The organism is Pseudomonas sp. NC02 (genome assembly GCF_002874965.1).
In the GTDB taxonomy this organism is placed as follows: domain Bacteria; phylum Pseudomonadota; class Gammaproteobacteria; order Pseudomonadales; family Pseudomonadaceae; genus Aquipseudomonas.
Map to the genome: position 1 here is coordinate 5764554 of NZ_CP025624.1, position 459212 is coordinate 6223765.

General features: G+C 60.4%; 431 protein-coding genes, 11 tRNA genes, 3 rRNA genes, 1 other RNA gene, 2 pseudogenes and 1 riboswitch (2 of these 449 cut by a window edge). Of the genes and pseudogenes, 176 read left to right on the forward strand and 272 right to left on the reverse strand.

The genetic code is table 11. The features are described 5' to 3' along the window. A protein-coding gene (locus tag C0058_RS27060) for a diguanylate cyclase (RefSeq protein WP_102369887.1) crosses the window boundary here: on the forward strand, positions 1–1096 show its 3' portion. The gene continues 410 nt to the left of window position 1, outside the view; the window shows 1096 of its 1506 coding nt (coding positions 411–1506); the start codon falls outside the window, past its left edge; it ends in the stop codon at positions 1094–1096. 103 nt (positions 1097–1199) lie between these two features. On the opposite strand, the gene lpxC is transcribed toward C0058_RS27060, so the two are convergent. From lpxC to rsmI, 18 genes are all read right to left on the reverse strand, one after another. Next, positions 1200–2111 (reverse strand): UDP-3-O-acyl-N-acetylglucosamine deacetylase, encoded by a 912-nt coding sequence (lpxC, locus tag C0058_RS27065; RefSeq protein WP_003216227.1) that lies wholly within the window; start codon positions 2109–2111, stop codon positions 1200–1202. A 112-nt stretch (positions 2112–2223) separates the two neighbouring features. Further along, a complete protein-coding gene (gene ftsZ / locus C0058_RS27070; protein WP_003216225.1) occupies positions 2224–3420 on the reverse strand; it encodes a cell division protein FtsZ in 1197 nt (398 codons plus the stop codon). 65 nt (positions 3421–3485) lie between these two features. After that, positions 3486–4748 carry a cell division protein FtsA gene (ftsA, locus tag C0058_RS27075; protein WP_003216224.1) on the reverse strand — a complete coding sequence of 421 codons (1263 nt, stop codon included), beginning with the start codon at positions 4746–4748 and terminating at the stop codon, positions 3486–3488. 15 nt (positions 4749–4763) lie between these two features. Continuing rightward, a complete protein-coding gene (locus C0058_RS27080) occupies positions 4764–5630 on the reverse strand; it encodes a cell division protein FtsQ/DivIB (RefSeq protein WP_023659197.1) in 867 nt (288 codons plus the stop codon). A 4-nt stretch (positions 5631–5634) separates the two neighbouring features. After that, the gene (locus C0058_RS27085; RefSeq protein ID WP_003216220.1) at positions 5635–6591 is read right to left on the reverse strand and encodes a D-alanine--D-alanine ligase; all 957 of its coding nucleotides are present in this window, start codon (positions 6589–6591) and stop codon (positions 5635–5637) included. Beyond that, positions 6588–8033 carry a UDP-N-acetylmuramate--L-alanine ligase gene (gene murC, locus C0058_RS27090; RefSeq protein WP_003216219.1) on the reverse strand — a complete coding sequence of 482 codons (1446 nt, stop codon included), beginning with the start codon at positions 8031–8033 and terminating at the stop codon, positions 6588–6590. Before murC ends, C0058_RS27085 begins: the two co-directional genes overlap by 4 nt. Then, positions 8026–9096, reverse strand: a complete 1071-nt coding sequence (gene murG / locus C0058_RS27095) for an undecaprenyldiphospho-muramoylpentapeptide beta-N-acetylglucosaminyltransferase (RefSeq protein WP_003216217.1) — start codon at positions 9094–9096, stop codon at positions 8026–8028. The genes murC and murG overlap by 8 nt, the downstream gene beginning before the upstream one ends. After that, positions 9086–10309, reverse strand: coding sequence for a putative lipid II flippase FtsW (ftsW, locus tag C0058_RS27100; RefSeq protein ID WP_003216215.1), 1224 nt, complete (start codon positions 10307–10309; stop codon positions 9086–9088). Before ftsW ends, murG begins: the two co-directional genes overlap by 11 nt. Then, complete coding sequence (gene murD, locus C0058_RS27105) at positions 10306–11652, reverse strand: UDP-N-acetylmuramoyl-L-alanine--D-glutamate ligase (protein WP_076014386.1); 1347 nt, start codon at positions 11650–11652, stop codon at positions 10306–10308. The genes ftsW and murD overlap by 4 nt, the downstream gene beginning before the upstream one ends. Before the next feature lie 6 nt (positions 11653–11658). Then, positions 11659–12741, reverse strand: coding sequence for a phospho-N-acetylmuramoyl-pentapeptide-transferase (gene mraY / locus C0058_RS27110; RefSeq protein WP_008434230.1), 1083 nt, complete (start codon positions 12739–12741; stop codon positions 11659–11661). Beyond that, positions 12741–14111, reverse strand: a complete 1371-nt coding sequence (gene murF, locus C0058_RS27115) for a UDP-N-acetylmuramoyl-tripeptide--D-alanyl-D-alanine ligase (RefSeq protein ID WP_102369888.1) — start codon at positions 14109–14111, stop codon at positions 12741–12743. Before murF ends, mraY begins: the two co-directional genes overlap by 1 nt. Then, a complete protein-coding gene (locus C0058_RS27120; RefSeq protein ID WP_003216207.1) occupies positions 14104–15567 on the reverse strand; it encodes a UDP-N-acetylmuramoyl-L-alanyl-D-glutamate--2,6-diaminopimelate ligase in 1464 nt (487 codons plus the stop codon). The genes murF and C0058_RS27120 overlap by 8 nt, the downstream gene beginning before the upstream one ends. After that, a complete protein-coding gene (locus C0058_RS27125; RefSeq protein WP_166742205.1) occupies positions 15567–17309 on the reverse strand; it encodes a penicillin-binding protein 2 in 1743 nt (580 codons plus the stop codon). The genes C0058_RS27120 and C0058_RS27125 overlap by 1 nt, the downstream gene beginning before the upstream one ends. Continuing rightward, on the reverse strand, positions 17309–17602 hold the full coding sequence (gene ftsL / locus C0058_RS27130) for a cell division protein FtsL (protein ID WP_003216203.1): 294 nt from the start codon (positions 17600–17602) through the stop codon (positions 17309–17311). The genes C0058_RS27125 and ftsL overlap by 1 nt, the downstream gene beginning before the upstream one ends. Next, positions 17599–18546, reverse strand: coding sequence for a 16S rRNA (cytosine(1402)-N(4))-methyltransferase RsmH (gene rsmH / locus C0058_RS27135; RefSeq protein ID WP_003216201.1), 948 nt, complete (start codon positions 18544–18546; stop codon positions 17599–17601). The genes ftsL and rsmH overlap by 4 nt, the downstream gene beginning before the upstream one ends. After that, positions 18543–18998, reverse strand: coding sequence for a division/cell wall cluster transcriptional repressor MraZ (mraZ, locus tag C0058_RS27140; RefSeq protein ID WP_003171868.1), 456 nt, complete (start codon positions 18996–18998; stop codon positions 18543–18545). Before mraZ ends, rsmH begins: the two co-directional genes overlap by 4 nt. A 355-nt stretch (positions 18999–19353) precedes the next feature. Continuing rightward, positions 19354–19707, reverse strand: an RNA gene (gene rnpB, locus C0058_RS27145) — RNase P RNA component class A. 95 nt (positions 19708–19802) lie between these two features. Continuing rightward, complete coding sequence (gene rsmI / locus C0058_RS27150; protein ID WP_161635740.1) at positions 19803–20708, reverse strand: 16S rRNA (cytidine(1402)-2'-O)-methyltransferase; 906 nt, start codon at positions 20706–20708, stop codon at positions 19803–19805. A 176-nt stretch (positions 20709–20884) separates the two neighbouring features. Between rsmI and C0058_RS27155 the strand changes: the two genes are divergently transcribed. From C0058_RS27155 to C0058_RS27170, 4 genes are all read left to right on the forward strand, one after another. Beyond that, positions 20885–22696, forward strand: coding sequence for a penicillin-binding protein activator (locus tag C0058_RS27155; RefSeq protein ID WP_102369889.1), 1812 nt, complete (start codon positions 20885–20887; stop codon positions 22694–22696). Beyond that, positions 22696–23067 carry a YraN family protein gene (locus C0058_RS27160; RefSeq protein ID WP_003216193.1) on the forward strand — a complete coding sequence of 124 codons (372 nt, stop codon included), beginning with the start codon at positions 22696–22698 and terminating at the stop codon, positions 23065–23067. Before C0058_RS27155 ends, C0058_RS27160 begins: the two co-directional genes overlap by 1 nt. A 92-nt stretch (positions 23068–23159) precedes the next feature. Then, complete coding sequence (locus C0058_RS27165) at positions 23160–23753, forward strand: phosphoheptose isomerase (protein ID WP_003216190.1); 594 nt, start codon at positions 23160–23162, stop codon at positions 23751–23753. Next, complete coding sequence (locus tag C0058_RS27170; RefSeq protein WP_003216188.1) at positions 23750–24331, forward strand: BON domain-containing protein; 582 nt, start codon at positions 23750–23752, stop codon at positions 24329–24331. Before C0058_RS27165 ends, C0058_RS27170 begins: the two co-directional genes overlap by 4 nt. A gap of 67 nt (positions 24332–24398) precedes the next feature. On the opposite strand, the gene C0058_RS27175 is transcribed toward C0058_RS27170, so the two are convergent. Continuing rightward, on the reverse strand, positions 24399–25169 hold the full coding sequence (locus C0058_RS27175) for an OmpA family protein (RefSeq protein ID WP_032899265.1): 771 nt from the start codon (positions 25167–25169) through the stop codon (positions 24399–24401). 218 nt (positions 25170–25387) lie between these two features. Continuing rightward, positions 25388–26032, reverse strand: coding sequence for an MBL fold metallo-hydrolase (locus C0058_RS27180; RefSeq protein WP_003216184.1), 645 nt, complete (start codon positions 26030–26032; stop codon positions 25388–25390). Between the two features lie 179 nt (positions 26033–26211). On the opposite strand from C0058_RS27180, the gene C0058_RS27185 reads away from it, so the two are divergent. The 5 genes from C0058_RS27185 to C0058_RS27205 are packed head-to-tail and all read left to right on the forward strand — an operon-like array spanning position 26212 to position 30025. Continuing rightward, positions 26212–26808, forward strand: coding sequence for a paraquat-inducible protein A (locus C0058_RS27185; protein ID WP_008434242.1), 597 nt, complete (start codon positions 26212–26214; stop codon positions 26806–26808). Next, entirely contained in the window at positions 26805–27449 is a 645-nt protein-coding gene (locus tag C0058_RS27190; RefSeq protein ID WP_003216181.1) for a paraquat-inducible protein A, read from the forward strand. Before C0058_RS27185 ends, C0058_RS27190 begins: the two co-directional genes overlap by 4 nt. Further along, positions 27430–29085, forward strand: coding sequence for an intermembrane transport protein PqiB (locus C0058_RS27195; protein WP_003216179.1), 1656 nt, complete (start codon positions 27430–27432; stop codon positions 29083–29085). Before C0058_RS27190 ends, C0058_RS27195 begins: the two co-directional genes overlap by 20 nt. Before the next feature lie 17 nt (positions 29086–29102). Next, complete coding sequence (locus C0058_RS27200; RefSeq protein ID WP_008434246.1) at positions 29103–29657, forward strand: membrane integrity-associated transporter subunit PqiC; 555 nt, start codon at positions 29103–29105, stop codon at positions 29655–29657. Between the two features lie 23 nt (positions 29658–29680). Further along, complete coding sequence (locus tag C0058_RS27205; protein ID WP_102369890.1) at positions 29681–30025, forward strand: hypothetical protein; 345 nt, start codon at positions 29681–29683, stop codon at positions 30023–30025. 9 nt (positions 30026–30034) lie between these two features. On the opposite strand, the gene C0058_RS27210 is transcribed toward C0058_RS27205, so the two are convergent. The 5 genes from C0058_RS27210 to C0058_RS27235 form a co-directional block, all read right to left on the reverse strand. Next, a complete protein-coding gene (locus C0058_RS27210; protein ID WP_102369891.1) occupies positions 30035–32764 on the reverse strand; it encodes a LuxR C-terminal-related transcriptional regulator in 2730 nt (909 codons plus the stop codon). 309 nt (positions 32765–33073) lie between these two features. After that, positions 33074–34438, reverse strand: a complete 1365-nt coding sequence (locus C0058_RS27220) for a DUF1329 domain-containing protein (RefSeq protein WP_003216172.1) — start codon at positions 34436–34438, stop codon at positions 33074–33076. 43 nt (positions 34439–34481) lie between these two features. Further along, complete coding sequence (locus tag C0058_RS27225) at positions 34482–36344, reverse strand: DUF1302 domain-containing protein (RefSeq protein ID WP_063027189.1); 1863 nt, start codon at positions 36342–36344, stop codon at positions 34482–34484. A 330-nt stretch (positions 36345–36674) separates the two neighbouring features. Then, on the reverse strand, positions 36675–38357 hold the full coding sequence (locus C0058_RS27230) for a fatty acid--CoA ligase (RefSeq protein ID WP_102369893.1): 1683 nt from the start codon (positions 38355–38357) through the stop codon (positions 36675–36677). Between the two features lie 131 nt (positions 38358–38488). Further along, positions 38489–39121: a LysE family translocator gene (locus tag C0058_RS27235; RefSeq protein WP_102369894.1), complete on the reverse strand. Its 633-nt coding sequence runs from the start codon at positions 39119–39121 to the stop codon at positions 38489–38491. 84 nt (positions 39122–39205) lie between these two features. Between C0058_RS27235 and C0058_RS27240 the strand changes: the two genes are divergently transcribed. The 3 genes from C0058_RS27240 to C0058_RS27250 all read left to right on the forward strand — a co-directional run bounded on the left by C0058_RS27240 (position 39206) and on the right by C0058_RS27250 (position 42044). Further along, entirely contained in the window at positions 39206–40171 is a 966-nt protein-coding gene (locus tag C0058_RS27240; RefSeq protein ID WP_003216168.1) for a 2-hydroxyacid dehydrogenase, read from the forward strand. A gap of 30 nt (positions 40172–40201) precedes the next feature. Then, complete coding sequence (locus C0058_RS27245) at positions 40202–41200, forward strand: class I SAM-dependent methyltransferase (protein ID WP_102369895.1); 999 nt, start codon at positions 40202–40204, stop codon at positions 41198–41200. 51 nt (positions 41201–41251) lie between these two features. Continuing rightward, positions 41252–41371: riboswitch (yybP-ykoY riboswitch) on the forward strand. 88 nt (positions 41372–41459) lie between these two features. Then, positions 41460–42044 carry a TMEM165/GDT1 family protein gene (locus C0058_RS27250; protein ID WP_003216166.1) on the forward strand — a complete coding sequence of 195 codons (585 nt, stop codon included), beginning with the start codon at positions 41460–41462 and terminating at the stop codon, positions 42042–42044. Between the two features lie 160 nt (positions 42045–42204). On the opposite strand, the gene C0058_RS27255 is transcribed toward C0058_RS27250, so the two are convergent. After that, positions 42205–43023, reverse strand: a complete 819-nt coding sequence (locus C0058_RS27255; RefSeq protein WP_003216165.1) for a M48 family metallopeptidase — start codon at positions 43021–43023, stop codon at positions 42205–42207. A 1332-nt stretch (positions 43024–44355) separates the two neighbouring features. Between C0058_RS27255 and C0058_RS33345 the strand changes: the two are divergent. Together C0058_RS33345 and C0058_RS33350 are read left to right on the forward strand one after the other, a co-directional pair. Continuing rightward, positions 44356–44556, forward strand: a pseudogene (locus tag C0058_RS33345) (HAMP domain-containing protein); the annotation flags it as partial. A gap of 114 nt (positions 44557–44670) precedes the next feature. Then, a complete protein-coding gene (locus tag C0058_RS33350; protein ID WP_371857032.1) occupies positions 44671–45414 on the forward strand; it encodes a methyl-accepting chemotaxis protein in 744 nt (247 codons plus the stop codon). Between the two features lie 133 nt (positions 45415–45547). Here C0058_RS33350 and C0058_RS27265 read toward each other — a convergent pair whose 3' ends face one another. From C0058_RS27265 to C0058_RS27275, 3 genes are read right to left on the reverse strand one after another with little or no spacing between them, the layout of a single operon-like run. Further along, entirely contained in the window at positions 45548–46168 is a 621-nt protein-coding gene (locus C0058_RS27265; RefSeq protein ID WP_003216163.1) for an SOS response-associated peptidase, read from the reverse strand. Between the two features lie 36 nt (positions 46169–46204). Further along, positions 46205–46465, reverse strand: a complete 261-nt coding sequence (locus C0058_RS27270; protein ID WP_017477710.1) for a putative signal transducing protein — start codon at positions 46463–46465, stop codon at positions 46205–46207. A 10-nt stretch (positions 46466–46475) separates the two neighbouring features. Beyond that, the gene (locus C0058_RS27275) at positions 46476–46655 is read right to left on the reverse strand and encodes a CPXCG motif-containing cysteine-rich protein (protein ID WP_102369897.1); all 180 of its coding nucleotides are present in this window, start codon (positions 46653–46655) and stop codon (positions 46476–46478) included. A gap of 144 nt (positions 46656–46799) precedes the next feature. Here C0058_RS27275 and C0058_RS27280 point away from each other — a divergent pair, with 144 nt between their 5' ends. Beyond that, positions 46800–47963, forward strand: coding sequence for a 1-acyl-sn-glycerol-3-phosphate acyltransferase (locus C0058_RS27280; protein WP_029615884.1), 1164 nt, complete (start codon positions 46800–46802; stop codon positions 47961–47963). A gap of 135 nt (positions 47964–48098) precedes the next feature. Here the strand turns inward: C0058_RS27280 and C0058_RS27290 are convergent, their stop codons facing one another. Beyond that, complete coding sequence (locus C0058_RS27290) at positions 48099–48356, reverse strand: hypothetical protein (RefSeq protein ID WP_003216159.1); 258 nt, start codon at positions 48354–48356, stop codon at positions 48099–48101. A gap of 181 nt (positions 48357–48537) precedes the next feature. Here C0058_RS27290 and C0058_RS27295 point away from each other — a divergent pair, with 181 nt between their 5' ends. Then, positions 48538–48747 (forward strand): hypothetical protein, encoded by a 210-nt coding sequence (locus C0058_RS27295; protein WP_102369898.1) that lies wholly within the window; start codon positions 48538–48540, stop codon positions 48745–48747. A 107-nt stretch (positions 48748–48854) separates the two neighbouring features. On the opposite strand, the gene C0058_RS27300 is transcribed toward C0058_RS27295, so the two are convergent. After that, a complete protein-coding gene (locus tag C0058_RS27300) occupies positions 48855–49439 on the reverse strand; it encodes a YajG family lipoprotein (protein ID WP_003216157.1) in 585 nt (194 codons plus the stop codon). Between the two features lie 184 nt (positions 49440–49623). Here C0058_RS27300 and C0058_RS27305 point away from each other — a divergent pair, with 184 nt between their 5' ends. Further along, positions 49624–49857, forward strand: coding sequence for a hypothetical protein (locus C0058_RS27305; RefSeq protein ID WP_003216156.1), 234 nt, complete (start codon positions 49624–49626; stop codon positions 49855–49857). 727 nt (positions 49858–50584) lie between these two features. Continuing rightward, positions 50585–52093 (forward strand): malate dehydrogenase (quinone), encoded by a 1509-nt coding sequence (mqo, locus tag C0058_RS27310; RefSeq protein WP_003216154.1) that lies wholly within the window; start codon positions 50585–50587, stop codon positions 52091–52093. A gap of 94 nt (positions 52094–52187) precedes the next feature. Here mqo and C0058_RS27315 read toward each other — a convergent pair whose 3' ends face one another. The 3 genes from C0058_RS27315 to C0058_RS27325 form a co-directional block, all read right to left on the reverse strand. Then, positions 52188–52475, reverse strand: a complete 288-nt coding sequence (locus C0058_RS27315) for a PA4642 family protein (protein WP_003216153.1) — start codon at positions 52473–52475, stop codon at positions 52188–52190. Positions 52476–52683: 208 nt separating this feature from the next. Then, the gene (locus C0058_RS27320; RefSeq protein ID WP_008434279.1) at positions 52684–53169 is read right to left on the reverse strand and encodes a hypothetical protein; all 486 of its coding nucleotides are present in this window, start codon (positions 53167–53169) and stop codon (positions 52684–52686) included. 61 nt (positions 53170–53230) lie between these two features. Further along, positions 53231–53788 carry a hypoxanthine-guanine phosphoribosyltransferase gene (locus tag C0058_RS27325; protein ID WP_003216150.1) on the reverse strand — a complete coding sequence of 186 codons (558 nt, stop codon included), beginning with the start codon at positions 53786–53788 and terminating at the stop codon, positions 53231–53233. A 165-nt stretch (positions 53789–53953) separates the two neighbouring features. Here C0058_RS27325 and upp point away from each other — a divergent pair, with 165 nt between their 5' ends. Further along, on the forward strand, positions 53954–54592 hold the full coding sequence (gene upp / locus C0058_RS27330; protein WP_003216149.1) for a uracil phosphoribosyltransferase: 639 nt from the start codon (positions 53954–53956) through the stop codon (positions 54590–54592). 2 nt (positions 54593–54594) lie between these two features. Further along, positions 54595–55869, forward strand: a complete 1275-nt coding sequence (locus tag C0058_RS27335) for a uracil-xanthine permease family protein (RefSeq protein ID WP_087692860.1) — start codon at positions 54595–54597, stop codon at positions 55867–55869. A gap of 129 nt (positions 55870–55998) precedes the next feature. On the opposite strand, the gene hisC is transcribed toward C0058_RS27335, so the two are convergent. From hisC to C0058_RS27390, 10 genes are all read right to left on the reverse strand, one after another. Next, positions 55999–57051 (reverse strand): histidinol-phosphate transaminase, encoded by a 1053-nt coding sequence (hisC, locus tag C0058_RS27340; RefSeq protein WP_102369899.1) that lies wholly within the window; start codon positions 57049–57051, stop codon positions 55999–56001. Between the two features lie 3 nt (positions 57052–57054). Further along, entirely contained in the window at positions 57055–58380 is a 1326-nt protein-coding gene (gene hisD, locus C0058_RS27345; RefSeq protein ID WP_008434283.1) for a histidinol dehydrogenase, read from the reverse strand. 127 nt (positions 58381–58507) lie between these two features. After that, entirely contained in the window at positions 58508–59143 is a 636-nt protein-coding gene (gene hisG, locus C0058_RS27350) for an ATP phosphoribosyltransferase (protein WP_003188599.1), read from the reverse strand. A gap of 247 nt (positions 59144–59390) precedes the next feature. Next, positions 59391–60656 carry a UDP-N-acetylglucosamine 1-carboxyvinyltransferase gene (murA, locus tag C0058_RS27360; protein ID WP_003216140.1) on the reverse strand — a complete coding sequence of 422 codons (1266 nt, stop codon included), beginning with the start codon at positions 60654–60656 and terminating at the stop codon, positions 59391–59393. A 23-nt stretch (positions 60657–60679) separates the two neighbouring features. Further along, on the reverse strand, positions 60680–60919 hold the full coding sequence (locus tag C0058_RS27365) for a BolA family protein (protein ID WP_008434291.1): 240 nt from the start codon (positions 60917–60919) through the stop codon (positions 60680–60682). Positions 60920–61033: 114 nt separating this feature from the next. After that, positions 61034–61339 carry a lipid asymmetry maintenance protein MlaB gene (locus tag C0058_RS27370; protein WP_003216137.1) on the reverse strand — a complete coding sequence of 102 codons (306 nt, stop codon included), beginning with the start codon at positions 61337–61339 and terminating at the stop codon, positions 61034–61036. Further along, entirely contained in the window at positions 61336–61989 is a 654-nt protein-coding gene (locus C0058_RS27375; RefSeq protein ID WP_003216135.1) for a phospholipid-binding protein MlaC, read from the reverse strand. Before C0058_RS27375 ends, C0058_RS27370 begins: the two co-directional genes overlap by 4 nt. 11 nt (positions 61990–62000) lie before the next feature. Beyond that, positions 62001–62468: an outer membrane lipid asymmetry maintenance protein MlaD gene (gene mlaD / locus C0058_RS27380; protein ID WP_003216133.1), complete on the reverse strand. Its 468-nt coding sequence runs from the start codon at positions 62466–62468 to the stop codon at positions 62001–62003. Then, positions 62468–63265, reverse strand: a complete 798-nt coding sequence (gene mlaE, locus C0058_RS27385; RefSeq protein WP_003216131.1) for a lipid asymmetry maintenance ABC transporter permease subunit MlaE — start codon at positions 63263–63265, stop codon at positions 62468–62470. Before mlaE ends, mlaD begins: the two co-directional genes overlap by 1 nt. After that, the gene (locus C0058_RS27390; RefSeq protein WP_003216128.1) at positions 63265–64074 is read right to left on the reverse strand and encodes an ATP-binding cassette domain-containing protein; all 810 of its coding nucleotides are present in this window, start codon (positions 64072–64074) and stop codon (positions 63265–63267) included. Before C0058_RS27390 ends, mlaE begins: the two co-directional genes overlap by 1 nt. Before the next feature lie 292 nt (positions 64075–64366). Here C0058_RS27390 and C0058_RS27395 point away from each other — a divergent pair, with 292 nt between their 5' ends. The 10 genes from C0058_RS27395 to C0058_RS27440 all read left to right on the forward strand — a co-directional run bounded on the left by C0058_RS27395 (position 64367) and on the right by C0058_RS27440 (position 71416). Then, positions 64367–65341 (forward strand): KpsF/GutQ family sugar-phosphate isomerase, encoded by a 975-nt coding sequence (locus tag C0058_RS27395; RefSeq protein ID WP_003216126.1) that lies wholly within the window; start codon positions 64367–64369, stop codon positions 65339–65341. Then, positions 65342–65866, forward strand: coding sequence for an HAD family hydrolase (locus C0058_RS27400; RefSeq protein ID WP_087692862.1), 525 nt, complete (start codon positions 65342–65344; stop codon positions 65864–65866). Positions 65867–65874: 8 nt separating this feature from the next. Next, positions 65875–66447 (forward strand): LPS export ABC transporter periplasmic protein LptC, encoded by a 573-nt coding sequence (lptC, locus tag C0058_RS27405; RefSeq protein WP_102369901.1) that lies wholly within the window; start codon positions 65875–65877, stop codon positions 66445–66447. Next, positions 66434–67006: a lipopolysaccharide transport periplasmic protein LptA gene (gene lptA / locus C0058_RS27410; RefSeq protein ID WP_023659193.1), complete on the forward strand. Its 573-nt coding sequence runs from the start codon at positions 66434–66436 to the stop codon at positions 67004–67006. The genes lptC and lptA overlap by 14 nt, the downstream gene beginning before the upstream one ends. Next, positions 67006–67731, forward strand: a complete 726-nt coding sequence (gene lptB / locus C0058_RS27415; protein ID WP_003216119.1) for an LPS export ABC transporter ATP-binding protein — start codon at positions 67006–67008, stop codon at positions 67729–67731. The genes lptA and lptB overlap by 1 nt, the downstream gene beginning before the upstream one ends. A 184-nt stretch (positions 67732–67915) precedes the next feature. Then, entirely contained in the window at positions 67916–69409 is a 1494-nt protein-coding gene (locus tag C0058_RS27420; protein WP_003216117.1) for an RNA polymerase factor sigma-54, read from the forward strand. A 75-nt stretch (positions 69410–69484) separates the two neighbouring features. Continuing rightward, a complete protein-coding gene (hpf, locus tag C0058_RS27425) occupies positions 69485–69790 on the forward strand; it encodes a ribosome hibernation-promoting factor, HPF/YfiA family (RefSeq protein ID WP_003216115.1) in 306 nt (101 codons plus the stop codon). A gap of 12 nt (positions 69791–69802) precedes the next feature. Beyond that, positions 69803–70267: a PTS IIA-like nitrogen regulatory protein PtsN gene (gene ptsN / locus C0058_RS27430; RefSeq protein WP_003216114.1), complete on the forward strand. Its 465-nt coding sequence runs from the start codon at positions 69803–69805 to the stop codon at positions 70265–70267. A gap of 2 nt (positions 70268–70269) precedes the next feature. Further along, positions 70270–71127, forward strand: coding sequence for an RNase adapter RapZ (gene rapZ / locus C0058_RS27435; RefSeq protein ID WP_003216111.1), 858 nt, complete (start codon positions 70270–70272; stop codon positions 71125–71127). Positions 71128–71143: 16 nt separating this feature from the next. Beyond that, a complete protein-coding gene (locus C0058_RS27440) occupies positions 71144–71416 on the forward strand; it encodes an HPr family phosphocarrier protein (protein WP_003216108.1) in 273 nt (90 codons plus the stop codon). 20 nt (positions 71417–71436) lie between these two features. On the opposite strand, the gene C0058_RS27445 is transcribed toward C0058_RS27440, so the two are convergent. Next, positions 71437–72438, reverse strand: coding sequence for an SLAC1 anion channel family protein (locus C0058_RS27445; RefSeq protein ID WP_102369902.1), 1002 nt, complete (start codon positions 72436–72438; stop codon positions 71437–71439). A gap of 114 nt (positions 72439–72552) precedes the next feature. Here C0058_RS27445 and C0058_RS27450 point away from each other — a divergent pair, with 114 nt between their 5' ends. Then, positions 72553–73503, forward strand: coding sequence for a GlxA family transcriptional regulator (locus C0058_RS27450; RefSeq protein WP_102369903.1), 951 nt, complete (start codon positions 72553–72555; stop codon positions 73501–73503). A 13-nt stretch (positions 73504–73516) separates the two neighbouring features. On the opposite strand, the gene C0058_RS27455 is transcribed toward C0058_RS27450, so the two are convergent. The 6 genes from C0058_RS27455 to pmbA form a co-directional block, all read right to left on the reverse strand. Beyond that, a complete protein-coding gene (locus C0058_RS27455) occupies positions 73517–74410 on the reverse strand; it encodes a ZIP family metal transporter (RefSeq protein ID WP_087692866.1) in 894 nt (297 codons plus the stop codon). A 31-nt stretch (positions 74411–74441) separates the two neighbouring features. Continuing rightward, the gene (locus C0058_RS27460) at positions 74442–75053 is read right to left on the reverse strand and encodes a superoxide dismutase (protein ID WP_008434313.1); all 612 of its coding nucleotides are present in this window, start codon (positions 75051–75053) and stop codon (positions 74442–74444) included. Between the two features lies 1 nt (position 75054). Next, positions 75055–75498 carry a hypothetical protein gene (locus C0058_RS27465; protein ID WP_003216099.1) on the reverse strand — a complete coding sequence of 148 codons (444 nt, stop codon included), beginning with the start codon at positions 75496–75498 and terminating at the stop codon, positions 75055–75057. Between the two features lie 27 nt (positions 75499–75525). Beyond that, a complete protein-coding gene (locus C0058_RS27470; RefSeq protein ID WP_102369904.1) occupies positions 75526–76902 on the reverse strand; it encodes a lyase family protein in 1377 nt (458 codons plus the stop codon). Continuing rightward, the gene (locus C0058_RS27475) at positions 76895–77290 is read right to left on the reverse strand and encodes a FagA protein (RefSeq protein WP_102369905.1); all 396 of its coding nucleotides are present in this window, start codon (positions 77288–77290) and stop codon (positions 76895–76897) included. The genes C0058_RS27470 and C0058_RS27475 overlap by 8 nt, the downstream gene beginning before the upstream one ends. A gap of 149 nt (positions 77291–77439) precedes the next feature. Further along, positions 77440–78786, reverse strand: coding sequence for a metalloprotease PmbA (gene pmbA / locus C0058_RS27480; RefSeq protein ID WP_003216094.1), 1347 nt, complete (start codon positions 78784–78786; stop codon positions 77440–77442). Positions 78787–78894: 108 nt separating this feature from the next. Between pmbA and yjgA the strand changes: the two genes are divergently transcribed. Continuing rightward, positions 78895–79416 carry a ribosome biogenesis factor YjgA gene (gene yjgA / locus C0058_RS27485; protein WP_003216092.1) on the forward strand — a complete coding sequence of 174 codons (522 nt, stop codon included), beginning with the start codon at positions 78895–78897 and terminating at the stop codon, positions 79414–79416. A gap of 45 nt (positions 79417–79461) precedes the next feature. On the opposite strand, the gene tldD is transcribed toward yjgA, so the two are convergent. The 8 genes from tldD to mreB form a co-directional block, all read right to left on the reverse strand. Beyond that, positions 79462–80904 carry a metalloprotease TldD gene (gene tldD, locus C0058_RS27490; protein WP_102369906.1) on the reverse strand — a complete coding sequence of 481 codons (1443 nt, stop codon included), beginning with the start codon at positions 80902–80904 and terminating at the stop codon, positions 79462–79464. 16 nt (positions 80905–80920) lie between these two features. Then, entirely contained in the window at positions 80921–81769 is an 849-nt protein-coding gene (locus C0058_RS27495) for a carbon-nitrogen hydrolase family protein (RefSeq protein WP_008437218.1), read from the reverse strand. Between the two features lie 48 nt (positions 81770–81817). After that, on the reverse strand, positions 81818–85633 hold the full coding sequence (locus C0058_RS27500; RefSeq protein ID WP_102369907.1) for a YhdP family protein: 3816 nt from the start codon (positions 85631–85633) through the stop codon (positions 81818–81820). Positions 85634–85709: 76 nt separating this feature from the next. Next, positions 85710–87167: a ribonuclease G gene (rng, locus tag C0058_RS27505; RefSeq protein ID WP_003216085.1), complete on the reverse strand. Its 1458-nt coding sequence runs from the start codon at positions 87165–87167 to the stop codon at positions 85710–85712. A 70-nt stretch (positions 87168–87237) separates the two neighbouring features. Beyond that, positions 87238–87834 carry a nucleoside triphosphate pyrophosphatase gene (locus tag C0058_RS27510; RefSeq protein ID WP_003216083.1) on the reverse strand — a complete coding sequence of 199 codons (597 nt, stop codon included), beginning with the start codon at positions 87832–87834 and terminating at the stop codon, positions 87238–87240. 50 nt (positions 87835–87884) lie between these two features. Beyond that, positions 87885–88373, reverse strand: coding sequence for a rod shape-determining protein MreD (mreD, locus tag C0058_RS27515; protein ID WP_003216081.1), 489 nt, complete (start codon positions 88371–88373; stop codon positions 87885–87887). Next, on the reverse strand, positions 88373–89482 hold the full coding sequence (mreC, locus tag C0058_RS27520) for a rod shape-determining protein MreC (RefSeq protein ID WP_080673268.1): 1110 nt from the start codon (positions 89480–89482) through the stop codon (positions 88373–88375). Before mreC ends, mreD begins: the two co-directional genes overlap by 1 nt. A gap of 140 nt (positions 89483–89622) precedes the next feature. Next, a complete protein-coding gene (gene mreB, locus C0058_RS27525) occupies positions 89623–90660 on the reverse strand; it encodes a rod shape-determining protein MreB (RefSeq protein ID WP_002555108.1) in 1038 nt (345 codons plus the stop codon). A gap of 210 nt (positions 90661–90870) precedes the next feature. Between mreB and gatC the strand changes: the two genes are divergently transcribed. From gatC to C0058_RS27555, 6 genes are all read left to right on the forward strand, one after another. After that, entirely contained in the window at positions 90871–91158 is a 288-nt protein-coding gene (gene gatC / locus C0058_RS27530) for an Asp-tRNA(Asn)/Glu-tRNA(Gln) amidotransferase subunit GatC (RefSeq protein ID WP_003216077.1), read from the forward strand. A gap of 16 nt (positions 91159–91174) precedes the next feature. Beyond that, positions 91175–92626 carry an Asp-tRNA(Asn)/Glu-tRNA(Gln) amidotransferase subunit GatA gene (gatA, locus tag C0058_RS27535; protein ID WP_102369908.1) on the forward strand — a complete coding sequence of 484 codons (1452 nt, stop codon included), beginning with the start codon at positions 91175–91177 and terminating at the stop codon, positions 92624–92626. 10 nt (positions 92627–92636) lie between these two features. Then, the gene (gatB, locus tag C0058_RS27540) at positions 92637–94082 is read left to right on the forward strand and encodes an Asp-tRNA(Asn)/Glu-tRNA(Gln) amidotransferase subunit GatB (protein WP_003216073.1); all 1446 of its coding nucleotides are present in this window, start codon (positions 92637–92639) and stop codon (positions 94080–94082) included. A 193-nt stretch (positions 94083–94275) separates the two neighbouring features. Beyond that, positions 94276–94647 carry a septal ring lytic transglycosylase RlpA family protein gene (locus C0058_RS27545; protein ID WP_003216071.1) on the forward strand — a complete coding sequence of 124 codons (372 nt, stop codon included), beginning with the start codon at positions 94276–94278 and terminating at the stop codon, positions 94645–94647. A gap of 59 nt (positions 94648–94706) precedes the next feature. Next, complete coding sequence (locus C0058_RS27550) at positions 94707–95753, forward strand: calcium/sodium antiporter (RefSeq protein ID WP_032899620.1); 1047 nt, start codon at positions 94707–94709, stop codon at positions 95751–95753. Further along, the gene (locus C0058_RS27555) at positions 95750–96130 is read left to right on the forward strand and encodes a carboxymuconolactone decarboxylase family protein (protein WP_102369909.1); all 381 of its coding nucleotides are present in this window, start codon (positions 95750–95752) and stop codon (positions 96128–96130) included. The genes C0058_RS27550 and C0058_RS27555 overlap by 4 nt, the downstream gene beginning before the upstream one ends. Here C0058_RS27555 and C0058_RS27560 read toward each other — a convergent pair. From C0058_RS27560 to kdgD, 5 genes are all read right to left on the reverse strand, one after another. Beyond that, entirely contained in the window at positions 96127–97068 is a 942-nt protein-coding gene (locus C0058_RS27560; RefSeq protein ID WP_102369910.1) for an AEC family transporter, read from the reverse strand. The two genes, C0058_RS27555 and C0058_RS27560, sit on opposite strands and share 4 nt — an antisense overlap. A gap of 175 nt (positions 97069–97243) precedes the next feature. Next, positions 97244–98797 carry a galactarate dehydratase gene (gene garD / locus C0058_RS27565; protein ID WP_008437248.1) on the reverse strand — a complete coding sequence of 518 codons (1554 nt, stop codon included), beginning with the start codon at positions 98795–98797 and terminating at the stop codon, positions 97244–97246. Between the two features lie 13 nt (positions 98798–98810). Continuing rightward, a complete protein-coding gene (locus tag C0058_RS27570) occupies positions 98811–100175 on the reverse strand; it encodes an MFS transporter (RefSeq protein ID WP_102369911.1) in 1365 nt (454 codons plus the stop codon). Between the two features lie 87 nt (positions 100176–100262). Continuing rightward, entirely contained in the window at positions 100263–101708 is a 1446-nt protein-coding gene (locus tag C0058_RS27575) for an aldehyde dehydrogenase family protein (RefSeq protein WP_003216060.1), read from the reverse strand. Between the two features lie 54 nt (positions 101709–101762). Continuing rightward, positions 101763–102674, reverse strand: a complete 912-nt coding sequence (kdgD, locus tag C0058_RS27580) for a 5-dehydro-4-deoxyglucarate dehydratase (protein WP_003216058.1) — start codon at positions 102672–102674, stop codon at positions 101763–101765. 224 nt (positions 102675–102898) lie between these two features. Between kdgD and C0058_RS27585 the strand changes: the two genes are divergently transcribed. Beyond that, positions 102899–104053: a phospholipase gene (locus C0058_RS27585; RefSeq protein WP_102369912.1), complete on the forward strand. Its 1155-nt coding sequence runs from the start codon at positions 102899–102901 to the stop codon at positions 104051–104053. Positions 104054–104254: 201 nt separating this feature from the next. On the opposite strand, the gene C0058_RS27590 is transcribed toward C0058_RS27585, so the two are convergent. The 8 genes from C0058_RS27590 to rplM form a co-directional block, all read right to left on the reverse strand. Then, positions 104255–105004 (reverse strand): FadR/GntR family transcriptional regulator, encoded by a 750-nt coding sequence (locus tag C0058_RS27590; protein ID WP_008437251.1) that lies wholly within the window; start codon positions 105002–105004, stop codon positions 104255–104257. A 170-nt stretch (positions 105005–105174) separates the two neighbouring features. Continuing rightward, on the reverse strand, positions 105175–105594 hold the full coding sequence (locus C0058_RS27595; RefSeq protein ID WP_003216051.1) for a ClpXP protease specificity-enhancing factor: 420 nt from the start codon (positions 105592–105594) through the stop codon (positions 105175–105177). Between the two features lie 17 nt (positions 105595–105611). Continuing rightward, positions 105612–106229 carry a glutathione S-transferase N-terminal domain-containing protein gene (locus tag C0058_RS27600; protein WP_003216049.1) on the reverse strand — a complete coding sequence of 206 codons (618 nt, stop codon included), beginning with the start codon at positions 106227–106229 and terminating at the stop codon, positions 105612–105614. 145 nt (positions 106230–106374) lie between these two features. Continuing rightward, the gene (locus C0058_RS27605) at positions 106375–107154 is read right to left on the reverse strand and encodes a cytochrome c1 (protein WP_003216044.1); all 780 of its coding nucleotides are present in this window, start codon (positions 107152–107154) and stop codon (positions 106375–106377) included. Then, positions 107154–108365, reverse strand: coding sequence for a cytochrome bc complex cytochrome b subunit (locus C0058_RS27610; RefSeq protein ID WP_003216042.1), 1212 nt, complete (start codon positions 108363–108365; stop codon positions 107154–107156). The genes C0058_RS27605 and C0058_RS27610 overlap by 1 nt, the downstream gene beginning before the upstream one ends. Further along, entirely contained in the window at positions 108365–108961 is a 597-nt protein-coding gene (gene petA / locus C0058_RS27615) for a ubiquinol-cytochrome c reductase iron-sulfur subunit (protein ID WP_003216040.1), read from the reverse strand. The genes C0058_RS27610 and petA overlap by 1 nt, the downstream gene beginning before the upstream one ends. Before the next feature lie 266 nt (positions 108962–109227). Next, entirely contained in the window at positions 109228–109620 is a 393-nt protein-coding gene (gene rpsI / locus C0058_RS27620; protein WP_003216038.1) for a 30S ribosomal protein S9, read from the reverse strand. A 14-nt stretch (positions 109621–109634) separates the two neighbouring features. Continuing rightward, a complete protein-coding gene (gene rplM / locus C0058_RS27625; RefSeq protein WP_003216032.1) occupies positions 109635–110063 on the reverse strand; it encodes a 50S ribosomal protein L13 in 429 nt (142 codons plus the stop codon). 248 nt (positions 110064–110311) lie between these two features. On the opposite strand from rplM, the gene C0058_RS27630 reads away from it, so the two are divergent. After that, positions 110312–111352 carry an NADP(H)-dependent aldo-keto reductase gene (locus tag C0058_RS27630; RefSeq protein WP_008437253.1) on the forward strand — a complete coding sequence of 347 codons (1041 nt, stop codon included), beginning with the start codon at positions 110312–110314 and terminating at the stop codon, positions 111350–111352. Between the two features lie 123 nt (positions 111353–111475). Here the strand turns inward: C0058_RS27630 and C0058_RS27635 are convergent, their stop codons facing one another. After that, complete coding sequence (locus C0058_RS27635) at positions 111476–112612, reverse strand: acyl-CoA dehydrogenase family protein (protein ID WP_003216028.1); 1137 nt, start codon at positions 112610–112612, stop codon at positions 111476–111478. Positions 112613–112832: 220 nt separating this feature from the next. Here C0058_RS27635 and C0058_RS27640 point away from each other — a divergent pair, with 220 nt between their 5' ends. Beyond that, positions 112833–113753: a GlxA family transcriptional regulator gene (locus tag C0058_RS27640; RefSeq protein ID WP_173406101.1), complete on the forward strand. Its 921-nt coding sequence runs from the start codon at positions 112833–112835 to the stop codon at positions 113751–113753. A 194-nt stretch (positions 113754–113947) separates the two neighbouring features. On the opposite strand, the gene zapE is transcribed toward C0058_RS27640, so the two are convergent. From zapE to C0058_RS27655, 3 genes are all read right to left on the reverse strand, one after another. Continuing rightward, complete coding sequence (gene zapE, locus C0058_RS27645; RefSeq protein ID WP_003216025.1) at positions 113948–115042, reverse strand: cell division protein ZapE; 1095 nt, start codon at positions 115040–115042, stop codon at positions 113948–113950. 78 nt (positions 115043–115120) lie between these two features. Continuing rightward, complete coding sequence (locus C0058_RS27650; protein ID WP_008437254.1) at positions 115121–116476, reverse strand: tryptophan--tRNA ligase; 1356 nt, start codon at positions 116474–116476, stop codon at positions 115121–115123. Between the two features lie 16 nt (positions 116477–116492). Beyond that, complete coding sequence (locus C0058_RS27655) at positions 116493–117122, reverse strand: alpha/beta hydrolase (RefSeq protein WP_023659190.1); 630 nt, start codon at positions 117120–117122, stop codon at positions 116493–116495. Between the two features lie 147 nt (positions 117123–117269). On the opposite strand from C0058_RS27655, the gene C0058_RS27660 reads away from it, so the two are divergent. Next, the gene (locus C0058_RS27660) at positions 117270–117707 is read left to right on the forward strand and encodes a YhcB family protein (RefSeq protein WP_003216019.1); all 438 of its coding nucleotides are present in this window, start codon (positions 117270–117272) and stop codon (positions 117705–117707) included. Between the two features lie 198 nt (positions 117708–117905). Here C0058_RS27660 and C0058_RS27665 read toward each other — a convergent pair whose 3' ends face one another. From C0058_RS27665 to C0058_RS27675, 3 genes are all read right to left on the reverse strand, one after another. After that, complete coding sequence (locus C0058_RS27665) at positions 117906–119630, reverse strand: ABC transporter ATP-binding protein/permease (protein ID WP_102369913.1); 1725 nt, start codon at positions 119628–119630, stop codon at positions 117906–117908. A gap of 100 nt (positions 119631–119730) precedes the next feature. Further along, a complete protein-coding gene (locus C0058_RS27670; RefSeq protein WP_003216016.1) occupies positions 119731–120291 on the reverse strand; it encodes a response regulator transcription factor in 561 nt (186 codons plus the stop codon). Further along, a complete protein-coding gene (locus C0058_RS27675; RefSeq protein ID WP_003216013.1) occupies positions 120284–121546 on the reverse strand; it encodes an ATP-binding protein in 1263 nt (420 codons plus the stop codon). Before C0058_RS27675 ends, C0058_RS27670 begins: the two co-directional genes overlap by 8 nt. Positions 121547–121752: 206 nt before the next feature. On the opposite strand from C0058_RS27675, the gene C0058_RS27680 reads away from it, so the two are divergent. From C0058_RS27680 to C0058_RS27740, 13 genes are all read left to right on the forward strand, one after another. Then, positions 121753–122466, forward strand: coding sequence for an SIMPL domain-containing protein (locus tag C0058_RS27680; RefSeq protein ID WP_003216012.1), 714 nt, complete (start codon positions 121753–121755; stop codon positions 122464–122466). Between the two features lie 300 nt (positions 122467–122766). Continuing rightward, positions 122767–126114 carry a dermonecrotic toxin domain-containing protein gene (locus C0058_RS27685; protein ID WP_023659189.1) on the forward strand — a complete coding sequence of 1116 codons (3348 nt, stop codon included), beginning with the start codon at positions 122767–122769 and terminating at the stop codon, positions 126112–126114. A gap of 61 nt (positions 126115–126175) precedes the next feature. After that, positions 126176–126544, forward strand: coding sequence for a hypothetical protein (locus C0058_RS27690; RefSeq protein ID WP_158660305.1), 369 nt, complete (start codon positions 126176–126178; stop codon positions 126542–126544). After that, the gene (locus C0058_RS27695; protein ID WP_256579526.1) at positions 126541–128913 is read left to right on the forward strand and encodes a hypothetical protein; all 2373 of its coding nucleotides are present in this window, start codon (positions 126541–126543) and stop codon (positions 128911–128913) included. The genes C0058_RS27690 and C0058_RS27695 overlap by 4 nt, the downstream gene beginning before the upstream one ends. Before the next feature lie 135 nt (positions 128914–129048). Continuing rightward, positions 129049–130650, forward strand: a complete 1602-nt coding sequence (locus tag C0058_RS27700; RefSeq protein WP_102369915.1) for an ABC transporter substrate-binding protein — start codon at positions 129049–129051, stop codon at positions 130648–130650. Positions 130651–130908: 258 nt separating this feature from the next. Beyond that, positions 130909–132537 (forward strand): ABC transporter substrate-binding protein, encoded by a 1629-nt coding sequence (locus C0058_RS27705; RefSeq protein WP_003216000.1) that lies wholly within the window; start codon positions 130909–130911, stop codon positions 132535–132537. Between the two features lie 364 nt (positions 132538–132901). Then, a complete protein-coding gene (locus C0058_RS27710; protein WP_371135981.1) occupies positions 132902–134446 on the forward strand; it encodes an ABC transporter substrate-binding protein in 1545 nt (514 codons plus the stop codon). 171 nt (positions 134447–134617) lie between these two features. Next, positions 134618–136015: an OprD family porin gene (locus tag C0058_RS27715; RefSeq protein WP_003215995.1), complete on the forward strand. Its 1398-nt coding sequence runs from the start codon at positions 134618–134620 to the stop codon at positions 136013–136015. An 81-nt stretch (positions 136016–136096) separates the two neighbouring features. After that, complete coding sequence (locus C0058_RS27720) at positions 136097–137695, forward strand: ABC transporter substrate-binding protein (RefSeq protein ID WP_102369916.1); 1599 nt, start codon at positions 136097–136099, stop codon at positions 137693–137695. A gap of 74 nt (positions 137696–137769) precedes the next feature. Then, positions 137770–138780: an ABC transporter permease subunit gene (locus C0058_RS27725; RefSeq protein ID WP_003215992.1), complete on the forward strand. Its 1011-nt coding sequence runs from the start codon at positions 137770–137772 to the stop codon at positions 138778–138780. Between the two features lie 10 nt (positions 138781–138790). Continuing rightward, positions 138791–139702, forward strand: a complete 912-nt coding sequence (locus C0058_RS27730) for an ABC transporter permease subunit (protein WP_003215991.1) — start codon at positions 138791–138793, stop codon at positions 139700–139702. A 10-nt stretch (positions 139703–139712) separates the two neighbouring features. Then, a complete protein-coding gene (locus C0058_RS27735) occupies positions 139713–140681 on the forward strand; it encodes an ABC transporter ATP-binding protein (protein ID WP_008437263.1) in 969 nt (322 codons plus the stop codon). Further along, the gene (locus C0058_RS27740) at positions 140681–141652 is read left to right on the forward strand and encodes a peptide ABC transporter ATP-binding protein (protein WP_003215987.1); all 972 of its coding nucleotides are present in this window, start codon (positions 140681–140683) and stop codon (positions 141650–141652) included. Before C0058_RS27735 ends, C0058_RS27740 begins: the two co-directional genes overlap by 1 nt. A gap of 112 nt (positions 141653–141764) precedes the next feature. Here C0058_RS27740 and C0058_RS27745 read toward each other — a convergent pair whose 3' ends face one another. Together C0058_RS27745 and C0058_RS27750 are read right to left on the reverse strand one after the other, a co-directional pair. Further along, the gene (locus C0058_RS27745; protein WP_003215984.1) at positions 141765–142040 is read right to left on the reverse strand and encodes a hypothetical protein; all 276 of its coding nucleotides are present in this window, start codon (positions 142038–142040) and stop codon (positions 141765–141767) included. 168 nt (positions 142041–142208) lie between these two features. Next, positions 142209–143792 (reverse strand): peptide chain release factor 3, encoded by a 1584-nt coding sequence (locus C0058_RS27750; protein WP_003215978.1) that lies wholly within the window; start codon positions 143790–143792, stop codon positions 142209–142211. Positions 143793–144087: 295 nt separating this feature from the next. Here C0058_RS27750 and C0058_RS27755 point away from each other — a divergent pair, with 295 nt between their 5' ends. The 5 genes from C0058_RS27755 (at position 144088) to C0058_RS27780 (ending at position 149229) form a co-directional block, all read left to right on the forward strand. Then, a complete protein-coding gene (locus C0058_RS27755) occupies positions 144088–144840 on the forward strand; it encodes an ABC transporter permease (protein WP_233092015.1) in 753 nt (250 codons plus the stop codon). Between the two features lie 38 nt (positions 144841–144878). Further along, positions 144879–145772 carry a glycine betaine ABC transporter substrate-binding protein gene (locus C0058_RS27760; protein ID WP_003215975.1) on the forward strand — a complete coding sequence of 298 codons (894 nt, stop codon included), beginning with the start codon at positions 144879–144881 and terminating at the stop codon, positions 145770–145772. Positions 145773–145783: 11 nt separating this feature from the next. Next, positions 145784–146437 (forward strand): ABC transporter permease, encoded by a 654-nt coding sequence (locus C0058_RS27765; RefSeq protein WP_003215973.1) that lies wholly within the window; start codon positions 145784–145786, stop codon positions 146435–146437. After that, a complete protein-coding gene (locus C0058_RS27770; protein ID WP_008437274.1) occupies positions 146434–147591 on the forward strand; it encodes a betaine/proline/choline family ABC transporter ATP-binding protein in 1158 nt (385 codons plus the stop codon). The genes C0058_RS27765 and C0058_RS27770 overlap by 4 nt, the downstream gene beginning before the upstream one ends. A 474-nt stretch (positions 147592–148065) precedes the next feature. Continuing rightward, positions 148066–149229, forward strand: a complete 1164-nt coding sequence (locus C0058_RS27780; protein WP_003215969.1) for a type III PLP-dependent enzyme — start codon at positions 148066–148068, stop codon at positions 149227–149229. A gap of 66 nt (positions 149230–149295) precedes the next feature. Here C0058_RS27780 and C0058_RS27785 read toward each other — a convergent pair whose 3' ends face one another. Continuing rightward, positions 149296–150096 (reverse strand): tetratricopeptide repeat protein, encoded by an 801-nt coding sequence (locus tag C0058_RS27785; protein WP_102369917.1) that lies wholly within the window; start codon positions 150094–150096, stop codon positions 149296–149298. A gap of 2 nt (positions 150097–150098) precedes the next feature. Beyond that, on the reverse strand, positions 150099–150779 hold the full coding sequence (locus C0058_RS27790) for a Fe2+-dependent dioxygenase (RefSeq protein WP_008437276.1): 681 nt from the start codon (positions 150777–150779) through the stop codon (positions 150099–150101). A 219-nt stretch (positions 150780–150998) separates the two neighbouring features. Between C0058_RS27790 and C0058_RS27795 the strand changes: the two genes are divergently transcribed. Together C0058_RS27795 and C0058_RS27800 are read left to right on the forward strand one after the other, a co-directional pair. Then, positions 150999–153293, forward strand: a complete 2295-nt coding sequence (locus C0058_RS27795) for a TonB-dependent siderophore receptor (protein ID WP_087694615.1) — start codon at positions 150999–151001, stop codon at positions 153291–153293. Positions 153294–153428: 135 nt separating this feature from the next. Then, positions 153429–155954: a sulfite reductase flavoprotein subunit alpha gene (locus tag C0058_RS27800; protein ID WP_102370303.1), complete on the forward strand. Its 2526-nt coding sequence runs from the start codon at positions 153429–153431 to the stop codon at positions 155952–155954. 149 nt (positions 155955–156103) lie between these two features. Here C0058_RS27800 and C0058_RS27805 read toward each other — a convergent pair whose 3' ends face one another. The 4 genes from C0058_RS27805 to ptsP form a co-directional block, all read right to left on the reverse strand. Then, positions 156104–157645, reverse strand: a complete 1542-nt coding sequence (locus C0058_RS27805) for an alkaline phosphatase (RefSeq protein WP_008437279.1) — start codon at positions 157643–157645, stop codon at positions 156104–156106. Between the two features lie 186 nt (positions 157646–157831). After that, positions 157832–159544 (reverse strand): PTS fructose-like transporter subunit IIB, encoded by a 1713-nt coding sequence (locus C0058_RS27810; RefSeq protein ID WP_008437280.1) that lies wholly within the window; start codon positions 159542–159544, stop codon positions 157832–157834. An 11-nt stretch (positions 159545–159555) separates the two neighbouring features. Beyond that, complete coding sequence (gene pfkB / locus C0058_RS27815) at positions 159556–160476, reverse strand: 1-phosphofructokinase (protein ID WP_087694617.1); 921 nt, start codon at positions 160474–160476, stop codon at positions 159556–159558. After that, a complete protein-coding gene (ptsP, locus tag C0058_RS27820; RefSeq protein ID WP_102369918.1) occupies positions 160477–163335 on the reverse strand; it encodes a phosphoenolpyruvate--protein phosphotransferase in 2859 nt (952 codons plus the stop codon). Positions 163336–163629: 294 nt separating this feature from the next. On the opposite strand from ptsP, the gene cra reads away from it, so the two are divergent. Together cra and C0058_RS27830 are read left to right on the forward strand one after the other, a co-directional pair. Continuing rightward, positions 163630–164625: a catabolite repressor/activator gene (gene cra, locus C0058_RS27825; RefSeq protein ID WP_003215943.1), complete on the forward strand. Its 996-nt coding sequence runs from the start codon at positions 163630–163632 to the stop codon at positions 164623–164625. 5 nt (positions 164626–164630) lie between these two features. Further along, positions 164631–165407 (forward strand): TatD family hydrolase, encoded by a 777-nt coding sequence (locus C0058_RS27830; RefSeq protein WP_102369919.1) that lies wholly within the window; start codon positions 164631–164633, stop codon positions 165405–165407. 32 nt (positions 165408–165439) lie between these two features. Here C0058_RS27830 and C0058_RS33355 read toward each other — a convergent pair whose 3' ends face one another. The 5 genes and pseudogenes from C0058_RS33355 to C0058_RS27850 all read right to left on the reverse strand — a co-directional run bounded on the left by C0058_RS33355 (position 165440) and on the right by C0058_RS27850 (position 171248). Beyond that, positions 165440–166369, reverse strand: a complete 930-nt coding sequence (locus C0058_RS33355) for a methyl-accepting chemotaxis protein (protein WP_371857033.1) — start codon at positions 166367–166369, stop codon at positions 165440–165442. Further along, positions 166346–167437 (reverse strand): annotated as a pseudogene (locus C0058_RS33360) (methyl-accepting chemotaxis protein); the annotation flags it as partial. The gene C0058_RS33355 and the pseudogene C0058_RS33360, both read right to left, overlap by 24 nt. Positions 167438–167630: 193 nt before the next feature. Then, a complete protein-coding gene (ampE, locus tag C0058_RS27840; protein ID WP_003215936.1) occupies positions 167631–168467 on the reverse strand; it encodes a regulatory signaling modulator protein AmpE in 837 nt (278 codons plus the stop codon). Continuing rightward, positions 168464–169027 (reverse strand): 1,6-anhydro-N-acetylmuramyl-L-alanine amidase AmpD, encoded by a 564-nt coding sequence (ampD, locus tag C0058_RS27845; protein WP_003215934.1) that lies wholly within the window; start codon positions 169025–169027, stop codon positions 168464–168466. Before ampD ends, ampE begins: the two co-directional genes overlap by 4 nt. A 61-nt stretch (positions 169028–169088) precedes the next feature. Beyond that, the gene (locus C0058_RS27850) at positions 169089–171248 is read right to left on the reverse strand and encodes a DUF1631 domain-containing protein (RefSeq protein ID WP_087694621.1); all 2160 of its coding nucleotides are present in this window, start codon (positions 171246–171248) and stop codon (positions 169089–169091) included. A 282-nt stretch (positions 171249–171530) separates the two neighbouring features. Between C0058_RS27850 and nadC the strand changes: the two genes are divergently transcribed. Next, on the forward strand, positions 171531–172379 hold the full coding sequence (gene nadC, locus C0058_RS27855) for a carboxylating nicotinate-nucleotide diphosphorylase (protein WP_008437288.1): 849 nt from the start codon (positions 171531–171533) through the stop codon (positions 172377–172379). Positions 172380–172513: 134 nt separating this feature from the next. On the opposite strand, the gene C0058_RS27860 is transcribed toward nadC, so the two are convergent. The 4 genes from C0058_RS27860 to C0058_RS27875 all read right to left on the reverse strand — a co-directional run bounded on the left by C0058_RS27860 (position 172514) and on the right by C0058_RS27875 (position 174977). Then, positions 172514–172819: a DUF6388 family protein gene (locus C0058_RS27860; RefSeq protein WP_008437299.1), complete on the reverse strand. Its 306-nt coding sequence runs from the start codon at positions 172817–172819 to the stop codon at positions 172514–172516. A gap of 136 nt (positions 172820–172955) precedes the next feature. Then, a tRNA-Thr gene (locus C0058_RS27865) sits at positions 172956–173028 on the reverse strand. Between the two features lie 39 nt (positions 173029–173067). Then, positions 173068–174477, reverse strand: a complete 1410-nt coding sequence (locus C0058_RS27870; protein ID WP_102369921.1) for an O-antigen ligase — start codon at positions 174475–174477, stop codon at positions 173068–173070. Positions 174478–174563: 86 nt separating this feature from the next. Continuing rightward, positions 174564–174977, reverse strand: coding sequence for a pilin (locus C0058_RS27875; RefSeq protein ID WP_087694624.1), 414 nt, complete (start codon positions 174975–174977; stop codon positions 174564–174566). A gap of 201 nt (positions 174978–175178) precedes the next feature. On the opposite strand from C0058_RS27875, the gene C0058_RS27880 reads away from it, so the two are divergent. Genes C0058_RS27880 through yacG form a run of 4 tightly spaced genes read left to right on the forward strand, consistent with a single transcriptional unit; the run spans position 175179 to position 178079 of the window. Then, entirely contained in the window at positions 175179–176387 is a 1209-nt protein-coding gene (locus C0058_RS27880) for a type II secretion system F family protein (RefSeq protein ID WP_003215923.1), read from the forward strand. After that, on the forward strand, positions 176384–177262 hold the full coding sequence (locus C0058_RS27885) for an A24 family peptidase (protein WP_371316153.1): 879 nt from the start codon (positions 176384–176386) through the stop codon (positions 177260–177262). The genes C0058_RS27880 and C0058_RS27885 overlap by 4 nt, the downstream gene beginning before the upstream one ends. Next, positions 177259–177882 (forward strand): dephospho-CoA kinase, encoded by a 624-nt coding sequence (gene coaE / locus C0058_RS27890; RefSeq protein WP_008437307.1) that lies wholly within the window; start codon positions 177259–177261, stop codon positions 177880–177882. The genes C0058_RS27885 and coaE overlap by 4 nt, the downstream gene beginning before the upstream one ends. Beyond that, positions 177879–178079, forward strand: coding sequence for a DNA gyrase inhibitor YacG (gene yacG / locus C0058_RS27895; protein ID WP_003215918.1), 201 nt, complete (start codon positions 177879–177881; stop codon positions 178077–178079). The genes coaE and yacG overlap by 4 nt, the downstream gene beginning before the upstream one ends. Here yacG and C0058_RS27900 read toward each other — a convergent pair. From C0058_RS27900 to C0058_RS27910, 3 genes are all read right to left on the reverse strand, one after another. Continuing rightward, complete coding sequence (locus C0058_RS27900; protein WP_003215917.1) at positions 178076–178291, reverse strand: hypothetical protein; 216 nt, start codon at positions 178289–178291, stop codon at positions 178076–178078. The genes yacG and C0058_RS27900 overlap by 4 nt on opposite strands. A 65-nt stretch (positions 178292–178356) precedes the next feature. Continuing rightward, a complete protein-coding gene (locus tag C0058_RS27905) occupies positions 178357–179046 on the reverse strand; it encodes an energy-coupling factor ABC transporter permease (RefSeq protein WP_087694626.1) in 690 nt (229 codons plus the stop codon). Further along, complete coding sequence (locus tag C0058_RS27910) at positions 179043–179510, reverse strand: FAD/FMN-containing dehydrogenase (RefSeq protein ID WP_087694627.1); 468 nt, start codon at positions 179508–179510, stop codon at positions 179043–179045. The genes C0058_RS27905 and C0058_RS27910 overlap by 4 nt, the downstream gene beginning before the upstream one ends. 102 nt (positions 179511–179612) lie before the next feature. Between C0058_RS27910 and C0058_RS27915 the strand changes: the two genes are divergently transcribed. From C0058_RS27915 to C0058_RS27925, 3 genes are all read left to right on the forward strand, one after another. Beyond that, the gene (locus C0058_RS27915) at positions 179613–180242 is read left to right on the forward strand and encodes a DUF1780 domain-containing protein (protein ID WP_008437312.1); all 630 of its coding nucleotides are present in this window, start codon (positions 179613–179615) and stop codon (positions 180240–180242) included. A gap of 89 nt (positions 180243–180331) precedes the next feature. Next, entirely contained in the window at positions 180332–180505 is a 174-nt protein-coding gene (locus C0058_RS27920; protein WP_010174986.1) for a DUF3094 family protein, read from the forward strand. A gap of 60 nt (positions 180506–180565) precedes the next feature. Next, the gene (locus C0058_RS27925) at positions 180566–181864 is read left to right on the forward strand and encodes an NAD(P)/FAD-dependent oxidoreductase (RefSeq protein ID WP_003215906.1); all 1299 of its coding nucleotides are present in this window, start codon (positions 180566–180568) and stop codon (positions 181862–181864) included. 192 nt (positions 181865–182056) lie between these two features. Here the strand turns inward: C0058_RS27925 and C0058_RS27930 are convergent. From C0058_RS27930 to rluD, 7 genes are all read right to left on the reverse strand, one after another. Beyond that, positions 182057–182133 (reverse strand) — tRNA-Pro (locus C0058_RS27930). Positions 182134–182227: 94 nt separating this feature from the next. After that, positions 182228–182303: transfer RNA gene (locus tag C0058_RS27935), tRNA-Lys, on the reverse strand. Between the two features lie 5 nt (positions 182304–182308). Continuing rightward, a tRNA-Pro gene (locus C0058_RS27940) sits at positions 182309–182385 on the reverse strand. 10 nt (positions 182386–182395) lie between these two features. Further along, positions 182396–182471, reverse strand: a tRNA-Asn gene (locus C0058_RS27945). A 300-nt stretch (positions 182472–182771) separates the two neighbouring features. Further along, on the reverse strand, positions 182772–185336 hold the full coding sequence (gene clpB / locus C0058_RS27950) for an ATP-dependent chaperone ClpB (protein ID WP_003215904.1): 2565 nt from the start codon (positions 185334–185336) through the stop codon (positions 182772–182774). Positions 185337–185487: 151 nt separating this feature from the next. Further along, positions 185488–186213: a peptidoglycan editing factor PgeF gene (pgeF, locus tag C0058_RS27955; protein ID WP_102369922.1), complete on the reverse strand. Its 726-nt coding sequence runs from the start codon at positions 186211–186213 to the stop codon at positions 185488–185490. Then, complete coding sequence (gene rluD, locus C0058_RS27960) at positions 186210–187172, reverse strand: 23S rRNA pseudouridine(1911/1915/1917) synthase RluD (RefSeq protein ID WP_003215899.1); 963 nt, start codon at positions 187170–187172, stop codon at positions 186210–186212. Before rluD ends, pgeF begins: the two co-directional genes overlap by 4 nt. Before the next feature lie 149 nt (positions 187173–187321). Here rluD and C0058_RS27965 point away from each other — a divergent pair, with 149 nt between their 5' ends. Further along, a complete protein-coding gene (locus tag C0058_RS27965) occupies positions 187322–188347 on the forward strand; it encodes an outer membrane protein assembly factor BamD (RefSeq protein WP_102369923.1) in 1026 nt (341 codons plus the stop codon). 126 nt (positions 188348–188473) lie between these two features. After that, a complete protein-coding gene (locus C0058_RS27970) occupies positions 188474–188707 on the forward strand; it encodes a PP0621 family protein (protein ID WP_003215896.1) in 234 nt (77 codons plus the stop codon). On the opposite strand, the gene thiO is transcribed toward C0058_RS27970, so the two are convergent. From thiO to pilV, 5 genes are all read right to left on the reverse strand, one after another. Continuing rightward, positions 188694–189803: a glycine oxidase ThiO gene (gene thiO, locus C0058_RS27975; RefSeq protein ID WP_003215894.1), complete on the reverse strand. Its 1110-nt coding sequence runs from the start codon at positions 189801–189803 to the stop codon at positions 188694–188696. The two genes, C0058_RS27970 and thiO, sit on opposite strands and share 14 nt — an antisense overlap. Positions 189804–189865: 62 nt before the next feature. After that, the gene (locus C0058_RS27980) at positions 189866–190267 is read right to left on the reverse strand and encodes a type IV pilin protein (RefSeq protein WP_003215892.1); all 402 of its coding nucleotides are present in this window, start codon (positions 190265–190267) and stop codon (positions 189866–189868) included. Between the two features lie 12 nt (positions 190268–190279). Then, a complete protein-coding gene (locus C0058_RS27985) occupies positions 190280–190807 on the reverse strand; it encodes a PilX N-terminal domain-containing pilus assembly protein (protein ID WP_102369924.1) in 528 nt (175 codons plus the stop codon). A gap of 7 nt (positions 190808–190814) precedes the next feature. Next, complete coding sequence (locus C0058_RS27990; protein ID WP_102369925.1) at positions 190815–191522, reverse strand: PilW family protein; 708 nt, start codon at positions 191520–191522, stop codon at positions 190815–190817. Beyond that, the gene (gene pilV / locus C0058_RS27995) at positions 191519–191995 is read right to left on the reverse strand and encodes a type IV pilus modification protein PilV (protein ID WP_102369926.1); all 477 of its coding nucleotides are present in this window, start codon (positions 191993–191995) and stop codon (positions 191519–191521) included. The genes C0058_RS27990 and pilV overlap by 4 nt, the downstream gene beginning before the upstream one ends. A gap of 218 nt (positions 191996–192213) precedes the next feature. Here pilV and C0058_RS28000 point away from each other — a divergent pair, with 218 nt between their 5' ends. After that, positions 192214–192795, forward strand: a complete 582-nt coding sequence (locus C0058_RS28000; RefSeq protein WP_008432843.1) for a GspH/FimT family pseudopilin — start codon at positions 192214–192216, stop codon at positions 192793–192795. On the opposite strand, the gene ispH is transcribed toward C0058_RS28000, so the two are convergent. The 6 genes from ispH to murJ form a co-directional block, all read right to left on the reverse strand. Further along, complete coding sequence (gene ispH / locus C0058_RS28005) at positions 192749–193696, reverse strand: 4-hydroxy-3-methylbut-2-enyl diphosphate reductase (protein ID WP_003215881.1); 948 nt, start codon at positions 193694–193696, stop codon at positions 192749–192751. The two genes, C0058_RS28000 and ispH, sit on opposite strands and share 47 nt — an antisense overlap. Before the next feature lie 116 nt (positions 193697–193812). Then, a complete protein-coding gene (gene fkpB, locus C0058_RS28010) occupies positions 193813–194250 on the reverse strand; it encodes an FKBP-type peptidyl-prolyl cis-trans isomerase (protein WP_003215879.1) in 438 nt (145 codons plus the stop codon). Positions 194251–194257: 7 nt separating this feature from the next. Then, a complete protein-coding gene (lspA, locus tag C0058_RS28015) occupies positions 194258–194767 on the reverse strand; it encodes a signal peptidase II (RefSeq protein WP_003215877.1) in 510 nt (169 codons plus the stop codon). Continuing rightward, complete coding sequence (gene ileS / locus C0058_RS28020) at positions 194760–197591, reverse strand: isoleucine--tRNA ligase (RefSeq protein ID WP_102369927.1); 2832 nt, start codon at positions 197589–197591, stop codon at positions 194760–194762. The genes lspA and ileS overlap by 8 nt, the downstream gene beginning before the upstream one ends. Before the next feature lie 13 nt (positions 197592–197604). After that, complete coding sequence (gene ribF / locus C0058_RS28025) at positions 197605–198543, reverse strand: bifunctional riboflavin kinase/FAD synthetase (RefSeq protein ID WP_003215874.1); 939 nt, start codon at positions 198541–198543, stop codon at positions 197605–197607. Positions 198544–198661: 118 nt separating this feature from the next. Further along, positions 198662–200200 carry a murein biosynthesis integral membrane protein MurJ gene (gene murJ / locus C0058_RS28030; RefSeq protein WP_102369928.1) on the reverse strand — a complete coding sequence of 513 codons (1539 nt, stop codon included), beginning with the start codon at positions 200198–200200 and terminating at the stop codon, positions 198662–198664. 254 nt (positions 200201–200454) lie between these two features. Here murJ and rpsT point away from each other — a divergent pair, with 254 nt between their 5' ends. Further along, a complete protein-coding gene (rpsT, locus tag C0058_RS28035; RefSeq protein WP_003215870.1) occupies positions 200455–200733 on the forward strand; it encodes a 30S ribosomal protein S20 in 279 nt (92 codons plus the stop codon). Positions 200734–200833: 100 nt separating this feature from the next. On the opposite strand, the gene C0058_RS28040 is transcribed toward rpsT, so the two are convergent. The 5 genes from C0058_RS28040 to rplU all read right to left on the reverse strand — a co-directional run bounded on the left by C0058_RS28040 (position 200834) and on the right by rplU (position 204599). Further along, a complete protein-coding gene (locus C0058_RS28040; protein ID WP_008432835.1) occupies positions 200834–201298 on the reverse strand; it encodes a CreA family protein in 465 nt (154 codons plus the stop codon). 17 nt (positions 201299–201315) lie between these two features. After that, positions 201316–202434 (reverse strand): glutamate 5-kinase, encoded by a 1119-nt coding sequence (gene proB / locus C0058_RS28045; RefSeq protein WP_003215866.1) that lies wholly within the window; start codon positions 202432–202434, stop codon positions 201316–201318. A 123-nt stretch (positions 202435–202557) separates the two neighbouring features. Then, positions 202558–203781, reverse strand: coding sequence for an Obg family GTPase CgtA (gene cgtA / locus C0058_RS28050; protein WP_003215864.1), 1224 nt, complete (start codon positions 203779–203781; stop codon positions 202558–202560). A 193-nt stretch (positions 203782–203974) separates the two neighbouring features. After that, positions 203975–204250 carry a 50S ribosomal protein L27 gene (rpmA, locus tag C0058_RS28055; RefSeq protein ID WP_003215862.1) on the reverse strand — a complete coding sequence of 92 codons (276 nt, stop codon included), beginning with the start codon at positions 204248–204250 and terminating at the stop codon, positions 203975–203977. 34 nt (positions 204251–204284) lie between these two features. Next, positions 204285–204599, reverse strand: coding sequence for a 50S ribosomal protein L21 (rplU, locus tag C0058_RS28060; RefSeq protein WP_003176051.1), 315 nt, complete (start codon positions 204597–204599; stop codon positions 204285–204287). Between the two features lie 239 nt (positions 204600–204838). Between rplU and C0058_RS28065 the strand changes: the two genes are divergently transcribed. The 3 genes from C0058_RS28065 (at position 204839) to C0058_RS28075 (ending at position 206792) form a co-directional block, all read left to right on the forward strand. Further along, positions 204839–205807 (forward strand): polyprenyl synthetase family protein, encoded by a 969-nt coding sequence (locus tag C0058_RS28065; RefSeq protein WP_003215860.1) that lies wholly within the window; start codon positions 204839–204841, stop codon positions 205805–205807. 188 nt (positions 205808–205995) lie between these two features. Next, entirely contained in the window at positions 205996–206337 is a 342-nt protein-coding gene (locus C0058_RS28070) for a zinc ribbon domain-containing protein YjdM (RefSeq protein WP_102369929.1), read from the forward strand. 197 nt (positions 206338–206534) lie between these two features. Next, positions 206535–206792 carry a hypothetical protein gene (locus C0058_RS28075; protein WP_003215856.1) on the forward strand — a complete coding sequence of 86 codons (258 nt, stop codon included), beginning with the start codon at positions 206535–206537 and terminating at the stop codon, positions 206790–206792. Positions 206793–206846: 54 nt separating this feature from the next. Here the strand turns inward: C0058_RS28075 and C0058_RS28080 are convergent, their stop codons facing one another. Together C0058_RS28080 and C0058_RS28085 are read right to left on the reverse strand one after the other, a co-directional pair. Then, entirely contained in the window at positions 206847–207464 is a 618-nt protein-coding gene (locus tag C0058_RS28080) for an FKBP-type peptidyl-prolyl cis-trans isomerase (RefSeq protein ID WP_003215854.1), read from the reverse strand. Positions 207465–207577: 113 nt separating this feature from the next. Continuing rightward, a complete protein-coding gene (locus C0058_RS28085) occupies positions 207578–208066 on the reverse strand; it encodes a TIGR00645 family protein (protein ID WP_003215853.1) in 489 nt (162 codons plus the stop codon). Positions 208067–208232: 166 nt separating this feature from the next. On the opposite strand from C0058_RS28085, the gene C0058_RS28090 reads away from it, so the two are divergent. Continuing rightward, complete coding sequence (locus C0058_RS28090; protein ID WP_102369930.1) at positions 208233–210068, forward strand: hypothetical protein; 1836 nt, start codon at positions 208233–208235, stop codon at positions 210066–210068. Between the two features lie 57 nt (positions 210069–210125). Here the strand turns inward: C0058_RS28090 and C0058_RS28095 are convergent, their stop codons facing one another. Together C0058_RS28095 and C0058_RS28100 are read right to left on the reverse strand one after the other, a co-directional pair. Beyond that, positions 210126–210452 (reverse strand): hypothetical protein, encoded by a 327-nt coding sequence (locus tag C0058_RS28095; RefSeq protein ID WP_003215849.1) that lies wholly within the window; start codon positions 210450–210452, stop codon positions 210126–210128. 200 nt (positions 210453–210652) lie between these two features. Continuing rightward, complete coding sequence (locus C0058_RS28100) at positions 210653–213091, reverse strand: Lon protease family protein (protein WP_003215847.1); 2439 nt, start codon at positions 213089–213091, stop codon at positions 210653–210655. Positions 213092–213358: 267 nt separating this feature from the next. Here C0058_RS28100 and C0058_RS28105 point away from each other — a divergent pair, with 267 nt between their 5' ends. The 4 genes from C0058_RS28105 (at position 213359) to C0058_RS28120 (ending at position 217109) form a co-directional block, all read left to right on the forward strand. Next, complete coding sequence (locus tag C0058_RS28105) at positions 213359–213847, forward strand: DUF3015 domain-containing protein (RefSeq protein ID WP_003215845.1); 489 nt, start codon at positions 213359–213361, stop codon at positions 213845–213847. A 94-nt stretch (positions 213848–213941) separates the two neighbouring features. After that, a complete protein-coding gene (locus C0058_RS28110) occupies positions 213942–215795 on the forward strand; it encodes a DUF4105 domain-containing protein (RefSeq protein WP_087695249.1) in 1854 nt (617 codons plus the stop codon). A gap of 389 nt (positions 215796–216184) precedes the next feature. Next, positions 216185–216541: a hypothetical protein gene (locus C0058_RS28115; RefSeq protein WP_102369931.1), complete on the forward strand. Its 357-nt coding sequence runs from the start codon at positions 216185–216187 to the stop codon at positions 216539–216541. Positions 216542–216611: 70 nt separating this feature from the next. After that, positions 216612–217109 (forward strand): GreA/GreB family elongation factor, encoded by a 498-nt coding sequence (locus tag C0058_RS28120; RefSeq protein WP_102369932.1) that lies wholly within the window; start codon positions 216612–216614, stop codon positions 217107–217109. On the opposite strand, the gene gdhA is transcribed toward C0058_RS28120, so the two are convergent. Both gdhA and ettA read right to left on the reverse strand, forming a co-directional pair. Next, entirely contained in the window at positions 217106–218443 is a 1338-nt protein-coding gene (gdhA, locus tag C0058_RS28125) for an NADP-specific glutamate dehydrogenase (protein WP_102369933.1), read from the reverse strand. The genes C0058_RS28120 and gdhA overlap by 4 nt on opposite strands. A gap of 349 nt (positions 218444–218792) precedes the next feature. Next, positions 218793–220457, reverse strand: a complete 1665-nt coding sequence (gene ettA, locus C0058_RS28130; RefSeq protein WP_003215833.1) for an energy-dependent translational throttle protein EttA — start codon at positions 220455–220457, stop codon at positions 218793–218795. 285 nt (positions 220458–220742) lie between these two features. On the opposite strand from ettA, the gene C0058_RS28135 reads away from it, so the two are divergent. Both C0058_RS28135 and glyA read left to right on the forward strand, forming a co-directional pair. Then, the gene (locus C0058_RS28135) at positions 220743–224594 is read left to right on the forward strand and encodes a bifunctional diguanylate cyclase/phosphodiesterase (RefSeq protein ID WP_102369934.1); all 3852 of its coding nucleotides are present in this window, start codon (positions 220743–220745) and stop codon (positions 224592–224594) included. A 241-nt stretch (positions 224595–224835) separates the two neighbouring features. Further along, positions 224836–226089, forward strand: a complete 1254-nt coding sequence (glyA, locus tag C0058_RS28140) for a serine hydroxymethyltransferase (RefSeq protein ID WP_003215829.1) — start codon at positions 224836–224838, stop codon at positions 226087–226089. A 197-nt stretch (positions 226090–226286) separates the two neighbouring features. Here glyA and yjiA read toward each other — a convergent pair whose 3' ends face one another. From yjiA to C0058_RS28155, 3 genes are all read right to left on the reverse strand, one after another. After that, entirely contained in the window at positions 226287–227246 is a 960-nt protein-coding gene (yjiA, locus tag C0058_RS28145; protein ID WP_003215828.1) for a GTPase, read from the reverse strand. Positions 227247–227393: 147 nt separating this feature from the next. After that, on the reverse strand, positions 227394–227591 hold the full coding sequence (locus tag C0058_RS28150; protein ID WP_003176208.1) for a YbdD/YjiX family protein: 198 nt from the start codon (positions 227589–227591) through the stop codon (positions 227394–227396). Positions 227592–227606: 15 nt separating this feature from the next. Next, the gene (locus C0058_RS28155) at positions 227607–229673 is read right to left on the reverse strand and encodes a carbon starvation CstA family protein (RefSeq protein ID WP_003215826.1); all 2067 of its coding nucleotides are present in this window, start codon (positions 229671–229673) and stop codon (positions 227607–227609) included. Positions 229674–229846: 173 nt separating this feature from the next. On the opposite strand from C0058_RS28155, the gene C0058_RS28160 reads away from it, so the two are divergent. After that, complete coding sequence (locus C0058_RS28160; protein WP_102369935.1) at positions 229847–230215, forward strand: PilZ domain-containing protein; 369 nt, start codon at positions 229847–229849, stop codon at positions 230213–230215. Between the two features lie 115 nt (positions 230216–230330). On the opposite strand, the gene radA is transcribed toward C0058_RS28160, so the two are convergent. From radA to katB, 3 genes are all read right to left on the reverse strand, one after another. Then, positions 230331–231698: a DNA repair protein RadA gene (gene radA / locus C0058_RS28165; protein ID WP_003215821.1), complete on the reverse strand. Its 1368-nt coding sequence runs from the start codon at positions 231696–231698 to the stop codon at positions 230331–230333. 35 nt (positions 231699–231733) lie between these two features. Further along, on the reverse strand, positions 231734–232273 hold the full coding sequence (locus C0058_RS28170; RefSeq protein ID WP_102369936.1) for an ankyrin repeat domain-containing protein: 540 nt from the start codon (positions 232271–232273) through the stop codon (positions 231734–231736). Between the two features lie 92 nt (positions 232274–232365). Next, positions 232366–233907, reverse strand: coding sequence for a catalase KatB (katB, locus tag C0058_RS28175; RefSeq protein WP_003215817.1), 1542 nt, complete (start codon positions 233905–233907; stop codon positions 232366–232368). A 286-nt stretch (positions 233908–234193) separates the two neighbouring features. On the opposite strand from katB, the gene mscL reads away from it, so the two are divergent. Continuing rightward, a complete protein-coding gene (mscL, locus tag C0058_RS28180) occupies positions 234194–234610 on the forward strand; it encodes a large-conductance mechanosensitive channel protein MscL (protein ID WP_003215816.1) in 417 nt (138 codons plus the stop codon). A gap of 40 nt (positions 234611–234650) precedes the next feature. On the opposite strand, the gene C0058_RS28185 is transcribed toward mscL, so the two are convergent. Beyond that, a complete protein-coding gene (locus tag C0058_RS28185) occupies positions 234651–235427 on the reverse strand; it encodes a ferredoxin--NADP reductase (protein WP_102369937.1) in 777 nt (258 codons plus the stop codon). A 405-nt stretch (positions 235428–235832) separates the two neighbouring features. Here C0058_RS28185 and C0058_RS28190 point away from each other — a divergent pair, with 405 nt between their 5' ends. Next, on the forward strand, positions 235833–236543 hold the full coding sequence (locus C0058_RS28190; protein ID WP_102369938.1) for a LuxR family transcriptional regulator: 711 nt from the start codon (positions 235833–235835) through the stop codon (positions 236541–236543). A gap of 128 nt (positions 236544–236671) precedes the next feature. Further along, complete coding sequence (locus tag C0058_RS28195; protein ID WP_102369939.1) at positions 236672–237796, forward strand: methyltransferase; 1125 nt, start codon at positions 236672–236674, stop codon at positions 237794–237796. 41 nt (positions 237797–237837) lie between these two features. Here C0058_RS28195 and C0058_RS28200 read toward each other — a convergent pair whose 3' ends face one another. The 3 genes from C0058_RS28200 to C0058_RS28210 are packed head-to-tail and all read right to left on the reverse strand — an operon-like array spanning position 237838 to position 240468. After that, on the reverse strand, positions 237838–238005 hold the full coding sequence (locus C0058_RS28200; protein WP_003215809.1) for a DUF2474 domain-containing protein: 168 nt from the start codon (positions 238003–238005) through the stop codon (positions 237838–237840). Between the two features lie 12 nt (positions 238006–238017). Further along, positions 238018–239025, reverse strand: a complete 1008-nt coding sequence (cydB, locus tag C0058_RS28205) for a cytochrome d ubiquinol oxidase subunit II (RefSeq protein ID WP_102369940.1) — start codon at positions 239023–239025, stop codon at positions 238018–238020. 3 nt (positions 239026–239028) lie between these two features. Beyond that, a complete protein-coding gene (locus C0058_RS28210; protein WP_008432808.1) occupies positions 239029–240468 on the reverse strand; it encodes a cytochrome ubiquinol oxidase subunit I in 1440 nt (479 codons plus the stop codon). Positions 240469–241638: 1170 nt separating this feature from the next. Here C0058_RS28210 and C0058_RS28220 point away from each other — a divergent pair. Next, positions 241639–242880 (forward strand): MFS transporter, encoded by a 1242-nt coding sequence (locus tag C0058_RS28220; protein ID WP_102369941.1) that lies wholly within the window; start codon positions 241639–241641, stop codon positions 242878–242880. Here C0058_RS28220 and C0058_RS28225 read toward each other — a convergent pair. The 4 genes from C0058_RS28225 to C0058_RS28240 all read right to left on the reverse strand — a co-directional run bounded on the left by C0058_RS28225 (position 242877) and on the right by C0058_RS28240 (position 247126). Then, entirely contained in the window at positions 242877–245060 is a 2184-nt protein-coding gene (locus C0058_RS28225; protein WP_102369942.1) for a xanthine dehydrogenase family protein molybdopterin-binding subunit, read from the reverse strand. The two genes, C0058_RS28220 and C0058_RS28225, sit on opposite strands and share 4 nt — an antisense overlap. Next, positions 245057–246046, reverse strand: coding sequence for a xanthine dehydrogenase family protein subunit M (locus C0058_RS28230; RefSeq protein WP_087693545.1), 990 nt, complete (start codon positions 246044–246046; stop codon positions 245057–245059). Before C0058_RS28230 ends, C0058_RS28225 begins: the two co-directional genes overlap by 4 nt. After that, the gene (locus tag C0058_RS28235) at positions 246043–246567 is read right to left on the reverse strand and encodes a (2Fe-2S)-binding protein (protein ID WP_003215562.1); all 525 of its coding nucleotides are present in this window, start codon (positions 246565–246567) and stop codon (positions 246043–246045) included. The genes C0058_RS28230 and C0058_RS28235 overlap by 4 nt, the downstream gene beginning before the upstream one ends. A gap of 106 nt (positions 246568–246673) precedes the next feature. Further along, the gene (locus tag C0058_RS28240) at positions 246674–247126 is read right to left on the reverse strand and encodes a DUF4879 domain-containing protein (protein WP_008436632.1); all 453 of its coding nucleotides are present in this window, start codon (positions 247124–247126) and stop codon (positions 246674–246676) included. A gap of 200 nt (positions 247127–247326) precedes the next feature. Here C0058_RS28240 and C0058_RS28245 point away from each other — a divergent pair, with 200 nt between their 5' ends. Continuing rightward, positions 247327–248622, forward strand: coding sequence for an NCS2 family permease (locus C0058_RS28245; RefSeq protein ID WP_102369943.1), 1296 nt, complete (start codon positions 247327–247329; stop codon positions 248620–248622). Further along, positions 248619–249698 carry a tRNA (uridine(54)-C5)-methyltransferase TrmA gene (gene trmA / locus C0058_RS28250; protein ID WP_102369944.1) on the forward strand — a complete coding sequence of 360 codons (1080 nt, stop codon included), beginning with the start codon at positions 248619–248621 and terminating at the stop codon, positions 249696–249698. Before C0058_RS28245 ends, trmA begins: the two co-directional genes overlap by 4 nt. 163 nt (positions 249699–249861) lie before the next feature. Here trmA and C0058_RS28255 read toward each other — a convergent pair whose 3' ends face one another. The 7 genes from C0058_RS28255 to C0058_RS28285 form a co-directional block, all read right to left on the reverse strand. After that, complete coding sequence (locus tag C0058_RS28255) at positions 249862–251190, reverse strand: TolC family outer membrane protein (protein ID WP_102369945.1); 1329 nt, start codon at positions 251188–251190, stop codon at positions 249862–249864. Then, positions 251187–252518, reverse strand: a complete 1332-nt coding sequence (locus C0058_RS28260) for an HlyD family type I secretion periplasmic adaptor subunit (RefSeq protein WP_102369946.1) — start codon at positions 252516–252518, stop codon at positions 251187–251189. Before C0058_RS28260 ends, C0058_RS28255 begins: the two co-directional genes overlap by 4 nt. Further along, positions 252515–254257, reverse strand: coding sequence for a type I secretion system permease/ATPase (locus tag C0058_RS28265; RefSeq protein ID WP_102369947.1), 1743 nt, complete (start codon positions 254255–254257; stop codon positions 252515–252517). Before C0058_RS28265 ends, C0058_RS28260 begins: the two co-directional genes overlap by 4 nt. A 176-nt stretch (positions 254258–254433) precedes the next feature. Continuing rightward, positions 254434–255054 carry a heme acquisition protein HasA gene (locus C0058_RS28270; protein ID WP_102369948.1) on the reverse strand — a complete coding sequence of 207 codons (621 nt, stop codon included), beginning with the start codon at positions 255052–255054 and terminating at the stop codon, positions 254434–254436. 108 nt (positions 255055–255162) lie between these two features. Then, positions 255163–257913: a TonB-dependent receptor gene (locus C0058_RS28275; protein WP_102369949.1), complete on the reverse strand. Its 2751-nt coding sequence runs from the start codon at positions 257911–257913 to the stop codon at positions 255163–255165. Positions 257914–258047: 134 nt separating this feature from the next. Next, positions 258048–259037: a FecR family protein gene (locus C0058_RS28280; protein ID WP_102369950.1), complete on the reverse strand. Its 990-nt coding sequence runs from the start codon at positions 259035–259037 to the stop codon at positions 258048–258050. A gap of 63 nt (positions 259038–259100) precedes the next feature. Beyond that, positions 259101–259622, reverse strand: coding sequence for an RNA polymerase sigma factor (locus C0058_RS28285; protein ID WP_003215543.1), 522 nt, complete (start codon positions 259620–259622; stop codon positions 259101–259103). Positions 259623–259827: 205 nt separating this feature from the next. Between C0058_RS28285 and aroQ the strand changes: the two genes are divergently transcribed. After that, positions 259828–260268, forward strand: a complete 441-nt coding sequence (gene aroQ, locus C0058_RS28290; RefSeq protein WP_087693554.1) for a type II 3-dehydroquinate dehydratase — start codon at positions 259828–259830, stop codon at positions 260266–260268. After that, positions 260265–261131, forward strand: a complete 867-nt coding sequence (locus tag C0058_RS28295) for a shikimate dehydrogenase (RefSeq protein ID WP_168197520.1) — start codon at positions 260265–260267, stop codon at positions 261129–261131. The genes aroQ and C0058_RS28295 overlap by 4 nt, the downstream gene beginning before the upstream one ends. Positions 261132–261253: 122 nt before the next feature. Here C0058_RS28295 and C0058_RS28300 read toward each other — a convergent pair whose 3' ends face one another. Beyond that, positions 261254–261919 (reverse strand): TetR/AcrR family transcriptional regulator, encoded by a 666-nt coding sequence (locus C0058_RS28300; protein ID WP_003215538.1) that lies wholly within the window; start codon positions 261917–261919, stop codon positions 261254–261256. A 71-nt stretch (positions 261920–261990) separates the two neighbouring features. Continuing rightward, complete coding sequence (gene quiC / locus C0058_RS28305) at positions 261991–263889, reverse strand: 3-dehydroshikimate dehydratase QuiC (protein WP_102369951.1); 1899 nt, start codon at positions 263887–263889, stop codon at positions 261991–261993. 253 nt (positions 263890–264142) lie between these two features. Here quiC and C0058_RS28310 point away from each other — a divergent pair, with 253 nt between their 5' ends. After that, positions 264143–265477, forward strand: a complete 1335-nt coding sequence (locus tag C0058_RS28310) for an MFS transporter (protein WP_003215533.1) — start codon at positions 264143–264145, stop codon at positions 265475–265477. Positions 265478–265482: 5 nt separating this feature from the next. On the opposite strand, the gene C0058_RS28315 is transcribed toward C0058_RS28310, so the two are convergent. Beyond that, the gene (locus C0058_RS28315; protein ID WP_003215531.1) at positions 265483–266361 is read right to left on the reverse strand and encodes a DMT family transporter; all 879 of its coding nucleotides are present in this window, start codon (positions 266359–266361) and stop codon (positions 265483–265485) included. A gap of 186 nt (positions 266362–266547) precedes the next feature. Between C0058_RS28315 and C0058_RS28320 the strand changes: the two genes are divergently transcribed. The 3 genes from C0058_RS28320 (at position 266548) to C0058_RS28330 (ending at position 268942) form a co-directional block, all read left to right on the forward strand. Beyond that, the gene (locus C0058_RS28320; RefSeq protein WP_008436613.1) at positions 266548–266964 is read left to right on the forward strand and encodes a hypothetical protein; all 417 of its coding nucleotides are present in this window, start codon (positions 266548–266550) and stop codon (positions 266962–266964) included. Positions 266965–267079: 115 nt separating this feature from the next. After that, entirely contained in the window at positions 267080–267964 is an 885-nt protein-coding gene (locus C0058_RS28325) for a neutral zinc metallopeptidase (protein WP_102369952.1), read from the forward strand. Next, the gene (locus C0058_RS28330) at positions 267965–268942 is read left to right on the forward strand and encodes a hypothetical protein (RefSeq protein ID WP_003215523.1); all 978 of its coding nucleotides are present in this window, start codon (positions 267965–267967) and stop codon (positions 268940–268942) included. It begins immediately after the preceding gene. Between the two features lie 134 nt (positions 268943–269076). On the opposite strand, the gene C0058_RS28335 is transcribed toward C0058_RS28330, so the two are convergent. Genes C0058_RS28335 through C0058_RS28345 form a run of 3 tightly spaced genes read right to left on the reverse strand, consistent with a single transcriptional unit; the run spans position 269077 to position 271141 of the window. Beyond that, positions 269077–269664 carry an HAD family hydrolase gene (locus tag C0058_RS28335; RefSeq protein ID WP_102369953.1) on the reverse strand — a complete coding sequence of 196 codons (588 nt, stop codon included), beginning with the start codon at positions 269662–269664 and terminating at the stop codon, positions 269077–269079. Continuing rightward, positions 269661–270530: an acyl-CoA thioesterase II gene (gene tesB, locus C0058_RS28340; protein ID WP_010174840.1), complete on the reverse strand. Its 870-nt coding sequence runs from the start codon at positions 270528–270530 to the stop codon at positions 269661–269663. Before tesB ends, C0058_RS28335 begins: the two co-directional genes overlap by 4 nt. 41 nt (positions 270531–270571) lie before the next feature. Continuing rightward, entirely contained in the window at positions 270572–271141 is a 570-nt protein-coding gene (locus C0058_RS28345; protein WP_003215518.1) for a GNAT family N-acetyltransferase, read from the reverse strand. 76 nt (positions 271142–271217) lie between these two features. Between C0058_RS28345 and C0058_RS28350 the strand changes: the two genes are divergently transcribed. Together C0058_RS28350 and C0058_RS28355 are read left to right on the forward strand one after the other, a co-directional pair. After that, positions 271218–272138: a histone deacetylase gene (locus tag C0058_RS28350; protein WP_008436610.1), complete on the forward strand. Its 921-nt coding sequence runs from the start codon at positions 271218–271220 to the stop codon at positions 272136–272138. A 172-nt stretch (positions 272139–272310) separates the two neighbouring features. Then, positions 272311–273555, forward strand: coding sequence for a TIGR03862 family flavoprotein (locus tag C0058_RS28355; protein ID WP_102369954.1), 1245 nt, complete (start codon positions 272311–272313; stop codon positions 273553–273555). A gap of 43 nt (positions 273556–273598) precedes the next feature. On the opposite strand, the gene C0058_RS28360 is transcribed toward C0058_RS28355, so the two are convergent. The 3 genes from C0058_RS28360 to yedA form a co-directional block, all read right to left on the reverse strand. Next, positions 273599–274126, reverse strand: coding sequence for a hypothetical protein (locus C0058_RS28360; RefSeq protein WP_238544249.1), 528 nt, complete (start codon positions 274124–274126; stop codon positions 273599–273601). Between the two features lie 195 nt (positions 274127–274321). Then, positions 274322–275659: a DEAD/DEAH box helicase gene (locus C0058_RS28365; protein ID WP_003215511.1), complete on the reverse strand. Its 1338-nt coding sequence runs from the start codon at positions 275657–275659 to the stop codon at positions 274322–274324. 48 nt (positions 275660–275707) lie between these two features. Further along, positions 275708–276604 (reverse strand): drug/metabolite exporter YedA, encoded by an 897-nt coding sequence (gene yedA, locus C0058_RS28370; RefSeq protein WP_087693559.1) that lies wholly within the window; start codon positions 276602–276604, stop codon positions 275708–275710. A 160-nt stretch (positions 276605–276764) separates the two neighbouring features. Between yedA and C0058_RS28375 the strand changes: the two genes are divergently transcribed. After that, positions 276765–277226 (forward strand): Lrp/AsnC family transcriptional regulator, encoded by a 462-nt coding sequence (locus C0058_RS28375; protein ID WP_003215506.1) that lies wholly within the window; start codon positions 276765–276767, stop codon positions 277224–277226. Positions 277227–277632: 406 nt separating this feature from the next. On the opposite strand, the gene C0058_RS28385 is transcribed toward C0058_RS28375, so the two are convergent. From C0058_RS28385 to C0058_RS28395, 3 genes are all read right to left on the reverse strand, one after another. Further along, positions 277633–278244 (reverse strand): PolC-type DNA polymerase III, encoded by a 612-nt coding sequence (locus tag C0058_RS28385; RefSeq protein WP_003215504.1) that lies wholly within the window; start codon positions 278242–278244, stop codon positions 277633–277635. A gap of 24 nt (positions 278245–278268) precedes the next feature. Beyond that, a complete protein-coding gene (locus C0058_RS28390) occupies positions 278269–278745 on the reverse strand; it encodes an NYN domain-containing protein (protein ID WP_003215502.1) in 477 nt (158 codons plus the stop codon). 129 nt (positions 278746–278874) lie between these two features. Further along, positions 278875–279645: a DUF2076 domain-containing protein gene (locus C0058_RS28395; protein ID WP_008436594.1), complete on the reverse strand. Its 771-nt coding sequence runs from the start codon at positions 279643–279645 to the stop codon at positions 278875–278877. 179 nt (positions 279646–279824) lie between these two features. Between C0058_RS28395 and C0058_RS28400 the strand changes: the two genes are divergently transcribed. Then, entirely contained in the window at positions 279825–280484 is a 660-nt protein-coding gene (locus C0058_RS28400) for a YciC family protein (RefSeq protein WP_003215498.1), read from the forward strand. A gap of 40 nt (positions 280485–280524) precedes the next feature. Then, entirely contained in the window at positions 280525–281613 is a 1089-nt protein-coding gene (locus C0058_RS28405) for an endonuclease/exonuclease/phosphatase family protein (protein ID WP_102369956.1), read from the forward strand. A gap of 138 nt (positions 281614–281751) precedes the next feature. Here the strand turns inward: C0058_RS28405 and hrpB are convergent, their stop codons facing one another. After that, positions 281752–284259: an ATP-dependent helicase HrpB gene (gene hrpB / locus C0058_RS28410; RefSeq protein ID WP_102369957.1), complete on the reverse strand. Its 2508-nt coding sequence runs from the start codon at positions 284257–284259 to the stop codon at positions 281752–281754. A gap of 168 nt (positions 284260–284427) precedes the next feature. On the opposite strand from hrpB, the gene C0058_RS28415 reads away from it, so the two are divergent. Then, on the forward strand, positions 284428–284847 hold the full coding sequence (locus C0058_RS28415; protein WP_017476229.1) for a hypothetical protein: 420 nt from the start codon (positions 284428–284430) through the stop codon (positions 284845–284847). A gap of 15 nt (positions 284848–284862) precedes the next feature. Continuing rightward, a complete protein-coding gene (locus C0058_RS28420) occupies positions 284863–285756 on the forward strand; it encodes a cation diffusion facilitator family transporter (RefSeq protein WP_087693591.1) in 894 nt (297 codons plus the stop codon). Here the strand turns inward: C0058_RS28420 and C0058_RS28425 are convergent. Continuing rightward, complete coding sequence (locus tag C0058_RS28425) at positions 285753–286874, reverse strand: DUF6515 family protein (RefSeq protein WP_102369958.1); 1122 nt, start codon at positions 286872–286874, stop codon at positions 285753–285755. The genes C0058_RS28420 and C0058_RS28425 overlap by 4 nt on opposite strands. A 414-nt stretch (positions 286875–287288) precedes the next feature. Between C0058_RS28425 and C0058_RS28430 the strand changes: the two genes are divergently transcribed. Then, positions 287289–287768, forward strand: a complete 480-nt coding sequence (locus C0058_RS28430) for an Lrp/AsnC family transcriptional regulator (protein ID WP_003194418.1) — start codon at positions 287289–287291, stop codon at positions 287766–287768. A gap of 228 nt (positions 287769–287996) precedes the next feature. After that, entirely contained in the window at positions 287997–288206 is a 210-nt protein-coding gene (locus tag C0058_RS28435) for a DUF2788 domain-containing protein (RefSeq protein ID WP_026077819.1), read from the forward strand. Here the strand turns inward: C0058_RS28435 and C0058_RS28440 are convergent. The 4 genes from C0058_RS28440 to C0058_RS28455 all read right to left on the reverse strand — a co-directional run bounded on the left by C0058_RS28440 (position 288201) and on the right by C0058_RS28455 (position 294707). After that, positions 288201–288842, reverse strand: a complete 642-nt coding sequence (locus C0058_RS28440; RefSeq protein WP_102369959.1) for a pseudouridine synthase — start codon at positions 288840–288842, stop codon at positions 288201–288203. The two genes, C0058_RS28435 and C0058_RS28440, sit on opposite strands and share 6 nt — an antisense overlap. Before the next feature lie 71 nt (positions 288843–288913). Continuing rightward, positions 288914–290413 carry an AMP nucleosidase gene (gene amn, locus C0058_RS28445; RefSeq protein ID WP_172834544.1) on the reverse strand — a complete coding sequence of 500 codons (1500 nt, stop codon included), beginning with the start codon at positions 290411–290413 and terminating at the stop codon, positions 288914–288916. Positions 290414–290587: 174 nt separating this feature from the next. Further along, positions 290588–292240: an acyl-CoA dehydrogenase family protein gene (locus C0058_RS28450; RefSeq protein WP_087693593.1), complete on the reverse strand. Its 1653-nt coding sequence runs from the start codon at positions 292238–292240 to the stop codon at positions 290588–290590. Between the two features lie 88 nt (positions 292241–292328). Beyond that, a complete protein-coding gene (locus C0058_RS28455; protein WP_008436587.1) occupies positions 292329–294707 on the reverse strand; it encodes a hybrid sensor histidine kinase/response regulator in 2379 nt (792 codons plus the stop codon). Between the two features lie 286 nt (positions 294708–294993). Between C0058_RS28455 and C0058_RS28460 the strand changes: the two genes are divergently transcribed. The 4 genes from C0058_RS28460 to C0058_RS28475 all read left to right on the forward strand — a co-directional run bounded on the left by C0058_RS28460 (position 294994) and on the right by C0058_RS28475 (position 298514). Further along, a complete protein-coding gene (locus C0058_RS28460; RefSeq protein WP_003215474.1) occupies positions 294994–295791 on the forward strand; it encodes a hydroxymethylpyrimidine/phosphomethylpyrimidine kinase in 798 nt (265 codons plus the stop codon). A gap of 18 nt (positions 295792–295809) precedes the next feature. After that, on the forward strand, positions 295810–296433 hold the full coding sequence (thiE, locus tag C0058_RS28465; RefSeq protein WP_008436586.1) for a thiamine phosphate synthase: 624 nt from the start codon (positions 295810–295812) through the stop codon (positions 296431–296433). Between the two features lie 17 nt (positions 296434–296450). Continuing rightward, on the forward strand, positions 296451–297734 hold the full coding sequence (gene hemL / locus C0058_RS28470) for a glutamate-1-semialdehyde 2,1-aminomutase (RefSeq protein WP_102370306.1): 1284 nt from the start codon (positions 296451–296453) through the stop codon (positions 297732–297734). Positions 297735–297959: 225 nt separating this feature from the next. Then, entirely contained in the window at positions 297960–298514 is a 555-nt protein-coding gene (locus C0058_RS28475; protein WP_017476238.1) for a tetratricopeptide repeat protein, read from the forward strand. A 129-nt stretch (positions 298515–298643) separates the two neighbouring features. Here C0058_RS28475 and C0058_RS28480 read toward each other — a convergent pair whose 3' ends face one another. Then, positions 298644–298970 carry a DUF1820 family protein gene (locus C0058_RS28480; RefSeq protein WP_003215457.1) on the reverse strand — a complete coding sequence of 109 codons (327 nt, stop codon included), beginning with the start codon at positions 298968–298970 and terminating at the stop codon, positions 298644–298646. 132 nt (positions 298971–299102) lie between these two features. Here C0058_RS28480 and miaB point away from each other — a divergent pair, with 132 nt between their 5' ends. The 5 genes from miaB to lnt all read left to right on the forward strand — a co-directional run bounded on the left by miaB (position 299103) and on the right by lnt (position 304513). After that, positions 299103–300428 (forward strand): tRNA (N6-isopentenyl adenosine(37)-C2)-methylthiotransferase MiaB, encoded by a 1326-nt coding sequence (miaB, locus tag C0058_RS28485; RefSeq protein ID WP_102369960.1) that lies wholly within the window; start codon positions 299103–299105, stop codon positions 300426–300428. A gap of 218 nt (positions 300429–300646) precedes the next feature. Then, the gene (locus C0058_RS28490) at positions 300647–301648 is read left to right on the forward strand and encodes a PhoH family protein (protein ID WP_003215453.1); all 1002 of its coding nucleotides are present in this window, start codon (positions 300647–300649) and stop codon (positions 301646–301648) included. Then, entirely contained in the window at positions 301641–302114 is a 474-nt protein-coding gene (gene ybeY, locus C0058_RS28495; protein ID WP_003215452.1) for an rRNA maturation RNase YbeY, read from the forward strand. Before C0058_RS28490 ends, ybeY begins: the two co-directional genes overlap by 8 nt. 27 nt (positions 302115–302141) lie before the next feature. Continuing rightward, complete coding sequence (locus C0058_RS28500) at positions 302142–302981, forward strand: HlyC/CorC family transporter (RefSeq protein WP_003215451.1); 840 nt, start codon at positions 302142–302144, stop codon at positions 302979–302981. Between the two features lie 8 nt (positions 302982–302989). Next, positions 302990–304513: an apolipoprotein N-acyltransferase gene (gene lnt, locus C0058_RS28505; RefSeq protein ID WP_003215450.1), complete on the forward strand. Its 1524-nt coding sequence runs from the start codon at positions 302990–302992 to the stop codon at positions 304511–304513. Positions 304514–304636: 123 nt separating this feature from the next. Here lnt and C0058_RS28510 read toward each other — a convergent pair whose 3' ends face one another. Further along, positions 304637–305398 carry a YdcF family protein gene (locus C0058_RS28510; RefSeq protein ID WP_102369961.1) on the reverse strand — a complete coding sequence of 254 codons (762 nt, stop codon included), beginning with the start codon at positions 305396–305398 and terminating at the stop codon, positions 304637–304639. A 103-nt stretch (positions 305399–305501) separates the two neighbouring features. Then, positions 305502–305819 carry a hypothetical protein gene (locus C0058_RS28515; protein ID WP_008436575.1) on the reverse strand — a complete coding sequence of 106 codons (318 nt, stop codon included), beginning with the start codon at positions 305817–305819 and terminating at the stop codon, positions 305502–305504. Between the two features lie 261 nt (positions 305820–306080). Here C0058_RS28515 and leuS point away from each other — a divergent pair, with 261 nt between their 5' ends. The 5 genes from leuS (at position 306081) to C0058_RS28540 (ending at position 312096) form a co-directional block, all read left to right on the forward strand. Then, positions 306081–308687 carry a leucine--tRNA ligase gene (gene leuS / locus C0058_RS28520; RefSeq protein ID WP_087694446.1) on the forward strand — a complete coding sequence of 869 codons (2607 nt, stop codon included), beginning with the start codon at positions 306081–306083 and terminating at the stop codon, positions 308685–308687. Positions 308688–308777: 90 nt separating this feature from the next. Further along, positions 308778–309383, forward strand: coding sequence for an LPS assembly lipoprotein LptE (gene lptE / locus C0058_RS28525; protein ID WP_008436571.1), 606 nt, complete (start codon positions 308778–308780; stop codon positions 309381–309383). A 39-nt stretch (positions 309384–309422) separates the two neighbouring features. Beyond that, positions 309423–310460 (forward strand): DNA polymerase III subunit delta, encoded by a 1038-nt coding sequence (gene holA / locus C0058_RS28530; protein ID WP_008436560.1) that lies wholly within the window; start codon positions 309423–309425, stop codon positions 310458–310460. 84 nt (positions 310461–310544) lie between these two features. Next, the gene (gene arfA, locus C0058_RS28535; protein ID WP_102369962.1) at positions 310545–310709 is read left to right on the forward strand and encodes an alternative ribosome rescue factor ArfA; all 165 of its coding nucleotides are present in this window, start codon (positions 310545–310547) and stop codon (positions 310707–310709) included. A 61-nt stretch (positions 310710–310770) separates the two neighbouring features. Further along, entirely contained in the window at positions 310771–312096 is a 1326-nt protein-coding gene (locus C0058_RS28540) for a lytic murein transglycosylase (protein ID WP_003215443.1), read from the forward strand. Positions 312097–312229: 133 nt separating this feature from the next. On the opposite strand, the gene C0058_RS28545 is transcribed toward C0058_RS28540, so the two are convergent. From C0058_RS28545 to C0058_RS28610, 13 genes are all read right to left on the reverse strand, one after another. Further along, entirely contained in the window at positions 312230–313165 is a 936-nt protein-coding gene (locus C0058_RS28545) for an LD-carboxypeptidase (protein WP_102369963.1), read from the reverse strand. A gap of 233 nt (positions 313166–313398) precedes the next feature. Further along, on the reverse strand, positions 313399–314418 hold the full coding sequence (lipA, locus tag C0058_RS28555; protein ID WP_003215441.1) for a lipoyl synthase: 1020 nt from the start codon (positions 314416–314418) through the stop codon (positions 313399–313401). A 2-nt stretch (positions 314419–314420) separates the two neighbouring features. Further along, on the reverse strand, positions 314421–315068 hold the full coding sequence (gene lipB / locus C0058_RS28560) for a lipoyl(octanoyl) transferase LipB (RefSeq protein WP_003215439.1): 648 nt from the start codon (positions 315066–315068) through the stop codon (positions 314421–314423). Next, positions 315068–315343, reverse strand: coding sequence for a DUF493 domain-containing protein (locus tag C0058_RS28565; protein ID WP_003215438.1), 276 nt, complete (start codon positions 315341–315343; stop codon positions 315068–315070). The genes lipB and C0058_RS28565 overlap by 1 nt, the downstream gene beginning before the upstream one ends. Before the next feature lie 84 nt (positions 315344–315427). Beyond that, on the reverse strand, positions 315428–316585 hold the full coding sequence (locus tag C0058_RS28570) for a D-alanyl-D-alanine carboxypeptidase family protein (RefSeq protein WP_003215437.1): 1158 nt from the start codon (positions 316583–316585) through the stop codon (positions 315428–315430). 185 nt (positions 316586–316770) lie between these two features. Beyond that, on the reverse strand, positions 316771–317769 hold the full coding sequence (locus C0058_RS28575; RefSeq protein ID WP_003215436.1) for a septal ring lytic transglycosylase RlpA family protein: 999 nt from the start codon (positions 317767–317769) through the stop codon (positions 316771–316773). Continuing rightward, the gene (mltB, locus tag C0058_RS28580; protein ID WP_003215435.1) at positions 317769–318782 is read right to left on the reverse strand and encodes a lytic murein transglycosylase B; all 1014 of its coding nucleotides are present in this window, start codon (positions 318780–318782) and stop codon (positions 317769–317771) included. Before mltB ends, C0058_RS28575 begins: the two co-directional genes overlap by 1 nt. Positions 318783–318799: 17 nt before the next feature. Then, entirely contained in the window at positions 318800–319903 is a 1104-nt protein-coding gene (gene rodA / locus C0058_RS28585; RefSeq protein WP_050442794.1) for a rod shape-determining protein RodA, read from the reverse strand. Between the two features lie 31 nt (positions 319904–319934). Further along, positions 319935–321833, reverse strand: coding sequence for a penicillin-binding protein 2 (mrdA, locus tag C0058_RS28590; RefSeq protein ID WP_003215433.1), 1899 nt, complete (start codon positions 321831–321833; stop codon positions 319935–319937). A 15-nt stretch (positions 321834–321848) separates the two neighbouring features. Then, positions 321849–322316 carry a 23S rRNA (pseudouridine(1915)-N(3))-methyltransferase RlmH gene (gene rlmH / locus C0058_RS28595; protein WP_003185785.1) on the reverse strand — a complete coding sequence of 156 codons (468 nt, stop codon included), beginning with the start codon at positions 322314–322316 and terminating at the stop codon, positions 321849–321851. 9 nt (positions 322317–322325) lie between these two features. Continuing rightward, the gene (gene rsfS / locus C0058_RS28600; protein WP_003215432.1) at positions 322326–322820 is read right to left on the reverse strand and encodes a ribosome silencing factor; all 495 of its coding nucleotides are present in this window, start codon (positions 322818–322820) and stop codon (positions 322326–322328) included. Positions 322821–322889: 69 nt separating this feature from the next. Further along, complete coding sequence (gene nadD, locus C0058_RS28605) at positions 322890–323534, reverse strand: nicotinate-nucleotide adenylyltransferase (protein WP_003215431.1); 645 nt, start codon at positions 323532–323534, stop codon at positions 322890–322892. Next, complete coding sequence (locus C0058_RS28610) at positions 323534–324799, reverse strand: glutamate-5-semialdehyde dehydrogenase (protein ID WP_003215430.1); 1266 nt, start codon at positions 324797–324799, stop codon at positions 323534–323536. Before C0058_RS28610 ends, nadD begins: the two co-directional genes overlap by 1 nt. A gap of 176 nt (positions 324800–324975) precedes the next feature. On the opposite strand from C0058_RS28610, the gene C0058_RS28615 reads away from it, so the two are divergent. Then, on the forward strand, positions 324976–325659 hold the full coding sequence (locus C0058_RS28615) for a DNA-3-methyladenine glycosylase (protein WP_102369965.1): 684 nt from the start codon (positions 324976–324978) through the stop codon (positions 325657–325659). 113 nt (positions 325660–325772) lie between these two features. Further along, positions 325773–327089, forward strand: coding sequence for a bifunctional DedA family/phosphatase PAP2 family protein (locus tag C0058_RS28620; RefSeq protein ID WP_102369966.1), 1317 nt, complete (start codon positions 325773–325775; stop codon positions 327087–327089). Here C0058_RS28620 and C0058_RS28625 read toward each other — a convergent pair. The 4 genes from C0058_RS28625 to C0058_RS28640 all read right to left on the reverse strand — a co-directional run bounded on the left by C0058_RS28625 (position 327086) and on the right by C0058_RS28640 (position 329092). Then, positions 327086–327292, reverse strand: coding sequence for a hypothetical protein (locus tag C0058_RS28625; RefSeq protein ID WP_102369967.1), 207 nt, complete (start codon positions 327290–327292; stop codon positions 327086–327088). The genes C0058_RS28620 and C0058_RS28625 overlap by 4 nt on opposite strands. A 112-nt stretch (positions 327293–327404) precedes the next feature. After that, positions 327405–327995, reverse strand: a complete 591-nt coding sequence (locus C0058_RS28630; RefSeq protein ID WP_003215426.1) for an LON peptidase substrate-binding domain-containing protein — start codon at positions 327993–327995, stop codon at positions 327405–327407. 21 nt (positions 327996–328016) lie between these two features. After that, positions 328017–328733 (reverse strand): LrgB family protein, encoded by a 717-nt coding sequence (locus tag C0058_RS28635; protein WP_102369968.1) that lies wholly within the window; start codon positions 328731–328733, stop codon positions 328017–328019. Next, positions 328730–329092 carry a CidA/LrgA family protein gene (locus tag C0058_RS28640; protein WP_003215424.1) on the reverse strand — a complete coding sequence of 121 codons (363 nt, stop codon included), beginning with the start codon at positions 329090–329092 and terminating at the stop codon, positions 328730–328732. The genes C0058_RS28635 and C0058_RS28640 overlap by 4 nt, the downstream gene beginning before the upstream one ends. 179 nt (positions 329093–329271) lie before the next feature. Between C0058_RS28640 and C0058_RS28645 the strand changes: the two genes are divergently transcribed. The 3 genes from C0058_RS28645 to C0058_RS28655 all read left to right on the forward strand — a co-directional run bounded on the left by C0058_RS28645 (position 329272) and on the right by C0058_RS28655 (position 332219). Further along, positions 329272–329727: a MaoC family dehydratase gene (locus C0058_RS28645; RefSeq protein ID WP_003215423.1), complete on the forward strand. Its 456-nt coding sequence runs from the start codon at positions 329272–329274 to the stop codon at positions 329725–329727. Between the two features lie 103 nt (positions 329728–329830). Then, complete coding sequence (locus C0058_RS28650) at positions 329831–331549, forward strand: C13 family peptidase (RefSeq protein WP_102369969.1); 1719 nt, start codon at positions 329831–329833, stop codon at positions 331547–331549. Positions 331550–331577: 28 nt separating this feature from the next. Beyond that, positions 331578–332219: an oxidoreductase gene (locus C0058_RS28655; RefSeq protein WP_003215421.1), complete on the forward strand. Its 642-nt coding sequence runs from the start codon at positions 331578–331580 to the stop codon at positions 332217–332219. A 149-nt stretch (positions 332220–332368) separates the two neighbouring features. Here the strand turns inward: C0058_RS28655 and C0058_RS28660 are convergent, their stop codons facing one another. The 5 genes from C0058_RS28660 to C0058_RS28680 form a co-directional block, all read right to left on the reverse strand. Continuing rightward, a complete protein-coding gene (locus C0058_RS28660; protein ID WP_023659172.1) occupies positions 332369–332653 on the reverse strand; it encodes a YceK/YidQ family lipoprotein in 285 nt (94 codons plus the stop codon). After that, a complete protein-coding gene (ubiX, locus tag C0058_RS28665) occupies positions 332646–333275 on the reverse strand; it encodes a flavin prenyltransferase UbiX (protein WP_003219402.1) in 630 nt (209 codons plus the stop codon). Before ubiX ends, C0058_RS28660 begins: the two co-directional genes overlap by 8 nt. Then, positions 333272–334621 carry a UDP-N-acetylmuramate:L-alanyl-gamma-D-glutamyl-meso-diaminopimelate ligase gene (mpl, locus tag C0058_RS28670; RefSeq protein ID WP_003219401.1) on the reverse strand — a complete coding sequence of 450 codons (1350 nt, stop codon included), beginning with the start codon at positions 334619–334621 and terminating at the stop codon, positions 333272–333274. The genes ubiX and mpl overlap by 4 nt, the downstream gene beginning before the upstream one ends. 218 nt (positions 334622–334839) lie before the next feature. Next, on the reverse strand, positions 334840–335589 hold the full coding sequence (locus C0058_RS28675; RefSeq protein WP_256349658.1) for a hypothetical protein: 750 nt from the start codon (positions 335587–335589) through the stop codon (positions 334840–334842). Positions 335590–336062: 473 nt separating this feature from the next. After that, positions 336063–337973, reverse strand: coding sequence for a sigma-54-dependent Fis family transcriptional regulator (locus C0058_RS28680; RefSeq protein ID WP_008436524.1), 1911 nt, complete (start codon positions 337971–337973; stop codon positions 336063–336065). A 287-nt stretch (positions 337974–338260) separates the two neighbouring features. On the opposite strand from C0058_RS28680, the gene C0058_RS28685 reads away from it, so the two are divergent. The 9 genes from C0058_RS28685 (at position 338261) to C0058_RS28725 (ending at position 347635) form a co-directional block, all read left to right on the forward strand. Further along, positions 338261–339781: an aldehyde dehydrogenase family protein gene (locus tag C0058_RS28685; RefSeq protein WP_003219398.1), complete on the forward strand. Its 1521-nt coding sequence runs from the start codon at positions 338261–338263 to the stop codon at positions 339779–339781. A 204-nt stretch (positions 339782–339985) separates the two neighbouring features. Continuing rightward, positions 339986–341434: an ethanolamine permease gene (gene eat / locus C0058_RS28690; protein WP_102369970.1), complete on the forward strand. Its 1449-nt coding sequence runs from the start codon at positions 339986–339988 to the stop codon at positions 341432–341434. A 64-nt stretch (positions 341435–341498) separates the two neighbouring features. After that, positions 341499–342893 (forward strand): ethanolamine ammonia-lyase subunit EutB, encoded by a 1395-nt coding sequence (locus tag C0058_RS28695; RefSeq protein WP_003219393.1) that lies wholly within the window; start codon positions 341499–341501, stop codon positions 342891–342893. Then, a complete protein-coding gene (gene eutC, locus C0058_RS28700) occupies positions 342890–343738 on the forward strand; it encodes an ethanolamine ammonia-lyase subunit EutC (RefSeq protein ID WP_087692359.1) in 849 nt (282 codons plus the stop codon). Before C0058_RS28695 ends, eutC begins: the two co-directional genes overlap by 4 nt. 92 nt (positions 343739–343830) lie before the next feature. Beyond that, positions 343831–344289 carry an N-acetyltransferase gene (locus C0058_RS28705; protein ID WP_003219389.1) on the forward strand — a complete coding sequence of 153 codons (459 nt, stop codon included), beginning with the start codon at positions 343831–343833 and terminating at the stop codon, positions 344287–344289. A gap of 240 nt (positions 344290–344529) precedes the next feature. Beyond that, on the forward strand, positions 344530–345186 hold the full coding sequence (locus C0058_RS28710; RefSeq protein WP_008436520.1) for a DedA family protein: 657 nt from the start codon (positions 344530–344532) through the stop codon (positions 345184–345186). A 6-nt stretch (positions 345187–345192) separates the two neighbouring features. Continuing rightward, positions 345193–346023, forward strand: a complete 831-nt coding sequence (locus tag C0058_RS28715) for a zinc-dependent peptidase (RefSeq protein ID WP_003219385.1) — start codon at positions 345193–345195, stop codon at positions 346021–346023. A gap of 93 nt (positions 346024–346116) precedes the next feature. Further along, on the forward strand, positions 346117–346644 hold the full coding sequence (gene ppa / locus C0058_RS28720) for an inorganic diphosphatase (protein WP_003176323.1): 528 nt from the start codon (positions 346117–346119) through the stop codon (positions 346642–346644). A gap of 214 nt (positions 346645–346858) precedes the next feature. After that, on the forward strand, positions 346859–347635 hold the full coding sequence (locus tag C0058_RS28725; RefSeq protein WP_087692357.1) for an XRE family transcriptional regulator: 777 nt from the start codon (positions 346859–346861) through the stop codon (positions 347633–347635). A gap of 236 nt (positions 347636–347871) precedes the next feature. Here the strand turns inward: C0058_RS28725 and C0058_RS28730 are convergent, their stop codons facing one another. After that, positions 347872–348183 (reverse strand): DUF6124 family protein, encoded by a 312-nt coding sequence (locus tag C0058_RS28730; protein ID WP_102369971.1) that lies wholly within the window; start codon positions 348181–348183, stop codon positions 347872–347874. 402 nt (positions 348184–348585) lie between these two features. Here C0058_RS28730 and C0058_RS28735 point away from each other — a divergent pair, with 402 nt between their 5' ends. The 8 genes from C0058_RS28735 to C0058_RS28770 all read left to right on the forward strand — a co-directional run bounded on the left by C0058_RS28735 (position 348586) and on the right by C0058_RS28770 (position 356224). After that, positions 348586–349230, forward strand: a complete 645-nt coding sequence (locus C0058_RS28735; RefSeq protein ID WP_102369972.1) for an NAD(P)H-dependent oxidoreductase — start codon at positions 348586–348588, stop codon at positions 349228–349230. Next, positions 349169–349525, forward strand: a complete 357-nt coding sequence (locus C0058_RS28740) for a MerR family transcriptional regulator (protein ID WP_102369973.1) — start codon at positions 349169–349171, stop codon at positions 349523–349525. Before C0058_RS28735 ends, C0058_RS28740 begins: the two co-directional genes overlap by 62 nt. Before the next feature lie 200 nt (positions 349526–349725). After that, the gene (locus C0058_RS28745) at positions 349726–350670 is read left to right on the forward strand and encodes an ATP-binding protein (protein ID WP_102369974.1); all 945 of its coding nucleotides are present in this window, start codon (positions 349726–349728) and stop codon (positions 350668–350670) included. Positions 350671–350689: 19 nt separating this feature from the next. Further along, on the forward strand, positions 350690–351940 hold the full coding sequence (locus C0058_RS28750) for a hypothetical protein (RefSeq protein WP_102369975.1): 1251 nt from the start codon (positions 350690–350692) through the stop codon (positions 351938–351940). Beyond that, complete coding sequence (locus C0058_RS28755; RefSeq protein WP_102369976.1) at positions 351937–353889, forward strand: hypothetical protein; 1953 nt, start codon at positions 351937–351939, stop codon at positions 353887–353889. The genes C0058_RS28750 and C0058_RS28755 overlap by 4 nt, the downstream gene beginning before the upstream one ends. Positions 353890–353899: 10 nt before the next feature. Continuing rightward, complete coding sequence (locus tag C0058_RS28760) at positions 353900–354544, forward strand: OmpA family protein (protein WP_102369977.1); 645 nt, start codon at positions 353900–353902, stop codon at positions 354542–354544. 43 nt (positions 354545–354587) lie between these two features. Next, positions 354588–355328, forward strand: coding sequence for a DUF3944 domain-containing protein (locus tag C0058_RS28765; RefSeq protein WP_102369978.1), 741 nt, complete (start codon positions 354588–354590; stop codon positions 355326–355328). After that, complete coding sequence (locus tag C0058_RS28770) at positions 355328–356224, forward strand: hypothetical protein (RefSeq protein ID WP_102369979.1); 897 nt, start codon at positions 355328–355330, stop codon at positions 356222–356224. The genes C0058_RS28765 and C0058_RS28770 overlap by 1 nt, the downstream gene beginning before the upstream one ends. A gap of 50 nt (positions 356225–356274) precedes the next feature. On the opposite strand, the gene C0058_RS28775 is transcribed toward C0058_RS28770, so the two are convergent. Continuing rightward, positions 356275–356508, reverse strand: a complete 234-nt coding sequence (locus C0058_RS28775) for a hypothetical protein (RefSeq protein WP_102369980.1) — start codon at positions 356506–356508, stop codon at positions 356275–356277. A gap of 122 nt (positions 356509–356630) precedes the next feature. Between C0058_RS28775 and C0058_RS28780 the strand changes: the two genes are divergently transcribed. The 9 genes from C0058_RS28780 to C0058_RS28820 all read left to right on the forward strand — a co-directional run bounded on the left by C0058_RS28780 (position 356631) and on the right by C0058_RS28820 (position 369686). Next, a complete protein-coding gene (locus C0058_RS28780; RefSeq protein ID WP_102369981.1) occupies positions 356631–357503 on the forward strand; it encodes a WYL domain-containing protein in 873 nt (290 codons plus the stop codon). A gap of 206 nt (positions 357504–357709) precedes the next feature. Further along, positions 357710–362317: an RHS repeat-associated core domain-containing protein gene (locus tag C0058_RS28785; RefSeq protein WP_102369982.1), complete on the forward strand. Its 4608-nt coding sequence runs from the start codon at positions 357710–357712 to the stop codon at positions 362315–362317. Beyond that, positions 362314–362703, forward strand: coding sequence for a hypothetical protein (locus C0058_RS28790; RefSeq protein ID WP_102369983.1), 390 nt, complete (start codon positions 362314–362316; stop codon positions 362701–362703). Before C0058_RS28785 ends, C0058_RS28790 begins: the two co-directional genes overlap by 4 nt. A 156-nt stretch (positions 362704–362859) precedes the next feature. Continuing rightward, entirely contained in the window at positions 362860–363195 is a 336-nt protein-coding gene (locus C0058_RS28795; protein WP_256579637.1) for a FecR domain-containing protein, read from the forward strand. 89 nt (positions 363196–363284) lie between these two features. Then, positions 363285–364424 carry a Fic family protein gene (locus tag C0058_RS28800; protein ID WP_102369984.1) on the forward strand — a complete coding sequence of 380 codons (1140 nt, stop codon included), beginning with the start codon at positions 363285–363287 and terminating at the stop codon, positions 364422–364424. Positions 364425–364512: 88 nt separating this feature from the next. After that, the gene (locus C0058_RS28805) at positions 364513–364755 is read left to right on the forward strand and encodes an exodeoxyribonuclease VII small subunit (RefSeq protein ID WP_003209964.1); all 243 of its coding nucleotides are present in this window, start codon (positions 364513–364515) and stop codon (positions 364753–364755) included. After that, entirely contained in the window at positions 364752–365639 is an 888-nt protein-coding gene (gene ispA / locus C0058_RS28810) for a (2E,6E)-farnesyl diphosphate synthase (RefSeq protein WP_003209966.1), read from the forward strand. The genes C0058_RS28805 and ispA overlap by 4 nt, the downstream gene beginning before the upstream one ends. Positions 365640–365749: 110 nt before the next feature. Further along, positions 365750–367648, forward strand: coding sequence for a 1-deoxy-D-xylulose-5-phosphate synthase (gene dxs, locus C0058_RS28815; RefSeq protein WP_102369985.1), 1899 nt, complete (start codon positions 365750–365752; stop codon positions 367646–367648). A 142-nt stretch (positions 367649–367790) separates the two neighbouring features. After that, positions 367791–369686, forward strand: coding sequence for a TonB-dependent receptor domain-containing protein (locus C0058_RS28820; protein WP_102369986.1), 1896 nt, complete (start codon positions 367791–367793; stop codon positions 369684–369686). Positions 369687–369793: 107 nt separating this feature from the next. On the opposite strand, the gene C0058_RS28825 is transcribed toward C0058_RS28820, so the two are convergent. The 10 genes from C0058_RS28825 to nrdR all read right to left on the reverse strand — a co-directional run bounded on the left by C0058_RS28825 (position 369794) and on the right by nrdR (position 377212). Beyond that, positions 369794–370591: a cobalamin-binding protein gene (locus tag C0058_RS28825; protein ID WP_087692352.1), complete on the reverse strand. Its 798-nt coding sequence runs from the start codon at positions 370589–370591 to the stop codon at positions 369794–369796. Next, a complete protein-coding gene (locus tag C0058_RS28830; protein WP_003209980.1) occupies positions 370591–371010 on the reverse strand; it encodes a nuclear FMR1 interacting 1 family protein in 420 nt (139 codons plus the stop codon). Before C0058_RS28830 ends, C0058_RS28825 begins: the two co-directional genes overlap by 1 nt. Beyond that, complete coding sequence (ribA, locus tag C0058_RS28835) at positions 371007–371624, reverse strand: GTP cyclohydrolase II (RefSeq protein ID WP_003209983.1); 618 nt, start codon at positions 371622–371624, stop codon at positions 371007–371009. Before ribA ends, C0058_RS28830 begins: the two co-directional genes overlap by 4 nt. 128 nt (positions 371625–371752) lie before the next feature. Beyond that, the gene (gene thiL / locus C0058_RS28840) at positions 371753–372706 is read right to left on the reverse strand and encodes a thiamine-phosphate kinase (RefSeq protein ID WP_008436495.1); all 954 of its coding nucleotides are present in this window, start codon (positions 372704–372706) and stop codon (positions 371753–371755) included. 18 nt (positions 372707–372724) lie between these two features. Beyond that, entirely contained in the window at positions 372725–373225 is a 501-nt protein-coding gene (gene nusB, locus C0058_RS28845) for a transcription antitermination factor NusB (protein ID WP_003209985.1), read from the reverse strand. Further along, positions 373222–373698, reverse strand: a complete 477-nt coding sequence (gene ribE / locus C0058_RS28850) for a 6,7-dimethyl-8-ribityllumazine synthase (protein WP_003209986.1) — start codon at positions 373696–373698, stop codon at positions 373222–373224. The genes nusB and ribE overlap by 4 nt, the downstream gene beginning before the upstream one ends. Before the next feature lie 90 nt (positions 373699–373788). Further along, positions 373789–374880 carry a bifunctional 3,4-dihydroxy-2-butanone-4-phosphate synthase/GTP cyclohydrolase II gene (ribBA, locus tag C0058_RS28855; protein WP_003209987.1) on the reverse strand — a complete coding sequence of 364 codons (1092 nt, stop codon included), beginning with the start codon at positions 374878–374880 and terminating at the stop codon, positions 373789–373791. 16 nt (positions 374881–374896) lie between these two features. Next, positions 374897–375574: a riboflavin synthase gene (locus tag C0058_RS28860; RefSeq protein ID WP_003209988.1), complete on the reverse strand. Its 678-nt coding sequence runs from the start codon at positions 375572–375574 to the stop codon at positions 374897–374899. A 34-nt stretch (positions 375575–375608) separates the two neighbouring features. Continuing rightward, positions 375609–376745, reverse strand: coding sequence for a bifunctional diaminohydroxyphosphoribosylaminopyrimidine deaminase/5-amino-6-(5-phosphoribosylamino)uracil reductase RibD (ribD, locus tag C0058_RS28865; RefSeq protein ID WP_003209989.1), 1137 nt, complete (start codon positions 376743–376745; stop codon positions 375609–375611). Next, positions 376742–377212, reverse strand: coding sequence for a transcriptional regulator NrdR (gene nrdR, locus C0058_RS28870; protein WP_003209990.1), 471 nt, complete (start codon positions 377210–377212; stop codon positions 376742–376744). The genes ribD and nrdR overlap by 4 nt, the downstream gene beginning before the upstream one ends. A 139-nt stretch (positions 377213–377351) precedes the next feature. On the opposite strand from nrdR, the gene C0058_RS28875 reads away from it, so the two are divergent. The 4 genes from C0058_RS28875 to trxA all read left to right on the forward strand — a co-directional run bounded on the left by C0058_RS28875 (position 377352) and on the right by trxA (position 380676). Further along, complete coding sequence (locus tag C0058_RS28875) at positions 377352–377810, forward strand: YbaY family lipoprotein (protein WP_003209991.1); 459 nt, start codon at positions 377352–377354, stop codon at positions 377808–377810. Then, on the forward strand, positions 377807–378460 hold the full coding sequence (locus C0058_RS28880; protein ID WP_102369987.1) for a methyltransferase: 654 nt from the start codon (positions 377807–377809) through the stop codon (positions 378458–378460). The genes C0058_RS28875 and C0058_RS28880 overlap by 4 nt, the downstream gene beginning before the upstream one ends. A 269-nt stretch (positions 378461–378729) precedes the next feature. Further along, a complete protein-coding gene (locus tag C0058_RS28885) occupies positions 378730–379731 on the forward strand; it encodes an Abi family protein (protein WP_102369988.1) in 1002 nt (333 codons plus the stop codon). Positions 379732–379803: 72 nt separating this feature from the next. Next, complete coding sequence (gene trxA, locus C0058_RS28890; protein ID WP_003209995.1) at positions 379804–380676, forward strand: thioredoxin; 873 nt, start codon at positions 379804–379806, stop codon at positions 380674–380676. A gap of 3 nt (positions 380677–380679) precedes the next feature. Here trxA and C0058_RS28895 read toward each other — a convergent pair whose 3' ends face one another. After that, positions 380680–381027 (reverse strand): hypothetical protein, encoded by a 348-nt coding sequence (locus C0058_RS28895; protein ID WP_102369989.1) that lies wholly within the window; start codon positions 381025–381027, stop codon positions 380680–380682. A 135-nt stretch (positions 381028–381162) separates the two neighbouring features. Here C0058_RS28895 and C0058_RS28900 point away from each other — a divergent pair, with 135 nt between their 5' ends. The 5 genes from C0058_RS28900 (at position 381163) to C0058_RS28920 (ending at position 385228) form a co-directional block, all read left to right on the forward strand. Then, positions 381163–381774 (forward strand): DUF2796 domain-containing protein, encoded by a 612-nt coding sequence (locus C0058_RS28900; protein ID WP_102369990.1) that lies wholly within the window; start codon positions 381163–381165, stop codon positions 381772–381774. A gap of 148 nt (positions 381775–381922) precedes the next feature. Beyond that, positions 381923–382633: an ABC transporter ATP-binding protein gene (locus tag C0058_RS28905; RefSeq protein ID WP_008436477.1), complete on the forward strand. Its 711-nt coding sequence runs from the start codon at positions 381923–381925 to the stop codon at positions 382631–382633. A gap of 1 nt (position 382634) precedes the next feature. Further along, positions 382635–383900, forward strand: a complete 1266-nt coding sequence (locus C0058_RS28910; RefSeq protein ID WP_003210004.1) for an ABC transporter permease — start codon at positions 382635–382637, stop codon at positions 383898–383900. A gap of 11 nt (positions 383901–383911) precedes the next feature. Then, entirely contained in the window at positions 383912–384433 is a 522-nt protein-coding gene (locus tag C0058_RS28915) for a DUF3299 domain-containing protein (RefSeq protein WP_102369991.1), read from the forward strand. Positions 384434–384529: 96 nt separating this feature from the next. Then, positions 384530–385228 (forward strand): OmpW family protein, encoded by a 699-nt coding sequence (locus C0058_RS28920; protein WP_102369992.1) that lies wholly within the window; start codon positions 384530–384532, stop codon positions 385226–385228. Positions 385229–385327: 99 nt separating this feature from the next. On the opposite strand, the gene C0058_RS28925 is transcribed toward C0058_RS28920, so the two are convergent. The 3 genes from C0058_RS28925 to C0058_RS28940 all read right to left on the reverse strand — a co-directional run bounded on the left by C0058_RS28925 (position 385328) and on the right by C0058_RS28940 (position 388398). Next, positions 385328–385690: a response regulator gene (locus C0058_RS28925; RefSeq protein WP_102369993.1), complete on the reverse strand. Its 363-nt coding sequence runs from the start codon at positions 385688–385690 to the stop codon at positions 385328–385330. Between the two features lie 6 nt (positions 385691–385696). After that, on the reverse strand, positions 385697–387157 hold the full coding sequence (locus tag C0058_RS28930; RefSeq protein ID WP_087692346.1) for an ATPase domain-containing protein: 1461 nt from the start codon (positions 387155–387157) through the stop codon (positions 385697–385699). A 350-nt stretch (positions 387158–387507) separates the two neighbouring features. Next, positions 387508–388398, reverse strand: a complete 891-nt coding sequence (locus C0058_RS28940; RefSeq protein ID WP_008436463.1) for a sugar nucleotide-binding protein — start codon at positions 388396–388398, stop codon at positions 387508–387510. Between the two features lie 406 nt (positions 388399–388804). Between C0058_RS28940 and C0058_RS28945 the strand changes: the two genes are divergently transcribed. Continuing rightward, positions 388805–393085 (forward strand): DEAD/DEAH box helicase, encoded by a 4281-nt coding sequence (locus C0058_RS28945; protein WP_102369995.1) that lies wholly within the window; start codon positions 388805–388807, stop codon positions 393083–393085. A 131-nt stretch (positions 393086–393216) separates the two neighbouring features. On the opposite strand, the gene C0058_RS28950 is transcribed toward C0058_RS28945, so the two are convergent. Next, positions 393217–395331, reverse strand: coding sequence for a mechanosensitive ion channel family protein (locus tag C0058_RS28950; RefSeq protein WP_102369996.1), 2115 nt, complete (start codon positions 395329–395331; stop codon positions 393217–393219). Between the two features lie 177 nt (positions 395332–395508). Here C0058_RS28950 and C0058_RS28955 point away from each other — a divergent pair, with 177 nt between their 5' ends. From C0058_RS28955 to C0058_RS28975, 5 genes are all read left to right on the forward strand, one after another. Continuing rightward, positions 395509–396711 (forward strand): MFS transporter, encoded by a 1203-nt coding sequence (locus C0058_RS28955; RefSeq protein WP_102369997.1) that lies wholly within the window; start codon positions 395509–395511, stop codon positions 396709–396711. Between the two features lie 213 nt (positions 396712–396924). Continuing rightward, positions 396925–397851 carry a DUF72 domain-containing protein gene (locus C0058_RS28960; protein ID WP_102369998.1) on the forward strand — a complete coding sequence of 309 codons (927 nt, stop codon included), beginning with the start codon at positions 396925–396927 and terminating at the stop codon, positions 397849–397851. Then, entirely contained in the window at positions 397848–398624 is a 777-nt protein-coding gene (locus tag C0058_RS28965) for an endonuclease/exonuclease/phosphatase family protein (protein WP_102369999.1), read from the forward strand. Before C0058_RS28960 ends, C0058_RS28965 begins: the two co-directional genes overlap by 4 nt. Next, entirely contained in the window at positions 398621–399919 is a 1299-nt protein-coding gene (gene clsB / locus C0058_RS28970) for a cardiolipin synthase ClsB (protein ID WP_087692341.1), read from the forward strand. The genes C0058_RS28965 and clsB overlap by 4 nt, the downstream gene beginning before the upstream one ends. After that, positions 399897–400877: a lysylphosphatidylglycerol synthase domain-containing protein gene (locus tag C0058_RS28975; RefSeq protein WP_087692340.1), complete on the forward strand. Its 981-nt coding sequence runs from the start codon at positions 399897–399899 to the stop codon at positions 400875–400877. Before clsB ends, C0058_RS28975 begins: the two co-directional genes overlap by 23 nt. Here the strand turns inward: C0058_RS28975 and C0058_RS28980 are convergent. The 3 genes from C0058_RS28980 to C0058_RS28990 form a co-directional block, all read right to left on the reverse strand. Beyond that, positions 400864–401616: a S9 family peptidase gene (locus tag C0058_RS28980; protein ID WP_003210032.1), complete on the reverse strand. Its 753-nt coding sequence runs from the start codon at positions 401614–401616 to the stop codon at positions 400864–400866. The genes C0058_RS28975 and C0058_RS28980 overlap by 14 nt on opposite strands. Continuing rightward, positions 401606–402715 (reverse strand): DUF3182 family protein, encoded by a 1110-nt coding sequence (locus tag C0058_RS28985; RefSeq protein ID WP_102370000.1) that lies wholly within the window; start codon positions 402713–402715, stop codon positions 401606–401608. Before C0058_RS28985 ends, C0058_RS28980 begins: the two co-directional genes overlap by 11 nt. Before the next feature lie 171 nt (positions 402716–402886). Beyond that, positions 402887–403867, reverse strand: a complete 981-nt coding sequence (locus C0058_RS28990; protein ID WP_102370001.1) for a GlxA family transcriptional regulator — start codon at positions 403865–403867, stop codon at positions 402887–402889. 95 nt (positions 403868–403962) lie between these two features. On the opposite strand from C0058_RS28990, the gene C0058_RS28995 reads away from it, so the two are divergent. Next, on the forward strand, positions 403963–404514 hold the full coding sequence (locus C0058_RS28995) for a cysteine hydrolase family protein (protein WP_102370002.1): 552 nt from the start codon (positions 403963–403965) through the stop codon (positions 404512–404514). Between the two features lie 12 nt (positions 404515–404526). Here C0058_RS28995 and tam read toward each other — a convergent pair whose 3' ends face one another. Then, complete coding sequence (tam, locus tag C0058_RS29000) at positions 404527–405288, reverse strand: trans-aconitate 2-methyltransferase (protein ID WP_102370003.1); 762 nt, start codon at positions 405286–405288, stop codon at positions 404527–404529. 103 nt (positions 405289–405391) lie between these two features. Between tam and C0058_RS29005 the strand changes: the two genes are divergently transcribed. After that, complete coding sequence (locus C0058_RS29005; RefSeq protein WP_174717791.1) at positions 405392–406300, forward strand: LysR family transcriptional regulator; 909 nt, start codon at positions 405392–405394, stop codon at positions 406298–406300. A 91-nt stretch (positions 406301–406391) separates the two neighbouring features. Here the strand turns inward: C0058_RS29005 and C0058_RS29010 are convergent, their stop codons facing one another. Both C0058_RS29010 and C0058_RS29015 read right to left on the reverse strand, forming a co-directional pair. After that, the gene (locus C0058_RS29010) at positions 406392–406910 is read right to left on the reverse strand and encodes a single-stranded DNA-binding protein (RefSeq protein WP_003210042.1); all 519 of its coding nucleotides are present in this window, start codon (positions 406908–406910) and stop codon (positions 406392–406394) included. 9 nt (positions 406911–406919) lie between these two features. Further along, positions 406920–408314, reverse strand: coding sequence for an MFS transporter (locus tag C0058_RS29015; protein WP_008436436.1), 1395 nt, complete (start codon positions 408312–408314; stop codon positions 406920–406922). A 178-nt stretch (positions 408315–408492) separates the two neighbouring features. Here C0058_RS29015 and uvrA point away from each other — a divergent pair, with 178 nt between their 5' ends. Continuing rightward, positions 408493–411327 carry an excinuclease ABC subunit UvrA gene (uvrA, locus tag C0058_RS29020; RefSeq protein ID WP_003210046.1) on the forward strand — a complete coding sequence of 945 codons (2835 nt, stop codon included), beginning with the start codon at positions 408493–408495 and terminating at the stop codon, positions 411325–411327. A gap of 68 nt (positions 411328–411395) precedes the next feature. On the opposite strand, the gene bfr is transcribed toward uvrA, so the two are convergent. The 55 genes from bfr to tyrS form a co-directional block, all read right to left on the reverse strand. Continuing rightward, on the reverse strand, positions 411396–411860 hold the full coding sequence (gene bfr / locus C0058_RS29025) for a bacterioferritin (protein WP_003210048.1): 465 nt from the start codon (positions 411858–411860) through the stop codon (positions 411396–411398). A 155-nt stretch (positions 411861–412015) separates the two neighbouring features. After that, positions 412016–413464, reverse strand: coding sequence for a catalase (locus C0058_RS29030; protein WP_008436430.1), 1449 nt, complete (start codon positions 413462–413464; stop codon positions 412016–412018). A 248-nt stretch (positions 413465–413712) separates the two neighbouring features. Then, positions 413713–414099 carry a 50S ribosomal protein L17 gene (gene rplQ, locus C0058_RS29035; RefSeq protein ID WP_003210053.1) on the reverse strand — a complete coding sequence of 129 codons (387 nt, stop codon included), beginning with the start codon at positions 414097–414099 and terminating at the stop codon, positions 413713–413715. A gap of 41 nt (positions 414100–414140) precedes the next feature. After that, positions 414141–415142, reverse strand: a complete 1002-nt coding sequence (gene rpoA, locus C0058_RS29040) for a DNA-directed RNA polymerase subunit alpha (protein ID WP_003176403.1) — start codon at positions 415140–415142, stop codon at positions 414141–414143. 22 nt (positions 415143–415164) lie between these two features. Then, on the reverse strand, positions 415165–415785 hold the full coding sequence (gene rpsD / locus C0058_RS29045) for a 30S ribosomal protein S4 (protein WP_003210056.1): 621 nt from the start codon (positions 415783–415785) through the stop codon (positions 415165–415167). Between the two features lie 18 nt (positions 415786–415803). Beyond that, complete coding sequence (gene rpsK / locus C0058_RS29050; protein WP_002555466.1) at positions 415804–416193, reverse strand: 30S ribosomal protein S11; 390 nt, start codon at positions 416191–416193, stop codon at positions 415804–415806. Positions 416194–416223: 30 nt separating this feature from the next. Further along, the gene (gene rpsM / locus C0058_RS29055) at positions 416224–416580 is read right to left on the reverse strand and encodes a 30S ribosomal protein S13 (RefSeq protein ID WP_003210063.1); all 357 of its coding nucleotides are present in this window, start codon (positions 416578–416580) and stop codon (positions 416224–416226) included. 129 nt (positions 416581–416709) lie between these two features. Beyond that, positions 416710–416826, reverse strand: a complete 117-nt coding sequence (rpmJ, locus tag C0058_RS29060) for a 50S ribosomal protein L36 (RefSeq protein WP_002555468.1) — start codon at positions 416824–416826, stop codon at positions 416710–416712. Between the two features lie 27 nt (positions 416827–416853). Beyond that, on the reverse strand, positions 416854–418182 hold the full coding sequence (gene secY, locus C0058_RS29065; RefSeq protein WP_003210064.1) for a preprotein translocase subunit SecY: 1329 nt from the start codon (positions 418180–418182) through the stop codon (positions 416854–416856). Then, the gene (gene rplO / locus C0058_RS29070) at positions 418183–418620 is read right to left on the reverse strand and encodes a 50S ribosomal protein L15 (protein ID WP_003210066.1); all 438 of its coding nucleotides are present in this window, start codon (positions 418618–418620) and stop codon (positions 418183–418185) included. 4 nt (positions 418621–418624) lie between these two features. Continuing rightward, positions 418625–418801 carry a 50S ribosomal protein L30 gene (rpmD, locus tag C0058_RS29075; RefSeq protein WP_003186033.1) on the reverse strand — a complete coding sequence of 59 codons (177 nt, stop codon included), beginning with the start codon at positions 418799–418801 and terminating at the stop codon, positions 418625–418627. Positions 418802–418803: 2 nt separating this feature from the next. Then, a complete protein-coding gene (rpsE, locus tag C0058_RS29080) occupies positions 418804–419304 on the reverse strand; it encodes a 30S ribosomal protein S5 (RefSeq protein WP_003186035.1) in 501 nt (166 codons plus the stop codon). 3 nt (positions 419305–419307) lie between these two features. Next, entirely contained in the window at positions 419308–419658 is a 351-nt protein-coding gene (gene rplR / locus C0058_RS29085; protein ID WP_003186037.1) for a 50S ribosomal protein L18, read from the reverse strand. 10 nt (positions 419659–419668) lie between these two features. Next, a complete protein-coding gene (gene rplF / locus C0058_RS29090) occupies positions 419669–420202 on the reverse strand; it encodes a 50S ribosomal protein L6 (protein ID WP_003176412.1) in 534 nt (177 codons plus the stop codon). Between the two features lie 12 nt (positions 420203–420214). Further along, entirely contained in the window at positions 420215–420607 is a 393-nt protein-coding gene (rpsH, locus tag C0058_RS29095; protein ID WP_003186040.1) for a 30S ribosomal protein S8, read from the reverse strand. Between the two features lie 208 nt (positions 420608–420815). Beyond that, a complete protein-coding gene (gene rpsN, locus C0058_RS29100) occupies positions 420816–421121 on the reverse strand; it encodes a 30S ribosomal protein S14 (RefSeq protein WP_003176414.1) in 306 nt (101 codons plus the stop codon). Between the two features lie 13 nt (positions 421122–421134). Continuing rightward, positions 421135–421674 (reverse strand): 50S ribosomal protein L5, encoded by a 540-nt coding sequence (rplE, locus tag C0058_RS29105; RefSeq protein WP_003210069.1) that lies wholly within the window; start codon positions 421672–421674, stop codon positions 421135–421137. 20 nt (positions 421675–421694) lie between these two features. Further along, positions 421695–422009 carry a 50S ribosomal protein L24 gene (rplX, locus tag C0058_RS29110; protein WP_003210072.1) on the reverse strand — a complete coding sequence of 105 codons (315 nt, stop codon included), beginning with the start codon at positions 422007–422009 and terminating at the stop codon, positions 421695–421697. An 11-nt stretch (positions 422010–422020) separates the two neighbouring features. Continuing rightward, on the reverse strand, positions 422021–422389 hold the full coding sequence (gene rplN / locus C0058_RS29115) for a 50S ribosomal protein L14 (RefSeq protein WP_002555479.1): 369 nt from the start codon (positions 422387–422389) through the stop codon (positions 422021–422023). Positions 422390–422412: 23 nt separating this feature from the next. Then, positions 422413–422679, reverse strand: a complete 267-nt coding sequence (gene rpsQ, locus C0058_RS29120; protein WP_003176419.1) for a 30S ribosomal protein S17 — start codon at positions 422677–422679, stop codon at positions 422413–422415. A gap of 2 nt (positions 422680–422681) precedes the next feature. After that, on the reverse strand, positions 422682–422873 hold the full coding sequence (rpmC, locus tag C0058_RS29125) for a 50S ribosomal protein L29 (RefSeq protein ID WP_002555481.1): 192 nt from the start codon (positions 422871–422873) through the stop codon (positions 422682–422684). Continuing rightward, a complete protein-coding gene (rplP, locus tag C0058_RS29130; protein ID WP_003210075.1) occupies positions 422873–423286 on the reverse strand; it encodes a 50S ribosomal protein L16 in 414 nt (137 codons plus the stop codon). Before rplP ends, rpmC begins: the two co-directional genes overlap by 1 nt. A gap of 12 nt (positions 423287–423298) precedes the next feature. Continuing rightward, positions 423299–423985, reverse strand: coding sequence for a 30S ribosomal protein S3 (rpsC, locus tag C0058_RS29135; protein ID WP_003176422.1), 687 nt, complete (start codon positions 423983–423985; stop codon positions 423299–423301). Positions 423986–423998: 13 nt separating this feature from the next. Next, entirely contained in the window at positions 423999–424331 is a 333-nt protein-coding gene (rplV, locus tag C0058_RS29140; protein WP_003210077.1) for a 50S ribosomal protein L22, read from the reverse strand. A gap of 13 nt (positions 424332–424344) precedes the next feature. Beyond that, the gene (rpsS, locus tag C0058_RS29145) at positions 424345–424620 is read right to left on the reverse strand and encodes a 30S ribosomal protein S19 (RefSeq protein ID WP_002555486.1); all 276 of its coding nucleotides are present in this window, start codon (positions 424618–424620) and stop codon (positions 424345–424347) included. Between the two features lie 16 nt (positions 424621–424636). Beyond that, positions 424637–425461, reverse strand: a complete 825-nt coding sequence (rplB, locus tag C0058_RS29150; protein WP_003210080.1) for a 50S ribosomal protein L2 — start codon at positions 425459–425461, stop codon at positions 424637–424639. A gap of 14 nt (positions 425462–425475) precedes the next feature. Then, positions 425476–425775 (reverse strand): 50S ribosomal protein L23, encoded by a 300-nt coding sequence (gene rplW / locus C0058_RS29155; protein ID WP_002555488.1) that lies wholly within the window; start codon positions 425773–425775, stop codon positions 425476–425478. Then, a complete protein-coding gene (gene rplD, locus C0058_RS29160; RefSeq protein ID WP_003210082.1) occupies positions 425772–426374 on the reverse strand; it encodes a 50S ribosomal protein L4 in 603 nt (200 codons plus the stop codon). The genes rplW and rplD overlap by 4 nt, the downstream gene beginning before the upstream one ends. Before the next feature lie 12 nt (positions 426375–426386). After that, entirely contained in the window at positions 426387–427022 is a 636-nt protein-coding gene (gene rplC, locus C0058_RS29165; protein WP_003194649.1) for a 50S ribosomal protein L3, read from the reverse strand. 81 nt (positions 427023–427103) lie between these two features. Continuing rightward, the gene (gene rpsJ, locus C0058_RS29170; RefSeq protein ID WP_003210084.1) at positions 427104–427415 is read right to left on the reverse strand and encodes a 30S ribosomal protein S10; all 312 of its coding nucleotides are present in this window, start codon (positions 427413–427415) and stop codon (positions 427104–427106) included. A 141-nt stretch (positions 427416–427556) separates the two neighbouring features. Further along, the gene (gene tuf / locus C0058_RS29175; protein ID WP_003210085.1) at positions 427557–428750 is read right to left on the reverse strand and encodes an elongation factor Tu; all 1194 of its coding nucleotides are present in this window, start codon (positions 428748–428750) and stop codon (positions 427557–427559) included. A gap of 30 nt (positions 428751–428780) precedes the next feature. After that, positions 428781–430886 (reverse strand): elongation factor G, encoded by a 2106-nt coding sequence (gene fusA / locus C0058_RS29180; RefSeq protein ID WP_003210087.1) that lies wholly within the window; start codon positions 430884–430886, stop codon positions 428781–428783. Between the two features lie 30 nt (positions 430887–430916). After that, positions 430917–431387 carry a 30S ribosomal protein S7 gene (gene rpsG, locus C0058_RS29185; RefSeq protein ID WP_002555493.1) on the reverse strand — a complete coding sequence of 157 codons (471 nt, stop codon included), beginning with the start codon at positions 431385–431387 and terminating at the stop codon, positions 430917–430919. A gap of 118 nt (positions 431388–431505) precedes the next feature. Next, a complete protein-coding gene (gene rpsL / locus C0058_RS29190) occupies positions 431506–431877 on the reverse strand; it encodes a 30S ribosomal protein S12 (protein ID WP_002555494.1) in 372 nt (123 codons plus the stop codon). A 216-nt stretch (positions 431878–432093) separates the two neighbouring features. Next, entirely contained in the window at positions 432094–436293 is a 4200-nt protein-coding gene (gene rpoC / locus C0058_RS29195; protein WP_003210090.1) for a DNA-directed RNA polymerase subunit beta', read from the reverse strand. Between the two features lie 64 nt (positions 436294–436357). After that, the gene (rpoB, locus tag C0058_RS29200) at positions 436358–440431 is read right to left on the reverse strand and encodes a DNA-directed RNA polymerase subunit beta (protein ID WP_102370005.1); all 4074 of its coding nucleotides are present in this window, start codon (positions 440429–440431) and stop codon (positions 436358–436360) included. A gap of 220 nt (positions 440432–440651) precedes the next feature. Further along, positions 440652–441017, reverse strand: coding sequence for a 50S ribosomal protein L7/L12 (gene rplL / locus C0058_RS29205; protein ID WP_003210093.1), 366 nt, complete (start codon positions 441015–441017; stop codon positions 440652–440654). Positions 441018–441095: 78 nt separating this feature from the next. Beyond that, entirely contained in the window at positions 441096–441596 is a 501-nt protein-coding gene (gene rplJ, locus C0058_RS29210; protein ID WP_102370006.1) for a 50S ribosomal protein L10, read from the reverse strand. Positions 441597–441794: 198 nt separating this feature from the next. Then, positions 441795–442490: a 50S ribosomal protein L1 gene (rplA, locus tag C0058_RS29215; RefSeq protein ID WP_003176434.1), complete on the reverse strand. Its 696-nt coding sequence runs from the start codon at positions 442488–442490 to the stop codon at positions 441795–441797. Then, the gene (gene rplK / locus C0058_RS29220) at positions 442490–442921 is read right to left on the reverse strand and encodes a 50S ribosomal protein L11 (protein WP_003210097.1); all 432 of its coding nucleotides are present in this window, start codon (positions 442919–442921) and stop codon (positions 442490–442492) included. Before rplK ends, rplA begins: the two co-directional genes overlap by 1 nt. Positions 442922–443038: 117 nt before the next feature. Then, positions 443039–443572 (reverse strand): transcription termination/antitermination protein NusG, encoded by a 534-nt coding sequence (nusG, locus tag C0058_RS29225; RefSeq protein ID WP_003176436.1) that lies wholly within the window; start codon positions 443570–443572, stop codon positions 443039–443041. Between the two features lie 9 nt (positions 443573–443581). Further along, positions 443582–443950 carry a preprotein translocase subunit SecE gene (gene secE / locus C0058_RS29230; protein WP_003210099.1) on the reverse strand — a complete coding sequence of 123 codons (369 nt, stop codon included), beginning with the start codon at positions 443948–443950 and terminating at the stop codon, positions 443582–443584. A gap of 45 nt (positions 443951–443995) precedes the next feature. Further along, positions 443996–444071: transfer RNA gene (locus C0058_RS29235), tRNA-Trp, on the reverse strand. Positions 444072–444234: 163 nt separating this feature from the next. Further along, positions 444235–444310, reverse strand: a tRNA-Thr gene (locus C0058_RS29240). A gap of 26 nt (positions 444311–444336) precedes the next feature. Next, positions 444337–444410, reverse strand: a tRNA-Gly gene (locus tag C0058_RS29245). 23 nt (positions 444411–444433) lie between these two features. Then, positions 444434–444518: transfer RNA gene (locus C0058_RS29250), tRNA-Tyr, on the reverse strand. 143 nt (positions 444519–444661) lie between these two features. Then, on the reverse strand, positions 444662–445108 hold the full coding sequence (locus C0058_RS29255) for a hypothetical protein (protein ID WP_102370007.1): 447 nt from the start codon (positions 445106–445108) through the stop codon (positions 444662–444664). 7 nt (positions 445109–445115) lie between these two features. Further along, positions 445116–445865, reverse strand: coding sequence for a pantothenate kinase (locus tag C0058_RS29260; RefSeq protein WP_008436414.1), 750 nt, complete (start codon positions 445863–445865; stop codon positions 445116–445118). Further along, positions 445855–446814 carry a bifunctional biotin--[acetyl-CoA-carboxylase] ligase/biotin operon repressor BirA gene (birA, locus tag C0058_RS29265; RefSeq protein WP_003210105.1) on the reverse strand — a complete coding sequence of 320 codons (960 nt, stop codon included), beginning with the start codon at positions 446812–446814 and terminating at the stop codon, positions 445855–445857. Before birA ends, C0058_RS29260 begins: the two co-directional genes overlap by 11 nt. Before the next feature lie 168 nt (positions 446815–446982). Continuing rightward, positions 446983–447098: ribosomal RNA gene (rrf, locus tag C0058_RS29270) — 5S ribosomal RNA — on the reverse strand. Positions 447099–447251: 153 nt separating this feature from the next. After that, positions 447252–450145 (reverse strand): 23S ribosomal RNA (locus C0058_RS29275). A 224-nt stretch (positions 450146–450369) separates the two neighbouring features. Beyond that, positions 450370–450445: transfer RNA gene (locus C0058_RS29280), tRNA-Ala, on the reverse strand. Positions 450446–450455: 10 nt separating this feature from the next. Continuing rightward, positions 450456–450532, reverse strand: a tRNA-Ile gene (locus tag C0058_RS29285). Positions 450533–450656: 124 nt separating this feature from the next. Further along, positions 450657–452192: ribosomal RNA gene (locus C0058_RS29290) — 16S ribosomal RNA — on the reverse strand. The 16S, 23S and 5S rRNA genes sit together here with 2 tRNA genes alongside, the layout of an rRNA operon. Before the next feature lie 552 nt (positions 452193–452744). Continuing rightward, positions 452745–453944: a tyrosine--tRNA ligase gene (gene tyrS / locus C0058_RS29300; protein WP_003210928.1), complete on the reverse strand. Its 1200-nt coding sequence runs from the start codon at positions 453942–453944 to the stop codon at positions 452745–452747. Positions 453945–454155: 211 nt separating this feature from the next. On the opposite strand from tyrS, the gene C0058_RS29310 reads away from it, so the two are divergent. Then, a complete protein-coding gene (locus C0058_RS29310; protein ID WP_102370008.1) occupies positions 454156–455571 on the forward strand; it encodes a peptidoglycan DD-metalloendopeptidase family protein in 1416 nt (471 codons plus the stop codon). Between the two features lie 3 nt (positions 455572–455574). Then, the gene (locus tag C0058_RS29315; protein WP_102370009.1) at positions 455575–456666 is read left to right on the forward strand and encodes an anhydro-N-acetylmuramic acid kinase; all 1092 of its coding nucleotides are present in this window, start codon (positions 455575–455577) and stop codon (positions 456664–456666) included. A gap of 66 nt (positions 456667–456732) precedes the next feature. Here the strand turns inward: C0058_RS29315 and erpA are convergent, their stop codons facing one another. Further along, positions 456733–457083: an iron-sulfur cluster insertion protein ErpA gene (erpA, locus tag C0058_RS29320; protein ID WP_003176443.1), complete on the reverse strand. Its 351-nt coding sequence runs from the start codon at positions 457081–457083 to the stop codon at positions 456733–456735. Between the two features lie 162 nt (positions 457084–457245). Then, the gene (gene argC / locus C0058_RS29325; RefSeq protein ID WP_003210935.1) at positions 457246–458280 is read right to left on the reverse strand and encodes an N-acetyl-gamma-glutamyl-phosphate reductase; all 1035 of its coding nucleotides are present in this window, start codon (positions 458278–458280) and stop codon (positions 457246–457248) included. 136 nt (positions 458281–458416) lie between these two features. Between argC and hemJ the strand changes: the two genes are divergently transcribed. Both hemJ and C0058_RS29335 read left to right on the forward strand, forming a co-directional pair. Next, positions 458417–458845, forward strand: a complete 429-nt coding sequence (hemJ, locus tag C0058_RS29330; RefSeq protein ID WP_003210937.1) for a protoporphyrinogen oxidase HemJ — start codon at positions 458417–458419, stop codon at positions 458843–458845. A 24-nt stretch (positions 458846–458869) separates the two neighbouring features. Then, positions 458870–459212, forward strand: partial view of a nitronate monooxygenase family protein gene (locus tag C0058_RS29335; protein ID WP_008434459.1) — the start only. 626 nt of this gene lie beyond the right edge of the window; only the first 343 of its 969 coding nucleotides appear in the window; its start codon is at positions 458870–458872; the stop codon falls past the right edge of the window.

A 459212-nucleotide genomic window follows, 5' to 3' on the forward strand; every position in this document is an offset into this window, starting at 1 on the left:
CCGCGACTACTTCCAGGCCCATCGGCAGAATCCCGACCTGGGGCTGTTCATCAGCCGGCCCTTCATGGCGCGCTGCGTGTGTGATGACCAATGGCGTATCGCTTTCAGCCGCCGGGTTTCCGGGCCGGATGGGCGATTCCTCGGCGTGGCCGTGGCCACCATGCGCCTGTCGTACTTTCAGCAACTGTTCCGCAGCCTGAATATCGGCAGCGACAGCACCATCAACCTGATCAACCAACAAGGCATCCTGCTGGCCCAGCAGCCGTTGCTGGAACGGGACATGATCGACAAGGACCTCAGCCAGCGGCCCAACGTCGCGCGCATATTGCACGAGCGCGACGGCAACTTTCGCGGCACCTCCAGTGTGGATGAGGAGCACCGCCTGTATACCTTCTCAACGGTGGGCGATTTACCGCTGATCGTCGTCGTAGGGCTGTCCACGAATGACATATTCGCCCCCTGGAAGCGCGCAGCACTGGTGATCAGCGGCGCCACCGGGATTTTGTGCATCGGCCTTTTGTGGCTGACCTGGATGCTCTGCATGGAATTGCGCAGGCGCCACCGTGCCGAACAGGTGCTGTCAGAACTGGCAGCCACCGACGCGCTCACCGGCCTGGCCAACCGCCGCACCCTGGACCAGCGCCTGCGCCTGGAATGGGACCGCGCCCAGCGTTCGGCCGAGCCGTTGACGGTGCTGATGATTGACGTGGACCACTTCAAGGCGTTCAACGACCGACATGGCCATCAAGGTGGCGACGAGGCACTGCGCACGGTGGCGCAGGTGATCGAGGGCAATATCCGCCGCCCGGCCGACCTCGCGGCTCGCTATGGCGGGGAAGAATTTGCAGTGGTGCTGCCGCATACCGACAGCCAGGGTGCACGCGTGATTGCTGAACATATCCGCAGCAGTGTCGAACACCTGCCGCGAGTGGGCGGGGATACGGTGCCAATTACCGTCAGCATCGGCCTCAGTACCTGGACCAAAAACAGCCGCACCACGCTGGAGGAATTACTGCTCAACGCCGATCAGGCGCTGTATGAGGCCAAGCATACCGGGCGTAATCGCGTTGTTGATGCCGGCGCTTTAAAGCCGTGACGCGAAGCGTCACAGGAGGCGTTACCACGCAGAGCGTAGGAACGATCAAAAAAAAGGCCACCCGAAGGCAGCCTTTAAAAACAAAAGGAAAGAGAGTTGTTACTTACACCGCCGCGACGGGACGCATGTAAGAGATCGGTGCGGTGCTGGCATCTTCGAAGGTCACGACTTCCCAGGCATCTGTCTGTGCAATCAGCTTGCGCAGCAGTTGGTTGTTCAGGGCGTGGCCAGACTTGAAGCCTTTGAACTCGCCTATCAGGCTATTGCCCAGCAGGTAGAGGTCACCGATTGCATCGAGGATCTTGTGCTTCACGAATTCGTCTTCATAGCGAAGGCCGTCTTCGTTCAGTACACCATCCGCGTCGACCACAATGGCGTTTTCAACGCTGCCGCCGAGTGCGAGGTTGTGCTTGCGCAGGTACTCGATGTCACTCATGAAACCAAAGGTACGGGCGCGGCTGACTTCTTTTACGAATGAAGTGCTGGAAAAATCCACGCTTGCACTTTGGGTGCGGTCACGGAATACCGGGTGATCGAAATCGATCTCAAAGCTCACTTTAAAGCCTTCGAACGGGACGAAGGTGGCGCGCTTGTCGCCGTCTTCTACTGTCACTTCCCGCAGAATGCGAATGAACTTCTTGGCTGCGTCCTGTTCTTCCAGGCCGGCAGATTGAATCAAGAATACGAAGGGTCCGGCGCTGCCATCCATGATCGGGACTTCGGACGCGGAGAGCTCGACGTAGGCGTTATCGATGCCCAGACCGGCCATGGCCGAGAGCAAGTGCTCCACCGTGTCCACTTTGACGTCACCGTTGACCAACGTGGTCGACATCGTGGTTTCGCCAACATTTTCCGCGCGAGCAGGTATCTGCACCACAGGGTCCAGGTCGGCACGAACAAACACGATGCCGGTGTCGACAGGTGCGGGCTTGAGGGTCAGGTATACCTTCTCCCCGGAGTGCAGACCTACACCTGTGGCACGGATAATATTCTTCAGGGTGCGTTGTTTAATCATGGCTTGGACCGCTTCAGCGCAAATTGCGAACTGGTATCAACAAAGGCTGGCGATAATAGCAGACCAGACCTTTGCTGAACACCAATCACCTTCATAGCCCTGATACATTCCATTAATCGGCCTGACGACGCAGGAAAGCCGGGATGTCCAGGTAGTCCAGGTCATCTTGCGGATTCGGGCTGCGGGATGCAGCAGCACCGGCCTGAGCCTGGTTGCGCATCACGGTCGGACGATCCAGGTCACGATAGTTCACAGACGGCAGTTCCTGGCGCGAAGGCGCTGGAGCGGCAGCTTGCTGGCTGGCGTGGCTGGTATGGACGGTGTTGTCGATGACCTTTACAGGCTTCTCGATTTTCGCACCCAGGCCGGTCGCAACAACGGTCACGTGCAGTTCGTCGCGCATGTCCGGATCGATAACGGTACCGACCTTGACCATGGCGTGCTCGGAAGCGAAGGCTTCGATGATGCTACCCACGTCGGAGTACTCACCCAGGGACAGGTCAGGACCGGCGGTGATGTTCACCAGGATGCCGCGTGCGCCTTGCAGGTTCACGTCTTCCAGCAACGGGTTGCGGATGGCCGCTTCGGTAGCTTCACGTGCACGGTTCGGACCGCTGGCGCAGCCAGTGCCCATCATCGCCATGCCCATTTCGCTCATCACGGTACGTACGTCGGCAAAGTCGACGTTGATCATGCCCGGACGCTTGATGATGTCGGAGATACCGCGAACGGCACCGGCCAGTACATCGTCAGCCTTGGCAAACGCAGACAGCAGGCTTGCGTCCTTGCCGAGGATGGTCAGCAGCTTCTCGTTGGGAATGGTGATCAACGAGTCGACGCTTTCGGACAGCAGACGGATGCCTTCATCGGCGATCTGCATGCGCTTGCGACCTTCGAACGGGAATGGACGGGTCACGACGGCAACCGTCAGGATCCCCATTTCCTTGGCCACTTCGGCAATGATCGGCGCAGCACCGGTACCGGTACCACCGCCCATGCCCGTGGTGATGAACACCATGTTGGTGCCTTGCAGCACTTCAGCGATGCGCTCGCGGTCTTCCAGGGCGGCTTGACGGCCGACTTCCGGATTCGCGCCGGCACCCAGGCCCTTGGTCACGGCTGTGCCCAATTGCAGGATGGTGCGTGCACCGATGCTTTTGAGGGCCTGGGCGTCAGTGTTGGCGCAGATGAATTCAACGCCTTCAATGTTGCTCTTGACCATGTGGTTGACAGCGTTGCCGCCGCCACCGCCGACGCCGATCACTTTGATGACCGGGCTTGCGGGGATGTTGTCTACGAGTTCGAACATTTTCCCTCTCCTTTCATTTCTCTAGTTTTTTCGCCTACTACTTGAAACGGTGTTGCGGTAAATCTTTAGAAATTGCCTTTCACCCAAGCCTGCAACCGCTCGAACAACGGCGCTTTCGCTTCGTCGTCGCTTCTGTAGCTGTCGCGGTTGCTCGGGCCCGACAGGGAAATGCCGTCGGTCTGCTTTTGCAGCCCGTACAACAGCAAGCCCACACCGGTGGAATAAATCGGGTTGCGCACTACGTCGCCCAGGCCTTTCACGCCATGGGGCACGCCCAGGCGGACTGGCATGTGGAAGATTTCCTCGGCCAGTTCGACCGCGCCTTCCATCTTCGAGGTGCCACCGGTCAGCACGATGCCGGCCGGAATCAAATCTTCGTAGCCGCTGCGGCGCAGTTCAGCCTGGATCAGGGTGAACAGTTCGTCGTAGCGCGGTTCGACCACTTCGGCCAATGCCTGGCGCGACAGTTCGCGCGGTGGACGGTCGCCCACGCTTGGCACCTTGATGGTTTCACCAGCACCGGCCAGCTTGGCCAGGGCGCAGGCGTAACGGATCTTGATTTCTTCGGCGTACTGGGTCGGTGTGCGCAACGCCATGGCGATGTCGTTGGTCACCTGGTCACCGGCAATCGGGATCACGGCGGTGTGACGAATCGCACCCTCGGTGAAGATCGCGATGTCCGTGGTGCCGCCGCCGATGTCCACCAGGCACACGCCCAGTTCTTTTTCGTCGTCGGTCAGTACCGAGTAAGCCGAAGCCAACTGCTCGAGAATGATGTCGTCGATTTCCAGGCCGCAGCGGCGCACGCATTTTTCAATGTTCTGTGCAGCGTTGACGGCGCAGGTCACTACGTGAACCTTGGCTTCCAGACGTACGCCCGACATGCCCAGGGGCTCGCGAACGCCTTCCTGGTTATCGATCACGTAGTCCTGCGGCAGGGTGTGCAGCACGCGCTGGTCAGCCGGGATCGCGACGGCTTGCGCTGCGTCGAGTACCCGCTCCAGGTCGGCCGAGCTGACTTCGCGGTCGCGAATCGCCACGATGCCGTGGGAATTCAGGCTGCGGATGTGGTTGCCGGCAACGCCGACAAATGCCGAGTGAATCCGGCAACCGGCCATCAGCTGCGCTTCTTCGATGGCGCGCTGGATCGATTGCACGGTGGATTCAATATTCACCACCACGCCCTTCTTCAGGCCCCGGGACGGATGCGTGCCGATTCCGACGATTTCCAGCGTGCCGTCGTCCGCGACCTCGCCTACCAGCGCCACCACCTTGGAGGTGCCGATATCCAGACCGACGATCATTTTGCCGCTTTGCACGTTTGCCATGGGTCCTGCCTCTTCTTAATTCTTCGCGACAGCAGGTTGCGCTGCCGTGGGCGCCGCAGGGGCCCGCCAGCCGACGGCAAGGCCGTTGGCGTAACGCAGGTCGATGCTCGCAATGTTCGTAATCTGTTCTTTCAAGGTCTTTTCATAGATGGCGATAAAACGGCGCATCTTTTCCACCAGGTTGCCGCGTCCCAGCAACAACTCGATGCCCGGGCCGGAACTGCCTGCACCCGTGGTCAAAAACCAGCTGCCCCGCTCGCGCAATTCCAGTCGCGCAATCGAGAAGCCCAACGGCCGCAGCATCTGGCTCAACGCCTGGTACTGCTGCATCACTTGCTGCTGCGCCCGCTGCGGTCCGAACAACTGCGGCAGGTGCTCGTAATTCGCCACTTCGCGAGGTGCAAACGCCTGGCCCTGGTTGTTCAACAGCGCACCATCACCCCAACGGGCCACGGGCAGTTGTTCTTCCAGGCGGATCGTCACTTGATCCGGCCACACGCGACGTACTTCGGCGTGGGCAATCCATGGCATCTGTTCCAGCTCGGAGCGCATGCCTGCCAGGTCGATGGTGAAGAAGCTCGACGCCACAAACGGGGCGATTCGCTGCTGCACGGCTTGCTGGCTGATGTAGCTCAAGTCACCCTGCACGCTGATCTTGGTGATCGGCCGGTCGGCATACGGCAGCAGGCGCTGGGCGCCTTCATACGTACCGAACCCCAGGGCCACCAGGATCACCGGCCAGAACAGCGCCTTGAGAAAACCAAAGTTGGCTTTCGGCATGCGCGCCGACATCGGCTCTTTAGCCACCATTCGGCTGGCACCACGCGGCACCGGCTTGCGGCCGGGAGCGGGTTGCTGATGACGAAGCGATGCGCCGTTCATGGTCTTAGCCTCGTGGCTCTATGCTTGCTGCCAGGATCGCCAGCACCAACTGCTGGAAATCCAGGCCGGCGGCACGAGCGGCCATGGGTACCAGGCTGTGGTCGGTCATCCCGGGTGCAGTGTTGACTTCCAGGAACCAGAAGTTCCCCTGGTCATCCTGCATCACGTCTGCCCGCGCCCAACCGGCGATACCCAGCGCCTCACAGGCTTTCGCCGTGAGGTCCATCAATTCCTGTTCCTTGGCTGCGTCGAGGCCGCACGGGATCCGGTACTGGGTATCGGAGGCCACATACTTGGCGTCGTAGTCGTAAAAGGTGTGGGGCGTGCCCAATGCGATGGGCGGCAATACCTGGCCACGCAGAGTAGCGATGGTGAACTCGGGACCTTGAATCCACTGTTCCACCAACACTTGCGAATCGTAGGTACTGGCCGCTTTCCATGCGTCAATCAATTCGGCGGCTGAGTTCACTTTAGCCATGCCGATACTGGAGCCTTCATGGGCTGGTTTGACGATCAAAGGCAGGCCCAGTTCCTTGGCTGCAGAAATACAATCGTCTTCGCTGCACAGCACGCTGTGACGCGGGGTCGGAATACCCAGGCTGTGCCACACCTGCTTGGTCCGCAACTTGTCCATGGCCAGGGCCGAAGCGAGGATGCCGCTGCCGGTATACGGAATGCCCAGGCACTCCAGCAGGCCCTGCATGCTGCCGTCTTCACCGCCACGGCCGTGAAGAATGATGAAGGCGCGGTCGATCTTCTCGGCCTGCAGGCGCGACAGGAAGTCATCACCCACGTCGATGCCGAACGCATTCACACCGGCACTTTGCAGCGCTTCCAGCACGGCATTGCCGGACTTCAGCGACACTTCACGCTCAGCGCTCTTGCCACCGAACAGCACCGCAACCCGGCCGAAGTCGGCAGGTTGAATGGTCGAGAACAGGGAGCCGTAGTCAGTGGTCATTTCGACTTCCCCTGTGCGGCGGCAAACAGCGGGCTTGCCAGCAATTTAGGGGCGAGGCCACCGATGTCACCGGCACCCTGGCACAGCAGGATGTCGCCGGCACGCAGCAGCGGCTTGACGATCGGCGCCAGGTCCACACCACGCTCGATGTAGATCGGGTCCAACTGGCCGCGTTGACGGATGCTGTTGCACAGCTTGCGGCTGTCGGCACCCGGGATCGGTTCTTCACCGGCCGGGTAGACTTCCATCAGCAGCAACACGTTGGCATCCGCCAGTACATTGACGAAATCGTCGTACAGGTCGCGGGTACGGCTGTAGCGGTGCGGCTGGTACACCATCACCAGGCGGCGTTCCGGCCAGCCACCGCGTACGGCCTTGATCACCGCTGCCACTTCGGTCGGGTGGTGACCGTAGTCGTCCACCAGCATCACGTTGCCGCCGTCCACCGGCAGTTCGCCGTAGACCTGGAAGCGACGACCCACGCCGGCAAAACCCGACAGGCCTTCGACGATGGCTTCATCGCTGACGCCTTCGTCGGAGGCGATGCAGATGGTCGCCAGGGAGTTGAGTACGTTGTGGTTGCCCGGCATGTTCACCGAGACATCCAGCGGCTCGCGGTCAGGACGCAGCACGGTGAAGAAAGTCTGCATGCCTTGCTGGCGCACATTGATCGCGCGCACGTCGCAGTCTTCGCTGAAGCCGTAGGTCACGGTCGGACGCTTCACCAGCGGCAGGATTTCGCGCACCACCGGATCGTCCAGGCACACCACGGCCAGACCGTAGAACGGCAGGTTGTGCAGGAACTCGACGAAGGTTTTCTTCAGTTTGTTGAAGTCACCGTCGTAGGTCGCCATGTGGTCGGCGTCGATGTTGGTCACCACGGCTACCAGCGGTTGCAGGTGCAGGAAGCTGGCGTCGCTTTCATCGGCTTCGGCGATCAGGTAACGGCTGGTCCCCAGTTGTGCATTGGTGCCGGCTGCATTCAGGCGGCCACCGATGACGAACGTCGGGTCCAGGCCACCGGCGGCGAACACCGAGGCGATCAGGCTGGTGGTGGTGGTCTTGCCGTGGGTACCGGCGACGGCGATGCCGTGGCGGTAGCGCATCAGCTCAGCCAGCATTTCGGCACGCGGCACTACGGGAATGCGGCGTTCAAGGGCGGTGGCCACTTCCGGGTTGGAGGTGTTCACAGCGCTGGAGACCACCAGCACGTCGGCTTCGGCAGCGTTCTCGGCGCGGTGGCCGATAAAGATTTTTGCGCCAAACGATTCCAGGCGCTCGGTGACCGGCGACATTTTCAGGTCGGAGCCGGACACCTGGTAACCCAGGTTCAGCAACACTTCGGCGATCCCGCACATGCCCACGCCGCCGATACCGACGAAGTGGATGCGACGGATGCGGCGCATTTCCGGTTGCGGCATGGCTTTCTGATTCTCAACCATGGGCCACCTCCAGGCAGATATCGACCACGGTGCGGGTTGCGTCAGGTTTGGCCAGGCGGCTTGCGGTGCTCGCCATGCTGTTCAGTCGTTCCGGTTGCATCAAAACCTCGGTCAGGCGTGCGGCCAAATCGGCGGCGCCAGTCGTTCTTTGCGGCAGCAGGAAGGCAGCGCCCTCCCCGGCCAAATATTCGGCGTTGCGGGTCTGGTGATCGTCGATCGCGTGGGGCAAAGGCACCAGCAAGGACGGCAGACCGGCGGCGGCCAGTTCACTGACGGTCAACGCACCTGCGCGACAGACCACCAGGTCGGCCCAGCCATAGGCTTGGGCCATGTCTTTGATGAAGGGCTGCACATTCGCCTCCACACCCGCATCGCGATAACGCGTCGCGGTCACTTCATCGTGGTTCTTGCCGGCCTGATGGAAGATCTCCGGGCGCAGCTCCACGGGGAGTTGCGACACCGCTTCAGGCAGCAATTTGTTCAACGGTTCGGCGCCCAGGCTTCCGCCCAGGATCAACAGGTGCGCCTTGCGACCGGCCAATGGCTGGCGGGCGATGTCCATGAACAGTTCGGTACGCACCGGGTTGCCGGTGGTACGCAGCTTGTCCGCGGCACCAAAGGTCTTCGGAAACGCCTCGCATACCCGTGCAGCCAAGGGCACCAGCAGGCGGTTGGCAGTGCCGGCCACGGCATTCTGCTCGTGGACGATCACTGGCACGCCGGCGAGTCTTGCCGCAACACCGCCCGGGCCGGTCACGTAGCCACCAAAGCCCAGCACGCATACCGGCTTCACTTCGCGGATCACCTTGCGCGCTTGCCACACGGCCTTGAGCAACACGAACGGCGCCTTCAGCAGGGACAATTTGCCCTTGCCACGCAAGCCGGTGACGTTGATCAAATGCAGCGGCAAGCCGGCATTCGGTACCAGATCATTTTCGATGCCCCGCGGCGTACCGAGCCAATGCACGGTGTAGCCACGGTTCTGGAACTCACGGGCACAGGCCAGCGCCGGGAACACGTGGCCACCGGTGCCGCCTGCCATGATCAGCACGTTAGCGCCCATGGTTCGGCTCCTCGGCGAAGTCGCTTTCGCTGAACTCCATCTCTTCGCTGCCCAGGTGGGTCCGACTCTCCCACTCGATACGCAGCAACAACCCGAGACAGGCGCAGCAAATCACCAACGAGCTGCCGCCGTAGCTGAGGAACGGCAAGGTCAGGCCCTTGGTCGGCAGCAGGCCGACGTTCACCCCGATGTTGATCAGGAACTGGCCGATCCACAGGAACGACAAGCCGTACGCCACGTAGGCGGCGAAATATTGCTTGGCCTTTTCGGCCCACAAGCCGATGTACATGCCGCGAACACACACGAACACGAACAGCGCGACGGTGCACAGCGAACCGACCACGCCCAGCTCTTCGGCGAGTACCGAGAACACGAAGTCGGTGTGGGCTTCCGGCAGGTAGAACTGCTTCTGCACGCTGTTGCCCAGGCCCACGCCCAGCCACTCACCGCGACCGAAGGCGATCAACGCCTGGGTCAACTGGTAGCCGGAACCGAACTGATCGGACCACGGGTCGGTAAAGGTAATCAGACGGGCCATCCGGTAGGGTTGCGCCTGCACCAGAATGGTCACGGCGGCCACCGCCAGCACCACCATCAAGGTGAAGCGGAACAGGCCGACGCCGCCGAGGAACAGCATCGCCGCCGCCGCCCCCATCATTACGACGGTGGCACCGAAGTCCGGCTCCATCAGCAACAGGCCGGCCATGGGCAGCAGCACGATGAACGGCTTGAAGAAGCCCATCCAGCTTTCGCGTACTTCTTTCTGGCGCCGCACCAGGTAGCCGGCGAGGTAGATCACCACGAACACCTTGGCGATTTCCGACGGCTGCACGTTGAACGCACCGAAGCCGATCCAGCGCATCGAGCCGTTCACCTCACGCCCGATGCCGGGCAGGATCACCATCACCAACAGGCCGAAGGCGCCCACCAGCATCAGCCAACCCAGGCGCTGCCAGGTGGCGATCGGGATCATCATGGTGACGATGCATGCGCCAAGGCCAATCACCAGGTACACCAGGTGACGGATCATCATGTACAGGGTGTTGCCCGATTGCACCGCAGCCACTTCCGAGGAGGCCGAGGTGATCATCACCAGGCCCAGGCCCAGCAGCGCGAGGCAACCGGCGAGCATCGGGAAGTCCAGGTCGATACCGCGCCCGGTAATGATCGGCGACGGGTACGGCTTGATGATGTTACGGAAATTGATACTCATGCCAAGGCCTCCACGGCGCGGGCGAACAGCTGGCCGCGCTCTTCGTAGTTCTTGAACATGTCGAAACTGGCGCAGGCAGGCGACAGCAGCACCACGTCGCCCGGCTGAGCCAAGGCTTTGGATTGGGCGATGGCATCGTCCAGGGACTGCGCGCGCACCTGCGGTACGGCGTCGCCCAGGGCATCGGCGATCAGGCCGGAATCACGGCCCATCAACACCACGGCGCGGCAGTTGGCGGCGACCGGGCCTTTAAGGTCCTTGAAGTCGGCACCCTTGCCGTCGCCACCGGCGATCAGCACGACCTTGCCCTGAATGTCGGCACCCAAGCCTTCGATGGCAGCGAGTGCCGCACCGACGTTGGTGGCCTTGGAATCGTTGTAATAGCCAACACCATCCAGCTCGCGAACCCACTGGCAGCGATGCTCAAGGCCGGCAAAGCTGCGCAGGGCCGAGAGCATGGCGTCGAACGGCAAGCCAACTGCGTGACCGAGCGCCAGCGCCGCCAGGGCGTTGGCCTGGTTGTGGGCACCGCGGATTTTCAGTTCGCGCACCGGCATCAGGTTCTGGAATTCGAAGGCCAGGTATTTCTCGCCGTTCTCTTCCCGAAGGCCGAAGGCCTTGAAGTCAGGCTTGTTCAGGCCGAAGGTCCAGCACGGCAGACCTTCGCCGATCAGCGGACGGCTCAGGGCATCCTGACGGTTCACCACCACTTGCCGCGCGCCACGGAAGATCCGGTGCTTGGCCAGGTGATACGCCGGCAGGCCGCTGTAGCGGTCCATGTGGTCTTCGCTGACGTTGAGCACGGTGGCCACTTCGGCGTTGAGCTGGTCAGTGGTTTCCAGCTGGAAGCTCGACAGCTCCATCACGTACAGCTCGACGTCGTCGTTGAGCAGGTCCAGCGCCGGCGTGCCGAGGTTGCCGCCCACGGCCACGCGCTTGCCGGCCGCAGCCGCCATCTCGCCCACCAGGGTGGTCACGGTGCTTTTGGCATTGGAACCGCTGATGGCCACGATCGGCGCCTTCGCGTTACGCGCGAACAGCTCGATATCGCCGGACAACTTCACGCCACGGGCCGCCGCCGCTTGCAGGGCCGGGGTCGCCAGGGCCAGGCCGGGGCTCACGTAGAGCTCATCGGCACGGCATAGAAACTCGACATCCAGCTCGCCACAACGCACTTCCACGTGCGGGTAGTCACGGCGCAGCGTGACCAGCTCCGGTGGATTTTCCCGCGTATCGGCCACGGCAAACGACGTGCCCCGGTTCGCCAGGAAGCGAACCAGGGACATGCCGCTCTTGCCGAGGCCGACAACGATGCGGAAGTGGTCTGAAGCGATCAGGGACACTCGTTTCTACCTCAGTTTCAGGGTGGCAAGGCCGAACAGAACCAGAATCACGGTGATAATCCAGAAACGGACAATCACCCGCGGCTCAGGCCAGCCCTTGAGTTCAAAGTGGTGGTGAATCGGCGCCATGCGGAATACGCGGCGCCCGGTCAATTTGAAGGAGGCAACCTGGATCACCACCGACAGGGTTTCCATCACGAACACACCGCCCATGATGAACAGGACGATTTCCTGACGGACGATCACCGCGATGGTGCCCAGGGCCGCGCCCAGCGCCAGTGCGCCGACGTCGCCCATGAAGACTTGTGCGGGGTAGGTGTTGAACCACAGGAAGCCCAGGCCCGCACCGATCAACGCGCCGCAGAACACAATCAGTTCGCCTGCGCCCGGTACATACGGGATCAGCAGGTATTCAGCGAATTTCACGTTACCCGACAGATAGCAGAAGATGCCGAGGGCGCCGCCCACCATCACCGTCGGCATGATCGCCAGGCCGTCGAGGCCGTCCGTCAGGTTGACCGCGTTGCTGGAGCCGACGATCACGAAGTAGGTCAGCACCACGAAGCCGACGCCCAGTGGAATGCTGGCGTCCTTGAGCATCGGGATGATCAGGGTGGTTTCCACCGCGCTTGGCGCAGTCATGAACAGGAAGATCGCCGCGCCGAGGCCGAACACCGACTGCCAGAAATACTTCCAGCGGCTTGGCAGCCCCTTGGAGTTCTTCTCGATCACCTTGCGGTAGTCATCTACCCAACCGATGGCGCCGAACAACAGGGTCACCAGCAGCACGGTCCAGACATAACGGTTATGCAGGTCAGCCCACAGCAGCGTACTGATGCCGATGGACGACAGGATCAACGCGCCGCCCATGGTCGGGGTGCCGGATTTGGACAGGTGCGACTGCGGGCCGTCGTTGCGTACCGACTGGCCAATCTGCAGGTTTTGCAGGGTACGGATCATCCATGGCCCGAGGAACAGCGACAACGACAGCGCGGTCAGCACACCCAGGATCCCGCGCAGGGTCAGGTACTGAAAGACCGCGAAGCCTTTGTGGAACTGTTGCAGATACTCAGCCAGCAGCAGCAGCATTAATGTTTCTCCGTACTTGAGCCACACAAGGCCGCGACGACGTTTTCCATCACCGCGCTGCGCGATCCCTTGATCAAAATAGTGGTGTGTTTGTCTTGTTCAGCCGCACTCAGTGCCTGGATCAGTTCGGCCTGGCTGGCGAAATGCCTGGCGCCCGGCCCGAAGGTGTCAACGGCGTGCAGCATGTTCGGGCCAACGGCGTAAAGGGCATCGACCTTGCCGGCGGCGTACGCGCCGACTTCACGGTGAGACTGTTCAGCCCACTCGCCCAGCTCGGCGATATCCCCCAGCACCAGCACCTTGCGACCGTCGAAGCTGGTCAGCAGGTCGATGGCGGCACAGATCGAGGACTGGTTGGCGTTGTAGGTGTCATCAATCACGCGCATGCCGTTGCTGGCCAATTGCGCGACGGTACGGCCCTTGACCGGTTGCACGGCACCAAGGCCGGTGGCGATGCCAAACAACGACACGCCCAGCACGTGGGCGGCGGCGGCGGCAGCCAGGGCATTGGCGACGTTGTGGTTGCCCAGCAGGTTCAGTTGTACGTGCTCGTCACCTTGCGGGGTATGCAGGGTGAAGGACGGGCAGCCACGGGCGTCGGCCTTGATATTCGAGGCATGGAAATCGGCAGCGGCGTTGTGCACCGCGAAGCTCAACACCTTGCGACCGGCGGCACGTACACGCCAGGTTTCGAAGGCCTTGTCATCGAGGTTCAGCACGGCAGTGCCGGATGCGTCGAGGCCTTCGATGATTTCGCCCTTGGCTTCGACGATCTTTTCAGGGCCGCCAAACTCGCCGACGTGGGCAGTACCGGCGTTGCTGATCACCGCGACATGAGGCTTGGTCATGGCCACGGTGTAGGCGATTTCGCCGATGCGCGAAGCACCCAGCTCAATGACGGCCGCCGTGTGTTCCGGGGCCAGTTCGAGCAGGGTCAGCGGAGCGCCGAAGTCATTGTTCAGGTTGCCACGGGTCGCCAGGACCGGGCCGCGCGTGCGCAGGATGCCGGCCAGCAGCTCCTTGACCGTGGTCTTGCCGCTGGAACCGGTGATCGCCGCAACAGGCTTGGTGAAGGCGGCACGGTTCAGCGCCCCCAGTTGGCCGAGGGCCAGGCGGGTGTCGGCGACCATCAATTGTGGCAGCGTCGAGTCAGCGACTTCGCGCTGCACCAGAGCGCCGACAGCGCCTTTGGCAGCGACGTCATTCAGGTAGTCATGGCCATCGAAACTCGGGCCGGCCAAGGCGACAAACAGTTGCCCGGGCTTGATCGTCCGGCTGTCGATGCTGACGCCATCAAAGCTGCAATCAGCCGACAGCACACGGGCCGACAAGGCCTGGGTCAGTTCGCTGAATTTAAGCGGCTTAAGCATGAGCCACCTCCCACGCGGTCAGGGCATGATCAGCCTCGACCAGATCGGAGAAGGCGTGGCGTTCGCCGTTGATTTCCTGATAGTCCTCGTGACCTTTACCGGCCAGCACCACCACGTCGTCAGCACTTGCGCCGGCGATCAATTGGGCGATGGCTGCACCGCGACCGGCGACGAACGTCGCCTTGGACGCATCTTTAAAGCCGACACGAATGTCATCGAAAATCTGGCTTGGGTCTTCGCTGCGCGGGTTGTCGTCAGTGACGAGCACACCGTCGGCCAGGCGCTCGACGATTTCCGCCATCAGCGGGCGCTTGCCGCGATCGCGGTCACCGCCACAGCCGAACAGGCACAGCAATTTACCCTTGGCGTGGGGGCGCAGGGCCTGCAGGATTTTTTCCAGGGCGTCCGGCGTGTGGGCGTAATCGACCACCACCAGCGGCTGGGTGCCGCCGCCGAGGCGTTGCATGCGACCGGCCGGGCCTTCCAGCTTCGGCAACACCCGCAGGATTTCGTCGAGGGCGTAATCCAGGCCAAGCAAGGCACCGACGGCGGCCAATACGTTGCTCAGGTTGAAACGCCCGAGCAAGGTGCTGCGCAAATGGTGCTCGCCCTGTGGCGTAACCAGCGTGGCGCGCACGCCTTCGTCATCAAAGGTGGCTTCACGGCAATACAGGTAGGCGCTGGAGTCTTCCAGGCTGTAGCTGATCAGGCGACCGTCGCCTTGGGCGGCGGCCAGTTGGCGACCGAATTCGTCGTCCAGGTTGACCACCCGGCACTTCAGGTCATTCCAGGCAAACAGCCGGGCCTTGGTGGCGGCGTAGGCCTCCATGGTCCCGTGGTAATCCAGGTGATCGCGGGACAGGTTGGTCATCACCGCCACGTCGAACGCCAGGGCAGTCACGCGCCCCTGGTCCAGACCGTGGGACGAGACTTCCATGGCAACCGCCTTGGCACCGGCCTTTTTCAGGTCGGCCAGGGTCGCTTGCACGGCAATCGGGTTAGGCGTGGTGTGCAGCCCGCTTTGCAGCGCGCCGTAGAAACCGGTGCCCAGGGTGCCGACGATGCCGCAATGCTGACCCAGCAGGTCAAGCGCCTGGGCGACCAGTTGGGTCACGCTGGTCTTGCCGTTGGTACCGGTCACGCCCACCAGGTTCAGGGTGCGGCTCGGGTCGCCATAAAAGCGCCCGGCGATGTCCGACAGTTGCGCAGCCAGGCCCTTGACCGGAATCAAAGGCACGTCGGTGATCGGCAGCACGGTGGCGCCTTCCACTTCATAGGCTACTGCCGCAGCGCCGCGTTGCAGCGCGTCGGCGATATGGTCACGGCCGTCGAACTTGCCACCCGGCACTGCCAGGAACAGGTCGCCAGCACGCACATTACGGCTGTCCAGGGTCAACTCGCGAATCAGCAGATCGCGGCCGGCGTGGGCAAAAATCTTGTTCAGGCTCAGAGACATCAGCCGCGCCCTCCATTGGCTTTTACAGCAGCGGCCGGCGGGCCGGCGTTCGCTTGTTGGGTAGCCGGCAGGTTGTCCGGCGTGATGTTCATCAGGCGCAACGTCCCGGACATCACCTTGCTGAACACCGGCGCCGATACCAGGCCACCGAAGTAACCGGCTTTGCTCGGCTCATCGATCACCACGACGATGGCGTAGCGCGGATCGCTCATCGGGCCGAAGCCTGCGAACAGCGAGCGGTAGGAGTTTTCGGCGTAGCCCTTGGTACCCACGGCGGTTTTACGCGCGGTACCGGACTTGCCTGCCACGTGATACGCCGGCACCTGGGCACGGAACACGCCACGTGGTGCTTCGATCACTTGTTGCAGCATGCCTTGCATGGTCTTGGCGACGTTTTCCGGGATCACCTGGGTCGCAGGCGGCGCCTCGTCCAGGTGGATCAGGCTCAGCGGCACCATGCGGCCGTTGTTGGCCAGCACCGAGAAGGCGTGGGCCAGTTGGATGGCTGTTACCGACAGGCCATAACCGTAGGAAAGCGTGGCGGTCTCGGCCTTTTTCCAGTCACGGTAGTTCGGCAGGTTGCCCACACGTTCGCCCGGGAAGTCCAGGCCGGTGGGTTGCCCCAGGCCGACTTTCTGCGCGAGGTGGTAGATGGCTTCGCCGCCGATATCGAAGGCGACTTTACTCATGCCCACGTTACTGGAGTTGATCAGGATACCTGTCAAATCCAGCACCGGACCTTCGGTGCGCGACACGTCACGAATGGTGTATTTGCCCAGCTGCAATGTGCCCGGGTAAACCTCGACCTTATCGGCCGGTTTCCAGCGCCCGGTTTCCAGGGCGGCACTCATGGAAATGGCTTTCATGGTCGAACCCGGCTCGAACACGTCGATCATGGCGCGGTTGCGCATCATCGCCGGCTGCAGGTTGCGACGGTTATTCGGGTTGTAGGTCGGCTGGTTGACCATGGCGAGAATCTCGCCGGTCTTCACGTCCATGATCACCAGGCTGCCGGCTTTCGCACCGTTCTCGATGATCGCGTTACGCAGCTCACGGTTGGCCAGGTATTGCAGGCGCAGGTCAATCGACAACGCCAAGGGCTTACCGGCCTTGGCGTTTTTGGTGACCTGGACATCCTTGATCAGTCTGCCGCGCCGATCCTTGATGACCTGTCGCTTGCCGGGAACCCCGGCCAGCCATTCGTCGTAGGCGAGTTCCACGCCTTCGCGACCGTGATCATCAATGTCGGTGAAACCCACCATATGGGCGGTGGTTTCGCCGGCCGGGTAGAAACGCCGAAATTCCTCGATGCCGTAGACACCGGGGACTTTAAGGTCGAGTACTTGCTGGCCTTGTTCGGGGGTGAGCCCGCGAACCAGGTAGATGAATTCTTTATTGGCCTGGGCTTCGAGGCGTTCGCTCAGGGCTTTCGGGTCCTGGCCCAGGGCGGCAGCCAGTTCCGGCCATTTGTCCTTGGCGGTCTGCATTTCCTTGGCGTTGGCCCACAGGGTGGTCACCGGGGTACTGACGGCCAGGGGCTCGCCGTTACGGTCGGTGATCAGGCCGCGGTGTGCAGGAATCGGGATATGCCGCAGGCTACGGGCATCGCCCTGGCCGATCAGGAAGTCACGGTCCACCACTTGCAGGTCGATAATCCGCCAGGCAATCGCGCCCACCATCAGTGCCAGCAACCCCAGCACTACACGGAAACGCCACGGGTAGAGTGCGCCCTCGAGTTTCATCATGGCGCCACCATGCGAACTTCTGCAGCGCCCGGGATGTGCATCTTCAGTTGTTCAGTGGCCAGCACTTCGATGCGGCTGTGGGCCGTCCAGGTACTTTGCTCGAGGATCAACCGGCCCCACTCCGCCTGCGCCTTGTCGCGCACGCTCAATTCCCCGTACAGGGTATTGAGCAGTTGACGGTTGTAGTGGGCGCTGTAGGACACCGCAATCGCGGACACCAGCACGCCAACAAATAGCAGCAACATAAAGAAGCTGCCGCCCGGAAGGGGCTTGGCGAAAAGCTTGCTCACCGCAACTTCTCCGCAACGCGCATGACAGCGCTACGGGCACGTGGGTTGGCCTTGAGTTCGGCTTCGGAAGCGAACTGCGCTTTGCCATGGATTTTGATTTTCGGCACAAAAGCTTCGTAACGCACCGGCAGGTTGCGCGGCAGGTTGTCGGACTCGCCCTTGACCAGGCGACGCATGAACAATTTGACGATGCGGTCTTCCAGGGAGTGGAAGCTGATCACCACCAGGCGACCGCCCACTTCCAGGGCTTCCAGGGCGGCTTCGAGGCCGGCTTCCAAGTCACCCAATTCGTTGTTGACGTGAATACGCAGACCCTGGAACGCACGGGTTGCCGGGTTCTTACCCTTTTCCCATGCAGGGTTGGCGACTTTCAGCACCTCAGCCAGGTCGGCCGTGCGCTCGAATGGCTGGATTTCCCGGCGTTCGACCACGGCACGCGCCATGCGGCCAGCGAAGCGCTCTTCGCCGTATTCCTTGAACACACGGGTGATTTCTTCGTGGGGAGCGGTAGCGATGAACTGCGCGGCGCTGATGCCACGGCTTGGGTCCATGCGCATGTCCAACGGGCCGTCGTTCATGAAACTGAAGCCACGCTCAGGGTCGTCCAGCTGTGGGGAAGACACGCCCAGGTCCAGCAGAACCCCGGCCACCTTGCCCGCCATGCCACGTTCGGCGACTTCTGCACCGAGCTCGGCAAAGCTGCGCTGCACAACGACAAAGCGGCCGTCTTCGGCCGCTAGCGCTTGCCCGGTGGCAATCGCTTGAGGGTCTTTGTCGAACCCGAGGAGCTTACCGTCCGGACCCAGCTGGCTGAGGATCAGCCGACTGTGCCCGCCCCTGCCGAAGGTCCCATCCAAATAGCAGCCATCCGCGCGTACGGCGAGAGCCTCAACGGCTTCGTCAAGCAGTACGGTGATGTGGTTAAAGCCGCTATCAATAGTCACAGGATCAAATCACGCAGTTCATCAGGCATGGCGCCCGGTTGTTGAATAGCAGCCAGGTCAGCTGCAGAAACAGCATCCCAGGCATCTTCGTCCCACAATTGGAACTTGTTCAGTTGGCCTACCAGCATCGCGCGCTTGTCCAATTTGGCGTATTCGCGCAGACGCGGTGGAACCAGGAAACGACCACTGCCATCGAGTTCAAGGTCGACGGCATTACCAATCAGCAAGCGTTGCAGGCGGCGGTTCTCTTCACGCAGTGAAGGCAGTGCACGCAATTTGGTTTCAATCAGCTCCCACTCATCGAGCGGGTACACACATAAACAGGGATCAACGGCATCGATGGTGATGATTAATTGCCCGGAACTTCGCGAAATGAGCTCGTCACGATACCGGCTCGGCATGGCGAGACGGCCTTTTGCATCGAGACTGATAGCGTTAGCTCCGCGAAACACAGATGCGTTTCTCCAAATTTTAGCGTTTTACGTTCAAAAAACCCACTTTGTGCCACTTTCCGCCACTTGCGCACACTATAGGAATGCGCCCACCACACCGTCAAGGCGCGGATTCAAGGAAAAGCCTTACAGAACGGAGATTTAGGAAGGTAAAGGGAGGAGAAACGAGAGTTTGACGGCGATTTTGACTCAACAACACCAAATAGCTCAAAGAGCTAAGGCTTAAAGTTAAAGTAATTTATTAAGAGTAAGATTTTTTCGGTATTACGAAGACGCATCTGCTGACGATTCAGCAGGGAGGGATTCTCGCGTTACTACCAGGTTCCTGCCCGAGATTCGGACAGAAGGAAAAAAGGTGGAGAGTCGATCTGTAAGCCGGGTTCTGTCTTGAACAGTCATTCGTCTACGATGGCCATCACTGGACATCTTTAGCAACCTACCCGGTCCCAGCGCGGGCCACGCCTTGGGACCCTATTTGGTCTTGCTCCAAGTGGGGTTTACCTAGCCACGAACTGTTGCCAGTCGTGCGGTGCGCTCTTACCGCACCTTTTCACCCTTACCGGTACCGAAGTACTTAGGCGGTTATTTTCTGTGGCACTTTCCGTAGGCTCACGCCTCCCAGGCATTACCTGGCACTTCGCCCTATGGAGCCCGGACTTTCCTCCCCCCTCTAATTTTCATAGAAGGCAGCGACTGTCCAATCGACTCTCCGCCGCGCAGGTTAACGGCACGGCGGCGTTAGAACAAGTATTAAAAGACACTAATGCCATCATGTTCAGACGGAGTGCAGGTTAGAACCCGGAACTATTCGCCCTTTTGTTTATCCAGCGCCACTTGATACAGGACGTTCTTGCGTACGCCGGTTATTTCCGCGGCCAATGCAGCGGCGCGCTTCAATGGCATCTCCTTGAGCAGCAGGTCAAGAATGCGCATTGCCTCGCTGCCCACGGCATCTTCGCTTTCCGGCGCCGACCAGCCGGCTACCAGCACTACGCACTCGCCGCGCTGCTGATTGCTGTCGCCCTCGACAAATTCGCGCAGTTCCTGCAGCGGCAAGCCCTTGAGGGTTTCGAAGGTCTTGGTGATTTCCCGCGCCAGCAGTGCCAGGCGATCGCCGCCGAACACCAGCTCCATATCCTGCAGGCACTCAAGGATGCGGTGCGGGGCTTCGTAGAAGATCAGCGTGCGTGGCTCTTCCTTTACCAGTTCCAGGCGCGCCCGGCGCCCGACGGCCTTGGCAGGCAGGAAGCCTTCGAAGATAAACCGGTCCGACGGCAAGCCGGCAGCAGACAATGCAGCAATCAGCGCGCACGCTCCCGGAACAGGCACTACATTGATACCAGCCGCCCGCGCCTGGCGAACCAGATGATAGCCAGGGTCGGAAATCAGCGGCGTACCCGCATCCGAGATCAACGCCACGTCATCACCCGCCAACAAACGAGTGATAAAACGACTGCCTTCTTCACGCTCGTTGTGTTCGTGACAGGCGGCCAAGGGGGTCGGAATACCGAAATGCTGCATCAACCGCTGGGAGTGCCGAGTGTCTTCAGCCGCGATCAGTTTTACGTCGCGCAACACTTTCAGCGCACGCGCACTGATGTCGTCCAGGTTGCCAATGGGCGTCGCCACGACAAAAAGCGAGCCTGCAGTGGAATTCAAAGGACCTGGAGCAGTCAAAACGCACACCTCGATGGTTGGCAAAAGCCACATTGTAGCGCGTAGACGCCTTGAATATATGCCCTCGGGGAGGGTTCGATTTCAGCCGCCTATTGGGTCCTGCAACATTTACACGACCTAAATAGACGGTTTCACGCCAGTAACATCGCGCCCCGGCCAGTGCTTGGGTACAATTCCACGCTAATTTGATCGGTATCAGGAACACTTACATGATCGCTTGCCTGCGGCTGTTCTCTGCCCTCTGCCTCGCTGCCCTGTTGGCGGCTTGCGCCAGCTCGCCCTCGTCCAGCCTTGGCGACCTCCCCCGGACTCCGGATGCCAGCATCGAGCAACTGCTCGAACAGGCGACTTCGGCCAAGACTCCGGAAAAAGCCGCGCTGTTGCGCTTGAGTGCGGCTGACCTGGCGTTCCACCAAAACAATCCGGGACGCTCGGCGCAGATTCTTGCCCAGGTGCCACTGGACGTCCTGAAACCGGCGGCGCAGGTATTTGCCAGCACCCTGTCGGCTGAACTGGCGATGGCCCGCAACCAGCCCAAGGCAGCGTTGACGGCCTTGAATCACCCGAGCCTGCAAAGCCTCAAGGATCTGCCGCCTGAACAGCAGATCCGCACGGGCACCGTGCATGCCCGCGCCTATGAGGCCGACGGCCAGACCCTGGCCGCCGCCCGCGAGCGCGTCGCCATGGCCCCGCTGCTGACGGGCGATGCCTACAACAGCAACCACGAAGCCATCTGGGCACTGATTGCCGCCTTGCCTGCCGATCAGCTGCAAGCCAGCGGCAACCCGACGCTGGACGGCTGGATCAGCCTGGCCCAGGCAGTCAAGGGCGCCGGCACTCTGGAGCAACAGCAGGCGGCCATCGACACCTGGCGCGCCCAGAACCCTGGCCACCCGGCAGCCTCGCAATTGCCGCAGCCGCTGACCAAGCTCAAGGAGCTGGCCAGCCAGCCGCTGAACAAGATCGCCCTGCTGCTGCCGCAGGAAGGTCCGCTGGCCGGCGTTGCCAAGGCGCTGCGCGAAGGCTTCATGGCCGCGCACTACCAGGCTGAACAAGCCGGGCAGAAGCCGCCGGTGATCGAGTTCTACGACAGCTCGCGCCTGACCTCCATCGACGACTTCTACGCCAAGGCCCAGGCCGCCGGCGTGCAACTGGTGGTCGGCCCGTTGGAGAAACCGCTGGTCAAGCAACTCAGCGCACGCCCGCAATTGCCGATCACCACCCTGGCCCTGAACTACAGCGAAGCCGACCAGAACCCGGCGCAACTGTTCCAGTTTGGCCTGGCCGCTGAAGACGAAGCCCGTGAGGTGTCCCGTCGTGCTCGCGCCGATGGCCTGCACCGCGCCGCCGCCATGGTGCCGAAAGGCGAATGGGGCGAGCGCGTCTACAAGGCATTCCGTCAGGATTGGGAAGCCAATGGCGGCACCGTGGTGGGCGTCGAGTACGTTGACCAGCCGGTAGCCCTGGCCCAGCAGATTGCCGACCTGTTCCAGCTGCGCAAGAGCGAAGGCCGCGCCAAGAGCCTGCAAAGCACGGTAGGTTCGGATGTTTCCGCCCAGCCATCGCGCCGCCAGGACATCGAGTTCATCTTCCTGGCCGTGACTCCGCAACTGGCCCAGCAGATCAAGCCGACCCTGAACTTCCAATACGCTGGCGACGTGCCGGTGTATGCGACGTCCCACGTGTTCAGCGCCAGTGGCGACAAGAACCAGTACCTGGACATGACCAACGTGATGTTCTGCGAAACCCCTTGGCTGCTGAACACCACCGACCCGCTGCGCAACCAGGTCGCCGCCCAATGGCCGCAAGCCAACGGCAGCCTTGGCCGCCTGTACGCGATGGGTGTGGATGCCTACCGCCTGGCGCCGCGCCTGGGGCAGCTCAAGGCACTGCCGGACACTCGTGTCGACGGCCTGTCGGGCAACCTGGGCGTCAGCGCCAGCCAGCGTGTCGACCGCCAGATGCCATGGGCGAAGTTCGTCGGTGGCGAGATCCAGCGCCTGCCTGATACCCCGCGCTGATGCCCGAGCGGTCAAGCGCACAAAGCGGCAAGGACGCCGAACTTCAAGCTCTCGAGTACCTGCAACGACAAGGTCTGCGCCTCCTGGCGCAGAACTGGTTATGCAAACGCGGCGAGCTTGATCTGGTCATGCTTGACGGCGATACAGTAGTATTTGTCGAAGTCCGCTACAGAAAACACGCACAATGGGGTGGCGCGCTCGCCAGTATCGACGGGCGCAAGCGCCAGAAGTTGATACTCGCCGCGCAGTTTTTCCTGCTCAAGGAGCGTCGCTGGGCCGATCATCCCTGCCGTTTCGATGTGGTTGCCATAGAAAGCACTCCCCGGGGAACAGCCGATCTGAACTGGCTGCAAGATGCCTTTGACAGCTGATTCGCCGGACATCTACACCGCACACTTTTGCTCTTTGCTTTGCGGGCTGCACATTCCTGTGCCAAACAGCCGCGCTACTTAAGGTCACACAGATGGACATGCAATCCCGAATTCGCCAGCTTTTCCAGGCCAGTATCGATACCAAGCAACAGGCGATGGACGTACTTGCACCGCACATCGAGCAAGCCAGTCAGGTCATGGTCAACGCCTTGCTCAACGAGGGCAAAATGCTTTCGTGCGGCAACGGCGGTTCGGCCGGCGATGCCCAGCATTTCTCCTCCGAGCTGCTCAACCGCTTCGAGCGTGAGCGCCCGAGCCTGCCGGCCATCGCCCTGACCACCGACACCTCGACGATCACCTCGATCGCCAACGACTACAGCTACAACGAAATCTTCTCCAAACAGATCCGCGCCCTTGGCCAGCCGGGGGACGTCCTGCTGGCGATCTCCACCAGCGGTAACTCGGCGAATATTATTCAAGCGATCCAGGCCGCACATGATCGTGAAATGATTGTCGTAGCATTGACCGGACGCGACGGCGGCGGCATGGCCTCGCTGCTGTTGCCCGAAGACGTGGAAATCCGCGTCCCGGCCAATGTCACCGCACGTATCCAGGAAGTCCACCTGCTGGCGATCCACTGCCTGTGCGATCTGATCGACAGCCAACTGTTCGGGAGTGAAGAATGACCGTTAAACGCCTTAGCCTATTGGCAATCACGCTGTGCCTAGGCATCAGCGGCTGCAGCTCGGTAATCGAAGCGAGCCGCGACACGCCCATCCAGGACGATAAAGGCACCCGCACTTTCGGCAGCAAAATCGATGACTCACTGATCGAGACCAAGGTTTCCGTCAACGTGTCCAAGGCCGCTCCAGACCTGGGCAACGGCGCATCGCGCATCGTGGTCGTCAGCTTCAACGGCGTGGTGCTGCTCACCGGCCAAACCCCGCGCGCCGACTTGAAGGCCCAGGCTGAACAAGCTGCCGCCACTGTGCAGCGGGTCAAGAAGGTTCACAACGAACTGCAGGTGATGGACCCGATCACCCTGCTGGCAATCAGCAACGACGCCCTGCTGACCACCAAGATCAAGACGCAGATGCTGACCGACAGCGCCATTCCCGGCTCTCGGATCAAGATCGTCACCGACAACGGCATCGTCTACATGATGGGCCTGCTGACCCAGGCAGAAGCCACCCGCGCCGCCAACCTGGTACAAAGTGTGTCCGGCGTACAGAAGATCGTGAAGCTGTTCGAATACATCGACTGATTTATCGTCAGCCACAAAAAAGGGCGCCGTGCATGGATTGCACGGCGCCCTTTTTATTGACTACAGATTACTGGTACTGCTGGTACGGGTTGCCCTGGAACTGGTTGTTCTGCTGCGGCGCCTGTTGCTGCTGGGCGGCCGGCTGACCGTACTGCTGGCCAGGGATCGGGCCCAGGTTGACCTCCACACGACGGTTCTGGGCACGGCCATTGACATCGGCGTTGCTGGCGATCGGGTTATCCGGGCCGGCACCGCGGGCACTCAGGTTGGTCGGGCTGACACCTTGGGAGGTCAGGTAATTGGCCACGCTCTGCGCACGACGCTGGGACAGGTCCATGTTGAGCTGACGGCTGCCGGTGCTGTCGGTGTAGCCAACGATCTGGATGGTGTTCTGGTTGAACTGCTTCAGCGAGTTCGCCAGGTTGTTCAGCGGCGTGTAGAAGCTGCTGGAGATCGCATCCGAGTTGGTGGCGAAGGTGATGTTACCCGGCATGATCAGCTTGATCTGGTCGCCCTGGCGCTGCACTTCGACACCGGTGTTGGCCATGCTGGCGCGCAGTTTCTTTTCCTGCTGGTCGGCGTAGTAGCCGTAGCCCGCACCACCGATACCGGCGACGGCAGCGCCGATCAGCGCACCCTTGCCGCGGTTGTTGTGGTCGATGGCTGCACCCGCCAACGCACCAGCCAGGGCGCCCAGGCCACCATACTTGGCGGTATTGCTCACACCGGAAGAGCCACCACCCTGTGCCTGGCTGCCGTCATAAGGATTAGGTGAAGCGCAGCCCGACAACAGGGCTACGGCAGTAGCAACAACAAGCAGACGACGAGAAGTGAACATGAAGGAAGCTCCTACTTTTGCATTCGGTGATGCAGAGGACATTGGCATTGGACCTGTGCCGAGCTTGGAACACGACAAACGGTAAAAATTCCATCTCCACACAAGCCCGGCCACACTCAAACCCTAGCAGAGACTTCCTGAACGGTAATTGTCATTTTCTCTATATGTTTCGTCTGATAGTTGCCACTTGGTATCCGAAAAACTACCCACATTTTCCTTCACGCGCGGACAAACGGATTCTCACGCATTTCATCTCCCAGGCGCGTATCCGGACCGTGCCCTGTCACCACCACCGCCGCTTCATCCAGAGTGTAGAGCCGTTGCTTGATCGAGCGCACGATGGTCGCCTGGTCACCGCCCCACAAATCCGTACGGCCCACGCCGCGCCGAAACAGGGTATCGCCGGCAATCAGCAACTTCGCATCGGCGAACCAGAAACTCATCGAGCCGGGTGTGTGTCCAGGTGTATGCAAGGCAACCCCGCAACCACAGGCCAGCTCTTCTTCATCCTCCAGCCAACGATCCGGCGACGGCACTGGCGTGTAAGGCACGCGGAACATCTGGCACTGCATTTCCAGGTTGTCCCACAGAAACTGGTCTTCCTTGTGCAGGTGCAGGGTAGCGCCGGTTTTTTCCTTCAACTGCCCGGAGGCCAGGAAGTGATCGAGATGGGCGTGGGTGTGAATAATGCTGACCACTTTCAGGCCCAGCGCATCGAGGCGCGCCAGGATCAGCTCATGGTTGCCGCCCGGGTCGACGACGATGGCTTTTTTGGTGACGGGGTCGCCGATGATCGTGCAGTTGCACTGCAACGGGCCTACCGGGAACGTTTCGCGGATCAGCGCGGGAGACTGAATATTCATGGGTATTCCTGCAAATTCAAAGGCACACTCTTTTGTACTGCATTCCGGCGCACAGTATGTTCGACCCTGCACCCGATCCGAAAGCGCTCGCGAGCGCACGGCTGTCAAACCCGGCAACTGCTAAGCTACTCTGGCGCCAGTCATACAACGCGCAACGTATAGCGCATGGAGTGGGACTTATGGCGACCCTCAGCCCATTGATCATCTGCGAACACTGCGATTGCGTGTACGAAAAAGTCGCGCTCGCCAAACATCAGAAGACCCTTTGCACCCGCTGCGCAGGCGTACTCCAGCGTTATAACGGGCTGTCGGTGGAACAACGCCTGGCCCTGACCCTGACCGCCACCGTGCTGTGGATTTTCGCCAACTTCTACCCGGTGATGAGCATCAGCCTGCAAGGCCTGAAAAGCAGCGCCACGTTATGGGATTCGGTGGTCGCACTGGCCCAGGGCCCGATCACCTTCATCGCGCTGGTGGCGGCGATTTCCATCATCATCGCGCCGGTGTTCCAGTTGCTGCTGTTGATCTGGGTGCTGGGCTTTGCGATGAAGGGCCAACGCTCGCCGGCGTTCAAGCTGTGCATGCGCTGGCTCGAAGCGCTTCGGCCCTGGAGCATGCTCGAAGTCTGCCTGCTGGGCGCCATGGTGGCGGTGTTCAAACTCGCCGGCATGCTGGATGTGTTGCCCGGCACCGGCCTGTTTGCCCTGGCCGCCCTCAGCCTGTTGCTGATCCGCATTGCCGGGCGTGATATTCGCGACCTGTGGGACATTTTATGAGCCGTCCACCGACCGCCAGCGAGCTGAACCTGTGCCTGTGCCACAGCTGCGGCCAGGCTTGCGACGTCAGCACCGCGCCCGACGAATGCGAGCGTTGCGGCGCGCCGCTGCACCGGCGCAAGGTCCATTCGCTGACCCGTACCTGGGCCTATATGCTGACGGCGCTGGCGTTTTACGTGCCCGCCAACTTACTGCCGGTGATGAACACCTCGATGCTCGGCTCGGGCGCCGACAGCACCATCATGAGCGGCGTGCTGGAGTTCTGGCAGCACGGCGCCTGGGACATCGCCCTGATCATTTTCATCGCCAGCATCGCGGTGCCGGGTATCAAGTTCGTCGCATTGACGTTGCTGCTGGTCACCGTGCAGCGCAATAACCAGTGGGCGCGCAAGGAGCGCTCGAAGCTGTTTCGCTTCGTCGAAGTGATTGGCTACTGGTCGATGCTGGATGTGATCGTGGTGGCCTTGGTGGCCGCCCTGGTGCGGTTCCAGGCCCTGGGCACCATCGAGCCGCGCCTGGGCATTCTGTTCTTTGGCCTGGTGGTGGTTTTCACCATGCTCTCGGCAATGAGTTTCGACCCGCGCCTGATCTGGGAAAACCCACACAACGAGGAGATGCCGGATGGCGTCGCAAACCACTGACAAACCGCAGCCTGCGGGCTCGCCTGCGATCAAGACGCGGCGCTTCAGCGTCTCGCTGGTGTGGATCGTGCCGATTGTCGCGGTGCTGGTGGGCATTTCGCTGGTGGTGCACAGCATCCTTCAGCAAGGGCCGAGCATTACCATTACCTTCAAGACCGGCAGCGGCCTGACCGCCAACAAGACCGACGTGAAATACCGCAACGTGGTGATCGGCCAGGTGACTGATGTGGAGTTGAGCGACGATCAGAAAAGCGTCAACGCCACGATCAAACTGTCCAAGCAGGCTGAAAGCTTCACCCGTGAAGACTCGCAGTTCTGGGTGGTGCGCCCACGTATCGGTGCCGGCGGCGTTTCCGGTATCGACACGCTGCTCTCCGGGGATTACATCGGCGCCGATATCGGCCAGTCCGATACTCGCGCCAACCGGTTCACCGGCCTGGAAAACCCGCCGCCCATTACCTATGGCGAACCGGGCAAGCGCTTCACGCTGCACACCCAGGACCTGGGTTCGCTGGATATCGGCTCCCCCGTGTACTACCGCAAGATTCCCGTTGGCCAGGTGGTGGCCTATGCCCTGGACGCTGACGGCAAGGGCGTGAACATCGACGTGTTCGTGCATGCACCCAATGACGCCTACGTCACCGAGAACACCCGGTTCTGGAACGCCAGCGGGATTGATGTGAGTGTCGGCGCCAACGGGTTTGCGCTGAAAACCGAATCCTTGTCGTCCATGCTGGTGGGCGGCATCGCCTTCCTCGCCCCGCCCTACAGCCCAAACGACAAGCCGGCAGACGAAGAACACTCCTACGAACTGTTCGCCGACCAGCAAACCGCGCTGGCCCCGCCCAATGGCAAGGCGCAATACCTGAACCTGCGGTTCGACCAGGCCTTGCGCGGGCTTACGGTGGGTGCGCCAGTGGAATTCCTGGGTATCGAATTCGGCAAAGTGGTGTCGATCAACCTGGATTTCGACGAGAAAAAACGCAGCTTCCCGGTCAACGTCGGCATCGTGATCTACCCGCAGCGCCTCGGCGAAGCCAACACCAAAATGCTCACGGTCTTGAAGCATGACCCCAACGACGAAGCCGGCGGTGTGCGCCTGATAGGCAGCTTCATCGAACACGGCCTGCGCGCCCAGGCCCGCAGCGGCAACCTGCTCACTGGCCAGCTGTATATCGCCCTGGACTTCTTCCCCAAGGCCGACAAAGTCGTGTTTGACCCGAACCTGCGCCCCGTCAGTATTCCGACCATCCCCGGCAACCTGGAACAACTGCAGGAAAAACTCGAAGGCATCGTCAACAAGATCAACCAGCTGCCGATCGAGCGAATTGCCGGCAACCTCGACGGCAGCCTGGTGGAACTGCGCAAGGGTCTCGGCCAGTTCAACGCCAAGACACTGCCGGGGGTGCAAAACACGCTGGCCGACGTGAGTAAAACCCTGCAATCCGCCAGTTCGACCCTGGCCGAGGATTCGCCGCAACGGGAACAGTTGACCCAGACCCTGGACGAACTGAGCCGCATGTCGCGCTCCCTGCGAGAGCTGTCGGACTACCTGGCACGCCATCCCGAATCGCTGATTCGCGGTCGCCCCGACAACGCCGCGCCCTCCGACCTGCAAGGGCCACCGCGCAAATGACCACAGGAGCAACCACCATGGCTTTGCCGCTGAAGATCACGCTGCTCACCGGGTTGCTGCTGCTGACGGCGTGCCGCAGTGAGCCCATTCAATTTCATACCCTGACGCCGGTGCAGCGCAGCAATGCGTCATTGGCCGCGGGGGGCGAGATCCGGATTGAAAGCATCACGGTCCCGCCACAGGTCGACAGGCCACAGATTGTCATCCGCCAGGGTGACAGCGGCGTGGCCATTCTCGAGACGCAATGGTGGGCTGCCAGCCTGGTGGATGAGTTGCGCAGCGCGCTGGTGGATCAACTCGCCAGCAGCCGGAAAAACCTGGCGGTGCGCATTGAGGTCCAGCGCTTTGACTCGATCCCCGGGCAGTACGCCCTGCTCGACGTCAAATGGCGGCTTCGCCAGACGGGCACGGACGAACGCACGCCGCTGACGTGTCGCACGGTGGTGCAGTCGCCATCCGGCCCGACCATTGACGACCTGGTGATCGCGCAGCAAAACAACGTCAAGCGGTTTGCCGCGCTGCTCAGCCAGGCCGCCGACAAGTCATCGAGTGAGTGCCCCGCCGTGCGGTAAACATTGATCCAGGGGATCGAGCCATGCGCACATTCTGGAAGTGGTATCAACAACTGCTGGAGAATGACTTCAGCACCCAGGTCTTCGACAATGTGAAGAACCTGCTGGTATGCGCGCTGTTGTTTGCTGCGGGCACCAACGCACTGGCCGGGAAACATCAGCTGTTCCTCGGCATCCTGGCGTCAAGCGTGGCCGGGTGGGGCTTGATCGTCGTTTCAAGCTTGCTGATGGTGCTGAATGTGAGCGATGGCATCCGCCGGCTCGCCAAGCTGCGTTATCACCTGGTCCTTCAGCTGCTGCTTATCCTGATCTATGTACTGGTGGCAGCCCGCGTGGTGGAAATCGTCTGGGGCTTTCGATCCCATTGATCCAGGTTTCTACCCCAGCAATCCCATCTCCTGCGCCCGCGCCACCGCCTGTGTGCGCCGCTCCACCCCGAGCTTGCTGTTGATATGGCTGGCGTGGGTTTTCACGGTGTGCAGGGAGATAAACAGCTGATTGCTGATCTCCTGGTTTGAACAACCCTGTGCGATCAGGTGCAGCACCGCCAGTTCACGGGTGCTCAGGGTCTCCAGTGTGTGTGGGGTTTCAACTACTGCAACATCCGGCAAGAGTGCCAGCAGGCCCTGGTTCATCAGTCCATGGGGATCCCGGGAAAGCTGCTCCCGCGTCCACTCGGGATAGCGTTCCAACAGGCGCTGGAAAGGTTGCATCGCGCCACCGGCAGCCGCTTCAAGCGCGCGGGCAAACACCGGGCGGGCCTGGGCTTCCTGGCCACCGTCCAGCAGTAACAGTGCCTGCTGGGTCAGCGCCATCAGGCTGATCATCTGCCGGCCGCTGTTATGGGCCTGGCGTGCCAGTTCATCGAGCCGTTGCAGTGAAGCCGCCGGCTGATGACGGATGGCGTCGAGTGCCGCCTGTTGCAACTCGATATGTTGCGGCAGGTGCGGGTGGAACTCCGGTGCGGCAGCGGCCTGTTCACCGTTGTAGGTTTGCCCCAGCCGCGTCAGCCAGGCATCGGCCAGGTCGGTGCGCCCCTGAGCCAGCCATAGCTCGCATTTGACCAGGGTGATCATCGCCAGATAGAAAATCGGCGGCACGTCCCAGATATGCATCAAGCGCTCGGCCTCGGCCAATTCGGCAAAGGCCACGGAGAAGTCGCCACGGCGACCTTCGAAGCTGGCGATCACACAGTGGCCGATCAACACGCTGATATCCCGACAGGCTCGCGCCTCCGTCAACCCGGCACGCAGCCGAGCGAGCCCGGCTTCAGGCTGGCAGCGCATCAGCAGCAAATAGCCTTCGTACAACGCCAGGCGCGCGCGCACTGCGTACAGGCGTTGCGGCGCCAGGCCTTGCAAACGTTGCAGGCCCTGGCGCACCTCATCCAGCGACCGCAGGATCTCGCCACGGGCCTGCAGTACACGCGCTCGGTCGTAATGGGCCAGCGCTTCAAACAATGGATTGCCGACCCGCTGCGCCAACTCCAGGGATTCGCGGTTCAGGCCGCGGGCGCGCCACAGGTCGGCGTCGACAATGGCCAGGTTGGACAGGGTCGACAGGCACATCAACCGCTGGCCATAGCGTTTGTGCGGCAGGCTTTCCAGGGCCTCGCTGCAATACGACTGGGTCAGCTCACGATCACCACGGCCCCGGGCAATAATCCCGCTGAGGGCCAGCCATTGCGCCAGCATCGACTTTTGCGCGGTGGCCGACGGGGCCGGTAAAAAACGGCTGAGGTGGCTGGCCAGTTCCTGCGCCGCATCCAGCTGGCAGGCCAGGCCCAACGCCCAGCTGTAGAGCACGATCAGGCGTGGCGTACTCATCAGCAAACTGTCGGGCAAGTCCATTTTCCAGCGCAGCAGCATGCCGACATTCTGCTCCGCCAGCAGTTGCTCTTCGGACAGGTTCTGCACCAGGTTTGCCGCCACATCCAGGTGACCCGCACGCAGCGCCTGCTCCACTGCCTCGTCGATCAAGCCCTGGGCATTGAACCAGCGGCAGGCCCGCAGGTGCAGGCTGGCTGCCGGCAACACGGCATTGCTCGCGCGCCGGGTGCGCAGCAGGTCGGAAAACAGATGGTGATAACGGTACCAATGGCCCTGCTCGTCCAGCGGCACCAGGAATACCTGGTGGGCTTGCAGGTAGCGCAGGATTTCCGTGCTGTCGTGGGCCTCGCGCACGGCGTCGCACAGCTCGCTGCAAAAGCGCTCCTGGGACGCGGTGTCGTAGAGGAACGCCTGGACTTCCGAGGGCAGGCAGTCGATGACCTCTTCGAGCAGGTAATCGCGGATCAGCCCTTCCCCGCCGTGCAAACCCTGGGGCAGCGTACCTTCGCTGCCGGCCTCGGAAGCCGCCAGCAGCCAGAAACGCAGGCCGGCCACCCAGCCTTCGCTGCGCCGGATCAGGTTATCCAGGGCTTCACCACGCAATGAACTGCTGTGGCGATCCAGCAGCGCCAGGGATTCGCCGTGAGTCAGGCGCAGGTCCTGCTCGTGCAGTTCCAGCAAATGCCGGGACAGGCGCAGTCGGGCCAGGTGCCAGTCGGGACGCTGGCGGCTGGTGACCAGCACCAGCAGGCCGTCGGGCAGGTGATTGAGGAAAAATTGCAGGCAGCGGTCGAGTACCGGGCCCTGGGCCAGATGGTAGTCATCCAGCACCAGCAACAGCGGCGCCTGGGTCGACAGGTGCACCGTCAGTTCATCCAGCAGGCCGTCGAGCCATTCTTCAAAGGCGAAGGGTTGGTGACGCTGGCGCATTTTCAGCAGGCCCAGGGATTGGGCGCCCAACTGCGGGAAGTATTGCTGCAAGCCGTCGAGCAGGCGTTCAAGAAAACGTCCCGGGTCGTTGTCCCGGGGACTTAGCCCCAACCACAGGCTTTGCCAGTGGGCCGGCAGGCTCTGGCAGAACTCCACCGCCAGCGAACTCTTGCCGAACCCGGCCGGGGCGCTGACCAGCAACAGACGCCCGGCCAACCCTTCACTCAGCCGTTCGCACAGGCGCGGTCGCAACACGTAGCCGTCAGGCAGTGGGGGTCGATAGAAGCGCCCTTCCAGGGTCGGAATCACCGCGCTGGCAGGCCCTTGAATTCGGGACAGATCAGTCATCGCCGGGCTCTTGTAGAAGGCTGTTGTCGGCATTGCAGATGTCCGCAGACTAGCGGTAAAAGCGGCAGCTTTGTAGATCTTTGCAACATTTGTCTGAAAAAGACTACAACAAAAAATATCCGGACTTCTTCTGTAACGACCGACACTCTGTGGCGAGGGAGCTTGCTCCCGCTGGAGTGCGCAGCGCTCCCGTTTTTGTGGCTGCTACGCATCCCTGCGGGAGCAAGCTCCCTCGCCACAGTGGTCGCGCAAAAAAAAGCCCCGAACCAGTCGGGGCTTCTTCGAGGATGCGGCCTCGTTTACAGCAAGTTAGCGAACACCATCCTGGCGCAGAGCCGCCGGGGTGAAGTCGCTGGTGGTGGCGGTGAAACCGAAGTCATAGGCCTGTTTCTCTTCGTTCTTCATGCCCAGTGCCAGGTAGCGGCCGGACTGCAGGTCGTAGAGGGTTTCGAGGGCGTACCACGGCACTTGCTTGTCGTAGTAGTTCTCGGCATGGGCTTCCGCCACGCGCCACAGCTGGCCACGACCGTCGTAGTGGTCGATGACCGCGGCTTGCCAAGTGTCTTCGTCGATGAAGAAGTCACGCTTGGCGTAGATATGGCGCTGGCCTTCCTTCAGGGTTGCAACCACATGCCACACGCGGCGCAGCTCGTAGCGCGCCAGGTCCTGGTTGATGTGGCCGGCCTTGATGATGTCGACATACTTGAGCTTCGGATCGTCGAGTTTGTAGCTGTTTTCGGCGATGTACAGTTCCTTCTTGCCTTCCAGTTTCCAGTCGTAGCGGTCCGGTGCACCGTTGAACATGTCGAGGTTGTCGGAGGTACGCAGGCCGTCGGCGGCGGTACCCGGGCCGTCATACGACACTTGCGGTGCCCGGCGCACTCGACGCTGGCCGGCGTTGTAGACCCACGCCGAACGCGGCTCTTTCACCTGGTCGAGGGTTTCGTGCACCAGCAGCACACCACCGGCCAGACGTGCCGGCGCAGTCACTTGCTGCTTGAAGTAGAACAGGATGTTGCCCGGGTTTTTCGGGTCGTAGTCCTTCATCTTGTCGCGGAACACGAACTGATCACGGAAATACACCAGGCTGAACGAGCCGTTGGTTTGCGGCGTGGCCTGGGTCACCAGGCGGGTCACGCTGCCGCCGCGATAGCGGGTGATGTGGTTCCAGATCACTTCAACGCCGCTTTTCGGAATCGGGAACGGTACGGCGGTTTCAAAGTTTTCCAGGCCGTTGCCGCCGGACACCAGGTTGGTGCTGGTGGCGTTTTTCTTGATGGCGGCGAACACATCAGCTGGCACCGTGGCGCCGCGATGGGTCGGGTAGACCGGCATCTTGAAGGTGTCGGGGTAGCGCTTGAACATCGCGTACTGCCCCGGCGCCAGCTTGTCCTTGTACTGCTCGACGTTCTGCGCGGTGATGGTGAATTGCGGTTGTTCGTTGGCGTATGGGTTGGCGAGGAAGCCACGGGCATCCACGGCACCGGCGTTGGTTGGCAGCGGCGACCATTTAGGGATGGTGCCGGCCGCGTTACCGGCCATTTCGGCGCCCATCGGGGTCAGGGTCGTGCCGAGCTTGGCGGCTTCATCCGCCGAGACCGCCGCCATGACGCTACCCGCCATGATCGACAGCCCCAGCACACCCACCTGCAACAGATTTTTAGTTATTTTCATGTTCTGGTTCTTCCTTAAAACATACTGCTTAAAGAGAGTGTGCTTAGAAGTTCACGCCGACGCTCAAGGCGACAAAGTCGCGGTCGTCCACGGTGCTGTAGTCGCCACCAAAGAAGTTGGTGTAGGCCAGGCTCGCGGTGTAAGTGTTCTGGTACTCGGCGTCCAGCCCGAGGCTGATCGCCTTGCGGCCTTCCTCGAAGTTACCGCCAGGGCCAGGCGAGTAACCCTTAACGTCATGGGACCAGGCCACGTTGGGTTTGAGGTTGACGCCGGCAAACACATCCGGGTATTCCCAGATCGCACGGCCACGGTAGCCCCACGAAGTTGCAGTAGTGAAGCCGTCGTTGTTGCAACTGGTGTTCAGGCCGTTGGCATTGGGAAGGCCAGCACCTTGGGCGGTAGAGTTGTTCAATGCCGCACACGCGCCGTTAGGCAGGGTACCCGGGCCAAACACCGGATCACGGCCATAGCGAACCTTGGACTTGCTCTCCAACCCGCCGACATAGGTCATACCGACTTCGCCCACCAGCGTCAGGCGGCTGGCGCCCATGACCTGGTCAAAGAAGTGGGTGAACGTGGTTTGGAGTTGAGTGATTTCCTTACGGCGATAACCATGCAAATCCTGGCCTGGTACACCGCTTAACAACGAAGCATCCTTGAGCACCGGGAAGCCCAGAGGGCGAACGCCGGCAAACAGGATGTCGGTGGAGTTCAACTGCACAGGCGCGTTGGGCCGGTAGCTCAACTCGCCGCTCCATGCCGTGCCGGTAGGCAACGTGGTGGAGAAACTCAAGCCAAAGAGGTGGATGTCTTCCGGATACTCAACGAAGTATTGCGAGTTGCCCGCCACCACCAGTGCAGCTGCCTGACCCAAAGGCCTGGCTCTGTCGTAGACCGACTGAGGCGCGCCAGTTGCACTGAAAATCGGCGCACGGCTGTGGTAGTTCATGTAGTAGGCGCCGAACTCGGTGTCCAGCGGCTCAAAGTTGTAGTGCATTGCGACGCCGTATTGGCCGCCGTCACGTGCGTTACGGTTCGGACCGCGGCGCACCAGGACGCCCTCGTCATTAACGTCGACGCCCAAGGCGGCCAAGCTCGGCAAAGCGGCCGGGTTGATCGTGGAACGCTTGTTCAACACCCGCAAATTATCGTTACAGCCGGTGGTAATGATGTCGGGCTGCGAGAAAAACGTGCCGCAGTTATCGGTCACGGTCTTGTCCCAACCGATCTGATAGAAGCCTTCAGCCGACAGGTTGTCGGTCAGCGTTTGCGACAGGTAGAACATGTTGACCGGAATCAGGCCCTCCTTGATCTCGGCTCCCGGACGACGGAATGCAGCCACGTCGATCGGGTTGATGGCGTTGATACCGCCACCAATGAACGTGCTCTCACCCCAGCTCACTACCTGCTTGCCCAACCGTACGGAACCCGGTTCATCACCAATCGAGTAGTTGTGGTAGACGAAGGCGTCGAGAATCTGCCCGCCGGAAGATCGGGCGCCTGTTGGGCGGTTGTTGTCGCTGATGTTCTTGAAATCGAGGTCGTCGTCTTTAAGCTTGAAGTCATACCAGTACTTGCCCCGGACAAACACGCCGGTGTCGCCGTATTTCAACTCAAGGTCATGAATGCCTTTGAAGATCTTCGAGAAGGAATCGCCCTTGTCGAAGTTCAGGTGACCGTCATCCGAGGTTTGCGACAACCCCCTGCCACCGTTGTTGGCACCGATCAGGTCCTTGTTGCGGCCCGCAGTCGACCAACTGGCTCCGACCGACAGGGACGAGTCAAAGCTGCCTTCGATTTCACCGATGTTGAAACTGACGCCGAATGCGGGCCCGGCGAGCGTAGAGGCGAGGCTGACGGCCAAAGGCAGTTTTGCCCGGCGCCAGAACTGGTGTGCTGAGATCATCGACGCTACTCCATGTGCATTATTGTTATGGCAGTGAGTCGTTTCTAAGGGCTTGTAACGGCCGGAATACAACGATTCCAATGCCGGGCGAACAGATGAACCCGCCAGGTTCACAGCACCGCACCTTGAAAAACTCTGGGATGGACTATAGCCAGCAGGGGGTAGCGCTTGATCCCTCTAAAGTGTGATTTGCATCACCAACCCGTCTGCCACAACCCTTTCGCCATGCCGGCGATAGCCAGCGCGGCAAGGATGGCTGAAAATTGGCAAATCACAAGTGAAGGCTTGGACTAGAGCGCTGCCGTGCCCGCGAGGGCACGGCAAGCAGCGTCAGAGGGTGGAGAGGAAGGTGCTGTTGTTGGCCTGCCATTCGATGATGTCGACACGGATACGTTTTTTGTCGAGCTTGCCGACGCTGGTCTTGGGAATTTCCGTAACAACGGCGATTTGGCTTGGAATCGCCCACTTGCTCAGGTGGCCCAATTCCACAAACGGCTTGAGATGTTCCTTCAGCTCTTTGGCCCCTATCACATGGCCATCACGCACCACCAGCAACGCAAACGGGCGCTCGCCCCACTGCGGGTCGGCAATCCCCACCACCGCTACTTCGCGTACCGCCGGGTGACGGCTGACCAGGTCCTCAAGGGCCAGCGAGGAGATCCACTCGCCGCCGGTCTTGATCACGTCCTTGATGCGGTCGCGAATATCGATCACGCCGAAGGCATCGAGGGTGGCCACATCGCCGGTGTGCATCCAGCCGCCGGCCCACAACTCGGCGCCCTTCTGCGGCTCGTTGAAATAGCCTTCGCTGAGCCATGGCGCGCGCAGCACCAGCTCGCCCTGGGATTCACCGTCGGCGGGCAGGAAGTTGCCCTCGCCGTCGATGATCGCCGCTTCCACCAATGGGCCGGGCACGCCGGCCTTGATGCGGTAGGTGGTGCGTTCGTCTTCGGTGCCGGCCATCAGTTCTTCATTGAGATGGGCGCAGGACACCAGCGGCCCGGTCTCGGACATGCCGTACGCCGCTGTCAGTTGGATCCCGCGGGCCTTGGAGGCTTCATACAGTGAGCGATTGAGGGCGCTGCCACCGATGACGATTTTCCAGCCGCCGAAATCCACGCCCTGGCCGGCCTTGGCGTTGAGCACCATTTGCAGGATGGTCGGCACACAATGGGAGAAGGTGACCTTCTCCTTGCGCCACAGCTCCACCAGGAATTCGGGGTCGTAGCGGCCTGGATAAACCTGCTTCAGGCCGAGCATGGTCGCCACATACGGCAGGCCCCAGGCGTGCACGTGGAACATCGGAGTGATCGGCATGTAGACGTCGTTGGTGCCCAACAGCCGCACGCTGTCGACGCTGCCCATGATGGTCGCCACGCCCATGGTGTGCAGCACCAGTTGGCGGTGGGTGAAGTACACGCCCTTGGGATTGCCCGTGGTGCCGGTGGTGTAGAAGGTGGTGGCGACGGAGTTTTCGTCGAAATCCTCGAAGTCATAGCGGGGGCTCGCCGCCGCCAGCAACGTTTCGTACTCACCCACGAGGTTGGGCAGCTCGGCGGTTTTGTCCGCACCGTCGGTGAGCAGCAGGGTTTTGTCGACGGTGGTGAGGTGGCTGGCGATGGCCTGGTAGAGCCCCACGAACTCGCTGTTGACCAGCACAAAGCGGTCCTCGGCGTGGTTCATGGTGTACAGAATCTGTTCCGGGGACAGGCGCACGTTGATGGTGTGGATCACCGCACCAATCATCGGAATGGCAAACATGCATTCCAGGTAGCGGTGGCTGTCCCAGTCCATCACGGCCACGGTATCACCGGCCTTGACCCCGGCCTCGGTCAGCACATTGGCCAGGCGGGCGACGCGCTCGATCAGCGTCGGATAGGTGTAGCGCAACTGGTCGCGGTAGACGATTTCCCGGGTCTTCTCGTAGCGTGTCCCGGACATCAACAGGCGTTTGATCAACAGCGGGTATTGGTAGGCGCCTTCGGCGGGCGGGATAACACGAGTCTGCAACATACGAATCCCTTATCTGACTGCACGGTCTTGGCTGAAACATCTGCACTTTAGAGCGCTTATGTTTCAGCCAAATCAGCCAAAGGAATGATTTGCAGAACCCAATGAATGCTAGCTTTGAGCCAGCATCCGGCTTATTTCATGCTGGTAAAGGCCAGCTTCACACCGATGGCAATCAGCACCGCGCCCATGGTGCGGTCGAACCAGTGGCCCATGCGTGCAAAACCGGCGCGTACGAGTTGCTGGCTGAACAGCATGGCCACCAGGCAAAACCAGATCGCGGTCGCCACGGCCAGGTACACGCCGTAACCGGCCTGGACCGCCAACGGCGTGTGGGGATTGATCACCACGGTGAACAGCGACAGGAAGAACAGCGTGGCCTTGGGGTTCAAGCCGTTGGTGACAAACCCTGAGGTAAACGCACCACGGGCAGTGCGCTCGCCCGCTTCCAGGTGCAGGTCTTCTTCACTGGCAGGCTTGGCCGGCTGGGCGCGCAGGGCCTTGAAGCCGATGTACAGCAGGTAGGCCGCCGCCGCCCATTTCAGCGCATTGAACAGCACGATGGACTGGGACACGATCAAGCCGATGCCCAGCAGCGAATACCCCACGTGCAGGAAAATCGCCGAACCGACGCCCAACGCCGTCCAGGTGCCGGCCCGTCGGCCATGGGTCACGCTTTCACGTACCACCACGGCGAAATCCGGGCCAGGGCTGGCCACCGCCAACAGGTGAATCAGTGCCACGGTCAAGAACTCGGTGAGGTACATGCACACTCCAGGAAGTAACTGATTATTTCATCTGATAGGCTCGGCAGATTACGCCTTCGAATCCCGCCGCAAAAGGTACAGTTGATGACGAACAATCGCCGCGCCGTCTTCCTTGATCACCCTTCCCTGGACCTCGGGGACCTGGACCTCAGCGGGTTGCAGGCACTCTTCAGCGAACTGAGCCTGCACCAGCAGACCACACCCGAAAACATTATCGAACGCCTGCAAGGCGCGCAGGTGGCGATCAGCAACAAAATCGCGCTGAATGCCGAGACCCTGGCGGCCTGCCCCGAGCTGAAGCTGATCCTGGTGACCGCCACCGGCACCAACAACGTCGACCTCGCCGCCGCCCGCGCCCACGGCGTTACCGTGAGCAATTGCCAGGGTTACGGCACGCCATCGGTGGCGCAGCATACGATCATGCTGCTGCTGAACCTGGCGACGCGCCTGAACGACTATCAACGGGATGTGCAGGCGGGGCACTGGCAACAAGCCAAGCAGTTCTGCCTGCTGGACTACCCGATCGTCGAACTGGAAGGCAAAACCCTCGGGCTGCTGGGCCATGGTGAATTGGGCGGTGCCGTTGCGCGCCTGGCTGAAGCCTTTGGCATGCGCGTGATCCTGGGTGCGATTCCAGGCCGCCCGGCCCGCGCCGATCGCGTGCCGCTGGATGAGTTGCTGGCGCAGGTCGACGCGCTGACCCTGCACTGCCCGCTCAACGAACACACCCGCGACTTTATCGGTGCCCGTGAACTCGCCTTGCTCAAGCCCGGCGCGTTTATCGTCAACACCGCCCGTGGTGGCTTGATCAACGAACAGGCCCTGGCCGATGCCTTGCGCAGTGGGCACCTGGGCGGCGCGGCGACCGATGTATTGAGCGTGGAACCGCCGGTGAACGGCAACCCGTTGCTGGCCGGCGACATCCCGCGCTTGATCGTCACCCCGCACAACGCCTGGGGCAGCCGCGAAGCCCGGCAGCGGATCGTCGGCCAATTGATCGAAAACGCTCAGGGCTTTTTCAGCGGCGCCCCGCTGCGTGTCGTCAGTTGATAAACTGCGCCCCTTTTCAAGGAGCAGACCATGGATCCGCGCAGTGAAGTACTGCTTCGCCAGGCCGAACTTTTTCAAGGCGACGTGCTGCTGGTGGGCTTGCCCGCCGACGACCTGCTGGGCCGCCTGCCCAATGCCCATGGCTGGAGCTGGCACGCCGGCGACCAGGCCGCACTGGACGCACGTTTTGCCGAGCGCAGCCAGTTCGGTGTGAACGTGCCCGAGCGTTCGTTCGAGACCGCGGTGGTGTTCCTGCCCAAGTCCAAGGACCTCACCGACTACCTGCTCAATGCCGTGGCGGCGCGTTTGCCCGGCAAGGAGTTGTACCTGGTGGGGGAGAAGAAAGGCGGCATCGAAAGCGCGGCCAAGCAACTGAATCCGTTCGGCAAGCCGCGCAAGCTCGACAACGCGCGGCACTGCCAGTTGTGGCTGGTGACGGTGGCCAACGCCCCCGAGCCGTTAGAACTGGAGAGCCTGGCGCAGGTGTTCGAGGTGCCGCTGGCTGAGGGCCCGCTCAAGGTGGTGAGCCTGCCGGGCGTGTTCAGCCACGGTCGGCTGGATCGCGGTACCGCATTGCTGCTGGAGCATCTGGACAAGTTGCCGAGCGGTCACTTGCTGGATTTCGGTTGTGGCGCGGGTGTGCTCGGGGCAGCGGTCAAGCGTCGCTACCCGCATAACACGGTGACAATGCTCGACGTGGATGCCTTTGCCGCTGCCAGCAGTCGCCTGACATTGGCGGCCAATGGCCTGGAAGCCGAGGTGTTGACCGGTGATGGCATCGACGCTGCTCCGATGAATCTGAACGCGATTCTGAGCAACCCGCCGTTCCACGTCGGGGTGCACACCGATTATTTCGCCACCGAGAACCTGCTACGAAAAGCGGCCAAACATCTGGCAAAAGGCGGCGAACTTCGCTTGGTTGCGAACAGTTTCCTGAAGTATCAGCCGCTGATCGAAGAGCATCTTGGCGTGTGCGCAATCAAGGCAGAAGGTCAGGGTTTTCGCATTTACCGTGCCAAGCGCGGCTGAGATCTTTTTCCAAAAGAAGGCTTGCCGAATGGATTTTGCCTAGGCAGAATCCGCTCCGTCCTAGGGGAGTAGTCTCCCACGAGCGCCACGCTCGTCCGGCATACGTCAACATACTTGGTCAACAGGCCATGGCGTATGCGACCCAGGAGTCCGCACAGACGGACCGGGGTTTGACAAGACCTATGACACGAACACCTTACCCGGGGCGGGAAGGCTGTACGTGTCATAGCCGTGTCGACCCGCCCCTGGAACTTACCTGATGCTGGATTCTCTGCTCGTCCCTACCGCAATCGTTGCCTTGGCCGAAATTGGCGACAAGACGCAACTGCTCGCACTCATTCTCGCTGCACGCTTTCGCAAACCCTGGCCGATCATCGCCGGCATCGTTGCCGCGACCCTGGCCAACCATGCGGCCGCCGGTGCCGTGGGGGCCTGGTTCGGGAGTTTCTTCTCGGATGCGGTGCTGCACTGGATACTCGCGGCGAGCTTCTGCGCCACGGCGCTGTGGACCCTGGTGCCCGACAAGCTCGACGATGACGAAGCCAGCACTTCCCGCAAGTTCGGGCCCTTCCTGACCACGCTGATCGCATTCTTCCTCGCGGAAATCGGCGACAAGACCCAGATCGCTACCGTGATGCTCGCGGCGCAATACCCGGAACTGTGGCTGGTAATTATCGGCACCACCCTGGGCATGTTGATTGCCAACGTGCCGGTGGTGCTGGCGGGTAATTTTGCCGCGGACAAATTGCCGCTGACGCTGATTCGTCGACTGGCGGCTACGGCATTCTTCATCCTGGCCATTGTTGCGGTGTACAAGGCCATGCAGAGCAGTGGCTGGATCTAAACGTAACCCCATATGGGAGCTGGGCTTTTGTGGGAGCTGGCTTGCCTGCGATAGCATCACCTCGGTGCAACTGACACACCGAGGTGCCTGCATCGCGGGCAAGCCCGACTCCCACACAAGCCGGGCCCCCACATTCAGATTTGCATTTCAGCCTTATAAATCAGGATTTTTTCGCCTGCTGATACAACGGCATCACCTTCGGAATCGCCGCCTGCAACGAGGCGATCCGGCTGTCGGAGGCAGGGTGGGTGCTCATGAATTCAGGTGGCGAGCCTTCCGAAGCCTTGGCCATTTTGTTCCACAGGGTAATCGCCGCGTTCGGGTTGTAACCGGCACGCGCCGACAACTCCAGGCCGATCAGGTCCGCTTCGTTTTCGTTGCTGCGGCTGTTGGGCAAGGTCATGCCGTAGTTGGCCACGGTATCGGCCAGCGCCAGGCTGTCCTGACCGAGGCCGAACAACGCACCGGCCCCCTGCTTCGCCATTTCGATACCGTAGGCCTTGGACATGGCTTCGCGGCCGTGCTCACGCAAGGCGTGGGCAATTTCATGGCCCATCACGGCGGCGAGTTCGTCGTCGGTCAACTTGAGATTGTCGATCAGCGCGCTGTAGACAAAGATCTTGCCGCCAGGCCCGCAGTTGGCGTTCATCTCGTCACTTTTGATCAGGTTCACTTCCCACTTCCACTGCGCCGCATCCGGGCGGAAGGTGGGCGCCTGGGCGATCAGGCGGTTGGCAATCGCCTGCACGCGCTTGGCGTTGGCGCTGGTCTTGTCCACCAGGCCCTTGCCGCTGGCTTCACCCAGGGTCTGCTGGTAGGACTGCGCATACATCTGGTCGACTTCCTGGCTCGACAACATGCTGAACATGTACTGCTTGCGCTCAACCCCCACGGCGCCGCCGCTGGTGGTGTTGACCGACTGACAACCGGCGAGCAACAAAGCCGCGCCCAACGCACATACCGCCACTGTCTTTTTCATCAACCTGCTCCCTGAAAACATGGCGCGTATCGTAGTCGGCCAATTGTATCGACGCCAGATACAACAGACGTATAGCCACCTGATTTCAGATACATCCCACACTGCCGCAAAAAATTCACAAACGCTGGCAACCATTCCATTTACGACATTCGCCCATCCGGCACAGCCATTTTGAGGTAATGGCCCTCATGTCTCCCCCGCCCGCGGCCGATATACACAAGCAGCCAATCTCCCCCTGCGTTCGGAGCCGTCATGAAGTTCAAGTCGATTCAATTTTCTGTCGCGGCACTGGCCGGGGCCATTGTCCTGAGCGTGGTGGCGGTGTTGGTGCTGTATGCCTTGTTCGCCGGGGCGCGCACCCAGGAGATGGTGCAGGAACGCACCCAGGGTCAATTCGAACAAATCATCGAGCAGCGCCTGACCGCCCTCGCGCAAACCCAGGCGACGCTGATCCAGCGCGAACTCGAAGCACCGCTGGTGACGGCCAAGGGCCTGGCCACCGCCAACGCCCTGATGGGCATGAAAGACGCCAACGGCAACCCGCGACTGGCGGTCTCCCGTGAACAACTGATCAACCTGATCCACGAAACCGTGGTGCGTAACCCGAAGATTCTTGGCGCCTATATAGGCTGGGAAGCCAACGCCATCGACCACAACGATGCTGCCTACGTCAACAGCCCGGTGGTCGGCATCGAAACCAACGGCCGCTTCCTGCCGTGGTGGTTCCGCAATGCCGACGGCAGCCTGGGCCTGGATAAACTGGCTGACGTGGCCGACCAGACCATCCTGTCCACCGGCGTGCGCGCCAGTGAGTACTACCTGTGTTCCAAGGAAAGCAAAAAGCCCTGCGCCATCGATCCGGCCCCTTATAAAGTCGGGAACGCGATGGTGATGCTCGCCTCGTTTATCGAACCAATCATGATCGACGGCACCTTTCAGGGCATCGTCGGTGCCGACCTGTCGGTGAACTTCATCCAGGAAATGCTCACCAAGGCTGATCAGAATTTGTACAACGGTGCTGGCGAGTTGGCGCTGATTTCCAGCAACGGCCGCCTGGTGGCCTACACCAAGGACGCCAGCAAGCTCGGGGAAAAGGCCAGCGACCTGCTGGACAGCAACGAACTGGCCAACCTCGGCCAACTGAAGATCGGCGAGGTGCGCTATGACGTGGACAAGCAACACGGGCATATCGAGCTGTTCCTGCCGTTCAACATCGGCCAGACCGACGCCCGCTGGACCCTGCTCCTGCAACTGCCCCTGAGTGCGGTAATGGCCGACCTGCAGGCGATGCAGCACGACCTCGACGCCCAGCGCAAAACCGATATTTTCGGCATGGCCGTGGCCGGGCTGCTGATCGCCGGCATCGGCTTGCTGGTGATCTGGCTGGTGGGCCACGGCATTGCCCGGCCGCTCAAGCAAATGGTGGCGATGCTCAATGACATCGCCCAGGGCGAAGGCGACCTGACCCGGCGCCTGACCAGTGATCGCGCCGACGAACTGGGGGCGATTGCCAGCGGCTTCAATACATTCCTGGCCAAGTTGCAGGGGATGATTACCCAGGTGGTGAGTTCGGTGCAGAAGGTCAGCGACTCCTCGGAGCACACCGCCGACATCGCGATTCGTACCAACCAGGGCGTGCACAAGCAAATGGTCGAGATCGACCAGGTGGCTACCGCCGTGCACGAGATGACCGCGACCGCACAGGACGTGGCGCGCAACGCCACCCAGGCCGCACAGGCCGCCAGCCACGCTGATCAAGCGGCGAGCCAGGGCATGCAGATTGTGCGCGACACCTCCACCTCCATCGGCGCCCTCGCCGAGGAAATCGGCAAGGCGGTCGGTGTGGTGCAGGCGCTGGCCAAGGACAGCGAGAACATCAATGCCATCCTCACGGCGATTCGCGGGATTGCCGAGCAGACCAACCTGCTGGCGCTCAACGCGGCAATCGAAGCCGCACGGGCCGGTGAGCAAGGGCGCGGGTTTGCGGTGGTGGCCGACGAGGTGCGCAACCTGGCGCAGAAGACCCAGAAGGCTACCGAAGAAATCCAGGCCATGATCCAGCAACTGCAGCAGGGCACCCGCGACGTGGTGCGGGTGATGGAAGACAGCCAGAATCGCACCGATGAAAGCGTGCAACACGCGGCCAAGGCGGCTCAGGCGCTGGAGACCATTACCCAGGCGGTGTCGGTGATCAACGACATGAACACCCAGATCGCCAGCGCCGCCGAGGAACAGAGCGCGGTGGCCGAGGACATTAACCGTAACGTGATCAATATCGGACAGGTGGCCAATGAAGTGGCCGGCGGAGCGGATGAGTCGAGCGCGGCCAGCGCAGACCTGACCAAGCTGGCGGAACAGCAGCGGCGGTTGATCAATCAGTTCAAGGTGTGAGTCAAGCGGCGCCCTTTCGGGCGCCTTCGCGAGCAAGCCCGCTCCCGCATTCGATCGCATTCCTTCAGTTGAAATGCAATCAAATGTGGGAGCGGGCTTGCTCGCGAAGAGGCCGGCCGATTCAACACAACGCTCAACCCGGCGTCAGGCACTCCGGTCCATTCAGCTTCGGATCGTTGACCATATTGGCCAGCACCCGCTCGCGCAACGCGGTGGGTTCACTGGCCAACAAGGCCTGCAAGGTGTGCAGCGGGGTCTCGGGGTTCAGCCAGGCTGCCTGCCCCGCCGCATCCAGAATCAACGGTCGGCGCTGACTCTGCGCCGCCTGGGTCACCACCGCCGTACTCAACCAAACCTGCTCCTGCACCGGATACGCCTCCCAGATCGCCGCAAAGAACAGCGTGCTGCCCTCCCCCGGCGTCAGCCAGTACGGGCGCTTGCGCTGGGTGCCGCGCCATTCGTAGAAACCATTGGCCGGAAGCAGGCAGCGGCGCTGGCGAAACGCTTCGCGAAACATCGGCTGTTCGGCAAGGGTTTCCGCCCGGGCATGGGCCGGTGTACGAGAGAGATCGGTCAGCCAGGGCGGCGTCAGGCCCCAGCGCGCCCGCGCCAGGGTGTGCTGGCCGTCACTCAGGCGCTGGATCAGCACCGAGTCATTGGGAGAGATGTTCCACTGGGCCTGCTGGTCGGCCGGGAAGCCCGGCAAGGCAGCAAACGCGGGGTTCCAGCGAAACAGGGCATAACGTCCACACATGGGGCAACACGACTCTTGGAGAAACTGGCCGACAGCCTAACAGACCAGCACGTCGGGAAAGCTGTCGGGTTCATCACCGGGCAGTGGTTGCGCACCGTTGTAGGCGGTGATCAGCTCGCGGGCGTAGGCGGCCTGGTCGTTCTCCACCGCCAGCGCCAGCAGGCCATAGATCGGCAGTTCGCCGGTACCCCCGAGCAAATCGCGCCCCACCAGGTGCGCGGTGATGCCCTCGCTTTCGAGCATGCCTTGCAGCAGCTCGCCTTCCATCAGGTTTTCCGGCTCGTAGATTCGCTGCATGGGCGTACCTTTATTCGTTCTCGCTGCGCACGTTGAGCATCCATTCGTCGTCATGAACCTGCAGCTCGAAAACAATAGGCCGGCAGCACACCGGGCAGTCCTCAATATATTCCTGATCGCCCGCCGACAGGTCCAGTAGCGCCGTGACTACCTCTCCACAATAAGGACATTCGTACGACTCCTCTTCCATCGCGGTCTCCAAGGTGACTTGTGCGTATAATCGCCGGTCTATTTACAGGGCTATTTTTCGTCCCGGCCAATTGCCCGGACCACGCCCTGATATTTATTGTTCCAAACCTTTACTTACCCTAGCCGTTTCTAACAAGAGAGCATGATGGGCGAATTCGATACCATCCGACCTTACAACGACAGCGAAGTCCCGGCAGTGCTGGCCCGACTGTTCAGTGACAAGGCCTTTCTGGACATCCTGACCCACTTTCGCTTCCCGCGCTTTGCCGGCGCCTTCGGCTGGCTGCTCAAGCCGATGATCGCTCATAAACTGCGCCGTGAGTTCGCCGGCGTCACCACCGTGGCCACGCTGCAGGACAAAGTCGAGTTTTACGTCGACCACACCATCGAGCGGGCAACCGACGGCGTGACCTATACCGGCGTGGAGCAGTTCAAGTCCGGCAGCGCCTACCTGTTCCTGGCCAACCACCGCGACATCGTGATGGACCCGGCCTTCGTCAACTACGCCGTGTACCACGCCGGCCTGCCGACGCCGCGCATCGCCATCGGCGACAACCTGCTGCAGAAGCCGTTTGTCAGCGACCTGATGCGCCTGAACAAGAGTTTCATCGTGCACCGCTCGATCACCGGGCGCAAAGAGAAGATGGCGGCCTATCAGTTGCTGTCGGCCTACATCAACCATTCGATTCGCAACGACTGCCAGTCGATCTGGATCGCCCAGGCCGAAGGCCGCGCCAAGGATGGGGATGATCGCACCGAGTCGGCGATCCTCAAGATGTTCCACATGAGCCGCAAGGACGAGCCGTTCGCCGAGGTCATCCAGTCACTGAACCTGACGCCCGTGTCCATCAGCTACGAATACGACCCGTGCGACGCAGCCAAGGCCCGCGAGCTGTACATCCGCGCCACCACCGGCACCTACAGCAAGGCGCCGGGGGAAGATGACGTGAGCATCGCCCTGGGCATCACCGGCTACAAGGGCCGGGTACACGTCAACTTCGCGCCGCCGATCACCGAGGCGTTCGAAGACACCAAGCTGTTGGCGATCGAAATGGACCGGCAGATCCTGGGTGGGTATCGGTTGTTCCCGGTGCATTACCTGGCGTACGCCCAATGGAGCGATGCCGATCCGCAATTGCAGGTACCGACCGCAGCCGAGGTATTCCCGGCGGACGAGTTGGCCAAGGCAAAGGCAGAGTGGGAGCGGCGCTTGAATGCGTGCCCGGCCGAGCATCGGCCGTATCTGGTGTTGCAATACGCGACGCCGGTGAGGAATCAGTACCGGGTCAAGGCCGGGATTGCCCTGTAACCCGGTACCAGCAACAGCGCAAACTCAATGTGGGAGCGGGCTTGCTCGCGAAGGCGGTGGATCAGCCAATCATGTATTGACTGACACCGCGCTTTCGCGAGCAAGCCCGCTCCCACAGTTGTTTTTAGGGTGTTCCTACAATCGGGTACTAAGAAAGGACACCAGCAACGCCAGCCCCAGACAGGCAAACCCCAACCGGTAGAACAGGCGATAGGTACGCTGCGTCAACACGTCCAGATACAGCATCGGCTGATCAATGGCACGCAGTTCGCTTTGCGCGGCAAGGCGGGCCATCGCGCGCTGTTCATGCAGGCGCGTGACAAACAGCAGCCATGCCGCCGGGCAGGCCAGTAACAGGGCAAGGGAATTGAGCAGTAGTGCGGTCAGCGACATCGCAAACCTCGATGTATCAGTGTCTTGGTATCAATCCAGATACAAACCTGAATGATATGCGCCGCCTGCGCGTCATTACTCCTTCCCCATTGACGGCTAATGTATCCAGTAATTTACAGCGTCACCTGAACGTCACCTTAACAAGCCACTCTGTTGCCCTTCGAAAGCCCGGGAGCTTGTCATGTTGCACGCGCAGAACCAGGATCGGCTGTATCTGATTGCCCCAAGCGATGAGCAAGAGGCCCTGGTGGGCGGCCTCGCGTTCAATGTGCAGGACCGCCACTGGCTGGTGTATTGCGCCCTCGGCGGGCATCAACATGCCGACCTGCCGGAGTTGGACTTGCTCACTGGCGTGAGTGTGCTGGACTTTTATATCGAAACGGCTGCATGAAAACGGCAGGCGTAAAAAAACCGGGCTCAGTGATGAGCCCGGTTTTTTGATCGTTCCCACGCGCCGCAAAGGAATGCCGACTGGGGCGCTCCGCGCCCGCCTGACGGTTACTGCGAGCTGAGCAGCGAACCGATGCTCGGGTCCTTGAACAGGCGCGTCAGGGCATCGCTCAACACGTCGCTGACCAGCTTGGTGTTGGTTTCCTGGTTCGGCGCCATGCCGAAGCGCTGGTCCAGGGATGCGCCGTAACGGCCGCTGTAGCGACGGGTACCGGCAGTCACGTCGGACTTGAAGGTCGCGCCGATGGTGGCTTCAGTCACGTACAGGCCTTCCTTGGGCGACTGATACTTCAGCTCGGCCAGGGTGATGGTCAGTTGTGGCGCACCTGGCGAGTTGGAAGGGGTGAAGCCCAACAGGCGCACGGCCGCTTCGGCCTGGGCTTGCAGCTTGGGCAGCACGTCCGCACCGGTCACCGTAATGGCGCTGGTTTCCGGGTACAGGCCGCCACGGGTGCCGAGGGTCGGCGACGGACGACCGTCAACCACACGCACCGACACCGGCTGGCCATGGCCGACAGGCGCCAGCTGGGTGGTGATTTTCGGTTGCGGGCTGAGTTGTTGCGGGCTGTGGGCGCAGCCAACCAGGGTCAAACTGGTCACAGTGATCAAACCGAACAACAGGCGTTGCAACATACTCATTTCTCCAGGACTAGATGCAAACAGGGCGCCAGTATAACGGTGAGCGCTCGCCACTCACCAGAATTCCTGAACGGCGCCTGAACTGTCGGCGAAATTACAATTTTCACACAGAACCGTCACCTCAATGTCATGCCAGACTGCCAACCTTCGCAGCATGTAACGAACCGGGTACACAGCCATGCGCCTTCTCAAATCTTTGTTCTTTTCCCACGCCAGCCATCGCCACTTCGCCCTGCTCGACGCCCAAGGCTGCTGCCAGGCTTTCAAGCAGTGCAGCCTGCCGCCCGTCGGTGAAGGCTGGGTCGAAGTCGAAGAGACCCGCCTGAGCTGGATGCACCGTCCGCTGCCCGCCAGCGCGCGCGTCAGCCCCCGGGTTTCGCAGCCACAGGCACGGCACGCGTTGGCCTCCTGACCAGACTGCTAATAAAAGTCATTAAACACGTCCATTTGCGCGCATTTCTTCGCTACAATCTCCCCCCGATTATAAGGACGTCTCCTGATCGGGCCTCGCAGCATCGCTAATGCACTTGTATTAGCTCCCCCGCACCGCCCACAGAGAGCCGCCCACACAGATCGTGTGAAGCTGGCGAGCTTGCTGTTTTCTCTGCAAACCATCGTCTTTACCCGAATCTGCCAGAGCTGCCATGCGCTCGGCCACTTGAGTTGTTTGCCCGTTTTGCCGCTTGCCGGCAGTGATTTCGGGCCAGGTGCCAGGCTGGGGCAGCCCTTTTTTGAGGTTCACGTCTTCAAAAGAGCGTGAAAAAAACGGGTTTTCACAACTTCACAAGAGTGTGGCGAGCAAATGAATAGTTTTGCGTTTGTACAAGCACCATCAGCGTCTGGAACAGCCCCACCACACAGGACCGAGCACTCCTCAAGAACCGGAGCTTGAAGCCTGTCCGCTACGGATTTGGTTGCACGATCGGACGAGCTTGACCATAAGTCGAATTGCCACAGGCGCCCTTAAATGCGTTCATACGCAGATCAGGCCCGGTCGGCAGCGTCCGCTTGCGATAAATTGCGAAGAATCGGACATGGCGATCCTGGCCATGGGTAACCTGGGGCATCACGTGAACCGCCCCGTCACTCCTGGCAGCCATGCCGTCAATTTGGTGCTGCAGATTTTGGAGACGCGTTAAATGGCGCATAACGAAGCAGTCGACGTAGTACTGGTAGGTGCGGGCATCATGAGTGCCACCCTCGCCGTACTGCTCAAAGAGCTCGACCCCGGCCTCAAGCTGGAAGTCGTTGAGCTGATGGATTCGGGTGCCGCGGAAAGTTCCAACCCGTGGAACAACGCCGGTACCGGCCACGCCGGGCTGTGTGAGCTGAACTACACACCGCAGGCCGCCGACGGCTCCATCGACATCAAGAAAGCCGTGCACATCAACACCCAATTCGAGGTGTCGAAGCAGTTCTGGGCCTACCTGACCAAGAAAGGCACCTTTGGCTCGTCCAAATCCTTTATCAGCCCCGTGCCGCACCTGAGCTTCGTACAGGGCGAGAAAGGCGTGTCGTTCCTCAAGAAGCGTTTTGAAACCCTCAGCCAGCACCACGCGTTCTCGGACATGCACTACACCGAAGACCGCAGCGAGATGGCCGAGTGGATGCCGCTGATGATGCCCGGCCGCCCGCTGGACGAAAAAATCGCCGCCACCCGCGTGATGAACGGCACCGACGTCAACTTCGGCGCCCTGACCAACCAGTTGCTCTCGCACCTGACCAGCGCCCCGGATGCCCAGGTCAAGTACAGCAAGCGCGTCACCGGCCTCAAGCGCAACGGCGCCGGCTGGACCGTGAGCATCAAGGACGTCAACAGCGGCAATTCCCGTGATGTGGACGCCAAGTTCGTGTTCCTCGGCGCCGGTGGCGCGGCCCTGCCGCTGTTGCAAGCCTCGGGCATCGAGGAAAGCAAGGGCTTCGGCGGCTTCCCGGTCAGCGGCCAGTGGCTGCGTTGCGACAACCCGGAAGTGGTCAAGCACCACCAGGCCAAGGTCTACAGCCAGGCGGCCGTGGGTTCGCCACCGATGTCGGTGCCGCACCTCGACACCCGTGTGGTCGACGGCAAGAAATCCCTGCTGTTCGGGCCATACGCCGGTTTCACCACCAAGTTCCTCAAGCACGGCTCGTTCCTTGACCTGCCCATGTCGATTCGTGCCGGCAACATCGGCCCGATGCTGGCCGTGGCCCGGGACAACATGGACCTGACCAAGTACCTGGTCAGCGAGGTGCGCCAGTCCATGGAGCAGCGCCTGGAATCCCTGCGTCGCTTCTACCCTGAGGCAAAAGCCGAAGACTGGCGCCTGGAAGTGGCCGGCCAACGGGTGCAGATCATCAAGAAAGACCCGAAGAAAGGCGGCGTGCTGCAATTCGGTACCGAACTGGTTGCGGCCAAGGACGGTTCGCTGGCCGCCCTGCTCGGCGCGTCTCCAGGTGCTTCGGTGACCGTGTCGATCATGCTGGAACTGATCGAACGCTGCTTCCCGACGAAAGCGGCCGGTGAGTGGGCCGCCAAGCTGCACGAGATCTTCCCGGCTCGGGAAAAGGTCCTGGAGACCGATGCCGAGCTGTATCGCAAGATCAACACGCAGAACAACATCAGCCTGGAACTGGTTGAGCAGAGCAGCGAGACCGAAAGCTACGCTTGAGCGTCGTGACGCAGAGTGTCAGTGGACGCATTCCCACGCAGAGCGTGGGAACGAAAAACGCCCCTAACGGGGCGTTTTTTTTCGTCCGCAACAATCAGCCGCGAGCTTGTTCGATCAGCTCGATGTACTCGGCGGCGTTGCGCTGGTCCTTGATCACTTCAACGAAGGTCAGGCCATGCTCGTCCTTGCCATCGAGGTCCAGGCCGGCTTCCTTGAAGAAAACCAGGAAGCGTTCGAAGTCGTCGATACGCAGGCCGCGGTAGGCCTTGATCAGTTTGTGCAGGGACGGCGAAGTGGCGTCTACCGGCTCGAAATCCAGGAACAGCTTGATTTGCTCGTCGCCGATTTCATCACCAATCACCTGTTTCTTATCTTTACGCATTACCGACTCCAGCCTGCAGACATTTACACGGGAAAAGCAGTTTACCTGCGGCACAGCGGCTTCGAAAGCTACGCGAACCAATGTGGGAGCCGGCTTGCCTGCGATAGCGGTGCATCAGTAACAGATGGGCCAACGGACCCACCGCTATCGCAGGCAAGCCAGCTCCCACATTGACTGTATTTACACCGCCGAATGCGCGTCGGCTGGATTATTTGGCGCGCACCGCCCCGGTGTGCAAATCGGCCCAGATATGGCCGTTGGCGTAAGTGAGGAATTGCACATAGACCGTGTCATTGCGCAACAAGTCGACGATCACCCGATACTGGGTCACCGGATACGACAAGGTCAGGGTTTTGCTTTTGTCGTCGAACACCGGCTTTTTCAGGCTTTTGCTTTCAGCATCAAAGTTGAGGATCACCTGGGCGATGGTCGCGCCTTTGTTCAGGGACTTGCCCTTGAGGCGGATCATCAACGGCGAGGTCACCGGGATCGGCTGCTGGGTGGATTGGCGCTGGTTACCCACCACCACCGAATACTCGGTGACTTGCAGCAATTGCTGCTGGTCCGGGGTTTCGGCGCGCAGGGTCAGGTCGTCGGGCGGCAGGAATTGGCTGTGCAGCGGCGCCGGAGCAGCCGCCAGGGGCAAACTGAGGGTCAGCGCCAGGGCGGCGCAGGTGCGAATCAACAGGCTCATGAACAGCTCCAGACGCAGGGGCCAAGCACGATAGCATGACAACCCTGCGCCTGAATCCCGCTTACATCCCTTTGACGGCGTAGATCCCATTGGCGTTGCGCCAGTAGCCTTTGTAGTCCATGCCGTAACCGAAGATGTAACGGTCAATGCACGGCAGGCCCACGTAATCGGCTTTCAGGTCCGGACGGGCCTTGCGGTCGTGGTCCTTGTCGATCAGCACGGCAGTGTGCACCTTGCGCGCGCCGGCGTGTTTGCAGAAGTCGATGATCGCGCCCAGGGTGTGACCTTCGTCGAGGATGTCGTCAATGATCAGCACGTCGCGGTCGATGAACGAGACTTCCGGCTTGGCTTTCCAGAACAGGTCGCCGCCACTGGTTTCATTGCGATAGCGAGTGGCGTGCAGGTAGGACGCTTCCAGCGGGAATTGCAGGTGGGTGAGCAATTTACCGGCGAAAATCAGGCCACCGTTCATCACGCAAAAGACCACCGGGTTGGTGTCGGCCATTTCACGGGAGATGTGCGCGCCGACCTTGGCGATGGCCTCTTCGACTTGCGCTTCGGTGTACAGGCAGTCAGCCTCGCGCATGATTTGACGGATATGCTCGAGATCAGCGGACATGGCGCTCTCCAAGGGGGTGCTGTGGCAAGAAAAGCGGGCAAAGGTACGCATGTGAGGCGCAACGTTCAAGCCTTAATGGACTAACGTACTAGATGTCTATAGGACAACACCCTCGGATAGATTAATCTAGGCCGGTTTTTTTGCCCGCCGCCGGAGCCTTTCCCCATGCCCATCCGTGAGATCCGCCATCCGCTGATCCGACATAAACTCGGCCTTATGCGCCGCGCCGACATTAGCACGAAGAACTTCCGTGAGCTTGCTCAGGAAGTCGGAGCGCTGCTCACCTACGAGGCGACCAAAGACCTGCCCCTGGAAAACTACGAGATCGCCGGTTGGTGTGGTCCCGTCCAGGTCGAGAAAATCGCCGGCAAGAAGATTACCGTGGTGCCGATCCTGCGTGCCGGTATCGGCATGCTCGAAGGCGTGCTCAGCCTGATCCCGGGTGCCAAGGTCAGCGCCGTAGGCGTGGCCCGCAACGAAGAGACGCTGCAGGCCCACACCTACTTGGAAAAACTGGTACCGGAAATCGACGAGCGCCTGGCGATGATCATCGACCCGATGCTCGCCACCGGCAGCTCCATGGTTGCCACCATCGACCTGCTGAAAAAAGCCGGTTGCAAGGACATCCGCGCCATGGTGCTGGTGGCCGCTCCCGAAGGCATCGCCGCCGTCGAGAAAGCCCACCCGGACGTGTTGATCTACACCGCATCCATCGATGAACGCCTGAATGAACATGGCTACATCATCCCGGGCCTGGGCGATGCCGGCGACAAGATCTTCGGTACCAAGCAGAAGGACGCGTGACCATGCAGGATGAGTTCAACGACCCGCTTTGGCGCCAGATCCTGTCTGGCGCACAGATGCTCTTCGTAGCATTTGGCGCGCTGGTGTTGATGCCGCTGATCACCGGTCTCGATCCAAACGTCGCCCTGTTCACCGCAGGCTTGGGCACCTTGTTGTTCCAGGTCGTCACCGGGCGCCAGGTACCGGTGTTCCTGGCGTCGAGCTTTGCGTTTATCACCCCGATCATTCTCGCCAAGGGCCAGTTCGGCCTCGCGGCGACCATGGGCGGCGTGATGGCGGCCGGCTTCGTTTACACCTTCCTGGGCCTGGCCGTGAAGATCAAGGGCACCGGTTTCATCGACCGGCTGCTGCCGCCGGTGGTGATCGGGCCGGTGATCATTTCCATTGGCCTGGCCATGGCGCCGATTGCGGCCAATATGGCGATGGGCAAGGCCGGTGACGGCAGCGAGTTGATCCACTACCAGACCGCCATGCTGATCTCGATGCCGGCGCTGCTGACCACGTTGATCGTGGCGGTGTTCGGCAAAGGCATTTTCCGCCTGGTGCCGATCATCTCCGGCGTGCTGGTGGGTTTTGCCATGTCGTTCTACTTCGGCGTAGTCGACACCGCGAAGATCGCCGCCGCACCGTGGTTCGCCCTGCCCCACTTCACCGCGCCGGAATTCAACTGGCAGGCGATCCTGTTTATCGTCCCGGTGGCCCTGGCCCCGGCGATCGAACACATCGGTGGTGTGATTGCGGTGGGCAGCGTGACCGGTCGCGACTACCTGAAGAAGCCTGGCCTGCACCGCACCCTGCTGGGTGACGGGATCGCCACCACCGCTGCCGGCCTGTTCGGCGGCCCGCCCAACACGACCTACGCGGAAGTGACGGGCGCGGTGATGCTGACCAAGAACTACAACCCGAAGATCATGACCTGGGCGGCGGTGTTTGCCATCAGCCTGGCGTTTATCGGCAAGTTCGGCGCGCTGCTGCAAAGCATTCCAGTCCCGGTAATGGGCGGGATTCTGTGCCTGCTGTTCGGCTCGATTGCCGCAGTGGGGATGAACACCCTGATCCGCCACAAGATCGACCTTGGCGAAGCGCGCAACCTGGTGATTGTGTCGGTGACCCTGGTGTTCGGGATTGGCGGTGTGCTGGTAGGCACCGGCACTGGCCCGGATGACTTTGGCCTGAAGGGCATCGCCCTGTGTGCGGTGGTAGCGATTGCGTTGAATCTGCTGCTGCCGGGCAATGACGGCTGGAAGAACAGGAAGCCGGATGAGCCGCTGATCTAACTGCCAACGCAAAACCAGTGTGGGAGCGGGCTTGCTCGCGAATGCAGTGTGTCATTCAGCACATCAGTGACTGAACCACCGCATTCGCGAGCAAGCCCGCTCCCACATTTTTTTGAGTTTCAGTGTGGCTTACAGCTCGCCCAACGCATCGATAAGCGCCTGGTTCTGCTCAGGCGTGCCAATACTGATCCGCAGGAACTGGGCAATCCGCTCCTGCTTGAAGTGCCGCACAATCACCCCCTGCTCCCGCACCTTGGCCGCCAGCCCGGCAGCGTCGTGCCCTGGATGCCGGGCAAAGATGAAGTTGGCCGCCGACGGCAGTACTTCAAACCCCTTGGCCTGCAGTTGCGCCACCAGCTTTTCACGGCTATCGATCACCAACTTGCAGGTGTTCCGGAAGTATTCGCGGTCTTCAAAAGCGGCGGCCGCGCCGACAATCGCCAGACGGTCCAGCGGGTAGGAGTTGAAGCTGTTCTTGACCCGCTCCAGCGCCTCGATCAGGTCCGGGTGGCCCACGGCCAGGCCCACCCGCAAACCGGCCAGGGAGCGCGACTTGGAGAGGGTCTGGGTCACCAGCAGGTTCGGGTAACGGTCCACCAGGCTGATGGCGGTCTCGCCGCCGAAGTCGATATAGGCTTCATCGACCACCACCACCGAGTCCGGGCTGGCCTTGAGGATTTGCTCCACGGCGTCCAGCGCCATCACGCAACCGGTCGGCGCGTTCGGGTTCGGGAAGATGATCCCGCCGTTGGGCCTGGCGTAGTCCGACACGCGGATCTGGAACTGTTCATCCAGCGGCACTGCGTCGAAGGCAATGCGGTACAGGCCGCAGTACACCGGGTAGAAGCTGTAGCTGATGTCCGGGAACAGCAGCGGCAGGTCGTGCTGGAACAAACCGTGGAAGATGTGCGCCAGGACTTCATCGGAGCCGTTGCCGAGGAACACCTTGCCCGCGTCGATCCCGTAGTACTTGGCCACCGCCTGCTTGAGCAGGTCGCTGTTGGGGTCCGGGTACAAACGCAGATTGTCGTTCAGCTCGGCCTGCATGGCAGCCAGCGCCTTGGGCGATGGGCCGTAGGGGTTTTCATTGGTGTTGAGTTTTACCAGCTTGGTCAGCTTCGGTTGCTCACCGGGCACGTAAGGCACGAGCTCCTTGACGAGCGGGCTCCAGAATTTGCTCATGTTTCAGTTCCCCTGCTTATCGTCAACGATGCGGTATTCGGCGCTGCGGGCGTGGGCGGTCAGCGACTCGCCACGGGCCAGCACGGAAGCGGTCTTGCCCAACTCCGACGCGCCCTCTGGCGAGCAGAAGATGATCGACGAGCGCTTCTGGAAGTCATACACGCCCAGCGGCGAGGAGAACCGCGCAGTGCCCGACGTGGGCAGCACGTGGTTGGGACCTGCGCAGTAGTCGCCCAGGGCTTCGCTGGTGTGGCGGCCCATGAAGATCGCGCCGGCGTGGCGAATCAGCGGCAACCAGGCTTGTGGGTCGGCGACGGACAACTCCAGGTGTTCCGGGGCGATGCGGTTGGCCACTTCGATGGCCTGCTCCATGTCGCGGACCAGGATCAGGGCGCCACGGCCATTGATCGACTTCTCGATGATCTCGGCGCGCTCCATGGTCGGCAGCAGCTTCGCGATGCTGGCGGCGACCTTGTCCAGGAATTCGGCGTCCGGGCTGACCAGGATCGCCTGGGCGTCTTCGTCGTGCTCGGCCTGGGAGAACAGGTCCATGGCGATCCAGTCCGGGTCGGTCTGGCCGTCACACACCACGAGGATTTCCGAAGGGCCGGCGATCATGTCGATGCCGACCTGGCCAAATACATGGCGCTTGGCCGTGGCCACGTAGATGTTGCCCGGGCCAACCACCTTGTCGACCTTCGGCACGCTTTCGGTGCCGTAGGCCAGGGCCGCTACCGCTTGGGCGCCGCCGATGGTGAAAACCCGATCAACACCCGCGATGCAGGCCGCTGCCAGCACCAGTTCGTTGATTTCGCCGCGCGGCGTAGGCACCACCATGACCACTTCGGTCACGCCGGCCACCTTGGCCGGAATCGCGTTCATCAGTACCGAGGACGGGTACGACGCTTTGCCGCCCGGTACGTACAGGCCAGCACGGTCCAGCGGCGTGACCTTCTGGCCCAGTACGGTGCCGTCGGCCTCGGTGTAGCTCCAGGAATCCTGTTTCTGTTTCTCGTGGTAGCTGCGCACCCGCGCGGCCGCCACTTCCAGGGCTTCGCGCTGGGGCGCGGTGATGCGGGTCAGCGCCAGCTCCAGGCGTTCGCGGGGCAGGATCAGGTCGGCCATGGAGGCGACGTCCAGGCCATCGAACTGCCGGGTAAAATCAACCAGCGCCGCGTCACCGCGCTCGCGCACGGCCTTGATGATGTCGAGCACCCGCTGGTTGACCGAATCGTCGGACACGCTTTCCCAGCTCAGCAGATGATCCAGATGATGGGCGAAATCCGGGTCGGCAGCGTTGAGTCGGGCAATTGCAGTGGACGTGGTCATAGCGAGGGCCTCATAGGAATGGCAAAAATGCTCAGGCGCCGAAAGTTAGCAGTCGATCCGCTTGGGCACCTGAGAATTCTGGCTATGAGGCGGATAGACGGGCGCGGCTTGGGGCCGCGCGGGTGAGTCAACCGCGGTGTCGAGACTCCACTGCCTTGCGCAGGGTGTCGATCAACGCCTGGATACGGGCGTGCTGCATTTTCATCGAAGCTTTGTTGACGATCAGCCGGGAGCTGATGTCGGCGATAAAGTCCTGGGGCTCCAGGCCGTTGGCGCGCAGGGTGTTACCGGTGTCGACCACGTCGATGATCTTGTCGGCCAGGCCGATCAGCGGTGCCAGCTCCATGGAGCCGTAGAGCTTGATGATATCGACCTGGCGGCCTTGCTCGGCGTAGTAACGCTTGGCAACGTTGACGAACTTGGTCGCCACCCGCAGGCGGCCTTTAGGCTCGACGTCACCGACACGGCCGGCGGTCATCAGCTTGCACAGGGCAATACGCAGGTCCAGCGGCTCGTACAGGCCCTGGCCGCCATATTCCATCAACACGTCTTTGCCAGCGACGCCGAGGTCGGCCGCGCCATGTTCAACGTAAGTTGGCACATCGGTGGCACGCACGATCAGCAGGCGAACGTCGTCCTGGGTCGTGGGGATGATCAGCTTGCGGCTTTTGTCCGGATTCTCGGTCGGCACGATGCCCGCTTCAGCCAGAAGCGGCAAAGTGTCGTCAAGGATGCGGCCCTTGGACAGTGCGATGGTCAACATGGGAAACGTCAGTCCTTCATCAGGCTATTGCTGTCCGGTCGCAATCGGCGCCAGACACAGATCGAGGCCATTACAGCCTCGACTTGAAACAAATCAGCTAACAGCATACATCGTCATGTGGCGAGGGAGCTTGCTCCCGCTGGGGCGCGAAGCGGCCCTGATCTTTGTTTAAAAAGACTGGGACTGCTGCGCAGTCCAGCGGGAGCAAGCTCCCTCGCCACAATGAACGTGTTTGCAGTTCCTGGAACTAGCCCGGTACGCGGCGGATTTTCGCGCCGAGCATCTGCAGCTTCTCTTCGATGCACTCGTAACCACGGTCTATGTGGTAGATGCGGTCGATGAGGGTGTCGCCGTCAGCGCACAACGCCGAGATCACCAGGCTGGCGGAGGCACGCAGGTCGGTAGCCATCACTGGCGCGCCCTTGAGCTTCTCGATGCCGGTCACGATGGCGGTGTTGCCTTCGACCTGGATCTTGGCGCCCATGCGGTGCAGCTCGTACACGTGCATGAAGCGGTTTTCGAAGATGGTCTCGATCACGGCACCGGTGCCTTCGGCAATCGCGTTCAGGGAAATGAATTGCGCCTGCATGTCGGTCGGGAACGCCGGGTACGGAGCGGTACGCACGTTAACGGCTTTTGGCCGCTTGCCATGCATGTTCAGCTCGATCCAGTCTTCACCGGTGGTGATCTCGGCGCCGGCTTCCTTGAGTTTTTCCAGGACGGCTTCGAGGATGGTCGGATCAGTGTCCTTGACCTTGACACGGCCACCGGTGACGGCAGCCGCGACCAGGTAGGTACCGGTCTCGATGCGGTCCGGCATCACCTTGTAGGTAGCCGAATGCAGGCGTTTCACGCCATCAATGGTGATGGTGTCGGTGCCGGCGCCGGTGATGTTGGCACCCATGGCGATCAGGAAGTTGGCCAGGTCGACCACTTCCGGCTCGCGCGCGGCGTTTTGCAGCACGCTGCGGCCATTGGCCAGGGCAGCGGCCATCATGATGTTCTCGGTACCGGTCACACTGACGGTATCAAAGAAGAAGTTTGCGCCACGCAGGCCGCCTTCCGGCGCCTTGGCCTTGATGTAGCCGCCTTCGACGTCAATGGTTGCACCCATGGCTTCGAGGCCACGGATGTGCAGGTCCACCGGACGCGAACCGATGGCGCAACCGCCAGGCAGTGCGACTTCGGCTTCGCCGAACCGGGCAACCATCGGGCCCAGTACCAGGATCGAGGCGCGCATGGTTTTCACCAGCTCGTACGGTGCGATCAGGGTCTTGATGGTGCGCGGGTCGATTTCGACGCTGAGTTTCTCGTCGATCACCGGCTCGATGCCCATGCGACCGAACAACTCGATCATGGTGGTGATGTCATGCAGGTGCGGCAGGTTGGCCACGGTAACCGGGCCATCGCACAGCAAGGTCGCTGCCAGGATCGGCAGGGCGGAGTTCTTCGCCCCGGAAATACGGATCTCGCCATCAAGACGAGCACCGCCGGTAATAATCAATTTATCCATAAGAATCTCGACGCCTTGGGGGCTCAGGTGCGCTCGGCCCAGGCCGCGCGGCTGAAAAATTTCATAGTGACCGCATGGATGCTGCCATCGGTGATCCACGGGTTCAAATGGGCATAGATCTGCTGCTGACGCTTGACCGGGCTCAATGCCGCCAGTTCATCGCTAATCACGTTCAGCTGGAAATTGCAGCCTTCGCCCTCAACTTCAACATTAGTTTCGGGCAGCTTTCCTTCAAGGAAGCTTTTAACTTCTAGGGCCTGCATGATCAACCTCTATGGGCGCCCAGTGCGCGCGGGTCGCACATCATACAAAAAAGCCCCGCGCCTGCGAACCCCGCATAGCAGGACTCTGACGGGGGGCTTCTTTAATAATGTGTATTAAGGATGCGCCAACAGCTCGGTCAGACCGGAAACCTCAGCGATTTCACGCATGTCTTCGGGCAATGCACGAATGCTCACCGGCTTTTTGACGGCCTGCGCATCGCGCATGAAACACAGCAGCAACGACAAGCCGACGCTGCTGGACTTCACCACCGCCGAGCAATCCAGCACCAGCGCAGGAGCGGTACTGGCATTGATCAGCGCCTGGCCCTGCTTGCGCAGGGCGGGTCCAGTGCTGTAATCCAGCACGCCGCTGAGCAACAGCTCACCGGACTCGCCAAGGCGAATGGCCGACTCGGTCATTGGGCAGGCTTCCCGGCAGCTTTGTCGGTTTCTTCCTTGGCCTTGGCCACTTCACCGGCCCAACCGTTGATGGTTTTGTCCAGGTCGTTGCCATTGCGCTGCATGGCATCCGCGAACTGGTCACGGAACAGCTTGCCAATGTTGATGCCGTTGATGATCACGTTACGCAGTTTCCACTCGCCGTTGACCTTCTCGAGCGTGTACTGCACAGGGTAGACCGCGCCGTTGTTGCCCTTGACACTCATGTTGACGCTGGTGCGGTCACCCGACTCATCCCCGGCAGGGGCGACGGTAATCCCCTGGTTGTTGTACTCCAGCAGGGCGTTGCCGTAGAACTGGAACAAGCCCTTCTTGAAGTTTTCCTGGAATGTCTGCATCTGCGCAGGCGTAGCCTTGCGCGAGTACTTGACGGTCATGATGCTTTTGGAAATACCTTCAGCATCAACAACAGGCCCGACAATCGTGTTCAGCGCGTTATAGAACTGACTCGGGTCCTGCTTGTACTTTTCCTTGTTGGCACTCAGGTCAGCCAACATCTTGTTGGTGGTGTCCTGCACCAGGTCATGCGCAGAACCGCCGGCAGCGGCGTTAGCCATCAACGGCAGTGCCGCGAGCAGTACCAACAGGCCACGTCGCAAAGTAGAGATCATGAACACATTCCTCATTTGGCGTCTTTATTGACGGTATTGAGCAGGAATTTACCGATCAAGTCCTCCAGCACCAACGACGACTGTGTGTCATGAATGGTCGAACCATCCTTGAGCAGGGCAGATTCCCCGCCGACGCTGATGCCGATGTACTTCTCGCCCAGCAGGCCAGCGGTGAGGATAGACGCAGTGGAGTCAGTCGGCAGGTTATCTACCTTCTTGTCCACCTGCATGGTCACACGGCCGGTGAAGCTGTCGCGGTCCAGATCGATTGCCGTGACCTTGCCGATGGTTACACCCGCCATGGTCACTTTAGCTCTGACAGTCAAACCGGCGATATTGTCGAAGTAGGCGTAAAGTTTATAAGTATCGGCGGTGGGGCTGGCCGATAGGCCGCTGACTCGCAGGGCGAGCAACAGTAAAGCCAGGATGCCAGCCAGCAAGAAAAGGCCGACACCGATTTCCACAGTGCGGTTTTGCATCAGAAATCTCCAAACATCAAGGCGGTCAAAATGAAGTCAAGGCCCAGTACCGCCAGCGAGGCGTACACAACGGTCTTGGTGGTGGCGCGACTGATCCCTTCTGAGGTGGGCTCACAGTCATAGCCTTGGAATACGGCGATCCAGGTCACTACAAAGGCGAAGACGATGCTTTTAATGATGCCGTTGAGCACGTCGCCGCTGAAGGTCACGCTGTTTTGCATATTGCCCCAGTAGGAGCCGTCGTAGACCCCCAGCCAGTCAACCGCGACCCAGGAACCGCCCCAGATTCCCACCACGCTGAACACCATCGCCAGCAGTGGCAGGGAAATGAAGCCGGCCCACAGGCGCGGGGCAACAATGTACTTAAGCGGATCGACACCGATCATTTCCAGGCTGGACAGCTGTTCGGTGGCCTTCATGTTGCCGATTTCGGCCGTCAGCGCCGAACCGGCACGCCCGGCAAACAGGAGAGCGGTCACCACCGGGCCCAACTCACGCAACAGCGTCAGGGCAACCATCTGCCCAACAGCCTGCTCGGACCCGTAGCTGGAGAGGATATTGAAGCCTTGCAGCGCCAGCACCATGCCGATGAACACCCCGGAGACCACGATGATCACCAGGGACATCACGCCCACGGAGTGCAATTGCTTGATCAGCAGGCCGAAACCGCCGCCAATACCGCCGCGGCCGAGCAAGGCATGAAACAGGAAAATCGTCGAACGCCCCAGCACACCAATGATATCGATGCCGGAGCGACCGAAAAGGCGAACCTTTTCGAGTAATGATGTCTTGCGCATCAGCGCTTCCCCAGAAGATCTGAGCGGTAGTCCGCTGCCGGAAAGTGAAAAGGCACCGGGCCATCGGGATCGCCGGTCATGAATTGGCGAATGCGCGGGTTGTCTGCGTTCATCAGTTCTTCAGGCGTGCCCTGCCCCAGCACCTGGCCATCGCCCACTACATATAGGTAGTCGGCAATGCTCGCGGTCTCGGCCAGGTCGTGGGAAACCACGATACTGGTGATACCCAACGCATCATTGAGCAGGCGGATCAGGCGTACCAGCACCCCCATGGCAATCGGGTCCTGGCCAACGAAAGGCTCGTCGTACATGAGAATCTGCGGGTCGAGGGCGATGGCACGCGCCAGGGCGACACGACGCTTCATGCCTCCGGACAACTCGTCGGGCATCAAATCGATAGCACCGCGCAGCCCGACGGCCTGCAATTTCAGCAACACAATGTCACGAATCATTTCATCGGACAGCTGTGTATGCACCCGCAGCGGGAACGCCACGTTTTCGAAAACATCGAGATCGGTAAACAACGCACCGCTCTGGAACAGGACGCCCATGTGTTTGCGGGCATCGAACAGGTCACTGCGCGAAAGGGTCGGCAGGTTCTGGCCATTGACCCAGACTTCACCGGCGGAGGGGCGCAATTGCATGCCCATCAGGCGCAGCAGCGTAGTCTTGCCGCAGCCGGAAGGCCCCATGATGCCCGTGACTTTGCCGCGGGGAATGCGAATATCCACATTATTGAAGATGCTGCGCGTACCGCGCTTGAAGGAAAGGCCCTTCAGCTCGACCGCGTAGGCGTTATCGGCACTCATCTAAACTCCTTGGGATGCAGCCTTTCACTCAGACACTTTGTTTTCGACAAATGCTTGCGCCGAATAGACAAAAAGGCCGTGCGGACCGAACTGGCCGCGAACTATATCACTGCTGGTACAGCGCCCCCAAGGCCGGAACAGAGCTTGTTCAGAAACAGGACAGCTAAAAAATCCTGGCTGAGGTTCAATCTCAACCACAGGTGGATTGAATAAAGCCTGACGAACTTGTGTGAGGGAATTGATCATTACCGTTATAATCGCCGACTTTTCGTCAGGCTATACGATTTCAGACATGAGCCAATCCAGCGACCTTATTCAATCCGCACAACGCACCATCCGCCTCGAGCTTGAAGCCGTAGAAGGCTTGCTGGCCCATATCGACGCGGATTTCGTACGCGCCTGCGAGATGATTCTGGCCAGCAAGGGCCGCGTAGTGGTGGTCGGCATGGGCAAATCCGGGCATGTCGGCAACAAGATCGCCGCCACCCTGGCGAGCACCGGGACCACCGCGTTCTTCGTGCATCCGGCCGAAGCCAGCCACGGCGACATGGGCATGATCACCCGGGACGACATCATCCTGGCACTGTCCAACTCCGGCACCACCAACGAAATCGTGACCCTGCTGCCGCTGATCAAGCGCCTGGGTATCCAGCTGATCAGCGTGACCGGCAACCCGGACTCGACGCTGGCAAAAGCCGCCGAAGTGAATTTGAACGTGCACGTTGCCCACGAGGCCTGCCCGCTGAACCTGGCACCGACCTCCTCCACCACCGCCGCCCTGGTCATGGGCGATGCGCTGGCCGTGGCATTGCTGGAAGCCCGCGGGTTTACCGCCGAAGACTTCGCGTTTTCCCACCCGGGCGGCGCCCTTGGCCGTCGCCTGCTGCTGAAAGTGGAAAACGTCATGCACGCCGGCGACGAGCTGCCACAGGTGCCACGCGGCACCTTGCTGAAAGATGCCTTGATGGAAATGACCCTCAAGCGCCTGGGCATGACCGTAATCCTGGAGTCCGACGGGCGGCTGGCCGGGGTCTTCACCGACGGCGACCTGCGCCGCACCCTGGACCGCAACCTCGACATCCAGACCGCCACCATCGACGAAGTCATGACGCCTCACGGCAAGACCGCACGCCCTGACATGCTCGCGGCCGAAGCACTGAAGATCATGGAAGACCACAAGATCCTGGCGCTGGTGGTGGTCGACAGCGACGACCGTCCGGTTGGCGCCCTGAACATGCACGACTTGCTGCGTGCGGGAGTGATGTAAATGACCACCGACCTGTTGCAACGGGGCAAGCACATCAAGCTGGCGATTTTCGACGTCGACGGCGTGCTGACGGATGGCCGCCTGTACTTTCTGGAAGACGGCAGCGAATTCAAGACGTTCAACACCCTCGACGGCCAGGGCATCAAGATGCTGATGGCGGCGGGCGTGCAAACCGGCATCATCAGCGGTCGCAAGACCCCGGTTGTGGAACGCCGCGCACAAAACCTGGGTATTCCTCACCTGTATCAGGGCCGCGAGGATAAACTGGTGGTTCTGGACGAGCTTCTTGGCCAACTCAACCTAAGCTATGAGCAGGTTGCGTACCTGGGTGACGATTTACCCGACCTGCCGGTGATTCGCCGGGTCGGCCTGGGCATGGCCGTGGCCAATGCGGCGGCGTTCGTTCGCGAACACGCCCATGGTGTAACCACCGCCCGCGGCGGCGAAGGCGCCGCCCGCGAGTTCTGCGAGTTGATTCTGCGCGCCCAAGGCAGCCTTGAAGCGGCCCACGCCGCCTACCTATAGAGCGTTTTATGCTGAGTAAAAAGATTCGCAATTTCCTGATACTTGCAGTCATCGCCGCGGTTTTCCTCGCGGTCGGCTACTGGAATATCAGCCCGGAGCGCTTCCTCGACAAGCCGGTTGCACAGGTTGACGAGAGTGCTATCGACTATTACGCCATCAACGCCCACAGCATCCAGTACCTGCTCGATGGCAAGGTCCAGTATGAAATGACCTCCGACAAGGTCGAACACTTGAAGGCATCCGAGGTCACTTTGCTGACCAAGCCGGACATGAACCTGTACCGCGGCGCCGAATTTCCTTGGCACGTCACCAGCGAGCGTGGCGAGGTCAACCCGGACGGCACCCAAGTGGAACTGATTGACTCGGTGCGGGTAGCCCGCACTGACGCCAAGAACCGCGACACCATTATTACCAGCAGTCGCATGACCGTATTCCCACAGAAGCAATATGCGCAGACCGAGCAAGACGTTAGAATTGACGGCGCTGGCGGTGTATCGACTGGCAAGGGAATGAAAGCGTATTTGAAAGAAAGCAGGATACACCTGCTATCGAACGTAAGAGGACAGTATGAGGCTCGTTAAAACCCTCCCTATTTTGCTCGGCCTGGGCGCAGCACTGGGAAGCGTGAGCGCCTGGGCTCTGCCGAACGATAGCCAGCAACCGATCCACATTCAGGCTGACGATGCGCAGCTGGATGACAAGCAAGGTATCGCGACCTACACGGGCAGCGTGATCATCACCCAGGGCTCGATGAAAGTGACGGGTAACACCGTGACACTGACTCGTACCCCGGCAGGCGATATCGACGTGGTCACTTCGGTGGGCAACCTGGCGTATTTCGAACAACTGCAGAAAGTGGGCGACCCTACGCCGGTCAAAGGCTATGGCAAGACGATCCAGTACCACGCCCAGCAAAACCGCATCGTGCTGATCGACCAGGCCCGGGTCATCAATGACGGCAACACCACCGACGGCGAAAAAATCGTCTACGACACGGTGAAGCAGATCGCCCAGGCCGGCCGTGCTACCGGCTCGAAAATCAGCACGCCGAAGCCGCGTATCGACATGGTTATCCAGCCGAAGCAGAAACCGGGCGCAGCCCAGCCGGCGCCGAAACCCGACGCGAAGAAGGCGAATTAATGGCAACCCTGAAAGCCCAGCATCTGGCCAAGGCTTATAAAAGCCGTCAAGTCGTGCGTGACGTCAGCCTGTCGATCGACAGCGGCCAGATCGTCGGCTTGCTCGGCCCCAACGGTGCCGGCAAGACCACCTGCTTCTACATGATCGTCGGCCTGGTGCAGGCCGATCAAGGCCGCGTCCTGATCGACGACCTGGACGTGAGCCACCAGCCTATGCACGGCCGTGCGCAAGCGGGTATCGGCTATCTTCCCCAGGAAGCATCGATCTTCCGCAAACTGTCGGTTTCCGACAACATCATGGCCATCCTCGAGACCCGCAAGGAACTCGACCGCGCCGGGCGCAAGAAAGAGCTGGAAAGCCTGCTGCAGGAATTCCACATCAACCACATTCGCGACAACCTCGGCATGAGCCTTTCCGGCGGCGAGCGTCGTCGTGTGGAAATCGCCCGCGCGCTGGCCACGGCGCCCAAGTTCATCCTGCTGGACGAACCTTTCGCCGGTGTCGACCCGATCTCGGTCGGCGACATCAAGCAGATCATCCATCATCTCAAGGCCAAGGGCATCGGTGTATTGATCACCGACCACAACGTCCGTGAGACACTCGATATCTGCGAAACCGCCTACATCGTCAACGATGGACAGCTGATTGCCGAAGGTGACTCTGCCACTATCCTGGCCAACGAACTGGTCAAGGAAGTGTATCTGGGTCACGAGTTCCGCCTGTAAACACGGTGGTATCAGGCCATTCGCCATGGAGCGCGGTAGTCAATAAAAACCTCAGTATTTTTATTGTTACCGCGCTCTAGGCAAAGCCCCCGATATCAGGCATATAATTTGCTTATGTTTGGCGCTCACGCGCCCTGTCGTGGATGGCGCATTGCGCCGGCGAATAAGGTGTTAAGCCCCTGCCATGAAACCATCGCTAGTCCTGAGAATGGGCCAGCAGCTGACGATGACACCGCAGCTGCAACAGGCCATCCGCCTGCTCCAATTGTCGACCCTGGACCTGCAACAGGAAATCCAGGAGGCCCTGGAGTCCAATCCGATGCTCGAACGCCAGGAAGAAGGCGACGACTTCGATAATGCAGACCCGCTGGCCGACAACATCGAGCAAAAGCCCAACCCCGACGTACAGGAACCCTCCTACCAGGAAACCGCCCCCACGGTGGATAACCTTGAGGAAGGCGAATGGAACGAACGCATTCCCAACGAACTTCCCGTGGATACCGCCTGGGAAGACGTCTACCAGACCAGCGCCAGCAGCCTGCCCAGCAACGATGACGACGAGTGGGACTTCACCACCCGCACATCAGCCGGCGAGAGCCTGCAAAGCCATTTGCTCTGGCAGCTGAACCTGGCACCGATGTCCGATACCGATCGCCTGATCGCCGTGACCCTGATCGATTGCATCAACAACCAGGGCTACCTGGACGAGACCCTGGAGGAGATCCTCGAGGCGTTCGACCCGGAACTGGACATCGAACTGGACGAAATCGAAGCCGTCCTGCACCGCATCCAGCAATTCGAGCCGGCCGGCATCGGCGCCCGCAACCTCAGCGAGTGCCTGCTGCTGCAACTGCGCCAATTGCCGGCCAAGACGCCTTGGCTGAGCGAAGCGCAGCGCCTGGTCACCGACTATATCGACCTGCTGGGCAGCCGCGACTACAGCCAGTTGATGCGCCGCATGAAGCTCAAGGAAGATGACCTGCGCCAGATCATCGAGCTGGTGCAGAGCCTCAACCCACGCCCGGGCTCGCAGATCGAGTCCAGCGAAGCCGAATATGTCGTGCCCGACGTGATTGTGCGCAAGGACAACGAACGCTGGCTGGTGGAGCTGAACCAGGAATCGGTGCCGCGCCTGCGGGTCAATCCGCAATACGCAGGTTTTGTGCGCCGCGCCGACACCAGCGCCGATAACACCTTCATGCGTAACCAACTGCAGGAAGCCCGCTGGTTCATCAAGAGCCTGCAAAGCCGCAACGAAACCCTGATGAAAGTCGCCACCCAGATCGTCGAGCACCAGCGCGGCTTCCTGGAATACGGCGATGAAGCGATGAAGCCGCTGGTACTGCACGATATCGCCGAGGCGGTGGGCATGCACGAATCAACGATTTCCCGGGTGACCACGCAAAAATTCATGCATACCCCACGGGGTATATATGAGCTGAAATACTTTTTCTCCAGCCACGTCAGCACCTCCGAAGGCGGCGAATGCTCGTCCACGGCGATCCGCGCGATCATCAAAAAACTGGTTGCCGCGGAAAATCAGAAAAAGCCGTTGAGTGACAGCAAGATCGCTGGTTTACTGGAGGCACAAGGCATTCAGGTCGCCCGTCGAACCGTCGCCAAGTACCGCGAGTCCCTAGGGATCGCGCCTTCCAGCGAGCGTAAGCGTTTGATGTGACGGGCGGGCCATAGCGTTCCAGTGGCGGGTATTCCTACCCGCCGCTTTATGCACTGGCAACGAAGGAGAAGCTGTATGCAAGTCAACATCAGTGGACACCATGTAGAAGTCACCCCTCCATTGCGCGAATACGTCGAGCTGAAGCTGAAGAAGCTTGAGGGCCATTTCGACAAGATCACCAACGTTCAGGTCATCATGAAGGTCGACAAGCTTCAGCAGAAAATCGAAGCGACACTTCAGATACCCGGTGGCGAAGTGGTCGCCAATGCCGAACATGAAGACATGTATGCATCAATCGACTTGCTCACAGACAAGCTTGACCGCCAACTTAAAAAGCATAAGGAAAAGCAGCAGAGCCTTCTTCAAGGCACTGGCCGCTAACACTCCCCACCCATGATCCGACTTGAAACCATCCTGACCCCCGGCCGTTCCCTCGTGAACGTGCCGGGCGGCAGTAAAAAGCGCGCCCTAGAACAAATTGCCAACCTGATCGGCCGCGAAGTGCCCGAACTGGATACGCAAGCTGTGTACGAGGCCCTGATCGCCCGTGAAAAGCTCGGCTCCACCGGCTTTGGCAACGGCATCGCCATTCCTCACTGCCGCCTGCAAGGTTGTGAGTCTCCAGTCAGCGCCCTGCTGCACCTGGACGCCCCTATCGATTTCGACGCCATCGACGGCGCGCCGGTCGACCTGCTGTTCGTGCTGCTGGTCCCGCAAGCTGCCACCGATGCGCACCTGGAGCTGCTTCGGCAGATCGCCAGCATGCTCGACCGCAAGGACGTACGCGACAAACTGCGTAGTGCCTCAAGCAATGAGGCGCTCTACCAGGTTGTCCTGGATGAACAAAACGGGCATTAATCATGCGTTTGATCATCGTCAGCGGCCGTTCCGGCTCAGGTAAAAGCACGGCCCTCAATGTTCTCGAGGACAACGGCTTCTATTGCATCGACAACCTGCCCGCCGGCCTGCTACCGGAACTGGCGGAACGCGCGCTGATTCATACCGAGCTGGCGCAACCGCTGGTCGCCGTGTCGATCGACGCCCGCAACCTGCCCAGCCACCTCACACGCTTTCCTGAACTGCTCGAAGAAGTGCGGGCCAAGCATATCCATTGCGATGTGCTGTACCTGGACGCCGACGAAGAGACCCTGCTCAAGCGCTTCTCCGAAACCCGTCGCCGCCACCCGTTGAGCAGCCCTCATCGCTCCCTGGCCGAAGCCATCGAGGACGAGACCAAACTGCTGGGGCCGATCATTGACCTGGCCGACCTCAAGATCAACACCACCAGCCTGAACCTGTATCAACTGCGGGATGCGATCAAGCTGCGTCTGCTGAACCAGCCGGAGCCGGGCACGGCGTTCCTTGTCGAGTCGTTCGGTTTCAAGCGCGGCATGCCGGTAGATGCCGACCTGGTGTTCGATGTGCGCTGCCTGCCCAACCCGTACTGGAAGCCGGAACTGCGCGATCAGTCGGGGCTGGACCAACCTGTGGCCGAGTACCTGGCGGCGCAACCGGATGTCGAGGAAATGTACCAGGACATCTCCAGCTACCTGCTCAAATGGCTGCCGCGTTTTGCGGCCAGCAATCGGGCTTATGTCACCATCGCCATTGGCTGCACCGGCGGCCACCACCGATCCGTCTACCTGACCGAACGCCTGGGCAAGGTGCTGCAACAAACCCTCAAGAACGTCCAGGTTCGCCACCGCGACCTCAGCTGAAAGGAACACCCCCGCGATGCCCGCTCTGGAAATTGAAATCATCAACAAGCTGGGCCTGCACGCCCGGGCCTCGGCCAAGTTCGTCGGCGTCGCCGGGCAGTTCCCTTGCCAGATCCGCGCCGGGCGCACCCCGGAATCCATGGTCGACGGCAAAAGCATCATGGCCATGATGATGCTGGCTGCGGGCAAGGGCACGAAGATTCATTTGAAGACCGAAGGCGAGCAAGAGCAGGAAGCGATGGATGCCCTGGTAGCGTTGATCAATAATTTCTTTGATGAGGGCGAGTAGGTAATCGCCCCTCCCCTGCGTCAGTTGGACAGCAGTTTGCCGTTGAACAGAATCTTCAACGTCTTGACCGTCAGTACGGCCAGGGCGATCGTCAGGAAAGCCAGGATCAGATAGGCAATCGCTTCCAGGATCACGCCTCCTTTGGCATCGGCATATTTCAACGCAGCGTTGCTCAATGCCGCAATCGGAAAGCTGATTGCCCACCAGGCAGGAGAAAAAGGCGCGGCCTGACGGAATACTTTGAATGCCAGCACCCCAAACAGGAACAGGCCAAAGTAGAAGAGCACGCTGGCAAAGTAGTCGACGCTGCCAAAGAAGTTGGTGTAAGCCAGAAAGCCGACTTCAAAGGGGGCGATAAGTATCATCAGCGAAGGTGTCATACCTTTGGCCATCACCGGCTCGTGAACCAGACGTGAAAAAATTCGCGTGAAGAACACCAGCGCAATCACACTCCCTACCGCCATCGCGAACAGATTGAACTCGTATGCCCACGCCATGGGCATGTGGGCACCTGTCACCGCGATGTCGAGCGCCGCCACCCCCGGGATCAGCCAGGCAGGCACCGCATATTGCGACTCCTGATTACCGGACAACAGTCGCGAGAGCACAATTGCCGCCAGGATCATGGTCAGCAGGCTACCCAACATCCAAAGCCCCTGGCTGATCAGGGTGCTAGCTGAACCTACGACTGCCGACAGCAGCAGCAACGCGATCGTCACCGTGCCAAAGAAATTTCCTGATATCGGGTGATTGAACTCGGCTTTGACCGCCGCAGGGTATTTAACCCATTTGGTGAGATACCCCGCCACCAGTGCGATAAACACCAGAATGGCAAACCCACCAATGACCGCTCCGATCATTTGCGCGTAAGCCACATATTCACTGGCGGACTGCCAGGCCAGGCTCAGGCCGGCCAACCCCATCACGGCGCCAAACAAATTGATGGGAAGGTTCTTGATGGACCCCGACCGCTCGCTCGATTCGACAGCGAAGGGGGGAAGTGGCGCGTTACAGATGCTCATGCGGGTCTCCGGTTGACGATAAAGCACGTGACGGACAGTGTCGCCTACCTCCCCTCTGTCCTATAGTGTCGCTTAACGACGATTTCAGCCATTTCCACTACGGAGACCGACACCATGCGAATTGCCCTCCTGGCATTTCCCCGCGTGCAAATGCTGGATGTCGTGGGCCCTGCCGATGTGTTCGCTGAAGCGGCCAGGCAATTGGGCAATTCCCGTGCATACCGGATCTCGGTCATCGGTACCGTCGCCGGGCAGATCAAGGGAACCAATGGGCTTCGCCTGGCCACGGATGACTCCATCGAGACGTTCAAGGGGGCTATCGATACGCTGCTGATCGCAGGAAGCCCCAGCGTGAATGATGTGGCACACGACGCCCACCTGCGGGACTGGGTGTGCTACCAGGCCACGCGCGTGCGGCGGATAGGCTCGGTTTGCAGTGGCGCTTTTGTGCTGGGGGCTGCTGGCTTGCTGGTCGGGCGACGCGTCACCACGCACTGGAATTCCAGTGCATTGCTGGCCAGGCAATACCCCGATGCCGTGGTCGAACCGGACAGCATTTTTATCCGCGACGGTAACCTGTACACCTCCGCCGGTGTGACGGCCGGTATGGATCTGGCGCTCGCGTTAGTCGAGGAGGACCACGGCCGGGATTTGGCGCTCAGTGTGGCCAGGGAAATGGTGATGTACTTCAAACGGCCGGGCGGCCAGTCACAGTTCAGCGCCCAACTGGCGGCACAGACCGCAGAGCGCACGAACATTCGCCAGATACAGACCTATATCGTCGACAACCTGGCCGCAGACCTGAGCGTGGCATTGCTGGCCCAACGCGCTGACATGAGCGAACGCAACTTTGCCCGGGTATTCAAGGCCGAGGGTGGATTCACCCCTGCCGAGTTCGTGGAGCTGGCACGTATCGACCAGGCACGGCGGCTGATCGAAGGCTCGAATGTCTCGCTCAAACGCCTGGCCGATCAGGTCGGCTATGCCAATGTTGATGGGTTCCGGCGCGCCTTCGTTCGCCGCCTGGGCGTTACCCCCAGCGACTACCGCAAGCGCTTCTTGTAGAAGCGCGACAGCCTCAGCCCAACGCCGTATCCATCACCATCATCAAGCAAAACCCGATACACAGCCCCAGGCTGGCGAGCTTGTCATGGCCATTGCGCCGCGACTCGGGAATGACTTCGTGAGTCACCACCAGCAGCATTGCCCCGGCGGCCAGCGCCAGCCCCAGCGGCAACAGCACCTGAGCCAGGCTCACCAGCCAGGCACACAGCACCGCAAACACCGGCTCCACCAGCCCTGACGCTGCGCCGATCAGGAACGCCTTGACCCGCGACATCCCTGCCCCGGCCAGCACCAACGCAATCACCAGTCCCTCCGGCACATCCTGCAAGGCAATACCCATGGCGAGGCTGTCGGCATCCGGCATGCCGCCGCCTGCCGAGACACCCACGGCCATGCCTTCGGGAATGTTGTGGGCAATGATGGCGAACACAAACAGCCAGATACGCGGCGGTATCACCGGATGATCCGGACTGCCCACCAGCATTTCCGGGCTCGCGCCGGAGACCTTGCGATCCACCAGATACAGCCCGAACGCGCCCAGCATGATGCCGAAACTGATCAATCCACTGGCGCCCCATGGCGTCAGCCCCAGGCTTTGGGCAGCCGCAATACCCGGCACGATCAGCGAAAACGCCGTAGCGGCCAACATCACCCCGGCACCGAAGCCGAGCAGCGTGTCGCTCACCGCCAATGGCATCCGGCGGATCACCAGTACCGGCACGGCACCCAGGGCGGTGCCGAGCGCGCAGATGGCCCCGCCCTGCAAGGCACGCAGGATGCGCGGTTCCAGGTCAAGCCAGGCCAGCCCTTGGGCCACCAGCAATGCAGTTCCTGCCAATAGCAGCAGCGAGCCAAACGCATAACGAAACATTCGCACGCTGCTGATCGCCAGTGTTTCAGTGCCCATAGTCGGCCTTAGATCTTGTTATAGAGGAGTTTCAGCCCAGCGCAGCCTGGTAGCGGCCGGCAACTTCCGGCCAGTTGATGACGCTGTAGAACGCATTGATGTATTCCGGACGACGGTTCTGGTACAGCAGGTAATAAGCGTGTTCCCAGACGTCCAGGCCGAGGATTGGCGTATTGCCGTTCATCAACGGGCTGTCCTGGTTGCCGCTGCTTTCCACCACCAGGGTCTTTTGCGGCGTCACGCTCAACCACGCCCAGCCGCTGCCGAAACGGGTCAAGGCAGCTTTGGTGAAGGCCTCTTTGAAGGCGTCGAAACCGCCCAACTGCTCGTCGATGGCGTCACCCAGCGCGCCGTCTGGCTTGCCGCCGCCCTTGGGCGACATGACAGCCCAGAACAACGAGTGGTTGGCGTGGCCGCCGCCCTGGTTGATCACCGCCGCCCGGAGTTTTTCCGGCAGTTGCTGGACGCTGGACACCAGTTTCTCCACCGGCCAAGCGGCAAACTCGGTGCCTTCGACGGCTGCGTTGAGGTTGTTGATGTAGGTCTGGTGGTGCTTGGTGTAATGGATCTCCATGGTTTGTGCGTCGATATGCGGTTCAAGGGCATCGTAGGCGTAAGGCAAGGCCGGCAAGGTGTAGGACATATCAATGAGCTCCATAAAAAGGGCTGTTGCGGGTCGACGCATCCGATGGCGCCACGTTGCTGCCCAGCAGGCGGTGGGTACGTGGGTACTCACCGTGATCGCTGATGAAATTCAGCAGTTCGACGTAGGTCTTGCTGCTCTGACGCAGGGCCGCTTCCCGCAATAGCGGGTTAAGACGGGTGTCTTGCATGGTCTGCAACAGGCGCTGGTGAATGGCGCAGAGGTATTCCGCGCTTTCTTCCGGCTGGTTCAGGCGCAAGTGCAGGTCGGCCAGGTTGTGATGGGAAATGACGCAAGCCGCCACCGCTTCGTCGGCATCCGCCCAGCGCTCAAACAACACTTGAGCCAGGGCCAGGGCTTGCAGGTAGGCCTCGCGGGCATCTACCAGCTCGCCCGCCATAAAGCAGCGATTGGCCCGTTCGATCGTGCGTTTCCAGTGCTCCATGGTGAGCCTCCAAAGCAGGGTCGGTGATTACACGCCGCCGGCCGTGAGCTTTTCCGGATCCAGCAGGATTTCCAGTTGGCTGCGGGGCAAGTCGGTATGTTCGAGCGCCACCTCAATCACCGGACGGCCTTGTTGATAGGCCTTCTTGGCGATTTCGGCGGCCTTTTGGTAACCGATGATCGGGTTGAGTGCGGTCACCAGGATCGGATTGCGCGACAGCGCTTCCTTGAGCTTGGCTTCGTTGACCTTGAAGCTGGCGATGGCCTTGTCGGCCAGCAGTCGGCTGGAGTTGGCCAGCAACTCCAGGCTGCCGAGCAGGTTCTGGGCAATGATCGGCAGCATCACGTTGAGTTCGAAGTTGCCGGACTGGCCGGCGATGGTAATCACCGTGTCGTTGCCGATGACTTGTGCGGCAACCATGGCGGTGGCTTCCGGGATCACCGGGTTGACCTTGCCGGGCATGATCGAAGAGCCCGGCTGCAGGCCTTCCAGCTCGATTTCACCAAGGCCCGCCAATGGGCCGGAGTTCATCCAGCGCAGGTCGTTGGCGATTTTCATCAGGGACACGGCGGTGGTCTTGAGCTGCCCGGAGACCGCGACGGCCGTGTCCTGGGAGCCGATCAGCGCGAACAGGTTCTTGCCTGGGGTGAACTGGACGTGGGTCAGGCTGCTCAGTTGCTGGCTGAAGCGCGCTGCAAACTCCGGATGCGCATTGATCCCGGTGCCGACTGCAGTGCCACCCTGGGCCAGCGCCTGCAAACTCGGCAGCAGGTCTTGCAGATGACCGATATTGGCCTTGAGCTGCTGCGCCCAGCCATTGAGCACCTGGCTCATGCGCACCGGCATGGCGTCCATCAGATGCGTCCGACCGGTCTTGACGAAACGGTGCACCTCCTCGGCCTTGTGCTCGATCACCTGGACCAGGTGCAGCAGCGCCGGCAGGGTCTGTTCGTGCAGCACCAGTGCCGCGCTGACGTGAATGGTGGTCGGGATGATGTCATTGCTGCTCTGGCCGCAGTTGACGTGATCGTTAGGGTTGACCGGCTCGCCCAGCAAGCGGCTGGCGAGGGTCGCAATCACTTCGTTGGCGTTCATGTTGGAGCTGGTGCCGGAACCGGTCTGGAAGATATCCACCGGGAAATGCTGCATGAAATCGCCTTCCAGCAAGCCTTGGGCGGCATCAACGATGGCCTTGCCCTGGGCTTCGCTCAGTTGTTTCAGCTCGACGTTGGCTTTAGCAGCGGCAGCCTTGGCCAGGATCAACGCACGAATGAACTGCGCCGGCATGCGCTGGTGGCTGATGGGAAAGTTGTTCACCGCACGCTGGGTTTGTGCGCTATACAAGGCTTCGGCGGGCACTTGCAGTTCGCCCATGCTGTCGCGTTCGATACGGGTGTTACTCATCGGAAGATCCTTGCACCAGGTCAGAAACAGAAATGGAAGGCAGCAATTCGCAGGTCGCCAATTGCCAGGCAAAGGTCTGCCAGCGCTTGAGGCGGCAGGCACAGTGGGAAAGTTTTTCTAGGTCGCGCAACGGGCGCCAGGCCTGGTCCAGGCACATGGACCGCCAGTGCCAGGGCAAGGCGATGTCGGAGGCGGTGTCCAGCAGCAGGCGGAATGAGGTTTCGCCGATGGTCCACGGGTGGGTCGCAGTGCAACAGGCGAGGTACCGGCCTTCGGCCAGATAATGTTCGATCAGGCGGGGCTCGTCGGGAGCAAGGCCGCAACGAATCTGACGACTCATCCAACGCCAGCTTTCCAGGTAGGGATCCTCATGCAGGACAGAACTCATGATCCACACTCATTCGGTAATGATATTTATTATTAAATGATATTGAGAATCAAAACAAGAGCCTGAGGGAATCACTCGGAATTCCAGGCACAAAAAAAGGCGCGCCACCCAATGGGTGGCGCGCCTTCTTTATGGCGTCTGTGGGCGGACTAGCTGCCGGCGACGGTCATCTTTTCGATCAACACCGAACCGGTGCGGATGTTGCTGCGCAGTTCCAGGTCATTACCCACCGCGACAATCTGCTTGAACATGTCACGCATGTTGCCCGCGATGGTCACTTCCTGCACGGCGAACTGGATTTCGCCGTTTTCCACCCAGAAACCCGCCGCACCACGGGAGTAATCACCCGTGACCATATTCAGGCCATGGCCCATCAACTCGGTGACCAGCAAGCCACGGCCCATGCGCCGCAACAGCGCCGCCTGGTCTTCATCGCCATGGGTGATGAACAGGTTGTGTACGCCACCGGAGTTGGCGGTGCTTGGCAGGCCGAGTTTGCGACCGGCGTAGGTGCCCAGCACATAGGACACCAGCTCACCGTTCTCGACGAACGGCTTGGCATAGGTGGCCAGGCCATCACCGTCAAACGACGAACTGCCCATGGCGCGCATCAGGTGCGGGCGCTCATCGATGGTCAGCCATTCCGGGAACAGCTTCTGGCCAATCGCACCTTCCAGGAACGACGACTTGCGGTACAGGTTGCCGCCGGAAATCGCCCCAAGGAAACTGCCGAACAAACCACCGGCCAGTTCCGCCGAGAACAACACCGGCACTTCACAGGTCGGCACCGGGCGCGCGCCCAGGCGGCTGGCAGCACGCTGCGCGGCACGCTGGCCGATGAGTACCGGGTCCATCAGCAATTCGCCCTGGCGGTTCACGTCGTACCAGTAATCACGCTGCATCTGGCCGTTGGCTTCGGCGATCATCACGCAACTCAGGCTGTGACGCGTCGAGGCATAACCGCCGATAAAACCGTGGCTGTTGCCGTATACGCGGCAACCCTGATGAGTACTCAAGGTGGTGCCATCGGCGTTCTTGATCCGGCTGTCGGCATCGAATGCCGCCGCTTCACAGGTCAAAGCCTGTTCAATAGCCTGTTCCGGGGTGATGTCCCAGGCATGGAACAGGTCAAAATCCTTCAAGTCCCGAGCCATCAGGGCTGCATCAGCCAGGCCGGAGCTTTCATCTTCGGAGGTGTGCTTGGCAATCGCCAGCGCTGCTGCAACGGTTTCGCGAATCGCTTCCGGGCCGCTGGCAGAAGTGCTGGCCGAGCCCTTGCGCTGGCCCACGTACAAGGTGATGCCAAACCCCTGGTCGCGGTTGAATTCGACGGTTTCCACTTCCCGCTGGCGCACCGAAGTCGACAACCCCTGCTCCAGGGACACCGCCACTTCACAGGCACTGGCCCCCTGGCGCTTGGCCTCGGCAATGATCTGCTCGACTTGTTCCTGCAGTGCCGGTAACGCTTGCGGACCGACGCTTTGGGCTGCACTCATGGTTTTCTCCACTCAAATTCTGCTTTCGGTTAAGGCCTTCTAGCGACCGGGCCGGACAAGCGGCCCCCGACTGGTTATCATGGCGGCGTTTCTTTGCGGACTGCCACCATGGTTGATTCTTACGACGACTCCCTCGATGGGGAGAAAAGCAAATCTCAGGTCAAACGCGAGCTGCATGCTCTGGTTGACCTCGGCGAGCGCCTTACAACACTCAAGCCTGACTTGTGTGCAAAACTGCCATTGACCGACGCCCTGCGCCGGGCTCTGAACGATGCGCCCAAGCACACCGCGAATATCGCGCGTAAACGGCACCTCATGTTCATCGGCAAACTGATGCGCGACCAGGACACTGACGCCATTCTGACGTTGCTCGATCAACTCGATGCCTCCACTCGCCAGTACAACGAGCGCTTCCATAACCTGGAACGCTGGCGTGATCGCCTGATCGCTGGCGATGACGCGGTACTGGAGAAGTTCGTCATCGAGTACCCGGATGCCGATCGCCAACAATTGCGCTCCCTGATCCGTCAGGCCCAGCACGAACTGGCGCAAAGCAAGCCACCGGCCTCCAGCCGAAAAATCTTCAAATACATCCGTGAGCTGGACGATAGTCAACGCGGCCTGCGCTGACCCTCTTCCCCGGGTGGCGGCCTTCGCCACCCGAAGCTCCCGTTCTTACGACCCCGTGCCCCCCACGGTGATCGCATCGATTTTCAAGGTTGGCTGGCCGACACCCACCGGCACCGACTGACCATCCTTGCCGCACGTCCCCACACCGCTGTCCAGCGACAGGTCGTTACCGACCATCGACACCTTGCTCATGGCTTCCGGGCCGTTGCCAATCAACGTTGCACCCTTGACCGGCGCGGTGATCTTGCCGTCTTCGATCAAATACGCCTCGCTGGTGGAGAACACGAACTTGCCGCTGGTGATGTCCACCTGCCCACCACCGAGGTTGGCGCAGTAGATGCCGCGTTTCACCGAGGCGATGATTTCGGCCGGATCGCTTTCGCCGCCGAGCATGTAGGTGTTGGTCATGCGCGGCATCGGCAGGTGCGCGTAGGACTCGCGACGACCGTTACCGGTGCGGGCCACGCCCATCAGGCGCGCGTTGAGCTTGTCTTGCATGTAGCCCTTGAGCACACCGTTTTCGATCAGCGTGGTGCACTCGGTCGGGGTGCCTTCGTCATCGACGCTCAACGAACCGCGACGCCCGGCCAGGGTACCGTCATCGACGATGGTGCAGAGCTTGGACGCAACCATCTCGCCCATGCGCCCGCTGTAGGCGGAACTGCCCTTGCGGTTGAAGTCACCTTCCAGGCCGTGGCCCACGGCTTCATGCAACAGCACGCCGGACCAGCCGGAACCCAGCACCACCGGCAACGTACCGGCCGGTGCCGGAATTGCTTCCAGATTGACCAGGGCCTGGCGCAACGCTTCACGGGCATACCCCATGGAGCGGTCTTCGGTGAGGAAATAACGGTAGTCGGTACGCCCACCGCCGCCATGGCCACCGCGCTCGCGACGGCCATTCTGTTCAACGATCACGCTGACATTGAAGCGCACCAGCGGCCGCACATCCGCCGCCAGGCCGCCATCGGTGGAGGCCACGAGGATGCGTTCCCACACCCCGGCCATGCTTACGGTGACTTGCTGGATACGCGGATCCAGGGCGCGGGTCGCCGCGTCCACACGCTTGAGCAGCTCGACCTTTTCGGCGCGGCTGATCACTTCCAATGGGTTATCCGGGGCATACAGCTGGGCCACGTCCTGGGTGCTGAACGCCTGCACCGTGCCGTTTTGCCCGGCACGGGAGATCGAACGCGCTGCGCGAGCCGCCAGCCCCAGGGCTTCCAGGGTGATGGCGTTGCTGTAGGCAAAGCCGGTTTTTTCACCGGACTGCGCACGCACACCCACGCCTTGGTCGAGGTTGAAGCTGCCTTCCTTGACGATCCCGTCTTCCAGGGCCCAGGACTCGGAAATCTGCCCCTGGAAATACAGGTCCGCAGCGTCGATGCCTGGCCCGGCCAGATCGCCGAGGACCGTTTGCAAGCTTTCGATGGTCACGCCACCAGGCGCCAGGAGGTGTTCACTGACTGAGGACAACAACTCGCTCATAGGTTTGGCCTTAAATTCATCGTTCTGAAGCAGGTCGCTGTGCGCCCTGCGAGAAAAAGCGCCGGTGGCCCGCCACCGGCATGCGCGTCCGTATCGACGCCTGTTCGCTGCTATCGCGTTCGGCCAACAACACCGCCTCGCCTTGATCCTGTTGTGCCAGCACGCGCCCCCATGGGTCGATGATCGCTGCATGCCCGAAGGTTTCCCTGGGCCCCGGATGCACGCCACCCTGGGCGGCCGCCAGCAGGTAGCACTGGGTCTCGATGGCACGCGCACGGATCAGCACATCCCAGTGCGCGGCGCCGGTTACCGCTGTAAAGGCCGAGGGCGCGGTGATCAACTCGGCACCCGCAGCGCGCAATTCGCTGTATAGCTCCGGGAAGCGCAAGTCGTAACACACCGTCAGCCCCAGGCGGCCGACCGGCGTATCCGCGACGACCACCTGGCTACCATGAGCATAGTCATCGGATTCACGATAACGACCCCGGGCATCGGCCACATCGACATCGAACAGGTGCAGCTTGTCGTAGCGGGCAACGATTTCGCCCTGATCATCGATCAGCAGCGAGCAGGCATTGGACTTGGCGTTCGGCTGATCCTTTGGGGGCAGCGGCAAAGTGCCGGCCACTATCCATAAGGTGAGGTCGCGGGCGGTCTGTTTCAACCATGGCAGGATCGGACCTTCGCCCAAGGCCTCGGCGCGACCGATATCGGCCACATCGCGACGGCCCATGGCGGCGAAGTTTTCCGGGAGTACCGCAAGCCTTGCACCGCCCGCCGCCGCTTGCTCCAGCAGGCGCCGAGCCTGAGCCAGGTTGGCCAGCACATCGCTTTGGCTGACCATTTGAATTACCGCAAAGGACATGGGCCCACACTCCAGAAAAGGCATGAGGCCATGCTACTCCACAGGTACTCAGTTTGGCTTTTCAAATGGCTTGTCGAAGGTGATTTTCGGGTCCTTCCACGGGCCTTCTACCTTGTACTGCACGCTGGCGAAACGCGAAACACGGTCGCCAATCAGCTTGTCGATCAGGAACAGCGCCCCGCCAATGGCCGGCGCGCCGACGATCAATGCAGCAATCGGCAGGTTGTTGGTGACCGGCAGCGTCACCAGCAACTTGGCATCGACGCGATCAGCCACCAGGTCCAGGGTGCCGTTGATCTCCAGGTTACTCGACGGGCCGGTCATGGTGATCGGCTCACGGGTTACAAACACGCCGTTACTGGCGGCCAGCAAGCCCTTGACCCGGTCATAACTCAAGCCCTTGCCAAGCAAGTCCGAGAAGTCCAGGCGCAGCCGGCGACCGATGGAGTTGAAGTTCAGCAAGCCAAACACCCGCAGGGCCTGCGCACCGCCGTCCACTTCAACAAACTGGCCTTTGCGGAAACTGGCGTCCAGGCTGCCGGAGAAACGCTTGGGACCTACCCAGGCCGGCGAACCCGGCCAGCGGCCGTCCACGTCCACGTGAAAATCTTCGCTGGTCACGCTCGGCGCAAATCCCCAGCCCTTGAGCACGTCGCCAATGTTCTTGCCATCGAGGCGGCCCTTGTACCAACTGCTGCTGGCACCGGGTGCACCTTCCCAACCGCCGGCGCCCTGGAGCACCATGCCCTTGAGCCCCAGGTTCAGGCTGTTGAACGCCATGCCCCTGGTGGTCGGGCGAACTTTCAGAGACCAGGCACCTACCAGCTCCGGGCCCTGGAACAACTGGGCAATCGAGATATCCAGCGCGGGAATATCCTTGGGATCAACATCAGCCAATGGGTCCGGCGCATTTTCATCCGCCTGCACGGTCGGATCCACCGCAGGCAGCTTCACGTACTGCAGGTTGACTGCAATCGGCGCGCCCTTGGCGTCCGGCAACCCCACGGTACCCTTGGCCTGCTGGCTGTCGAACTGCAAGCCCCAGGCAGCGGGTTTGCGGTCCAGCTGCAAGCTGACCTGGTCGAACTGGGTGCCGAAACCGGTCAGCTTGCCGACCTTGAAATCGGCCCCGCTCAACAACTGCTTGGCACTGCCACCCGGGTCGTTGCCGGCGTAGCGGTCCACGAGCTTTTTCCAGGGGTCGATATCCAGCTCCGACAACACGCCGCGGATTCGCAAGCCCTTGCCGGCCGGCAACACCGCATCGCCATCTCCCAGGAACAGCTCACCCCGGCCGTCGGCGAAATTGTCCGCCGGGGCGGCGAAGGTGAAGCTGCCCAACTCGCCATAATCGAACCAGTAACGGCGCTCCTTACCCTGCAAGGTCATGCGGAACACACTGTCGCGGCCCTGGCTCGCCGGCATGCCGAACGGCGCCGGCAGGTCCACGGCCACGCCCTTGAGATTGGAGCTGACCATCAACTGGCTGTCGGCGCCATCGAGGTTGAGCTGCAATTGGTAGGGGATATCGCCGGACACCGGCAACGGCTGGCTGACCTTCAGCCAGTCAGTCAGCCGCTTGACGGTCACCTGCCCTTTCGCGGTGACGCGGGTGTTGAGGTCGCCTGGCTTGCCATCGGCGAAAATCTGCGCGGTGATCGGTCGGTCGAAGGCCTGGGCGCTGATGTTCTGGCCACTCAGGCCCTTGGCGCTGTCGAAGCGGAAATCACCCTTGAGCTGGCTCAGGTCCAGCGTAGGCTCGGCCAGTTGCAGGCGGGACTTGTCGGTCTTGAAATCCACCACGATCTTGGGATCGGCGCCCTTGGCCAGGGGAATATCCAGGTCCAGCTTGCCTTGCAGGTCGCCCTCGCCTTTCCAGCCGGCGAAGGTCGAGGCGGTGCCGATCGGCGCTTCCTGAAGGATTTTCAGGCCATCGCCCAGGCCACCGGCAAAGTTGCCGGTGAGCAGCAGGTGGCTGTCCTTGCCTTCGGGGGCGTGGGGAATGTTGACGTAGATATCATTGACCTTGGTGTCGAGCAGCTGGCCCTTGCTGGCCAGGATGCGCACGCCGCTTTCCTCGACAAACACTTCACCCTTGACCTTGCTCACGTGCGGCCAGCCCGGCTGGAATGCCAGCTCGGCATCATGCACCTTGAAGAACAGGCTGATATTGCGCGAGGCAGGCAGTGCGTCGTGGTTCAGCGAGCCTTGGTACTGGAAGAAGCCCTCGTCCACTGCACCCTTGAGAATCGCAGTGCGCAGCCACTCATCGAGTGCCGGGCTCAACACCGCCGGCAGGTATTTGGGGGTGAAGCGGCCATCGCCGTCGACCATACCGACCCGCAGGTCCATGTAGTCTTCCTGGCTATGGTCGAAATGCAGGCGAATCAGGAAGTCGGCGGCGACCTTGCCCTCCTCGCCCAGCACCTTGATATACGGCGCGATCAGGGTGAAGCCTTCCTTGTCGAGCTTCCACGTCAGGCGGGCGTTGGCCTGGATGTACTGCCAGGGCTTGGCGAAGATCGGAAACAGGTGCAAGGAGAAATCCTTGCTGTCCATGCGCAGCTCACCCTTGCCCAGGTCACCGCTGATGCTGCCGCTGACATTGCGGGCGGCCGGCGCGCCGAAGTAAGCGTCGAAACCAATACGGTCGAGGTTGGCCGCGAAGCTCACGCGCTGGTCGGTGGTGTCTTGAGGCCGATAATCCAGCAACACGTTCCGCAGCGTGCCGGTGGCCTTCAGATGATCCAGGGTGGTGGCCACGGCTTCCGGCAAGGGTGCCAAGGCGTGCAGCAATGGCGTGATCGGCGTCAGGTCGAGGCGATCGGCCTGCAGGTTCCAGACTTCCTGGGCCTTGTCGGTGGCCAGGGTTTGCTGCAGTTGCAGGCGCGATTCCCAGCGGGTGTCGCCGAGGTTCATTGCGAGCGAGTCAAACAGCACCTTGAGGCCGCTGTCACTGCGTTGCAGGTACGCAGTGAGGGCCAGGTTCTCAATATGAGTCGGCTTGCGATCGGCATAGCTGCCCTTGAGCTGCGGGGCGTTGAGGCGCACGGCGGCGCTTTGCACGGTGCCCTTGGCCCAGGTCAGCCAGAATTCGCCGCCAGCCTTGAGTTCGGAAAGTTTCCATTGCTGGGTCAGTTTTGCCGGGATCCATTTTGCCCAGTCACTCTGGGGCAAGCTCAGGTAAGCCTCGGCTTCGCCGTCTTTCCACTGGCTGGCGCGGATTCGGGTGCGCAGGTTCAACGCCAGGGGCTGGCCGTCGGGCAGGGTCAGGCGCGCGTCCAGGCGCTGGCGGTTGGCGCCGGTCTGCAGGCTCACGCCGACATAGGTCAAGGTCAGCGGAGCCTGGTCGAACGGCTGCAGCGTCACCTGGCTGTCGAGCAATGAAACCTGCCCGACCATTTGCAGGCGCGTCAGCAGTTGTTCGGGATCCAGCGGCTGGTCATCCTGCACCGGCAGGCCTTGCAGCGCCCAGTGGCCGTCCTGGTCTTCCTTCACGCTGACTTGCAGGCCGCTGACTTCCAGGTGGGCAATGCGCACTTCACGCGCCAGCAGGCTGGCCCAGATATCCGGCACCACTTGCACCTGGTCCAGGCGCAGGGCGCTGCTGCCCTCGCCGACCATCACGTCGTGAGCCAACAATACCGGCGCGAAGCCACTCCAGCGCCCTTCCAGGCTGCCGATGTTCACGGGCATATCCAGCGCAGTACGCGCCTTGGCCTCGATTTCGCCACGGTATTCCGCCACCAACGGCGTCAATTCACGGCCCAGGCTCACGTACACCGCCGCCAATACCAGCAGCAAGGCGCACAGGCCGAGGCCCCAGCGGGTCAATGCGGCAAAAAAGCGTATCAGACGCTCCATGTCAGGCGACCCTCAAAGGCAATAGTCGGACGGCAGATCAAGGCCTGCCCGTCTCGTTGATAAGAACTAACGCGAATCAGAGCAGCACCACGTCATATTGTTCCTGGGAATACATGGTTTCGACCTGGAAGCGAATGGTGCGCCCGATAAAACCCTCCAGCTCGGCTACGTTGCCGGATTCTTCATCCAGCAAACGGTCGACCACCTTCTGGTTAGCCAGGACTCTATAGCCCTCGGCCTGGTAGGCGCGTGCCTCCCGTAAGATTTCCCGGAAAATCTCGTAGCAAACCGTTTCCGGGGTCTTCAACTTACCGCGCCCCTGGCAACTGCTGCACGGCTCGCACAGCACTTGCTCCAGGCTTTCGCGGGTGCGCTTGCGGGTCATCTGCACCAGGCCCAGCTCGGTGATGCCGATGATGTTGGTCTTGGCGTGATCGCGCTCCAGTTGCTTCTCCAGGGTACGCAGCACCTGGCGCTGGTGCTCTTCGTCTTCCATGTCGATGAAGTCGATGATGATGATCCCGCCCAGGTTGCGCAGGCGCAGTTGGCGGGCGATCGCGGTGGCCGCTTCGAGGTTGGTCTTGAAGATGGTTTCTTCGAGATTGCGATGGCCCACAAAGGCACCGGTATTCACGTCGATAGTGCTCATGGCTTCCGCCGGGTCCACTACCAGGTAACCGCCGGACTTGAGCGGCACTTTGCGCTCAAGGGCTTTCTGGATTTCGTCTTCGACGCCATACAGGTCGAAAATCGGCCGCTCGCCCGGGTAATGCTCCAGGCGATCGGCGATTTCCGGCATCAGCTCGGCAACAAATTGCGTAGTGCGCTGGAAGGTTTCCCGCGAGTCGATGCGAATTTTCTCGATCTTCGGGCTGACCAGGTCGCGCAAGGTGCGCAGGGCCAGGCCGAGGTCTTCGTAGATCACGCTGGGGGCGCCGATGGTCTTGATCTGCGCGCCGATCTGGTCCCAGAGGCGGCGCAGGTAGCGGATGTCCATGAGGATTTCATCGGCACCGGCACCTTCTGCGGCAGTACGCAGGATAAAGCCGCCGGCCTCCTTGATACCTTCCAGCGCCACGCAGTCACTGACCACCTTTTTCAGGCGCTCGCGCTCGGCTTCATCTTCGATTTTCAGGGAAATACCGACGTGGGCCGTGCGCGGCATGTACACCAGGTAGCGCGAAGGAATCGACAGTTGCGTGGTCAGCCGTGCGCCCTTTGAGCCAATCGGATCCTTGGTGACTTGCACCACCAGGCTCTGCCCTTCGTGCACCAGGGCGCTGATGCTTTCGACCGCCGGGCCTTCGCGCAGGGAGATTTCCGAAGCATGGATAAACGCAGCGCGGTCCAGGCCGATGTCGACGAACGCCGCTTGCATCCCCGGTAACACACGCACGACCTTGCCTTTATAAATATTGCCGACGATCCCGCGCTTTTGGGTGCGCTCGACGTGCACTTCTTGCAGAACACCGTTCTCTACCACCGCCACGCGCGATTCCATCGGCGTGATATTGATCAGAATCTCTTCACTCATGGCTGGGTCTCGTTCAGGCGTTTTCACAATAGTGACCGATCGCTTAAGGCTTGGCGCTGGAATACGGCGTTTAGCGCACGGTAAGGTTTTGCCAACAGGGTATGCCGAATTGGCCCAGCAGTTCTGCGGTTTCGCAGACCGGCAGGCCAACGACGGCAGAGTAGCTGCCATTGAGTCCGGCGACGAACACCGCCGCCAAGCCTTGGATAGCATAGCCGCCCGCTTTGTCCTGGGGCTCGCCGCTGTGCCAATAAGTGGTGGCTTCGTCCGCTGAAATCCTGCGAAAGCGCACACGACTGCTGACCAGCTGCGTTTCGCAACGCTGGCCGTCAATCAGGGCAATGGCCGTCAAGACTTCGTGTTCACGCTCGGAAAGGGCCAGCAACATGGCCAGGGCGTCGGCTTGATCCACGGGTTTACCGAGGATCCGGCCGTCGAGGATCACGGCTGTGTCCGCGCCCAGCACACAGGCGCCGGTGGCATCGGCCAAGGTCGCTCGACCGGCCGCAGCCTTGCCGCGCGCCAGGCGTTCTACGTAGGACGCGGGCGATTCATTTGTAAGGGGAGTTTCATCAATGGCGGCGCTGACGACGGTGAACGGCACGCCGATCTGTGTCAGCAGCTCACGCCGCCTCGGGGAGCCCGAGGCCAGATAAAGCGAATTCATGCAGACTCTCCCTGTAGGGTTCGATAACCAGGCAGAGCCTCGCGATCCATTCAATTGATTTTATAGCGACGACGCAATCCACGCAGGCCAAAACTGACCCAGGGCCACAACAGCGCGCTGACCAGCGCGGGCAACACCAGCGCCAGGGTCGGTTGGCGGTTGCCGGTCAAGGCGCTGAGCCACAGCTGTACCAACTGCGCCAGGCCGAAGATCACCAGGATCACCAGGCACTGTTGCCACATCGGGAACATCCGCAGGCGCTGCTGCAATGACAGCACCAGGAAGGTAATCAGGGTCAGGATCAACGCGTTCTGCCCGAGCAGGGTGCCGTAGAGCACATCCTCCATCAGCCCCAGGCACATGGCCGTGACCATCCCGACCTTGTGCGGCAGCGCCAGGGCCCAGAACGCCAGCAGTAAGGCGAGCCACAGCGGGCGCAGGATCTCCATGAATTGCGGCAGCGGCGAAACGCTGAGCAGCAAGCCGATGGCAAAGGTCAGCCAGACGATCCAGCCGTTACGCGAATGAGTACCGGCCATTATTCTTCCCTCTGCCGAGTGGTTGCCGGGGCCGCGGCCGGTGGCTTGGCGGCGGCGGGCGGTTTGGCAGCGGCAGGTGTTGCAGCCGCAGGCTTGGCCGGACGCGCGCTATGGGCCACAGGCTTGACCGGTGTCGCAACCGGCGCGGCTGGCGTTGCCGGAGCGGCTGCCGGGGCAGCAGGTGCCGCCGGTTTTGGCACGGTGGCCGGAATGATTGGCGCGGTGCCGTTTTGCTTGTCTTCCGCTTCCTGGGCCTGGGCGGCTTCGTTGGCACGCTCTTCCGGGGTGCGGTTGTCACTGAACACCAGCAACAGGTAACGGCTGCGGTTCAATGCGGCGGTCGGCACGGCACGCACAATGGCGAACGGCTGGCCGGAATCGTGGATCACTTCCTTGACCGTCGCGACCGGGTAGCCTGCCGGGAACCGCTGACCCAGGCCGGAGCTGACCAGCAGGTCGCCTTCCTTGATGTCGGCGGTGTCTGCGACGTGACGCAACTCCAGGCGTTCCGGGTTACCAGTACCGCTGGCAATCGCCCGCAGGCCGTTGCGGTTGACTTGCACCGGGATGCTGTGGGTGGTGTCGGTCAGCAACAGGACGCGAGAGGTATAAGGCATCAACTCCACCACCTGGCCCATCAAGCCACGGGCATCGAGCACCGGTTGGCCAAGGACTACGCCGTCGCGCTCACCCTTGTTGATGATGATGCGATGGGTGAAGGGGTTCGGATCCATGCCGATCAACTCGGCCACTTCGACCTTCTCATTGACCAGCGCAGAGGAATTGAGCAACTCGCGCAGCCGAACGTTCTGCTCGGTGAGGGCCGCCAGCTTTTGCATGCGCCCCTGCAGCAGCAGGTTTTCGGTCTTGAGTTTTTCGTTCTCGGCCACCAGTTCGGTGCGGCTGCCAAATTGACTGGCGACACCCTGATAGAGACGCTGCGGCAGGTCAGTGATCCAGTACGTCTGCATCAGGACCAGCGACATCTGGCTACGCACTGGCTTGAGCAGTGTGAAGCGGGCATCGACCACCATCAGCGCAACCGATAGCACGACCAGCACCAACAGGCGCACGCCCAATGAGGGGCCTTTGGAAAAAAGCGGTTTAATAAGCCGCTCCTCCCAGGCAAATGTTTTCTTTATTCATACGGCATCAAACCGGCCTGGATGCAGATTGAAGAAGATAAACGCCAACAGGCAGCACTGCAAAGTGCTGCCTGTGAGCGAAACATGGGCAAACCAGCAAATTCTTATTCGCTGGAGAGCAGGTCCATGGTGTGTTTATCCATCATTTCCAGTGCACGGCCACCGCCACGGGCGACGCAGGTCAACGGGTCTTCAGCGACGATCACTGGCAAACCGGTTTCCTGGGCCAGCAACTTGTCGAGATCGCGCAGCAAGGCGCCACCACCGGTCAGTACCAGGCCACGCTCGGCGATATCGGAAGCCAGTTCCGGAGGCGATTGCTCCAGGGCGCTCTTCACCGCCTGAACGATGGTGGCCAGGGACTCTTGCAGAGCTTCCAGCACTTCATTGGAGTTCAGGGTGAAGGCACGTGGAACGCCTTCGGCCAGGTTGCGACCGCGAACATCGACTTCGCGAACTTCGCCGCCCGGGTAAGCGGTACCGATTTCCTGCTTGATGCGCTCGGCGGTGGATTCGCCGATCAGGCTGCCGTAGTTGCGACGCACGTAGGTGATGATCGCTTCGTCGAAGCGGTCGCCGCCAACCCGTACGGATTCGGCATACACCACACCATTGAGGGAGATCAGGGCGATTTCAGTGGTACCACCACCGATATCCACCACCATCGAACCGCGCGCTTCTTCAACCGGCAGGCCGGCACCGATCGCAGCGGCCATTGGCTCTTCAATCAGGAACACTTCACGGGCACCGGCGCCAAGGGCCGATTCACGGATGGCACGACGTTCCACCTGGGTGGACTTGCACGGAACGCAGATCAGCACACGAGGGCTGGGCTGCAGGAAACTGTTTTCGTGAACCTTGTTGATGAAGTACTGCAGCATCTTTTCGCAGACACTGAAGTCAGCAATCACGCCATCCTTCATCGGACGAATGGCAGCAATGTTGCCCGGTGTTCGGCCCAACATGCGCTTGGCCTCGGTGCCAACGGCAACGACACTTTTCTGATTACCATGGGTCCGAATGGCCACAACCGATGGCTCATTCAGGACGATACCGCGCTCGCGCACGTAAATAAGGGTGTTGGCAGTGCCCAGGTCGATGGAAAGATCGCTGGAAAACATGCCACGCAGTTTCTTGAACATGGGAAAGGGACCCTAGGCAACGCGTGGGTAAAAAAGTGCGGCAAACTCTAACAACGACAGGGATTTTGGGCAAGGCGCCAATGTGCTAAATTGGCCGACTTTCTGTGCACCAACCCCCACAATCGCGGCCATATGACCGTAGAAATGCGGTAGTGTTCCTACAATCTAACACACGGATAGCTTCCGTTCTGTTTTCCACTGGAGAATCCCATGGCGCTTGAACGCTCCGACGTGGAAAAAATCGCTCATTTGGCCTGCCTGGGCCTCAATGAAGCCGATCTTCCACAGACCACCGCAGCCCTGAACAGCATTCTCGGGCTGGTCGACCAAATGCAAGCCGTGAATACCGACGGCATCGAGCCCCTGGCTCACCCGCTGGAAGCCAGCCAGCGCCTGCGCGCCGACGTCGTGACCGAGCGCAATAATCGCGAGGCTTACCAGTCCATCGCGCCAGCGGTCGAAAACGGCCTGTACCTGGTTCCGAAAGTCATCGACTAAAGGGAAAGAGCCTGCAATGCATCAATTGACTCTGGCCGAGATCGCCCGCGGTCTCGCCGACAAAAAGTTTTCTTCCGAAGAGCTGACCACGACCCTGCTGGCGCGTATCGCCGAGCTGGACCCTAAGGTCAACAGCTTCATCAGCATCACCGAAGAGCTGGCCCTGAGCCAGGCCAAGGCCGCCGACGCACGTCGCGCCAACGGTGAGAACGGCGCCCTGTTGGGTGCGCCGATTGCCCACAAGGACCTGTTCTGCACCCAGGGCATTCGCACCAGTTGCGGCTCGAAGATGCTCGACAATTTCAAGGCGCCCTACGACGCCACTGTGGTCGCCAAGCTGGCCACTGCCGGGGCTGTGACCCTGGGCAAGACCAACATGGACGAATTCGCCATGGGCTCGGCCAACGAGTCGAGCCACTACGGCGCGGTGAAAAACCCGTGGAACCTTAAGCACGTGCCCGGCGGTTCGTCCGGTGGTTCGGCAGCCGCGGTTGCCGCTCGTCTGTTACCTGCCGCCACGGCCACCGACACTGGCGGCTCGATCCGCCAACCGGCCGCTTTCACCAACCTCACCGGTCTGAAACCGACCTACGGTCGCGTTTCCCGCTGGGGCATGATTGCCTACGCCTCCAGTCTCGACCAGGGCGGCCCCCTGGCACGCACCGCTGAAGACTGCGCAATTTTGTTACAAGGCATGGCAGGCTTCGATCCGCAGGACTCCACCAGCATTGATGAACCCGTGCCGGACTACAGCGCCAGCCTGAATACCTCGATCAAAGGCCTGCGCATCGGCGTGCCGAAAGAGTATTTCAGCGCCGGCCTCGACCCGCGCATCGCCGAACTGGTGCACAACAGCGTCAAGGAGCTGGAAAAGCTCGGCGCCGTGATCAAGGAAATCAGCCTGCCGAACAACCAGCACGCGATTCCGGCCTACTACGTGATCGCGCCGGCAGAAGCGTCCTCCAACCTGTCGCGGTTCGACGGCGTGCGCTTCGGCTACCGCTGCGAAAACCCGAAAGACCTCACCGACCTGTACAAGCGCTCCCGTGGCGAAGGTTTCGGCGCGGAAGTACAACGCCGGATCATGGTCGGTGCCTACGCCCTGTCGGCCGGCTACTACGACGCGTACTACCTCAAGGCGCAAAAGATCCGTCGCCTGATCAAGAACGACTTCATGGCTGCCTTTAATGAAGTCGACGTGATCCTCGGCCCAACCACGCCGAACCCGGCCTGGAAGATCGGCGCCAAGACCGGCGACCCGATCGCCGAGTACCTGGAAGACCTGTACACCATCACCGCCAACCTCGCCGGTCTGCCGGGCTTGTCCATGCCTGCAGGTTTCGTCGATGGCTTGCCGGTGGGCGTGCAACTGCTCGCCCCGTATTTCCAGGAAGGCCGCCTGCTCAATGTGGCGCACCAGTACCAGTTGAACACTGACTGGCACACTCGCACCCCTACCGGCTTCTGAGGAGAACACTATGCAATGGGAAGTCGTGATCGGGCTGGAGATTCATACCCAGCTCGCCACCCAATCGAAGATTTTCTCCGGTAGCGCCACCACGTTCGGCGCAGAACCCAACACCCAGGCCAGCCTGGTAGACCTGGGCATGCCCGGCGTGCTGCCGGTGCTGAACCAGGAAGCGGTGCGCATGGCGGTGATGTTCGGCCTCGCCATCGATGCCGAGATCGGCCAGCACAACGTGTTCGCCCGCAAGAACTACTTCTACCCGGACCTGCCCAAGGGCTACCAGATCAGCCAGATGGAATTGCCGATCGTCGGCAAGGGCTACCTGGACATCCCGCTGGAAGACGGCACCATCAAACGTGTCGGCGTGACCCGTGCGCACCTGGAAGAAGATGCCGGCAAGAGCCTGCATGAAGAATTCAACGGCGCCACCGGCATCGACCTGAACCGCGCCGGCACCCCGCTGCTGGAGATCGTTTCCGAGCCGGACATGCGCAGCGCCAAGGAAGCCGTGGCCTACGTCAAGACGATCCACGCGCTGGTGCGTTACCTCGGGATCTGCGACGGCAACATGGCCGAAGGCTCCCTGCGTTGCGACTGCAACGTGTCGGTGCGGCCAAAAGGCCAGGCCGAGTACGGCACCCGCTGCGAGATCAAGAACGTCAACTCGTTCCGTTTCATCGAGAAGGCGATCAACACCGAAGTACGTCGCCAGATCGAGCTGATCGAAGACGGCGGCAAGGTGATCCAGCAGACCCGCCTGTACGACCCGAACAAAGACGAAACCCGCGCCATGCGCAGCAAGGAGGAAGCCAACGACTACCGTTACTTCCCCGATCCGGACCTGTTGCCGGTGGTCATCGAGGACTCGTTCCTGGCTGACGTGCGCGCCACGCTGCCGGAACTGCCACCGCAGAAACGCGAGCGTTTCCAGGCGCAGTTCGGGCTTTCGGTGTATGACGCAAGCGTGCTGGCGTCGAGCCGCGAGCAAGCCAACTACTTCGAAAAAGTCGTGAGCATTGCCGGCGACGCCAAACTGGCGGCCAACTGGGTGATGGTTGAGCTGGGCAGCCTGTTGAACAAACAGGGCCTGGAAATCGACGAAGCACCGGTGTCGGCAGAACAGTTGGGCGGCATGTTGCTGCGGATCAAGGACAACACCATCTCCGGCAAAATCGCCAAGACCGTGTTTGAAGCCATGGCCGCCGGCGAAGGCAACGCTGACGAGATCATCGAAAAGCGCGGCCTGAAGCAAGTCACCGACAGCGGCGCGATTTCGGCCGTGCTCGACGAGATGCTGGCAGCCAATGCCGAACAGGTTGAACAATACCGTGCTGCGGATGAAGCCAAGCGCGGCAAGATGTTCGGCTTCTTTGTCGGCCAGGCGATGAAAGCCTCCAAAGGCAAGGCCAACCCGCAACAGGTCAACGAACTGCTGAAAAGCAAACTCGAAGGCTAAACGCGGTGAAATGGTCGGAGCAGGACCTCACGTCCAACTCTGACCCCTTGTGGGAGCGGGCTTGTGTGGGAGCGGGCTTGCTCGCGAAAGCGGTGGATCAGTCAGCCTATTCGTTGCCTGACACACTGCATTCGCGAGCAAGCCCGCTCCCACCCAAGCCCGCTCCCACATCTGTAAGGGGGGAACCTTGAAAATGAAGCGTCTACTCGGCCTGTTGGCCCTGTTCTCTCTGCTCGCCGGCTGCGCCAGCGGCCTCATCGACCCCAACGGCTATGACGAAACCGGCTCCGCGTCCTACTACGGCGCCAAACACCACGGCAACCGCACTGCCAGCGGTGAACCGTTCAACCAGAATGCCCTGACCGCCGCCCATCGTCGCCTGCCCTTCGGCACGCAGGTTAAGGTCACCAATCTCGACAACAACAAAAGCGTCGTTGTCCGCATCAATGATCGCGGCCCGCATACCCGTGGGCGCCTGATCGACCTTTCACGCAAGGCCGCCGAACAGATCGGTATGATCGGCAGCGGCACCGCGCGCGTTCGCGTGCAAGCCCTCAGCAACTGACCGACGGAGCCCAGGCCATTTCCGCATTAACCGCCCTCTCGCCCTTTAGCCTGATCGAACTGATCAGCGGCCTGCTGCTGTTGATCTTCGGCGCAGAAGTATTGGTGCGCGCCGCCGTGCGCCTGGCGGCCAGCCTCAAGGTGCGCCCGCTGATCATCGGCCTGAGCATCGTCGCCTTCGGCAGCAGCGCGCCGCAGATGGCGATCAGCTTGCAAGCGACCCTGGCGGACAACACCGACATCGCCGTGGGCAGTGTGATCGGCAGCAGCATCTTCAACACCCTCGTGACCCTTGGCCTGGCAGCCCTGATCATTCCGCTGCGGGTCTCCCGGCAACTGGTACGCCTGGATATCCCGATGATGATCATCGCCAGCCTGCTGGTGTTTGTGCTAGCCGCCAATGAAGAACTCACGCCGATCGATGGCCTGTTACTGCTGGTGGCCCTGGTGGCCTACCTCGGCGTGCTGCTCTACCAGACCCGCCACTCCCGCCGCCCGCGCACCCGGGACACTGTGGTGCAGGCGCCGTGGCTGAGCAGCGTGCTGCTGATGCTCGGTGGACTGTTGATCCTCGTACTGGCCGGGCACCTGCTGCTGGGCGCGGCGGTGGACGTGGCCTCTGACCTGGGCCTGTCGGAACGCATCATCGGCCTGACGCTGATTGGCGTCGGCACTTCCCTGCCCTGCCTGGCCACCTCACTGATCGCCGCCCTGCGCGGCCAGCGGGAAATTGCCGTGGGCAACGTGATCGGCAGCAACCTGTTCAACCTGCTTGGGGTGCTGGGCTTTACCGCCCTCGTGGCGCCCTCGCCGTTGTCGGTGTCGCCCAATGCCCTGGATTTCGACCTGCCGGTAATGCTCGGCGTGGTCGCCCTGTGCCTGCCGGTGTTTTATTCGGGCTACCGCGTCACCCGGGCCGAAGGCCTGGTGTTCCTGGGCCTGTACCTGGTGTACGGGCTGCACGTGGTGTCGTTCACCTTCGGCATGCCGCTGGCCAACAAGCTTGAACAACTGATGCTGTATTACGTCCTGCCAGCGCTGGTGGCTTTCCTGTTGTTCACCTCGCTGCAAGCCTGGCGCCGCCAACACAAGAGGGAATCGCAATGACCGAACAGAAAAAGCCCGGCGTTGAAATGCGCCGCCAGGTGATGGGTGATGTGTTTGTCGATCGGGCGCTGGGCAATGCCACGGAGTTCAGCCAGCCGCTGCAGGATTTCGTCAACGATCATGCCTGGGGCAGCGTGTGGAATCGCGAAGGGTTGCCGCTGAAAACCCGCAGCCTGATCACCCTCGCCGCGTTGACCGCCCTCAAGTGCCCGCAGGAACTCAAGGGCCACGTGCGCGGCGCGCTGAACAACGGTTGCACCGTGGAGGAGATTCGCGAGGCGCTGCTGCATTGTGCGGTGTATGCCGGCGTGCCGGCGGCGATTGACGCCTTCCGCGCCGCTCAGGAAGTGATCGACAGCTACCAGAAAGACGCCTAGATCCACCCGCCCGCCTGCAACACGAAAATCCCGATATTCGTGGTCACCGCCGCCATCAAGGTGGTGATCACGATAATCGCGGCCGCCAGCTCATGATTGCCCTCCGCCGCCCGTGCCATGACAAAACTGGCCGCTGCTGTGGGCGCACCGAAGTACAGGAACAGAATCCCCAGCTCCGGCCCACGGAACCCCAGCAGCCAAGCGCCAAAGGTAGCGAGCACCGGCAGCCAGACCATCTTCATCAAGCTGGCACTCAGGGCCATATCGCCGCTTTTGCGCAGCGCCGCCAACGATAACGTGCCACCGATACAGATCAACGCCAATGGCAACGTCATGTCCGCCAGGTACTGCCCGGAGGATTCCAGCCAGCCAGGCAAGCCAATCTGGAAGTACGCGAAGGGCGCCGCCGCGATCACGCTGATGATCAACGGGTTGGCCAGCACGCTTTTGAAAATGCTCCACGGGTCGGACTTGATCACCGGGCTGTACACCGCCAGCACAATGGTCGACAGGGTGTTGTAGAACAGGATCACCAGCGCCGCGAGCACCGCGCCAAGGGAAATCCCGTAGTCGCCGTACATACTGGCGGCCAGGGCCAGGCCGATCACACCGTTGTTACCGCGAAACGCGCCTTGGGCATAGATGCCGCGATCTTCCCGCGGGCACCGAAAGGTCGCCCAGCCCCAGGCCAGGGCGAAGCTCACCAGCGTGGCGACGGCGAAGTAGATCAGCAGGCCGGGCTTGAGGGCTGAATGCAGGTCGGCATGGAGAATCCCGAGGAACAGCAACGCCGGCATAGTGACGTTGAACACCAGGGCCGAAGCGATGTGGATAAAGTTGTCGTTGATCCAGTTGATGCGCTTGAGCAGGACGCCCAGGAACAGCATGGCAAACACCGGCGCGGTGATGTTCAGGGTTTGTAGGAAGATTGCCAGCATGCCGGAGAGAACCTTGGGTGGGCGTCGGTAGGTGGCTAATGATAAGCCAGCATGGCCAGCTTCGTCTGGACTACCGCTTTCGCGAGCAAGCCCGCTCCCACATTTGACCGAGTTCTACCTTTGGAATGCAGTCAAATGTGGGAGCGGGCTTGCTCGCGAAGCAGGCGACTCGGTCTTAAGTAATCGGTGCCGGATTGAACAACGTAATGTCGTTATGCAGCTTGTGCTGCTCCGCCCATGTCTGCTTCTTGCCGCTGGCCACATCCAGGTAGAAGTGGAACAACTCCCAACCCAGCTCCTCAATCGTCGCCCGGCCGGTGGCGATCCGCCCGGCGTCGATGTCAATCAGGTCAGGCCAACGCTGCGCCAGCTCCGTCCGGGTCGAGACCTTCACCACCGGCGCCATCGCCAGCCCATACGGCGTGCCACGCCCGGTGGTGAACACGTGCAGGTTCATCCCCGCCGCCAACTGCAACGTGCCGCACACAAAATCACTCGCCGGCGTGGCACAAAAGATCAGGCCCTTGCGATTGAACCGCTCGCCCGGGCCAAGCACGCCATTGATCGCACTGCTGCCCGACTTGACGATGGAACCCAACGACTTCTCGACAATATTCGACAACCCACCCTTCTTGTTCCCCGGCGTAGTGTTGGCGCTGCGATCTGCCTCGCCCTTGGCCAGGTAGCGGTCGTACCAGTCCATTTCCCGCACCAGTTCCCGGGCCACGTCCTGGTTCTCGGCACGGGAAGTCAGCAGGTAGATCGCATCGCGCACTTCGGTCACTTCGGAAAACATCACCGTCGCGCCCGCCCGCAACAGCAAATCCGAGGCATAACCCAGCGCCGGGTTGGCGGTAATCCCCGAGAACGCATCACTGCCGCCACACTGCATGCCGAGGATCAACTCCGACGCCGGTACGGTTTCCCGCCGGCGCAGGTCGAGTTTCTTCAGGCGGGTTTCGGCCAGTTCCATGATCTGTTCGATCATTTCGGTAAAGCCGTGGCTGGAGTCCTGCAACCGATACAGCCATGGCTCACTCAGGTCTACCGAGCTGTCGTTTTCATGCATCACCTGCCCGGCCTGCAACTTCTCGCAACCCAGGCTGATCACCAGGGCTTCACCGCCCAGGTTCGGATTGCGCGCCAGGTTACGCACGGTGCGGATCGGGATGTAGGCGTCGGTGGCCGTGATCGCCACGCCGCAGCCGTAGCTGTGGGTCAGCGCCACCACGTCATCGACGTTCGGGTACTTGGGCAGCAACTCGTCCTTGATGCGCTTCACCGCATGGTCCAGCACGCCCGTGACGCACTGCACCGTGGTGGTAATCCCGAGGATATTGCGTGTGCCCACGGTGCCGTCGGCATTGCGATAACCCTCGAAGGTAAAACCCTCCAGGGGCGCTTGGGCGTCGGGCACTTCGGTGGACAGCGGCAAGCTGTCCAGCGGCGGCGCCGTGGGCATGCGCAGTTGATCTTCCTGCACCCAACTGCCTCGCGGAATCGGGCGCAGGGCATAACCGATGGTCTGGCCGTAGCGAATGATGCGGCCGCCTTCGGGGATGTCTTCCAGCGTCACCTTGTGGCTTTGGGGAATGAAATCCACCGTCACCAGGCCGTCGGGAAACTCGGTCCCCGCCGGTACGCCCTGGTCGTTGACCACAATCACCACGTTATCCAGCGCGTGCAAACGGATGGAGCGTGGCGAATCGGCATGTTCAATCAACTGCATGACGCGGGCCCCTTCAGGAATGCGCTTGGGAAAGTTTAGTCAGCTCGGGGCCGTTGGCCGGCGGCTCTTTAAGCACCACACGTTTGATCGGACCGACGATCACCAGGTAGCTGAACACCGCCAGCAACGCGTTGGCACCGACGAACACCAGCGCCCACTTGAAGGAGCCAGTGGTGCTGATGATGTAGCCGATCACGATCGGGGTGCTGATGGAGGCCAGGTTGCCGAACATGTTGAACAAACCGCCACTCAAGCCAGCGATTTGTTTCGGCGAGGTGTCGGACACCACCGCCCAGCCCAGTGCGCCAACGCCTTTACCGAAGAAGGCCAGGGCCATGAAGCCCACCACCATCCATTCGATGTCCACGTAGTTGCACGCGACAATGCTGCTGGAAATCAGCAAACCACCAATGATCGGCGCCTTGCGGGCGAAGGTCAGCGAATGGCCCTTGCGCAGCAGGTAGTCGGAAATCACCCCGCCCAACACGCCGCCGATAAAGCCGCAGATCGCCGGCAAGGACGCGATGAAGCCAGCCTTGAGAATCGTCATGCCGCGTTCTTGAACCAGGTACACCGGGAACCACGTCAGGAAGAAATAGGTGATGCCATTGATGCAGTACTGGCCAAGGTACACGCCGAGCATCATGCGGTTGGTCAGCAACTGACGGATGTAATCCCACTTCGGGCCGTCGGTTTTCTTGCCTCTGCCCTTGTCCTGGTCCATGTCGACCATGGCCCCGTTGGCAGCGATGTGCTGGAACTCGGCCTCGTTGATCATCGGGTGCTGGCGCGGGCTGTGGATAACTTTCAGCCAGATCAGCGAGAACACGATACCGATGCCGCCCATCACCACGAACACGTGCTGCCAGCCGAAGGTGTAGACGATCCAACCCATCAGCGGCGCGAACAACACGGTGGCGAAGTACTGCGCCGAGTTGAAGATCGCCGAGGCAGTCCCGCGTTCAGCCGTAGGAAACCATGCCGCCACGATGCGCGCATTTCCGGGGAAGGATGGCGCTTCAGCCAGGCCCACCAGGAAGCGCAACATGAACAGCGCAACGATGGCCGTGGAAACACCGAACTCACCGACATAGCCTTGCAGCACGGTGAACAGTGACCAGGTGAAGATACTCAGGGCGTAGACTTTTTTCGAACCGAAGCGGTCCAGCAGCCAGCCGCCGGGAATTTGCCCGGCCACGTAGGCCCAACCGAATGCGGAGAAGATATAGCCAAGGGTGACCGCGTCGATGCCGAGGTCTTTTTGCAGGCTGGAGCCGGCAATGGCGATGGTGGCCCGGTCGGCGTAGTTGATCGTGGTCACCAGGAACAGCATGAGCAGGATCAAATAGCGGACATGGGTCGGCTTGGTCGCTTGCATGAAGATGTACTCCCACTAATTATTTTTTTTGCGGGTAATCAAATTGTAAGCCTGTGGCGGGCACGGACCCGCCACAGGGTGCAGCCGTTACGAACCGATGTAGCTGGTTTTCACCACGGTGTAGAACTCTTGCGCATAGCGACCCTGCTCACGCGAACCGTAGGATGAACCCTTACGGCCGCCGAATGGAACGTGGTAATCCACACCGGCAGTCGGCAGATTGACCATCACCATCCCGGCCTGGGAATGACGCTTGAAGTGGTTGGCGTATTTCAGCGAGGTGGTGGCGATACCGGCCGAGAGGCCGAACTCGGTGTCGTTGGCCATCGCCAGCGCCGCCTCGTAATCCGCCACGCGCACCACGTTGGCCACCGGGCCGAAGATCTCTTCACGGCTGATGCGCATCGCGGCTTCGCTGTCGGCAAACAGCGTCGGCGCGAGGAAGTAGCCTTCGGTGTCGCAGGTCACCAGCTCACCGCCGCTGACCAGCCGGGCGCCTTCGCTCTGGCCGATGTCGATGTACTTCAAGTCCTGGTCCAGTTGGGCCTGGGAAACCACCGGGCCGATGTCGGTGCCGGTTTTCAGGGCGTGGCCGACCTTGATCGACTTCATCCGCTCGGCCATGGCCGCGACGAACTGGTCGTGAATCCCGGCGGTGACGATAAAGCGGCTGGACGCGGTGCAACGTTGGCCGGTGGAGTAAAACGCGCTCTGCACCGACAGCTCGACGGCTTGCTTGAGGTCGGCGTCGTCGAGAATGATCTGCGGGTTCTTGCCGCCCATTTCCAACTGCACCTTGGCCTGGCGCGACACGCAGCTGACGGCGATCTGACGACCCACGCCCACCGAGCCGGTGAAGCTGATGCCGTCGACTTTCGGGCTGTTGACCATGGCATCGCCGACCACACGGCCGCTGCCCATCACCAGGTTGAACACACCGGCAGGGAAGCCGGCGCGGGAGATGATTTCGGCCAGGGCCCAGGCGCAGCCCGGTACCAGTTCAGCCGGTTTGAGCACCACGCAGTTGCCGTAGGCCAGGGCCGGGGCGATCTTCCAGGCCGGGATGGCAATCGGGAAGTTCCACGGCGTGATCAGGCCAACCACGCCCAACGCCTCACGGGTCACTTCAACGTTGACGCCCGGACGCACCGACGGCAGGTAGTCGCCGGACAGGCGCAAGCATTCACCGGCAAAGAATTTGAAGATGTTACCGGCGCGGGTCACTTCGCCGATGGCTTCCGGCAGGGTCTTGCCCTCTTCCCGGGCCAGCAGGGTGCCGAGTTCTTCGCGACGGGCGAGGATTTCGGTACCGACTTTATCCAGCGAATCATGACGCGCCTGGATCCCGGAAGTGGACCACGCCGGAAAAGCAGCGCGCGCAGCGTCGATGGCCGCGTGGACTTGGGCGAGGTCAGCCTTGGCGTATTCGCCAATGACATCAGACAACTCCGACGGATTGATGTTGGCCGAGTAGTCGGCGCCGGCAACCCACTGGCCACCGATGTAGTTTTCAAAACGCTTGGCTTGGGACACGAATTCTCTCCTGACGCAAAAAGCCGCTGATTACTCAGCGGCCTTGGTGATGGGTTATTGCGCGCCTTGCTTGTCGATCAACGCGGCCAGGGCTTCGTATTCTTCCGGCAGCAGATCGGTCAGCGGGGTACGCACGGGGCCTGCGTCGTAGCCGACGATTTTCGCCCCGGCCTTGACGATGCTCACCGCGTAACCGGCCTTGCGGTTACGGATGTCGAGGTACGGCAGGAAGAAGTCGTCGATGATCTTGCCGACGGTGGCGTGATCTTCCCGGGCAATGGCGTGATAGAAATCCATCGCGGTTTTTGGAATGAAGTTGAACACCGCCGAGGAGTACACCGGCACGCCCAGGGCCTTATAGGCAGCGGCGTAAACCTCTGCAGTCGGCAAGCCGCCCAGGTAGCTGAAACGGTCACCGAGGCGACGACGGATCGACACCATCAATTCAATGTCACCCAGGCCGTCCTTGTAACCGATCAGGTTCGGGCAGCGCTCGGCCAGGCGTTCCAGCAGCGGCGCGGTCAGGCGGCAGACGTTGCGGTTGTAGACCACTACACCGATCTTGACCGACTTGCACACCGCTTCAACGTGGGCGGCAACCCCGTCCTGGCTGGCTTCGGTCAGGTAGTGCGGCAGCAGCAACAGGCCTTTGGCGCCCAGACGCTCGGCTTCCTGGGCGTACTCGATGGCCTGGCGGGTGGCACCGCCGACACCGGCAAGAATCGGCACGCTGGTGGCGCAGGTATCAACGGCGGTTTTCACCACTTGCGAATATTCGCTGGCCGCCAGGGAGAAAAACTCACCGGTGCCGCCAGCGGCGAACAAGGCGGTAGCGCCGTAAGGGGCCAGCCATTCCAGACGCTTGATGTAGCCCGCCTGGTGGAAATCACCCTGGGCATTGAAATCGGTCACCGGGAAAGACAGCAGACCGTGAGAGAGGATGGACTTCAGTTCTTGTGGATTCATTATTCGAACACCCTGGGCGAAGACTTTCTGTTGTGAGATTACGGATGGTTATCTTGATGTCGTACGTCATCGTACAACTATAAAAATATTCGTCAACTGCAATTCATCGCCGCCCTTCCTGATTGCTGCTTTCTTGACGTAGGAAGTTTTTCCTCTATGCTCGGATTAGCTGTATATACATACAGTTATTACGGAAGATTCCTACGACATAGCAAGGAGCTAACATGTCAGATCTTGAACTTGCCACACCTGTGAAAACCCCGCCAACCCTGCGTTTTGAAGGCGGCGAACACACCGCCATCGGCGACGACACCCTGTTGCGTTTCGTCAAGGACGCCCCGCCGATTCCCGCCCGGCAGGTCGAATTGCACTTGCCCAATGGCCTGGCCCTGAGCTACGGCCAGATCATCGCCCTGGGCGGTGATTTCTATGGCATCCCCGGACGCCCCATCAACGAAGGCACATCGCCCGCTGATCGTGTGCAGCGCTTTACCGATGCGTTCAACTCGCTGGCGGTATTGCCAGCATCACGGGAAGAAGCGGGCAAGATCCTCGCGGTGATGCAAAAGGAGATCAATGCGGTCAACCAGGCGATCAAGGATGGCAAGCAACCCCATGAAGCCTATGACGCGCTGGGTGACACCTTGTCCGAGGAATGGAACCGCATCACCGGCGGCGGCAGTGCCGTCTCGGCGCTGATTCCACTGGGGCGCTACCTGAAACTGGCGGCAGACAATGCCGACCACTTTGGCGAATGGGCTTTGGCGGCCTATCTGGCGGGGCATACGGCAGCCTTGCAACAAGCCGTCGTGGCGCATCAGACCGGCACCGACCAGGCGCTGGAACTGGCCTATGCCATGAACAGCTTTGCTGATCACTTTTTGACCGATCTATTTTCCGCCGGGCACCTGCGGGTACCGCGCAAGCAACTGGCGGCGGTGGTGACACCGGGTGAACTGGGCTCGCTGATCAGCCGCTTCATGCACGATGAAGACAGCAAGTTCGGGCTCAATGTGCGCAACGCCCTGGGCGAGCAGTGGCATGCCTACGGTGATAAACGCTATTTCGACAGCAACGATGCGGCCAACCGCGCCATGGTCAAACGCGCCGTGCAGGCCTCGGCCGATGAGATCTTCGAAACGTTTATCAGCGGCATGGCGCCCTCCCCGGCCAACTTCAAGGCACCGCTGTATGTGCCGGACCTGAACGCCGCGCAGAACCCGGCGAACAACTTCTCACCGCTGTTCAAGGCTGAAGGCGACAAGGTGCTGCGACGCAAGGACGTCAACAACCTGAACGACAAGCAGTGGACCAATGACTGGTGGGGTTGGAGCACGTATCTGCTGCTCAAGGACTACACGCCGAATCAGCCGGCCTGAAAGACGTGAGTTAAGCCTCGCGCATTAACCTGTGGCGAGGGAGCTTGCTCCCGTTGGGCTGCGAAGCAGCCCCAGCAAGAACACGGGGTTCTTTCAGACAGAACTCGGGGCAATGGATTTGGGGCCGCTGCGCGGCCCAACGGGAGCAAGCTCCCTCGCCACAATGAGCTTTCAAGCCACACGCTTACGTTCAGCCTGGTATCAACCGCGCTGCGCTTCCGCCTCTTCATGGGCATGGCGCAGCCGCTCACGGCTGTTGGTCAGGTGCAACCGCATGGCCGCCCGCGCCGCATCCGAATCCTGGCGCGCGATCGCCTCATAGATCTCTTCGTGTTCGCGGCTCAGGCGGCTCATGTAGTGCTGCTGGTCATCATGGGCCAGGCGTGCCGAGTTCAGCCGCGTGCGCGGAATGATGCTGGTGCCCAGGTGGGTCATGATGTCGGTGAAGTAGCGGTTGCCGGTGGACAGGGCAATCTGCAGGTGGAACTGGAAGTCCGACGCCACCGCATCACCGGCGTGGGCCGCACTTTCGTTCAGCGCATCGAGGGCAGCACGCATGCCGGCCAATTGCTCGTCGCTACGGCGCTGGGCAGCAAGCCCGGCAGACTCCACTTCCAGGCTGATCCGCAGTTCAAGGATGGCCAGCACATCACGCAGGGTGACGACAGTGGCCGGATCAATCCGGAAACCGCTGGGGCTTGGCGTATCCAGCACAAAGGTACCGATGCCATGGCGGGTTTCTACCTGCCCGGCGGCCTGCAATCGCGAGATGGCTTCACGCACCACGGTGCGGCTGACCCCGTGGGCGTCCATGATCGCCGACTCGGTGGGCAGTTTGTCGCCACGTTTGAGTTGGCCGTCGCGGATCTGCTCGGACAACACCGTGACCAATTCCTGGGCAAGGCTGCGGCGCTTGCGGGGAAGACGAGGGGCGGCGCTGGAGTTTTCCATGATGAATCATCTATCTCGGCGATCTGAAGCACGCATGATAGCCCATGGCGGTTGTACGATCACCGTCCTGTCATGACTTTCATCTATAACGGCCGGGGTTTTCGCCAGGCAAAAAAATGCCCCGGCATCACCGAGGCATTTTCAACGCTGGCCCGAGGGCCCGCGCCTTGTTACTTCACCACTTTCAGACTCGGCCGACCGCTTGGACGCGGCGGCTCGGAATCCGGCGGCGGCACATCATCTTCGCCTTCGAGCTCGATCGCTTCGTCATCCTCAAGGGAAGACTCCAGATCAAACACCATGCCCTGGCCATTTTCCCGGGCGTAGATCCCGAGGATGGCACCGATGGGCACGAACAGCGTATGCGGCACACCGCCGAAACGCCCTTCAAAGCTGACCGCTTCATTGTCCATGTGCAGGTGTCGCACGGCACTGGGTGAAACGTTCAGGACGATTTGTCCGTCACTGGCAAAACCTTGCGGTACCTGAACCGCGGGAAACTCGGAATTGACCAGCATGTGCGGGGTGCAATCGTTGTCCACTATCCACTCATAGAGCGCGCGGACCAGGTAAGGTCGACTGGAGTTCATCAACGGCTCCTTAAGCCTTAGCGCATATCGCGTTCGACACCAGACAGACTCGCCTGGAAAGCCTCACGCGCAAACTGGCGCTCCATGTAGTCAAGCAGCGGCTTGGCAGGCCGCGGCAGTTCTATGCCCAAAATCGGCAAGCGCCAGAGTATGGGTAATAGGCAGCAATCCACCAGACTTTGTTCCTCGCTGAGGAAAAAAGGTTTGTCGGCAAACAACGGCGAAACACCGGTCAGGCTCTCGCGCAATTCCTTGCGCGCCTGAACCCGGGCCGCTTCCTTGCTGCGTGAATCCAGAATCAGGTCCACCAGGCCACACCAGTCACGCTGGATCCGATGGATCAGCAGGCGGCTGTTGGCACGCGCCACCGGATACACCGGCAGCAACGGTGGATGGGGATAACGCTCATCCAGGTATTCCATCACCACGGTTGACTCCCACAACGCCAGGTCACGATCGACCAGGGTGGGCAAGCTGCCGTAAGGGTTCACTTCGATCAGTTTCGGCGGGTGACGTCCCACCTCCACACTGATGATCTCTGCGCTGACACCCTTCTCTGCGAGCACGATGCGTACTCGGTGGGAATAGTGGTCGGCGGGGTCGGAGTAACAGGCCAACCGATTGGTCACGCCCATGGCGGTCCTCCTCGCTTGTTGAAATTATCGGAAGCTCAAAAACGAGCGCGCCCAGTGAGCATCTCCGTGATGCCTGGATAAACCAGACTTACCTTCAGAGATGCCGCTGGGCGCGCAAGATTAACAGCAATTACTTACGGTTGGATCAATGCACATCCTTCCAGTATTCGCGTTTCAGCAGATAGGCGAACACGAAGAAGAAGGCCAGGTACAGCAACACATAGGTACCAATGCGCTGATGCTGCAGCTTCACTGGGTTGGCCGAGTAGGCCAGGAAGGTCACCAGATTCTTGACCTTCTCGTCGAACTGCTCTTCGTTCAGCGTGCCGGTCTTCGGCACTATGGTCAGCTGATCGCACGCTTCATGAGTCAAAGGCGTACCGGTGAGCGGATCATACTGCTTCTTGCCGTCTTCGACGATTTGTACTTGCTTGCATCCTACCACTTGGCGACCTTGCAGGCCGACCAGAACGTTAGGCATACCGACGTTCGGGAACACTTTGTTGTTCACGCCGTAGGGACGCGTCGGGTCTTCATAGAAGGATTTCAGGTAGCCATAGAGCCAATCGGTGCCACGCACACGGGCCACCAGGGTCAGGTCGGGCGGTGCAGCCCCGAACCAGGTCTTGGCGTCGGCCGGTTGCATGCCGATGGTCATGTGGTCGCCGATCTTCGCCCCGGTGAACACCGAGTGGCTCAGCATCACGTCATGGGGAATGCCCAGGTCGTCGGCCACTCGCTCGTAACGCTGGAACTTGGCGCTGTGGCAGCCCATGCAGTAGTTGGTGAACGTACGCAGCCCGTCCTGCATTGCGGCTTTGTCCGACACGTCGATGTCGACTTTTTCCAGTTCTGGGCCGTGTTCAGCGGCGAAAGACAGCAGCGGCAGGGCCGCAAGAATGAATGCAACGAATAATTTTTTCATCAGCCAGTCACCCTTTCCGGTACCGGTTTGGTCTTCTCGAGCCGGGTGTAGAACGGCATCAGAATGAAGTAGGCGAAGTACAGGAAGGTGCAGACCTGCGACAGCAACGTACGCTCCGGGGTCGGCGCCAGTACGCCCAGTACACCCAGGATCACGAACGCAATGCAGAACACCCACAGCCAGATCTTGCTCAGCCAGCCCTTGTAGCGCATGGACTTGACCGGGCTACGGTCGAGCCACGGCAGCACGAACAGCACCGCAATCGCTGCGCCCATGGCGATAACGCCCATGAGTTTGTCGGGAATCGCCCGCAAGATCGCGTAGAACGGAGTGAAGTACCAGACCGGGGCAATGTGTTCCGGGGTCTTGAAGGCGTTCGCCTGTTCGAAGTTCGGTTTCTCGAGGAAATAACCGCCCATCTCCGGGAAAAAGAACACGATCGAGCAGAAGATGAACAGGAACACCACCACACCGACGATATCTTTCACGGTGTAGTACGGGTGGAACGGAATGCCATCCAGCGGTACGCCGTTTTCGTCCTTGTGCTTCTTGATATCCACGCCGTCGGGGTTGTTCGAACCCACTTCGTGCAACGCCAGGATGTGCAGCACTACCAGGCCCAGGATCACGATCGGCAAGGCCACCACGTGCAAGGCGAAGAAGCGGTTCAGGGTGATCCCGGAGATCAGGTAGTCACCGCGAATCCACTGGGTCAGGTCGTTGCCGATGACCGGGATCGCACCGAACAGCGAGATGATCACCTGGGCGCCCCAATAGGACATCTGGCCCCACGGCAGCAGGTAGCCCATGAAGGCCTCGGCCATCAGTGCCAGGTAGATCAGCATGCCAAACACCCACACCAGCTCGCGGGGCTTCTGGTACGAACCGTAGAGCAGGCCACGGAACATGTGCATGTAGACGACGATGAAGAACGCCGAGGCGCCGGTGGAGTGCAGCAGACGCAGGATCGAGCCGTACTCGACGTCGCGCATGATGTATTCGACGGAGGCGAAGGCTTCTTCGGCCGACGGGGTGTAGCTCATCGTCAGCCAGACACCGGTAACGATCTGATTGACCAGTACCAGAAGTGCCAGGGAGCCAAAGAAATAGAAGAAGTTGAAGTTCTTCGGTGCGTAGTACTTGCTGAGGTGGTCTTCCCACATCTTGGTGGCGGGGAAGCGCGCATCCACCCAATCCATGAACTTGCTCATCAGGCTTTCTCCCCCTCGTCGACGCCAATGACAATGACACTGTCAGTCTCGTAGTGATGTGGCGGAACTGGCAGGTTCAGTGGTGCAGGTTGTGACTTGTAGACGCGGCCAGCGAGGTCGTAGTGAGAACCGTGGCACGGGCAGAAATAGCCCCCGACCCAGTCCTTGCCCAGGTCCGCGGGCGCCACTTCCGGGCGGAAGGTGGGAGAGCAACCCAAGTGGGTGCAGATACCGATCAGCAGCAGAATTTCCGGCTTGATCGAGCGAATTTCCTTATCGACGTAAGCGGGTTGGTCGGAATTCTTCGAGTCGGGGTCGGACAGCTGGCCCTCGATCTTCTTCAGATTTCCCAGGATTTCCTCGGTACGACGAACGATGAACACTGGCTGACCGCGCCATTCAGCAATCATTTGCTGGCCTGGATCGATCTTGCTGACATTCACCTTCACCGGTGCACCTGCGGCTTTCGCCTTGGCACTGGGAAACCATGACCCCACGAACGGGACCGCAGCCCCCACCGCTCCTGCAGCACCCACCACGGATGTGGCTGCTACCAAGAAGCGACGCCGGCCTGCATTCACGCCGTCATTGCTCATTCAGTCCTCTCCCATCAGCTTTGTGGCCTGTTAAATCAGGCGTCTACTAAGTGTTAAATCTGAACTTATAAAAATTTTGCCGAATGGTAATGAAAAGCCCCACGTCTGACAAGGTAATTACCCCCGGCACTGGCTCCAAGCCTTTGAGTATAGGGGCTCTACGGATGTGGCAAGTTGTCACACAGATTTTTTTACATAAATAGCAGGCAATAAAAAACGCCCAGCTCCGTGAGGAGGCTGGGCGTTTTCTGGAACGTAAAAGCGAATTAACGCTTCGAGTACTGCGGACGCTTACGCGCTTTACGCAGACCAACTTTCTTACGTTCAACTTCACGAGCATCGCGAGTCACGAAGCCAGCTTTGCGCAGAGCGCCACGCAGGGTTTCGTCGTACTGCATCAGAGCGCGAGTGATACCGTGGCGGATTGCGCCAGCTTGACCACTTACACCGCCACCGATAACGGTGACGTAGATGTCGAACTTTTCAACGGTCTCGGTCAATTCCAGCGGCTGACGAACTACCATGCGGGCAGTTTCGCGACCGAAGAAATTTTCCAGAGTGCGGTTGTTGATCGAGATGTTACCAGTACCCGGACGCAGGAAAACGCGAGCGGTAGCGGTTTTGCGACGGCCAGTGCCGTAATTTTGAGTCGCCGACATAATGAACTATTCCGTTAAAACTTCAGTTCTTGGGGCTGCTGAGCAGCATGAGGGTGAGCAGCGCCCGCATAGACTTTCAGCTTGCGATACATGTCGCGACCCAGTGGGCCCTTCGGCAGCATACCTTTGACCGCGATTTCAATCGGGGCTTCAGGCTTTTTGGAGATCAGGCCTTCGAAGTTCGAAGACTTGATACCGCCTGGGAAACCGGAGTGACGGTAGTACATTTTGTCTTGCGCTTTGTTGCCGGTAACACGTACCTGCTCGGCGTTGATGATGACAATGTAGTCACCGGTATCAACGTGAGGGGTGTACTCAGGCTTGTGCTTGCCACGCAGACGGCTGGCGACTTCAGTGGCCAGACGACCCAGGGTCTGACCAGCGGCGTCGACGACAAACCAGTCGCGCTGAACTGTTTCTGGTTTTGCAGTAAAAGTTGTCATTCTTTAATAGCCTCAGGGGCCGCCCTGTAAATTAGACGGCGGATCTTACTGAATAGTGCGTACTTTGACAAGTCAAAGGCAGCCGGATACAGACGCTATCGGGGGCTCGGGTCGGCGCGTCCGTTCAACGGCAAGATTCTTCGGCAGGCGGCGCATCACTTCCACTGCAGAAAGAGGTGGGCAATTATGCAGATTGCCAAAAAAAATTCAACCTGCTTTTATGATTGTTTTCCCCGAAGGAGTACCCGATGGACTATCGACAGCTGGGCCGAACCGATCTGAACGTGAGCGCGATAGCCTTGGGCACCATGACCTGGGGCGAGCAGAACAGCGAGGCAGAGGCCTTCGCACAGATCGAACGGGCCAAGGCCGCGGGGATCAACTTCCTCGACACTGCGGAAATGTACCCGGTGCCGCCCAAGGCCGACACCTACGCCACCACCGAGCGCTACATCGGTAATTACTTCAAAAGCCGCGGCGACCGTGCCGACTGGATCCTCGCCAGCAAGATCGCCGGCCCCGGCAACACCATCGACTACATCCGCGATGGCAGCCTCAAGCACAACCGCAAGCACATCGCCGAAGCCCTGGACGCGAGCCTCAAGCGCCTGCAAACCGACTGGATCGACCTCTACCAGCTGCACTGGCCGGAACGCAGCACCAACTTTTTCGGCCAACTGGGCTACAAGCACAAGGCCGAAGAAGACCTGACGCCGCTGGAAGAAACCCTCGAAGCCCTGGATGAGCAGGTCAAGGCCGGCAAGATCCGCCACATCGGCCTGTCCAACGAAACCCCGTGGGGCACCATGAAGTTCCTGGCCCTGGCCGAAGCCCGTGGCTGGACCCGCGCGGTGTCGATCCAGAACCCCTACAACCTGCTCAACCGCAGCTTTGAAGTGGGCCTGGCGGAGATCGCCATCCGTGAACAGTGCGGTTTGCTGGCGTATTCACCGCTGGCGTTCGGCATGCTCAGCGGCAAGTACGAAGGTGGCGCACGCCCGGCCAAGGGCCGCCTGAGCCTCTATAGCCGCTTCAGCCGCTACTTCAACCCGCAGTCGGAAGCTGCATGCAGCCGTTACGTGGCACTGGCCCGTGAGCACGGCCTGGACCCGGCGCAGATGGCATTGGCGTTTGTAACCCAACAACCGTTCGTGACCAGCAACATCATTGGCGCCACGACCCTGGAGCAGCTGGACAGCAACATCGCCAGCGCCGACCTGAAACTGTCGGATGAGGTGCTGGCAGGGATTGAGGCGATTCAGAAGGATCATCCGAATCCTGCGCCTTGATTGATCTCTAGACCGCCTTCGCGAGCAAGCCCGCTCCCACATTCCACCGAGTTCCACCTTTGGAATGCAGTCGAATGTGGGAGCGGGCTTGCTCGCGAAGAGGCCCTCAAAAACACCAAGAATTCAAAGCGCCCGCGCAATAATCTCCTTCATGATCTCATTCGTCCCCGCATAAATCCGCTGCACCCGCGCATCTGCCCACGCCCGCGCAATCGGGTATTCCCACATAAACCCATACCCGCCGTGCAGTTGCACACACTCATCCAGCACCTTGCACTGCAGGTCCGTGGCCCAGTATTTGGCCATCGCGGCCGTGGGCACATCGAGCTTGCCTTCCAGGTGCAACTCCATGCACTTGTCGACAAATACCCGGCCGATCTGGGTTTCCGTCGCAATCTCCGCCAGCTTGAATCGGGTGTTCTGGAAGTCGATGATCGCCTTGCCGAAGGCCTTGCGGTCGCGGGTGTATTCCAGCGTCCATTGCAGCGCCGCCTCGGCTGACGACAACGCGCCAATCGCCACCGTCAAACGCTCCTGCGGCAACTCCTGCATCAGGTAGGCAAAGCCCATCCCCGCCTGGCCCAGCAGATTCTCCTTGGGCACCCGCACATCCTGGAAGAACAGCTCCGATGTATCCTGGGCCTTCATCCCGACCTTCTCCAGGCGCTTGCCCTTGTCGAAACCCGGCGTGTTGGCCTCCACCAGGAACAGGCTGGTGCCCTTGGCGCCGGCCTTGGGATCGGTCTTGGCCACGACGATCACCAGATCAGCCAGGAAGCCATTGGTGATGAACGTCTTGGAGCCGTTGATCACGTATTCATCGCCATCCAGCACCGCCGTGGTCTTGACCCCTTGCAGGTCGGACCCGGCACCCGGCTCGGTCATGGCAATCGCCGTGACCATTTCCCCGGAGATCAGCTTGGGCAGGTACTTGTGCTTCAGCGCCTCACTGCCGTAATGCAGGATGTAGGGCGCAACAATGTCCGAATGCAGGGAGAAACCAATCCCGGTCAATCCCAGGCGACTGATCTCCTCGATCACCACCGCGCTGTAGAGAAAGTCCGCCCCGAGGCCGCCGTACTCTTCCGGCAAATGCGAGCAGAGCATCCCCGCCTCCCCCGCCTTGTTCCACAGGTTGCGGTCGATGTAGCCCTGCTTTTCCCATTGCCCGTGGAACGGCGCCGCGTCTTTTTCGAGGAAGGTGCGCACGCTCTGGCGGAAGAGTTCGTGCTCCGAGCTGAACAAGGTTCTGGGAATCATGGGTCACCTGTGTGAATTGTCGGACAAGACCGGGATCACAGAGCCTAAGCCGCGAAGGCGTCACAGGACACTGGACACATGCGACAAAAAATAAGACGATCCAGCCGTCTGGTGACCACTTTCCCCTATAAGAATAAATGAAATTATGTCTAACCAAATCTCCACGCCCTTGCGGCGCGTCAGCATTTTGGCCATTGATCGGGTATTCGCTTCAACCCTCATGCAAGCCAAGGATTTCTTCCACCTCGCGAGCCTGCGCTACGGCAAACAGCTGGGCCAGGGCCTCACTCCCGCTTTCGAAACCCGCCTGGTCAGCCCCGACGGGCAGTCGGTGCGCAGCTTCAGCGATGTGATCATGCCGGTGGACGGCGGCCTCGAAAACGCCGACATCATCGTGCTCCCGGCCTTCTGGGACGATTTCGACTCGTTGTGCCAACGCTACCCCCAAGTGCTGCCCTGGCTGCGCGAACAACACGCCCGTGGCGCGGTGCTGTGCGGCGAAGCCACCGGGGTGTTCTGGCTCGCCGAAGCCGGCCTGCTGGATGGCAAGGAAGCGACCACCTATTGGCGCTTCTTCAACGCTTTCACCGAACGCTTTCCCAAGGTGCAGCTGAACCAGGACAAGCACCTGACCGACGCCGACAACCTGTACTGCGCCGGCGGCACCACCTCGGCCTGCGACCTCTACATCTACCTGATCGAACGCTTCTGCGGCGCCAACATCGCCCAGGCCGTGGCCCGCGACATCCTCTACGAAGTGCAACGCAGCTACGCCCCCGGGCGCATCGGTTTTGGCGGGCAGAAGCTGCACCAGGACGTGATCATCCTGCAGATCCAGCATTGGCTCGAAGAGCACTTCGCCGACAAGTTCCGCTTCGAAGACGTGGCCCGGGAACACGGCATGAGCATCCGCAACTTCATGCGCCGCTTCCAGACCGCCACCGGTGACAAGCCGCTGCACTATCTGCAACGGTTGCGCATCGAGACAGCCAAGGGCCTGCTGTCCGGCAGCCGCAAAAGCATCAAGACCATCAGTTACGAGGTGGGCTACGACGACGCGAGCTTCTTTGCGAGGCTGTTCCGCCAGCATACCGAGCTGTCGCCCAACCAGTATCGCCAGCAGTTCCAGCAGGCCGCGTAACCAAAGGGTATACGCAGTAAAAATGTGGGAGCTGGCTTGCCTGCGATGGCAGCGTGCCAGGCACCAGCGGCATTAGCTGACAGACCGCTATCGCGGGCAAGCCCGGCTCCCACAGTTGCTTTCTGTTGACCTGGAAATTTTGCATAAAAAAAGGCCCGCATCGCTGCGGGCCTTTTTCATTTCAAGCACATCGCTTACGGCTTGTGCGCCCGCGACAGGAACTCGTGGGACTGCATTTCCAGCAAGCGGCTCAAGGTGCGCTGGAATTCGAAGTTCAAGCGGCCGCCGGTGTAGAGGTCCTTGAGCTCGACTTCCGCCGAGATGATCAGCTTGACGTTGCGGTCGTAGAATTCGTCGACCATGTTGATAAAGCGCCGCGCGATGTCGTCGGTGGTGACGCTCATCTGCTCGACACCGCTCAGGATCACCGCGTGGAAGATCTTGCCCAGTTCGATGTAGTCGTTCTGGCTGCGAGGGCCGTCGCACAGTTCGCGGAATTCGAACCAGGCCACGTCATCGCAGGTACGCAGTGCGATGATTTCGCGGTTTTCGATGATCAGCTTGTCGTTTTCAATCGCCTGGGTGCATTCCGGCGTCAGCGCGCGGAAGCTCTTGCGCAGGCTTTCCTGGGCCACTTCGTTGAGCGGGTAGTGGAACAGTTCGGCTTGTTCAAGGTGACGCAGGCGGTAGTCGACGCCGCTGTCGACGTTGACGATGTCGGTGTTCTGCTTGATCAGGGCGATGGCCGGCAGGAAACGCGCGCGTTGCAGGCCGTCCTTGTACAGGCCGTCTGGCACGATGTTCGAGGTGGCGACCAGGGTCACGCCGTTCTTGAATAGCTCTTCCATCAGGGTGCCGAGGATCATCGCGTCGGTGATGTCGGACACGAAGAACTCATCGAAACAGATCACCCGGGCTTCTTCCGAGAAGCGCTTGGCGATGATGGTCAGCGGGTTCTTTTCGCCCGGCAGGGTCTTCATCTCTTCGTGCACGCGCTTCATGAAGCGGTGGAAGTGGGTGCGGACCTTTTCCTTGAACGGCAGCGCTTCGAAGAAGGTGTCCACCAGGTAAGTCTTGCCCCGGCCAACACCACCCCAGAAATACAGGCCCTTGACCGGCGTGTGGTCTTTCTTGCCAAACAGCTTGCTGAACATGCCCGGCTTGTTCTGCGAGGCCTGGACCAGATCGTCGTACAGGCGCTGCAAATGGCGCACCGCAGTTTCCTGGGCAGCGTCATGGAAGAATTCAGGGCGTTTCAGATCAGCTTGATATCGTTCTAGGGGCGTCATAATTCGTTAGCAAGGCAACAAAAACGGGCCGCCACTGTAACGACGGCCCTGAAGAATGGCAATCACCCCTTGGTCGGGTCAATCCTCGATTGGGGTCAACGCAACGCGCAAGGCTTCGATCGCCGCATCCCGCGAGGCGCTGTCGGCGAACGCCGGGCTATCGGCGACGACTTCACCGTCCAGCCACACGCTGAAGCTCGAGGCTTCACTGCGTACATCCAGCGCCTGACCCGATTGCAGCTGCTTGGTTACGGCGCCTGCGGTTTTACCGTCGGCAAAGTTGCGCGACAGCAGCAGTTGCTCGCCTTCGGCCGCCAGCAAACGGAAGCGGAAGCTGCCGTCGTCTTCGCGGAAGCTGACAAAGCGCGCGGCTTTCGCAGCTTTCTTCTTGGTGGTGGCAGCCACGGCGACCGGGTTGACGAACGAGCGCAGGCCCACCGCTTCACGCAGTTCGGCCAGGAACGGTGCAGCCACGGCGCGGGCTTTGCGGGCGCCGACCAGCAGCAGGTCTTCCATGTCCGACGGGCGCGACATCAGTTGGTGATAACGCTCGCGCGCTTCACCCAACTGGCCGTCCAGCAGTTGGAACAGACGGTTCTTCGCCTCACCCCAGCCCAGGCCTTGCAGCAGTTCACCGCGGAACTCTTCTTCCTGGGCCTGGGTGGCAAACGCCTGGTACAGGGTGAACAGGTGCGAGTTGTCCGGATCCTTGGCTTCGCCCGGCGCGCGGGAGTCGGTGACGATCCGCGAGATCGCGTCCTTCATGTCCTTGGCGCTGGTGAACAACGGGATGGTGTTGTCGTAGCTCTTCGACATCTTGCGGCCATCCAGGCCCGGCAAGGTGGCGACGCTTTCTTCGATCAGCGCTTCGGGCATGGTGAAGAATTCTTTACCCTTGCCGAACAGGTGGTTGAAGCGCTGGCCGATGTCGCGAGCCATTTCCACGTGCTGGATCTGGTCACGGCCGACCGGCACCTTGTGGGCGTTGAACATCAGGATGTCCGCGGCCATCAGCACCGGGTAGCTGTACAGGCCCATGGTGATCCCCGCATCCGGGTCTTCGCCGTTCTCCAGGTTCTTGTCCACCGAGGCCTTGTAGGCGTGCGCACGGTTGAGCAGGCCCTTGGCCGCCACGCAGGTCAGCAACCAGGTCAGCTCGGGGATTTCCGGGATATCGGACTGGCGGTAGAAGGTTACCCGGTTCACATCCAGGCCACCGGCCAGCCAGGTCGCGGCAATTTCCATGCGCGAGCGCTGGATGCGCTGCGGGTCATCGCACTTGATCAGGGCGTGGTAGTCGGCCAGGAAGTAGAAGGAGTCGGCGTTGGCGTCCTGGCTGGCAAGGATCGCCGGGCGGATCGCGCCGGCGTAGTTGCCCAGGTGCGGCGTGCCGGTGGTGGTGATGCCGGTGAGGATGCGGGTACGGGTCGTCATGGGTGATCGCTTGTCATCAATTCGAAAGACGTGGCAGCACAAGATCCTTGAGATCGGTCAGCTTGCCATGAAAAAAGTGTCCGCATTCTGCCACTTTCAGCAGCTCATGGGGGCGATTCAGGGCCGCGGACCAGTCGTAGACGAGTTGCGGGTCGACCACTTCGTCGGTTTCCGGCTGGATCACGGTCAATGGGCAGCCTTGTGGCAACACGTCGTTATCCCGCAGGCGCATCACGGCCGCGGCCACCATGAACAGGTGCGCGAGTTTTTCGCCCTTGGCTTCCAGGCGGCCGCCGAGGGTGGCCGCGACAAACCCGCCGAAGGAAAAACCCAGCAGGGTGATCGGCAGGTCGGGATGCTTTTCACGCAGCCAGGTGGCTGCCGCTTCGGCGTCGTCGACTTCACCGGTGCCCATATCGTGCGTACCGGCACTGGTGCCGACACCGCGATAATTGAAACGTAACGTGATCAAGCCGGCATCGCGCGCGGTGCGTTGCAGGGTCGATACGACTTTGTTGAGCATGGTGCCGCCCTGCACCGGGTTCGGGTGACAGATCAGCGCCAGGCCACGTGGCTCGGGGTGATCCAGATACAGGGCTTCCAGTTGGCCTACCGGGCCATCGATCAAAACGGGGGTTTCACGCATCAGCAAGGAAGGAACTCCGTGACCTCTCAAGGGGTCGACTCGTCTAGCTAAAAGTCTGTGCATGGCATCATTGCGAGCTTAATCGCGGTATACAGCGCAGGTCCGAGCCGTTAACGTAAAGCAAAGCCGTTTATAGAGGAAGGACTCGTGGAACACTCGCTCTTAGTTTGGTTGTTGCCGACTCTCGCCTTGGTTGCCGGTGTCGCCATTGGATTCCTGGTTGCCCGCCTGCTGCCGAATGCCGCGCCTAACCGCACGCAGCGTCAGCTGGATGACATTCAGGAACGTTTTGACAGTTATCAGAACGAGGTTGTTACCCACTTCAACAGCACCGCGACCCTGGTGAAAAAGCTCACTCAGAGCTATCAGGAAGTACAGGATCATCTCGCCGAGGGTGCCAACCGCCTGGCCCTGGACGACATCACCCGCCAGCGCCTGCTGGCCGCGCTGCATTCCGATGCACCGCACGCTCCACGGGAACGCCTGACCCCTCCGCGGGAAAATCAGGAACCGCCACGGGATTACGCGCCAAAAACGCCAAACGCCCCGGGGATGCTGGATGAGCATTACGGCTTGAAAAAGTAATAGCTTTTCAAGCGGCATGAAAAAGCCCGGCTGATCGATGATCAGCCGGGCTTTTTTGTTGGAACCAGGTCGACCAGACGACACTGATCCAATGTGGGAGCGGGCTTGCTCGCGAATGCGGTCTATCAGTCACCCTATGTATTAACTGACCCACCGTATTCGCGAGCAAGCCCGCTCCCACATTGACCGAGTCCGACTTCAGGACACTGGCTGTTCTTGTAGCTGCCCGTCCTGTATCCGCACATGCCGCCCATGGAAACGCTTGAGGCTGCTGCGGTGCCCGACGCTGACGATGCTCAACCCCGGCAACTCATCGATCAACGCCTGATACAGCGCCGCCTCATCTTCCTCGTCCATCGCCGAGGTGGCCTCGTCCATGTACAGCCATTGCGGTTCAAACAACAACGCCCGCGCAAACGCCAGGCGCTGTTGCTCACCCGGCGACAGCATGCGCTGCCAGTGATTGGCTTCGTCCAAGCGTGGAATCAGATGCGCCAGGCGGCAGGTTTCCAGGACCTGTGCATAACGTTGCGCCGGGTACGCGCCCTCCTCCTGTGGATAACTCAACACACCCCGCAAGGTACCAATCGGCAGGTACGGCTTTTGCGGCAGGAACAGATAACGCTCGGCCGGCAAGCGGATGTTGCCGTGGCCGTTTGGCCAGAGATTGCCCATGGCCCGCAGCAAGGTTGACTTGCCGCTGCCGGAACGCCCGCTGAGCATCAATCGCTCACCCTCGGCAACCGTCAGGTTGGCGCCATCCAGCAGGTGACGACCATCCGCCAGATCGAGGCTGAGGTTGCTCATCTGCAAATTGCCGCCCTGGCGTTGCAACTCGATGCCCATGTTGCGGCCTTCGTTTTCTTCCATCGCCTCGCCAAAGCTCAGCAGACGATCACAGGTCGCACGCCAGCTGGCCAACACGGTGTACGCGTCGACAAACCAGCTCAGGCTGCCCTGCACGCTGCCAAACGCGCTGGCCACTTGCATCAGCACGCCCAGCTCTATCTGGCCGGAAAAGTAACGCGGCGCTGCCACCACAAACGGGAAGATGATCGCGATCTGCGAGTAACCACTGGTGAAGAAGTTCAGGCGCTTCTTGAGCTGCATGATGCTCCAGAAGTTGCTCCACACCCGCCCGAAACGTGCACTCAGTTGCTGGTGTTCATTCGGCTCGCCATTGAACAGCGCGATGCTTTCCGCGTTCTCGCGCACCCGCACCAGGCTGAAACGCAAGTCGGCCTCGAAGCGTTGCTGGCGGTTGCTCAAGCCGATCAGTTTTCGACCAATCAAGTGGGTCAACCAACTGCCCAGCACGGCATATACCAGTGCCGCCCAGAACATATAGCCGGGAATCGTGATGCCCCAAACCTCGATACTGCCGGACACGCCCCACAGGATCACCGAGAACGACACCAGGCTCACCAGGTTACTGATAAACCCCAGGCCCAGGCTCAGGGTGCTGCTGGTAAAGGCGTTGAGGTCTTCGGAAATACGTTGGTCGGGGTTATCGGTGTAGCCGCCATATTCCAGGTGGTAGTAGTTCTTCTCGCTCAGCCACTTGGCGAAGTAGGTTTCAGTCAGCCAGCGCCGCCAGCGGATGGTGAGCATTTGCTGCAAATAGGAAGTGAACACCCCGGTGACGATCGCCACCACGGCGATCACGCTGAAATACATCAGCAGGTGGGTGAAGGCGTCGTAGTCCTTCTTTTCCAGGGCGTTATAGAAGTCGCGGTTCCAGCTGTTGAACCACACCGACACCGCCACACTGAACAGCGAAAGCCCCAGCACCACCAGCAACAACAGCCAGGCCTTGAACTTCTCCTCACTGCGCCAGTAGGGGGTGATCAGCGCCCAGACTTTCCTTAAAAATTGCCCACGCACCGCGTCATTGACCGCGGAATACTCAGCGTTCTGATTCATTGTTCAGGCTCGGTAGGAAAAAAATAACAGGCGTTTGAACCGATCATAGACGATCGGTTCAGGGCTCCGTGCGGCCTGAAGCAGATTGTTCAGTCGCCGTTCAACGTCGAACCGGGCGTTTCTGCAACTTGCGCTGCAACGTTCGACGATGCATGCCCAGGGCGCGAGCCGTGGCGGAGATGTTGCCTTCGTGCTCGGTCAACACCCGCTGGATGTGTTCCCACTGCAGGCGGTCCACCGACATCGGGTTTTCCGGCACCAGGGTGTCGAGGTCAGCGTGCTCGGAGAGCAAGGCGGCCAGCACGTCGTCGGCATCTGCCGGCTTGCACAGGTAGTTGCAGGCGCCACGCTTGATCGCCTCGACGGCGGTGGCAATGCTGGAATAGCCGGTGAGGATCACCACGCGCATTTCCGGGTCCAGCTCCAGCAGCTTGGGCAGCAGCACCAGGCCGGAGTCGCCGTCCATTTTCAGGTCCAGGGCCGCGTATTCCGGCAGGTCGGCCGTGGCGATGGCCAGGCCTTCCTCGGCGGAACCTGCGGTGCTGACGCGAAAGCCACGACGGCTCATGGCGCGGGCCATCACGCGGGTAAAGGTGGCGTCGTCATCTACCAGCAGCAGGTGCGGCAGTTCTTCGCCTTCGACTTGGATCTCGTCACTCATCGATGTCTCCTCGTGCGACACGGGGCAGGCGCAGCTCGGTGAGCGTGCCGCCTTCCTCATGACTATAGAGTTTCACTGAGCCGCCCGCGCGGGTCACGCTGGCCTTGCTCAAAAACAGGCCCAGGCCGAAGCCTTTGCCCTTGGTGGTAAAGAAGGGCTTGCCGATCTGCTCGGCAATCGCCAGCGGCACACCGGCGCCGTGGTCGCGAATGCTGATGGTGAAGTCTTCCGCATCCCAGTCCAGCGTCACTTCCAACCCTTCCGGGCAGGCATCGGCGGCGTTGTTCAGCAGGTTCAGCAGCGCCTGGGTCAGGTCCGGCGGCGGCGCCATGCGCGGCACCGTGCCCTGGCCCAGCAGGTGGAACCGGTAACTGGCTTCGGGACGCATCAGGTGCCAGCGGTTCAGGGCTTCGTCCAGCCACTGGGTGACGTCTTGCATCTCCACCGCCAGGCGGCGATTGGCCTCGGCGGCGCGCACCAGCTGCTGCAAGGTCAGCTTGCACTGCTTGACCTGTTCCTGCAGCACACTCAGGTCGTCTTGCAGGGCCGGGTCGTGGTGGTCCTGGGTCATTTCCTTGAGCAGTACGCTCATGGTCGCCAGCGGCGTGCCCAATTCGTGGGCCGCGCCGGCGGCCTGGGTGGCGACGGCCAGCAGCTGCTGGTCCCGCAGGCCTTCTTCACGGCGAATGGCGCGCAGCTCTTCCTGGCGGCGCAGCTCTTCCGCCATTCGTGCGGCAAAAAAGGTGATGACCGCCGCCGACAGGGCAAAGCTCAGCCACATGCCGTAGATCTGCAGGTTTTCCCGGGCGATGGGGAAGGTCTGCAATGGGTAGAACTGTGCCAGCAGCAGGGTGTACAGGGTCAGGGCAATACCCGACAGCACCACCGAATAACGCCACGGCAAGGTCACCGCCGCGATGGTCAGTGGCACCAGGTAATAGGACACGAACGGGTTGGTGGAGCCGCCGGAGAAGTACAGCAATACGCTGTGGATAAACAGGTCGCAGGCCAGTTGCAGGGCGTATTCCAGCTCGGTCACAGGCCACGTGGTGCGCAGCCGGATGACGGTAAATACACACAGCACCGTGGAGAAGCCGAGGGTCACGGCCAACTGCAACCAGGGCAGCGGCAGCAGCTTGAACCAATAGGCGAGCCCCACCGAACCGGCCTGTGCGGCCAGCACCAGGGTGCGGATGAACGTCAGGCGCCAAAGGTTCTGGCGGGTGGCGGAAGTCAGTTTTACGGCGGCGAGCATGAGCTCTCCCGATGAGCGCTGCAGGCGGATCGCACGGAGTATAAACGAAGCGACAGCGCTGGCACGGCGTGTGTGGCTCTTTGACGCAGGGGTCAGGATCATGACCGTTCGTCGGCATCCGCCAACTTGTAGCGAATGTGTAAACCCGAAGAACTGAAACCTTGCGTCTACAGTCTTACCGAACACGAACATCTCAAGGAGCTTACATGTCTCGTTTCATTCGCAGTGCAGCCACCCTCACCCTCGGCGCCGCTACCCTCGCCAGCCTGCCGGCCATGGCCGCTGACGAACTGCATTACAACCAGATTTCCCTGCGTGCCGAAGTCAGCCAGGAAGTGGCGCGCGACCAGATGATCGTCACCCTGTACACCGAGTCGCAGAACACCGACCCGGCCAAGCTTGCCGCCGAAATCACCACCACCATGAACAAGGCGCTGGCCCAGGCCCGCGAAGTCAAAGGCGTGACCCTGCGCCAGGGTAGCCGCAACAGCTACCCGATCTACGACAACAAGAACCAGAAAATCACCGGATGGCGTGAACGCGCTGAGCTGCGCATGGAAAGTGCCGACTTCGCCGCCCTGTCCAAGCTCACCGGCGACATGCTGACCAACCTGAAAATGGACAGCATGGACTTCGCCATCGCCAACCCGACCCGCAAGGCCAGCGAAGATGCCCTGCTTAAAGAAGCGGTCACCGCATTCAAGGCCCGTGCCCAACTGGCCACCGATGCGCTGGGCGGCAAGGGCTACAAGATCGTCAACCTGAACTTCAACACTAACGGTTATCCACAGCCGTATGCACGTGGCGGGATGATGATGAAAGCCGCAGCGATGGATTCGGCACCGACGCCGGAAGTCGAAGCCGGCACCAGCCAGGTCAACATGACCGCAGATGGCGTGATCGAAGTCCAGATGCCTTGATCGAGCGGTACCCCAGTTGCAATGACGCTGCCTACGGGCAGCGTTTTTTTTTGCCTGCGCACTTCATTCAAGAAGTATCAGCGGTAATAACCGGATATCAGCTTAAGAAAATACTCAATGGCTGAGAGTGTTCTGGTCCACACACCTTGAAGCGCACCGGCGATAAATCTTTTCAGCTTATAACCCGCGTAATGGCGAACTACATCTTCCCCATCAAAGAACGGAACACGCCTACACGCTGAACCACCTATGGCGGACATCACATCATTCCTGCACACCATGCACATCAGGATTTGTCATATGACCACCATAGGTTCCATCGCGGCAAACAACGGCTTCTTCCTTGATACCCCCTCCTCGGCAGGTATTGCCGAAGAACAGGGAAAACCCCGCCAAGGTACGGATACTTCACGGCAGACATATTCGCCAGGGCAGCCCGTAAAGGCAGCCGATCGGGCCACCGACACTCCCGCATCACGACCCCGCCGTCACACTCACGACGTGTTGATCCCGGGATTGCCATACAACAAGACAGTCGAAAACTACATTCGCAGTGCAACGACAGGGTTCGAGACGCCCCTGGAAAGCACCGCCAACCTTATCAAGGCCGAAATCAAGAAAAAGTGGGGTGAGGACGTTGATCCGGACAACACGTTTATTACTACCTTCAACTACGACCCGACACGGGGAAGGCCTCCTCGCAATGCAAAGGTACTGAACCGGATAACCTTGACCCAGGCGGCCCTGCAAGATGTGCAGAAAAAAAACAACACCGATGAACACCAGACGCCCGAGGAAAAAACACGCACGACCCTGCATACCTGGCTGGAACGGCTACTGACGTTTTCGCCGCTGGGCCAGGCGGGGCTTGCCATTGACTCTGCCGTCAATGCCCAGCAGACCTATGAGTTTATATACCGCGCCTCCCCGCCCGGCCAGCGCCAGCAATACAACGAGTCGATGCGGATCAAAAAGACCCCGGAGCAATTCAGGGAATTGGTGTGGAACACCGAACGCGCCGCGCCGTATAAAACATTCCTGGATACGTTCTGGCCCAGCCACGAAAGCAAATACACGGCATTGACCAAGGCCTCCTTCGTTGCCGCCATCCTGCTCCAGGAAAAGACCGGCAGCCTGAGCCCAAGCGACAAGGAACTGGCGCTACGCGCAGCGAACTTGACCACCGATAAAGACTGGTCGAACCTCCGCGTCGAGGACCTGAAAGCCTCTGCCGCCCAGGACCCAGGCCTGGAAATGGGTCTGCTCAGCATCAACGGTTTTCAATCTTCGGACCTGCTGTACATCACCGACAAAAACCCCAAGGTCACCGATGACGGCAAGATCATCAGCCCCACGCTTTTGTATATTCCCGGCAACTCGTCGCCTATTCATCGCTTTGACAGCCAGGCCCAGATGAAAAACTGGCTGGCTGAGCAAGCTGCCGACCCCACCAAGCGCGAAGCCCTTTCAACCCATTTCACGCTGCGTGACCAGGCCGACCGGACGTTCTCCGACGGCGTGAACCAGACACTGACCGGGCTGGGTGGCTGGCACCGCAAAGACGCGCCGGATGCCGATGTGTTGGAGCGCCTGAATGAATTCAACCCGCAGACTTTCATCACCACCGAACCCCTCGCCCAGGACCCATTCGAGGCCATTACTGCCCGCCAGAAAGATCGCTCGTACAAGGATGCCGAGACCCAAATCGTCACCGACAGCGACGTGACCAAAGCCAACATCCTCAAAGGCCTGGAAACCGCCACCAAAGTCGCGATGCTGATGACGCCGCTGGCACTGGTGATGCCCGAAGTCGCCGTGGCCCTCGAGGTGTTCTACGTCGCCTCCGGCGTAGCGGAGGCCGGTATCGGCATCGATGACGTCAAGCACGGCAAGAAAGGCGGGGCCGACCATATCGTGTTCGGAGTGCTCAATGCGCTGCCGACGGTGGCTTCGGGCGCAACTTCACTGGTGGAGAAAGGGATAGAGAGGGCCTCGAAAGCCCTTGAGTCCTCCACCCGCATCGCCCTCACGCGCGAAGTCGAGCCGGGAGCTGCAGGGGCAAGCGTGCTGGTACCTGAGGGCCTGTCCGCAGACCAGACCTTCCTGATCAAGCGTGCAACCCATACCGATGTAGTGGTCGGGGATGACGTTTACCGCTACGACCCCGCACAACCGGACGCCTTGACCAAGATGGGGCCTACCGAGCATGCCGAGCCGCTGGAGGATTTTGAAGCCGTTTGTGCGCCGGTTGGGCGCCGCGTAAAGCGCAACATTGACAGCTTGTGCTACACAAAAATGATCGAGGACGCCGATACATCGGTCGCTCAAGACGCCCAGGCACTTGAGCATCGGCGTCTCTTGCCGGGCGCCCCAACGCAGGAAGGCGCGCGGACCGTGGTGCATGAGCACAGGCTGTATAGAGTGAGCGACACATCCAGCCAGGAGCTGATGTCGGTGCCCGGGCACACGCCGGTTACCTACCGCAACCAAACCAGCGGGGTGGTGCTCAATGAGCCGGACTTCGGCTATGAAGATATCGGTCAACCACGGGCGCTCAACCAGGAAACCGTGGTTGTAAAGCTGGACCAGATCAGTGATCTCAGTGATGACCAGCGCGTCCTGAGGGGCATAAAAATACCCTACGCAGGAATAGATTATGTGGTGGTCGAGGGCGATACCGGCATTTACTACGTGGCCGAATACGACGGTTCGAACCCTGCGCTCAACTTTCAACGCATCGCCGCAAACACCGATCCGGCCAGCCGGGACATCATCAGGCTGCATGACGAGTACAAGGACCTCTATCGTGACATTTCCGGAAAAACCCACAATAACGATCTGGTGATACTGCCCTCCCTGGACTCACTGGCAAAAAAACTGAGCCTTGAATACAACTTCACACCCGATCAAGCCACCCAACTGGACCGAGTCCTGGCCGGACTGTCCGATGAAAAGAAACGTGAAGTTCTACTGGCAGTCTATGCCTGGGACAAGAAGGTAGAGGTGGCCGCCAAGACCATACAACTTGAGCCCCTTCAAAAGCCTCACTATTTCGGGCAGCTCACGGTCAACGAGCAAAACAAGGCCTACGCCCGTTGGGGCAAGAGAACGGTGGAGGAACAGTTCCAGACAACCGGTATACGGTCGGCCAACCAGAAAACCCTGGCCGATGCCGGTAACAGTCTGCGCAGCGACGTGGCCAATGAAATAGTGACCTGGCTATACACTCGAACCGGCGCGCCCAACTACTCGGAGGTCATCCTGAAAACGGGTGCTGGCAATTGCGACCAGATGGCCAGGGTCGCCACCGATACCGTTAACGCCAGTGGCGGCTTTGCCCGCATTGCACAAGTGCAGGGACACACCTTCAGCGTGGTCGGCGGCCCCGCAAGTCAGCCTAACCTCTTGACCGCTGGATTTGCCGAGCCCGAATGGGCTGATGCGTGGATAGTGGACCCATGGGCCGGTATCACTTGTCCGGCCAACGAGTACCACGGCCAATTCGCACAACGCATGCAGGAATGGAGCGACGAGGGCCGGCAAATCCTGATCGGAGATGGTGGTACGCCGCCTCGGCACGTCTGGAGCGATCCTATGGACCCGCGGTGGATACAGTCCACCGTTTATGGCGGCGCACAGGTGTTTTAAGGCGATCGCCGCGACGCAGGCGCTTATCTCAACCTGGGTAACCCGAACGGCGGCAACCGTGGTGACCGCCGTTCTCGTTCGCGTAGCGTTCACCTGCCATTTCAAGGAGCAGGACTGCAATGCCGCTGCCTTCGGGCAGCATTTTTTTGCCTGGCACTTAATTCAAGAAGTTTCAGCGGTAATAACCGGTTACCAGCTTCAGAAAATGCTTAATCGCCGGGCGTCTGCTGGTCCGGACACATTGAAGTGCGTTGGTGATAAATCTTTTCAACTTATAACCCGTGCAATGGACAACTACATCCTCACCCTCAACGAGCGGAACACGCCTGGACGCTGCACCACTCATGGCGTAGATCACCGTACTCCTCATCCACAGTTTATGGCGGCGCAGATGCGTGCAATCAACATCCAGCCAGGTAATCTGAAATGACAAGCTCAGTTCAACTTAACATTGTCCATTACCCAAAAACACCGCTACCCGGTACGACTCAAGAACAACGTACCGAGGCGCTGGAACGGATACCGCCAACGCCATTGAAGAGTACCGATATTTATGAAACGGACAACGTTGGCACTGCCGCCAGGAACGAGTCTGATATCTACAAGGCAACCATTTACGGACCCGACTTTGTTCACGCGCCAGGCGATGGGTATATCTACAATGAGCGAGAGGCTCATATCGATGCCTATGCCAATCGTGTAAAGACGCAGATCGAAAATATAGAAAGTGGCACTGAAGGCGAACGAAACGTCAAGTTCCAGAACGTGCGCCTGTTCATGGACCCCGCAGGATACTTCAGTGGGGGTTTATTGGCAGCCGGGTTCGACCCGCATGAAAAGTTCACGGTAACGTTCAATACCTATGTCGGTATGGGCACAGCACAAAATCTCTCTGATACCCAGACACACACTTATTTCGCATGGGAAATTGCAGCGGGTGCTCTAGCGCACGACAGACCCGCACGTGGTGGGATTTTAAATTTTCCTGAAATGGAAATAGAAAAAAAAGACCGGACAAAAATCAATGATCTGGAAGCGTTCGGCCGACAACTTCAAGCTCGCTGGGAGAAAGACATAGCCGCGCCGATGCGCGAGGGCTCCGGAACAATAGCAGAGCGATCGGGAAAAGCAGACGCCTATGTAACACGGGGCACGTTGCTGAGCCTTCGTAGTGACACGGAAAATTTCGCAAGGTTAAGCCCTGCCGGCCAGGAAGCGGTGAATCGCACGCTGGACAAGAATGGGCAAGTGATTATCCCCAATATTTATGGCTACCCCATGAGCGGGTATGCCTTCATCCCCTACACGCCTTACGATGGCAATCCCGCCAATCGCCCCAATCAGGGAGTCATGATCGACTTGAAGAACGGCGCTGTCCGCGAGATAAAAGGCGATGAAGAATTTGCGAACTGGGCCAAAGACAATCGTGATGAATTGATGCGCCGTTTCAATACCGGTGATATGCAAGGGGGACACAATGCCCACTGGCCACCGGCCGGGGCGGTGCTCGACAGCCTCATCCAGGATAATCGGTCGCGATATCCGGGGTACGAACACTGGTACAAAGATAAATCCGTGCCGGTACGAGAGCTATTCAACTACACCGAATCGCGAAAAGCAGGTTATGGGCTGCAATTTGGCGATCTGAACAAAGGTATCGCCCCCCACTATCAGGAGCAGAACGCCAACAATGCGGTGTGGGCCGACCAGACGGATGTGTTTGGTGCCTCGCAGCAAGCCTGGAAGTCGGTGAAAGACACCTGGGGCAAAACCTTTGGTAATCTGCCCATTGTTGGCAATATAGGCAATATCGTGTTTGGCGTGCATGACAGCCTCTATGGCAAGACCGCAGGCGAGCGCACAGGGGGAACTGCTGCGGCCGTCATCTCAAGCCTGATGCTGGCACACGAAGTTGCACCCGGTTTGGTCGAGGCGAGCCTGGGTGAAACTCCGATCACGTTCAACTCCACCGTTACTGAAGACTACCGCTGGAACTATAATTCGCAGAAGAGCGAATTTGAGCTGACACGCGTTTCGAAAGTATCCGGCGATAGTCATCCGGACCCGTCTTTAAATGAAATTGAGTCGAGTGGACCAGAGGTCCCCCCGGCATCTATCAACGTAGACGGCATCGAACTGCCGCCCCTGAAAACGGTTAAAAATCTGCCGGTCGGCGAGGCCCTTTTTTCTACTGCTGAAAAAACCAGTATTCTCAGTGGAGAAATAGATAGCCTGAACACTATCAACGATAAACTTTACACGTTCGTGGATGTGAACAAACAAGGTTCGGCCCAGCGATTGAACATACTGGTACACGGTAAAGTCGATGAGACTACCGGGGTCGCAAAAGTTTCTTATGATGGAAAGCTCAATAGTCCGGAAGAATTGCTGGATACGCTTCACAGCAAAGGGATCCATCCGGAAGAGTTCGACAACGTGCGCCTGCTGTCATGTGATTCCGCAACCGGTGGGGATGCTTCGTTTGCCGCTCAATTCCAAAAGTTGATTGGCCGCCCTGTCAAAGGTTATAGCGGTACCTTGACCGCCAACCTGTCCCCGGAACAAGTAAAAGCAGCCATTGATAAAGTAGAACACCTCTACCTGGAGAACTTATCCGCACAAAAAATCCCGATCACCGACAACGTCCGTACCGCAGTAAGAGCTCAGGCTGAACAGTATGTCAGCGAAGAAATGGCGCGGATCAAGAAATTCAAGCCGTCAAAGAACAACCCGTACTGGAATCCGTTCAAGTGGTGGGCGTTCACTTATAAACCCGAACACTTTCCGGCTAAATCGTAGCGACCTGGAATAGCCGAATCCCGGAGACACTGGGGCCTCGCATGCTTATCTCTACCTGAGTGACAAGAACGGCGGTAACCTCGGTGACTGCCGTTTTCGTTCGGGCACTATTTGCCTGCCACTTCAGGGGTCTCCATGGAAAGAATCACCTTAAAACCGCTGCTCCTTGCTGCCGGCCTGCTGGCATTCATGCCCATGGCCCAGGCAGCCGGCACCCTGGTCTACTGCTCCGAAGCCAGCCCCGCCGGCTTCGACCCCAGCCAGTACACAAGCGGCACCGATTTCGATGCCTCCGCCGAAACCGTGTTCAACCGCCTGACCCAGTTCAAGCGTGGCGGCACTGAAGTCGAACCCGGCCTGGCAACCAATTGGGACGTGTCCAAAGACGGCCTGATGTATACCTTCCACCTGCGCGATGGCGTCAAGTTCCACACCACCGACTATTTCACCCCGACCCGTGATTTCAACGCCGACGACGTGCTCTTCACCTTCCAGCGCCTGCTGGATCCCGAGACCCCGTTCCGCAAGGCCTATCCATCGGAGTCGCCCTACTTCACCGACATGGGCTTGAACACCACGATCAAGAGCGTCGAAAAACTCGACGAGCACACCGTGCGCTTCAACCTGAACAACGTTGACGCCTCCTTCGTGCAGAACCTGGCCATGAGCTTCGCCTCGGTGCAGTCCGCCGAATATGCCGCGCAGTTGCTCAAGGAAGGCAAGGCCGCGGACATCAATCAGAAACCGGTGGGCACCGGGCCATTTGTGTTCAAGCGTTACCAGAAGGATTCGCAGATTCGCTACAGCGCCAATAAACAGTATTGGAAGCCCGAAGATGTGAAGCTCGACAACCTGGTGTTCTCGATCACCCCGGACGCCGCCGTACGCCTGCAAAAGCTCAAGGCCGGCGAGTGCCAGGTCAGCGGTTACCCGCGCCCTTCCGACATCGAAGTGATGAAGCAAGACCCCAACCTGCGGGTTCTTCAGCAAGCCGGCTTCAACCTGGGCTTTCTCGCCTACAACGTGACCCACCCGCCCCTGGACCAGCTCAAGGTGCGCCAGGCGCTGGACATGGCCATCGACAAGCCGGCAATTATCAAGGCGGTGTACCAGAGCGCCGGACAATTGGCGCAGAACGCCCTGCCTCCGGCCCAGTGGTCTTATGACCCGACAATCAAGGACGCGCCCTACGATCCGGCCAAGGCGCGGGCGCTACTAAAAGAAGCAGGGGTTGCACCAGGCACCACCATCAACCTGTGGGCGATGACCGTACAACGCGCGTCGAATCCCAATGCCCGGATGTCGGCGCAGATGATCCAGCAGGATTGGGAAAAGATTGGCATCAAGGCCAATATCGTCAGCTATGAGTGGGGCGAGTACATCAAACGCGCCAAAGCCGGCGAGCACGACGTGATGATCTACGGCTGGACCGGCGACAACGGCGACCCGGATAACTGGCTCGGCGTGCTCTACAGTTGTGCCGCGGTGAAGGGCAGCAACTATGCAAAATGGTGTAACCCGGCCTACGACAAACTGGTACAGCAGGCCAAGGTCAGCAGCGACCGCGAGCGGCGCATCAAGTGGTATCAACAGGCACAAAAAATCCTTAAGGAACAAGTACCTATAACGCCTATCGCAAACTCGACGGTTTTCCAGCCCCTGCGAAAGGAAGTGCAGGACTTCAAGATCAGTCCTTTTGGACTCACTCCCTTCTACGGCGTCAGTCTGAATAAGTAACAGCCGCGCCCCAACCGAGTGCGCCAGACGCCTCGGTTGGGCATTCCTGGTGCAGCCCTCGCACCGAAAAAAACCCTCAAAAGTGCGTAAATGTGTCTGAACTTACACATATGCGACATTCGTGTACGTTCGTACCACTGTTTAGCCGTTGTAGGCTCTCAACATCTTGCATTGGGTATGGGCCCTGCATAAGTATCCGCAGGTCGACTCACGAGGTCGCCCTCACTACCAAAAATGACAACAAATCATGAGGCCAACATGCTTAAACACGCAGTCATTCCGTTATTAGTCAGCGCCGGTTTAATGGCTGCTGCACCTTTCGCCCAAGCGGCGAGCAACCTGGTGTTCTGCTCCGAAGGGAGCCCGGCCGGTTTTGATCCAGGCCAGTACACCACCGGAACAGACTTCGATGCTTCGGCCGAAACCATGTTCAACCGTCTGACTCAGTTCGAGCGCGGCGGCACCGCTGTTGTTCCTGGGCTCGCCACGACCTGGGACGTTTCCCCGGATGGCCTGACGTACACCTTCCACCTGCGTGAAGGCGTCAAGTTCCACACCACCCCGTACTTCAAGCCAACTCGTGAATTCACGGCTGACGACGTACTGTTCACCTTCAACCGGATGATCAATAAAGACGATCCGTTCCGTAAAGCCTACCCGACCGAGTTCCCGTACTTCACGGACATGGGTATGGACACCAACATCAAGAACATTGAGAAAGTCGATGACCACACCGTCAAGTTCACCCTTGGCACCGTGGACGCCGCCTTCATCCAGAACCTGGCAATGAGCTTCGCCTCCATCCAGTCGGCTGAATACGCCGCCCAGCTGTTGAAGGAAGGCAAGGCACAGGACATCAACCAGAAGCCAATCGGCACTGGTCCGTTCGTGTTCAAGAGCTACCAGAAAGACTCCAACATCCGTTACACCGGCAACAAGGATTACTGGAAACCTGAAGACGTGAAGATCGACAACCTGATCTTCGCCATCACCACCGACCCGTCGGTGCGTATCCAGAAGCTGAAGAAAAACGAATGCCAGGTGACCCTGTTCCCACGTCCGGCCGACCTCAAGGCGCTGGGTGAAGACAAGGACCTGAAACTGCCGCACCAGGCCGGTTTCAACCTGGGCTACATCGCCTACAACGTAATGCCGGTCCTCAAGGGCCAGACCGCGCCTAACCCGCTGTCCGACCTGCGCGTGCGTGAGGCCCTGGACATGTCGGTGAACAAGCAGCAGATCATCGACTCGGTGTACCAGGGCGCAGGCCAACTGGCTGTCAACGCCATGCCGCCAACCCAGTGGTCCTATGACACCACCATCAAGGATGCGCCGTTTGATGTGACCAAAGCCAAGGCTTTGCTCAAGGAAGCCGGCGTCAAGGAAGGCACCGAGATCACCCTGTGGGCGATGCCGGTCCAGCGTCCGTACAACCCGAACGCCAAGCTGATGGCCGAGATGCTGCAGAACGACTGGAAACAGATCGGCCTGAAAGTGAACATCGTCAGCTATGAGTGGGGCGAGTACATCAAGCGTTCCAAAGGCGGCGAGAACCAGGCCATGATCATTGGCTGGAGCGGCGACAATGGTGACCCGGACAACTGGCTGAACGTGCTGTTCGGCTGCGACTCCCTGGCCGGCAACAACTTCTCCAAGTGGTGCGACAAGAAATTCGACGGCATCGTGAAAGAAGCCAAGGCGACTTCCGACGTAGCCAAACGCACCGAGCTGTACAAGCAGGCGCAACATATCCTCAAAGATGCAGTCCCGATGACACCTATCGCGCACTCGACGGTGTATCAACCCATGCGCAACAACGTGCAGGACTTCAAGATCAGCCCATTTGGCTTGAACTCCTTCTACGGCGTGAGCGTAAGCGGCAAGTAAGGATCTCTGGCGGCGACGTTTCATAACGTCGCCGTTATTGCATCCGCCAAGACCGTAGGAAACAGACCACCTCCGCACACGCTGCCGTCCTACGGCAGCTAACTGCGAATCGCGGCTCCGTTACCTACAAGGTCTGTCAGATTCGTTGCATTTACTGCCCGGCTCCCGACCCATAACGTCGTGGTACGGCAGACGTATCGTCTCTGTAGGGCAACTGCCGTTGTGGGATCAGTGTTGTCGCAAGGTCGTGAATGACCTTGCGATTGCTCACTGACGAAAACAACAAACAAGGATCGGGATTGTTATGCGCCATACCACCGTTCTATCCGCGATATTTGGCACCAGCCTGCTGGCTGTGGCCTCGATGGGCCAGGCTGCCGAGAAAAAGAGCCTGGTGTTTTGCTCCGAAGGCAGCCCGGCGGGCTTCGACACCGCGCAATACACGACGGCCACCGATAACGACGCCGCCGAGCCTATCTACAACCGCTTGGCCGAGTTTGAAAAAGGCGCGACCAATGTCGTACCGGGCCTGGCAACCCGTTGGGATATTTCCGAAGACGGCCTGACCTATACCTTCCACCTGCGTGAAGGGGTGAAATTCCACGGCAACAAGGACTTCAAGCCGACGCGCGACTTCAACGCCGACGACGTGCTGTTCACCTTCAATCGCATGCTTGACCCCGAACACCCGTTCCGCAAGGCCTACCCCACCGAGTTTCCGTACTTCAACGGGATGAGCCTGAACAAGAATATCGCCAAGGTCGAGAAAACCGACCCGCACACCGTGGTGATGACCCTGAACACGGTCGACGCCGCGTTTATCCAGAACATCGCCATGAGCTTCGCCTCGATCCTGTCGGCCGAATACGCCGACCATTTGCTCAAGGTCGGCAAGCCCAGCGACATCAACCAGAAGCCGATCGGCACCGGGCCGTTCGTGTTCCAGCGCTACCAGAAAGACTCGCAGATTCGCTACACCGGCAACAAACAGTACTGGGACCCGAGCCGCGTGAAGCTCGACCAGCTGATTTTTGCGATCAACACCGACGCCTCGGTACGGGTGCAAAAGCTCAAGGCCGGCGAATGCCAGATCACCCTGCACCCGCGCCCGGCCGACGTCGAAGCCCTGAAGGCCGACCCGAACCTGCAACTGCTGACCAAGCCGGGTTTCAACCTGGGCTACATCGCCTATAACGTGCGGCACAAGCCCTTCGACCAGCTCGAAGTGCGCCAGGCCCTGGACATGGCGGTGAACAAGCAGAGCATCCTCAACGCCGTGTACCAGGGCGCGGGGCAACTGGCGGTCAACGCCATGCCGCCGACCCAGTGGTCTTACGACGACACCATCAAGGACGCCGCCTACAACCCGGAAAAAGCCAAGGAATTGCTCAAGGCTGCCGGCGTGAAGGAAGGTACCGAGATCACCCTGTGGGCGATGCCGGTACAACGGCCGTACAACCCCAACGCCAAGCTGATGGCCGAAATGCTGCAAAGCGATTGGGCAAAGATTGGCCTCAAGGTGAAGATCGTCAGCTATGAATGGGGCGAGTACATCAAGCGCACCAAGAATGGCGAGCATGACATCAGCCTGATCGGCTGGACCGGCGACAACGGTGACCCGGACAACTGGCTGGGCACCCTCTACAGCTGCGACGCCATCGGCGGGAACAACTACTCCATGTGGTGTGACCCGGCGTACGACAAGCTGATCAAGCAAGCCAAGGTCGTCACCGACCGCGAACAAAGGACTGTTCTATACAAACAGGCGCAGCAACTGCTCAAGCAGCAGGTGCCGATCACGCCAGTCGCCCACTCGACGGTCAACCAGCCGTTAAGCGCCAAAGTCGAAGGTTTCAAAGTGAGCCCCTTCGGCCGCAACGTGTTCTCGGGCGTCAGCATCAACCCATAAAAAGATAACCGGATTGCGCAGGGCGAGCATTCGCCTTGCTGCAAACGTGCAGCCTTATTTCGGGTTTTACCCATGGGCAAACGTTTGCAAAGGCTTGAACGAGTTACACACCCAATAGCCGGTTCACCTAAAAAGACCGGCATTAAAAAGAGAACCAAAGGAGCTTCACCCATGAAACTGAGCAGCACCGCGCTACTGGCCCTGGCCATCAGCAGCATCACGGCTAACGCCTACGCTGATCCTGCAAGCCAGGACTTCGTTCCAACCACACTGGCCGGCACCAGCGCCCAAAGCGAGGCCAAAGGCTTTATCGATGGCGCAAGCCTGGGCGGTACAACCCGTAACTGGTTCTCCAACGAACAACGCTTCCGTGGCAGCAAGTTCACTTACCAGAAGCACGGCGAAGCCCGTACTGACAACTACCGTACCAACTGGGTGCAAGGCACCATCCTCAACGCTACCTCGGGTTTCACCCAAGGCACCGTTGGCGTGAGCACTGAAGTGGCGGTCTACAACGCTCTGGTCCTGGACCGCAGCAAGCGCGACATCAAGGGCGGCTCCAACCGTACCCTGGCCGACTCCGACGGCGACGCTGTAGACCAGTGGAGCAAACTGGGCCTGGCCAACGTCAAGTTCCGTGTCTCGAACACCACCTTGACCGCCGGTCGCCAGAACTTCAGCAGCGGCATCATCGACACCATCGGTAACCGTGCGCTGCCTTCGAGCTTCGAAGGTGTGAGCTTCAACAGCGAAGAGTTCAGCAACCTGTCCTTCCAGGGCGGCGTGTTCGACCGCGTTTCGCCACGGACCGAGCAGAGCCTGTCGAAATTCCGTACCGAATACGGCAATGGTCGCCAGGAAACCGACAAGGTCAACACCCTGGGCGTCAACTACCAGCCGTTCAAGAGCCTGAAGACCAGCCTGTTCGCCGCTAACGTGGAAGACTTCTGGAACCAGTACTACTTCGGTGCTACCCACGAACTGGGTGACAGCCAGACCCTGTCCCTGACCACGGGCCTGAACTACTACAAGACCGTCGACGAAGGCAAAAAGTTGATGGGCAAGATCGACAACGACACCTACTCGCTGTCGTTCGGCCTGACCCACCAGGCTCACAGCCTGACCTTCTCCTACCAGGCCGTGAACGGCGACGAGTACTTCGACTACCTGCACGAAACCAACGGCATCTACCTGGCCAACTCCCTGACGTCCGACTTCAACGGTCCGAACGAGAAGTCCTTCCAGATCGCCTACGGCATCAACATGGCCGAATACGGCGTGCCGGGCCTGAAGTTCAACGTCTACTCGGCACGTGGCTGGGGTATCGACGGTACTCACTACACCGGCGACGGCGGCCGCGCTGGCTTTGCCTACAACGGCATTCAGGCCCAGGACGGCGAGAAGCACCAGGAATACGGTGTAGGCGCGGCTTACGCGATCCAGAGCGGCGCACTCAAGGCCACCACCATTCGTGGTACCTACGTGACTCACCGTGCCAGCGCCAACCAGGCTGACGGCAACCTGCGTGAGTTCCGCCTGGTGACCACCATCCCGTTCAACATTCTTTAATCAGCGCCAGGTCGGCGGCGGGCTCAGGACGGGCCCGCCGCCTACGCTTGTCTGGTCCAATCGATTGCAGAGGGCTCTTAGATGAAAATGCTCCCGTTACAAGCCGCCATTGCCGCTGCGCTGTTGAGCGTTGCTGTCGGCATCTCGGCCAAACCGTTGGTCGTCTGCACCGAAGCCAGCCCGGAAGGCTTCGATCCGGTCCTGTACACCACGGCTGTCACCGCCGACGCCGCGGCCGAAACCATCTTCAACCGCCTGGTGGACTTCAAGCCCGGCACCACCGAAGTGATCCCGGCACTGGCCAAAGACCTGCCCGAGATCAGCGCCGATGGCCTGACCTACACCTTTCACCTGCGTGACGACATCAAGTTCCACACCACCGACTACTTCAAACCCACGCGCAACATGAACGCCGACGACGTGCTTTGGAGCTTCCAGCGCCAGCTGGACCCGAATCACCCGTGGCACAAAAAGTCCAACGTGGGCTACCCATACTTTGAAAGCATGGGCTTCAAGGAACTGCTCAAGAGCGTAGAGAAGACCGATGACCACACCGTGGTCTTCACCCTGACCCGCCCTGAAGCACCGTTCCTGGCCGACCTGGCCATGGCGTTTTCCTCGATTCACTCCGCCGAATACGCCGACCAGTTGCTCAAGTCCGGCAAGACCGACGACCTGAACGCCAAGCCCATCGGCACCGGCCCGTTCATCTTCACCCGCTACGCCAAAGACGCCCAAGTGCGCTTCAAGGCCAACCCGGAGTACTTCCGTGGCAAGCCGCCGGCTGACCCGCTGATCCTGGCCATCACCACCGACAACAACGTGCGCCTGCAAAAGCTCAAGGCCAACGAATGCCAGATCGCGCTGTATCCGAAACCGGATGACGTGCCGAGCATGAAGGCCGACCCGAACCTGAAGGTGGCGGAACTGGCGGCGATGACCACCGCCTACACCGCCATGAACACCACCCACAAGTACATGAGCGACGCGCGGGTGCGTCACGCGATCAACATCGCGTTCGACAAGAAGGGCTACAACGAATCCCTGTACGGCAAAGGCAACGCGGTCGACGCCACCGGCCCGTACCCGCCAACCCTGCTGGGTTTCAGCGACAAGCTGAAAAACCCGCCCCGCGACCTCGACAAGGCCCGCGCCCTGCTCAAGGAAGCCGGCGTACCGGAAGGCACCGAGTTCACCCTGTTCACCCGCAACGGCGGCGGCCCGACCAACCCCAACCCGATGCTCGGCGCCCAGCGCATGCAGGCGGATTTGGCGCAGATCGGCCTGAAAGTGAACATCAAGGTCATGGAATGGGGCGAAATGCTCAAGCGCGCCAAGAATGGCGAACATGACATGGTCTCCGCCGGCTGGGCGGGGGATAACGGGGACCCGGATAACTTCCTCACCCCGAACTTGAGTTGCGATGCAGCGAAAAACGGCGAAAACTACGCCCGCTGGTGTAACAAGGAGTTTCAAGACTTGATCGACAAGGCGCGCGCCATCGCTGAACCCACCCAGCGCGCTGCACTCTATGAACAAGCAATGGACGTTTTCGACAAGGACCAACCATGGATTCCCATGGCTTACCCGAAAATGTTCACCGCCATGCGTAAAAACGTCGAGGGTTATACCCAAAGCCCTCTGACCACAAATAACTTCGCCACCACCCAGGTGAAGTAGATAAGAGACGCTCGGCACCGTCGACATTGACGGTGCCGAACCTGCCTAACCGGCTGATTGAGGTACACAACAAGATGTTTAGTTTTATTGCCCGCCGATTGGGGTTATTGATCCCCACGTTTTTCGGCATCACCTTGCTGACCTTCGCGTTGATTCGCATGATCCCTGGCGACCCCGTCGAAGTCATGATGGGCGAACGACGAGTCGACCCCGAGATGCACGCTCAGGCAATGGAACGCCTTGGTCTGAATAAACCGCTCTACGCGCAATACCTGGATTATGTCGGCAAGCTCGCCCACGGCGACCTCGGCGAATCCCTGCGCACCCGTACCAGCGTGTGGACTGAATTCACCGCCCTTTTCCCTGCGACCCTGGAACTGTCCATGGCCGCCCTGTTGTTCGCCGGCATCCTGGGGCTGTTAGCCGGGGTGATCGCGGCCTTGAAGCGAGGATCCCTGTTCGACCATGGGGTGATGGGCATCTCCCTGGCGGGATATTCGATGCCGATCTTCTGGTGGGGCCTGATCCTGATCATGTTCTTCTCCGTCAGCCTGGGCTGGACGCCAGTCTCCGGACGGATCGACCTGCTCTACGACATCGAGCCGCGCACCGGCTTCATGCTGATCGACACCCTGCTGGCCGACGAGCCGGACGCATTCTGGGACGCGCTGCACCACCTGATCCTGCCGGCCATCGTGCTCGGCACCATCCCGCTGGCTGTTATCGCGCGGATGACCCGTTCGTCGATGCTCGAAGTACTGCGCGAAGACTACATCCGCACCGCCAAGGCCAAGGGCCTGTCGCCGGCGCGCGTGGTGTTCGTCCACGGCCTGCGTAACGCCTTGATCCCGGTACTCACCGTGGTCGGCCTGCAAGTCGGCACATTGCTGGCGGGTGCGGTCCTGACCGAAACCATCTTCTCGTGGCCCGGCATCGGTAAATGGCTGATCGAAGCCATTGGCGCACGGGATTATCCCGTGGTGCAAAACGGCATCCTGTTAATCGCCTGCCTGGTGATTCTGGTGAACTTCGTGGTGGATATCCTCTACGGCTTCGCTAACCCACGCATCCGTCACCAGCGCTGAGATCATGACCATGACCACACCTACTCCCGCGGTAGCAGTCGATCAAAGCCTGCTGTACCCGTCCCCGTACAAAGAATTCTGGCAAGCCTTTTCCAAGAACAAGGGCGCCGTTGCCGGCCTGCTGTTCATGTTGCTGGTGGTGTTTTGCGCGCTGTTCGCCCCTTGGGTGGCCCCGCATAACCCGAGCGAGCAATACCGTGACTTCCTGCTGACCCCTCCGGCCTGGCTGGAAGGTGGGCAGATCCAGTTCCTGCTGGGCACCGATGAACTGGGCCGTGACCTGCTGTCGCGCCTGATCCAGGGTTCGCGCCTGTCGCTGTTGATCGGCTTGTCGTCGGTGGTGATGTCGCTAATCCCGGGGATCCTGCTGGGCCTGTTCGCCGGTTTCTTCCCGCGCCTGCTCGGCCCGACCATCATGCGCCTGATGGACATTATGCTGGCCCTGCCGTCGCTGCTGCTGGCTGTGGCGATTGTCGCGATCCTCGGCCCTGGCCTGATCAACACCGTGATTGCGATCGCGATCGTGTCGCTGCCGTCCTATGTCCGTCTGACCCGCGCTGCGGTGATGGGCGAACTGAACCGTGACTACGTGACTGCCGCCCGCCTCGCCGGCGCCGGCCTGCCGCGCCTGATGTTCGTCACCGTGCTGCCGAACTGCATGGCGCCGCTGATCGTTCAGGCCACCCTGAGTTTCTCCTCGGCGATTCTCGATGCTGCCGCCCTGGGCTTCCTGGGCCTTGGCGTACAACCGCCAACCCCTGAGTGGGGCACCATGCTGGCCTCGGCCCGCGACTATATCGAACGCGCCTGGTGGGTCGTGAGCCTGCCTGGCTTGACCATTTTGCTCAGCGTGCTGGCAATCAACCTGATGGGCGACGGCCTGCGCGATGCGCTGGACCCGAAACTCAAGAACGCCGCCTGAGGAGATTCCCATGTCACTGCTAGAAATCAAGAATCTCAATGTCCGCTTCGGCGACAAGACCGCCGTGCCGGTGGTCGATGGCCTCGACATCTCCGTCGACAAAGGTGAAGTACTGGCGATCGTTGGCGAGTCGGGTTCGGGTAAATCCGTGACCATGATGGCGCTGATGGGCCTGATCGAGCACCCCGGTATCGTCACCGCCGACGCCCTGAACTTCGACGGCAAGGACATGCTCAAGCTGAGCAACCGCCAGCGTCGGCAGATCGTCGGCAAAGACCTGGCGATGGTGTTCCAGGACCCGATGACCGCCCTGAACCCCAGCTACACCGTGGGTTTCCAGATCGAAGAAGTGCTGCGCCTGCATTTGAAAATGTCCGGCAAGCAAGCGCGCAAGCGTGCCATCGAACTGCTCGAAAAGGTGGAAATCCCGGGCGCAGCCAGCCGTATGGATGCCTACCCGCACCAGTTGTCCGGTGGTATGAGCCAGCGTGTGGCCATCGCCATGGCGATTGCCGGCGAGCCGAAACTGCTGATCGCCGATGAACCGACCACCGCCCTCGACGTAACCATCCAGGCCCAGATCATGGACCTGCTGCTGGCCTTGCAGAAAGAGCAGAACATGGGCCTGGTGCTGATCACCCACGACCTCGCGGTAGTGGCTGAAACCGCCCAGCGCGTGTGCGTGATGTATGCCGGCCAGGCCGTGGAAGTCGGCCAGGTGCCTCAGTTGTTCGACATCCCGGCGCACCCGTACAGCGAAGCGTTGCTCAAGGCGATCCCCGAGCACAGCCTCGGCGCCACGCGCCTGGCCACGCTGCCGGGTATCGTTCCCGGCCGTTATGACCGCCCGCAGGGTTGCCTGCTGTCGCCGCGGTGCCCGTATGTGCAGGAGTCCTGCCGCGCCCAACGCCCGGGCCTTGACCCGAAAAGCAACAGCCTTGCCCGCTGCTTCTACCCGCTGAATCAGGAGGTGGCGTAATGGCCGTCGTACTTACCGCCCGCGACCTGACCCGTCACTACGAAGTGTCCCGTGGCCTGTTCAAGGGCCATGCCCTGGTGCGCGCACTCAACGGTGTGTCGTTCGAACTGGAAGCCGGCAAGACCCTCGCGGTCGTAGGCGAGTCCGGTTGCGGCAAATCCACCCTGGCCCGCGCCCTGACCCTGATTGAAGAGCCGTCTTCCGGCTCGCTGAAAATCGCCGGGCAAGAAGTCGCCGGTGCCGACAAGGCCCAGCGCAAGCAACTGCGCAAAGACGTGCAGATGGTGTTCCAGAGCCCTTACGCCTCGCTGAACCCGCGCCAGAAGGTCGGCGACCAACTGGGCGAGCCGCTGCTGATCAACACCAACCTGTCTGCCGCCGAGCGCCGGGAAAAGGTCCAGGCGATGATGAAGCAAGTGGGCCTGCGCCCTGAGCATTATCAGCGCTACCCGCACATGTTCTCCGGCGGCCAGCGCCAGCGGATCGCACTGGCGCGGGCGATGATGCTGCAACCCAAGGTGCTGGTAGCGGACGAACCGACCTCGGCCCTCGACGTATCGATCCAGGCCCAGGTGCTGAACCTGTTCATGGACCTGCAGCAGGAATTCAACACCGCCTACGTGTTCATCTCCCACAACCTCGCGGTGGTGCAGCACGTCGCCGACGACGTAATGGTGATGTACCTCGGCCGCCCGGTGGAAGTCGGTCCAAAGGAAGACATCTACGCACGCCCGCTGCACCCGTACACCCAGGCGTTGCTGTCGGCGACCCCGACCATTCATCCGGACCCGAACAAACCGAAGATCAAAATCGTCGGCGAGTTGCCCAACCCGTTGAACCCGCCATCCGGCTGCGCCTTCCACAAGCGCTGCCCGTACGCGACCCAGCTGTGCAGCACCGATGAACCGGTGCTGCGACCTCTGGACAACCGTCAGGTGGCTTGCCACTACGCGGAGCAATTTGTGGTCTGACGTGCAAAAAAATGCTCTGGAGGGTGAGTCCAGAGCATTCCAGTGTTCTACAGCCCTGCTTGTCGGATAGCGCATCTGTTCGGCAAGCGGGGCTTTCTTTTGCCTGCGTTACTTATGTATCGCTGTCGCCATCGTTGTAGGTGTCGCTGTCTTCGCCATCATTGTCCGGGTTCTCGGCATCGTCATCGTCCTTGGAACCGCCCTGGTTTTCGTCACCGGGCTCGGATTCACTCTTGGCCAACTGCAAGCCACCCGCCTGCACCGTCTTCGCCGCCACAAACCCCGTGCCATGGCTTTGCACAGCCGTATTGGCCCACGCGGCAGACATGCCCAATGACATCATCACCAGCACTTTGAGCAACAGCACCACACGTTGAAAGATACTCATGGTCGAATTCCGCCCAGTCAGGAGTTGAACTGCGTACGACAGCTGTCCGCCGTCGCCTTGCTTCAAACTAGTCCCGAACTGAAGTTTTCGCCAATGAAACAACCTGAATAGCAGCCAAAGAAAAAGGCGAAGCCATCACAGCTTCGCCCTCTCTTATATCGCTAACCCTTAGTGATGCTCACGGGTCGCGCGGAATTTCACATCCGGCCAGCGCTCTTCCATCAGCGCCAGGTTGACCCGGGTTGGGGCCAGGTAGGTCAGGTGACCACCGCCGTCGATCGCCAGGTTTTCCACGGCCTTGATCTTGAACTCTTCCAGCTTCTTCTTATCGCTGCAGTCGATCCAGCGCGCGGAGTACACGGTGATCGGCTCATAGGAGCATTCCACCTTGTATTCCTCTTTCAGGCGACTGGCCACTACATCGAACTGCAGCACACCGACGGCGCCGAGGATGATGTCGTTGCTGCGCTCCGGGAAGAACACCTGGGTGGCACCCTCTTCCGCCAACTGCTGCAAACCTTGGCGCAGTTGCTTGGATTTCAGCGGGTCACGCAGGCGTACGCGGCGGAACAGTTCCGGGGCGAAGTGCGGGATACCGGTGAAGCCCAGCACTTCGCCTTCGGTGAAGGTGTCACCGATCTGGATGGTGCCGTGGTTGTGCAAGCCGATGATATCGCCGGCATACGCTTCTTCCAGTTGCTCACGCTCGGAGGAGAAAAAGGTCAGGGCGTCGCCGATGCGCACGTCCTTGCCGGTACGCACGTGGCGCATCTTCATGCCTTTTTCGTATTTGCCGGAGCAGATACGCATGAAGGCGATACGGTCGCGGTGCTTGGGGTCCATGTTCGCCTGGATCTTGAACACGAAGCCGGCGAATTTCTCTTCCACAGGCTCCACGGTACGCTCGTTGGCAACCCGGGCCAGCGGCTTGGGGGCCCAATTGACCACGGCATCCAGCACGTGGTCGACACCGAAGTTGCCCAGGGCGGTACCGAAGAACACCGGCGTCAGCTGGCCGTCGAGGAATTCCTGCTGGTTGAACTCGTGGCAGGCGCCCTGCACCAGTTCCAGCTGGTCGACAAACCGGTCGTACTCGTCACCCAGGTGGGCGCGGGCTTCGTCGGAGTCGAGCTTCTCGATGATTTTCACATCGGTACGTTCGTGGCCGTGGCCAGCGGTGTACACAATGATGTAGTCGTCGGCCAGGTGGTACACGCCCTTGAAGTCGCGGTAGCAACCAATCGGCCAGGTGATCGGCGCGGCCTTGATCTTCAGGACGGCTTCGATTTCGTCCAGCAGTTCGATCGGGTCGCGGATGTCACGGTCGAGTTTGTTGATAAAGCTGACAATCGGCGTGTCCCGCAGGCGGCACACGTCCATCAGCGCGATGGTGCGCGGCTCGACGCCTTTACCGCCGTCGAGGACCATCAGTGCCGAGTCCACCGCCGTCAGGGTGCGGTAGGTGTCTTCGGAGAAGTCTTCGTGGCCCGGGGTGTCGAGGAGGTTGATCATGTGATCGCGATACGGGAACTGCATGACCGACGTGGTAATGGAAATACCGCGCTGTTTTTCCATTTCCATCCAGTCGGAGGTGGCATGGCGGTCGGATTTACGGGATTTCACCGTGCCGGCCACCGCGATCGCCTTGCCCATCAGCAACAGCTTTTCGGTGATGGTGGTTTTACCGGCATCGGGGTGGGAAATAATGGCGAAAGTGCGGCGTTTCGCGACTTCGGCGGCCTGGTGGGTCATGGGAAATCGCCTGGCAGGTGAGTCAAAAAAGGGCGGCGAGTATAGCGCAAACCCGGGGTGACGGACCACCGTTCACCCCATTGGGGGTGGCTAATTGCTGCCAAGTATGGAACCTTTTAAAAGGTAGAGACGTCCACTCCCCTGTTATCGCACTCGTAACAGGGGCTGAAAAATCAGCAAGTTAGCCTGACGAGGCTGCGCTCATGGCTCGACCGCATACCGCGTTGCCGGTAGGGGCGAGCTGCTATTCGCGACCACATTCGCCGACAGCCAGGAATGGCATTGCCGCTCGGAAATGTGTTCGCCGACAAAAGAAAAAAGGAGTCCGCCTGTGGCTATTCGCTATGGCAAAGGGCTGATAGGAGGAGCGGTTGTCGTCGCTCTCCTGGCCCTGCTGGTCCACTGGATCGGCATCAACACGATCGAACTGTACCGCGACGATTTGTTGTTTTACCTGCAAGCTCACTTGATCCTCGTCCTTGTTTCGATGCTGGCCGCCCTGATCGTAGGGATTCCCGCCGGTATCCTGCTGAGCCGACCCAACATGGTCGGGCGCGCAGAACGCTTCATGCAGATCTTCAACATCGGCAATACCGTCCCTCCCCTGGCCGTACTGGCCATCGCCCTCGGTGTCCTTGGCATCGGCAGCGGCCCCGCGATCTTCGCGCTGTTCCTCGCCTCGTTGCTGCCCATCGTGCGCAACACCTATGAAGGCCTGAAAAACGTTCAAGGTTCCCTGAAAGAAGCCGCCGTCGGCATCGGCATGACGCCGCGCCAGGTGCTGTTTCGCGTGGAATTGCCCAACGCCGTGCCGATCATCATCGGTGGTGTACGCGTGGCCCTGGCGATCAACGTCGGTACCGCGCCCCTGGCGTTCCTGATTGGCGCCAACAGCCTGGGCAGCCTGATCTTCCCCGGCATCGCCCTGAACAATCAGCCGCAACTGCTGCTCGGCGCCGCATGCACCGCGCTGCTGGCCTTGCTGCTCGACGGTCTGGTGACCATGGCCAGCCGCCTTTGGCTGGAACGCGGGTTGCGTCCGTCTTAAGGCTTTGGCCCCGTCTTGGGCCTGAAACAGGAATTCACATGAAAAAACTGACATTGATATTGAGCTGCGTCCTGCTGTTCGCAGGGTTTGCGCAAGCCGCTGAAAAACCGGTCATCCGCATCGGTGCCCGGGTGTTCACTGAACAGACCCTGCTCGCCGAAATCACCTCCCAGTACCTGCGCACCAAGGGTTACGACACCCGTGTGACCGGCGGCCTGGGCAGCAACCTGGCACGCAGTGCCCAGGAAAGCGGGCAACTGGACCTGATCTGGGAATACACCGGCGTGTCGCTGGTGGCCTACAACCACGTCGACGAGAAGCTCGACAGCGAACAGTCCTACGCCCGAGTGAAAGAACTCGACGCGAAAAAAGGCCTGGTCTGGCTCTCCCCGTCGAAATTCAGCAACACCTACGCCCTGGCCCTGCCAGAGAACGTGGCCAAGGAATTCCCGCAGATCAACAGCATCAGCGACCTGACCGCGGCACTGGCCGAGAAAACCAAGGAAAACCGCCTGGTGGCCCTGGACACCGAGTTCGCCAACCGTTCCGACGGCATGGCCGGCATGGTCAAGCTGTACGACATGAACCTGACCCGCAAGAACACCCGGCAGATGGACGCCGGCCTGGTGTACACCGCGCTGCGTAATGGCCAGGTGTTTGCCGGCTTGGTCTACACCACCGACGGTCGCCTGAACGCCTTCAAATTGAAGCTGCTGGAAGACGACAAGCACTACTTCCCGGACTACACCGCCGCGCCGGTGGTGCGTCAGGTTTACCTCGATGCCCATCCGCAACTGGCCGCTGATCTCAAGCCACTGGCTGCGCTGTTCGACGACGAAACCATGCGCCAGCTGAACGCGCGGGTCGACGTCGACCACGAAAGCCCGTCCGCCGTGGCCGCAGATTTCCTGCGCCAGCATCCGATCAACTAAGAGGAGAAGACATGGAATTCCTGAACGCCTTTTCCCATCTTGATTGGGCCCAAGTCCTGCACCTGACCTGGCAGCACATCACCCTGGTCGGCATTGCAGTGATCCTCGCAATCGTCGTCGGCGTGCCCCTGGGCGTGCTGATGACCCGCTTCCCGACGCTCGCCGGCCCATTGCAAGCCAGTGCCACGGTGTTGCTGACCGTGCCGTCGATTGCGCTGTTCGGCCTGCTGCTGCCGTTCTACTCCAAGTTCGGCCAGGGCCTGGGGCCAATGCCGGCGATCACCGCCGTGTTCCTCTATTCCCTGTTGCCCATCATGCGTAACACCTACCTCGCCCTCACCGGCGTTGAGCCAGGCATTCGCGAGGCCGCCAAAGGCATCGGCATGACCTTCGGCCAGCGCTTGCGCATGGTCGAGCTGCCGATTGCCGTACCGGTGATCCTCGCCGGTGTGCGCACCGCCGTCGTCATGAACATTGGTGTGATGACCATCGCCGCCACCATCGGCGCCGGTGGCCTGGGTGTACTTATTCTGGCTTCCATCAGCCGCAGCGACATGTCGATGCTGATCGTTGGCGCCGTGCTGGTCAGTCTCCTGGCCATCTTCGCCGACCTGCTTCTGCAATGGCTGCAACGCACGCTGACTCCAAAAGGACTGCTCAAATGATCGAACTTCAAAACCTGACCAAGACCTTCCAAAGCAACGGCAAGACCATCACCGCCGTTGATTCCGTAAGCCTGACCGTCAACGAAGGCGAAATTTGCGTATTCCTCGGCCCCTCGGGCTGCGGCAAGAGCACCACGCTGAAGATGATCAACCGCCTGATCAAGCCGACCTCCGGCAAGATCCTGATCAACGGCGAAGACACCACCGACCTCGACGAAGTGACCCTGCGTCGCAACATCGGCTACGTGATCCAGCAGATCGGTCTGTTCCCGAACATGACCATCGAAGAGAACATCGTGGTGGTGCCCAAGCTGCTGGGCTGGGACAAGCAGAAATGCCACGACCGCGCCCGCGAGTTGATGAGCATGATCAAGCTCGAACCCAAGCAGTACCTGCATCGCTACCCGCGTGAACTGTCCGGCGGCCAGCAACAGCGGATCGGCGTGATCCGCGCCCTGGCGGCGGATGCACCGTTGCTGCTGATGGATGAGCCGTTCGGCGCGGTCGACCCGATCAACCGCGAGATGATCCAGAACGAGTTTTTCGAGATGCAGCGCGCGCTGAACAAGACCGTGATCATGGTCAGCCACGACATCGACGAAGCCATCAAGCTGGGTGACAAGATCGCGATCTTCCGCGCCGGCAAGCTGCTGCAGATCGACCACCCGGACACCCTGCTGGCCCACCCTGCCGACGAATTCGTCAGCAACTTCGTTGGCCAGGACAGCACCCTCAAGCGCCTGCTGCTGGTGAAGGCTGAAGATGCGGCGGACAACGCGCCGTCGGTCAGCCCGGAAACCCCGGTGGCGGATGCCCTGGAGCAGATGGATGAGTTGGACCGTCGCTACGTGGTGGTCACCGATGCCGAGAACAAGGCCCTGGGTTATGTGCGACGTCGCGACCTGCATCGTCAGACCGGTACCTGCGGCCAGTACCTGCGGGAATTCAACGCCACGGCGGCGTATGACGAGCATTTGCGCATCCTGCTGTCGCGGATGTACGAGTTCAACCGCTCGTGGTTGCCGGTGATGGATGCGGAGCGGGTGTTCCTCGGGGAAGTGACCCAGGAGTCGATTGCCGAGTACCTGAGTTCCGGTAAGTCCCGTGGGGGCAAGACCAGCATTGTGTCGCCTGCCGAGACAGCACTGGCCTGACCTGACACACAGCGGTCAAAATGTGGGAGCGGGCTTGCTCGCGAAGGCGGAGTGTCAGTCACCGGATGCATTGGCTGATACACCGCATTCGCGAGCAAGCCCGCTCCCACATTGGATCTTCACTGTACCCGCAACACCTCAAATTGCCCCTACCGGGGAACATCAATCCGTCATACCGGTCGGTTACATAAGTAGCTGCACACGGCCGCACGACGAACGCGTGCAAAAACGCGACATTTTTAGTTGATCTATAGCCCCTCACGTCCTAAAGTTCGCGCCGAACGTCCATGCTGGAAACGATCCATCCGGCTCAAGTACTGACGACGAGACAGCAAGGCCAAGGGAAGCGGTTGATCCCATGGCCTTTTTGCTTTCGGCGACATGCCTTGGGAAGTAGGCGAACCAAAGTGGGGATACGGAGGACGTTCATTTGCACCCATTGATCAATCTAGTTTGCCAGTAGGAGTTCCCAGCATGTCGATCCAGGTCGAAGACTATTTCGCGCGCGCCACTTTTGACAAAATGAAGGCGTTCGCCGACACCCAGGAAACCCCGTTCGTGGTGATCGACACCGCGATGATCAGCCAGGCCTACGATGACCTGCGCGCCGGTTTCGAATTCGCCAAGGTGTATTACGCCGTCAAGGCCAACCCGGCCGTCGAGATCATCGACCTGCTCAAGGACAAGGGTTCGAGCTTCGACATCGCGTCGATCTACGAGCTGGACAAGGTCATGGACCGCGGCGTCAGCCCCGACCGTATCAGCTACGGCAACACCATCAAGAAATCCAAGGACATCCGCTACTTCTACGAGAAGGGCGTGCGCCTGTTCTCCACCGACTCCGAAGCCGACCTGCGCAACATCGCCAAGGCCGCCCCGGGTTCGAAAGTGTATGTACGTATCCTCACCGAAGGCTCGACCACGGCCGACTGGCCGCTGTCGCGCAAATTCGGCTGCCAGACCGACATGGCCATGGACCTGCTGATTCTCGCTCGCGACCTGGGCCTGGTGCCTTACGGCATCTCCTTCCACGTCGGCTCGCAACAGCGTGACATCAGTGTGTGGGACGCGGCGATCGCCAAGGTCAAAGTGATCTTCGAGCGCCTGAAGGAAGAAGACGGCATCCACCTGAAGCTGATCAACATGGGCGGCGGCTTCCCGGCCAACTACATCACCCGCACCAACAGCCTGGAAACCTACGCCGAGGAAATCATCCGCTTCCTCAAGGAAGACTTCGGTGACGATCTGCCGGAAATCATCCTGGAGCCGGGCCGTTCGTTGATCGCCAACGCCGGGATCCTGGTCAGCGAAGTGGTACTGGTTGCGCGTAAATCCCGCACCGCCGTCGAGCGTTGGGTCTACACCGACGTCGGCAAATTCTCCGGCCTGATCGAAACCATGGACGAAGCCATCAAGTTCCCGATCTGGACCGAGAAGAAAGGCGAGATGGAAGAAGTGGTCATCGCCGGCCCGACCTGCGACAGCGCCGACATCATGTACGAGAACTACAAGTACGGCCTGCCGCTGAACCTGGCGATTGGTGACCGGATGTACTGGTTGTCCACCGGTGCGTACACCACCAGCTACAGCGCAGTTGAATTCAATGGCTTCCCGCCGTTGAAATCGTTCTACCTGTAAACGCACGCCCTGATCGTTCCCACGCTCTGCGTGGGAACGCATCCGGTGACGCTCTGCGTCACGCCGTTAGAGCGGACGCAGGGCGTCCAGGGCGGCATTTCCACGCAGAGGGTGGGAACGATCAAGTTCAATCGCATGCTCTTGATAGATCTCGGCCATTGCCCGTATCTGCGGCTCATTGGCGGCACACAACGCCTTGTGCGCCACCCGCAAGAACTTCAAATTCCCGCCCGCCAGTGCCTTGCGCAACCATTCCAGTGCCGTTTCTATCTCGCCTCGGTCCGCCAACACCGCCGCATAACTGAACTGCCCGCGAAAATCCCCGCCTTCTGCTGACTGGCGATACCACGCCACCGCCGCCTCCAGATCCCTCGGGCAGTACTGCCCTTCTTCCAGATAACGCCCCAGCAGGTTCATCGACTTGGCATGGCCCAGTTCCGCCGCCTGTCGATAACACGCCAGCGCCTGGGTTTGATCCTCGGCAACCCCGCGCCCGGTCGCCAGCAGGTTGGCGTAGTTGTACAAACCCCAATCCAGCCCGGCCTCGGCCGCCCGACGATATTCCCGGGCCGCCGCCACGGCATCCGCCTCGCAACCCCAGCCATGCTCCAGGCAACGCCCGAGCATATTGCGCGCCATCAAATGCCCGCCCTTGGCGGCGATGCGGAACCAGCGCACTGCCAGTGCTTCATCGCGCTCGATGCCGCGCCCTTCCAGCAGGATTTGCCCGAGCAGCGCCTGGGCATACACCACGCCCTCTTTCGCGGCGATCAAAATCGCCTGGGCGGCGCGCACCGGGGAGTCGTCGAGCATGCTCTGCAATTGCTCAACGTTGAGTACTTCTTCACGGCGCAATAAAAAGCCCACGGTCAGACCTCAACCCAGCGGCGCAGCAGGTTGTGATAGGTGCCGGTGAGCTGGATCAGCGCGGGGTGGTCGGGCACGTCGCGGCTCAGTTGCTGGATCGCCCCGTCCATCTCGAACAGCAAGGTGCGCTGGCTGTCCTCGCGCACCAGGCTTTGGGTCCAGAAAAACGAGGCGTAGCGCGCGCCACGGGTCACGGCGTTGACCTTGTGCAGGCTGGAGCCGGGGTACAGCACCATGTCGCCCGCCGGCAACTTGACCCGCTGCAGGCCGAAGGTGTCCTGGATTTCCAGCTCGCCGCCGTCGTAGTCGTCGGGGTCGCTGAAAAATACGGTGGAGGAAAGGTCAGTGCGCACCCGCTCGTGGCTGCCCTTGGACTGGCGCACGGCGTTGTCGATATGGAAGTCGAAACTGCCGCCGGCGGTGTAACAGTTGAGCAATGGCGGGAAGACCTTGTGCGGTAACGCCGCTGACATGAACAGCGGATTTTTCCACAGTCGATCGAGGATAGCCGCGCCGATTTCCTTTGCCAGCGGGTGGCCTTCCGGCAGTTGCAGGTTGTGTTTGGCCTTGGCCGATTGGTGCCCGGCAGTGATTTTGCCGTCGGCCCACTCGGTGTGCGCCAGGGCTTCGCGGATGCGCAGCACTTCCTCGCGAGAGAACAGGCCGGGAATGTGCAGCAACATGGAGGCATTACCTGAAAACAGTGAGACGCCAATGGTAGTGATTCTTATTGACTGTGTACAACCCTACTCCCGCCCAAAGGACGAACGAGATCGTCAAAACCGTAAGCAAAAAGTGTAAAGAACGTAAATTCAGTGCGAATAGTAATGTATCGCAATTGATATGAAGTCTTGTTCTCCCTATATTCCGCGGCCTCACCTCCTTGGGGAAAGGACACACTCATGCCGCGCACTTCGATAAAAACACCTGCCAGTTCACCACGTTTGCTGGCCTCGGCCATCGGCGTTGCCATCAGCGCCAGCGCCGCCGCCCAAATGGCGCAAGCTGCTGAAGACACCGAGCAGAAAGGCGAGCGCAACAGCATTTCCCTGGGAGCCACCAGCATCACCGGCCAGGAACAGGACAGCACGTCCTACCAGGTCGAAAAAGCCTCCTCGCAGAAGTACACCGCGCCGCTGGTAGATACTCCGCGCTCGGTCACCGTGGTGCCGCAGCAAGTGCTCAAGGACACCGCCGCCACCTCGTTGCAGGACGCCTTGCGCACCGTGCCGGGGATTACCTTCGGCGCCGGTGAAGGCGGCAACCCGCAGGGCGACCGTCCGTTCATTCGCGGCTTCGACGCCCAGGGCGATACCTACCTCGACGGCGTGCGCGACACGGGCGGCCAGAGCCGCGAGATCTTCGACATCGAATCCATCGAAGTCAGCAAAGGCCCCAACTCGTCATTCGGCGGCCGCGGCTCGGCCGGCGGCAGCCTCAACCTGGTGAGCAAGACGCCACAGGCGCGGGACTTCACCAACGGTGGCTTCACCTACGGCTCCGACCAGACCCGCCGCTATGTGCTCGACGTCAACCGTCAGTTCCTCGACAGCGCGGCCTTCCGCCTGAACCTGATGAGCCACGAACAGAACGTCGCCGGGCGTGATGCCGTCAACTACGACCGCTGGGGCGTGGCGCCGTCGCTGACCTTCGGCCTGGGCACTCCGACCCGAGTCAACTTCAGCTACTACCACATGGAAAGCAACGACCTGCCGGATTCGGGCATTCCGTATGGCTACAGCAACAGCGGCGCAAGAGCCGCCCACGTGCATGACAAGCCAACCGACGGCGGCGACAGCAACAACTTCTACGGCCTCAAGGATCGCGACTTCCGCAAGACCCGCGCCGACATCAGCACGTTCTCCATCGAGCACGACCTGAACGACAACATGACGCTGAAAAACACCCTGCGCCACGGCAACACCGGCCAGGACTATATCGTCACGCAACCCGACGACAGCCAGCACAACGTCAACCAGTTCGGCACCGTGTGGCGCCGAGCGAACACCCGCGTGTCCACCACCGAGACCACCACCAACCAGACCGATCTGTTTGGCAGCTTCCAGGCGCTGGGCTTCAAGAACACCTACTCCACCGGGCTGGAATTCACCGGCGAAGAAACCCGCTACAGCGGCTACACCGTCAGCCCGAACAGCAACCCCGGTTGCCCGGCGCCCGGCAAAGGCGGCCAGTGCACCTCGCTGGGCAACCCGAACCCGGACGATGCCTGGACCGGCAGCATTGCGCGCAACTACAACGGCACCAACACCAAGGCCACCAGCCGCGCCGCCTATGTGTTCGACACCATCGAGCTGGACCCGAAATGGCTGCTGAACGTCGGCCTGCGCTACGACACCTTCGACACCGTGGCCAACACCAATGCGGTGCCGACCGCCACCGTCAAGGCCCGCAGCAAGATCAAGAACGACAGCCAGTTCTTCAACTGGCAGGCGGGCCTGGTCTGGAAGCCGGTTGAAAACGGCAGCATCTATGCCTCCTACGCCACCTCAGCCTCACCGGCCGGCGGCCTGGTAGGTGAAGGCGCCGACGGCAACCCGCTGTCTGCCGGCGCCGCCACCAGCGACCTGAAACCGGAAGAGACCGTCAACTACGAGCTGGGCACCAAGTGGGACATGTTCCACGACCGCCTGTCCCTGACCGCCGCGGTGTTCCGCACCGAGAAGAAAAACACGCGAATCCTGGTGGACGCGCTGACCTATGAAAACGGTGGCGAATCACGCGTCGACGGCCTGGAGCTTTCCGCCAGCGGCAAGCTGACCGATCAATGGCAAGTGTTCGCCGGCTACAGCTACCTGAAAAGCGAACTGGTGGACCCGGGCCTGAACGGTCGTAACGGTGTCGTCAGTGCCGGCTCGAACAAAGGCAACCAGATGCCCAACACGCCGAAGAACACCTTCAGCCTGTGGACGACGTATGACGTGACACCGAAGCTCACCATCGGCGGCGGCGCGTTCTATGTCGACGAGGTCTACGGCGATGCGGGCAACACCGTCTACGTGCCGTCCTACACCCGCTACGACGCCATGGCCAGCTACAAGCTGACCAAGAACGTCGACCTGCAGTTGAACGTGCAGAACCTCACCGACAAGACCTACTACGACAAGGCCTATGCCTCGCATTTTGCCAACCAGGCGGCCGGTCGTACGGCCCTGCTGACCACCAGTTTCCATTTCTAAACCGATACAAATGACTGCACGAAACCCCACGCATCGGATGCGTGGGGTTTTTGCGTGTAAAAAAGAATGTTTCTCGACAACTCGCGGCATAATGCGCGCCGTGAAACACCTAACCTGATGACGAGGCCGTACGACGTGTTGAAGAAAACCCTGTTCCAGTTGCATTGGTTCTTCGGCATTACCGCCGGGCTGGTGTTGGCCTTGATGGGGATCACCGGCGCAACGGTGTCGTTCCAGGATGAAATCATCGAGTTGCTGAACCCGACGGTGTTGACGGTGGAAAAGCGTCCGGCCGGGGTACTGCCGCCCGCTGAACTGGTGCACCTGCTGGAAGCCCGCGAAGGCAAAGTCGTGTCGATGCTCACGGTGCAGCCCGACAGCACCAACGCGGCCAAGGTCTGGTTCACCCCACCGCCCGGTGAACGTCGCGGGCAGATGCGCTACTTCGACCCGTACACCGGCGACTACCTGGGCGATGCCGTCGGCCAGGACTTCTTCGGCTTCGTGCTGCAACTGCACCGTTTCCTCGCCATCGGCGACACCGGCCGGCAAATCACCGGCGCCTGCACGCTGATCCTGGTGTTCTTCTGCCTTTCGGGCCTGTACCTGCGCTGGCCGCGCCAGGTGGCAAGCTGGCGTGCATGGCTGGCGGTGGACTGGCGCAAGAAAGGCCGCAGTTTCAACTGGGACCTGCACTCGGTATTCGGCACCTGGTGCCTGCTGTTCTATCTTCTGGCGGCACTCACCGGACTGTTCTGGTCCTACGAGTGGTACAGCAACGGTATGACCAGACTGCTGTCCGACGCGCCGCAGAACGAACGCGTACGCAAGCGCGGCCCGGCCCCCGAAGGGCCTGCGCCGGTGGCCAATTACGCCGCGATCTGGAGCAGCATCTACAGCAACGCCGGCCCCGGCTTGAGCGGCTACAACATCCGCATGCCCGCGGTCGCCGGCCAACCCGCCACCGTCTACTACCTGCTGAAGACCTCGCCCCACGATCGCGCGCTGAACCAGATCAACCTCGACCCGGGCACCGGTGAAGTCAAATCCCATGACACCTACGCCGGCAAAAGCTTCAAGGCGCAGATCCTGACCAGTATCTATGCGCTGCACACCGGCAGCTACTTCGGCCTGCCCGGCCGGATCATCCTGACGTTCAGCGCGCTGCTGATGCCGCTGTTCTTCATCACCGGCTGGCTGCTGTATCTGGACCGCCGCCGCAAGAAACGCCAGGTGCGCGATGCCCGCAAAGGCCTGACCGGCAACCACAGCGACGCGCCGGCCTGGCTGATCGGCTTTGCCAGCCAGAGCGGCTTTGCCGAGCAACTGGCCTGGCAGACCGCCGGGCAGTTGCAGGCCGCCGGCGTGCCAGTGAACGTGCAGTCGCTGGGCAGCGTCAGCGAAGAGGATTTGCGCCAATCGAGCCATGCGCTGTTCGTGGTCAGCACCTTCGGCGACGGCGAGGCACCGGACAGCGCCCGCGGTTTCGAGCGCAGCGTGCTCGGCCAGGACCTGTCCCTCAAGGGCCTGAACTACTCGGTGTTGGCCCTGGGTGATCGCCAGTACCAACACTTCTGCGGCTTCGCCCGGCGCCTGCATTTCTGGCTGACCAACCAGGGCGGCAACCCGCTGTTCGCCCCGGTGGAAGTCGACAGCGGCGACACCGATGCATTGCTGCACTGGCAACAACAACTGGGCCAACTGACCGGCCATGCACCCGCTGCGGCATGGGCCAGCGCGACCTATGAAAACTGGACCCTGAAGCAACGCACCCTGCTCAACCCGCACAGCAGTGGCTCCGGCGTCTATTTGCTCGGGCTTACCCCGCCAACTCCCCGGGACTGGCTGGCCGGCGACCTGGTGGAAGTGCTGCCACGCAATTGCCCATGGGCCATCGAACACTTCCTGGAAGGCCTGGGACTGGCCGGCAACGAGGGCGTGGTAGTCGACGGCCTTGCACACACCCTCGACCAGGCCCTGGCCGGCCGCCAACTGCCGGACAATCGCGCACACCTGGTGGGCCTGCATGCCCAGGCGCTGGTCAATGCACTGGTGCCGCTGGGCATGCGCGAATACTCCATCGCCTCGATTGCCAGCGACGGTGTGCTGGAGCTGATCGTGCGCCAGGAGCGTCACCCCGATGGCAGCGTGGGCGTGGGTTCCGGCTGGTTGACCGAACATGCACCGCTGGGTTCGACCATCAGCCTGCGAGTGCGGCGCAACAGTGGTTTCCATCTGCCGACCGAGCCGCTCCCGATGATCCTGCTGGGCAACGGCACCGGCCTTGCCGGGTTGCGCAGCCTGCTCAAGGCGCGGGTTGCCGACGGCCAGCAGCGCAACTGGCTGCTGTTTGGCGAACGCAATATCGCCCATGACTACCACTGCCAGGACGAGCTGCAAGGCTGGCTGGCCAGCGGTGACCTGGCGCTACTGGACCTGGCCTTTTCCCGGGATCAGGCAGAGAAAATCTACGTGCAGGATCGCCTGCGCGAATCAGCGGATGTGCTGCGTAAATGGGTGGCGGATGGCGCCGCGATTTACGTCTGCGGCAGTTTGCAGGGGATGGCGGCGGGTGTGGATCAGGTGCTACACGATGTGCTGGGCAGCGAAGCCGTCGAACGCTTGATCGAGCAGGGCCGCTACCGCCGGGATGTTTACTGACCCCCTGAAGATACACCGGTCAAAATGTGGGAGCGGGCTTGCTCGCGAAGGCAGTGGATCAGTCCATACATCTGTTGACTGACACACCGCCTTCGCGAGCAAGCCCGCTCCCACATTGGCTCTTCTTCAGTAGGTAGATTGCATTGCAATCACACTGGCGCCAGCTTCTGCTCAAACACCGAAACCCCATCCAGGTCCCGCAAAATCACCGTCAGCTCCGCCGTCTGCCCGTCAATCTGCACCTCGCCAAAAAACTGGAACCCGGCAAACGGCGAGCTGTTCTGCACCGTCGGCGCCTTCTCGAACACCACTTCCGGGCCAAAGGTTTTATCCAGCGGATTAGGCCCGAAACTCCCGGCATTCAACGGCCCGGCGACAAACTCCCAGAACGGCTCAAAATCCTGAAACGCCGCCCGATCCGGATGGTAATGATGGGCCGCGCAGTAATGCACATCCGCCGTCAGCCACACGTGATTACGCACCTGCTGCGCCCGCAGAAACGCGAGCAATTCGGCAATTTCCAACTCGCGCCCCTGGGCCGGGCCCGGGTCGCCGTTGGCGATCGCTTCCCAACGCGGCACGCCGGGGCTGACCTCACCGTCGGGCACGCCCAGGCCAATGGGCATGTCGGCGGCGATGACTTTCCACTGCGCCTGGGAGGCCTTCAATTCGCGCTTGAGCCAGTCCAGTTGCTCACGCCCAAGGAACGGTTTTTCACCGCCAAGGTTGTCATCGTTCGGCCCGCGATAGCTGCGCATGTCCAGCACAAACACATCCAGCAACGGGCCGTAGCCGAGCTTGCGATAAATCCGCCCGCCCTGGTCGGCGCTTTGCCGGCGCATCGGTGAATATTCCAGCCAGGCCTGGCGCGCACGGCCTACCAGGGTATTGATGTCGCGAGTCTTGTAGCGTTCATCCAGTTGCTTGCTCGGCGACCAGTTGTTGATCACCTCGTGGTCGTCCCACTGCCAGATCTGCGGCACTTCGGCGTTGAAGCGACGTACGTTCTCGTCCATCAGGTTGTAGCGGTAGTTGCCCCGGTATTCATTCAGGGTTTCAGCGACTTTGCTTTTGGCTTCAGTGGTGATGTTGCGCCAGATGCGTCCGTCCTCGGTGGTCAGTTGCGCGGGCACCGGGCCGTCGGCGTAGATGGTGTCGCCGCTGTGAATGAAGAAGTCCGGCAGGCGCAGGCGCATGGCTTCGTAGATGCGCATGCCGCCGATGTCCGGGTTGATGCCGAAGCCCTGGCCGACGGTGTCGCCGCTCCACACAAAGCGGATATCCCGGCGCTGCTGCGGCACGCTGCGCAGGTGACCGAACCAGGGCTCGCTGGCCACGCCTGTCTGGGCATCTTCAAAGTGCACACGGTAGAAGATCGCCTGGTCGACGGGCAGGCCGGTGAGTTCGACACGGGCGGTGAAATCGGTGCGGCTGTCGGCCAGGGGCGAGACGAATTTGCGCGGGTTGCTGAATACGCTGCGGGTGTCCCACTCCACCACCATCCGGGCCGGGCGGTCGCTGCGGCTCCAGATCATCGCGCGGTCGCCCAGCAGGTCGCCGGACTGCACGCCGTCGGTGAGTTGCGGGCGATCCTTGACCGAGGCGATCACCGCAGGCGCGAGGCCCGGCAGCAACAGGCCGGCGCCAACGGCTTGCATCACGCGGCGGCGGCCGAGATTGAAGTGGCTCATGCGGGTTCCCTCTCGAGCAGCAAAAGGGAAACTTAAGCATGACGGGATGAACGAGTTATGACACCGGCCTTATTGCTCACGGAGGTCAAATGTGGGAGCTGGCTTGCCTGCGATAGCCTCAACTCGGTTGCGTTGATACACCGAGGTGCCTGCATCGCAGGCAAGCCAGCTCCTACATGAACCGCGTCATGCCTGGGCGGGTGCGACAGAAAGCTCTACGGTCTCAGGGCGCTTGAGGAATGCATACACCACGGCCGTCAACAAACTGCCCGCCACGATCGCCAGCAGGTACAGCAGCGCATGGTTGATCGCATTCGGGATCAGCATCACAAACAATCCACCATGGGGCGCCATCAGCTTGCAGCCGAAATACATCGACAGCGCACCGGTCAGCGCACCGCCGGCGATGCTTGCCGGGATTACCCGCAGCGGGTCCTTGGCAGCAAACGGAATTGCGCCTTCAGAGATAAAGCACATGCCGAGGATCAGCGCGGCCTTGCCGGCTTCACGCTCGGTCTGGGCGAACTTGCGCCGCGCCAGGAAGGTGGCGATGCCCATGCCAATCGGCGGCACCATGCCGGCAGCCATGGTCGCGGCCATGGGTGCACCGCTTTGTGCTGCCAGCAGGCCGACGGAAAACGCGTAGGCCGCCTTGTTGATCGGGCCACCGAGATCGACGCACATCATGCCGCCCAGCAAGATGCCCAGCAGCACGGCGTTGGTGGTGCCCATGGTGCTGAGAAAATCCGTGAGGCCGGTGAGCATCTTCGCCACCGGCGGCCCTACCAGGTAAATCATCGCCAGGCCGGTGAACAGACTCGCCAGCAACGGGATGATCAGGATCGGCTTGAGGGCTTCCAGGCTCTGGGGCAAACGGATCGCGCGGCTGATGAATTTGACGCAGTAGCCGGCGAGAAAGCCGGCGAAGATCCCGCCGATAAACCCCGCGCCCAAGGTGCTGGCCAGCAGGCCACCGATCATGCCGGGGGCCAATCCAGGACGGTCGGCAATCGAGTAGGCGATGTAACCCGCCAGCAGCGGCACCATCAGCATGAACGCCTGGTCGCCGACGGTTTTCAGCGCGGCGGCAAGAGTGCCTTTTTCTTCAAAGGCATGAATGCCGAACACGAATGACAGGGCGATCAGCAGACCGCCCGCCACCACCATCGGCAGCATGAACGACACGCCGGTGAGCAAGTGTTTGTAGACACCGGTCTTCTCCGGTTTGGCAGCGGCACCACTGGCAGCGGATTCCTGCTTGCCTTCGGCCAGCGCCTTGTTGAGGGTCGCCTCGGATTGCTTGAGCGCGATCCCGGTGCCGCAGCGATAGATTTTCTTGCCGGCAAAGCGCTCGGTGGCGACTTCGATGTCGGCGGCGAGCAGCACCACGTCGGCGTCACGAATCGCCTCGGGGCTCAGCGGCGTGCGGGCGCCCACGGAGCCCTGGGTTTCCACCTGCAAGTCATACCCGAGGCGCTTGGCGGTTTGCTGCAACGCTTCGGCAGCCATGAAGGTGTGGGCGACGCCGGTCGGGCACGCGGTGATCGCGACGATACGCGGCGTGCTTTTCGCCGGTGCCGCGTCAGCTACCTGCACCTGGGCCTCCTCGGCTCCGCGACGCAACACCGCGTCCACATCCTGCAACGCCTGGGCCGGCGTGCTGCGGAATACGCGTTTGCCGACAAAACGCTGCATGTCCACCGGCGTGCTGCTGACCAGCAATACCCACTCGGCGGCTTCAATGGTGGCCGCCGACAATTGGCGTTCCGGATGCTGCACGTCGACCACTTCGACGCTGGTGCTCCAGCCCTGGCGTTGCGCGGCGGCATCCAGCAAGCGGGCGCACAGCACACTGGTGACCATGCCGTTCGGGCAGGCAGTAACAATGGCTAACTTCATGACCAACCCTCTTATTGTTCTGTCAGCGGGCGCACGTGGACGCCGCTCTGCAAAGTCTCAAGCTGCGCTTCGTCGGTGATGCCAAAGCCGATCTGCGTGACCGCCATCGCGGCAATGGCGGTGGCGCGGCCCAGGGTCTGCTCCGGCGTATCGCCACTGAGCAAACCGTGAAGCATCCCGGCCAGCAGCGAGTCGCCGGCGCCTACGGTACTGGCCACGGTTACCTTGGGCGGCGTGGCGTGCAGCGCGGTATCCGGGCTGTACCAGCTCACACCCGCGGCACCGTCGGAGACCACCACATGCTCCACACCTTGCCGATGCAGTTGGCGGATGGCATCTGTGGAATGACCGAGGGCATCGGCCAGTTCTTCGGTATTGGGTTTGACCAGCCAAGGGCCGGCGTTCAATCCAGCGCGCAGCGCTTCGCCGCTGGTGTCCAGGGCGACTTTCAAGCCGAGGTTTTTCAGTTGCTGCAGCAGGCCCTGGAACCACTGAGGGGTGATGCCGCGTGGCAGGCTGCCGGCCACGACGACGGCGTCGTAGCCCGGAGCAATCCGCGCCAGTTGCTCAAGCAGTGCGTGTTGCGCCTGCTCGCTGACCAACGGGCCCGGCGCATTGACATCCGTGACCCGCCCATCCTGCTCGGCGATCTTGATATTGCTGCGGGTTTCTCCCGGCACCCGAATAAACGCATCGGTAAAACCACGACGGGCAATCAGCATCTCGAATGCCTGGGGATTGTCCTCACCAAGAAAGCCGCCCACGGTCACCTGATGACCAAGGTCCGCCAGCACCTGGGCGACGTTCACGCCCTTGCCGGCAGCGTGGGTGATCATCGCTTCGCTGCGATTGACCTCGCCCGGTTCCAGGCGCGCCAGGCGCACCGTCAGGTCCAACGCCGGGTTCAGCGTCAGGCTTAAAATCCTTGCCATTTACACGGCCTCCACAAGCGCACGCACTTCGGCGGGAGAACCCACCGCCAGGGCTTTTTGTGCCAGGCCCTGGGCCTCGCTCAGACTGAATTCACGCACCCGTGCCTTGACCTCGGGGATGCTGCGCGCAGACACACTCAGCTCATCCACTCCCAGGCCGATCAGCACCGGAACTGCCAACGGGTCGGCTGCCAGCTCGCCGCACACGCCGACCCATTTGCCATGGGCATGGGCGGCGCGCACGGTGATGTCGATCAGTTGCAACACCGCCGGATGCAGGCCATCCGCCTGGGCCGACAGCGTCGGATGGCCACGGTCGATGGCCAAGGTGTATTGGGTCAGGTCGTTGGTGCCGACGCTGAAGAAGTCCACTTCCTTGGCCAGTACCGGCGCCAGCAACGCGGCCGACGGCACTTCGATCATGATCCCCAGTTGCAGGTCGGCCACCGGGATTTCCAGGCGCAGGCGCTCGGTCATGTCCCGGGCCTGGCGCCACTCGTCAACACTGCCAACCATGGGGAACATGATGCGCAGTGGACGGTTGTCCGCCGAACGCAACAGCGCGCGCAATTGCGCTTCCATAATCTGCGGGCGTTGCAGGGTCAGGCGGATGCCGCGCACGCCGAGGAAGGGGTTTTCTTCCTTGGCGATCGGCCAGTACGGCAGCGGTTTGTCGCCGCCCACATCAAGGGTGCGCACCACCAGCGGCCGGCCGCCGAGGCCGTCGAGCACGCGGCGGTATTCGGCTTCCTGGGTGGCTTCGTCGGGCGCTTGTTTGTGGGCCATGAAAATCAGTTCGGTGCGCAGCAGGCCGATGCCTTCGGCGCCCTGCTCCACCGCGCCGGCAACCCCGGCGCTTTCGCCGATATTGGCGAATACTTCGACGGCATGGCCATCGCGGGTCAGGGCCGGTTCATGGCGTTGCGCGGCGGCGGCTTGCAGACGTTGTTCGCGGGTGTCGCGTTCGACGGTGGCGCGCTGCAAGGTGGCGGCGTCGGCGTCCACATGCAGGCGACCGCGCTGGCCATCCAGCAACAACGGCGTGCCCGAAGCCAACAGCAATACAGCAGGGCCTGCCCCCACCAGCGCGGGAATGCCCAAAGCACGGGCGACGATGGCGCTGTGGGCGGTGGCGCCGCCACGGGCAGTGAGGATGCCGGCGACACGCACCGGGTCCAGGCGCGCCACGTCCGAGGGACCCACTTCGTCCATCACCAGGATGTAGGGTTCGTCCGGCTCCTGGGCGGTTTCGACGCCGCACAGTTGTGCCAGCACGCGGCGGCCAATGTCACGCAGATCGGCAGCGCGCTCGGCGAGCAAGGCGTCCTGCAACGATTCCTGCTGTTTGGCGGCGGCTTCGATCACGCTCATCCACGCGGCCTCGGCGCTTTCGCCCTGCTTGAGGCGCGTCTCGACTTCGTCGGTCAATTCCGGGTCGTCGAGCATCTCCTGGTGGGTGATGAAGATCTCGCGGATGGCCTTGGATTTGCTGCGCTCGATAAGGCCCTGGATGTCCCGGCGCACGTCGGTCAATGCCGCGTGCAGGCGCTGGCGCTCGATCACCGGCGACTCGCCGCGCAGCGGGTATTCGAAAGGTTGCAGCACCTGGATATGCGCCGGGCCAATCGCAATGCCGGGGGCGGCGGCAATGGCCTGGATCAGGCTGCCGGACACTGGCGCGCTGATGACCGGTTCGATCTCGGCCACGGCTTGTTGGGCGCTGACTGCCGGCAACGGCTCGACTTCTTCGCCGAGGCCGTCTTCCACTGCCGCCAGCAAGGCGGGCAAGGCGTCACCGGCAATGGTTGGCTCAGCGACAAACTCCAATACCTGGCCGCGACGCGCACCGAGGCTGAGCAACTTGCTCAGGCTTTTTACCGATACCGCGCCGACGTCTCCATCGACGATGCGCACACGGATTTCACCGGCAAAACTTTTCGCCAATTGCGCGAGGATCTTCGCCGGGCGCGCATGCAGCCCGTGGGCGTTGGCCAGGGCAATGCGCACGCTTGGCCAGTCGGCGGGCAGTTCACCGCCGAGCACTTCCAGTACGGCCCGGCTGCTGGTGGCGCGGCCGAGTTCCTGGCCACGGCCTTCGATCAGCAAGGCACACAGGCGTTCGAGCAAGGTCTGGTGGGCCTCGCCGAGGCTGGCCAGGCAGAACAGGCCGCTCAAGGGCTGGCCCAGGTAACGCATGGGTTTGTCCGGAGTGACGAAGGCCAGGCCGGGACGCTTCACCGTCTGTTCGCTGTGCAACCACCACAGGCCATCGCCCAGGGGCAGCGCGTCGACTTGTTGCAGCACGGCGGCAAAGCCATTGCTCACGCAATCGGCCTGGCGCAACAGGCGTGCGCCTCTCCACACCAGTTCTTCGAAATCATCAGCCGACACGCCCAGGCCAATCATCTGTGCGTCCAGCGCCAGCTCCTGCGGCGCGCCTTGCAGCAGTTTCAGCAAGGCCTCGGCAGAACTGGCGCGGCGCAGGGCCTGGCCCAGGTCGGTCTCGCCAAGGGCACGGGTCAGCAGTTGCAGCAGGCGCAGGTGTTCGTCGGATTTGGCGGCAATGCCGATCGCCAGGTAAACGATCTGGCCATCGCCCCAATCCACGCCGTCGGGAAATTGCAGCAGGCGCACGCCGGTGGCGAACACCTGGTCGCGTGTTTCGGGGGTGCCGTGGGGGATGGCGATACCCTGGCCGAGAAAGGTCGAGCCTTGGGCTTCACGCGCTTGCAAGCCACTGAGGTAACCCTCGGCGACCAGGCCATCGGCCACCAGTTTTTCAGCGAGCAGTTGCAAGGCAGCAGACTTATCCACAGCCGTCTGGCCCATGGATATCTGCTCGTGGGTGAGCTCAAGCATGCCGTTCTCCTAGTTAGTGCGGCGGGCGCACTAGGTATTATTTTGAATAAATCAGTGCAAAAGCGTTCGAATAAAATTGACTGAGTGGTCAGTTGGCAGGACCACACTCGTCGCGATAATCGTAAAAATACGCTTGCTGAAACGTTTAATCTAGAATTTATGGCAGATTAGGCGTTAATTTCCCATGATTGAAGAGCCACTCGGCTGTTGAGTTGCGACAATGGTCGCCTGCAGTAATCGGTTACGATTGGACAAAATGTCGGGGCAAGCTCTAAAAAACAAGGAAATCCCGGTTTGAAACTCAGTGATATCGCGCGCATTGCCGGTGTGTCTGTGACCACCGCCAGCTACGTCATCAATGGCAAGGCCGAACAGCAACGGATCAGCAGCGCAACCGTCGAACGGGTGCGCGCCGTGGTTGAAGAACATGGCTTTACGCCCAACCCCCAGGCCGCCGGGCTGCGCAGCCGGCACACCCGTACCCTGGGTTTTATCCTGCCGGACCTGGAAAACCCCAGTTACGCACGCATCGCCAAGCTGCTCGAACAAGGCGCCCGTGCCCGCGGCTATCAATTGCTGATCGCCAGCTCCGACGACGACGCCAACAGTGAGCGGCAACTGCTGCAACTGTTCCGCGCCCGCCGTTGCGATGCGCTGTTTGTCGCCAGCTGCCTGCCGGCCACCGACGACAGCTACCGCGAACTGCAAGCCAAGGGTTTGCCGGTGATCGCCATCGACCGGGTGATGGAGTCTACGCAGTTTTGCTCGGTGGTCAGCGATGATCGCCAGGCCTGCCAGCAATTGACCAGCAGCCTGCTGCACCCGCTGCCCAAGCAGATCGTGTTGATCGGCGCGCGGCCAGAGCTGAGCATCAGCCAGGAACGTACCGCCGGTTTCAAGCAAGCGCTGAAAGACTTCAGCGGCGAAGTGCTGATCGAACAAGGCGAGTCGTTCAGCCGCGACTGTGGCCGACAGCTGATGGAGCAGTTGCTGCAAAGCCTGGGGCATTTGCCTGACGCACTGGTGACTACGTCCTACGTCCTGCTGCAAGGGGTGTTTGACGCGCTGCATGACTTCCCGCTCAAATCCCGGCCACTGCGACTGGGGACGTTTGGCGACACCCAACTGCTGGATTTCCTGCCGCTGCCGGTGAATGCCATGGCCCAGCAGCATCAGTTGATTGCCGACACCGCGCTGCGCCTGGCGCTGGCGGCCATTGAAGAACAGCACTACGAACCCGGCGTGCATGCCATCGGCCGTACGTTCAAGCAGCGGATTCACTCGGAGTAAGCGGTGTGGAGCTGATCGACAGCCACACCCATCTGGATTTTCCGGACTTCGATACGGACCGCCGCGAAGTCCTGAGCCGCAGTCGCCGCCTGGGCGTGCGCAGGATGGTGGTGCTCGGGGTCTATCAGCAGAACTGGCAACGGTTGTGGGACCTGGTGCAAACCGACGCAGATTTATTCGCCGCCTTCGGCCTGCACCCGGTGTATCTCGACGACCATCGCCCCGCCGACCTGACGGAACTGGGCGACTGGCTGACCCGCCTGAACGGCCACCGGCAACTGTGCGCGGTGGGCGAAATCGGCCTGGATTATTTCCTCGAACAGCTGGACCGCGAACGCCAGCAAAGCCTGTTTGAAGCGCAACTGAAGCTGGCGGTGGATTTCCAACTGCCGGCGCTGCTGCATGTGCGCCGCAGCCACGCTGCCGTGATCGCCACCCTCAAGCGCATTCGGCTGCCACGAGGCGGAATCATCCACGCGTTTGCCGGCAGCCAGGAAGAGGCCCGCGAGTACACCAAGCTCGGCTTCAAACTGGGCCTGGGCGGCGCGGCCACATGGCCGCAAGCCCTGCGCATGCACAAGGTGATCGCCCGGCTGCCGCTGGAAAGCGTGGTGCTGGAAACCGACTCACCGGACATGGCCCCCGTGATGTACCCCGGCCAGCGCAACAGCCCCGAACACCTGCCAGACATCTGTGCCGCCCTGGCGGAGCGCATGGGCATCAGCTCCTCAGCGCTGGCCGAGGCGAGCACCCGCAATGCCTGCGAGCTGTTCAACTGGTAGGGGCCCATCCCCGATGCATGCCTGGCCATGCCTCACACTCGAAAGGCCCCGATCAACTGCTTCAGCTCGATCACTTGCAAGGACAATTGCCGGCTGGCCTCTTCAGTCTGGTGCGCGCCCTGCGCTGCATGTTCACCGGCGCGATTGATCTCGACGATGTTCTGATCGATGTCATGGGCCACGGCAGTCTGCTGTTCGACGGCGGCGGCAATCTGCTGGTTCTGGTCGACGATCATGCCTACCGCGCCGAGGATTTTTTCGAGGGCCTGCTGGACTTTTTCCGACTGCCCCACCGTGCCATTGGCCATCTCGTGGCTGGTGCCCATGGCCTTCACCGCAGCGCCGACACCGCTGTGGAGCTTGGCAATCATCTGCTCGATTTCCTCGGTGGAGTGCTGGGTGCGCCGGGCCAAAGTGCGCACTTCATCGGCCACCACGGCGAAACCGCGTCCTTGCTCACCGGCGCGCGCGGCCTCGATGGCGGCATTCAACGCCAGCAGATTGGTCTGTTCGGCAATGCTCTTGATCACTTCCAGCACGCGACTGATGGATTGGCTGTCGATGGCCAATTGGTTGATGACCCGTACCGATTGATCGATCTCCGAAGCCAACGCCGCGATACTGCCTTGCTGGGAATGCACCAGGCCGCGTCCGCTGACGGTTTCATCGTTGACGCTGTGAGCGCTGCTGACCGCCGCCGCCGCGCTGCGCGCCACTTCCTGGGCAGTGGAGGACATCTGGTTCATGGCGGTCGCCACTTGCTCGATCTGGCTGCGTTGGCCGGACACGGCCTGGTTGCTGCTGGCCGAGACTGACTCCACTTGTCCGGCCTGGTGTTCGACCTGGTTGACGGTGTGCCCTACCCGCTCGATCAGGTCATGGATTTTGGCCACGGTGGAGTTGAACACCTGGCCCAAATCCCCCAGTTCGTCGCGGCTGTGGGCGATGAAGGTGACGGTCATGTCACCGGCCGCCACCTTGTCCATCGTCGCCCCCAGGCGGCGCAAGGTGGTGCGGGTGGAGGCGTAGAAACCGGCATACAAATAGAAGATCAGCAAAAACACCGACGCCAGTGCCGCCACCAATCCGATCATGTGCGTGCGGTTTTCCGACAGGCGTTGCTCCAGTTGCTGCTCGAGAAAGGTCAGGGTGGCTTCGTCGAGCTGATAGGTCTTGGCCATCAACGTGCTGACGTCGTCGTAGAAGTCTTGCCATGGGGCGTCGAGGGTTTCGGCCATGACGACCTGCTCTTCGAACAACTCACTGCCTTGCTTGAGGCTGGCCTTGCTCGCGTCCGCCAGGCTCGCCAATGCTGCGTGGGCGGGCTTGCTGGAGCCGAGGGCATCCTGCAGTTTCAGGCCGTATTCCGCCTGGAGCTTTTCCAGTTGCTGCAGCAACTCGTCAAAACGAGTGCTGGACGACGAATTGAGAAAACCCTGGCCCAACGAATAAGCCCCCATGGCCCGGCCTTCCCCCAGGGTCTGGGTGACTTGCGGGGTGACGCTGGTGATCAGTTCACTGAGTTGGCGCAGGTCGCCCTGGGGGTCACGGCTCAACCCCGACTGGCTGGCGATGATCTGGCTGAGCATCTGCGCCTTGTTGAGGAGTTTGCCGATCAGCGCGCTTTTGCTGAGCAGTGAAGTTTCCTGTTGCTGGGCCTTGAAGGCGGCGATCATTTCATCGCGCTTGGCTTCGAAGGCGGCGGCCTGTTCTGGGTCGGCGGACAGGGCGTGGAAGCTTTGCAGGCGCTGCAGCAGGCTGTCTTCGAGGGCGGTGATTTTGTTTTCGATATCACCGGCCTTGCCTGATTGGCCGAGGGTTGCGTTGATCTGTACCTGGTTGTTCAGGGTTTCCAGGTCGCGGCGCAGGGCCAGGCTGCTGCCCAGCAGGTCGAGGCTTTGCAGCTCGATGCGAGTGCCCTGGAATTCTCGCCAGGAATCGCGCACCAGGTAGTAGTTGGTGGCCAGCATCGGCAACAGGAACAGCACGCTGATAAGGCTGAACTTCATGCCGAAGGTCAGGCGGTTCATGAACGCGACGGCGGGATAGAGCAAGCTCTTCACAGGTGAACTCCCTTTTCTTTTATTTTTATTGAGGGCGCAGGGCGGCGGCAGATAGCCACTATTTGGCGCTCTGTCTGTATAGCTCAATTCGAAAAGGAGGTTTGTAACTTAAGGTTAACGAGGTAGGAGCGAGCTTGCCCGCTCCTACAGGGGGGGCAAATCAGGGCAGCACGGTCCAGATGGCAAAGCCGGCGTACCACAGCACGGCGGCACGCAGCAGCAACTCCCAGATACGATCAAGGCTGTTGATGCCCTCGGCGCCTACCACCGGTGGCGGGATCTCCGCGGCCACCAGGCCCACCTTCTCCACCAGTTGCGCAGCACTGATGTCCCAGCTCAGCAGCTCATGCAGCATCACCCGGCCGACCGCCACAAAGTTGCCGACCAGGGCAAAACTCGCCGCCAGCAAACGTACCGGCAACCAGTCGAAGGCATGGCGCAACTGCCCGGCACGCTCGGCCACCAGCGGGTTCTTGCTGTTCTCGGTCGCCAGCGCCAGCAGACGGTAGGCCAGGGCGGCCACCGGCCCGAGGAGGAAGTACCAGAAAATCACCGCGAAGAAGCTTTGGTAGGCCTGCCACAACAGATGGCCCTGGACCCGCTCCAGCAACTGTTCACCACTGTCGGCGCTGATGCTCAAGTCACGTTCGGCCACATGTTCGGCCGCTTGCAGGTCGCCCCGGCGCCAGGCATCACGGAACGGGCCCAATCCGGCCAGGAGATCGCCACGGCCCAGGCTGTAGATCACCACCAGCAGGTGCACCGGCAGCGCCAACAGGCCATAGGCCACTGGCTCCAGCACCAGCAACAACAACGCAAGCAAAGCCACCGGCAGCAGCACCAGCAATGTGAGGATCAGCCACGGCTGCTTGCCCAGGCTGGCGCTCGACTCCAGCTTGGCCAGTTCCCGCAACCAGCCGCCATCACGTTGTATTCGGTGACGCAGGGCCGAGAACTTCTCGATCCATACCGCCAGCACCAACACCAGAAAACTCATTGTGCGTGTCCTCCATCCTGCAAGGCGCTGCGAAAGCGCGCCCAATCAAATTCGGGTCCGGGGTCGGTCTTGCGTCCCGGGGCGATATCGCTATGGCCACAAATGCGCTGGCGGGTAATGCCCGTGTACGCCGCCAGCAACTGGCGCGTCAGGGCGATCAGGGATTGATACTGGGCATCGGTGAAGGGCAGGTCATCAGTGCCCTCCAGCTCGATCCCCAGGGAAAAGTCGTTACACGTCTCACGCCCCTCGAAGCTCGATACCCCGGCATGCCAGGCCCGGTCCCGGCACGAGACAAACTGCGTCACCGCGCCATCACGCTCAATCAGAAAATGCGCAGAAACCCGTAGGTCGGCAATACCTTCAAAGTAGGGATGTTCCGTGACATCCAGGCGATTCTGGAAAAACTCGTGCACCTTGCCGGTGGCGAATTGCGCCGGTGGCAGGCTGATGTTGTGCACCACCAACAGGGAAATCTCGCCACCGGGGCGCTCGTTGAAGTTGGGCGAGGGGCAATGGCGAATGCCCTGGCACCAACCGCTGGCGGGGTCCAACTGCATACTGGTTCCTTGAACGAGGCTGGGGTAACTCAGTATGCCGCGTTCCGCTGTCTGGTTGCGATCACTTGGCGCGATGAAGTTGGCGCAGGTTGCCAATCACCGAAGCCAGGGCGCGGTCGAACAACAGCGCATCATCCAGGGTTCGCACCGCGCCGCGCTTGAACTCCAGGGCCAGTTCAAGCGGATTTTTTTCCAATACCTTGAGGCCGGTTCGATTGACGAAAATGCAGGTATTGCCCGGCGCAATAATCGCCGTCAGCTTGCAACGCAGGGTGTTTTCGGCGTCTTCCTGAAATTCCACCCAGCAACCGATCCGCAGTTGGCGAACCTTGAGCAGGTCGGGATCATCTTCCGGCAGGCTCGCCTCGATGGCCGGTGCCGCGGGACTGAGGACGAATGCCTCGCGCACCTCGACTTGCGACAGCGACGGTTGTTCCTCGGCACTGCCCCGGAACGACTGGACATGCAGGGTTTGCAAGCGGGTGAAAAATTCCCGGGTAATGAAGGGATCGAATGCCGCGCCGCTCAACCCATCGCGCAAGGCTTTCAGCAAGCCTGGCAACTGCTCCAGCAGGTGCCGGCCGGCTTCGGTGTCTTCGCTGAGGCCGACACTCCAGATCAACTCGTCCATGGTGCGCAACCCGGCCAGCCATTGTGGCGAGTGCTCGCCATGCTTCAGGCACGCCAGCAACAGCACCTGGCTCCAGGCCTGTTGCAGGAACTGCACCACGACCTCGGGCAGTACTTTGCCCAGCAACCGCAGATTGAGGGCTTCGGCTACACGCTGACGAGCGATTTCGGTACGGGCGCGCCCTTCTTCCGCATCGCGGGTACGTTGCTCCAGCAATTCGCTGCGGCGTCGCTCGTCATGGGTAAACGCGGTGAACTCGGTCAGTAACTGGGAAAAGATTGCCGGATCATCCACAAAATCGTTCAGCAACCGCTGCACCACCTGCTCGATGTGCAGGTACAGGCTGTCGCGCTGATAATCGTCGCGCTGGCTCCAGCCCATGGCCGCCGAAGCGATTTCATTGAGCAAGCGTCGCGCCGGGTGATTGGTGCGGCTGAAAAAACTCTTGTCCAGCACCGCCACTTTCAGCATCGGAATCTGCAGGCGCGCGATCAGCGCCTTGAGGGACTCGGGCACCGTACCGTCATTGAGGATGAACTCGAACAGCATGGCGATCAGGTTGATCACATCCTCGTCCGCATCCTCCACCACCCGCGACTTGCCGCTCTTGACGCTGACCCGGGTCAGCAGTTGTTCAAGCTGGTTGCGCAGGTCGAAATCATCCTCGACCTCAGGCTCAGGCACATATTGCTGCAAATGGGAGAGCAGGCGCAGCAGGTCACGGGTGGAGATGGGCTGGGTCTCGGCGCTGGCTTCCAGCGTGGGTGCCACGCTGCCGCGCACTGCCGACAGCAATTCCTGCAACGCCGCGAAAACTTCCTGGCCGCTGTCGTCTGCCGGGTGGCCGGCAATCGGCGGGGTGTCTTCAGGCAACTCGGCCGTGGCGACGGCGCGCCGCGATGGCACGGCCTTGAGTTCGGGCAATACGCCGGTGGCGATCAGCAACTGATTGGCTTCGCCGTACAACAGATCAGCGTCACTGAGCACGTATTTCTCAAACAGCTTGAGAATGATCAGCTTGACCCGGATTTCCACGCCAAGGCTGCGTCCTGCTTGCAGAAAAAACGCGCACAGCATTGCCGGGCCCAGGGGGTTGTCCCGATCATCCAGGCGTTTGTCGAGCAAGGCATTCAGCCGGGCTGTCAATTGCCCAAGGGCGAGCCCGTCACGGCGCAGCACCTTGCCCAGCATGGCCTCGAGCGCGACGGCTTTTTCCAGCTCATCGCCCGAGACCCCGGGCGCCGCGGTGTAGGACACCACCGGAATCAGTTGCAGCTCACCGCGCTCCACGTTGCCAAGATTGGCAAACGCTTCGTAGAGTTGCTCCATGAAGCCACGCTCGAAATTCTTGCGCTTGAGGCGCAGGTCGCGCATGGCCTCAAAGAAAATACCGTGGTCGACGTTACTGCGGGTCTTGTCGGCCATTTCGAACAGGGTGTCGTCGGCGTTATCAAACAGCTCCTGCAGTCCCTGCCTGAGTTGCTGCGCCGCCTTGTCACGGACCTGGAGCAACACCACCGGCAGGCGGGCGAGCGGCGATGGCGTCGCCCGTGCCTTATTGATCGGCACCACCTTCCCGTCATTGTGCATCCTGGCCTCCTGAAACGGCGGTATTCGATTGTGTGAAGGATCGGTGCAGCAACGGCGCGAAGCACGCCGGGGCACTGCGAAAATCGGGCTATCACCGTGACGTCAAAGCTATGACGCCAATTGCAAGGCGCGAGATTATCTTGCAAATGAGGGTTGTTGCGCCAGCGAACTCTGTGATTGCCGTGTAAATGAACATCGCGCACCGCACCCGAGGTGCCAGTTGCCTTGGGTTCAGGCCCGCCCTGCCCCTATAATCCAGGCACTTTGTTTGTGGAGCCTGTTATGCCCAATCTTCGTCTAGCCGACCTGACCGCCGAAATCGAAGCCAACGTGCGTCGCGCACTGCTGGAAGACATCGGCAGCGGGGATATCACCGCACAACTGATCCCCGCCGAACGCCTGGCCAAGGCCACGATCATCACGCGCGACGCCGCCGTCATCAGCGGCACGGCCTGGGTGGAAGCGGTGTTTCGCCAATTGGACCCACGCGTCGCGGTGCATTGGCAGGTGCGCGACGGCGAACGTGTCAGCCCCAACCAGGCGCTGTTTCACCTTGAAGGCCCGGCCCGCTCGCTGCTCAGTGGCGAGCGTTGCGCGCTGAATTTCCTGCAACTGTTGTCAGGCGTTGCCACCCGCGCCCAATACCTGGCGGACTTTGTCGCGTCCACCCAGGTCAAGCTGCTGGATACACGCAAGACATTGCCCGGCCTGCGCCTGGCGCAAAAATATGCAGTGACCTGCGGTGGTTGCCACAACCACCGCATCGGCCTGTATGACGCGTTCCTGATCAAGGAAAACCATATCGCAGCCTGCGGCGGCATTGCCCAGGCCATCAGCGCCGCCCACAAGATCGCCCCGGGCAAGCCGGTGGAAATCGAAGTGGAAAGCCTGGAGGAACTGCGTGAGGCACTGGCGGCGGGCGCCGACATCATCATGCTGGATGAGCTGAGCCTGGATGACATGCGCGAAGCGGTGCGCCTGAACAACGGCAAAGCCAAGCTGGAGGCCAGTGGCGGGATCAACGAAAGCACCCTGCTGCCCATCGCTGAAACCGGCGTGGACTACATCTCCATCGGGGCGATGACCAAGGATGTGAAGGCGGTGGATTTGTCGATGCGGCTTAGTCTCTGAAACGCCCTTGAATGTAAGCGCCTGCTTTTGTGGCGAGGGAGCTTGCTCCCGCTGGAGTGCGCAGCGCTCCCAAGGTTTTTGGGGTCGCTTGGCAACCCAGCGGGAGCAAGCTCCCTCGCCACATCAAACTTGTGTCAGATCGCGAGATTGTTCATCCCGCAATACTCGTTCCAGTCGACACCCAACACCTCGGCCGCTTCCTTGTGCAAAGCCAGGCGCGCCGCCTCGAACGCTTCGGGGGTGGAGGTGTACTTCAGGGTCAGTTCCCATGGCTGCAGGCCCTGGGCCTCGGCCTCATCCTCAAACGCCCATTGGATCTGGTCCCTTTGATCATCGGCGCTCAGGTCCTTGATCTCATCCAGCAGTTCCGGCGACTCCGCGACGTACTTTTTGAGGGCTGCTTCGTGCCGCGCTTCCTGGGTCATTTCTTGTGTGGTCATGTCGTTCTCTTAGATCGAGGAATGGGGATGCATCTGGGTCATCAAGGTCGCGCAGATACAAAAGAACAGGCATGAATACCGGTTCGTCTGGCCTTCAGAACCATTCTGGGATCATCTGAAAACTGTGTTGCCTTTGTGCCCGAGACAGGAATCGAACCTGCGACCTTCGCGTTACGAGTGCGCTGCTCTACCGGCTGAGCTACACGGGCGGTGGGCTAAAGCTAGCACTGCCTTGGACGTCCGGCAACTCACTGCATTTCGAGGGCAATCACGCCTTGCACCCAAAAGCGTGGCTGCAGGTGACCGTTACTCAGGCCCATGTAGTGCTCGCTGCGCTCCTTGAGTCGGGGCACATCACGAATCGCGACGAACACCAGCAAGCCGACGGCCACGACGCTCGCGGCCATCCACACCCTGTACAACGCCGACACCGGGGCGACCGATGGAGCGCGCCACACATGCAATCCCATCAGCCAGCCAACCACCAGCGCCAGCCAGAGTTGCGACACCGGCATCACGATTACCCCATCCACCTGTGCCTGGGTCAGTGCACCGATCAGCGAGGCAAACAGGCACAGGCGCAGCAGGTCCACGGGCGCCAATGACAACGCACGCTTACGCAACACGTCCAAGGTTGACCAACCCGCCCACGCGACCAACGCGATCACGCACAGCGTCGACGGTACGCCCCATTCGCTGGCCCACTGCAGAATCGCCTGGTGAGGGTGAGCGGCAATGTCGTTGGCGATGTCGGCAAAATGCATCGGCCCGAAACCCAGCCAGGGCCGCTCGATAATCATGCTCCAGGCCTGCCACCATATCGGCCCACGCCCCGAGAGGCTGGTGGTCAGTCGATCTACGGCACCATTGGAAATTACAATCCCCAAGTACCCTGCCAGCACCGTGAAGACCAACCAATACAACACTAACCCACAGGCCAGTGCCGCCAACTGCCAGCCCAGCCAACGGCGCCCCTGCGGCCCCAGGAACATCAGCACGCACCCGGCAGCGCCCATACCGAGCCAGGTGCCGCGGGTACCGCCACCGATCGCGATCAGCCACCAGACACACAGCAGGGCGAACACCGCGCCCCGCGCTGGACGAGCGACGTTTGAAGCCAGCAAGGGAAGCGCCAGCAGCGGCAGGGTGAAGGTCTGGAACTGACCGTAGAAACGTTTATTGGAGAACCCGGACAACAGCAAATCGGTATTCACGATTGCTTCGCCGCTGGTGAAGGCGAGGACCCCGGCGTGCAGATATTGAATGCTTTTAACCATGCACAGCAGCAATACGAACAGGACCAATACACGATCCAGGGACTCATCCCCATTGCGCCTGGCCCGGCTGAAAGCCACAGCAGTGGCGCAACAACTGATGAGCAGCGCCAGCTCGGTCAACGCCCAGAGTGGCTGGTGGGCCAACAGGGCCGAAACCAGCCCCGCGCCCCCGATCAGCGACACCCCGAGCGCTGTCGACCTGTCTACGCATCGCTCTGCCTGCGGCAAGCACAGCCCATACACCACCGCACACAGCGCCACCGATATCTGCACCGCACGTTGCCAGTCATGGCTACTGAACGGCGCGCAGATCGCCAGCATCAGCAGACACATAACCACGACGAGGAATATGTTCCCCCGCTGCTGGACAGACGACGTCATCGGCAACCTCTACTTCCTTGTGATGGGCGTAGAGCGGTTTACACACACGCTCTTCCTTGCTGCGTAAACAGTAGACGACCTGATGATCACGCGCCGCCGGAAGCACAACCTTTAGCGGCGTATTGGTCTTCTGCCGTGGTGGTGCACTTCCAGCCGGTTGTGGCGCTACGGGTCAAGGTGATGATCTTGCCCAGGACCGGCGCGGGTGCATCGAGGATTTCACAGGCAATCGTGCCAGCACCGGTGGCGATGTCGCCGGTCACGTCAATCTTGCAGTTGGCCGTTGGGCTGGTCCCGCCAATCAACGCCAGGGTCGGTGGCGTCCCCTGGTTCAGCGTGTCTTCAAAGCCCGCCTTCAACGCGGAGACTTCGGCCAGCCCTGCGGTAAACTTGGCCTTGGCCTGGTGCTTGGTGTACATGGGCAGGCCGATGGTGGCCAAAATGCCGATGATTGCCACGACGATCAACAATTCGATCAAGGTAAAACCTTTCTGACGCATCACATTCACTCTCCAGAATAAAACCTTTCGCGAGGCGCATCCTGCACCCCGTCTCGGCAACCGCGCCAGTGTACTCACCCCCGCGCAACCAATGCTGAACAAGACGCACAAACTGACATTTTTTCGCTCACGGCGAGCCTGCCCGAATCCGTCACCTGACTAAGCTATAAATCTTCCACTGTCTGTGTGCGGAACCGTGAAATGAATGATGTTTCAGCGATCTATGCCTGGGAAGGCGTCAACCGCAAAGGGCGCAAGGTCTCCGGAGAAACCCGCGGTCACAATCCCGCCCTGATCAAGGCACTGCTGCGCCAGCAAGGTATCAATCCTGGGCGCGTACGCAAGAAATTCGCCGGTTGGCCGAGCCTCGCCCTGCCGGTCAAACCGGCAGAGATCGCCCTCTTCACCCGCCAATTGGCGACGCTGCTGAAGGCTGGTATCGCACTTTTACAGGCGCTGGATATCATCGCCGAGGGCTTCGACAACCGGCATATGGGGGCGCTGGTACAAGGCTTGAAGCAGGAGATCGCCGCCGGCAGCAGCCTGGCTGTCGCCTTGCAGAAATACCCACGCTACTTCGATGATCTGTACTGCAACCTGGTTGCGGCGGGCGAACAGGCGGGCGCACTCGAAGCGCTGCTGGAAAGGGTGGCCATTCACCTGGAAAAAAGCGAACAGCTGAAAGCCAGAATCAAGAAGGCCATGACCTATCCCGTGACGGTACTGGCAGTCGCCACCGCTGTCAGCGCAATCCTGCTGATTCACGTGGTGCCGCAGTTTCAGGGGTTGTTTGCCGGCGTCGATGCACAACTGCCGGGCTTTACCCTGGGCGTCATCAGCCTGTCGGAGTTCATGCAGCAAAGCTGGTGGATGCTGATCCTGGCCGCGGGTGCCGGTTTCGCAGGAATGCGCAAAGCCTATCGCTCGTCCACAGGCTTTCGCCACTGGCTCGATGCCAGTTTGTTGAAAGCTCCCGTGGCAGGCACACTGCTGAAAAAATCGGCGGTCGCCCGCTATGCTCGCACGCTCTCGACCACCTTCGCGGCGGGCGTTCCATTGGTGCAGGCATTGGATTCCGTGGCCGGCGCCACGGGTAACGGGCAGTTCAAACAGGCAATCAATCGTATGCGGCACGACGTTGCAACCGGAATCCAGCTGAATGAATCCATGGCCATAAGCGGCCTGTTTCCAGGCATGGCGATCCAGATGACGGCTATCGGCGAGGAGTCGGGCACCCTCGATAACATGCTGGAAAAAGTCGCCTGCCACTACGAGGCTGACGTCGATAACCTGGTGGACAACCTTACCAGCCTCATGGAGCCGCTGATCATGGTGGTACTCGGCGGCATCGTCGGGGCATTGGTGCTGGCCATGTACCTGCCGATCTTTCAACTCGGTACAGCCTTTTGAGCACGCCACTGACTGAGATCCTCGTTTATCAGCCGTGGGTGTTTGTGTCAGGCGCGTTGCTGCTGGGCTTGATTGTCGGCAGTTTTATCAACGTGCTGGTATGGCGCCTGCCGAAGATGCTGGAACGTGAATGGCGAGCCCAGGCCCATGAAGTACTGGGCCTTCCCGCCGAGCCTGTCGCCGCGCCCTATAACCTGATGCACCCAAACTCCTGCTGCCCGCGTTGCAACCACCCGATTCGCCCCTGGGAGAATATTCCGCTGCTCAGTTATGTACTGCTCAAGGGACGTTGCTCAAGTTGCCATCAACCTATTGGCGCGCGTTATCCCATCACCGAACTGGCGTGCGGGCTGATCTCGGCGGTTGTCGCCTGGCATTTCGGTTTTGGCTGGGCAGCCGGGGCGGTGTTGTTGTTGAGTTGGGGCTTGCTGGCGATGAGCCTGATCGATGCAGACCACCAACTGCTGCCGGATGTGCTGGTGCTGCCGTTGCTGTGGCTGGGCCTGATCCTCAACAGCTTTGGCGTTTTTGTGTCATTGCACGATGCGCTGTGGGGCGCGGTAGCCGGTTACATGAGCCTGTGGTCGGTGTTCTGGGTGTTCAAACTGATTACCGGCAAGGATGGGATGGGGCACGGGGATTTCAAGCTGCTGGCCATGCTCGGTGCCTGGGGCGGCTGGCAGATCCTGCCGATGACGCTGTTGCTGTCTTCCCTGGTGGGTGTGATGGGAGGCCTGATTCTATTGCGCCTGCGCAAAGCCCACGCATCCACTCCAATGCCTTTTGGTCCGTATCTGGCAATTGCCGGCTGGATTGCATTGCTCTGGGGTGGTCAAATAACCGACTTCTATTTGCAGTCTGTCGGTTTCAGATGACCACTTCTGTCGCAACACCCTGGATTCTTGGCCTCACTGGCGGCATCGGCAGTGGCAAAAGCGCGGCCGCCGAACACTTCGTCCGGCTTGGCGTGGACTTGATTGACGCCGACCACGCCGCGCGCTGGGTAGTCGAACCCGGGCGCCCTGCCCTGGCGCAGATTGCCGGGCATTTCGGTGCGGGTGTGCTGCAGCCTGACGGGCAACTGGACCGCGGCGCGTTGCGCAAGCTGATCTTCGAAGTGCCCGACGAGCGCCGCTGGCTGGAGGCGTTGCTGCACCCGCTGATCGCCGAGGAGATTCGCAGCCACCTGGCGCGTGCACAATCGCCTTACGCGATCCTGGTGTCACCACTGCTGATCGAGTCCGGCCAGTACACCATGACCCAGCGGGTGCTGGTGATCGACGTGCCGCAATCGTTGCAGATACAGCGTACCCTGCAACGCGATGGCATCAGCGAAGCGCAGGTGCAGGCGATTCTCAAGGCCCAGGCCACCCGTGAAGACCGCCTGCGCCATGCCGATGACGTGCTGGTCAATGACCAGGACCTGGCCCGGCTGCACGCCGAGGTCGAGCGACTGCACCACTTTTACCTTACTTTGCGTGGAGGCCGATCATGAGCCAACCCTTGAACGTCGAATGCCCAACCTGCGGCGCACCTGTGGAATGGAAAGCAGAAAACGTCAACCGTCCCTTCTGTTCGGACCGTTGCAAACTGATCGACCTGGGCGCCTGGGCGTCCGAGGAACACAAGATCCCGGTCAGTCCGGACGCCGAGGACGACCTGTTCTCCGAAGACTTTCAGCCCAAACACTAAGGCCGCATAAAGCCATAGTCCTGCTGGTCGTCGAGATTCTCTGCAAGGTACTGCAGCTCGTCGGCCAGGTCTTCAAAACTGCGCACGCCCTTGCTCTGCTGCACCACCGCACTGAGCATGGCGCGCAGGGTCAAGCCCGGGTCAAAGCCGATTTCCTGCGCCGCGTCCTGGCTTCTGCGTAACTCCTGCCGTGCCCACTCGTACACACTCATGATTCCGTGCTCCTGGAAATTTTGCAGAGCATGCGACCACTTGCGCGTGCGGCATTTGACCTGGATCAAGGCCGCGGATCGTCATCCTTCCAGGGCGCCGAGAGGTAGCGAGTGCGGTTGAATGTCTCCAGCCACTCGGGGCAGAACACCACCAGGGCGCTGATCACCATGCCATTGATAAAGGCCTCGGGGAAAATGATCAGCCACAAGTAGCCGACAAAATCCTCGATCCATTCCGGCATCGCGAAACGGCCATCGAACCACAGCAGCCCCAGGCCTGCCAGCAGGCACAGCAAGGCCGACAGTGCGGCGGCGAAAAAGCCCGAACAGAAGATATACACAAAGGGATTGCGTGGCTTCGCCCGCTCCACCAGCAGCGCACAACCCTCGGTGACCAGCACCGGCAACAGGATCAGCAGCATGCCGTTGATCCCCACGGCGGCAAGGTCCTGGCGGCCGAGCAACACCAGGCCGAGCTGCGCGGCAAAGCCTCCGACAATCGCCAGGGGCCAATCGAGCAACAAGGTCACGGCGGTCATGCCGATGAAGTGATAGGACACCCCGGTGTCGAAATCCCGGCGCACCAACCACAACATGAACAGTGCGAATACGGTGCCGAACAGCAAGTGCTGGCGTCGGCGGTCGGCAAACAGCTCGACCCACGGCGAACGCAGGAGCGCCCACATCACCACCGGCGCATACAGCAGCCAGCCGATGCTGAGGGTTTCCGGCGCCAACACCGCTGCGCTGATCACGGCTGCACCTGCTCCAGGGCCTGGCGCAGTTCAGCGGCGGAATCGTATTCGTGCTGCGCCACCAGCGTTCCGTGATCCAGTTGCAGCCACAGCACTTTATCCACAGGTGCGGGATAGCGCGGGCTTACACGGGCATCGCGGTCGAGCATGACGCGATAGTTGTAGGCCTGCATCGCCGGCACCGCGAACATCTTCGCGATCAGCCGGGGCATGCGCTGGATATCGGCGAGAAACACCGCATGCCGAGCCTCCAGGTAACCCTTGGGCTGGCCTTGCAGCGCCGCATCGACGATCTTGGCGGCGTCCATGCTGCGCGCTACGAGCAAGGTTTGCGCCTGGTCATCCAGGGTGTAGGCCTGGTCGAACTGATCAAGCAACGTCCAGGGTGCAACGCGCTCACCCACTTCGACGGCTTGGGCCCACACGGGCAAAAGACTCAAGAACAGCACCACAAAACACTTCACTGCATACTCCTCATGCCACGGGAAACTGTCGAGTGGCCAGTCTACACCGACCTTTTGACGCGGGACTTCCTGCGGTCATCATTTGGACGCTAAGCTGGTGACATGGATGACTCAGATTATTTGCGCCTGCTCACCGTAGCGGCCGAACAAGCCAATGCTTTCCTGTCCAATGCCCGCAAATGGGAGCGTGAGCGTTGGGTCTGCCAGCGCCTGTTGCAAGGCTTGAACGTGCCCTATCGCGCCGAAGAATTCCACGCCGCCGGGCAAGAGCCGCCGGACGTGCTGTTTCGCGACGCCAGTTTCGAAGTGTTTTTCGTACTCGATGAAGGCCGGCGCCTGAACGATGAATGGCGTGACGAACTGCTGCGGCGGCGCAGCGCGTTTTCCCTGAGCCAACTGGTTCGGCGAGAAGCCAAGCCCCGGCGCATTCCCGCCCACGAATTCCTGTTGCGCCTGGCGCCCACCCTGCGCAAGAAGGCCCACAACTATAAAGAGCGCGGGATGGACCTGGGGGAGCTGGACCTCATCGCCTTCGCCAGCCTCAAGCGCGAAGTACTGGACCTCAACAGTCACTTCCCTCCTCCCACCGAGTACCTGCGCCAGGGCTGGCGCTCGCTGTCCCTCGTGGGGCCGACCTTCGCCCGCGTACTGTTCGCGCACCCGGACGCACCGGACTTCTTGCGCAACAATCTGGGGCGCAGCATAGTGTTCGATGTGGGCATCAGCCTGTGATCGGGTTGGCGACTATGCTTCAGGCAATGCCGCCAATCACCCGACTGTAACGTGGCGCCCTTCAGCAACGTCTACCTGACGAGGCCTTTATGACCAGCCGCCTGAACCCCGACGACCAACAGCATGTCGAAGAGTACCTGCAACTGTCCCAGAACCAAGTCGAGCGCAAGCCTTTCCGGCCCTGGCTGCTCCTTGCGGTGGTGCTGGTTGCAGTGATCGGCCTGGGTTTGCTGAGCCGCCTTTTGAGTTACCTGACGCTATGAGCTGCCTGGCGCTCGCTCGGGTAACTGCACCGATTTCCTTTAGCCTTGCGAGATATCCCCATGACCCATCGTATTATTATCGTCGGCGGCGGCGCCGGCGGCCTGGAGTTGGCTACCCGCCTGGGTAAGACTCTGGGCAAGCGCGGCATCGCCAGCGTCACCCTGGTGGATGCCAACCTCACCCACATCTGGAAACCCTTGCTCCACGAGGTGGCGGCCGGCTCGCTGAACTCTTCGGAAGACGAACTCAATTATGTTGCCCAAGCCAAATGGAACCACTTCGAGTTCCAGCTGGGGCGCATGAGCGGGCTTGATCGCGAGCAGAAAAAAATCCAGCTGGCCGCCACCCTCGACGAAGAAGGCCGGGAACTGGTGCCCGCGCGCGTGCTGGGCTACGACAGCCTGGTGATCGCCGTCGGCAGCACCACCAATGACTTCGGCACCGAAGGCGCGGCGCAACACTGCCTGTTCCTCGACACCCGCAAGCAGGCTGAGCGTTTCCACCAGCAATTGCTCAATCACTATCTGCGCGCCCATGCCGGGCAGACGGACGTGGTAGAGCAGATCAGCGTCGCCATTGTCGGCGCCGGTGCCACCGGCGTCGAGCTGGCCGCCGAGCTGCATAACGCCGCACATGAACTGGCCGCCTATGGCTTGGACAAGATCAAGCCGGAAAACATGCACATCACCCTGATCGAAGCCGGCCCACGGGTGTTGCCTGCACTGCCGGAGCGTATTGGCGGGCCCGTACATAAAACCCTGGAGAAACTCGGGGTGACCGTCCTGACCAACTCCGCCGTCAGTGAAGTGACGGCCGACGCCCTGATCACCAGCAGCGGCCAGGTAATCCCGGCCAGCCTCAAGGTCTGGGCCGCCGGGATTCGTGCACCAGGCTTCCTCAAGGACATCGACGGCCTGGAAACCAACCGTATCAACCAACTGCAAGTGCTGCCGACCCTGCAAACCACTCGCGACGAAAATATCTTCGCCTTCGGTGATTGCGCCGCTTGCCCGCAACCCGGCACCGATCGCAATGTGCCGCCACGGGCCCAGGCAGCTCACCAGCAGGCATCGTTGCTGGCCAAGTCGCTGAAACTGCGGATCGAGGGCAAGGACCTGCCGTCGTACAAGTACACCGACTACGGCTCGCTGATCTCGCTGTCGCGCTTCTCGGCGGTGGGTAACTTGATGGGCAACCTGACGGGCAGCGTGATGCTGGAAGGCTGGCTGGCGCGGATGTTCTATGTGTCGCTGTATCGCATGCACCAGATGGCACTGTATGGCTTCTTCCGCACGGCGATGCTGATGCTGGGGAGCAAGATCGGGCGAGGGACCGAGCCGCGCCTGAAACTGCACTGACAGCACGTTCCGGGATAGGACTCGGTGAGTGTGGGAGCGGGCTTGCTCGCGAAAGCGGTGGTTCAGTGCCAGATGCACTGACTGACACACCGCTTTCGCGAGCAAGCCCGCTCCCACATTTGTTTTGTGGTGCGGACAGGATTCCGCGCACAAAAAAAATCCCCGTATCTTTCGATACGAGGATTTTTAATATGGTCGGGGTAAGGGGATTCGAACTCCTGACATCCTGCTCCCAAAGCAGGCGCGCTACCGGACTGCGCTATACCCCGGTAAAAAAAAGGCGACCTCTCAGTCGCCTTCTTCGATCAGCGCTTTTGGCCTCTGATCTTAAGATTCGATTCCAGCGTTAACTGGTCTCAAAAATGGTGGGTCGTGTGGGATTCGAACCTACGACCAATTGGTTAAAAGCCAACTGCTCTACCAACTGAGCTAACGACCCAAATATGGTCGGGGTAAGGGGATTCGAACTCCTGACATCCTGCTCCCAAAGCAGGCGCGCTACCGGACTGCGCTATACCCCGGTTTTGAAATTGGCTCCGTGACCAGGACTCGAACCTGGGACCCAATGATTAACAGTCATTTGCTCTACCGACTGAGCTATCACGGAACTACATATTTCAAAGTGTTACGTTGTTGCATGTTACCTTCTCTTCGATGCTTCCGTATCGCTACGTTAGTGTCTCTGAGGCGCGCTATTCTACAATCTTAAAAACCCCTGTCAACCCTTTAAATTGCTTTTAAGACAATGATTTGCGCTTCTTTCTGATTTCTCCTTGGGGAGAAGAAACCGTTGGGCTGACGTTGCTGCGGGGCGCACTTTACAAGCCTTTGCCTTACAGTTCAACGCCCTATCGAAAAAAAAGGCCCCGCAATGCGGGGCCTCTTCTTATAGCAGTACCGCTTGGGCTTAGTGGAAGACGATTTCGTCGTTCTCCACCGTCGCCTCGACGCTGGTGCCCGGCATAAAGCTGCCCGACAGGATCAGCTGCGCCAACGGGTTCTCGATCCAGCGCTGGATCGCACGTTTCAACGGCCGTGCGCCATAAACCGGGTCGTAACCAACCGCGATCAGCTTGTCCAACGCCTCGCGGCTCAGCACCAGGGACAACTCGCGCTCCGCCAGACGGCTGCGCAGGCGGCCCAACTGGATCTCGGTAATGCCCGCGATCTGATCCCGCGCCAGAGGCTCGAAGATCACCACTTCATCGACCCGGTTGATGAACTCCGGCCGGAAGTGGCTGGTCAGCGCGTCCATTACCGCTGCACGCTGGGCTTCACGGTCACCCACCAGCTCCTGAATCTGTACCGAGCCCAGGTTGGAGGTCATCACGATCACCGTATTGCGGAAGTCCACGGTACGCCCGTGACTGTCCGTCAGGCGGCCATCTTCCAGCACTTGCAGCAACACGTTGAACACATCCGGGTGGGCCTTCTCGACCTCGTCCAGGAGGATCACCGAGTAAGGCTTGCGCCGTACCGCTTCGGTCAGGTAACCGCCTTCCTCGTACCCTACATAGCCTGGTGGCGCCCCGATCAGGCGAGCCACGGAATGTTTCTCCATGAACTCGGACATATCGATCCGCACCATCGCCTCTTCGGTATCAAAGAGGAATTCGGCCAGGGCCTTGCACAGCTCGGTCTTGCCCACGCCGGTCGGGCCGAGGAACATGAACGAGCCGCTCGGACGGTTCGGATCGGACAACCCGGCCCGCGAACGCCGCACCGCGTTGGACACCGCGACCACCGCCTCTTCCTGGCCGATGACGCGCTGGTGCAACAGGCTTTCCATCTTCAGCAGCTTGTCGCGCTCGCCTTCGAGCATTTTCGACACCGGGATACCGGTCCACTTCGAGACGACTTCGGCGATTTCTTCCTCGGTCACCTTACTGCGCAGCAGCTGGTTCTCGGGCTTGCCGTGCTGGTCGACCATCTGCAGGCTACGCTCCAGGTCCGGGATCACCCCGTACTGCAACTCGGCCATACGGTTCAGGTCGCCTTTACGGCGGGCTGCTTCCAGTTCCTGACGGGACTGCTCGATCTTTTGCTGGATCTGCGCAGAACCCTGCACTTCGGCTTTTTCCGAGGTCCAGATTTCTTCGAGGTCCGAATACTCACGCTCGAGGCGAACAATTTCTTCCTGGAGTTTTTCCAGGCGTTTCTTCGCCGGCTCGTCTTCTTCTTTCTTCAGGGCCTGGGATTCAACTTTCAGCTGAATCAGGCGCCGATCCAGACGGTCCAGCACTTCGGGCTTCGAATCGATTTCCATCCGAATGCGGCTGGCCGCTTCGTCGATCAAGTCGATGGCCTTGTCCGGCAACTGCCGATCAGTGATGTAGCGATGGCTCAGTTTCGCCGCCGCGATGATCGCACCGTCGGTGATCGCGACTTTATGGTGGACCTCATACCGCTCTTTCAAGCCACGCAGGATCGCGATGGTGTCTTCTTCGCTCGGTTCTTCCACCAATACTTTCTGGAAGCGACGCTCAAGGGCCGCGTCCTTCTCGATGTACTGACGGTATTCGTTCAAAGTGGTCGCACCCACGCAATGCAACTCGCCCCGCGCCAGTGCCGGCTTGAGCATGTTGCCCGCGTCCATCGAGCCTTCGCCTTTACCGGCGCCGACCATCGTGTGCAGTTCGTCGATAAACAGAATGATCTGCCCTTCCTGCTTCGACAGTTCGTTCAGCAGGGATTTGAGGCGCTCTTCGAACTCGCCACGGAACTTGGCGCCGGCAATCAGCGACCCCATGTCCAGGGACAGCAGGCGCTTGCCTTTAAGGCCGTCCGGCACTTCACCATTGATGATGCGCTGGGCCAGGCCTTCGGCAATCGCGGTTTTACCCACGCCAGGTTCACCGATCAGCACCGGGTTGTTCTTGGTGCGACGCTGCAGGACCTGGATGGTGCGACGAATTTCGTCGTCACGACCGATCACCGGGTCAAGCTTGCCTTCTTCGGCGCGCTTGGTCAGGTCGACGGTGTATTTGTCCAGGGCCTGGCGGGACTCCTCGTGGTTAGGGTCATTTACCGCCTCGCCGCCGCGCAGGTTGTTGATGGCGTTTTCCAGGGCTTTTTTGCTCACGCCCTGGCCCAGCAACAATTTGCCAAGTTTGCTGTTGTCGTCCATCGCGGCGAGCAGCACCACTTCACTGGAGATGAACTGGTCACCCTTTTGCTGCGCCAGTCGATCCGCCTGGTTAAGCAGACGCGCCAGATCCTGGGACATGTTCACGTCGCCAGTCGGGTTTTGGATTTTCGGCAGTTGGTCGAGCTCTTTGCTCAACTCCTTGCGCAGGCTGTTGACGTCGAAGCCCACCTGCATCAGCAAGGGTTTGATGGAACCGCCTTGCTGCTCCAGGAGCGCTTGCATCAAGTGCGCAGGCTCGATGGCCGGATGATCCAGGCCAACCGCCAGAGATTGGGCATCGGATAAAGCCAACTGCAATTTGCTGGTTAAACGATCAATACGCATTAGTCACCTTCCTTTTGAGCAGGCCGGAGCTATGAACAAACACATCCTGAATGAAGAAACCTGCCAGATACCCTTATAGATGGGGTGGATTCTGGAAGATTCAAGCGGGCGACCGCTGACTTGCGTCAGGATTGACCCAAGTCAAAGGAGTCTAGTGTTCAAGCCAGACAAGGGAGGCAAACCGACCGGTGCGCGGGCTGCGACGGTAGGAGTAGAAGCGGGGATCCGTCACGGTGCACAAGCCGCCACCGTACACGGCAGTGACGCCGCGGGCGGCAAGCCGCAGGCGGGCCAGCTGATAAATGTCGGCCATGAACTTGCCCGGGTTCTGACTGGGCACGAACCCCTCAATCGTTTCCGGAAGTTGCTGCATAAAGGCTTCACGCACTTCCGGGCCGACTTCAAAGGCTTGCGGACCGATGGCCGGCCCCAGCCACACCAGTACGTCGGCAGGCTCGGTATCCAGGCTTTCAACGGTCGCTTCCAATACGCCAGCGGCCAGGCCACGCCAGCCGGCATGGGCTGCCGCGACGCGGGTACCGGCGCGATTGCAAAACAAGGCAGGCAGGCAATCAGCCGTCATCGAAGTGCAGGCGATGCCCGGAGTGCTGGTCCAACTGCCATCGGCTTCGGCAGTCCGACCGGGGTCCGCCTCGACGACAACCACACCGTGAACCTGGCGCAACCAGGCGGGCTGGATATTGAAGGCAGCGCAGAGACGACGGCGATTTTCGAGCACGGCTTCGAGGCTGTCCTCGACATGATCGCCGAGATTTAGGCTGTCGAACGGCGCCACGCTGACGCCGCCCGCACGGGTGGTAACGCAGGCTTTCACCCCGGCCGGCGCGGGCCAGTCAGGAATCAGCCAGTCACTCATCCGATAAACGCCTCGCGATCCTGCTTGAGCAGCGACAACAACCAGACAAAATCGTCTGGGAGTGGCGATTCCCAGCTCATCCGCTTACCGCTCGTCGGATGATCCAGCTCCAGGAAGCGTGCATGCAGCGCCTGGCGCGGGAAGGTTTTCAGCGAATCAACCATGGTTGCACTGGCCGCCGGCGGAATGCGGAAGCGCCCACCGTAGGCCGGATCTCCGACCAACGGGAAGTTGATGTGCGCCATGTGCACCCGAATCTGGTGGGTACGACCGGTTTCCAGCTTTACCCGCACGTGAGTGTGGGAGCGGAAACGCTCAAGCACGCGGTAGTGGCTGACGGCTTGCTTGCCGCCTTCCATCACCGCCATGCGCTGGCGCTGCTGGCCGTGGCGGCCGATCGGGGCATTGATTTTGCCACCGGCGGTTACCACGCCGATCACGATGCATTCGTAGATCCGGCTGACGCTGCGGCTCTGCAGTTGTGTGACCAGCTGCGTCTGCGCCTGAATGGTCTTGGCTACCACCATGAGGCCGGTGGTGTCCTTGTCCAGGCGGTGCACGATGCCGCAGCGCGGGACATTGATGATGTCCGGCACGTGGTGCAACAAGGCATTGAGCAGCGTGCCATCAGCGTGCCCGGCGGCCGGGTGAACCACCAGGCCGGCAGGTTTGTTGATCACCAGGATGTCGTCGTCTTCGTAGACGATGTCCAGTTCAATGTCCTGGGCGATCCATTCTCCCTGGGCTTCCTGCTCGGCAGTCAGCTCAAGAATCGCACCACCATGGACTATGTCTCGCGGGCGGATAACCGCTCCATCCACAGTCAGGCGGCCGTCTTTGATCCAGGCGGAAAGGCGCGAGCGCGAGTGCTCAGCGAATAATTGTGCGGCGACTTGATCGAGGCGTTGGCCGCCCAATTCGGACGGCACCTCTGCGCGAAGTTCAATTTTATCGGACATGCTCAGACTAGGCGTGGCACAGCCTTTGGTTTCGGCTGCGCGCTTGTGGTTAAATACGGCGTCTTTTGCCCCGAGGCTTTCCAAGGGGCGCTCATCATAACAGGACGGCCCCGCCCAAGACAGCGGCCGTCATAGGGACGCAAGCCGCCATGCAAGTGAAACACCTGCTGCTGATCGCCATCCTCGCCATGACTGCTGCTTGCTCGTCAACAAAGGAAGTCGTCGACGAAAACCTGAGCGAGGTCGAGCTGTACCAACAAGCTCAGACCGACCTGAACAACCACAGCTACACCAGCGCCACGGCAAAACTGAAGGCACTGGAGTCGCGGTATCCGTTCGGGCGCTACGCCGACCAGGCCCAGCTCGAGCTGATCTACGCCAACTACAAGAACGCCGAGCCGGAAGCTGCCAAGTCCGCCGCCGAGCGTTTTATCCGCCTGCACCCTCAGCACCCGAACGTGGACTACGCCTACTACCTCAAGGGCCTGACCTCGTTTGACCAGGACGTTGGCCTGCTGGCGCGCTTCCTGCCGCTGGACATGACCAAGCGTGACCCGGGCGCTGCCCGCGACTCCTACAACGAGTTCGCCCAGTTGACCAGCCGCTACCCGAACAGCCGCTACGCGCCGGACGCCAAGCAGCGCATGATCTATCTGCGCAACCTGCTGGCTTCCTACGAGATCCACGTAGCCGACTACTACCTGACCCGCCAGGCGTATGTTGCTGCCGCCAACCGTGGCCGTTACGTAGTGGAAAACTTCCAGGAAACCCCATCGGTGGGTGACGGCCTGGCCGTGATGACCGAGGCTTACCAGCGCCTGCACCTGGACGCCCTGGCGGCCACCAGCCTGGAAACCCTGAAGCTCAACTACCCGGACCACCCAAGCCTGAAGGACGGCCAGTTCGTACCGCAGGTTGCCGAAGCGGACAACCGCTCGTGGTTGAGCAAGTACACCCTGGGCCTGATCGAGTCCCGTCCACCGCTGCCGCCGGGCGAAACCCGCGCCAACCAGGACATCATCAAGCAATACCAGGACGCCAAGGATTCGATTCCATCGGACCTCAAGCCGCGTGACGAAAACGGCGACATCATCGAAGAGCAAGGGCCTCAAGCCCTGGGCAATAACGAAGATCGCTCGTGGTTCAGCTACATGACTTTCGGCATCTTTGACTGATTGTTCGCCGCGATGCAAAAAGGGAGCTCTTCGGAGCTCCCTTTTTTATTGCGCTGCATAATTGCGCTGTGCGCCCATCACGTCCTTGGCTAAACTGCGGGATTCCTTGTCGAGAAGCTGCCCACCATGGTTCGTCTACTGTTCTGGATCGCCGTTATTGCTGCCGCGGTATGGTTTTGGCGCAAATTCAAAAGCCCGGCCGCCAAACAGCAGCGGCCCAGCGAACAGGGCCCGATCCAGATGGTTCGTTGCGCCCACTGTGGCCTTCACCTGCCACAGGATCGAGCCTTGAGCCTGCGCCAGGAATGGTATTGCACCCAGGCGCATCTGGAGCAAGGGCCGAAACCTATCCAGCGTTGATTCGGCCTGCCGGCGCATACGGGGCCGGATCAATGATCGGCTCATGTCCCAGCAACAAATCGGCAAACAGTTGGCAGGACGCCGGCGCCAGCACCAGGCCGTTGCGGTAATGCCCGCAGTTGAGCCACAGCCCGTCGAAACCTGGCACCTTGCCAATATACGGAATGCCCTCCGGCGAGCCGGGCCGCAAACCGGCCCAATGCCCCACCACTTCGGCATCGGCCAGGGCCGGAATCAACTCGACGGCAGAGGCTTTCAGGCTTTCCAGTGCAGAGTCGGTGGGCGTCTTGTCGAACCCCTCGTGCTCCAGCGTGCTACCAATCAGAATGTGCCCATCCCGCCGGGGAATCGCATAACGCCCCTTGGCCAGGACCATGCACGACAAGAAGTCCGACGCACACTTGTACAAGATCATCTGCCCCTTGACCGGCTCCACGGGCAACTCAAGCCCCAGGCGGCCCAGCAACTCACCGCTCCAGGCGCCGGCGGCCAGCACTACCTGATCGCCATGGATCGGCCCGAGCGCCGTATTCACCCCAACAACCTTGCCGCCCTGCTGAATAAACCCATCAACCGCACACTGCTCGTGAATCGTCACGCCCGGCAGGGCCAACAAGGCCGCCTTGAGGGATTTGACCAACCGCGGATTACGCACATTGGCCACATCCGCCATATAGATCGCCTGGGAAAACCCGGCACCCAGCACCGGCACAGCGTCATGGGCAGCTGAAACATCCACCTTGCTCAGCGGGCGCCCTTCGCGGGCTGCCCAGGCAAGCGCCTCGGTTTCATCATCCAGGTCCAGCCAATACAGGCCGGTGGTGTGAACTTCCGGGTCAATGCCAGTAGCCGCGAACAGACGCTCTGCCAGTTGCGGGTAAAAATCCTGGGACCAGTGCGCCAGGGCCGTCACGGCCGGGCTGTAGCGCCACGGGTAGAGCGGGGAGACAATGCCGCCGCCGGCCCAGGAAGACTCCTGACCGACCGCCGAACGATCCAGCAACACAACCGCTTGCCCTTGGGTCGCCAGGTTGAACGCCGTCAACAACCCGATTACCCCACCACCCACAACCACTACTTGCTGTTGCTTAGCCATTGTTCGATCCAGCCGATAAAAAGAAAAAGGCACGCCCGGCGCCCAATCGTCCAGCTTCCTCATCATTGCCCCCAGCACGCCTTGCGCGTCATATCAGGCGCGGCTCCCGGATTGCTTCGCGCACCGGTACTGCTCAGGCTGAAGGCGGCACAGGGATCGCCCGCCATCACCGAGTCAATTGCCGGCGTGGCAAGCAGAACGAAATCCTGAGGGTTCAATGCAGGGGTGATTCTATAGCGATCATTGCCGGCGATGACGCCAGTCGCATCAATAAAAGTGCCGTTCCTCGCGTAATAACGCTCAAGGTACTGTGCCTGCTCACTCAGCAACCCGGCAATTTCCGCGCGATAGACCTTTTTCATATGGCTGAGATACCCGGGATAGGCGACGCCCGCCAGGAGTCCGACGATCGCCACGGCGATCAGTAATTCGATCAGGGTGAAGCCTGTGCAATCCTTGCCCATCGTGCTGCTCACCTATTGAAGTTGTCGCCACATGATTCGTCGAAAACGCTCGCCGGGCCCGCTGCCCACACGGGCATACACAGACTCCAGGACGGAGCGTGAGTGCCCACTGACGCCCACTGATGTCACGCGATAGACGGTGGCCTGGGCCTCTGCCGGGAGTTGAGCCAAACCCGTTCCCGGCCCCAGGTTTTGAATACCGTAGACGCCATCTTTCATCCCTATCCAGGTCACAGTCGATACGGGATTCGTCCCCGGCCCCACTACCGAAACCGATTCGGCAGGTGGCGCGCACGCAGCCATCGAGTGGCAAGGGCGCAGGGCGAAACCTGACGCCTGCACCAAAGACTCGCCAAGCCTGAGGCCGCTTTCGGCCTGCTGAAACGACTGGTTGCGCTGCCGAAGGCTGCCGGTAATTTTTTCTTGCGAGATTGCTCCCTGCATCGAAGACAATCCGAGGAGTGCCAACAGCAGCAGGAATACCAGGCTGATCAGCAAAACCATGCCTGCCTGCCTCGAACGGGAGAGGTAATAACCCATGGGCACGCTACTCCAGGCGATTACGTAGTGCCGCGACCACGCTGTAGGCCTGGTCTTTCACCAACCCATTTGGATCCTGAAGTGTCAGCAGAATCCGCACGCTGCGGATGAGCGACTCATCGCCGGGGTTGGGGTCATATCGGCTGACAACCGTTGAGCCAGGCTTGTCGGCCACGCCGAAACTGATATCGAATGCCCCCACGTTATCCACCAGCACCGCTTTGCTCGGGGCCGCCAGCGTGCTGAACTTCAACTGCCCGCCCTCAAAGGTGTAGGTCAGCTTGCGCAGAGGGAAATGGATTTGCCCGGGCGTCGCTGCCGGCGCGCTTCCAACATAGGCGTGGGCAGAACCGGTGCAATCGGAAAGCACCGTCCAGTCCGGCTTGCTGCCACCCTCCCCGACGTCGGCGGTCACCAGCGTCAGGGACCGGGAACTGCCGGTGGTACCCCATCCAATGGGACGATCAAAACCTGCGGGAGCGTTGCTGATTGATGCAGCGGACAAGCAGCCAAACATGCCCGCCTGGCGTATTTCCTGAATCAGCTTGCCAAGGGCGAACCGTGCATCATCCTGCAACAGCGAAGCCGCACTCTGGCTGGCATAAGTGGTTCGGGAGCTGAGTGCAATCTGGGTCACCCCCAGGATCAACATCAGGCCGAGGGCCAATGCCAGCAGCATCTCTACCAAGCTGAAACCGCACACTGGACCTCTCATGGCAACACCCTCGGGTCGACTGCAATCCGGCTGGTCAGGGTGAATGTTTCCCGGGTGCCTTGAGCCTTCGCTCCACGGGAGTCGTCCCAACTGATGCTGATGGTCACTTCTCGCTGATTGACCGCAACCGACCCCTTGGCGCTTTCCCCGGCGAACCCGGCGATATTCGCTTCAAAGTCGTGCAGGTCCAGATCACGCACACTCGCGACCGAGGTGCTGGAGGGCGCGCGTTCACCCTGGCCCCAGGAGTAATCAGCACCCGAATTGGCGCGGATCCGGTCGAGCATGTCGTAGGCAATGAAACTGGCCTGACTGGTCATCCTGGAACTGTCGGTATATTTCAATGCATTGAGCTGAATGACTGCCGCCCCTAGCAGGCCGACAGCGAGGATCAGCACAGATACCAGGACCTCGATCAGCGTCATTCCGGCCTGGGTCGGTTGCGGGTGGGGCGTTACGGGAAAAGCGTTCATTACCATCGCCATCCATGTCGAAGGTCATCAGAAAGCAGCGCAAACCTGCTGTGCGACGCAAGACTAGCGCCGGTATTGCCTGGGCGCTGCCCCCCGGAACAAAGCGAAATACTTTGGACAGAATGGCCACCATTCGACCCGCCGGACTGGGCGCTATAACTATGTCTGCCATCCGGCACCGACTGAAAAAGCACACCGCGTCCACGGAGGGACGGCCCATGAAACAACGAGGTTTCTCGCTGATTGAGCTGATACTCGGCCTGTTCCTGAGCGGCATCCTGGCCAATCTGGCAGTGCCGAGCCTCAAGGGGCTGCTCGAGTCGCAACGACGCCAGAGCGCCGCCGAATCCCTTGCCGGCGGACTGCGTTATGCCCGCACAGAAGCCATCGCACGCAATCGCACGGTGGTTATCCATGCATTGGACGATGACTGGAGCCGGGGTTGGAGGGTGATACTGGACCTGAACGGTCGCGGCCATCTGGACGACAAAAACCCGGTGCTGCTGGAGCGCCAGGACAGTGGGCAGATACCGATTGTGGGGAATACGCCGGTGAGAACCCAGATACGCTTCAGCAGCCTGGGTGAACCGCTGCTGTCAGCAGGGGCATTCAGCGCCGGCACCGTCCACGTGTGTGCGACGGACCAGCAACTGAGCCTGTATCAAATAGTGCTGGCCGCCAGCGGGCGTATCAGCCTGCGCAGTAACAAGACCGAGCAGGCTTTGTGCCGGGGCTATGCCGGCACTCTGGGCCTCAGAGCAGCGAACGAACCCGCAGCTCCTTGGGCATGGAGAAAGTGATGTTCTCTTCACGGCCAGCCAGTTCATCAGCGCCCGTGGCGCCCCAGGCCTGCAGTTGCTGAATAACGCCACGCACCAGGACTTCCGGGGCCGAGGCTCCGGCAGTGATGCCAATGCGTTCGACACCGTCGAACCAGCTGCGCTGCATGTCTTCGGCACCATCGATCAGGTAGGCCGGGGTGGCCATGCGCTCGGCCAGTTCGCGCAGGCGGTTGGAGTTGGAGCTGTTGGGGCTCCCCACCACCAGCACAACATCGCATTCGTCGGCCAATTGCTTGACCGCATCCTGGCGGTTCTGGGTGGCGTAGCAGATGTCATCCTTGCGTGGACCGCCGATGGCCGGGAAGCGCGAGCGCAAGGCATCGATGACGCGGCTGGTGTCGTCCATGGACAAGGTGGTCTGGGTAACGAAAGCCAGCTTTTCAGGGTTGTGCACCTGCAATGCAGCGACGTCTTTTTCGTCTTCCACCAGGTAGATCGCCCCACCATTGCTGCCATCGTACTGGCCCATGGTGCCTTCGACTTCCGGGTGACCGGCGTGGCCGATCAGGATGCATTCACGACCATCACGGCTGTAGCGCGCGACCTCGATGTGCACCTTGGTCACCAGCGGGCAGGTCGCGTCGAACACTTTCAGGCCACGGCCTGCTGCTTCGGTGCGTACCGCCTGGGAAACGCCGTGAGCGCTGAAGATGACGATAACGTCGTCCGGCACCTGGTCCAGTTCTTCAACGAAGATGGCCCCGCGGCTGCGCAGGTCTTCGACCACAAACTTGTTGTGGACGACTTCATGGCGCACGTAAATCGGCGGCCCGAAAACTTCCAGGGCGCGGTTGACGATTTCAATCGCCCGGTCCACGCCGGCGCAGAAGCCACGGGGGTTGGCGAGTTTGATTTGCATGCTGTGCCTCGTGTCTTGCCCTGTAGGATCGAGCTTGTGTGGCGAGGGCGCTTGCTCCCGCTGGGCCGCGAAGCAGCCCCAACAAGCTCGCCCCTGCAGTAGGCCGATTTCGTTAGTTACAGCGCTTTAACGTCGATGATTTCAACATCAAAGGTCAAGGTTTTCCCGGCCAACGGGTGGTTGAAGTCGATGGTCACTTGCGCGTCATCAAAGGCTTTCACCACACCCGGCAGCTCGGTATTCGCCGCATCGTTGAAGATCACCAGCAAGCCTTCCGACAGCTCCATGTCCTGGAACTGCGAACGCGGGATGATCTGCACGTTTTGCGGGTTGGGCTGGCCAAAGGCGTTTTCCGGCAGGATCTGCAGGTTGCGCTTGTCGCCGGCCTTGAAACCGAACAGTGCCGCTTCGAAACCCGGCAGCAGGTTGCCGTCGCCGACCTTGAAGGTCGCCGGGGCCTTGTCGAACGTGCTGTCGACCGTGTCGCCATTCTCCAGGCGCAATGCGAAATGCAAGGTGACTTCCGTGTTCTGGCCAATGCGTTGCTCAGCCAATACCTGTTCAGTCATGAACGGTCTCTCCGGTTTTCTTGCTTTTGAACATATCCAACGCCAGCATGATTGCACCGACGGTGATGGCGCTGTCGGCAAAGTTGAACGCCGGGAAGTACCAGCGGTTCTGCCAATGCACCAGAATAAAGTCGATCACATGGCCCAGGGCAATGCGGTCGTACAGGTTGCCCAATGCGCCACCCAGCACCAGCGCCAACGCAACGGCCAGCCAGGTGTCGTTACGCCCCAGGCGCTTGAGCCAGACTACCAGCACGGCACTGACCACCACGGCGATCAGGGCAAACAGCCAGCGCTGCCAGCCGGAGCTGTCAGCCAGGAAGCTGAACGCAGCGCCGGTGTTGTAGGCCAGGGTCCAGCTGAAGTAGTCGGGAATCACCACGATCTGCTGGTACATCTCCAGGGCGCCTTCGAAGTGAGCCTTGCTGAGCTGGTCAATGACCAGCACCAGCACGCTCAACACGAGCAAGCCCAGGCGTCCAAAACGACTGGCTTCAGGCATAGTGACGAACCTCGCCAGCGCCAGAGATGTTGTCGACACAGCGACCGCAGATTTCCGGATGCTCAGGGTTCACGCCGACATCTTCACGGCAGTGCCAGCAACGGGCGCACTTGGCGAAGGAGGACTTGACCACCTTGAGCTTGAGACCCGGGACTTCGGTCGCAACGGCATCTGCAGGCGCCTGGGCAAACGGCGCCAGGCTGGCGGTCGAGGTGATCAGGACGAAGCGCAGTTCGTTGCTCAGCTTGGCCAGGTCAGCGGTCAGGCCTTCCTCGGCAAACAGCGTGACCTCGGCCTGCAGGTTGCCGCCAACGGCCTTCGCCGCGCGCTGCACTTCCAGTTCCTTGTTCACGGCAACCTTGACGGCCATTACGCCTTCCCAGTACTCGCGGCCCAGCTCGAAGTCGGCCGGCAATTCGGTCAGGCCTTCGTACCAGGTGTTGAGCATCACGGACTCGTTACGCTCGCCCGGCAGGTATTCCCACAGTTCGTCGGCGGTGAATGCCAGGATCGGGGCGATCCAGCGCACCAGCGCTTCAGAGATATGGTACAGCGCGGTCTGCGCCGAACGGCGGGCCTTGCTGTTGGCGCCGGTGGTGTACTGGCGGTCCTTGATGATGTCGAGGTAGAAACCACCCAACTCCTGCACGCAGAAGTTGTGGATCTTCGAGTAGACGTTCCAGAAGCGGTATTCGCCGTAGTGCTCTTGCAGCTCGCGCTGCAGCAACAGGGTACGGTCCACGGCCCAACGGTCCAGGGCGAGCATTTCCTCGGCCGGCAGGATGTCGGTGGCCGGGTTGAAACCGGTCAGGTTCGATAGCATGAAGCGTGCGGTATTACGGATCCGGCGGTAGGCATCGGCGCTGCGCTGCAGGATCTGCTCGGAAACGGCCATCTCGCCCGAATAATCGGTAGAGGCAACCCACAGGCGCATGATGTCGGCGCCCAGGGTGTCGTTGACCTTTTGCGGCGCGATCACGTTGCCCAGGGACTTGGACATCTTGCGACCGTTCTCGTCGACGGTGAAACCGTGGGTCAGCAGCTCGCGGTACGGGGCGTGATCGTCGATCGCGCAACCGGTCAGCAACGAGGAGTGGAACCAGCCACGGTGTTGGTCCGAACCTTCCAGGTACAGGTCGGCACGCGGGCCGGTCTCGTGGCCCATCGGGTGCGAGCCGCGCAGTACGTGCCAGTGGGTGGTACCCGAGTCGAACCAGACGTCGAGGGTGTCGCTGATCTTGTCGTACAGCGGCGCTTCGTCGCCCAGCAACTCGGCGGCGTCCAGCTTGAACCAGGCTTCGATGCCCTCTTGTTCAACGCGCTGGGCAACCTCTTCCATCAGCTCGACGGTACGTGGGTGCAACTCGCCGCTTTCCTTGTTCAGGAAGAACGGGATCGGCACGCCCCAGTTGCGCTGGCGGGAGATGCACCAGTCCGGACGGTTGGCGATCATCGAGTGCAGGCGCGCCTGGCCCCAGGCCGGAACGAACTTGGTGTCTTCGATCGCCTTGATCGCACGCTTGCGCAGGGTTTCGCCGCTGGTCGGCTCTTTGTCCATGCCGATAAACCACTGCGCAGTGGCGCGGTAGATCAGCGGGGTCTTGTGACGCCAGCAGTGCATGTAGCTGTGGGTGATGGTTTCGGTGTGCAGCAGCGCACCGACTTCCGCCAGCTTGTCGACGATCGCCGGGTTGGCCTTGAAGATGAACTGGCCACCGAAGAATTCCAGGGACGGCACGTACACGCCGTTGCTTTGCACGGGATTGATGATGTCGTCGTTGACCAGGCCGTATTGCTTGCAGATCACGAAGTCGTCAACGCCATAGGCAGGCGAGCAGTGAACCACGCCGGTGCCGGCGCCCAGTTCAACGTACTCGGCCAGGTAGATTGGCGACAGGCGGTCGTAGAACGGGTGACGGAAGTTGATCAGTTCCAGCGCGGACCCGGTAGTGGTCGCGATCACCGAGCCTTGCAGGTTGTAGCGGGCCAGGCACGCCTCCACCAGCTCTTCAGCCAGCACCAGCAGTTTGTCACCGACGTCCACCAGGGCGTAGGTGAATTCCGGGTGCACGTTCAGCGCCTGGTTGGCCGGGATGGTCCACGGGGTGGTGGTCCAGATCACGATGGAGGCTGGCTTGGCCAGGCTCGCCAGACCGAAGGCTTGCGCCAGTTTGGCTTCGTCGGCGATCGGGAAGGCCACATCGACGGTCGAGGACTTTTTGTCTTCGTACTCGACTTCGGCTTCAGCCAGGGCCGAGCCGCAATCGAAGCACCAGTTCACGGGCTTGAGGCCCTTGAACACGAAACCGCCCTTGACGATTTCGGCCAAGGCACGGATTTCACCGGCCTCGTTCTTGAAGTTCATGGTCTTGTACGGGTTGGCCCAGTCGCCCAACACACCCAGGCGGATGAATTCGGACTTCTGCCCTTCGATCTGCTCGGTGGCGTAGGCACGGCACAGCTCGCGGGTTTTATCCGCGCCCAGGTTCTTGCCGTAGGTCACTTCGACCTTGTGTTCAATCGGCAGGCCGTGGCAGTCCCAGCCCGGGACATAAGGCGCGTCGAAACCCGAAAGGGTTTTCGAGCGGATGATCATGTCCTTGAGAATCTTGTTCAGCGCATGACCGATGTGAATCGTGCCGTTGGCATAAGGAGGGCCGTCGTGCAGGACGAATTTCGGACGATCCTTGCCAATCTCGCGCAACTTTCCGTACAGGCCAATACTGTCCCAGCGCTGCAGGATCTGCGGTTCGCGCTGTGGCAGGCCGGCCTTCATTGGGAAGGCGGTGTCCGGAAGGTTTAGCGTGGCTTTATAGTCGGTCATTTAAGGCTCTTCATTAGCGATGGGCGCTAGGTGCGGCTAGTGCACGGGCGGCGGCGACATCCGCATTGATCGCCGTTTTCAACGCCTCCAGGGAGGCGAAACGCTGCTCTTCACGCAGCTTTTGGTGGAAAGCCACCGTCAAACGCCGGTCATACAAATCACCGGCAAAATCCAAAAGGTGAACTTCCAGGTGGGCTTTGCCATCACCTGCAACCGTGGGCCTGACGCCTATGTTGGCGACTCCGGGCCACGATTGGCCGTCGATGTCGACACTCACCAGGTAAACCCCGGTCAGTGGCACACGACGGCGCTTGAGCTGCACGTTGGCGGTTGGCGTGCCCAGTTGGCGCGCCAGCTTCTGGCCGTGCAGCACCCGCCCGGCAATCCGGAACGGGCGACCGAGCAAACGCTCGGCCAAGGCGAAGTCGGCAGCGGCCAGGGCGTTACGCACCTGGGTACTGCTCACGCGCAGGCCGTCCAGTTCGACGGTTTGCGCGGCTTCGACGGTAAAACCCTGGGTGACGCCGGCCTGCTGCAGGAAATCGAAATCCCCTACCCGGTCGCAACCGAAACGGAAGTCGTCGCCGACCTCCAGATGCTGCACGCCGAGGCCGTCCACCAGGATACGGTCGACGAACTCGGCGGCGCTGAGGCTGCGCAAGCGCTGGTTGAAAGCCAGGCAGAGGACGCGGTCCACACCTTCTTCAGCCAGCAGTTGCAGCTTGTCCCGCAGGCGGGCCAGACGCGCCGGCGCCGTCTGCGGGGTAAAGAATTCTCGCGGCTGTGGTTCAAAAATCACCACGCAGCTGGGCACGCCCAACTCAACCGCACGCTCACGCAGGCGGGCCAGGATAGCCTGGTGGCCACGGTGAACACCGTCAAAGTTGCCAATAGTGGCGACGCAGCCCCGATGCTGGGGGCGCAGGTTGTGGAGACCTCGAACCAGCTGCATAACGCGCTTCTTGCTCATAAAGTGGTCGATTATAACCACACCCGGCCCCGGACGACAGGCAACAGCGCAGGCCATTTGCGCGAATCGATAAAACAACCGCCTTATCGACGAAAAGTCTCTAGCTCAGCGACTTGCGATTGAAATCCCGTAAACGGAAGCCCATCAGCAGCAACATGCCGAAGTACACCAGCACACCAGCCGCCACCAACGCTCCCAGGCGCATGAAGCGCTCGAGCATATGGCCCTGCTCCCAGGCCGGCATGAAGTGCATCAGGCCCAGCAGTACCGCGGCCATCGTCCCCACCGCCACCACCAACTTGAGCGCAAACAAGCCCCAGCCCGCCTGAGGCTGGAACATTTTCTGTTTACGCAGCTGATAAAACAGCAGCCCGGCGTTGATGCAGGCCCCCACACTGATCGCCAGCGCCAGCCCGGCATGCTTCAGCGGACCGATGAACGCCAGGTTGAGCAGCTGGGTAACCACCAGGGTGAAGATCGCGATCTTTACCGGGGTACGGATGTTTTGTTGAGCATAAAAGCCGGGAGCCAGCACCTTGATCACGATAATGCCCAGCAGCCCAACGGAATAGGCGATCAGCGCACGCTGGGTCATCGAGGCGTCAAACGCAGTGAACTGGCCGTACTGGAACAGCGCGACCGTCAGTGGCTCGGCGAGCAACCCCAGGGCCACGGCACACGGCAGCACCAGCACGAAGCACAGGCGCAGGCCCCAGTCGAGAATCCGCGAATATTCGTAGCGGTCTTTGCTGGCATAGGTACGCGACAGCGTTGGCAGCAGGATGGTGCCGAGTGCCACGCCGAGCACGCCGGACGGCAATTCCATCAGACGGTCGGCGTAGTACATCCACGACACCGAACCCGAGACCAGCAGCGAGGCGAAGGCGGTGTTGATGATCAGGGAAATCTGGCTGACGGAAACCCCGAGGATGGCCGGCAGCATGTTGCGCATCACCCGCCAGACGCCGGTGTCCTTGAGATTCAAACGCGGCAGCACGAGCATGCCGATTTTCTTCAGGTGCGGCAGCTGGTACAGCAGTTGTGCCAGGCCACCAGCCAGGACCGCCCAGCCGAGGGCCATCACAGGCGGATCGAAATACGGTGTCAGGAACAGCGCAAAAATAATCATGCTGACGTTAAGCAGGGTCGGCACGAAGGCCGGCACCGAGAAACGGTTCCAGGTATTGAGGATCGCCCCGGCCAGGGACGACAGGGAAATCAGCAATATATAAGGAAAGGTCACCCGCAACAGATCAGTGGTCAGGGCGAATTTTTCCGGTGTATTGGCAAAACCGGGGGCCGTGGCCCAGATCACCCAGGGCGCGGCGAGCATCCCGGCGATCGTCACCAGCGTCAGCACCAACGTCAGCAAACCCGAAACATAGGCAATGAAGGTGCGGGTCGCCTCCTCGCCTTGCTGGGCCTTGTACTCCGCCAGAATCGGCACGAATGCCTGGGAAAAAGCCCCCTCGGCGAAGATCCGCCGCAGCAGGTTGGGCAGTTTAAAGGCAATGAAGAAGGCATCCGTGGCCATGCTGGCGCCAAAAATACGTGCCAGCAGCGTGTCACGCACAAACCCCAGAACCCGGGAAATCATAGTGATAGAGCTGACAGCGGCCAACGATTTGAGCAGATTCATTGAAAGAGTTTTTGCCTATAGATAAAGAGCAGGCGAACAAACGGCCCACATATGCGATACTCCGCGCCTGCAACAAGCACAGAGCCAAAGCTCGCGAGTTTACAGGTCAAGCGCCGGAAATAAATCACCCGCCTCTTAAGATCGACCACTCAGCAGTTCGCATCACACGCCCTTGACAAGACTTCAACTCATCGGCATGATTCGCGGCCTATTTTGTTTGCTATTTCCTAAAAAGTCTTTCGAGGAGCTCGACGGTGGCCAACACACCTTCCGCCAAAAAACGTGCAAAACAGGCTGAGAAGCGTCGCAGCCACAACGCCAGCCTGCGTTCCATGGTTCGTACCTACATCAAGAATGTAGTTAAAGCCATTGACGCAAAAGACGCTGAAAAAGCTCAAGCTGCTTACGTTCTGGCTGTGCCAGTTATCGACCGTATGGCCGATAAAGGCATCATCCACAAGAACAAAGCTGCTCGCCATAAAGGTCGTCTGAATGGCCACATCAAGGCTCTGAACCTTGCTGCTGCAGCCTAAGCGATAAGCTTGTTAAAAAACCGACCCCAGGGTCGGTTTTTTATTGTCTGCGATTTGGGAAAGCCAAAAAAAGAGCCGGCATGCCGGCTCTGCTTCAGATTTATTGCGCTGTGGGCCACGGCAGGATCGGAATCGCCGTCACCGCATTCTGCGGGCTGCCTTCGATCAAGCGGTCGCTGTAGACCAGATACACCAGGGTATTGCGCTTCTTGTCGAGGAAACGCACCACCTGCATGGTCTTGAAGACCAGGGACGTGCGCTCCTTGAACACCTCATCCCCATCCTTCAGCTCGCCCTTGAAGCGAATTGCACCTACCTGGCGACAGGCAATCGACGCCTCGGCGCGATCCTCCGCCAGACCCAACCCACCCTTTACCCCACCCGTCTTGGCGCGAGACAGGTAGCAGGTCACGCCATCCACCTTCGGGTCATCAAAGGCCTCGACCACGATCCGGTCATTGGGGCCGACAAACTTGAACACCGTCGACACCTGGCCAATCTCTTCGGCCGACGCCAGCAACGGCATCGCCAGCAGCAAACCGAGCAATCCCTTCATTACGCGCATCGAGACTTCCTTTTTACTTAAACCAGAATCAGGTTATCCCGGTGAACCAGCTCCGGCTCAGCCATGTAACCCAACAGACCGACAATCGCCTCAGACGACTGCCCGATGATTTTCTGCGCCTCAAGGGCGCTGTAGTTGGCAAGGCCACGGGCAATCTCACGACCGTCCGGCGCCACGCACACCACCATTTCGCCACGGCGGAAGCTGCCCTGGACCAGTTTTACACCCACCGGCAGCAAGCTTTTGTTGCCTTGGGACAACGCTGAAACCGCACCAGCATCCAACACCAGGGTACCGCGCGTCTGAAGATGCCCCGCCAGCCACTGCTTGCGCGCCGCCAGCATGCCACGCTCAGGCGACAGCAGCGTACCGATGCGCTCGCCCGCCTTGAGACGATCCAGCACCCGCTCAATCCGACCGCCAACGATGATGGTATGCGCGCCGGAACGCGCCGCCAGCCGTGCCGCACGCAGCTTGGTCTGCATGCCGCCACGCCCCAGGGCACCGCCGACACTGCCAGCCACCGCATCCAGCGCCGGATCATCGGCACGCGCTTCGTAAATCAGCTGGGCCTCAGGGTTATTGCGCGGGTCAGCGTCGAACATGCCGTCGCGATCCGTGAGGATCACCAGCAAATCAGCCTCAACCAGGTTGGCCACCAGCGCTGCCAGGGTGTCGTTGTCACCGAAGCGAATCTCGTCGGTCACCACGGTGTCATTCTCGTTGATCACCGGGATCACCTTGAGTTCAACCAGGGCACGCAGGGTGCTGCGGGCGTTCAGGTAGCGCTTGCGGTCGGACAAGTCGTCATGGGTCAGCAGAATCTGCGCCGTGTGGCGCCCGTGCTCGGCAAAGCTGGACTCCCAGGCCTGCACCAGGCCCATCTGACCAATGGCAGCAGCGGCTTGCAGCTCGTGCATCGCGCTGGGTCGCGCGGTCCAGCCAAGGCGGCTCATGCCGGCGGCAACCGCCCCGGACGACACCAACACCAACTCGACGCCGGCCTCATGCAAGGCCACCATCTGGTCCACCCAGACACTCATGGCCGCACGATCCAGCCCCTTGCCATCCGCCGTCAGCAGCGCGCTACCGATCTTAACGACCCAACGCTGCGCACCTGTCACCTTGCTCCGCATCATCTTCAACCTTAGATAGAGGGCCGCGCGACCCAGCGCCGCCCATAACGTTATTCGTGACTACCGATTTCCAGATACCAAAACGCCGCTCGATTGAGCGGCGCTTAAGTTTACTGCAACGAATCAGTCGCGCACGTAAATGATTTCCGGACCATCTTCATCATCCACGTCTTCCTCGTCCCAATCATCGTCACCGATATCATGGACCGACTTGACGCCACTGCGACGCAGGGCACGCTGATCATCCAGCGCCTGCAACTGGGCACGAGCCTCGTCTTCGATGCGCTGATCCAGTTCAGCCAGCTCGGCCTTGTAGACAGGGTCGGCGGCCAGGCGATCGGCACGGTCTTCGAGGTAACGCATGATGTCGCGAGTCAGGCGCTCAGTGCCTTCTTTGGCAATGGCCGAGATCACGTAGACCGGACCGGTCCATTCCAGGCGATCAACGATCTCCTTGACGCGCTCTTCGTGCTCTTCCTCGAGGATCTGGTCGCACTTGTTCAGCACCAACCAGCGATCACGCTCAGCCAGGGACGGGCTGAACTTGGTCAGCTCGCTGACGATCACTTCAGCAGCGTCCGGTGCACTGGTGTCATCCAGCGGCGCCATGTCGACGAGGTGCAGCAGCAAACGGGTGCGGGACAAGTGCTTGAGGAAACGGATCCCCAGGCCTGCGCCGTCGGAAGCGCCTTCGATCAGGCCCGGAATGTCCGCAACCACGAAGCTTTTCCAGCGGTCGACGCTGACCACACCCAGGTTCGGCACCAGGGTAGTGAACGGGTAATCGGCGACTTTCGGCTTGGCAGCAGACACCGAGCGAATGAACGTACTTTTGCCGGCGTTCGGCAAGCCCAGCAGGCCCACATCAGCCAGTACCTTCATTTCCAGCTTCAGGTCACGCTGCTCGCCTGGCTTGCCCGGCGTGGTCTGGCGTGGCGCACGGTTGGTACTGGACTTGAAACGGGTGTTACCCAGACCGTGCCAGCCGCCATGAGCCACCAGCAGGCGCTGACCGGCTTTGGTCAGGTCACCAATGACTTCCTGGGTTGCGGAGTCGATCACGGTGGTGCCGACCGGAACCCGCAGTACCAGCTCTTCGCCTTTTTTACCGGTGCAGTCGGTGCTGCCGCCGTTGGAGCCACGCTCGGCATCAAAATGCCGGGTGTAACGGTAGTCCACCAGGGTGTTGAGGTTTTCGTCGGCGATCATGTAGACCGAGCCGCCATCACCACCATCACCACCGTTAGGACCACCGTTTTCGATGAATTTTTCCCGACGGAAACTCATGCAACCGTTACCGCCGTCGCCAGCTTTTACTCGGATCGAAACTTCATCAACGAACTTCATAACAAAACGCCTCTCGCCACACGGACGAGCTTAAGAAACCAAGACATAAGACTCTTGCAAAAATGAGCGCAGCGACCTCAAGCAACGACCGCAAATCCACTGCTTTCGCCCATCACAAACAGCTTTGCAAGAGACTCACCCCACAAACGAAAAAGCCCCGTCGCGAGACAGGGCTTTTCCAGCAACTACGTAATTATGCCGCGACGACTTCAGTCTTCGGGACAATGCTCACGTAACGGCGGTTGAAAGCGCCTTTTACTTCAAACTTGATCACGCCGTCGATTTTAGCGAACAGAGTGTGATCTTTACCCATGCCAACACCGTAACCGGCGTGGAATTGGGTGCCGCGCTGACGCACGATGATGTTGCCCGGAATGATAACCTGGCCGCCATACATCTTCACGCCAAGGCGTTTGGCTTCTGAGTCGCGACCGTTACGGGTACTACCACCAGCTTTTTTGTGTGCCATGAGTCAATTCTCCTAGTGAGGAATTAGGCTGAAATTAAGCCTGAATACCGGTGATTTTGATCTCGGTGTACCACTGGCGGTGGCCCATACGCTTCATGTGGTGCTTACGACGACGGAACTTGATGATGCGGACTTTATCGTGACGACCTTGGGAGATCACTTCAGCCACAACGGTAGCGCCTGCAACAACTGGAGCGCCGATGTTCACGTCATCGCCATTGGCGACCAACAGAACGCGATCAAAAGTAACGGATTCGCCAGTAGCGATTTCCAGCTTCTCGATCTTCAGGTATTCACCTGGGGCGACCTTGTATTGCTTGCCACCAGTAACAATTACTGCGTACGACATGGTATTTCTCCGATAATCCTGCTCACCCAGCGCTTTATAAGAAGAGGTATTGGCTGGCATGGCTGCATGGGATGGACGTCCCGAATGCAATTGCGTAAGGCAGGTGCTGCCCAGGAAGTTCAGGGTGCGCGATTGTACGCAAGCTATGGAGGTGTTGCAAGTAGCCGTCTATCGCGCCTTGACACTACGGGACGTGGGTCCTAGCATGCCGCGCAACCCTTCTGGAGCGACTGTCGCTGATGCAACCCCAAGCTTTCTACCGCGCGGTGGCGGACGATTTTAGCGCCGTCGACGGCATCATCAAGAAGCAGCTGACTTCTAAAGTGCCGCTGGTCTCCAAAATTGGCGACTACATTACGTCGGCCGGCGGTAAACGCCTGCGTCCTTTATTAGTGTTGCTGTGTGGCAAGGCCCTGGGCCGCGAAGGCGATGACCTGCGCCTGCTGGCCGCGACCATCGAGTTCCTGCACACCGCCACCCTGCTGCACGACGACGTGGTCGACATGTCCGGCATGCGCCGTGGTCGCGAGACGGCCAACGCGATGTGGGGCAACGCGCCGAGCGTGCTGGTGGGCGACTTCCTGTACTCGCGCTCGTTCGAAATGATGGTCGAGCTGGGCTCGATGCCGGTGATGAAGATTCTTTCACAGGCCACGCGCATCATCGCCGAAGGCGAAGTGTTGCAGCTGTCGAAGGTTCGCGACGCCAGCACCACCGAAGAAACCTACATGGAAGTGATTCGCGGCAAAACCGCGATGCTCTTCGAAGCCTCAACCCATAGCGCCGCCGCCCTGTGCGAAGCAACGCCCGAGCAGAGCGAAGCCCTGCGCACCTTCGGCGATCACCTGGGCGTGGCCTTCCAGCTCGTGGACGACCTGCTGGACTATCGCGGCGACGCCGAAACCCTGGGCAAGAACGTCGGTGACGACCTGGCCGAGGGCAAGCCGACCTTGCCACTGATCTACACCATGCGCGAAGGCACGCCGGAACAGGCCGCCCTGGTGCGCAAGGCGATCCAGAAAGGCGGGATCGAAGACCTGGAAAGCATCCGCGAAGCCGTGGAAGCCTCGGGTTCCCTCGAATACACCGCGCAACTGGCCCGTGACTACGTGGCTCGCGCGATCCAATGCCTGGAAGCCCTTCCAGCCAGCGAATACCGGGACGCCCTGGTTGAGCTGAGTGAGTTCGCGGTCGCCCGTACTCACTGATTCTGCTCTGCTCCATGCAGGAGCTGGCTTGCCTGCGATTGCATCACCGCGGTGTAACAGACAAACCGAGGTGCCTGCATCGCAGGCAAGCCAGCTCCCACAGCGTTCCCTGGCGTTGCTGCCCCCTGCCCGGCTAAAACCCTATACAATGTGCGCTTTTTAGCCATCCTGAAACCAAAGGAGCTTTAGTGAGCACGTTGCCACCCTGCCCGAAATGCAATTCCGAATACACCTACGAAGATGGCGCCCAGCTGATTTGCCCGGAATGCGCCCATGAGTGGGCCGTCGGCGGCGAAGCCGAGGCGACCAGCGATGAATCCGTGAAAAAAGACTCTGTGGGCAACGTCCTGCAGGACGGCGACACCATCACCGTGATCAAGGACCTCAAGGTCAAGGGCACGTCCCTGGTGGTCAAGGTCGGCACCAAGGTCAAGAACATCCGCCTGTGCGATGGCGACCACGATATCGACTGCAAGATCGACGGTATCGGCCCGATGAAACTCAAGTCCGAGTTCGTCCGCAAGGTCTGAATATGCTGCCTCCATCCCGTGCCCTGCACGGGATGGCGCTTCACCCTCCCCGCGTCAGTTCCGCACTGGCGGCAAAAGGCCAGGCCTTTTGATCAAAAACAATATCCACACAGAAAAGTCCGGAAATGGCCAATAGGGACTTGCTATTCTACGAATAAGAATTATTCTCATTGAAACCCATCAAGGAGATACTTCCCATGACTTATTTGATCGATGCCTGGCTGGACCGTCCACACCCTTACCTGCGAATCCTCCATCGGGAAACCGGGGAAGTCTGCGCGGTGCTGGAAGAAGAGGCGTTAAGCGAACTGCAGGATCAGGGCGACCTGGACGTCAATGGCCTGAGTTCCAGTGAGCCCGGGGTGCTGAAGGAAGTGGTGAGAAATCTGTTTCTGTTCTGCTATGCCCGAGCGTTGCGCCCGGTGACGGATCTCAATGGCAAGTTTCATCCATGAGCAACCGCGCAAAACACTGCAGGAGCGAGCAGGCTCGCTCCTGCAGGTAAGGTCTTACAGAACGTCGAGCAGCTCGACGTCAAACACCAGAACGCTGTGTGGCGGGATGCTGCCAACGCCTTGAGCGCCGTAAGCCAGTTCGCTCGGCACGTACAGGCGCCATTTGCTGCCGGCATTCATCAGTTGCAGGGCTTCGGTCCAGCCGGCGATCACGCCGCCAACCGGGAATTCCGCAGGCTGGCCGCGCTCGTAGGAGCTGTCGAACACAGTGCCGTCGATCAGGGTGCCGTGGTAGTGAGTACGCACCTGGTCTTCACGGGTCGGCTTGGCGCCGCTACCTGCAGTCAGCACTTCAAATTGCAGGCCGGAAGCCAGGGTGGTGATGCCGTCACGCTTGGCGTTTTCAGCCAGGAAAGCCAGGCCTTCGCCAGCAGCAGCTTCAGCCTTTGCAGCGGCTTCGGCTTGCATGATTTCGCGGATGACCTTGAAGCTGGCGGCCATTTGCTCCTGGTCCACACGGCTAGGCTTGCCGGCAAAAGCGTCGGTCAGGCCAGCCAGGATCGCGTCCAGGCTCACGCCCGGTGGCGGGTTGTCGCGCAGCTGGTCGCCCAACTGACGGCCAATGCCGTAGCTCACGCGGGTTTCGTCGGTGGACAGATTAACTTCGGACATGGAAAGGCTCCGCTGTAGGACGACACAGGTGCCGTCCAAACTAAAAGGGCGAGCAGACTAGCACACAAGCCACGCCCTTGATGAGCCCCGCGCAGGAGAGCGCCAGGGGCTGATTAATGCTTGGTAACCTTGTCCAGGTAGCCCATGGCAAACGCCGACACCACGAAGGTCATGTGAATGATCACGTACCATTTCAGGTGCTCGGGATCGACGTTCTTGGCGTCCATGAAGACCCGCAGCAGATGGATCGACGAAATCGCCACGATGGACGCCGCGACCTTCATCTTCAGCGACGAGGAGTCCATGGTCCCCAGCCAGTTGAGCTTCTCCTTGCTTTCGTCGATGTCCAGCTGGGAGACGAAGTTCTCGTAGCCGCTGATCATCACCATCACCAGCAGGCCGCCCACCAGGGCCATGTCGATCAACGACAGCAGCACCAGGATCACATCCGACTCGCTCATGGTGAACACGATGGGAATCACATGAAACACTTCCTGGAAGAACTTCAGGCCCAGCGCCAGCAGCCCCAGGGACAGCCCGAAATAGATCGGCGCCAACAGCCAGCGTGAGGCATACATTGCATTTTCGATAAAGCGTTCCATTGAATCTCACACAGCTTGGCTAAAAATGGCGGCGAGTATACCAGCCGCACCCAAACCCCAGAAACCGTCGAGAAAACTGATCTGTACGGCATCTGTTAAGGAATTTTTCTGCTAGTGTCGAGCTCATCAACTCGGCTCGATGATGTCGGACAGGAAAACTCAGATAATGGATGTGCGATCCCCTTTGGCCAGCCTTGGCCTGTGTGCGGCGTTGCTGATGGGCAGCGGTTGTTCCCCAAGCGATGAACACAAGCAAGCCAGTCTCGAAGAGAAAACCGCCAAGTTCGAACAATCCCTGGACGCCATCCAGGACCCCAAGCTCAAGGACGCCGTGTCCGAGCTCGGAGGCTCGCTGCTGTTGCTGGAACGGGCGCGCGCCAAGCTCGCCACCAAGCCCATCGAGGCCGAGTACAGCGAAGACGCCCTGGCGCTGCTCAAGCATTACCCTACGCCGCAGGCCCTGGTCGATACCTACATCAATGGCCTGTTTGTCCTGCGCAAGGCGTCCCATTCGGACTACCTGACGGACCTGCAGCCGATCTTCCCGTTCAACTTCAACATGCCCGACCAGTTCCCCTTCCCACATGGCCTGGAATGGCAGTCGGTGACCCTGAGCAACAACAAGGTCATCCCGTTCCAGCCGGAATGGTCGGAAACCGACCCGGGCATCCAGTTGAGCCCCACCAGTTCCAACCTGACCAACCCCGATGACCTGACGGTGACCTACCCGTTCGTCGAAGGCGTCGAGACGGAGAACAAAAGCCAGCCGCAGCCCGTCACCCTCAAGGGCAAGGTGGAAGTGATTGCCCCGCGTAAAGTCTTCACCTTCGACTTGTCGAAAAAGGACGTGGGCCGCAAGCGCACCGAAGAAAACGTCACCGTCACCCTGCTGGCCCTGGAAAAGAACTACGCCGAGATCGAACTGACCAACAGCGCCCCGCTGGCGCCGGAAGTCGCGGACGAATCGCCGAACCCGTTGCTGGTGCAGGCTCGTGACACCACCGGGCAATTTCTCTCGCGCTCGGGCTCGATCAACGAAAACGCCGCGCAACTGGCGTTCTACGAGAAGCAACTGGCCGAAATGCAGAAGCAGAAGGGCTGGTCCGACGCCTTCGAGAAACAGCTGGAAGACGAGCAGAAAGCCTTCGAGCTCAAGCAGAACAGCCACTACACCAAGGTGTACTTCAATGGCCTGATCGACAATGTGCAAGTCAGCGTGCTCGACTTTTCCCAGGCCACGGTGACCCGCAAGGACCTGGACCTGCCCGTACGGCGCTTCGACAAGAACAGCCTGGAAAAAACCGTACAGCCGTTGCCGATGCCCGTCACGGTGTATGACGACCAGGCTGCGGATTGGCTCAAGGACGCCACCCTGTCCGAAGACCAACTGAAGAAAAGCGTCACCATCAACCAGTCGGTGGATGACGCCAGTGCGGCGCACGTTGAGTTCGATCACCCCTACACCTTCAACGACGACCTGCTGGGCGAGGACCGCGGCGGCGGCGATGCCCCGGTGACGTTCCTCACCGCCAACGACGAAGGCAAGCTTGGCGAGCCGATCGAACTGCCCGCCGAAGCCTACGAGGTCGACCCGGGGCGCGGCACCATCACCTATGACCTGAACCTGTTCCCTGAAAACCCGGGGTTTGCCGTCGGATCAATGCCGCTGTTCCTGGCGACCATCGAGAAAGGCAGCCTCACTGCCGGGCAACTGCCCAAGGGCCTGGAGCTGAAGGACAACGCGCTGATTGTCGACCAGAAGCTGTTCCCCTCTGACAGCTGGCGGTTCTATGCCAAGGACGCCAGCGGCAACTACCTGAAGGAAATTCTCGGCGTCAGCCACCGCGCCGAGGAATACGGCACGGCGCTGTTCGACGTGCATTACTTCTACGGCCAGCCGACGACATTGGAAACCTACCAGCGCACCGGCCTGGACACGGTGCAGTATGGGTTTGAGGTGAAGCTGGACAAACCCGAGGCGGCCCCTGCCCCCAAGCCATAGCCCCTCCCCCGCCCCCGTAGCAGCTGTCGAGCGCCAGCTGCTACGGGGGGAGTGCGGTCAGCGGATATCGCTTAGCACCGTCTGCCGCCCACCATTGAGTTGTCGCAAGTGCGCCTGCAGGTGCAGGCACCAGATCTGCGGGTCGTCAGCCAGCTCGTAGCCGTGCAGGGTCAGGCTTTCAACAATCGAATCGAGGATGGTTTGTGCCACGAAAGGTCCGTGGAACGGGCCTTGGGACTTGATGGTGGAGGGTTGTTCGCCGGTCATTCCGGCGGCAAACAACAAGGTCCACATCCCGGTATCCCCCGCGAGAGGGCGAATGGAACATTCGATACGGGTGACCAGGCCCAGGCACTGGCGGGTGAGGCAGAGGTTGCGCGACATGGCGGCGACCCTCGGTAGATCCGGTATTCAGCCTCGCAAGGCAAGACTGTTTCTATCCAGCGACTCCTGTGGCTATCCCTTGAGCTGAGAATAGAAGAAACCCGGTACAAACCAAGGCTGGGGGACCAACGGATGACTGCCGTCACGACGGCGTCAAAAATATGCCGAAGGGACCTGGAACCAGGCCCCTTCGGCATTGATTACACCGGCTTGGTCTCAGCCAGTGCTTCCTGCGCCAACTCCTTCTCGGCTTCCTTCAGGTCATCTTCACTGATCATCTCGGCGATCGCCCGCAGACGCTCCACCACCCGCGCATTGACGCTGCCTTCGGGGAACTGCCCCTCCTCGTCGGGCGAACCCGCAGGCTCACCCACCAGCAGGCTCAAGGCCTCGTCGGCCTGACGCACGGCATAGACGTGGAATTGCCCCTGCCGCACGGCCTGCAACACCTTCTCATCGAGCATCAGTGTCGCGACGTTGGCCTGGGGAATGATCGCCCCCTGCTCGCCGGTCAGCCCGCGGGCCTCGCAAAGACGGAAGAAACCTTCGATCTTCTCGTTGACCCCGCCGACCGCCTGCACCTCACCAAACTGGTTGATCGAGCCGGTGATGGCAAAGCACTGCTTGAGCGGCGTCTTCGACAGGGCCGAGATCAAGGTGCAGGCTTCGCCCAGGGACGCGCTGTCGCCGTCGACATAGCCGTAGGACTGCTCAAGGGCGATACTCGCCGAGATCGCCAACGGGAATTCCTGGGCATAACGGCTGCCCAGGTAACCGGTGAGGATCATCACGCCCTTGGAGTGAATCGGCTGGCCGAGGTTAACTTCACGCTCGATATCGACGATGCCGCTGCCGCCCGGGTACACCGTGGCAGAAATCCGCGCCGGCACACCAAACGCCGAGTCACCCACCTCCAGCACCGTCAGCCCGTTGCACTTGCCCACCGCCGCGCCGGCGGTGTCGATCAGGATCACTCCGGCGAGCATGTCGTCGAGAATCCGCGCCGACACCCGCCCGGTGCGCGTGGCCTTGGCCTTGAGTGCGCGCTCGATGTGCCCGGAGTCGGTGCGCTCATCACCGGCCAGGTGACGAATGAAGTCCGCCTCGCTGACCAGCTGGAACAAATCACCGATACGCGCCGACAAGCGGCCCTGGTTCTCCGCCAACCGCGCGCTGTAGGTCGCCAGCCGCGCCACCGCATCGGAGGTCAACGGCGCCATGCCTTCTTCCGAGGTGCGGGTTTTCAGCAACTGGGCGAACTGCTCCAGGCTTTCATCCACCATCGGGATGTCTTCGTCAAAATCCACCAGTACCCGGAACATCTCCTGGAAGTCCGGATCCGCGTCTTGCAACGCGTAGTACAACTGGCGGGAGCCGATGATGATCACCTTGAGCTGCAACGGGATCACTTGCGGGTTGAGGGTCACCGTGGCCAGGCGACCCAGTTCGCCCAGCGGTGATTCCATCTTCAGCTTGCGCGATTGCAGGGCACGCTTGAGGGCGTCCCATACAAACGGCTCGCTGAGCATCTTCTCGGCTTCAAGGATCAGGAAACCACCGTTGGCACGATGCAGCGCACCCGGGCGCAATTGGCGATAGGTGGTGTAGAGCGCGCCCTGGTCGGTGCTGTATTCAATACGACCGAACAGGTTGTCGTAGGTCGGATGCGGCTCGAAGACCACCGGCGCGCCACCGTTGATCGGATGCCCCACCACCAGGCTCGGGCAGTACTGTTCTTCCAGCAACTTGCGGGCCTGGGCGTCGGTTTTCGCGTCGTCCACCAACTGCTCGACCACGGTTTTCAGCAGGTAGACCTGCATCGCCTGCAAGTAGCCGCAGACGGCCGCGTTCTCCGCATATTTTTCGGACAACGGCGCCAGCAGTGGCTGCAAGGCCAGCGTGATGGTTTCTTCGTTGAACTGGCGCATCTGGTTATTGGACTCGCGCTTCCACTGGGGCAGGCTGGCGAGTTCTTCGTTGAGGCGTTCTTCCAGTTCGGAAATATCGGTGTGGAAACGCTCGCGGTCGGCTTCGGGCAACTGCGAGAACTCGGCCTCGTCCAGGGCCTTGCCGTCGAGCATCGGGGTAAACGCAATGTTGGTGCTGTCACGGTACAGCGCCACGTCTTTTTCCAGGGCCAGGCGCTCGATGACGTCCAGGGCACGGTCGTAACGCTGGTTGAAGGCACGGTCGATGGCGCTTTTGCGCTGTTGATACGTCGGGTGTTCAAACACCGCCGGGAAGGTCGCGACCAGGTTGTCGATCAGGCCGTTGATATCGGAGATGAACGCGGCAGCACCACCCGCAGGCAGTTCCAGCGCGCGGGGTTCGCGAGGCTCATCGAAATTATTGACGTAGACCCAGTCGGCCGGGGTCTGCAGGCGCTTGCCTTCGGCCTTGAGGTAGCGTTTGACGAACGAAAAGCGCCCGGTACCGGGCTCGCCCATCACAAATACGTTGTAACCGGGGCGTGGCATTGCCACACCAAACTGCAAGGCTTCGACCGCACGTTCCTGGCCAAGCACACCGCGAAAGGGCTCCAAATCATTGGTGGTCGAGAAGCTGAACTGTTCAGCGGAAAAAGGACGAGTCAGCGCTTCGGGCGCTAGACGCAAGCTGGCAGCAACAGGATCAGGCATCGGGCTTCCTTACATCAGGCGGGGCAGATGACGGCATTCTGGCGCCGGGTTGGGCCGGCTGGCAAGGACGGCTTGGGGAAAGCATAGACCCGTGTTCGGGGCTGTAAAAAAACCGAGTGTTTCCGGCTTGTTTCATAAAAAGTCACGGAACCCTTGGATCATGCCTAAACTCCAACCTGCTGCGGGTTGGACTAATAACCGACCCCTAGGGTGCTGTCAGGCACCTGAACCCTTGTCCATTGGTTTGCACACAAAGAGAACAAAGCTATGAAACGGATCCTTCTCGGTACTCTCTTCACCGTCGTCTCCCTCAATGCAATGGCAGAAGCGCCAGGTGGCCCGAACTGCGGTTGGGGCAACATGTTGTTCGAAGGCCAACGCGGCACTCCGGCTCACTTCCTGGCCTCCACCACCAACGGTACCTCGGGTAACGCCACGTTCGGCATGACCTCGGGCACCAACGGCTGCAGCACCAACAGCGCACTGACCTACGGTGGCAAATCGTGGATTGCCATGAATGGCATGATGAACGAGCTGTCCGAAGACATGGCCAAGGGTAACGGCGAAGCGCTGACTACCTACGCTGTAGTACTGGGCGTTGCTCCTGAAGACCGCGAGCACTTTGCCGCTGTGACTCACGAGCACTTCCAGCAAATCTTCAGCAAGGCTGACGTAACCGCTGATGACGTGCACAACAACACCCTGGCTGTACTGAAAAGCGACACCCGTCTGGCGAAATACGCTACCCAGGCTTAAGCTCGACCCGCCCGTGCCTTTCGAGGCACGGGTTTTTATTATTTTTGGACCTGCCTCCCCTTTGGGTCTTTTTATCTCGACTTAAGTTGCCCACATGCTCAAACGCCTTGCCTACCTGGCACTCTTCGCCTGCGCCCCGCTGTATGCGGCGCCGCACCTTGATGATCAACGTTTGCAGCAACTGGCCAACGACCCGTTCTGGCTTTCGCTGGGGCACTACGAATCCGGCAAGTTCAAAGGCTGGCGCAGCTATGTCAGCGACAAGAAATTCTTCCTCGCTCCCGATGGCGCCCACCATCCGGACCAGGAGCTGAAGGCCACTGTCGAGGCGCTGTATGCCCCGGCCAGCCTCGGCGAAAAGCACGCCCAATGCGTTTACCCGGCACGTACACGCTGGCTCAAGGACCAGTTGCACCTGAGCGACTTGCCGGCGCTGGACTGCAAGGAGTTCAAGCAATGGTTCAAGGACGTCGCCCCCCACAGCGCGGTGATGATCTTCCCGGCGGCCTACCTCAACAGCCCGTCATCGATGTTCGGCCATACCCTGCTGCGCATCGACCAGGCTGATGTGCAGAGCAACAACACCGCCCTGCTCAGCTACGCGATCAACTTTGGCGCCTATATCGAAGGCTCGGACAACAGCATCCTCTACGCCTGGAAGGGCCTGATGGGCGGCTACCCGGGCCTGTTCGCGCTGGTGCCCTACCAGGAAAAACTCTCGGAATACCGTAGCCTGGAGAACCGCGACCTGTGGGAATACCGCCTGAACCTGACCCAGGTCGAGACCGAGCGCATGGTCGAGCACGTGTGGGAACTCAAGCAGATCCAGTTCGACTACTTCTTCTTCGACGAAAACTGCTCCTATCGCCTGCTGGAACTGCTGCAAGTGGCTCGCCCAAGCCTGCGGTTGACCGAACAATTCCCGCTGACCGCGATCCCTACCGACACGGTAAAAGCCGTGAAAGAAGCCGGCCTGGTGGAGAAAATCGATTACCGCCCTTCCCGTGAACGGGAGCTGCTGGAACGCGCCAAGCCGCTGGACAGCGACGAGCAGCAATGGGTGCTGAAGATCAGCGACGACCAGAAACAACTGCAGGACCCGGCATTCAAGGCCATCGCCAAAGACCGCCAGGCCCTGATCATCGACGCCGCCTACCGCCTTGGCCGCTACCGCGCCAACGGCCTGGAGCGCGACACCGAACGCTCCCAGCGCAGCTTCGAACTGCTGCGGGCGATCAACCAGAACCCGGCGCCGGACCTGAAGATCGAACGCCCCGGCCTGCCCGAAGACGGCCACGAATCCCGCACCTGGCAAGCCGGCATCGGCACCCGGGGCGACAAGGCTTTCGGCGAATACGGCCTGCGCATGGCCTACCACGACCTGAACGACAACGCCGAAGGCTTCCCCTTGGGCGCGCAGATTGAAATCCTGCAAATGAAACTGCGCCAGTACGAAGGCAACCACTGGCAATTGCAGCAACTGGATCTGGCAACCATCCGCTCACTGACCCCACGCAACGAGCTGCTGCAACCGTGGTCGTGGCAAGTCACCGGCGGCCTGGAGCGCGTACCGGGCAAGCATGACGACGAGACACTCGTCAGCCACGTCAACGGTGGCGCGGGCGGCACCTGGCAACTGCGCGACGACATGCTTGGCTTCGCCCTCGGCACCGTGCGCGTGGAGCACAACAGCGACTTCGGTGAAGCCATCTCCCCGGCTGCCGGGTTCAATACAGGTGTGTTGTGGCGCAACCCGCTGGGCAACCTGAGCCTGGAAGCCAAGGGTGACTTCTTCACCAATGGCGAGGTGCGGCGCAGTATCAGCCTGAATCAACAGTGGGAATTGTCGCGCAACCTGGGGCTGAGACTGAGTGCGCAGCGGGAATACAGCCACCTCGCGACACCGGTGAACGAAGTGATGCTGGAAGTGAAGTGGTATCACTATTAATCCCTGAGCCGTAGATCGTTCCCACGCTCCGCGTGGGAATGCATCCTGTGACGCTCTGCGTCACGACCTTTAAAAGCGGACGCAGAGCGTCCAGAGCGGCATGCCCACGCAGAGCGTGGGAACGATCTCTAATTAGTCCATAAGGAGCTTGCTCCCGCTGGGCTGCGCAGCAGCCCCAAAACCAGACACCTCACCCTCTCTGTAATATCTCTATACTCTGAACAGGGGCCGCTTCGCGCCCCAGCGGGAGCAAGCTCCCTCGCCACAGGGGGCGCGTGATCGCCCGAAGCCGCAGCGTCACACGGATTTCTCACATCCGTTTCACATACCCCGAACGAATCCACTCCTACACTTCCCCCATCAGCCGTTCAACGGCCAGGGAGCAAGCGATGTGGCGGTACGCTGGAGTGCTGGGCCTGTTGGCCCTGCTGTCGGGTTGCCAATCAACCCATGAGGATTTGCTGGCCAAGGGTTATCCACCCGCCTTCGCCGATGGCTATGACGACGGTTGCAGCAGCGGCCGCCAGGCTGCCGGGGTGATCACCGGGGAATTTCGCAAGAACGTCCCGCGCTACCTGAAAGACCGCACCTACGCCGAAGGCTGGGATGATGGCTTTCGCCAATGCAAGGCCATGCGCGAGAACGAAGACCTGAACGACTACAAGAATCGCCACTGGGACGACCGCGAACGCGCCTGGCAACAGGAAAAAGACCGCGACGCTGCCAGGGCCTTTCGCTCGCAATAGGTCGCTTCCAGACATCCAGCGAAACTTAACCCCTGCGACCATGGCCCAAACTCCATAGCAGGAGAACGTCATGAGTCGAGCTTTCGTCAACGAAGACAGCGCCGCTGCCCAGGCCAGCCAACCGGTGGAACGCCAGGTCAGCGCGCAACCCAATCACCTCACTGCCCGCGGACTTGCACAATTGCAGGCCAGGGTCGCGCAGTTGCAGCATGAGCACAGCGAAGAATCCGCCAAGGGCGAGCAGGCCGATAAACAGCGCCAGGCCGACCTTGAGCGGGATTTGCGTTACTTCAACCAGCGCCTGCAAAGCGCACAGGTGGTGGCGCCGGCAACCTCCACCGACAAGGTGCAAATCGGCAGCTGGGTGACCTTTGCCAACGAACAGGACGAAGAGCGGCGCATTCAGTTAGTGGGCGAAGACCAGGCCGACGCCACGGTGGGCCTGATCAACTGGGGTTCGCCACTGGGCCGCGCTCTGCTGGGTGCACAGGTGGGCGACGAGGTGCTGTGGAGGCGCCCCGTCGGTGATCAGTTGATCGAAATCCTGCGCATCGAACCCGAGGGTTAAACGATGCCCTGGGCCAGCATTGCATCCGCAACCTTCACGAAGCCTGCAATGTTGGCGCCCTTCACGTAGTTGACCCGGCCGTTCTCTTCGCCGTAGTGCACGCACGCATGGTGGATCGACTGCATGATGTTGTGCAGCTTGCTGTCCACTTCACCGGCGGTCCACAGCAGGCGCATGGCGTTCTGCGACATCTCCAGCCCGCTCACCGCCACCCCGCCGGCATTGGACGCCTTGCCTGGCGCGAACAGGATGCCGGCCTCGATAAAGATATCCACCGCCTCCAGGGTGGTCGGCATGTTGGCGCCTTCGGCCACGCAGACGCAGCCATTGCGCAACAGAGTGCGCGCCGCTTCGGCGTCCAGTTCATTCTGGGTGGCGCAGGGCAACGCGATGTCGCAGGCCAGCTCCCATGGTGTTTTGCCGGCGCGGAATTCCAGGCCGAAACGCGATGCCAGTTCGCTGATGCGCCCGCGCTGTACGTTTTTCAGTTCAAGCAGTGCCGACCATTGTTCTTCGGTCAAACCGCTTTCGCAGTACAGAGTGCCTTCGGAGTCGGACAAGGAGATCACCTTGCCGCCCAGATCCATGACCTTGCGCGCCGCGTACTGGGCGACGTTGCCGGAGCCGGAGATGGCCACGCGCTTGCCTTCGACCCGCTCGCCGTTGCGCTTGAGCATTTCTTCAGCGAAGTACACGCAGCCAAAACCGGTGGCCTCCGGGCGAATCAGGCTGCCGCCGTAGCTCATGCCCTTGCCGGTCAGCACCGAGGTGAACTGGTTGCTCAGGCGCTTGTACTGGCCGAACAGGAAGCCGATCTCCCGGGCGCCCACGCCAATATCACCGGCGGGCACATCCACGTCCGAGCCGATATGGCGATACAGCTCGCTCATGAACGCCTGGCAGAAACGCATCACCTCGGCGTCGCTCTTGCCTTTGGGATCGAAGTCCGAGCCGCCCTTGCCGCCGCCCATGGGCAGCGAGGTCAGGGAGTTCTTGAAGGTTTGTTCGAAGGCGAGAAATTTCAGCACGCCCAGGTTCACCGACGGGTGGAAGCGCAGGCCACCTTTATAAGGGCCGATGGCGCTGTTCATCTGGATCCGGAACCCGCGGTTGACCCGTACTTTGCCCTGATCATCTTCCCACGACACCCGGAACACAATCGCACGCTCCGGCTCGCAGATGCGCTCCAGGATGCCCGAGTTCAGGTAGTGGGGATTGGCTTCAAGAAACGGCCACAAACTGCGCAGGACTTCTTCCACGGCCTGGTGGAATTCCGGCTGGTCGGGGTCGCGTTTCTTGAGGCGGGCAAGGAAGGATTCAACGGATTCGATCATGAAAAGTCTCGGCAAATTTATTGTCGTTAAAGGAGATTTGTCCCGGACTTTATCAATTCATGTCGCACCGCGACAGGGCAAAATGTCGCTTTTGTGAATTTAAATGGTGCATTAGATATAAATACAGGCGTTTTTTGCACCTTAATGAGGATTTCAATCCAGGCCTTGCACCAACAGTTAATCCGCTATCGCAGGCAAGCCAGCTCCCACATTTGATCCAGTACATCCATGACAATGCGGTCAACTGTGGGAGCTGGCTTGCCTGCGATGCAGACGACGCGGTCCACCTGAAAACACGCAAAAAAAAGCGGAACCCGAAGGCTCCGCTTGTTCAAACCACCAACCCGGATCAGGCCAGCTTCTTGTGCCGTACACGATGCGGCTGGGCAGCAGCTTCGCCGAGGCGTTTCTTGCGATCGGCTTCGTATTCGGTGTAGTTGCCTTCGAAGAACACCGCCTGGGAGTCGTCTTCGTACGCCAGGATGTGAGTGGCCACGCGGTCAAGGAACCACCGATCGTGAGAGATCACAATGGCGGCGCCCGGGAAGTCCAGCAGGGCTTCTTCCAGGGAACGCAGGGTTTCAACGTCGAGGTCGTTTGACGGTTCGTCGAGCAGCAATACGTTGCCGCCTTCTTTCAGGGTCAGGGCCAGGTGCAAGCGACCGCGCTCACCACCGGACAGATCCTTGACGAACTTCTGCTGGTCGCCGCCCTTGAAGTTGAAGCGACCCACGTAGGTGCGCGACGGGATTTCGTAGTTGCCGATACGGATCTGGTCGGAACCGTCGGAAATCTGCTGGAACACCGTCTTGCTGCCGTCGAGGTCGTCGCGGCTCTGGTCAACGCAAGCCAGTTGCACGGTTTCGCCGACTTCGATGGTGCCCGAGTCCGGTTGTTCCTTGCCCATCAGCATGCGGAACAGTGTGGATTTACCCGCACCGTTACCGCCGATCACGCCAACGATGGCGCCTTTTGGCATGGAGAACGACAGGTTGTCGATCAACACGCGGTCGCCGTAGCCCTTGCAGACGTTCTTGAACTCGATGACCTTGTCACCCAGGCGCGGACCGGCCGGGATGTAGATTTCGTTGGTCTCGGAACGCTTCTGGAACTCCTGGGACTGCATCTCTTCGAAACGCGCCAGACGGGCCTTGGATTTCGACTGACGCGCCTTGGCGCCTTTACGCACCCATTCCAGCTCGTCTTTCATGGCCTTTTCATGGGCCGACTGTTGCTTGGATTCGGCGGCCAGACGGTCGGACTTGGCTTCCAGCCAACCGGAGTAGTTGCCCTCGTAAGGGATACCGGCGCCACGGTCGAGCTCGAGGATCCAGCCAGCAACGTTGTCCAGGAAGTACCGGTCGTGCGTGATCGCAACCACGGTGCCCGGGAAGTCGTGCAGGAAATGCTCCAGCCAGGCGACGGAATCGGCGTCCAGGTGGTTGGTCGGTTCGTCGAGCAGCAGCATGTCGGGGGCCGACAGCAGCAGGCGGCACAGGGCCACACGACGCTTTTCACCACCGGACAGGTGTTCAACCTTGGCGTCCCACGCCGGCAGGCGCAGCGCGTCGGCGGCGACTTCCAGCTGGCGGTCCAGGTTGTGACCGTCGGCGGCTTGCAGGATGGCTTCGAGCTTGGCCTGTTCTGCCGCCAGTTTGTCGAAGTCGGCGTCTTCTTCAGCGTAGGCCGCGTAGACCTCGTCCAGGCGGGCCTGGGCGTTCTTGATCACGCTGACCGCTTCCTCGACCACTTCACGCACGGTCTTGGTCGGGTCCAGGATAGGTTCCTGTGGCAGGTAGCCGATGTTCAGGTCGGGCATCGGGCGGGCTTCGCCGTCGAACTCGGTGTCGACGCCGGCCATGATTTTCAACAGGGTGGATTTACCCGAACCGTTGAGGCCGAGCACGCCGATCTTGGCGCCCGGGAAGAAGGACAGAGAAATGTTTTTCAGGATTTCCCGCTTCGGCGGAACAACTTTTCCCAGCCGATGCATGGTGAAGACGTATTGAGCCATGGTGAACCTAGCGTCAGTGACTGATGAATTAAGCGGGCGAAACCCGTGCCAGGCCATGCGCCGCGCGGGCCGTTGATGTCTATCAATGCCTGCGTGCGGTAGATGCCTGATTGTCTGGGGCTGGAACGCCCTCGCGTAACCGGCAAAGCTACCTGAATGCGGGTGGGCAGTCCAGCCAGGCGGGGCTGGCACTTTGCCACAACACAAGGCATGCTAGCCGCCCTCCGGGCGTCCGGCTTATAGTGCACGTCGCGCGCCAGTCCAGCCAAACCGCAGGATCACAGTTTGTCCAACGTAACGCCGCCAACTCCCCTGCGCGCCGCTCATATAGCGCCGGGAGCGCCCCTGCACGGAACCCTGAAGGGCGCATTGGCGACGCTGGTCCTGTTGCTGCTCGCGTTATTGTTCTGGCAACTGCTGGACCAGTTGCAGCAAAACCAGAAAAACCAGCAGCAATACACCATCGACTACAGCGCCGACCTGGCCGAACAGATCAGCCTGAACATGGCCCTCAGTGCGCAGATCGCGCTGAACCTGCTGCCGATCGTCGAACCGCCGCGGGACGCCGAACAGCAACAAATCCTGATGCGCACCTTGCAACGCTCCCTGCCGGAGTTGCGCAGCGTCGCCCTGCTCGCCCCCAGCGGCGCGATGATCAGTGACAGCGCCAGCGATAGCCAGGACAGCGCCTGGCTCGAAGAACTGGTCAAGCGCAGCCACGCCCAGTCCTATTACCTGAGCAACAACAACGACGGCACCGTCATCTACCTGCTGCTGCACCAGCCCAGCGGCGGCACCAAGATGTACTGGGCCTTGCGCCTGGCCCCCAATTACCTAGCCAACCTGACCCGCCAGGATGGCCAGGGCCAGCGCCCGATGTGGGTCATCGAAAACCGCCTGAACCACCGGGTGGTCAGCCGTGACAGCGGGATGCCGGCCCAATGGGCCACCGCGTTGACCCCGGACGAATTGAACAAAAGTGTACTGGTCACGCCCCTGAGCAAGAGCGACTGGCAACTGCGCGGCCTGTTCGACCGCGCCGCCGTGCTGGAGCAACTGCTGCCGGCCTTTATCGGCAAATGCCTGTTGGGCCTGGCCTTCTCGCTGATCCCGGTGATCGTGCTGCTGAACATGCGCCGCCGCCAGCGCCAGGTGCACGAGGGCCGCCGCCGCTACCAGGATATTTTCGAAGGCACCGGCGTGGCGCTGTGCGTGCTCGACCTGTCGGGCCTGCGCGCGTTCTTCGATAGAGCCCGACTGCAAACCCGCGAGCAGTTGCAACAGTTGCTGCAAGACAACCCGGAACAGCGCCAGCAACTGCTCAAGGAACTGCGCATCACCGAGGTCAACCAGGTGGCGGTGCGCTTGCTGAATGTTGCCTCTTGCGAGCAGGCCTGGGAACGCCTGATCGACGCCTGCCCGTCGAGCCCGACCGCCATCGGCAACCAGGTGATCGACGCGGTGCTGACCCAGCAGAAGCAGCTTGAACTGGAAATCCAGCTCAGCGATATCGAAGGCAACGACCAATACCTGTGGCTGGTGATGCGCCTGCCGGAACAACAGGACGACTTCAAGGCCGTGATCCTGAGCATCAGCGACATCACCAGCCGCAAGCTGATCGAGTTGTCACTGGTGGAGCGCGAGGGTTTCTGGTCGGACGTGGTACGCACCGTGCCCGATCACCTGTATGTGCAGGACGTGATCAGCCAGCGGATGATTTTCAGCAACCACCACCTGGGCCACACCCTGGGCTACAACAAGCCCGAGCTGCAGCAGATGGGCGAGTACTTCTGGGAGATCCTGCTGCACCCCGAAGACGCCGAGCGCTACCACGACCTGCGCCTGCAACAGCGCCAGGCCGGCTACCTGAGCCAGTTGCAGTGCCAGTTGCGCTTTCGCCACCGCAACAACCAATGGCGGCGCTTCGACATCCGCGAACAGGCCCTGGCCCGTGACAAGACTGACCAGGTGACGCGCATCATCGGCGTCGCCAAGGACATCACCGACCAGATCGAAGCCAGTGAATCCCTGCGTGACAGCGAACAGCGCTACCGCATGCTGGCGGAAAGCATCAGCGACGTAATCTTCTCCACCGACAGCAAGCTGGCCCTCAACTACGTCAGCCCTTCGGTGAACGCGGTGCTGGGCTATGACGTCGACTGGATCTTCGAAAACGGCTGGCAATCGACCATCGCCAACCCGCAGCAACTGACCGGTATCTACTCCCTGGTGGAGCAAGTCAGCCGCGCCCTGGACCAACCCGAATCCCTCGCGGCCTTGCGCAACGACGTGCAGACCCAACTGTTCCTGTTCGACTGCCTGCGGGCCGACGGGCGCAAGATCCCCATCGAACTGCGCCTGGTGCTGGTGTGGGACGAACATGGCGCGTTCGAGGGTATCCTTGGCGTGGGTCGCGATATCAGCCAGCAGCGCCGTGCGGAAAAAGATCTGCGCATGGCGGCCACGGTATTCGAACACTCCACCTCGGCGATCCTGATCACCGACCCGGCCGGCTACATCGTGCAGGCCAACGAGGCGTTCAGCCGGGTCAGCGGTTATGCGGTGGCGGACGTGCTCGACCAGTTGCCGAACATGCTCACCGTCGACGAACAGCAGGAAGCCCACCTGCGCTACGTGCTCAAGCAATTGCACCAGCACAGCACCTGGGAAGGCGAAGTGTGGCTCAAGCGCCGCAACGGCGAGCATTACCCGGCCTGGGTCGGAATTACTGCCGTGTTCGATGACGAAGGCGACCTGGCCAGCTACGTGTGCTTCTTCAGTGACATCAGCGAACGCAAGGCCAGCGAGCAGCGCATCCACCGCCTGGCCTACTACGACGCCCTGACCCACCTGCCCAACCGCACGCTGTTCCAGGACCGCCTGCACACCGCGCTGCAATCGGCGGAACGGCAGAAGTCGTGGGTGGTGTTGATGTTCCTCGACCTCGACCGCTTCAAGCCGATCAACGACTCCCTGGGCCACGCCGCCGGCGACCGCATGCTCAAGGAAATGGCCACCCGCCTGCTGGGCTGCGTCGCCGAAGACGACACCGTGGCACGCATGGGCGGCGACGAATTCACCTTGCTGCTGCAACCGCGGGTCAACCGTGAGATGGCGCTGAACCGGGCGATTCACGTGGCCGAGCAGATTCTGGCCAGCCTGGTGAAGCCGTTTGTGCTGGAGGGCCGCGAGTTCTTCGTCACCGCCAGTATCGGCATCGCCCTGAGCCCGCAGGACGGCAACGAACTCAGCCAGTTGATGAAAAACGCCGACACGGCGATGTACCACGCCAAGGAGCGGGGCAAGAACAACTTCCAGTTCTACCAGGCCGACATGAACGCCAGCGCCCTGGAACGCCTGGAGCTGGAAAGCGACCTGCGCCACGCCCTGGAACAGAACGAATTCGTGCTGTATTACCAGCCGCAGTTCAGCGGCGACGGCAAACGTTTGACCGGTGCCGAAGCCCTGCTGCGCTGGCGCCATCCGCGTCGCGGGCTGGTGCCGCCGGGGGACTTCATCCCGGTGTTGGAGGAGTTGGGGCTGGTGGTGGACGTGGGTGACTGGGTGATCAGCGAAGCCTGCCGCCAACTCAAGACCTGGCACCAGAACAAGGTGCGGGTACCCAAGGTCTCGGTCAACATTTCGGCCCGGCAGTTCTCCGACGGACAACTGGGCGAGCGCATCGCCACCATCCTCAAGGACACCGGCCTGCCGCCGGCGTGCCTGGAGCTGGAGCTGACCGAAAGTATCCTGATGCGCGAGGTCAACGAAGCGATGCAGATCCTCGCCAGCCTGAAAAACCTCGGCCTGAGCATCGCGGTAGATGACTTCGGCACCGGTTATTCATCGCTGAACTACCTCAAGCAGTTCCCCATCGACGTGCTGAAGATCGACCGCACCTTTGTCGACGGCCTGCCGTCGGGTGAGCAGGATGCGCAGATTGCCCGGGCGATTATCGCCATGGCCCACAGCCTGAACCTGGCGGTGATCGCCGAGGGTGTGGAAACCCATGAGCAGCTGGACTTCCTGCGGGAGCACGGTTGCGATGAGGTGCAGGGCTACCTGTTCGGGCGACCGATGCCGGCGAACCGGTTTGAGGCGCAGTTCAGCAATGATGCGCTGTTCATGTTCGATTGAAATCCTCAGGTGATGCGGATGGCCTCTTCGCGAGCAAGCCCGCTCCCACATTCGACCGTATTCCACCTGAAGGAACCCGATTGAATGTGGGAGCGGGCTTGCTCGCGAAGGGGCCCGAACAAACACCACCTATCCCCAGATGAGCCCCGCTTGTCCGCGACATGATGTCCTTTCATATGCCATCTAAAACCCATTGGGTTAGAATGCGCTTCTTTTCTGCCCCCGATCCTTGAGGACCGCCATGTTCAGCCGTGATTTGACTATTGCCAAGTACGACGCCGATCTCTTTGCCGCCATGGAGCAAGAAGCTCAGCGCCAGGAAGAGCACATTGAGCTGATCGCTTCGGAAAACTACACCAGCCCCGCCGTGATGGAGGCTCAAGGTTCGGTTCTGACCAACAAGTACGCCGAAGGCTACCCGGGCAAGCGCTACTACGGCGGTTGCGAGTTCGTCGACATCGTTGAGCAACTGGCCATCGACCGCGCCAAGGAACTGTTCGGCGCCGATTACGCCAACGTCCAGCCACACGCCGGCTCCCAAGCCAACAGCGCCGTGTACCTGGCCCTGCTGCAAGCGGGCGACACCATCCTGGGCATGAGCCTGGCCCACGGCGGTCACCTGACCCACGGCGCCAGCGTTTCCTCCTCCGGCAAGCTGTACAACGCCGTTCAGTACGGCATCGACGGCAACGGCCTGATCGACTACGACGAAGTCGAGCGCCTGGCCGTTGAGCACAAGCCAAAAATGATCGTGGCCGGTTTCTCTGCCTACTCGCAGATCCTGGATTTCCCACGCTTCCGCGAAATCGCTGACAAGGTCGGCGCCTACCTGTTCGTCGACATGGCCCACGTGGCCGGTCTGGTCGCCGCTGGCGTCTACCCGAACCCGGTGCCGTTCGCTGACGTCGTGACCACCACCACCCACAAGACCCTGCGCGGTCCACGTGGCGGCCTGATCCTGGCTCGCGCCAACGCCGAGATCGAGAAGAAGCTGAACTCCGCCGTATTCCCAGGCGGCCAGGGTGGCCCGCTGGAGCACGTGATCGCCGCCAAAGCGATCTGCTTCAAGGAAGCGCTGCAGCCTGAGTTCAAGACCTACCAGCAGCAAGTGGTGAAAAACGCCAAGGCCATGGCCGGCGTGTTCATCGAGCGTGGTTTTGACGTAGTGTCCGGCGGTACTGAGAACCACCTGTTCCTGCTGTCGCTGATCAAGCAGGACATCTCCGGTAAAGACGCTGACGCCGCTCTGGGCAAAGCCTTCATCACCGTGAACAAGAACTCGGTACCGAACGACCCACGTTCGCCGTTCGTCACCTCCGGCCTGCGCTTCGGCACCCCGGCTGTGACCACTCGTGGCTTCAAGGAAGCAGAGTGCAAGGAACTGGCTGGCTGGATCTGCGACATCCTGGCTGACCTGAACAACGAAGCAGTGATTGATTCTGTTCGTGAGAAGGTCAAGGCCATCTGCAAGAAGCTGCCGGTATACGGCGCTTGATTGCAGTAGCTTGAACAAAAAGCCCGGCTCAAGAGCCGGGCTTTTTTATGCCTGAAAACGCTGCTTTCTCAATTTGAAATGACATCAAATGTGGGAGCGGGCTTGCTCGCGAAAGCGCCGTGTCAGTTGATGCATGGGCTGACTGATACACCGCTTTCGCGAGCAAGCCCGCTCCCACATTTTGACTGCGTTTCAAGTCAGGATTGGTAAACCCGCGCAAAGCCTTCGCGAATCTTCTCTTCCGGCAACTCGTCAGCAATAAACACAATCACACTTTCCCGCGCTTCGCCTTCGGCCCATTCGGTGTCCCAATCGAACCCGTAGAGCTTCAGCACGCCCTGGAACACCATGCGCCGGTCTTCCCCGGCAATGTTCAGCACGCCTTTGTAGCGCAGCAATTGCTTGCCGTGGTCTTCCAGCAGCTCGTTCATGAACTCGCTGAGTTTGTCGATATCCAGCGGCTGGTCAGTGCGCAGCACCAGGCTGGAAATACGGTCGATGGACGGCGCCTGGCTCACCGGGCGCAGGCTCATGCCGGCGTTGAGGTTGAAGCCGCGCACATCCAGCAGTTCGGCGAGGTCGATCTTGCCGTGTTCCACCACGCGTATCGGTGCGCGGCGGTTGATGCGGGTCAGGCGCTCACTGAGGGCGTCGAAGGTGGCGTCGTCCACCAGGTCGCGCTTGCTCACCAGCAGGCGGTCGGCAAACCCGATCTGTGCCTGGGCGATGGTCTGGGTCAGGTGGTGCTCGGCGTGGGCCGCATCCACCAGGGTGATGATGCCGTCGAGGATGTAGCGCTCGCGCAGTTCTTCATCGATGAAAAAGGTCTGGGCCACGGGGGCCGGGTCGGCCAGGCCGGTGCACTCGATCACCAGGCGGTCGAACGCGATCTCGCCGCTGTCCAGGCGCTCCAGCAACAGGTACAGGGCCTTGGTCAGGTCAGTGTGGATAGTGCAACACACACAGCCATTGGACAGGGTCATGACTTGCACCGGCTCGCTGCCCAGCAGTTGGGTGTCGATACCGGCGTCGCTGAATTCATTTTCGATCACGGCGATTTTCAAGCCGTGCTCGGCCTTGAGCAGGTGACGCAACAAGGTGGTCTTGCCAGCGCCGAGGAAGCCGCTGAGGACGGTGACGGGAATGGGAGAGGACAAAGAATTCTCCTTGAAGAAACACAAAACAAATGTGGGAGCGGGCTTGCTCGCGAAGGCGGCGTGTCAGTCAGCACATGCATCACTGAAAGACCGCCTTCGCGAGCAAGCCCGCTCCCACAAGGGATCACCGCAGCCCGAACTACCGGGCTAGCAGCACTTGGGCCCACCCTTGCCGCCGTAACGGGCCTCCTGGCGTTCCCGGAAGAACGCCTTGTAGTCCATCATCGGTTTGTCCGGGTGTTTGGTTTGCATATGCTCGACGTAGGTGTCGTAGTCGGGCATGCCGACCATCAGGCGCGCGGCCTGACCGAGGTATTTACCGAGGCGACTGATGTCATTGAACATGATTGCAATCCTCTATCAAGCGTCCGGGATGGCCTGGTATGGCGCTTCTTTATCCGTACGTTCCTTTTTGCCCCAGGCAGCAATGCCGACCTTGAGCGCATAGAACAGGATGCTGAAGACCACGAACAGGAACAGCGCCGTCAGCGTTGCGTTGGTGTAGGCGTTCCAGATCACGTGTTGCATCTGGTCGATGCTCTTGGCCGGTGCGAGGATCTGGCCGCCGGCCAGGGCATCGCTGTATTTCTTGGCCAGCGACAGGAAGCCGATCGCCGGGTTGGCGTCGAACAGCTTGATGAAGCCTGCGGTCACGGTGCAGATCAGCAGCCATACGGCTGGCAGCATGGTCACCCAGATGTAGCGCTGGCGTTTCATTTTGATCAGCACAACCGTGGCGAGCATCAGCGCGATACCGGCCAGCATCTGGTTGGAGATACCGAACAGCGGCCACAAGGTGTTGATGCCGCCCAGTGGGTCGATCACGCCCTGGTACAGCAGGTAACCCCACATCGCCACGCAACCTGCGGTAGCGATCAGGTTGGCCGTCCAGGACTCGGTACGCTTGAGCGCCGGCACGAAGGAGCCGAGCAAATCCTGCAGCATGAAGCGACCGGCACGGGTACCGGCGTCGACCGCAGTCAGGATGAACAGCGCTTCGAACAGGATCGCAAAGTGGTACCAGAACGCCATGGTGTTTTCACCCGGCAGGACGCTGTGCAGGATCTGCGCGATACCCACCGCCAGGGTCGGCGCACCACCGGCACGGGCCAGGATGGTGGACTCACCAATGTCATGGGCCACCGCCTGCAACGCTTCCGGGGTAATTGCAAAACCCCAGCTGCTGACGGTTTGCGCCACAGCCACCACGTCACCGCCGACAATCGCGGCCGGGCTGTTCATGGCGAAGTACACCCCTGGCTCGATCACCGAAGCGGCAACCATCGCCATGATGGCCACGAACGACTCCATCAACATGCCGCCGTAGCCGATGTAACGGGCGTGCCCTTCACTGGCCAGCAACTTGGGCGTGGTGCCCGAGGAGATCAGTGCGTGGAAACCCGAGACCGCGCCACAGGCGATGGTGATGAACAGGAACGGGAACAGACCGCCCTTCCACACCGGGCCGGTGCCATCGATGAACTGGGTCAGCGCCGGCATTTTCAGGTCGGGCATGGTCACCAGGATGCCAATCGCCAGGGCGATGATGGTGCCGATTTTCAGGAACGTAGACAGGTAGTCCCGTGGCGCGAGGATCAGCCACACCGGCAACACGGCAGCCACGAAGCCATAACCCACCAGCATCCAGGTGATCTGGATGCCGGTGAAGCTGAAGGCCTTGGCCCACACCGGGTCAGCGGCAATCTGCCCGCCCAGCCAGATCGAACCCAGCAGCAACAGCACGCCGACAATCGAGATTTCACCGATGCGGCCCGGGCGGATGTAGCGCATGTAGATGCCCATGAACATCGCGATCGGGATGGTTGCCATCACCGTGAAGATGCCCCACGGGCTTTCGGCCAGGGCCTTGACCACGATCAGCGCCAGCACCGCGAGGATGATGATCATGATCAGGAAGCAGCCGAACAGCGCGATGGTCCCGGGCACACGGCCCATTTCTTCGCGGACCATGTCCCCCAGGGAACGGCCGTTGCGACGAGTGGACAGGAACAGGACCATGAAGTCCTGCACCGCCCCGGCCAGCACCACGCCGGCGATCAGCCACAACGTGCCGGGCAGGTAGCCCATCTGCGCCGCCAGTACCGGGCCGACCAAAGGCCCTGCGCCGGCGATTGCCGCGAAGTGGTGACCAAAAAGGATGTGTTTGTTGGTCGGCACATAGTCCAGACCGTCGTTGTTCAGCACAGCGGGGGTAGCCCGCAGTGGATCGAGCTGCATCACATGGTTAGCGATGAACAGACTGTAGTAACGGTAAGCAACCAGATAAATGGCCACTGCTGCGACCACGATCCACAAGGCGTTGATCGCCTCGCCGCGGCGCAAGGCCACTACGCCCAGGGCGCACGCTCCTACGATTGCCAGCAGCAGCCAGGGTAGATGGCGTAGCAGGCTATTATTATTTTTCATTTTTATATTCCAGCCAGGGTGGACAGAAAGACAGCCATCCCGAGTTTAGCGCTACTGGCCTTAAAGGCCACCCCCCTACGTTGGTCTAGAGCCTTGCCGGGGCGAAAAAAGCAGAAAAAACCGCCCCATGATGGCGCACGGCTACAATTCCTTTATCCACAGAGGGTTTCACCATGAGCGAACAGCCTTCAGACCGACGCCGTTTCCGACGCATTGCCTTCGACGCCAGGACCGAGCTCACGCAAGACGGCCGTGTCTGGCCGGTGCAATTGGTAGATTTGTCGCTCAAGGGCTTGCTGGTGCAACGGCCGCAAGAATGGCACGGCCATCGCTACGAATCGTTCGATGTGGACATTCATCTCGACGCCGAGACCGACGTGAAGATGCAGGTGCGGCTGACCCACGACGATCATGGGCAGCTCGGCTTTGTGTGCGAACACATCGACCTCGACTCCATCAGCCACCTGCGGCGGATAATCGAGCTGAACCTGGGCGATCAGGCAGAACTGGAGCGGGAATTCGCCGCCTTGCTGGAGACCTGAACATGTGGGAGCTGGCTTGCCTGTGATGGCGGTGTGTCAGTTTGCATATCAATCAGCTGATACACCGCCATCGCGGGCAAGCCCGGCTCCCACAAGGGGGATGTGTGGCTGGCGACTATTCGAACAGGGCATCCAGCGCCTGCTCCAGGCGCGTTACCCCGATCACTTGCAGCCCCGGTGGCATTTCTTTCGGCGCATTGCCCTTGGGCACGATGGCGCGCTTGAAGCCATGCTTGGCCGCTTCCTTCAGGCGCTCCTGGCCGCTGGGCACCGGGCGCACTTCACCCGACAGGCCCACTTCGCCAAACACCAGCAAGTCATGGGGCAACGGCCGGTTGCGCAGGCTGGACATCACCGCCGCCATCAACGCCAGGTCAGACGCGGTTTCCAGCACCTTGACCCCGCCCACCACGTTGAGGAACACGTCCTGGTCATGGGTGGGAATGCCGCCGTGGCGGTGCAATACCGCCAGCAACATCGCCAGCCGGTTCTGGTCCAGGCCCAGGGTGACACGACGCGGGTTGGCCAAGTGGCTGTCGTCCACCAGCGCCTGGACTTCCACCAGCATCGGCCGGGTGCCTTCCCACGTTGCCATCACCACGCTGCCCGGGACTTCTTCCTGGGCACGGGTAAGAAAAATCGCTGACGGGTTGGAGACCTCTTTCAAGCCCCGGTCAGTCATGGCGAACACACCCAGCTCGTTGACTGCGCCAAAACGGTTCTTCACCGCCCGCAACAAACGCAACCGCCCATCGGACTCGCCTTCGAAATACAGCACGGTGTCGACCATGTGTTCCAGCACTCGTGGGCCGGCCAGCGCGCCTTCTTTCGTCACGTGGCCCACCAGGAAAATCGCCGTACCGCTCTGTTTCGCATAGCGCACCAGCAGCGCGGCACTTTCCCGCACCTGGGACACGCCACCCGGTGCCGATTGCAGTTGTTCGGTGAAAATCGTCTGGATCGAATCGATCACCATCACCTTGGGCTTTTCCAGGCGCGCGGTGGCGATGATGCTTTCGATGCAGGTTTCGGTCATCACCCGCAGTTGGTCCTGAGGCAAGCCCAGGCGGCGCGCACGCATGGCCACCTGCTGCTGGGATTCTTCGCCGGTGACATACAGCGCCGGCATGCGGCTGGCGATGCTGCACAGGGTTTGCAGCAGGATCGTGGATTTACCGATGCCCGGGTCACCGCCGATCAGTACCACCGAACCATCCACCAGGCCGCCGCCCAGCACCCGGTCCAGTTCACCGGAAGCGGTGGAGAAACGCGGGATTTCTTCGACGCTGACTTCGGCCAGGGTCTTGATCTGGGTTTGTTGCCCGGTCCAGCCGGAACGGCCACTGGGGGCCACGGCGCCACCACTTTCGATCATGGTTTCGGTCAGGGTGTTCCACGCACCGCATTCCGTGCACTGGCCGGCCCACTTGGGAAAGGTCGCGCCGCACTCCGTGCAGCCATACATGCGCTTGGCCTTTGCCATTTGAGAACCTCCAACCGAAAAACCGCGATGATAGCTCAGCGCGGCGCCGGGGTACGGATTTCACCGCTGGCCAAACGTGAAGCGCTGTTACCGATCGGGTCTTCGGCATTCAGATCGGCGCCCTTGGCTTTCAGTTCATCCAGCAGTTCCACGCGCTTGAACAGCCCGGCATACATGGCCGCCGTTTGTCCGGCGCCGTTGCGCTGGTCGGGGTTGCAGTCGGTGGCGAGCAGGCGCTGGGCGATTTTCAGCTCACCCTTGAAGATCGCGCCCATCAAGGCGGTGTTGCCGCGTTTGTCCTGCACGCAGGCATCGGCGCCGGCGGCGAGCAATCGGTCCACGTAGGCACTTTCACCGTGATAGGCGGCGAGAATCAGCGCCGTGTAGCCTTTTTCATCCTGGGTGTTCAGCGAATAGCCGGATTCGATGAAGGTGTTGAGCATTTCCACGTCGCCACGGCGGGCGGCGTCGAAGTAGTAATCCTGCAGTTGTGCCTTAAGCGCGGCCGGGGCAGCTTGTTCGGCCAATACGCTGAACGACAAACACGCAAGGACAGCGCCTATAAAGATTCGCATGGCAAATTCTCAATGATGTGCCACCTGTAGGAGCCGGCTTGCCGGCGATGGCGTACTTGTGGCAAGCCGGCTCCTACAGGGAGCGTGGGCGGTTAGTCGGTCAGCTTTTCGGCCAGTGCCTTGACGCGGGCCAGGTCGCCCTTGGCCACTTTGGTCACGCCGGTGCCGTACTCCGGATCCGCCTTGTAGAGGAACGACAGGATGATGTGCTTGCTCTCGTCATCGGTGGTGGCCAGGGAGCCGCCGAAGTTGTCGATCAAGTCCTGACGCTCTTTCTTGTTGAACGAACGGTACAGGTCGCCGGCCTGCTTGAAGTTCTGCTCACGCTGGATCTTCGCTTGCTGGGTACTGCCCGACAGGGCCGACTGGCTGTACCGCGCGGTTTGCGGCTCTTCCCGTGGCAGCAGGCGGCTTGGCTGGTAGTTCACGCCAGTGGTGGTCTTGCCGAAATTCATCGCGCCGTCCTGGTTACCGTTGTTGACGGTCACCCGGGGTGCGTTGATCGGCAGTTGCAGGGCGTTTGGCCCCAGGCGGTACATTTGCGTATCGGCATAGGAGAACACCCGGCCTTGCAGCAGGCGGTCTTCCGACGGCTCGATGCCCGGCACCAGGTTGGCCGGCGCCATGGCGACTTGCTCGGTTTCCTGGAAGACGTTGGCGGGGTTGCGGTTCAGCACCATCTGCCCGACTTTGCGCTCCGGTACGTCCGGCCAGATCTTGGTGGCGTCCAGTGGGTCGAAATCAAACTTGGCCAGGTCTTCCGGTTTCAGCACTTGCACATACAGGTCCCACTTGGGGAAGTCTCCCTTATTGATGTGCGTGACCAAATCATTGGTCATATGGCTGTAGTCACGGCCCTGTACTTCAGTCACTTGTTTAGGATCGAGGTTCTTGATGCCTTGCAGGCTCTTCCAGTGGAACTTGACGTAGTGCACTTCGCCCTTGGCGTTAATCAACTTGTAGGCATGTACACCGTTACCGTCCATTTCCCGGTAACTGGCTGGAGTACCGGAGTCCGAGTACAACTCGGTCAACGTACGAGTGGACTCCGGAACATGGGAAAAGAAGTCAAAGCGACGGGAATCATCGTCCAGGTTAGTGCGCGGATCTGGTTTAAAGGCGTGAACCATGTCCGGAAACTTGATCGCATCGCGAATAAAAAACGTCGGGAAGTTATTACCGACCAGGTCCCAATTACCTTCGGCGGTGTAGAACTTGGTGGCGAAGCCGCGCGGGTCACGCAGGGTTTCCGGCGAATGGTTGCCGTGAACGACCGCAGAGAAGCGCACAAATACCGGCGTGGCTTCGCCGGCGGCAAACACCTTGGCCTTGGTCAGGTCGCTGAGGTTATCGGTGACGGTGAAAGTACCGTGAGCGCCGGTGCCACGGGCGTGCACAACGCGCTCCGGAATACGCTCGCGATCAAAGCGCTGCAACTTCTGGATCAGTTGCACGTCTTGCAACAGGACCGGGCCATTCGCACCGGCGGTTTGCGAGTTCTGATTGTCACCGACCGCCGCGCCATTATCGCGCGTGAGGTTGGCGGCGTGTACGGACAGCGAAAGAAGACTGGCGCTCACTGCAAACAGCACCTGTCGCGCAGAAATAGGCCCGCGGCTAATAGGGTTTTTCATCGAGGTATCCTCTGGTTTTTTTAGTGCACATTGAGTTGTGCTTGCCAGAGGCTAGTGACCCGCGAGTCAGAAGATAAATAGAAAAGCCGTACCACCCCGATAAAGAAAATAGTGTGGTAACCCACTGAAATAGCGGGTATTCCGCGCGCGATTGGTGGCACTTTGCAAACTATTTGCGATTTAATGTGTCGATAAAAACGGACACTGTTAGCAGTTGTGTCGAGCAAGCCTCGCCACACTGTCTTACACTGGCTTCTACCTCCTCATCTGTAACAAGGAATAACCTATGGGCGTGTTAAGTGAGTTCAAGGCCTTCGCGGTCAAAGGTAATGTGGTCGACATGGCGGTCGGTATTATCATCGGCGCCGCCTTCGGCAAAATTGTTTCATCCTTTGTAGGCGACGTGGTGATGCCACCTATCGGCCTGTTGATCGGGGGTGTCGACTTCGGCGACCTGGCCGTAACGCTTAAAGCCGCCCAGGGCGATGCGCCTGCCGTCGTACTGGCGTACGGCAAGTTCATCCAGAGCGTGATCGACTTTGTGATCGTTGCGTTTGCGATCTTCATGGGCGTGAAGGCCATCAACCGCCTGAAGCGTGAAGAGGCCGTGGCACCTAGCCTGCCGCCGGTCCCGACCAAGGAAGAAGTGCTGCTGGGGGAGATCCGCGATCTGCTCAAGGCACAGAACAGCAAGCCCGAGTAAGCTCGGCAAAAAGTAAAGGCGCCTGCAGGGCGCCTTTGTTTTACCAGTAGTTTTCTACCGCGACCTGCCCCGGACGGCGGGTCAGGCTCAGTTGCATGTCGCGCTGTTTCAGCAACTGACGCGTGTCGTCGATCATCTGCGGATTGCCGCAAATCATCACCCTGGAATGCTCGGGGGTCAGCTCGATGCCTGCGGCGCGCTCCAATTCGCCGTTCTCGATCAGGGTGGTAATCCGACCGTTCAGCGCGCCCGGATGTTGCTCGCGGGTGACAATGGGAATGTAGGTGAGCTTGTGGGCGTATTCTGCCAGGTACTCACGTTCGCCCAGTTCATGGATCAACGACTGGTAAGCCAGCTCCCTTGCTTCGCGGGCACTATAGACGAGGATAATCCGCTCGAATTTCTCCCACACTTCGAAGTCCTGCAGGATCGAGAGAAACGGCGCAATACCGGTCCCGGTGCCCAGCAGCCACAGATCGCGACCATCCACAAACCGGTCCAGGGTCAAAAAGCCCGTGGCCTGGCGCTCCACCAGCAAGGTATCGCCCTCGCGCAGGCGGCTCAGCTCACTGGTGAACTCACCGCCCGGCACCACGATGGAAAAGAAGTCCAGGTATTCATCAAAGGGCGAGGACACCACCGAATAAGCACGCCACACAATGCTGCCATCGGCCTTGGTCACCCCAAGACGCACGAATTGTCCGGCGCGAAAACGAAAACCAGGGTCTCGGGTAGTACGCAGGGTAAACAGGCTGGGAGTCAGCGATTTCACGTCGAGCAGGGTCTGGCGGGTGTATTTTTCAGCACTGGCCGTCATGGGAAACTCCATTTGCAGAGGCCCCTAGTGTCCCCCAAAGCGCCGCCTGGAAACACCGATGGTTTGTGCTGGCATTGCCGCTGCCCATTGTGGCAACCGCTGGGCGGTACTAAATATTTGGCTATTAGTCGCCTTCCAACAAGCCATTAGATGAGGGAGTGTAACTAAATACTAACAAGGCGCATTTAGAGCAAGTTCTTAAAACTAATGGAAAAAAATCTTATCGAACGCCTGAAACCTGTACACCGTAGCCAGGTTGTACAAATGTTATTGGCCTAACGCCCGCTTGAACATAACCAAATTTTTATTTCGAGCTGTAGCCGTTGTCCTACACTATTTTTTCACGTTGTAACCGGGGGCCTTGGAAGTACCCCATGTAAAAACCGTTCGCATGGAGAGTTACCGATGGTCAACTGGCACAACACTCGCCTGCCCAAACTCGAAGGGGAAAGCGAAATAACCAGTATGTACGAAGCTGCCCTCAACCTTACCTACGAGCTTGGCTTCCAATACTGCGCATTCACCCTTAGTTCCCATCTACCCAACAACCAAACGAAAACTATCAACCTCAACAACTATTCCAATGAATGGAATACGCTGTACAGACAAGAGCACTACTTTGATCTCGACCCTGTGGTTGCGCATTGCAAACGCTCGGTTCTACCGATCGTATGGGACGAGAAAACCTTTTCTTCGGTACCGGACTTATGGACCCATGCCCAGTCCAACGGACTGAATTTCGGATGGACCCAATCGGTTCATGACTTCCAGGGTGTTTTCAGCATGTTGAGCCTGGGGCGTGCCACCGGCCCAGTGGGCCCTGAAGAACTCTATGAAAAAGCCGGGCAAGTGCTCTGGATTTGCCACGCCATGCACGCGGTGGTGGCCAAAAAATACGCAGACAATCCCAGCCCGCAAGCGCCCAGCAAATTGACCCCGCGGGAAACCGAAATCCTGCAATGGTCGGCCTTGGGCAAGACCGCCTCGGACATCGCCACCATCCTGTGCCTGTCCGAACGCACGGTCGGCTTCCATATCAGCAGTGCGATGAAGAAACTGGGGGTCAGTAACAAGATTGCCGCAGTGATCACGGCAGTCAAATGCGGGCTGTTTTAAACACCGCATGTAATCCAGGGGAAAAAAACGTAACATTTGCGGCCAGTTCCGGGTGATGACGCGAGCCCCTGATGCGCCTCGCGTCGCCGCTCACCCCGATGGTTCGCTTACCCAGAGTCTCACCCGCCATGCCCCTGCTCGACAGCCCCTTTGCCCAACTCGACCTGATCCGTCAGCCAGAACAGCACAACGACCCGCTGCAAGCGTTTGATGCAGCCGATGAGTATTTGCTCAGCTACCTGGCGGAACAACAGCTGACGACGGCGACCCGCGTACTCGTGCTCAACGACAGTTTCGGCGCGCTGGCGGCCAGCCTCGAAGGGCATGTGCGGGTCACCTCCAGTGGTGACTCGTTCCTCGGCGCCCTGGGCCTGGAGAAAAACCTGGCGCGCAACGGCAAGGCTTTCGACGCGGTAACGTTCCTGCCCGCCAGCCAGACACCTGCCGGGCCGTTCGACCGCGTACTGATCCGCGTGCCGAAAACCCTGGCCCTGCTCGAAGAACAATTGATTCGCCTGCAAGGTCAACTGGCACCCGGCGCCGAAGTGATTGCCGGGGCGATGGTCAAGCACCTGCCACGGGCTGCCGGCGAACTGCTGGAGCGCTACATCGGCCCGATGCACGCCTCACTGGCGGTAAAAAAGGCCCGACTGCTGATCGCCACCCTGGCCGATCGGCCACACGCCGTATCGCCCTACCCTACGCGCTACAGCCTGGAAACCCCGGCCATCGAACTGCTCAACCACGCCAACGTGTTCTGCCGCGAAGGCCTGGACATCGGCACCCGGGCCTTCCTGCCGCACCTGCCACAAAACCTGGGCGGCGCCCGCGTAGCCGACCTGGGTTGCGGTAATGGCGTCCTGGCGATTGCCAGCGCGCTGCAAAACCCCGAGGCGCAGTACACGCTGGTCGACGAGTCTTATATGGCGGTGCAATCGGCGGCCGAGAACTGGCGCGCGGCGCTGGGCGAACGTGACGTGCTGATTCGCCCCGGCGACGGCCTGGCCGATCAGGAGCCGCAATCACTGGATGTGGTGCTGTGCAACCCGCCATTCCACCAGCAGCAAGTGGTGGGAGACTTCCTCGCCTGGCGCATGTTCCAGCAAGCGCGGGAAGCGTTGGTGGTGGGCGGCGCCCTGTACATCGTCGGCAACCGTCACTTGGGTTATCACACCAAGTTGGCGCGGTTGTTCCGTGGCGTCGAGCAAGTGGCGACCACGCCGAAGTTCGTGGTCCTCAAGGCGCGCAAATAAAAAAGCCCTCCATGAAGGAGGGCAATAGTTACAACGGGATGTCAGTGGGTGGTCAGGCCCGCGGCATTCATGAACATGCGCATCAGGCTGGCCACTACGAACAGGGCCAGGACGCTGCCGGTCCAGATCATCGCCAGCCAGCCCAGGCGCTGCCAGAGCGGCTTTTTCTCGGCCTGTTCGATGTCGTGCAACGAAGGTTTGCCGGACATGAGTCAATCCTCCTAGTGATAACCGTCTTCGTGGGTGACCTTGCCGCGGAACACGTAGTAGCTCCAGAAGGTGTAGCCCAGGATGAACGGAATGATGAACAAGGTGCCCACCAGCATGAAGCCCTGGCTTTGCGGCGGTGCGGCGGCGTCCCAGATCGAAACTGACGGCGGGATGATGTTCGGCCACAGGCTGATCCCCAAGCCACTGTAGCCAAGGAAGATCAGCACCAGCGTCAGCAGGAACGGCGTGTAGTGCGCATTGCGGGCCACGGCGCGAATCAGGCCGTACATGGTCACCAACACCAGGATCGGCACCGGCAGGAACCAGAACAGGTTCGGCAGGGTGAACCAGCGCGAGGCGATTTCCGGGTGGGCCAGCGGCGTCCAGAGGCTGACGATACCGATCACCGCCAGCACCACGAAGGCCAGGGGCCGGGCCAGGTTGTGCATCTTCTCCTGCAAGCTGCCTTCGGTCTTCATGATCAGCCAGGTGCAGCCCAGCAGCGCATACGCCACGATCAGGGCCACGCCGCAGAACATCGTGAACGGCGTCAGCCAGTCCAGGGAGCCACCGGCAAACTGCCGGTCGACCACCGGGATGCCATCAATGAACGCCCCCAGCGCCACGCCCTGGAAGAACGTCGCTGCCAGCGAGCCGCCGATGAAGGCCTTGTCCCACAGGTGACGCTTGTCGTCCTTGGCCTTGAAGCGGAACTCAAACGCCACGCCGCGAAAGATCAGCCCGATCAGCATCAGCATCAGTGGCAGGTACAGCGCCGAGAGCACCACCGAATAGGCCAGCGGGAACGCGCCAAACAACGCCGCGCCGCCGAGTACCAGCCAGGTTTCGTTGCCGTCCCACACGGGGGCGACGGTGTTCATCATCACGTCACGGTCGCTCTTGCCCGGGATGAACGGGAAGAGAATGCCGATCCCCAGGTCAAAGCCGTCCATGACCACGTACATCATGATGCCGAAGATGATGATCACGGCCCAGATCAGCGGAAGATCAATACCCATGGCTCAGTTCCCCTTGTTCAAGGTGTCGCCGTGATCGGCATCGGCACTGTCATCAGCCGCCGACAACGGACGCGCCGGTGTGCGTTTCTGCCCAGGGCCACCGTGGGTGGGCTCGGTGCTTTCGTGGGTCACAGGCCCTTTGCGCACCAGGCGCATCATGTAGCCCAGGCCCGCGCCGAACAGCGCGAAGTACACCACCACAAACAACACCAACGTAATGCTCATCTGCGCAAAGCTGTGATTGGACGAAGCGTCCGCCGTGCGCATCAGCCCGTAGACCACCCACGGCTGACGGCCGATCTCGGTGGTGAACCAGCCGGCGAGAATCGCGATCAGGCCGGACGGGCCCATCCACAGCGCCAGGTACAGGAACGGCTTGGACGTGTACATCTTGTCGCCACGGCGCAGCCAGAGGCTGAACAGGCCGGTGAAGATCATCAGGAAGCCCAGGCCCACCATGACCCGGAACGACCAGAACACGATGGTCGAATTCGGACGATCCTCAGGCGGGAACTCCTTGAGGGCCGGCACCTGCTTGTCCAGGGAGTGGGTCAGGATCAGGCTGCCCAGGTATGGGATTTCCACCGCGAACTTGGTTTTTTCAGCCTTCATGTCCGGCCAGCCGAACAGGATCAGCGGCGTGGGCTCGTTGCCGATATTTTCCCAGTGGCCTTCAATCGCGGCGATCTTCGCCGGTTGATGCTTGAGGGTATTCAGGCCGTGGAAGTCACCGATGACCGCCTGGATCGGCGCAACGATCAGCGCCATCCACATTGCCATCGACAGCATGGTGCGGATCGCCGGGTTGTCCTTGCCGCGCAGCAAGTGCCAGGCCGCCGAGGAGCCGACGAAGAACGCGGTAGCGACGAACGCGGCCGTGGCCATGTGCATCAGGCGGTAGGGGAACGACGGGTTGAAGATCACGGCCAGCCAGTCGGTGGGAATCACCCGGCCATCAATGATTTCAAAGCCCTGTGGCGTCTGCATCCAGCTGTTGGAGGCAAGAATCCAGAAAGTCGAGATCAGCGTGCCGACGGCCACCATCACCGTGGCAAAGAAGTGCAGCTTGCGCCCGACCTTGTTCCAGCCGAACAGCATGACCCCCAGGAAACCGGCTTCGAGGAAGAACGCCGTGAGCACCTCATAAGTCAGCAACGGCCCGGTGACGGCACCGGCGAAGTCCGAGAAGCGGCTCCAGTTGGTGCCGAACTGATAGGCCATGACCAGGCCGGAGACCACGCCCATGCCGAAGTTGACGGCAAAGATCTTCGACCAGAAATGGTAGAGGTCACGGTAGGTGTCGTTGTGGGTCTTGAGCCACAGGCCTTCCAGCACCGCAAGGTAACTGGCCAGGCCGATGGTGATGGCCGGGAACAGGATATGGAATGAGATGGTGAACGCGAATTGAATTCGGGCGAGATCTAGCGCCTCCAAACCGAACATAAGTCTTCCTCTGTCAGGTAATACCGAATGCTGGCTGGAGGCCTGCACCCACTGCCCCCACGGATATGGAGTGTGGCGAATTCAAATTCGTTTCTTTTTATGACCAACCACGCAGGGATTCTGGCCTTGCGGCCGCCAGAGCAATCCCGGCGAAGGTTTTGATCTGGGTCAAGCATTGCTGAAAGAGTAGTCCCATTTTCGCGAGAGCAAGGCGTGGTCTTTTGCCGCGTGACAGGTTGCCTCAGTGTGTTTTGGGTGTATATCCGTTATTTGGGTGATGGCTGGTATTGGTTCCGCTCTTACAGCGGCTCACTTTTGAACAGCGCAAAAGTAAGCAAAACGCTCTTGCCCCACCACTCGGCACCTCGCCTAGGCTCGGTGTGCCCTCACTCCGGCTTTGGACCGTGGGCCGCCGTCATGGGCCATCCTTGGCCCAGGACGGCTAACCCGGCGTCCTGCCGGGTTACCCACGCTCCAAAGCCTGCGTTCGGCCAGCGTGGTTTAACGGGGCGCCCAAGATCAAGATCAAAAGCAGATCAAAAGCACAGCGGCCTACCGGCCGGCTTGAGTGTTGAAGAGCAAAATCAAAAGCTAAAGCGGGCACGGTCCAAATGTGGGAGCGGGCTTGCTCGCGAAGGTCGTTAACGATGACGTGGGCATTCTGGATGAACGCGGCGCCCTCAGGCTTTTCGCGAGCAAGCCCGCTCCCACAGAAAAGCAGCTCTGTTTTCGCTCTGGATCTTGCCTCTGCTTTTAACACTCAAGCCGGCCGGGAGGCCGCTGTGCTCTTGCTTTTGATTTTGATCTGCGGGCCCCGTCAACCACGATGGCCGCAAGTAGGCACGGTGGAGCGGGTAAATCGGCAAGGATGCCGATTTAGCCGCGCCGGGCCATGGATGGCCCGTCGCGGCGGCCCGCGGAATCGGGCCGGAGTGCGGGCATGCCGAGCCTAAGCGAGGCACCGAGTGGTGGGGCAAAGACCTTTTGGTTACTTTTGGGGCGTTTGCCAAAAGTGACCCGCTGTAAGAGCGGAACCATAAGCGGCCGTTACCGCAGCAACGGATATGTACCCAATCAGCTGCCCATATCCCCCGCCCAACCCTCCTACGCAACTATTGGTTACAAGTTGGTGATAACCTCACCGTTCCCCCACCCAGACCCGTCTCCCCGATGCCCAGTGAACCCGCGCTGCTGTTACGTCACCACCGCCCTTTCATCGCGTTCTGGCTGGCGCGGATCTTCACCGCCAGCGGTTTCCAGATGCTCACCGTGGCCATCGGCTGGAACCTCTACCAACTGACCGGCAACGTGCTGGACCTGGGTTTGGTCGGCCTGGTGGAGTTCGTACCGCGAGTACTGTTCATGCTGCACACCGGCCATGTGGCCGATCGCTATGAACGGCGCAAGGTCGCAGCCATCTGCCAGACCGTTCAAGCGCTGATCGCGCTATCCCTGGCAATCGGCGGACTGACCGGCAATGTCACCCGCGAGATGATTTTTATCCTGGCATTCCTGCTGGGCGCAGCCCGCTCGTTTGAAATGCCCACCACCCAGGCCCTGCTGCCGAGCATCGTGCCCACTGCACTGTTTCCCCGCGCCGTGGCGTCGTCGCAGTCGGCGCAGCAATTGGCCACCATCGTGGCGCCGGCGCTGGGCGGTCTGCTGTACGCCTTTGGCAGTGTCTGGGTGTACGGCCCCACGGTGGTGCTGTACCTGATCGCCTGCGTGTTGACCCTCAACCTGCCCGCGCGCCAGACGCCGCTGAACAAGGCCAAGGCGACCATGGATTCGTTGCTGGCCGGGATTCGTTTTATCCGCAGTCGGCCGGACATCCTCGGCGCGATTTCCCTGGACCTGTTCGCCGTATTGCTGGGCGGCGCCACGGCCTTGCTGCCGGTGTTTGCCAAGGACATTTTGCTGACCGGGCCGTGGGGCCTTGGGCTGCTGCGCTCGGCGCCAGCGGTCGGGGCGTTGTTGATGTCGTTGTGGCTGGCGCGGTTTGCCGTCGACCGGCATGTGGGGCGGATCATGTTTACGGCGGTCGGGGTGTTTGGCGTAGCCACCATCGCGTTCGGCCTGTCGACCTCGTTCTGGTTCTCCCTGGCGGTGCTGGTGGTATTGGGCGCAGCGGACATGATCAGCATGGTGATCCGCGCCTCGTTCGTGCAACTGGAAACCCCGGACGAAATGCGCGGCCGGGTCAGCGCGGTCAACGGGCTGTTTATCGGCGCGTCGAATCAGCTGGGCGAGTTCGAGTCCGGGATCACCGCCCACTGGTTCGGCACCGTGCCCGCCGTGGTCATGGGCGGCATCGGCACGCTGGTGGTGACCGGGGTCTGGATCAAACTGTTCCCGACCCTGGCCAACCGCGACCGCATGCATGTGCCGGTGGAAGAACCCGCCCAGGTTTAGAAGACCTTGTCGAGGGTGACGGGAAAATCCCGCACCCGCTTGCCGGTGGCGTGATACACCGCGTTGGCCACCGCCGCCGCCACCCCGACTATCCCGATCTCGCCGACGCCCTTGGACCCAAGGGCGTTGACGATCTCGTCGTGTTCTTCGACAAACAGCACATCAATCTCGCCGATATCCGCGTTTACCGGAATGTGGTATTCGGCCAGGCTGTGGTTCATGGAGCGACCCAATACGTGATCGACCTGGGTCTCCTCATGCAACGCCATGCCGATGCCCCAGACCACCCCGCCGAGAATCTGGCTACGGGCCATCTTCGGATTGACCACCCGCCCGGCCGCAATCGCACTGACCACCCGGCTGACCTTGATGGTGCCCAGGTCCTCATCCACCCGCACTTCGACAAACACCGCCGAATGCGTGGCAGAGGCATAGCCTTCGCGCTGTTTGCCCGGCTCGCAATCCACCTGCACTTCCAGCGCGTGCTCGCCGCTGTCTTGCACCAATTGCGCCAGGGAGATGCGCTGGTCACCGGCGTGCAGCTGGCCATTCTCAAACCGCGCCGACTCAGCGTCTTTGAACGCCGGGTAAGTCTTGCGAGCAATGTCCAACAGCTTGGCGTTCAACGCTTCACAGGCCTGTTGCACCGCACTGCCCACCGACGACACGGTAAACGAGCCGCCCTGCAACGGCGCCGTCGGCAGCGATGAATCCCCCAGCAGGAACGTCACATCGCCTACCGGCACGCCGCTGGCCTGGGCGGCGATCTGCGCCATGACCGTGTAAGTGCCGGTGCCGATATCGGTGGTGGCGCTGCTGACCGTGAGCTTGCCCAGGTGGTCGATCCGCGCCTTGGCGCTGGCTTTCATTTGCAGGGCCTCCCACACGCCACCGGCCATGCCCCAACCAACCAGTTGGCGACCATCGCGCATGCTTCGCGGCTCCGGGTTGCGCTGGCTCCAGCCAAAACGCTCGGCACCTTCGCTGTAGCATTCGCGCAACGCTTTGCTGGACCAGGGCTTGTCTTCATTCTGATTGCGCTCGGCATAGTTGATCAGCCGCAATTGCACCGGGTCGATGCCCAGGGCGCAGGCCAGTTCATCCATGGCGCATTCCAGGCCGATCACCCCCAGCGCTGCGCCGGGGGCGCGCATGTCCAGCGGTGTGAACACGTCCAGCGGCACCAGCTTGTAGGTCAGCAGCACGTTATCGCAGTGATAGAGCATGCCGCTCCATTCCACCACGTGCTCGCTGAAGTCCTCGAAGCGCGAGGTCTGGCCGATGGCGGTGTGGCCCAGGGCAAGCAAGCGGCCATTGGCGGCAGCACCCAGTTGCAGGCGCTGCAAGGTGCGCGGGCGATAACCGAAGGTGAACATCTGCTGGCGCGTGAGGGTGACGCGCACCGAACGCTTCAGGACCAGCGATGCCATCACTGCCAGCGGCAACTGGTACTGCGGGCGCAGACCGGAACCAAAGGCGCCGCCGACGAACGCGGCGAAGATCCGCACCTGGCTTTTATCCAGGCCGAAGACTTTCTGCACATAGGCCTGGCAGTTCTGCGGCCCCTGGGTCTTGTCGTGGATATGCAGGGTGCCGTCCGGCTGATACAGCACGGTACTGGCGTGGGGTTCCATGGGGTTATGGTGTTCGATGGGCGTGCTGTAGTGCAGGTCCAGGCTCGTGGCGGCGCCGGTCCATTCGGCCTGGAAGTTGCCGCGCGGCTTGGGCGGTGTTTGCGGCGACGGGTGCACCTGCTCCTGCAAGGCCAGCAGATCGGTCTCGGCAGGCTCGGCGGCGTATTCAATCTGCACCAGGGAACCGGCGTGGCGCGCCAGCTCCAGGTTGTCGGCAATCACCAATGCCAACGGCTGGCCGCTGTAGAGCACGCGGTCGTTGTACAGCGGGCGAAACGGCGAGCCGTCGGCAGCATCGGCATCGGCGTAGCTGTCGTCGTAGCTGGCCAGTTTCGGGCGGTTGAGGTGATCAAGCACCATCACCACACCGGGCAGCGCCAGGGCTTGGGACGCATCAATGCGGATGACCCGGCCCTTGGCGATGTTGCTCGACACCACGCTGCCGTGCAGCAAGCCATCCTCGGGAAACTCACCGGCATAGCGCGCTTGCCCGGTGACCTTGAGCAGACCGTCGACCCGGTCCAACGGTTTGCCGATTGCGCTCATGACGTGGCTCCTGCAACAGCGGCATCGCTCAGGGCGCGAATGATCGCGCGGCGTGCCAGTTTGATCTTGAAACCGTTGTGCTCCAACGGCTCGGCGTCCAGCAGCAGGGTTTCAGCGGCAGTGCTGAAGGTTTCGCGGCTGACGGACTGGCCGATCAGCGCGGCTTCCACCGCGCGATCACGCCATGGCTTGTGGGCGACGCCGCCCAGGGCCAGGCGGGCGTCGACGATCACATCGCCATCCAGCTCAAGCGCCGCCGCGACAGATACCAGGGCGAAGGCGTAGGAAGCCCGGTCACGGATTTTCAGATAGTGACTGTGGGCAGCCAGGTGATCGGCAGGCAACTCGATGGCGGTGATCAGTTCGTCGTCGGCCAACTGGTTATCCCGCTGGGGTGCATCGCCCGGCAGCCGGTGAAAGTCGGCGAACTCGATGACCCGCGCACCACCCCGGCCCTGCACATGCACCCGCGCATCCAGGGCGGCCAGGGCCACGCACATGTCCGAAGGATGGGTGGCGACGCACTGGTCGCTGGCGCCGAGGATCGCGTGGATGCGGTTCAAACCGACCCGCGCCGGGCAGCCGCTGCCGGGCTCGCGTTTGTTGCAGGGCACGGCAGCGTCATAGAAGTAGTAGCAACGGGTGCGTTGCAGCAGGTTGCCGCCGGTACTGGCCATATTGCGCAATTGCGGCGAGGCGCCGGCGAGGATGGCCTGGGACAGCAGCGGGTAGCGTTCCTCGATCAGCGGGTGCCAGGCCAGGTCGGCGTTGCTCACCAGGGCACCGATCATCAAGCCGCCCTCTGGAGTTTCTTTCACGTCGCGAAGTGGCAGCCCGGTGATATCAATCAGGTGCTCCGGGCGGCTGATGTTCTCTTTCATCAGGTCCAGCAGGTTGGTGCCACCGGCGATAAACCGCGACGCCGGGCTGACCAGGTGCACCGCCTCCTGCACGTCGGCCGGCTTGCTGTAATGGAAGGGATTCATTGCTCACCTCCCTGCACGCGGCACGCCGGCAAGGCTTCTTCGATGGCATCGCGGATGTTGTTGTAGGCGCCGCAGCGGCAAAGGTTGCCGCTCATCAGTTCCTGGATCTGCGCGGTGTCGTGGGCACGGCCTTCACGGGCCAGGCCCACCGCCGAGCAGATTTGCCCCGGCGTGCAGTAGCCACACTGGAAGGCATCGTGCTTGATAAAGGCCTGTTGCATCGGGTGCAGGTCGTCGCCCGAGGCCAGGCCTTCGATGGTGGTCAATTCGGCACCGTCGCACATCACCGCCAGGGTCAGGCAGGCGTTCACCCGCTTACCGTTGAGCAACACGGTGCAGGCGCCGCACTGGCCGTGGTCGCAGCCCTTCTTGGTGCCCGTCAGGTCCAGTTGCTCGCGCAGCAGGTCCAGCAGGGTGGTCCAGGGCAATACATCCAGTTGGATGGGGTCCCGATTGAGGGTCAGGCGTATCGGATGACTGACGAACGGCTTGGCCGCCGCGCCATTGGGGGTTGCGCTCATAAACACCTCACGGATTGGTGTGCAATCGCGGCGTTCAGAAAAGTCGCCGTCTTAGCGGTCCGACTTCCGGAGTTTATGAGCGTTCAAGGCAATTGATGGGTGGCGATCAGCGAATGCCGAGGGTGGTGACCAACTGGTTGCGCGGTGGGTTGATCGAGGTGTTGCTGTACTGGAACGTGCCGCCGGCTTCGACATTATCCAGCTGGAACGTATAGATGTAGCCCATCAACGTTCCCGCGCCGCTGCATGGCTGGCTGATGGAACCCACCTGACAGATGGCGGTGGTGCTGATACGGGGCACCGACGCGCCGTCGAAAAATGCCTGTGGGCTGTTGCCCAGGCCGACTTCCATCACGTACACCAGTGTCTGCCCGCGGTGCGTGCACATCTGGGTGCTGTCGGCCCGCTCGGGAATGGTTTCAGTGCACTTGGCCGACTGAACCTTGAATACCCGCACCTCGCTCAACGCCGGTGCAGGCGCGCCCCACGCCGGTGCCGCACCGAGCCACAGGCCGATGCAACCGAACAGAGCTAGACTCCAGGCGCTGGCTTTTTTCATGCTGTCGATGACCCTGTAATAAACGTCGGCGCAGTATGCCTCAAGGCCATGATCAAGCCTATGCGCCACTGGCCCTCGGCTGCTGGTATGATGCGCCGCTTTTTCCGATCCTCTCTGGAACCACAGGCGCTTGGCGCAGTTTGTGCTTTGACTTAGAGGTCAACAAATAACGACGCAAGATAGCGTCACAGGGAGCAGGCATGCTGGAAAAGCTGTTTCAACTCAAGGCACACGACACGAATGTGCGCACCGAGATTCTCGCGGGCGTCACCACCTTCCTGGCCATGGCCTACATCCTGTTCGTCAACCCGAGCATCCTCGGTGAGACCGGCATGGACAAGGGCGCGGTCTTTGTCGCGACCTGCCTCGCGGCGGCCATCGGTTCCACCGTGATGGGCCTGATCGCCAACTACCCGATTGCCCTGGCACCGGGCATGGGCCTCAACGCATTCTTCACCTACACCGTGGTCCTGCACATGGGCCACACCTGGCAAGTGGCGCTGGGCGCGGTGTTCATCTCGGCAGTGCTGTTCTTCCTGCTGTCGATCTTCCGCATCCGCGAATGGATCATCAACAGCATCCCGCTGCCCCTGCGCTCGGCGATTGCGGCGGGTATCGGCCTGTTCCTGGCGCTGATCGCCCTGCACAACGCCGGCATCGTGGTCAGCAACCCGGCCACCATGGTGGGCCTGGGCGACCTGAAACAACCCGCGCCGATCCTCGCCACCCTCGGCTTCGCGCTGATCGTTGCGCTGGAAGCCCTGAAAGTGCGCGGCGCGGTATTGATCGGCATCCTGGTGGTGACCATCGCCTCCATCGTGCTGGGCTTCACCCCGTTCGGCGGCGTGATGTCGATGCCACCTTCGCTGGCCCCGACCTTCCTGCAACTGGACATCAAGGGCGCCCTGGACATCGGCCTGGTGAGCGTGATTTTCGCCTTCCTGTTCGTCGACCTCTTCGACAACTCCGGCACCCTGATCGGCGTGGCCAAGCGCGCGGGTCTCATGGGCAAGGACGGCCACATGCCGAAAATGGGCCGTGCGCTGATCGCTGACAGTACGGCGGCCATGGCCGGCTCGCTGCTGGGCACCTCGACCACCACCAGCTACATCGAATCGGCGGCGGGCGTGAGCGCCGGTGGCCGTACCGGTTTGACCGCCGTCGTGGTCGCGATCCTGTTCCTGCTGGCGCTGTTCTTTTCGCCACTGGCGGCCAGCGTCCCGGCCTTCGCCACCGCACCGGCGCTGCTGTTCGTCGCCGTACTGATGACCTCGGGCCTGGCCGAAATCGACTGGGACGACATCACCGTCGCCGCACCGGTGGTGATCACCGCCCTGGCGATGCCATTCACTTATTCCATCGCCAACGGCATTGCCTTCGGTTTCATCGCCTGGACCGCCATCAAGCTGCTTTCGGGCCGCTACCGTGAGCTGAACCCGGCGCTGGTGATCCTGTCGATTCTGTTTGTGATCAAGCTGGGCTGGTTCAACGCATGACTTTTGACGCCGCAAGCTACACCGTTCAACTGGAAGAAAAGGTCACGCGCCTGCGTGACCTGCTGGCGCCGTTCGACGCGCCAGAGCCTCAGGTTTTCGACTCGCCGTTGCAGAACTTCCGCCTGCGGGCGGAGTTCCGCCTGTGGCGCGAAGAGGGTCAGCGCCACTACGCAATGTTCTCCCAGGAGGACAAGCGCACACCGATCCTCATTGAAGAGTTTCCGATTGCCAGCCTGCGCATCAACCAATTGATGCCGCAACTCAAGGCCGCCTGGCAAGCCAGCGCCGCCCTGAGCCACAAGCTGTTCCAGGTGGAGTTCCTCACCACTTTGGCCGGCGACGCGATGATTACCCTGTGCTATCACCGCCCGCTGGACGAGCATTGGCATACGGCGGCGAACACGCTGGCGGCGGACCTGAACGTCAGCATCATCGGCCGCTCCAAGGGCAAGCGCGATGTGATCGGCCGCGATTACGTGGTCGAGAAACTCGACGTCGGCGGTCGCACCTTCAGCTATCGCCAGCCTGAAGGCGCGTTCACCCAGCCCAACGGCACGGTGAACCAAAAGATGCTCAACTGGGCATTCGAAGCCCTGGGCGATCGCAGTGATGACCTGCTGGAGCTGTACTGCGGCAACGGCAACTTCACCCTGCCCCTGGCCACTCGCGTGCGCAAAGTGCTGGCCACCGAGATCAGCAAGACTTCGGTGAACGCGGCGCTGAGCAACCTCGATGAGAACGCGGTGGATAACGTCACCCTGGTGCGTTTGTCTGCCGAAGAGCTGACCGAGGCCTTGAATGAAGTGCGGCCGTTCCGCCGCCTGCACGGCATCGACCTCAAGAGCTACGAGTTTGGCAGCGTGTTCGTCGACCCGCCGCGTGCCGGCATGGACCCGGACACCTGCGAGCTGACCCGGCGCTTCGAGAACATCCTGTACATCTCCTGCAACCCGGAGACGTTGGCGGCGAACATTGCGCAACTGCATGACACGCACCGGATTACCCAGTGCGCGATGTTTGACCAGTTCCCGTGGACGCACCACATGGAATCGGGTGTGTTACTGACCCGGCGTTAAATCCCCAGCACTGCAAAGATCAAAATGTGGGAGCCGTCGAGCTTTAGCGAGGCCGCGATGGCGGTGGGTCAGACAGGAAAATGTCATCAGCCCCGCCGCCATCGCAGCCTCGCCAAGGCTCGACAGCTCCCACAGTGGATCGGTGTGTTAGCCGATATAGCCATCATGCCGATGGCTGGAAATACCCCGCCAACGCCCGCAGGTCCTGCTCGTTCAGCAACCCTGCAAAATACTTCAGTTGTATCCGCGCCAGCAGATACGCATGCCGCGCATCCGCCAGGTCGCGGCGTGCCGTGAACAGTTGCTGCTCGGCATCCAGCACATCGAGGTTGACGCGCTCGCCACCGGTCACGCTTTTCTTCGTCGCCGTCACCAGGGCGGTGGCCGAGCTGACCGCCATTTCATACGCCCGCACTTTGGCCGCGCCGCTGGTGTTGAGGTTGAATTGCTTGCGCAGTTCGATCAGCGTCCTGGCGGTCTGCGCGTCCAGTTCATATTGGGCCTGGGACAGTTGATTGGCGGCCTGGCGCGTCGACGCCGACACCGAGCCACCGGCGAACAGCGGCAGGCTGACCTGGATGCCGACGCTGTTGGTGTCGTACTTCTGGTTGTAGCTGCTTTCCGAATCCGAGCTGGTCTGGCGGCTGCTCGCATACAGGCTGACCTTGGGCATGTGCCCAGCGCGCTTGCGCTCCACTTCGTATTCGGCGACGTCCAGCGCGTGGTGCTGGGATTTGAGCTCCGGGTTGTTGGCCATCGCCATTTCCCGCCAGGTCTCGAAACGGTTGGGCTCCAGCGGCGGGATCTCGAACTGGCGAGTCAGCGGCGCCAACTCGTCTACCTGCAACGGCTGGCCCACAATCGCTTCCAGCTCGCGCAAGGCTGCGTCCTGGGTGTCCAGGGATTCGATCTCTTCGGCCTGGGCCAGGCTCAGGCGTGCCTGGGTTTCCAGCACATCGGTGCGGGTGCCCTCGCCGCCCTTGAGCAGCCGTTCATTGAGTTGCAGGCGCTCGGCATACGCGCGTTTCTGGGCGCGGCTCAGCTCGATCCGCTCCTGGGCCAGCAACGCCTGGCTGTAGGCGCTCAACACCCGCACGGCCAGTTCCTGGCTCTTGCTGCGAAAGCGTTCATCGGCAAACAGCGCCTGCGCTGCACCCTGGCGATAGCGCGCATAGGCTTCGTAATCGAGCAGCGGTTGTTGCAGGGTCAGGGTCGAGGCATAGCTGCGGTAATCGCGGTCGCTGGTGACGTTGCCCACCGCCGTCGACTGGGTGACTTCGGACTCATTGCGCGAGTTGTTGTAGCTCCAGGACAGGTTCGGCAACAGCCCGGCGCGGCCGATGATGCGGTTTTCCTCGCCGGCCTCGCGCTCCTGGATTGCCGCCTGAAACGTCGGGTCGTTGCGCAGGGCCAAGTCATAGGCGTCGAGCAATCCCAGCGCCTGAACCGATCCACTGCAGGCACAACACAGACCGAATAACAGCGCCTTCATTCTTCCACCAACGCCATGTGAGTCCGATCCAGCAAGGGTTTGAACAGGTAGTTGAGCATCGAGCGCTCACCGGTTTTGACGAACGCTTCCACCGGCATGCCCGGGCGAATCTGCAAGCCGTCGAGCTGGCGCATGCCAGCTGCACTGACCTGGGCGCGCAAGGTGTAATACGGCTCATCGGTGCGCTCGTCGACCTGGCGGTCGGCCGACACCAGCGTCACTTCACCGGCAATGCGTGGGGTGGTGCTCTGGTTGAACGCCGAGAACAGCAACTCCACCGGCAAGCCCGGGTGCACCTTGTCGACCATCTGCACCGGCACCCGCGCTTCCACCAGCAGCGGTTCGCCCTGGGGCACGATGTCCATCAGCGCCTGGCCGGGCTTGACCACGCCGCCTTCGGTGTACACCTCCAGCCCCACCACCACGCCAGCCGCCGGCGCGCGCACCAGGCTGTTGGCCAGTTCGAATTCGGCCGAGGCCAACCGGTTGCGCAAGTCGTCGCTGCGGGTGCGGGTTTCGGCCAGTTGGCCGCGCAGGTCTTTCTGGAAGTCTTCGCCGAGCTGGCGGATGCGCAGGCGCAGTTCAAGGACTTGCCGTTGCAACTGGCCGATGCGGCCGAAATCCTCGGCAATCGCACCGTCGAGCTGGGCATACAGCCGTTCATTTTCCAGCAGCCGATTGCGCGGAATGTAGCCGTCCCGCGCCAGCTCGCGCAGGCCTTGCAGTTGTTCATTCATCGCGGTGCGTTGCAGCACTTTGCTGGCCTGGGATTCCCGGGTGCCGCGCAATTGTGCCTCGGCACCGGCGATGGTTTCCCGCAGGCCTTGCTGCTCCGTGGCCAGGGCCTGGACGCGACTGCTGAACAGTTGCCGTTGCAGGCTCAAGGTGGCGGCGGCCTCAGGCTCGTTCAGCAGTTCGGGGCCGAAGACGATGGCCGACAAGCCTTCGCTCTCGGCACTCAAGCGCGCTTCGCTGGCCCGGGACGCAATGAACTGGCTGCGCAAAGACTGCATCTGCCCGCGCAACGGGGTTTCCTTCAGGCGGACCAATACCTGGCCGGCGCTTACCACCTCGCCATCGCGCACCTCGATCCGCTCGACGATCCCGCCCGCGGGGTGCTGCACCGTCTTGCGGTGCCCCGACACCATGACCTTGCCGGACACCGCCACGCCCTTGTCCAACGGTGCCAGCGTGGCCCAGCCCAGGAACCCGGCAAACCCGCCGAGCACCAGCAACCAGCCCAGGCGCGCGTATTTTTTATCGTCCAGCGCCAGCACGTTGTTCACCGGCGGCACGCTGTTGTCCGTCACAAGCACAGGTCGGCTCATGCTTTTTTTCCTTCACCGAGGCGGTAGCTCATGCTCATCGCCGACACCGGTTTGGGCGGCGCGGCCGCCGGTTTCTGCGTGGCCTCCAGCACCCGCGCCGTGGGCCCGAACGCCTGCAACTGGCCGTCCCGCAGAATCAGTAATTGGTCCGTCAACGCCAGCACAGGGGTCTTGTGGGTGATCAGCACCAGCGTGCGACGCTGCGCCTTGAGCAAGGTGATGGCATGGAGCAAGGCCTGCTCGCCGGCCTCATCGAGATTGGAATTGGGCTCATCCAGTACGATCAGCGCAGGCACGCCGTACAGCGCTCGCGCCAGCGCGACACGTTGCTTCTGCCCGCCGGACAACCCGGCACCGCCCTCCCCCAGTTGGGTGTCGTAGCCTTGGGGCAACTGCAGGATCAGTTGATGCACGCCGGCCATTTGCGCGGCAGCGAGCACCTTGTCCGAATCCACGGTGTCGAAACGCGCGATGTTGTCGGCAATGCTGCCGGCGAACAGCTGGATGTCCTGGGGCAGATACCCAATGTGCGGGCCGAGTTGCTGCTTGTCCCATTGCGCCAGGTCCGCGCCGTCCAGCCGCACCTTGCCGGCCAAGGGCGCCCAGGCCCCCACCAGCAACCGCGCCAGGGTCGACTTGCCGCAACCGGAAGGCCCGATCACGCCCAGCACGTCACCGGCAGGCAGGCTGAACCCGAGGTTGGCCAACGCGGGCCGACGACTGCCGGGCGCACACGCGCTTACCTGTTCGACCGTCAACTGGCCGCTGGGCGCCGGCAAGCTCATGCGCTCGGTGCGCGCCGGGTTGGCCGCCAGCATCAGGGTCAAACGGTCATAGGCCAGGCGCGCCGAACTCCACTGTTTCCACACGCCGATCAGTTGGTCGATAGGGCTCAGTACCCGCCCCATCAGGATCGAGCCGGCGATCATCATGCCCGGCGTAATCGCCCCCTGCACCGCCAGCAATGCACCCAGACCGAGGACCAATGACTGCAACGCCAGGCGTACGCCCTTGGACCAGGCACTGATGGCAGCGGTCTTTTCACTGGCCAGGTTCTGCGCCGCCAGAAACGCCTGGTGCTGGGCAAACCAGCGCGCACGCAGGGTTGCCAGCATGCCCATGGCTTCGATGGCTTCGGCATTGCGCAGGTTGGCCGTGGCCTGCTGGCTGGCGCTGATCGACAGCTGATTGGCCTGAGTCAACGGTGCCTGGCAGATGTGCTGGTTGGCCCACGCCAGCGCCATCAGCATCAGCGCACCGGCCAGCGCCAGGACGCCGAGCCAGGGGTGGAACAGGAAGATCACCAGCAAGTACACCGGAAACCACGGCGCATCAAAAAATGCGAACAGCGCCTGGCCGGTGGCGAACTGGCGCAAGGTCGTCAGGTCGCTCAACGCCTGCCCAGCCGCCTGGGTACCGCCCTTGAGTTGCGCCTCGAACGCGGCGTCGTACACCCGCTGGTTCAGGCGCATGTCCATCTGTGTGCCAAGACGGATCACCACCTGGCTGCGCACCCACTCCAGCGCGCCCATCAAGCCGAACAAGCCAAGGATCATCAGCGTCAGCATCAACAGGGTCATCGAGTTGCCGGAGGCCAGCACCCGGTCGTAGACCTGCAACATGTACAGCGCCGGGGCCAGCATCAACAGGTTGATCACTGCCGAAAACAAGCCAATGTTGAGGAAGCCACTTTTATAGGCCGTGAGAGCGGCCAGGGTTTCGTTGCCGGCATGGCGCATCGAGGGAGTCTCATGGGGGAAATCGGGAAGCGCCGCCCGCGTTTGACACGCCGCGCGCCGCTGCGCAGAATTTGTCACCGCCGTCGCCCTGGCCTTCGAAACTCACGGCGACGACGGGGTTTACGCAGCGAATGGGAGAGCGATCTTCCATTCGCTTTTTTCATTGCACAGCCACATCAGGCAGCGAGTGCCCAGTCCTGTGCAACGTCCTGCACGCCTACCAGGGCGACGTCGGTGGTGGTTGCCGTAGCGTGTGCTGCCAGGCCGGCCGAGATCTCGTCGAAGGTGTTGGCGGTGGACAGGCCGAAGTCGTCCAGCAGGTTGTTGAGCACGGTTTCCAGTGCCGAGGTGTTGCCTTGCATCAGGCTGTAGATCACGTTCTGAACGTCGTTGCCGACGCGGCCTGCACCTTGTGCCGCGCTCACGTCAAGGCCGTTGAAAGCCACTTTGAACGCATCGAGGGTGAAGTCGCTGCCATTGCCGCCGCCCAGGCCGGTGCCCAGTTGAACGTTATCCAGGTTGCCCCACAGGTAGTGGTTTTCGTTGTGGCTGGCTGGCAGCGCCGGGTTGAATACGTAGTGCAGGCCGTTGCTGGTGTTGCTGTCGGCAATGAACGCGTAGTCGGAATTGTTGGCGCCGTGGGTCGAATACTGGTCGCCGCTCAGGGAGCCGTTGCTGAAGCCGCCGGTGTTGCTGCTGCCGTGACCCGCAGTGTTGAACCCCAGTGCCCAGTCGGTCAGGTAGTCCGAGACGGAGTAAGCACCGAGCGCAGCTTCGTAACTAACAGAAATAGTCATCACTTAACCTCGTTATAAACAACACGATTGATCAGCACGCTCATACAGCGCACTTTTTGCCCACCCTTGGGCAAAACCGTTGGTTGATAAAGTGCCGTGGCACCTTGATCAGAACTTGTATTCGAGCATCCCGCTCAACGTTCGCCCGCGCGCCAGGCTCAGGTTATTGGCGTCCCCCATCGCAACGAAGTAGGCCTCATCGGTGGCGTTTTCCAGCGCCAGGGCGATGTTCAATTGGTCGGTCATCCAGTAGCTGGCGTACAGGTCATAGAGGGTGTACTGGGGCCATAGCGCCTGGTCGATGAAGTCATAACCTTGTGAGTCGAGGTTCTCGCCATTGCCTGAGCTGTAGCGCACGCGGACGCCCATATCGAGTCGCTTTTCCAGGAAGCGCGCGCCCAGGGTCAGCGAGCCGCGATCAGCCGGCATATAGGTGGCGTTGCCCATGATCCGGCCACAGCTTTCCTTGTTGTTGGCGACATCGTCGTCCAGCACCTCATACGTGGTCACCGGGCGCAGGCCGGTCGTGCCGTTTGGCCGGGTGTAGCGTTCATAGCGTGTGGTGGACGGCCCGTTCTTCTTCGCCCCGCCCATGTAATAGTTCTTCGAGCAGAACTCATTACTGCCGATCATGTGGGTGTAACTAAGGTTGGCGTACGCCCGCCCCATGTCGTAGTTGAGCTGGTACTCCACCCCCCGAAAGCGCGTGGGGTTGGTGTTATTGACGTACGCCATCGTGCCGAGAAAACCGCCGACGGAGGTCTCCGGCAAACTGACGCTGTGATTGAGGAAAGAGAAGTTCTCGATCCGGGTATCGAAGTAAGCCACCTTCATGCCCAGGCGGTCGTCACCGAACAGCAGTCCCTCTTTGAATACGTTCACGCCCATTTCCCAGTCCCGCGACTCTTCGGGTTTCAGGAACGGGTTGGGAAACACCCGCTCTGATGAGCTGCCACCGTGAGGACGCCCGGTCATGAAGGTTTCCGTTACCGCCGGCGGGCGCCAGCCCTTGCCCCAGCGGGCGTAGAGTTGCATCCAGTCCAGCCCCGGCTTTATGCCGATACCGAACGTGGGAGAGAACTGGCCCTCTTCTCTATCAATGTCGAAAACCTCCTCGACACGCTTGGCACCTACCGTGCTGCTGTAGAACCGATCGCGCCGGTACAGCGTCATCCCGGTGACCCCTTCCAGCCGATAGCGGTCGTACCGCAAGCCCGCATCCAGCGTCAGCCAGTCGCCATATTCGTACTGCAGGTTGTTGAACAGGCTGGCGATGGTGCGTTTGCCACCGGGCGTCCCGCCTTCAACGTAAGGCAACAGGCCGGAAAGGTTGGTGGCCTCGACCTTGTTGGTACTGGGCTTGAACTTGTCTTGATACACCTCCACGCCGTAGTTCCAACTCACATGCCCCAACGCATCGAAGTCGAACCGCGATGTGTTGTCGCCCTGTACACCCCAGGTATCGGTCTGAAAATGATCCGTGTAGCCCGCCACATAGTTGCCGGAGGTCAGCGACGCGGTGTTGGGCGCATTGTCCCGGTCCATCTGTGTGGTGACGTAGTAGACCTTGGCCTTGAAATCGATCAGCGGGTTATCCGGCGTGTAGCGATAATCCAGTCCGACGTTCCTGGCATTGAGGTTGTTCTTGCTGACGCGCTGGTAGTACACGCTCTGGTTATCCGGGGCGGTGTAGGCCCACGCGTCATTGCTGTCGCTGTCACTTTCCAGGTAGCTCAGTTGCACCCGTTGGTCATTGGGCAGGTTCAGGCCGAACTTGACGATTTGCGAGCGGGTCACGCTGCCGGTGTCACCGACCTCACTGTTCAGCCAATCGTCGAAGGCCGCAGGCTGGGAGTCACGAGCGCGCAAATGAGTGCCCAGTTTCTGGTCGTTGTGGGTACCGGCGCGGTAGTCGCCAAAATGCCGTTCGCTGTACCCCAGCAGCACGTCGCCGCGCTCGTCGCCAAAGGCAAACACACCGCTGCCGTTGAAATAGGTGCCGTTACCCAGTTCACCAATCCCGCTACCGGCACGCAGACGCCCGCCATAGTCCTTGCCATCGGCCAGGAACTCACTGGCCTCCAGGGTCTTGAAGGATGCAATCCCGCCCAACACGGCAGCACCGCCCTGCCCGGACTGGCTGCCCTTGTCGATTTCGATGCTGGAGATGAATTCCGGGTCGATCAACATCGTGCCGTTGCGCTGCTGGTGGCCGTTGACGTTGAAGTTCTGGCGCATGCCGTCGATGTTCATGTTGACCCGGCCGTAGTCCTGCACGCCGCGGATGTTCACCGACAGGCCCGGGTCACGCTGGTTGACGGCGGTGTACACGCCGGCGGTTTCTTCGAGCATGTCGGCGGCGTGGCGTGGTGGGCGTTTGTCGATCTGCTCGCGACTGATCACGGCCACCGAGCGCGGTGTGTCGTACACCCAGTCGCTTGGCTTGCCGTTGGTGTTGCCGGTGATGGTGGTGGTGCCCACGGTCAGCGCACCGTCATGGTCGGCGCCGACGCGAGTCAGCGTCACCTGCCGGTCCCCGGTAAAGCGGTATTCCACCGGTGCACTGCCCACCAATCGGCCGAGGCCTTCCTGGGCGCTGTAACGGCCCTTGAGCGCGGTGCTGGTGAGGCCTTGCAGGCGCGCGCTGTCGAACAACACTTGCAACCCGGCCTGGTCGGCGAACGTCAGTACGGCAAGGCCCAAGGGTTGCGCCGCAATATCAAACGTCAACGTGACAGGCTGTGATTCACCGACTGGCGCCTCGGCGGCCTGCACCTGGCAGGCGGAGGCTAACAGCCCCAGGTGGATGGCAAGGGCCAACCGGCTACCGGTGTTGCGCCCCTTGGTGATTGCAGACATCGACGTTATCCCTTCGCTGACCATTCTTGTTTATGCGAATACTTCTCACTTAACAGGACGTGTCAGGCGTCGGAACTCAGTAAGGTTTTTTTGAAAGTTTTTTCAAAGGGCGTAAACGGGGCCCGGCGACCCCATCAATAGATCAGGCTCAGCCCCGCCAGATCAAAGCGCTGCACCTGTAATTCTTCGGTCAGGGTGCCGAGGGCCGTGTCGAGCATATCGAGGCGGAACACGCCGCTGACTTCACGGGTGCCGAGGTCGGCATTGGTCAGCACCACCTTGCCCGGCCGGTAGCGGTTGAGCTGTTCGATGACCTTGGCCAGCGGCAAGCGGTCGAAGATCAGCACACCGCGACGCCAACTGGTGGCGCGCTCCAGGTCGAAGTCGTCGAGGGCGACCACGCCGTTCTCCGGGCTGTAGCGCGCAGCCTGGCCTTCCTTGAGCACCGTTTCTTTCTGCGGCAGCGCCTGCAGCGTGACGGCCACACTGTGCTGCAACACTCCGACCCAGGCCTGCCGGTCGTCCTCACGCTCGACCACAAACCGCGTGCCCAGGGCACGGGTTTGCCCGCTGGCGCTGTGCACCACGAACGGCCTTTTTTCCTCACCGGCCATGGGCGCCACATCAAAGATGGCCGAGCCTTTGATCAGGCTGATGCGCCGCTGCACACCGTCAAACTCCAGCTTGATCGCACTCGCAGAATCCAGTTGCACGCTGCTGCCGTCCGCCAGGTGCACGGTGCGCACTTCGCCTTTTTGGGTGAAGTAATCGGCCTGCACCTGCAGCAGCGCCTCAGGCCCGCGCACCCAGCCGACGCCCGCCACCACCAGCAACAGCGCAACACTCGCCGCCATGCGCCACGGCCTGCGCCGACGAGGGCCGCGCACCGGCGCAGCGGTAGCGGGCGGCCGCTGGCGATGCACCGTCTCATCGCGATGCACCTCGCCCAGCGCCGCCCACGTCTGCTCGGCAAAACGCAGCGCCGCTTCATGGCGGCTGTCTCTGGCGATCCATTGGCGCAGCTCGGCCTGCTCCTGATCGGTCAGGGCGCCGGCGTGCAGGCGCACCGCCCAATCGGCAGCCGCCTCGGTAATGCTGTGCTGTTGCGGACCCGGGCTATTCACGTGTGAATCTCGAATTTTTCGTTATATAACGCTGTGACGTCTGACCCCAGGTTTGTCGGTAATTCATTCGTCGGACGGCCCCGCCTCACCTTCCTGCAAACGCTGCATGACATACGCCAGCGCCTTGGCCAGGTGCTTTTGCACTGAGCTGTCGGAAATGCCCAGGTGGCGCGCGACCTGGGCATGGGTCATGCCCTCGATCCGGTTGAGACGGAAAATCTGCCGGGTACGCTCCGGCAATTCCGCCAGTGCCTGCTTCAATGCCTGCCGCTGTTGCTGCGCCATCGCCTGAGCCTCCAACCCGGCCATTTCATCTTCAATCTCGGCCAGCGCCTCATGGGGCACGGAGTCGGTCTTGCGCCGCGCCTCCTGGCGGATATGGTCGATCAGCAGATTGCCGGCCGTGCGATAGAGATAGCCCTGGGAGTTGTCGATGCGCTCGCCGGCCGGCTTTTGCGCCAGGCGCAGGAAACTCTCCTGCACCAGGTCTGCGGCCAACTGCGGGTCCCGTACCTTGCGTGCGAGATACCCGCGCAGGGTATCGGCGTGCTTGAGAAACAGGCCTTTGAGATCCACGTCCGACAAACCGACTCCCTGGAATGTTAAGGAAACAGGCGGGCATCTTAAGCGTTGTCGAGAATGATTTTCAATTGATATCAACTCTGATCCACACAACGGTGGTTTTCATTCAGCGTTCGGTAATCGAACGGTTCCCACCCACGCGATTGACCAAATTAACCATTCAGTACATTTTATTGACCTACATAAAAACAACAGTGGAGAACCCTCTATGCCGCCCATCGTGCTGGTGCTCAACGGCCCCAACCTCAACCTGCTCGGCACTCGCGAGCCCGCCACTTATGGCCATGAAACCCTGGCCGACCTTGCTGCCCTGTGTGGCCGCAGCGCCGAGCAACTGGGCCTGAAAGTCGAATTCCGCCAGACCAACCACGAAGGCGAATTGCTGGACTGGATCCACGGCGCCCGCGCCCGTTGCGCCGGCATCGTGATCAACCCGGCAGCCTGGACCCACACTTCGGTGGCGATCCGCGACGCGCTGGTGGCCAGTGAAGTACCGGTGATCGAAGTGCATTTGTCCAACGTGCATGCCCGGGAAGCGTTCCGTCATCACTCGTTCGTGTCGCCGATTGCCAAGGCGGTGCTGGCCGGGTTTGGCAGCCACGGTTATCACCTCGCCCTCGAACATTTCAGCAAGACCTTGAAGGGATGAGCGCGGTGTCCAAACGTCGAATTCTGGCCGGCCTGATAGGCGCCGGCATTCAGGCTTCCCGCACCCCGGCCTTGCACGAGCGCGAAGGCGATGCACAGGGCTTGCGTTACCTGTATCGCCTGATCGACCTCGACCAGTTGCAGACGGATACCCGCGCCCTGCCCGACCTGTTGATGGCGGCCGAACAGATGAACTTCACCGGCTTGAACATCACCTACCCGTGCAAGCAGGCGATCCTGCCGTTGCTGGATGACCTGTCACCCGAAGCACGGGGCATCGGCGCGGTGAACACCGTGGTGCTTTGGGACGGTAAACGCATCGGCCACAACACCGACTGCCTGGGCTTTGCCGAAGGCTTTCGCCGGGGCTTGAGTGATGTGGCTCGCAAGTTCGTGGTGCAGATGGGCGCGGGCGGCGCCGGGGCGGCAGTGGCCCATGCGCTGCTGGGTGAAGGCGTGGAACGCTTGAGTATTTTCGACATGGACGCCGAACGTGCCCGCAGCCTGGCGAACAACCTCAACCAGCATTTTGGTACCGGCCGGGCGCAGGCCGGCAATGACCTGGAAAGCGCCATGGCCGAGGCCGATGGCCTGGTGAATACCACGCCGATGGGCATGGCCAAGCTGCCGGGCATGCCCGTGCCGTTGGGCACCTTGCGCGCCGACTTGTGGGTAGCGGAGATCGTCTACTTCCCACTGGAAACCGAACTGCTGCGCAACGCCCGCGCCCTGGGTTGCCGCACCCTGGATGGCGGCAACATGGCGGTGTTTCAGGCGGTGAAGGCGTTTGAGTTGTTCACTGGCGAAGTGGCGGATGCAGAGCGCATGCTCGCGCACTTCCAGAGCATGACCACCCAACTGTAGAAACCGGATTAGAAATGTGGGAGCGGGCTTGCTCGCGAATGCGGTGGATCAGCCAAACATCCGGCGACTGACACTCCGCCTTCGCGAGCAAGCCCGCTCCCACATTTTGCTCGGTGTTGAACTCAAGCCTGCAGGTAGCGCAACACCGACTCGCAGATCATCGCCCGATGCCGCTGCTTGACCGCCTCATCCGACAACTCGATCTGAAAGATCTCGCTGAAGGTGTGGCGGTTCGACACCCGGTAAAAGCTGAACGAGTTGATCAGCAGGTGCACGTCCAGCGGCTCCAGCCCTTCCCGGAACAACCCCAACTCGGCGCCCCGGCGCAACGTGGTGCCAAGGGCTTCGAGGATGTTGCTGTTCATCGCCTTGATCGACGTCGACTGCTTTACATACTCGGCGTTGTGGATGTTCTCGATGCTCACGATGCGCACAAAATCCACGTTCTGATCGTGGTGATCAAAGGTGAATTCCACCAGCCGGCGGATCGCTTCCCTGGGCTCCAGGGCCGTCAGGTTCATCCGTGTCTCGGTGTTGCGAATGTCGCCGTAGAGTTTCTCCAGCACCTCGACGTAGAGCTGTTCCTTGCTGCCGAAGTAGTAATAGATCATGCGCTTGGAGGTCTGGATACGCTCCGCGATCGCGTCCACCCGGGCGCCGGAAAGGCCCTGGGTGACAAACTCGACGATGGCTTCCTGGAGAATGTTCTCGCGGGTCTTTTCCGGGTTGTTCTTGCGGCTCTTGCGCGGTGCGGTGGCCGCGGCGGGAAGCTCGGAGGTCAGGGTCATGGTGCGCTCACGGCCTTAGGTGCAGGCGCTGATTATGGGCCGCGCCGCACGCCGAAGGAAGCGCCGGCACCTTACAACCTGGCCTGGCGCACCGCACCGCTGCGGGACTTGGCCATGGCCGCCAGGCGCACCGCCACGTTGGCCGCACCGTAGCCGGCGTAACCGTTCTTGCGCTGGATGATCTCGAAGAAAAACCGGCCCTCGAACGGTTCGGTATAAACGTGAAACAGTTCACCGCCCTGGGCATCGCGGTCGTAGAGGACGTTGTAATACGCGAGCTGGCTGAGGAACTCGTCATCGAAATCAAACCGCGCCGCCAGGTCATCGTAATAGTTCAGCGGGATATCCAGCAGCGGCACGCCCGCATCCTTGGCCCGGCTGACCTCGGCGAAAATGTCCGCGCAGTCGAAGGCAATGTGGTGCACACCCGAGCCGCGATAGCTCGACAACGCGTGGGAAATCGCGGTGTTGCGGTTCTCGGAAATATTCAGCGGCAGGCGAATCGAGCTGCAACGGCTGCGCAGTGCCCGGCTTTTCACCAGGCCGTAGGGGTCGGGCAGCACCACTTCGTCGTCGGCTTCGAAATCCAGCAAGCTTTTGTAGAACAACACCCAACTGTCGAGGCTGTCGGCGGGCAAGGCCATGGCCATGTGGTCGATGCGCAGCAGGCCGCCGCTGGCGGCCTTCGCCGGTTGCAGGTTGAAGTCGGTGTCGTAGAGGCCGCCTTCGCTCTGATCGACGAGGTAGATCAGGCTGCCATCCGGTGCACGCACCGCTGCCAGCTCCAGCTCGTTGGGGCCGACCAGCCCACGATACGGCTGGCCCTTGTAGGCCACCGCCCGCTCCAGGGCCTTGGCGCTGTCCTTGACGCGGATCGCCGTGGCGCACAACGACGGGCCGTGGGCCTCGAAGAAGTTATGGGCGAAGGAATAGGGTTCGCAATTGAGGATCAGGTTGATATCGCCCTGGCGCAACAGGCTGACGCTCTTGGATCGATGCTGCCCGGCCTTGACGAAGCCCAGGCGCTCCAGCCATGAAGTGAGCTTGGCGCCGAGGTTTTCATCCACGGCAAATTCCAGGAATTCAATGCCGTCGTATTCGCTGGCGGCCGGGGTTTCAAACAGGATCTCGGGGACCGGCGTCGCTTCTTGCTCCAATCGCTGGCGGGTTTTCTCTTCGAGGTACAGCAGCGAGCGCAGGCCGTCGGCGGCATTCGCCCGGGTCGGCGCGGCGCGGAAGCCGTCGTTGAAGATTTCCAGGGACAACGGCCCGGTGTAGCCGCTCTTGATGATGGGGGCGAGAAAGCCCGCCAGGTCGAACTCGCCCTGGCCTGGGAAGCAGCGGAAATGCCGGCTCCATTCCAGTACATCCATCGCGAGGATCGGCGCATCGGCCATCTGCACAAAGAAAATCTTGTCGCCGGGAATCTCGGCAATCGCACTCGGGTCGCCCTTGAGAGACAGGGTGTGGAAGCTGTCGAGCAACACGCCCAGGCTCGGATGATCGATCTTGCGCACTAGGTTCCACACCTGCTGCCAGGTGTTGACGTGCCGGCCCCAGGCCAGCGCTTCATAGCCGATGCGCAAGCCCCGGCGGCCAGCGTGTTCGGCCAGCAGGCTCAGGTCATCCAGCAGAATGCTTTCATCGCCCACGGAATCGGCTGACGCGTTACTGCACACCAACACCAGGTCGGTGCCCAGCTCCTGCATCAAGTCGAACTTGCGCTCGGCCCGCTCCAGGTTGCGTGTCAGGCGGTCGCGGCGGCAGCCCTCAAAGTCCCGGAACGGCTGGAACAAGGTGATGGCAATGCCGAGGTCGGCGCACATTTGCCTAACTTCACGCGGGCTGCCGTCGTAATACAGCAGATCGTTTTCGAAGATTTCCACGCCATCAAACCCGGCAGCCGCGATGGCTTCGAGTTTTTCCGGCAAGGTTCCGCTCAAGGAAACGGTGGCGATGGAGCGTTGCATGGGGCGACTCCCGGCATTGAGGCATGTCTTGTTTACGGCAAATTATTGGCCGCCAGGTTCATCACAGCAATTGAAATGTACGAACCGGTTAGTTTTATGGGCGATTATCGAACAGAATGGCAATCGGCGAATTGACGATTTTTTAGCGGCTGCGCACCATCGACAGCACATTGAGCCCCGCTTCCATTGAGCGGCCTCGGTTAACCAAGACCCTGAACACACCATAAAAATTTCAAAAAACGGGTACTTCCTCATGCCTTCGCAAAATCCCGCCGTGGCCGTGGGCCACAGCAATCCCCATAGCGGCATCGGTGACAAAATCCGTGGCGCCATGGCTGTCGGTAAAACCCGCTGGGGCATGCTGGCCCTGGTGTTTTTTGCCACCACCCTGAACTACATCGACCGCGCCGCCCTCGGCGTGATGCAACCGATCCTGGCCAAGGAAATGAGCTGGACGGCGATGGACTACGCCAACATCAACTTCTGGTTCCAGGTGGGTTACGCCATCGGCTTTGTGCTGCAAGGCCGGTTGATCGACCGGGTCGGCGTCAAGCGCGTGTTCTTCTGCGCGGTGTTGCTGTGGAGCCTGGCCACCGGCGCCCATGGCCTGGCCACCTCGGCGGTGGGCTTTATGGTCTGCCGGTTCATTCTCGGGCTGACCGAAGCCGCCAACTACCCGGCCTGCGTCAAGACCACCCGCCTGTGGTTCCCCGCTGGCGAGCGTGCCGTGGCCACCGGGATCTTCAACGCCGGCACCAACGTCGGCGCGATGATGACGCCGATGCTGCTGCCGCTGATCCTCCACGTGTGGGGTTGGCAGGCGGCGTTCCTGTGCATGTCGGCACTGGGCGGGATCTGGCTGGTGCTCTGGGGCTTGAAGTACTACAACCCGGAAGACCATCCAAGCGTGAAGCAATCGGAACTGGACTACGTACAACAGGAAGTCGAACCGGAACAACCCCGCGTACCGTTCAGCCGGATCCTGCGGATGCGCGGCACCTGGGCCTTCGCCCTCGCCTACTCGATGACCGCGCCGGTGTTCTGGTTCTACCTGTACTGGCTGCCGCCGTTCCTGAATCAGCAATACAACTTGGGCATCAACGTGACCCAAATGGGCATCCCGCTGATCATCATTTACCTGACGGCGGACTTCGGCAGCATCGGCGGCGGGATCCTGTCTTCGTTCCTGATCGGACGCGGGATGAACCCGATCAAGGCGCGGCTGCTGTCGATGTTGCTGTTTGCCTGCTGCATCGTCGGAGTGATCATGGCCGCCGGCTCCAGCCACCTGTGGGTCGCGGTGTTTGCGATTTCCCTGGCCATCGGCGCGCACCAGGCCTGGACCGCCAACATCTGGAGCCTGGTGATGGACTACACGCCCAAGCACATGATGAGTACGGTGTTTGGTTTTGGCGGCATGTGCGCGGCCATCGGCGGGATGTTCATGACCCAAATCGTCGGCCATATCCTGACCGTGACCAACAACAACTACACCGTGCTGTTCACCCTGATTCCGGCGATGTACTTCATCGCGCTGATCTGGATGTACTTCATGGCGCCGCGCAAGATTCCGACCGTCGAGGTCTGAGTTTCCTACCTGCGCCGCTGCTGCCAGGCAGCGGCCAACCCGCTCAGGCAAATCACCCCGATCCCGACCACGGTGGTCAGGTCCGGGGTGTGGTTGAACACCAGCCAGCCCAACAACCCCGCAAACACGATCTGGCAATAGCCGAACGGCGCCAGCAGGGCCGGCGCTGCGAAGCGGAAGGCCTGGGTCAGCATCAAGTGTGCGGTCATCCCGCAAGTGCCCAGCGCCAGCATCAGCACCCCGTGCCACAGGCTCGGTACTTGCCAGAAGAACGGCACCAGCGCACTCATCACCAAGGTATTGCACAACCCGGCGAAGAAGTTGCTGGTGGTGGGGGTGTCGTACTTGCTGAGGATGCGGGTGAGCAGTTGGTAGAAGCAGAAGAACAACGCCGACGTCAGCGGCAACAACACCGCCGGAGTGAACAGCTCACCCCCCGGGTGCACAATGATCAGCACCCCGATAAACCCGCAAATCACCGCCAGCCATTGGCCGCGGGTCACGTGCTCACCCAACAGCGGCACCGACAACGCGGTGACCAGGATCGGCGCAAGAAAGTTGACCGCCGTGGCCTCGGCCAACGGGATAAAGTGCAGCGCCGCCGTAAAGAACAGGCTGGTGCCCAGCAGGCACAAGGCCCGCGCCACTTGCAGTAAAGGGCGTTTGCTGCGCAGTACCCGCAGGCCCGATTGCGGCAGGAAGATCCCGGCCATCAACAGCGTGTGCACCAGGTAGCGAGCCCACACCACCATCACGATCGGGTAGAACCCGGCCAGGTATTTGGACAGCGCGTCGTGGCTGGAAAACAGAAAGGTTGCCACCACAATCAGCAAAATGCCTTTGAGCGGGTGGTTGACGCCGGAAAGTGGGGTGCTGAGGGTCATTGCATTCTCTTGAGTGGCAGGCTGAAATGACCGCCGCATACCGCGGCATAATCTAGAACGGGTGACGCGCCTCGCTCAAGAGCATAACCAAACACTGTTCGAACAGCGCACTAAATTGCGGTTTTCCAGTCCAACGCTTCACGCCGCCCCGCCCACTGCGCGTTTTTTAACCAAGGCCTTCTCACCATGAAAAAAACCCTGTTGATTCTTTCGACCCTGACGCTGCTCAGCGCCTGCGACAAGCAAGCCGAGACCGCCAAGGCGCCCGCCCCGCCGTCTGTCCAGGCAACGTTGGTACCGCAGGTGCTGCCCACCGACAAATGGGTCGGCAAGTGGATTGGCGTCGAAGGCCTGAACCTGACCATCGCCAAGGACGACAGCATCGGCCGCGGCCACTATGTACTGACCATGAAATACGGCCTGGATGACGACGATTCCGGCACCTTCAAGGGCCAGGCATCCGAAGACGGCATCACCTTTGAACGCCCGGACGGGCCGCAGATCCTGAGCGCTGGCGACGGCGAAGCCACTGGCCTGAAATGGCTGGCCGACAAGAAGGACTGCCTCATCGTCGACACCGGCGAAGGGTATTGCCGCGACTGACACAAGCTTCATACAGGTCGGACGACACAGCGTTTAGCATCGTCAGACAGCCGGACTGGCGCCAACCCTACACACCAACAACACTGAGCTGCAGGTTCACAAAGAGGATTGCCACATGCTATGGAAAAAAGGCCGACGCAGCGACAACGTGGTAGACGCCCGCGATGACAGCGGCGGCGGTGGCATGCGTTTTGGGGGCGGCAAGGGCCTGAGCCTGACGGCCATCGTGCTGATCGTCGGCATCGGCTGGCTGACCGGCCAGGACCCGATGCAGATCCTCGGGCAACTCAGCGGCCAGCTCACCGAGCAAGCGCCCTCCGTCAGCCCGCAAACCCGCCAGGCGCCGCCGGCCAATGATGAACAAGCCGACTTCGTGCGCGCCGTCCTCGGCGACACCGAAGACACCTGGGCCCAGGTGTTCCAGGAAAACGGCCTGACCTACAAGAACCCCAAACTGATCCTGTTCCGTGGCCGGGTGAACTCCGCCTGCGGTGGCGCCACGTCCGCCAGCGGGCCGTTCTATTGCCCGGCAGACCAACAGGTCTACCTGGACCTGGATTTCTTCCGGGAAATGTCCCAGCGCTTCAAGGCCGCCGGCGACTTCGCCCAGGCCTACGTGATCGCTCATGAAGTCGGACATCACGTGCAGACGCTGCTGGGCATCTCGGCGAAGATTCAGGCAGCCCGCCAGCAAGGCCGGCAGATGCAAGGCGACGGCGGCCTGCTGGTGCGCCAGGAGCTGCAAGCCGACTGCTTCGCCGGGGTGTGGGCCAACCGCGCGCAAAAGCGCCTGAACTGGCTGGAGCCCGGCGACATTGAAGAAGCACTGAATGCGGCCAACGCGATTGGCGATGACCGCTTGCAGCAACAGGGCCAGGGCCGCGTGGTGCCTGACTCGTTTACCCACGGCACCTCGGCACAGCGGGTTCGCTGGTTCAAGACCGGCTTCGCCCAGGGCCAGATCACTCAATGCGACACCTTTACCGCCAAGAGCCTTTAAATGAATAAACGACTGGGTCTGCTGTTAGGTTTGTTGATCACCTGTTCCTCCTCCACCTGGGCTGCCGAACATGGCGTCAAGGTGGTCAGTCCCGATCGTTTTCACCTGGATGCCGGCGACCTGAGCGTCGGCTTGAGCCAGGACTGGCGCCAGCCGCTGCCTCAAGTTACCCGCGCGCTGATCATCGTGCATGGCCGTTTGCGCAACGCGATGACCTACCTGGACAGCGGCGAAAAAGCGGCCGAAGCCGCAGGACAAAACGCCAATACCCTGGTGATTGCGCCACAGTTCCTCAACCAGACCGACCTCAAGCGCAACCAGATCGACAGCCAGACCCTGCGCTGGAACAGTAACGACTGGATGGCCGGCGAGCCGTCCACAGGCCCGGGCCAGATCAGCTCCTACGGCGCGCTGGACCAGATCATCAAGCACCTGGGCAACCGCAAGCTGTTCCCGAACCTGAAGGAAATCGTGGTGGCCGGCCATTCCGGTGGCGGCCAGGTGGTGCAGCGTTTTGCGCTGACCGGGCATGATCACCCGCTGCTGCAAACCGAGGGCATCAGCCTGCGTTATGTGGTGGCCAACCCGTCGTCCTACGCGTACTTCAGCCCACAGCGTCCGGTGAAATTCGATGTTGCCAGTTGCCCGGGCTTCAACGACTGGAAGTACGGCATGCAAAACCTGCCGGCCTACGCCAAGGGGCAAAGTGCCGAGCAGCTGGAGCAGGCTTACGTTTCGCGTAATGTCACTTACTTGCTGGGCCAGCAGGACACCGACCCGAATCACCCGGCGCTGGACAAGAGCTGCGGCGCTGAAACCCAGGGCGCGTATCGCTTGATTCGCGGGCACAATTATTTTGACTACCTCAAGCAGCGGCACCCGCAGTTGGGCCACAAGCTGGTGGAAGTGCCGGGGGTTGGGCATAACGGGGACAAGATGTTTACGTCGCCTGAAGGGCAGAAAGTACTGTTCCAATAACCACTGAAGAAACCGGATCAAAAATGTGGGAGCGGGCTTGCTCGCGAATGCGGTGGATCAGTCAGCCTATGTATTGACTGACACACCGCATTCGCGAGCAAGCCCGCTCCCACATTGGATTTTCATCGACCGGACTAAATCATCCGGCGCAATACCGCGCAATCTTCAGCATGCCAATCCGCCAGCTCCGGCCACGGGTTTTCCGGCAGATTGACCAGCACAGTATTCGTCCCCGCCGCCCGCCCGCAATCCAGATCAAACCGGTAATCACCGACCATCACCATCTCTTGCGGCGCCACTTCCCACGCTCGCGCCAGCTTCAACAAACCACCCGGGTCAGGCTTGGGCGGCGCATCATCACGCCCCAGCACATCCTCGGCTGCAAAGCAGTCCGCCAGGCCAATCGCCTGCAATGTCACATGGGCCAGCTCCCGCGCATTGCGCGTCAGGATGCCCAGGCGATAACCCCGCCCGGCCAATTCCCGCACCAACTCCACCGCCCCCTCCGCCGCCACCGAACCCAGCGCCAACTCACGCTCATGCGCAAGCAACCACGCATGCTTGGCCGCTGCTTCATCGGCGGGCAACGCCGCCAGGTGCGTAAGAATGTCGTCAGTCGCCGGAATATCAAGGGCCACGCGGATCGCCGCAAAATCATGCACGGCCACCGTCAGGGTGCCATCCATGTCGAACACCCAGTGCTTCACATCACTGAGGCTCATGCCCAGTCCTTGCGATGACGAATCAAGCCTTCCTGGGTGACCGATGCCACCAGTTGCCCGGCGCGGTTGTACACGCTGCCCCGGGAGAACCCACGGGAATTGCCGGCCCATGGGCTGTCCATGGCGTAGAGCAACCAGTCATCGGCACGCAGGTCGGCGTGGAACCACAGCGCGTGGTCGAGGCTGGCGACTTGCATGTCTTTCTGCCACACGGTCTTGCCGTGGGGCAGCAGCGAGGTGGTCAGCAGGCCGAAGTCCGAAGCGTAGGCCAGCAGGTATTTGTGCAGCGCCGGCGAGTCGGCCAGGGCGCCGTCCGCACGAAACCACACGTATTTGACCGGGTCGGACGGCTGCGGGTTGTACGGGTCTTTCTCGGTCACCGGCCTTACTTCGATCGGCTTGGGGCACAGCAGCTTTTCGCGCATGTGCTCGGGAATCAGGTGCGCACGCTGCTGGGTCAGCTCCAGCTCCGACGGCAGGTTCTCCGGGCCGACCACCACGGGCATGGTGGTCTGGTGCTCGAAGCCTTCTTCGTCGTACTGGAACGAAGCGCTGCAGGTGAAGATCGGGTTGCCCTTCTGGATCGCCGTCACCCGGCGCGTGCTGAAACTGCCGCCATCGCGCACCCGGTCAACCGAATACACCACCGGCAACGCCGCATCGCCGGGGCGCAGGAAGTAGCCGTGCAACGAATGCACATGCCGCGTCTCTTCAACGGTCTGGCTGGCCGCCGACAGCGACTGGCCGAGCACCTGGCCGCCGAACAGCTGGCGAAAGCCCAGGTCCTGGCTGCGGCCGCGAAAGAGGTTTTCCTCGATCGGTTCCAGGGTCAGCAGGTCCACCAGATCTTCCAACACTTGGCTCATAGAGCATCTCCTACAACAATCTATTGGGCATTCCGGGCTGCTTATCCGTGCAGCGTGTCCAACCATTGGGCGCGGGTGATGCGATACAACACATGATGCCGCAAGGGGTCATCGGCTGCGACCTTGGGGTGTTCAAAATCTGCCAGGGGATCGTAATGCATACCGATGGCCTGCATGACTTTTTGTGATGGCAGATTGGCTTCAGTGGTAAACGAAACGATTTCGTCCAGCTTCAGCCGGTCGAAACCACAGCGCAGGGCAGTCCAGGCGGCTTCGCTGGCGTAACCCAGGCCCCAGTGTTCCCTGGCCAGGCGCCAGCCGATCTCCACCGCCGGAGTGAACGGGGCCTCGAAGCTCACATTCAGCAAGCCGGTGAGGCCGATGAACTCGCCGCTGTCCTTGCGCTGCAAGGCCCACAGGCCAAAACCGTACTCGGCAAAATGGCCGCGAATACGCCCGATCAGCGCGGCACTTTCCAGGCGGCTCAAGGTGGCCGGGAAATACCGCATCACCTGCGGGTCGGCGCACATGCGCGCAAACTCCGGCAAGTCGGCATCGCTCCATTGGCGCAGCACCAGGCGTGCGCTTTCCAATTGCAGTATCGGCTCCATTGGTCCCCCTCCCTTGCCATGTGCGTGAGTGTAACGCGCTGTTAAGATCCGTCGCTGGTTCCCGTCAGAAATCGCCATGCCCTTGCCATTGATCTACCACGACGACTACAGCCCCGAGTTCCCGGCAGACCACCGCTTCCCCATGGATAAATTCCGCCTGCTGCGTGACCACCTGGTGGAGAGCGGCCTGACACGGGACAGCCAACTGCTGCGCCCGGAACTCTGCCCCGCCGAGATTCTGGCCCTGGCCCATGAACCTGGGTATATCGAACGCTACATGAGCGGCGAGTTGTCGCGCGAAGACCAACGGCGCCTTGGCCTGCCTTGGAGCGAAGCCCTGGCCCGGCGCACCGTGCGCGCGGTGGGCGGCTCGTTGCTAGCCGCCGAGCAGGCCCTGGAGCACGGCCTGGCCTGCCACCTGGCCGGCGGCACCCACCACGCCCACTACGATTACCCGGCGGGTTTCTGCATCTTCAACGACCTGGCCGTGATCAGCCATTACCTGCTGGCCAGCGGGCGGGTCAACCGGGTGCTGATCTTCGACTGCGACGTGCACCAGGGCGACGGCACCGCACGCATCCTCCACGACACCCCGGATGCAATCACCGTGTCCCTGCACTGCGAAAAGAACTTCCCCGCGCGCAAGGCGCAAAGCGACTGGGACATCCCGCTGCCCATGGGCATGGGCGACGCGGACTACCTCAAGGTGGTCGACGATGCCCTCAACTACCTGCTGCCGCTGTATCAGCCCGACCTGGTGCTGTATGACGCCGGCGTGGATGTACACAAGGACGACGCCCTCGGCTACCTCAAGCTGACAGACCAAGGCGTCGCCGCCCGCGATGAAAGCGTGATGCGCCACTGCCTGGGCCGCGATATTCCGGTGGTCGGGGTGATCGGCGGCGGCTACAGCAAAGACCGCCCAGCCCTGGCCCGTCGCCACGGGATCCTGCACCACAGCGCGCAGCGCGTCTGGACGTCATCAGGCTGTCATTGAGTTATGCGCGTTACCCACAATCGCTGTGGAACTGCCTGTGGATAACCTGAGTGAAAGCCCCTGCAGGCCATAAGCCGCCTGGCCTGCAGAAGGCTGTATGTTTTTTGATCAGGCAGCATGAGCATCCTCGGGTAGAATGCTCGGCCTACTTTGCCGAACCGCAGTTATCCCCATGCCCCAGACTCAAACCCCATCTCAACACGTCATCATCATCGGCGGCGGCCCGGCGGGGCTGATGGCCGCCGAAGTGTTGAGCCAGGCCGGGATCCGGGTCGACCTGTACGACGGTATGCCCTCGGTAGGCCGCAAGTTCCTGCTGGCGGGCGTGGGCGGCATGAACATCACCCATTCCGAACCTTACCCGGCGTTTCTGGCGCGCTATGCCGAACGGGCGCCGTGCATGGCGCCGTTGCTGCGTCAGTTCGGTGCCGAAACGTTGTGCGAATGGATACACGGGTTGGGGATTGAAACCTTTATCGGCAGCTCCGGCCGGGTGTTTCCTACTGACATGAAAGCCGCCCCGCTGCTGCGGGCCTGGCTCAAGCGCCTGCGCGACCAGGGCGTAGTTATCCACACCCGCCATCGCTGGCTGGGCTGGAATGCCGATGGCAGCCTGCTTATCCACAGCCCCGAGGGCGACAAAAGCGTACGCGGTGATGCAGTGTTGCTGGCCTTGGGCGGCGGCAGTTGGTCGCGCTTGGGCTCGGATGGGGCGTGGCTGAAGTTGCTGGAAGACAAAGGCGTGCCTTACGCGGCGTTGCAACCGAGCAACTGTGGCTTCGAGGTGTCGGCCTGGAGCGAGTTGATGGTCAGCAAATTCGCCGGGGCACCGCTGAAAAACGTCGCCATTGGCCTGGCAGACGACAAGCCACGGCTGGGGGAATGTGTGGTCACCGCCACGGGCATCGAAGGCAGCCTGATCTATGCGTTGTCGGCACCGATTCGTGAGGCGATCAACCGGGATGGATCGGCCACGGTGCACATTGACCTGTTGCCGAGTAAGCCACTGGACAAGGTGATCGCAGCGCTGAGCAAGCCGCGCGGCTCACGCTCGATGAGCAAGCATTTGCACAGTCAGTTGGGATTGGATGGGGTGAAGGCGGCGCTTTTGCGCGAGCTGTCACCGGCGGAGCACTTCAATGATCCGGCGCAGCTGGCGGTGGATATCAAGGCGCTGCCGCTGACGCTGGTGAAAACCCGGCCAATGGATGAAGCCATCAGTACCGCAGGCGGCGTGCCGTTTGAGGCGCTGGATGAACGCTTGATGATCAAGCAATTGCCGGGCGTTTTTTGCGCAGGCGAGATGCTGGACTGGGAAGCGCCGACGGGCGGGTATTTGCTGACGGGGTGTTTTGCCAGCGGGCAGGCGGCAGGGCGCGGTGTTCTTGAGTGGTTGAGGCCGGCCACCCCGGCATGACCCACTCACCCCATCACCGCCCGGCAGCAAAGTTACCTCTGACTCAACTGGCTGTTAGATCGGGATAGGCACGTTTAAAAGCTGTTACTTGCTTCTGCAGGAAAGCATCCTCTTCAGGCAGTAAAATTTTCAGATTTTCTATATAACCTGAATACGCACTGAAGAGTCTGGAAGGATCGCCGTGTTTCAAATCGTTCCATTCCTGCTTGAAGGCGTAGCTGAGTTTCTGGCCCTCTTCCTGACTGGTATAAAGCATATCCTGTAGATACTTATCCAATGGCGCCCTTATCTCAGGACTGATCGAATAATTAGCCTCATACAACGACATCAACTCTCTGAACGAATGGATTGCCTGCCCATACTCGCCGCGCGCCGCATGGTCTTCAACCCGGGACCTTAATTCGGCCACACGCAACTCTACCTGCTTGAAAGCTTTCTCGTCAGCGGCCTTGCCTTTCTTGATTTCGCCGTCTACAACAACGCCGCCGATAATGCCCGCCGCCGCCAGGACCGGCAAAACAAAAGGTACTAAAAACACAGCCATATCTACATCTCCATCTAAGTTCGTCATTCAGAAATCAGTTTCTGACTCAACCTCAGTGGAAATGAAGCATTTTAAGTTCCAGCACTTAAACACGGCGACAATTACAAAAAATATCCAAATCACAAGCAATAACTCATCAAGGATGACGAGGCACAACTTGACGCGAGCGGAATTGCTCCGCTCACGGTAGTCACTATGCGTTTACTTGATAACCAACAAGCCCTACTTCTTTTTCCGCGGCCCGGTGTTAAACACGGGCACCTTACGCACTGGCTTGATCGAAGGCTCGACCGGCGTCGCCTCCCCGCTGTCCACCCACTTGCCCAGGTTACGCTTGCCACCACCGCCGCCCGAAGCCTTGGGTTTCTTCGGCTTTTTCGGCTTCTTCACCACCTGACCAGTGGCATCGGTATCCGGCACACGGTGCTCCGGTTCGAAGTCCTGCTCCATCTTCCGGGTCAACGTCTGACGGGTCAGCATCTCGATGGCCGACAGCATGTTCACTTCATCGGCGCACACCAGGGAAATCGCCTCACCGGTGTTGCCCGCACGACCGGTACGGCCGATGCGGTGGATGTAGTCCTCGGCCACGATCGGCAGGTCAAAGTTGACCACCAGCGGCAAGTCTTCGATATCCAGGCCACGGGCCGCCACGTCGGTGGCCACCAGGATCTGCACGTCGCTGCTCTTGAAGCGATCCAGCGCACGCTGGCGCGTGGCTTGTGGCTTGTCGCCGTGAATCCCGTCGGCATTGATGCCCAGGCCCTGGAGCTTTTCCACCAGCGCGTCCACACCGTTACGGGTCTTGGCGAACACCAGTACCTGCTTCCAGCGGCCCTTGCGCATCAGGTGCACAAACAGTTCCGCCTTGCGCTTCTTGTCCACCGGCACCACCCATTGCTTGACGGTGTTGGCAGCGACGTTGCGCGGGCTGACTTCGACAGTCAGCGGGTCGTTGAGCATCTGCCCGGCCAACTGGCGGATCTCGTCGGAGAAGGTTGCGGAGAACAGCAAGGTCTGGCGCTTTTTCGGCAGCATGCGGTAGATGTTCGCCAGTTCTTCGGAGAAGCCCAGGTCGAGCATGCGGTCGGCTTCATCCAGCACAAGGGTTTGCAGCTGGTTGAGCTTCAGCGCGTTCTGGCGGAACAGGTCGATCAGGCGGCCAGGGGTGGCGACCAGCACATCAACGCCTTTGCGCAGCTTCATCATCTGCGGGTTGATGCTCACGCCGCCGTACACGGCGTAAGTGGTCAGCGGCACGTTTTGGGCGTACTCGGCAACGCTCGCATGAACCTGCTCGGCCAGTTCGCGGGTCGGGCACAGGATCAGCGCGCGCACCGAGTTGGCGCTGACTTTCGGCCCTTCCATGGTAAGCAGTTGCAGCAGCGGCACGGCGAAACCGGCGGTCTTGCCGGTGCCGGTCTGGGCCGCAGCCATCAGGTCACGGCCTGCCAGCACCGCCGGAATGGCTTGCGCCTGCACCGGCGTCGGGGTCTGGTAGCCAAGCGTCTCAAGGGCGCGCAGCAAGGGTTCGATCAGGCCAAGTGTGGCGAAAGTCATGGAAATACCGTAGGAAAAAGTCAGCGCAAGGTCGCAATGCGCGGCAGTTTACCTTATTTCCGGTTTTGGCTTTCGCCACTGTGGCAGGCTGATCAGCAGCACCGCGCTGATAATCACCAACATTGCCAGGGCTTCTTCCATGCCGATGGTCTCACCGACAAACACAATCCCGAGCAACACCGCCACCGCCGGGTTGACGTAGGCATAGCTGGTGGCCGCCGCCGGGCGTACGTGCTTGAGCAGGTACATATAGGCATTGAAGGCGATGATCGAGCCGAACACGGTCAAGTACGCCAGGGCCAGCCAGCCTTCCAGCGGCGGCATGGCTTGCAGGTGTTCGCCGCTGACGGCACTGAGCAACAGCAGCACGAAACCTGCGATCAGCATCTCCGCCGCACTGGCCATCGCGCCTTGAGGCAGCGGCAAATGCTTGCTCCACACCGAACCAAAGGCCCAGGCCGCCGCCGCAAAGATCAGCAAGGCCGCACCGGTGGGGCTCGATTGCAGGTTGGAGCCCATATTGAGCATGGCGATACCGATAATCCCCAGCACCACCCCGGCCCATTCCAGACGGGTATTACGCGCGCCCCAGAAATAACCACAGAGCAAGGTGAACAACGGCACCGTCGCCACCGCCAACGCGGCCACCCCGGAAGCCACGCCCGTATGTTCGGCCACACTGACCGCACCGTTGCCGAAGGTCAGCAGCAAAATGCCGATCTTCGCGGCAGCCTTCCACTGCACCCACGTCGGCGCCGGCGCCCCGCGCCAGCGCAGGAAGGCATACATCAGCGCACCCGCTGTCATAAAGCGAATCCCCGCCAGCAACAGCGGCGGCCAGTACTCCACACCAATGCGAATCACCAGGTAGGTAGACCCCCAGATCACGTACAACGCAAAAAAGGCGGCGATCAACGGTAAGGGAAAGCGACGTGGGCCAGGCATTGGGCAGCTCTGTGGCAGGACAAGGGAGCGTTATTTTAGAAATCCCCGGCCGTAAACATAAGTTACAAAACCTGTTTAAAGCGCCAGTACACTTTTCAAAACATGGTTATCAAGGCTATAAACCGTGCTTTCGAAAGCTATGCATTCCCGGAGCCTTATCATGGACAAATACGACCGTATGCTTCTCAGCGCCCTGCTGGAAGACGGCCGCGCGTCCTACGCGCAACTGGCGCGCACCGTGAACCTGTCCGCGCCCGCCGTGGCTGAGCGAGTGGCGAAACTGGAAGCCAGTGGTGTGATCACCGGGTATCAGGCCAAGGTCGACCTGTCGAAGGTGGGGTTGCCGATCCAGTGCGTGATTGAGTTGCGGTTGACCAATCATGGGAGCCAGAAGGTTTACGACGCGCTGTCGGAAATTCCCGAGTTGACTGAATGCCATCGGGTGACGGGCGATCCATGCGTGATCATGCAGGCGGCGGTGGGCTCGATGCCGGAGCTGGAGAACCTGATCAATCGGGTGGCGAAATTCGGGTTCAGCAAGACCTCGATCATCTTGTCGAGCGCGATAGAGCGGCGGGTGCCGTTGGGGCAGTTGGAGGGGAATGGGAAGAGTGGCAACTGAACACGCCGCTCTGCAGCTCGTTCCCACGCTCTGCGTGGGAACGCATCCGGTGACGCTCTGCGTCACGACTTGAAGAGCGGACGCAGAGCGTCCAGGGCGGCATTCCCACGCGGAGCGTGGGAACGATCGCCATAGTTGACCGAGTTGCTTGAAACACCCGCGCTCAACTGTGTGTGGCTTGCCTGCGATGACGTCAGTAGCTTCACTGATTCGAAGGTGGTGGTGGATCGGTCGCTGGACTGCTTACAGCCTCGATAACACCGCAAAACTAATGTGGGAGCGGGCTTGCTCGCGAATGCGGTGTGTCAGTCAGCGCATGTGTTTGCTGATACTCCGTATTCGCGAGCAAGCCCGCTCCCACATTTGGATCTTCGTCATGTTGAAGATGGAGTTCTGCTCAAGCGACTTAGAACCCGCGATGCTTCTTCAGATGATCATTGATCTTCGCCGCCGGAACCTTCTGCAAGCTGCACAGCAATTCGTGTGACAACTCCCGCAACCCGTGGGTGCGACGCAGTTCCTCGGCCAGGTGAGCGGTAAGGTTCGCCGCCATCTCCGCGTCCGCCATCGCCCGGTGAGCCTTGCCGGTGTGGGGCAGTTGGGCAAACGAGGTCAGGGTACCCAGCTTGTGGTTCGGCGCCGCCGGCATCAAGCGTCGCGCCAGCAATAGCGAACAGGCAAACTTCTGCAAACGCGTACGCCGGATCAACCCCAGCTCGAAATCCCAGAACTTCTGGTCAAACGCGGCGTTGTGGGCCAGCAGCGGCGTGGTGCCGACAAACTCGTTCACCTCGTTCATCACCCGCTCCGCCGACGGTGCGGTGCGCAGCATGGCGTTGCTGATGCCGGTCAGTTGCTCGATAAACCCCGGCACACGCACGCCGGCGTTCATCAGGCTCTGGTAGCGGTCCACGATCTGGCCCTGCTCCAGGATGACCACGGCGATTTCCGTGGCCCGGCAGCTGCTGCTCGGCTGGATGCCGGTGGTTTCAAAGTCGATGACCGCTATACGTTCCAAACCTGTTCCAACTCCGTCAAAAATCTATTTAAGCAGCAACGCGCCTTCGATCGGCACGTAGCGGCTGGCGGCGCGTATCAATGAGTTGGCCGTCAGCCCCGGCACGCCGTAGGCCACGGCTTCGACGCCGTGCTTGCTGATGATGCGGTCCAGCAGCATGTCGAAATCACCGTCGCCGGAGGCCAGCACCACTTCGTCGACATGGGCGGCGGCGTCCATGATGTCGATGGTGATGCCCACGTCCCAGTCGCCCTTGGCCGAGCCGTCGCTGCGCTGGATGTAAGGCTTGAGCTTCACGGTAAAACCCAGGTTGCGCAGGATCTGCTGGAACTGCTGTTGCTTGCTGTCGCCACGGTCGATGGCATAGGCATACGCCTCGACAATCTGCCCGCGCTGGCTGATATCAGCCCACAGGGCGGCGTAGTTGAAGTGACAGCCGTACGCCTGGCGCACGGTGTAGTAGAGGTTTTGTACATCGGCGAACACGGCTATCTTTTTCACCGCAAATCCTCATGACACGCGCATGGACCCCGGACTCAAGGGCCCGGAAAGGTTGCCAGTATGCCAGCCACAAGGGAGTTTCCGAGAAAAATCAGCCCGGGGCGACGAAGCGCCCCGGTTGAGTGTGGGTCAGACGAAGGAATCGTCGTCGCCAAAGGAGGAGGAGTCGTCGGAATAGTCGTTGTCGGCGAAGCTGTCGGAGGCGTTGTCGCTGCCCCAGCTGTCGTTGCCGGCATATTTCTGGTCGTCGTTGCCCCAGTTGCCGTTGTCGCTGGCCGGGGCCGGCTCTTCGCGGATGATCTCTTCAACCACTTGCGGTTGTTGCGAGTTGTGGCTGAACAGGCTGCTGATGCCTTCTGCCAGCATCACACCACCGGCCACGCCAGCTGCGGTTTTCAGGGCGCCGCCGAGGAAACCGCTGCCAATCGGCGCTGCGGGTGCCTGTTGGGGCTGCTGATAGTTCTGCTGGGGAGCACCGTAGTTCTGCTGCGGCGCAGGTTGCCCGCCAAACGACGGACGCGCCGGTTCACGCCAGCCACCGCCCGACGACGCCGGTGCGCTCTGGGTCGGCTGCGGGTCACGGGAACCGCCGCCGAAAATGCTCGACAGGAAACCGCCACTGCTCGGTGCAGGCTGCGCCGCCTGGGACCTGGCCTGTTGCAGTTGGTCCTGCAACTCCTGGATCTGCTGGGCCTGCTGCTTGTTCTGCGCATCGAGGCTCTTGATCGCGTGCTCTTGCACCAGAATCGACTGGGTCATGTAGTACGCAGCGGCCGGTTGGCGAGTGACGTGTTCCTTGATCCGCGCTTCAGCCTGGGCGTCGCGGGGGGCTGAGTCCGTTTCGGCTTGCTGCAACCGTGAAAACAGTCCGTCGATCAGGGTTTGTTCTTCGCTGTTCATGGCGACCTCGTTAGATTGCCGGTAGAAATCTTCGCCTTGCGCACGATGTGCAAGGTACAACCCAGTTATGGGGCTGTTGCTGATTGTTTCAATGGTCTTTACGCAAGGTTTACGTTTGCTTGCATCTGCTCATGATCGGTTAAAGTAACGCCCTTGCTTTTCGGCCTGTGAAGACCCTGATGAATCCGTTAGACGTATTGCGCGACTCCTTCTTCTTTTTCAAGCGCAACCTGGGCGCCATCGTGCAGTTGTGCCTGCCACTGGTGATCCTCGAAGCCCTGCTGCAACAGGTGCTCGACCACACGCTCGGCCCAGACGCGTTTCCCGGTTACAGCGTGGTGATCGGGCTGCTGGTGTACCCGCTGTACACCGGCGCACTGATCCTGTTCCTCGACGCCCGCACCCGGGGAGAATCGCCGCGCACCCTGGATGTGCTGGCCATGGCCCTGACCCTGTGGCCGCGCTTTGCCCTGCTGACGGCAATCAGCACGCTGCTGATCCTGCTGGGCCTGTCGCTGTATTTCCTGCCCGGCCTGTGGCTGATGGTGGTGCTGGCTTTCGCCGAATACCTGCTGGTGCTGCGGGGCATGTCGGCGCTGTCGGCCATGAAGGAAAGCCTGCGCCTGACCCGTGGGCATTTCTGGCGGATCCTGGTGTGCCTGCTGTGCGTGATGACCCCGCTGTGGTTGCTCAAGGGCGCCAGCGTGGCGGTCTATCCGGACCCGAACCCGCTGCTGGGCCTGCTGATCGACAGCGCACAAAGCTTCCTGCAACTGTTCACCAGCGTGGTGTTGTTCCGCCTGTTCATGTTGATTGGTGGCGACGCCGACGCGCGGTGATATGCTCCGGGCCTGTCCTGCAACGCCATAAGCCGAGCCGATGACCCGACTACTGCGCATTACCTTGCTGGGCCTGCTGATCCTCGCGGCCCTGCTGACCGGCTTGATCTACAGCCTGACCTGGCGCCCTGCCGACAAGGAAACCCTGCCCATCCGCTGCGTCGCGCCCCGTGCGCCGACCCTGCTGCCTGGGCAGGCGCTAAAGGTCATGACCTGGAACGTGCAGTACCTGGCGGGCAAGAACTACGTGTTCTGGTACGACACCCCGGACGGCAGCGGCCCGGACGACCGCCCGACCGTTGAAGACATGGCTTCAAGCCTCGACGAAGTGGCGCGGGTGATCCGCGACGAGCAGCCCGACATCCTGCTGTTGCAGGAAGTCGACGAAGGCGCCAAGCCTTCCAGCTACCAGGACCAACTGGCCTTGCTCCAGGAGCGCCTGGCCGACCTCTACCCGTGCAGCGCCCAGGCCTTTGACTGGAAAGCCGACTTCGTGCCCGACCTGCATATCTTCGGCAGCGTCGGCCGCAAGCTGGTGACCATGAGCCGCTACCAGATCGAACACGCCGAGCGCCTGCAATTGCCGGTGGCACGCGCCAACCTGATCAGCCGTCAGTTCCAGCCCAAGCCCGCGTTATTGCTGACCTACCTGCCGTTGAGCGATGGCGGCCAGTTGGCCGTGCTCAATACTCGCCTGGACGGCGCGGCCCCCGGGCACAACGCCGTGCTGGAACAGGTGCAGGCGACCGTCAAGCTGGTGGATAAATTCGAGAGCCGTGGCACGCCATGGCTGATGGGTGGGGATTTCAACCTGCTGCCGCTGGGACAGTTCCTGCGCCTGGACCCCGGCAAGCGCGGGCAATACTCGCCGGACAGTGAGCTGCACCTGCTGTGGGAAAAGTACCCGATGATCCCGAGCAACAGCCAATCCAGCGGGATTGACCGGGACCAGTGGCTGACGTATTTCCCGAATGACCCAACCGTAGAGGGGCCGGACCGTACGCTGGATTACCTGTTCCACAGCTCGCGCATCAAGAAGGTTGAGAGCAAGGTGCGCCAGAGCGATACGGTGCGTATCGCCAATCATTTGCCGGTGATTGCGCGGTTCCTGTTGCCCGCCGCGCAGTAAGCCACGCGGCAAAACAGTGTGGGAGCTGGCTTGTGTGGGAGCCGGGCTTGCCCGCGATGCAGGCACCTCGGTCTATCCGACAGACCGAGGTGATGCCATCGCAGGCAAGCCAGCTCCCACATTAGATCTGCGATGTACTTACTTTCTCGGCTTGATCCGGGCAGTCGGTTCAGCAATCAACGGATCATCCGGCCAGTAATGCTTCGGATACCGCCCCTTCAAATCCTTCTTCACCTCGGCGTAAGTACTGCGCCAGAAGTTCGCCAGGTCCTGCGTCACCTGCACGGGCCGTCTGGCCGGTGACAACAGGTGCAGCTTGACCACCTGCCGCCCGCCGGCAATCCGTGGGGTGTCCGCCAGCCCGAACAATTCCTGCAAGCGCACCGCCAGAATCGGCGGCTGCTCGCTGTAGTCCAGCCGCACCGACGAGCCCGACGGCACCTTCAGATGGTGCGGCGCCAAGTCGTCCAACCGCGCAGGCAACGGCCACGGCAGCAGGTTATGCAGGAAGCTGGAAATATCCAGACTGGCGAAATGGCTCAGGCGCGACACCTTGCCCAGGTACGGCATCAACCAGTGCTCCAGGCTGGCAAGCAAAGCGCTGTCGCTGACATCCGGCCATTCACTGGCCTTGCCGCTATCCAGACCACGCAGCAGCATCACCCGCGCCTGCCATTGGCGCAGCTCCGGGGTCCAGGGCAGCAATTCCAGGCCTTTGCGCCGCACCAGGTTGACCAGCGCCTGGCTGCGGGCGGACTCGTCGAGGCCGGTCAGCGGTTCGCGGCTGAGCACCAGTTCGCCGACCTTGCGCTGGCGTTCGGCGCGCAGCACGCCCTCGCGTTCGTCCCAATCGAGTTGGTCGACATTGCGCACCTGTTCGGCCAATACCGAGTCGAACAACGCCGGATCAAAATCCGCCGCGAGGTAAATCCGTTCTTCACGCTGGCCCTGGCGGCTGCCCAGATCGGCAATCACCAGCCAGGGTTGTTTCATCAGGCTGTCGGCTTCGGCGAACAACGCGGCACGGCCGTTGGCGAGGCGGTATTCGGCACCGCCCGCCCGCCGTTGCTGGGCGACGCGGTCCGGGTAGGCCAGCGCCAGCAAGGCTCCGAGCCAGCGCGGATGATCGGGATCAGCCACCGGCTGCTCTGCCTTGCCTCTTAAATAGCCACGGTATTGCCGCGCCAGTTGCCGGGCACGCTGCACGCCGCCCTGGGTGCCACGGGCCTTTTCTTCACCGGATAACAGGGCCAGGCGGCTGTGCAAATCCGCACCGGCACCACGCAGGATATCGCGCTCACCCAACAGTGCCGCCACGTCACAGGCCATGCTCGCCAGGCCCAGATCCTGACCACGCAGCAGCAAATGAGCGATTCGCGGGTGCGCCGGCAACCCGGCCATTTTCTGGCCGTGGGCGGTCAGCTTGGTATCGCTCAACGCTCCGAGGCGCTCGAGCAAATCCTGGGCCTGTGCATAAGCCGCGGTGGGCGGAACGTCGAGCCATACCAACTGAGTAGGCGCCACGCCCCAGCGGCCCAATTGCAGGGCCAAACCGGAAAGATCCGCCGAGAGAATTTCCGCACTGGAATACGCCGCCAGCCCTTCATGTTGGTCTTCGGACCACAACCGATAACACACCCCCGGCTCCAGGCGCCCTGCCCGGCCGGCACGCTGGGTGGCGCTGGCGCGGGAGATGCGCTGGGTGTCGAGACGGGTCATGCCGCTGCCCGGGTCGAAACGCGGGACCCGCGCCAACCCGGCGTCGATCACCACGCGCACGCCGTTGATGGTCAGGCTGGTCTCGGCAATGTTGGTGGCCAGCACCACTTTGCGCTTGCCGGCGGGCGCCGGGTCGATGGCGGCGCGCTGGGCGGCCAGGTCCAGTTCGCCGTGCAGCGGGCATAGCAGCACATCGGGGTTATCGCCCAGCGCGTCAGCCAATTGCTGATTAACCCGACGAATCTCGGCCTGCCCCGGCAGGAACACCAGCACGCTGCCGGTTTCATCATGCAGGGCTTCAAGGATGGTCTGCACCAACCGCGGTTCGATAAATTCACCGGGCTGGAATGGCCGGCCCCAGCGCATCTGCACCGGGTACATGCGCCCTTCGCTGCGCAGGATCGGCGCGTCGTCCAGCAACCCGGCCAGGCGTTCGCCTTCCAGGGTGGCGGACATCAGCAGGATCTTCAGTGGCTGCTCGTCGCGAAACAGGTCTCGACCATTGAGACTAAGGGCCAGCGCCAGGTCGGCGTCCAGGCTGCGTTCGTGGAACTCGTCGAAGATCAACAAACCCACGCCGTCGAGTGCCGGGTCATCCTGCAGGCGACGGGTGAGGATGCCTTCGGTGACTACTTCAATACGGGTGTTGGGGCCGACCTTACTGTCCAGGCGAATGCGGTAGCCAACGGTTTCGCCGACCTTTTCCCCCAACTCGCTGGCCAGCCTTTCTGCCGCTGCACGGGCGGCCAGGCGCCGGGGCTCGAGCATCAGGATGGTTTGCCCGGCCAGCCAGGGTTCATTCAACAGCGCCAATGGCACTCGTGTGGTTTTACCGGCGCCGGGCGGTGCTTCGAGCACGGCTTCATGGCGCGTCGCCAGGGCGTCACGCAGGGCGGGTAAAACATCATCGATTGGCAACGAATTCATACTGGCTCCAAAGCAGAGCGGCGAGTATAACGGCGAACTGCCGGGTGTCGGTGGTGGTCTCAACGACACGGCCCCGTCCTGACTGGAATGCGGCCAGCTCCCACACTTGATCATCGTCGCCTTGTAGACTGGCTTATAGTCATTTTCATTATGTTCAAGGAGAGTCCCATGCGTGTTGCTTCCCGTGTCATCGGCGGTGTTCTGGCCGTCACCCTGCTGAGCCAGTTGACGGCCTGCGGCTCGATTTTCTACCCCGACCGCCGGGGCCAGATCGACGGCAAGATCGACCCGGCAATTGCCGTGCTCGATGCGGTCGGCCTGCTGTTCTACGTGATCCCGGGCCTGATCGCCTTTGGTGTCGACTTCGCCACCGGCGCGATCTACTTCGAGCCGGGCAAAACCGCCCAGGTAGCTCCGGAAAAACTCCAGCAAGCCATCGGCGCCGACGGCAAGGTCGACAACGCCAAGCTGCAAACCATCATCCAGAAAGAAACTGGGCATAACCTGCCGCTGGACGACCCGCGCATGATCCAGTTCAAGGGCAGCGTGCAACAACTCGCCACCCTGGGCCTGCAACCCGCCGCTTAAGGACTGACCCGCCCCATGACCACCAGTCCCGAACACGCCCGGCTGTTGCGCCTGGCCACCCGCGCTTCCGTCGGCGTGGCCTGTGTGCTGATTGTGACCAAGGCCATCGCCTGGTGGCTCAGCGGCTCGGTGAGCATGCTCGCCGGGCTGACCGACTCGCTGCTCGACGGCGTCACCTCGCTGCTGAATTTGCTGGCCGTGCACTATGCGTTGCGCCCGGCGGATGACGATCACCGGTATGGCCATGGCAAGGCGGAATCCCTGTCGGGCATGGCCCAGGCGTTGTTCATCGCCGGCAGTGCGGTGTTGATCGCCTTCCAGGCGTTCCAGCGTTTGCAGCATCCGGAACCTGTGGGCGCGCCATGGCTGAGTATTGGCGTGATCGTTCTGTCCCTGGCGTTGACGGCGGCGCTGCTGATCCTGCAATACCGGGTGATCCGCGAAACCGGCTCCAACGCCATCCGCGCCGACTCGCTGCACTATCGCTCAGACATGATGCTCAACGGCAGCATCCTGGTGGCGCTGGTGCTGGCGGCGTTTGGTTTTCATCAGGTGGACGCCTGGTTCGGCCTGGGCATCGCGGCCTACATTTTGTGGAGCGCCATCCAGATCGCCCGGGAAAGTTTTTCGGTGCTGATGGACGAGGAACTGCCGCCGGATGTCAGCCAGCACATGCTGGAACTGGCCTGCAGTGTGCCCGGTGTACTCGGTGCACATGACTTGCGCACGCGGATTTCCGGCAGCCACTGGTTTGTGCAGTTGCACCTGGAGTTACCGGGGGAATTGAGTCTGTCGGTGGCCCATGGCATCAGCGACCAGGCCGCCGATGCCATCCACAACGCCTACCCGCGAGCCGAAGTGCTGGTGCACGCCGACCCGCAGGAAGTGGTCAAGGGCGCGAAGGCCTAGTACTGCACCTGATAGCCGCGACTGCTCAGGCAGTTGCCCTGGGCCTGGCGGTAGGTTTGCACCACGGCCGGGTCGGGGGCGTAGGTGACGGTCCTTGGGTCAAAGCCACTTTGCTGCACCGCCCAGCGATAGCAGTCGTAACCGTCCTGCTGGACCTGCGCCGGTGACTGGCCGTTGGCCGGGTAAGCCACCACGTCATAACCATTGCCCTGGGGCACGGGTTGCGGCGCTGGCGCGGCGGGTGGCGGCTGCACCACAACGTACTGCTGGCTGCTTTCTTCGTAGGTGTAATAGGCACCGGCGGCGAGGAAGAACAGCGCACTGCCCACCCACACTTCCCGGGCGTAATCCGGCAGGTACTGCACGCGGATCCCGTAAGGCGGCGTCACTACAACGTAGCGCGGGCCTTGCGGGCGATACCAGTAGCCACCCGAGAAGAAGTAGTCCTGCCCGCGATACGGCACGCGGTAATTGCGGTCGGGGAAGCGATCGACGATATAACCCGGACGGTATTGCGGGCCGGGCCCCCAGCCATTGCCGTGCCCGTCGGGGCGACCTGGCCAGCGGTGATCGTTAGGGTGGTTATTGCCACCGCCGTTACCGCCGTTGAAACCGGGACGACCCGGGCCACCATTGCCGGCTTGCCAATGCTGGTTGCCGTCGTTGCGACGCGGAATGTCCTGGTAATTGCCGGGGCGCGGTTCCTGGGTCTGGCGCACGGTGTCCGGGCGCCCCTGGATCGGCAGGTTATTGGCTGGCTGGGGCGCCGGGTGCGGCGGTTGCTGCTGTTGGTTGCCCTGAGGACGACCTTGCCACTGGCCACCCCCGTTCGGGCGCTCGACATTCTGGTTCTGCGGCCGTGGCTGATTGTTTTCGAAATGCTGATTCTGCGGACGCGGCTGATTGTTCTCGGGCCGAGGGGCTACAGGGCGCGGTTGACTATTTTGTGGTCGCGGTTGGTTGTTCTGCGGCCGAGGCTGATTATTGCCTGGATGCCCTTCCGGGCCTCTTTCATGCTGACCACCGCCTTCCTGGCGTGGCGGGTCGTCGGCCATCACTTGCGCACCAACGCTCATCATCAGCAAACCAACACCTGCCAAACGCCAGATGCGCTTCATGCTATTCCTCACTGCGGATTAGGGCCTACACGTAAGACTGGAAAACCGGGGCCCGGTTCTGCGAGAGGTTATCAGTCACGAGAACTATTTTCGCAGGCAATAAAAAGGGGCGACCCGTCGGTCGCCCCTTGAGAACTTCGTCCTGGCTCAACGCTTTTGACGTTGGCTCACCTCACGCCGTCTTGTGGACAGTGTGCAGCCCGGGGGCCGGGGCAACCCTGTGGGGTTGGCGGCCGCAGCCGGCCTTATTGGCGGGCTGCAGTGGACTGTATGTCCGGGCAGTGATTCTGTTGATAACTCTACGCCTCGGCCTCGGGCAGATGATTGCGAAGATTGCGTCAATAAACAGTGCTTGCGCAATTTTTAACCCTGGATAGATAATTCACCGCAATAGTTACGACAAAGGCCAGCCCCATGAGCAAACTTGACCGATACGACCTGAGTATTTTGGCGGAATTGCAGCGCGACGCGAGGATCTCCAACCAGGAGTTGGCCGAGCGCATCGGCCTGTCGCCTTCGCCGTGCTCACGCCGGGTCAAGCAACTCGAAGACGACGGCTACATCGCCCGCCAGGTCGCCTTGCTCGACCGCAAGATGCTCGGCCTGAGTCTCACGGCCTACGTGCTGATCGGCATGGACCGACACACCCCCGAACGTTTCGAGAACTTCGAAGCGGCCATCCGCACCTTGCCGCAAGTACTCGAGTGCAGCCTGGTGACCGGGATGGACGCCGACTACCAGCTGAAAGTGGTGGTGCCAGACATGGATCACTACCAGAAGCTGCTGCTGGGCCACCTGACGCGCATCGAAGGCGTCACCAGCGTGCGCTCAAGCTTTGTGCTGAACCAGGTGCTCAACAGCACCGAGCTGCCGCTGACCCACCTGCGCACTTAAGACCAGCGCGGAACAAATGTGGGAGCGGGCTTGCTCGCGAATGCGGTGTGCCAGGCACCGAATGTGCTGACTGATCCACCGCATTCGCGAGCAAGCCCGCTCCCACATTTTGACTGTGTTCCCGCAGGGTGGTAAGTCTGCGGCAGACCGACGCAGGTCAATGTCGCGCCGATTGCCCTGGCGTATAATCGGCGCCCTGCCCCAGCCGGAAACGACCCGATGAACTCGATTGATCCCGCCGTGTTTGAAGAATGGATGATGACCGGCCTGGTCAGCATCCTGATCATTTTCATGGGCTTTATCGTCTGGGACCTGGCGAAGAAATCCAAGGCCGGGCGCTTTGGCTCGATGATCCTGTTCTTCGTGCTGGGCCTGGGCGTTGCCGCGTTCATCATCAAGAGCGTGGTGATCGGCCTGATCGAGTCCGGCGCCTTATAAGCGCGCCGGCACTTCTTTCCATTGGCCTTGGTCCAGGCCGTCGATTGACCAGTCACCAATCCGCACCCGCACCAGACGCAACGTCGGCAAGCCTACGGCGGCCGTCATGCGCCGCACCTGGCGGTTACGCCCTTCACGAATCACCAGCTCCAGCCAATGGGTCGGCACGCTTTTGCGAAACCGCACCGGCGGGTTACGTGGCCACAGTTGTGGCTCGTCCAGTTGCCGGGCTTCGGCGGGCAGGGTCATGCCGTCATTGAGCTCCACACCGTCGCGCAGGCGTTGCAGCTGTTCCTCGCTCGGTTCGCCTTCCACCTGCACCCAATAGGTTTTCGCCAGCTTGTGCTTGGGGTCCGCGATGCGCGCCTGCAATTGGCCGTCGTTGGTCAGCAGCAACAGGCCTTCACTGTCACGGTCCAGGCGCCCGGCCGGGTAAATGCCGGGGATGTCGATGAAATCCTTGAGGGTCGCCCGCCCGCCTTCATCGCTGAATTGGGTCAGCACATCGAAGGGTTTATTGAACAGGATCAACTTGGGATCGGCCGGTGGCGCCTTGGCGACACGACGCGGGGCTGACGAGGTTTGCGGACTTTTCACACCGGGGCGGCGGGAAACAGGACGGGCAGGACGGGACATGGCAAAGGAACATCTAACGGTCAGGACCGACAATGCTAGTGGCCTGACCGTTAAATAACCATCCCAACCGTTTAGCGGAACGGCGGCTCGTCGAAGCTGCGCAGTTTGCGCGAGTGCAGCGAGTTAAGTTCGGTGCGCAATAGATCCACCGCCTCGATGCCGATCTTCAAGTGCTGGCTGACCGCACGCTCATAGAACGCGTTGGCCGATCCCGGCAGCTTGATCTCGCTGTGCAGCGGTTTATCCGACACACACAGCAACGTGCCGTACGGCACCCGCAGGCGGTAGCCCTGGGCGGCGATGGTGCCGCTTTCCATGTCCACGGCCACGGCGCGGGACAGGTTGATCAGCGGCCGTTCCTGGGCCCAGCGCAGCTCCCAGTTGCGGTCGTCGTAGGTCAGCACGGTGCCGGTGCGCAGGCGCTTTTTCAGCTCTTCGCCTTTCTCGCCGGTGACGTTGGCGGCGGCTTGCTGCAAGGCCATCTGCACTTCGGCCAGGGCCGGGATCGGAATGTTCGGCGGCACTACCCGGTCGAGAATCCCGTCGCGACGCATGTAGGCGTGAGCCAGCACGTAGTCACCGATGGTCTGGGATTGGCGCAGCCCGCCGCAGTGACCAATCATCAGCCAGCAATGCGGACGCAATACGGCGAGGTGGTCGGTGATGTTCTTGGCATTGGACGGGCCGACGCCGATGTTCACCAGGGTCACACCATGGCCGTCGCTGGCCTGCAAGTGGTAGGCCGGCATCTGATAACGGTGCCAGACCACGCCGGCAGCAATGGCAGACGCTTCGCCGTGGTCCATGCTCTTGTCGATGATCACATTGCCCGGCAGCACCATGCGGATAAAGCGCGGGTCGCTGCGCAACTGTTCCAGGCCATGCACGATGAACTGGTCAACGTAGCGGTGGTAGTTGGTCAGCAAAATCCACGGCTGCACATGGCGCCAGTCGCTGCCGGTGTAGTGCACCAGGCGGCGCAGGGAGAAGTCGACGCGGGCGGCATCGAACAACGCCAATGGCAGCGGGTCGGTGTTTTCCCAGTCGTACAGCCCGTCGGCGATGCCATCGGTGGCGGCAGACAGGTCGGTACTCGGGAACACCCGCGCCAGCGTGGCGGCAGTCACACCGGAGCCGGCCAGTTCGTCACCCTGCTCCACCACGTACGGGTAGGGAATGTTCTGCTGGCTGACGCCCACTTCCACCGTCACGGTGAAGTCGTGCATCAACGGCACCAGTTGCTCCAGCAGGTATTTGCGGAAGGCCGACGGATGGGTGACGGTGACGCTGTAGGTCCCCGGCAACTGAACCTTGGCATACGCCCGGGTGGTCTGTGGGACTTCGCCCTGCACCAGGTAGGTCAGGCGCAGTTCCGGGTAGCGAAACATCGCACGTTGTTCAGCGTCGGGTTCGACGCGGTCTTTGAGGTAGCGCTTGAGGGCTTGATTGAGCGCGCCAGTGGCACGCTCATGGAGAGCCGCCAGCCGATCCACGGCTTCTTCGGCGGTTTGAACGACAACAAAAGCTTCGGTCACGGTAAGCATCCTGTGTTCTGACTTGCAGGCCTTCATCTTGCCTGTATCCCTGGCGCACTGGAACACCGGAATTGGAATGCGATCAATAATGTGGGAGCGGCGGTGCGACGATTCGACTTGCTCGCGAATGCGGTAGGTCAGTCAGCACATGTATTGGCTGATCCACCGCCTTCGCGAGCAAGCCCGCTCCCACATTTTGACCGTGTTTGTTCAGGAAAAAGGAGGTGTCGAGCGCGCGACAATCGCTTCCACATTCACACCCCGCGGCAAGGTGCCATAGACCCGGCCCGACGACTCGCCCAGTCGGCTGGCGATAAAGCCATCACTCACACTGGCATTGCCCGCCTCCAGCAGCAGCTTGGCCTGCAACGCCACCGCGATGTCCTCGGTGAGTTGGCGGGCACGGTACTGGATGTCCTGAGTGTCCATGAACGCCGACTTCAACTGCTCGATATGCCGCGCCAGGTGCTTGTGGCCATGACCATCCCCCAGCTCGACAAACAGCGCCTCCAATACGCCCGGTTCTTTGGACAGGGCCCGCAGCACATCCAGGCACTGCACATTGCCGGAACCTTCCCACGTCGAATTGACCGGCGCCTCACGGTACAAGCGCGGCAGGATACTGTCCTCAACATACCCCGCACCGCCCATGCACTCGGCGGCTTCGTTGATCATCGCGGGCGCGCGCTTGCAGATCCAGTACTTGCCCACCGCCGTCACCAGCCGGGCGAATTTGGCTTCCTGTTCGTTATCCAGGTGGTCCAGCGCGCGCCCCATGCGCATGCTCAAGGCCAGGGACGCCTCGCTTTCCAGGGCCAGGTCGGCCAGTACGTTCTGCATCAACGGTTGCTCGCTGAGCACCCGGCCACCTACCAGGCGGTGAGCGCAATGATGGCTGGCCTGGGTCAGCGCCTGGCGCATCAGGGCGCTGGAGCCGACCATGCAATCGAAGCGGGTCATCGCCACCATCTCGATGATGGTCGGTACGCCGCGCCCTTCTTCACCGATCATCCAGGCCAGCGCGCCACGAAACTCCACTTCGCTGGAAGCGTTGGAGCAGTTGCCGAGCTTGTTTTTCAGGCGCTGGATGTAGAACTCGTTGCGGGTGTCATCCGGGCGGTGCCGGGGCAGCAGGAAACAGGTCAGGCCCTTGTCGGTCTGGGCCAGGGTGAGGAAGCCATCGCACATCGGCGCGGAGCAGAACCACTTGTGCCCCACCAGCTCATACGCCTGGCCCGGGCCGCCAGCGCCCACCGGGTAAGCGCGGGTGGTGTTGGCGCGCACGTCGGTGCCACCCTGTTTCTCGGTCATGGCCATGCCGATGGTGGCGCCGGCCTTGTGGGCGATGCCGACGTTACGCGGGTCGTATTCGGTGGCGAGGATTTTCGGCAGCCAGGTTTCAGCCAGGTCTGGCTGCAGGCGCAGGGCCGGGACGCAGGCGAACGTCATGGTCAGCGGGCAGCCGGTGCCGGCTTCGGCCTGGCTGTGCAGGTAGGTCATCGCCGCACGGGCCACATGGGCGCCGGATTGCGGATGGGCCCACGGCAACGACGGCAGGCCGTGTTCGACGGCGGTGCGCATCAGCTCGTGGTAGGCCGGATGAAACTCTACCAGGTCGATGCGATGGCCAAACCGGTCATGGCTGTTGAACACCGGTTTGTTCTGGTTGGCCAGGAACCCGGCTTCCATCAGCGGCCCGCCCGCCAGCGCACCATAGGTATCGATGCGCTGCTCGGCCCAGCCGGCGCCGAAGCGCCGGGACCAGTCTTGCAGCGGCAAGTCGATACGGTACAGGTTGGTGCCGTCCAGGGACGGTGGCTGGTTGGTGACGTCGTGGGTTTCGGCGAACTGGTGCAGGTGCATGACGGGCCTCCTGAAAAAAGGCCACGTTCATTGAGGCCTGAATTTCAGTTAAGCACCGTCACCCGGGTTAAAAAAGTGGCATAAACGCCTAATTGGCGGCGCTTTCACCCTCAACCATATGCAACAACCGCAGTTGCAGCACCCGTTGCAGGGCCTCGAAACGTACCGGCTTGGCCACTCGGTCGGTGATACCCACGCCGTGGCAGCGCTCGCGTTCCGGGGCTTGTAACGAGGTGCTCAAGGCGATCACCGGCAGCTCACCACAGCCGGGCAACGCACGGATCTGGCAGCACAGCGAAAAGCCGCCCTCCGGCACATCCAGCAACACTGCGTCGAAGGTTTGACTCTGCAGCAACGCCAGGGCGGCCGGCCCATTGTCGACGGTTTTCACCCGATAACCGAGCTTGAGCAACATGCCGCGCACCACCAGTTGCGCCACGCTGTTGTCGTCTACCAGCAGCACCGTGCACTCCTGCGGCGTGCGTTGCGCCTGCGGTACTCGCCGCACGGCAGCGGGTTCGGGCTGGACGGGGCTGACCGCAAGCTCCAGCTGGAAGCGACTGCCGCGCCGCGGCTCGGAATTGTGGGTGAGGCGCCCACCGAGCAACTCGATCAATTGCCGGCAGATCGCCAGGCCAATGCCCATGCCGCCATATTGGCGAGTGGTCGAGCCATCGAGCTGGAAGAAGCGCTGATACAGGGTCGCCTCATCGAGGTAGGCGAAGCCGATGCCGGTGTCAGTGACAATGAAGGTCAGGCGCAGCGTTCCGTCCGCCTGGGGCACACCGACCACCCGCACACGCACCGAGCCCTCGTGGGTGAACTTGAAGGCATTGTCCAACAGGCAATCCAGGCACTGCGCCAGCTTGCCAGGATCACCGTTGATGCGGTCCGGCAGGTCTTCTGCCAGATCAATGGAGAACGCCAACCCTTTGTTCTGGGCGCTGGCCGCGAACTGCTGGCGCAAGGTGTCGAGCAGCCCACGTAGGCTGAACACTTGGGGTTGCGGGCTGAGGCGCCCGGCCTGCAATTCGGTGAGGGTGAGGATGCCGTTGACCATGCGCATCATCTCGCGGGCCGCACCGGAGGCGGTTTGATGGTACTGCGCGAGGTCGCCTGGCAGCGGCTCGGTCTGCATCAATTCCAGGGAGCCGATCACACCGTTCATCGGCGTGCGCAGCTCGTGGGTCAAGGTGGCGAGGAATTCATCCTTGAGCTGGTTGCTGTGGGCCAGTTGCGTGTTGAGCACTTCGAGTTTCTGGCTGGCGTCGAACAGGATTTGCGCCTGTTGCTCGCGCATCGAATTGATCCGGTCGGCCAGCGCCAGGGACAGCAAGGCCACTTCCAGTGCCGAGCCGATCTGGCTGGCGTACATCGTGAGGAACACATTGGGCAGGTAGCCCAGCACCATCATCGTATTGACTACACCGCCCAGCAGGAACGCGGTCCAGGCGATGATGAAGTAGCGCGCCATGCGCTGGCCGCAATACCAGGCCTTGATGGCCGCGACGAAGATGGTCACGGTAAAGACCAGCGCCAGGGCGGTGGCCAGGCGCAGCGCCAGCGCATAACTGGTGAACAATGCCAGCACCATCACCACCCCGCCGCTGACCGCCAGGGCCAGCAACAGCCGGTTGATCCAGCGACTGTAAAGCGCGGTGTGCAGGAAACTGCGGGCAAAGAGGCTGCCGAACAGCGCCGCCGAACCGATCAGGAAGGGCACCGCCGCGTTCGCCCACCACGGGTTATTCGGCCAGAAATACTGCACGGCCACACCGTTCACCGACAGCTGATACAGGCCGAACGAGGCGATATAGAGGATGTAATAGAGGTAGCTGGTGTCGCGCACGCTCAGGTAGATGAACAGGTTGTAGATCAGCATGCCGAGCAACACGCCGTAGATCACACCCAGCACGTACAGGCGCAATGGCTGTTCTTCGAGGTACGCAGTGGTGGACCAGAGGGTCAGCGGTGCCTGGATCGAGCCCTGGCTTTGCAGGCGCAGGTACAGGGTTTCCTGCTGGCCAGGGACGAAGTCGAGCTTGAACAGGTAGTTGCTCTGGCGGATTTCGCGGCTGGAAAACGGCAGGATGCTGCCGGTGCGCGACACCAGTCGATAGTTGCCGACACTGTCAGGCTCGTAGAGCTCCAGTTGGTTCAGCGGCGGGTAAGCCAGTTCCAGCAGCCAGCGGCGCGGGGCATCCGGGCGCTGTGCACGGTAATGCAAATCAACCTTGAGCCAGAACACCGAGCGCGAATAGCCGGCATTCAATGTGGCTTTGTCGTGGGTCTTGAAACGACTGGCGAGGACCGGCGAGCTGATATCGCCAATGGTCAGGGCGCCACTGGGGTCCTCAAGGACTTGCATCACTTGGCCCAGGGGCAACCGCGTGGTGGTCTCGTTGAACTCGACTGCGCCGGCCAGCATCGGCAGCCCGGTCAACAGTAACATCAGCAAATAGCGCATAGAGCCCCAGCGTGACCTGTCCGGTTATGTCAAAAGCCTCCATTCCTTTTGAGCAGACGTAAACCGGCGATACAGTTATTGGTTTGAATCCACTCTAGCATAGCCATTACAGGCCAAAAGACACCATTGAAATAATTTTTTGAAAGGCTCTAGAGCGGGCATTACAGGGCATTTGACCTGTATTTCACGATGATAGCAAACAGCCACTTCCGCCGTCCCCTCCGCTAAAAATTCAACCATCGCCCGACAGCCACCCAAAAAGCGTTTGGTGGTAAGCTCGCGCACCATGAATATCTACAGCTCTCGCCCCGTTGTCCTCTGTCTCTCCGGCCATGATCCCAGTGGTGGCGCCGGCTTGCAGGCAGATATCGAAGCCCTGCTCGCCCAGGGCTGTCATGCGGCCCCGGCCGTCACCGCGCTGACTGTGCAGAACACCGTCAACGTCAGCGATTTCCGCGTGCTGGATCGCGAGTGGGTGCTGGCCCAGGCCAACGCCGTGCTCGGTGACTCCGAAGTGGCCGCGGTGAAACTGGGCATGCTCGGTTCCCTGGAGATGGTCGACACCGTGGTCGAACTGCTCAAGGCGCACCCGCATTTGCCGGTGGTCTGCGACCCGGTGCTGCGCGCCGGCGGCGGCGGCAGCCTGGGCAAGGACGAGGTCGGCTACGCCATGCGCGAGCGGCTGTTGCCGCTGTCGTTGATCGCCACCCCCAACCTGCCTGAAGCGCGCATCCTCGCCGAATTGCCCGAGGGCACGGCGGACGAATGCGCAGCGAAACTGCTGCCGTTCATCAAGCACCTGCTGATCACCGGCGGCCATGGCGACGAGCACGAAGTGCACAACCGCCTCTACAGCCGCGACGGCACGCACCAGACCTTTACCTGCCAGCGCCTGCCCGGCAGCTATCACGGTTCGGGCTGCACCCTGGCCAGCGCGCTGGCCGGTCGGTTGGCACAAGGCGAAGGGTTGGTCAGCGCGGTGCAATCAGCCCTCAACTACACTTGGCGCACCCTGCGTGACGCTGAACAACTCGGCCAGGGGCAATTCGTGCCTCGTCGTCTGCCGTTGGATTTCTGCTCGTAACACCAAGAGGCCTGCCCGATGAAACTACGTGGCCTTTATGCCATTACCGACAGTCAACTGTTGGCCGGCAAGTTCCTGGCCTACGTCGAAGCGGCGTTGGACGGTGGCGTGACCCTGCTGCAATACCGCGATAAAAGCAGCGACGAAGCGCGCCGCCTGCGGGAAGCCGAAAAACTGCGGGAGCTGTGCTCGCGCTACAAGACCCAACTGATCATCAACGATGACGCCGAACTGGCCGCACGCCTCGGCGTCGGCGTGCACCTGGGCCAGACCGACGGCCCGCTGACCCCGGCCCGTGCGCTGCTCGGTTCCAAGGCGATCATCGGCTCCACCTGCCACAGCCAGATCGAACTGGCCGAGCAGGCTGCCCGCGAAGGTGCCAGTTATGTCGCCTTCGGCCGCTTCTTCAATTCCAACACCAAGCCCGGCGCGCCGGCAGCCACCGTTGAACTGCTGGCCCAGGCGCGCGCGCGGTTGCACCTGCCGATCTGCGTGATCGGCGGCATCACCCTGGAAAATGCCAAACCGCTGGTGGCCCACGGTGCCGACTTGCTGGCAGTGGTCCACGGCCTGTTTGGTGCCGACAGCCCCCAGGAAGTCACGCGCCGCGCCCGCGCTTTCAACGATCTTCTAAAATCTTGAATTCAGAGAACATGATCATGTCCCGTTCCGAAACCCTGTTTGCCAATGCCCAGAAACACATCCCCGGCGGTGTGAACTCTCCCGTGCGAGCGTTCAAGAGCGTTGGCGGCACCCCACTGTTCTTCAAGCATGCCGAAGGCGCCTACGTCACCGACGAAGATGACAAGCGCTACGTCGACTACGTGGGTTCGTGGGGCCCGATGATCCTCGGCCACAGCCATCCGGAAGTACTGGACGCAGTGCGCCAGCAGCTGCAACACGGCCTTTCCTATGGCGCACCGACCGCCATGGAAACCGAGATGGCTGACCTGGTGTGCTCCATCGTGCCCTCCATGGAGATGGTGCGGATGGTCAGCTCCGGCACCGAAGCCACCATGAGCGCGATTCGCCTGGCCCGTGGGTTTACCGGCCGCGACAGCATCATCAAGTTCGAAGGCTGCTACCACGGCCACTCCGACAGCCTGCTGGTCAAGGCCGGTTCCGGTGCGCTGACCCAGGGCGTACCGAGCTCCGCCGGGGTGCCGGCCGCGTTTGCCAAACACACCCTGACCCTGCCGTTCAACGACATCGCTGCCGTCGAGCAGATGCTCAACGAAGTCGGCCAGGAAGTGGCGTGCATCATCGTCGAGCCGGTGGCCGGCAACATGAACTGCGTGCCGCCGGCGCCGGGCTTCCTGGAAGGCCTGCGGGAACAGTGCGACAAGCACGGCGTGGTGCTGATTTTTGATGAAGTGATGACCGGCTTCCGCGTTGCCCTCGGCGGCGCCCAGGCTTACTACGGCGTCACGCCGGACCTGAGCACCTTCGGCAAGATCATCGGCGGCGGCATGCCGGTGGGCTGCTTCGGCGGCAAGCGCGAAATCATGCAACACATCGCGCCGCTGGGCCCGGTGTACCAGGCAGGCACCCTGTCGGGTAACCCGCTGGCCATGGCCGCCGGCCTGACCACCCTGCGCCTGATCAGCCGCCCGGGCTTCCACGCCGAGCTGACCGACTACACCACTCGCCTGCTGGACGGCCTGCAACAGCGCGCCGATGCGGCCGGCATTCCGTTCGTGACCACCCAGGCGGGCGGCATGTTCGGCCTGTACTTCAGCGGCGCTGACGACATCGTCACCTTCGACGACGTGATGGGCAGCGATGCCGACCTGTTCAAGCGCTTCTTCCATCTGATGCTGGAAGGTGGCGTGTACCTCGCCCCGAGCGCTTTTGAAGCCGGCTTCACCTCGATCGCCCATGGTGATGCCGAGCTGAAACTGACCCTCGATGCCGCCGAGCGCGCCTTCGCCGCCTTGAAATAAGCGGCGCAAAAATCCGACGTCGCCCCTGGCGGCGTCAGATTTGCTACTTTGCTTACAGGCATTTCCGTCTTTTTTCGAGAATTCACCTGCAATCCGGCAGATAACTTGCCCACGCAGCAGAAAAACGAGTAAAGACTTTGTAAGCAGGTGCCTGCTTATTTCATAATGCGCGCTTATTGGATCCCCCCGTGGGTCCCGCGCCCCGTCAGAGGTAAGTCGATTCCCATGAAACGCACCGGCCGCACCCTGGTTCTGGGCTGCCTGTTGCTCCTTCAGCCGCTGCTGGCGTTTGCCCAGGCAGGCGGCAACTCGTTGTTAATCCCAGCGATGGGTCGTTGCACCCTCAATACCCAGCCGGAAAGCCAGGCCGAAGCCCTGAGCGCGTGCCAGAAACAGGCCGACGGTGGGGATGCGCAGGCGCAATACGAGTTGGGCGAGTACTTCTACGACAGTAAAAACCCCGCACGCGACCTCAACAAAGCCTTGAGCTACTTCGAGAAAGCCTCGTTGCAGGGCCACGCCCAGGCGCAATTCCAGCTGGGCACCATGTTTTTCCACGGCGAAGGCGTACCGGCCAATAACGTCCAGGCGTACATCGTGCTGAAAATGGCGGCGGTGAACGGCGCCGAAGATGCACTGGACACGGCCGACGAAGTGGCCGAACACATGCAGCGCGACGAACTGGAAGTGGCTACCCAAGTGCTGGGACAGATTTTCCGCAACTACCTGCAGGAACTGCAGAGCGCAGATGGCAGCTCGCCGTTTTCGCCGCTGCCCTGAGTTTTGTAGCGCCTTTACTACCGCCTTCGCGAGCAAGCCCGCTCCCACATTCGACTGTATTCCAAAGGTGGAACTCGGTCGAATGTGAGAGCGGGCTTGCTCGCGAAGGGGTCGGCGCGGTCTTAAGCCTTACTTCTCAGGCATCGGCATCGGAAACGGCATGACATTGCTCATGCCCCGGGCCTCGCTGATTTTCGGCGTGCCCAGGCGCTCGACTTCGTCGATGCGCACGATCGAATGCATCGGCACAAAACTGCGCACCACGCCTTCGAACTGAGCCTTGAGTTTTTCCTCGCCCGGGTCGACGACCAGCTGTGTGCGCTCGCCAAAGACGAACTCTTCCACTTCCAGGAAGCCCCACAGATCACTTTGATAGATCTGCTTGGCGTACATTTCGAACACCTGGCCCTGGTTAAGGAAAATCACCTTGTAGATTGGAGCTTCACGTTTGGTCATGGTGGGCGGGTAACACATCGGGGGATTTAAAAGAGGGCGCGAACTATAGCATGGCGTCCGATGCACAGTGCTAGGAACCTATCGGCATGCCCCCTATAATGCGCGGTTCTTTACCACCAGTTGACGATCCCCATGGCCAAGAAGCTTTACATCGAAACCCACGGTTGCCAGATGAACGAGTACGACAGCTCGCGCATGGTCGATCTGCTGGGTGAACATCAGGCCCTGGAAGTCACCGCTCGCGCTGAAGACGCCGACGTGATCCTGCTCAATACCTGCTCGATCCGCGAGCGGGCCCAGGACCGGGTCTACTCGCAGCTGGGCCGCTGGCGTGAACTGAAACTGGCCAACCCGGACATGGTGATCGCCGTCGGCGGTTGCGTGGCCAGCCAGGAAGGCGCCGCCATTCGTGACCGCGCACCGTACGTCGACGTGGTCTTCGGCCCGCAGACCCTGCACCGCCTGCCGGAAATGATCGACGCCGCGCGCATCACCAAGCTGCCGCAAGTCGACGTCTCGTTCCCGGAAATCGAAAAATTCGACCATTTGCCCGAGCCGCGCATCGACGGCCCAAGCGCTTATGTGTCGGTAATGGAAGGCTGCAGCAAGTACTGCACCTTCTGCGTGGTGCCATACACCCGCGGCGAAGAAGTCAGCCGCCCGTTCGACGACGTGCTGGCAGAGATCATTCACTTGGCCGAGAACGGCGTGCGTGAAGTGACCCTGCTGGGGCAGAACGTCAACGGCTACCGTGGCCAGACCCACGACGGGCGCCTGGCGGACCTCGCAGAGTTGATCCGCGTAGTGGCTGCCGTCGACGGGATCGAGCGGATTCGCTACACCACCTCGCACCCGCTGGAGTTCTCCGACAGCCTGATCCAGGCCCACGCTGAAGTGCCGGAGCTGGTCAAGCACCTGCACTTGCCGGTGCAATCGGGCTCGGACCGCATTCTCTCGGCCATGAAGCGCAACCACACCGCCCTGGAATACAAATCCAAATTGCGCAAATTGCGTGCGGCGGTGCCGGGGATCTGCATCAGCTCGGACTTTATCGTCGGCTTCCCAGGGGAAACCGAGAAAGACTTCCAGCAGACCATGAAGTTGATCGAAGACGTAGGCTTCGACTTCTCCTACTCCTTCGTCTACAGCCAGCGCCCGGGCACTCCGGCGGCTGACCTGCTCGACGAAACCCCGGAAGCGTTGAAGAAGGAGCGTTTGAACGCCCTGCAACATCGCCTCAACCAGCAGGGTTTCGAGATCAGCCGACAGATGGTGGGCTCGACCCAGCGCATCCTGGTGACCGACTACTCGAAAAAAGACCCTGGCGAATTGCAGGGCCGGACCGAGAACAACCGGATCGTCAACTTCCGCTGTGATAATCCGACGCTGATCGGGCAGTTCGCCGACGTGCACATCGACGCGGCACAACCGCACTCGCTGCGCGGTTCGCTGGTGTAACAATAATTCGGCCACCGGGAACCAATGTGGGAGCGGGCTTGCTCGCGAAGGCGGTGTATCAGGCAACGAACAGGCTGACTGCCCCATCGCATTCGCGAGCAAGCCCGCTCCCACATTAGAACGGTGCCAGCTTCGGGATATATAAGTGCTTTCGCACGCAGCCTGCTGGCGTTATCCTTGATTTCATCTTAATTGCCCCAGGGCGGCTAAAAACGACCTTGAACGCACCCATAGAACCACATCGTTTTCTCCTCGAGCCCTTTGAGGCTCGCCGTTTCGCCAATCTGTGCGGACAGTTCGACGAGCACCTGCGCCTGATCGAACAACGCCTGAGCATCGAGATCCGCAACCGCGGCAATCAATTCGAGCTGATTGGTGAACCCCAGCACACCACCTCGGCAGAAAACCTTCTGCGCCGCCTCTACCGGGAAACCAAAGGTAGCGAGCTGTCGCCGGAAACGGTGCACCTGTACCTGCAGGAATCCGCCGTGGAGGACCTGGCCAACAACCCGGTAGCCGAAGCCAGCGTCGCGTTGCGCACCAAGAAAGGCATGATTCGCCCTCGCGGCTTGAACCAGCAGCGCTACGTCAAAGAGATCCTGGGCAACGACATCAACTTCGGCATCGGCCCTGCCGGTACCGGCAAGACCTACCTGGCCGTGGCCTGCGCGGTCGACGCCCTGGAGCGCGAGCAGGTGCGACGCATCCTGCTGGTGCGTCCGGCGGTGGAAGCCGGCGAGAAGCTGGGCTTTTTGCCCGGCGACCTGGCCCAGAAGATCGACCCGTACCTGCGCCCGCTCTACGACGCGCTCTACGAGATGCTCGGCTTCGAATACGTGGCCAAGCTGATCGAGCGCCAGGTGATCGAGATCGCCCCGCTGGCCTACATGCGTGGCCGTACGCTGAACAACAGCTTCATCATTCTCGACGAAAGCCAGAACACCACCGTTGAACAGATGAAGATGTTCCTGACCCGGATCGGTTTCGGCTCCACCGCCGTGATCACCGGCGACGTCACCCAGGTCGACCTGCCCAAAGGCACCAAGTCGGGCCTGGCCCAGGTGATCGACGTACTCAAGGACGTGCCGGGGATCAGCTTCACGCACTTCATGCCCAAAGACGTGGTACGTCACCCGTTGGTGCAGCGCATTGTCGAAGCCTACGAGCGCTTCGAACACCGCGACGACCAACCGGCCAAGGACACTCGCCGCGATGCTTGAGCTTGACCTGCAGCTGGCCACCGAAGCGCCCGCCCCCAGCGAAGAACAGTTCCGCCAGTGGTGCACCCTGGCCCTGCGCCAGCGCACCGCCGACTCGGAGCTGACCATTCGCCTGGTGGACGAGCCCGAAGGCCGTGAACTGAATCACACCTGGCGACAAAAAGACTACGCGACCAACGTGCTGTCGTTTCCCGCCGACGTACCCGATGAGCTGCTGGATATCCCATTGCTGGGCGACCTGGTGATCTGCGTCGAAGTGGTCGAGCGTGAAGCAAAGGAACAGGGCAAGGAACTTGAGGCCCATTGGGCCCATCTAGTCATCCACGGCTGCTTGCATCTCTTGGGTTACGACCATATAGACGATGACGAAGCCGAAGAAATGGAAGCACTGGAACGAACGTTGCTTGCAGAACTGGGTCATCGTGACCCGTATGCAGACGACGAAATTGCAACTACACCTAACTGAAACAATAAAGGATTTAGAGTAATCGCTATGAGCGAAGACCGATCGAGCAACGGGCAAAAGTCATGGCTGGGGAAACTCACCCAGGCCTTTGCCCACGAGCCGAAAAACCGCCAGGAGCTGCTGGAGCTGCTGCGCGAGGCGCATCAGAACAAGTTGCTGGACAGCGAAGCGCTGGCCATCGTCGAAGGCGCTATCCAGGTCGCTGACTTGCAAGTGCGGGACATCATGGTTCCGCGCTCGCAGATGGTCAGCATCAAGGCGACCCAGACCCCACGGGAATTCCTCCCGGCCGTCATCGATTCGGCGCACTCGCGCTACCCGGTGATCGGCGAAAGCCATGACGACGTCATGGGCGTCCTTCTGGCCAAGGACCTGCTGCCGCTGATCCTCAAGGAGAACGGCGACAGCTTCAACATCAAGGACCTGCTGCGTCCTGCCACTTTCGTCCCCGAATCCAAGCGCCTGAATGTGCTGTTGCGCGAATTTCGTGCGAACCACAATCACATGGCCATCGTGATTGACGAATACGGCGGTGTAGCGGGTTTGGTGACCATCGAAGACGTGCTGGAACAGATCGTCGGCGACATCGAAGACGAGCACGACGTCGAAGAAGACAGCTACATCAAGCCGCTGCCCAGCGGTGATTTCCTGGTCAAGGCCCTGACGCCGATCGAGAACTTCAACGAGTTCTTCGACAGCGAATTCTCCGACGATGAATTCGACACGGTTGGCGGCTTGGTGATGAGTGCGTTCGGGCACCTGCCCAAGCGTAACGAGACCACGGAAATCGGTGCCTATCGCTTCCGCATCCTGAATGCCGACAGCCGCCGTATTCACTTGATCCGTTTGACACCTATTGCCCGCTAAGGACTGACATGCGCCGTATGATTGCACCCGGCTGGCCCGGTAACTTGCTGGCCGTGGTGGCCGGCGCCATCACCACCCTGGCGCTGGCGCCGTTCGACCTCTGGCCGTTTGCGCTGGTGGCGGCCGGGTTCTTTTATGCGGGATTGCGTGAACTGACACCGCGCCAGGCCTTGTGGCGCGGCTGGTGTTTCGGTTTCGGCCTGTTTGGCGCCGGTACCAGCTGGATCTACTACAGCATTCACCACTTCGGCGGCGCTTCGGTGCTGCTGGCGGGCATGCTGATGCTGGCGTTTACGGCGGCCATTGCCTGGTTCTTTGCCCTGCCCGCCTGGCTGTGGGCGCGCTGGCTGCGCCGCAACGAAGCGCCACTGGCCGATGCCCTGGCCTTCGCGGCCTTGTGGGTTGGCCAGGAAGCGTTTCGCGGCTGGTTCCTCACCGGTTTTCCATGGCTCTATTCCGGTTACAGCCAGCTCGACGGTCCTCTCACCGGCCTCGCGCCGCTGGGCGGGATGTGGCTGATATCCTTTGCCCTGGCGCTGACCGCCGCACTGATCTGCAACCTGCCGCGTCTGCTGGCGGCTAAGCGCAACCTGTTCATCGGTGCCGGCTTGCTGTTGTTGGTGGCGCCATGGGCCATCGGCCTGGCACTCAAGCATCATGCATGGACCACCCCCGCCGGCGCGCCGCTGACCGTGGCAGCCGTCCAGGGCAACGTCGAACAAAGCATGAAGTGGGACCCCGAGCAGTTGAATGCGCAGCTCGCGCTGTACCGCGACATGAGCTTCAGCTCCAAGCCTGTCGACCTTCTGGTATGGCCGGAAACCGCCGTGCCGGTGCTCAAGGAATCCGTGGAGGGTTACCTGGGCATGATGGGCAAGTTCGCCGCTGACCGGCACACTGCGCTGATCACCGGTGTACCGATCCGCCAGGAAGTGCATCACCACAAGCGCTTCTTCAACGGCATCACGGTGGTGGGCGAAGGCGACGGCACCTACCTGAAGCAGAAGCTGGTGCCGTTTGGCGAGTACGTGCCGCTGCAGGACATGTTGCGCGGCTTGATCGCGTTCTTTGACCTGCCGATGTCGGACTTCGCCCGCGGGCCGTCCGACCAGGCTTTGCTGCAAGCCAAGGGCTATCAGATTGCGCCGTTCATTTGCTATGAAGTGGTGTACCCGGAGTTCGCCGCCGGCCTGTCGGCCCGCAGCGATTTGTTGCTGACCATCAGCAACGACACCTGGTTCGGCCGCTCCATCGGCCCGCTGCAACATTTGCAGATGGCCCAGATGCGCGCCCTGGAAGCCGGGCGCTGGATGATCCGCGCCACCAACAACGGCGTCACTGGCCTGATCAACCCGTACGGGCAGATCACCGTGCAGATCCCGCAGTTTGAACGCGGGATTCTCTACGGCGAGGTCGTGCCGATGCACAACCTCACCCCGTACCTGGAATGGCGTTCGTGGCCGTTGATCATCCTGTGCCTTGGCCTGTTTGGCTGGGCGCTGTTGGCGGGCCGGATGTCGAAAACGGTTTAAAAGAAATACTCGGACGACAATGTGGGAGCGGGCTTGCTCGCGAATGCGATCTGTCAGTTAAAGCACCAGTGACTGACACACTGTATTCGCGAGCAAGCCCGCTCCCACATTTGCCCTGCGGTATTACCTGTAAAACATCCGGTAACCCACCTGCCCCACCGCCTCATTCAGCAACTGCCCGCTCTGCCATACCGACTTGAACTCCGGCATCCAGCCCCCCAATGGCCGGGCATTGTCCAAACCAAGAAACCCCACTGGCGCCGGAACAACCGTGAACCCGGCCTTTTCGAAGCTCCAGCGCGAGCGCGGCATATGCCAGGCCTGAGTCACGACCACCACACGCTTGATCCCCTGCGGCAGCAGAATCTCGGCACTCATCTGCGCGTTTTCCCACGTGGTACGGCTGCGCTCTTCCTTCCAGCGCACGCTCACGCCAAAGTCATCCTGCATCGATACCGCCATCAACTCCGCCTCGCTGGGCGGTGTGCCGTAGTGCAAGCCGCCGGTGGTCAGCACCGGCAAGCCCGAAGCCTTGGCCAGGCGGGCTGCATAGCGCTGGCGCTCAAGACCGATACCCGTCGGCTGATCGGAGCCCCACGCCGGATCCCCGCGCTCACGCCCCGAGCCCAACACCACGATGGCATCAGCCCGCTGCGCCAGGGTCGCCCATTCATCACGGGCCAGAGGCGGCTCGGTCTCCAGGGCCTTTGCGCCCCATTGAACCGCCACCGGCAGGCTCATCAGCAACATCCCGCCAAACCCCAGGGCAAAGCACACGGCCGCCAGCCGCGGTCGGCTGCGACGAAACCACCAGGCAAGGGCCAGCAACAGCAACAGGATGCCGGGCGGCAACAACAATTGTTTAATGAAATAGCGAATAGGCATCGGGCATCTCCAAAGATGCCCGAAGCCTAAGGTGTAACGGGGTTAAGCGACAATCTTTACAGGAACAGACGCTGAGAAGGCTACAGATCACTAACGCGGTACTTCACTTGAAACGCACGGACCGGAGTTTTTCCGGGCTGCGACCGGCCGAAAAATCCTTGAGCCATACCACCTTGGCCGATCGCGAAAACTCCTGGGCTGGCGGGGAGGCCATGCCATGGGACGCGCGATGCTCATTCAACTCCAGATACACCCTGATCACGTCCAGCTCTGCCTGGCTCAAGCCACGCAGTTCCAACTCCAGAGGCCGTTCATCACACAATCGGCCTGCGGTTTTTGCTGCATCCAGTGCTCGACCCAAACGGTCGATCAGTCCTTCGTACACCTGCGGTTTCGTTAAAGTTCGCTGCGAATCAACCATCCCTCACCTCATTGAAGATAAGACTCACTCCCCACTAAACAGCGTAGTCCTGCTTGCCCTGCCTGCCTGGCGCCGCGACCAACGGCCTCGGCGGCGCAATCAGGGTTTCCCTCGATAGAGTGGGGTCATGTATGCTACGGCGCTTCCTGTAACTCCACTTCCCGCAGGGTTTGGGCACGGACGCGCCGCTTTTTGGTGTCGATCAACCTGAACGTTGCACCGAAGAGGATTAGGCCACCCCTATTCAGTTCAAAAGTAGCCATGCACGAACAATATCAGCCCCGTGAAATAGAAAATGCCGCCCAGTCGTTCTGGGATGAGCAAAAGTCCTTTGAAGTCAGTGAACAGCCAGGCAAGGAGACTTTCTATTGCCTATCGATGTTCCCTTACCCCAGCGGCAAGCTACACATGGGGCATGTGCGCAACTACACCATCGGCGACGTCATCTCCCGCTACCAGCGCATGCTGGGCAAGAACGTCCTGCAACCCATGGGTTGGGACGCCTTCGGCATGCCGGCGGAAAACGCCGCGATGAAGAACAACGTAGCGCCCGCCAAGTGGACCTACGAAAACATCGCCTACATGAAGACCCAGCTGCGCAGCCTGGGCCTGGCGGTGGACTGGTCCCGCGAGGTGACCACCTGCAAGCCTGATTACTACCGCTGGGAACAATGGCTGTTCACTCGCCTGTTCGAAAAAGGCGTGATCTACAAGAAGAGCGGCACCGTGAACTGGGACCCGGTGGACCAGACCGTACTGGCCAACGAACAAGTGATCGACGGCCGCGGCTGGCGTTCCGGCGCGCTGATCGAAAAGCGCGAAATCCCGATGTACTACTTCAAGATCACTGCCTACGCGGATGAACTCCTGTCGAGCCTCGACGATTTGCCGGGCTGGCCCGAGCAGGTCAAGACCATGCAACGCAACTGGATCGGCAAGTCCCGTGGCATGGAAGTGCAGTTCCCCTACAACGTCGACTCCATCGGCGCAGAAGGTGTATTGAAAGTCTTCACCACCCGTCCGGACACCCTGATGGGCGCGACCTACGTCGCCGTGGCCGCCGAACACCCGCTGGCCACCCAGGCTGCACAGAACAACCCTGAGCTGCAGGCGTTCATCGCCGAATGCAAGGGCGGCAGCGTCGCCGAAGCCGACGTCGCCACCCAGGAGAAAAAAGGCCTGCCGACCTCGTTGTTCGTCGAGCACCCATTGACCGGCGAGAAGCTGCCGGTGTGGGTCGCCAACTACGTGCTGATGCACTACGGTGATGGCGCAGTAATGGCTGTGCCGGCCCACGACGAGCGCGATTTCGAATTTGCCGTCAAATACAACCTGCCGATCAAGTCCGTGGTGCGCACCAGTTCGGGCGACACCAACCCGGCTCCGTGGCAGGACGCGTACAACGAACACGGCACACTGATCAATTCCGGCGAGTTCGACGGCCTGGATTTCGAAGGCGCCTTCGACGCCATCGAAGTCGCGCTGATCAAGAAAAACCTCGGTGCCTCGCGCACCCAGTTCCGCCTGCGTGACTGGGGCATCAGCCGCCAGCGCTACTGGGGCTGCCCGATCCCGATCATCCACTGCGAAACCTGCGGTGACGTGCCGGTACCGGAAGACCAACTGCCGGTCGTATTGCCCGAAGACGTGGTGCCGGACGGTGCTGGCTCGCCATTGGCGCGCATGCCCGAATTCTACGAGTGCACCTGCCCGAACTGCGGTGCCCCGGCCAAACGCGAAACCGACACCATGGACACCTTCGTGGAGTCTTCGTGGTACTACGCCCGCTACGCCTCGCCGCACTATGAAGGCGGCCTGGTGGAAAAATCCGCGGCCGACCATTGGCTGCCGGTAGACCAGTACATCGGCGGTATCGAACACGCCATCCTTCACCTGCTGTACGCGCGCTTCTTCCACAAGCTGATGCGTGACGAAGGCCTGGTGAGTTCCGACGAGCCGTTCAAGAACCTGCTGACCCAGGGCATGGTGATTGCCGAGACTTATTACCGCCGCGAAGCCAATGGCGCCTACACCTGGTTCAACCCGGCAGATGTCGAGCTGGAGCGTGACAGCAAGGCCAAGGTGATCAGCGCCAAGCTGAAATCCGACGGCCTGCCGGTGGAAATCGGCGGCACCGAGAAGATGGCCAAGTCGAAAAACAACGGCGTCGACCCACAGTCGATGATCGACCAGTTCGGCGCGGACACCTGCCGCCTGTTCATGATGTTCGCCTCGCCGCCTGACATGAGCGCGGAATGGTCGGACTCCGGCGTCGAAGGTTCGCATCGCTTCCTCAAGCGCGTCTGGCGCCTGGCGCACGCCCATGTCAGCCAAGGCTTGCCGGGCAAGCTGGACGTGGCGGCCCTGAGCGATGAGCAAAAAGTCATTCGCCGCAGCACCCACCTGGCCATCAAGCACGCCAGCCAGGACGTGGGCCAGCACCACAAATTCAACACCGCCATCGCCCAGGTGATGACGCTGATGAACGTGCTGGAGAAAGCGCCGCAGGCCACCGAACAGGACCGCGCACTGGTACAGGAAGGCCTGGAAACGGTCACCCTGCTGCTGGCGCCGATCACGCCACACATCAGCCACGAACTGTGGAACCAGTTGGGCCACAGCGGTGCCGTCATCGATGCCGGCTGGCCGGTACAGGATGACAGCGCCCTGGTACAGGACACGCTGCAACTGGTGATTCAGGTCAACGGCAAGCTGCGTGGCCAGATCGACATGCCGGCCAGCGCCAGCCGTGAAGACGTCGAAGCCGCCGCCCGTATCAATGAGAACGTGCTGCGCTTCACCGAAGGCCTGACGATCCGCAAAGTGATCGTGGTGCCCGGCAAACTGGTCAATATCGTCGCTAGCTAATCGGATCGGGCGCCGAGGGAATAACCCTGGCGCCGAACAAAACCTCCAGGGCCTCGATAAGGCCCACATGGTTTCAAGGGGAGCATCAAAATGATCAAACGCAATCTGCTGGTTATGGGCCTTGCCGTGCTGCTGAGCGCTTGCGGCTTCCAGCTGCGCGGCACCGGCACCACCGAACTGGCGATCAAGGAACTGGACGTCACCGCCCGCAACTCCTACGGCGAGACCGTGCAACAGCTGCGCCAGGTCCTGGAAAACAGTGGCGTCAAAGTCTATTCAGGCGCGGCTTACAAACTGAACCTGGTGGATGAAAAAGAAGAGCAGCGCAGCCTCAGCTACGCCAGCGCCGGGCGTGCTTCGGACATTGAGCTGAGCACCACGCTCTTCTTCGAAATCCAGGGCCATGACCACCTGCCGCTGATGGGCGACAAGATCCAGATACAGAAAGTCGTGAGCCACGACGGCAACAACCTGGTGGGTTCGGACTCCGAAACCATCCAGGTGCGCAAGGAAATGCGTCGTGAACTGGTGCAGCGCATGGTCCTGCGCCTGCAACTGATCACGCCGGAGCAACTGGATAAGCTGCAGCAAACCGCGGATGCCAAGGCCAAGGCAGATGCCGATGCGCTGAAAGCGGCGCAAGAGTATGAAGACAGCCAACCTAAACAGTCGCCTGTCGAAGTTCCTGTCGAGTAAGCCAGACGGGGCGCCCCAGGCGCCCCGTTCGCCCTGCCTATGAAACTCGCCCCCGCCCAACTCGCCAAGCACCTGCAAGGCAGCCTTGCGCCCGTCTACATCGTCAGCGGTGATGACCCGCTGCTGTGCCAGGAGGCTGCGGACGCAATTCGCACCGCCGCCCGCCAACAGGGCTTCGATGAACGCCAGGTATTCAGCGCCGACGCCAGTTTCGACTGGGGTACGCTGCTGCAAGCCGGGGCGAGCATGTCGCTGTTCGCCGAAAAACGCCTGCTGGAACTGCGCCTGCCTTCGGGCAAGCCCGGCGACAAAGGCGCGGCGGCTTTGATGGAATACTGCGCACGCCCTGCCGAAGACACGCTGCTGCTGATCAGCCTGCCCAAGCTTGATGGCAGTGCGCAGAAAACCAAGTGGGGCAAGGCGCTGGTGGAAGGCGGCCAGACTCAGTTCATACAGATCTGGCCGGTGGACAGCAGCCAACTGCCGCAGTGGATTCGTCAGCGCCTGTCGCAATCCGGGCTGAGTGCCAGCCAGGATGCGGTGGAGCTGATCGCGGCGCGGGTGGAAGGCAACCTGTTGGCCGCCGCCCAGGAAATCGAAAAGCTCAAGCTGATGGCCGAGGGTGGACAGATCACCGTCGAAACCGTACAAGGTGCCGTGGCGGACAGCGCGCGCTTTGACGTATTTGGCCTGGTGGATGCGATCCTCAACGGCGAACCCGCCCACGCCCTGCGCATGCTCGAAGGGCTGCGCGGCGAAGGCGTCGAGCCGCCGGTGATTCTCTGGGCCCTGGCGCGAGAATTACGGCTGCTGGCCAATATTGCCCTGCAGTACAGCCAGGGCATCCCACTGGACAAGGCCTTCAGCCAGGCGCGGCCACCGGTATGGGACAAGCGCAAACCACTGATCAGCAAAGCCCTGCAACGGCACTCGGCGCAACGCTGGGCGCAATTGCTGCTGGAAGCCCAGCGCATTGACGCGCAGATCAAGGGGCAGGCGGCTGGATCGCCGTGGATGAGCCTGAGTCGTTTGTCACTTTTGATGTCAGGACAGCGCTTGGCGTTGCCTGCTGAATAGTCCTACGTATCGCTGGGCTGGACAGAATCCAAACTTCGGCAGATGATTCGCACCGCATCATCAACCTGCCAGAGAGTACCCATCATGAGCAAAAAGCCATCCAAGCATGGCCCCAACAAGGCCAAATCCATCATCGCCCAGCCGTTGTTCCGCAGTCGCAAGGAACGAGCCGGCAAAGGCAAAGGCAGCTACCGCCGCGAAGCCTTCCAGTCTAATAGCTGGGAGGCTTCTTACTTTCTGGCTGCCTGAAGGCAAGCGCCCCTCCGGCATGATAAGGTCTGTACCTGATTCGTATTCCCTGGACCTGTGCATGCCCTCTAGTCTTTCCCGTCGTTGGCACCTTCGCCAACTGATCGCTGCCTCCAGCCTCATTCTGTTAGTCGCCTGCGCGGAAAAACCCACCGCTGCCGATGCCCAACCCCTGCCCCCGCTCCAGACTGCACCGGTAGCTGCGCCTGCCGTCGTTGCGCCACTGGTGGCAGACAATCTTGATATCCAGCCGACCCAGACCTTTGCCGAATGGCAGGCGGGGTTTCGCGTGGAAGCCTTGAAGGCCGGTATCACGCCGCAGGTTTTCGACACGGCCTTTGCCAATGTCGTACCCGACATGGCGGTGATCCGCGCCGACCGCAGCCAGCCGGAGTTCTCCCGGCCGGTATGGGAATACCTCGATGGCGCGCTGTCGCCGCTGCGGGTGCGCAATGGCCAGTCGCTGCTGGTGAAGTATGCCGACATTCTGCAACGCATTGAGGACCGTTACGGCGTCGACCGCCAGGCGCTGGTCTCGGTGTGGGGCATGGAGAGTAACTTCGGCCAGTTCCAGGGCAACAACTCGGTGATCCGCTCACTGGCGACCCTGGCCTATGAAGGCCGTCGCCCGGCCTTCGCCCAGGCGCAGCTGCTGGCGGCGCTGCAAATCATCCAGCATGGCGATATCGCCGCCGACCAGATGAAAGGCTCCTGGGCCGGGGCCATGGGCCAGACCCAGTTCATCCCGACCACCTATAACACCCACGCCGTGGACTTCGACGGTGACGGCCGCCGCGATATCTGGAACAGCCCGGCCGACGCCCTCGCCTCCACCGCGCACTACCTGCAAAGCTCCGGCTGGCAGAAAGGCCAGCCCTGGGGCTTCGAGGTGCAGCAACTGCCGTTGAATTTTGATTACGCCCTGGCCGATGGCAGCGTACGCAAGACCGTTGGCGAGTGGCTGAAACTGGGAATCCAGGTGCCGCCGGGCGCCAGCGTGCCGGCCAACGTCGACCAGCTTTCCGCCGCCCTGTTGCTGCCGGCCGGCTATCGTGGCCCGGCGTTCCTGGTGCTGGATAACTTCCGCGCGATCCTCAAGTACAACAACTCGTCGTCCTACGCGTTGGCAGTTGGCTTGTTGTCGGAACGCTTCGGGGGCGGTGGCTTGATTCGTGGGAGCTGGCCGAAAGATGAGCTGCCGTTGACTCGCTCGCAGCGAATTGACTTGCAGACGGTGCTCAGTGCCAATGGTTACGACGCAGGCAACCCGGACGGGATCATCGGTGCGAATACCCGCAAGGCGATTCGTGCCGCGCAGCAGTCCCTGGGCTGGCCGGCGGATGGGTATCCGACGGTGAAGTTGCTGGAGTCGCTGCAAAGCCGATAGATCGGCGTATGGCTGCTACCGCATTCGCGAGCAAGCCCGCTCCCACATTTTGACCGTGCACTTCCTGAAGGAACGCGATCGAAATGTGGGAGCGGGCTTGCTCGCGAAGAGGCCTTTATCGGCGCTACAAAGTTCAGGCCTTAAACACCACATCCTGTTCCAACACCAACCGCTTCTCCCCCGCATCCAGCCGCACCCTGGCGCCCAACGGCAAGGTCAGGTTCGGGTTGCAGTGCCCGCTGCGCCAGCCGGACAGCACAGGAATGCACAACGGCTCGAAGGTCTGCTTCAGCAAGCGCTCAAGCGCAAGGCTATCAACCCCAGCCACATCCCCCACCACCACGCCCGCCACCTGGGCCAGCTTGCCCGCCAGGCGCAAATGGGTGAGCAACCGGTCAATGCGGTACAACGGCTCGTTCACATCTTCGATAAACAGAATGATGCCCTCGGCATCAATCTCGTAAGCCGTGCCCATCACTGCTGCGATCATCGATAGATTGCCGCCCAGCAGCCGCCCACAGGCGATGCCTGGCTCGACGGTGGTCAGCGGGTAGGCCACAGGGTGAGCCAGCTGGCTACCGGCTTTCACTTGCCCACGCAGCATGCTGAACAGCGACGACTCGGTAGGCTGTTGCTTTTCACCTAACAGGTCAGCGTTGAACATCGGACCATGGAAGGTGACGAAACCGGCATACCGGTTGATCGCCAGGTGCAGGGCGGTGATATCGCTGTAGCCTACGAATGGCTTGGGGTTGGCCCGGAGCAGGTCAAAGTCCAGGCGGTCCAGCAGGCGTGGCGTGCCGTAGCCGCCGCGCAGGCAGAAAATCGCGTCGATGGTCGAATCGGCGAACGCAGCGTGCAGGTCATCAAGGCGTACCTCATCACTGCCGGCCAGATAGCCATCACGCTGGCTCACGCCCGGAAAGATCCGCAGTGTGTAGCCCCGGGCGCGCATCCATTGCGTGGCCTTGTCGATATCCAGCTCGGCCGGCCCGGCAGGGGCAATCAGCCCGATCACGCCTTCGGCGCGCAGCGCAGGTACCGCACAAGCGGTCAATTGAGTCGTCATCCATGGTTCTCCTCGTGTGGATTGCCCAAGGCACTCTAAACAGCAATGGTTGCAAACAGAAGAGGAAGAGTCAGTAGCAAATGTGGGAGCGGGCCTGGGTGGGAGCGGCCTTGCTCGCGAAGACGGTCAGTCAGTCACCGGACAGGTCAACTGATCCAACGCATTCGCGAACAAGCCCGCTCCCACTCAAGCCGGCTCCCACATGGGTCCTGCAGTGTCCGGCGTTCCGCGTATCAGGACACCAGGCTGGCCTTGACCAGTTTCGCCTGCTCGTCGGCGTGGTACGAGGAACGTACCAGCGGGCCGGAAGCGACGTTCTTGAAGCCCATCTTGTAGCCTTCTTCGGCAAACCAGGCGAACACATCCGGGTGCACGAAACGCTGTACCGGCAAGTGGCTGCGGGACGGCTGCAGGTACTGGCCGAGGGTCAGCATGTCGATGTCGTGTTCGCGCATGCGCTTCATGACTTCGATGACTTCTTCGTCGGTTTCGCCCAGGCCCAGCATCAGGCCGGATTTGGTCGGAATGTGCGGCATCATCTGCTTGAATTTCTGCAGCAGGGTCAGCGACCACTGGTAGTCCGAACCCGGACGCGCAGCCTTGTACAGGCGCGGTACGGTTTCCAGGTTGTGGTTGAACACGTCAGGCGGCTCGGCGGCGGTGATTTCCAGCGCCACGTCCATACGGCCACGGTAGTCCGGCACCAGGGTCTCGAGCATCACGTTCGGCGACAGCTTGCGGATCTCGCGGATGCAGTCGGCAAAGTGCTGGGCACCGCCGTCACGCAGGTCGTCGCGGTCTACCGAAGTAATCACGACATACTTGAGTTTCAGGTCGGCGATGGCGATGGCCAGGCTTTCCGGCTCGTTGACGTCCAGTGGCTTCGGCCGGCCGTGGCCAACGTCGCAGAACGGGCAACGACGGGTGCAGATGTCACCCATGATCATGAAGGTCGCGGTGCCACCGGAGAAGCACTCGCCCAGGTTCGGGCAGGACGCCTCTTCGCACACGCTGTGCAGCTTGTGTTTGCGCAGCAGGGCCTTGATGCGGTCGACTTCCGGCGAAACCGGGATACGCACGCGAATCCAGTCAGGCTTTTTCGGCAGTTCGGTGGTCGGAATGATCTTCACCGGGATGCGTGCAACCTTCTCGGCGCCGCGCAGCTTGACGCCGGCTTCTACCTTGGCACGCGGGGCCGGACGCTCGGTAACATCCAGCGTCGGGATCATGGTTTGCACTGCATCAGTAGTCATAATCAGTCGATTCCGCCCGTTAGGGTCGTCTGCTCAGCATAGTCGAGGTGTTTGACGAGCTGCGCGCGCAGCCGGGCACTTACCTCGGCAAATTCTAGTGGTGTTGCGTGATCGCTCAACTGGGTCATCGCCAAACCGGCGTAGCCGCAGGGATTGATCCGTCGAAACGGCGCCAGGTCCATGTCCACATTCAAGGCCAGGCCATGAAAGGAACAACCGTGGCGAATCCGCAAGCCCAGGGAGGCGATTTTCGCGCCATCAACATAAACCCCCGGTGCATCCGGCTTGGCCGCGGCGGTCACACCGTAGCTGGCCAGCAGCTCGATCAGGCATGACTCCATGCGACTGACCAGCTCACGTACGCCAAAACCCAGCCTGCGCACGTCCAGCAACAGATAAGCCACCAATTGACCTGGGCCATGGTAAGTCACCTGCCCGCCGCGGTCGACCTGCACCACCGGGATTTCTCCCGGCAGCAGCAAATGCTCGGCCTTGCCGGCCTGGCCCTGGGTGAAAACCGGCGGGTGCTCCACCAGCCAGATTTCATCCGGGGCTTCGGTGCCGCGCTCGTTGGTGAACCGCTGCATGGCGTGCCACACCGGTTCGTAAGCCATTTGGCCGAGCTCGCGAAAGCCCAGGGTCTGTGACATCACAACACCATGTGCACGAAGCCGGTAGCCCGCAGTTCGCTGTTGATGTTGTAGAGCTGGTCCTGATCAGTCGCCACGATGTGCAACTGAATAGTGGTGTACTTGCCGTTGGTGCTTTGACGCTCATCCACACGGTCATGGTTGATCGTTGCGTGTTTCTTGACGATCTCGATGATCTTATCCTTGTTGCCCACGCCCGTATCGCTGATCACCTTGACGGGATAGTCCACGTTTGGGAATTCGATCTTTGGCGCCTTTACTTCGGTATCGGTCATGGCGTAACGGCCTCGTAAGCGTAAGCCGTGGCGACGGGCATAACCCCGCGCCGGATCAGCGCGGGGTCATGCAGGTGCACACTATCAGTTGAACAAGCTGTAGAAGAATAGACGGATGCTATCCCACACGCGTCGGAAGATACCACCTTCGTCGACGGCGTCCAGAGCGATCAGATCGGCGCTGTGCACCACCTTGTCGTCCAGCTTCACTTCGACTTTACCAATCACATCGCCCTTGGCGATCGGTGCGACCAGTTGCGGGTTCATGGTCATGCTGGCAACCAGCTTCTTGAGCTGGCCTTTAGGCATGGTCAGGGTCAGGTCTTCAGCCAGGCCAGCCTTGACTTGATGGGTCGCGCCTTTCCACACAGGGGCTTGAGCCAGCTCGGTGCCTTTCTGGTAGAAGGTCTGGGTTTCGAAGAAACGGAAGCCATAGGTCAGCAGCTTTTGCGTCTCGGCCGCACGGGCCTGCTCGCTGTTGGTACCGAATACCACGGCAATCAGGCGCTGGCCGTCACGGACAGCGGACGACACCATGCAGTAGCCGGCTTCTTCGGTGTGGCCGGTTTTCAGGCCATCGACAGTCTTGTCACGCCACAGCAACAGGTTGCGGTTAGGCTGCTTGATGTTGTTCCAGAAGAACTCTTTCTGGGAGTAGATCGCGTAGTGCACCGGGTCGACACGAATGATCGCGCGAGCCAGGATCGCCATGTCGTGAGCCGACGAGTAGTGCTCAGGGTTCGGCAGGCCGGTCGGGTTCATGAAGTGGCTGTTGGTCATGCCCAGGTCGGCCACGGTTTTGTTCATCATGTCGGCGAACGCATCTTCGCTGCCGGCGATGTGCTCGGACAGGGCTACGCTGGCGTCGTTACCCGACTGGATGATGATGCCGTGCAGCAGGTCGCTGACGGTCACTTGCGAGCCGACCTTGATGAACATCCGCGAACCGCCGGTGCGCCAGGCGTTTTCGCTGACGGTCACCGGATCGTTTTCGCCGATCTGGCCGCGACGGATTTCCAGGGTCGCGATGTAGGCGGTCATCAGCTTGGTCAGGCTGGCTGGGGGCAGGCGCTGGTCACCGTTGTTCTCCACCAGCACGTTGCCGCTGGCGGCGTCCATCAGGACCCAGGCCTTGGCAGCCAGTTGCGGGGAAGCTGGCACCATTTCAACCGCCCAGGCGGCCGGGGTGATGATCAGCGAAAGAAGCAGGCACGTGCGTTTGGCTAAGGTGGTGATGTTCATCCGTCTCTCGAAATTGCTTATGGAAACTTGCCCTCGCGGGCAAAACTATTCAGACAGCCCGTCGCCAGACTGTCGCGTGTTCGGTTGCATGCCCACCCCTTGCCCCTGGGTTTTTATTGTTCAACGAGCCAACAACCAGGGCTCAAACCCGCATGCGAGCCTGAGCCATCAATCCTTTGTACTGCTTACTCGGCGGTGACCACGCTGGGTTGCCCCAGGTTGGCCAGGCGCACGCTGTTCTGCACTTGCGCAACTTCACTCGGCGAGCCGATCGGCCCCATGCGCACACGGTGCAGGGTCTGCTGGTTACGCACAATAGAGCTGATAAAGACTGGCGCGCTGACCATCCCGCTGAGCTTGGACCTTAGCAGCTCTGCCGCGTCCGGGTTGGCGAAAGCGCCGACTTGCAGGTACTGGCCGCCCACGGTAGAGGCTCCCGGTGCTGCATGCGGAATGACCACCGTGTCCGGGGCGTGCTGCGCCGGCGGCGGGGTCCACTGTTCGATCTTGCCGGCCGAGGCCGTGACTTGCGGTTGCGGGGTTTGCGGTTCGTTGAGCATCAACGGCGCCGGCTTGCCACGCTGGGCCCAGTACTGGGCCGGGTCGATACCTTCGACCTTCACCCGGGCGGTGCCGATTTCGGCATACCCGAGTTTCTTGGCGGCGGCGTAGGACAAGTCGATGATCCGGTCCGAATAGAACGGCCCACGGTCATTGACCCGCAGGATTACCGAGCGGTTGTTGTCCAGGTTGGTCACGCGTACATAGCTGGGCAGCGGCAGGGTCTTGTGCGCCGCGCTCATGCCGTACAGGTCATAGACTTCGCCGTTGGCGGTGTTCTGGCCGTGGAACTTGGTCCCGTACCAGGACGCCGTACCTGATTGCACGTAGGTCTTGGAGTCTTGCAGCGGGAAGTAGTTTTTGCCCAGCACGGTATAGGGGTTGGCCTTGTAAGGGCCGGTGTGCAGGGTCGGCGTGGCATCCGGGATCTTCGAAACATCCACATCCCACCACGGCGCGCCGTCTTTGTGGGCGCGGTTGATATCCAGCCCCGGCTGGGAGCGGATCGCCGTGCCAGCGGTTTTTTGCACCGGTGCACGACTGGTGGAGCAACTGACCACCAATAACGACAATGCGGCGTACGCCAACAGCTTCAGGGGTTTGTACATCGGTGATACCGGCATTACTTGACGCCCCGTGCTTGGACCAGCATGTCTGACAGTTGATGCACGGCCATGGCGTACATCACACTGCGGTTATAACGCGTGATTGCGTAGAAATTCTTCAGGCCCATCCAGTATTCGGGGCCATTTTCGCCTTCGAGGCGGAACGCCGTCACCGGCATATCATCGCGTGGCGCATTCTGACTCGACCAGCCCAGCGCCCGCAACTCCCCGACCGTCTTGACCGGCTCGATACCCTGGGTCAGGCCTTCATCGGCGCGCTCACCGGTCACATCGGCGCGAATCACCACCGGCTCGCCGGCTACCCAGCCGTGACGCTTGAAATAGCTGGCGACGCTGCCGATGGCGTCATCGGGGTTGCTCCAGATATTGATATGGCCGTCGCCGTCAAAATCCACGGCGTAGGCGCGAAAGCTGCTCGGCATGAACTGCGGCAAGCCCATGGCCCCGGCGTAGGAGCCCTTGAGGGTCAACGGGTCGACCTGTTCTTCACGGGCCAACAACAGGAACTCGCGCAGCTCTTTGCGGAAGAATTCGGCGCGTGGCGGGTAGTCAAAGCCCAGGGTCGACAAGGCGTCGATCACCCGGTAGCTGCCGGTGTTGCGGCCGTAGAAGGTTTCGATGCCGATGATTGCCACGATCACCTGGGCCGGTACGCCGTATTCCTGCTCGGCGCGGGCCAGCACCGCTTCGTGCTGGCGCCAGAAGTCCACGCCCCGCGCCACGCGGGCGTCGGTCAGGAACATCGGGCGATATTCCTTCCACTGCTTCACGCGCTCGGCGGGCCGGGAGATGGCGTCGAGGATCGCCTGCTTGCGCTGGGCCTCGCGGAACACGCCCATCAGCTGTTCACCGGCGAAACCATAGTCACGGGTCATCTCACCGACAAACTCGGCGACCTGGGGCGAACCGTCGTAGTCGCCGGCCTGCGCTTCCTGCACAGCGGCTCCCAGCAGGCCCAACAGGCCCATCCAGGACACGTGCCGGGCAGCCCAGCCGCGCATTACTTGCATTGACATCTTCACCTTATTCAAACCTGTGCGATCCACTTACGATGGGTATGGATCGACATCAAAACCCCAAACGCTGACAGCAATGTCACCAGCGAAGTTCCGCCGTAGCTAATGAACGGCAACGGCACCCCAACCACCGGCAACAGGCCACTGACCATACCGATGTTGACGAAAACGTAAACAAAAAACGTCATGGTGAGGCTGCCGGCGAGCAATTTGCCAAACAGGGTTTGCGCCTGGGCAGTAATCACCAGGCCGCGCCCGATCAGCAGCAAGTAAATCAGCAACAGTGCGCAGATGCCCACCAGGCCGAACTCCTCGCCCATCACCGCGATAATGAAGTCGGTGTGGCTTTCCGGCAAAAAGTCCAGGTGCGACTGGGTGCCCAGCAGCCAGCCCTTGCCGAATACGCCGCCGGAACCGATGGCCGCCTTGGACTGGATGATGTTCCAGCCGGTGCCCAGCGGATCGCTCTCCGGGTCGAGGAACGTGAGGATTCGCTGCTTCTGGTAGTCGTGCATGAAGAAGAACCACATGGCCACGGCCACCGGCACGGCCGCGGCCAGCACGCTGAGGATCCAGCGCCAGCGCAGCCCCCCCATGAACAGCACGAACGCGCCGCCCGCCAGGATCAGCAGCGAGGTGCCGAGGTCGGGCTGGCGCACGATCAGGATAAACGGCACGCCGATCAATATCAGGCTGATGCCCACGTGCTTGAGCTGGGGCGGCAGTGTGCGTTTTGACAGGTACCAGGCGATGGTCGCCGGCATCAGGATCTTCATGAATTCCGACGGCTGGAAGCGAATCACCCCCGGGATGTTGATCCAGCGCGTCGCACCCATGGCGTTGTGGCCCATGACATCCACCACCACCAGCAGCAACACGCCGGCGACATACCCCAGCGGCACCCAGCGCGCCATGAAACGCGGCTCCAGCTGGGCGATCACCACCATCGACAACAGGCCCAGGCCAAACGACGACGCCTGTTTGATCAGCAAGTCCCAGTTCTTGCCACTGGCCGAATACAACACGAACAGGCTGCCGGCGGCCAGGGTCAGCAGCAGGATCAGCAACGGGCCATCAATGTGCATGCGCTGCAGCAAAGTGGCGCGGCGGCGCATCACATCCTCGCTGGAGAGGATGCGGTCAAAATTACTCTTCAAGGGCCGTAGCCTCCACACTGGATGGGGTGCCGCCATATTCGGGCTTGAGCTTGCCGTCTTCGGTCAACAGCCAGGCATCCATGATCTGCCGCACCACGGGCGCTGCTACGCCGGAACCGGATTCACCGTTCTCGACCATCACCGCCACGACGATCTTCGGGTTGTCGGCCGGAGCAAAGCCGACGAACAAGGCGTGGTCACGGTGGCGTTCCTGAACCTTGGAGCGGTCGTATTTCTCGCCCTGCTTGATCGCGACCACCTGGGCCGTACCGCTCTTGCCGGCAATCCGGTATTGCGCGCCGGCTGCCGCTTTACGAGCGGTACCCCGGGCGCCGTGCATCACTTGCTGCATGCCGTGGTTAACCTTGGTCCAGTCGGACGGGTCGCGCAGCACAATGTCGGGAATCGGGTTTTCGTCCACCGGGCGTTCGCCCTCGATGGTCTTGGCCAGGTGCGGGCGGTTCCACACACCCTTGTTGGCCACCAGTGCGGTGGCCTGGGCCAGTTGCAGCGGCGTGGCCTGCATGTAGCCCTGGCCGATCCCCAGGATCAGGGTTTCGCCCGGGAACCACGCCTGGCGCCGGGTCGCACGCTTCCACTCGCGGGACGGCATCAGGCCCGGGGACTCTTCGAACATGTCCAGGGAGACTTTCTGACCAAGGCCGAACTTGCCCATGTAGGCCGACAGCCGATCAATCCCCAGCTTGTGGGCCAGGTCATAGAAGTAGGTGTCGTTGGAACGCATGATCGCCGTATCCAGGTCCACATAACCGTCGCCGGTGCGGTTCCAGTTACGGTATTTGTGATCGTAGTTGGGCAGCATGTAGTAGCCGGGGTCGAACACCCGGCTCGATGCCGTGACCACGCCCGAGTCCAGGCCGGCAATCGCTACCGCCGGCTTGATGGTCGAGCCCGGCGGATACAGGCCGCGCAATACGCGGTTGAACAGCGGCCGGTCGATGGAATCACGCAGCTCGGCGTAGGCCTTGAAGCTGATCCCGGTGACAAACAGGTTGGGGTCAAAACTTGGCTGGCTGACCATCGCCAGCACTTCGCCAGTGCTCGGATCCAGTGCCACCACGGCACCCCGACGCCCGCCCAGGGCCATCTCCGCCGCTTCCTGCAACTTGATGTCCAGGCTCAGCACGATGTCCTTGCCGGGCACCGGGTCGGTACGCTTGAGCACCCGCAGCACGCGGCCACGGGCGTTGGTCTCGACTTCCTCGTAACCCACCTGGCCGTGCAGTTCCGGCTCGTAGAAACGCTCGATGCCGGTCTTGCCGATATGGTGGGTGCCGCTGTAGTTGACCGGGTCGAGGGTCTTCAGCTCTTTCTCGTTGATCCGGCCCATGTAGCCGACCGAATGCGCAAAGTGCGCCCCTTGCGGGTAGTGGCGAACCAACTGCGCCACCACTTCCACACCCGGCAGACGGAACTGGTTCACCGCGATCCGGGCGATCTGCTCTTCGGTCAGCTCGAACAGGATCGGCACCGGCTCAAACGGCCGGCGCCCCTGTTTCATGCGCTTTTCGAAAATCACCCGGTCTTCCGGCGTCAGTTGCAGCACCTCGACGATCACATCGAGGATCTGCTGCCAGTCACCGGAGCGTTCGCGGGTCATGCTCAGGCTGAAGCTGGGCCGGTTATCCGCTACCACCACGCCATTGCGGTCGAAAATCAGCCCACGGGTCGGCGGAATCGGCTGCACGTGCACCCGGTTGTTTTCCGACAATGTGGAGTGATAGTCGTACTGGATCACCTGCAGGAAATACAGGCGCGCAATCAGCACCCCCAGCAATGCCACCACCAAAATCGCGCCAAAGACCACCCGCGCGCGTACAAGACGTGCGTCTTTCTCGTGGTCCTTGATGCGGATCGGCTGGGTCATCAGGCAGGGCGCAGATTATTTGTGGTAAGGGTGCCCGGACAGAACTGTCCAGGCGCGATACAGCTGTTCACCGATCAGAATTCTTACCAGCGGGTGCGGCAGTGTCAGGGGCGACAGCGACCAGCGCTGGTCCGCCCGCGCGCACACTTCCGGCGCCAGCCCCTCGGGGCCGCCGACCATGAAGTTGACCGTGCGCGAATCCAGGCGCCAGCGATCCAGTTCCACCGCCAACTGCTCGGTGCTCCAGGGCTTGCCGTGCACTTCGAGGGTCACGATCCGCTCGTTGGGCCCGACCTTGGCCAGCATGGCTTCGCCTTCCTGACGGATAAAGCGGGCCACGTCGGCATTCTTGCCCCGGGTATTGAGCGGTATTTCCACCAGTTCCAGCGCCAATTCGGATGGCAGGCGCTTGGCATATTCATGCCAGCCTTCTTCCACCCACTTGGGCATGCGTGAACCGACAGCGATCAGACGCAGGCGCACAGCCGTTCCTTATTCCTGGTCTTTGTTGAGCTTGTCGAAGTGCGCGTGGCCGACTTCAGGGCTGTGGTGCTTGCCATCGGCGGCACGGCTCTGCTCGGCGCCTTTCCACAGACGCTCCAGGTCGTAGAACTGACGGGCGTTGCTGGTCATCATGTGAACGATCACGTCGTCCATGTCCAGCAGTACCCAGTCGCTGTCGCCCTTGCCTTCTTCACCCAATGGCTTGACGCCCTGGGCTTTGACCGCTTCGCGAACCTTGTCCAGCATCGCGCCGATCTGGCGGTTGGAGGTACCGGTGGCGATGATCATGAAGTCGGTGATGCTCTGCTTGTCGCGCACGTCCAGGACCTGGATGTCCTGGGCCTTCACGTCTTCCAGGGCAGCCACGGCAACCTTCACCAGCTCTTCGCCGGCCAGCTCAGGGCCGGTGTGGGCTTCTACTGGCAGAGGAGCGCTCTTGAACGTGCCTTTGCGCTTAACTTTGCTTACGTCTTTGTTCGTCATATAAAACTCGTTTTGCTCGTATGTTCGGGCGCTCGCTGCACGACTGTTCGTGCGTTCAAGCGCGCCTTTTCAGTTCGACGCACGGTAAAGCCCGTGCGCATCGATGTAGGCCAGGACCGCGTCAGGCACCAGGAAACGTACCGACTTCCCGCTGGCCAGCAGTTGACGGATCTGGGTGGCAGACACCGCAAGCGGGGTTTGCCAGACGAATGCAATATTCCCGCTCGGCCCGGTCAGGGCCAAAGGGTCACTTACCGACCGCGCCGCCAGCAGGTTGCGCAAGGCATCCGGCGATTCTGCGTCGGCATCCGGGCGTTGCAGCACCAGGATGTGGCAATGCTGGAGCAACTCTTCCCAGCGGTGCCAAGTGGGCAGGCCGCAAAACGCGTCCCAGCCCAAAAGTAGAAATAACTGGTCATCCGCGGCCAACTCGGCCCGCATCAGTTCCAGGGTGTCGACAGTGTAGGACGGTTTGTCGCGCTTGAGTTCGCGGTCGTCCACCACCAGCGGTGCAATGCCGGCCACAGCGAGGCGGACCATCTCCAGGCGCTGCTGCGCAGACACCTGCGGCGTATCGCGATGGGGCGGCCGGGCATTCGGTGCCAGGCGCAGTTCATCCAGCCCGAGGGCGTCCGCGACTTCCAGTGCACTGCGCAAATGGCCGATGTGCACGGGGTCGAAGGTGCCGCCGAGCAGCCCGATGCGTTTACCCATCAAGTGCGCACATGACCGTCACCGAACACCACGTACTTCTCGCTGGTCAGCCCTTCCAGGCCAACCGGGCCGCGTGCGTGGAGCTTGTCGGTGGAGATACCGATCTCCGCCCCCAGGCCGTACTCGAAGCCATCGGCAAAGCGCGTCGAGGCGTTGACCATCACCGAAGCGGAATCCACTTCGTTGAGGAAACGCCGGGCATCGCTGAAATGCTCGGTGACAATGGCGTCGGTGTGCTTGGAGCCGTATTGATTGATGTGTTCGATGGCCTGGTCCAGGTCGTCGACGATGCGGATCGACAGGATCGGCGCCGTGTATTCGGTGTACCAGTCCTGCTCGGTGGCCTCGATCACGTCGCTGCCGAGGATCGCCCGGGTACGCTCGCAACCACGCAGTTCAACGCCCTTGTCGCGGTAGATGGCAGCCAGCGGCGGCAGCACGCGATCGGCAATGCCGACGTGCACCAGCAGGGTTTCCATGGTGTTGCACGGGGCGTAGCGGTGAGTCTTGGCGTTGTCGGCAATGCGGATCGCCTTGTCGAGGTCGGCGGCGATGTCGATGAACACGTGGCAGACGCCGTCCAGGTGCTTGATAACTGGCACCTTGGCATCACGGCTCACGCGTTCGATCAGGCTCTTGCCACCCCGTGGCACGATCACGTCGACGAACTCAGGCATGGTGATAAGCGCACCAACGGCAGCGCGGTCAGTGGTCTCGACCACTTGCACCACTTCGGCCGGCAGTTCGGCCACGGCCAGGCCCTGCTGAATGCACGCAGCGATGGCACGGTTGGAATTGATGGCCTCGGAACCGCCCCGCAGGATGGTGGCATTGCCCGACTTGAGGCACAGGCTTGCTGCGTCGATGGTCACGTTCGGGCGCGACTCATAGATGATGCCGATCACGCCCAGGGGCACGCGCATCTTGCCGACTTGAATGCCGGAGGGCAGGTAGCGCATGTCGCGGATTTCACCGATGGGGTCAGGCAGCTTGGCCACCTGACGCAAGCCTTCGATCATGTCGTCGATCCGCGCCGGCGTCAGCGCCAGGCGATCCAGCAATGCAGGCTCCAGGCCATTGGCGCGACCGTTGGCCAAATCCTGTTCATTGGCGGCGCTCAGCTCGGAGCGCGAAGCATCCAGAGCGTCGGCGGCTGCCAGCAAGGCGCGGTTCTTCTGCGCAGTGCTCGCACGGGCGATCAACCGCGAGGCCTGACGGGCAGCGCGACCCAGGCGGGTCATGTAGTCAAGAACGGACTCAGTCATGGTCTGGTGGGGTCTTGGCAAAGAGGAAAGCGGCAGATTATAGCTGTGACGCCGTCCTACGGACAGCGGTGAGGGGCGGATGGTCGAAATGAACTGTAAAAACCCGACGTTCAGCGGGAATTAAGGCTGGAGTTGTTATCATCCTGTCACATTTAGCCGTATTACCTTTGATCGCCATGTCCAGTTTCTCGCCGCTGATCCCCGCCAACGCCCTGCCCGACGGCTTTTTCGACCGTGACGCGCAACTGCTCGCGCGCGAATTGCTCGGAAAAGTCATTCGCCATCGTGTTGGTGATTTGTGGCTGTCGGCACGAATTATCGAAACCGAAGCGTATTACCTCGCCGAAAAAGGCAGCCACGCGTCCTTGGGCTACACAGAAAAGCGTAAGGCTTTGTTTCTGGATGGCGGGCACATCTATATGTACTACGCCCGCGGCGGTGATTCGCTGAACTTCAGCGCCCACGGTCCGGGCAATGCGGTGCTGATCAAATCAGCCTATCCGTGGGTCGACGAAGTCTCCGGCCCGGCCAGCCTGGCGCAGATGCTGCTGAATAACCCGGACGCCAGCGGCAGGCCACGACCCTCGCAAAAGCTGTGCGCCGGCCAGACCTTGCTGTGCAAGGCGCTGGGTTTGAAGGTGCCGATGTGGGACGCCAAGCGCTTTGACCAGGAACTGCTCTACGTGGAAGACGTAGGGCTGGCGCCAGCGCAGATCATCCAGACCACCCGCCTGGGCATTCCCGGTGGGCGCGATGAACACCTGATGTACCGCTTCGTCGATGCCGGTTATGCGCCGTATTGCACACGGAACCCGCTGCGCCGGGGCCAGGTCGAAGGCCGCGACTATTTTTTGATTTGAAAACATACATAAACCTGTAGGAGCCCGGCTTGCCCGGCGATAGCGGACTCAAGGACGCCATCGCCGGCAAGCCGGGCTCCCACAAGGACGATCTACAAAAGGGAGTTGATTGTATGGGCCCATGGCTCGATAGCATTACCGGCTGGCTGACCCTGAACCCGCAATGGCTGGCCGTGGCGGTGTTTATCGTGGCGTGCGTGGAGTGCCTGGCCATTGCCGGCCTGATCGTACCTGGCACGGTATTGCTGTTTGCCATCGCCGCCCTGGCCGGCAGCGGCGCACTGTCCCTGGGAGAAACCCTGTTGCTGGGCTTCCTCGGCGGCGTGTTGGGCGATGTTGTTTCCTACTTCCTCGGTCGCCATTTCCACCAGAACATCCGGCGCCTTCCCGGCCTGCGGCATCACCCGGAATGGATGAGCGGCGCCGAGGCTTACTTCCAGAAGTACGGCATCGCCAGCCTGTTGGTAGGCCGCTTCATTGGCCCGCTGCGGCCGATGTTGCCGATGGTTGCGGGCATGTGCGACATGCCCTTCCCGCGTTTTGCCGCCGTGAGCCTGCTGGCCGGTGCAGGCTGGTCGGTGGCGTATCTGTTGCCGGGCTGGGCCACCGGCGCGGCCTTCCGCCTGCCATTGCCCGAAGGCTTCTGGCCAGAGGCCGGGATTGTCGCCGCCTGTCTCGCAGTGTTGATCGGCGTAAGCCTCAACAGCAGCCTGCGCGGCCATCGGCGCGCCACCCTATGGATTGGCTGCATCGGCGGCACACTGTTGATCGCGTTGTTTATCGGCTATCCCTACCTCAACGACTTTGACCAGGGCTTGATGGCACTGGTGCAGGAACACCGCGGCCCGGCGATCGACCGGGCGATGGTGATGGTGACCCAGCTCGGCGAGTTCAAGAAGATGTTTGTCGCCAGCGCGGTGCTGACCGGCCTGCTGGTGGTGGCGCGGCAATGGCGCCAGGCAATCTTTGTCGGCGCCACCCTGCTGGGCGCGGCGCTGATCAATACCGGGACCAAGCTGTTTTTTGCGCGGATGCGCCCCGAAGTGCTGACCGACCCACTCACCAGCTTCAGCATGCCCAGCGGCCATGCGTCCGGCTCGTTTGCATTCTTCCTGGCCTTGGCAGTGCTTGCCGGTCGCGGTCAACCGACACGACTGCGCCTGACCTGGCTGGTGCTTGGCTGCATTCCCGCCGCCACCATCGCGATTTCCCGGGTGTACCTGGGTGCACACTGGCCGACGGACATCCTGGCCGGCACCCTGCTGGCAATGACGGTGTGCGCCTTCAGCCTGACGTTAAGCCAGCACCGCAGCCTGTTGCCACCGATGCCGCCGAAAGTCTGGTGGCTGATCCTGCCGGTGTGTGGCGCGGTGCTCGGGTTCATTGCGTTTACCGGCACTTCCCACGCGCTGCTGAGGTATGCCTACTAGGCAGGCCCCAGCCAATCCAGGGGTGCAGCGCGGCGTTCGACGCTGCGCTCGCGCCGCTCCAGAAGCATTTCGTCAGCCATCTCCGCGGCGCGTTCGGCGATGTACTCCGCGCTGCGACCGTCGTTCATATGAAGAATTTGCGTGGTGACGGCCATAAAAAACGCATCCCACACGACTTGCTCCGATTGCGAAAGCCGAATCATCCTTTCCCCCTGGTCATCGTTACGTGACTGCCAACTATTTCAGGCAACGGGATCAGGACAACCACGGAAAATCTGAAGACCGGGAAGGACAAGTCCGAGTGACACTCGCGGGTCAGGTGAACAACTCGCCCTGCAACTCATCCAGCAGCAACTGGATCGCGTCCAGGCGCTGTTGCGGGTCATCGAGTTGCAACAGGTCGATCTTGTCGGCCTCGGTAAAGGGCAGCAGATAGGCCAACTGATTGCCCAGGGCTTGCTGTCCATCGGCGTGGGTGCCCATATCCAGGGACGCCACCATCGGATGCTCGGCCAGGGCATGAAGCAACGCCAGCAAGTCAGCGTCTTCCTCTTCCAGCGGTTGCTCGGGATGCTCGTGCAGCCATTGCACCTCGGCCACCAGCAACTGGTCCTTCTGCACACCGGCATCACGCACGCGGAAACGCCGGCCACCCTCGACCCGAATCCCCAGCAGGCCATTGTCCTGCTGCTTGAAGTCGCGGATCAGCGCCTCGCAGCCAATCAACGCATAGCCATCCGGCGCCAGCCCCACTTCCTTGCCGTCGAGGATGCACACCACGCCAAAGCTTTCGCCCTTTTTCATGCAGCGGCTGATCATGTCCAGGTAACGCGCCTCGAACAGCTGCAGGTCGAGGGTGCACCCGGGAAACAGCACGGTATTGAGCGGGAAAAGCGCCAGACTCATAAAGGTTTCCTTAAACCCGACTTAAATAACCAGCGACACGGCCAACGGCAGGAACACCGCCGTGGCCACGCCCATCAGACTCATGGCCAGCGCCGCAAAGGCGCCGGTCTCTTCGCTTTCCTGCAAGGCCACCGACGTACCTACGGCGTGGGCGGTCATGCCCAGCGCCATACCGCGCGCTTCGGGGCTGTGCACGCCCAACCGTGACAGATACGCCGGACCGATCATCGCGCCGATCACCCCGGTGATCAGCACGAACACCGCCGCCAGTGCCTCTACGCCGCCGATCTGCTCGGCCACCAGCATCGCAATCGGTGAGGTCACGGACTTGGGTGCCATGGTCATCAGCATCATGTGTTCGGCGCCAAACCACCAGCCCAACAGCACGCACAGGCCGGTGGCCAATACGCCTCCCACCACCAGCGTAGTAAAAATCGGCCAGAACAATTGGCGAATTCGTCGCAGATTCAGGTAAAGCGGCACCGCCAGGGCTACCGTCGCAGGGCCCAGCAGGATGCTCATGATCTCGGTGCTCTTGCGGTACTCGACGTACGTCAGGCCACAGCCGAGCAACACGCCGATCACCAACAGCATCGACACCAGCACCGGTTGCAGGAAAATCCAGCGGGTTTTCTCGAAACCGGCCAGCACCAGCTGATAGGCGCCGAGGGTGATGCCGATGCCGAACAACGGGTGATGAATCACGGCGGTCCAGGCGCCCTGCCAGTCCAGTGTCATTGGCCGTCCTCCCGCTGCGCCTGGCGCTTGACCAGTTTCTGCATCAGCACGCCGACAAAGCCCATGGCGATCACCAGCGACAGCACCAGCGCGCCGACGATGGCCCAGAAGTCGGCGGCAATGTCCTTGGCATACACCATCACACCGACCGCAGGCGGCACCAGCAGTAGCGGCAAATAACGCAGCAGACTGCTGGCCGCCAGGCTCAGGGGTTCACCGACTTCGCCGCGCCACACCAGGAAGGCCAGCATCAGCAGCAGCCCGATAATCGGCCCCGGCAGCACCGGGACAAACAAATGATTGATCGCCGTGCCGAGTAATTGAAACAGCACCAGCCATGTCAGACCGCGTAACAGCATCCGTTCTTCCCCCCAAAAGCGTGTCGGCATTATAAGCACGCTGCCTCTATGGAGCGGCATTCGCCAAAAGCATGGTGGGTTGACCGGGCCAAGTGCCCGTGATGATCTACATTGGTTCTCTGGACCTGTCCAAAACTACAAAAACGATGAAGCCAACCGAGCAAAGAAGGAGAGTCGCAATGCCCTCAGTACCCGTAGCGCAACTCAAAGAATATGTCGGCAAGGAACTGGGACGTTCTGCATGGCTCACCATCGACCAGGAACGTATCAACCTGTTCGCGGAAGCCACCGGCGATTTTCAGTTCATCCACGTCGACCCGGTGAAAGCCGCCCAGACCCCGTTTGGCGGCACCATCGCCCACGGTTTCCTGTCGCTGTCGCTGATACCCAAGCTGATCGAAGACATCCTGATCATGCCCGAAGGCCTGAAGATGGCGGTCAACTATGGCCTGGACAGCGTGCGCTTCATCCAGCCCGTGAAGGTCGACTCCAGGGTGCGCCTGGCCGTGACCCTGACCGACGCCACCGAGAAAAAACCTGGGCAATGGTTGCTTAAAGCCACCTGCACCCTGGAAATCGATGGCCAGGAAAAACCGGCCTACATTGCAGAATCGTTGTCACTCTGCTTCGTCTGAAACCTGGCTGTGGTGAGCCCGTCCGCTCACCACAATTCATGTAAATTTATGTATAGATCTCGCAGCTGCGGCATACTCGGCGCTCAATTATCCGGATCCCGCTATGCGCCCACTCGCTCCCCTTGCTCTTGTCCTGTTGCTCACCGCGTGCGGCGACGGCGAATCGCTGTTGCCGCCCGATGCGCGGCTGCCCGATGGCGGTCGTTACCGTGGCGATGTGGTCAATGGCTTGCTGCAAGGCCAGGGCCGGGTGGATTACCCCAATGGCAGCTGGTACGCGGGCCAGTTCGATAAAGGCCAGTGGCACGGCCAGGGCGAATGGCATGGCAGCAACGGCGAGGTCTATAAAGGCCAGTTCCAGCAGGGCCTGTTCGACGGCCAGGGCAGCCTGACCACGTCGGGCAACAGCTACGTCGGCGGTTTCAAACAAGGCAAGCGCAACGGCGAAGGCACCCTCAAAGAGGGGCAGATGACCTATCGCGGCGAATTCAAGGACGACCAGTATTCCGGCCTCGGCCGCCTCGAGTTGGCCGACGGCAGCCAGTACCAGGGCCAGTTCGCCCACGGCAAGCCCAACGGCGAAGGCCAGCGCAACGACGACAGCGGCAACCAGTTCAGCGGCCGCTTCGTCGATGGCCAGCTGGAGGGCAACGGCACCTTCAACAGCGCCGACGGCGACATGTACATCGGCCATTTCAAACAAAACCAGCTCAACGGCAAGGGCCGCTACGAAAACGCCGACGGCGACGTATGGATCGGCGAATTCAAGGAAGGCGCCCTCAGCGGCAAGGGCGAACTGATCGGCGTCGATGGCAGCCACTACGTCGGCCAGTTCGTCGACTGGCGCTTCACAGGCACAGGCCGCCTGAACCTCACCGACGGCAGCTTCTATATTGGCGGCTTCGACAGCGACAGCTATCAAGGTCGTGGCACTTTGGTGCTCACCGACGGCACCGTGCAGGCCGGCACCTGGGTCAACGGCATGCGCGTGCGCGACGCCGAGGGCAAATTGTTGCCTGACCCGCTGGAAATCGGCCTGTTTGCCCAGGGCCACTTGCTGGATGCCGCCCTCGCCGCCGTGCCCGCGTCCAGATCGGGGGTGGAGCTGTACACCCTGGTGGTGGCCGGCGACGGCAAACAAAGCGTGTTCCTGCGCGAAGCCGACTACGTCAGCAACATGCTCGCCACACGCTTCGGCGCCTACGGCCAGATCCGCCTGGTGAACCATCGCGACCATATTGCCGACCGCCCGATGGCCACTCGCGAAAGCCTGCGCCGCGCAGTCCAGACCCTGGCCGAACGCAGTGGCCCGCAAGACCTGGTGTTTATCTACCTGACCAGCCACGGCACCCACGAGCACGAACTGGTGCTCGACCAGCCGCGCATGGAGCTGGCCGACCTGCCGGCCGATGAGCTGGCCGCCGTGCTGGCACCGCTGAAGAACCGCGACAAGATCATCGTGATTTCGGCCTGCTACTCCGGCGGGTTCATCCCGGCCCTGAAGGACGAACACACCCTGATCATGACCGCCTCGCGCGCCGATCGTGTGTCGTTCGGCTGCTCCGAAGAGGCCGACTTCACCTACTTCGGCGACGCCCTCTTCGCCCAGGCCTTCAACCAGACCGACGACTTGCAGCAAGCCTTCAAGCTGGCACAGACCCACGTGGCCGAACGCGAACAGGCGGACAACTTCGAAGCCTCCGAACCGCAGATCTGGGCCCCCAAAGGCGTAATCGCCCATTGGCAATTATTACGCAAACAGCAGGCACGAAAGGCGCTCGATAGCGTCTCAATAAATAGCAAGGAAGCCAAGAGCAACTAAGCTGAATCTGTATCAAGGGGGAAACATCATGTACCTGACGCCTCAGCATATCTTGCTCGCCGGAGCCTCCGGCTTGACCGGGGAGCACCTGCTGGACCGCCTGCTCAACGAGCCGACCGTGACCCGCGTGCTGGCACCCAGCCGCAAGCCTCTGGCCGAGCATCCACACCTGGAAAACCCGGTGGGCGACCCTGCAGTATTCCTGCCGCAACTGAGCGGCCAGGTGGACATCGCCTTCTGCTGCCTGGGCACCACCATCAAGCAGGCCGGCTCCGAAGAAGCGTTCCGCGCCGTCGACCTGGACATGGTCGTGGCCTTTGCCAAGCGCGCCCGGGAAATGGGGGCGCGGCACCTGATCGTGATCAGCGCAATCGGTGCCGACCCGAAATCCTCGATCTTCTACAACCGCGTCAAGGGCGAGATGGAACAGGCGTTGAAAGCCCAGGATTGGCCGCAGTTGACCATCGTCCGACCTTCGCTGTTGTTGGGTGAGCGATTGGAACCGCGGCTGGCCGAGCAACTGGCCGGGCCATTGTCGCGGCTGATTCCGGGCAAGTACCACGGCATTGAAGTGTGCGAACTGGCGCGGGCGATGTGGCGACTGGCGCTGGAAGAGCAGGATGGGGTGCGGGTTATAGAGTCGGACGAGCTGCGCAAGCTCGGCAAATAACACGTAATTCCAGGCAGGACACCATCCAAATGTGGGAGCGGGCTTGCTCGCGAATGCGGTGGATCAGTCAATGATACAGTGACTGATCCACCGCATTCGCGAGCAAGCCCGCTCCCACATTGGATTTCTGTTAATACTGGGATTAAGTACTACAGCCCGCCCGTCGCGTTAAACCCAACCCCCAGCACCGTCAGCACCGACAGCGGCAACAGCAGCGTGTCGAGCAAGGCACTGGCCGGCAGGTCGACATGGGGATAGCTCGGCGCCTCGGCCCCAAAACGGTCCATCGCGCAGCACCCGCCCTGAATCGCATACATGTCCAGCCGCGTGCCGGCATACACCACCGGCGCGCCGGGCTGGGCTGCGTCCAGGGTTCGCGCAGTCGCACACCCGGTCAGTTGCAGCGCCAGCAGCACCATCAATAGTTTATTCATCACTGCTCAAATGGTGCTCGCCCCAGCGCGGCAGCATGTCCTGGGGAATGTTCAGCAGGTTGAGAATCCGCGCCACCACAAAGTCCACCAGGTCATCGATGGTCTGCGGCTGGTGATAGAAGCCCGGCGACGCCGGCAAGATAGTCACGCCCATGTTCGACAGCTTGAGCATGTGCTCCAGATGGATGCTCGAATACGGCGCTTCGCGCGGCACCAGAATCAACTGGCGACGCTCCTTCAAGGTCACGTCCGCCGCGCGCTCGATCAGATTGTTGCAGGCGCCCGTGGCAATCGCCGACAGGGTCCCGGTGGAACACGGCACCACCACCATCGCGGCCGGTGCACCGGAGCCCGACGCCACCGGTGACATCCAGTCTTCCTTGCCATAGACCTTGATCTGCCCCGCCGCCGCACCGGTGTACTCGGTGAGGAAGGCCTGCATCATCTGCACTTTGGGCGGCAACGCCACATCGGTCTCGGTGGCCAGCACCAGTTGCGCGGCCTTGGAGATCAGGAAGTGCACCTCGCGGTCTTCGCGCACCAGGCAGTCCAGCAGGCGCAAGCCATAGGGCGCGCCGGACGCGCCGGTCATCGCCAGGGTGACGCGTTCCGGGCCGCTCACTTCAGGGCCTCGGCGAGTTTGCCATGCAGGCCACCAAAGCCGCCGTTGCTCATGATCACCACGTGAGTGCCGGGCCTGGCCTGGTGTTTCACGTGTTCGATAATGCCTTCCAGTGAGTCGCGGCAAATCGACGGCACCGTGCACAACGCGGCGATGGCAGGCAGGTCCCAACCGAGGTTGGCCGGCGCGTACCAAACAACCTGGTCGGCATCGTTGACGCTTTCCGGCAAACCATCACGGTGGGCGCCCAGCTTCATGGAGTTGGAGCGCGGCTCGATAATCGCGATCACCTGGGCATCACCCACACGCTTGCGCAAGCCATCCAGGGTAGTGGCGATGGCCGTCGGGTGGTGGGCAAAGTCGTCATAGATGGTAATCCCATTCACTTCGGCGACCTTTTCCATCCGGCGCTTGACGCTTTTGAACGCGCTCAAGGCCGCAATGCCCATGGACGGCACCACGCCGACATGCCGCGCAGCCGCCAGGGTGACCAAGGCATTGGCGACGTTGTGCTGGCCGGTCATGTCCCAATCGACGATGCCTTGGGCGACGCCTTCGAACAGTACTTCAAATTTGGAGCCATCTTCGCTCAGCAGTTTGACCTGCCATTGGCCGCCAGCACCGGTGGTTTGTACCGGGGTCCAGCAGCCCATCTCGATAACTCGCTGCAGGGCAGGTTCGGTGGTGGGGTGAATCACCAGGCCTTCGCTGGGAATGGTGCGCACCAAGTGGTGGAACTGCCGCTCGATGGCCGCCAGATCAGGGAAGATGTCCGCGTGATCGAACTCCAGGTTGTTCAGGATCGCCGTACGCGGGCGGTAGTGAACGAACTTGGAGCGTTTGTCGAAGAACGCGCTATCGTACTCATCGGCTTCGATAACAAAAAACGGGGTGTCGCCGAGGCGCGCCGACACCGAGAAATTCTGCGGCACGCCACCAATCAGGAAGCCCGGGCTCATGCCCGCATGCTCCAGCACCCAGGCCAGCATGCTGCTGGTGGTGGTCTTGCCATGGGTACCGGCAACGGCGAGTACCCAACGGCCTTGCAACACATGGTCGGCCAGCCATTGCGGGCCAGACACGTACGGCAAACCTTTATTCAGTACATATTCGACTGCCGGGTTACCGCGCACCATGGCATTGCCGATCACGACAAGGTCCGGGACCGGGTCGAATTGCGCCGGGTCATAACCTTGGGTCAGCTCAATGCCCTGGGCCTGCAGTTGCGTGCTCATGGGTGGGTAAACGTTGGCATCGGAGCCAGTAACATGATGGCCCAGCTCTTTGGCGAGCACCGCCATCGAGCCCATGAACGTGCCGCAAATACCGAGAATATGAATGTGCATAGTCGACCTCGTAAAACATCGAGGCAGGTTAGCGCAGGGAAGGGAAAATCGCACTCTTTAGCTGTAGCACGCAGGCCTTGGGGGGTAGCCGCCATTGTTTGTCAGAGCGTAGGGGAATATTCGATAAGTCCGGTGCCACAGGATGCATGCATGGCATCGGACCCATCGCCAGTTTGACTGAGCATCATCCATGACTCGAAAGTTTACGCGGGGTTATGTCACACGACTTTTGTTTCGGCAGACTCCGCCGGTAATTCCAGCGTTTTCATGTGCAACAACTTCCCTATGAACTTGTTTAATGCGTCGAATTTTTTATCAATAACATCCAGACGGCCTTTGTCATCGGTGCCGTCTGCGGGAGTGGCAATGTAAGGCCGGAATACCATGTCGCTTTCGTCCGCCAGTTTTTTAAGCTGTTCCTCCGCAGTTTTATACAAGGCCTCAAGCGTTTCCAGGCGCTCGCTTGGCGTACGCGACGACGAGGAGTCGCTCATTTTAAGTGCCGGAGCATTCGTTCCTTGACGCATTGCCATAATATTGTTGGCAATGACTTCCATGCGCAACTCGGCCAGGCCCAAGCGCGCGGTCGTGGCACCCGTGTCGGTGTCCTGCGTGGCGACGACCGATGTTGTCCCGTCGGTTTTCGCGGCAGGCACCTGCGTGCTTGGAGCCGGCTGGTGAGCCGGAGGGAGCAGTGGCGTATTGTTTGTAAACTGCGCCTTGATTGTCTCGCCAGACCAAACCGAGCCTGCGTAGGTACCAATACTCAGGGGAGCACTGACCAATCCGCTTACACCCGAACTGACAAAGGCGTCGCGGGCTACCGTCGCCGCCTGGGGCGAGGTGTCGAACACCTTAGCCTTGACCAGGCGATCAGCAACCATCAGGTTTTGAGTCACCTGTGCCATATCTTTAGGATCTGCGCTGGCCTGAGGCTTGAACGGCCGGTTGGCAGGCCCTTGGTTCATCAATTTTTGTTGTGTCAGCGTTTGAAAATTATTGGGTTTCTCGGGCTTGGGTAGCGTTGTGGAGGTGTCTGTGGCCGGATTTTTCCCTAACCGGGGTTTAGGTTGGGGAGCTATTGGAGGGGAGCTGCCCTGGCCACCGGGACGTACTATCGGAGGCGTTACACCGCCATTGCGCGGGGCCGGTGGTGTATTCACTGGAGGTAGATTGACCGTGTTGGGCCGAATTCTAATACTATTCATGATTATTATCTCACTTGTTGTTACTATTTACGCATAAGCGCTATTAGCGAGTTATCGAGACAATCGACAACCGCCAACTTAGTAACTAAACAGATAATGAACGTTCCAGAAGACAGTCACCCACACAAGAAAATACATGACAAAACATTAATACGGTGCGACGCCAATTATTTAACGCACAGTCGCCCACAACACAGATTGATCACTCACAGCCAGAACAGGTAACGTCATCATTAAACCTGACGCGCTATACCATACTTACGTAACTTTCTATAAAGCGTATTTCTACTGACTCCAAGCACGGTCGCCACGTGCGTCATATGCCAGCGTTGCTGCACCAATGTTGCCAGCAATGCCTGGCGCTCGGCAGCATCCAGCAATGAGTTTGCCGGTTCACTCATCGCCACCGGCAGGGTTTGCACGGCACGAATCTGTGCAGGCAGGTCATCAAGCCTCACCCGCCCGTCCTCACACAGTGCGGCAAGGGTGCGCAACACCGTGCGCAACTGCCGCACGTTGCCCGGCCACGCGAACGCCAACAGGGCCTGGCGGGCCTCGCCGTCAAGCTGCACCGCCTGATCTCCCGCTTCTTCGGCCAACAGGAAGTCCAGCAGTTGCAACTTGTCACTGCGCTCGCGCAACGGCGGCAAGGCCACTTCCAGGCCATTGAGCCGGTAATACAGGTCTTCACGAAAACTACCGTCCTGCACCCGATCAAGCAGATTACGGTGGGTAGCGCTGATAATTCTGACGTCCACCGCTTGCGGTTCACCGCCGATGGGCACTACCAAGCGGTCTTCAAGCACCCTTAATAGCCGGGTTTGCAAAGCCAGCGGCATATCGCCGATTTCATCCAGAAACAACGTGCCACCATCTGCCTGCTGCAGCTTGCCGCGCATGCCTTCCTTGCGGGCGCCGGTAAAACTGCCGCCGCGATAACCGAACAGCTCGCTTTCGATGAGGCTTTCCGGGATGGCTGCGCAGTTGAGGGCCACAAAGGCTTTATCTGCGCGCAGGCTTGCATGGTGCACGGCCTTGGCAAACGCCTCTTTGCCAGACCCGGTTTCCCCCTGGATCAGCAAAGGCACATCACGCTCGAACACCCGCAAGGCTCTGCGGAAATCGTTTTGCAGCGCCGCGTCTCCAAGGCAAATGCCCGGCAATCGCGGCCGCTCCGGCAAGGCGTGGGCCACCGGCACCGGTACGCTGCGTGGCTGGCCGCGCAACACCGCGAACAAGCCACGGCCATCGCGGGTACGCAGGGGCCAACTGGCGCTGGCGTTCGCGCTGGCACGCCCGAGCAACTCATCGAGCGAACAATCGAAAAACGCCTCGACCGGCTGCCCCAACAACCCGCCACGGATTTGCCCGAGCAGGTTCAACGCACTCTGGTTAACCGCACAAATGCGCCCTTCACCATCGAACGCCAGCAGCCCTTCGCTGAACAGGCCCACAGACTCGGCCTGCAAATGAAAGCGCAGCAACCAGTGGTGCTCAAAATGGCGCAGGAAGTAACAGCTCTCGATCATCTTCGCCGAAAGATTGACCAGCGCCATGGTGTGGAACTGGCTCTGGCGCGACACCGCCTCCCGGGCCGAGGACACATCCAGCACCGCCAGCAGTTCGCCATGAGGGTCGAACACCGGGCTGGCCGAGCAGGTCAGGCCGGTATGTCGGCCACGAAAATGTTCATCGCGATGAATCGTCAGGGACTGGCGCTCCACCAGGCAGGTGCCGATGCCGTTGGTGCCTTCGCAGGCCTCGCTCCAATCGGCACCCAGCCACAGCCCGGCACCCTCGAAGATCTTGCGCTCGCTGGGGGCGGTGACGCAGTTGAGGATCACCCCGCGGGCGTCGGTCAGCAGCACCGCATGGCCGGCGCCGGAGAGCTGTTGATGCAGGCTGTTCATTTCATTGCCGGCGATGCTCAGCACTTGTTGCAGGCGTTCGCGGCTTTCCAGCAGGCGGCCATGTTCGAGCACCGTGGGCGCGATGGTCAATGCGGGGTCGAGGTGATAGTCCTCAAGACAACGCAGCCAGGAGCGGGCGATGGACGGATCGCTGCCGGGGCCATGCAGCGGGTCCTGCCCACGGGTGACCGTCAGGACTTGTTGGGCATGGCGACTGAAATGATCGTTTTGCATGTTCTTATTATTCTCCCTGCGTGAAGTACACCGCGCGCGAGTGCCCAGCATCCTCCAGCCTCCCGACCAATGCAATCCCGGGCAGACCCACCGGTCACAGGCTGTACCGCTTATGGCACAAACTGTCACCCAGGCTGTACCAAGCCTGCCACAGCAACGGTTTGCAACAACCTCTAAACCCTTGATTTACAGGCTCTACGAGGCACTGGCCCGACCTTTGCTCTACGCTTTAACAAGCACAACCGTGCGTCCTCCAATAAACACAAAAAAGCCAGGAGATACCCACCATGCGTTACGCACACCCCGGTACTGAAGGCGCGATCGTTTCGTTCAAGGCCAAGTACGGCAACTACATCGGCGGTGAGTTTGTCGCGCCGGTCGATGGCAACTATTTCACCAACACCTCGCCGGTCAACGGCAAGCCCATCGCCGAATTCCCGCGCTCCACTGCCAAGGATATCGACAAGGCCCTGGACGCCGCCCACGCCGCCGCTGACGCCTGGGGCAAGACCTCGGCCCAGGACCGCTCGCTGGTACTGCTGAAAATCGCCGACCGCATCGAACAGAACCTCGAACTGCTAGCCATCACCGAAACCTGGGACAACGGCAAGGCCGTGCGCGAAACACTGAACGCCGACATCCCGCTGGCCGCGGATCACTTCCGCTACTTCGCCGGCTGCATCCGCGCGCAGGAAGGCAGCAGCGCCGAGATCAACGAACACACCGCCGCTTACCACTTCCACGAACCGCTGGGCGTGGTCGGCCAGATCATCCCGTGGAACTTCCCGCTGCTGATGGCCGCCTGGAAACTCGCGCCAGCCCTGGCCGCCGGTAACTGCGTGGTGCTCAAGCCTGCCGAGCAAACCCCGCTGGGCATCAACGTGCTGATGGAACTGATCGGCGACCTGCTGCCGCCGGGCGTACTGAACGTGGTGCACGGCTACGGCAAAGAAGCCGGCGAAGCCCTGGCCACCAGCAAGCGCATCGCCAAGATCGCCTTCACCGGCTCCACGCCAGTGGGCTCGCACATCATGCACGCGGCCGCCGAGAACATCATTCCGTCCACCGTTGAGCTGGGCGGCAAGTCGCCGAACATCTTCTTCGCCGACATCATGAAAGCCGAACCGCAATTCATCGAGAAGGCCGCCGAAGGTTTGGTGCTGGCGTTCTTCAACCAGGGCGAAGTGTGCACCTGCCCTTCCCGCGCGCTGGTGGAAGAGTCGATCTACGACGACTTCATGAAAGTGGTGATGAAGAAGGTCGAGTCGATCAAACGTGGCGACCCGCTGGACACCGACACCATGGTCGGCGCCCAGGCGTCCGAGCAGCAATTCGACAAGATTTTGTCCTACCTCGAAATCGCCAAGGGCGAAGGCGCCGAGCTGCTCACCGGCGGCAAGGTCGAGAAGCTGACCGGCGATCTGGCCACCGGCTATTACATCCAGCCGACCCTGCTCAAGGGCACCAACAAGATGCGGGTGTTCCAGGAAGAAATCTTTGGCCCGGTGGTGAGCATCACTACCTTCAAGGATGAAGCCGAAGCCCTGGCGATTGCCAACGACACCGAGTTCGGCCTGGGTGCCGGCCTGTGGACCCGCGACATCAACCGCGCGTACCGCATGGGCCGGGCGATCAAGGCCGGGCGTGTATGGACCAACTGCTATCACCTGTACCCGGCGCATGCCGCGTTCGGTGGTTACAAGAAGTCCGGTGTGGGCCGTGAGACTCACAAGATGATGCTTGATCACTATCAGCAGACCAAAAACCTGCTGGTGAGCTACGACATCAACCCGCTGGGCTTCTTCTAACTCACAACCCGCTCCCACATTTGAAATGCAATAAAAATGTGGGAGCGGGCTTGCTCGCGAATGCGGTGTATCAGTTACTGAGTTTTCAACTGACTACCGCATTCGCGAGCAAGCCCGCTCCCACACTTGATCTTCACAAGACCTTGCTACTCATTCGGCTTACTTAAGTAAGCCGGGATAAAACAATAAGAAAGGGATTCCATCATGCCCAGCGAACCGAATGGCGCTCCGGCGTCCGGGTCTTCCGTCGACTTTGAAAAGGTCGGCACCGAATACTTCCAACAACGGGAACTGAAAAAAGGCGCTGCCGGCTGGGTACTATTAGTCGGTCTCGGTGTTGCCTACGTCATCTCCGGCGACTACGCCGGCTGGAACTTCGGCCTGGCCCAGGGTGGCTGGGGCGGTATGTTCCTCGCCACACTGCTGATGGCCACCATGTACCTGTGCATGTGTTTCTCCCTGGCCGAACTGTCTTCCATGATTCCTACCGCCGGCGGCGGCTACGGCTTTGCCCGCAGCGCGTTCGGCCCCTGGGGCGGGTTCCTCACCGGCACCGCGATCCTTATCGAATACGCCATCGCCCCCGCCGCCATCGCGGTGTTTATCGGCGCCTATTGCGAGTCGCTGTTCGGCATTGGCGGCTGGATGATCTACCTGGCGTTCTACATCATCTTTATCGGCATCCACATCTTCGGCGTGGGTGAAGCGCTGAAGCTGATGTTTGTGATTACCGCCGTCGCCGCGATTGCCCTGGGTGTGTTCCTGGTGTCGATGGTGCCGCACTTCAGTGTCGCCAACCTGCTGGACATCCCGGTGACCGAGGCCAAGGGCGCCAGCTCTTTCCTGCCCTTCGGTTATGTCGGCGTGTGGGCGGCGATTCCCTATGCGATCTGGTTTTTCCTTGCGGTCGAAGGCGTGCCCCTGGCCGCCGAAGAAACCAAGAACCCCAAACGCGACCTGCCCCGCGGCCTGATCGGCGCCATTGTGGTGCTGACCAGCTTCGCCCTGCTGATTTTGGTGATCGCCCCCGGCGGTGCTGGCGCCTACGCGTTGATGGCATCGGGCAATCCGCTGGTGGAAGCCTTGTCCAAAGCCTACGGCGGCTCCACGTGGATGGGCCACTTCGTCAATCTGGTGGGCCTGGCCGGGCTGATCGCGAGCTTCTTCTCGATCATCTACGCCTACTCCCGGCAGATCTTCGCCCTCTCCCGCGCCGGCTACCTGCCGCGCAAGCTGTCGCAGACCAACAAAAGCAAGGCACCGGTACTGGCCCTGGTGATCCCCGGCATCATCGGGTTCGGCCTGTCGCTGACCGGCCAAGGCGATTTGCTGATCCTGGTCGCCGTATTCGGCGCAACCATTTCCTACGTGCTGATGATGGCCGCGCACATCACGTTGCGCATCCGCCGCCCCAAAATGGACCGCCCTTACCGTACTCCGGGCGGCATCTTCACCTCGTGCGTCGCCCTGGTACTGGCCTGCATCGCCGTTGTGGCGGGCTTTCTGGTGGATCCGCGCGTGGTGATTGGCGCCGCGATCATCTATGGAGTATTAATTGCTTACTTTGCTTTCTACAGTCGGCATCACTTGGTAGCAGGCACGCCGGAAGAAGAATTTGCGGCGATCCAGGCCGCAGAGGCCGCCTTGCACTAACTGCCATAAACCTCGACGCGGGCGCTTTACTCACATTCAGCCCGCGTCGACAAGGAGACTCTGTATGGCAAGCTTTTCCCACGCGGTCGGTGCATTGACCTACCGCTTCGACAGCCTCAAGGACGTGATGGCCAAGGCCAGCCCGGCCCGCTCCGGGGATTTTTTGGCGGGTGTTGCCGCCCAGAACGATGGCGAGCGGGTCGCGGCGCAAATGGCCCTGGCCAACATTCCGTTGAAGCACTTTCTCGAAGAAGTGTTGATCCCGTACGAAAGCGACGAAGTCACCCGGCTGATTATCGACACCCACGATAAACAAGCGTTTTCCGTGGTCAGCCACCTGACCGTCGGGGGTTTGCGGGATTGGCTGCTCAGCGACGCGGCCGACGAACAGAGCCTGCGCGCCCTGGCGCCCGGGCTGACACCGGAAATGGCCGCCGCCGTGTCGAAGATCATGCGTGTGCAGGACCTGGTACTGGTGGCGCAGAAAATCCGCGTCGTCACACAGTTCCGCGGCACGATGGGCCTGCGCGGGCGCCTGTCCACCCGCCTGCAGCCCAACCATCCCACCGATGAGCCGGCCGGTATCGCCGCGAGCATTCTTGACGGCCTGCTCTACGGCAACGGCGACGCCATGATCGGCATCAACCCGGCCACCGACAGCATCGCCTCGATCTGCGCGATGCTGGAAATGCTCGACGCGATCATCCAGCGTTATGAAATCCCGACCCAGGCCTGCGTGCTGACCCACGTCACCACCTCCATCGAAGCCATCAACCGTGGCGTGCCGCTGGACCTGGTGTTCCAGTCGATCGCCGGCACCGAGGCGGCCAATGCCAGCTTCGGCATCAGCCTGAGCGTGCTGCAGGAAGGCTACGACGCGGGCCTGAGCCTTAATCGCGGCACCCTCGGGCAAAACCTGATGTATTTCGAAACCGGCCAGGGCAGCGCCTTGTCGGCCAACGCACACTTTGGCGTCGACCAGCAAACCTGCGAAACCCGCGCCTATGCCGTTGCCCGGCACTTCAAGCCGTTTTTGGTGAACACGGTCGTAGGATTTATCGGCCCCGAGTACCTGTACAACGGCAAGCAGATCATCCGCGCCGGCCTCGAAGACCACTTCTGCGGCAAGCTGCTGGGCGTGCCCATGGGGTGCGACATCTGCTACACCAACCATGCCGAAGCCGACCAGGACGACATGGACACCCTGCTCACCCTGCTGGGCGTGGCCGGAATCAACTTCATCATGGGCATCCCGGGCTCCGACGACATCATGCTCAACTACCAGACCACTTCATTTCACGACGCGCTCTACGCCCGGCAAACATTGGGTTTAAAGCCGGCGCCGGAGTTTGAACAGTGGCTGGCGAAAATGGGCATCTTCACGCAAGCCGACGGCAAGGTGCACTTCGGCAACAGCCTGCCACCGGCATTCCGCCACGCCTTGGCGCAACTGGGATGAAGAAGGAACCGCCCGTGCACATCGACACCCCGGAAAACAACGTGGACAACCCGTGGCTTGAGCTGCGGCGCCTGACCCCGGCGCGGATTGCCCTGGGCCGCACCGGCACCAGCATGCCTACCGGCGCGCAGCTGGATTTCCAGTTCGCCCATGCCCAGGCCCGCGACGCGGTACACCTGCCGTTTGATCATGCAGGACTCAGCAGCCAACTGGCGGAGCGCGGCCGCGACAGCCTGTTGCTGCACAGCGCCGCCGTCGACCGCCACAGCTACCTGCAACGCCCGGACCTTGGGCGCCGCCTCAGTGATGAATCCGCCCAGGCCCTGCGGGACTATGCCGAAGCCAACCCCGGCGGCGTGGACCTGGCGGTGGTGGTGGCCGATGGCTTGTCGGCCCTGGCGGTGCATAAACATACGTTGCCGTTTCTTACACGCATGGAGGAACAAACCCACGCTGAAGGCTGGTCGCTGTCACCGGTGATTCTGGTGGAGCAGGGCCGTGTCGCCGTCGCGGATGAAGTCGGCCAGTTGCTCGGGGCAAAAATGGTGGTGATCCTGATCGGCGAGCGGCCGGGGCTCAGCTCGCCGGACAGCCTGGGGCTGTATTTCACCTACAACCCCAAGGTCGGCCTCACTGACGCCTACCGCAACTGCATCTCCAATGTGCGCCTGGAAGGCTTGAGCTACGGCATGGCCGCTCACCGCCTGCTTTACTTGATGCGGGAGGCCTGTCGCCGGCAGTTGTCGGGGGTCAACCTCAAGGATGAAGCGCAGGTACAAACCCTCGAGTCGGATGATCCCGACCTGATGAAAGGAAACTTCCTGCTCAGCCCACCGAAGGACTGATCCCTGCACGATTGCGCTTTTTCTCTGCTTTAGGCAGCATCGAGACACGGCCGCTTGTGTGGTCATACCCCATTTGGAAGTTGAGGCCTGGCATGCGGATTACTCAAGCGACCCTTGAACACCTGGACCTGTTGACCCCGCTTTTCGTCAAATACCGCGAATTTTACGGTGCGCTGCCGTTTCCTGATTCGAGCCGCGCCTTCCTGGAAAAACGCCTGCGCCGCAAGGAGTCCGTGATCTACCTGGCGCTGGCCGACGATGACGACAAGAAACTGCTTGGCTTTTGCCAGCTGTATCCAAGCTTTTCATCGTTGTCCCTCAAGCGGGTGTGGATCCTCAACGACATCTACGTCGCCGAAGACGCACGCCGGCAGTTGGTGGCCGACAACCTGATGCGTACCGCGAAGAAGATGGCCAAGGAAACTCAAGCCGTGCGCCTGCGTGTGTCCACCAGCAGCGACAACCAGGTGGCGCAGAAAACCTATGAGTCCATCGGTTTTCGGGAAGACACCGAGTTCAAGAATTACGTGCTTGCGATCAGCGATGACTGACAACTATTAACCAAACCTCATACATCTGTTGTGGGAGCCCCCTCCCACACTGACGCTGTGTCTACAATCAGATCGAAGTCGCGACATTCCCCGCTACAAAACCAGCACGCTTTTCACAACTCTATCCGTATAATGCGGACCTTTCAGGGTCGTAAGAATTACGCCACAACCTTGTAGCCCTTATTACCCGAAGCCTCCGCACAGGCCCGCTGAGCCAGGCCATTCACACAGGTGCCCTCCATGGATTTCAACCCGCTCGACCTTATCCTGCATCTCGACGTGTACCTCGACATGCTGGTGAGAAACTACGGAGTGTGGATCTACGCCATTCTGTTCCTGGTTATCTTTTGCGAAACCGGCCTGGTGGTCATGCCGTTTCTGCCGGGTGATTCCTTACTGTTCATCGCCGGCGCTGTTGCAGCGGGCGGCGGCATGGACCCGATATTGCTGGGCGGCCTGCTGATGCTCGCGGCCATCCTGGGTGACAGTACCAACTACGTGATCGGACGAACGGCCGGGGAACGCTTGTTCAGCAACCCCAACTCGAAGATCTTCCGCCGCGACTACCTGCAAAAAACCCACGACTTCTACGACAAGCACGGCGGCAAAACCGTGACCCTGGCGCGCTTCCTGCCGATCCTGCGCACGTTTGCGCCGTTCGTCGCCGGTATCGCGAAAATGCCTTACCCGCGCTTCTTCGGTTTCAGCGTGTTCGGCACCGTCCTCTGGGTCGGCGGCCTGGTAACCCTGGGCTACTTCTTCGGCAACGTGCCGTTCATCAAGAAAAACCTGTCGCTGCTGGTGGTGTTCATCATCCTGCTGTCGCTGGTACCGATGATCATCGGTGTGTTCCGCAGCCGCTTTGGCCGCAATTCCACCGAAGCCAAGCCGCAGTAACCTGCGATGTGGTCCCTCAGCGCCTGGCGTCGCCGGCGCCTGCTGGCCAAGCACCCGATTGCCGATGAAACGTGGCAGCGGGTGCGCCATCACCTGACGTTCCTCGACGGCATCACTGCCGAGCAAGACCAGTGGCTGCGGGAAGCCTGCGTGGTGTTCCTCGCCGAAAAACACCTCACCGCCCTGCCCGGCGTCGAACTGCACCAGGAACAGCGCCTGCTGCTCGCCGCCCAGGCACAGCTGCCGCTGATGAACCTTGGCGACCTCGACTGGTACCAGGGCTTCCACGAGATCGTGCTGTACCCCGACGACTTCCTCAGCCCGCAGCGCCATCGCGACGCCAGCGGCGTGGAGCACGAGTGGGACGGCGAGCACAGCGGCGAAGCCTGGCAACAGGGCCCGGTGATCCTTGCGTGGCCCGGCGTACTGGCCAGCGGCAACTGGGAAGGCTACAACCTGGTCATTCACGAACTGGCCCACAAGCTGGACATGCTCAACGGCGACGCCAACGGCCTGCCACCCCTGCACCACGACATGCGCGTGCAGGAATGGGCCAGCGTCATGCAAAGCGCCTTCGACGACCTCAACCGCCAGCTCGACCGCAACCCAGACGCAGAGACTGCCATCGACCCCTACGCCGCGGAAAACCCGGCCGAGTTCTTTGCCGTCACCAGCGAATATTTCTTCAGTGCCCCGGATTTACTGGTCAGCAGTTATCCACAGGTGTACGAGCAACTGAGCCACTTCTACCGTCAGGATCCCCTGGCGCGCCTGCACCAACTGCAGGCCGGCGACGTGCGGTATCAGACGGAACGCCAAGCGCCCTACGACGTCTGACGCATGGCATCGGCGTCAGAATATGCCTATAATCGCCGCCACTTTTAGGCCAATCCGGCCATGTTCCATGGCCAACTACGGGGGCAACGCCCAATGAGCTACAGCAAGATTCCGGCTGGCAAAGACCTGCCGAACGACATCTACGTCGCCATCGAGATTCCGGCCAACCACGCGCCGATCAAATACGAAATCGACAAAGACAGCGACTGCCTGTTCGTTGACCGTTTCATGGCCACCCCGATGTTCTACCCGGCCAACTACGGTTTCATCCCCAACACCCTGGCAGACGACGGTGACCCCCTCGACGTGCTGGTCGTGACCCCTTACCCGGTTACCCCAGGCTCGGTTATCCGCGCCCGCCCGGTCGGCATCCTGAACATGACTGACGACGGCGGCGGCGATGCCAAAGTTATCGCAGTACCACACGACAAGCTGTCCCAGCTGTATGTCGACGTGAAGGAATACACCGATCTGCCGCCACTGCTGCTGGAACAGATCAAACACTTCTTCGAGAACTACAAAGACCTCGAAAAAGGCAAATGGGTGAAGATCGACGGTTGGGGCAACGCAGACGCCGCCCGCGCCGAGATCATGAAGTCGGTCGCTGCCTACAAAGGCTGATACCGCTATTCGCTCTGAAAAAGCCCCGATTAAACGGGGCTTTTTTTGTGGGAAAAATATAAACATCCGCCTACTTTAATAAACATATTTACAGCAATTGTTTAACTAGCTTAATCAACTAGCAGAATAGTCCTGCGATAAGGAAACACCTACATACAGCAACTCAACGCATGGTTTATTTGATCTGATTTTACGGCCAGTAAACTCTGCGTTTATGAATACATCAGGTGATCGCTTAAGAGCGCTATTACGGGAAGTTCATCTTTCCGCTTCCGACTTCGCCAAGAACCGCGATGTTACGCCTCAACACGTAAACAACTGGTTCAAACGCGGCGTCCCCATGGGCCGGCTCAACGAGTTCGCAGAATTGTTGTGCGTCACCAGCCGTTGGCTGCGCACAGGCGAAGGCCCCAAACATCCACCCGCCAACTACCTGCTGGAAGGATCCGATGCAGACACCTCCCACCGTATCGCCCGCGAGACCAGCGGCAACTACATCACCCACCCGGTCTCGGGCCCGGTAAAAATCGACGTGGAGATCCCCCTCCACCCCACCTTCACCTCGACCGAAAGCATCCGCCTCTCCCTGCACACCCTTGAAGCCATCGGTGTAAGCCCGGAGCGGGCGCTCGGGGCCTACATGGTCGGCAACAGCATGATCGACATCATCCAGGACGGAAGTACCCTTGCCATCGACTGTGGTCGCAAACAGATCATCGATGGCGAAATCTACGCGGTAGAGCACGACGGAATGCTGCGGATCAAATACCTCTACAACCGTCCAGGAGGTGGCCTGCGGATGCGTAGCCACAACAGCGCCGAGCATCCGGACGAGTTTTTGACCTATGAGCAGCGGCATGAGCAGAACTTTGAGATTCTGGGTTGGGTGTTCTGGTGGGCGACACTGAATAACCGCCGCCCGCCGGTGCCGCTGGATGCGCATTTATTGGGCTACGAAGGCTCTAAATCGGATCCGGAGCTGGGAAATTGAGGCGAATATGGGTATTATCCGCCGCACATTTGGCAGGGGGTTGGCGTGAAGCCGGTCCGCCCTGCCTGGCGATGCGGAGGAGTTCCCGCTGATGCCCCTTATCACCTGGGTGTGAGCCTGGGTGAACGATTTGAAGGCTGGTGAGGTTTACCAAAAATAAGCTGAACCAGTCCCCGAGAAGCCGGCCACAAGCCGGCTTTTTAATGCCTGGAAGAAAGTCGGGCCGGGAAGTCACCTCACCTCGGCTGCAAACAGTCCAGCGCTCGATCCACCACCACCTTCGACATTTCCACCAAATGCATCACCGCTCGCTGTGCGCCATTCAGCGGCTCGGTCGACGCCTGGGCGGTCGCCACGGCGCAATGCAATAACTCGGCAGCATGGGCCAGGGCATCTTCGAAACTCAGTTCGTCATCTACGGTAAACGGGTTGGGTGAAGGCGGTACTTCAGGTGCTTTGAGGTAGTGATCGATAGCGCGCCGAGTGGCGTCATTGTCGCTGAGTAAGGCTTTACGGAAAGTGGGTGGATCGGGGGTAACTTTGACCATGGTAGAACTCCTAGCAGTGAGTTGAACCACTAACCTCTCGCGACTAAACGATCAGAAGGTGGCAGCTGTACGCAGGTTAGTCGACCGGCCGCTAGGCACCGGCGCACCCGAAGGTGCCCTGCGCACAGCCACCATAAAGTGCAGGCGATAAATACCTGGCTTTGAGATGGCGCTGTACGCCTAGCGTTGTCCGGGCGACTAAACCCGATCACTGAATAAGCAGTGACGGAACGCAGACTAGTCGCGGGATTTTGCTGGCGCAAGCGCTTGGAATTCTCTAGGAAACGTCCTGCAAAGGAAAGGGATCAGTCTTCCTGGCCATTCCCAATCACTGCCACTTCTTGACTCTCCCCCTAAGGTCACACCCCACCCTGAAACCCCAGTTTTCAGGACCGCACCACCATGAGCCAACGCATCCTGGTCATCCTCGGCCACCCTTCCAGCACCAGCTTCTGCTCTGCCCTCACCGACACCTACATCACCAGCGCCAAAAAAGCCGGCCACGAAGTACGCATCCTGCGTCTGGGTGAACTGGCCTTCGACCCCATCCTCCACAACGGCTACAACCAGGCCCAGCCTCTGGAACCCGACCTGCTCAACGCTCAATCCGACATCCTGTGGGCCAATCACCTGACGTTTGTTTTCCCCGTCTGGTGGGGTGGCATTCCGGCATTGATGAAGGGTTTTATCGACCGAATTTTCCTGTCTGGTTTCGCCTTCAAATACCGCAAAGGCAAGACCTTCCCCGACAAACTCCTGAAGGGCAGAACCGCACACTTGCTGGTGACCCTCGACACGCCGCCGTGGTATTACAGGTGGTTCTACCGCATGCCCGCGCTGCACCAGATGCGCAAGACGACGCTGGCGTTTTGTGGCATCCAGCCGATCAAGACGTTGCAGTTCGGACCGGTGCTGGGCTCTACGCCAGCACAGCGGGAACAGTGGCTGAAACGGGCCGGCGCACTCTTTGGGAAAAGGATTTTTCATGTACATCGGCAAAGCCGCGCAACTGTCGGGCACAACCATCAAGGCGATTCGTCACTATGAGGCCATCGGCCTGTTACCGCCGCCGCAGCGGGAAGGTCGTTACCGGATCTATTCCGCACAAAGCGTTGAGCTGCTGATGTTTATCAAGTGCGCTCAACAGTTGGGTTTCAAGCTCAAGGAACTGCAGGGCATTCTGCATAGCGCCCAGGGCGATGAGCTGCCTTGGCATAAGGCAAATAAAGCGATTGCAGACAAAAAACAGCAACTGTCCCATCAGATTGAAGCTCTCCAACGGGTATACACAGACCTAGTCAAGTTTGAAACGAGCTGGACTGGTCACTGTCAGCCGGAGTAATGCCCGGTTGCCAATGAATGACCTTCGCCTAAAGGATGGTAGCAACTAGCCACCCCCTGTAGTAGGCTCCTATCCAATTGACAACACCTCCCAGGCCCGGCAGTACAAGGCAGTTACCATGTCACAGCGAAGGATCCGCTCTGTTGGCCCAAGGCTCTGCTGTACCTGCCTAACGGCTCCCGCTCACTCCAGGCACTCCCATGACTGATCTTCCCCCTTCGATCGCCCATCGGCGTTTATCGGAGGCGACGCCCCCTGCGCTGCAAATACCTCTGCGCGAAGCGCGTTTCAACCTTTCGCGGGATGTGGTGCTGCCTGCGCGCACCCGGCTGCAGTTGGATGAGTGCCTGGCACGCCTGCGCTTTCATACGAAGATTTACCAGGACTGGGGCTTTGCTGCCGTAGACCCGATGGGCATGACCGCCATCTTGAACTTCTATGGCCCGCCCGGTACCGGCAAGACCTTGTGTGCCGAGGCCCTCGCCGGCCAGCTTGGGCTGCCGTTCATGGCGCTGGGTATTGCTGAGCTGGAAAGCAAATTCATGGGCGATACGGCCAAGAACATTCAGACGACCTTTGAGCAGGCCCGGCAAACCGGTGCGCTGCTGTTCTTCGATGAAGCCGACACGTTGCTGGGCAAGCGCCTATCGTCCGTCACCCAGGGCGTGGACAACGAGGTCAATGCCATGCGCTCGACCTTGCTGATCGAGCTGGAACGTTTCGAGGGCATCGTGGTGTTTGCCACCAATTTTGCCAAGAATTATGACGAGGCCTTTCGCAGCAGGATCGGTTACCACGTCGAATTCTGTTTGCCCGACCTGGGCGCTCGGCAACAGCTTTGGGAGCGGTTTCTGGTGCCGCAGATTCCGCTGGCCGGGCCGCGCGAAGCGTTGCTCGACAGTGCCAGCCTGCGTTCCGACGGCCTGTCTGGCCGGGAAATCCGGACGTGCATGCGCCTGGCACTGCCTAAGGCGTTTCTTGCCGCCGAGAAAAACGGCGTACCCCCATGTCTGCACGCCGAGCACTTGCACGCGGCTATCGATGAAGTCCTGGCCAGTCACCACCAGGTAGCAACACCGCCTTCCACCCGAATACACAGCGAGCAGGACGTGGCCCGTGCCAAAAGCCTGCTAGGCCTTCAATAACTTAATAATGAGCAACGTCATGGGAATTCTTTCAAAAGTGTGGGGCAGCGTCAAAAAAGCTGCCTCGTCGGCCTGGGAAAAGACCAAGGAAGTAGCCAGAGAAGCTATTGGCTTGATGGCAGAAAAGGCAGAGACGTTTGTCGGCACAGTCAAAAGCGTCTGGCAGAAGGTGAAGCCCTTTATTGAAAAGGTCGTACAGCCAGCTCTGAAGCTTGCCGTGCAATGGACAACCGCCGCGTTGCCCGCCTTTCCTTGGGTCGCCGGGGCCATCGCTGCCTTCGACAAAGCGCTGGATGCCCTGGTGGCCTGGGACAAGACCGCCATGGCGAAGAGGCTTGATGCGGCCATCCACTGGGTTATTCAGAGAGCCAAGGACCTGCACGACATAAACCTCAGTAAAGAAGAAATGGCCACAGCGACAGAACACGAAGCTACCTTCCGCGAGGCTCGCAACGACATGCGCGGTGATGCCGCCAAGGCCATCGACCTAGCCAGCCTGATTACCAGCTATGCACAGCTCAATACGCGCATCACTCACGTCATGGAAAACAACAACATTGAGGACTTTGAGCACTACCTGCGCTTGCGTGCCGCGCAAAAGTTGCTCAAGGACACCGAAAAACGCCTGATGCTGGCGCAAGACATCCACGTTATCAATGCCGACGACCTGTTCCTCATGGAGATAGGCGCCGCGCTGCTGAAGAAGTCCCCTAGCATCAGCGAAGCTGACACCCAACGCCTGGACGAAGTCATCTACGCGCGCTTCCGGCAGAAGTTGATCCCATTCGTGTTCGAAGAAATGATCATGGCCTGGGGCTGCAACCTGGACACCATGGAACAGGAATGGAAAGCCCAGAGCCAAGCCATCGCCAAGGACCAGGTACTGCTGCGTCGCCTGGAAATCGGCCAACGCCTGTCTGAACTGGATGCTGAAGAGGCCACCATACTGGCCGACCTGCAGGCCAAAGTGCCGGCCCTCAAAGCCCAGATGGACGGCAAGCGCAAACGCGCCAACGAAATGCGCAGCTACGTGTTTGCCGCTGAAGGTTTCCTGCAAATGCTGGAGAAAAATCCCGAGGATTTCGCCGACAAGGAATACCTGCTCGAAGACAGCAGCGCTGCCGGGATGATCATCATCGAGTGTGCCCAACACGGCAAACAATGGGAGGAACTCAGCGAGTCCGAGCAATTCCTGATCATCGACTTCGCCAATATCTTTGAGGAAGCCAGTCGCGCCCGAGCGGCCAGGCTGGTCGAGGTGGTGGCGTGAAGTTCGACGAAATCATCGCGTTCCTCATCCCGGGAAACGACCCTATACAGCTGTTTTTTGGCGGCCTGTTTCTGATCCTGATCGCCACGACGCTGATCGGCGTATGGCGTGGCGCTACCTCCGAGTCCTGGGAAAAGCGATGGAACGGCAACGGTCAAGTCGATGACTTGGACGTGGAACACGGCTCGGTCAATGAAATCAGTGCTGCCGTGGCCAGCCCCGGCGAAAAACTCGCGGACATCATGCCTGGAATCCTGCTGATTCTGGGGCTGCTCGGTACGTTCCTCGGCTTGGGTATCGCCCTGAACAAGGCCTCGACCATCCTGCTCGAAGCCAATGCCGGGGGCGGCATGGACAATGCCATGGCCAACCTGATGGGCATGATGGAAGGCCTGGGCACCAAGTTCAAAACATCCACCTGGGGCATCATGGCCTTCCTGCTGCTCAAGGCATGGTCGGCTCGCAACGGGTACGAAGAGCGACGCCTGCGTTGGTGTGTCGGCAAGATGAAAGCCGCCTTCGACTTTAGCCGCCTGGCTCAACAACAGGAACGCCAGCAAACCCAATATGCTCTGATCGAGGCCTTGGGCAGAATTGACCAGACACTGGTCAGCCAAGGACAAGCGAATCACGCGCTGCTTGAAACCCAATGCACGCTGAACAAGCATTCTGGTGCCATCCAGGTTGCCACCCACAAGGCTGTCCAGGCATTGCAGCAGGCCTTGGTGCCCGAGATGCAGGCCCTGAACGCCAGCAATGCCCAGGCTCGTGATGCACTGCAAGAGACGCTCACTCACCTGCAGCAACACGGCATCACGCTGGGTGCGACCCACTCAGCCATTCATGACCTGCAACAAACCCTGTTACCTGAAGTGCAGACGCTTAACACCAGCAATAACCAGGCACGCGATGCGCTGTTGGTAACCGTCACGCATCTGCAGCAACACGGCATCACGGCGAGCGCGATCCACTCCGCAGTTCAGGATCTGCAGCAAGCCCTGCTGCCCGAAGTTCAGACCCTCAACAACCACACCGAGCAAGCCCTGGAGGCTTTGCGCGAGACCACCAGCACTCAGCAACAGAACAACGAAGGGCAGAAACAACAGCTCAAGGCCGCCCATGCCGCGCAAAAAAGCCTGGAGCATATGGAGGCCAATATCAGCAACCTGGCAGCGATTTCCGAGGCGGCCACGCAGATGGCCGGTGCTGCCAGCGATGTGGGCCTGTCAGCCAAGGAACTGCAGTCAGCTATCGGTGGTTTCAAAGATGGTGTTGCCGATGTACTGGGCAGTATCAAGCAAGACTTGGGCAGTACCATCGGCCAGATGGGAGACAGCTTCACAGACAACATGGCCACTATGTCCGCGACCATGGCCAACGCCACCGGCGGTATTTCAACAGCCGTCACCAACCTGTCCAGTAGCGTCGGCCAGACGATGGACAAGATACAGAAGTCCAACGAAGACTCGATGGCAATCCAGAAGAATGCCCAAATCGAATTCCTGGGGACCAGCGAAAACCTGAACATAAACATTGGGAGCATGACCGACCTGGTCGGGGACCTGCGTGAACGCATTGTCTCTGGCCTCAAGGCCGTGTCGGAAAGTAGTCGGGGTATGATCGCCGTCAACTCTAAATTCCAGGACGTCACTGAAAAAGCTGCCCGTAGCGCCGTCGCAATCGAGGAACTCGTCGCTGAACTGCAAAAGCTCCAACACGCCAGCCCTTTGCAACCCGTGATGGATACCGTCGCCGGCCGGGTCGAGATGATCGGGCATAGCCTGCAGCGCCTGGACGAGCACCTGCTTGCACTCAAGTCGGCTGCCGACGACGAGCGACAGTTACACGCAATTGGCCAACTGCAGGGCCCGCTGCAACGGATTGTAGAGCGGCTTGAAAACCCCGCCCCGCGGCTCGAGTCCTCGAGTCTCAGTGCTGAAGAGGCGTGAAGGTTTTCTCATGAAAGACAAACCAAATGAATGGGTGTCCATCGCTGACCTGATGGCCGGAGTCATGGCCGTGGTCATGTTACTGCTGGTGATGTCGGTGCTGCAAAAGACCTATTCCGACCTCAAGCACAAGCAGGAGATGGAAAAAAGCAGCACCTCACAACGCGAAAAGGTTGGCGCGATTCTCAGCCAACTCAAGGCCTCGCTGGAGACCAGTGATAACGACGGGTTGGTCGTGCTGGACATCAACGCGCAGAAGATGACCCTGCGCGACGGTATTTTCGGTCGCGGCAGCGCCTGCGTCACGGACGAGGCCAAACTGGCATTCGCCAGCATCGAGGCGCGTATCGCTGACTTCCTGGCCACCTTCAGCAGCGGGAAAGTGTACGTCGAAGGCCATACCGACAACTTGCCCGTATCACGCCCAGTGACCAACTTTGAAGCGTTTTGCACGGTATACGACGACAACTTCACCCTGTCCGCCGCCCGCGCCCGAGAGGCCCGCAAGTTGATCATCGGTGACCTCGACACGGCCAGTGCCAAACGCGTGGTGGTGGCCGGCTACGGCGACTCCCAGCCCATTCCCGGCATCGCCCCTGAGGACGCCCAACAACGGCGCATCGAAGTGCGCTGGGTGATTCAGGAAGATCGCTAAGCAGCGTTCTCCCACTTTTCATTACAGACAAAGGATTACAGCAATGGGTATCACCTACCGCCCGGATGATGACCTGGCGTTTCTCCAGTACTGCACAGAAGACGACATCCGCCAACTGGCCAAGTACCTGATGTTCGATAACGACGGCGAGAAACGCGTGGCCAGCGAGATTGCCGACGACCCGCAATTCAAACAGCTTGAGGGGCAACCGGACCAATGGCGTCAATGCTGGAAGTTGGTCGCCGGTGAGCTGCAGCATTTTGCCGGCGACTCCATCGTCAACCTGTTCCGCCGCCAGGGTGTTTTGTACCGGGAAATGCTCAGCGACGTCTGCGACAAGGCAAAAGCCAAATACGACAGTAAAGCGTCGGCCTATGATATCGAAAACACGCTGATCGAACGGCTGGTCGCACAGTCCTGGGACAGCATGTCCGATGCTGAAAAACGCAAGGCCATGGAATCGATGAACCTTCCAGACGCCATTGATTCGATGCCGATAGTGGCCATCATCAAGGCGATCAGCTCAGGCGGTAAAGGCTCGTTCGAGTGGTCGGCGTGGCTCGCGAGCTCCGCGCGCCAGTTCTTCGGCAGTGCTGCTGCCATGGGCGCGGGCGGCGCCGCTGCGTTGATAGGCGGGCGGGCCGTGGCCGCTTTCGCAGGGCCGGTCGCGGCGTTGGCCATCACCATTCCTATGTTCAGCGGCGCTGCCTACCGAGTCACGATTCCGGCGGTTATCCAGATCGCCTATATGCGTCGAAAATACGAAAAAGAGGACCGTTTCTAATGCAAGCCGCCGCCGACCTGCTGCAAAAAATCTGGGTGCTCGATGAGTCCGCCTTCTCCAAAAAACTGCTGGATGCACTGGCACAGGGCAAGGCCGTCATCCATGACGGTGTCGCCTACTGGAAAGCAGGCAGCGGCGAGACCGGCATCATTCAGCACTTGCCGTTCAAGGAGACGCTGATCAAGTCTGCTGAAGAAGCGATCAAAGCCGCACAGATGACCACGGTCCTGGCTACGGCCGCCTCGACGTGCGTGATCCTGGGCGCCCTGATCATCCAGACCAAATACCTCGCCGCCAAACTCGATAAGATCCAGAGCACTGTCGACGAAATCTCCAAAGACCTGCACTCGCAAAACATCATCTACTACATGGACAAGGTCACCGACTACATCGGCGCCATAGAGGTCGCCCGTACGCTGTTGAAAGACCGCAGCCTGGCCCATGAAATCAAGGAAGTGGCCTACCCGCTCCTGGCCACGGCAGCCGCTAAGCGCAACCACGCATTGTCGTTCATCGATAACATCCTGAACCTTGCGCACAACAGCAACGAGCTGACCAACAAGCACTATGAGCTGGTGGTCAACTTCGCTCACATGATGCTGGAAATCATGCCGCTGGGCATGCACACCGAATACCTGCTGGCTGCTCGTGTCGGCAAACCGCAGTTGGCACAACAAATTCTGGAGGATGGTTCCGAGCGCTATCAAGGTGCTATTGGGCTCTATAAAGGTTTCCTCAATGACCAACATCGTCAACTGGTCCGCGGCAGCATCGGCGATAAAGCTGAAACCTTCCACCGTATTGAACACCGAGCCAAACAGCTGATCGACTCGGAAGAGAACCGGCTGCTACTGTCGCTGCCCAACGGTCGCATGGCGGTGCTCCAGGCTGCTTAATGTGGCTCCAACCCTGATCGCTTGCCCGCAAGCGATCAGGCATGTATAGCTCACGTGACCTCAAGCCTTCCCCGCAGCTCGGCCACCCGCGCCCTTTCCGCCCGCAACGCCCGCTTCAATTCACGATTCTCCATCTCCCGGATCTTCGCCCAGCGTGTCGCGGTGCGGCAGCCCATCACAAACTTCCAGATCTCCCGCAGCCGCAGATACTGCATCAACAGCACCAGCAGAATCACACCGATCAACACCAACGCACCTGTCGAAATCAACTCCGACATACCCATGTCCTTTTTCCTTTTTTTAGCTCCGAGCAATCCCGAAGACAGCCACACGATATGTAGCCTTTAATTACAGGTCCATACTGTGGACAGATACAGGTAAAGTAATGGCACACATGGGAGGGGTCATGAAACGCAAGCAATCCATCGAGCAAGTACGCTGGGACCTGGCACTTCGCTATCGCTTGATCGAGACAGTCGCCTGGTGGGAGGGGCGCCTGACCACGGGGCACTTGATCCAGAGCTTCGGCATCAGCCGGCAGCAGGCGTCGAAGGACATCAACACGTACATCAACGAGCATGCGCCCCGAAACTTGACATATGACAAGCAGCTCAAGGGCTATGTCCCGAGCAAACTGTTCAAGCCAAGGTTCATCGACGACAGCGCCAGCGCCTATTTGCACCTGCTCTACCAGAACAATGAACGAGCGCCGCACATTGAAGGCCTGGCGCTGGCCTATGCCCACACCAAGGTACTGGAGGTGCCCGACCGTACCATTCGCCCGCAAATTTTGCGTCCGCTGCTCAAGGCTTGCCGCGAAGGGCTGCGCCTGGAAACCGAGTACGTTTCCCTGGCCAACCCGGAGCCGGAGATTCGCCTGATTGCTCCTCATACTCTGGTGTACACCGGCATGCGTTGGCATGTGCGGGCTTACTGCGAGAAGAACCGCAAGTACCGCGACTTTGTGCTCAGCCGCCTGAGGGGTGAACCGGAGTTGCTGGATAAGTCAGAAAACCTGATCGGCGAAGATACGGTGTGGGAGACCGCAGTGGACCTGGTGATTGCACCGGACCAGCGATTGTCACCGACCCAGCGGGCGATCATCGAAACGGACTTCGGCATGGTCGACGGGCAGTTGGTAATCCCCAGTCGCCAGGCGCTGGTGAAATATGTCCTGCAGCGTTATCAGATCGATCCGAAGAACCTGGACCCTAAACCCGAAGCCCAACAGATCGTGGTGAAGAACCTGCAAGAGCTGAAACCGTGGCTGTACGATTGATCGACACGGGTTCCTTCCCAGCGCAATGCTGGGGGGAATCGCTGCAGTCAATGAGCTGAATCGCCGTTTTACGTAGTGCCTGGCAGTAGCTTGGCACGGAAAAAATCGCCCTCCTCGTAAGCCCAATCTGATTTTCCAGACCACTCGTCCAGGCCCCATTTTGCTGTTGCAGACTCCGACGCCTCCCCTTTGCAGAGACGTCATGGATGACTGCTTCTTCGTCCCACATTGCCCACATCGAACACGAACTGGATGGCTTTCATCAGAGCCTGGCGGTGTATCGCCAGCAGGTGGGCGCCTGGTATTCGCAAGCGCTGGATAAGGTCAGCCATGCAGCGGATTTGCCGTCGTTGCTAGGAATGGACCGAATCATTCGGGTGGGAGACTCGAGCAAATCGGTGAGCATGACCGATGACAATTTCTCGACGGTGGTGCGCTGTGAGGTCGGTGGCGTACTGGAGATCGAGAGCAAGTTCGAGTCGGTGTATGACGTGCCGCTGGGAGGTATCCCGGTCGAGGTGATTGGGCTGGATGACGGCAGCTCTACCGTCGTCATGCTCGATGAACAGGGGAAAGGCTCTCACCCCTGTGTGGCCGGCAAACGCTACCGGGTGCGGGTGCAGGGCGGGGTTTCGCAGGAGCAGGTCGAGGCGCTGCTTTCGTCTTACGACGGTTTGACCGCTGACCTGGAAAGCTGGCTTCGCAAACAATGGGACGGTTTCAGACCGCATTGGGAAAGGTCCACTTCAAGCGCGATTGGCACTGGCGTGCTGGCGGGAAGTTGGGCAGCAGTTACTGGCGTGTGGGACGCCATCAAGCAGGTGCAGGAGACCTTCAAGGATCCGGGAAAGCTGTTTGAAAGCCTGGGAGCCAAAGCCAGCGAGCTGATGGAGCTGGCCCGCACTGCGCCAAAGGTGATGGAACAGGCCATGTTACTGGCCAGTGATGAGGCGGCGCTGTACCTGATGCTGCGCACGGCGATGATTTGGCTGTCGGCGTTACCGCCTAGCGAGGTTGCCGGCAGTACCGCCGAGGCGGTGGCCGGGTTTGTGGTGTCGTTGCTGATCGATTTGTTGGTGGCGGCTTTGCTGACGGTTGTTTTGCCGGCGGCGGGTATCGCCTATTTGAGCTCGCGTGCGCTCAGGTATGGCGCTCGGATTGTTGAGGCGGCCATTCGGTTTGTGAAGGGCATATTCAGTGTTCTTCAGAGCTTTATGGGGGCAGTGGGACGGTACAAGACAGTAGCGGTTCGGGGCGCTGTGGAGGGGTTGAAAAAAGGTGGCGTGCAGATGCGCTGGGGGCCACGTCAGAACACGGCGGTTCGACAGGGAGCGCATGTGGATGATGCGCCTGCTTCGGCGAAAAACCCCAATGGGGATGCTTCGGCTTGTGCAGTAGATACCTGTAAAAACGGCTGCCCGGTATCGATGGTTACCGGTGAGGAGCTGCTGACCCTGACGGATGGCTCGTTGGAAGGTGTGCTGCCGTTTGCCTGGACGCGGTTGTATCGCAGCAGTGCCGTCGAAGTGGATTGCGGGTTGGGGTTTGGCTGGAGCCATTCGCTGGCGCAACGGTTGGTGGTGAGCGGCGAATCGGTGGTGTGGACCGATCACGAGAACCGCAGCACCACCTTTCCCCTGCCCTCTGCTGCACGGCCGGCGATCACCAATAGCCTGGCGGAAGCGGCGATTTATCTGGGTGCTTTGCCGGATGAATGGGTGCTGGCTCAGGCGTCGCTTTTCTACCACTTCCGTGACGGTGTGCTGACGGCGATCAGCGATGCGTATGACAACCAACTGCGCATTTCCCGCGACTATTCCGGGCGGATTCATCGGATCGATAACCATGTTGGCCAGGGATTGCTGCTGCGGTATGACCGGGGGCACATCGTTGCGGTCGACTATCAGGTGCAGCGGGAGCCGGGCTGGGTCACCGAACAGACCATTGTTTCCTACAGGTATGACGACGCTTCGCGATTGGTTGAAGCGACCAACGCTGTCGGCGAAAGCGAGCGTTATCGCTACGACGATCAGCAGGTGATCCTGGAACGGGAACTGGCCGGTGGGGCGAGTTTCTTCTGGGAGTGGGAACGGTCCGGCAAGGCGGCGCGATGTGTCCGGCACTGGGCCAGTTTTTCGCAGATGGACACGCGGTATGTGTGGGACGACAACGGCACGGTCACCGTGCACAACGCCGATGGCAGCCAGGAAGTCTATGTCCACGACCAGCGCGCACGGTTGGTGCAGCAGATTGATCCGGACGGCGCGCAGCACTTCAAATCCTACGATGAAAAAGGCCGGCTGACGGTCGAGCAGAATCCGCTGGGGGCGGTGACGGCCTATCAGTACGACGAAGCCGGTCGGTTGATTGCGCTGTTTCCCGGGGACGATACGCCGACGTCCTACGAGCATGACAACGGGTTCGTACGGGTTGTGCGCCGTGGTGACGCGGTGTGGAAATACCAGCGTAACGATCAAGGCGATATCACTCGCAAGACTGATCCGGACGGCAATTACACCGAATACACCTACACCCAACACGGAAAGCTCACGGGTGTTTGGTATCCGGATAACAGCAGCCAACGCTTTATCTGGAACGAACGCGGCCAGCTCATTGAGGAAAAACTGGCGAATGGCGGTGTGCGGCGTTATCGCTATAACGAGCTGGGGCGGCAGGTGGCTTGCGAGGATGAGCATGGTGCGCTGACCCAGTATCAGTGGGACGCCGTAGGTCGTTTGCTGAAAGTGATTCAGCCGGGCGGCGCCACACGCGAATTCAGCTACAACCCTTACGGCAAAATCACTGCCGAACGCGACGAGCTGGGTCGGGTTACGCGCTACGAGTATGCCGACGGCCTGCATCTGATCAGCCGGCGGATTAATCCCGACGGCACGCAGCTTAAATACCGTTATGACAATGTCCGGCTATTACTGACCGAGATCGAAAACGAGGCTGGGGAAACCTATCGGCTCGACTATCACGCCAATGGCCTGATCCAGCAGGAAACCGGGTTTGATGGTCGCCGCACCGCCTATGTCTACGACCTCACCGGGCATCTGCTGGAAAAGACCGAGTACGGCGACGATGGCAGTCGTCTGGTTACTGGTTATCAGCGGGACAGCGCCGGTCGCCTGGTAAGAAAAACCCTGCCCGACTGCAGCACGGTTGATTACACCTACGATCGCCTCGGCAATCTCCTCAGCGTCGACGACGGCCACTGGCCGCTGCATTACGAATACGACCTGCAAAACCGCCTCACCGCCGAACACCAGGGCTGGGGCACGTTGCGCTACCGCTACGACGAATGTGGGCAACTCAACTACCTGCGCCTGCCCGACAACAACCGCCTCGCTTTCCACCACGAAAAAGGCGGCGACCTCGCCACCGTCGAACTCAACGGCAACCTGCTCACCTCGCACCTGTTCAAATCCGGCCGCGAGCACCAACGCCAGCAAGGCCAACTCCTCAGCCATTACCACTACGACGACCAGGGCCGCCTGCACGCCCACGCGATCACCCAACAGGAACAACGCCACCAGCGCCGCCAATACGACTACGACAAACGCGGCAACCTGACCCGCATCCTCGACACTCGCAAAGGCCAGCACGACTACCACTACGACCCGCTCGACCGCCTGACCCGCGCCGACCACTCGCACGACCTGCAGGAACGCTTCGTCCACGACCCGGCGGGCAACCTGCTGATGCAAGACCGCGTAGGGCCCAGCGTCGTCAAAGGCAATCGCCTGTTGATGCAAGGCGACCGTCATTACGACTACGACGCTTTCGGCAACCTCCTGCGCGAACGCCGGGGTCGGGCGCAGCGCTTGGTTACCGCATACCGCTACGACTGCCAGCATCGTCTGATCAGCATCACCCAGCCGGACGGTACCGAGGCCGCATATCGCTATGACCCGTTTGGTCGGCGTATCGCCAAAACCCTCAACGGTCAGACCACCGAGTTCTTCTGGCAAGGCGACACGCTGATCGCCGAACACAGTGCTGATCACCACCAAAGCTATATCTACGAACCCAACAGCTTTCGCCCGTTAGCGCTGCTCAAAGGCTACGGCCCGGAAGACGTAAACCCCTTCCACTACCAACTCGACCACCTCGGCACGCCACAGGAACTCACTGCGCCGGACGGCGAAATTGTCTGGTCAGCGCACTACCGCGCCTACGGCCAAATCGCGAAGCTCGACGTCAACACCCTCACCAACCCGCTGCGCTTCCAGGGCCAATACTTCGACCCGGAAAGCGGACTGCACTACAACCGTCATCGCTACTACAATCCGGATATTGGCCGCTACCTGACGCCCGATCCCGTGAAGCTGGCGGGTGGGCTGAACGGATACCAATACGTGCCCAACCCGACCGGGTGGGTGGATCCGTTGGGATTAGCATGTAAACCTACAGACTGCCCACAGGCCGCTGGCGGAACATGGGAATTTAACTCCGATGTAGATCTTGACTGGAGAACAGAAAAGGGAAGTCCTTATCAGCAAATGCGTAAAGCGCTGGACGAGGCTTTTCACAAAACTGGCGTATCAAGAGACGATTACACCGTGACCAAATGGGGAAAAGACCAACACGGTAAATCATGGCCGACGGAGTGGCGAGTACTAAGAGGAGCAAACAAAGGAGCAGAAGTGAACATCGACGATCCAACGTTGGTCCCATCGACTAAAGGTCCGGCCTCACCACACGTTGGTTACCAGACCGCAGGTAAAAGAAGCGGTGGTGGAGCCAAAAGAGGGCATATATTGCTTGAGCTGATTCCTGTTAGCCGTTCAAAAATCGGTACACCTCAATGAATTATCTAGAAGAAGAAATCGATGAAGTATTAATTACTCTGGGCATAGAGGGCAGAAAGCTGAACTCCAGCCAGATTAGTTCACTAATCACATCTCTTATCGAGAGATTTTTCAGAACTAAACAAAAGACGCTTGACCCAAATTATCTCAATGTAAAAACCGAGCAACACAACCCGAATTTCTGGAAAGAGATACAAGACCTGATTCATAGTGACCGACTAATTTTAATTGTTTTCGATTCAGCCCACAGAGCGTGGGAGATAGGCAGCGCCAAAAGTCTTGCTCTTATTTTATCTGAAACCACTGGCTATCCTTTCTGGATAACTGATCGAGACCTAACATTCTTAGTCCATATGGATGACCATGACTGCATAAGCTGGGCATAGAAATAAAACTCTGTAAGCAGCAAAAATCGAATACCACGAGTGACTCACTTCAAGAGCAAACCTATTGAATGAAGCTGATAACCGTGTCCTTTACCCAAGAAGCCTTAAAGCTTCTGGACGTTGACGCATACCCAGAGAACAAACTGACTACTGCATCTGAACAGCAGCAGCGCGCTCGATATCGACCTCACCTCCGATAAACGCCGGGTAAATCTGCGAAGAGGCCGTGTGTATCTGCACGTCAGCCACAACAGTCGACCATTTATTGTGCAAGCCGACGGCACTCGGATTAGGGCGTTGGGCACCGAGTTTTCCGTCGCGCATAACGACAAAGGCGGCCATGTGATCTGGCTCGACGATAAAGTCGGGCAACGCACCATCAGCGCCAGACTCAATCTGAATCAGGTCGACAGTGCCTTAGACGCGCTGATCAGCAGCCAGAAACTGCGCACCACTGCCCTCACCCGTCGAGTGCTGATCGTGCGCAGCTGACTGGACAGTGAGCCGAATAGCTCACACAATCGGCTCACCAAATGAGCCGAATAAGCCTTCTATTCGGCTCACACACCGAGTATGCCTCCATGGATCACCCGAACTGGATCTGGCAACAACCCGACTGGCCGCACTTTCACTGGCAACCTGAGCGCCTTGCAGCGTTGTTGCGCGAGTGCACGCAGGCGCAAGGAAAGTTGCTGGGCATGCTCGGTTCGGTCAGCCAGGCACAGAGTTCAGAGAATGAACTGGATGCGTTGCTGCAAAACATTCTGACCTCCTCGGCAATCGAGGGTGAGCAGTTGAATGTGGGCTCGGTACGTTCCTCTTTGGCCCGGCGCCTGGGCCTGGAGCTATTGCAAGACGGCTCCGTGAGCCGGCGCAGCGAGGGTCTGGCTGACTTGATGCTGGACGCCACGCAGCAGTTTGCTCAACCGTTTACCCTCACCCGTCTATTTAACTGGCATCGGTGGTTGTTTCCCGCCGAGGAGGCCCGCTTTTCCACCCACGGCTTGAACGTAGGCGCGCTAAGGGGGGATGAGCCCATGCAAGTCGTGTCGGGACGACTGGACCGACCCACTGTGCATTTCGAGGCCCCACCCCGCCAAGGACTGGAGCAGTCGCTGGACGATTTCATCGAATGGTTTGAAGCCAGCCGGAATCATGCGGCCCTTGACCCATTGCTCCGCGCAGGCCTGGCGCATTTCTGGTTCGTCACCCTGCACCCCTTCGATGATGGCAACGGTCGTCTGACGCGGGCTATTACTGACCTCGCGCTTGCCCAGGCGGAGAACCAGGCGATCCGCTTCTACGCCATGTCGGCAAGCATCCTTGAAGACCGGGCAGGCTATTACCGTGCACTGGAAACCAGTCAAAAAGCCACGCTGGATGTCACCGATTGGCTAGAGTGGTTCCTGCAAACCCTGCTTCGTAGCCTGCAGCAGGCGATGGCGCGGATCGACCGGGTGCTGGGTAAAACTCGCTTCTGGCAACGGCATCGAGACCACGCACTCAGCGCCGAGCAGACAAAAGTCTTGAATCGCTTGCTCGACGGCGGCGAGAAGGGCTTTGAGCACGGGATCAGCGCGGCCCAATATCAGGCGGTGGCCAAAGTGTCCAAGGCAACGGCGACCCGACATCTGGCCGATCTTCTGGAAAAAAACTGCCTGGTTCGGCTACCCGGCGGCGGCCGCAGCACCCGCTATCAAATCAACACCCAAGGCGATTGATTTACAAGGCAAATCCCCCCACTCATTTGCCCCAATCCCCCATGTCTGCTAGTGTCGCGCCGGTTTACCGTCTACCGGAATAGCCGCCATGGCCCGCAAAAAAGTTGCACTCGATTTCGAACAATCCCTCGCCGACCTGCAAACCCTGGTCGAGCGGATGGAGAACGGCGAGTTGTCGCTGGAAGACTCGCTGACCGCATTCGAGCAAGGCATCGGCCTGACCCGCGACTGCCAGAGCGCCCTGGCGCAGGCGGAGCAGAAGGTCCAGGTGTTGCTGGAACGCGATGGGGAGTTGGCCGAAGAACCTTTCGATGCGGAACAGCCTGAATGATCGACGCTTATCAGGCCGGCAGCCAGGCCCGGGTCAATGCTGCGCTGGAACCGCTGTTTGTCGCGCCCAGCCCTGAGCTGAACCGCCTGTATGAGGCCATGCGCTACAGCGTGATGAACGGTGGCAAGCGCGTTCGCCCGTTGCTCGCCTATGCGGCCTGTGAAGCCCTCGGCGCCCAGGCGGAGGAAGCCAACGGCGCCGCCTGTGCGGTGGAGTTGATCCACGCTTACTCCCTGGTACACGACGATTTGCCGGCGATGGACGACGACGATCTGCGTCGCGGCCAGCCCACTACCCATAAAGCCTTTGATGAAGCCTGCGCGATTCTCGCCGGTGACGGCCTGCAAAGCCTGGCGTTCAGCGCCCTGCTGGACCCGCGCCTGAGCAGCGTCAACGCCGAGATCCGTCTGCGCATGGTCACCGCGCTGGCGCTGGCCGCAGGGCCTGCCGGCATGGTCGGCGGCCAGGCGATTGACCTGGGCTCGGTCGGTTTGAAGCTCGATCAACAAGCCCTGGAATACATGCACCGCCACAAGACCGGCGCGCTGATCGAGGCCGCCGTGCACCTCGGCGCCCTGGCCAGTGGCCGTGCCGAAGCGGCGCAACTGGCGGCGCTGCAAACCTACGCGCGGGCCATCGGCCTGGCGTTCCAGGTGCAGGACGATATTCTCGACGTTGAAAGCGATACCGCGACCCTCGGCAAGCGCCAGGGTGCTGATATCGCACGGGACAAGCCGACTTATCCTTCGCTTCTCGGGCTGGAAGCCGCCAAGGCGTACGCCCTGGAGCTGCGGGACCAGGCCCTGGATGCCCTGCGACCTTTCGACGCGGCTGCCGAGCCACTGCGTGACCTGGCGCGGTATATCGTCGAACGTCGCCACTGACAACAGCGGCCTTTTCCACCGCATATCAGCCAAGTTCGGCGCTCTGCGTGGGCAGTTTGCGATGCTTGAGGTAAACTGCCGCCTCTTCTATACCTATAACGATTCGCCTGATGCCCACGACGTTTCAAGAGATTCCCCGCAAGCGCCCGGCCACGCCCCTGCTGGACCGTGCCAACACGCCAGCCGGCCTGCGCCGCCTGGGTGAAGCCGAGCTGGAAACCCTGGCCGATGAGTTGCGCCTGGAATTGCTCTACACGGTCGGCCAGACCGGTGGGCATTTCGGTGCCGGCCTGGGCGTCATCGAGCTGACCATTGCGCTGCATTACGTATTCGACACTCCGGACGACCGGCTGGTGTGGGACGTGGGTCATCAGGCCTATCCGCACAAGATTCTCACCGGACGCCGCGAGCGCATGGCCACACTGCGCCAGAAGGATGGCATCGCCGCCTTCCCGCGCCGCTCCGAGAGCGAGTACGACACCTTTGGCGTCGGCCACTCCAGCACCTCTATCAGTGCAGCGTTGGGCATGGCGATTGCCGCCCGCCTGCAAAACAGCGATCGCAAGGCGATTGCGGTGATCGGTGATGGCGCGTTGACCGCCGGCATGGCCTTCGAGGCGCTGAACCACGCACCGGAAGTGGACGCCAACATGCTGGTGATCCTCAACGACAACGACATGTCGATCTCGCGCAATGTCGGTGGCCTGTCGAATTACCTGGCAAAAATCCTCTCCAGCCGCACTTATGCAAGCATGCGTGAAGGCAGCAAGAAGGTGCTCTCGCGTCTGCCCGGCGCGTGGGAAATTGCCCGTCGTACCGAAGAATATGCCAAGGGGATGCTGGTTCCCGGCACCCTGTTCGAAGAGCTGGGCTGGAACTACATCGGCCCGATCGACGGCCATGACCTGCCAACCCTGATCGCCACCCTGCGCAACATGCGTGACCTTAAAGGCCCGCAGTTCCTGCATATCGTGACCAAGAAAGGCAAAGGCTTCGCCCCGGCGGAAGTCGACCCGATTGGTTACCACGCGATCACCAAGCTGGAACCGCTGAACGCCCCGGCCGCCGCGCCGAAGAAGCCCAGCGGGCCAAAGTATTCCGGTGTGTTCGGCGAATGGCTGTGTGACATGGCCGCCGCCGACCCGCGCCTGGTGGGCATCACCCCGGCGATGAAGGAAGGTTCCGACCTGGTGGCGTTCAGCGAGCGTTTCCCGCTGCGCTATTTCGACGTGGCCATCGCCGAGCAACACGCGGTGACCTTCGCCGCGGGCATGGCCTGTGAAGGCGCCAAGCCGGTGGTAGCAATCTACTCTACGTTCCTGCAACGCGGTTATGACCAGTTGATTCATGACGTCGCGGTGCAGAACCTCGACGTACTGTTCGCCATCGACCGTGCGGGCCTGGTGGGCGAAGACGGCCCGACCCATGCCGGCAGCTTCGACCTCTCGTACCTGCGCTGCATCCCCGGCATACTGGTGATGACCCCGAGCGACGAGAACGAATTGCGCAAGATGCTCAGCACCGGCCACCTGTACAACGGCCCGGCGGCTGTGCGCTATCCGCGGGGGAATGGTCCGAATGCGGTGATCGAAAAGGACCTTGAGCCTATCGAAATCGGCAAGGGTATCGTCCGCCGCCAGGGCAGCGGCGTTGCCTTGCTGGTGTTCGGCGTGCAATTGGCTGAAGCCTTGAAAGTGGCCGAGAAGATCGACGCCACGGTGGTAGACATGCGTTTCGTCAAGCCACTGGACGAGGCCTTGGTGCGCGAGATCGCCGGCAGCCATGAGCTGCTGGTGACCCTCGAAGAAAACGCCATCATGGGCGGCGCCGGTGCGGCAGTCAGTGAGTTCCTGGCGCGGGAGAATATCCTCAAGTCGGTGCTGCACCTGGGCCTGCCGGATGTGTATGTCGAGCATGCCAAGCCGGCGCAGATGCTGGCTGAGTGCGGGCTGGATGAATCCGGGATTGAAGCTTCGGTTCGTCAGCGCATGGCCCTGCTGGGCCTGTAGAAACGCGATTAAAAATGTGGGAGCGGGCTTGCTCGCGAAGGCGCTGAGTCAGTCGACAGATGCATTGACTGACACTGCGCCTTCGCGAGCAAGCCCGCTCCCACATTTGTTTTATGCCAACTTCAAATGCTACGGACAGCCCATGAACCGCCTTCGCCTCGCCCTGCCCCTTCTGTTACTGCCCGCCACCGACCTGCTCGCCGACAGTTTCGAACGCGACCAAGCCCTCAAGCTGCCCGACGTGGTGATCAGCGCCAACCGCCAGGTCCAGGCGCGCAACGACAGCAGCGCCGCCAACACCGTCTTCACCCGCGACGACATCGACCGCCTGCAACCCACCAGCGTGACCGACTTGCTCAGCCGCGTGCCCGGGGTGCAGGTTTCACAGGCCGGTGGCCGTGGCAGTCTGGCAAGCGTCTACATTCGTGGCACCAAGTCGGCCCAGAGCCTGGTGCTGGTCGACGGCCAGCGCATCGGCAACTCGACTTCCGGCGACAGCAACCTGCAGCACCTGAACATCCAGCAGATCGAACGCGTGGAAGTCCTGCGTGGTTCGCGCTCGGTGATCTACGGCAGCGATGCGATTGGCGGGGTGATCCAGATTTTCACCCGGCGTGGTAACGAGTCCGGCCTGCAACCCCGCCTGCATGTGGGATTTGGCAGCAACCAGACGTGGGAACGCAGCCTGGGCTTGTCCGGCGGCGATGCGCAAACCCGCTTCAACCTCGGCGCCAGCCTGGATGACACGGCCGGAATCAATCGCACGTACGACTCCTATCCCAGCGACCGTGACCATGACGCCTATCGCAACCAGGCCATCAGTTTCAGCCTGAGCCATGCCTTCAACGATGACCTCGAAGCGGGTGTGAACGTGCTGGATAACCGCGGCAAAAGCGAATTCGACAACCCGTTCGGTCGCTTCGATTCGACCACCTTCCAAAGCTTCCAGCAAAAGCCCTACACCCACTTCACCGTGAGCAGTGTCAGCACCTATGTTGACGCGCGTATCAATGACACGTGGAAGTCCCGGCTGGAAGCGGGCCACAGCGAAAACCGCGAAGAAACCCGGGACAAGCTCAGCACCGAACGCAGCGTGTTCAACACTTACCGCAACTCACTGAACTGGCAGAACGACCTGACCCTCAATGAGCAGAACAGCCTGATCCTGGGCGGCGACTGGTACGAGGACCAGGTCAACAGCAGCACAGCGTTCGCCGAAGACAGTCGCTGGAATCGAGCGGCGTTTATCCAGCACCGTTTTCAAGCCCAGTCCTTTTCCACCGAACTGGGCCTGCGTCGCGACGATAACCAGCAGTTCGGCGGCCACAACAGTTGGAGCGGCACCTTCACCCTGCCGCTGAACCCGGACAATGATCTGTTGCTGAGCTACAGCGAAGGCTTCCGCGCGCCTACGTTCAACGACCTCTACTACCCGGACGAATTCGGCTTCAAAAACAGTAACCCGAACCTCAAGCCCGAGACATCGAAAAGCTACGAAGTGCAATGGCGCAGCCAGCTCAGCGACAGCAGCCGACTGGAAGCCTCGCTGTACCGCACCGATATTCAGGATGCGATCGTGTTTGCCAGCAACGGCCCGCAAAACGTCAGCGCCGCACGCATCAACGGCTTCGAGGCGGCGCTCAAGCAAGAACTGTTCGGCTGGCAAAGCAGCCTCGCCGTTGCATTGATCGACCCACGCGACCGCGACACCGGGCGCACACTGGCGCGTCGAGCCCGGCGCACCCTGAGCCTGGACCTGGATCGCCAATTCGACCGGTTCGGCGTCGGCGCCAGCTGGCAAGCGGTGAGCAGCAGCTACGACGATGCGGCGAACCAGCAACGCCTGGGCGGGTATGGCTTGCTGGGGCTACGGGGCAGTTGGGCGGTGAACCATGAAGTCACGCTGGAAATGAAGCTCGATAACCTGCTGAACAAGGACTACAGCCGGGCGCTGTATCAGTATCAAGGCCAGCAATATGGCTATCGGGAAGAAGGCCGGGCACTGATGTTCGGGGTGACCTGGACGCCGGAACTCTAAGTCGTCTGCACCGGCCTCATCGCGGGCAAGCCCGGCTCCCACAGGGGACCGTGCTTATCCAGACGACTCGGTCAAATGTGGGAGCTGGCGTGCCTGCGATAGCGGTCTCACAGCCCCGGAGCAAGAACCTGACACAACCGCGCCACCGCCTGCAGCATCTGCCCGCTGGGCCGTTCCAGGCCCTTGTCAGGCACCACCAGCAAACGCCCGCCAGCCACCGCCGCCACCTGGGGCCAGGCTTTCCAGGCATCCAGCTGCGCTTGATCGCCCGCCAGAATCACCTCGGGATTACGCTGCAACACCGACTCAATGCTGACCTGCGGTGCCGGTAATTTCAGGTCATCGAACACATTGCGCGCGCCGCACACACTCAGCGCATCGCTGATGATCTGCCCGCCACCCACGGTGTACAGCGGCTGGTTCCACACCTGATAAAACACCCGCAACGGCTCGGCCCGGTGATAGCGTGAGCGCAACTCGGCCAAGCGCTGACGCAACTGCGCTGCCAATTGCCGGCCGGCGTCATCCCGCCCGAGTTGCCGGGCAATGGTTTCGACCTGTGAGGTGAGTTGTTCGAGGCTGTGGGGTTCGGCGACAAATACCGGGATGTTCAGGCGTTGCAGCTGTTCACGCTGGCCCGGGCCGACGCTGCCGGGCCAAAGCAGGATCAGGTCGGGCTTGAGGCTGAGCAGCCGCTCCATGTCCAACTGCCCGTAGTTGCCCACAGACGGCACGTTCGCCAACGCCTGTGGCCGCTCGCCGCCATCCAGCACGCCCACCAGCAAATCGGCGGCGCCCAGTTCAACGACGATTTCAGACAAGGAAGGCGCAAGGCTGACCACCCGCTCGACCGCCGCAGCCTGGGCCGCGACAACCAGCAGCCACACCGCCAGCCAGACGCGCATCAACCCAACTGGCGCGGGATGCGGTAGAGGTAGAACAGCACCAGGGTCGACAGTGCCAACAGAAACAGCGGCACCGCTTCCAGCCCGACAAACACTGCCAGCGCGCCGACCCAGGCCGGCAGTGCAGCCACCAGCAACGCCACACGACGGCGGGCCGCGAGGGTGATCCAGGCAGCCGGCTCTTCAGGGGTATCGAGGGCTTTGCCGGTGGCGATCAGCGCGTGTTTATAGCCGTGAAAGTAACGCAGGCTGACAAACATCGAGGCTACGCCGGCGATAAAAAACGGCATCGCCAGCACGGGCAGCAAGGGCTCGGCCTTGCCAAACACCAGGTTGATCACAAACAACGGCACCAACGCCAACGCCAGGTATTGCCACCAGTTAAACGACAGTCGCCGCTTGACCTGGCCGCGCGTCACGCCCGGTCGGCCTCGCCCTGGTGCTCGTTGCCCATCATGTGGTCGAGCTTGCTGGCCTTGGTGGCCAGGTAGAGCTTGTTGTGCGGGTTGTGGCCGGTGTGCAGCGGCACGCGCTCGGCGACGGTGATGCCCATGTCGGTCAAGGCTTTGACCTTGCGCGGGTTGTTGGTCATCAGGCGCAGGGATTTGACGCCCAGGTGCTGGAGCATCGGCAGGCAGATCCCATAGTCGCGCTGGTCAGCGGCAAAACCGAGGCGCTCGTTGGCTTCCACAGTGTCGGCGCCGCCATCTTGCAACTCATAGGCGCGGATCTTGTTCAGCAGGCCAATGCCACGGCCTTCCTGACGCAGGTACAGCAACACGCCACGGCCTTCGCGGGCGATGGCCTGCAGGGCGGCTTCCAGTTGTGAGCCGCAGTCACAGCGCTGGCTGAATAGCGCATCGCCGGTCAGGCACTCGGAGTGCACGCGACCGAGGACCGGGGCACCGTCCGCCACGTCACCGAGGCTGAGAACAACGTGTTCGCGCCCGGTGGCTTCTTCAAGAAAGCCATTCATGGTGAACGTGGCAAAAGGGGTTGGCAGCTTGGAAGCGGCGACGAAAACGACGGGCACCTTGTGCTCCTGATTTCAGATTTCACAGGGGAGGGATTGTAACAGTAGGTTCCTACAGACGCTTAAGCTGAATTATCGCTGATAAAGATCAATAGGTTCGATTGGCCTTCAGCTTGGTTCTATGCCTTTCAGAAATGTTGATAGCCACGAATGGCCGGCGTGACGTCCTGGCCAGACGCATCCAGCAGGGTAACGCCCTGCCCCGCCTCGACCCGGCCGATTACATGGACCGGCACACCGGCGGCCAACAGCGGCGCCAGTTCGGCGGGCGGCAAGGTGAACGCCAGTACGTAGTCGTCCCCCCCGCTCAACGCGGCCACCCGGGCATCCGCTTCACCGACGAACGCCAGCAAGGCGGCGGACAATGGCAGTTTTTGCTGCTCGATCAACAAGCTGACAGCCGACGCCTTGGCGATATGCCCGCAATCAGCCAAAAGGCCGTCGGAAATATCCATGGCAGACGTGGCCTTGCCCCGCAACGCCAAGCCCAGCGCCAACTGCGGTTGCGGCGACCAGTAATGGGCCAGCAGCGGCTCGGCGATAGCCGCCTCCGCCGTGCGCTGCCCCAGGACCAGCGGCAAGGCGCCCGCTGCGTTACCCAGCTCACCGCCCACACACAGCAAGTCGCCGGGACGCGCGCCGCTGCGGGTCAAGGCCTGGCCCGCCGGCACCCGGCCAAACACGGTCATGGTCAGGCTCAGCGGCCCACGGGTGGTGTCGCCACCTACCAGAACCACGCCACAAACCTGCGCCATGGCGTTCAAGCCCTGGGCATAGCGTTGCAGCCAATCGGCATCAACCGTCGGGGTAGTCAGGGCAAGGGTAAACGCGAGGGGATTGGCGCCCATGGCCGCCAGGTCGCTGACTGCCACGGCCAGCGAGCGCTGGCCGAGCAGAAACGGATCGCAGGGGTCGGCAAAATGGACGCCGGCCACCAGGGTATCGGTAGAAATCGCCAGCTGTTCCCCGGGAGGAACAGCCAGCAAGGCGCAGTCGTCGCCAATCCCCAGTGCAATGCCTTCGCCGCCCTGCGCACAGGGCGCGGCGGCGAAGTAGTTGCGGATCAGCTCAAACTCGCCCATTGCGTCAGCAAGCGCCAGTTAGCGCTTGTACGCCTTCACTTCGGCTTCACGCAGGCGCGGGGCCAGCTTGTCGAGCACGCCGTTGACGAACTTGTGACCGTCGGTGGAACCGTAGACTTTCGCCAGTTCGATCCCTTCGTTGATCACAACGCGGTAAGGCACGTCGACGCGCTTGAGCAGTTCCCAGGTGGACAGGCGCAGTACGGCCAGTTCAACCGGGTCCAGCTCTTCGATCGCCAGGTCCAGGCACGGCGTCAGTGCAGCGTCGATCTCCGCCAGGTTGGCCGGAACACCGTGCAGGATGTCGTGGAAGTAGCTGGCATCGGCCGCGCTGAAATCGTTGTCGACGCGAAACTGCGCCTCGATTTCGTTCAGCGAGGTTTTCGCCATGTGGCGCTGGTACAAAGCCTGGGTCGCGAGCTGGCGGGCCGAACGACGCTTTTCGCTTTTCGATGGCTTGCCGGCGTCTGCCGGGCGCGGGTCCTGGGGGTTGAACTGATCGCTGTCGTCGCTAATCACTTGGCCTCCAACTGCGCCAGCAGGCTGACCATTTCCAGGGCGGACAGGGCAGCTTCAGCACCTTTGTTGCCGGCCTTGGTGCCGGAACGCTCGATGGCTTGTTCGATGGAATCAACGGTCAGCACGCCAAAGGCGACCGGCACGCCGAACTCCATGGACACCTGGGCCAGGCCCTTGGTGCATTCGCCAGCCACGTATTCGAAGTGCGGAGTGCCGCCACGAATGACCGCGCCCAGGGCGATGATCGCCGCGTATTCACCCTGCTGTGCAACTTTCTGCGCAACCAGTGGAATTTCGAAGGCGCCAGGAGCGCGGATGATAGTGATGTCGCTTTCGCTCACACCGTGGCGAACCAGGGCATCCACGGCACCGCTTACCAGGCTTTCAACCACGAAGCTGTTGAAGCGGCCAACCACCAGGGCATAGCGGCCTTTGGGGGCGATGAAGGTACCTTCGATGGTCTTCAGGGTCATTCGACAAATCTCTTAAAGAGCCGGGACGCGCTTAGTGCGCGCCCCTCAGTGATATTTGAACCGCGAACAAGGGGCAAACAACGCCGGCCTTTATTCGGAGGGCACGTATTCTACTACTTCCAGGTCGAAACCGGATATGGCATTAAATTTCATTGGCGCACTCATCAGGCGCATTTTGCGCACGCCCAGGTCCCGCAGGATCTGCGAACCGGCCCCGACGATGCTGTAGGTGGTCGGTTTTTTCACCGGCGCGTGGTCGGCGGTTTCGCGGATATGCGCCAGCAGCACGTCGCCATCCAGCGGATGGCCCAGCAGCAATACAACACCGCTGCCGGCCTCGGACACCGCGGACATCGCGGCCCGCAGGCTCCAGCGCCCCGGCTGCTTGACCATCAGCAGGTCGCGCAGCGGGTCCATGTTGTGCACCCGCACCAGGGTCGGCTCTTCAGCGCAGATGGTGCCCAGGGTCAGGGCCATGTGCACGTCGCCTTCCACGGAATCGCGATAGGTCACCAGGTTGAACTGGCCCAGTTCGCTGTCCAGCGGCTGCTCGGCAATCCGCTGAACGGTACGTTCGTGGATCATCCGGTAGTGGATCAGGTCGGCAATGGTGCCGATCTTGATGTTGTGCAGCGCGGCAAATTCTTCCAGCTCGGCGCGACGGGACATGGTGCCGTCGTCGTTCATCACTTCGCAGATCACACCGCTCGGCTCGAAACCGGCCATGCGCGCCAGGTCGCAGGCCGCTTCGGTGTGGCCGGCGCGAGCCAGGGTGCCACCCGGCTGGGCCATCAGCGGGAAGATGTGGCCCGGGCTGACGATGTCTTCGGCCTTGGCGTCTTTCGCGGCAGCGGCTTGTACGGTGCGGGCGCGGTCAGCAGCGGAGATGCCAGTGGTGACACCGGTGGTGGCTTCGATGGACACGGTGAACTTGGTGCCAAACCCGGAACCATTGCGCGGCGCCATCAACGGCAGCTTCAGCAGCTCGCAGCGCTCGCGGCTCATCGGCATGCAGATCAGGCCACGGGCGTGCTTGGCCATGAAGTTGATGTGTTCCGGCTGGCAGCACTCGGCGGCCATGATCAGGTCGCCTTCGTTCTCGCGGTCTTCGTCATCCATGAGGATGACCATCTTGCCTTGGCGGATGTCTTCAACCAGTTCTTCGATGCTGTTGAGCGCCACGCGGCACCCCCTTGGGTCAGGATTTAAGGTAGCCGTTAGCGGCTAAAAAACTTTCAGTGATGTTCCCGGCGGGCCCTTGAAGAGAGTCAGACTCTGCGGCCTTATCGCCCAACAACAGGCGCTCCAGGTAACGGGCAAGCAAGTCCACTTCCAGGTTCACCCGGCGACCCGGCTGGTACGACGCCATGATGGTTTCGCTCAGGGTGTGGGGAATGATGGTCAGTTCAAATTCGGCGCCATTCACGGCGTTCACGGTCAGGCTGGTGCCGTCGACGGTGATCGAGCCTTTGTGGGCGATGTACTTGGCCAGCTCTTTCGGTGCGCGAATGCGAAATTCCACGGCACGCGCGTTTTCGCTGCGGGCAACCACTTCGCCGACCCCGTCGACGTGGCCGCTGACCAGGTGCCCACCGAGGCGGGTGGTCGGCGTCAGGGCTTTTTCCAGGTTCACCGGGCTGCCGCTCTTGAGGTCGTTCATCGCGGTGCAGTCCAGGGTTTCCCGGCTGACATCGGCGGCAAAGCCGTTGCCAGGCAACTCGATGACGGTCAGGCACACACCGCTGACGGCGATGCTGTCGCCCAGTTTGACGTCGCTCAGGTCGAGCTTGCCGGTTTCAACCAGCAGGCGTACATCGCCGCCTTTTGGGGTCATTGCACGGATGCTGCCGATGGATTCGATAATGCCGGTGAACATGCCGTTCTCCTGAAGACGTGGCGCAGGCCGGGAATTATACGCTCGCTGATGGCAGAGGGATGGCAGTGACTCTCCAGTCATCGCCAACAGCGCGCATTTCAGTGATCTTGAGTTGGGGGGCGTCGGCCAGTTTCTCAAGCGGCCAGTCCAGCAAAGGCCGGGCGGCAGAGCCAAGAAACTTGCCGGCGACGAATATCACGTACTCGTCCACCAGCCCTTGCTGGGCGAAGGCACCCGCCAGGCTTGGGCCGGCTTCCACCAACACTTCGTTGACACCACGGGCCGCCAGGGCCACCAGCGCGGAACGCAGGTCGACCTGGCCGTCGACACCCGGCACCACCAGGCACTCGGGGCCTGTGGGGTACTGGTTGTCCGGCGTCACGCAGGTGATGACCAGCGCGGGGCCAGCCTTGAAGAACGGCGCATTCAGCGGCACCCGCAGGCGGCCGTCGATCAGCACACGCAGCGGCGGACGGGACATCGCCAGGGCGGTGGTTTCTTCATCCAGGCCCAGTTCGGCGGCGCGCACGGTCAGGCGAGCACCATCGGCCAGCACCGTGTCGGCGCCGGTCAGCACCACACTGGCCTGGGCACGCAGGCGCTGCACAGCGGCACGGGCGGCCGGGCCGGTGATCCATTGGCTTTCGCCGTTGGCCATCGCGGTGCGACCGTCCAGGCTCATGGCCAACTTGACCCGCACAAACGGCAGGCCATGCTCCATGCGCTTGAGAAAGCCCGGGTTAAGCGCCCGCGCTTCGTTTTCCAGCAAGCCGCTGTGGGTCTCGATCCCGGCCTGGGCCAGGCGGCGCATGCCACGCCCGGCGACTTCCGGGTTCGGGTCCTGCATTGCCGCAACCACACGGGCCAGGCCGGCATTCACCAAGGCATCGGCGCAGGGCGGTGTGTGCCCGTGGTGGCTGCACGGTTCAAGGGTCACGTAGGCCGTGGCGCCCCGGGCTTTGTCGCCCGCTGCCCGCAGGGCATGGACTTCCGCATGGGGTTCGCCGGTGCGCACGTGCCAGCCTTCGCCGACAACCTGCCCGTCACGCACGATCACGCAGCCAACCCGGGGGTTGGGGTGGGTGGTGTACAGGCCCTTGCGCGCCAATTCCAGGGCACGGGCCATGTAATGGGCGTCGAGTACCGCTTGTTCTGCCGAAGGTGGGTTCATTCTTTTACCGGCTCACGGGCCAGGCGGTCGATCTCTTCGCGGAACTCGTTGAGGTCCTGGAAGCGTCGATACACCGAGGCGAAACGGATATAGGCGACTTCGTCGAGCTTTTGCAGCTCGCCCATCACCAGTTCTCCAACCACCAGGGATTTGACTTCGCGCTCGCCGGTGGCGCGCAGCTTGTGCTTGATATGCACCAGTGCCGCTTCCAGCCGCTCGACACTCACCGGGCGTTTTTCCAGGGCGCGCTGCATTCCGGCGCGCAGTTTTTCTTCGTCGAAAGGCTGGCGACTGCCGTCGGTCTTGATCAGACGTGGCAATACCAGTTCGGCGGTTTCGAAGGTGGTGAAACGTTCACCGCAGCCAGAGGCCAGGCATTCACGCCGGCGACGCACCTGTTCGCCCTCGGCGACCAGACGCGAGTCAATGACCTTGGTGTCGTTGGCACCGCAGAAGGGACAGTGCATGGTGGCAGGCAACAAAAAATGGGAGGGCCATGGTAGCGCATCCCTGTGGCAAGACAAGCCATAGCCTTTACGGTATATAGGCTGACTATTATGTTTCATATTTTTTAAGCCACGGATTTTGTCCTTTCTGGAGCCGTACATGCAGTTACGACCACTTGTTTTGCTCACGTTGCTCGGTTTTCTGGTCGCCTGCAGCAGCCATGCCCCAAAACCTGCGGCGCCGGCTCCGGCACCGCAACAAGAGAAAAAACTGCCGGGCGTGGAAGAAGATCTTGGCCCGTTGCCCGCCTACCAGCGTGAAGTCAGCGGCCAATTGAACGGTATACCGGCGGGTGCCGAAGTCGAACTGGCGCTGCTGGTGATCGACGACCGTTCGCGCCCGCAACAACTGCTGGCCAGCAGCGTGCTGATCGGCAACAACAAGCCCCTGGCCTTCCGCCTGCGCTTCAACCCGCAAGCGTTCCCGGCGGGCGGGCGCGTTGAATTGCGTGGTCGCGCCAGCCAGTCCGGCCAGTTGATCCTGCACCTGCCGCCGGTGCGCATCACCCAGGCGATCACCCAGACCACCGGGCCGCTGCAACTCGTTCCCGCACCATGACGCCACCGCTGGGCCTGCAACGCGCACTGAGCGAACTGATCGGCGACGCCAAACTGGTGCCCTGCCCGCTGCCGGGCACCGAGTTGTCGCTGTGGTTACTGGACGCCGACAACATGGACCGCGCCTTCAGCCCCGAAGAAACCCGGCGCATCCTGCATGAGCCGCCGTACTGGAGCTTTTGCTGGGCCAGTGGCCTGGCGCTGGCGCGATACCTGGCGGCCAACCCCGAGTGGGTCGCGGGTAAGCGGGTGCTGGATTTCGGCGCAGGTTCGGGTGTTGCCGGGATTGCCGCGGTAAAGGCCGGAGCGCTGGAAGTGGTGGCGTGCGACCTGGATCCGCTGGCCCTGGCTGCCTGCCGGGCGAATGCCGAACTCAACGGCGTAACACTGGGCTATTCAGAAGACTTCTTCACCGAAGCCGACCGGTTTGACCTGATCCTGGTCGCCGATGTGCTGTACGACCGGGCGAACCTGCCGCTGCTGGATCAATTCCTGACACGCGGCCGCGAAGCGCTGGTCGCCGATTCCCGGGTTCGGGACTTCCAGCACCCGGAGTATCAGCGCCTGGGTATCCTCGACGCCCTGACACTGCCCGACCTGGCCGAGCCGTGGGAGTTTCGCAAGGTGAGCCTGTACCATTCGCGGCGATAGTCGCGCCTATCAAACCCGCAAATCTCCAGTAACAGATGGGCTAAGACAGTCTTCAGCGTAGCGTGGAAAATGGCCGCCTCTCGCACGCTACCTGGACGACCAAACGGTATGCCAACCCCCCGATTTGCATCCGTCGCCTCTTGCTCAAAAAGCTTGCAAACGTTACCGCTACTGCCTAATCTTTGCCGCAATACACCCGCCATGCCTCTGGTCGCGCAAGTGACTAAGCACAAATTGTGCGGGTTTTTTATGCCTGGCGTTTTTTGGGCATGAGAACGTTCGACAAACCTGCCATTGATGTTCCCTCCCAGATAGAACTGCTCAAACAACGTGGCTTGCTCATTCAAGATGAAGCCCGTGCGCAGTGTTTCTTGCAGTCCGTCAGTTTTTTCCGATTGAGCCCCTACATGCGCCCTTTTCAGCAATCGGGGGATGTCGATCATCGATTTCGCGATGGCACAGGTTTTCGTCAGTTAACTCGACTCTACGACTTTGACCGCAGGCTTCGATTGTTGAGCATGGATGCCATTGAACGCGTGGAAATAGCGACCCGCTCGATGATCAGTAACCATATGGGGCCCAACTATGGCAGCCATTGGTATACCGATATCGGAATGTTTCAACAGGCATTTGACCACCAACGCCTACTCGCAACATTGCAGTCCAAGCAATGTGCCGCTATCCGAGACTATGAGCGCGAATGCCTGCGAATAGATCGGTTGCAAGCCGAAAGCGGTCGCAAAGCGCATCTCAAACGCCAGAGAGCAAAAGAGAGTTACGCCCGACACTACCCCACCACCTACGACCAACCACCACTCATGCCCGGCTGGGCAATGCTGGAAGAACTCACACTCGGCGACCTGTCCCATCTCTACAAAGGCTTGGCCAGGGATTCAGACAAGAAGGCTATCGCCAGACGCCTGGAACTCCCCGCCCCTTTGATGCAGTCCTGGCTGCACACCTTGACCACTATTCGTAACATCTGCGCACACCATGCGCGAATGTGGAATCGAGAATTGGGCATTCGCCCAGAACTGCCCAAAAAAGCCAACTTTCCGTGGCCCAGGCACCTTATTCATCCGGGCACTCATGCCCGTATGTTCGCAGCACTCTGCATCCTTAATCACCTAATGCATAAAGTGTGTCCACACGCTCAGTGGGACCGGCGCCTGCGTCAACTGACTGAGGAATTTCCCGATGTCAGCCTCAAAGCGATGGGTTTTCCTCAAGACTGGTACCAGGACCCTTTCTGGCATCCTGTACGCGCTTAATCGCGGCATAGCTTCCGGTCGCCTCCTCCAGTCTTTATAGTTGCCCCATTCCTGCTTTCTTCGAGATTCCCCATGAGTGAGCCCACGCCGTACATCTTCGATGCCACCACCGCCACCTTCGATCAGGCGGTGATCCAGAACTCCTTCGAAAAACCCGTGCTGGTGGATTTCTGGGCCGAGTGGTGCGCGCCGTGCAAGGCGTTGATGCCGATGCTCGCGCAGATTGCCGAGAGTTATCAGGGTGAGTTGCTGCTGGCCAAGGTCGATTGCGATGCCGAGCCGGACGTGGTCTCGCGCTTTGGCATTCGCAGCCTGCCGACCGTGGTGCTGTTCAAGGATGGCCAGCCAGTGGATGGGTTTGCCGGTGCGCAGCCTGAATCCGCCGTGCGCGCGATGCTGGAGCCCCATGTGCAGATGCCACCACCGGCGGCTGCCGATCCACTGGAGCAGGCCCAGGCGCTGTTTGCCGAAGGCCGTATCACCGACGCCGAGGCCGTGCTGGTCACCCTGCTTGGCGAAGACAACACCAACGCCGCCGCGCTGATCCTGTACGCACGCTGCCTGGCCGAGCGCGGTGAACTGGGCGAAGCGCAAACCGTGCTCGACGCCGTCAAGAGCGATGATCACAAGGCCGCACTGGCCGGCGCCAAGGCGCAGATCACTTTCCTGCGCCAGGCCGCCGACCTGCCGGACGCCGCAGACCTGAAAGCCCGCCTGGCGCAAAACCCGCAGGATGACGAGGCGGTGTATCAACTGGCCGTGCAACAACTGGCGCGCCAGCAATACGACGCCGCGCTGGATGGCTTACTCAAGCTGTTCATCCGCAACCGCAGCTACAGCGAGGGCCTGCCCCACAAGACGCTGTTGCAGGTGTTCGAACTGCTCGGCAACGATCACCCGCTGGTCACCGTGTACCGCCGCAAGCTGTTCGCCGCGCTGTATTAAGCCTTACTCGATCCAGCTGTACAGCGGCGTATCCCCGCCGCTGGCTACCTTGACCTTGGCGCTATGGCGCAGGCGCACCAGCAGGCGCTTGCCCGCCGAGGCGCTGCCGGCCAGGCCTTCCAGCTGATCAAGCAATTCCAGGCCGTTGAGTTGCCCGGCCTTGCGCAGCAAATCCTGGGCGGCCTGCCACAGGCTCTCGTCCAGGTTACCCGCGGCCGGCGCCACCACGGGCTCGGCACTCGGCGGTTTGCTGGCCTGCAACTGCGCGCCCAGCCGGGCCCAGTCGCCGTCATCCAGCTCCAGGGTCAAGTCCACCGGCAGGTCACCGACGGTTCCACGAATTCTCAACATCGCACTTACTCCCGCACTTTTCTGACGAGCATGCTCCCACGCGTCTTGCGCTACGCCAAGCAGGCGGTCAAACTCCTCGCAAAATTGTTATAAGATCACATAACAAAACTTTCATCTTTGTCCGGGAGCTCCACCATGCGCCGTTTGCTGCTCGCTTTGCCGTTTGCCCTGTTGCCACTGGCCATCGCCCAGGCTGCCGACGAGCACGACCATGATCACGAGCACGGCAGCCTCGGTGCCCACGAACACGGCGTGGGTCGCCTCAACGCGGTGCTCGACGGCCAGGCCCTGGAGCTGGAACTGGACAGCCCGGCGATGAACCTGGTGGGCTTCGAACATCTCGCCACCACCCCTGCCGATAAAGCCAAGGTCGCCGCCGCCCGTAAGCAACTGGAGCAACCCTTGGTGCTGTTCAGCCTGCCCAAGGCCGCCGGTTGCGTGATCAGCACCCAGGAACTGAACAGCCCGCTGTTCGGCGACAAGCCTGAAGCCGACCACGATGAAGACGATGACGACCACGCCACCGATGGCAAAGGCGCCGCCGCCCACGAACATCACCACGACCACAGCGAAATCCACGCTCACTACCAGTTCACCTGCGCCACGCCGACCGCGCTGAGCAACCTCGACCTGACCCAGGTGTTCAAGACCTTCCCCGCCACCCAGAAAATTCAGGTACAACTCATTGGCCCGAGCGGCCAGCAGGGTGTGGAAGCGACGGCCACAGCAGCCACCCTGAAATTCTGATGTAAACACCACACTGTAGGAGCTGGCTTGCCTGCGATGCAGACGCCGCGGTGCTCCAGAAACACCGCGGTGATGCCATCGCAGGCAAGCCAGCTCCTACCGTTGATCGGTGTCATCATCCAAATCGAGCCAGACCACTGACCTCCCTATGACCCAAGCACTTATCGAACTGTCTGACCTGGGCTTCAATTGGCCCGGTCACCCACAGTTGCTGGACATCCCCACGTTCCGCCTGGAGCCGGGGGAAACCCTGTTCCTCAAGGGCCCCAGCGGCAGTGGCAAGACCACCCTGCTGGGCCTGTTGGGCGGTGTGCAAAAGCCCAGCCGCGGCAGCATTCGCCTGCTGGGCCAGGAGCTGACCGAACTCTCGGCCGGCGCCCGCGACCGTTTCCGGGTCGACCACACCGGCTACATCTTCCAGCAGTTCAACCTGTTGCCGTTTCTCTCGGTGCGCGAGAACGTCGAGTTGCCCTGCCACTTTTCAACGTTACGGGCGCAGCGGGCAATCCAGCGTCACGGCAGCGTCGACCAGGCTGCCGCGACCTTGCTCGCCCACCTGGGCCTGAAGGACAAGAGCCTGCTGGAGCGCCGCGCCGACTCCCTGTCCATCGGCCAGCAACAACGGGTGGCCGCTGCCCGTGCGCTGATCGGCCAGCCGGAGCTGGTGATCGCCGACGAGCCGACCTCGGCCCTGGACTACGACGCCCGGGAAGCCTTCATTCAGTTGCTGTTCGCCGAATGCCGCGAAGCAGGCGCCAGCCTGTTGTTCGTCAGCCATGACCAGAGCCTGGCGCCGCTGTTCGACCGCAACCTGTCGCTGGCCGAACTCAATCGCGCCGCCACGCCCGCAGAGGTTTGAGATGTATTTGTTTCGACTAGCCATGGCCAGCCTGGCTAACCGCCGCTTTACCGCGATACTCACCGCCTTCGCCATCGCCCTGTCGGTGTGCCTGTTGCTGGCGGTGGAACGGGTACGCACCGAAGCCCGCGCCAGCTTCGCCAGCACCATCAGCGGCACCGACCTGATCGTCGGCGCGCGTTCCGGCTCGGTGAATTTGCTGCTGTATTCAGTGTTCCGCATCGGCAACGCCACCAACAACATTCGCTGGGACAGCTACGAGCACTTCGCGGCCAACCCGCAGGTGAAATGGGCGATCCCGATTTCCCTCGGCGACTCCCACCGTGGCTACCGCGTGATGGGCACCAACGAATCCTATTTCGAACACTACCAATACGGCCGCCGGCAGAACCTGGAACTGGCCAGCGGTCGCGCCTTCGCCACCGATCCATTCGAAGTGGTGCTCGGCGCCGAAGTGGCCGACGCGCTGCATTACAAGCTCGGCGACAAGCTGGTGCTGGCCCACGGCGTGGCGGTGGTCAGCCTGGTCAAGCACGATGACAAGCCGTTCACCGTGGTCGGCATTCTCAAGCGCACCGGCACTCCGGTGGACCGCACACTGCATATCAGCCTCGGCGGCATGGAAGCGATTCACATCGACTGGCACAACGGCGTACCGGCCCAGGGCAAAGGTCGGATCAGCGCCGATCAGGCCCGCAACATGGACCTGACGCCACAAGCCATCACCGCGTTCATGCTCGGTTTGAACAACAAGATTTCCACCTTCGCCCTGCAACGGGAGATCAACGAGTTCCGTGGCGAGCCGATGCTGGCGATCCTGCCGGGCGTGGCGCTGCAAGAGCTGTGGAGCATGATGGGCACGGCTGAAAAAGCGCTGTTCGTGATCTCGCTGTTCGTGGTGCTGACCGGCTTGATCGGCATGCTCACCGCGATCCTCACCAGCCTCAACGAGCGCCGCCGGGAAATGGCAATCCTGCGTTCGGTGGGCGCGCGGCCCTGGCACATTGCGACCTTGCTGATCTTCGAAGCTTTCGCCCTGGCATTGTCGGGCGTGATCGCCGGCGTCGGGCTGCTGTATGTGTGCATCGCCGCGTCGCGCGGGTATTTGCAGGCCAATTACGGCCTGGACCTGCCGCTGTCGTTGCCGAGCGAATATGAATGGACTTTGTTGGGCGGTATTCTCGTCGCAGCCCTGCTGATGGGCAGCGTGCCGGCCTGGCGCGCCTACCGGCAATCGTTGGCCGACGGCCTGTCGATACGTTTATGAGGAAGCTGTTGATGCGTCGCGCCGTGCTCGCACTGTTACTGCTGGTGGCCCTGCCCGTGTGGGCTGAAGACCAGCCCAAGGACCTGTCGTGGCAGGAGATGATCCCGCCGGACGCGCCGCCGGAAATCCCCAACATGAAACCGCTGCACGACTTGTCGGGCATGGCCGATGCGTTGTCGGTGGAGTCAGCGCCGGCCGCCAAGCAGGACCTGCCCAACGCGCCGGTCGTACAAAGCCTGGACGGCAAGCACATCCGCCTGCCGGGTTATATCGTGCCGCTGGAAGTCAGCGAGGAAGGCCGCACCACGGAGTTCCTGCTGGTGCCGTATTTCGGCGCCTGCATTCACGTGCCGCCACCGCCGTCGAACCAGATCGTGCATGTCAAAAGCGAAGTCGGCGTGAAGCTCGACGAGTTGTATCAGCCGTACTGGATCGAAGGCCAGATGCAGGTCAAACCGTCCAGCAGTGAACTGGCCGATGCCGGCTACCAGATGGATGCCGACAAGATCTATGTGTACGAGTTGCAGGAATAACCCGTGATTGCGCTTTCATTGAGCTGAGTCAAAAGCTCGAACGTTACGATCTTTACCATTGGACACAAGCAATTAATAACGTCCTTTGGAGCTCCCATGAACAAGTCCCTGCTCGGCGCGTCGCTTGTCGCGCTCGCCCTCGTCGCCCCTGTTGCCCACGCTCACGAAGCGGGTGACATCCTGATTCGCGCCGGTGCCATCACCGTCAACCCGAAAGCGGACAGCAGCAGTGTCAAGGTTGACCAGGGCCCGCTGGCCGGGACCAACCTGGGCGGCAAGGCGACCATGAGCAGCGACACCCAGCTGGGCTTGAACTTCGCCTACATGTTCACCAGCCACTGGGGTATCGAATTGCTGGCGGCCACACCGTTCGAGCACGATGTGAAGATCAAGAACACCGCCCTGGGCGCTGCCAACGGCAAGCTCGGTACGCTGAAGCACCTGCCACCGACCCTGAGCGTCGTGTACTACCCGCTGGACAGCAAGTCGGTATTCCAACCGTACATCGGCGCCGGTATCAACTACACCTGGATCTACGACGAGCACGTCGGCAGCCGCGCCGAGCAGGCCGGCTTCAGCAACTTCAAGGCGGAAAACTCCTGGGGTTGGGCCGCGCAGATCGGTGCGGACTACATGATCAACGACAAGTGGATGATCAACGCCCAGGCGCGCTACATCGACATCAGCACCAAGGCCACCGTGGACAACAACGCCCTGGGCCAGGGCACCCGGGCCAAGGTTAATGTGGATGTTGATCCGATGGTGTACATGGTCGGTATTGGCTACAAGTTCTAGGTTCTACCCAAAGGCCCTGTTGTACAGGGCCTTTTTTGTGAGGCTTCCCCTGGAGGCAAGCGCCAATCAGAAGCCAGGCACACGCCCGTGTGCTGCGAGTCAGGCTTCAGCCAGGAGCTGGCGAACTTCAGCAATGACCACGTCAATGTTGAACGGCTTATTCAACACTGCATTGAACAAGTCCGACCGCTCCATACCAATATGGGCCTGGGCTCCGCTGATCAGGATGATGGGCAAGTGATTGACTGCCGGTAGCGCGCGGACAGCTTCGGCAAACTCCTGGCCATCCATGACCGGCATCATGAAGTCGGTGATGATCAACGCTGGCCGCTCGCGCTCCAGGACCTCGAGTGCTTTCTGGCCATTGCTCGCTTTTACGACCATGTACCCCTCATCCTCCAGCGCATAGCCGAGAATGTCAGCGATCAAATACTCGTCGTCGACGACCAGGATGGTGGTCATGTCAGTTCAACCCGAATCAGAGACTTTGGACGTTGAGCCCGGCAGCGAAGAATCATTAGGGACCGCCAACGCATTTCTTGATGCCTTCTTCAGGTCAACGCCGTTTTCATGGATTACCACTTCAAGAAGCGAAGGATCGTAGAAGCTGTCTCGTACCTTAAGAATCGAAAGCATTCTTCTTAGTTCAGATTGAATCTCGAAGAAACGCATCAGCATCAGGTTATCGACAATACTGGAGAGGTCCGGGGTTGGAGAGCTGACCTCCGAACCAAAAACGTCACGCATCTCCCATGAGGCAAACACCGTTACGCCACGGGCACGAAGCTCGCTCATCAAGGCGCTGTAGAAATCAGTGATACGAGCCGGGTTTGTCGACACCCGGGTCATGCCGCTCAAGCTGTCGATGAACAGGCGCTTGATGCCCTTTTCCTCAACCATTTTCAGCAGCCGTGCGCCGAGACCGTCGATCAGGCCTTCTGTGGTGGGTTGCCAGGCAATACTCAGCGCACCACTTTCTTCCATACCCTTGATATCAATCCCCAGCGATTGGCCTTTGAGACGTAACCGCTGCGGGCTTTCATAAAAACCGAAATGCAGGCCCGGCGCGTCCACTGTCGACTCTGCGAGAAACCTGAGCCCCAGCGTGGTCTTCCCGACGCCGGAAGGCCCCATGACGAGGGTAACGGAAGAGCTGTGCAGGCCACCGCCGATGATGGCGTCCAGCGAACCGATGCCGCTGGTGATACGCGTCAGATCGGCACTGTCAGGTAAAGACGGATGGCTGTAGAGGCTTTCCAGACGCGGATAAACCACCAGGCCATCGTCGGTAATTTCACACTCGTGCAGTCCGGTCAGTGCACCACTGCCTCGAGTTTTGCGCAGGTGAATACGGCGCACCGAACGGCTGCCGTGAAGCTCTTCACCCATCTCGATCACACCATCAACCATGGTGTGCTCGGGACTGCCGTCGTCCAACCGGGAACTGGTGAGAAACAGCACCGTACAACCGGCGAACGCGGCGTGCCCTTGCAGCTCGGAAATGAATTTTTTGGTGTCGATGGGCGAGTCAGCCTTGGAGCGTGCATTGAGCAAGCCGTCGACCACTAACACGGTGGCCTTCTGACGACTGATCTCACGCCGAAGCAGCTTGACCACTTCATCGAGACCTTCGTTCTCAAGGGTGTCAAACGCACTGACGAACTGAATCTCGGCTCCCACCCGGGAAGCATCAAAGAAGTTCAGGGTCGAGAGGAACTGAAATAAACGGTCGTGGGATTCGGCCAGCAACGTGGCAACCAGTACACGGCCCCCATTGCGCGCATGGTTAAACCCCAGCTGATTGGCGAGGATCGTTTTACCGGATCCCGGGCGCCCCTGGATGATGTAGGAGGCACCTGCGACTAGCCCACCCTTGAGCAGAGCATCCAGCCCTTCTATTCCGCTTTGAAGGCGATTTAGCTTTTCCACAATGCAACCCTGATGTGAACAACAGGCTCTTGAGCCGAAGGTTTACGATGCTAACTCCATTTGTTCAAACGGGCTATCCACTCAGTCGTTCAAGCGCGGGCCATATACCTGGCTGAGTCCCAACCCAGTTCCCTGGCCATTGTCTGTGATAGAGACGGCAATGTAACTTCCGTTCATAAGGGGATAACCATTGAACGCCGGGATAAGGTCCATCGACTCAACACAGATGACCGCCCGCACCAAAGGTTTCAAATTTTTCGCAGGCCGCTGCGCATCCGGCTGGCCAACACCTATCACGTGTAATCGTCCGTGCACTGCCACAAAAAAGGCGCCTGTTTCAGGCGCCTTTTTTATGTTTGACCGTGTCGATAGAACCGGTCGAGCAACGCCGGCAGCCCGGCCCGCCATGCCCGTGGCTTGATGCCGAAGGTGTGGAGGATTTTCTTGCAGGCCAGCACCGCGTGTTGCGGCTCGTCGGCTGCATCCGGACGGGCGGCGTGGGCCTGGGCGGTCGGCGCTTCCACGGCCAGCGGGTGGAAGTTGCGCGCTTCGGTCAGGATCGCCTGCCCCAGCGCCAGCGGGGTAGTCGCTTCGTGGCCGGCATAGTGATAAGTGCCCCACAACGGCGCGGCGCAATCCAGTTGCTTAAGCACCGAAATGATCACCCGCGCGGCATCGTCCACCGGCGTCGGGTTGCCCCGGCGGTCGTCGGCCATCAGCAGTTCGTCAGGTTTTTCGGCACGGGCCAGGAAGCGCCCGAGGGTGCCGTCGACGCTGTCATCCAGCAGCCAGCCGAAACGCAACAGCACGTGCTGCGGGCAGGTGGCGCGTACGCTCTGCTCGATGCGCCACAACGCCTGGCCTCGCAGGCCCAAGGGCACGGGTTCGTCTTTTTCGCTGTAGGCGGTGGCGCGGGAGCCGTCGAACACCCGGTAGCTGGACGGTTGCAGCAGGGTGATGCTGTGGTGCTGGCACAGTTCAGCCAGGCGCTCGATCGCATATTCCTGGGCGGCCAGGCGTGTCTCGCTGACCGTCTCCGCCTGAAACCAGTCGAAGTAATAGGCGAGATTGATCAAGGCATCGGGACGGGTGTCGTCGAGCAGTTGCGTGAGGCTCGCGGCATCCCAGCCGTCTTGGGGCGGGCGCGGGGCGAGGAAACCGATGTCTTCCTCCGCACCGAGGCGAATCAGCGCCTGCCCGAGGGCATTCCCGCCGCCCAGTAACATAAGGCGCATTCGCATAGATTGAGCAGGCCCGGTCTGTTTGGAACGATGGTTATTATCGACAGGCTTGTGAGCCATGCCGTTGGCATTTGCCAGAATCGTTGCATTTTGCGGGTTTGTAGCGCAACCGTCACTTATAAAGTGCGCCGCCGATTGCGGCCGGGGGGTTTAGGTAGAGAGAGCCTTTTTATGGCCAGGGAGCATGCAGTGGCTAGGGAGCTTGCTGTGGCGAGGGAGCTTGCTCCCGCTGGAGTGCGCAGCGCTCCCGCTTTTTTGGGGCCGCTACGCAGCCCAGCGGGAGCAAGCTCCCTCGCCACTGCAAGCTCCCTCGCCACAACAAGCTCCCTTACCGCAGCAAGATCCCTCACCACAGGGAATGCATCCCGGGGTTGCAAGTTGCCAGGGCCGGCCGCATAAATTGGGGATGAACCTTCCTGAATCAACGGACACGGTCTTGAACGGTTTCCACCCCGCCGTCAGCACCTGGTTCCGCAGCACGTTCCCGTCGGTGACCGCCGCCCAGGCCCAGGCGTGGCCGCTGATCCGCCAGCGCCGTTCCACACTGATCGCCGCACCCACCGGCTCCGGCAAGACCCTGACTGCCTTTCTCGCGGTGCTGGACGATCTCGTGCACCAAGGCCTAGCCAATGGCGGCCAACTGCCAGACCAAACGCTGGTGGTCTACGTCTCGCCCCTGAAGGCTCTTTCCAACGACATCCAGATCAACCTGCAAACCCCGCTGGCCGGCATCACCGAGCACTTGCAGCGCCTCGACCTGCCACCGCTGGCGATCCGCACCGCCGTGCGTACCGGCGACACCCCGCAGAAAGACCGCGCCCTGATGCGCAAGCACCCGCCGCACATCCTGGTCACCACCCCGGAATCGCTCTACGTGCTGCTCGGCTCGGATTCCGGCCGGCAGATGCTTGCCAGCACCCGCACGGTGATCGTCGATGAGATCCACGCCATCGCCGCCAGCAAGCGCGGCAGCCACATGGCCCTGACACTGGAGCGCCTGCAGGGTTTGTGCAGCGAACCGCTGACCCGCATCGGCCTGTCGGCCACGCAAAAGCCCATCGAGGCGGTGTCGCGCTTTCTGGTGGGCACCGGCCGGCCTTGCGAGATCGTCGATATCGGCCACGCACGCCCACGGGACCTGGATATCGAAGTGCCGCCGGTGCCGCTGTCGGCCGTCATGGCCAACGACGTGTGGGAGCTGGTCTACGACCGCCTCGCCGAACTGGCCAGGCAACACCGCACCACGCTGATTTTCGTCAACACCCGGCGCCTGGCCGAACGCCTGGCCCGGCACTTGAGCGAGCGCCTGGGCAAAACCGCCGTCGCCGCCCACCACGGCAGCCTCGCGAAGGAAATGCGCCTGGACGCCGAACAACGGCTCAAGGCCGGTGAGCTGCAGGTGTTGATCGCCACTGCGTCGCTGGAACTGGGGATTGATATCGGCGATGTCGACCTGGTGTGCCAGATCGGCTCGCCCGGCTCGATCAACGGTTTTCTGCAACGGGTCGGACGCTCCGGGCATCAGGTCGGCGGCACGCCCAAGGGCCGGTTGTTCGCCACCACCCGTGACGACCTGATCGAATGCGCCGCCCTCCTCGACTGCGTGCGCCGGGGCGAGCTGGACACCTTGCTGATTCCGGTTGCGCCGCTGGATGTGCTGGCCCAGCAGATCATCGCCGAAGTCAGCTGCCAGGAATGGCAGGAACAGGCCCTGCTCACGCTGATCCGCCGCGCCTCGCCCTACGCCGAGCTGGATGAGCGTCACTATCAGGCACTACTGCAAATGCTCGCCGAAGGCTACAACGGGCGCCAGGGTCTGCGCAGCGCCTACCTGCACCGCGACGCCATCACCCGCACCCTGCGTGGCCGGCGGGGCGCCAAGCTCACCGCCGTGACCAGCGGCGGTACCATCCCCGACAACGCCGACTACAGCGTGCTGCTTGAGCCGCAAAGCCTGAACATCGGCAGCGTCAACGAAGACTTCGCGGTGGAAAGCATCGCCGGGGATATCTTCCAGCTGGGCAACACCTCCTACCGCATCCTGCGAGTGGAGCCCGGCAAGGTGCGGGTCGAGGATGCCCACGGCCAGCCGCCGACCATTCCGTTCTGGCTCGGCGAAGCACCGGGGCGCAGCGCGGAGTTGTCGTTTGCCGTGGCGCGTTTTCAGGGGCAACTGGACGCGCTGCTGGGCGCCACGCCGGGTAACCTGCAACCGGCGCTCGATTGGCTCACCGGCACCCTCGGCCTGAACCTGGCCAGCGCCGAACAACTGCTGGATTACCTGGCGCGGGCGCGGCTGGCGCTGAGCGCGCTGCCGTCCCAGGACACGTTGATCATGGAACGGTTTTTCGACGAGTCCGGCGGCACCCAATTGATCATCCACACGCCGTTCGGCAGTCGCATCAACCGCGCCTGGGGCCTGGCGCTGCGCAAGCGGTTTTGCCGCACCTTCAACTTCGAACTGCAAGCCGCCGCCAGCGAGGATGCGATCGTGTTGTCGCTGTCCACCAGTCACAGCTTTGAGCTGGATGAGGTGTGGCGCTACCTGAACAGCAACACGGCCGAGCACATCCTGATCCAGGCGGTACTGGATGCACCGCTGTTCGGCGTGCGCTGGCGCTGGAATGCCGGGGTGGCCCTGGCGTTGCCGCGCTACACCGGTGGGCGCAAGGTGGCGCCGCAGATCCAGCGCATGAAGAGTGAAGACCTGATCGCCAGTGTGTTCCCCGACCAGATCGCCTGCCTGGAAAACCTCGCCGGCGAGCGCGAAGTGCCCGAGCATCCGCTGGTGGAGCAAACCCTCGACGACTGCCTGCACGAAGCCATGGACAGCGAAGGCTGGCTGGCCCTGTTGCGGCGCATGGAGCGCGGCGAAATCCGCCTGGTCAGCCGTGATCTGCCGGCGCCGTCGCCACTGGCAGCAGAGATTCTCAGCGCCCGCCCCTACACCTTTCTCGACGACGCTCCGCTGGAGGAGCGCCGCACCCAGGCCGTGCTCAACCGGCGCTGGAGCGACCCGCAAAGCACCGATGACCTTGGTGCGCTGGATGCCGAAGCGATTGCCGGTGTGTGCGAGGAAGCCTGGCCGGCGCCCAATGGCCTGGACGAGATGCATGAAGCGCTGATGAGTTTGGCGTGCATTGCCGAATCCGAGGTCACGGCGCAGTGGGCCGAATGGCTGCAAGCCCTGGCCGACGGTGGGCGCGCCAGCCGATTGCAGATCGGTACCGGCCAGGCCGTTTGGGTCGCTCTGGAGCGCTTGAGCTGTTTGACGGCGATCTACCCGAATGACCTGCCGCTGTTGCCCGGTTTCGATGAGCCCTGGACCTTCGATGAAGCCTTGGTGGAAGTGCTGCGGGCGCGCCTGAGCGGCTTCGGCCCATTGACGCTGATCGAGATCGCCGCGCCCCTGGCCTTGCCGGTGGCCGACGTATCACAGGCACTCGCGCGGCTGGAGAGCGAAGGCTACGTGCTGCGCGGCCGTTTCAGCCCCGGCGCCAGCGCCGAACAATGGTGCGAACGCCACCTGCTGGCGCGCATTCACCGCTACACGGTCAAGCGCCTGCGCCGGGAAATCGAGCCGGTGGCGTTGCAGGATTTCATGCGTTTTCTGTTCGACTGGCAGCACCTGTCGAACGGTACCCGCGGCCAGGGCAGCGCCGTGTTGCCGCAGATCGTCGCGCAGTTGGAAGGGTACGCCGCAGCCACTTCGGCCTGGGACAGCGATTTGCTCAGCGCACGAATCAAGGATTACGCGCCCCACTGGCTGGACGATTTGTGCCGCAGCGGCAAAGTGGTCTGGACGCGCCTGAGCAACAAGGCCGGCGCGATGGCCCTGCGCAGCACGCCAGTGGTGCTGTTGCCCCGCAGCCAGGTGCCATTATGGAGTGGACTGACCGAAGCGCCGGACAGCACCGATCTGTCGCCCAAGGCACAGAAAGTCCATCAGGCGCTGCGGGAAAACGGCGCGCTGTTTTTCGATGAATTGATCCACGAAGCCCATCTGCTGCGCAGCGAACTGGAAACCGCGTTGCAGGAACTGGTGGGCGCGGGGCTGGCTAACGCCGACAGTTTTGCCGGCCTGCGCGCCCTGACCACGCCGGCGAGCAAACGCCAGGCCCGCAGCAGTCGGCGCGGGCGTGGCGCGTTTGTCGGCGGGATGGACGATGCCGGGCGTTGGGCCCTGGTACGGCGGGCGCCGGTGGCAGACGGCACACGTCCGGGGGCTCACTCGGCCGAGACGCTGGAGCATGTGGCGATGACCTTGCTGCGCCGCTACGGGGTGGTGTTCTGGCGCCTGCTGGAGCGCGAGGCGGACTGGCTGCCCAGTTGGCGCGAATTGCTGCGTACGTTCCACCGGCTGGAGGCCCGGGGCGAGATTCGTGGCGGGCGGTTTGTGAGTGGTTTGGCGGGGGAACAGTTTGCGTTGCCGGAAGCGATTCCGCTGCTGCGGGAAGTTCGGCGGCGGCCTCACGATGGAAGCTTGATTGCCGTGTGTGGGGCGGATCCGCTGAACCTGGTCGGTACGCTGCTGCCGGGTAGCAAGGTGCCGGCGTTGAGCGGTAATCGGCTGGTGTACCGGGATGGTTTGCCGGCGGCGGTGGAGATTGCCGGCAAGCAGCAGGTGTTGCTGGAGTTGGATCAGCAGGAGGCCGGGCTGGTGCGGGAAAAACTGATCAGACACTGACTTGTGCAGCGCCCGTAATGACGCCTTCGCGAGCAAGCCCGCTCCCACATTTGACCGCATTCCAAGGGTGGAACCGTATCGAATGTGGGAGCGGGCTTGCTCGCGAAGAGGCCGGCGGCCTCAACACAAAACTATTGGGTTCTTGGCTGCTCAGTGAGCACCACCGACGAAGGCACTTCTTCCTCCGGCTCATCCACCTGCTGCCCGACCCGCTGCGGCAGCATCACCTGCTGTGGATAAGTTTGCGCGAAGTGAACAAAGGCACAGTTATCCACAAGCTTTTTCAAGCGCTGGTTAAACGCGCGGCTCACCGCATATTGCCCGCCCGACACCGTGCGGAACTGCGCCGTCAGCACCACGCCGTTGAGGTCCATCTTGTCGACGCCAAATACCTCCAGCGGCCCTTGCAGGTTGTACTTGAGGAACACGTCGTCGCGGATCGACTGCCCCGCCTCGCGAATCAGTTCCACGGCCTTGTCGACATCGGTGTCGTAGGTGAACTGCACCGAGAAGAACGCATAGGCGAATTGCCGCGACTGGTTGGTGACGGCCTTGATCTGCCCGAACGGCACCGAATGCACAAAGCCCTTGCCGTCCCGCAGGCGCAGGGTACGGATGGTCAGCCCCTCGACGGTACCGGCGTGGCCGGAGTCGAGCACCACCCAATCGCCAATCGACAGGGTGTCTTCGATGATGATGAACAGCCCGGTGATTACATCCTGCACCAGTTGCTGGGAGCCAAAACCAATGGCCAGGCCCACCACCCCTGCACCCGCCAGCAGCGGTGCGACGTTGATCCCCAGGTTGGCCATGGTGGTGATCGCGCAGATCACCACCAGGATGATTTTCACTGCGTTGCGCAGCAGTGGCAGGATGGTTTTCACCCGCGTGCTGGGCTGGCGGCTGGAGCGTTTGTTGACCGGGGGTTTCAATGCTTCCTGAATCGCCGTGTCGAGCACCACCCAGAACAGCCAGGTCACCAGCAGGATCAAACCGATGCTGCTCAGGGAATCACTGATGGCCCGGCCCACGGAGTTGCGCTGGGCAAACTCAAACAGCGAAACGCCCCAGATACGCCCGAGGATTTCGATAAAGGCGATGGCCATCACGATGCGCAACAGCGCGTGCAGCAGGCTGAGGAAACGTTCCTTGTAGGCACTGCTGCGCTGCACCGCCACCGTGCTGCGGGACTGGAACAGGTGCTGCAACACGGTGCTGAGAAACACCGTGCCGATCAGCAGGATCGTGGTGAACAGTGCGCAGCGCAGGGCTTTCTGGCTGTCGTCGCCGGCGCCGATCAGGTTGATCGCCGACACCAGCACCATCAATAGAATCGGCCAATACCACAAGCCGGAAAACACCCGCAGGGATTGCTGCACCGCCGGGTGTTTCAAGCGCTGGGCCAGGGGCCGGTTGCGGATCAAATGCGCCACCGGACGGCGCAGGCGAATCACCAGCATGCCGAAGATCACCGAGGCAAACAGCCCGGTGAAGATCGCGACGCTGGCGGTGATATTGCCCCCCAGTTGGCGGGCGATCTGTGGGCTGGTCAGCGCATCGCTGAGGGCGGCAAGGAAGCCGATCAGGAACAGCGGCTTGGGGCAGTAGTCCCGAATAATCTGCACCGCCGGGCGCTTGTGGCCGACGTTGAACATGACGATCACGCACAACAGGATCGAGGTGGAGAAAATGCCGCTGCTGGTGGCGTAGGCAAAACACAGCGCCAGCGCACGGCCCACCGAGGTGGGCAGGAAGTGGCTGACGTAGAGCGTCAATGGCAGGCAGATAAGCGCCGGTATCGTGTAGGGAATCAGGTAACCCAGCAACGCCTGGAGGCGCTGGCGAGGTGCGATATGCCGCTGCAGGCTCAGGCGCTTGACGATAAAGCGCCCCAGCAGGGTCAGCGCGGCGAACGCGCCGATCCACACCCCGGACAACAACAGGAAATCCCCGGCCACGCTCCATGAGGAACGTTCGGACGGCTGGTTGACCAGCTTGTCCACCTCATCCGCCGCCCGGTCGGCCCGCAGCCGCCAGGCGTCGACCAGGTTCTGGTTGAGGTCGAGTTTGTCCTGCACATCATCGATGCTGGAGCTGATGGCGCCGAGCAGGCCGCCTTCTACCAACAGTTCCGGCTGGGCCGGGGCGGCAGGCGCTGGAGCCGCGGGGGCGGTGGCCGCTTGCAGCGCGCCGCTGCCGCAGAACAGCAGCGTGCCGAGCAGTAGCACAGTCTTTAAATTCAACAAAACACCGGGCTCCTTCAGAAGGGTCTGTAAGGAACTGACGGGTTTGACGCCTGATCGTTCCCCGTAGACTTCGATCCGTGCGCCCCAGGCAAATATCAAATGCCAATACCTGTCTTTTTCCGCACAAGCCGAACCCCGAGACTGCGCTCCTGATTGAAACCCACCGGAGTTGCAGCCATGCCCATTGCCTTGCTCGCGCTGACCCTCAGCGCTTTTGCCATCGGGACGACCGAGTTCGTCATCGTTGGCCTGTTACCCACCATCGGCGCCGACCTGGGTGTCGACTTGCCGTCCGCCGGCCTGCTGGTCAGCCTCTACGCCCTGGGCGTGGCCATCGGCGCTCCGGTACTCACCGCCCTCACCGGCAAAGTGCCACGCAAACTGCTGTTGTTGTCGCTGATGGTGCTGTTCACCCTCGGCAACCTGCTGGCCTGGCAAGCGCCGAGTTATGAGTCCCTGGTACTGGCACGGATCGTCACCGGCCTGGCCCACGGGGTGTTCTTCTCGATTGGCTCCACGATCGCCACAAGCCTGGTGCCGAAGGAAAAAGCCGCCAGCGCGATTGCCATCATGTTTACCGGCCTGACCGTCGCGTTGGTGACCGGTGTGCCACTGGGGACGTTTATCGGCCAGCACTTCGGCTGGCGCGAAACCTTCCTCGCCGTCTCGGCCCTGGGCTTGATCGCGTTTATCGGCAGCCTGCTCTACGTACCGAAAAACATCGCCCACAGCAAACCCGCGTCACTGTTGCAACAACTGCAAGTATTAAAACAACCACGGCTGCTGCTGGTGTACGCCATGACGGCGGTGGGTTACGGCGGCTCGTTCATCGCGTTCACCTACCTGGCGCCGATCCTTCAGGACATCTCCGGCTTCAGCGCCGGCACCGTCAGCCTGGTGTTGCTGGTGTATGGCATCTCGGTGGCCATCGGTAATATCTGGGGCGGCAAGCTGGCCGACAAACGCGGCCCGATCAGCGCCCTGAAAATCATCTTTGCCCTGCTCGCCGCTGTGTTGTTCGTACTGACCTTCACCGCGGGTAATCCATGGCTGGCCCTGGCCACTGTGCTGGTGTGGGGCGCGGTCGCTTTCGGCAACGTGCCGGGCTTGCAGGTGTATGTGGTGCGCCAGGCGGAACATCACACGCCGAATGCGGTGGACGTGGCCTCGGGCCTGAACATCGCGGCGTTCAACTTGGGGATTGCCGGTGGCGCGTGGGCCGGCGGCCTGATCGTCGCCCACATGGGCTTGATCCACACGGCGTGGATTGGCGGTTCGGTGGTGTTGGTGGCCTTGGCGCTGACGGCCTGGAGCGGGCGCCTTGACCGGCTGGGGCCGGTGTATGCCGAGAGCTCGACCCGGGTGGTTGGCGGGCACTGATCCCGCAGCGATAAAGAACCCAATGTGGGAGCGGGCTTGCTCGCGAAAGCGGTGTGTCAGTCAACAGAGATATCGACTGACCCACCGCTTTCGCGAGCAAGCCCGCTCCCACATTTTGAGAGGTGCCGTCTGTAGGACCGTCGAAACTTTCTCCCGATCCTCACAGTCATCCAAAAACGGAGGTCACCACACAGTTAACCCACGGGAGTCATCATGGCCGCGATTCATATCGGCATTTCCGGCTGGCGCTACACGCCCTGGCGGGGGGATTTCTACCCCGAGGGCCTGACCCAGAAGCGCGAGCTGCAGTTTGCCTCACGGGCGGTCAACAGCATCGAGATCAACGGCTCGTTCTACGCGCTGCAAACACCCAAGCGCTACGCCGAGTGGTATGGCGACACGCCTGAAGGGTTTGTGTTCAGCGTCAAGGCGCCGCGCTATATCACGCATATCCTGCGGTTGCGGGAGGTGCACAAGCCGATGGCGAATTTCTTCGCCTCCGGGGTGCTGGAACTCAAGGAAAAGCTCGGGCCGATCCTCTGGCAGTTCCCGCCCAGTTTCAAATTCGACCCGCCGTTGTTTGAAGCCTTTCTCGCCGAATTACCCACTACTACCCAGCAGGCCGCCGCCCTCGCCCGCGAGCATGAGCCGCGCCTGAACGGCAAGGCGAGCCTGCAAGCCCACGGTAAAAAGCCGCTGCGCCATGCGGTGGAGATTCGCCACAAGAGTTTCGCCGTGCCGGAATTTGTCGAGATGCTCGACAAGCACGGCGTGGCCCTGGTGGTGGCGGACACAGCCGGCAAGTGGCCCTACCTGGAAGACGTCACGGCCAACTTTGTGTACCTGCGCCTGCATGGGGACAAAGCGCTGTATGCCAGCGGCTATACGCCCGAAGCGCTCAAGCGCTGGGGCGATCGCATCGAACGCTGGAGCCACGGCAAACAACCCGCCGATGCACAGTTGATCGACCCGAAGCACAAACCCCGCGCCCGCAAGCAACGCGAGGTGTTTTGCTATTTCGATAACGACATCAAGGTGCGCGCGCCCTTCGATGCGCGCCAATTACTGCAGCGTTTTGGCCTGGACCGGGCACTGGCCACCGAACCCGGCAAGTTGCCGGACACGGGGGTGCTGTCATGACCCATCCGGAACTGATGCCAACCACGCCCACCGAAACCATCACCCGCTTCAGGGTGCTGACGGTCAATACCCACAAGGGCTTCACCGCGCTCAACCGGCGCTTCATATTGCCCGAGTTGCGGGAGGCGATTCGCAGTGTGGCCGCCGACGTGGTGTTCCTTCAGGAAATCCACGGCACCCATGAACGCCACCCCAAGCGCTACAGTAACTGGCCGAGCATGCCGCAATACGAGTTCCTCGCCGACAGTATCTGGCCGCAATACGCCTACGGTCGCAACGCGGTGTATCCCCATGGCGACCACGGTAATGCGTTGCTGTCGAAATTCCAGATCATCCGCTACGACAATCTCGACATCTCCCAGAGCGGCCACGAAAGCCGCGGGCTGCTGCATTGCGTGCTGCGCTTGCCGGGCAACGTGCAGGACGTGCATGCCATCTGCGTGCACCTGGGACTGCGGGAAGTCCATCGCCAGCAGCAACTGCGCCTGATCGCGCAGCGGGTCGCCGAGATTCCCGCCGACGCGCCGGTGATTATCGCCGGTGATTTCAATGACTGGCGCCAGCGCGCCGATCTCGCCCACTGCGGGCTGCGGGAAGTGTTTATCGAAACCCACGGCAAGCCGGCCCGCACCTTCCCGGCGCGCCTGCCGCTGCTGCCGCTGGACCGCATCTATGTGCGCAACCTCAAGGTGCATCAGCCCCAAGTCCTGACCAGCCGCCCGTGGTCACACTTGTCGGACCATGCGCCGCTGTCGGTGGAGATCGAGTTATGAACAGCGCACCACTGGAAAAGGTCGCGGTGGAACACATCGCGACCGACCAACCGCCGGACGATGCCGTGGCCCGGGACCTGGATTACGGCTGGCAGAGCGGTAACCAGATCGAGTTGCTGGAGAACGGCGAGGCCTACTTTCCCAAAGTGTTCGAGGCGATGCGCCACGCCCAGCGGGAGATCTTGCTGGAGACCTTTATTCTTTTCGAAGACAAGGTCGGCCACGAGCTCAAAGGCATTTTGATCGAGGCGGCGCAGCGTGGCGTCAAGGTCGTCGCCAGCCTCGATGGCTTTGGTTGTGGTGAGCTGACACCGGGGTTTCTCAGCGAATTGAGCCAGGCCGGCGTGACCGTGCAGATGTTCGACCCGGCGAGCAAGACATTGGGTTTTCGCACCAACTGGTTTCGCCGCCTGCACCGCAAGATTGTGGTGGTGGATGCCAGTGTGGCGTTTATCGGCGGGATCAATTTCTCGGCGGATCACCTGGGGGATTTCGGCCCCGAGGCCAAGCAGGATTATGCCGTGCAGGTGCAGGGCCCGGCAGTCGCCGACCTGCATCATTTCGCCCTCGCACAAAGTGGCCGGCGTGTGCGCAAGCGGCGCGGCTGGCGGCGCGAGCAACGCCCGTCGCCATGGGCTGCCGGGGAAGGCGATGGCCTGGTTCGGCTGATCTACCGGGACAACCTGCAACACCGTACCGATATCGAAGAGGCCTACCTGCACGCCCTGCGCAAGGCCGAGCGGCGGGTGGTGATCGCCAACGCCTATTTCTTTCCCGGCTACCGCCTGCTGCGGGAAATTCGTAATGCCGCGCGGCGCGGCGTGCACGTGCAGTTGATCATGCAGGGCCAGCCGGATGTGCTGCTGGCCAAGCTGGCGGCACGCATGCTCTATGACTATTTGCTCAAGGAAGGCGTGGTGATCCACGAGTACTGCCAGCGTCCGTTGCACGGCAAGGTGGCGCTGGTGGATGAAGAGTGGAGCACGGTGGGTTCGAGCAATCTCGACCCGCTGAGCCTGTCGCTGAACCTGGAGGCGAATGTGCTGGTTCGTGATCGTGGCTTCAACCAGCAGTTGTTCGAGCGCCTGGGATATCTGAGCCAGAACCACTGCAAGACCATGCCGGAAAACCGCGCGCCTCGCGGCTGGTTCTGGCGGGTGACCGTGGGTTTCGTGGTGTTCCATGTGCTGCGGCATTTTCCGTCGTGGACCGGCTGGTTGCCGGCCCACAAGCCGAGGTTGAAACCCTTCGTTCTTGAGGAGCGTGCGGATCATGACCCAAGCTCGCATCGCTGAAGAAAGCGCTCGCCCCGGCTTCTTGAAACGCTGGAAAAAACCGCTGACGGTAGTGTTTTTCCTGGCGCTGATCGTGTTGTTCACCCTGCTCGCCCGGCGTATCGACTGGAGCGAAGTGCTCGACACCCTGGGCGACTTCAAGCTGCGCACGCTGCTCATCGCGGGTGCGCTGACCCTGTGCAGTTTCCTGGTGTATTCGTGCTTCGACCTGATCGGCCGCACCTACATCCGCCAGCCGTTGGGCTGGAAGCAGATTTTGCCGGTGGGCATCATCAGCTATGCGTTCAACCTCAACCTGAGCGCGTGGGTAGGTGGCATCGCCATGCGCTATCGGTTGTATTCCCGACTCGGGGTGAGCAACGGGAACATCGCGAAGATCCTCGGCTTGAGCCTGGCCACCAACTGGTTCGGCTACATGGCGATCGCCGGCGCGGTATTCAGCAGCGGGCTGGTGACATTGCCGCCGGGGTGGAAGCTCAGCAGCGGTGCGTTGCAAGGCGTCGGCGTGCTGTTGGTACTGGCGAGCCTGGGTTACCTGCTGGCCTGTCGCTTGTCGAAAAAGCGCGCATGGTCGATACGCGGGATTGAAATCAGCCTGCCGTCGCTGCGCATGGCAGTGTTGCAGTTGGCGCTCGGCGCGCTGAACTGGTCGCTGATGGCAGCGGTGATTTTTACCCTGCTGCCCAAGCAACTGGATTACCCCGTGGTGCTCGGGGTGTTGCTGATCAGCAGCATTGCCGGGGTGGTCACGCATATCCCGGCAGGGCTGGGTGTGCTGGAGGCAGTGTTCATTGCCTTGCTGCAGCACGAAGCGTCCCGCGGCAGTCTGCTCGCGGGGCTGATCGCCTACCGCGCAATCTACTTCATCCTGCCGTTGCTGGTGGCCCTGGTGATGTACCTCGCGGTCGAAGCCAAGGCCAAGGCGTTGCGCGTGAAGAAAACGCCTACGACTGGATGATGCTCAAGCGCTCGCCCACCACCATCTCGGTAATCCAGTCCACCAGGATCGAGGTGTAGGCCTGCTGGGAAACCGGATCACTCAGGGAATGATCCGCACCGTCGATAATCCGGTGAGTCAGCGAATGCGTCTGCTGGCAGGCGGCGCGGTAGCTCATGATGGTGGCATGGGGCACGTGGTCGTCGGTCTCCGACTCCACGATCAACACATCACCGGTAAACGCCGCGCATGCATGCAGGGCGCGATTGGTTTCGGCGTGCACAAAGGTGCCGCGATAATCCATCAGGTCGGCTTTATCGAGGTCGCGCTTGGGCTTGAGCCATTCCTGGTCGCGGTACAGCGCCGGCACCCGCAAAGCCAGCCAGCGCACGGGGCGCAGCGAAGTGAGGATGGCGGCCAGGTAACCGCCGTAGCTGGTGCCCACCACCGCCACCGCCGAGGTGTCGATGGCCGGGTGTGACAACAGGCGGTCGTAGGCCGCGAGCAGGTCGCGCAGGTTGTCTTCGCGGGTGACGCGGGATAACGGAATGCCGTTGCCGGCATGGCCACGCAGGTCGAATGTAAGGCATACACAACCGAGCCCGGCGATACCCTTGGCGCGTTCCAGGTCACGCTCCTGGCTCCCGCCCCAGCCGTGCACAAACAACACCCCCGGTACTTTCGATTTGGGACTGAGGAAGGTCCCGCTCATCTGTTCGTCGTCGATATCAATGGCAATGGTTTCGCTTCTAGCCGTCATAGGATTTGACCGTCACGTACTTGAGAAGAAAGTCGCTGTTTTCTGCCGGGCCCCGGTACACCTCGATCGCGTCAGCCGGCAGCGGCTGATCGACGTAGGTTTCTACCGACGAGACATAAATCGCCCGCAGCCCGGGATTGTTGACGAAGCTTTGCAGCGCCGCGACTTCCGCGCTGCTGGCCCCGCCCATGCGCCAGGACTGCTCCAGCACGCCGCTGCGGCGTTGGCCGTCGCTGTCCAGGCCCTGGGCGATGTCGTAATTGCGCCGCGAGGCGTAGAACCCGGGATAGGCCTCATCCGCCGCGTTATCGAAGGCCTGCGCTTGCTGGATGGCCAGGCGCACGTCAGCGGGCAGGTCGAGCTTGAGCAGGTCTTCGTAGTAGCCCTGGACCACCAACAGGTTGGAACCACCATAGACCTCTTCGCCCTGCCCGTCCCGGGTCAGGTATTGATCGCCGCAGTAGCTGATGACGTGATCGCCGATAAAGCTCTGGCCGACACTGTGGGTGACCACGTCGCGCAGGTCCTGCTCCAGCACCACGCCGTCGCTGAACAATTGCGCCGCATCAGGGCGCGCGAGGATGGCGTCGAACTCGTCGAGGCTGCGGATCACTTCCTGGCCTCGACCGGCGCAGGCATGCACAGGCTTGAGACGGATCGGCCCGGTGTACAGCAAATGGGTCGCCGCCGGCCGCGCATCTTCCAGGGCGTGCACACTCAACCCATCCAGCACCACATTGCGGATGCGCTCGGAAAAAAGCGGCGACCAGCCTTCGGGCGCAACCGCGTTTTTATTCAGCAAACCGTGGCTGATGGCCTTGGTGCAGATGAAATCGTGATCGACGTAGCCGCCCCACAAATCCTCAGGGCCTTTGACGCCGAATTGCCGCGCCTGGGCCGCGCCGACCAGCGTCTGAGTGGGCAATAGATAGAGGTCGCGCCCACTGTGCAGCTCAGGGTTATAGCTGCCGCCATATTTGAGCCCGAGGACGTGCGCCAGCCAACGGGCCAGGGCGCGGTTGGTCTCCACTTCGTGCAATGGCGCTTGCGGACGGATTGAATGCGCCACCACGATTTTTTTGCGATTTGTCGGGGTCATGCGTCCCCCTTGGCTCTGCTGCCATGTGTGTAAGGAAACGGTAGCAGGGATCAAGCCAAGGCGGCGTTTGTTTAAACGCGCGGGGAATCAATCAGTTGCGGGAAAAGCGATAGCACTTGGCCTGTTTTATTCTGCACGAAGTGCTCGAGGTGTCGCGGCGTTCTGCACGATTCAGGCTTGCGCCTTGGTGGGCGTCACGCCGAAACGGCTGCGGTAATCACTTGGCGCCAGCCCGGTGATTTTCTTGAAGGTGGCGCGGAAGGCGCCGGGGTCCTGGTAACCCACGGTCCAGGCAATGTGATCAATGGTGCCGTTGGTGAACTCCAGCATCTGCCGCGCCTTACCCACTCGCAGGTGCTGGCAGTATTCGGTGGGTTTCAAACCGGTGGCGGCGCGGAACCGTCGCAGGAAGGTGCGTTCCTCAAGTCCCGCCTCCTGCGCCATGGCAGCCAACGAAACATCCACCGCACCGCTGGCCTGCAGCCAATGTTGCACCTTGAGAATCGCAGCGTCGCCATGGGCAAGGATCGGCGCAAAGTTACTGCCGCATTCACTGGCGCTGTCGCTGTGTTCGATCACCAGGAAACGCGCGGTGCTGGCAGCGATGCTCGGGCCGAGCAAACGGTCCACCTGGCGCAGGCCCAATTCGGACCAGGCCATGAGGCCGGCGGTGGTGATCAAGTCGCCGTCGTCGACGATGGGTTTGTCGGCTTCCAGGCGAATCGCCGGATAACGGGCGGCGAAGGTTTTCGCCGACGTCCAGTGCGTGGTGGCGCTGCGACCGTCCAACAGGCCGCTTTCCGCCATCAGGATCGAACCTACGCACACCCCGCCCAGAATGGTCCCGGAGCGATGTTGCTGGCGCAGCCAATCCAGCAATTCGGCGGACGCCTGGCCCTCGGAAAAGCCGGCAATGGAGGGTGGAATCAGCAAGGCCGTCAACCTATCCCCGCTACCGGGCTCGCTATCGAATACACGGGCCGGCGCACCGCCTGTTTCAGCCTGCCAATGGCTGATGCGCAGGGACGGCAGTTGCTCGGACTGATGCTCGGTCGCAATCCGGTTGGCGACCGCGAACAGGTCGGTCAAGCCATGCACGGCGGCCATTTGCGCACCGCTGTAGATCAGCACGCCGAGTTCGACGATCGCCATTGTCAGTTTTCCCTCTGTTATTGTCGGTGCGGCCAATCCCCAGGCGTCACGCCAGCCAGGATACTGGACGCATCAACCCTCACAAGGAAACCAACATGGCCAAGCAAGCGCTCATCCTAATCGATATCCAGAACGACTACTTCCCCCAGGGCAAGTGGCCGCTAGACGGAGTGGACGCGGCGGCAGACAAGGCGCAGCAAGTGCTACAGGCATTTCGCCAGGCAGGCGATACGGTGATTCACGTACGCCACGAATTCACCTCCGACGATGCCCCCTTCTTCACCCCGGGCTCGGAAGGTGCACACCTGCACCCCAAGGTGCTGAACCAGGCCGACGAGCCGGTGGTGCTCAAGCATTTCGTCAATGCGTTCCGCGAAACCAACCTGCGGGCCCTGCTGGAACAACGCAGCATCACCGAACTGGTGGTGGTGGGCAGCATGAGCCATATGTGCATCGACGGCGTGGTGCGCGCCGCGTCGGACCTGGGCTACAGCGTGACCGTGATCCACGATGCCTGCGCCACGCGGGACCTGGAATTCAATGGCAGCGTCGTGCCGGCAGCCCAGGTGCATGCGGCGTTTATGTCGTCGCTGGGGTTTGCTTATGCGAGCGTGGTATCGGCGGAACAGTTCTTGTCCGCCGATTGACCTTCTCCGCGCTTACCGGGTAGCGATGATGAACAGGCGCGGAAACGGCAGCAACACAGTGCCATCGGCCAGCGCTGGATAAGCCTTGGTGATCCGCGCCAGGTACTCGTCGAGGAAGGCGTTCCTTTCTGACTCGGTCAGGGGCGCCAGGAATGGACGCAACGCCGAACCCTTGAACCACTCCACCACCGCGGCGGAACCTGCCAGCGGATGGTGGTAAGTGGTGCGCCATACATCCACGGTGGAACAGTGTTGGCTCAGCAACTCAAAGTAGTAGCTCGCGGTATGGCGTTCATTGTGTTTGACGCTGCCGATCTTTGCGGCCCACGGGCCGTCCGCCGCGACTTCCCGCGCCAGCTTGTGGGCCGGCTCGTCAAGATTGTCGGGCGTCTGCACCGCCAGGGTGCCGCCGGAGGTCAGTTGATTGACTAAATGCGGATACAGCGTGGCGTGATCAGGCAGCCATTGCAGCGACGCATTGGCGAGGATGACGTCGAATTTCTGCGCCGGGTTCCAGGCGCCAATATCAGCCAATTCGAAGTTCAACGCGGGCAGGCGCTTGCGGGCGTCGACCAGCATGTCATCGGAACTGTCCATGCCGGTGACCACTGCCTGCGGAAAGCGATCAGCCAGGACTTCAGTCGAATTGCCCGGGCCGCAACCCAGGTCGACGGCGGTGCGCACATCACCCTCAGGGATGGCCGCTACCAGATCCCGGACGGGACGAGTGCGCTGTTGTTCGAACATCGAGTATTGCTTGGCTGACCAGGTCATTGCGGCATTCCTTCTTCTGTGAGGAGTGAGGACAGCCTAAATCTTGTGATCCATGAGAACAAATGCCAGGATTGATCATCTCCCATACCTGAAAAGTATTCCTATGCTGGAACTCAGGCAGCTCAGGGCCTTCGTCGCGATTGCCGAAGAAGGCTATATCACCCGCGCGGCAGAACGACTGGGCATGCAGCAACCGCCGCTGACCCGCCTGTTGCAAAGTCTTGAAGCCGAGTTGGGTGTGGTGCTGATGGAGCGCCTGCCACGAGGCGTGCGCCCGACCACTGCGGGGCTGGCCTTGCTGGAGGAGGCGCGGCATATCTTGGCCGGCGTCGATGGTGTGGCCGACATTGTGCGCCGCGCCGCCCGAGGTGAACGCGGACGCCTGGCGATTGGTTTCACCAGCTCCGCCGCCTTGCATCCGTTTGTGCCCAGCGTACTGCGCCTGTTTCGGGAAACCTTTGTCGGCGTTTCAGTGGTACTGGAAGAAGCCGGTACCGGTGAACTGCTGGACGCGTTGCTGCACGAAAAGCTCGACGCGGCGTTCATTCGCTCGCCGCTGAGCGGGACGCAGGCGTTGCAGGACCAGCCAATTCTGGTAGAGCCAATGTTGCTGGCGCTCCCTACCGATCATCCACTGGCTATCAACCCGTCGACGCCGCTGCCATTGGCGGCATTGGCCACCGAGGCGTTTGTGCTGTATCGCCGCCGGGTGGGGCTTGGGTTGTATGACGCGATTCTGGTGGCGTGTCGAGAAGCGGGTTTCAGCCCGCAGGTTGTGCAAGAGGCGCCGCGCATGACGGCGACGTTGAGCCTGGTGGCTGCGGGGCTTGGGGTTTCGATTGTGCCTGCCTCAATGCAACGGTTGCGGGGCGACGGGATTGTTTATCGGGAGCTTTCGGAGTGCCGGAGCCTGGTGGCGCCGTTGCACCTGGCTACCCGGGTAGGTGATACGTCGTCGGTATTGGAGAGGTTTCGGGAGTTGGTGGTGAGCGCCGCTTCTACTGACGTTTAGCGGATTGCCGTGTCCGCAATGAAAAACCCCCGGGGCCAAGGCCACCGGGGGTTTTCTGGTGTTACGCGACAGTTCTGGGTCTCAAGCGACCTTAGAACGGAATATCGTCATCAAAGCTGTCGAAGTCGGCTGCCGGCTGAGGAGCGGCCTGCTGTGGCGCTGGACGCGACTCACGCTGTGGCTGCTGGGTTGGCTGCGGACGGGACTGCTGCTGTGGACGCGGTGCCGAGTTGGACATGCCGCCCTGGCCCTGTTGGTCGCCCTGTGGACGGCCGCCCAGCAGTTGCATGGTGCCTTGCATGTCGACCACGATTTCAGTGGTGTAACGCTTGATGCCGTCTTTTTCCCACTCGCGGGTTTGCAGCTTGCCTTCGATGTAGACCTGCGAACCTTTGCGCAGGTATTCACCGGCGATCTCTGCAACCTTGCCGAACATCGACACACGGTGCCATTCGGTTTTCTCGACCTTCTGGCCGGTTTGCTTGTCGGTCCACTGCTCGCTGGTCGCCAGACTCAGGTTGGTCACGGCGTTACCGTTCGGCAAGTAGCGAACTTCGGGATCCTGGCCGCATGTACCGACCAATATGACTTTGTTAACCCCACGGGCCATAACGTTCTCCTAGGCTGGGCGCGCTGTCGGCACTGGGTTGACCAGTTGCTCGAGCGTCGCGCGATCCAATAATTCGGTGTCCAATTTGATGTAAATGGCCGCCTCTTCAGCAACCACGACTGCATCTGTTACCCCAACGACGGCCTTCAGGCGCTCTACCAGACCGGCTTCACGAATCGCTTCGGGCGATAACGGCAGACGCAGGCTTGTGACGTATGGGGGTTCGCGCATGGTAACAGCAAAGGCCAGCCAAAGTGCAGCCAGCCCGGCGCATCCAAGGAACACAACCGACAAACCGCCATGCTGGAACATCCAGCCGCCCATGATCCCGCCCAGTGCAGAACCGAGGAACTGGCTGGTGGAATACACGCCCATCGCCGTGCCTTTGCCGCCGGCCGGTGAAACCTTACTGATCAGCGAAGGCAGTGAAGCCTCCAGCAGGTTGAACGCGGTGAAGAACACCACCGTGCCGATCACCAGCGCCCGCAGGCTGTCGCCGAACTGCCAGAAGAATAGCTCAGTGAGCATCAATGTCGCGACGGCGCCCAGCAGAACTCGTTTCATTTTGCGTTTCTTCTCGCCATAGATGATGAACGGGATCATGGCGAAGAACGAAATCAGCAGCGCGGTCAGGTACACCCACCAGTGCTGCTCCTTGGGCAGCCCGGCTTTTTGTACCAGGGCCAGGGGCAAGGCGACGAAGCTGCACATCAGCATTGCGTGTAATACGAAGATACCCAAATCCAGGCGCAACAGGTCCGGGTGCTTGAGTGTCGGCAGCAATGCCTGCTTGGCGACGCCCGACTCACGGTGCTGCAACGGCCCCGTGGAATGCGGAACCATGAAGGCGACGATCACGATGCCGAACAGCGCCATGCCACCCGTCGCCAGGAACAGGCCGTGCAAGCCGAACGCGCGGGTCAGCAGCGGGCCGACTACCATCGCCACGGCGAACGAAAGACCGATGGTCATGCCGATCATCGCCATGGCCTTGGTACGGTGTTGTTCGCGGGTCAGGTCGGAGAGCAGTGCCATGACGGCGGCGGAAATCGCGCCGGCGCCTTGCAGGACGCGTCCGGCGATCACGCCCCAGATAGAGTCGGCATTGGCCGCAAGCACACTGCCCAGGGCGAAGACGATCAGGCCGAGGTAGATCACCGGCCGGCGGCCGATGCGGTCGGAAATGACGCCGAACGGAATCTGAAACAGCGCCTGGGTCAGGCCATAGGCGCCAATCGCCAGGCCGATCAGGGCCGGGGTCGCTCCTGCGAGATCCATTCCATAGGTTGCCAGCACCGGCAACACCATAAACATGCCAAGCATACGGAATGCGAACACCAGGGCCAGACCGCTTGCTGCGCGGGTCTCGCTGCCACTCATGCGTTCGCTGTGGGGATCGTGCATGGATAAACCTCGTGTGAACCGGCGGCGATTCTACCAGTCCCATCGATTGAGAGGGTATATGCGGCGGTTTGCCGCGCAGCTTTCATGTAAGGCTGCACCCGGCACTTTGACAGTGTATATTCATCCAGTCTTTAGCCGTATACTCCTGCATTATTTACGCCCGCCGTGCGAGGCCATCTTGGACAAGATCCTGATTCGTGGGGCTCGAACCCACAACCTGAAGAACATCGACCTGACCCTGCCACGGGACAAACTGATCGTCATCACCGGCTTGTCCGGGTCCGGCAAGTCGTCCCTGGCGTTTGACACGCTGTACGCCGAAGGCCAGCGCCGCTACGTGGAATCCCTGTCGGCCTATGCCCGCCAGTTCCTGTCGATGATGGAAAAGCCCGACGTCGACACCATTGAAGGCCTGTCGCCTGCGATTTCCATCGAACAGAAATCCACCTCCCACAACCCGCGTTCCACCGTGGGCACCATCACCGAGATCTACGACTACCTGCGCCTGCTGTATGCCCGCGTGGGTATTCCCCGCTGCCCGGACCACGACATTCCCCTGGAAGCCCAGACCGTCAGCCAGATGGTCGACCTGGTGCTGGCCCAGCCGGAAGGCGCCAAGCTGATGCTGCTGGCACCGGTGATTCGCGAGCGCAAGGGTGAACACCTTTCGGTCTTTGAAGAACTGCGTGCCCAGGGTTTCGTGCGTGCCCGCATCAACGGCAAGCTCTACGAGCTGGACGAAGCGCCGAAGCTGGATAAACAGAAGAAGCACTCGATTGATGTGGTCGTCGACCGTTTCAAGGTGCGTGCCGATTTGCAGCAGCGCCTGGCGGAGTCTTTCGAGACCGCGCTGAAGCTGGCAGACGGTATCGCCCTGGTGGCGCCGATGGACGACGAACCCGGGGAAGAAATCATCTTCTCCGCGCGCTTCGCCTGCCCGATCTGCGGCCATGCCATCAGCGAGCTGGAACCGAAGCTGTTTTCCTTCAACAACCCGGCCGGCGCTTGCCCGACCTGTGATGGCCTGGGGGTTAAGCAATTCTTCGACATCAAGCGCCTGGTCAACGGTGACCTCACACTGGCGGAGGGTGCGATACGTGGCTGGGACAGGCGTAACGTCTATTACTTCCAGATGCTGGGGTCGTTGGCTTCGCACTACAAGTTCAGCCTGGAAGTGCCGTTCAACGAACTGCCCGCCGAACAGCAGAAATTCATCCTGCATGGCAGCGGTTCACAAAACGTCGACTTCAAGTATTTGAACGACCGTGGCGATATCGTCAAACGCTCGCACCCGTTCGAAGGCATCGTGCCGAACCTGGAGCGGCGCTACCGCGAGACGGAGTCCGCCAGCGTGCGCGAGGAGCTGGCCAAGTTCCTCAGCACCCAGCCTTGCCCGGATTGCCGTGGCACACGCCTGCGCCGTGAGGCGCGGCATGTGTGGGTTGGCGAGAAGACCCTGCCGGCAGTGACCAACCTGCCGATTGGCGATGCCTGCGAATACTTCGGCACGCTGAAACTGACGGGCCGCCGCGGGGAAATTGCCGACAAGATCCTCAAGGAGATTCGTGAACGGCTGCAGTTCCTGGTCAACGTGGGCCTGGACTACCTGTCGCTGGACCGCAGTGCCGACACGCTTTCCGGCGGTGAAGCCCAGCGGATTCGCTTGGCCAGCCAGATCGGTGCCGGCCTGGTGGGCGTGTTGTACATCCTCGATGAACCGTCGATTGGATTGCATCAACGGGACAACGACCGCTTGCTGGGCACGCTGAAGCACCTGCGGGACATCGGCAATACGGTGATCGTGGTCGAGCACGATGAAGACGCGATTCGCCTGGCCGATTATGTGGTCGATATCGGCCCGGGAGCGGGTGTTCACGGTGGGCATATTGTCGCCGAGGGCACGCCGGCTGAAGTGATGGCGCATCCTGACTCGCTGACCGGTAAGTACCTGTCGGGTCGCGTGAAGATCGCCGTGCCGGCCAAACGCACCCCGCGCAACAAGAAGATGGCACTGCACCTCAAGGGCGCGCGTGGCAACAACCTGCGCAATGTCGACCTGGAGATCCCGCTGGGCCTGCTGACCTGTGTGACCGGTGTATCCGGTTCGGGCAAATCAACGCTGATCAACAACACGCTGTTCCCGTTGAGTGCCACTGCACTGAACGGCGCGACCACCCTGGAAGCCGCCGCTCACGACAGCATCAAGGGCCTGGAACACCTGGACAAGGTGGTCGATATCGACCAAAGCCCGATTGGCCGCACACCGCGCTCCAACCCGGCGACCTACACCGGGCTGTTCACGCCGATTCGCGAGCTGTTCGCCGGCGTGCCGGAATCGCGCTCCCGTGGCTACGGGCCTGGCCGGTTCTCGTTCAACGTCAAGGGCGGCCGCTGCGAAGCGTGCCAGGGCGATGGCTTGATCAAGGTGGAGATGCACTTCCTGCCGGACATCTACGTGCCGTGCGACGTGTGCAAGAGCAAACGCTATAACCGCGAAACCCTGGAGATCAAGTACAAGGGCAAGAGCATCCACGAAACCCTCGAGATGACGATCGAGGAAGCGCGGGTGTTCTTCGACGCGGTACCGGCCCTGGCGCGCAAGCTGCAGACACTGATGGATGTTGGCCTGTCGTACATCAAGCTGGGTCAGTCGGCGACGACGCTGTCGGGCGGCGAGGCCCAGCGGGTCAAGCTGTCTCGCGAGCTGTCCAAGCGTGACACCGGCAAGACGCTGTACATCCTCGACGAGCCGACCACAGGCCTGCACTTCGCGGATATTCAGCAATTGCTGGACGTGCTGCATCGCCTGCGTGACCACGGCAACACGGTGGTAGTGATCGAGCACAATCTGGATGTGATCAAGACCGCCGACTGGCTGGTGGACCTGGGGCCGGAAGGCGGTTCCAAAGGTGGGCAGATCATTGCGGTCGGCACACCGGAGCAAGTCTCGGAGATGAAGCAGTCTCACACCGGCTTCTACCTCAAGCCTCTGCTGGCTCGCGACAAGGACTGATTGTTCAGCCCCACGAAAAAGCCCCTGTCACCGTGTAAGTGACAGGGGCTTTTTAGTAGCTGGAGGAATCAGAACTGCGATTGCAGGTAATTCTCCAGGCCAATCAGCTTGATCAGGCCCAACTGCTTTTCCAGCCAGTAGGTGTGATCTTCTTCGGTGTCATTCAACTGCACCCGCAGGATTTCCCGCGTGACGTAGTCGTTGTGCTGCTCGCAGAGCTCAATGCCCTTGCAGAGCGCGGCACGGACCTTGTACTCAAGGCGCAAGTCGCTGGCGAGCATCTCAGGCACCGTGGTGCCGGTATCCAGGTCGTCGGGACGCATACGGGGCGTGCCTTCGAGCATCAGGATACGGCGCATCAGTGCGTCGGCGTGCTGTGCCTCTTCTTCCATTTCATGGTTGATACGCTCGTAGAGCTCGGTAAAGCCCCAGTCTTCGTACATCCGCGAGTGAATGAAATATTGGTCACGAGCTGCCAGTTCGCCCGTCAGCAACGTGTTGAGGTAATCGATTACGTCGGGGTGACCTTGCATCGCCCTACATCTCCCTGCTTGAAAGCCTGTAGTTTGAACCATGATGACCCGGAGGTCACGGGACCAACGGCAGAAAAGTGAAGATTTCCGGTGAAAAGTAGCTTAAATAACGCAAAAACCGCCCAAATGAGGGCGGTTCTGCTTATCGTTTAGAGTCAGTTCAGCGATACACCCAGTGCAGATGCGATCCCTTCTCCATAAGCCGGGTCGGCCTTGAAGAAGTACTGCAACTGGCGCTGCACCACGTCGCTGGAAACACCCGCCATTGCGCCGGCGATATTGTTGATCAGCAGGGCTTTCTGCTCATCGTTCATCAGGCGGAACAGCGCACCGGCATGGCTGTAGTAGTCGGTATCTTCGCGGTGATCGTAACGATCAGCCGCACCGCTCAGGGCCAAGGCTGGCTCGGCGTACTGAGGAGCCTGCTTCGGCGCATCGGCGTAGCTGTTTGGCTCGTAATTGGGGGCCGCACCACCATTGGAGCCGAATGCCATCGAACCATCACGCTGGTAGCTGTTGACCGGGCTGCGTGGCGCATTCACCGGCAGTTGCTGGTGATTGGTACCTACGCGGTAGCGATGGGCATCGGCGTAAGCGAACACGCGCCCTTGCAGCATGCGGTCTGGCGACAGGCCAACACCCGGGACCATGTTGCTTGGACCGAAAGCCGCCTGTTCAACTTCAGCGAAGTAGTTCAGCGGGTTGCGGTTCAGTTCCAGCTCACCCACTTCGATCAGCGGGAACTCTTTCTGCGACCAGGTCTTGGTCACGTCGAACGGGTTTTCGTAGTGAGCGTTGGCCTGGGCCTCAGTCATGATCTGAATGCACACGCGCCATTTCGGGAAGTCACCACGCTCAATAGCACCGAACAGATCGCGCTGAGCGTAATCAGGGTCGGTACCGGCCAGGCGTGCAGCGTCAGCCGGCGCCAGGTTCTTGATACCTTGCTTGGTCTTGTAGTGCCACTTCACCCAGTGGCGCTCGCCTTTGGCGTTAATCAAGCTGTAGGTGTGACTGCCGAAGCCGTGCATGTGACGGTAGCCGTCCGGGATGCCACGGTCCGAAAACAGGATGGTGACCTGGTGCAGCGCCTCAGGGGAGTGCGACCAGAAGTCCCACATCATCTGTGCACTTTTCAGGTTGCTTTGCGGCAGGCGCTTTTGGGTGTGGATAAAGTCGGGAAACTTCAGCGGGTCGCGAATGAAGAACACCGGGGTGTTGTTACCAACGATGTCCCAGTTGCCTTCTTCGGTGTAGAACTTCAACGCGAAACCACGCGGGTCGCGCTCAGTATCAGCCGAACCACGCTCGCCACCCACCGTGGAGAAGCGCAGGAAAGTCGGAGTTTGCTTGCCCACAGAATCGAACAGCTTGGCGCTGGTGTACTGCGTGATGTCTTGAGTGACGGTGAAGGTACCGTAAGCGCCCGAGCCTTTGGCGTGTACACGACGCTCAGGAATGTTTTCACGGTTGAAGTGAGCGAGCTTCTCGATCAGGTGAAAGTCGTCGAGCAGCAGCGGGCCGCGTGGACCGGCGGAACGGGAATTCTGGTTATCCGCGACAGGTGCGCCGCTGGCGGTAGTAAGGGTTTTATTCTGGCTCATGCTCAATCTTCCTCAGGTCAGTCTTGGAACTGCCGGCTAATCGGCTTGGAGCGATTATTGACCAGGAAGATGACACCATCAAATTTATTAAATCATGCCAACCGATAGAAATTAACTAACGATACATCCGAACGGATATCAAAAGTTGCTGCACGGGATGAACGTGTATTCGCTCGAGGTAATTCCAGTTTTCCAACGCGCACAAAAAACCGGGCACTAGGCCCGGTTCTTCGTTACAGACTGACGTCTTACTCAGCGGATACAGCTTCACCGCCAACTGGACGATCGATCAGCTCAACGTACGCCATAGGCGCGTTGTCACCAGCGCGGAAACCGCACTTGAGGATGCGCAGGTAGCCACCCTCACGGGTAGCGTAACGCTTGCCCAGGTCGTTGAAGAGCTTACCAACGATAGCTTTCGAACGAGTACGGTCGAAAGCCAGACGGCGGTTAGCCAGGCTGTCTGTCTTGGCCAAAGTAATCAGCGGCTCAGCAACGCGACGCAGTTCTTTAGCTTTCGGCAGTGTAGTTTTGATCAGCTCGTGCTCGAACAGCGACACCGCCATGTTCTGGAACATAGCCTTACGGTGCGAGCTGGTACGGCTCAGGTGACGACCACTTTTACGATGACGCATGGTTCATTCCTTACCAAACTCACGTTCGGTGATTACGACGATCAGGCAGTCGCCTTGTCGTCCTTCTTAAGACTTGCAGGCGGCCAGTTGTCGAGGCGCATGCCGAGGGACAGACCGCGGGAGGCCAGAACGTCCTTGATTTCAGTCAAGGATTTCTTGCCCAGGTTCGGAGTCTTCAACAGTTCTACTTCGGTGCGCTGAATCAGATCACCGATGTAGTAAATGTTTTCCGCCTTAAGGCAGTTAGCCGAACGTACAGTCAGTTCCAGATCGTCAACCGGGCGAAGCAGGATCGGATCGATCTCGTCTTCCTGCTCGATTACCACTGGTTCGCTGTCACCCTTGAGGTCGACGAACGCAGCCAACTGCTGTTGCAGAATGGTTGCAGCGCGGCGGATAGCCTCTTCAGGATCCAGAGTACCGTTGGTTTCCAGATCAATAACCAGCTTGTCCAGGTTAGTACGCTGTTCGACACGGGCGTTTTCCACCACGTATGCGATACGGCGAACCGGGCTGAACGAAGAGTCGAGCTGCAAGCGACCAATGCTGCGGCTTTCGTCTTCATCGCTCTGACGCGAGTCGGCCGGTTCATAACCACGACCACGAGCTACGGTGAGCTTCATGTTCAGGGCGCCGTTAGACGCCAGGTTAGCGATTACGTGATCGGGATTAACGATCTCGACATCATGATCCAGCTGAATATCGGCAGCGGTAACCACCCCCGAACCCTTCTTCGACAAGGTCAGCGTAACTTCGTCACGGCCGTGCAGCTTGATAGCCAGACCTTTAAGGTTCAACAGGATTTCAATTACGTCTTCCTGTACACCTTCGATGGCGCTGTACTCGTGGAGCACACCGTCAATCTCGGCCTCGACTACTGCACAGCCGGGCATTGAGGACAACAGGATGCGGCGCAGCGCGTTGCCCAGGGTGTGGCCAAAACCACGCTCGAGAGGCTCGAGAGTGATCTTGGCGCGGGTTGGACTGACAACCTGCACATCAATGTGACGGGGTGTCAGGAACTCATTTACCGAAATCTGCATGGATGCACCTATTTTCTAGCCCTTACTTGGAGTAGAGCTCGACAATCAGGCTTTCGTTGATGTCGGCGGACAGATCACTGCGAGCAGGAACGTTCTTGAAAACGCCCGACTTCTTCTCAGTGTCTACTTCTACCCATTCTACGCGGCCACGTTGGGCACACAGATCGAGAGCTTGGACAATGCGAAGTTGATTTTTTGCTTTCTCGCGAATCGCGACCACGTCACCAGCACGAACCTGGTACGACGGGACGTTAACGGTTTGGCCGTTTACGCTGACGGATTTGTGCGATACCAGCTGACGGGATTCGGCACGAGTCGAACCAAAGCCCATACGGTATACAACGTTGTCCAGACGGCATTCGAGCAGTTGCAGCAGGTTTTCACCGGTTGCACCTTTCTTGCCAGCAGCTTCTTTGTAGTAGCCGCTGAACTGACGCTCGAGAACGCCGTAGATACGACGGACCTTCTGCTTTTCACGCAGTTGGGTGCCGTAGTCGGACTGGCGACCGCGGCGTTGGCCGTGGATACCAGGTGCTGCTTCAATGTTGCACTTCGATTCGATCGCGCGCACGCCGCTCTTCAGAAAGAGATCGGTGCCTTCACGACGAGCGAGTTTGCATTTTGGACCAATGTAACGAGCCATTCTTTACAATCTCCTGGATTACACGCGGCGCTTCTTCGGCGGACGGCACCCGTTGTGCGGGATTGGCGTCACGTCGGTGATGCTGGCGATCTTATAGCCACAGCCGTTCAATGCACGGACAGCAGACTCACGACCTGGACCTGGACCTTTGACGTTGACGTCGAGGTTTTTCAGGCCATATTCCAGCGCAGCTTGACCAGCACGTTCAGCAGCTACTTGAGCAGCAAACGGGGTGGACTTGCGGGAACCGCGGAAACCCGAACCACCGGAGGTAGCCCAAGAAAGCGCGTTACCTTGACGGTCGGTGATGGTCACGATTGTGTTGTTAAAAGATGCATGGATGTGGGCGATGCCATCAACCACTGTCTTTTTAACTTTTTTACGAGGACGAGCAGCAGGTTTTGCCATGATTAATTTCCTGTCGATTCGCGTGGGCGATTACTTGCGGATCGGCTTACGCGGACCTTTACGGGTACGCGCGTTAGTCTTGGTACGCTGACCGCGTACTGGAAGACCACGACGATGACGCAGACCACGGTAGCAACCGAGGTCCATCAAACGCTTGATTTTCATGTTGATTTCGCGACGCAGGTCACCTTCAGTGGTGAACTTCGCCACTTCGCCACGCAACAGCTCAATCTGCTCGTCGCTCAGATCCTTGATCTTTGCGGCTGGGTTTACCCCAGTATCTGCGCAAATTTTCTGCGCAGTAGTGCGACCAACACCATAGATGTAGGTCAGCGAGATAACAGTGTGCTTGTTATCTGGAATGTTAACGCCTGCAATACGGGCCATTCAGTGGGACTCCAATTGACAGCTACCTACGCCCCGGAAGCCAAGAAATAGGGCGCGAGATAATATCGCTGTAATAACAAATAATCAACCCGGCAGCGCACTAGCTGCCGGGCTTCAAGCGGATCACACTCAGCCTTGGCGCTGTTTGTGACGCGGTTCCGCGCTGCAAATTACTCGAACAACACCTTCGCGGCGAATAATCTTGCAGTTACGGCACAGCTTTTTCACCGATGCACGAACTTTCATCACCAACTCCTCGAACCTTATGGGTACTCAGCGCAACATGCCGCTGCCGTAACCCTTCAGGTTGGCTTTCTTCATCAGGGATTCGTACTGGTGCGAAACGAGGTGCGATTGTACTTGGGACATGAAGTCCATCACAACCACGACGACGATCAGCAACGAGGTCCCGCCAAGGTAGAACGGAACGTTTGCTGCAACCACCAGGAACTGGGGCAACAGGCAGACGGCCGTCATATATAGAGCACCGAACATGGTCAAGCGAGTCAGAACGCCATCAATGTAGCGCGCAGACTGCTCACCTGGACGAATACCCGGAATAAAGGCACCGGACTTCTTCAGGTTTTCCGCTACGTCTTTCGGATTGAACATCAACGCCGTATAGAAGAAGCAGAAGAAAATAATCCCTGCACTAAACAGCAGAATATTCAACGGCTGACCAGGAGCGATCGACTGCGAGATGTCCTGCAACCAGCCCATACCTTCAGACTGACCGAACCAGGCACCCAACGAAGCCGGAAACAGCAAAATGCTGCTCGCGAAAATGGCAGGAATAACCCCGGCCATGTTCACTTTCAGCGGCAGGTGGCTGGTCTGCGCGGCAAAGACCTTGCGGCCCTGCTGACGCTTGGCGTAGTGAACAGCAATACGACGCTGGCCACGCTCAATGAACACCACAAAACCGATAATCGCTACTGCCAACAAACCGATGGCAACCAGGGCGAAGATATTGATATCACCCTGACGTGCAGACTCGAAAGACTGCCCAATCGCTCTCGGAAGACCGGCAACGATACCTGCGAAAATCAACATCGAGATACCGTTACCAACACCACGCTCAGTAATCTGCTCACCCAGCCACATCATGAACATCGCACCAGCCACAAATGTGGATACCGCGACGAAATGGAAGCCAAAGTCACCAGTGAACGCAACACCCTGCCCGGCCAGGCCAACGGACATGCCGATAGCCTGGACCAGGGCGAGGATGACAGTGCCGTAGCGGGTGTACTGGCTTATCTTGCGACGGCCAGCTTCACCTTCCTTCTTCAACTGCTCCAACTGCGGACTGACGGCGGTCATCAGTTGCATGATGATCGATGCCGAGATGTACGGCATGATCCCCAGTGCAAAGATGCTCATCCGTTCCAGCGCGCCGCCGGAAAACATGTTGAACAAGCTAAGAATGGTCCCCTCATTCTGTCGAAACAGGTCTGCGAGTCGGTCCGGGTTGATACCTGGAACCGGGATGTGTGCGCCTATTCGGTAGACGATAATCGCCAGGAACAGAAAACGCAGACGAGCCCAAAGTTCAGACATACCGCCTTTGCCGAGCGCTGAGAGAGCACCTTGCTTAGCCATTTATTCCTCGAACTTGCCGCCAGCTGCTTCGATAGCCGAACGCGCACCTTTGGTGGCGCCGATTCCCTTGCCGATAGTGACAGCGCGAGTCACTTCACCGGACAGCATGATTTTCACACGCTGTACGTTGACGTTGATCACGTTGGCATCTTTCAGGGTCTGCACGGTAACGATGTCGCCTTCCACTTTGGCCAGCTCGGACAGACGCACTTCTGCGCGGTCCATGGCTTTCAGGGAAACGAAACCGAACTTCGGCAGGCGACGATGCAGCGGCTGTTGACCGCCTTCAAAGCCTGGAGCGATGGTGCCACCGGAGCGGGAGGACTGACCTTTGTGGCCACGGCCACCGGTCTTGCCCAAACCACTACCGATACCACGGCCCGGACGATGCTTTTCGCGACGGGAACCCGGCGCTGGACTCAGATCATTGAGTTTCATCGAATTAACCCTCGACACGCAGCATGTAGTAAGCCTTGTTGATCATCCCGCGATTCTCGGGAGTATCAAGTACTTCTACAGTGTGACCGATGCGACGCAGACCCAAACCCTTAACGCACAATTTGTGGTTAGGGATGCGGCCGGTCATGCTTTTGATCAGCGTTACTTTAACGGTAGCCATGATCAGAAGATCTCCTTGACGCTTTTGCCACGCTTGGCGGCAATGGATTCAGGAGACTGCATTGCTTTCAAACCCTTGAAAGTGGCGTGAACCACGTTCACCGGGTTAGTCGAGCCGTAGCACTTGGCCAGAACGTTCTGAACGCCAGCAACTTCGAGGACAGCACGCATAGCGCCGCCAGCGATGATACCGGTACCTTCAGAGGCAGGCTGCATGTACACCTTCGAAGCGCCGTGAGCGGACTTCATTGCGTACTGCAGAGTAGTGCCGTTCAGATCAACTTGGATCATGTTGCGACGAGCAGCTTCCATTGCCTTCTGGATCGCAGCAGGCACTTCACGTGACTTGCCACGGCCGAAGCCAACGCGCCCTTTACCATCACCTACCACGGTCAACGCGGTGAAAGTGAAGATACGGCCGCCTTTAACGGTTTTGGCTACGCGGTTAACTTGAACCAGCTTCTCAATGTAGCCTTCGTCGCGCTTTTGGTCGTTATTTGACATAACTTAGAACTCCAGCCCAGCTTCACGAGCAGCATCAGCCAGCGCTTTCACGCGGCCGTGGTACTTGAAGCCAGAGCGGTCGAAAGCCACTTGCGAGACGCCGGCGGCCTTAGCACGCGTAGCGACCAGCTGGCCAACCTTAGTGGCCGCGTCGATGTTGCCAGTGGCACCATCACGCAGTTCTTTATCCAAAGTCGAGGCGCTTGCCAGGACTTTGTTGCCGTCGGCCGAGATGACCTGGGCGTAGATGTGCTGCGACGAGCGGAACACGCAGAGACGCACGACTTCGAGTTCGTGCATTTTCAGGCGTGCTTTGCGAGCGCGACGCAGTCGAGTAACTTTTTTGTCGGTCATTTGCTATGCCCTACTTCTTCTTGGCTTCTTTACGACGGACGACTTCGTCCGCGTAGCGCACACCTTTGCCTTTGTACGGCTCTGGTGGACGGAAGTCGCGGATCTCAGCGGCCACCTGACCTACCAGCTGCTTATCAATACCCTTGATCAGGATATCGGTTTGGCTAGGGGTCTCAGCGGTGATGCCTTCCGGCAGTTCGTAATCCACTGGGTGCGAGAAGCCAAGGGCCAGGTTCAGAACCGTGCCTTTTGCTTGCGCTTTGTAACCAACACCGACCAGCTGGAGCTTGCGCTCGAAGCCTTGGCTTACGCCTTGGACCATGTTGTTTACCAACGCACGAGTGGTACCGGCCATTGCGCGAGTTTGTTGATCGCCATTGCGAGCAGCGAAACGCAGCTCACCAGCTTCTTCAACGATCTCAACGGACGAATGGATGTTCAGTTCCAGAGTGCCCTTGGCACCCTTCACCGAAAGCTGTTGGCCTGCGAATTTTACTTCGACACCGGCTGGCAGCTTAACGGGGTTCTTAGCGACGCGTGACATGCTTATCCCCCCTTAGAACACAGTGCAAAGAACTTCGCCGCCGACACCGGCAGCGCGCGCAGCACGATCCGTCATCACACCTTTGTTGGTGGAGACGATAGACACACCGAGACCGCCACGAACTTTTGGCAGATCATCAACGGACTTGTACTGACGCAGGCCTGGACGGCTAACGCGCTTCACTTCTTCGATGACCGGACGGCCTTCGAAGTACTTCAGCTCGATGGACAGCAGTGGTTTGATTTCGCTGCTGATCTGATAACCCGCAATGTAGCCTTCGTCTTTCAGGACTTTGGCAACAGCAACCTTCAACGTGGAAGATGGCATGCTTACGACGGACTTTTCAGCCATCTGGGCATTACGGATACGAGTTAGCATGTCCGCTAACGGGTCCTGCATACTCATGGCTAGACGCTCCTAATACAAAAAAATTAGCCTTGCGGCCATTACGTGTCGCCGAGAATCTCCGAGCACAAAACACACGGGCTCAGGCGAGCCGCGTATTTTAGACACACTCCGGAAATGAAACAAGCCCCAAAAGGGGCTTGTTCCAGATTCTAGGCCACCGGCGGTCAGTATCTTGCGATCCTGGCCACCGAGACTTCGAAAGTACTTACCAGCTGGCTTTAACCAGACCTGGTACGTCACCACGCATTGCCGCTTCACGCAGTTTGTTACGGCCGAGGCCGAACTTGCGGTAAACGCCGTGTGGACGACCGGTCAGGCGGCAGCGGTTACGCATGCGCGAAGCGCTTGCGTCACGTGGCTGCTTCTGCAGAGCAACTGTAGCTTCCCAACGTGCTTCTGGACTTGCGTTCAGATCAACGATGATTGCTTTCAGTGCTGCACGCTTCTTGGCGTACTTGGCAACCGTGAGCTGACGTTTCAGCTCGCGGTTTTTCATGCTCATCTTGGCCATGGTCCTACTCCAATCAGTTGCGGAACGGGAATTTGAACGCACGCAGCAGAGCGCGGCCTTCATCATCGTTCTTGGCAGTGGTGGTCAGGGTGATGTCCAGACCGCGGAGAGCATCGATCTTGTCGTAGTCGATTTCCGGGAAGATGATCTGCTCTTTAACGCCCATGCTGTAGTTACCACGACCATCGAAGGACTTGGCATTCAGGCCGCGGAAGTCGCGGACCCGAGGCAGGGAGATCGACAGCAGACGATCCAGGAATTCGTACATACGCTCACGGCGCAGAGTCACTTTGACGCCGATCGGCCATCCTTCACGGACTTTAAAGCCAGCGATGGATTTACGAGCGTAGGTCACAACGACTTTTTGGCCGGTGATCTTTTCCAGGTCAGCAACAGCGTGCTCGATGACTTTTTTGTCGCCGATCGCTTCGCCCAGACCCATGTTCAGGGTGATTTTGGTAACGCGCGGAACTTCCATCACGTTCGAAAGCTTAAGTTCTTCCTTAAGTTTCGGTGCGATTTCCTTCCGGTAAATCTCTTTTAGTCGTGCCATGGTCTTCTACCTAGCAGTGTTCAAGCATCAACCGCTTTTTGGGTCGACTTGAAGACACGAATTTTCTTACCTTCTTCTACTTTGAAACCAACGCGGTCAGCCTTGTTGGTTTCGCCGTTGAAGATGGCGACGTTAGAAGCGTGCAGTGGCGCTTCTTTCTCGACGATACCGCCTTGTACGCCCGACATCGGGTTAGGCTTGGTATGACGCTTGACCAGGTTCAGACCACTAACGACCAGACGGTCATCAGCAAGAACCTTCAGCACCTTACCGCGCTTACCTTTGTCTTTGCCGGCGATCACGATGATCTCGTCGTCACGACGAATCTTTTGCATGTCGGATCTCCTTACAGCACTTCTGGGGCGAGCGAGACGATCTTCATGAACTTCTCAGTACGAAGTTCACGGGTCACTGGCCCAAAGATACGGGTGCCGATCGGCTCTTGCTTGTTGTTCAGAAGAACAGCAGCGTTGCCATCAAAGCGGATAATGGAGCCATCTGCACGGCGTACGCCGTGACGAGTGCGGACTACAACAGCAGTCATCACTTGGCCTTTTTTCACTTTACCGCGAGGAATTGCTTCCTTCACGGTAACTTTGATGATGTCACCGATACCAGCGTAACGACGATGGGAGCCACCCAGCACCTTGATGCACATAACGCGGCGTGCGCCGCTGTTATCGGCCACATCGAGCATGGATTGAGTCTGAATCATATAATTTCTCCGACCCCTAGTCCTTAGACTTCCACAGCGCGTTCGAGAACATCAACCAGGGCCCAAGACTTGGTCTTGGCCAACGGACGAGTTTCACGAATAGTGACTTTGTCGCCGATGTGGCACTGGTTGGTTTCGTCGTGCGCGTGCAGCTTAGTCGAACGCTTAACGTATTTACCGTAGATCGGGTGCTTAACGCGACGCTCGATCAAAACGGTGATGGTTTTGTCCATCTTGTCGCTGACAACACGGCCAGTCAGCGTACGGACAGTCTTTTCGGCTTCAGCCATGATCACTTACCTGCCTGCTGGTTGAGCACAGTCTTCACGCGAGCAATGTCACGCTTAACTTGCGAGAGCAGATGAGACTGCCCCAACTGGCCAGTTGCTTTCTGCATACGCAGATTGAACTGGTCGCGCAGCAGGCCGAGCAGTTGCTCGTTCAGCTGCTGTGCGGATTTTTCACGAAGTTCATTCGCTTTCATCACATCACCGTCCGTTTAACAAAGGAGGTGGCGAGCGGCAGCTTTGCAGCAGCCAGGGCGAAAGCCTCACGCGCCAGCTCTTCAGTAACACCCTCGATTTCATACAGGACTTTGCCTGGCTGAATCTGGGCAACCCAATATTCCACGTTACCCTTACCTTTACCCATCCGAACTTCGAGGGGCTTTTTGGAGATAGGCTTGTCCGGGAATACACGGATCCAGATCTTGCCGCCACGTTTAACGTGACGGGTCAGTGCACGACGCGCTGACTCGATCTGACGAGCGGTGAGACGACCACGAGCTACAGACTTCAGCGCATATTCGCCGAAGCTGACTTTGCTACCGCGCTGAGCCAGACCACGGTTGTGGCCTGTCATCTGCTTGCGGAACTTCGTACGCTTTGGTTGCAACATTTGGCGTACCCCTTACTTAGCAGCTTTTTTACGAGGCGCTGGTGCTTGTGGTTTCAGTTCTTCTTGGCGACCACCAATTACTTCGCCTTTGAAGATCCAAACCTTTACACCGATCACACCGTAGGTGGTGTGAGCTTCGTAGTTGGCATAGTCGATGTCGGCACGCAGGGTGTGCAGTGGCACACGACCTTCGCGATACCATTCAGTACGTGCGATTTCAGCACCGCCGAGACGACCGCTCACTTGGATTTTGATGCCTTTGGCACCAATGCGCATGGCGTTCTGTACTGCGCGCTTCATAGCGCGACGGAACATAACGCGACGCTCCAGCTGCTGAGCTACGCTCTGCGCAACCAGCATACCGTCGAGCTCCGGCTTGCGGATCTCTTCGATATTGATGTGCACAGGCACACCCATTTGCTTGGTCAGGTCCTGACGCAGTTTCTCAACATCTTCACCTTTCTTCCCGATAACGATACCTGGACGAGCGGTGTGGATGGTGATACGTGCAGTTTGAGCAGGACGATGGATATCGATACGGCTCACGGACGCGCTTTTTAGTTTGTCTTGGAGATACTCACGCACCTTCAGATCAGCGAACAAGTAGTCCGCATAAGTCCGACCGTCTGCGTACCAGACGGAGGTGTGCTCCTTGACGATTCCCAGGCGAATGCCAATGGGATGTACTTTCTGACCCATCTCTTCGACTCCGTTACTTGTCAGCAACCTTGACAGTGATATGGCAAGACCGCTTGACGATGCGATCAGCTCGGCCTTTGGCACGAGGCATGATGCGCTTCAGCGAACGCCCTTCGTTGACGAAAACGGTGCTGACCTTCAGGTCATCAACGTCTGCGCCTTCGTTGTGCTCGGCGTTGGCTACGGCCGACTCCAGCACTTTCTTGATGATCTCGGCGGCTTTCTTACTGCTGAAAGCCAACAGGTTGAGCGCTTCGCCCACCTTCTTCCCGCGGATCTGGTCGGCGACCAAGCGGGCTTTCTGGGCGGAGATTCGAGCGCCCGACAACTTAGCGGCTACTTCCATCGTTCCTTACCCCTTAACGCTTGGCTTTCTTGTCTGCCACGTGCCCACGATATGTGCGGGTACCGGCAAACTCGCCTAGTTTGTGGCCGACCATGTCTTCGTTCACGAGAACTGGAACATGTTGACGACCGTTATGCACTGCAATGGTCAGACCGACCATTTGTGGCAGGATCATCGAACGACGCGACCAGGTTTTCACCGGTTTGCGATCGTTCTTTTCCGCCGCCACTTCGATCTTCTTCAGTAGGTGAAGATCAATAAAAGGACCTTTTTTCAGAGAACGTGGCACTGTCGTATCCCTCTATTTACTTGCGACGACGGACGATCATTTTGTCGGTACGCTTATTACCACGAGTCTTCGCGCCCTTAGTCGGGAAGCCCCATGGCGATACCGGATGACGACCACCAGAGGTACGACCTTCACCACCACCGTGTGGGTGGTCAACCGGGTTCATGGCAACACCACGAACGGTTGGGCGAACGCCACGCCAGCGTTTAGCACCAGCTTTACCCAGCGAACGCAGGCTGTGCTCGGAGTTCGAGACTTCGCCCAGGGTCGCACGGCATTCAGCCAATACTTTACGCATTTCACCAGAGCGCAGACGCAGGGTCACGTAGACACCTTCACGAGCGATCAGCTGAGCCGAAGCACCAGCGGAACGAGCGATTTGCGCGCCTTTACCCGGTTTCAATTCGATGCCGTGTACGGTGCTACCAACTGGAATGTTGCGCAGTTGCAGAGCGTTGCCCGGCTTGATCGGTGCCAAAGCACCTGCGATCAGCTGGTCACCAGCACTCACGCCTTTAGGGGCGATGATGTAGCGACGCTCGCCATCTGCGTACAGCAGCAGAGCGATGTGAGCAGTACGGTTTGGATCGTATTCGATACGCTCGACAGTGGCAGCGATGCCATCTTTGTCGTTGCGACGGAAGTCGACCAGACGATAATGCTGCTTATGGCCACCACCGATGTGACGAGTGGTAATACGACCATTGTTGTTACGACCACCAGTCTTCGATTTCTTCTCGAGCAGCGGTGCGTGAGGAGCGCCTTTATGCAGCTCCTGGTTGACCACCTTGACCACAAAACGGCGGCCAGGGGAAGTCGGTTTGCATTTAACGATTGCCATGATGCACCCCTTCCTTACTCAGCACTGCTGCTGAAATCGAGATCTTGGCCTGGCTGAAGGGAGATAACTGCCTTCTTCCAGTCATTACGCTTGCCCAGACCGCGAGCAGTGCGCTTGCTCTTACCCAGAACATTCAGGGTAGTAACACGCTCTACTTTCACGCTGAACAGGCTTTCGACGGCCTTCTTGATTTCCAGCTTGGTTGCGTCAGTTGCAACCTTGAAAACGAACTGGCCTTTCTTGTCAGCCAGAACCGTAGCCTTTTCGGAAACGTGCGGGCCAAGCAGAACTTTAAATACGCGTTCCTGGTTCATCCCAGCAGCTCCTCGAATTTCTTCACGGCCGACACGGTGATCAACACCTTGTCGTATGCGATCAGACTAACTGGATCGGAACCTTGCACGTCACGTACATCAACGTGTGGCAGGTTGCGAGCAGCCAGGTACAGGTTCTGATCAACAGCTTCAGACACGATCAGGACGTCAGTCAGGCCCATGCCGTTCAGCTTGTTCAGCAGATCTTTGGTTTTCGGCGCTTCAACAGCGAAGTCCTGAACCACGACCAGACGATCAGTACGCACGAGTTCAGCAAGGATGGAGCGCAGTGCTGCGCGATACATCTTCTTGTTGAGCTTCTGGGTGTGATCCTGTGGACGTGCTGCAAAAGTGGTACCGCCGCCACGCCAGATTGGGCTACGGATAGTACCGGCACGAGCGCGGCCAGTACCTTTCTGACGCCAAGGGCGCTTACCGCCACCACGAACGTCGGAACGGGTCTTTTGCTGCTTGCTACCTTGACGGCCGCCGGCCATGTAGGCCACGACTGCTTGGTGAACCAGCGTCTCGTTGAATTCGCCGCCAAATGTCAGTTCGGAAACTTCGATCGCTTGAGCGTCATTTACGTTTAATTGCATGTCAGCTTCCCCTTAACCGCGAGCCTTGGCCGCTGGACGTACAACCAGGTTGCCGCCAGTAGCGCCAGGAACAGCACCCTTGACCAACAACAGATTGCGTTCAGCGTCGACGCGCACTACTTCGAGGGACTGCACGGTCACGCGCTCAGCGCCCATATGACCGGACATTTTTTTGCCCTTGAATACACGACCAGGAGTCTGGCACTGGCCAATAGAGCCCGGGACGCGGTGGGAAACGGAGTTACCGTGAGTGTTGTCTTGGCCACGGAAATTCCAACGCTTGATCGTACCCTGGAAGCCTTTACCCTTGGACTGACCGGTTACATCAACCAGTTGACCAGCGGCGAAGATTTCAGCGTTGATCAGATCGCCAGCCTGGTAGTCGCCGTCTTCAAGACGGAACTCCATGACAGTACGACCAGCTGCAACGTTTGCTTTAGCGAAGTGACCTGCTTGAGCAGCAGTCACACGCGAAGCACGACGCTCGCCGACAGTGACTTGCACTGCACGATAGCCATCGGTTTCTTCAGTTTTAAACTGGGTGACGCGATTCGGTTCGATCTCAATGACCGTGACCGGAATGGAGACACCTTCTTCGGTGAAAATACGGGTCATACCGCATTTACGACCGACTACACCAATAGTCATGTTGTAAACCTCATGAGTGTACGGGGCTTTCACCCGCTATGGCCGCCCATTTCAGAGCGTTACACGACTAAGACCCAAGTCTTAGCCGAGGCTGATCTGTACTTCCACACCGGCCGCCAGATCAAGCTTCATAAGTGCATCAACGGTTTTATCCGTTGGCAGGACGATGTCCAGCACGCGCTTATGAGTACGGATCTCGTACTGGTCACGCGCGTCTTTGTTGACGTGCGGGGAGACCAGAACGGTGAACCGCTCTTTACGGGTAGGCAGTGGAATTGGACCACGCACTTGAGCACCAGTACGTTTCGCGGTTTCCACGATTTCCTGGGTGGATTGGTCGATCAGTTTGTGGTCAAAAGCCTTCAACCTGATACGAATTTGCTGATTTGCCATTGGATTTCAGACTCCGGCTGCTATTCCCAGCGAGCGCAACACGCCCGTTAAAAGGAGGCGCAATTCTATAGACGCCCCATATGGGTGTCAACTCAATAAAAAAGCCCCCGCTGAGCGGGGGCTTTTTCAAGTCATCACTTATTAAGCGATGATTTTGGCTACGACGCCAGCGCCGACGGTACGACCGCCTTCACGGATAGCGAAACGCAGACCATCTTCCATTGCGATGGTTTTGATCAGGGTGACAACCATTTTGATGTTGTCGCCTGGCATTACCATTTCAACGCCTTCCGGCAGTTCGCAGTTACCGGTCACGTCAGTGGTCCGGAAGTAGAACTGTGGACGGTAGCCTTTGAAGAACGGAGTGTGACGACCGCCTTCTTCTTTGCTCAACACGTACACTTCAGCTTCGAAGGTAGTGTGCGGCTTAACCGAACCTGGCTTGACCAGAACCTGGCCACGCTCAACGTCGTCACGCTTGGTACCACGCAGCAGAACGCCGCAGTTCTCGCCTGCACGACCTTCGTCGAGCAGTTTACGGAACATTTCAACACCGGTGCAGGTGGTGACGGTAGTGTCACGCAGACCAACGATTTCCAGTGGATCTTGAACCTTAACGATACCGCGCTCGATACGACCAGTCACAACAGTACCACGACCGGAGATCGAGAATACGTCTTCGATTGGCATCAGGAACGGCTTGTCGATAACACGAACTGGATCTGGGATGTAGCTGTCCAGAGTCTCAACCAGTTTACGAACGGCAGTGGTGCCCATTTCGTTGTCGTCAAGACCGTCCAGAGCCATACGAGCAGAACCGATGATGATCGGAGTGTCGTCGCCCGGGAAGTCGTAAGTGCTCAGCAGATCGCGCACTTCCATCTCAACCAGTTCCAGCAGCTCAGCGTCGTCTACCAGGTCAGCCTTGTTCAGGAAAACCACGATGTACGGAACGCCTACCTGACGGGACAGCAGGATGTGCTCACGGGTTTGTGGCATCGGACCATCAGCGGCCGAGCAAACCAGGATCGCGCCGTCCATCTGGGCAGCACCGGTGATCATGTTCTTCACATAGTCAGCGTGACCTGGGCAGTCAACGTGAGCGTAGTGACGGATCAGCGAGTTGTACTCAACGTGCGCGGTGTTGATGGTGATACCACGAGCTTTTTCTTCTGGTGCGCTGTCGATCTTGTCGAAGTCAACACGAGCCGAACCGAAAACTTCGGAGCAGACGCGAGTCAGAGCAGCGGTCAGAGTGGTTTTACCGTGGTCAACGTGGCCGATAGTGCCAACGTTTACGTGCGGTAGGGAACGATCAAATTTTTCTTTAGCCACGACAATTAACTCCTTGCCTAAAGGACTGAATCAGCCTTGTTTTTTGGATACAGTTTCAGCGATGTGCGCCGGAGCTGTGTTGTATTTTTTGAATTCCATAGAGTAGCTTGCGCGACCCTGAGACATGGAACGAACGTCGGTCGCATAACCGAACATCTCGCCCAACGGAACCTCGGCACGAATCACTTTGCCGGAAACCGTATCTTCCATACCCAAGATCATGCCGCGACGACGGTTAAGGTCGCCCATCACGTCACCCATGTAGTCTTCAGGCGTAACGACTTCTACTGCCATGATTGGCTCAAGCAACTCACCACCGCCCTTCTGGGCCAGTTGCTTGGTAGCCATGGAAGCAGCCACCTTAAACGCCATCTCGTTGGAGTCGACGTCGTGGTAAGAACCGTCAAAAACGGTCGCCTTCAGGCCGATGAGCGGATAGCCGGCAACAACACCGTTCTTCATCTGCTCTTCGATACCCTTCTGGATAGCCGGGATGTATTCCTTAGGAACAACACCGCCCACTACTTCGTTCACGAATTGCAGACCTTCCTGACCTTCATCAGCAGGAGCAAAACGGATCCAGCAATGGCCGAACTGGCCACGACCGCCGGACTGACGAACGAATTTGCCTTCGATTTCGCAGTTCTTCGTGATGCGCTCACGATAGGAAACCTGAGGCTTACCGATGTTGGCTTCGACGTTGAACTCACGGCGCATCCGGTCAACCAGGATGTCCAGGTGAAGCTCGCCCATGCCGGAGATGATCGTTTGACCAGTCTCTTCATCAGTCTTGACGCGGAAAGATGGATCTTCCTGAGCAAGCTTGCCCAGAGCGATACCCATTTTTTCCTGGTCATCCTTGGTCTTAGGCTCAACGGCAACCGAAATAACCGGCTCCGGGAAGTCCATGCGAACCAGGATGATTGGCTTGGCAGCGTCGCACAAGGTCTCACCAGTGGTGACGTCCTTCATGCCGATCAGGGCCGCGATGTCACCAGCGCGCACTTCCTTGATCTCTTCACGGGCGTTTGCGTGCATTTGCACCATACGACCCACACGCTCTTTCTTGCCTTTAACCGAGTTGATCACGCCGTCGCCGGAGGCCAACACGCCCGAGTAAACGCGGACGAAGGTCAAAGTACCCACGAATGGGTCAGTAGCGATCTTGAACGCCAGAGCCGAGAACGGCTCGCTGTCATCGGCGTGACGCTCCATCTCTTCTTCCTCGTTATCAGGGTTGGTACCCTTGATAGCAGGAATGTCGGTTGGAGCAGGCAGGTAGTCGATAACGGCGTCGAGAACCAGGGGAACACCCTTGTTCTTGAAGGAAGAACCGCAAACAGCCAGAACGATCTCACCAGCGATAGTACGCTGACGCAGAGCGGCCTTGATTTCCACGTTGGTGAGTTCTTCACCTTCGAGGTACTTGTTCATCAGCTCTTCGCTGGCTTCGGCAGCAGCCTCAACCATGTTGTTACGCCACTCGTCAGCCAGCTCCTGCAGTTCTGCAGGGATAGGCTTACGAACAGGAACCATGCCTTTGTCAGCGTCATTCCAGTAAACAGCTTCCATGTTGATCAGATCGATCTGACCCTGGAAGTTGTCTTCGGAACCGATAGCCAACTGGATTGGCACCGGAGTGTGACCCAGACGCTGTTTGATCTGACCGATCACGCGCAGGAAGTTGGCACCAGCACGGTCCATCTTGTTTACGTAAACAAGACGTGGAACGCCGTACTTGTTGGCCTGACGCCATACGGTTTCCGACTGAGGCTCAACACCCGAAGTACCGCAGAACACAACGACAGCGCCGTCGAGTACACGCAGGGAACGCTCAACTTCAATGGTGAAGTCTACGTGGCCCGGGGTATCGATTACGTTGAAGCGGTGCTCGTCCTTGTACTGCTTCTCGGAACCTTTCCAGAAGGCGGTAATAGCAGCAGAAGTAATGGTAATACCACGCTCCTGCTCCTGAACCATCCAGTCTGTGGTCGCGGCGCCGTCATGCACCTCGCCCATTTTGTGACTTTTGCCGGTGTAAAACAGTACGCGCTCGGTGGTGGTGGTTTTACCAGCATCCACGTGAGCAACGATACCGATGTTACGGTAGCGGCTAATCGGAGTAGTACGAGCCATAAAGCCCTCGCAAAATTAGTGAAGCTAGAATTAGAAGCGGTAGTGCGAGAAAGCTTTGTTGGCTTCAGCCATACGGTGCACGTCTTCACGCTTCTTAACAGCAGCACCTTTACCTTCAGCAGCGTCCAACAGTTCGCCAGCCAAACGCAGGGCCATAGACTTCTCGCCGCGCTTACGGGCGAAGTCTACCAACCAGCGCATTGCCAAAGCGTTACGACGGGACGGGCGAACTTCAACCGGAACCTGGTAAGTAGCACCGCCTACACGGCGCGACTTCACTTCGACCAGCGGAGCGATGGCGTCGAGAGCTTTCTCGAAGATTTCCAGGGGGTCGCTGTTCTTGCGTTCTTTAACCTTTTCCAGCGCGCCATAAACGATACGCTCGGCAACGGCTTTCTTGCCGCTTTCCATTACGTGGTTCATGAACTTGGCCAGGATTTGGCTTCCGTATTTTGGATCGTCAAGCACTTCGCGCTTGGCTGCTACGCGTCTTCTTGGCATGGATAAGCCCTCAAACGGTCTTCAGGTTCGCTCGGAATCGGTGCCCTTTCGGGACGCCTCCGACCTTACTCTTATCGACTCAGAAAATAAGATGATTCAGTTTTACAAAAAGCCGCTACTACTTAGGCTTCTTGGTACCGTACTTCGAACGACCCTGGTTACGACCTTTAACGCCGGAAGTATCCAAGGAGCCGCGTACGGTGTGGTAACGAACACCTGGCAAGTCTTTTACACGACCGCCGCGGATCAGTACCACGCTGTGCTCTTGCAGGTTGTGACCTTCACCGCCGATGTACGAGGAAACCTCGAAACCGTTGGTCAGGCGCACACGGCATACTTTACGCAGTGCCGAGTTAGGTTTTTTCGGCGTAGTGGTATACACGCGAGTGCATACGCCACGACGTTGCGGGCAGTTCTGCAGCGCAGGCACGTCGGATTTCTCGACGATACGCTTACGCGGCTGACGTACCAGCTGGTTGATAGTTGCCATCTACTAGCTCCACTGTTGTCTTGCGACGCTATTGTCTTGCAAGAAAAGCAAAATGGCAGGAACGAATTCCCGCCAAATTTAGGGGTACAAGAGTCTAAAGAGGATCTTGTCCCCAGTCAAGGCAAGGCCCCGACCTCCCCTTCCATCGAACCGGGACAAATCTGTCTCGATCCGACGAACGGGGCTGCCAGGGCCCGGTCTTATTTACCGCAGAACTCAGTTACCGCTTGAGTTCAGCGCTTCGGTCAGTGCAGCTTCCACTTCACTGGCGCTTACGCGCAACGGCTTGTCGAGTTCACGGCGACGCTTACGCTCGCTGTGGTAGGCCAAACCGGTACCGGCCGGGATCAGACGACCCACAACCACGTTTTCTTTCAGGCCGCGCAGGTAATCGCGCTTGCCGGTTACCGCTGCTTCGGTCAGTACGCGAGTGGTCTCCTGGAAGGAGGCCGCCGAGATGAACGACTCAGTGGACAACGACGCCTTGGTGATACCCAGCAACACACGAGTGAACTTGGAAACGAATTTCTCGTCGTTCGCCAGGCGCTCGTTCTCTACCAGTACGTGAGTCAGTTCCATCTGGTCGCCCTTGATGAAACTCGAATCGCCGGATTCAGCGATTTCAACTTTACGCAGCATCTGACGCAGGATGGTCTCGATGTGCTTATCGTTGATCTTCACGCCTTGCAGACGGTAAACGTCCTGGATCTCGTTAACGATGTACTTGGCCAGCGCACTCACACCCAGCAGACGCAGGATGTCGTGTGGATCGCTCGGGCCGTCGGAGATAACTTCGCCGCGGTTTACCTGTTCGCCTTCGAAGACGTTCAGGTGACGCCACTTCGGAATCAGCTCTTCGTACGGATCGCTACCGTCGTTCGGGGTGATAACCAGGCGGCGCTTGCCCTTGGTCTCTTTACCGAACGCGATGGTGCCGCTGACTTCAGCCAGAATCGACGCTTCTTTCGGACGACGAGCTTCGAACAAGTCGGCAACACGCGGCAGACCACCGGTGATGTCACGGGTCTTCGAAGTTTCTTGCGGGATACGAGCGATAACATCACCGATCGCGATCTTCGCACCATCCGCAACACCGACCAGGGCGTTGGCTGGCAGGAAGTACTGAGCGATAACGTCAGTGCCTGGCAGCAACAGATCCTTGCCGTTGTCATCAACCATCTTCACGGCAGGACGGATATCTTTGCCTGCAGCTGGACGGTCTTTGGCGTCGAGTACTTCAATGTTGGTCATACCGGTCAATTCGTCAGTCTGACGCTTGATCGTGATGCCTTCTTCCATGCCCACGTAGGTCACGGTACCTTTCATTTCGGTAACGATTGGGTGAGTGTGCGGATCCCACTTGGCCACGATTGCGCCAGCGTCGACCTTGTCACCTTCTTTAACCGAAATCACAGCACCGTAAGGCAGCTTGTAACGCTCGCGCTCACGACCGTAGTCATCAGCGATTGCCAGCTCACCGGAACGGGACACAGCAACCAAGTGGCCATCCACTCGCTCAACGTGCTTCAGGTTGTGCAGACGGACGGTACCGCCATTCTTCACCTGAACGCTGTCGGCTGCGGAGGTCCGGCTTGCCGCACCACCGATGTGGAACGTACGCATGGTCAGCTGGGTACCCGGCTCACCGATGGACTGGGCAGCGATAACGCCGACCGCTTCACCGATGTTCACCTGGTGACCACGAGCCAAGTCACGGCCGTAGCACTTGGCACAAATGCCGTAGCGGGTTTCGCAGCTGATCGGCGAGCGAACAATCACTTCGTCGATGCTGTTGAGTTCGATGAACTCGACCCACTTCTCGTCTACCAGGGTGCCGGCAGGAACGATGACTTCCTCGGTACCTGGCTTGAATACGTCACGGGCGATTACTCGACCCAGTACGCGCTCACCCAACGGTTCTACAACGTCGCCGCCTTCGATGTGCGGAGTCATCAGCAGACCGTGTTCGGTGCCGCAGTCAACTTCAGTCACAACCAAGTCTTGCGCAACGTCTACCAGACGACGAGTCAGGTAACCGGAGTTAGCGGTTTTCAACGCGGTATCCGCCAGACCTTTACGAGCACCGTGAGTCGAGATGAAGTACTGAAGTACGCTCAAACCTTCACGGAAGTTCGCAGTAATCGGCGTTTCGATGATGGAACCGTCCGGCTTGGCCATCAGGCCACGCATACCGGCGAGCTGACGGATCTGCGCAGCAGAACCCCGTGCGCCCGAGTCGGCCATCATGTACATCGAGTTGAACGACTCTTGATCGACTTCCACGCCATGACGGTCGATAACACGCTCTTTCGAGAGGTTCGACATCATCGCCTTCGACACTTCGTCGTTGGCCTTGGACCAAAGGTCGATCACTTTGTTGTACTTCTCGCCCTGGGTTACCAGGCCGGAGGCGTACTGGCTTTCGATCTCTTTCACTTCATCGGTGGCAGCACCGATGATGGCGGCTTTCTCGTCCGGGATAACGAAGTCGTTAACACCGATGGAAACGCCGGAAATGGTCGAATAAGCAAAACCGGTGTACATCAACTGGTCAGCGAAGATAACGGTCTCTTTCAAACCAACCACGCGGTAGCACTGGTTGATCAGCTTGGAGATCGCCTTTTTCTTCATTGGCTGGTTGACCACGTCGTACGACAGGCCAGGTGGAACAACCTGGAACAGCAGCGCACGGCCGACAGTGGTGTCGACGATACGGGTGTTCTTGACGCTGCCACCGTCACGATCGTTGATGGTTTCGTGGATGCGGACTTTAACCTTGGCGTGCAGTGCGGCTTCGCCGGCACGGAACACACGGTCAACTTCCTGCAGATCCGCGAACACACGACCTTCGCCCTTGGCGTTGATCGCTTCACGAGTCATGTAGTACAGACCCAATACAACGTCCTGCGACGGAACGATGATTGGCTCACCGTTGGCTGGCGACAGAATGTTGTTGGTCGACATCATCAACGCACGCGCTTCCAGCTGGGCTTCCAGCGTCAGCGGTACGTGCACGGCCATTTGGTCGCCGTCGAAGTCGGCGTTGTACGCAGCACAGACCAGCGGGTGCAGCTGGATAGCCTTACCTTCGATCAGTACTGGTTCAAACGCCTGGATACCCAGACGGTGAAGGGTCGGTGCACGGTTGAGGAGAACCGGGTGTTCACGGATCACTTCAGCGAGAACGTCCCAAACCTCTGGCAGCTCGCGCTCGACCATTTTCTTGGCAGCTTTGATGGTGGTCGCGAGACCACGCATTTCCAGCTTGCCGAAAATGAACGGCTTGAACAGCTCGAGAGCCATCTTCTTCGGCAGACCACACTGGTGCAGACGCAGGGTCGGGCCTACGGTAATTACCGAACGACCGGAGTAGTCAACACGCTTACCGAGCAAGTTCTGACGGAAACGACCCTGCTTACCCTTGATCATGTCAGCCAGGGATTTCAGAGGACGCTTGTTCGAACCGGTGATAGCGCGGCCACGACGACCGTTGTCGAGCAGGGCATCGACAGCTTCCTGCAACATACGCTTTTCGTTGCGCACGATGATGTCCGGAGCGGACAGGTCGAGCAGACGCTTCAAGCGGTTGTTACGGTTGATCACGCGACGGTACAGGTCGTTGAGGTCGGAAGTCGCGAAGCGACCACCATCCAACGGTACCAGCGGACGCAGGTCTGGCGGCAGAACCGGCAGAACGGTCAGCACCATCCACTCTGGCAAGTTGCCGGAACCCTGGAAGGCTTCCATCAACTTCAGACGCTTGGACAGTTTCTTGATCTTGGTTTCGGAGTTGGTTTGCGGAATTTCTTCACGCAGACGGCCAATCTCGTGTTCCAGGTCGATAGCGTGCAGCAGTTCGCGGACAGCTTCGGCACCCATGCGGGCATCGAAATCGTCGCCGAACTCTTCCAGCGCTTCGAAATACTGCTCGTCGTTCAGCAGCTGACCCTTTTCAAGGGTGGTCATGCCTGGATCGATAACGACATAGCTCTCGAAGTAGAGAACGCGTTCGATATCACGCAGGGTCATGTCCATCAGCAAGCCGATACGGGACGGCAGTGATTTCAGGAACCAGATGTGGGCAACCGGCGAAGCCAGCTCGATGTGCGCCATGCGCTCACGACGAACCTTGGCCAGTGCAACTTCAACGCCGCACTTCTCGCAGATCACACCACGGTGCTTCAAGCGCTTGTACTTACCGCACAGGCACTCGTAATCCTTTACCGGGCCAAAGATCTTGGCGCAGAACAGGCCGTCACGCTCTGGTTTGAACGTACGGTAGTTGATGGTTTCCGGCTTTTTAACTTCACCGAACGACCACGAACGGATCATCTCAGGCGATGCCAACCCAATACGGATGGCGTCGAACTCTTCGACTTGACCCTGGTTTTTCAGCAAATTCAGTAGGTCTTTCAAGGCCTTTCCTCCTGGCGGAGCAGAGAGCGGGCTAAACAGCCCCGCTCTCGATTCGCGTCACGTGTTATTCGGTTTCCAGATCGATATCGATGCCGAGGGAACGAATTTCTTTGATCAACACGTTGAAAGACTCGGGCATGCCCGGCTCCATACGGTGATCGCCGTCCACGATGTTTTTGTACATCTTGGTCCGACCGTTCACATCGTCCGACTTCACTGTGAGCATTTCTTGCAGAGTGTAAGCAGCACCGTATGCTTCCAGTGCCCAGACCTCCATCTCCCCGAAACGCTGACCACCGAACTGAGCCTTACCACCCAGCGGCTGCTGGGTAACCAGGCTGTACGAACCGGTAGAACGAGCGTGCATCTTGTCGTCTACCAAGTGGTTCAGCTTCAGCATGTACATGTAGCCAACAGTAACCGGGCGCTCAAACTTGTTGCCGGTACGGCCGTCGAACAGCTGCATCTGGCCGCTTTCTGGCAGGTCTGCCAGTTTCAGCATGGCCTTGATTTCGCTTTCCTTGGCACCGTCGAACACCGGGGTAGCCATTGGAACGCCGCCGCGCAGGTTCTTCGCCAGATCCAGGATTTCCTGGTCGGAGAAGGTGTCCAGCTCTTCGTTGCGACCGCCGATCTCGTTGTAGATCTCGTGCAGGAACTTGCGCAGGTCTGCGACCTTGCGCTGCTCTTCGATCATACGGTTGATCTTCTCGCCCAGACCTTTGGCCGCGAGGCCCAGGTGGGTTTCAAGGATCTGACCAACGTTCATACGCGAAGGTACGCCCAACGGGTTGAGGACGACGTCTACCGGGGTGCCATTGGCATCGTGCGGCATGTCTTCAACCGGCATGATCACGGAGACCACACCTTTGTTACCGTGACGACCGGCCATCTTGTCGCCCGGCTGGATGCGGCGACGGATTGCCAGGTAAACCTTGACGATTTTCAGCACGCCTGGAGCCAGGTCATCGCCCTGCTGCAGTTTGCGCTTCTTGTCTTCGAACTTGTCGTCCAGCAGACGGCGACGATCGACGATGTAGGCCTGGGCCTTCTCGAGCTGCTCGTTCAGAGCATCTTCAGCCATGCGCAGTTTGAACCACTGCCCGTGCTCAAGACCGTCGAGCACTTCGTCGGTGATGTCCTGACCTTTCTTCAGACCTGCGCCGCCTTCAGCCTTGTGGCCTACCAGGGCGGAACGCAGACGTTCGAAGGTCGCGCCTTCAACGATACGGAACTCTTCGTTCAGATCCTTGCGGATCTCGTCGAGTTGGGTCTTCTCGATGGACAGCGCACGAGCATCACGCTCAACGCCGTCACGGGTGAAGACCTGTACGTCGATGACAGTGCCCTTGGTACCGGTAGGTACACGCAGGGAAGTGTCTTTAACGTCGCTGGCTTTTTCACCGAAGATGGCACGCAACAGCTTCTCTTCCGGAGTCAGTTGGGTCTCGCCTTTCGGAGTGACCTTACCTACCAGAATGTCGCCTGCGCCAACTTCAGCACCTACGTAAACGATACCGGCTTCGTCCAGCTTGTTCAGTGCAGCTTCACCCACGTTCGGGATGTCTGCAGTGATTTCCTCTGGCCCAAGCTTGGTGTCACGCGCCACACAGGTCAGTTCCTGAATGTGGATCGTGGTGAAGCGATCTTCCTGAACCACACGCTCGGACAGGCAGATGGAGTCTTCGAAGTTGTAACCGTTCCAGGCCATGAACGCGATGCGCATGTTCTGACCCAGTGCCAGCTCACCCATATCGGTGGACGGACCGTCTGCCATGATGTCGCTGCGCTGAACCCGATCACCCTTGCTGACCAGCGGACGCTGGTTGATGCAGGTGTTCTGGTTGGAGCGGGTGTATTTGGTCAGGTTGTAGATGTCGACACCGGCTTCGCCAGTTTCAACTTCGTCATCGGCAACACGAACCACGATACGGCTGGCATCAACGGAGTCGATCACGCCGCCACGACGAGCCACGACGCAAACGCCGGAGTCACGGGCTACGTTACGCTCCATGCCGGTACCTACCAGCGGCTTGTCAGCGCGCAGGGTCGGTACAGCTTGACGCTGCATGTTGGAACCCATCAACGCACGGTTGGCGTCATCGTGTTCCAGGAACGGGATCAGCGACGCTGCAACCGAAACTACCTGCTTCGGCGATACGTCCATCAAGGTGACGTCTTCCGGCGCCTTGACGGTGAACTCGTTCAAGTGACGAACAGCTACCAGCTCGTCGATCAGCATTTTCTTGTCGTTCATCGTGGCCGAAGCCTGAGCGATCACGTGATCAGCTTCTTCGATGGCGGACAGGAACACGATCTCGTCGGTGACCAGTGCGTCTTTCACCACGCGGTACGGGCTCTCGAGGAAGCCGTACTGGTTGGTGCGCGCATAGGCAGCCAGGGAGTTGATCAGGCCGATGTTCGGACCTTCCGGCGTTTCAATCGGGCATACACGACCGTAGTGAGTCGGGTGTACGTCACGAACTTCAAAGCCTGCACGCTCACGAGTCAGACCGCCCGGGCCCAGTGCGGAAACACGGCGCTTGTGGGTGATCTCGGAGAGCGGGTTGTTCTGGTCCATGAACTGCGAGAGCTGGCTGGAACCGAAGAACTCTTTCACCGCCGCAGCCACTGGCTTGGCGTTGATCAGGTCTTGCGGCATCAGGCCTTCGCTTTCGGCCATCGACAGACGCTCTTTGACCGCACGCTCAACACGTACCAGGCCAACGCGGAACTGGTTCTCGGCCATTTCGCCTACGCAGCGAACACGACGGTTACCCAGGTGGTCGATGTCATCGACGATGCCTTTGCCGTTACGGATGTCGACCAGGGTCTTCAGTACCGCGACGATGTCTTCCTTGCACAGCACGCCCGAACCTTCGATCTCGGTACGACCGATACGACGGTTGAACTTCATCCGGCCGACCGCAGACAGGTCATAGCGCTCAGGGCTGAAGAACAGGTTGTTGAACAGGGTCTCGGCAGCGTCTTTGGTTGGTGGCTCGCCAGGACGCATCATGCGATAGATCTCGACCAGCGCTTCCAATTGGTTGCTGGTGGAGTCGATCTTCAGGGTGTCGGAGACGAACGGGCCGCAGTCGATGTCATTGGTGTACAGGGTCTCGATGCGAACAACCTGGGACTTGGCGATTTTCGCCAGGATCTCGGTGTTCAGCTCGGTGTTGCATTCAGCCAGGATTTCGCCGGTGGCCGGGTGCACGATGACCTTGGCGGTGGTGCGACCCAGGACGTAGTCCAGAGGCACTTCCAGCGTCTTGATACCGGCTTTTTCGATCTGGTTGATGTGGCGCGCGGTAATACGGCGGCCGGCTTCAACGATGACCTTGCCTTTGTCGTCCTGGATGTCCAGAACGGCAATCTCACCACGCAGGCGCTGAGGCACCAACTCCAGGCTGAGGGTTTCGCCGCTCAGGTGGAATACGTTAGTGGTGTAGAAAGCGTCCAGCACTTGCTCAGTGGTATAGCCGAGCGCGCGCAGCAGTACCGAGGCCGGCAGCTTGCGACGACGGTCGATACGCACGAACACGCAGTCTTTCGGGTCGAACTCGAAGTCCAACCACGAACCGCGGTACGGAATGATCCGCGCGGAGTACAGGAGCTTGCCGGAGCTGTGCGTCTTGCCGCGGTCGTGGTCAAAGAACACGCCCGGGGAACGGTGCAGCTGGGAAACGATAACGCGCTCGGTACCGTTGATAACGAAGGTACCGTTCTCAGTCATCAGGGGGATTTCACCCATGTAGACTTCTTGCTCTTTGATGTCCTTGATCGCTTTGTTCGACGACTCTTTGTCGAAGATGATCAGACGGACTTTTACCCGCAAAGGTACGGCGTACGTAACACCGCGCAACACGCATTCTTTGACATCAAATGCCGGTTCGCCCAGGCGATAACCGACGTACTCCAGCGCAGCATTGCCGGAGTAGCTGATGATCGGGAAAACGGATTTGAAGGCCGCATGCAGGCCCACGTCGCGGAACTGATCTTTGGTCGCTCCCGTCTGCAAGAATTCACGATACGAATCCAGCTGGATAGCCAGAAGGTACGGGACATCCATGACGTCCGGCAACTTGCTAAAGTCCTTGCGGATACGTTTTTTCTCAGTATATGAGTAAGCCATCAGCGTTCCCCAGCTTGGTCACCTGCTTGTTTGGCCCCTCCCGACGGGAGCAGCCAGAAAATCTTGCAAACCCCATGGTTTGCGCCACCGCATCGGGTGGTTACAGCGCGTTATAGGCGACGACCGAGTCGATTGCCAATAACGGAAAAAGGCCGGTGGCAAGAGCCACCAGCCATCAGCCTTCAGCTTAACGCTTGGGCTGGAGACGCAAGGTCGATGCTTACTTCAGCTCGACTTTAGCGCCTGCTTCTTCCAGCACTGCTTTAGCTTTGTCAGCTGCGTCTTTCGACACTGCTTCCAGAACCTGGGCAGGGGCGCCGTCAACTACTGCCTTGGCTTCTTTCAGGCCCAGACCGGTCAGTTCACGTACTGCCTTGATCACGTTTACTTTCTTCTCGCCAGCTTCCAGCAGCATGACGTTGAATTCGGTTTGCTCTTCAGCAGCAACAGCGGCAACAGCTGGGCCAGCCGAAGCAGCGGCAGCGGAAACACCGAATTTTTCTTCGAAAGCTTTGATCAGCTCAACAACCTGCAGAACCGACATTTCAGCTACGGCGTTGAGGATATCGTCTTGGGAGATAGACATTGCTGTAATTCCTGAATTGGGGGACGGCCTACGCGGCCATCGAAATAAACAAAAATACGCGAGAGGAGATGCTCAGCCTTAGGCTGCGGCAGCTTCTTTTTGCTCGCGAACTGCGGCCAGAGTACGAGCCAACTTGCTGGTAGCGCCTTGAATCACGCTCATCAGCTGAGAAATAGCTTCGTTACGGGTCGGCAGTGTTGCCAGTACGTCGATTTGGTTAGCTGCGAGGAACTTGCCCTCGAACGCAGCTGCCTTGATCTCGAACTTATCCTGACCCTTGGCGAATTCCTTGAACAAACGGGCAGCAGCGCCAGGATGTTCCTTGGAGAACGCAATCAGGGTCGGGCCGGTGAACACGTCGTTGAGGACACTGTATTCAGTGTCAGCAACAGCGCGCTTGAGCAGGGTGTTACGTACAACACGTACGTATACGCCAGCTTCACGAGCCTCTTTACGGAGTCCGGTCATAGAGCTTACTGTCACACCACGGGCATCAGCCACGACAGCGGACAGAGCAGCTTTGGCAGCCTCGTTGACTTCAGCGACGATGGCCTTCTTGTCTTCGAGATTAATTGCCACGGGTTTAACTCCTGCTTGTTACCGTTTCATCTGGCCTGGGCCGGATGTCGTTTTGGTGTCTGATTCGGTAAGGAACCGGGAGCACCATCTGCGTAGGCTTGTGGTTTAAGACTTGCGTCGCCTACGGTCTTGGATAGCCCCCGCCAGGCAGGGACCCCAATCTTTCAATTGGCGCAATTACTTGCGCCAATTTGTGTCTTATACGTCCAGCGAGCCTTGGTCGATGACCAGACCTGGGCCCATAGTGGTGCTCAGGGTAACGCGCTTGACGTAGATACCTTTCGAGGAAGCTGGCTTGATACGCTTCAGATCAGCGATCAGGGCTTCAACGTTTTCCTTCAGCTTGACGGCATCAAAGCCGACTTTGCCAACGGAGGTGTGAATGATGCCGTTTTTGTCGGTGCGATAACGAACCTGACCAGCCTTGGCGTTTTTAACCGCGGTAGCTACGTCTGGAGTCACGGTGCCGACTTTAGGGTTAGGCATCAGACCACGTGGACCAAGGATCTGACCCAGCTGACCTACAACGCGCATTGCATCCGGGGAAGCAATTACGACGTCATAGTTCAGGTCGCCGCCTTTCATTTCGGCAGCCAGGTCGTCCATGCCAACGCGATCGGCGCCGGCGGCCAGAGCAGCTTCAGCTGCTGGGCCTTGGGTGAAGACAGCTACACGTACGGTCTTGCCAGTACCGTGTGGCAGCACAGTAGCGCTACGAACGACCTGGTCGGATTTACGTGGGTCAACGCCCAGGTTTACAGCAACGTCAACAGACTCGCTGAACTTGACAGTCGACAGCTCGGTCAGCAGAGCAGCAGCGTCTACAAAATTGTAGGACTTGCCCGCTTCGATTTTGCCGGCGATAGCCTTTTGGCGCTTGGTCAGCTTAGCCATTACACACCCTCCACGTTAAGGCCCATGCTACGAGCAGAACCGGCGATGGTACGCACGGCTGCATCCATATCAGCTGCAGTCAGATCCGCGTTTTTGGTTTTCGCGATTTCTTCCAGCTGAGCACGGGTCACGGTGCCAACCTTAACGGTGTTAGGACGAGCGGAACCGCTAGTCAGACCAGCAGCTTTCTTCAACAGAACCGAAGCCGGGGTCGACTTGGTTTCGAAGGTGAAGCTACGGTCGCTGTATACAGTGATGATCACTGGAGTCGGCAGACCTGGCTCAATACCCTGAGTACGGGCGTTGAAGGCCTTGCAGAATTCCATGATGTTCACGCCGTGCTGACCCAGAGCTGGACCAACAGGTGGGCTTGGGTTGGCCTGAGCGGCCTTCACTTGCAGCTTGATGTAAGCGGTAATCTTCTTGGCCATGAGGCACTCCAATTACGGGTTCGAACGCCTCGAAAGGCTCCCCGGTTACTTGCGCGTTTATCCCAGTGACGACAAAACCCCACAGCCTAAGGCTGCGGGGTTGGGATGCTTGCTCAGCTAGACTTTTTCGACCTGGCTGAACTCTAGCTCTACCGGAGTAGAGCGACCGAAAATGAGCACTGCCACTTGGATCCGGCTCTTTTCGTAGTTAACTTCTTCGACGGTGCCGTTAAAATCAGCGAACGGACCATCTGTGACACGAACAACCTCACCCGGCTCGAACAACGTCTTCGGCTTGGGCTTGTCGCTACCATCAGCAACGCGACGCAGAATTGCTTCTGCTTCTTTGTCAGTGATCGGAGCAGGCTTATCAGCGGTACCGCCGATGAAACCCATGACGCGAGGAGTGTCCTTGACCAAGTGCCAAGTACCCTCATTCATGTCCATTTGAACCAGCACGTAGCCAGGGAAGAACTTACGTTCGCTTTTGCGTTTCTGGCCATTACGCATTTCAACCACTTCTTCAGTGGGAACCAGAATTTCGCCGAAGCCATCTTCCATGCCTGCCAGCTTTACGCGCTCTAGCAAAGAGCGCATGACATGCTTCTCGTAACCCGAGTAAGCATGCACAACGTACCAACGCTTAGCCACGGGACACCCTTAGCCAACAATCAAGGAAACAAGCCAGCCGAGCAGGGAATCAAGCCCCCACAACAGCAACGCCATAACCAGAACAACAGCTACCACGATCAACGTGGTCTGCGTGGTTTCTTGGCGAGTCGGCCAAACGACTTTACGGATCTCGGTACGAGCTTCCTTCACCAGGACCGCAAACGACTTGCCTTTTGCAGTCTGCAGGCCAACAAAGGCAGCAACAGCAGCAAGGGCGAGCAATGCGAGGACACGGTACAGGATTGGCGACCCAGAGTAGTACTGGTTGCCAACAACGCCTACAACCACAACAGCGACTACTACAAGCCACTTGAGCAGATCGAAGCGAGAGCCTTGAGCTTCAGCCTTAGGAGTCATCTATGAAGATCCTGTGAAAAGAAAGCCAGACACACCAAGTGAATCTGGCAGGTCAGGAGGGAATCGAACCCCCAACCTACGGTTTTGGAGACCGTCGCTCTGCCAATTGAGCTACTGACCTAAAACAAAATCAGGCCGACAATTATGCCGATCTGAAAAAGACTTTACAACAACAAACCCCTGCAGACCTGAAACCCACCCAAACAAAACAGCGAGAGAGGGCATATTCAACCGGAGGTAGCTGTTAAAACAAAGGCAGATATTTTCATATCTGCCTTGTTATATGGAGCTCTTGAGCGGATTTGAACCGCTGACCTCACCCTTACCAAGGGTGTGCTCTACCAACTGAGCTACAAGAGCGAAACAACTTGCACAACCTGCAAACTTGGAGCGGGTAGCGGGAATCGAACCCGCATCATCAGCTTGGAAGGCTGAGGTTCTACCACTAAACTATACCCGCGGAGCTTGCAGCTCACGCTAAAATGGTGGAGGGGGAAGGATTCGAACCTTCGAAGTCGTAGACGTCAGATTTACAGTCTGATCCCTTTGGCCGCTCGGGAACCCCTCCTAAGCGAGCCGGCATTCTACATCATGCCAGCCTTCTGTCAAGCATTTTCTCATTAAAAAATATGAGGTTAGCTGCATTGACCTTCGCTTCACCCTGTCGACCTAGAAGGTCTTCACTGCGAAGCGGGCGCCATTCTATGCAAACTATTCGAAGGTTGCAATGCCTTCGCACGGCATTATTTTATGTTTTAACTCATTGAATTCATTAGCAAGGTTTTCAAAGGGCAGATCATCGGCCAGACGCCTGCTTTCAGGGGCCACTCGCAGCCAGTATCCCGACGCATCAGGCAGGTTCAGAGACAGCAGCCTGACCTTGATATCCAGGCTGGTGAGGCGCTGCTCAACGGACTGAGCCTCTTTCTGATCAGGCAAACCGCCGATATACAAGCACGTCGCCTGCGCATCAGGCGCTTTTGCCCTGTCTCGCCGAACCATCGCATCAGCCGATTCGCTCAACAGGCGGATATCTTGCTGAGAACCACGATAGAGAGCCAAAGGCGTGACATCTTTAGCGCGCAGAGGGGCCTCCTGCTGATGCCAGATGTAATAGAAGACATTGAGGACCAGCAAAAGCAGAAACAGCCAACGCATAAAAACCTCAGGACAAAGGGCACGCCATCGCCAAGCCAACAAAAACCAGATCAGGGACAAGCCTACCGTGAGGCACAGCGTCAGCCACGAGCTCAGCGTCCCCACCGGTAAGGAAGACGGTAAAATCGCTCCCCCAATAGCTTCGAGCCAACTCCAGCTGGGTCAACACAAAACCCCTCAGCATGAGCGTACAGCCGCGCTCTACCGCCTCCACAGTTGTGCGCCCTGGAGACAGCGCCTCAAGAGCCCGTTCAGCGGCGATATCGTCATAGCGTATTTTGCGGGTATGTGTTCGAAGCTGATTACGCATCAGCGGCATCCCCGGACAAATGAAACCGCCGAGATGCTCACCGTCTGCGGAAATGAAGTCCGCTGTTGCGGCGGTGCCAAAATCGAGCACCAGGCACGCGCCCGACGCCAGCTGAAACCCACCCAGCATCGCGAGCCAACGATCCAGTCCCAGGCGCTCGAAATCTTCGTACCCGTTCCGCACCCCACCCATCTGCCTCGCCGAAGCAGCACACAGCACCTTGACGCCAAATGCCTCGACCAGGGTAGCGACCAGTTGACTTGTCTCATCCGAAGCGCGAACACTCACCAGCCGGCAGTCTTTTAACGCGAGCCCCGGGAGCGCGAACAGGCTGTCGATCAGCGAGGCATCCGACCCAACGACACCTTCGGCAAAGATACGAGCCTTATCCGACTCAAGTACCCGCCATTTGATAAAGCTATTCCCACAGTCGAGCTCAAGAATCATCACGCAACCTCAGGCTTAGCTCACCACCGCTATATACTTTCTCAACACCATCCACGCTCAACCGCAATGCGCCTTGCCCATCGACCCCCAGCACCACGCCGTCAATCTGGTTCACGCCCGCGATGAGCGATACAGGCCGGCCCTGCCATAAATGGCTTTGCTCCCACTCACCCTGAATTGCCGAAAAGCCAGATGCCTGGTGACGCTCAAGATAAGCCTGCAGCTGCACTCCAAGACGCGCTACCAGGTAGTTGCGATCAACAGCACTGCCGCTCTCCAACTGTACGGAGCTCCATTGCTGATCGACCTCATCCGCCTTCTGCATGTTCACGTTGATGCCGATACCAATAACGACGTGACAGACGTCAGCGGGATCCCCGACCAGTTCCAGGAGAATTCCGGCGATCTTTTTCTGCCCGACCAAAACGTCATTTGGCCACTTCAACCCTGCACCACGAACACCCGCGTCGCGCAGCGCCTGCATAACTGCAAGTCCGACCACCAGGCTTAGCCCTTCCAACTGACGCATGCCGCCTTCGATCCGCATCACAAGGCTGTAGTAGACGTTTTGAGCGAAAGGACTGACCCACTTTCGTCCGCGCCTTCCCCTGCCTGCAGTTTGCTGCTCTGAAAGCACAAGAAATGGCGCAGTGCGACCCGATTCAATCAGCCGCAATGCCTCGGCATTGGTAGAGTCAATGGAGTCAGAGATATGAACAGGCCATGCAGGAACAGGTACATGCCGAGCTATTTCATCGGCACTTAACAGTATCAGGGGCGCAGCCAACTGATACCCCCTGCCGCGCACTTTATGGATAGGTAGACCCAATTCCGCCTCGAGATGCTGAAGCTGCTTCCATACAGCACTGCGACTGACACCCAAGGCAGCACCGAGCGCCTCCCCGGAGTGGAATCGACCATCTTTTAGAAGTTTCAACAACGTCAGCATGCAGGTCTCGCCTCACAATGAGGCACGCATGATAGCCATGCATTAGGCCATTGCATAGAAAGGCAGGACGTTAGCATTGAAGATGCTTGAAATTCGACCGCCCAAATTTTCCGACCGCCCAAAACAAAACCCCTGACTGCATAAGCAATCAGGGGTTCTGGAATTTAATCTTGACGATGACCTACTCTCACATGGGGAAACCCCACACTACCATCGGCGATGCATCGTTTCACTGCTGAGTTCGGGATGGGATCAGGTGGTTCCAATGCTCTATGGTCGTCAAGAAATTCGGGTACTGAGTCGTGGCCATTTGGCCTCGCTTCAGCAAATTGGGTATGTGATAGCTTTCGGTGTTTTGCAAGATCTCGAACTTTCGGTTCGTTTCGTCTTCACACACCGCAATTTGGTCTCTTCGACGCAAATTGCTTGGGTGTTATATGGTCAAGCCTCACGGGCAATTAGTATTGGTTAGCTCAACGCCTCACAGCGCTTACACACCCAACCTATCAACGTCGTAGTCTTCGACGGCCCTTCAGGGAACTCAAGGTTCCAGTGAGATCTCATCTTGAGGCTAGTTTCCCGCTTAGATGCTTTCAGCGGTTATCTATTCCGAACATAGCTACCCGGCAATGCCACTGGCGTGACAACCGGAACACCAGAGGTTCGTCCACTCCGGTCCTCTCGTACTAGGAGCAGCCCCTCTCAAATCTCAAACGTCCACGGCAGATAGGGACCGAACTGTCTCACGACGTTCTAAACCCAGCTCGCGTACCACTTTAAATGGCGAACAGCCATACCCTTGGGACCGGCTTCAGCCCCAGGATGTGATGAGCCGACATCGAGGTGCCAAACACCGCCGTCGATATGAACTCTTGGGCGGTATCAGCCTGTTATCCCCGGAGTACCTTTTATCCGTTGAGCGATGGCCCTTCCATACAGAACCACCGGATCACTAAGACCTACTTTCGTACCTGCTCGACGTGTCTGTCTCGCAGTCAAGCGCGCTTTTGCCTTTATACTCTACGACCGATTTCCGACCGGTCTGAGCGCACCTTCGTACTCCTCCGTTACTCTTTAGGAGGAGACCGCCCCAGTCAAACTACCCACCATACACTGTCCTCGATCCGGATAACGGACCTGAGTTAGAACCTCAAAGTTGCCAGGGTGGTATTTCAAGGTTGGCTCCACGCGAACTGGCGTCCACGCTTCAAAGCCTCCCACCTATCCTACACAAGCAAATTCAAAGTCCAGTGCAAAGCTATAGTAAAGGTTCACGGGGTCTTTCCGTCTAGCCGCGGATACACTGCATCTTCACAGCGATTTCAATTTCACTGAGTCTCGGGTGGAGACAGCGCCGCCATCGTTACGCCATTCGTGCAGGTCGGAACTTACCCGACAAGGAATTTCGCTACCTTAGGACCGTTATAGTTACGGCCGCCGTTTACCGGGGCTTCGATCAAGAGCTTCGCGTTAGCTAACCCCATCAATTAACCTTCCGGCACCGGGCAGGCGTCACACCCTATACGTCCACTTTCGTGTTTGCAGAGTGCTGTGTTTTTAATAAACAGTCGCAGCGGCCTGGTATCTTCGACCGGCATGAGCTTACGGAGCAAGTCCTTCACCCTCACCGGCGCACCTTCTCCCGAAGTTACGGTGCCATTTTGCCTAGTTCCTTCACCCGAGTTCTCTCAAGCGCCTTGGTATTCTCTACCCAACCACCTGTGTCGGTTTGGGGTACGGTTCCTGGTTACCTGAAGCTTAGAAGCTTTTCTTGGAAGCATGGCATCAACCACTTCGTCATCTAAAAGATGACTCGTCATCAGCTCTCGGCCTTAGAATCCCGGATTTACCTAAGATTCCAGCCTACCACCTTAAACTTGGACAACCAACGCCAAGCTGGCCTAGCCTTCTCCGTCCCTCCATCGCAATAACCAGAAGTACAGGAATATTAACCTGTTTTCCATCGACTACGCTTTTCAGCCTCGCCTTAGGGACCGACTAACCCTGCGTCGATTAACGTTGCGCAGGAAACCTTGGTCTTTCGGCGTGGGTGTTTTTCACACCCATTATCGTTACTCATGTCAGCATTCGCACTTCTGATACCTCCAGCAAGCTTCTCAACTCACCTTCACAGGCTTACAGAACGCTCCTCTACCGCATCACCCGAAGGTGATACCCGTAGCTTCGGTGTATGGTTTGAGCCCCGTTACATCTTCCGCGCAGGCCGACTCGACTAGTGAGCTATTACGCTTTCTTTAAAGGGTGGCTGCTTCTAAGCCAACCTCCTAGCTGTCTAAGCCTTCCCACATCGTTTCCCACTTAACCATAACTTTGGGACCTTAGCTGACGGTCTGGGTTGTTTCCCTTTTCACGACGGACGTTAGCACCCGCCGTGTGTCTCCCATGCTCGGCACTTGTAGGTATTCGGAGTTTGCATCGGTTTGGTAAGTCGGGATGACCCCCTAGCCGAAACAGTGCTCTACCCCCTACAGTGATACATGAGGCGCTACCTAAATAGCTTTCGAGGAGAACCAGCTATCTCCGAGCTTGATTAGCCTTTCACTCCGATCCACAGGTCATCCGCTAACTTTTCAACGGTAGTCGGTTCGGTCCTCCAGTTAGTGTTACCCAACCTTCAACCTGCCCATGGATAGATCGCCCGGTTTCGGGTCTATTCCCAGCGACTAGACGCCCTATTAAGACTCGCTTTCGCTACGCCTCCCCTATTCGGTTAAGCTCGCCACTGAAAATAAGTCGCTGACCCATTATACAAAAGGTACGCAGTCACAGAACAAAGTCTGCTCCCACTGCTTGTACGCATACGGTTTCAGGATCTATTTCACTCCCCTCTCCGGGGTTCTTTTCGCCTTTCCCTCACGGTACTAGTTCACTATCGGTCAGTCAGTAGTATTTAGCCTTGGAGGATGGTCCCCCCATATTCAGACAAAGTTTCTCGTGCTCCGTCCTACTCGATTTCATGACTAAGAGATTTTCGCGTACAGGGCTATCACCCACTATGGCCGCACTTTCCAGAGCGTTCCGCTAATCTCAAAGCCACTTAAGGGCTAGTCCCCGTTCGCTCGCCACTACTAAGGGAATCTCGGTTGATTTCTTTTCCTCAGGGTACTTAGATGTTTCAGTTCCCCTGGTTCGCTCCATACACCTATGTATTCAGTGTAAGGTAACCATCTTATGATGGCTGGGTTCCCCCATTCAGACATCTCCGGATCAAAGTCTGTTTGCCGACTCCCCGAAGCTTTTCGCAGGCTACCACGTCTTTCATCGCCTCTGACTGCCAAGGCATCCACCGTATGCGCTTCTTCACTTGACCATATAACCCCAAGCAATCTGGTTATACTGTGAAGACGACATTCGCCGAAAATTCGCAATTACTTACAAATTTTACCTTAGCCTGATCCGTTACCAGTGAAAGTAACGTTCAGTCTATCTTTCTATCACATACCCAAATTTTTAAAGAACGATCTAATCAAAGACTAGAAATCAATATTCATTGGCGAATATTCATTTCTAAACTCTAACAGTAGAAACAGTTAATGGTGGAGCCAAACGGGATCGAACCGTTGACCTCCTGCGTGCAAGGCAGGCGCTCTCCCAGCTGAGCTATGGCCCCATAACAAAATTGGTGGGTCTGGGCAGATTCGAACTGCCGACCTCACCCTTATCAGGGGTGCGCTCTAACCAACTGAGCTACAGACCCAATTTCGAGCGCGTAACTGATTAGCTAAGAGCTATCAGCTTGGAGCTTAAAGCTGCTTCTATCGTCTTCTTCAATGAATCAAGCAATTCGTGTGGGAACTTATGGAGCAGCTGATGTCGTCGATTAAGGAGGTGATCCAGCCGCAGGTTCCCCTACGGCTACCTTGTTACGACTTCACCCCAGTCATGAATCACACCGTGGTAACCGTCCCCCGAAGGTTAGACTAGCTACTTCTGGTGCAACCCACTCCCATGGTGTGACGGGCGGTGTGTACAAGGCCCGGGAACGTATTCACCGCGACATTCTGATTCGCGATTACTAGCGATTCCGACTTCACGCAGTCGAGTTGCAGACTGCGATCCGGACTACGATCGGTTTTCTGGGATTAGCTCCACCTCGCGGCTTGGCAACCCTCTGTACCGACCATTGTAGCACGTGTGTAGCCCAGGCCGTAAGGGCCATGATGACTTGACGTCATCCCCACCTTCCTCCGGTTTGTCACCGGCAGTCTCCTTAGAGTGCCCACCATTACGTGCTGGTAACTAAGGACAAGGGTTGCGCTCGTTACGGGACTTAACCCAACATCTCACGACACGAGCTGACGACAGCCATGCAGCACCTGTCTCAATGTTCCCGAAGGCACCAATCTATCTCTAGAAAGTTCATTGGATGTCAAGGCCTGGTAAGGTTCTTCGCGTTGCTTCGAATTAAACCACATGCTCCACCGCTTGTGCGGGCCCCCGTCAATTCATTTGAGTTTTAACCTTGCGGCCGTACTCCCCAGGCGGTCAACTTAATGCGTTAGCTGCGCCACTAAGAGCTCAAGGCTCCCAACGGCTAGTTGACATCGTTTACGGCGTGGACTACCAGGGTATCTAATCCTGTTTGCTCCCCACGCTTTCGCACCTCAGTGTCAGTATCAGTCCAGGTGGTCGCCTTCGCCACTGGTGTTCCTTCCTATATCTACGCATTTCACCGCTACACAGGAAATTCCACCACCCTCTACCATACTCTAGCTCGTCAGTTTTGAATGCAGTTCCCAGGTTGAGCCCGGGGATTTCACATCCAACTTAACGAACCACCTACGCGCGCTTTACGCCCAGTAATTCCGATTAACGCTTGCACCCTCTGTATTACCGCGGCTGCTGGCACAGAGTTAGCCGGTGCTTATTCTGTCGGTAACGTCAAAACAGCAAAGTATTAATTTACTGCCCTTCCTCCCAACTTAAAGTGCTTTACAATCCGAAGACCTTCTTCACACACGCGGCATGGCTGGATCAGGCTTTCGCCCATTGTCCAATATTCCCCACTGCTGCCTCCCGTAGGAGTCTGGACCGTGTCTCAGTTCCAGTGTGACTGATCATCCTCTCAGACCAGTTACGGATCGTCGCCTTGGTGAGCCATTACCCCACCAACTAGCTAATCCGACCTAGGCTCATCTGATAGCGCAAGGCCCGAAGGTCCCCTGCTTTCCCCCGTAGGACGTATGCGGTATTAGCGTCCGTTTCCGGACGTTATCCCCCACTACCAGGCAGATTCCTAGGCATTACTCACCCGTCCGCCGCTCTCAAGAGAAGCAAGCTTCTCTCTACCGCTCGACTTGCATGTGTTAGGCCTGCCGCCAGCGTTCAATCTGAGCCATGATCAAACTCTTCAGTTCAAACATCTTTGGGTTTTTAAGAAACCCTAAACTTGGCTCAGCAATCGTTGGTTACATCTTTGATTTCTCGCGGAGTAACTTGTGATGCTGATAATCTTGTTGACTATCAGTCTGACTCCACAAGCACCCACACGAATTGCTTGATTCAGTTGTTAAAGAGCGGTTGGTTAAGATCTTTCGTCTCAACCGAGGCGCGCATTCTACAGCAGCCTCATTTGCTGTCAAGTGATTATTTTCAGAAGTTTTCAAAGTTTCCTTTGTAACTTCAACCACTTGCGCTTCCGATCTCTCGTTAGCGGGAGGCGAATTCTACAGCGTTACACGCTGCTGTCAACACCTCTTTTTCTCCGCTTTCGACCGAGAGGATCGAAACGTTAATAGGGCCAAACAACACTGCCTTACTAACTCCTTCTGGGCTTCGATGATCTGAAGCTACTCGCTGTCGAAACCTACATAACTCTTTGTTTACCAAGGAGTTTTCCGTTTCGACTGCGCCGGAAGTGGGGCGAATTATAGACAGATATAAAACGCCGTCAACAGTTAATTTCAGGTTTATTCGGATTTAAGCGTAATACGCGCAAATGCCTTCTTGCCGGCCTGGCAAACGTGGGTCGCGCCCAGCTCGTATATAAAGGTGCGATCGACAACCTCACCATCTATACGCACACCGCCAGACCCCAGAAGGTCGCGCGCCACCGCCGAGTTCTTCACCAGGCCCGCCTTATTAAGGACGGCAGCGATCGGCATTGCCTCGCCAGCAGTCAATTCAATCTCAGGCAGATCATCCGGCAGCTCGCCATCCTTCATACGGTTACCCGCAGCACGGTGAGCACTGGCCGCAGCCTCTTCACCATGGAAGCGCGCAACAATCTCTTCAGCCAGCTTGATCTTCACATCCCGCGGGTTAGCCCCAGCTTCCACTTCAGCACGCAATGCATTGATCTCATCCATCGAGCGGAAACTCAACAGTTCGAAGTAACGCCACATCAGCGCATCCGGAATCGAAACCAGCTTACCGTACATCACACCCGGCGCCTCCTGGATACCGACATAGTTACCCAGGGACTTGGACATCTTCTTGACGCCATCCAGCCCTTCCAGCAACGGCATCGTCAGAATGCACTGAGCCTCTTGCCCATACGCACGCTGCAGCTCACGCCCCATCAGCAGGTTGAACTTCTGATCAGTACCGCCCAGCTCGACATCGGCACGCAACGCCACCGAGTCATACCCTTGAACCAATGGGTACAGGAACTCATGGATAGCGATCGGCTGATTAGTGGAGTATCGCTTATCGAAGTCATCGCGCTCGAGCATGCGAGCAACGGTGTACTGGGACGTAAGACGAATGAAATCCGCCGGCCCCATCTGATCCATCCAGGTGGAGTTGAAGGCAACCTCGGTCTTGGCCGGATCAAGAATCTTGAAGACCTGGGTCTTGTAGGTCTCGGCGTTATCGAGAACCTGCTCACGGGTCAGCGGCGGACGCGTAGCGCTCTTGCCGCTCGGATCGCCGATCATCCCGGTGAAGTCACCTATAAGGAAGATCACCTGATGCCCCAGTTCCTGGAACTGGCGCAGCTTATTAATAAGCACCGTATGCCCAAGGTGCAGATCCGGCGCCGTCGGATCAAAGCCGGCCTTAATACGCAGGGGCTGGCCACGCTTGAGCTTTTCGATCAGCTCAGCTTCGACCAACAGTTCTTCCGCACCACGTTTGATCAGCGCTAGCTGCTCTTCAACCGACTTCATAACAGACCCGCAAGGCTCAGATTCAAAAGGGAACCAACCATACAAGATCAGGGACTAATTACAAGTTTTGCCCTGCGCACGGACACCGTTCAGCAAGCCCAGCGTTCGCAAGCTTGCACCACAGATGATTTGGTTATATTTTATACAGTTATTTCATCTTCATCATGTCATTCATCTTTTCCAATTCATCTTTTCAAAGTCAAAATTACTTATGACCACAGAACCGTCTAAAGCGCCGCCGCTTTACCCGAAGACCCACCTGCTCGCCGCAAGTGGGATCGCCGCCCTTCTGAGCCTGGCACTCCTGATATTTCCTTCCAGCGACGTAGAAGCCAAACGAACGACCCTAAGCCTTGACCTTGAAAGTCCGGTTGAGCAACTGACACAAGATCAAGACGCTTCCGACGCACTTCAAGCCACAAATGGCGCAGCCGAATCGCCGTTTGCCCAGATCGAAAGCAGCGCCGAAGACACCAAGGAAACCGCGCAGGCCGAACCTGCGGTAGTAGAGGCACCCAAGAACCCGCTGCACCGGGAAGTCATTGTTGCCAAGGGCGACACCCTTTCGACCCTGTTCGAAAAGGTCGGCCTCCCCGCCGCGACGGTCAACGATGTACTGGCAAGCGACAAGCAGGCCAAGCAATTCACCCAACTCAAGCATGGCCAGAAGCTTGAATTCGAACTGGCGCCCGACGGCCAGTTGACCAACCTGCACAGCAACGTCAGCGACCTGGAAAGCATCACCCTGACCAAAGGCGCCAAGGGCTTTGCGTTCAACCGCATCACCACCAAGCCGGTCATGCGCTCCGCCTATGTACACGGCGTGATCAACAGCTCGCTGTCGCAGTCCGCCGCCCGCGCCGGCCTGTCCCACAGCATGACCATGGACATGGCCAGCGTGTTTGGCTACGACATCGACTTCGCCCAGGACATTCGCCAGGGCGACGAATTCGACGTGATCTACGAACAGAAGGTCGCCAACGGCAAGGTCGTCGGCACCGGTAACATCCTTTCTGCGCGGTTTACCAACCGTGGCAAGACCTACACCGCCGTGCGCTACACCAACAAACAAGGCAACAGCAGCTACTACACCGCCGACGGCAACAGCATGCGCAAGGCGTTCATCCGTACCCCGGTTGACTTCGCCCGTATTAGCTCGCGTTTCTCGATGGGTCGCAAGCATCCAATTCTGAACAAAATTCGCGCTCACAAAGGCGTCGACTACGCCGCCCCGCGTGGCACGCCGATCAAGGCTGCCGGTGACGGCAAGGTCTTGCTGGCTGGTCGCCGTGGCGGCTACGGCAACACCGTGATCATCCAGCACGGGGCCACCTACCGCACGCTGTATGGCCACATGCAAGGTTTCGCCAAGGGCATCCAGACCGGCGGCAACGTCAAGCAGGGCCAGGTGATCGGTTACATCGGCACTACCGGGCTGTCCACCGGCCCGCACTTGCACTACGAGTTCCAGGTCAACGGCGTGCACGTCGACCCACTGGGCCAGAAGCTGCCAATGGCCGACCCGATCGCCAAGGCCGAGCGCGCTCGCTTCCTGCAGCAGAGCCAGCCATTGATGGCCCGCATGGACCAGGAGCGCTCTACTCTCCTGGCTTCGGCGAAGCGCTAAGCCATGTCGCTCTATATAGGTGTGATGTCCGGGACCAGCCTTGATGGCCTGGACATTGCGCTGACCGAGCAAGGCCCGGCGATCAAGCTGATCGCCACCCACTACATCCCCATGCCTGAATCCCTGCGTTCCGAGCTGCTTGGCCTGTGCGCCAGCGGCCCGGACGAGATTGCCCGTTCGGCGCTCGCGCAGCAGAACTGGGTGACGCTTGCCGCCCAAGGTATTCACGCCCTACTCGATCAGCAGAACCTCAAGCCCCAGGACATTCGAGCGATTGGCAGCCACGGCCAAACCATTCGTCACGAACCTGCACGGGGTTTTACCGTGCAGATCGGCAACCCGGCACTGCTCACCGAATTGACCGGAATCACCGTCGTCAGTGATTTCCGTAGCCGCGATGTCGCCGCCGGAGGCCAAGGCGCCCCGCTGGTGCCTGCATTTCATGAGGCATTGTTTGGCGAGCGCACGGGCAACCGCGCCGTGCTGAATGTGGGCGGCTTCAGCAACCTCAGCCTGATCGAGACCGGCAAACCGGTCGCGGGCTTCGACTGCGGCCCGGGGAATGTCCTGCTGGATGCCTGGATTCACCAGCAACGCGGCGAGAACTTCGACCGCGATGGCCAGTGGGCTGCCAGCGGAAAAATTGAACCCCAGCTACTCAAGGCATTGCTCAGCGATCCGTTCTTTGTGACCAAGGGGCCAAAAAGCACCGGTCGCGAGGTCTTCAACCTGGGATGGCTTGAGCATCACCTGGGACGATTGCCGCCATTCGCAGCCCAGGACGTGCAAGCCACATTGCTCGAGCTGACTGCCCTGACCATCGTCGAATCCCTGCAAACCGCCCAACCACAGACCGAAACCCTGCTGGTCTGCGGCGGCGGCGCCCACAACGCAACCCTGATGAGCCGCCTGAGCGCCCTGCTGCCGGCGACCCAGGTCAGCAGCACCGCCACCTGCGGCGTAGACCCTGACTGGGTCGAAGCCATGGCGTTCGCCTGGCTGGCCCATTGCTGCCTGGAAGGCATCGCCGCCAACCGCCCCAGCGTCACCGGCGCCCGCGGCCTTCGTGTACTCGGCGCGATCTACCCCGCCTGAATCCCACACAGCAAAACGCCGCTTGGCCCTATCAAGGCCAAGCGGCGTTTTTATATCCGCTGTCGATCAGATCGAGAACGAAGACCCGCAACCACAAGTGGTGGTGGCATTCGGGTTCTTGATCACGAAGCGCGAACCTTCCAGACCTTCCTGATAGTCCACCTCGGCTCCTGCCAGGTACTGGAAGCTCATCGGATCGACAACCAGGCTGACGCCCTCGCGCTCAACGATGGTGTCGTCATCGGCCACGTCTTCATCGAAGGTAAAACCGTACTGAAACCCTGAACAACCGCCGCCCGTAACAAATACGCGCAGCTTCAAGCGATCATTACCCTCTTCATCGACCAGGCTCTTCACCTTGTGCGCAGCACCGTGGGTGAATTGCAAAGCCGTGGGGGTGAAGGATTCAACGCTCATGCTGATAATCTCCCGGCGTAGCGCCGCCATATGCGTGATGGCGGGCATTATCCGCTTCTCCTAGAAAAGCGGTCAACTATTGTTACGGTATATCAATCTGCGCAGCGGCCATTAAAAACACGAAAGGCCCGATCAACGGGCCTTTGCGCAACAGCAGAAAATTTACGGCAGCATGCCCGCGTGGGACAGGCCCAGCTTCTCATCCAGGCCAAACAGGATGTTCATGTTCTGCACAGCCTGGCCCGAAGCGCCCTTGACCAGGTTGTCGATGACCGACAATACCACCACCAGGTCACCATCCTGTGGACGATGCACTGCGATACGGCACACGTTGGCACCGCGCACGCTGCGGGTCTCCGGGTGGCTGCCCGCCGGCATCACATCGACGAACGGCTCATTGGCATAGCGCTTTTCAAACAGCGCCTGCAGGTCTACCGAGCGATCAACGACTGTCGCATACAGTGTGGAGTGGATCCCGCGGATCATCGGTGTCAGGTGCGGAACAAACGTCAGGCCGACATCCTTGCCCGCAGCACGACGCAGCCCCTGGCGAATTTCCGGCAAGTGACGATGGCCTTTGACTGCATAGGCTTTCATGCTTTCCGACGTCTCGGAGTAAAGCGAACCTACAGCGGCCCCACGACCAGCACCACTGACGCCCGACTTGCAGTCAGCAATCAGCCGCGATGCATCCGCCAGCCCGGCTTCCAGCAATGGCAGGAAACCCAACTGCGTAGCCGTCGGATAGCAACCCGGCACAGCGATCAGGCGTGCTTGCTTGATCTGCTCACGATTGACTTCCGGCAGGCCGTACACCGCCTCTTCCAGCAACTGCGGTGCACCGTGAGGCTGGCCGTACCACTTGGCCCACTCATCGGCGTCCTGCAGGCGGAAGTCTGCCGACAAGTCGATCACCTTGGTGCCGGCGGCCAGCAACTCGCCCGCCAGGGCATGGGCCACACCGTGAGGCGTGGCAAAGAACACCACATCACACGCGCCCAGGGTCTTGATATCCGGAACGCTGAACGCCAGGCCGTCATAGTGGCCTCGCAGGTTCGGGTACATATCGGCCACAGCCAGGCCGGCCTCGGATCGGGAAGTGATCACCACCACCTCAGCTTGCGGATGCTGAGCCAACAGACGCAGCAATTCGACACCGGTGTAACCCGTGCCGCCGACGATACCGACCTTGACCATAAACCTGCCCTCAACGAACCCACTGGAAAGCCGTCGATAATAGGGTTCGTATCGTCCTGCGACAACCTTCAACATGACGTGTAGACGCAAGAGCCACTACTATCTTCAGCTACCGTGAACCTGGGAATAACTAAAAATGCTTTATCTATGGGTCAAAGCCTTTCATATCGTCAGCATCGTCTGCTGGTTTGCCGCGCTGTTCTACCTTCCGCGCCTGTTCGTCTACCACGCCCAAAGCGAGGACACCATCAGCAAGGAACGCTTCAGCGTGATGGAGCGCAAGCTGTACCGCGGCATCATGGGCCCGGCGATGATCGCCAGCCTGGTGTTCGGCGGCTGGCTGATCTACCTCAACCCGGCCATCTTTCAATCCGGCGGGTGGATCCACGCCAAGTTGACTCTGGTAGTACTGCTCATCGGCTACCACCATATGTGCGGCGCGCAGGTAAAACGTTTCGCCCGTGGCGAAAACACCCGCAGCCATGTCTTTTATCGCTGGTTCAATGAAGTGCCAGTTCTGATATTGCTGGCTATCGTAATTTTGGTCGTGGTCAAACCGTTCTAATCTCTATTACTCGGGGTACTTCCAATGTCGCTGCCCGCTTCGCTCGAACAAAATCTGCGCCTGCCCGTCGTGGCTGCGCCGATGTTTCTGATCTCCAACCCGCAACTGGTGCTGGCCTGCTGCCGCAACGGGATCGTCGGCAGCTTCCCTGCCCTCAACCAGCGGGAAAGCAGCGGCTTCAAGGCGTGGCTGGAAGAAATCGAAGCGGGCCTGGCGCTGCTGGATAACCCGGCGCCCTATGCGGTCAACCTGATCGTGCACAACAGTAACCCGCGGGTGGAAGCTGACCTGGCGATCTGCGTCGAGCACAAGGTGCCGATCGTCATCACCAGCCTGGGCGCGGTGAAAGAATTGGTAGACGCGGTGC

Coding starts and splice junctions, on each gene's coding strand:
- C0058_RS28475 (WP_017476238.1), top strand. CDS start 297,960: ATGAAACGCACCGGCCGCACCCTGGTTCTGGGCTGCCTGTTGCTCCTT.
- C0058_RS27275 (WP_102369897.1), bottom strand. CDS start 46,655: ATGGAAGAGGAGTCGTACGAATGTCCTTATTGTGGAGAGGTAGTCACG.
- C0058_RS28995 (WP_102370002.1), top strand. CDS start 403,963: ATGGCCAAGCAAGCGCTCATCCTAATCGATATCCAGAACGACTACTTC.
- rplQ (WP_003210053.1), bottom strand. CDS start 414,099: ATGCGTCATCGTAAAAGTGGTCGTCACCTGAGCCGTACCAGCTCGCAC.
- mraY (WP_008434230.1), bottom strand. CDS start 12,741: ATGCTGCTGCTGCTGGCTGAGTATCTGCAACAGTTCCACAAAGGCTTC.
- C0058_RS27120 (WP_003216207.1), bottom strand. CDS start 15,567: ATGTCTCTGAGCCTGAACAAGATTTTTGCCCACGCCGGCCGCGATCTG.
- C0058_RS28910 (WP_003210004.1), top strand. CDS start 382,635: ATGTATTTGTTTCGACTAGCCATGGCCAGCCTGGCTAACCGCCGCTTT.
- C0058_RS28395 (WP_008436594.1), bottom strand. CDS start 279,645: ATGAACAGCGAAGAACAAACCCTGATCGACGGACTGTTTTCACGGTTG.
- C0058_RS28925 (WP_102369993.1), bottom strand. CDS start 385,690: ATGACCACCATCCTGGTCGTCGACGACGAGTATTTGATCGCTGACATT.
- C0058_RS28940 (WP_008436463.1), bottom strand. CDS start 388,398: ATGCGAATGCGCCTTATGTTACTGGGCGGCGGGAATGCCCTCGGGCAG.
- trmA (WP_102369944.1), top strand. CDS start 248,619: ATGACTTTTGACGCCGCAAGCTACACCGTTCAACTGGAAGAAAAGGTC.
- C0058_RS29010 (WP_003210042.1), bottom strand. CDS start 406,910: ATGGCCCGTGGGGTTAACAAAGTCATATTGGTCGGTACATGCGGCCAG.
- C0058_RS27205 (WP_102369890.1), top strand. CDS start 29,681: ATGCGCACATTCTGGAAGTGGTATCAACAACTGCTGGAGAATGACTTC.
- C0058_RS28900 (WP_102369990.1), top strand. CDS start 381,163: ATGCGCCGTTTGCTGCTCGCTTTGCCGTTTGCCCTGTTGCCACTGGCC.
- yedA (WP_087693559.1), bottom strand. CDS start 276,604: ATGCCTGGCCCACGTCGCTTTCCCTTACCGTTGATCGCCGCCTTTTTT.
- C0058_RS27915 (WP_008437312.1), top strand. CDS start 179,613: ATGGATGACTCAGATTATTTGCGCCTGCTCACCGTAGCGGCCGAACAA.
- rplP (WP_003210075.1), bottom strand. CDS start 423,286: ATGTTGCAACCAAAGCGTACGAAGTTCCGCAAGCAGATGACAGGCCAC.
- C0058_RS28100 (WP_003215847.1), bottom strand. CDS start 213,091: ATGCCTGATCCTGTTGCTGCCAGCTTGCGTCTAGCGCCCGAAGCGCTG.
- secE (WP_003210099.1), bottom strand. CDS start 443,950: ATGACTCCTAAGGCTGAAGCTCAAGGCTCTCGCTTCGATCTGCTCAAG.
- pmbA (WP_003216094.1), bottom strand. CDS start 78,786: ATGAGTGCAGCCCAAAGCGTCGGTCCGCAAGCGTTACCGGCACTGCAG.
- C0058_RS28710 (WP_008436520.1), top strand. CDS start 344,530: ATGGATTTCAACCCGCTCGACCTTATCCTGCATCTCGACGTGTACCTC.
- rng (WP_003216085.1), bottom strand. CDS start 87,167: ATGAGTGAAGAGATTCTGATCAATATCACGCCGATGGAATCGCGCGTG.
- cgtA (WP_003215864.1), bottom strand. CDS start 203,781: ATGAAGTTCGTTGATGAAGTTTCGATCCGAGTAAAAGCTGGCGACGGC.
- C0058_RS28820 (WP_102369986.1), top strand. CDS start 367,791: ATGAACCGCCTTCGCCTCGCCCTGCCCCTTCTGTTACTGCCCGCCACC.
- bfr (WP_003210048.1), bottom strand. CDS start 411,860: ATGCAAGGTCACCCCGACGTAATCGATTACCTCAACACGTTGCTGACG.
- hisC (WP_102369899.1), bottom strand. CDS start 57,051: ATGAGCAAATTCTGGAGCCCGCTCGTCAAGGAGCTCGTGCCTTACGTG.
- C0058_RS28295 (WP_168197520.1), top strand. CDS start 260,265: ATGAGCGCGGTGTCCAAACGTCGAATTCTGGCCGGCCTGATAGGCGCC.
- C0058_RS27745 (WP_003215984.1), bottom strand. CDS start 142,040: ATGAGTATCTTTCAACGTGTGGTGCTGTTGCTCAAAGTGCTGGTGATG.
- C0058_RS27985 (WP_102369924.1), bottom strand. CDS start 190,807: ATGGGTTATTACCTCTCCCGTTCGAGGCAGGCAGGCATGGTTTTGCTG.
- murF (WP_102369888.1), bottom strand. CDS start 14,111: ATGCTTAAGCCGCTTAAATTCAGCGAACTGACCCAGGCCTTGTCGGCC.
- C0058_RS27450 (WP_102369903.1), top strand. CDS start 72,553: ATGCGAATTGCCCTCCTGGCATTTCCCCGCGTGCAAATGCTGGATGTC.
- C0058_RS27875 (WP_087694624.1), bottom strand. CDS start 174,977: ATGCGTCAGAAAGGTTTTACCTTGATCGAATTGTTGATCGTCGTGGCA.
- C0058_RS28760 (WP_102369977.1), top strand. CDS start 353,900: ATGAAAGACAAACCAAATGAATGGGTGTCCATCGCTGACCTGATGGCC.
- C0058_RS27720 (WP_102369916.1), top strand. CDS start 136,097: ATGAAAATGCTCCCGTTACAAGCCGCCATTGCCGCTGCGCTGTTGAGC.
- C0058_RS28270 (WP_102369948.1), bottom strand. CDS start 255,054: ATGACTATTTCTGTTAGTTACGAAGCTGCGCTCGGTGCTTACTCCGTC.
- C0058_RS27725 (WP_003215992.1), top strand. CDS start 137,770: ATGTTTAGTTTTATTGCCCGCCGATTGGGGTTATTGATCCCCACGTTT.
- ybeY (WP_003215452.1), top strand. CDS start 301,641: ATGCTTGAGCTTGACCTGCAGCTGGCCACCGAAGCGCCCGCCCCCAGC.
- rpsM (WP_003210063.1), bottom strand. CDS start 416,580: ATGGCCCGTATTGCAGGCGTTAACATTCCAGATAACAAGCACACTGTT.
- C0058_RS27735 (WP_008437263.1), top strand. CDS start 139,713: ATGTCACTGCTAGAAATCAAGAATCTCAATGTCCGCTTCGGCGACAAG.
- C0058_RS29260 (WP_008436414.1), bottom strand. CDS start 445,865: ATGATTCTTGAGCTCGACTGTGGGAATAGCTTTATCAAATGGCGGGTA.
- C0058_RS27595 (WP_003216051.1), bottom strand. CDS start 105,594: ATGAACTCCAGTCGACCTTACCTGGTCCGCGCGCTCTATGAGTGGATA.
- C0058_RS28980 (WP_003210032.1), bottom strand. CDS start 401,616: ATGACGGCTAGAAGCGAAACCATTGCCATTGATATCGACGACGAACAG.
- C0058_RS28965 (WP_102369999.1), top strand. CDS start 397,848: ATGACCCATCCGGAACTGATGCCAACCACGCCCACCGAAACCATCACC.
- rplM (WP_003216032.1), bottom strand. CDS start 110,063: ATGACAACTTTTACTGCAAAACCAGAAACAGTTCAGCGCGACTGGTTT.
- upp (WP_003216149.1), top strand. CDS start 53,954: ATGCCCATCCGTGAGATCCGCCATCCGCTGATCCGACATAAACTCGGC.
- rpmC (WP_002555481.1), bottom strand. CDS start 422,873: ATGAAAGCGAATGAACTTCGTGAAAAATCCGCACAGCAGCTGAACGAG.
- C0058_RS28655 (WP_003215421.1), top strand. CDS start 331,578: ATGTACCTGACGCCTCAGCATATCTTGCTCGCCGGAGCCTCCGGCTTG.
- C0058_RS27460 (WP_008434313.1), bottom strand. CDS start 75,053: ATGTCCTACACCTTGCCGGCCTTGCCTTACGCCTACGATGCCCTTGAA.
- dxs (WP_102369985.1), top strand. CDS start 365,750: ATGCCCACGACGTTTCAAGAGATTCCCCGCAAGCGCCCGGCCACGCCC.
- C0058_RS27395 (WP_003216126.1), top strand. CDS start 64,367: ATGAGCCAATCCAGCGACCTTATTCAATCCGCACAACGCACCATCCGC.
- C0058_RS27210 (WP_102369891.1), bottom strand. CDS start 32,764: ATGACTGATCTGTCCCGAATTCAAGGGCCTGCCAGCGCGGTGATTCCG.
- tldD (WP_102369906.1), bottom strand. CDS start 80,904: ATGAGCGAGTTGTTGTCCTCAGTCAGTGAACACCTCCTGGCGCCTGGT.
- garD (WP_008437248.1), bottom strand. CDS start 98,797: ATGCAGTTGATTGAACATGCCGATTCGCCACGCTCCATCCGTTTGCAC.
- C0058_RS27240 (WP_003216168.1), top strand. CDS start 39,206: ATGACGAACAATCGCCGCGCCGTCTTCCTTGATCACCCTTCCCTGGAC.
- ribE (WP_003209986.1), bottom strand. CDS start 373,698: ATGACCCTGAAGACCATCGAAGGTACCTTCATCGCCCCCAAAGGCCGC.
- C0058_RS28955 (WP_102369997.1), top strand. CDS start 395,509: ATGCCCATTGCCTTGCTCGCGCTGACCCTCAGCGCTTTTGCCATCGGG.
- C0058_RS27640 (WP_173406101.1), top strand. CDS start 112,833: ATGCAAGCCAAGGATTTCTTCCACCTCGCGAGCCTGCGCTACGGCAAA.
- mlaD (WP_003216133.1), bottom strand. CDS start 62,468: ATGCAAAACCGCACTGTGGAAATCGGTGTCGGCCTTTTCTTGCTGGCT.
- C0058_RS28545 (WP_102369963.1), bottom strand. CDS start 313,165: ATGACGACTCAATTGACCGCTTGTGCGGTACCTGCGCTGCGCGCCGAA.
- C0058_RS28790 (WP_102369983.1), top strand. CDS start 362,314: ATGAATTATCTAGAAGAAGAAATCGATGAAGTATTAATTACTCTGGGC.
- clsB (WP_087692341.1), top strand. CDS start 398,621: ATGAACAGCGCACCACTGGAAAAGGTCGCGGTGGAACACATCGCGACC.
- C0058_RS28040 (WP_008432835.1), bottom strand. CDS start 201,298: ATGCGCGTAATGAAGGGATTGCTCGGTTTGCTGCTGGCGATGCCGTTG.
- C0058_RS27495 (WP_008437218.1), bottom strand. CDS start 81,769: ATGTCCTTTGCGGTAATTCAAATGGTCAGCCAAAGCGATGTGCTGGCC.
- C0058_RS27365 (WP_008434291.1), bottom strand. CDS start 60,919: ATGCAGGCCCTAGAAGTTAAAAGCTTCCTTGAAGGAAAGCTGCCCGAA.
- cydB (WP_102369940.1), bottom strand. CDS start 239,025: ATGGGTATTGATCTTCCGCTGATCTGGGCCGTGATCATCATCTTCGGC.
- rplE (WP_003210069.1), bottom strand. CDS start 421,674: ATGGCACGACTAAAAGAGATTTACCGGAAGGAAATCGCACCGAAACTT.
- ampD (WP_003215934.1), bottom strand. CDS start 169,027: ATGCAGTTGGACCCCGCCAGCGGTTGGTGCCAGGGCATTCGCCATTGC.
- C0058_RS27740 (WP_003215987.1), top strand. CDS start 140,681: ATGGCCGTCGTACTTACCGCCCGCGACCTGACCCGTCACTACGAAGTG.
- rpsD (WP_003210056.1), bottom strand. CDS start 415,785: ATGGCTCGTTACATTGGTCCAAAATGCAAACTCGCTCGTCGTGAAGGC.
- C0058_RS28360 (WP_238544249.1), bottom strand. CDS start 274,126: ATGACGAACTTAGATGGAGATGTAGATATGGCTGTGTTTTTAGTACCT.
- C0058_RS27685 (WP_023659189.1), top strand. CDS start 122,767: ATGACCACCATAGGTTCCATCGCGGCAAACAACGGCTTCTTCCTTGAT.
- C0058_RS28515 (WP_008436575.1), bottom strand. CDS start 305,819: ATGGTTGATTCGCAGCGAACTTTAACGAAACCGCAGGTGTACGAAGGA.
- nrdR (WP_003209990.1), bottom strand. CDS start 377,212: ATGCACTGTCCCTTCTGCGGTGCCAACGACACCAAGGTCATTGACTCG.
- ftsA (WP_003216224.1), bottom strand. CDS start 4,748: ATGGCAAACGTGCAAAGCGGCAAAATGATCGTCGGTCTGGATATCGGC.
- C0058_RS27920 (WP_010174986.1), top strand. CDS start 180,332: ATGACCAGCCGCCTGAACCCCGACGACCAACAGCATGTCGAAGAGTAC.
- C0058_RS27990 (WP_102369925.1), bottom strand. CDS start 191,522: ATGAGAGGTCCAGTGTGCGGTTTCAGCTTGGTAGAGATGCTGCTGGCA.
- rplF (WP_003176412.1), bottom strand. CDS start 420,202: ATGTCACGCGTCGCTAAGAACCCCGTTAAGCTGCCAGCCGGTGTCGAA.
- C0058_RS28800 (WP_102369984.1), top strand. CDS start 363,285: ATGGATCACCCGAACTGGATCTGGCAACAACCCGACTGGCCGCACTTT.
- rpsI (WP_003216038.1), bottom strand. CDS start 109,620: ATGTCGGCGACTCAAAATTACGGCACTGGCCGTCGCAAAACCGCTACC.
- C0058_RS27665 (WP_102369913.1), bottom strand. CDS start 119,630: ATGAATCAGAACGCTGAGTATTCCGCGGTCAATGACGCGGTGCGTGGG.
- C0058_RS33355 (WP_371857033.1), bottom strand. CDS start 166,369: ATGACCGTCACCTTCATCGCCCACAGCCGCGACGAACTGGGGGATTTG.
- yacG (WP_003215918.1), top strand. CDS start 177,879: ATGAGCCAACCCTTGAACGTCGAATGCCCAACCTGCGGCGCACCTGTG.
- C0058_RS28365 (WP_003215511.1), bottom strand. CDS start 275,659: ATGACTTTCGCCACACTTGGCCTGATCGAACCCTTGCTGCGCGCCCTT.
- lnt (WP_003215450.1), top strand. CDS start 302,990: ATGCGCCGTATGATTGCACCCGGCTGGCCCGGTAACTTGCTGGCCGTG.
- C0058_RS29005 (WP_174717791.1), top strand. CDS start 405,392: ATGCTGGAACTCAGGCAGCTCAGGGCCTTCGTCGCGATTGCCGAAGAA.
- C0058_RS27370 (WP_003216137.1), bottom strand. CDS start 61,339: ATGACCGAGTCGGCCATTCGCCTTGGCGAGTCCGGTGAGCTGTTGCTC.
- C0058_RS28510 (WP_102369961.1), bottom strand. CDS start 305,398: ATGCCTATTCGCTATTTCATTAAACAATTGTTGTTGCCGCCCGGCATC.
- rpsQ (WP_003176419.1), bottom strand. CDS start 422,679: ATGGCTGAAGCCGAAAAGACTGTCCGTACGCTGACTGGCCGTGTTGTC.
- C0058_RS27730 (WP_003215991.1), top strand. CDS start 138,791: ATGACCACACCTACTCCCGCGGTAGCAGTCGATCAAAGCCTGCTGTAC.
- C0058_RS28210 (WP_008432808.1), bottom strand. CDS start 240,468: ATGTTCGGTTTGGAGGCGCTAGATCTCGCCCGAATTCAATTCGCGTTC.
- rpmJ (WP_002555468.1), bottom strand. CDS start 416,826: ATGAAAGTTCGTGCATCGGTGAAAAAGCTGTGCCGTAACTGCAAGATT.
- C0058_RS28080 (WP_003215854.1), bottom strand. CDS start 207,464: ATGTCCGAAGTTAATCTGTCCACCGACGAAACCCGCGTGAGCTACGGC.
- C0058_RS28785 (WP_102369982.1), top strand. CDS start 357,710: ATGACTGCTTCTTCGTCCCACATTGCCCACATCGAACACGAACTGGAT.
- C0058_RS28640 (WP_003215424.1), bottom strand. CDS start 329,092: ATGCTGTTACGCGGTCTGACATGGCTGGTGCTGTTTCAATTACTCGGC.
- C0058_RS27305 (WP_003216156.1), top strand. CDS start 49,624: ATGCGCCTTCTCAAATCTTTGTTCTTTTCCCACGCCAGCCATCGCCAC.
- proB (WP_003215866.1), bottom strand. CDS start 202,434: ATGCGGAGCAAGGTGACAGGTGCGCAGCGTTGGGTCGTTAAGATCGGT.
- C0058_RS27265 (WP_003216163.1), bottom strand. CDS start 46,168: ATGTGTGGACGTTATGCCCTGTTTCGCTGGAACCCCGCGTTTGCTGCC.
- C0058_RS27635 (WP_003216028.1), bottom strand. CDS start 112,612: ATGATTCCCAGAACCTTGTTCAGCTCGGAGCACGAACTCTTCCGCCAG.
- C0058_RS27225 (WP_063027189.1), bottom strand. CDS start 36,344: ATGATCTCAGCACACCAGTTCTGGCGCCGGGCAAAACTGCCTTTGGCC.
- C0058_RS28610 (WP_003215430.1), bottom strand. CDS start 324,799: ATGACTGAGTCCGTTCTTGACTACATGACCCGCCTGGGTCGCGCTGCC.
- rplR (WP_003186037.1), bottom strand. CDS start 419,658: ATGACCGACAAAAAAGTTACTCGACTGCGTCGCGCTCGCAAAGCACGC.
- rpmD (WP_003186033.1), bottom strand. CDS start 418,801: ATGGCTACCGTTAAAGTAACGCTGATCAAAAGCATGACCGGCCGCATC.
- erpA (WP_003176443.1), bottom strand. CDS start 457,083: ATGAGCGTTGAATCCTTCACCCCCACGGCTTTGCAATTCACCCACGGT.
- C0058_RS27320 (WP_008434279.1), bottom strand. CDS start 53,169: ATGAGCCTGTTGATTCGCACCTGCGCCGCCCTGGCGCTGACCCTCAGT.
- C0058_RS28420 (WP_087693591.1), top strand. CDS start 284,863: ATGACCACCAGTCCCGAACACGCCCGGCTGTTGCGCCTGGCCACCCGC.
- C0058_RS28415 (WP_017476229.1), top strand. CDS start 284,428: ATGCGTGTTGCTTCCCGTGTCATCGGCGGTGTTCTGGCCGTCACCCTG.
- coaE (WP_008437307.1), top strand. CDS start 177,259: ATGACCACTTCTGTCGCAACACCCTGGATTCTTGGCCTCACTGGCGGC.
- C0058_RS28805 (WP_003209964.1), top strand. CDS start 364,513: ATGGCCCGCAAAAAAGTTGCACTCGATTTCGAACAATCCCTCGCCGAC.
- C0058_RS27715 (WP_003215995.1), top strand. CDS start 134,618: ATGAAACTGAGCAGCACCGCGCTACTGGCCCTGGCCATCAGCAGCATC.
- C0058_RS27185 (WP_008434242.1), top strand. CDS start 26,212: ATGGCGACCCTCAGCCCATTGATCATCTGCGAACACTGCGATTGCGTG.
- lspA (WP_003215877.1), bottom strand. CDS start 194,767: ATGCCTGAAGCCAGTCGTTTTGGACGCCTGGGCTTGCTCGTGTTGAGC.
- lptC (WP_102369901.1), top strand. CDS start 65,875: ATGCTGAGTAAAAAGATTCGCAATTTCCTGATACTTGCAGTCATCGCC.
- rodA (WP_050442794.1), bottom strand. CDS start 319,903: ATGCGCCGCCGCGCCACTTTGCTGCAGCGCATGCACATTGATGGCCCG.
- gatA (WP_102369908.1), top strand. CDS start 91,175: ATGCATCAATTGACTCTGGCCGAGATCGCCCGCGGTCTCGCCGACAAA.
- C0058_RS28660 (WP_023659172.1), bottom strand. CDS start 332,653: ATGAATAAACTATTGATGGTGCTGCTGGCGCTGCAACTGACCGGGTGT.
- C0058_RS28150 (WP_003176208.1), bottom strand. CDS start 227,591: ATGTTCAATGACATCAGTCGCCTCGGTAAATACCTCGGTCAGGCCGCG.
- C0058_RS27655 (WP_023659190.1), bottom strand. CDS start 117,122: ATGCGTGAAACCCCCGTTTTGATCGATGGCCCGGTAGGCCAACTGGAA.
- rpoB (WP_102370005.1), bottom strand. CDS start 440,431: ATGGCTTACTCATATACTGAGAAAAAACGTATCCGCAAGGACTTTAGC.
- aroQ (WP_087693554.1), top strand. CDS start 259,828: ATGCCGCCCATCGTGCTGGTGCTCAACGGCCCCAACCTCAACCTGCTC.
- quiC (WP_102369951.1), bottom strand. CDS start 263,889: ATGCAACGCTCCATCGCCACCGTTTCCTTGAGCGGAACCTTGCCGGAA.
- C0058_RS28240 (WP_008436632.1), bottom strand. CDS start 247,126: ATGAAAAAAGCCAGCGCCTGGAGTCTAGCTCTGTTCGGTTGCATCGGC.
- C0058_RS28460 (WP_003215474.1), top strand. CDS start 294,994: ATGAATATCTACAGCTCTCGCCCCGTTGTCCTCTGTCTCTCCGGCCAT.
- birA (WP_003210105.1), bottom strand. CDS start 446,814: ATGCTGACGTTGTTGAAACTTCTAAAAGATGGTCGATTCCACTCCGGG.
- C0058_RS27455 (WP_087692866.1), bottom strand. CDS start 74,410: ATGGGCACTGAAACACTGGCGATCAGCAGCGTGCGAATGTTTCGTTAT.
- tyrS (WP_003210928.1), bottom strand. CDS start 453,944: ATGAAGTCGGTTGAAGAGCAGCTAGCGCTGATCAAACGTGGTGCGGAA.
- pfkB (WP_087694617.1), bottom strand. CDS start 160,476: ATGGCAAGGATTTTAAGCCTGACGCTGAACCCGGCGTTGGACCTGACG.
- C0058_RS27790 (WP_008437276.1), bottom strand. CDS start 150,779: ATGTTGCTGCACATTCCCGGCCTGTTCTCTCGCGAGGAAGTGCTGCGC.
- ettA (WP_003215833.1), bottom strand. CDS start 220,457: ATGGCTCAATACGTCTTCACCATGCATCGGCTGGGAAAAGTTGTTCCG.
- mpl (WP_003219401.1), bottom strand. CDS start 334,621: ATGCACATTCATATTCTCGGTATTTGCGGCACGTTCATGGGCTCGATG.
- C0058_RS27155 (WP_102369889.1), top strand. CDS start 20,885: ATGATCGCTTGCCTGCGGCTGTTCTCTGCCCTCTGCCTCGCTGCCCTG.
- C0058_RS28695 (WP_003219393.1), top strand. CDS start 341,499: ATGGCAAGCTTTTCCCACGCGGTCGGTGCATTGACCTACCGCTTCGAC.
- C0058_RS29255 (WP_102370007.1), bottom strand. CDS start 445,108: ATGCGTTGGCTGTTTCTGCTTTTGCTGGTCCTCAATGTCTTCTATTAC.
- ampE (WP_003215936.1), bottom strand. CDS start 168,467: ATGAGTTTTCTGGTGTTGGTGCTGGCGGTATGGATCGAGAAGTTCTCG.
- rplO (WP_003210066.1), bottom strand. CDS start 418,620: ATGAAACTCAATGATCTGAGTCCAGCGCCGGGTTCCCGTCGCGAAAAG.
- C0058_RS28325 (WP_102369952.1), top strand. CDS start 267,080: ATGCTATGGAAAAAAGGCCGACGCAGCGACAACGTGGTAGACGCCCGC.
- C0058_RS27605 (WP_003216044.1), bottom strand. CDS start 107,154: ATGAAAAAATTATTCGTTGCATTCATTCTTGCGGCCCTGCCGCTGCTG.
- C0058_RS27080 (WP_023659197.1), bottom strand. CDS start 5,630: ATGAACGGCGCATCGCTTCGTCATCAGCAACCCGCTCCCGGCCGCAAG.
- C0058_RS28425 (WP_102369958.1), bottom strand. CDS start 286,874: ATGAAGCGCATCTGGCGTTTGGCAGGTGTTGGTTTGCTGATGATGAGC.
- C0058_RS28705 (WP_003219389.1), top strand. CDS start 343,831: ATGCGGATTACTCAAGCGACCCTTGAACACCTGGACCTGTTGACCCCG.
- rplU (WP_003176051.1), bottom strand. CDS start 204,599: ATGTCGTACGCAGTAATTGTTACTGGTGGCAAGCAATACAAGGTCGCC.
- leuS (WP_087694446.1), top strand. CDS start 306,081: ATGCACGAACAATATCAGCCCCGTGAAATAGAAAATGCCGCCCAGTCG.
- C0058_RS28615 (WP_102369965.1), top strand. CDS start 324,976: ATGTCCAGTTTCTCGCCGCTGATCCCCGCCAACGCCCTGCCCGACGGC.
- C0058_RS27650 (WP_008437254.1), bottom strand. CDS start 116,476: ATGACGACCCGTACCCGCATCCTCACCGGCATCACCACCACCGGCACG.
- ftsZ (WP_003216225.1), bottom strand. CDS start 3,420: ATGTTCGAACTCGTAGACAACATCCCCGCAAGCCCGGTCATCAAAGTG.
- C0058_RS27230 (WP_102369893.1), bottom strand. CDS start 38,357: ATGTTGCAGACTCGTGTTATCCCGCCCGCCGAAGGCGCCTACCAATAC.
- rsmI (WP_161635740.1), bottom strand. CDS start 20,708: ATGTGGCTTTTGCCAACCATCGAGGTGTGCGTTTTGACTGCTCCAGGT.
- thiL (WP_008436495.1), bottom strand. CDS start 372,706: ATGGGCGAGTTTGAGCTGATCCGCAACTACTTCGCCGCCGCGCCCTGT.
- C0058_RS28675 (WP_256349658.1), bottom strand. CDS start 335,589: ATGAACCAAGGGCCTGCCAACCGGCCGTTCAAGCCTCAGGCCAGCGCA.
- C0058_RS28455 (WP_008436587.1), bottom strand. CDS start 294,707: ATGCGCTATTTGCTGATGTTACTGTTGACCGGGCTGCCGATGCTGGCC.
- rplA (WP_003176434.1), bottom strand. CDS start 442,490: ATGGCTAAGCTGACCAAGCGCCAAAAGGCTATCGCCGGCAAAATCGAA.
- C0058_RS28275 (WP_102369949.1), bottom strand. CDS start 257,913: ATGTCTGCAATCACCAAGGGGCGCAACACCGGTAGCCGGTTGGCCCTT.
- rplD (WP_003210082.1), bottom strand. CDS start 426,374: ATGCAATTAAACGTAAATGACGCTCAAGCGATCGAAGTTTCCGAACTG.
- C0058_RS27570 (WP_102369911.1), bottom strand. CDS start 100,175: ATGCAAGCGACCAAGCCGACCCATGTCCGCTATTTGATCCTGCTCATG.
- C0058_RS28480 (WP_003215457.1), bottom strand. CDS start 298,970: ATGACCAAACGTGAAGCTCCAATCTACAAGGTGATTTTCCTTAACCAG.
- C0058_RS28500 (WP_003215451.1), top strand. CDS start 302,142: ATGAGCGAAGACCGATCGAGCAACGGGCAAAAGTCATGGCTGGGGAAA.
- C0058_RS27165 (WP_003216190.1), top strand. CDS start 23,160: ATGGACATGCAATCCCGAATTCGCCAGCTTTTCCAGGCCAGTATCGAT.
- C0058_RS28765 (WP_102369978.1), top strand. CDS start 354,588: ATGGGTATCACCTACCGCCCGGATGATGACCTGGCGTTTCTCCAGTAC.
- rpsN (WP_003176414.1), bottom strand. CDS start 421,121: ATGGCCAAGATGAGCATGAAAAACCGCGAGCTGAAACGTCAGCTCACG.
- C0058_RS28620 (WP_102369966.1), top strand. CDS start 325,773: ATGGGCCCATGGCTCGATAGCATTACCGGCTGGCTGACCCTGAACCCG.
- holA (WP_008436560.1), top strand. CDS start 309,423: ATGAAACTCGCCCCCGCCCAACTCGCCAAGCACCTGCAAGGCAGCCTT.
- C0058_RS27220 (WP_003216172.1), bottom strand. CDS start 34,438: ATGAAAATAACTAAAAATCTGTTGCAGGTGGGTGTGCTGGGGCTGTCG.
- C0058_RS28750 (WP_102369975.1), top strand. CDS start 350,690: ATGGGAATTCTTTCAAAAGTGTGGGGCAGCGTCAAAAAAGCTGCCTCG.
- C0058_RS28355 (WP_102369954.1), top strand. CDS start 272,311: ATGCCCCAGACTCAAACCCCATCTCAACACGTCATCATCATCGGCGGC.
- C0058_RS27440 (WP_003216108.1), top strand. CDS start 71,144: ATGCCCGCTCTGGAAATTGAAATCATCAACAAGCTGGGCCTGCACGCC.
- lptA (WP_023659193.1), top strand. CDS start 66,434: ATGAGGCTCGTTAAAACCCTCCCTATTTTGCTCGGCCTGGGCGCAGCA.
- C0058_RS27325 (WP_003216150.1), bottom strand. CDS start 53,788: ATGTCCGCTGATCTCGAGCATATCCGTCAAATCATGCGCGAGGCTGAC.
- C0058_RS27980 (WP_003215892.1), bottom strand. CDS start 190,267: ATGGGCAAGGATTGCACAGGCTTCACCCTGATCGAATTACTGATCGCC.
- C0058_RS29015 (WP_008436436.1), bottom strand. CDS start 408,314: ATGCACGATCCCCACAGCGAACGCATGAGTGGCAGCGAGACCCGCGCA.
- C0058_RS28990 (WP_102370001.1), bottom strand. CDS start 403,867: ATGGCGATCGTCGAACTCGGCGTGCTGATCTACAGCGGTGCGCAAATG.
- C0058_RS28715 (WP_003219385.1), top strand. CDS start 345,193: ATGTGGTCCCTCAGCGCCTGGCGTCGCCGGCGCCTGCTGGCCAAGCAC.
- C0058_RS27445 (WP_102369902.1), bottom strand. CDS start 72,438: ATGAGCATCTGTAACGCGCCACTTCCCCCCTTCGCTGTCGAATCGAGC.
- rpsJ (WP_003210084.1), bottom strand. CDS start 427,415: ATGGCAAATCAGCAAATTCGTATCAGGTTGAAGGCTTTTGACCACAAA.
- C0058_RS28320 (WP_008436613.1), top strand. CDS start 266,548: ATGAAAAAAACCCTGTTGATTCTTTCGACCCTGACGCTGCTCAGCGCC.
- hpf (WP_003216115.1), top strand. CDS start 69,485: ATGCAAGTCAACATCAGTGGACACCATGTAGAAGTCACCCCTCCATTG.
- secY (WP_003210064.1), bottom strand. CDS start 418,182: ATGGCTAAGCAAGGTGCTCTCTCAGCGCTCGGCAAAGGCGGTATGTCT.
- mqo (WP_003216154.1), top strand. CDS start 50,585: ATGGCGCATAACGAAGCAGTCGACGTAGTACTGGTAGGTGCGGGCATC.
- C0058_RS28680 (WP_008436524.1), bottom strand. CDS start 337,973: ATGCAAAACGATCATTTCAGTCGCCATGCCCAACAAGTCCTGACGGTC.
- C0058_RS27250 (WP_003216166.1), top strand. CDS start 41,460: ATGCTGGATTCTCTGCTCGTCCCTACCGCAATCGTTGCCTTGGCCGAA.
- C0058_RS27860 (WP_008437299.1), bottom strand. CDS start 172,819: ATGACCACACAAGAAATGACCCAGGAAGCGCGGCACGAAGCAGCCCTC.
- C0058_RS27170 (WP_003216188.1), top strand. CDS start 23,750: ATGACCGTTAAACGCCTTAGCCTATTGGCAATCACGCTGTGCCTAGGC.
- C0058_RS28315 (WP_003215531.1), bottom strand. CDS start 266,361: ATGACCCTCAGCACCCCACTTTCCGGCGTCAACCACCCGCTCAAAGGC.
- zapE (WP_003216025.1), bottom strand. CDS start 115,042: ATGACGCCCCTAGAACGATATCAAGCTGATCTGAAACGCCCTGAATTC.
- fusA (WP_003210087.1), bottom strand. CDS start 430,886: ATGGCTCGTACTACTCCGATTAGCCGCTACCGTAACATCGGTATCGTT.
- C0058_RS27780 (WP_003215969.1), top strand. CDS start 148,066: ATGTCGATCCAGGTCGAAGACTATTTCGCGCGCGCCACTTTTGACAAA.
- C0058_RS28635 (WP_102369968.1), bottom strand. CDS start 328,733: ATGACACTGGACTGGCAGGGCGCCTGGACCGCCGTGATTCATCACCCG.
- C0058_RS27300 (WP_003216157.1), bottom strand. CDS start 49,439: ATGTTGCAACGCCTGTTGTTCGGTTTGATCACTGTGACCAGTTTGACC.
- lipB (WP_003215439.1), bottom strand. CDS start 315,068: ATGTCACAGACCCTGGGCTTTCGCGAGCTCGGCCAAATGGCTTACGAA.
- C0058_RS28570 (WP_003215437.1), bottom strand. CDS start 316,585: ATGAACATCACCACCTTAGCCAAACGCACGTGCCTGCTTCTTTCGCTG.
- C0058_RS27695 (WP_256579526.1), top strand. CDS start 126,541: ATGACAAGCTCAGTTCAACTTAACATTGTCCATTACCCAAAAACACCG.
- C0058_RS28230 (WP_087693545.1), bottom strand. CDS start 246,046: ATGAATCCCTTCCATTACAGCAAGCCGGCCGACGTGCAGGAGGCGGTG.
- rplN (WP_002555479.1), bottom strand. CDS start 422,389: ATGATTCAGACTCAATCCATGCTCGATGTGGCCGATAACAGCGGCGCA.
- C0058_RS27235 (WP_102369894.1), bottom strand. CDS start 39,121: ATGTACCTCACCGAGTTCTTGACCGTGGCACTGATTCACCTGTTGGCG.
- C0058_RS27850 (WP_087694621.1), bottom strand. CDS start 171,248: ATGCACAATGACGGGAAGGTGGTGCCGATCAATAAGGCACGGGCGACG.
- miaB (WP_102369960.1), top strand. CDS start 299,103: ATGGCCAAGAAGCTTTACATCGAAACCCACGGTTGCCAGATGAACGAG.
- mrdA (WP_003215433.1), bottom strand. CDS start 321,833: ATGACCCAGCCGATCCGCATCAAGGACCACGAGAAAGACGCACGTCTT.
- C0058_RS28260 (WP_102369946.1), bottom strand. CDS start 252,518: ATGAGCCGACCTGTGCTTGTGACGGACAACAGCGTGCCGCCGGTGAAC.
- C0058_RS28350 (WP_008436610.1), top strand. CDS start 271,218: ATGCCCTTGCCATTGATCTACCACGACGACTACAGCCCCGAGTTCCCG.
- C0058_RS27925 (WP_003215906.1), top strand. CDS start 180,566: ATGACCCATCGTATTATTATCGTCGGCGGCGGCGCCGGCGGCCTGGAG.
- C0058_RS28310 (WP_003215533.1), top strand. CDS start 264,143: ATGCCTTCGCAAAATCCCGCCGTGGCCGTGGGCCACAGCAATCCCCAT.
- C0058_RS28770 (WP_102369979.1), top strand. CDS start 355,328: ATGCAAGCCGCCGCCGACCTGCTGCAAAAAATCTGGGTGCTCGATGAG.
- C0058_RS27335 (WP_087692860.1), top strand. CDS start 54,595: ATGCAGGATGAGTTCAACGACCCGCTTTGGCGCCAGATCCTGTCTGGC.
- trxA (WP_003209995.1), top strand. CDS start 379,804: ATGAGTGAGCCCACGCCGTACATCTTCGATGCCACCACCGCCACCTTC.
- C0058_RS27870 (WP_102369921.1), bottom strand. CDS start 174,477: ATGACGTCGTCTGTCCAGCAGCGGGGGAACATATTCCTCGTCGTGGTT.
- C0058_RS28645 (WP_003215423.1), top strand. CDS start 329,272: ATGCCCTCAGTACCCGTAGCGCAACTCAAAGAATATGTCGGCAAGGAA.
- C0058_RS28255 (WP_102369945.1), bottom strand. CDS start 251,190: ATGAAGGCGCTGTTATTCGGTCTGTGTTGTGCCTGCAGTGGATCGGTT.
- tam (WP_102370003.1), bottom strand. CDS start 405,288: ATGACCTGGTCAGCCAAGCAATACTCGATGTTCGAACAACAGCGCACT.
- C0058_RS28540 (WP_003215443.1), top strand. CDS start 310,771: ATGCCCTCTAGTCTTTCCCGTCGTTGGCACCTTCGCCAACTGATCGCT.
- C0058_RS28725 (WP_087692357.1), top strand. CDS start 346,859: ATGAATACATCAGGTGATCGCTTAAGAGCGCTATTACGGGAAGTTCAT.
- C0058_RS28860 (WP_003209988.1), bottom strand. CDS start 375,574: ATGTTCACCGGCATTATCGAATCCATCGGCAGCATCCGTGCAATGACC.
- C0058_RS27670 (WP_003216016.1), bottom strand. CDS start 120,291: ATGAGTGACGAGATCCAAGTCGAAGGCGAAGAACTGCCGCACCTGCTG.
- C0058_RS28735 (WP_102369972.1), top strand. CDS start 348,586: ATGAGCCAACGCATCCTGGTCATCCTCGGCCACCCTTCCAGCACCAGC.
- mltB (WP_003215435.1), bottom strand. CDS start 318,782: ATGCAAGTAATGCGCGGCTGGGCTGCCCGGCACGTGTCCTGGATGGGC.
- C0058_RS27470 (WP_102369904.1), bottom strand. CDS start 76,902: ATGAGTAACACCCGTATCGAACGCGACAGCATGGGCGAACTGCAAGTG.
- C0058_RS27085 (WP_003216220.1), bottom strand. CDS start 6,591: ATGACCACTGACTACGGCTCCCTGTTCTCGACCATTCAACCTGCCGAC.
- C0058_RS28075 (WP_003215856.1), top strand. CDS start 206,535: ATGACTTATTTGATCGATGCCTGGCTGGACCGTCCACACCCTTACCTG.
- C0058_RS27700 (WP_102369915.1), top strand. CDS start 129,049: ATGGAAAGAATCACCTTAAAACCGCTGCTCCTTGCTGCCGGCCTGCTG.
- C0058_RS27795 (WP_087694615.1), top strand. CDS start 150,999: ATGCCGCGCACTTCGATAAAAACACCTGCCAGTTCACCACGTTTGCTG.
- C0058_RS27710 (WP_371135981.1), top strand. CDS start 132,902: ATGGGCCAGGCTGCCGAGAAAAAGAGCCTGGTGTTTTGCTCCGAAGGC.
- C0058_RS27760 (WP_003215975.1), top strand. CDS start 144,879: ATGAAAAAACTGACATTGATATTGAGCTGCGTCCTGCTGTTCGCAGGG.
- C0058_RS33350 (WP_371857032.1), top strand. CDS start 44,671: ATGGTCGAGATCGACCAGGTGGCTACCGCCGTGCACGAGATGACCGCG.
- rpmA (WP_003215862.1), bottom strand. CDS start 204,250: ATGGCACACAAAAAAGCTGGTGGTAGTACCCGTAACGGTCGCGACTCA.
- pilV (WP_102369926.1), bottom strand. CDS start 191,995: ATGAACGCTTTTCCCGTAACGCCCCACCCGCAACCGACCCAGGCCGGA.
- ispA (WP_003209966.1), top strand. CDS start 364,752: ATGATCGACGCTTATCAGGCCGGCAGCCAGGCCCGGGTCAATGCTGCG.
- C0058_RS28920 (WP_102369992.1), top strand. CDS start 384,530: ATGAACAAGTCCCTGCTCGGCGCGTCGCTTGTCGCGCTCGCCCTCGTC.
- hisD (WP_008434283.1), bottom strand. CDS start 58,380: ATGACCACGTCCACTGCAATTGCCCGACTCAACGCTGCCGACCCGGAT.
- clpB (WP_003215904.1), bottom strand. CDS start 185,336: ATGCGTATTGATCGTTTAACCAGCAAATTGCAGTTGGCTTTATCCGAT.
- kdgD (WP_003216058.1), bottom strand. CDS start 102,674: ATGAATCCACAAGAACTGAAGTCCATCCTCTCTCACGGTCTGCTGTCT.
- hrpB (WP_102369957.1), bottom strand. CDS start 284,259: ATGAATTCGTTGCCAATCGATGATGTTTTACCCGCCCTGCGTGACGCC.
- rplC (WP_003194649.1), bottom strand. CDS start 427,022: ATGACTATTGGTGTAGTCGGTCGTAAATGCGGTATGACCCGTATTTTC.
- tesB (WP_010174840.1), bottom strand. CDS start 270,530: ATGAGCCAAGTGTTGGAAGATCTGGTGGACCTGCTGACCCTGGAACCG.
- thiE (WP_008436586.1), top strand. CDS start 295,810: ATGAAACTACGTGGCCTTTATGCCATTACCGACAGTCAACTGTTGGCC.
- murG (WP_003216217.1), bottom strand. CDS start 9,096: ATGGGCGCTAACGTGCTGATCATGGCAGGCGGCACCGGTGGCCACGTG.
- C0058_RS28000 (WP_008432843.1), top strand. CDS start 192,214: ATGAAACAACGAGGTTTCTCGCTGATTGAGCTGATACTCGGCCTGTTC.
- rpoA (WP_003176403.1), bottom strand. CDS start 415,142: ATGCAGATTTCGGTAAATGAGTTCCTGACACCCCGTCACATTGATGTG.
- C0058_RS28300 (WP_003215538.1), bottom strand. CDS start 261,919: ATGACCCTGACCTCCGAGCTTCCCGCCGCGGCCACCGCACCGCGCAAG.
- rpsC (WP_003176422.1), bottom strand. CDS start 423,985: ATGGGTCAGAAAGTACATCCCATTGGCATTCGCCTGGGAATCGTCAAG.
- C0058_RS28160 (WP_102369935.1), top strand. CDS start 229,847: ATGAGCGAACAGCCTTCAGACCGACGCCGTTTCCGACGCATTGCCTTC.
- amn (WP_172834544.1), bottom strand. CDS start 290,413: ATGAAGGCCTGCAAGTCAGAACACAGGATGCTTACCGTGACCGAAGCT.
- C0058_RS28625 (WP_102369967.1), bottom strand. CDS start 327,292: ATGATTCGGCTTTCGCAATCGGAGCAAGTCGTGTGGGATGCGTTTTTT.
- C0058_RS28185 (WP_102369937.1), bottom strand. CDS start 235,427: ATGACGGCCAGTGCTGAAAAATACACCCGCCAGACCCTGCTCGACGTG.
- C0058_RS29030 (WP_008436430.1), bottom strand. CDS start 413,464: ATGAGCCAGAATAAAACCCTTACTACCGCCAGCGGCGCACCTGTCGCG.
- C0058_RS28220 (WP_102369941.1), top strand. CDS start 241,639: ATGCCCAGTGAACCCGCGCTGCTGTTACGTCACCACCGCCCTTTCATC.
- C0058_RS27585 (WP_102369912.1), top strand. CDS start 102,899: ATGTCAGATCTTGAACTTGCCACACCTGTGAAAACCCCGCCAACCCTG.
- murA (WP_003216140.1), bottom strand. CDS start 60,656: ATGGATAAATTGATTATTACCGGCGGTGCTCGTCTTGATGGCGAGATC.
- C0058_RS28095 (WP_003215849.1), bottom strand. CDS start 210,452: ATGTCGCGCAACCTCTGCCTCACCCGCCAGTGCCTGGGCCTGGTCACC.
- C0058_RS27560 (WP_102369910.1), bottom strand. CDS start 97,068: ATGCTGGCAATCTTCCTACAAACCCTGAACATCACCGCGCCGGTGTTT.
- C0058_RS28985 (WP_102370000.1), bottom strand. CDS start 402,715: ATGACCCCGACAAATCGCAAAAAAATCGTGGTGGCGCATTCAATCCGT.
- radA (WP_003215821.1), bottom strand. CDS start 231,698: ATGGCAAAGGCCAAGCGCATGTATGGCTGCACGGAGTGCGGCGCGACC.
- C0058_RS28225 (WP_102369942.1), bottom strand. CDS start 245,060: ATGAGCGCAATCGGCAAACCGTTGGACCGGGTCGACGGTCTGCTCAAG.
- C0058_RS28885 (WP_102369988.1), top strand. CDS start 378,730: ATGAGAACGTTCGACAAACCTGCCATTGATGTTCCCTCCCAGATAGAA.
- C0058_RS27270 (WP_017477710.1), bottom strand. CDS start 46,465: ATGCAGCGAATCTACGAGCCGGAAAACCTGATGGAAGGCGAGCTGCTG.
- ptsN (WP_003216114.1), top strand. CDS start 69,803: ATGATCCGACTTGAAACCATCCTGACCCCCGGCCGTTCCCTCGTGAAC.
- C0058_RS28960 (WP_102369998.1), top strand. CDS start 396,925: ATGGCCGCGATTCATATCGGCATTTCCGGCTGGCGCTACACGCCCTGG.
- C0058_RS28195 (WP_102369939.1), top strand. CDS start 236,672: ATGCCCCTGCTCGACAGCCCCTTTGCCCAACTCGACCTGATCCGTCAG.
- eutC (WP_087692359.1), top strand. CDS start 342,890: ATGAAGAAGGAACCGCCCGTGCACATCGACACCCCGGAAAACAACGTG.
- C0058_RS27295 (WP_102369898.1), top strand. CDS start 48,538: ATGTTGCACGCGCAGAACCAGGATCGGCTGTATCTGATTGCCCCAAGC.
- C0058_RS27375 (WP_003216135.1), bottom strand. CDS start 61,989: ATGATCTCTACTTTGCGACGTGGCCTGTTGGTACTGCTCGCGGCACTG.
- C0058_RS27970 (WP_003215896.1), top strand. CDS start 188,474: ATGGTTCGTCTACTGTTCTGGATCGCCGTTATTGCTGCCGCGGTATGG.
- C0058_RS27545 (WP_003216071.1), top strand. CDS start 94,276: ATGAAGCGTCTACTCGGCCTGTTGGCCCTGTTCTCTCTGCTCGCCGGC.
- C0058_RS28265 (WP_102369947.1), bottom strand. CDS start 254,257: ATGCGCCATGCCGGCAACGAAACCCTGGCCGCTCTCACGGCCTATAAA.
- C0058_RS28115 (WP_102369931.1), top strand. CDS start 216,185: ATGTGGCGGTACGCTGGAGTGCTGGGCCTGTTGGCCCTGCTGTCGGGT.
- C0058_RS28880 (WP_102369987.1), top strand. CDS start 377,807: ATGACGCCACCGCTGGGCCTGCAACGCGCACTGAGCGAACTGATCGGC.
- katB (WP_003215817.1), bottom strand. CDS start 233,907: ATGAAAAACCCTATTAGCCGCGGGCCTATTTCTGCGCGACAGGTGCTG.
- rplX (WP_003210072.1), bottom strand. CDS start 422,009: ATGCAAAAGATTCGTCGTGACGACGAGATCATCGTGATCGCCGGCAAA.
- gdhA (WP_102369933.1), bottom strand. CDS start 218,443: ATGATCGAATCCGTTGAATCCTTCCTTGCCCGCCTCAAGAAACGCGAC.
- C0058_RS28730 (WP_102369971.1), bottom strand. CDS start 348,183: ATGGTCAAAGTTACCCCCGATCCACCCACTTTCCGTAAAGCCTTACTC.
- C0058_RS28400 (WP_003215498.1), top strand. CDS start 279,825: ATGAATCCGTTAGACGTATTGCGCGACTCCTTCTTCTTTTTCAAGCGC.
- ileS (WP_102369927.1), bottom strand. CDS start 197,591: ATGACCGACTATAAAGCCACGCTAAACCTTCCGGACACCGCCTTCCCA.
- C0058_RS28155 (WP_003215826.1), bottom strand. CDS start 229,673: ATGAAAAATAATAATAGCCTGCTACGCCATCTACCCTGGCTGCTGCTG.
- C0058_RS27500 (WP_102369907.1), bottom strand. CDS start 85,633: ATGGAGCGTCTGATACGCTTTTTTGCCGCATTGACCCGCTGGGGCCTC.
- glyA (WP_003215829.1), top strand. CDS start 224,836: ATGTTCAGCCGTGATTTGACTATTGCCAAGTACGACGCCGATCTCTTT.
- C0058_RS28085 (WP_003215853.1), bottom strand. CDS start 208,066: ATGGAACGCTTTATCGAAAATGCAATGTATGCCTCACGCTGGCTGTTG.
- lptE (WP_008436571.1), top strand. CDS start 308,778: ATGATCAAACGCAATCTGCTGGTTATGGGCCTTGCCGTGCTGCTGAGC.
- C0058_RS27900 (WP_003215917.1), bottom strand. CDS start 178,291: ATGAGTGTGTACGAGTGGGCACGGCAGGAGTTACGCAGAAGCCAGGAC.
- rplV (WP_003210077.1), bottom strand. CDS start 424,331: ATGGAAGTAGCCGCTAAGTTGTCGGGCGCTCGAATCTCCGCCCAGAAA.
- hemL (WP_102370306.1), top strand. CDS start 296,451: ATGTCCCGTTCCGAAACCCTGTTTGCCAATGCCCAGAAACACATCCCC.
- C0058_RS27420 (WP_003216117.1), top strand. CDS start 67,916: ATGAAACCATCGCTAGTCCTGAGAATGGGCCAGCAGCTGACGATGACA.
- hisG (WP_003188599.1), bottom strand. CDS start 59,143: ATGTTGACCATCGCACTGTCCAAGGGCCGCATCCTTGACGACACTTTG.
- nadD (WP_003215431.1), bottom strand. CDS start 323,534: ATGGGTAAACGCATCGGGCTGCTCGGCGGCACCTTCGACCCCGTGCAC.
- C0058_RS28895 (WP_102369989.1), bottom strand. CDS start 381,027: ATGTTGAGAATTCGTGGAACCGTCGGTGACCTGCCGGTGGACTTGACC.
- rplB (WP_003210080.1), bottom strand. CDS start 425,461: ATGGCAATCGTTAAATGCAAACCGACTTCCCCTGGCCGCCGTTTTGTG.
- C0058_RS27175 (WP_032899265.1), bottom strand. CDS start 25,169: ATGTTCACTTCTCGTCGTCTGCTTGTTGTTGCTACTGCCGTAGCCCTG.
- C0058_RS27400 (WP_087692862.1), top strand. CDS start 65,342: ATGACCACCGACCTGTTGCAACGGGGCAAGCACATCAAGCTGGCGATT.
- mreB (WP_002555108.1), bottom strand. CDS start 90,660: ATGTTCAAGAAACTGCGTGGCATGTTTTCCAGCGATCTTTCCATCGAC.
- C0058_RS28875 (WP_003209991.1), top strand. CDS start 377,352: ATGCAGTTACGACCACTTGTTTTGCTCACGTTGCTCGGTTTTCTGGTC.
- argC (WP_003210935.1), bottom strand. CDS start 458,280: ATGGTCAAGGTCGGTATCGTCGGCGGCACGGGTTACACCGGTGTCGAA.
- C0058_RS27750 (WP_003215978.1), bottom strand. CDS start 143,792: ATGACCCACCAGGCCGCCGAAGTCGCGAAACGCCGCACTTTCGCCATT.
- C0058_RS27125 (WP_166742205.1), bottom strand. CDS start 17,309: ATGAAACTCGAGGGCGCACTCTACCCGTGGCGTTTCCGTGTAGTGCTG.
- C0058_RS28630 (WP_003215426.1), bottom strand. CDS start 327,995: ATGAGTCTGGCGCTTTTCCCGCTCAATACCGTGCTGTTTCCCGGGTGC.
- C0058_RS28430 (WP_003194418.1), top strand. CDS start 287,289: ATGAGCAAACTTGACCGATACGACCTGAGTATTTTGGCGGAATTGCAG.
- C0058_RS27810 (WP_008437280.1), bottom strand. CDS start 159,544: ATGAAGTTAGCCATTGTTACTGCCTGCCCGAACGGCATGGTCACCAGT.
- C0058_RS28450 (WP_087693593.1), bottom strand. CDS start 292,240: ATGCACCTGCACCAGTTCGCCGAAACCCACGACGTCACCAACCAGCCA.
- mreD (WP_003216081.1), bottom strand. CDS start 88,373: ATGGCCGGTACTCATTCGCGTAACGGCTGGATCGTCTGGCTGACCTTT.
- C0058_RS27315 (WP_003216153.1), bottom strand. CDS start 52,475: ATGCGTAAAGATAAGAAACAGGTGATTGGTGATGAAATCGGCGACGAG.
- C0058_RS27195 (WP_003216179.1), top strand. CDS start 27,430: ATGGCGTCGCAAACCACTGACAAACCGCAGCCTGCGGGCTCGCCTGCG.
- thiO (WP_003215894.1), bottom strand. CDS start 189,803: ATGGCTAAGCAACAGCAAGTAGTGGTTGTGGGTGGTGGGGTAATCGGG.
- C0058_RS28945 (WP_102369995.1), top strand. CDS start 388,805: ATGAACCTTCCTGAATCAACGGACACGGTCTTGAACGGTTTCCACCCC.
- C0058_RS27610 (WP_003216042.1), bottom strand. CDS start 108,365: ATGAGCAAGTTCATGGATTGGGTGGATGCGCGCTTCCCCGCCACCAAG.
- C0058_RS28780 (WP_102369981.1), top strand. CDS start 356,631: ATGAAACGCAAGCAATCCATCGAGCAAGTACGCTGGGACCTGGCACTT.
- C0058_RS28905 (WP_008436477.1), top strand. CDS start 381,923: ATGACCCAAGCACTTATCGAACTGTCTGACCTGGGCTTCAATTGGCCC.
- C0058_RS27290 (WP_003216159.1), bottom strand. CDS start 48,356: ATGTCGCTGACCGCACTACTGCTCAATTCCCTTGCCCTGTTACTGGCC.
- C0058_RS27180 (WP_003216184.1), bottom strand. CDS start 26,032: ATGAATATTCAGTCTCCCGCGCTGATCCGCGAAACGTTCCCGGTAGGC.
- C0058_RS28200 (WP_003215809.1), bottom strand. CDS start 238,005: ATGTCCGGCAAACCTTCGTTGCACGACATCGAACAGGCCGAGAAAAAG.
- nadC (WP_008437288.1), top strand. CDS start 171,531: ATGCCCAATCTTCGTCTAGCCGACCTGACCGCCGAAATCGAAGCCAAC.
- rplL (WP_003210093.1), bottom strand. CDS start 441,017: ATGTCTATCTCCCAAGACGATATCCTCAACGCCGTAGCTGAAATGTCG.
- C0058_RS27755 (WP_233092015.1), top strand. CDS start 144,088: ATGTGTTCGCCGACAAAAGAAAAAAGGAGTCCGCCTGTGGCTATTCGC.
- murJ (WP_102369928.1), bottom strand. CDS start 200,200: ATGAATCTGCTCAAATCGTTGGCCGCTGTCAGCTCTATCACTATGATT.
- C0058_RS27280 (WP_029615884.1), top strand. CDS start 46,800: ATGGGCGAATTCGATACCATCCGACCTTACAACGACAGCGAAGTCCCG.
- C0058_RS27510 (WP_003216083.1), bottom strand. CDS start 87,834: ATGAATTCGCTTTATCTGGCCTCGGGCTCCCCGAGGCGGCGTGAGCTG.
- ispH (WP_003215881.1), bottom strand. CDS start 193,696: ATGCAAATCAAACTCGCCAACCCCCGTGGCTTCTGCGCCGGCGTGGAC.
- C0058_RS28170 (WP_102369936.1), bottom strand. CDS start 232,273: ATGCGAATCTTTATAGGCGCTGTCCTTGCGTGTTTGTCGTTCAGCGTA.
- C0058_RS28405 (WP_102369956.1), top strand. CDS start 280,525: ATGACCCGACTACTGCGCATTACCTTGCTGGGCCTGCTGATCCTCGCG.
- C0058_RS27255 (WP_003216165.1), bottom strand. CDS start 43,023: ATGAAAAAGACAGTGGCGGTATGTGCGTTGGGCGCGGCTTTGTTGCTC.
- gatB (WP_003216073.1), top strand. CDS start 92,637: ATGCAATGGGAAGTCGTGATCGGGCTGGAGATTCATACCCAGCTCGCC.
- C0058_RS28090 (WP_102369930.1), top strand. CDS start 208,233: ATGGATGTGCGATCCCCTTTGGCCAGCCTTGGCCTGTGTGCGGCGTTG.
- lipA (WP_003215441.1), bottom strand. CDS start 314,418: ATGACTACTGATGCAGTGCAAACCATGATCCCGACGCTGGATGTTACC.
- C0058_RS28235 (WP_003215562.1), bottom strand. CDS start 246,567: ATGAGCGCAACCCCCAATGGCGCGGCGGCCAAGCCGTTCGTCAGTCAT.
- C0058_RS29315 (WP_102370009.1), top strand. CDS start 455,575: ATGTCGCTCTATATAGGTGTGATGTCCGGGACCAGCCTTGATGGCCTG.
- C0058_RS27680 (WP_003216012.1), top strand. CDS start 121,753: ATGTCTCGTTTCATTCGCAGTGCAGCCACCCTCACCCTCGGCGCCGCT.
- C0058_RS28190 (WP_102369938.1), top strand. CDS start 235,833: ATGGTCAACTGGCACAACACTCGCCTGCCCAAACTCGAAGGGGAAAGC.
- C0058_RS27590 (WP_008437251.1), bottom strand. CDS start 105,004: ATGGAAAACTCCAGCGCCGCCCCTCGTCTTCCCCGCAAGCGCCGCAGC.
- rapZ (WP_003216111.1), top strand. CDS start 70,270: ATGCGTTTGATCATCGTCAGCGGCCGTTCCGGCTCAGGTAAAAGCACG.
- ptsP (WP_102369918.1), bottom strand. CDS start 163,335: ATGCTTGAGCTCACCCACGAGCAGATATCCATGGGCCAGACGGCTGTG.
- C0058_RS28065 (WP_003215860.1), top strand. CDS start 204,839: ATGCAACCCCAAGCTTTCTACCGCGCGGTGGCGGACGATTTTAGCGCC.
- C0058_RS27190 (WP_003216181.1), top strand. CDS start 26,805: ATGAGCCGTCCACCGACCGCCAGCGAGCTGAACCTGTGCCTGTGCCAC.
- eat (WP_102369970.1), top strand. CDS start 339,986: ATGCCCAGCGAACCGAATGGCGCTCCGGCGTCCGGGTCTTCCGTCGAC.
- C0058_RS27555 (WP_102369909.1), top strand. CDS start 95,750: ATGACCGAACAGAAAAAGCCCGGCGTTGAAATGCGCCGCCAGGTGATG.
- C0058_RS28105 (WP_003215845.1), top strand. CDS start 213,359: ATGAAACGGATCCTTCTCGGTACTCTCTTCACCGTCGTCTCCCTCAAT.
- pgeF (WP_102369922.1), bottom strand. CDS start 186,213: ATGAGTGACTGGCTGATTCCTGACTGGCCCGCGCCGGCCGGGGTGAAA.
- C0058_RS28330 (WP_003215523.1), top strand. CDS start 267,965: ATGAATAAACGACTGGGTCTGCTGTTAGGTTTGTTGATCACCTGTTCC.
- rluD (WP_003215899.1), bottom strand. CDS start 187,172: ATGTCCGATAAAATTGAACTTCGCGCAGAGGTGCCGTCCGAATTGGGC.
- ribD (WP_003209989.1), bottom strand. CDS start 376,745: ATGAACCCACCTTCGGCAGAACAAGCGGTACTCGACGCCCATTACATG.
- rsfS (WP_003215432.1), bottom strand. CDS start 322,820: ATGACGAACAAAGACGTAAGCAAAGTTAAGCGCAAAGGCACGTTCAAG.
- murC (WP_003216219.1), bottom strand. CDS start 8,033: ATGGTTGAGAATCAGAAAGCCATGCCGCAACCGGAAATGCGCCGCATC.
- lpxC (WP_003216227.1), bottom strand. CDS start 2,111: ATGATTAAACAACGCACCCTGAAGAATATTATCCGTGCCACAGGTGTA.
- rpsL (WP_002555494.1), bottom strand. CDS start 431,877: ATGGCAACTATCAACCAGCTGGTACGTCAGCCGCGTAAGCGTATCGTC.
- C0058_RS28825 (WP_087692352.1), bottom strand. CDS start 370,591: ATGCGCGTCTGGCTGGCGGTGTGGCTGCTGGTTGTCGCGGCCCAGGCT.
- C0058_RS27465 (WP_003216099.1), bottom strand. CDS start 75,498: ATGGAGCACTGGAAACGCACGATCGAACGGGCCAATCGCTGCTTTATG.
- C0058_RS28335 (WP_102369953.1), bottom strand. CDS start 269,664: ATGAGCCTCAGTGATGTGAAGCACTGGGTGTTCGACATGGATGGCACC.
- C0058_RS28650 (WP_102369969.1), top strand. CDS start 329,831: ATGCGCCCACTCGCTCCCCTTGCTCTTGTCCTGTTGCTCACCGCGTGC.
- rpsE (WP_003186035.1), bottom strand. CDS start 419,304: ATGTCAAATAACGACCAAAAGCGCGACGAAGGCTACATTGAGAAGCTG.
- ftsW (WP_003216215.1), bottom strand. CDS start 10,309: ATGAGTATCAATTTCCGTAACATCATCAAGCCGTACCCGTCGCCGATC.
- C0058_RS28975 (WP_087692340.1), top strand. CDS start 399,897: ATGACCCAAGCTCGCATCGCTGAAGAAAGCGCTCGCCCCGGCTTCTTG.
- C0058_RS27160 (WP_003216193.1), top strand. CDS start 22,696: ATGCCCGAGCGGTCAAGCGCACAAAGCGGCAAGGACGCCGAACTTCAA.
- mscL (WP_003215816.1), top strand. CDS start 234,194: ATGGGCGTGTTAAGTGAGTTCAAGGCCTTCGCGGTCAAAGGTAATGTG.
- lptB (WP_003216119.1), top strand. CDS start 67,006: ATGGCAACCCTGAAAGCCCAGCATCTGGCCAAGGCTTATAAAAGCCGT.
- C0058_RS27390 (WP_003216128.1), bottom strand. CDS start 64,074: ATGAGTGCCGATAACGCCTACGCGGTCGAGCTGAAGGGCCTTTCCTTC.
- C0058_RS27965 (WP_102369923.1), top strand. CDS start 187,322: ATGCAAGTGAAACACCTGCTGCTGATCGCCATCCTCGCCATGACTGCT.
- C0058_RS27770 (WP_008437274.1), top strand. CDS start 146,434: ATGATCGAACTTCAAAACCTGACCAAGACCTTCCAAAGCAACGGCAAG.
- C0058_RS28110 (WP_087695249.1), top strand. CDS start 213,942: ATGCTCAAACGCCTTGCCTACCTGGCACTCTTCGCCTGCGCCCCGCTG.
- C0058_RS27705 (WP_003216000.1), top strand. CDS start 130,909: ATGCTTAAACACGCAGTCATTCCGTTATTAGTCAGCGCCGGTTTAATG.
- hemJ (WP_003210937.1), top strand. CDS start 458,417: ATGCTTTATCTATGGGTCAAAGCCTTTCATATCGTCAGCATCGTCTGC.
- C0058_RS28745 (WP_102369974.1), top strand. CDS start 349,726: ATGACTGATCTTCCCCCTTCGATCGCCCATCGGCGTTTATCGGAGGCG.
- arfA (WP_102369962.1), top strand. CDS start 310,545: ATGAGCAAAAAGCCATCCAAGCATGGCCCCAACAAGGCCAAATCCATC.
- petA (WP_003216040.1), bottom strand. CDS start 108,961: ATGAGCAATGACGGCGTGAATGCAGGCCGGCGTCGCTTCTTGGTAGCA.
- C0058_RS27630 (WP_008437253.1), top strand. CDS start 110,312: ATGGACTATCGACAGCTGGGCCGAACCGATCTGAACGTGAGCGCGATA.
- C0058_RS28775 (WP_102369980.1), bottom strand. CDS start 356,508: ATGGGTATGTCGGAGTTGATTTCGACAGGTGCGTTGGTGTTGATCGGT.
- C0058_RS28575 (WP_003215436.1), bottom strand. CDS start 317,769: ATGCCGGTATCACCGATGTACAAACCCCTGAAGCTGTTGGCGTACGCC.
- C0058_RS27200 (WP_008434246.1), top strand. CDS start 29,103: ATGGCTTTGCCGCTGAAGATCACGCTGCTCACCGGGTTGCTGCTGCTG.
- gatC (WP_003216077.1), top strand. CDS start 90,871: ATGGCGCTTGAACGCTCCGACGTGGAAAAAATCGCTCATTTGGCCTGC.
- mlaE (WP_003216131.1), bottom strand. CDS start 63,265: ATGCGCAAGACATCATTACTCGAAAAGGTTCGCCTTTTCGGTCGCTCC.
- C0058_RS29310 (WP_102370008.1), top strand. CDS start 454,156: ATGACCACAGAACCGTCTAAAGCGCCGCCGCTTTACCCGAAGACCCAC.
- rpsG (WP_002555493.1), bottom strand. CDS start 431,387: ATGCCAAGAAGACGCGTAGCAGCCAAGCGCGAAGTGCTTGACGATCCA.
- yjgA (WP_003216092.1), top strand. CDS start 78,895: ATGGTTGATTCTTACGACGACTCCCTCGATGGGGAGAAAAGCAAATCT.
- ppa (WP_003176323.1), top strand. CDS start 346,117: ATGAGCTACAGCAAGATTCCGGCTGGCAAAGACCTGCCGAACGACATC.
- C0058_RS27765 (WP_003215973.1), top strand. CDS start 145,784: ATGGAATTCCTGAACGCCTTTTCCCATCTTGATTGGGCCCAAGTCCTG.
- C0058_RS27805 (WP_008437279.1), bottom strand. CDS start 157,645: ATGAGCCACTTCAATCTCGGCCGCCGCCGCGTGATGCAAGCCGTTGGC.
- C0058_RS28915 (WP_102369991.1), top strand. CDS start 383,912: ATGCGTCGCGCCGTGCTCGCACTGTTACTGCTGGTGGCCCTGCCCGTG.
- C0058_RS27245 (WP_102369895.1), top strand. CDS start 40,202: ATGGATCCGCGCAGTGAAGTACTGCTTCGCCAGGCCGAACTTTTTCAA.
- C0058_RS28375 (WP_003215506.1), top strand. CDS start 276,765: ATGGACAAATACGACCGTATGCTTCTCAGCGCCCTGCTGGAAGACGGC.
- C0058_RS28440 (WP_102369959.1), bottom strand. CDS start 288,842: ATGTCCCGTCCTGCCCGTCCTGTTTCCCGCCGCCCCGGTGTGAAAAGT.
- rpsH (WP_003186040.1), bottom strand. CDS start 420,607: ATGAGTATGCAGGACCCGTTAGCGGACATGCTAACTCGTATCCGTAAT.
- rplK (WP_003210097.1), bottom strand. CDS start 442,921: ATGGCCAAGAAGATTACCGCTTACATCAAGCTGCAAGTGAAGGCCGCT.
- C0058_RS28685 (WP_003219398.1), top strand. CDS start 338,261: ATGCGTTACGCACACCCCGGTACTGAAGGCGCGATCGTTTCGTTCAAG.
- rplW (WP_002555488.1), bottom strand. CDS start 425,775: ATGAACCAGGAACGCGTATTTAAAGTTCTGCTTGGCCCGCACGTTTCC.
- C0058_RS27600 (WP_003216049.1), bottom strand. CDS start 106,229: ATGGGCGTGACCAATCGGTTGGCCTGTTACTCCGACCCCGCCGACCAC.
- C0058_RS27880 (WP_003215923.1), top strand. CDS start 175,179: ATGAATGATGTTTCAGCGATCTATGCCTGGGAAGGCGTCAACCGCAAA.
- C0058_RS27675 (WP_003216013.1), bottom strand. CDS start 121,546: ATGCTCGCCGCCGTAAAACTGACTTCCGCCACCCGCCAGAACCTTTGG.
- C0058_RS28345 (WP_003215518.1), bottom strand. CDS start 271,141: ATGGAGCCGATACTGCAATTGGAAAGCGCACGCCTGGTGCTGCGCCAA.
- C0058_RS28565 (WP_003215438.1), bottom strand. CDS start 315,343: ATGACCGATACCGAAGTAAAGGCGCCAAAGATCGAATTCCCAAACGTG.
- C0058_RS28245 (WP_102369943.1), top strand. CDS start 247,327: ATGCTGGAAAAGCTGTTTCAACTCAAGGCACACGACACGAATGTGCGC.
- C0058_RS27475 (WP_102369905.1), bottom strand. CDS start 77,290: ATGAGTTCTGTCCTGCATGAGGATCCCTACCTGGAAAGCTGGCGTTGG.
- rpsK (WP_002555466.1), bottom strand. CDS start 416,193: ATGGCAAAACCTGCTGCTCGTCCTCGTAAAAAAGTTAAAAAGACAGTG.
- C0058_RS28120 (WP_102369932.1), top strand. CDS start 216,612: ATGAGTCGAGCTTTCGTCAACGAAGACAGCGCCGCTGCCCAGGCCAGC.
- C0058_RS28740 (WP_102369973.1), top strand. CDS start 349,169: ATGTACATCGGCAAAGCCGCGCAACTGTCGGGCACAACCATCAAGGCG.
- ribF (WP_003215874.1), bottom strand. CDS start 198,543: ATGCAGCTGGTTCGAGGTCTCCACAACCTGCGCCCCCAGCATCGGGGC.